Source organism: Bacillus sp. MZGC1 (genome assembly GCF_002998605.1).
In the GTDB taxonomy this organism is placed as follows: domain Bacteria; phylum Bacillota; class Bacilli; order Bacillales; family Bacillaceae; genus Bacillus.
On the sequence record NZ_PVRE01000003.1, the window covers coordinates 401,758 to 737,301 of the forward strand.

Annotated in this window: 332 protein-coding genes, 15 tRNA genes, 1 other RNA gene, 3 riboswitches and 8 other annotated features (1 of these 359 only partly in view); of the genes, 77 read left to right on the forward strand and 271 right to left on the reverse strand. The window is 42.3% G+C overall.

Annotated elements, in window-relative coordinates; translation table 11 throughout:
• Window positions 1-322, forward strand: partial view of an amino acid ABC transporter permease gene (locus tag C6Y06_RS11520; RefSeq protein WP_003216394.1) — the final stretch only. 329 nt of this gene lie to the left of the window's left edge; the window shows 322 of its 651 coding nt (coding positions 330-651); the start codon falls outside the window, past its left edge; its stop codon occupies window positions 320-322.
• 35 nt (window positions 323-357) lie between these two features.
• Here C6Y06_RS11520 and C6Y06_RS11525 read toward each other — a convergent pair whose 3' ends face one another.
• The 8 genes from C6Y06_RS11525 to cymR all read right to left on the reverse strand — a co-directional run bounded on the left by C6Y06_RS11525 (window position 358) and on the right by cymR (window position 7,220).
• Window positions 358-489, reverse strand: a complete 132-nt coding sequence (locus tag C6Y06_RS11525; protein ID WP_003216198.1) for a YrzQ family protein — start codon at window positions 487-489, stop codon at window positions 358-360.
• A 20-nt stretch (window positions 490-509) separates the two neighbouring features.
• Window positions 510-701 carry a hypothetical protein gene (locus C6Y06_RS11530; protein ID WP_003216308.1) on the reverse strand — a complete coding sequence of 64 codons (192 nt, stop codon included), beginning with the start codon at window positions 699-701 and terminating at the stop codon, window positions 510-512.
• A gap of 13 nt (window positions 702-714) precedes the next feature.
• Window positions 715-1,173 (reverse strand): PRC-barrel domain-containing protein, encoded by a 459-nt coding sequence (locus C6Y06_RS11535; RefSeq protein ID WP_034662034.1) that lies wholly within the window; start codon window positions 1,171-1,173, stop codon window positions 715-717.
• 134 nt (window positions 1,174-1,307) lie between these two features.
• Entirely contained in the window at window positions 1,308-3,692 is a 2,385-nt protein-coding gene (gene recD2, locus C6Y06_RS11540) for an SF1B family DNA helicase RecD2 (RefSeq protein ID WP_060596861.1), read from the reverse strand.
• Between the two features lie 19 nt (window positions 3,693-3,711).
• Window positions 3,712-4,365, reverse strand: coding sequence for a tetratricopeptide repeat protein (locus tag C6Y06_RS11545; protein WP_106036922.1), 654 nt, complete (start codon window positions 4,363-4,365; stop codon window positions 3,712-3,714).
• Window positions 4,366-4,425: 60 nt separating this feature from the next.
• Entirely contained in the window at window positions 4,426-5,544 is a 1,119-nt protein-coding gene (gene mnmA, locus C6Y06_RS11550; RefSeq protein WP_106036923.1) for a tRNA 2-thiouridine(34) synthase MnmA, read from the reverse strand.
• A gap of 95 nt (window positions 5,545-5,639) precedes the next feature.
• Window positions 5,640-6,782 (reverse strand): cysteine desulfurase family protein, encoded by a 1,143-nt coding sequence (locus C6Y06_RS11555; RefSeq protein ID WP_095285502.1) that lies wholly within the window; start codon window positions 6,780-6,782, stop codon window positions 5,640-5,642.
• Between the two features lie 18 nt (window positions 6,783-6,800).
• Window positions 6,801-7,220 (reverse strand): cysteine metabolism transcriptional regulator CymR, encoded by a 420-nt coding sequence (gene cymR, locus C6Y06_RS11560; protein ID WP_012010726.1) that lies wholly within the window; start codon window positions 7,218-7,220, stop codon window positions 6,801-6,803.
• A 208-nt stretch (window positions 7,221-7,428) separates the two neighbouring features.
• Here cymR and C6Y06_RS11565 point away from each other — a divergent pair, with 208 nt between their 5' ends.
• Window positions 7,429-8,694, forward strand: a complete 1,266-nt coding sequence (locus tag C6Y06_RS11565) for a replication-associated recombination protein A (RefSeq protein WP_034661526.1) — start codon at window positions 7,429-7,431, stop codon at window positions 8,692-8,694.
• Window positions 8,695-8,727: 33 nt separating this feature from the next.
• Here the strand turns inward: C6Y06_RS11565 and C6Y06_RS11570 are convergent, their stop codons facing one another.
• The 5 genes from C6Y06_RS11570 to C6Y06_RS20090 form a co-directional block, all read right to left on the reverse strand.
• The gene (locus tag C6Y06_RS11570; protein ID WP_034321354.1) at window positions 8,728-9,492 is read right to left on the reverse strand and encodes a tRNA threonylcarbamoyladenosine dehydratase; all 765 of its coding nucleotides are present in this window, start codon (window positions 9,490-9,492) and stop codon (window positions 8,728-8,730) included.
• A 92-nt stretch (window positions 9,493-9,584) separates the two neighbouring features.
• Window positions 9,585-9,765, reverse strand: a non-coding RNA gene (ssrS, locus tag C6Y06_RS11575) — 6S RNA.
• 77 nt (window positions 9,766-9,842) lie between these two features.
• Window positions 9,843-11,621, reverse strand: coding sequence for an aspartate--tRNA ligase (aspS, locus tag C6Y06_RS11580; protein ID WP_106037007.1), 1,779 nt, complete (start codon window positions 11,619-11,621; stop codon window positions 9,843-9,845).
• A gap of 18 nt (window positions 11,622-11,639) precedes the next feature.
• Entirely contained in the window at window positions 11,640-12,914 is a 1,275-nt protein-coding gene (hisS, locus tag C6Y06_RS11585; protein ID WP_034661532.1) for a histidine--tRNA ligase, read from the reverse strand.
• Between the two features lie 73 nt (window positions 12,915-12,987).
• Window positions 12,988-13,227 (reverse strand) — a binding site (T-box leader).
• A 58-nt stretch (window positions 13,228-13,285) separates the two neighbouring features.
• Window positions 13,286-13,456, reverse strand: a complete 171-nt coding sequence (locus C6Y06_RS20090) for a YrzK family protein (RefSeq protein WP_003216250.1) — start codon at window positions 13,454-13,456, stop codon at window positions 13,286-13,288.
• A 161-nt stretch (window positions 13,457-13,617) separates the two neighbouring features.
• Here C6Y06_RS20090 and C6Y06_RS11590 point away from each other — a divergent pair, with 161 nt between their 5' ends.
• Window positions 13,618-15,174 carry an N-acetylmuramoyl-L-alanine amidase family protein gene (locus tag C6Y06_RS11590; protein WP_425389182.1) on the forward strand — a complete coding sequence of 519 codons (1,557 nt, stop codon included), beginning with the start codon at window positions 13,618-13,620 and terminating at the stop codon, window positions 15,172-15,174.
• A gap of 97 nt (window positions 15,175-15,271) precedes the next feature.
• On the opposite strand, the gene dtd is transcribed toward C6Y06_RS11590, so the two are convergent.
• From dtd to C6Y06_RS11630, 8 genes are all read right to left on the reverse strand, one after another.
• Window positions 15,272-15,715 carry a D-aminoacyl-tRNA deacylase gene (dtd, locus tag C6Y06_RS11595; protein ID WP_060596866.1) on the reverse strand — a complete coding sequence of 148 codons (444 nt, stop codon included), beginning with the start codon at window positions 15,713-15,715 and terminating at the stop codon, window positions 15,272-15,274.
• Between the two features lie 18 nt (window positions 15,716-15,733).
• The gene (locus C6Y06_RS11600; RefSeq protein WP_034661540.1) at window positions 15,734-17,944 is read right to left on the reverse strand and encodes a RelA/SpoT family protein; all 2,211 of its coding nucleotides are present in this window, start codon (window positions 17,942-17,944) and stop codon (window positions 15,734-15,736) included.
• A 142-nt stretch (window positions 17,945-18,086) separates the two neighbouring features.
• Complete coding sequence (locus tag C6Y06_RS11605) at window positions 18,087-18,599, reverse strand: adenine phosphoribosyltransferase (RefSeq protein ID WP_034661543.1); 513 nt, start codon at window positions 18,597-18,599, stop codon at window positions 18,087-18,089.
• Window positions 18,600-18,622: 23 nt separating this feature from the next.
• Window positions 18,623-20,947 (reverse strand): single-stranded-DNA-specific exonuclease RecJ, encoded by a 2,325-nt coding sequence (recJ, locus tag C6Y06_RS11610; RefSeq protein ID WP_106036924.1) that lies wholly within the window; start codon window positions 20,945-20,947, stop codon window positions 18,623-18,625.
• Between the two features lie 81 nt (window positions 20,948-21,028).
• The gene (locus tag C6Y06_RS11615; protein ID WP_060596869.1) at window positions 21,029-21,382 is read right to left on the reverse strand and encodes a LapA family protein; all 354 of its coding nucleotides are present in this window, start codon (window positions 21,380-21,382) and stop codon (window positions 21,029-21,031) included.
• 101 nt (window positions 21,383-21,483) lie between these two features.
• Window positions 21,484-21,972 carry a cation:proton antiporter regulatory subunit gene (locus tag C6Y06_RS11620; RefSeq protein WP_066030599.1) on the reverse strand — a complete coding sequence of 163 codons (489 nt, stop codon included), beginning with the start codon at window positions 21,970-21,972 and terminating at the stop codon, window positions 21,484-21,486.
• A 187-nt stretch (window positions 21,973-22,159) separates the two neighbouring features.
• Window positions 22,160-24,388 carry a protein translocase subunit SecDF gene (gene secDF, locus C6Y06_RS11625; protein WP_060596871.1) on the reverse strand — a complete coding sequence of 743 codons (2,229 nt, stop codon included), beginning with the start codon at window positions 24,386-24,388 and terminating at the stop codon, window positions 22,160-22,162.
• Window positions 24,389-24,429: 41 nt separating this feature from the next.
• Entirely contained in the window at window positions 24,430-24,726 is a 297-nt protein-coding gene (locus C6Y06_RS11630; RefSeq protein ID WP_003216788.1) for a post-transcriptional regulator, read from the reverse strand.
• Between the two features lie 115 nt (window positions 24,727-24,841).
• Between C6Y06_RS11630 and spoVB the strand changes: the two genes are divergently transcribed.
• Window positions 24,842-26,392, forward strand: a complete 1,551-nt coding sequence (spoVB, locus tag C6Y06_RS11635; protein WP_060596872.1) for a stage V sporulation protein B — start codon at window positions 24,842-24,844, stop codon at window positions 26,390-26,392.
• 1 nt (window position 26,393) lies between these two features.
• Here the strand turns inward: spoVB and C6Y06_RS11640 are convergent, their stop codons facing one another.
• Window positions 26,394-27,056, reverse strand: coding sequence for a DUF421 domain-containing protein (locus tag C6Y06_RS11640; RefSeq protein ID WP_060596873.1), 663 nt, complete (start codon window positions 27,054-27,056; stop codon window positions 26,394-26,396).
• Between the two features lie 164 nt (window positions 27,057-27,220).
• Between C6Y06_RS11640 and C6Y06_RS11645 the strand changes: the two genes are divergently transcribed.
• Entirely contained in the window at window positions 27,221-27,598 is a 378-nt protein-coding gene (locus C6Y06_RS11645; protein ID WP_034661565.1) for a TIGR04086 family membrane protein, read from the forward strand.
• A 49-nt stretch (window positions 27,599-27,647) separates the two neighbouring features.
• Here C6Y06_RS11645 and yajC read toward each other — a convergent pair whose 3' ends face one another.
• The 7 genes from yajC to C6Y06_RS11680 form a co-directional block, all read right to left on the reverse strand.
• Window positions 27,648-27,914: a preprotein translocase subunit YajC gene (yajC, locus tag C6Y06_RS11650; RefSeq protein ID WP_003216659.1), complete on the reverse strand. Its 267-nt coding sequence runs from the start codon at window positions 27,912-27,914 to the stop codon at window positions 27,648-27,650.
• A gap of 47 nt (window positions 27,915-27,961) precedes the next feature.
• Window positions 27,962-29,107: a tRNA guanosine(34) transglycosylase Tgt gene (gene tgt, locus C6Y06_RS11655; RefSeq protein WP_060596874.1), complete on the reverse strand. Its 1,146-nt coding sequence runs from the start codon at window positions 29,105-29,107 to the stop codon at window positions 27,962-27,964.
• Window positions 29,108-29,138: 31 nt separating this feature from the next.
• The gene (gene queA, locus C6Y06_RS11660) at window positions 29,139-30,167 is read right to left on the reverse strand and encodes a tRNA preQ1(34) S-adenosylmethionine ribosyltransferase-isomerase QueA (RefSeq protein WP_034661572.1); all 1,029 of its coding nucleotides are present in this window, start codon (window positions 30,165-30,167) and stop codon (window positions 29,139-29,141) included.
• Between the two features lie 34 nt (window positions 30,168-30,201).
• Window positions 30,202-30,402 (reverse strand): DUF2905 domain-containing protein, encoded by a 201-nt coding sequence (locus C6Y06_RS11665; RefSeq protein WP_034661574.1) that lies wholly within the window; start codon window positions 30,400-30,402, stop codon window positions 30,202-30,204.
• Window positions 30,395-31,399, reverse strand: coding sequence for a Holliday junction branch migration DNA helicase RuvB (gene ruvB / locus C6Y06_RS11670; protein WP_060596875.1), 1,005 nt, complete (start codon window positions 31,397-31,399; stop codon window positions 30,395-30,397). Before ruvB ends, C6Y06_RS11665 begins: the two co-directional genes overlap by 8 nt.
• Before the next feature lie 11 nt (window positions 31,400-31,410).
• Window positions 31,411-32,016 (reverse strand): Holliday junction branch migration protein RuvA, encoded by a 606-nt coding sequence (gene ruvA / locus C6Y06_RS11675; protein ID WP_034321303.1) that lies wholly within the window; start codon window positions 32,014-32,016, stop codon window positions 31,411-31,413.
• Window positions 32,017-32,164: 148 nt separating this feature from the next.
• Window positions 32,165-32,665 (reverse strand): intercompartmental signaling factor BofC, encoded by a 501-nt coding sequence (locus tag C6Y06_RS11680; RefSeq protein WP_181185478.1) that lies wholly within the window; start codon window positions 32,663-32,665, stop codon window positions 32,165-32,167.
• Between the two features lie 238 nt (window positions 32,666-32,903).
• Here C6Y06_RS11680 and C6Y06_RS11685 point away from each other — a divergent pair, with 238 nt between their 5' ends.
• Window positions 32,904-33,548: a serine/threonine protein kinase gene (locus C6Y06_RS11685; protein ID WP_060596876.1), complete on the forward strand. Its 645-nt coding sequence runs from the start codon at window positions 32,904-32,906 to the stop codon at window positions 33,546-33,548.
• Between the two features lie 32 nt (window positions 33,549-33,580).
• Here C6Y06_RS11685 and C6Y06_RS11690 read toward each other — a convergent pair whose 3' ends face one another.
• From C6Y06_RS11690 to nadB, 7 genes are all read right to left on the reverse strand, one after another.
• The gene (locus tag C6Y06_RS11690) at window positions 33,581-33,763 is read right to left on the reverse strand and encodes a hypothetical protein (RefSeq protein ID WP_003216799.1); all 183 of its coding nucleotides are present in this window, start codon (window positions 33,761-33,763) and stop codon (window positions 33,581-33,583) included.
• A 372-nt stretch (window positions 33,764-34,135) separates the two neighbouring features.
• Window positions 34,136-35,896, reverse strand: coding sequence for a phosphomethylpyrimidine synthase ThiC (gene thiC / locus C6Y06_RS11695; RefSeq protein ID WP_034661590.1), 1,761 nt, complete (start codon window positions 35,894-35,896; stop codon window positions 34,136-34,138).
• A gap of 127 nt (window positions 35,897-36,023) precedes the next feature.
• A riboswitch (TPP riboswitch) is annotated at window positions 36,024-36,132 on the reverse strand.
• Between the two features lie 789 nt (window positions 36,133-36,921).
• The gene (locus C6Y06_RS11705; protein WP_060596878.1) at window positions 36,922-37,539 is read right to left on the reverse strand and encodes a YhcN/YlaJ family sporulation lipoprotein; all 618 of its coding nucleotides are present in this window, start codon (window positions 37,537-37,539) and stop codon (window positions 36,922-36,924) included.
• Window positions 37,540-37,862: 323 nt separating this feature from the next.
• Complete coding sequence (safA, locus tag C6Y06_RS11710; RefSeq protein WP_106036925.1) at window positions 37,863-39,170, reverse strand: SafA/ExsA family spore coat assembly protein; 1,308 nt, start codon at window positions 39,168-39,170, stop codon at window positions 37,863-37,865.
• Window positions 39,171-39,301: 131 nt separating this feature from the next.
• Entirely contained in the window at window positions 39,302-40,411 is a 1,110-nt protein-coding gene (nadA, locus tag C6Y06_RS11715) for a quinolinate synthase NadA (RefSeq protein ID WP_060596880.1), read from the reverse strand.
• On the reverse strand, window positions 40,398-41,261 hold the full coding sequence (gene nadC, locus C6Y06_RS11720) for a carboxylating nicotinate-nucleotide diphosphorylase (protein WP_060596881.1): 864 nt from the start codon (window positions 41,259-41,261) through the stop codon (window positions 40,398-40,400). The genes nadA and nadC overlap by 14 nt, the downstream gene beginning before the upstream one ends.
• On the reverse strand, window positions 41,243-42,814 hold the full coding sequence (nadB, locus tag C6Y06_RS11725; RefSeq protein WP_106036926.1) for an L-aspartate oxidase: 1,572 nt from the start codon (window positions 42,812-42,814) through the stop codon (window positions 41,243-41,245). The genes nadC and nadB overlap by 19 nt, the downstream gene beginning before the upstream one ends.
• A gap of 97 nt (window positions 42,815-42,911) precedes the next feature.
• On the opposite strand from nadB, the gene C6Y06_RS11730 reads away from it, so the two are divergent.
• Window positions 42,912-44,054, forward strand: a complete 1,143-nt coding sequence (locus tag C6Y06_RS11730) for an IscS subfamily cysteine desulfurase (protein ID WP_066030595.1) — start codon at window positions 42,912-42,914, stop codon at window positions 44,052-44,054.
• Between the two features lie 3 nt (window positions 44,055-44,057).
• Window positions 44,058-44,600 carry a transcription repressor NadR gene (locus C6Y06_RS11735; RefSeq protein ID WP_060596884.1) on the forward strand — a complete coding sequence of 181 codons (543 nt, stop codon included), beginning with the start codon at window positions 44,058-44,060 and terminating at the stop codon, window positions 44,598-44,600.
• A gap of 24 nt (window positions 44,601-44,624) precedes the next feature.
• Here the strand turns inward: C6Y06_RS11735 and pheA are convergent, their stop codons facing one another.
• The 20 genes from pheA to C6Y06_RS11835 form a co-directional block, all read right to left on the reverse strand.
• The gene (gene pheA, locus C6Y06_RS11740) at window positions 44,625-45,503 is read right to left on the reverse strand and encodes a prephenate dehydratase (protein ID WP_060596885.1); all 879 of its coding nucleotides are present in this window, start codon (window positions 45,501-45,503) and stop codon (window positions 44,625-44,627) included.
• A gap of 18 nt (window positions 45,504-45,521) precedes the next feature.
• Complete coding sequence (locus tag C6Y06_RS11745) at window positions 45,522-45,965, reverse strand: ACT domain-containing protein (RefSeq protein ID WP_003216269.1); 444 nt, start codon at window positions 45,963-45,965, stop codon at window positions 45,522-45,524.
• A 55-nt stretch (window positions 45,966-46,020) separates the two neighbouring features.
• Window positions 46,021-47,307 (reverse strand): GTPase ObgE, encoded by a 1,287-nt coding sequence (gene obgE, locus C6Y06_RS11750; RefSeq protein WP_034661626.1) that lies wholly within the window; start codon window positions 47,305-47,307, stop codon window positions 46,021-46,023.
• Window positions 47,308-47,328: 21 nt separating this feature from the next.
• A complete protein-coding gene (locus tag C6Y06_RS11755; protein WP_034661629.1) occupies window positions 47,329-47,922 on the reverse strand; it encodes a sporulation initiation phosphotransferase B in 594 nt (197 codons plus the stop codon).
• A 256-nt stretch (window positions 47,923-48,178) separates the two neighbouring features.
• A complete protein-coding gene (gene rpmA, locus C6Y06_RS11760) occupies window positions 48,179-48,463 on the reverse strand; it encodes a 50S ribosomal protein L27 (protein WP_003216586.1) in 285 nt (94 codons plus the stop codon).
• 12 nt (window positions 48,464-48,475) lie between these two features.
• Entirely contained in the window at window positions 48,476-48,814 is a 339-nt protein-coding gene (locus tag C6Y06_RS11765) for a ribosomal-processing cysteine protease Prp (RefSeq protein ID WP_034661634.1), read from the reverse strand.
• Window positions 48,815-48,828: 14 nt separating this feature from the next.
• Window positions 48,829-49,137, reverse strand: a complete 309-nt coding sequence (rplU, locus tag C6Y06_RS11770) for a 50S ribosomal protein L21 (RefSeq protein ID WP_003216781.1) — start codon at window positions 49,135-49,137, stop codon at window positions 48,829-48,831.
• Window positions 49,138-49,149: 12 nt separating this feature from the next.
• Window positions 49,150-49,222: a sequence feature (ribosomal protein L21 leader region), on the reverse strand.
• 66 nt (window positions 49,223-49,288) lie between these two features.
• The gene (locus C6Y06_RS11775) at window positions 49,289-50,158 is read right to left on the reverse strand and encodes a M50 family metallopeptidase (RefSeq protein ID WP_060596886.1); all 870 of its coding nucleotides are present in this window, start codon (window positions 50,156-50,158) and stop codon (window positions 49,289-49,291) included.
• Window positions 50,151-50,942 carry a M23 family metallopeptidase gene (locus C6Y06_RS11780; protein ID WP_034661641.1) on the reverse strand — a complete coding sequence of 264 codons (792 nt, stop codon included), beginning with the start codon at window positions 50,940-50,942 and terminating at the stop codon, window positions 50,151-50,153. Before C6Y06_RS11780 ends, C6Y06_RS11775 begins: the two co-directional genes overlap by 8 nt.
• A 109-nt stretch (window positions 50,943-51,051) precedes the next feature.
• The gene (gene minD, locus C6Y06_RS11785; RefSeq protein ID WP_003216504.1) at window positions 51,052-51,855 is read right to left on the reverse strand and encodes a septum site-determining protein MinD; all 804 of its coding nucleotides are present in this window, start codon (window positions 51,853-51,855) and stop codon (window positions 51,052-51,054) included.
• 2 nt (window positions 51,856-51,857) lie between these two features.
• The gene (minC, locus tag C6Y06_RS11790) at window positions 51,858-52,541 is read right to left on the reverse strand and encodes a septum site-determining protein MinC (RefSeq protein WP_106036927.1); all 684 of its coding nucleotides are present in this window, start codon (window positions 52,539-52,541) and stop codon (window positions 51,858-51,860) included.
• A 54-nt stretch (window positions 52,542-52,595) separates the two neighbouring features.
• A complete protein-coding gene (gene mreD, locus C6Y06_RS11795; RefSeq protein WP_034661648.1) occupies window positions 52,596-53,114 on the reverse strand; it encodes a rod shape-determining protein MreD in 519 nt (172 codons plus the stop codon).
• The gene (gene mreC / locus C6Y06_RS11800) at window positions 53,111-54,010 is read right to left on the reverse strand and encodes a rod shape-determining protein MreC (protein ID WP_003216396.1); all 900 of its coding nucleotides are present in this window, start codon (window positions 54,008-54,010) and stop codon (window positions 53,111-53,113) included. Before mreC ends, mreD begins: the two co-directional genes overlap by 4 nt.
• Window positions 54,011-54,037: 27 nt before the next feature.
• Window positions 54,038-55,057: a rod shape-determining protein gene (locus tag C6Y06_RS11805; RefSeq protein WP_012010766.1), complete on the reverse strand. Its 1,020-nt coding sequence runs from the start codon at window positions 55,055-55,057 to the stop codon at window positions 54,038-54,040.
• A 90-nt stretch (window positions 55,058-55,147) separates the two neighbouring features.
• On the reverse strand, window positions 55,148-55,822 hold the full coding sequence (gene radC / locus C6Y06_RS11810) for a RadC family protein (protein WP_034662037.1): 675 nt from the start codon (window positions 55,820-55,822) through the stop codon (window positions 55,148-55,150).
• 48 nt (window positions 55,823-55,870) lie between these two features.
• Window positions 55,871-56,440 (reverse strand): Maf family protein, encoded by a 570-nt coding sequence (locus C6Y06_RS11815; RefSeq protein WP_106036928.1) that lies wholly within the window; start codon window positions 56,438-56,440, stop codon window positions 55,871-55,873.
• Between the two features lie 177 nt (window positions 56,441-56,617).
• Entirely contained in the window at window positions 56,618-57,637 is a 1,020-nt protein-coding gene (locus C6Y06_RS11820; RefSeq protein WP_060596888.1) for an SPOR domain-containing protein, read from the reverse strand.
• Between the two features lie 168 nt (window positions 57,638-57,805).
• Window positions 57,806-58,525: a prepilin peptidase gene (locus C6Y06_RS11825; protein WP_106036929.1), complete on the reverse strand. Its 720-nt coding sequence runs from the start codon at window positions 58,523-58,525 to the stop codon at window positions 57,806-57,808.
• A 147-nt stretch (window positions 58,526-58,672) separates the two neighbouring features.
• Window positions 58,673-59,971 carry a bifunctional folylpolyglutamate synthase/dihydrofolate synthase gene (locus tag C6Y06_RS11830; protein WP_317615042.1) on the reverse strand — a complete coding sequence of 433 codons (1,299 nt, stop codon included), beginning with the start codon at window positions 59,969-59,971 and terminating at the stop codon, window positions 58,673-58,675.
• Between the two features lie 71 nt (window positions 59,972-60,042).
• Window positions 60,043-62,685 (reverse strand): valine--tRNA ligase, encoded by a 2,643-nt coding sequence (locus C6Y06_RS11835; RefSeq protein ID WP_106036931.1) that lies wholly within the window; start codon window positions 62,683-62,685, stop codon window positions 60,043-60,045.
• 59 nt (window positions 62,686-62,744) lie between these two features.
• Window positions 62,745-62,974: a binding site (T-box leader), on the reverse strand.
• Window positions 62,975-63,142: 168 nt separating this feature from the next.
• Here C6Y06_RS11835 and C6Y06_RS11840 point away from each other — a divergent pair.
• Complete coding sequence (locus C6Y06_RS11840; protein WP_003216497.1) at window positions 63,143-63,331, forward strand: hypothetical protein; 189 nt, start codon at window positions 63,143-63,145, stop codon at window positions 63,329-63,331.
• A 44-nt stretch (window positions 63,332-63,375) separates the two neighbouring features.
• On the opposite strand, the gene ysxE is transcribed toward C6Y06_RS11840, so the two are convergent.
• The 8 genes from ysxE to hemA all read right to left on the reverse strand — a co-directional run bounded on the left by ysxE (window position 63,376) and on the right by hemA (window position 72,300).
• The gene (gene ysxE / locus C6Y06_RS11845; protein ID WP_060596890.1) at window positions 63,376-64,407 is read right to left on the reverse strand and encodes a spore coat protein YsxE; all 1,032 of its coding nucleotides are present in this window, start codon (window positions 64,405-64,407) and stop codon (window positions 63,376-63,378) included.
• 37 nt (window positions 64,408-64,444) lie between these two features.
• A complete protein-coding gene (locus C6Y06_RS11850; protein WP_106036932.1) occupies window positions 64,445-65,908 on the reverse strand; it encodes a LysM peptidoglycan-binding domain-containing protein in 1,464 nt (487 codons plus the stop codon).
• Between the two features lie 133 nt (window positions 65,909-66,041).
• Window positions 66,042-67,334: a glutamate-1-semialdehyde 2,1-aminomutase gene (gene hemL / locus C6Y06_RS11855; protein WP_034661671.1), complete on the reverse strand. Its 1,293-nt coding sequence runs from the start codon at window positions 67,332-67,334 to the stop codon at window positions 66,042-66,044.
• Between the two features lie 27 nt (window positions 67,335-67,361).
• Window positions 67,362-68,333 carry a porphobilinogen synthase gene (gene hemB / locus C6Y06_RS11860; protein ID WP_034661673.1) on the reverse strand — a complete coding sequence of 324 codons (972 nt, stop codon included), beginning with the start codon at window positions 68,331-68,333 and terminating at the stop codon, window positions 67,362-67,364.
• Window positions 68,330-69,121 (reverse strand): uroporphyrinogen-III synthase, encoded by a 792-nt coding sequence (locus tag C6Y06_RS11865; RefSeq protein WP_060596893.1) that lies wholly within the window; start codon window positions 69,119-69,121, stop codon window positions 68,330-68,332. Before C6Y06_RS11865 ends, hemB begins: the two co-directional genes overlap by 4 nt.
• Window positions 69,118-70,053 carry a hydroxymethylbilane synthase gene (gene hemC / locus C6Y06_RS11870; RefSeq protein ID WP_066030588.1) on the reverse strand — a complete coding sequence of 312 codons (936 nt, stop codon included), beginning with the start codon at window positions 70,051-70,053 and terminating at the stop codon, window positions 69,118-69,120. The genes C6Y06_RS11865 and hemC overlap by 4 nt, the downstream gene beginning before the upstream one ends.
• 41 nt (window positions 70,054-70,094) lie before the next feature.
• Window positions 70,095-70,925 carry a cytochrome c biogenesis protein gene (locus C6Y06_RS11875; protein ID WP_034661681.1) on the reverse strand — a complete coding sequence of 277 codons (831 nt, stop codon included), beginning with the start codon at window positions 70,923-70,925 and terminating at the stop codon, window positions 70,095-70,097.
• A gap of 7 nt (window positions 70,926-70,932) precedes the next feature.
• Entirely contained in the window at window positions 70,933-72,300 is a 1,368-nt protein-coding gene (gene hemA, locus C6Y06_RS11880) for a glutamyl-tRNA reductase (protein ID WP_012010780.1), read from the reverse strand.
• A 242-nt stretch (window positions 72,301-72,542) separates the two neighbouring features.
• Here hemA and C6Y06_RS11885 point away from each other — a divergent pair, with 242 nt between their 5' ends.
• Window positions 72,543-73,028: a hypothetical protein gene (locus tag C6Y06_RS11885; RefSeq protein WP_060596895.1), complete on the forward strand. Its 486-nt coding sequence runs from the start codon at window positions 72,543-72,545 to the stop codon at window positions 73,026-73,028.
• Window positions 73,029-73,073: 45 nt separating this feature from the next.
• Here the strand turns inward: C6Y06_RS11885 and yihA are convergent, their stop codons facing one another.
• The 14 genes from yihA to ilvE form a co-directional block, all read right to left on the reverse strand.
• On the reverse strand, window positions 73,074-73,661 hold the full coding sequence (yihA, locus tag C6Y06_RS11890; RefSeq protein WP_034661689.1) for a ribosome biogenesis GTP-binding protein YihA/YsxC: 588 nt from the start codon (window positions 73,659-73,661) through the stop codon (window positions 73,074-73,076).
• A complete protein-coding gene (lon, locus tag C6Y06_RS11895; protein WP_060596896.1) occupies window positions 73,658-75,982 on the reverse strand; it encodes an endopeptidase La in 2,325 nt (774 codons plus the stop codon). The genes yihA and lon overlap by 4 nt, the downstream gene beginning before the upstream one ends.
• 171 nt (window positions 75,983-76,153) lie before the next feature.
• Window positions 76,154-77,815: an ATP-dependent protease LonB gene (gene lonB / locus C6Y06_RS11900; RefSeq protein ID WP_012010784.1), complete on the reverse strand. Its 1,662-nt coding sequence runs from the start codon at window positions 77,813-77,815 to the stop codon at window positions 76,154-76,156.
• A gap of 136 nt (window positions 77,816-77,951) precedes the next feature.
• On the reverse strand, window positions 77,952-79,217 hold the full coding sequence (gene clpX / locus C6Y06_RS11905; RefSeq protein ID WP_012010785.1) for an ATP-dependent protease ATP-binding subunit ClpX: 1,266 nt from the start codon (window positions 79,215-79,217) through the stop codon (window positions 77,952-77,954).
• A gap of 251 nt (window positions 79,218-79,468) precedes the next feature.
• Complete coding sequence (tig, locus tag C6Y06_RS11910) at window positions 79,469-80,743, reverse strand: trigger factor (protein ID WP_060596897.1); 1,275 nt, start codon at window positions 80,741-80,743, stop codon at window positions 79,469-79,471.
• Window positions 80,744-80,982: 239 nt separating this feature from the next.
• Entirely contained in the window at window positions 80,983-81,990 is a 1,008-nt protein-coding gene (ddcA, locus tag C6Y06_RS11915; protein WP_060596898.1) for a DNA damage checkpoint antagonist DdcA, read from the reverse strand.
• Window positions 81,991-82,115: 125 nt separating this feature from the next.
• Entirely contained in the window at window positions 82,116-82,715 is a 600-nt protein-coding gene (leuD, locus tag C6Y06_RS11920) for a 3-isopropylmalate dehydratase small subunit (RefSeq protein WP_060596899.1), read from the reverse strand.
• Between the two features lie 13 nt (window positions 82,716-82,728).
• Window positions 82,729-84,144, reverse strand: a complete 1,416-nt coding sequence (gene leuC, locus C6Y06_RS11925) for a 3-isopropylmalate dehydratase large subunit (RefSeq protein WP_034661700.1) — start codon at window positions 84,142-84,144, stop codon at window positions 82,729-82,731.
• Window positions 84,145-84,184: 40 nt separating this feature from the next.
• A complete protein-coding gene (leuB, locus tag C6Y06_RS11930; RefSeq protein WP_106036933.1) occupies window positions 84,185-85,282 on the reverse strand; it encodes a 3-isopropylmalate dehydrogenase in 1,098 nt (365 codons plus the stop codon).
• Between the two features lie 18 nt (window positions 85,283-85,300).
• Window positions 85,301-86,854 carry a 2-isopropylmalate synthase gene (locus C6Y06_RS11935; protein ID WP_034661703.1) on the reverse strand — a complete coding sequence of 518 codons (1,554 nt, stop codon included), beginning with the start codon at window positions 86,852-86,854 and terminating at the stop codon, window positions 85,301-85,303.
• Window positions 86,841-87,869 carry a ketol-acid reductoisomerase gene (ilvC, locus tag C6Y06_RS11940; RefSeq protein ID WP_034661704.1) on the reverse strand — a complete coding sequence of 343 codons (1,029 nt, stop codon included), beginning with the start codon at window positions 87,867-87,869 and terminating at the stop codon, window positions 86,841-86,843. The genes C6Y06_RS11935 and ilvC overlap by 14 nt, the downstream gene beginning before the upstream one ends.
• Window positions 87,870-87,887: 18 nt before the next feature.
• On the reverse strand, window positions 87,888-88,406 hold the full coding sequence (gene ilvN, locus C6Y06_RS11945) for an acetolactate synthase small subunit (protein WP_034661705.1): 519 nt from the start codon (window positions 88,404-88,406) through the stop codon (window positions 87,888-87,890).
• Window positions 88,403-90,127 carry an acetolactate synthase large subunit gene (gene ilvB / locus C6Y06_RS11950; protein ID WP_060596901.1) on the reverse strand — a complete coding sequence of 575 codons (1,725 nt, stop codon included), beginning with the start codon at window positions 90,125-90,127 and terminating at the stop codon, window positions 88,403-88,405. The genes ilvN and ilvB overlap by 4 nt, the downstream gene beginning before the upstream one ends.
• Window positions 90,128-90,249: 122 nt before the next feature.
• Window positions 90,250-90,496 (reverse strand) — a binding site (T-box leader).
• A gap of 8 nt (window positions 90,497-90,504) precedes the next feature.
• The gene (gene ilvE / locus C6Y06_RS11955; RefSeq protein WP_003216381.1) at window positions 90,505-91,419 is read right to left on the reverse strand and encodes a branched-chain-amino-acid transaminase; all 915 of its coding nucleotides are present in this window, start codon (window positions 91,417-91,419) and stop codon (window positions 90,505-90,507) included.
• Between the two features lie 432 nt (window positions 91,420-91,851).
• On the opposite strand from ilvE, the gene C6Y06_RS11960 reads away from it, so the two are divergent.
• The gene (locus C6Y06_RS11960; RefSeq protein ID WP_106036934.1) at window positions 91,852-92,895 is read left to right on the forward strand and encodes a lactonase family protein; all 1,044 of its coding nucleotides are present in this window, start codon (window positions 91,852-91,854) and stop codon (window positions 92,893-92,895) included.
• A gap of 80 nt (window positions 92,896-92,975) precedes the next feature.
• On the opposite strand, the gene C6Y06_RS11965 is transcribed toward C6Y06_RS11960, so the two are convergent.
• The 6 genes from C6Y06_RS11965 to C6Y06_RS11990 all read right to left on the reverse strand — a co-directional run bounded on the left by C6Y06_RS11965 (window position 92,976) and on the right by C6Y06_RS11990 (window position 97,768).
• Window positions 92,976-93,398, reverse strand: a complete 423-nt coding sequence (locus C6Y06_RS11965; protein WP_034661711.1) for a YkvA family protein — start codon at window positions 93,396-93,398, stop codon at window positions 92,976-92,978.
• A 95-nt stretch (window positions 93,399-93,493) separates the two neighbouring features.
• Window positions 93,494-94,660, reverse strand: coding sequence for a D-alanyl-lipoteichoic acid biosynthesis protein DltD (gene dltD, locus C6Y06_RS11970; protein WP_106036935.1), 1,167 nt, complete (start codon window positions 94,658-94,660; stop codon window positions 93,494-93,496).
• Window positions 94,660-94,896 (reverse strand): D-alanine--poly(phosphoribitol) ligase subunit 2, encoded by a 237-nt coding sequence (dltC, locus tag C6Y06_RS11975; protein ID WP_024423191.1) that lies wholly within the window; start codon window positions 94,894-94,896, stop codon window positions 94,660-94,662. The genes dltD and dltC overlap by 1 nt, the downstream gene beginning before the upstream one ends.
• 21 nt (window positions 94,897-94,917) lie before the next feature.
• Window positions 94,918-96,102 carry a D-alanyl-lipoteichoic acid biosynthesis protein DltB gene (dltB, locus tag C6Y06_RS11980; RefSeq protein WP_106036936.1) on the reverse strand — a complete coding sequence of 395 codons (1,185 nt, stop codon included), beginning with the start codon at window positions 96,100-96,102 and terminating at the stop codon, window positions 94,918-94,920.
• Window positions 96,099-97,604: a D-alanine--poly(phosphoribitol) ligase subunit DltA gene (gene dltA / locus C6Y06_RS11985; protein ID WP_106036937.1), complete on the reverse strand. Its 1,506-nt coding sequence runs from the start codon at window positions 97,602-97,604 to the stop codon at window positions 96,099-96,101. The genes dltB and dltA overlap by 4 nt, the downstream gene beginning before the upstream one ends.
• 14 nt (window positions 97,605-97,618) lie before the next feature.
• Complete coding sequence (locus C6Y06_RS11990; protein WP_223251450.1) at window positions 97,619-97,768, reverse strand: teichoic acid D-Ala incorporation-associated protein DltX; 150 nt, start codon at window positions 97,766-97,768, stop codon at window positions 97,619-97,621.
• Between the two features lie 321 nt (window positions 97,769-98,089).
• Between C6Y06_RS11990 and C6Y06_RS11995 the strand changes: the two genes are divergently transcribed.
• Entirely contained in the window at window positions 98,090-98,485 is a 396-nt protein-coding gene (locus tag C6Y06_RS11995; protein ID WP_106036938.1) for a VOC family protein, read from the forward strand.
• A gap of 77 nt (window positions 98,486-98,562) precedes the next feature.
• On the opposite strand, the gene C6Y06_RS20635 is transcribed toward C6Y06_RS11995, so the two are convergent.
• Complete coding sequence (locus C6Y06_RS20635; protein ID WP_411265986.1) at window positions 98,563-98,673, reverse strand: DUF4241 domain-containing protein; 111 nt, start codon at window positions 98,671-98,673, stop codon at window positions 98,563-98,565.
• A 98-nt stretch (window positions 98,674-98,771) separates the two neighbouring features.
• On the opposite strand from C6Y06_RS20635, the gene C6Y06_RS12005 reads away from it, so the two are divergent.
• Window positions 98,772-99,491 (forward strand): hypothetical protein, encoded by a 720-nt coding sequence (locus tag C6Y06_RS12005; RefSeq protein ID WP_106036939.1) that lies wholly within the window; start codon window positions 98,772-98,774, stop codon window positions 99,489-99,491.
• Between the two features lie 163 nt (window positions 99,492-99,654).
• Here C6Y06_RS12005 and C6Y06_RS12010 read toward each other — a convergent pair.
• The 10 genes from C6Y06_RS12010 to C6Y06_RS12055 form a co-directional block, all read right to left on the reverse strand.
• A tRNA-Arg gene (locus C6Y06_RS12010) sits at window positions 99,655-99,728 on the reverse strand.
• Window positions 99,729-99,849: 121 nt separating this feature from the next.
• A complete protein-coding gene (locus tag C6Y06_RS12015; protein WP_060596911.1) occupies window positions 99,850-100,374 on the reverse strand; it encodes a YfcE family phosphodiesterase in 525 nt (174 codons plus the stop codon).
• Between the two features lie 14 nt (window positions 100,375-100,388).
• A complete protein-coding gene (locus tag C6Y06_RS12020; RefSeq protein ID WP_181185471.1) occupies window positions 100,389-100,991 on the reverse strand; it encodes an XTP/dITP diphosphatase in 603 nt (200 codons plus the stop codon).
• Window positions 100,992-101,001: 10 nt separating this feature from the next.
• On the reverse strand, window positions 101,002-101,730 hold the full coding sequence (gene rph, locus C6Y06_RS12025; protein WP_060596912.1) for a ribonuclease PH: 729 nt from the start codon (window positions 101,728-101,730) through the stop codon (window positions 101,002-101,004).
• 151 nt (window positions 101,731-101,881) lie between these two features.
• Complete coding sequence (locus C6Y06_RS12030) at window positions 101,882-102,943, reverse strand: GerMN domain-containing protein (protein WP_034661739.1); 1,062 nt, start codon at window positions 102,941-102,943, stop codon at window positions 101,882-101,884.
• 101 nt (window positions 102,944-103,044) lie between these two features.
• Window positions 103,045-103,863, reverse strand: coding sequence for a glutamate racemase (racE, locus tag C6Y06_RS12035; protein ID WP_012010811.1), 819 nt, complete (start codon window positions 103,861-103,863; stop codon window positions 103,045-103,047).
• 7 nt (window positions 103,864-103,870) lie between these two features.
• Window positions 103,871-104,311, reverse strand: a complete 441-nt coding sequence (locus tag C6Y06_RS12040) for a MarR family winged helix-turn-helix transcriptional regulator (RefSeq protein ID WP_003216546.1) — start codon at window positions 104,309-104,311, stop codon at window positions 103,871-103,873.
• 149 nt (window positions 104,312-104,460) lie between these two features.
• Window positions 104,461-104,685: a spore germination transcription factor GerE gene (gene gerE, locus C6Y06_RS12045; protein WP_003184172.1), complete on the reverse strand. Its 225-nt coding sequence runs from the start codon at window positions 104,683-104,685 to the stop codon at window positions 104,461-104,463.
• A gap of 205 nt (window positions 104,686-104,890) precedes the next feature.
• On the reverse strand, window positions 104,891-106,207 hold the full coding sequence (locus C6Y06_RS12050; RefSeq protein ID WP_106036940.1) for a CitMHS family transporter: 1,317 nt from the start codon (window positions 106,205-106,207) through the stop codon (window positions 104,891-104,893).
• 151 nt (window positions 106,208-106,358) lie between these two features.
• Window positions 106,359-107,219, reverse strand: a complete 861-nt coding sequence (locus C6Y06_RS12055; RefSeq protein WP_060596953.1) for a LysR family transcriptional regulator — start codon at window positions 107,217-107,219, stop codon at window positions 106,359-106,361.
• A gap of 136 nt (window positions 107,220-107,355) precedes the next feature.
• On the opposite strand from C6Y06_RS12055, the gene C6Y06_RS12060 reads away from it, so the two are divergent.
• On the forward strand, window positions 107,356-108,486 hold the full coding sequence (locus tag C6Y06_RS12060) for a 2-methylaconitate cis-trans isomerase PrpF family protein (protein ID WP_106036941.1): 1,131 nt from the start codon (window positions 107,356-107,358) through the stop codon (window positions 108,484-108,486).
• Between the two features lie 26 nt (window positions 108,487-108,512).
• On the opposite strand, the gene C6Y06_RS12065 is transcribed toward C6Y06_RS12060, so the two are convergent.
• From C6Y06_RS12065 to C6Y06_RS12085, 5 genes are all read right to left on the reverse strand, one after another.
• On the reverse strand, window positions 108,513-109,232 hold the full coding sequence (locus C6Y06_RS12065) for a biotin--[acetyl-CoA-carboxylase] ligase (RefSeq protein ID WP_034661753.1): 720 nt from the start codon (window positions 109,230-109,232) through the stop codon (window positions 108,513-108,515).
• A gap of 78 nt (window positions 109,233-109,310) precedes the next feature.
• Complete coding sequence (locus C6Y06_RS12070) at window positions 109,311-109,772, reverse strand: acyl-CoA thioesterase (RefSeq protein WP_060596955.1); 462 nt, start codon at window positions 109,770-109,772, stop codon at window positions 109,311-109,313.
• Between the two features lie 121 nt (window positions 109,773-109,893).
• On the reverse strand, window positions 109,894-110,658 hold the full coding sequence (gene sdhB, locus C6Y06_RS12075; RefSeq protein WP_060596956.1) for a succinate dehydrogenase iron-sulfur subunit: 765 nt from the start codon (window positions 110,656-110,658) through the stop codon (window positions 109,894-109,896).
• Between the two features lies 1 nt (window position 110,659).
• Window positions 110,660-112,420 (reverse strand): succinate dehydrogenase flavoprotein subunit, encoded by a 1,761-nt coding sequence (gene sdhA / locus C6Y06_RS12080; RefSeq protein WP_012010817.1) that lies wholly within the window; start codon window positions 112,418-112,420, stop codon window positions 110,660-110,662.
• Between the two features lie 37 nt (window positions 112,421-112,457).
• Window positions 112,458-113,066 (reverse strand): succinate dehydrogenase cytochrome b558 subunit, encoded by a 609-nt coding sequence (locus tag C6Y06_RS12085; RefSeq protein WP_047945318.1) that lies wholly within the window; start codon window positions 113,064-113,066, stop codon window positions 112,458-112,460.
• Window positions 113,067-113,346: 280 nt separating this feature from the next.
• Here C6Y06_RS12085 and C6Y06_RS12090 point away from each other — a divergent pair, with 280 nt between their 5' ends.
• A complete protein-coding gene (locus C6Y06_RS12090; RefSeq protein WP_003216293.1) occupies window positions 113,347-113,790 on the forward strand; it encodes a YslB family protein in 444 nt (147 codons plus the stop codon).
• 165 nt (window positions 113,791-113,955) lie between these two features.
• Here the strand turns inward: C6Y06_RS12090 and C6Y06_RS12095 are convergent, their stop codons facing one another.
• From C6Y06_RS12095 to zapA, 15 genes are all read right to left on the reverse strand, one after another.
• Window positions 113,956-115,185, reverse strand: coding sequence for an aspartate kinase (locus C6Y06_RS12095; protein WP_060596957.1), 1,230 nt, complete (start codon window positions 115,183-115,185; stop codon window positions 113,956-113,958).
• Between the two features lie 140 nt (window positions 115,186-115,325).
• A riboswitch (Lysine riboswitch) is annotated at window positions 115,326-115,503 on the reverse strand.
• A 63-nt stretch (window positions 115,504-115,566) separates the two neighbouring features.
• Entirely contained in the window at window positions 115,567-117,339 is a 1,773-nt protein-coding gene (gene uvrC / locus C6Y06_RS12100; RefSeq protein WP_106036942.1) for an excinuclease ABC subunit UvrC, read from the reverse strand.
• 139 nt (window positions 117,340-117,478) lie between these two features.
• Complete coding sequence (gene trxA / locus C6Y06_RS12105; protein WP_007501629.1) at window positions 117,479-117,793, reverse strand: thioredoxin; 315 nt, start codon at window positions 117,791-117,793, stop codon at window positions 117,479-117,481.
• Between the two features lie 245 nt (window positions 117,794-118,038).
• Complete coding sequence (locus C6Y06_RS12110; protein WP_106036943.1) at window positions 118,039-119,517, reverse strand: alpha-N-arabinofuranosidase; 1,479 nt, start codon at window positions 119,515-119,517, stop codon at window positions 118,039-118,041.
• 75 nt (window positions 119,518-119,592) lie between these two features.
• The gene (locus tag C6Y06_RS12115) at window positions 119,593-120,570 is read right to left on the reverse strand and encodes an electron transfer flavoprotein subunit alpha/FixB family protein (RefSeq protein ID WP_106036944.1); all 978 of its coding nucleotides are present in this window, start codon (window positions 120,568-120,570) and stop codon (window positions 119,593-119,595) included.
• Window positions 120,571-120,614: 44 nt separating this feature from the next.
• Entirely contained in the window at window positions 120,615-121,388 is a 774-nt protein-coding gene (locus C6Y06_RS12120) for an electron transfer flavoprotein subunit beta/FixA family protein (RefSeq protein ID WP_060596961.1), read from the reverse strand.
• A 31-nt stretch (window positions 121,389-121,419) separates the two neighbouring features.
• Window positions 121,420-122,199, reverse strand: a complete 780-nt coding sequence (locus C6Y06_RS12125; RefSeq protein ID WP_106036945.1) for an enoyl-CoA hydratase — start codon at window positions 122,197-122,199, stop codon at window positions 121,420-121,422.
• A 26-nt stretch (window positions 122,200-122,225) separates the two neighbouring features.
• Window positions 122,226-122,810 (reverse strand): fatty acid metabolism transcriptional regulator FadR, encoded by a 585-nt coding sequence (gene fadR, locus C6Y06_RS12130; RefSeq protein WP_003216590.1) that lies wholly within the window; start codon window positions 122,808-122,810, stop codon window positions 122,226-122,228.
• 168 nt (window positions 122,811-122,978) lie between these two features.
• Entirely contained in the window at window positions 122,979-124,700 is a 1,722-nt protein-coding gene (locus tag C6Y06_RS12135) for an AMP-binding protein (protein ID WP_106036946.1), read from the reverse strand.
• 101 nt (window positions 124,701-124,801) lie between these two features.
• On the reverse strand, window positions 124,802-125,257 hold the full coding sequence (locus tag C6Y06_RS12140) for an immunity 63 family protein (protein WP_066030575.1): 456 nt from the start codon (window positions 125,255-125,257) through the stop codon (window positions 124,802-124,804).
• A gap of 162 nt (window positions 125,258-125,419) precedes the next feature.
• Window positions 125,420-125,824, reverse strand: a complete 405-nt coding sequence (locus tag C6Y06_RS12145) for a DUF350 domain-containing protein (RefSeq protein WP_007501637.1) — start codon at window positions 125,822-125,824, stop codon at window positions 125,420-125,422.
• 14 nt (window positions 125,825-125,838) lie between these two features.
• Entirely contained in the window at window positions 125,839-128,196 is a 2,358-nt protein-coding gene (locus C6Y06_RS12150; RefSeq protein ID WP_034662047.1) for an endonuclease MutS2, read from the reverse strand.
• A gap of 21 nt (window positions 128,197-128,217) precedes the next feature.
• Window positions 128,218-129,930, reverse strand: a complete 1,713-nt coding sequence (gene polX, locus C6Y06_RS12155) for a DNA polymerase/3'-5' exonuclease PolX (RefSeq protein WP_066030574.1) — start codon at window positions 129,928-129,930, stop codon at window positions 128,218-128,220.
• Between the two features lie 114 nt (window positions 129,931-130,044).
• Window positions 130,045-130,578, reverse strand: a complete 534-nt coding sequence (locus C6Y06_RS12160; protein ID WP_034661786.1) for a CvpA family protein — start codon at window positions 130,576-130,578, stop codon at window positions 130,045-130,047.
• A gap of 7 nt (window positions 130,579-130,585) precedes the next feature.
• Window positions 130,586-130,843, reverse strand: a complete 258-nt coding sequence (zapA, locus tag C6Y06_RS12165) for a cell division protein ZapA (protein ID WP_012010831.1) — start codon at window positions 130,841-130,843, stop codon at window positions 130,586-130,588.
• Between the two features lie 179 nt (window positions 130,844-131,022).
• Between zapA and rnhC the strand changes: the two genes are divergently transcribed.
• Window positions 131,023-131,901: a ribonuclease HIII gene (rnhC, locus tag C6Y06_RS12170; RefSeq protein WP_045210067.1), complete on the forward strand. Its 879-nt coding sequence runs from the start codon at window positions 131,023-131,025 to the stop codon at window positions 131,899-131,901.
• A 40-nt stretch (window positions 131,902-131,941) separates the two neighbouring features.
• Here the strand turns inward: rnhC and pheT are convergent, their stop codons facing one another.
• From pheT to C6Y06_RS12185, 3 genes are all read right to left on the reverse strand, one after another.
• Window positions 131,942-134,356 (reverse strand): phenylalanine--tRNA ligase subunit beta, encoded by a 2,415-nt coding sequence (pheT, locus tag C6Y06_RS12175; RefSeq protein ID WP_106036947.1) that lies wholly within the window; start codon window positions 134,354-134,356, stop codon window positions 131,942-131,944.
• A gap of 15 nt (window positions 134,357-134,371) precedes the next feature.
• Window positions 134,372-135,406, reverse strand: a complete 1,035-nt coding sequence (gene pheS / locus C6Y06_RS12180; RefSeq protein WP_034661794.1) for a phenylalanine--tRNA ligase subunit alpha — start codon at window positions 135,404-135,406, stop codon at window positions 134,372-134,374.
• A 376-nt stretch (window positions 135,407-135,782) separates the two neighbouring features.
• On the reverse strand, window positions 135,783-136,526 hold the full coding sequence (locus tag C6Y06_RS12185; protein ID WP_066030572.1) for a TrmH family RNA methyltransferase: 744 nt from the start codon (window positions 136,524-136,526) through the stop codon (window positions 135,783-135,785).
• Window positions 136,527-136,639: 113 nt separating this feature from the next.
• On the opposite strand from C6Y06_RS12185, the gene sspI reads away from it, so the two are divergent.
• Entirely contained in the window at window positions 136,640-136,861 is a 222-nt protein-coding gene (gene sspI / locus C6Y06_RS12190) for a small acid-soluble spore protein SspI (RefSeq protein ID WP_003216243.1), read from the forward strand.
• Window positions 136,862-136,902: 41 nt separating this feature from the next.
• Here sspI and cstA read toward each other — a convergent pair whose 3' ends face one another.
• The gene (gene cstA, locus C6Y06_RS12195; protein ID WP_106036948.1) at window positions 136,903-138,699 is read right to left on the reverse strand and encodes a carbon starvation protein CstA; all 1,797 of its coding nucleotides are present in this window, start codon (window positions 138,697-138,699) and stop codon (window positions 136,903-136,905) included.
• Between the two features lie 352 nt (window positions 138,700-139,051).
• Window positions 139,052-140,140 (reverse strand): M42 family metallopeptidase, encoded by a 1,089-nt coding sequence (locus C6Y06_RS12200; RefSeq protein ID WP_106036949.1) that lies wholly within the window; start codon window positions 140,138-140,140, stop codon window positions 139,052-139,054.
• A 181-nt stretch (window positions 140,141-140,321) separates the two neighbouring features.
• Here C6Y06_RS12200 and C6Y06_RS12205 point away from each other — a divergent pair, with 181 nt between their 5' ends.
• A complete protein-coding gene (locus C6Y06_RS12205; protein WP_003216690.1) occupies window positions 140,322-140,726 on the forward strand; it encodes a hypothetical protein in 405 nt (134 codons plus the stop codon).
• Between the two features lie 17 nt (window positions 140,727-140,743).
• Here the strand turns inward: C6Y06_RS12205 and C6Y06_RS12210 are convergent, their stop codons facing one another.
• The 8 genes from C6Y06_RS12210 to C6Y06_RS12245 form a co-directional block, all read right to left on the reverse strand.
• Window positions 140,744-141,010 (reverse strand): DUF1294 domain-containing protein, encoded by a 267-nt coding sequence (locus C6Y06_RS12210; protein WP_106036950.1) that lies wholly within the window; start codon window positions 141,008-141,010, stop codon window positions 140,744-140,746.
• 63 nt (window positions 141,011-141,073) lie between these two features.
• Complete coding sequence (gene rplT, locus C6Y06_RS12215) at window positions 141,074-141,433, reverse strand: 50S ribosomal protein L20 (RefSeq protein ID WP_003216409.1); 360 nt, start codon at window positions 141,431-141,433, stop codon at window positions 141,074-141,076.
• 31 nt (window positions 141,434-141,464) lie between these two features.
• The gene (gene rpmI / locus C6Y06_RS12220) at window positions 141,465-141,665 is read right to left on the reverse strand and encodes a 50S ribosomal protein L35 (protein ID WP_003216324.1); all 201 of its coding nucleotides are present in this window, start codon (window positions 141,663-141,665) and stop codon (window positions 141,465-141,467) included.
• 24 nt (window positions 141,666-141,689) lie between these two features.
• A complete protein-coding gene (gene infC, locus C6Y06_RS12225; RefSeq protein WP_024718649.1) occupies window positions 141,690-142,205 on the reverse strand; it encodes a translation initiation factor IF-3 in 516 nt (171 codons plus the stop codon).
• A gap of 71 nt (window positions 142,206-142,276) precedes the next feature.
• Window positions 142,277-142,408, reverse strand: a sequence feature (ribosomal protein L20 leader region).
• A 129-nt stretch (window positions 142,409-142,537) separates the two neighbouring features.
• Window positions 142,538-143,233: an antiholin-like protein LrgB gene (gene lrgB, locus C6Y06_RS12230; protein ID WP_189288357.1), complete on the reverse strand. Its 696-nt coding sequence runs from the start codon at window positions 143,231-143,233 to the stop codon at window positions 142,538-142,540.
• Between the two features lie 14 nt (window positions 143,234-143,247).
• Window positions 143,248-143,691 (reverse strand): antiholin-like murein hydrolase modulator LrgA, encoded by a 444-nt coding sequence (gene lrgA, locus C6Y06_RS12235; RefSeq protein ID WP_060596969.1) that lies wholly within the window; start codon window positions 143,689-143,691, stop codon window positions 143,248-143,250.
• Window positions 143,692-143,828: 137 nt separating this feature from the next.
• A complete protein-coding gene (locus tag C6Y06_RS12240; protein WP_034661809.1) occupies window positions 143,829-144,566 on the reverse strand; it encodes a LytR/AlgR family response regulator transcription factor in 738 nt (245 codons plus the stop codon).
• Window positions 144,563-146,320 (reverse strand): sensor histidine kinase, encoded by a 1,758-nt coding sequence (locus tag C6Y06_RS12245; protein ID WP_060596970.1) that lies wholly within the window; start codon window positions 146,318-146,320, stop codon window positions 144,563-144,565. The genes C6Y06_RS12240 and C6Y06_RS12245 overlap by 4 nt, the downstream gene beginning before the upstream one ends.
• 175 nt (window positions 146,321-146,495) lie before the next feature.
• Between C6Y06_RS12245 and C6Y06_RS12250 the strand changes: the two genes are divergently transcribed.
• Window positions 146,496-147,275 (forward strand): HAD family hydrolase, encoded by a 780-nt coding sequence (locus tag C6Y06_RS12250; protein WP_060596971.1) that lies wholly within the window; start codon window positions 146,496-146,498, stop codon window positions 147,273-147,275.
• A 54-nt stretch (window positions 147,276-147,329) separates the two neighbouring features.
• On the opposite strand, the gene C6Y06_RS12255 is transcribed toward C6Y06_RS12250, so the two are convergent.
• The 20 genes from C6Y06_RS12255 to C6Y06_RS12360 form a co-directional block, all read right to left on the reverse strand.
• Complete coding sequence (locus C6Y06_RS12255; RefSeq protein WP_060596972.1) at window positions 147,330-148,250, reverse strand: methyl-accepting chemotaxis protein; 921 nt, start codon at window positions 148,248-148,250, stop codon at window positions 147,330-147,332.
• 168 nt (window positions 148,251-148,418) lie between these two features.
• Entirely contained in the window at window positions 148,419-150,359 is a 1,941-nt protein-coding gene (gene thrS, locus C6Y06_RS12260; RefSeq protein WP_034661816.1) for a threonine--tRNA ligase, read from the reverse strand.
• Between the two features lie 45 nt (window positions 150,360-150,404).
• Window positions 150,405-150,652, reverse strand: a binding site (T-box leader).
• A gap of 43 nt (window positions 150,653-150,695) precedes the next feature.
• Window positions 150,696-151,565 carry a putative sporulation protein YtxC gene (gene ytxC / locus C6Y06_RS12270; RefSeq protein WP_106036951.1) on the reverse strand — a complete coding sequence of 290 codons (870 nt, stop codon included), beginning with the start codon at window positions 151,563-151,565 and terminating at the stop codon, window positions 150,696-150,698.
• A gap of 60 nt (window positions 151,566-151,625) precedes the next feature.
• Window positions 151,626-152,264: a TVP38/TMEM64 family protein gene (locus C6Y06_RS12275; protein WP_060596974.1), complete on the reverse strand. Its 639-nt coding sequence runs from the start codon at window positions 152,262-152,264 to the stop codon at window positions 151,626-151,628.
• Window positions 152,265-152,297: 33 nt separating this feature from the next.
• On the reverse strand, window positions 152,298-153,227 hold the full coding sequence (gene dnaI, locus C6Y06_RS12280; protein ID WP_106037010.1) for a primosomal protein DnaI: 930 nt from the start codon (window positions 153,225-153,227) through the stop codon (window positions 152,298-152,300).
• Window positions 153,228-153,244: 17 nt separating this feature from the next.
• Complete coding sequence (gene dnaB / locus C6Y06_RS12285) at window positions 153,245-154,666, reverse strand: replicative helicase loading/DNA remodeling protein DnaB (protein WP_106036952.1); 1,422 nt, start codon at window positions 154,664-154,666, stop codon at window positions 153,245-153,247.
• A gap of 102 nt (window positions 154,667-154,768) precedes the next feature.
• Window positions 154,769-155,227, reverse strand: coding sequence for a transcriptional regulator NrdR (nrdR, locus tag C6Y06_RS12290; protein ID WP_003216720.1), 459 nt, complete (start codon window positions 155,225-155,227; stop codon window positions 154,769-154,771).
• A gap of 4 nt (window positions 155,228-155,231) precedes the next feature.
• Window positions 155,232-155,618 (reverse strand): hypothetical protein, encoded by a 387-nt coding sequence (locus C6Y06_RS12295; RefSeq protein ID WP_060596976.1) that lies wholly within the window; start codon window positions 155,616-155,618, stop codon window positions 155,232-155,234.
• Window positions 155,619-155,803: 185 nt separating this feature from the next.
• On the reverse strand, window positions 155,804-156,184 hold the full coding sequence (gene speD, locus C6Y06_RS12300) for an adenosylmethionine decarboxylase (protein WP_003216492.1): 381 nt from the start codon (window positions 156,182-156,184) through the stop codon (window positions 155,804-155,806).
• A 234-nt stretch (window positions 156,185-156,418) separates the two neighbouring features.
• Entirely contained in the window at window positions 156,419-157,441 is a 1,023-nt protein-coding gene (locus tag C6Y06_RS12305; protein WP_060596977.1) for a glyceraldehyde-3-phosphate dehydrogenase, read from the reverse strand.
• A 172-nt stretch (window positions 157,442-157,613) separates the two neighbouring features.
• The gene (coaE, locus tag C6Y06_RS12310) at window positions 157,614-158,219 is read right to left on the reverse strand and encodes a dephospho-CoA kinase (protein ID WP_034661832.1); all 606 of its coding nucleotides are present in this window, start codon (window positions 158,217-158,219) and stop codon (window positions 157,614-157,616) included.
• A gap of 14 nt (window positions 158,220-158,233) precedes the next feature.
• Window positions 158,234-158,866, reverse strand: a complete 633-nt coding sequence (gene ytaF / locus C6Y06_RS12315; RefSeq protein ID WP_066030566.1) for a sporulation membrane protein YtaF — start codon at window positions 158,864-158,866, stop codon at window positions 158,234-158,236.
• Between the two features lie 174 nt (window positions 158,867-159,040).
• The gene (gene mutM, locus C6Y06_RS12320; protein WP_106031193.1) at window positions 159,041-159,874 is read right to left on the reverse strand and encodes a DNA-formamidopyrimidine glycosylase; all 834 of its coding nucleotides are present in this window, start codon (window positions 159,872-159,874) and stop codon (window positions 159,041-159,043) included.
• Between the two features lie 28 nt (window positions 159,875-159,902).
• Window positions 159,903-162,542, reverse strand: coding sequence for a DNA polymerase I (gene polA, locus C6Y06_RS12325; protein ID WP_106036953.1), 2,640 nt, complete (start codon window positions 162,540-162,542; stop codon window positions 159,903-159,905).
• 255 nt (window positions 162,543-162,797) lie between these two features.
• Entirely contained in the window at window positions 162,798-164,540 is a 1,743-nt protein-coding gene (pnpS, locus tag C6Y06_RS12335) for a two-component system histidine kinase PnpS (RefSeq protein WP_106031192.1), read from the reverse strand.
• Window positions 164,533-165,261 (reverse strand): response regulator transcription factor, encoded by a 729-nt coding sequence (locus C6Y06_RS12340; protein WP_066030564.1) that lies wholly within the window; start codon window positions 165,259-165,261, stop codon window positions 164,533-164,535. Before C6Y06_RS12340 ends, pnpS begins: the two co-directional genes overlap by 8 nt.
• A 186-nt stretch (window positions 165,262-165,447) precedes the next feature.
• A complete protein-coding gene (gene mdh, locus C6Y06_RS12345; protein WP_034661844.1) occupies window positions 165,448-166,386 on the reverse strand; it encodes a malate dehydrogenase in 939 nt (312 codons plus the stop codon).
• Window positions 166,387-166,420: 34 nt separating this feature from the next.
• Window positions 166,421-167,692, reverse strand: coding sequence for an NADP-dependent isocitrate dehydrogenase (gene icd, locus C6Y06_RS12350; RefSeq protein WP_008346060.1), 1,272 nt, complete (start codon window positions 167,690-167,692; stop codon window positions 166,421-166,423).
• Window positions 167,693-167,840: 148 nt separating this feature from the next.
• Window positions 167,841-168,959: a citrate synthase gene (citZ, locus tag C6Y06_RS12355; protein WP_034661848.1), complete on the reverse strand. Its 1,119-nt coding sequence runs from the start codon at window positions 168,957-168,959 to the stop codon at window positions 167,841-167,843.
• 375 nt (window positions 168,960-169,334) lie between these two features.
• Window positions 169,335-169,799 carry a DUF441 domain-containing protein gene (locus C6Y06_RS12360; RefSeq protein WP_007501699.1) on the reverse strand — a complete coding sequence of 155 codons (465 nt, stop codon included), beginning with the start codon at window positions 169,797-169,799 and terminating at the stop codon, window positions 169,335-169,337.
• Window positions 169,800-169,899: 100 nt separating this feature from the next.
• On the opposite strand from C6Y06_RS12360, the gene ytvI reads away from it, so the two are divergent.
• On the forward strand, window positions 169,900-171,018 hold the full coding sequence (gene ytvI / locus C6Y06_RS12365; RefSeq protein ID WP_060596982.1) for a sporulation integral membrane protein YtvI: 1,119 nt from the start codon (window positions 169,900-169,902) through the stop codon (window positions 171,016-171,018).
• 25 nt (window positions 171,019-171,043) lie between these two features.
• Here the strand turns inward: ytvI and C6Y06_RS12370 are convergent, their stop codons facing one another.
• The 7 genes from C6Y06_RS12370 to dnaE form a co-directional block, all read right to left on the reverse strand.
• On the reverse strand, window positions 171,044-171,433 hold the full coding sequence (locus tag C6Y06_RS12370; RefSeq protein ID WP_060596983.1) for an FxsA family protein: 390 nt from the start codon (window positions 171,431-171,433) through the stop codon (window positions 171,044-171,046).
• Between the two features lie 102 nt (window positions 171,434-171,535).
• Window positions 171,536-173,296, reverse strand: a complete 1,761-nt coding sequence (gene pyk / locus C6Y06_RS12375) for a pyruvate kinase (protein ID WP_066030563.1) — start codon at window positions 173,294-173,296, stop codon at window positions 171,536-171,538.
• A gap of 27 nt (window positions 173,297-173,323) precedes the next feature.
• The gene (gene pfkA, locus C6Y06_RS12380; protein WP_012010865.1) at window positions 173,324-174,283 is read right to left on the reverse strand and encodes a 6-phosphofructokinase; all 960 of its coding nucleotides are present in this window, start codon (window positions 174,281-174,283) and stop codon (window positions 173,324-173,326) included.
• 341 nt (window positions 174,284-174,624) lie between these two features.
• Window positions 174,625-175,602: an acetyl-CoA carboxylase carboxyl transferase subunit alpha gene (gene accA, locus C6Y06_RS12385; protein ID WP_106036955.1), complete on the reverse strand. Its 978-nt coding sequence runs from the start codon at window positions 175,600-175,602 to the stop codon at window positions 174,625-174,627.
• A complete protein-coding gene (gene accD / locus C6Y06_RS12390; protein WP_060596984.1) occupies window positions 175,587-176,462 on the reverse strand; it encodes an acetyl-CoA carboxylase, carboxyltransferase subunit beta in 876 nt (291 codons plus the stop codon). Before accD ends, accA begins: the two co-directional genes overlap by 16 nt.
• Before the next feature lie 304 nt (window positions 176,463-176,766).
• Window positions 176,767-177,999 carry an NADP-dependent malic enzyme gene (ystJ, locus tag C6Y06_RS12395; protein WP_106036956.1) on the reverse strand — a complete coding sequence of 411 codons (1,233 nt, stop codon included), beginning with the start codon at window positions 177,997-177,999 and terminating at the stop codon, window positions 176,767-176,769.
• Window positions 178,000-178,140: 141 nt separating this feature from the next.
• Window positions 178,141-181,476, reverse strand: coding sequence for a DNA polymerase III subunit alpha (gene dnaE, locus C6Y06_RS12400; RefSeq protein ID WP_060596985.1), 3,336 nt, complete (start codon window positions 181,474-181,476; stop codon window positions 178,141-178,143).
• Between the two features lie 137 nt (window positions 181,477-181,613).
• Between dnaE and ytrH the strand changes: the two genes are divergently transcribed.
• The 3 genes from ytrH to C6Y06_RS12415 all read left to right on the forward strand — a co-directional run bounded on the left by ytrH (window position 181,614) and on the right by C6Y06_RS12415 (window position 182,750).
• Complete coding sequence (gene ytrH / locus C6Y06_RS12405; protein ID WP_034661856.1) at window positions 181,614-181,955, forward strand: sporulation membrane protein YtrH; 342 nt, start codon at window positions 181,614-181,616, stop codon at window positions 181,953-181,955.
• Window positions 181,952-182,455, forward strand: coding sequence for a sporulation membrane protein YtrI (ytrI, locus tag C6Y06_RS12410; protein ID WP_060596986.1), 504 nt, complete (start codon window positions 181,952-181,954; stop codon window positions 182,453-182,455). The genes ytrH and ytrI overlap by 4 nt, the downstream gene beginning before the upstream one ends.
• Window positions 182,456-182,564: 109 nt before the next feature.
• Window positions 182,565-182,750 (forward strand): YtzJ family protein, encoded by a 186-nt coding sequence (locus C6Y06_RS12415; RefSeq protein ID WP_003216400.1) that lies wholly within the window; start codon window positions 182,565-182,567, stop codon window positions 182,748-182,750.
• A gap of 50 nt (window positions 182,751-182,800) precedes the next feature.
• On the opposite strand, the gene C6Y06_RS12420 is transcribed toward C6Y06_RS12415, so the two are convergent.
• Window positions 182,801-183,742 (reverse strand): DHH family phosphoesterase, encoded by a 942-nt coding sequence (locus C6Y06_RS12420; RefSeq protein WP_003216520.1) that lies wholly within the window; start codon window positions 183,740-183,742, stop codon window positions 182,801-182,803.
• Window positions 183,743-183,889: 147 nt separating this feature from the next.
• Here C6Y06_RS12420 and C6Y06_RS12425 point away from each other — a divergent pair, with 147 nt between their 5' ends.
• Entirely contained in the window at window positions 183,890-184,192 is a 303-nt protein-coding gene (locus C6Y06_RS12425) for a YtpI family protein (protein WP_003216665.1), read from the forward strand.
• Between the two features lie 67 nt (window positions 184,193-184,259).
• On the opposite strand, the gene C6Y06_RS12430 is transcribed toward C6Y06_RS12425, so the two are convergent.
• The 13 genes from C6Y06_RS12430 to sppA form a co-directional block, all read right to left on the reverse strand.
• Window positions 184,260-185,582, reverse strand: a complete 1,323-nt coding sequence (locus C6Y06_RS12430) for a CBS domain-containing protein (protein WP_106031188.1) — start codon at window positions 185,580-185,582, stop codon at window positions 184,260-184,262.
• 145 nt (window positions 185,583-185,727) lie between these two features.
• A complete protein-coding gene (locus tag C6Y06_RS12435) occupies window positions 185,728-186,411 on the reverse strand; it encodes a metal-dependent hydrolase (RefSeq protein WP_060596988.1) in 684 nt (227 codons plus the stop codon).
• Window positions 186,412-186,477: 66 nt separating this feature from the next.
• The gene (locus tag C6Y06_RS12440) at window positions 186,478-187,233 is read right to left on the reverse strand and encodes an SDR family oxidoreductase (protein WP_008343153.1); all 756 of its coding nucleotides are present in this window, start codon (window positions 187,231-187,233) and stop codon (window positions 186,478-186,480) included.
• Window positions 187,234-187,410: 177 nt separating this feature from the next.
• Entirely contained in the window at window positions 187,411-188,784 is a 1,374-nt protein-coding gene (gene argH, locus C6Y06_RS12445; protein WP_106036957.1) for an argininosuccinate lyase, read from the reverse strand.
• Window positions 188,781-189,992 (reverse strand): argininosuccinate synthase, encoded by a 1,212-nt coding sequence (locus C6Y06_RS12450; RefSeq protein ID WP_106036958.1) that lies wholly within the window; start codon window positions 189,990-189,992, stop codon window positions 188,781-188,783. The genes argH and C6Y06_RS12450 overlap by 4 nt, the downstream gene beginning before the upstream one ends.
• Before the next feature lie 174 nt (window positions 189,993-190,166).
• On the reverse strand, window positions 190,167-190,682 hold the full coding sequence (locus C6Y06_RS12455) for a MogA/MoaB family molybdenum cofactor biosynthesis protein (protein ID WP_106036959.1): 516 nt from the start codon (window positions 190,680-190,682) through the stop codon (window positions 190,167-190,169).
• Between the two features lie 106 nt (window positions 190,683-190,788).
• A complete protein-coding gene (locus tag C6Y06_RS12460; protein ID WP_034661872.1) occupies window positions 190,789-191,973 on the reverse strand; it encodes an acetate kinase in 1,185 nt (394 codons plus the stop codon).
• 229 nt (window positions 191,974-192,202) lie between these two features.
• Entirely contained in the window at window positions 192,203-193,177 is a 975-nt protein-coding gene (locus C6Y06_RS12465; RefSeq protein WP_034661875.1) for a class I SAM-dependent methyltransferase, read from the reverse strand.
• Window positions 193,178-193,265: 88 nt separating this feature from the next.
• The gene (tpx, locus tag C6Y06_RS12470) at window positions 193,266-193,766 is read right to left on the reverse strand and encodes a thiol peroxidase (protein ID WP_034321005.1); all 501 of its coding nucleotides are present in this window, start codon (window positions 193,764-193,766) and stop codon (window positions 193,266-193,268) included.
• Between the two features lie 112 nt (window positions 193,767-193,878).
• Entirely contained in the window at window positions 193,879-194,331 is a 453-nt protein-coding gene (gene ytfJ / locus C6Y06_RS12475) for a GerW family sporulation protein (RefSeq protein WP_003216488.1), read from the reverse strand.
• A gap of 14 nt (window positions 194,332-194,345) precedes the next feature.
• Window positions 194,346-195,035 carry a DUF2953 domain-containing protein gene (locus C6Y06_RS12480; RefSeq protein ID WP_223249898.1) on the reverse strand — a complete coding sequence of 230 codons (690 nt, stop codon included), beginning with the start codon at window positions 195,033-195,035 and terminating at the stop codon, window positions 194,346-194,348.
• A gap of 115 nt (window positions 195,036-195,150) precedes the next feature.
• Complete coding sequence (locus tag C6Y06_RS12485) at window positions 195,151-195,672, reverse strand: RDD family protein (protein WP_034661878.1); 522 nt, start codon at window positions 195,670-195,672, stop codon at window positions 195,151-195,153.
• 14 nt (window positions 195,673-195,686) lie between these two features.
• Window positions 195,687-196,688 (reverse strand): signal peptide peptidase SppA, encoded by a 1,002-nt coding sequence (gene sppA, locus C6Y06_RS12490; protein ID WP_060596993.1) that lies wholly within the window; start codon window positions 196,686-196,688, stop codon window positions 195,687-195,689.
• A 445-nt stretch (window positions 196,689-197,133) separates the two neighbouring features.
• Between sppA and C6Y06_RS12495 the strand changes: the two genes are divergently transcribed.
• The 8 genes from C6Y06_RS12495 (at window position 197,134) to C6Y06_RS12530 (ending at window position 205,496) form a co-directional block, all read left to right on the forward strand.
• The gene (locus C6Y06_RS12495; protein WP_003216672.1) at window positions 197,134-197,937 is read left to right on the forward strand and encodes an NAD kinase; all 804 of its coding nucleotides are present in this window, start codon (window positions 197,134-197,136) and stop codon (window positions 197,935-197,937) included.
• 99 nt (window positions 197,938-198,036) lie between these two features.
• Window positions 198,037-199,479 carry a DEAD/DEAH box helicase gene (locus C6Y06_RS12500; RefSeq protein WP_060596994.1) on the forward strand — a complete coding sequence of 481 codons (1,443 nt, stop codon included), beginning with the start codon at window positions 198,037-198,039 and terminating at the stop codon, window positions 199,477-199,479.
• 189 nt (window positions 199,480-199,668) lie between these two features.
• On the forward strand, window positions 199,669-200,724 hold the full coding sequence (gene desA / locus C6Y06_RS12505; protein WP_060596995.1) for a Delta(5) desaturase DesA: 1,056 nt from the start codon (window positions 199,669-199,671) through the stop codon (window positions 200,722-200,724).
• 116 nt (window positions 200,725-200,840) lie between these two features.
• On the forward strand, window positions 200,841-201,977 hold the full coding sequence (locus tag C6Y06_RS12510) for a sensor histidine kinase (protein WP_060596996.1): 1,137 nt from the start codon (window positions 200,841-200,843) through the stop codon (window positions 201,975-201,977).
• Complete coding sequence (locus C6Y06_RS12515; protein WP_060596997.1) at window positions 201,974-202,573, forward strand: response regulator transcription factor; 600 nt, start codon at window positions 201,974-201,976, stop codon at window positions 202,571-202,573. Before C6Y06_RS12510 ends, C6Y06_RS12515 begins: the two co-directional genes overlap by 4 nt.
• A gap of 198 nt (window positions 202,574-202,771) precedes the next feature.
• Window positions 202,772-203,692 (forward strand): iron-hydroxamate ABC transporter substrate-binding protein, encoded by a 921-nt coding sequence (locus tag C6Y06_RS12520; protein WP_066030557.1) that lies wholly within the window; start codon window positions 202,772-202,774, stop codon window positions 203,690-203,692.
• Window positions 203,693-203,802: 110 nt separating this feature from the next.
• Window positions 203,803-204,492 (forward strand): response regulator transcription factor, encoded by a 690-nt coding sequence (locus C6Y06_RS12525; RefSeq protein WP_148660152.1) that lies wholly within the window; start codon window positions 203,803-203,805, stop codon window positions 204,490-204,492.
• Window positions 204,492-205,496, forward strand: a complete 1,005-nt coding sequence (locus tag C6Y06_RS12530) for a sensor histidine kinase (RefSeq protein WP_060596999.1) — start codon at window positions 204,492-204,494, stop codon at window positions 205,494-205,496. Before C6Y06_RS12525 ends, C6Y06_RS12530 begins: the two co-directional genes overlap by 1 nt.
• A gap of 70 nt (window positions 205,497-205,566) precedes the next feature.
• Here the strand turns inward: C6Y06_RS12530 and C6Y06_RS12535 are convergent, their stop codons facing one another.
• Together C6Y06_RS12535 and C6Y06_RS12540 are read right to left on the reverse strand one after the other, a co-directional pair.
• Complete coding sequence (locus C6Y06_RS12535) at window positions 205,567-206,820, reverse strand: FtsW/RodA/SpoVE family cell cycle protein (RefSeq protein WP_106036961.1); 1,254 nt, start codon at window positions 206,818-206,820, stop codon at window positions 205,567-205,569.
• Window positions 206,811-207,155, reverse strand: a complete 345-nt coding sequence (locus C6Y06_RS12540; RefSeq protein WP_060597001.1) for a PadR family transcriptional regulator — start codon at window positions 207,153-207,155, stop codon at window positions 206,811-206,813. Before C6Y06_RS12540 ends, C6Y06_RS12535 begins: the two co-directional genes overlap by 10 nt.
• Window positions 207,156-207,478: 323 nt before the next feature.
• Between C6Y06_RS12540 and C6Y06_RS12545 the strand changes: the two genes are divergently transcribed.
• Together C6Y06_RS12545 and C6Y06_RS12550 are read left to right on the forward strand one after the other, a co-directional pair.
• Window positions 207,479-208,240 (forward strand): ABC transporter ATP-binding protein, encoded by a 762-nt coding sequence (locus tag C6Y06_RS12545; RefSeq protein ID WP_012010889.1) that lies wholly within the window; start codon window positions 207,479-207,481, stop codon window positions 208,238-208,240.
• Window positions 208,230-210,167, forward strand: coding sequence for an ABC transporter permease (locus C6Y06_RS12550; protein ID WP_060597002.1), 1,938 nt, complete (start codon window positions 208,230-208,232; stop codon window positions 210,165-210,167). The genes C6Y06_RS12545 and C6Y06_RS12550 overlap by 11 nt, the downstream gene beginning before the upstream one ends.
• Before the next feature lie 40 nt (window positions 210,168-210,207).
• Here C6Y06_RS12550 and C6Y06_RS12555 read toward each other — a convergent pair whose 3' ends face one another.
• Window positions 210,208-211,560: an amidohydrolase family protein gene (locus tag C6Y06_RS12555; RefSeq protein ID WP_060597003.1), complete on the reverse strand. Its 1,353-nt coding sequence runs from the start codon at window positions 211,558-211,560 to the stop codon at window positions 210,208-210,210.
• 104 nt (window positions 211,561-211,664) lie between these two features.
• Entirely contained in the window at window positions 211,665-212,252 is a 588-nt protein-coding gene (locus C6Y06_RS12560; RefSeq protein ID WP_060597004.1) for an NAD(P)H-dependent oxidoreductase, read from the reverse strand.
• A 117-nt stretch (window positions 212,253-212,369) separates the two neighbouring features.
• On the opposite strand from C6Y06_RS12560, the gene C6Y06_RS12565 reads away from it, so the two are divergent.
• Window positions 212,370-212,816 (forward strand): MarR family winged helix-turn-helix transcriptional regulator, encoded by a 447-nt coding sequence (locus C6Y06_RS12565; RefSeq protein ID WP_106036962.1) that lies wholly within the window; start codon window positions 212,370-212,372, stop codon window positions 212,814-212,816.
• A 33-nt stretch (window positions 212,817-212,849) separates the two neighbouring features.
• Here the strand turns inward: C6Y06_RS12565 and C6Y06_RS20095 are convergent, their stop codons facing one another.
• The 7 genes from C6Y06_RS20095 to C6Y06_RS12595 all read right to left on the reverse strand — a co-directional run bounded on the left by C6Y06_RS20095 (window position 212,850) and on the right by C6Y06_RS12595 (window position 219,253).
• Window positions 212,850-213,026: a hypothetical protein gene (locus C6Y06_RS20095; protein ID WP_162839365.1), complete on the reverse strand. Its 177-nt coding sequence runs from the start codon at window positions 213,024-213,026 to the stop codon at window positions 212,850-212,852.
• Between the two features lie 15 nt (window positions 213,027-213,041).
• A complete protein-coding gene (locus C6Y06_RS12570) occupies window positions 213,042-213,794 on the reverse strand; it encodes a hypothetical protein (protein WP_095285575.1) in 753 nt (250 codons plus the stop codon).
• Window positions 213,795-214,046: 252 nt separating this feature from the next.
• Complete coding sequence (locus C6Y06_RS12575; RefSeq protein ID WP_106036963.1) at window positions 214,047-214,661, reverse strand: LysE/ArgO family amino acid transporter; 615 nt, start codon at window positions 214,659-214,661, stop codon at window positions 214,047-214,049.
• A 131-nt stretch (window positions 214,662-214,792) separates the two neighbouring features.
• On the reverse strand, window positions 214,793-216,373 hold the full coding sequence (gene mbcS, locus C6Y06_RS12580; RefSeq protein WP_106036964.1) for an acyl-CoA synthetase MbcS: 1,581 nt from the start codon (window positions 216,371-216,373) through the stop codon (window positions 214,793-214,795).
• 225 nt (window positions 216,374-216,598) lie between these two features.
• Window positions 216,599-216,811 (reverse strand): alpha/beta-type small acid-soluble spore protein, encoded by a 213-nt coding sequence (locus C6Y06_RS12585; RefSeq protein ID WP_024424829.1) that lies wholly within the window; start codon window positions 216,809-216,811, stop codon window positions 216,599-216,601.
• 89 nt (window positions 216,812-216,900) lie between these two features.
• Entirely contained in the window at window positions 216,901-218,106 is a 1,206-nt protein-coding gene (thiI, locus tag C6Y06_RS12590; protein ID WP_106036965.1) for a tRNA uracil 4-sulfurtransferase ThiI, read from the reverse strand.
• Between the two features lie 4 nt (window positions 218,107-218,110).
• Window positions 218,111-219,253 (reverse strand): cysteine desulfurase family protein, encoded by a 1,143-nt coding sequence (locus C6Y06_RS12595; protein WP_060597009.1) that lies wholly within the window; start codon window positions 219,251-219,253, stop codon window positions 218,111-218,113.
• Window positions 219,254-219,453: 200 nt separating this feature from the next.
• Between C6Y06_RS12595 and brnQ (C6Y06_RS12600) the strand changes: the two genes are divergently transcribed.
• Together brnQ (C6Y06_RS12600) and brnQ (C6Y06_RS12605) are read left to right on the forward strand one after the other, a co-directional pair.
• Complete coding sequence (gene brnQ / locus C6Y06_RS12600) at window positions 219,454-220,797, forward strand: branched-chain amino acid transport system II carrier protein (RefSeq protein WP_106036966.1); 1,344 nt, start codon at window positions 219,454-219,456, stop codon at window positions 220,795-220,797.
• A gap of 210 nt (window positions 220,798-221,007) precedes the next feature.
• On the forward strand, window positions 221,008-222,351 hold the full coding sequence (gene brnQ, locus C6Y06_RS12605) for a branched-chain amino acid transport system II carrier protein (RefSeq protein WP_060597011.1): 1,344 nt from the start codon (window positions 221,008-221,010) through the stop codon (window positions 222,349-222,351).
• A 56-nt stretch (window positions 222,352-222,407) separates the two neighbouring features.
• Here the strand turns inward: brnQ (C6Y06_RS12605) and ezrA are convergent, their stop codons facing one another.
• Entirely contained in the window at window positions 222,408-224,096 is a 1,689-nt protein-coding gene (ezrA, locus tag C6Y06_RS12610) for a septation ring formation regulator EzrA (protein ID WP_106036967.1), read from the reverse strand.
• A 340-nt stretch (window positions 224,097-224,436) separates the two neighbouring features.
• Between ezrA and hisJ the strand changes: the two genes are divergently transcribed.
• Complete coding sequence (gene hisJ, locus C6Y06_RS12615) at window positions 224,437-225,252, forward strand: histidinol-phosphatase HisJ (RefSeq protein WP_060597013.1); 816 nt, start codon at window positions 224,437-224,439, stop codon at window positions 225,250-225,252.
• Here the strand turns inward: hisJ and refZ are convergent.
• Window positions 225,222-225,887: a forespore capture DNA-binding protein RefZ gene (gene refZ, locus C6Y06_RS12620; protein ID WP_106036968.1), complete on the reverse strand. Its 666-nt coding sequence runs from the start codon at window positions 225,885-225,887 to the stop codon at window positions 225,222-225,224. The two genes, hisJ and refZ, sit on opposite strands and share 31 nt — an antisense overlap.
• 126 nt (window positions 225,888-226,013) lie before the next feature.
• Between refZ and C6Y06_RS12625 the strand changes: the two genes are divergently transcribed.
• A complete protein-coding gene (locus C6Y06_RS12625) occupies window positions 226,014-226,511 on the forward strand; it encodes a GAF domain-containing protein (protein ID WP_106036969.1) in 498 nt (165 codons plus the stop codon).
• Between the two features lie 299 nt (window positions 226,512-226,810).
• A complete protein-coding gene (gene rpsD / locus C6Y06_RS12630; protein ID WP_034661940.1) occupies window positions 226,811-227,413 on the forward strand; it encodes a 30S ribosomal protein S4 in 603 nt (200 codons plus the stop codon).
• Between the two features lie 235 nt (window positions 227,414-227,648).
• Here the strand turns inward: rpsD and C6Y06_RS12635 are convergent, their stop codons facing one another.
• The 6 genes from C6Y06_RS12635 to acsA form a co-directional block, all read right to left on the reverse strand.
• Window positions 227,649-229,277, reverse strand: coding sequence for a BclA C-terminal domain-containing protein (locus tag C6Y06_RS12635; RefSeq protein ID WP_106036970.1), 1,629 nt, complete (start codon window positions 229,275-229,277; stop codon window positions 227,649-227,651).
• A 283-nt stretch (window positions 229,278-229,560) separates the two neighbouring features.
• A complete protein-coding gene (locus C6Y06_RS12645) occupies window positions 229,561-230,124 on the reverse strand; it encodes a cysteine hydrolase family protein (protein ID WP_106036971.1) in 564 nt (187 codons plus the stop codon).
• Between the two features lie 86 nt (window positions 230,125-230,210).
• Window positions 230,211-230,405, reverse strand: coding sequence for a hypothetical protein (locus tag C6Y06_RS12650; protein WP_066030545.1), 195 nt, complete (start codon window positions 230,403-230,405; stop codon window positions 230,211-230,213).
• 100 nt (window positions 230,406-230,505) lie between these two features.
• Entirely contained in the window at window positions 230,506-231,084 is a 579-nt protein-coding gene (locus C6Y06_RS12655) for an esterase/lipase family protein (protein ID WP_374955746.1), read from the reverse strand.
• A 320-nt stretch (window positions 231,085-231,404) separates the two neighbouring features.
• On the reverse strand, window positions 231,405-232,673 hold the full coding sequence (gene tyrS / locus C6Y06_RS12660) for a tyrosine--tRNA ligase (protein WP_060597019.1): 1,269 nt from the start codon (window positions 232,671-232,673) through the stop codon (window positions 231,405-231,407).
• A 53-nt stretch (window positions 232,674-232,726) separates the two neighbouring features.
• Window positions 232,727-232,965, reverse strand: a binding site (T-box leader).
• Between the two features lie 59 nt (window positions 232,966-233,024).
• Window positions 233,025-234,749, reverse strand: a complete 1,725-nt coding sequence (acsA, locus tag C6Y06_RS12665) for an acetate--CoA ligase (RefSeq protein WP_066030543.1) — start codon at window positions 234,747-234,749, stop codon at window positions 233,025-233,027.
• A gap of 155 nt (window positions 234,750-234,904) precedes the next feature.
• On the opposite strand from acsA, the gene C6Y06_RS12670 reads away from it, so the two are divergent.
• Genes C6Y06_RS12670 through C6Y06_RS12680 form a run of 3 tightly spaced genes read left to right on the forward strand, consistent with a single transcriptional unit; the run spans window position 234,905 to window position 237,375 of the window.
• Window positions 234,905-235,537 carry a GNAT family N-acetyltransferase gene (locus tag C6Y06_RS12670; RefSeq protein WP_066030542.1) on the forward strand — a complete coding sequence of 211 codons (633 nt, stop codon included), beginning with the start codon at window positions 234,905-234,907 and terminating at the stop codon, window positions 235,535-235,537.
• 39 nt (window positions 235,538-235,576) lie between these two features.
• Window positions 235,577-236,218, forward strand: a complete 642-nt coding sequence (locus C6Y06_RS12675; RefSeq protein WP_106036972.1) for a CBS and ACT domain-containing protein — start codon at window positions 235,577-235,579, stop codon at window positions 236,216-236,218.
• Complete coding sequence (locus tag C6Y06_RS12680; protein ID WP_066030541.1) at window positions 236,215-237,375, forward strand: acetoin utilization protein AcuC; 1,161 nt, start codon at window positions 236,215-236,217, stop codon at window positions 237,373-237,375. The genes C6Y06_RS12675 and C6Y06_RS12680 overlap by 4 nt, the downstream gene beginning before the upstream one ends.
• A gap of 42 nt (window positions 237,376-237,417) precedes the next feature.
• Here the strand turns inward: C6Y06_RS12680 and ccpA are convergent, their stop codons facing one another.
• The 11 genes from ccpA to C6Y06_RS12735 all read right to left on the reverse strand — a co-directional run bounded on the left by ccpA (window position 237,418) and on the right by C6Y06_RS12735 (window position 249,000).
• The gene (gene ccpA, locus C6Y06_RS12685; protein ID WP_034665514.1) at window positions 237,418-238,419 is read right to left on the reverse strand and encodes a catabolite control protein A; all 1,002 of its coding nucleotides are present in this window, start codon (window positions 238,417-238,419) and stop codon (window positions 237,418-237,420) included.
• A 450-nt stretch (window positions 238,420-238,869) separates the two neighbouring features.
• Entirely contained in the window at window positions 238,870-239,946 is a 1,077-nt protein-coding gene (locus tag C6Y06_RS12690; RefSeq protein WP_003217626.1) for a bifunctional 3-deoxy-7-phosphoheptulonate synthase/chorismate mutase, read from the reverse strand.
• 217 nt (window positions 239,947-240,163) lie between these two features.
• Window positions 240,164-240,487 carry a bacillithiol system redox-active protein YtxJ gene (ytxJ, locus tag C6Y06_RS12695; protein ID WP_034665511.1) on the reverse strand — a complete coding sequence of 108 codons (324 nt, stop codon included), beginning with the start codon at window positions 240,485-240,487 and terminating at the stop codon, window positions 240,164-240,166.
• A 33-nt stretch (window positions 240,488-240,520) separates the two neighbouring features.
• Complete coding sequence (locus tag C6Y06_RS12700; protein WP_034665507.1) at window positions 240,521-240,991, reverse strand: YtxH domain-containing protein; 471 nt, start codon at window positions 240,989-240,991, stop codon at window positions 240,521-240,523.
• 26 nt (window positions 240,992-241,017) lie between these two features.
• Window positions 241,018-241,437: a DUF948 domain-containing protein gene (locus C6Y06_RS12705; protein WP_003217556.1), complete on the reverse strand. Its 420-nt coding sequence runs from the start codon at window positions 241,435-241,437 to the stop codon at window positions 241,018-241,020.
• A 225-nt stretch (window positions 241,438-241,662) separates the two neighbouring features.
• Window positions 241,663-242,961, reverse strand: coding sequence for a UDP-N-acetylmuramate--L-alanine ligase (gene murC / locus C6Y06_RS12710; RefSeq protein ID WP_034665503.1), 1,299 nt, complete (start codon window positions 242,959-242,961; stop codon window positions 241,663-241,665).
• Between the two features lie 302 nt (window positions 242,962-243,263).
• On the reverse strand, window positions 243,264-246,014 hold the full coding sequence (locus C6Y06_RS12715; RefSeq protein WP_106036973.1) for a DNA translocase FtsK: 2,751 nt from the start codon (window positions 246,012-246,014) through the stop codon (window positions 243,264-243,266).
• Between the two features lie 196 nt (window positions 246,015-246,210).
• Window positions 246,211-246,816, reverse strand: coding sequence for a YtpR family tRNA-binding protein (gene ytpR / locus C6Y06_RS12720; protein ID WP_106036974.1), 606 nt, complete (start codon window positions 246,814-246,816; stop codon window positions 246,211-246,213).
• A gap of 16 nt (window positions 246,817-246,832) precedes the next feature.
• Window positions 246,833-247,645, reverse strand: a complete 813-nt coding sequence (locus C6Y06_RS12725; protein ID WP_060597025.1) for a DUF1444 domain-containing protein — start codon at window positions 247,643-247,645, stop codon at window positions 246,833-246,835.
• A gap of 19 nt (window positions 247,646-247,664) precedes the next feature.
• The gene (locus tag C6Y06_RS12730) at window positions 247,665-247,985 is read right to left on the reverse strand and encodes a thioredoxin family protein (protein ID WP_003217665.1); all 321 of its coding nucleotides are present in this window, start codon (window positions 247,983-247,985) and stop codon (window positions 247,665-247,667) included.
• The gene (locus C6Y06_RS12735; RefSeq protein WP_106036975.1) at window positions 247,972-249,000 is read right to left on the reverse strand and encodes a PTS sugar transporter subunit IIC; all 1,029 of its coding nucleotides are present in this window, start codon (window positions 248,998-249,000) and stop codon (window positions 247,972-247,974) included. The genes C6Y06_RS12730 and C6Y06_RS12735 overlap by 14 nt, the downstream gene beginning before the upstream one ends.
• 200 nt (window positions 249,001-249,200) lie before the next feature.
• On the opposite strand from C6Y06_RS12735, the gene C6Y06_RS12740 reads away from it, so the two are divergent.
• Window positions 249,201-249,647 carry a YtoQ family protein gene (locus C6Y06_RS12740; RefSeq protein ID WP_060597027.1) on the forward strand — a complete coding sequence of 149 codons (447 nt, stop codon included), beginning with the start codon at window positions 249,201-249,203 and terminating at the stop codon, window positions 249,645-249,647.
• 129 nt (window positions 249,648-249,776) lie between these two features.
• Here C6Y06_RS12740 and C6Y06_RS12745 read toward each other — a convergent pair whose 3' ends face one another.
• On the reverse strand, window positions 249,777-250,850 hold the full coding sequence (locus C6Y06_RS12745; RefSeq protein ID WP_060597028.1) for a M42 family metallopeptidase: 1,074 nt from the start codon (window positions 250,848-250,850) through the stop codon (window positions 249,777-249,779).
• Between the two features lie 199 nt (window positions 250,851-251,049).
• On the opposite strand from C6Y06_RS12745, the gene C6Y06_RS12750 reads away from it, so the two are divergent.
• The gene (locus C6Y06_RS12750; RefSeq protein ID WP_003217759.1) at window positions 251,050-251,364 is read left to right on the forward strand and encodes a PepSY domain-containing protein; all 315 of its coding nucleotides are present in this window, start codon (window positions 251,050-251,052) and stop codon (window positions 251,362-251,364) included.
• Window positions 251,365-251,407: 43 nt separating this feature from the next.
• Here the strand turns inward: C6Y06_RS12750 and C6Y06_RS12755 are convergent, their stop codons facing one another.
• The 3 genes from C6Y06_RS12755 to trmB all read right to left on the reverse strand — a co-directional run bounded on the left by C6Y06_RS12755 (window position 251,408) and on the right by trmB (window position 254,785).
• A complete protein-coding gene (locus C6Y06_RS12755; RefSeq protein WP_106036976.1) occupies window positions 251,408-253,105 on the reverse strand; it encodes an NAD-dependent malic enzyme in 1,698 nt (565 codons plus the stop codon).
• A 73-nt stretch (window positions 253,106-253,178) separates the two neighbouring features.
• Complete coding sequence (locus tag C6Y06_RS12760) at window positions 253,179-254,027, reverse strand: YtnP family quorum-quenching lactonase (RefSeq protein WP_106036977.1); 849 nt, start codon at window positions 254,025-254,027, stop codon at window positions 253,179-253,181.
• 116 nt (window positions 254,028-254,143) lie between these two features.
• Window positions 254,144-254,785 (reverse strand): tRNA (guanosine(46)-N7)-methyltransferase TrmB, encoded by a 642-nt coding sequence (trmB, locus tag C6Y06_RS12765; RefSeq protein ID WP_060597029.1) that lies wholly within the window; start codon window positions 254,783-254,785, stop codon window positions 254,144-254,146.
• A gap of 189 nt (window positions 254,786-254,974) precedes the next feature.
• Here trmB and C6Y06_RS12770 point away from each other — a divergent pair, with 189 nt between their 5' ends.
• Entirely contained in the window at window positions 254,975-255,250 is a 276-nt protein-coding gene (locus tag C6Y06_RS12770; protein WP_060597030.1) for a YtzH-like family protein, read from the forward strand.
• Here the strand turns inward: C6Y06_RS12770 and C6Y06_RS12775 are convergent.
• From C6Y06_RS12775 to thpR, 4 genes are all read right to left on the reverse strand, one after another.
• Window positions 255,247-256,047 (reverse strand): phosphotransferase family protein, encoded by an 801-nt coding sequence (locus C6Y06_RS12775; RefSeq protein ID WP_170938436.1) that lies wholly within the window; start codon window positions 256,045-256,047, stop codon window positions 255,247-255,249. The genes C6Y06_RS12770 and C6Y06_RS12775 overlap by 4 nt on opposite strands.
• A gap of 283 nt (window positions 256,048-256,330) precedes the next feature.
• The gene (locus C6Y06_RS12780) at window positions 256,331-257,260 is read right to left on the reverse strand and encodes a YegS/Rv2252/BmrU family lipid kinase (protein ID WP_034665473.1); all 930 of its coding nucleotides are present in this window, start codon (window positions 257,258-257,260) and stop codon (window positions 256,331-256,333) included.
• A gap of 48 nt (window positions 257,261-257,308) precedes the next feature.
• Window positions 257,309-258,244 carry a hypothetical protein gene (locus tag C6Y06_RS12785; protein ID WP_034665469.1) on the reverse strand — a complete coding sequence of 312 codons (936 nt, stop codon included), beginning with the start codon at window positions 258,242-258,244 and terminating at the stop codon, window positions 257,309-257,311.
• 25 nt (window positions 258,245-258,269) lie between these two features.
• Window positions 258,270-258,821: an RNA 2',3'-cyclic phosphodiesterase gene (gene thpR, locus C6Y06_RS12790; protein ID WP_060597034.1), complete on the reverse strand. Its 552-nt coding sequence runs from the start codon at window positions 258,819-258,821 to the stop codon at window positions 258,270-258,272.
• A 94-nt stretch (window positions 258,822-258,915) separates the two neighbouring features.
• On the opposite strand from thpR, the gene cysK reads away from it, so the two are divergent.
• A complete protein-coding gene (gene cysK, locus C6Y06_RS12795) occupies window positions 258,916-259,845 on the forward strand; it encodes a cysteine synthase A (RefSeq protein WP_060597035.1) in 930 nt (309 codons plus the stop codon).
• A 48-nt stretch (window positions 259,846-259,893) separates the two neighbouring features.
• On the opposite strand, the gene C6Y06_RS12800 is transcribed toward cysK, so the two are convergent.
• Both C6Y06_RS12800 and pepV read right to left on the reverse strand, forming a co-directional pair.
• Window positions 259,894-260,520, reverse strand: a complete 627-nt coding sequence (locus tag C6Y06_RS12800) for a Type 1 glutamine amidotransferase-like domain-containing protein (protein WP_060597036.1) — start codon at window positions 260,518-260,520, stop codon at window positions 259,894-259,896.
• Window positions 260,521-260,543: 23 nt separating this feature from the next.
• A complete protein-coding gene (pepV, locus tag C6Y06_RS12805; RefSeq protein ID WP_106036978.1) occupies window positions 260,544-261,944 on the reverse strand; it encodes a dipeptidase PepV in 1,401 nt (466 codons plus the stop codon).
• 94 nt (window positions 261,945-262,038) lie between these two features.
• Between pepV and C6Y06_RS12810 the strand changes: the two genes are divergently transcribed.
• Entirely contained in the window at window positions 262,039-263,337 is a 1,299-nt protein-coding gene (locus C6Y06_RS12810; RefSeq protein WP_060597038.1) for an NCS2 family permease, read from the forward strand.
• A gap of 371 nt (window positions 263,338-263,708) precedes the next feature.
• Entirely contained in the window at window positions 263,709-263,930 is a 222-nt protein-coding gene (locus C6Y06_RS12815; protein WP_008356419.1) for a DeoR family transcriptional regulator, read from the forward strand.
• A 69-nt stretch (window positions 263,931-263,999) separates the two neighbouring features.
• On the opposite strand, the gene C6Y06_RS12820 is transcribed toward C6Y06_RS12815, so the two are convergent.
• Window positions 264,000-264,716 carry a pseudouridine synthase gene (locus C6Y06_RS12820; protein ID WP_106036979.1) on the reverse strand — a complete coding sequence of 239 codons (717 nt, stop codon included), beginning with the start codon at window positions 264,714-264,716 and terminating at the stop codon, window positions 264,000-264,002.
• A gap of 16 nt (window positions 264,717-264,732) precedes the next feature.
• Window positions 264,733-266,355 carry a putative polysaccharide biosynthesis protein gene (locus C6Y06_RS12825; RefSeq protein ID WP_106036980.1) on the reverse strand — a complete coding sequence of 541 codons (1,623 nt, stop codon included), beginning with the start codon at window positions 266,353-266,355 and terminating at the stop codon, window positions 264,733-264,735.
• A gap of 175 nt (window positions 266,356-266,530) precedes the next feature.
• Between C6Y06_RS12825 and C6Y06_RS12830 the strand changes: the two genes are divergently transcribed.
• The 4 genes from C6Y06_RS12830 to C6Y06_RS12845 all read left to right on the forward strand — a co-directional run bounded on the left by C6Y06_RS12830 (window position 266,531) and on the right by C6Y06_RS12845 (window position 270,320).
• Window positions 266,531-267,802 carry a BaiN/RdsA family NAD(P)/FAD-dependent oxidoreductase gene (locus C6Y06_RS12830; RefSeq protein WP_106036981.1) on the forward strand — a complete coding sequence of 424 codons (1,272 nt, stop codon included), beginning with the start codon at window positions 266,531-266,533 and terminating at the stop codon, window positions 267,800-267,802.
• Window positions 267,799-267,996 carry a hypothetical protein gene (locus C6Y06_RS12835; RefSeq protein WP_050943538.1) on the forward strand — a complete coding sequence of 66 codons (198 nt, stop codon included), beginning with the start codon at window positions 267,799-267,801 and terminating at the stop codon, window positions 267,994-267,996. The genes C6Y06_RS12830 and C6Y06_RS12835 overlap by 4 nt, the downstream gene beginning before the upstream one ends.
• A 140-nt stretch (window positions 267,997-268,136) precedes the next feature.
• The gene (opuD, locus tag C6Y06_RS12840) at window positions 268,137-269,669 is read left to right on the forward strand and encodes a glycine betaine transporter OpuD (RefSeq protein ID WP_060597040.1); all 1,533 of its coding nucleotides are present in this window, start codon (window positions 268,137-268,139) and stop codon (window positions 269,667-269,669) included.
• Window positions 269,670-269,795: 126 nt separating this feature from the next.
• Complete coding sequence (locus C6Y06_RS12845; protein WP_106036982.1) at window positions 269,796-270,320, forward strand: CbrC family protein; 525 nt, start codon at window positions 269,796-269,798, stop codon at window positions 270,318-270,320.
• A gap of 44 nt (window positions 270,321-270,364) precedes the next feature.
• Here C6Y06_RS12845 and C6Y06_RS12850 read toward each other — a convergent pair whose 3' ends face one another.
• The 7 genes from C6Y06_RS12850 to C6Y06_RS12880 all read right to left on the reverse strand — a co-directional run bounded on the left by C6Y06_RS12850 (window position 270,365) and on the right by C6Y06_RS12880 (window position 275,649).
• Entirely contained in the window at window positions 270,365-270,547 is a 183-nt protein-coding gene (locus C6Y06_RS12850; protein ID WP_034665546.1) for a sporulation protein Cse60, read from the reverse strand.
• A gap of 103 nt (window positions 270,548-270,650) precedes the next feature.
• Window positions 270,651-270,962 carry a rhodanese-like domain-containing protein gene (locus tag C6Y06_RS12855; protein ID WP_066030532.1) on the reverse strand — a complete coding sequence of 104 codons (312 nt, stop codon included), beginning with the start codon at window positions 270,960-270,962 and terminating at the stop codon, window positions 270,651-270,653.
• 54 nt (window positions 270,963-271,016) lie between these two features.
• Window positions 271,017-271,700 carry a YesL family protein gene (locus C6Y06_RS12860; RefSeq protein ID WP_106036983.1) on the reverse strand — a complete coding sequence of 228 codons (684 nt, stop codon included), beginning with the start codon at window positions 271,698-271,700 and terminating at the stop codon, window positions 271,017-271,019.
• A 24-nt stretch (window positions 271,701-271,724) separates the two neighbouring features.
• On the reverse strand, window positions 271,725-273,014 hold the full coding sequence (locus C6Y06_RS12865) for a Gfo/Idh/MocA family protein (protein WP_060597044.1): 1,290 nt from the start codon (window positions 273,012-273,014) through the stop codon (window positions 271,725-271,727).
• Between the two features lie 17 nt (window positions 273,015-273,031).
• Window positions 273,032-273,556 carry a lipoprotein YteS gene (locus C6Y06_RS12870; RefSeq protein WP_106036984.1) on the reverse strand — a complete coding sequence of 175 codons (525 nt, stop codon included), beginning with the start codon at window positions 273,554-273,556 and terminating at the stop codon, window positions 273,032-273,034.
• Window positions 273,553-274,665: a glycoside hydrolase family 88/105 protein gene (locus tag C6Y06_RS12875; RefSeq protein ID WP_106036985.1), complete on the reverse strand. Its 1,113-nt coding sequence runs from the start codon at window positions 274,663-274,665 to the stop codon at window positions 273,553-273,555. The genes C6Y06_RS12870 and C6Y06_RS12875 overlap by 4 nt, the downstream gene beginning before the upstream one ends.
• An 18-nt stretch (window positions 274,666-274,683) precedes the next feature.
• The gene (locus C6Y06_RS12880; RefSeq protein ID WP_034665423.1) at window positions 274,684-275,649 is read right to left on the reverse strand and encodes an ABC transporter permease; all 966 of its coding nucleotides are present in this window, start codon (window positions 275,647-275,649) and stop codon (window positions 274,684-274,686) included.
• A gap of 231 nt (window positions 275,650-275,880) precedes the next feature.
• Between C6Y06_RS12880 and C6Y06_RS12885 the strand changes: the two genes are divergently transcribed.
• The gene (locus tag C6Y06_RS12885; RefSeq protein WP_106036986.1) at window positions 275,881-278,181 is read left to right on the forward strand and encodes a helix-turn-helix domain-containing protein; all 2,301 of its coding nucleotides are present in this window, start codon (window positions 275,881-275,883) and stop codon (window positions 278,179-278,181) included.
• Window positions 278,182-278,218: 37 nt separating this feature from the next.
• On the opposite strand, the gene C6Y06_RS12890 is transcribed toward C6Y06_RS12885, so the two are convergent.
• The gene (locus C6Y06_RS12890; RefSeq protein WP_003217763.1) at window positions 278,219-278,590 is read right to left on the reverse strand and encodes a winged helix-turn-helix transcriptional regulator; all 372 of its coding nucleotides are present in this window, start codon (window positions 278,588-278,590) and stop codon (window positions 278,219-278,221) included.
• 157 nt (window positions 278,591-278,747) lie between these two features.
• Here C6Y06_RS12890 and C6Y06_RS12895 point away from each other — a divergent pair, with 157 nt between their 5' ends.
• Window positions 278,748-279,935, forward strand: coding sequence for an MFS transporter (locus C6Y06_RS12895; RefSeq protein WP_106037011.1), 1,188 nt, complete (start codon window positions 278,748-278,750; stop codon window positions 279,933-279,935).
• A 13-nt stretch (window positions 279,936-279,948) separates the two neighbouring features.
• Window positions 279,949-280,788 carry an aldo/keto reductase gene (locus C6Y06_RS12900; RefSeq protein ID WP_060597047.1) on the forward strand — a complete coding sequence of 280 codons (840 nt, stop codon included), beginning with the start codon at window positions 279,949-279,951 and terminating at the stop codon, window positions 280,786-280,788.
• Between the two features lie 45 nt (window positions 280,789-280,833).
• Here the strand turns inward: C6Y06_RS12900 and C6Y06_RS12905 are convergent, their stop codons facing one another.
• The 6 genes from C6Y06_RS12905 to C6Y06_RS12930 all read right to left on the reverse strand — a co-directional run bounded on the left by C6Y06_RS12905 (window position 280,834) and on the right by C6Y06_RS12930 (window position 288,437).
• Window positions 280,834-282,333, reverse strand: a complete 1,500-nt coding sequence (locus tag C6Y06_RS12905) for an extracellular solute-binding protein (RefSeq protein WP_106036987.1) — start codon at window positions 282,331-282,333, stop codon at window positions 280,834-280,836.
• Window positions 282,334-282,358: 25 nt separating this feature from the next.
• Window positions 282,359-283,219, reverse strand: a complete 861-nt coding sequence (locus C6Y06_RS12910) for a carbohydrate ABC transporter permease (RefSeq protein ID WP_087976618.1) — start codon at window positions 283,217-283,219, stop codon at window positions 282,359-282,361.
• Between the two features lie 219 nt (window positions 283,220-283,438).
• Window positions 283,439-284,191 (reverse strand): NAD-dependent epimerase/dehydratase family protein, encoded by a 753-nt coding sequence (locus C6Y06_RS12915; RefSeq protein WP_106036988.1) that lies wholly within the window; start codon window positions 284,189-284,191, stop codon window positions 283,439-283,441.
• 46 nt (window positions 284,192-284,237) lie between these two features.
• A complete protein-coding gene (locus tag C6Y06_RS12920) occupies window positions 284,238-285,140 on the reverse strand; it encodes a dienelactone hydrolase family protein (RefSeq protein ID WP_034665408.1) in 903 nt (300 codons plus the stop codon).
• Between the two features lie 130 nt (window positions 285,141-285,270).
• Window positions 285,271-287,685 carry a leucine--tRNA ligase gene (leuS, locus tag C6Y06_RS12925; protein WP_034665405.1) on the reverse strand — a complete coding sequence of 805 codons (2,415 nt, stop codon included), beginning with the start codon at window positions 287,683-287,685 and terminating at the stop codon, window positions 285,271-285,273.
• Between the two features lie 97 nt (window positions 287,686-287,782).
• Window positions 287,783-288,004 (reverse strand) — a binding site (T-box leader).
• A 103-nt stretch (window positions 288,005-288,107) separates the two neighbouring features.
• Window positions 288,108-288,437, reverse strand: a complete 330-nt coding sequence (locus C6Y06_RS12930) for a DUF4257 domain-containing protein (RefSeq protein WP_223249904.1) — start codon at window positions 288,435-288,437, stop codon at window positions 288,108-288,110.
• A 426-nt stretch (window positions 288,438-288,863) separates the two neighbouring features.
• Between C6Y06_RS12930 and ytvA the strand changes: the two genes are divergently transcribed.
• Together ytvA and C6Y06_RS12940 are read left to right on the forward strand one after the other, a co-directional pair.
• Window positions 288,864-289,667 (forward strand): YtvA family blue-light photoreceptor, encoded by an 804-nt coding sequence (ytvA, locus tag C6Y06_RS12935; protein ID WP_060597051.1) that lies wholly within the window; start codon window positions 288,864-288,866, stop codon window positions 289,665-289,667.
• A gap of 84 nt (window positions 289,668-289,751) precedes the next feature.
• The gene (locus C6Y06_RS12940) at window positions 289,752-290,453 is read left to right on the forward strand and encodes a coiled-coil domain-containing protein (protein ID WP_106036989.1); all 702 of its coding nucleotides are present in this window, start codon (window positions 289,752-289,754) and stop codon (window positions 290,451-290,453) included.
• Window positions 290,454-290,515: 62 nt separating this feature from the next.
• On the opposite strand, the gene C6Y06_RS12945 is transcribed toward C6Y06_RS12940, so the two are convergent.
• The 7 genes from C6Y06_RS12945 to C6Y06_RS12975 form a co-directional block, all read right to left on the reverse strand.
• A complete protein-coding gene (locus tag C6Y06_RS12945) occupies window positions 290,516-291,826 on the reverse strand; it encodes an ABC transporter permease (RefSeq protein ID WP_060597052.1) in 1,311 nt (436 codons plus the stop codon).
• Window positions 291,816-292,514, reverse strand: coding sequence for an ABC transporter ATP-binding protein (locus tag C6Y06_RS12950; protein ID WP_060597053.1), 699 nt, complete (start codon window positions 292,512-292,514; stop codon window positions 291,816-291,818). Before C6Y06_RS12950 ends, C6Y06_RS12945 begins: the two co-directional genes overlap by 11 nt.
• A gap of 21 nt (window positions 292,515-292,535) precedes the next feature.
• Window positions 292,536-293,522 (reverse strand): ABC transporter permease subunit, encoded by a 987-nt coding sequence (locus tag C6Y06_RS12955; protein WP_106036990.1) that lies wholly within the window; start codon window positions 293,520-293,522, stop codon window positions 292,536-292,538.
• Entirely contained in the window at window positions 293,516-294,394 is an 879-nt protein-coding gene (locus tag C6Y06_RS12960; protein WP_060597055.1) for an ATP-binding cassette domain-containing protein, read from the reverse strand. The genes C6Y06_RS12955 and C6Y06_RS12960 overlap by 7 nt, the downstream gene beginning before the upstream one ends.
• On the reverse strand, window positions 294,387-294,779 hold the full coding sequence (locus C6Y06_RS12965) for a GntR family transcriptional regulator (RefSeq protein ID WP_034665384.1): 393 nt from the start codon (window positions 294,777-294,779) through the stop codon (window positions 294,387-294,389). The genes C6Y06_RS12960 and C6Y06_RS12965 overlap by 8 nt, the downstream gene beginning before the upstream one ends.
• Window positions 294,780-294,796: 17 nt before the next feature.
• The gene (locus C6Y06_RS12970) at window positions 294,797-294,976 is read right to left on the reverse strand and encodes a hypothetical protein (protein ID WP_034665379.1); all 180 of its coding nucleotides are present in this window, start codon (window positions 294,974-294,976) and stop codon (window positions 294,797-294,799) included.
• Between the two features lie 142 nt (window positions 294,977-295,118).
• Window positions 295,119-295,394: a YtzC family protein gene (locus C6Y06_RS12975; protein WP_034665376.1), complete on the reverse strand. Its 276-nt coding sequence runs from the start codon at window positions 295,392-295,394 to the stop codon at window positions 295,119-295,121.
• Between the two features lie 152 nt (window positions 295,395-295,546).
• Between C6Y06_RS12975 and mnmL the strand changes: the two genes are divergently transcribed.
• On the forward strand, window positions 295,547-296,512 hold the full coding sequence (gene mnmL / locus C6Y06_RS12980) for a tRNA modification radical SAM protein MnmL/YtqA (protein ID WP_003217704.1): 966 nt from the start codon (window positions 295,547-295,549) through the stop codon (window positions 296,510-296,512).
• Window positions 296,509-297,084 carry a tRNA 5-(aminomethyl)-2-thiouridylate-methyltransferase MnmM gene (gene mnmM, locus C6Y06_RS12985; protein WP_106036991.1) on the forward strand — a complete coding sequence of 192 codons (576 nt, stop codon included), beginning with the start codon at window positions 296,509-296,511 and terminating at the stop codon, window positions 297,082-297,084. Before mnmL ends, mnmM begins: the two co-directional genes overlap by 4 nt.
• 215 nt (window positions 297,085-297,299) lie before the next feature.
• Here mnmM and C6Y06_RS12990 read toward each other — a convergent pair whose 3' ends face one another.
• Together C6Y06_RS12990 and C6Y06_RS12995 are read right to left on the reverse strand one after the other, a co-directional pair.
• Complete coding sequence (locus C6Y06_RS12990; protein WP_060597057.1) at window positions 297,300-298,379, reverse strand: tetraprenyl-beta-curcumene synthase family protein; 1,080 nt, start codon at window positions 298,377-298,379, stop codon at window positions 297,300-297,302.
• A gap of 30 nt (window positions 298,380-298,409) precedes the next feature.
• Window positions 298,410-299,189 (reverse strand): alpha/beta hydrolase, encoded by a 780-nt coding sequence (locus C6Y06_RS12995; protein WP_106036992.1) that lies wholly within the window; start codon window positions 299,187-299,189, stop codon window positions 298,410-298,412.
• A 45-nt stretch (window positions 299,190-299,234) separates the two neighbouring features.
• On the opposite strand from C6Y06_RS12995, the gene C6Y06_RS13000 reads away from it, so the two are divergent.
• Window positions 299,235-299,750, forward strand: coding sequence for a gamma carbonic anhydrase (locus C6Y06_RS13000; RefSeq protein WP_106031925.1), 516 nt, complete (start codon window positions 299,235-299,237; stop codon window positions 299,748-299,750).
• A gap of 142 nt (window positions 299,751-299,892) precedes the next feature.
• Here the strand turns inward: C6Y06_RS13000 and asnB are convergent, their stop codons facing one another.
• Window positions 299,893-301,791, reverse strand: coding sequence for an asparagine synthase (glutamine-hydrolyzing) (gene asnB / locus C6Y06_RS13005; RefSeq protein ID WP_060597058.1), 1,899 nt, complete (start codon window positions 301,789-301,791; stop codon window positions 299,893-299,895).
• A 148-nt stretch (window positions 301,792-301,939) separates the two neighbouring features.
• Complete coding sequence (metK, locus tag C6Y06_RS13010) at window positions 301,940-303,142, reverse strand: methionine adenosyltransferase (RefSeq protein WP_034665356.1); 1,203 nt, start codon at window positions 303,140-303,142, stop codon at window positions 301,940-301,942.
• Window positions 303,143-303,337: 195 nt separating this feature from the next.
• A riboswitch (SAM riboswitch) is annotated at window positions 303,338-303,472 on the reverse strand.
• Window positions 303,473-303,699: 227 nt separating this feature from the next.
• Here metK and pckA point away from each other — a divergent pair.
• Complete coding sequence (pckA, locus tag C6Y06_RS13015) at window positions 303,700-305,286, forward strand: phosphoenolpyruvate carboxykinase (ATP) (protein ID WP_060597059.1); 1,587 nt, start codon at window positions 303,700-303,702, stop codon at window positions 305,284-305,286.
• Window positions 305,287-305,331: 45 nt separating this feature from the next.
• Here pckA and C6Y06_RS13020 read toward each other — a convergent pair whose 3' ends face one another.
• The 6 genes from C6Y06_RS13020 to C6Y06_RS13045 are packed head-to-tail and all read right to left on the reverse strand — an operon-like array spanning window position 305,332 to window position 310,470.
• Complete coding sequence (locus C6Y06_RS13020; protein ID WP_003217584.1) at window positions 305,332-305,574, reverse strand: DUF2584 domain-containing protein; 243 nt, start codon at window positions 305,572-305,574, stop codon at window positions 305,332-305,334.
• A 39-nt stretch (window positions 305,575-305,613) separates the two neighbouring features.
• A complete protein-coding gene (locus tag C6Y06_RS13025; RefSeq protein ID WP_060597060.1) occupies window positions 305,614-306,408 on the reverse strand; it encodes an alpha/beta hydrolase family protein in 795 nt (264 codons plus the stop codon).
• Between the two features lie 31 nt (window positions 306,409-306,439).
• A complete protein-coding gene (locus C6Y06_RS13030) occupies window positions 306,440-307,918 on the reverse strand; it encodes a phytoene desaturase family protein (protein ID WP_060597061.1) in 1,479 nt (492 codons plus the stop codon).
• Window positions 307,915-309,042, reverse strand: a complete 1,128-nt coding sequence (locus C6Y06_RS13035; RefSeq protein WP_106036993.1) for a glycosyltransferase family 2 protein — start codon at window positions 309,040-309,042, stop codon at window positions 307,915-307,917. The genes C6Y06_RS13030 and C6Y06_RS13035 overlap by 4 nt, the downstream gene beginning before the upstream one ends.
• Window positions 309,027-309,773 (reverse strand): lysophospholipid acyltransferase family protein, encoded by a 747-nt coding sequence (locus C6Y06_RS13040; protein ID WP_106036994.1) that lies wholly within the window; start codon window positions 309,771-309,773, stop codon window positions 309,027-309,029. The genes C6Y06_RS13035 and C6Y06_RS13040 overlap by 16 nt, the downstream gene beginning before the upstream one ends.
• Window positions 309,742-310,470, reverse strand: coding sequence for a carotenoid biosynthesis protein (locus tag C6Y06_RS13045; protein ID WP_106036995.1), 729 nt, complete (start codon window positions 310,468-310,470; stop codon window positions 309,742-309,744). The genes C6Y06_RS13040 and C6Y06_RS13045 overlap by 32 nt, the downstream gene beginning before the upstream one ends.
• 173 nt (window positions 310,471-310,643) lie before the next feature.
• Here C6Y06_RS13045 and C6Y06_RS13050 point away from each other — a divergent pair, with 173 nt between their 5' ends.
• From C6Y06_RS13050 to C6Y06_RS13060, 3 genes are read left to right on the forward strand one after another with little or no spacing between them, the layout of a single operon-like run.
• Window positions 310,644-311,645, forward strand: a complete 1,002-nt coding sequence (locus C6Y06_RS13050; protein WP_106036996.1) for an ABC transporter substrate-binding protein — start codon at window positions 310,644-310,646, stop codon at window positions 311,643-311,645.
• Window positions 311,646-311,660: 15 nt separating this feature from the next.
• Window positions 311,661-312,431, forward strand: a complete 771-nt coding sequence (locus C6Y06_RS13055) for an ABC transporter ATP-binding protein (protein WP_106036997.1) — start codon at window positions 311,661-311,663, stop codon at window positions 312,429-312,431.
• Window positions 312,432-312,465: 34 nt separating this feature from the next.
• Window positions 312,466-313,212 carry an ABC transporter permease gene (locus tag C6Y06_RS13060; protein ID WP_370876318.1) on the forward strand — a complete coding sequence of 249 codons (747 nt, stop codon included), beginning with the start codon at window positions 312,466-312,468 and terminating at the stop codon, window positions 313,210-313,212.
• A 33-nt stretch (window positions 313,213-313,245) separates the two neighbouring features.
• Here C6Y06_RS13060 and ytkD read toward each other — a convergent pair whose 3' ends face one another.
• Window positions 313,246-313,722, reverse strand: a complete 477-nt coding sequence (gene ytkD / locus C6Y06_RS13065; RefSeq protein ID WP_034665337.1) for an RNA deprotection pyrophosphohydrolase — start codon at window positions 313,720-313,722, stop codon at window positions 313,246-313,248.
• Between the two features lie 249 nt (window positions 313,723-313,971).
• On the opposite strand from ytkD, the gene C6Y06_RS13070 reads away from it, so the two are divergent.
• Together C6Y06_RS13070 and C6Y06_RS13075 are read left to right on the forward strand one after the other, a co-directional pair.
• Window positions 313,972-314,625 carry a TerD family protein gene (locus C6Y06_RS13070; protein ID WP_060597067.1) on the forward strand — a complete coding sequence of 218 codons (654 nt, stop codon included), beginning with the start codon at window positions 313,972-313,974 and terminating at the stop codon, window positions 314,623-314,625.
• Between the two features lie 22 nt (window positions 314,626-314,647).
• Window positions 314,648-315,439: an AIM24 family protein gene (locus C6Y06_RS13075; protein WP_034665541.1), complete on the forward strand. Its 792-nt coding sequence runs from the start codon at window positions 314,648-314,650 to the stop codon at window positions 315,437-315,439.
• Between the two features lie 28 nt (window positions 315,440-315,467).
• Here C6Y06_RS13075 and C6Y06_RS13080 read toward each other — a convergent pair whose 3' ends face one another.
• From C6Y06_RS13080 to C6Y06_RS13095, 4 genes are all read right to left on the reverse strand, one after another.
• The gene (locus tag C6Y06_RS13080) at window positions 315,468-315,776 is read right to left on the reverse strand and encodes a hypothetical protein (RefSeq protein ID WP_034665329.1); all 309 of its coding nucleotides are present in this window, start codon (window positions 315,774-315,776) and stop codon (window positions 315,468-315,470) included.
• A 43-nt stretch (window positions 315,777-315,819) separates the two neighbouring features.
• Window positions 315,820-316,224 (reverse strand): phage holin family protein, encoded by a 405-nt coding sequence (locus C6Y06_RS13085; RefSeq protein WP_060597096.1) that lies wholly within the window; start codon window positions 316,222-316,224, stop codon window positions 315,820-315,822.
• 156 nt (window positions 316,225-316,380) lie between these two features.
• On the reverse strand, window positions 316,381-316,572 hold the full coding sequence (locus C6Y06_RS13090; RefSeq protein WP_034665322.1) for a hypothetical protein: 192 nt from the start codon (window positions 316,570-316,572) through the stop codon (window positions 316,381-316,383).
• Window positions 316,573-316,693: 121 nt separating this feature from the next.
• Entirely contained in the window at window positions 316,694-317,131 is a 438-nt protein-coding gene (locus C6Y06_RS13095) for a Dps family protein (protein WP_003217576.1), read from the reverse strand.
• A 133-nt stretch (window positions 317,132-317,264) separates the two neighbouring features.
• Here C6Y06_RS13095 and ytzI point away from each other — a divergent pair, with 133 nt between their 5' ends.
• Window positions 317,265-317,411 carry a YtzI protein gene (gene ytzI / locus C6Y06_RS13100; RefSeq protein ID WP_034665318.1) on the forward strand — a complete coding sequence of 49 codons (147 nt, stop codon included), beginning with the start codon at window positions 317,265-317,267 and terminating at the stop codon, window positions 317,409-317,411.
• A 7-nt stretch (window positions 317,412-317,418) separates the two neighbouring features.
• On the opposite strand, the gene C6Y06_RS13105 is transcribed toward ytzI, so the two are convergent.
• The gene (locus C6Y06_RS13105) at window positions 317,419-317,853 is read right to left on the reverse strand and encodes a FixH family protein (protein WP_034665315.1); all 435 of its coding nucleotides are present in this window, start codon (window positions 317,851-317,853) and stop codon (window positions 317,419-317,421) included.
• Between the two features lie 114 nt (window positions 317,854-317,967).
• Window positions 317,968-318,441, reverse strand: coding sequence for an S-ribosylhomocysteine lyase (locus C6Y06_RS13110; protein WP_003217624.1), 474 nt, complete (start codon window positions 318,439-318,441; stop codon window positions 317,968-317,970).
• A 126-nt stretch (window positions 318,442-318,567) separates the two neighbouring features.
• Here C6Y06_RS13110 and yidD point away from each other — a divergent pair, with 126 nt between their 5' ends.
• Window positions 318,568-318,792, forward strand: coding sequence for a membrane protein insertion efficiency factor YidD (gene yidD / locus C6Y06_RS13115; RefSeq protein ID WP_003217666.1), 225 nt, complete (start codon window positions 318,568-318,570; stop codon window positions 318,790-318,792).
• A 1-nt stretch (window position 318,793) separates the two neighbouring features.
• Here the strand turns inward: yidD and C6Y06_RS13120 are convergent, their stop codons facing one another.
• A complete protein-coding gene (locus C6Y06_RS13120) occupies window positions 318,794-319,360 on the reverse strand; it encodes a beta-class carbonic anhydrase (protein WP_034665310.1) in 567 nt (188 codons plus the stop codon).
• A gap of 212 nt (window positions 319,361-319,572) precedes the next feature.
• Here C6Y06_RS13120 and C6Y06_RS13125 point away from each other — a divergent pair, with 212 nt between their 5' ends.
• Window positions 319,573-320,562 carry a metal ABC transporter substrate-binding protein gene (locus tag C6Y06_RS13125; protein ID WP_106036998.1) on the forward strand — a complete coding sequence of 330 codons (990 nt, stop codon included), beginning with the start codon at window positions 319,573-319,575 and terminating at the stop codon, window positions 320,560-320,562.
• A gap of 72 nt (window positions 320,563-320,634) precedes the next feature.
• On the opposite strand, the gene C6Y06_RS13130 is transcribed toward C6Y06_RS13125, so the two are convergent.
• Window positions 320,635-320,877, reverse strand: a complete 243-nt coding sequence (locus C6Y06_RS13130) for a type B 50S ribosomal protein L31 (RefSeq protein ID WP_034665302.1) — start codon at window positions 320,875-320,877, stop codon at window positions 320,635-320,637.
• 175 nt (window positions 320,878-321,052) lie between these two features.
• Here C6Y06_RS13130 and C6Y06_RS13140 point away from each other — a divergent pair, with 175 nt between their 5' ends.
• From C6Y06_RS13140 to C6Y06_RS13155, 4 genes are all read left to right on the forward strand, one after another.
• Window positions 321,053-322,384: a cytochrome ubiquinol oxidase subunit I gene (locus tag C6Y06_RS13140; protein ID WP_066030510.1), complete on the forward strand. Its 1,332-nt coding sequence runs from the start codon at window positions 321,053-321,055 to the stop codon at window positions 322,382-322,384.
• 21 nt (window positions 322,385-322,405) lie between these two features.
• Window positions 322,406-323,452, forward strand: coding sequence for a cytochrome d ubiquinol oxidase subunit II (locus C6Y06_RS13145; RefSeq protein WP_181185487.1), 1,047 nt, complete (start codon window positions 322,406-322,408; stop codon window positions 323,450-323,452).
• A gap of 68 nt (window positions 323,453-323,520) precedes the next feature.
• Window positions 323,521-323,679: a DUF1540 domain-containing protein gene (locus C6Y06_RS13150; protein ID WP_008360682.1), complete on the forward strand. Its 159-nt coding sequence runs from the start codon at window positions 323,521-323,523 to the stop codon at window positions 323,677-323,679.
• Between the two features lie 25 nt (window positions 323,680-323,704).
• Entirely contained in the window at window positions 323,705-323,896 is a 192-nt protein-coding gene (locus C6Y06_RS13155) for a hypothetical protein (RefSeq protein ID WP_034665287.1), read from the forward strand.
• 106 nt (window positions 323,897-324,002) lie between these two features.
• Here C6Y06_RS13155 and menC read toward each other — a convergent pair whose 3' ends face one another.
• The 6 genes from menC to C6Y06_RS13185 all read right to left on the reverse strand — a co-directional run bounded on the left by menC (window position 324,003) and on the right by C6Y06_RS13185 (window position 331,442).
• Window positions 324,003-325,127, reverse strand: coding sequence for an o-succinylbenzoate synthase (gene menC / locus C6Y06_RS13160; RefSeq protein WP_106036999.1), 1,125 nt, complete (start codon window positions 325,125-325,127; stop codon window positions 324,003-324,005).
• Complete coding sequence (locus C6Y06_RS13165) at window positions 325,124-326,575, reverse strand: o-succinylbenzoate--CoA ligase (protein ID WP_060597107.1); 1,452 nt, start codon at window positions 326,573-326,575, stop codon at window positions 325,124-325,126. The genes menC and C6Y06_RS13165 overlap by 4 nt, the downstream gene beginning before the upstream one ends.
• Window positions 326,576-326,646: 71 nt before the next feature.
• Entirely contained in the window at window positions 326,647-327,465 is an 819-nt protein-coding gene (menB, locus tag C6Y06_RS13170) for a 1,4-dihydroxy-2-naphthoyl-CoA synthase (protein ID WP_034665273.1), read from the reverse strand.
• 14 nt (window positions 327,466-327,479) lie between these two features.
• Window positions 327,480-328,304, reverse strand: a complete 825-nt coding sequence (gene menH / locus C6Y06_RS13175; protein WP_106037001.1) for a 2-succinyl-6-hydroxy-2,4-cyclohexadiene-1-carboxylate synthase — start codon at window positions 328,302-328,304, stop codon at window positions 327,480-327,482.
• Window positions 328,289-330,031: a 2-succinyl-5-enolpyruvyl-6-hydroxy-3-cyclohexene-1-carboxylic-acid synthase gene (menD, locus tag C6Y06_RS13180; protein ID WP_106037002.1), complete on the reverse strand. Its 1,743-nt coding sequence runs from the start codon at window positions 330,029-330,031 to the stop codon at window positions 328,289-328,291. Before menD ends, menH begins: the two co-directional genes overlap by 16 nt.
• The gene (locus C6Y06_RS13185; protein WP_106031912.1) at window positions 330,024-331,442 is read right to left on the reverse strand and encodes an isochorismate synthase; all 1,419 of its coding nucleotides are present in this window, start codon (window positions 331,440-331,442) and stop codon (window positions 330,024-330,026) included. Before C6Y06_RS13185 ends, menD begins: the two co-directional genes overlap by 8 nt.
• Window positions 331,443-331,824: 382 nt before the next feature.
• Here C6Y06_RS13185 and C6Y06_RS13190 point away from each other — a divergent pair, with 382 nt between their 5' ends.
• The 3 genes from C6Y06_RS13190 (at window position 331,825) to C6Y06_RS13200 (ending at window position 334,178) form a co-directional block, all read left to right on the forward strand.
• A complete protein-coding gene (locus C6Y06_RS13190; protein ID WP_034665260.1) occupies window positions 331,825-332,763 on the forward strand; it encodes a 1,4-dihydroxy-2-naphthoate polyprenyltransferase in 939 nt (312 codons plus the stop codon).
• 117 nt (window positions 332,764-332,880) lie between these two features.
• Window positions 332,881-333,615, forward strand: a complete 735-nt coding sequence (locus C6Y06_RS13195; RefSeq protein ID WP_034665257.1) for a TraR/DksA C4-type zinc finger protein — start codon at window positions 332,881-332,883, stop codon at window positions 333,613-333,615.
• Between the two features lie 86 nt (window positions 333,616-333,701).
• Window positions 333,702-334,178, forward strand: a complete 477-nt coding sequence (locus tag C6Y06_RS13200; protein WP_034620862.1) for a TspO/MBR family protein — start codon at window positions 333,702-333,704, stop codon at window positions 334,176-334,178.
• A 77-nt stretch (window positions 334,179-334,255) separates the two neighbouring features.
• Here C6Y06_RS13200 and C6Y06_RS13205 read toward each other — a convergent pair.
• From C6Y06_RS13205 to C6Y06_RS13270, 14 genes are all read right to left on the reverse strand, one after another.
• A tRNA-Glu gene (locus C6Y06_RS13205) sits at window positions 334,256-334,327 on the reverse strand.
• Window positions 334,328-334,334: 7 nt separating this feature from the next.
• Window positions 334,335-334,425: transfer RNA gene (locus tag C6Y06_RS13210), tRNA-Ser, on the reverse strand.
• Between the two features lie 3 nt (window positions 334,426-334,428).
• Window positions 334,429-334,503 (reverse strand) — tRNA-Asn (locus tag C6Y06_RS13215).
• A 6-nt stretch (window positions 334,504-334,509) separates the two neighbouring features.
• A tRNA-Ile gene (locus tag C6Y06_RS13220) sits at window positions 334,510-334,586 on the reverse strand.
• A 17-nt stretch (window positions 334,587-334,603) separates the two neighbouring features.
• Window positions 334,604-334,677 (reverse strand) — tRNA-Gly (locus C6Y06_RS13225).
• An 11-nt stretch (window positions 334,678-334,688) separates the two neighbouring features.
• Window positions 334,689-334,764 (reverse strand) — tRNA-His (locus C6Y06_RS13230).
• 27 nt (window positions 334,765-334,791) lie between these two features.
• A tRNA-Phe gene (locus C6Y06_RS13235) sits at window positions 334,792-334,864 on the reverse strand.
• An 18-nt stretch (window positions 334,865-334,882) separates the two neighbouring features.
• Window positions 334,883-334,959 (reverse strand) — tRNA-Asp (locus tag C6Y06_RS13240).
• Window positions 334,960-334,963: 4 nt separating this feature from the next.
• Window positions 334,964-335,040, reverse strand: a tRNA-Met gene (locus C6Y06_RS13245).
• Between the two features lie 22 nt (window positions 335,041-335,062).
• A tRNA-Ser gene (locus tag C6Y06_RS13250) sits at window positions 335,063-335,155 on the reverse strand.
• Between the two features lie 7 nt (window positions 335,156-335,162).
• Window positions 335,163-335,239 (reverse strand) — tRNA-Ile (locus C6Y06_RS13255).
• Window positions 335,240-335,243: 4 nt separating this feature from the next.
• Window positions 335,244-335,317 (reverse strand) — tRNA-Met (locus C6Y06_RS13260).
• A gap of 25 nt (window positions 335,318-335,342) precedes the next feature.
• Window positions 335,343-335,415 (reverse strand) — tRNA-Ala (locus C6Y06_RS13265).
• A 7-nt stretch (window positions 335,416-335,422) separates the two neighbouring features.
• Window positions 335,423-335,499, reverse strand: a tRNA-Pro gene (locus C6Y06_RS13270).
• Window positions 335,500-335,544 lie beyond the last annotated feature (45 nt).

A 335,544-nucleotide genomic window follows, 5' to 3' on the forward strand; every position in this document is an offset into this window, starting at 1 on the left:
TTTAAAATCAATTGATAAGGGGCAGATCGAAGCAGCCAGGTCTTCTGGTTTAACCTATATTCAAACGTTAAAAATGATTATTATGCCGCAGGCTTTACGCCGTATGGTGCCGCCAATTGTCAGTCAATTCATCTCTCTTTTAAAAGATACGTCGCTTGCTGTTGTCATTGCACTTCCAGAACTATTGCATCACGCTCAAATATTAAACGGTCAGAGCCAATCTTACTTACTGCCCATCTTCCTATTAGCGGCGATGATGTATTTTGTCGTCAATTTCAGCTTATCACTACTTGCACGCCGATTAGAATACAGGCAGGCGTAAAAAAGGACATCCGCTTTTGGCGGATGCCTTTTTGTTTACATCATTCTCATAACACGTTTTCTTAGCTTTTTCATATCCCGCTTTGATGGCATATCATATCGACTTGCAAAGTGATATGCGAGTGCACCTGCACCAAGCGTTAATAGTGAAGAAGTCATTTTGCCCATTCGAAATTCCCCCTTAACACTTATAGTTGAATTGAACGTTCATCATCACTAAACAGATCATCTAAGCTGCTTAGTGTCCCGTCTTCTTCCACTTGGTGTGTAGATATTTTGCCTTTTGACAGCGTCAATTCAATAAAACAGCCCCAGCAATAATATTGATTGACCCCAATTTTTCCGATGTCTTTACATTTGCAATTTGGGCAAATGAGCATAATCAGCACCTCTTTACGTTCGGTTTAGAACAAGTGCTTCCTTTTGAACGTTGATCAAGGTTCCGGCAGCCTGCAGCTGTTTTCGAATCCCTGATAGCTCTGTAAAGAAGCCGTCCGAGAGTTCATATGCTACGATTGTGCCCGAATTTGTGCAAAAGTATACATCTTCCAAAATGCCTAAATTTTCACCCTCAGGTGACTGCATCATTTTCTTTTTCAATTTCGAAAATAAGAAGGATGGGGCAGAGGAATCCATGCCTACTCCCTCCTGGCAGCTCACATATAAGCCTTTGTCTGTCAGCTGATCACCAGCAGAGAATGGAATGAGTGCACAGTCTTTCTTTTTCCCATCTAACACATATCCTCCGCAGCTGCCTCCGGCTAATAAGCAAATATCTTTAATGGAACCAAGTGAATGAGACAGCTCACCTGTATAGATTGACATTCCTTCAAGCTCTCGACATGTTCTCAAAATGTGCTCAACCACCTTTTGCGGAACAGTCTTATCGTGTGCGTTTGCTTCGATACTCATACGAAGAAATGGCTTCCATGAACGTAATATGAGGATTTCTTTTCACGCTAAAAAGGCTCCCGTATGGAAGCCTTTTATTCATGCATAAAATCAAACGGAGTGATTCCCTCCATGCCAATATTTGCGTCATGTACGCTAAACGGAAGCTCTTTTTGGAGCGCTGCAAGCTCCGCATCCATAACTTCATCAGTTTGCATCAGCCGCATCGTTAAGGACGTTTGTCTGAGCGAATCCTCATTGTTTTTCACACCCCACTCCAGCGCTGATTCCTCGCCGCACAGGATTAAAAACTTTTTACTTCGTGTAATAGCTGTGTACAGCAGATTTCGCCGCAGCATTCTGTAGTAGCTTCTCACGACTGGCAGCACAACGATTGGGAATTCACTGCCTTGTGATTTGTGGATGGAGCAGCAATAGGCATGTGTAAATTGATGAAAATCCTTTTTTGTAAAGGTGATTTCATTCCCATCAAAGGAGATCACAGCCATGTCTTCTTTTTCCGTGTTTTCTTTCGCATAAAAAATCGAGACAATTTCGCCGATATCACCGTTAAAAATATTATTTTCCGGCTGATTCACAAGCTGAAGCACTTTATCACCGGTCCGGTACACCACATCACCAAACGGGATTTCTCTGCCCTTTGGTTTTTTTGGATTCAAAATGTGCTGCAGCATTTTATTGAGCTCATTAATGCCTGCTTTCCCTTTATACATTGGCGCAAGCACTTGAATGTCTTTTGCTGAATAGCCTTTTTGAGCAGCATTGCTGACGACTTTCTCAATCACTTCTTTCATTTGATCAGCTGAGCATTTTATGAAAGATCGATCCTTTGAACGTGCGGTAATATCTTTTGGCAGGACGCCATTTTTCATATCATGTGCAAGTTCAACAATGCTGGAGCCGTCTGCCTGCCGGTAAATATCTGTCAGTGTAACAGCTGGTACGGCTTGTGAGGCAAGTAAATCCCTTAACACTTGGCCTGGTCCGACAGATGGAAGCTGATGTTCATCTCCTACCATGATCACTTGGATATGATCAGGAATCGCTTTAAACAAGTGATTCGCAAGCCAAATATCCAGCATACTTGATTCATCAATGATGACAAGCTTTCCTTCAATCGGCTGTTCCTCATCATGCGAAAAGCCCTCTGATCCGTTCCAGCCGAGCAAACGGTGAATGGTTACAGCTGGAAGCCCTGTTGATTCTGTCATCCGTTTAGCTGCTCGTCCAGTTGGCGCCGCAAGCACAAATGGAAAGGATTCATCTTTTTTGTAATCACTCGGATCAAGAGATACACCGTGAAGATCGCTGTAAAGCTCAACAATCCCTTTAATGACCGTTGTCTTCCCAGTCCCAGGTCCGCCTGTTAAAAGCAGCATCGGGGACATGAGTGCCTTTTGAATCGCTTCCTTTTGTGTCGGCGCATACTGGACGCCCAGCCGTTCCTCGAGCTCGCCAAGTGCGAGCAGGAATTCTGATTCAGGGAATTGATCTGCATATTCCGTTTGGGAGACGATTTTTTGTATTCGTTTGGCGACACTTTGCTCCGCATAAAATAAGGACGGATGATAGCAGCGCTCATCTTCAATGATCATCTCTTTCCCTTCGCCAAGTGCAATGATCTGATTGGCGACATCCATTTCCGTCACTTTGTACTCATTGCCTGTCTGATTGAGCAGCTTGCGGGTTTCAACGATCAAATCTTTCGTTTGTATGTACGTATGACCGTCCTGAAGACTTGCTGTTTCGACTGTATAAAGCAGGGCTGCACGGATTCGCTCTGGGTCATTTCCTGAGATGCCGGTTCTAGCGCCAAGCTCATCCGCCTTAATAAATCCGATCCCTTCGACATCCTTGACGAGCTGATACGGGTTTTCCTCAATCTTTTGCAGCGTTTCACTCTCGTACACTTGGTATATCTTCATGCTGAGCTGAGGACCAAAGCCATATTGATTCAGGCTGATCATGATTTGTTCCAATCCTTGATGTTCCTGGAGCGCTGCAGCCAGCTTATCTGCCTTCTTTTTTGATAAGCGCGGAACATCATACAAAACAGCTGGGTCACGCATAATTTTATGAAGCGTCTGGTTGCCAAGCTGCCCCACAATTTCTTCCGCCGTCTTTTTCCCTATCCCCTCAAATAAATCACTTGAGAGATAATGAATGATTCCTTGTTTCGTTGTCGGTACTTCCTTTTGAAAATGAGTGGCCTGAAACTGTTCACCAAATTTCGGATGGCTTGTGACTTTGCCATAGAAGGTGTAAGTTTCTTCCTCATGAAGTGCTGGGAAGTAGCCTGTGACAGATGCTGTTTTTTCCTCTAAGTTTTCCGATGTTTCAATGACTTTCACCTTTAACACCGAGTATAAATTACTTTCATTATGGAAAATAACGGCTTGAACTGTCCCCTTTAAAAACGGTTCGTCCTCAAGCTTCATTTGATCTGGATGTTCCTGCACAGGTCTTCCCTCCTTCCGTCTATTCTGCCTCTTGAATCAGCTTTTGCGCATGTAGTGCCAGCATATGGTCAGGCTGCACGTCAAGGGCTTTTCCTAGCATCTCAAGTGCTTCGTCTTTTTTCTCTAAGTATGCATACGCAACCCCTAAATTATAAAAGGCATCTGCATGCTGCGGATCACGCGCGACCACCTCGGTAAAGGTTGTCACCGCTTCTTCCAGCAATTGTTCATTGGCTAAGCACATGCCAAATTGGAATCTTGCTTCATTATCTTCTTCATTCAGTTCGATGGCACGCTGAAGATAGGGCATCGCAAGCTTCGGCTGCTCTAATTTGATGAGCGTCTGCCCCAGCATATAAAATAAATCACTATTTTCCATGCCAGCTTGTAGTGCTTGTTCAAAATAGTCTTTTGCTTTCATAAAGTCTTCTTTTAATGTGTATACATTTCCTGCCCCGTAATAGGCTGCAGCTGCGGCGTGATCAAGTTCAATGGCTTTTTGAAAGAAGTTTAACGCGCGTTCAAATTCATTGATGCTTGAAAGCAAATTCGCAAAGTTAATATATGGAACCGGGTCTTTTGGGCTTTCTTCAATGGCTTTCGTAAAAGCTTCAGCTGCTTTTTCGATGTTGCCTTGATTTAAGGCTTCTATGCCAATTTCGTTATGATTCATTCGCTCTCTCATCCTTTCATTAAAAAACCTCAACAGCGACGTTGAGGTTTTGAAAACATGTTACACATACGACAGCTTTTGACCGTCCTTAAAAACATCGTCAATTGTTCCGCCGCCAAGGCATTCGTCGCCATCATAAAAGACAACCGCTTGTCCTGGAGTCACAGCACGAACGGGTTCATCAAAGATGACCATCGCTTCTTGCTCACCTGTCATTTTGACCTTCACATGGTGATCTTCTTGACGGTATCTGAATTTGGCTGTGCATGTTAATTCACCATTTTCGCCGACAATATGAGGACGAGTCCAGCTGATATTGACGGCTGAAATGCTTTCAGAATATAAAAGTGGATTGTGGAAACCTTGTTCAACAAACAAGATATTTTGTTTCAAGTCTTTTCCAACGACAAACCAAGGATCACCGCTGCCGCCAATGCCAAGACCTTGGCGTTGACCGATCGTGTAATACATCAGTCCATCATGTTCACCTTTGACTTCTCCGTCCATTGTCTGCATCACGCCAGGCTGCGCAGGCAAATATTGACTGAGGAATGTTTTAAAGTTTCTTTCCCCAATAAAGCAAATACCCGTTGAATCTTTTTTCGTTGCTGTTGCGAGCTCTGCTTCTTTTGCCAATTCACGAACCCTTTTCTTCTCTAAATCTCCGATTGGGAACATGACTTTATCAAGCTGTTCCTGAGTCAGCTGATTTAAGAAATACGTTTGGTCTTTGTTGGCATCAAGACCCCTTAGCATTTTGACTTCAGCACCAGTTCTGTCGACGCGCGCATAGTGGCCTGTTGCTAAATAATCTGCACCGAGTGACAATGCATGCTCGAGGAACGCTTTGAACTTAATTTCTTTGTTACACATGACATCTGGGTTTGGCGTTCTGCCCGCTTTATATTCATCAAGGAAATATTGAAACACTTTGTCCCAATATTGCTTCTCGAAATTCACCGCATAATAAGGGATTCCAATTTGGTTACACACGCGGATGACATCCTCATAGTCCTCCGTTGCTGTACATACACCATTTTCATCTGTGTCATCCCAGTTTTTCATAAATATGCCGATTACATCATAGCCTTGCTCCTTTAACATAAGAGCAGCAACTGATGAATCGACTCCTCCGGACATACCGACCACAACTCTTGTGTCTTCTGGTCTTTTTGTCATCTTCATCAACTCCATTTTCAATGAAACAGCATGTGCGTTTCGTTCTTCAGGTGCCTGGCTGTTTCATTTTTCACACACGAACAAAAGAGGAACGTTTATTTGGCTAAGCGTTTGACAACAGCTGCTATCTTGCGTGCCGCCTGTTTCACATGATCCTCTTCATTCCCAAGACCGAAGCTTATTCTGACTGAGGACGTCAGCTTGTCTGCTTCTTCGCCATACATGGCGCTTAACACGTGCGAAGGAAGGACGGATCCAGCCGTACATGCAGATCCACTTGAAACAGCAATTCCTTCCATATCTAAATTCACAAGTAACGATTCGATGGAAACGCCCGGGAAATGAACATTTAAAATGTGAGGCAATGTCTCTTTCGGGTGCCCATTGACAGAGAAATTGAGTGATTCCTCTTCGAATACTTGCAGCATGATTTCTTTGAGCTTACCATAATGCATGGCTTTTTCTCTTCTATTTTGCTTCGTTAATTGAACAGCTTCTGCAAGTCCAACGATCCCTGCCACATTTTCAGTGCCAGCACGGCGTTTTCTTTCTTGTTCTCCTCCGAATATTTGCGGAGAAAGTTTCACGCCTTCGTTTACATATAAAAAGCCTGTTCCCATTGGACCATTTAGCTTATGGCCAGAAGCAGATAAGAGATCAATATGAAGGTCTGCTACATCAATAGGCATTGTTCCAAACGCCTGCACGGCGTCTGTATGAAAATGAGCAGTGTGATTGTGTAAAAGCTCGCCAATGTCTTTGATTGGCTGAATCACACCTGTTTCATTATTGCCGTACATGATGGTCACAAGAATCGTATCATCTCTCAGTGCTTGTTTTAGTTGTTCAAGATGAATCAATCCAGTTTCATCCACATCTAAATATGTCACGTCAAATCCTAGCTTCTCTAGGCGTTCACATGTGTGCAGCACCGCATGATGCTCTGTTTTTGCTGTGATGATATGTTTTCCTTTATGCTGTCTTGCCATGGCCACACCTGTAATCGCCAGGTTGTCCGCCTCTGTTCCTCCGCTTGTGAGGATGATCTCCTGTGGTTTACAGTGTAATTCTCCTGCAATCACTTCTCTTGCTTCATCGAGCCACTTTCTTGCCTCGCGCCCATATGAATGAATACTAGAGGGATTGCCAAATATCTCTGTAAAGTAAGGCATCATCTTGTCCACAATACGCTGATCCATTGGCGTTGTGGCCGCATGATCTAAATAGATTCGTTCCATTTCCGGTACACCTCTGATCTAAATATAGAACATATACGCGTCTTGATTTCCGTCATCTGTGTAGCTTGCCAAGTCTTCAAGAGTTGTATTGTCTAGTACGTCTTTTACTGCATCACGAATCCGAATCCACAGTTCACGCTTTGCTGGTTCTTCGTTTTCGATGACTTCGACAGGACTAATCGGTCCTTCTAAAACACGAATAATATCACCGGCTGTGATCTCGTTTGGTTCATGTGCAAGAACATAGCCGCCATATGCACCGCGAATACTTTTCACAAGACGGGCATTCCGAAGTGGTGAGACAAGCTGCTCTAAATAATGCTCAGACAAATTATTGTTTTGAGCGATTGATTTTAATGATGTGGGGCCTTCGCCATGTTTTTTGGCTAATTCGATCATGATCGTCAGACCATATCTGCCTTTAGTTGAAATTTTCAAGTTAAACACCTCTGCGTTTTCTATTCTATGTCATCAATTATTTTTCTGATTTCATATACGCTGATATATAGACCAAAAGCAATTATATCATACTTTCAGCCAACTTTCATTTGCCGGTTCTGAGCGCTTTAGGAGGACGCATCCCTTTTCTATTTGAAGAAATTTCGGTACTCTATACAAACAAGACATTGCTTTAGGAGAGATAATCATGAAACCTTTAGCGTACCGGATGCGCCCAAGTCATATTGAAGACATCATTGGGCAGGAGCATCTCGTTGGAGAAGGTCAAATTATTAGACGAATGGTCGAGGCAAAACATTTATCCTCGATGATTTTATACGGACCGCCGGGCATCGGCAAAACATCGATTGCGACCGCGATCGCTGGCAGTACAAGCATTGCGTTTCGGACGTTGAATGCAGTCATTCATAACAAAAAGGATATGGAAGCTGTCGCCGCTGAAGCGAAAATGAGCGGCCAGGTCATCCTTATTTTAGACGAGGTTCACAGGCTTGATAAAGGAAAGCAGGATTTCCTTCTTCCTTATTTAGAAAATGGCATGATCATTTTAATTGGCGCAACGACCGCTAACCCCTATCATGCGATCAACCCTGCCATCCGAAGCCGGACACAAATATTTGAGCTAAAACCGCTTGAAACAGAGCAAATCAAAGCTGCGTTAACAAGAGCGTTACAGGATGAACATCGCGGGCTTGGCGGTTATGAGGTGACAGTGAACGATGAAGCGATGAATCATTTTGCCAATGGATGCGGCGGAGACGTACGCTCTGCTTTAAATGCGTTAGAATTAGCTGTCTTATCGACAAAAGCAGATGAGGCTGGGCATATTATGATCACTCTTGCCGCAGCAGAAGAATGTTTACAAAAAAAGAGCTTCTCACATGATAAGAATGGTGATGCTCATTATGATGTCCTCTCGGCTTTTCAAAAATCCATTAGAGGATCTGACGCAGATGCGGCGCTGCATTACCTTGCAAGACTGATTGAAGCAGGAGACCTTGAAAGCATTTCAAGGAGATTACTCGTGATGGCTTACGAAGATATTGGTTTAGCTAGTCCGCAGGCAGGTCCTCGTGTGTTAAGCGCTGTTCAAACAGCAGAAAGAGTCGGCTTCCCGGAAGCACGAATTCCGCTGGCTAACGCAGTCATTGAACTGTGTCTTTCTCCTAAATCCAACTCGGCATATAAGGCGGTTGATGCGGCGCTGGGTGACATTCGCTCAGGGAAAATTGGTGAAATCCCTGTTCATTTAAAGGATGCTCACTACAAAGGAGCTACAGCACTCGGCAGAGGTGTCGATTACTTATACCCACACGATTATGAAAACGGCTGGGTGAAGCAGCAATACTTACCTGATCCGCTGAAAAACAAGCAATACTATGAACCGAAGCAAACAGGCAAATTTGAAGGCGCACTGAAACAGGTATATGAGAATTTAAAACGCCAAAAATAAAAAAAGCCCCCTGCATGTTAGCAGGCGGGCTGTTTATTTATCCTTCACACGTGTAATTGGAATATCTTTTAAAAGCTTCATAATGACATGACCACCCATGATCAGCCCTGCAACAGACGGGACGAACGCATTGGATGATGGCGGCATTTGTGCCTTGCGAATCTTCGCTTCATCATTTCCAACTTCTTTTCTGACATCTTCACGAATCACAATCGGACTTTCATCAGAGAAAATGACTTCAATTCCTTTACGAATCCCTTCTTTGCGCAGACGCGTTCTCACGACTTTTGCAATTGGATCGGTATGTGTTTTTGAAATGTCATCAATTTTGAAGCGGGTCGGATCTGTTTTGTTTGCAGCACCCATACTCGAAATAATGTTCACATTGCGTTTCAGGCACTCTTTCATTAAATGAATTTTATAGTGAATCGTATCTGACGCATCGATGACATAATCAAGCGGATACTCAAAAAATTGCTCATATGTTTCCTCTGTATAAAACATCTTAAGCGCAACAACTTCACATTCTGGATTAATATCAGCGATTCTCGCCTGCATTAAGTCAACCTTTGGCTGACCAACTGTTGAAAGCAATGCTGGCAGCTGACGGTTCACATTTGTAATATCAATATCATCTTTATCAACAAGAACAATACGGCCAACGCCTGAACGAGCGAGTGCCTCAACTGCAAATGAGCCAACGCCGCCCACACCAAGCACTGCAACTGTACTGTTTTTTAATATATCTAAGCCTTCCTTGCCTATAGCAAGCTCGTTTCTTGAAAACTGATGTAACAAGTGCCTCACTCCACCTTTATTTAAAATGAATCGAAAGAATCATATCATATTCAAACTTCTTCGTCATCCTTCTGAAAAAGAAAAAAACACAAAAAAGTCCCGACAACGCCGCCAGCTTTTCCTTCGTTTTGAACCCCGCACCATGCAGGTGGGTGCTTTCTTCCTGACTTTATAAGTCCTCTAAAGAGGCATTTATGCAGAAAGGAAAGGCAAGCTCCCGTATAAAAAAATGTTCGGTCAAAACTAGGTAACCACCGTACGTATCAGGACTTTATTTATTGATTGAAGAAAGCATATCATAGGCATGCCGCTTTTTCAAGCGTTTACATGCCCATATCCATGCGTCTATTTTACTGTTTTACTTTTGTTTTAATGGCTAAACTTAGCTCATCAAGCTGCGCTTCGCTTACAGTGCCAGGAGCATCTGTAAGCACACAGCTCGCACTTGCCGTTTTCGGGAACGCAATGGTATCTCTTAAGTTAGAGCGGCCGGCAAGCAGCATCACTAAGCGGTCAAGACCAAGCGCGATTCCGCCATGCGGAGGAACTCCATGCTCAAAAGCATCTAGAAGGAAGCCGAATTGTTCATATGCCTCTTCTTTTGAAAACCCAAGTAAGCTAAACATTTTTTCTTGAATATCCTTTTCGAAAATACGAATCGAACCTCCGCCAAGCTCATAGCCATTCAGCACAAGATCGTAAGCCTGTGCCTTCATATCTTCAGGGCTTGTCTCAATTAATTCAAGATCATCGCGTACTGGCATTGTGAAAGGATGATGGGCAGCATAGAAGCGGCCTTCTTCTTCATCTTTTTCAAGCAGCGGCCAATCAACAACCCATAAGAAGTTGAATAGAGACTCATCAATGAGTTCAAGCTCTTTGCCGAGTTTTAGGCGAAGGGCACCAAGTGCATCATGGACAACAGACGTCTTATCTGCAACAAAAAGTAACAGGTCACCTTCTTCGACTTGCAGCTGCTCCTTTAATTCTGCCTGCTTTGCTTCATCAAAGAATTTAGCAATCGGTCCTTTTAATTCTGCCCCTTCTGCTTTTAGCCAAGCTAGACCTTTTGCACCGTAGTTCGCTGCAAATGCACCAAGGGCATCAATGTCTTTTCTTGAGTAGTTGGCTGCAGCACCTTTGACATTGATGGCTTTCACAGCTCCACCATTTTTCACAGCTCCGCTAAAGACTTTGAAATCGGAATCTTTTACCGTATCTGAAATGTTGACAAGCTTCATCTCAAAACGTGTATCTGGCTTATCAGATCCATAAGAATTCATCGCTTCATCATATGTCATACGGGGTAATGGCAATGTCAGGTCTACGCCTTTGACATCTTTCATCACCTTTGCCATCATCTCTTCGGCAAGCGTCATAATGTCCTCTTGACTCATAAAGGACATTTCAATATCGACTTGTGTGAATTCCGGCTGACGGTCAGCACGCAAGTCTTCATCTCTAAAGCAGCGGGCAATTTGATAGTAACGATCCATCCCTGAGACCATCAGCAATTGTTTAAATAATTGCGGAGACTGAGGCAAGGCATAGAATTCTCCCTCATGTACACGGCTTGGAACAAGATAGTCACGTGCTCCCTCTGGCGTACTTTTTGTTAAAATCGGTGTTTCAATATCTAGAAAGCCGTTGTCATCTAAGAAATGGCGGAATGCTTTTGTGACTTCATGTCGCATTTTCATCGTTTCAAACATAGCAGGACGGCGAAGGTCTAAGTAACGGTATTTTAAGCGCACATCTTCTGATACCTCGTCTGCTTGATCTGAAATCACAAAAGGAGGGGTCTTCGCTTCATTTAACACGCTGACCGTTTCGACTTGAATTTCAATTTTCCCTGTTTTTAAATTTGGGTTGATCGTTGCGTCTTCTCTTGCGACAACCGTTCCTTTAATATCAAGGACATATTCATTACGAATCGATTCTGCTGTCTCAAGTGCCTCTTTTGATAGGTCTGGATTGAAGACAGCTTGTACAATCCCTGTACGGTCGCGCAGATCAATAAAGATTAATCCGCCAAGGTCACGTCTTTTTTGAACCCATCCTTTTAATACAACGGTTTGACCGATTTGGTCTTCTGTTACTTCTCCACAATAAAAAGTTCTACCAAACACAAACATTCCACTCCTTCTTTACGCCTTCTTGTGGGCCTTCATCATTTGAATCAGCTCATCAAGCTTCACTTCAATTTGTTCACCCGTTGTCGTATCTTTTACATTCACAATGCGCTGCGCCAGCTCATCTTCACCAAGGACTGCAATAAACTTGGCTTTTAATCGATCAGCCGCTTTAAATTGCCCTTTTAATTTCTTCCCTGTATAGTCCATTTCACTTGAAATGCCTTCTTTTCTCAGACGGTTTAATAATGAAACAGAGTAATCCTTCGCTTCATCACCGAGTGCAGCAATGTATAGATCAATGCCATCTTGCAGTGGAAGATCAATCCCTTCAGCATCGATTGCTGCTAGGAAACGCTCAATACTCATAGCAAAACCGATTCCTGGTGATTCAGGACCGCCAATTCCTTCAACAAGTCCATCATAACGGCCTCCGCCGGCTAATGTGGTAATCGCGCCAAAGCCTTCAGCATTACTCATGATCTCAAATGCCGTGTGATTGTAGTAATCAAGACCGCGCACTAAGTTCGGATCGACGACATATTCAATGCCTATATCTGTTAAGTATTGTTTGACCTTTTCAAAATAAGTCCGTGATTCTTCATTTAAGTAATCTTGAATGGATGGAGCCGTTGCCATCAATTCGTGGTCACGATCCTTTTTACAATCAAGAATTCGCAGCGGATTTTGATGTAAACGGGTTTGACAGTCATGACAGAATTCATCAATTCTTGGTTCAAAGTGCTCGACAAGTGCTTTGCGGTAGTCTGCACGGCTCTCTTTGTCACCAAGGCTGTTAATGACGAGCTTTAAGTTAGAAAGGCCTGCTTTCTCATAAACACTCATCGCAAGTGAAATGACTTCTGCATCAATGGCAGGATCCTTTGAACCGATCGCTTCAATCCCAAATTGATAAAATTGACGATATCTCCCTGTTTGCGGACGTTCATAACGGAACATCGGTCCAATGTAATACAGCTTTGTTGGCTGCGCGGGCTGTGCAAATAATTTATTTTCAACATAAGAACGTACAGTTGAAGCCGTTCCCTCTGGACGAAGGGTGATGCTGCGTCCCTTTTTATCTTCAAATGTATACATCTCTTTTTGAACGATATCGGTTGATTCGCCTACTCCCCGTGCAAACAGCTCTGTATGCTCAAAAATCGGTGTACGGATTTCTTTGTATTGAAAGGCTGCACATGTATCTCTTGCAATTTGTTCAACATACTGCCAGCGTTCTGACTCTCCAGGTAAAATATCCTGTGTGCCTCTTGGAATATTAAAACTCATTTTTCGTCCTCCTACGACCATCATTCATTTTTTATGTGGACATATAAAAAACCCCCGCCTCTACTATGTGTATAGTAGGGACGAGAGTTATACCCGTGGTGCCACCCTAGTTGGAACATGATCCAGCCATGTTCCCGCTCAAATCCTTAACGCAGATTCACGTTCTCCGCCTATTGACTCATTTTTAGAGCGTTCAGCAGGAAACCTACAGAGTGTTCTTTCGTGATAAATGCCATGCGGATTCGCTTTCAGCCTAAGGCGATTCCTCTCTGCTCACGCAATTTACCCTACTATTCTCTATCATCAGTTCCACATTTTAAATTTTCAAGTGTGTTGATTTATATTATAATAAGGTCGGTGCTGCCACTCTGTCAACCCTTGCCGTGTCTCTTTTTCTTTTCCAGCTCTTCTTTTGACGTACATCCGTATTCAGATGCGGTTTCTTCAAGGAAGCCTGGTTGATCCATTTCGTCGTGCTGCCAGCGATCGATATCACGGTGTCCATTATATTGCACTCGTCCTAATTTTCTGCTTAATCTCATGTTTGTACATCCTTTTATCACGTTTTTATTTAGTATAAACAGATTGATTCATTTTTATTAGGGAAACTGCAAGGAATTAGTCCATTACATAACGAATTTACATTCATCGGTTTTACAAGGGAGGGGAAAACACCGTTTTGAATCTAAAAAAACACAATCAAATGATGATGCTTCTTACCTGTTTTGTTCTCATCGCAAGTACTTTGCCTATGACACATGCTACAGCACAAACAGATCAAGCTGTGGTCGCAACAGATGAAATCAATGTGAGAACGGGCCCTGGTTTAAGCTATGGAATCGCAGCTAGTGTGAAGCGCGGAGAAAGCTATCCCATTCTCACTAAACAAGGAGAATGGGTGCAGATCCAATTGTCGAACGGTCAAAAAGGCTGGGTCGTCTCATGGCTGATTACCACATCATCTGGCAGCCAAAAGTCTGCTAAGCCAAACGCGCAAAATCAGAGCGCATCAGGCAGCAGTTCCATTACATCGACAGCCTCGGATCTTCGCATACGGACAGGCCCTGGAACTTCCTATCAAGTCATCGGAACTTTCCCGCAAGGCGCTTCCGCTAAAAAGCTGAAAACAAGCGGCGAATGGACAAAAATTTCGTATAAACAAGCAGTAGGCTGGGTTCACTCTGATTATGTTTCAGGCGGCAAAAAAGCTTCTCAATCAAGCTCTGGCGAGTCCTCTCGCTCTAAACAGACAGGCACAGTTGGCGTATCGAGCTTGAATGTAAGGCAATCGGCGGCACCGAATGCACAAGTCGTCGCTTCACTTGCCCGCAACACACAGATCACCATTTTGCGCGAGCAGAACGGCTGGTATGAAATTGAGGCAAAAGGCGTAAAAGGATGGGCTGCAAGCTATTACATCGTCACAAGCAATGGAGCGAGTTCGGCGGGTGAACAGAATTCATCTTCTTCGTCTTCCCAAAAGAAAGCGTACATTGTCTACGATGGCACCAACATCCGAAAAAGCGCTTCTACCTCTGCTGGGATTGCAGAAAGAGCCACAAAAGGCGCTGCCTATCAAATTGTTCGCACGCAAGGTGACTGGTACGAGGTGACACTATCAAACGGCGGAACTGGTTATGTGGCAAGCTGGGTCGTTCAAACGAATAAAAATAGCAGCGAAGCACCAAGACCACAGCAGGATTCATCGTCTGGAACTGGGTCTTTAAAAGGAAAAACGATTGTTCTTGATCCTGGTCATGGCGGAAAAGACAGCGGCACGATTGGCGCAGATGGTGCATTTGAAAAGAACATTACCATCAAAACCGCCAATTTACTTGCAGGCAAATTAAGGGCTTCTGGTGCAAGTGTCTATTTAACAAGAAGTGATGATACTTTTATCAGCCTTCAATCGAGGGTCGCGACATCTCATTACAGAAATGCAGATGCATTTATTAGTCTTCATTATGATAGTTTTATGGACCCAAGTATCAGAGGAAGTACAGCGTATTATTATCAAGCAGCAAAAGACCAGCAATTAGCGACAAACGTCCATACAGAAGTCGCTAAACGCTCTCAAATCCCTGATAAGGGTGTCAAATTCGGAGATTATTTTGTTTTAAGAGAGAACAAACGCCCTTCTCTTTTATATGAACTCGGCTATTTAAGCAATCCTCAGGAGGAAGCGATCATTTATAGCGCTTCTTACCAAGAACGAGTCACAGAAGGAATGACGGAAGGATTAAAACAATATTTCCGTTAAAAAGAAAGAGGCCTCTGCGCCTCTTTTTTGTTTGATCGCAAAAGAAAAAGACTCTAAACAAACTCCTGCATGAGTTTATCTACAGTCTAAAGCGAATCTATTCTTTGCTATCCATCCAGATGGTGACGGGCCCTGAATTGGTCAATGACACATCCATCATCGCGCCAAAGCGGCCAGTTTCTACATGAATGCCTTTTTCTCTAAGAGCTTTATTGAAACATTCGTAAAGGGAGTTCGCGGCATCTGGCTTGGCTGCTTTCATAAAATTCGGTCGTCTGCCCTTTCTCGTATCACCATAAAGGGTAAATTGAGACACAGACAGGACGCTTCCTTTTACATCCAATAACGAATGATTCATTTTCCCGTTTTCATCTTCAAAAATACGTAAATGTGCAAGCTTTTCTGCTAAATAAAGCACATCTTCTTCTGTATCTTCATGTGTGACACCAACGAGCACCATATACCCTTCATTGATGGCACCTGTGATCTCTTCTTCTACCTTCACAGATGCACTTGTCACACGCTGCACTACAAGCCTCATAGACGATATACTTCCTTTCTAATTCATGAATCGGCGAACAGAGTAAATGTCTTTGATTTGTTTAATGCGCTCTACTACTTTGTGCAAATGGTTAATGTTTTGGATAAAGATCGCCATATGGATCGTCGCCACTTTGTTACGGTCAGACTTCCCAGAAACTGAAGAGATGTTCGTTTTGGTTTCATTGACTGCTTGAAGCACCTCATTGAGTAAGCCGCGTCTATCATATCCTAATATTTCAATTTCCACATTGTATTCTTTACGGTTTCGAGCAGGCTGTTCATGCTCCCACTCTACCGGGATTAACCGTTCCTGCGCTTCTCCTGTCTTCACGTTCGGACAGTCATCACGGTGAACAGATACGCCCCTGCCTTTCGTAATAAAACCAACAATGCTATCACCTGGAACAGGATTACAGCACTTAGATAAGCGGACAAGCAGGTTATCTATCCCTTTGACTCTTACGCCTGCTTCTCGTTTTTTCCCATGATACGTCTTTGACTCTACTGTCACTTCTTGAACAGTTTTCTCTTGTTCTTCTTGATCTCTTTGTTTTCTTTCTTTTTCTGTTAAACGATTGGCGACTTGGAGTGCAGTAATTCCGTTATAACCAACCGCTGCATACATGTCCTCTTCGTTTGAAAAATTAAATTTGTCAGCCACTTTTTGCAGGTTTTCAGCTGTCAGAATGTCTTTGACATCAAACTCAAGGTTTTTGATTTCTTTCTCCACGAGTTCTCGGCCTTTTTCGACATTTTCTTCACGGCGCTGTTTTTTGAAAAACTGTCTGATCTTGTGCTTCGCTTGGGAGGTTTGGGCAAGTTTGACCCAATCCTGACTTGGTCCATAGCTGTGCTTAGATGTCAGAATTTCAATAATGTCACCTGTTTTCAATTTATGATCGAGTGTGACCATCTTTCCGTTGACTTTAGCACCAATCGTTTTATTCCCAATTTCCGAGTGAATCCGGTAAGAGAAGTCAATCGGAACGGAACCCGACGGCAGTTCAATGACATCTCCTTTTGGAGTAAACACAAACACCATATCAGAGAAGAGATCGATCTTTAATGATTCCATAAATTCTTCTGCATCTGTCGATTCATTTTGGAATTCAAGGATTTCTCTAAACCAAGAGAGCTTCTTCTGGAAGACAGCTTCCTCCGTTGATTCTGCTGACTCTTTTCCTTCTTTGTATGCCCAGTGCGCTGCAATTCCGTACTCTGCAATTTCGTGCATTTCCACTGTACGGATCTGAACTTCAAGCGGGTCACCTTTTGGCCCAATCACTGTTGTATGAAGGGATTGGTACATGTTCGGCTTTGGCATCGCAATATAATCCTTAAACCTGCCTGGCATCGGCTTCCAGCATGTATGGATAATCCCGAGCACGGCATAGCAGTCTTTAATGCTGTCAACCAAAATACGAACGGCCAGCAGATCATAAATTTCATTAAACTGCTTATTTTGCAGGACCATTTTGCGATAAATACTATAAATATGCTTTGGTCTGCCGGAAAATTCAGCCTTGATGTTCACCTCTGACACACGGTCTTTCACTTCATTAACAACCTCGTCCAAGTATTCCTCACGTTCCGCTCGTTTGCGCTTCATGAGATTCACGATCCGGTAATATTGCTGCGGATTTAAGTAACGGAGCGCTGTATCTTCAAGCTCCCACTTAATCTTTGAAATCCCTAATCTGTGCGCAAGCGGTGCAAAGATTTCAAGTGTTTCATTTGAAATTCTTCGCTGCTTCTCCTGAGGAAGGTGTTTGAGCGTTCTCATATTGTGCAGACGGTCTGCCAGTTTAATTAAGATGACGCGTATATCCTGCGCCATTGCCACAAACATTTTTCGATGGTTTTCGGCCTGCTGTTCTTCTTGTGATTTATATTTAATCTTCCCGAGCTTTGTCACACCATCAACAAGCATCGCAACTTCTTCGTTAAAATGCTCTTTTAAATCCTGTAATGTCACATCCGTATCCTCGACAACATCGTGCAGGAAACCGCCTGCAATGGTCGATGGGTCCATTTCAAGGTCAACAAGAATCCCCGCCACTTGAATTGGATGGATAATATAAGGCTCACCAGATTTCCGGTATTGCTCCTTGTGTGCATTTTCAGCATATTCATATGCTTGCTCTATAAATTGAATATGTTCAGCGGACAGGTATTCTCTTGCCTTGTCAATGACCTGCTGCGCCGTTAAAACTTGTTCGTTCGCCATGGAATCACCTTTTTAAATGAAAACTGTATTGTAGTTTATTATCAAGAAAAATTCGATAGATGTAAAGAGAAGAAGTCCGCTAAAAGATTTTTGATAGGAAAAAAGCACCCTTCTTACCGAGTGCTTTTTGCGTAAAACTCCATTAGTATTGCATTAACGTCAAGATGTCGTAACCGTCAAGCTTCTTTCTGCCGTCCAGATACGTCAACTCAATCAAGAATGCAATTCCTGCCACAACGCCGCCTAATTCCTCTACAAGCTTGATGGATGCTTCAATTGTTCCACCAGTCGCAAGTAAGTCATCTGTAATCAGGACACGCTGACCAGGACGAATCGCATCTTTATGAATCGTTAATACATCTTTACCATATTCTAAACCGTAATCGACTTTAACGACTTCACGAGGAAGCTTTCCTTCTTTACGAACTGGTGCAAAACCTACACCTAGTGCGTATGCTACAGGGCAGCCAATAATGAATCCACGCGCTTCAGGTCCAACAATGAGATCAATGTCTCTTTCCTTCGCGTATTCAACGATTTGATCCGTTGCATAACGGTACACTTCGCCTTTATCCATTAACGTTGTAATATCTTTAAATTGTACACCTTCCTTTGGGTAGTCAGGTACAACTGTCACATATTGTTTTAAATCCATCTTTTCCTTTTCCTCCTCGTACGTCAAAGCACAGGTGAGACTTCGCTCATCATGCTATTCAGCCATTCCTTCAGCTCTTTGGCTGAGGAATATGTTAGTGTTTGATCGAGTTCCATCAATCGTTGTTTTGCTGTATAGGATGCTGATGCCGTTAAATCTTTTTTAGGGGCATCACGTACTATTGACAGCACACCATTCTCTATTTTAACAAAACCGAGTTCAAAAAACACCTTTGTCATAAAAATGATTGTTTCTTTTGTCCAGCCTCTATGTTTGGCAAGCTCCATTCCTTGTTCTTTGAGGGGGAAACTTCCTCGTTTTAACAAGAATCCATAAAACCATTTGAATTGATCACGGCTAGGGAAAGAAGACATAAAATGATCTTCTTTTCTTTGAAAAACCGTATAAACTCTAGCTGGCTTTTGGTTTTCTAAAAGTCGCCTTAGCAAATGCTCATCTGCAGGAACATCCGCAAAGACGATATACTTGCCCTCTACATCGAACGTTGAAACATTTTCTGCATGGACATGATAAATTGGGATATTGACTTCCTGTTTTGTTTCTTCGTCAAAACAGACCACCACATATTTTTCTGGATCAAGCGTGGAGATTGTCTTTTCCCAATCCTTTTTGCCGCGCAAATCAAACAGCTGCCATTCATCTACTCGGGCATCTTTTAGCATAAGCTGAGGTTTCTTCCGGTTATTCCATTCATTGATGGACATTTCACCAATGACGGAAATGCGGCTACCTGTGACAATTTCTTCTTTTAATTGACCTTGATGAAAACCGACACAGTCAAGCAGCTTGTCTTCGTCTTTCAGAGACATTTTAATATGATTCTGATTTGCCCCAATCGTTCGGATCTCTTCAAGCCTCGCATCTTCAATCATGATGAACGGCTTTGGATTCTGCATGCCAAATGGTGACAGCATCCCCACTTCTTCAATCGCTTCAACCGTCAATTCGTCTACCTTGCATACGGCATCGACCCGCTGAATCGGAATAAAATCTTCTTCTGTCAACGTTTCATTCGCATATTGATTTAATCTTTCTCTTAGTAAAGGAACATCATCCGCTCGAAGTGTCATACCCGCAGCCATCGGGTGCCCGCCGAAATGCGGCAGAATGTCACGGCATTTGCTTAAATGGAAAAATAGATCGAAGCCAGGAATACTCCGCGCTGATCCTTTTGCCATTTGCGTCTCTTCATCTATTCCAAGCACAATCGCCGGACGAGAAAATCTATCCGTCAATTTAGAGGCAACAATTCCGACAACACCCGGATTCCAGCCAGCTTTCGCTACAACGATCGCAGACTGGTCATCACCTGTCTCTTCAACCATTTGAATGGCTTCTTCTGTGATTGTACTCACAATTTTTTGACGTTCTTTATTGAGTTCTTGTACAAAACGAGCGAGCTCTTCTGCTTCATCCTTATCCTCTGTCATGAGAAGATGAACAGCTGGATCTGCCTGCTCAATTCGCCCTACAGCATTCAGCCTTGGCGCAATTTGAAAGCCGACCGTTTCTTCATTTGCTTCTTCAAGAGTAGCTCCCGCTTCTTTCAATAACGCTTTCAGCCCCGGTCTATTCGACTGTCGAAGCTGCACAAGCCCTTTTTTGGCGAGCCATCTATTCTCATCATGAAGCGGCACAAGATCCGCTATTGTCCCAATTGCCGCAAGATCTAACAGCTGAGCTGGCAGTTTCCCAAGAAGTGCATGTGCCACTTTAAACGCTACGCCTACACCGGCAAGTTCTTTAAAAGGATACTCACAGCCCGGCTGCTTAGGATGGACAATCGCAAGTGCCTCAGGCAGCTCCTCACTTGGTTCATGGTGATCTGTAATGATCAGGTCTAACCCTATTTCTTTTGCAATACGTGCTTCATTTACAGCTGCAATGCCTGTATCGACCGTGATGACAAGCGATGCGCCTTGCTCTTTGATATATCGAAAAGCCTGTTCATTAGGCCCATAGCCTTCTTTAAATCGATCTGGAATATAAAAGTCTACTTTCGCAGACCGCTCTTTTAATGTATGTAAAAGCACAGACGTACTTGTCACACCATCCGCATCATAGTCTCCGAAGATCACAATCGATTCCTGCTCTTCGATCGCTTTGTTGATGCGCTCTACTGCTTCTTTCATCCCTTTTAATAGAAATGGATCATGAAATTCGGCTTTTTGATCAAATAAAAAAGACCTCGCTTCTTCTACTTCTTCGAGTCCTCTTTTTACAAGAAGCGATGCAGTCAGCGCTGAAATATTCAGATTTTCAGAGAGTGATTTCACTTTTTCTTCGCTTGGATGTTCATATTCCCAGCGCATTTTGGATAATAACATAAATTCACCCCTCAACCACACTATTATACTAGAGTGGCCTGAGGGGTTTCAATTTTTATTTTATGAAATTGTGCTGGAAGATTATTTTTCCTTCCGGTCAAATGATGCTGGCTGTTCTTTTAAAGGCGTCACATTCGGTTTCTTTTGAACGTCTTTGTCGATCTTTTTATTCGAAGCAGCAGGTGCAGGTGCGGCTGCACGCTCAGCTTTTAAAGCCTTTAGTTCACGTTTTAGTTTCACAATTTGGAAAATCCCTGCGAAAGCCACAATGAGTCCGCCCATTAGCACAGAACCAATAATGACAAGAATCAGCGGCCATTCAGCCGTTCCAAATAAGTAGTCAACTTGCACTGGCCGCACATTGATCACGGCAAATACTGAGACAATTAATACGAAAATAAATGCGAAGATGATGGTCCATTGTTGTTTGTTCATCTACATATCCCCCAAGCTTTTTCTTTTATTCTTCCCTTTTCCTTGTCCATTTTAAACACAGAAAGAAAATAGCGGAAGAAAATCTATCAGCATGGGCATGATTAGCTGCTGAGTTTTTCTTTAATGAGGTTCTTTATTTCTTGTCTTTCTCCAGAAATAACAAGGGTATCCCCTTCTTCAATGACCGTATCAGGTCCTGGATTTAACATCTTCTCATGTGATTTTCTCACGATAGCGATGACTGTTACTTGATCATTTTGGCGGACATTGAGGTCTCCGATTGTCTGCTGAACAGCTGGTGCATTCTTTTCAATCTTAAACCATTCAATCATCAGTTCATCAATGGCTACCTCTACAGTTTCAAGCGCTTTCGGCTTATATACCATGCCGCCTAAAATAGCTGCAATTTGTCTTGCTTCTTCATCGTTTAGCAAAATACCAGAAATAGATTCTTCATGGTCGTCCTCTTGAAAATGATACATTTCTCTTCTGCCGTCATCGTGTGTAATGATGGCAAGCTTCTCATTATTTCTTGTGATCATTTCGGCTTTGTGACCGATACCTGGCAGTTCAGTTTCCCGAACCTTCATAACAGCCCCTCCAATGAATAAAGCCAAATGCCTCAAACGGACACTTGCTTTCTATACTGCTCTAAACGTATGTCATTATAGCAAAAGACCATTTCAAGATCAATGATACCCGAAATGTTTTTTTCGAATCGACTTATTCTCGGGAAATCTATAGAAAAAAGACTGCCAAAAAGGCAGCCTTTCTCAATTAAATATCTTGCTCAGTATCAATCTTCGCCGGCTTTTTCAACTCACGGCCTTTCCACATGAGCCAAATTTGTGCTGCGATATATAGAGATGAGTACACCCCTGTTAACAGACCGACAAGTAAGGCGATGGAGAAGTTTGTAATCGACGCCGATCCGAAGATAAGCAGTGCGATCACAACAATTACGACAGTGAGTACCGTATTGATAGATCGTGTAAAGGTTTGCTGTAAACTCAAGTTGACGATGTAAGATAGATCTTCTACCGTTTTTGGTTTACGTTTCTTCATTTGCTCACGAACCCTATCGAACGTCACGATCGTGTCATTGATCGAATACCCGATCACCGTGAGGATCGCCGCAATGAAGGTCACATCTACCTCTAATCGTGTGATACTAAAGAATGCCACAATGAAGAATGCATCATATAAAAGGGAAGCAATCGCTGCAATGGCCATTTTATATTCAAAACGAATGGAAACATAAATAATGATCCCAATCGAAGCAATGATGATGGCATATAAAGCATTGCGTGCAAGTTCTTTTCCGACAGTAGGAGACACCGTGCTGACATTCGGTTCTGTACCATACTTATCTTTAAAGTAATCTTTCACTTCTGCGATTTTTTCTTTATTTGGCACACCAACAAATCTTGCCGCTGCTTGATTTTCTTTTTGACCAGATAACACAACACTATCTGTATCAAGATCTAATTTTTGAAAGTCTTGCTCAATTTGAGCAGTTGACAGCTTATGGTCACTTTGAATGTCTACTCTTGTACCACTTGCAAAGTCAATACCCGCATTGAGTTTGAAAATCGAAAGGACGATAATCCCCGCAATGGTAATGGCTACTGAGAAAATCATGAAACCTTTTCGCTTGCTGACAAAATCCCATTTATCAAACGGTGTTTTTGGTTCAGTATTTTCTGTTGTTTCATGAATATCGATGATGTCTTTTTGACGGACACCAAACCAGCCTTTCTTGCGATCGAGCGCGCGGCTTTCCACAAGCAGTCCAAGAAGGAATCTTGATAGGAATACAGCCGTAATAAAGCTTGTTAAGATGGAAAGGATCAGCATAGTCGCAAACCCTTTTACAGAACTTGTCCCGAAGAAGAAAAGGACGCCCCCTGCAATAATACTCGTTAAGTTTGCATCAAAGATGGTCGCAAATGATCGGCGGTTCCCTGACCTGAAAGCAGAACGGACAGATTTACCGAGCTTAAGCTCCTCTTTGATTCGTTCATATGTGATGATGTTGGCATCAACCGCCATCCCTACTCCAAGAATCAGTGCCGCAATTCCAGGAAGTGTCAGAACAGCACCCATCCAGTCAAACACCTGTAAGGTAATATAGATATACGTTGATAACGTGATGACAGCAATAAGACCAGGTATTCGGTAATAAAAAAGCATGAATAAGAAAATGAGGGCAATTCCCACAATCCCTGCAAAGACAGTTTCATTTAATGCCTGTTCACCAAATTGCGCACTCACTGATGTGGAGTACTTTTCAGTTAATTTCACTGGCAATGCCCCAGCATTTAAAATACTTGCAAGGTCTTTTGCCTCTTGGACAGTAAATTTCCCTTCAATTTGCACGTCACTGCTGTTAATTTCTTGATTCACATTCGGCGCAGAGACATACTTGTGGTTTGATTTTGAGACTTCTTTTTTGAAGGAATCTCCTTTGTGGTAATCAAGCCAAATGACAAGCTGGTTATTCGGCGCCATCGCCGCTACTTTTCTTGTGACGTCACCAAATTTTTTCGCATCCTTTAGTTTAACCGTCACAATTGGCTCATTCGTTTGACTGAATGTTTGTTTTGCACTGTTTTCGACCAAGTCAGCCCCGTTTAGGAGTTCTTTATCATTCGTATCTCTGAAGGATAGCTGTGCTTCAGTGGAAAGAATCTCCCTAGCTCTGTTTTGATCTTTTACCCCCGCAAGTTGCACGCGGATACGATTGTTGCCTTCAATCGAGATGTTCGGCTCACTTACACCTAGCACATTGGCTCTTCGGTTTAAAGCCTCCACTGTACTGACGAGGACACTATTTGTAATCTTGTCCTCTTTTTTCACTGGATGTACATCATACAGGACTTCAAATCCACCCTGCAAATCCAGCCCTAGCGTCATATCTTTCGCAACAGGCTTTGTTAGTAAGCCTACGCCAGTTCCGATTAACAGAACCACTAAGAAAAACGCAAGAATGCGCCCTTTTTTCATTATGTATTTCCTCCTTAAACACCTGAATCCATTAAGATGGCTTATTTCAACAGTTCATCTAGCATATTCTTGCCATCTTCACTGTCCAAAAAAGCAGACGTTTTAAACGACTGAACGGTTGCATAGTTCATAAATTCGCCAATTTTCACAGATAAAATATCTGCAACCATTTCATGAATCGGATACTCTTGTTTTTTCTTCCACTTCTTATTCTCTAAGTATGACCATAATTCCTCTAAATCTACATCTTTATAGCCCAAAACGATGAATTCTTCAAGCTTACTGAACAGAAAAGGCTTTAAATGGTCTTTGTAAATTGCAGCCGGATGTTGTGTCAATGGGATGCTCCCCCTTTTCAGTTTTTATCGAGAGACTTGTCATGCTTGGACGATATACACGCATATCTTATTGTATATGATTCTATGTCGTTTGAGAAGGCAGGTGATCTTTGATTTGACGAAGCAAACGTTTTTAAAGGGCACGATTATTTTAATTTTAGCAGGTTTTATCACGAGAATATTGGGTTTTGTCAATCGGATTGTGATTGCAAGGTTCATTGGCGAAGAAGGAGTCGGGCTTTATATGATGGCTGCCCCTACCTTTTTTCTCGCTGTGACGCTGACACAATTTGGACTGCCTGTCGCTATTAGCAAGCTTGTCGCAGAAGCAGAAGCCCGGGGTGACAAACAGAAAACTAAACGTATTCTAGTCATGTCCCTTGCGATAACAGGGACACTCAGCCTGATATTCACGCCGCTCTTTTTATGGTTTGCACCCATCATGGCAGAAAATATGCTGACAGATCCTAGAACGGTCTATCCACTTCTTGCTATTACGCCCGTTGTCCCAGTCATCGCCATTTCCAGTGTGCTGAGAGGATATTTTCAAGGCAGACAGCAAATGAGCCCGCTTGCCATATCTCAAGTACTGGAACAGGTCGCAAGAATTTCTCTAGTGGCAGTATGTACAACAGCTTTCCTTCCTTATGGGATTGAATACGCGGCAGCTGGTGCGATGATTTCATCTGTCATTGGAGAGATGATTTCACTTGCATATTTACTGATTGCCTTTCGTTATAAAAAGACCATTCGTATTCGAAAACGATTTTTTAAGGCGATTCATGACGGTAAGGACACGTTTAAGCAGCTGATGAGTATTGCCCTGCCAACAACAGGCAGCCGTTTCATCGGGAATATTTCGTGGTTTTTAGAGCCGATAGTTGTCGCGCAAAGTCTTGCTATTGCTGGATATGCGGCTGTAGAAGCGACAAGGCAGTATGGGGAGTTGACTGGTCTTGCGCTGACCCTTTTGACACTGCCTAGCTTTATTACGTACTCTCTATCCACTGCATTGGTCCCGGCGATCAGTGAAGGAATGGAGCAGAACAAACGCAAAACGGTCGAATACCGCCTGAAGCAGGCGATGCGTCTTTGTCTACTCAGCGGAGGCATTTCCTGTATTATTCTTTTCGTTTATGCAGAAGATTTAACGCTCTTTATGTATGGTTCATCGCATGCGGCTATCTATGTGAAATTCATGGCCCCATTTTTTCTATTATATTATTTTCAAGGGCCGCTTCAAGCTGTCCTGCAAGCACTCAATTTAGCTGGCGCGGCGATGACGAATAGTCTGATAGGTGCTGTTGTGAAAACAGGGATGATTTTTGTCCTTGCTTCACAGCCGGGCTTTGGCATTATGGGGGCAGCACTCGCGATATTAATCGGCATCGTCCTTGTCACGCTGCTTCATGCGGCAACTGTCGGTAAAGTACTGCCTATTCATTTACCAATGAAGGAATATGGGATATGCGTTCTTGTGATCATCGGCACCGGGGCTGTCAGCCTTTGGCTGAAGTCTCAAGTAAACGGGCTCTTTTCTGCCCCTATTGAGCTTGTGATGCTGATCTTTGTTACGTGTATGCTATATGTCATTCTATTAATCTGTCTAGGGCTAGTGAAGCGTGAAGAGCTTCGCCGCCTCCCATTCATTGGGAAACTGCTTTAGCTCATCTCTTCTTGATCACTTCATCTTTCAAATCAATATAAAATGTCTTTTGATTAAAGCTGCAGTAGGAAATCTGATCAATTTCATGATAGCCCCTTTTGGCAAGCTCATCTTTCAGCCACTGTTCATTTTGATTAATTTGCTTCAGATGATCGTGCTGTACAACACCATCTGCAATAAGTGGCAGCTCAAGCGCTCCGTGTGTGTGCTTGTTTTCTTTTTCAACGACCGCAAGCTTTCCGGATGGCTCTAAAATGGCGTAAGAGACATCCTGAATGCTATCGATGTTGTTTTCTCTTAATTGAATAAGCAGGTCATCAAAATTGTATCGCTGTTTTCTCATCGCCCCCTCGTCGATTTTCCCATTGATGATGAGCAGGGCCGGTTTGCCGTCTAGAAAGCGCCGGACACCTTGGAATTTCAATGAGAGGTAGGCGAGTGTGATTTGAATGAAGGTTAACAGCAGGATCGGCCATACCGTATGTAACATGTGATCTTCGACTTCTTCTATGGCGAGAACTGCAATTTCTGCGATCATCATAAAAATGACAAGATCTAAAATACTCAATTCGCCAATTTCTCTCTTGCCCATTAACCGAAAAATAAACCAAACAAGAAAATATAAAATGATTGTTCTCATGGAGATAATCAAGATGTCCTGCATGTGATGTAAACCTCCTTCTCCACCATAGCTTGTGTCAAAACACTTTATTTATGTAGAAAAGAAAGCCTCTGTTTTTATCGTGAGAAACATGTCTATTTTTTCTTCATGGTGAATACATTTTAGTAAAAGACAAGCTTCGGTCAATTGGAGAGGAGACGAATCACATGCAGGAAACGAAACAAATCGGAAAAGGGATTTTATCCGGCTTAATGGCCATTTTTATCGTGATGATTGTCACAAGTTTACTTGTATCGCTCATGCTTACCTTCACAAGTATGCAGGAATCATCGTTTAAATGGATGATTATGATTTTGTCCTTTGTGGCACTTTTATTAGGAGGGATCATTTCTGGAGGAAAAGCAAAGGAGCGCGGCTGGCTCATTGGCGCGATCACTTCTATGATCTTTTCTCTCACTGTATTCTTATTTCAATATTTAGGGTTTGGAGAAACCTTTTCACCAGAGCAGTTTATCTATCATGGGGCATTTCTAGGGATTTGTATGCTGGGCGGAATGATTGGCGTCAATCTTCGAGGCAAATAAAAAAAGAGCGGATCATATCGCTCTTTTTTTATGGCTATGTATCGGAGGATTAACCTTTGTCAGCTAATTCTCTAATAGCACGTCGATCGAAAGTTAAACGGTTGTTCTCGCTAGTTTTGATGACCACTTTTGATTCATCAATGTAGTCGATTTCACCGTGTAAACCACCGATTGTGACGATTTTATCGCCTTTTGATAAAGATTGCTGCATCTGACGCACAGCTTTTTGTTGCTTTTGCTGTGGACGGATTAACAAGAAGTAAAGCACAGCAAACATGACAACAATCATAATGATTGAACCCATACCACCATCCATTCTATTTCACCCCTTTCTAAAGCATTATAAAGCCTTTCGTTTATGCGTTAAAAGTTTTTCGCATTCGGTTCGTTAAAGCCATAACGTTCAAAAAACTCTTCTTTAAAATCACCTAAACGATCCTCACGGATAGCTTCTCTCACTTGCTCCATTAATTTTAACAGAAAATGAAGATTATGATAAGTTGTTAATCGAATTCCGAACGTTTCATTTGTTCGGATTAAATGTCTAATATAGGCGCGTGTGTAGTTTTTACATGTGTAGCAGTCACAATTTTCATCGATTGGTCTGAAATCACGTTCATATTTTGCATTTTTCACAACAAGACGTCCTTCGCTTGTCATCAAGGTGCCGTTTCTTGCAATTCGCGTCGGCAATACGCAGTCAAACATATCTACACCGCGAATGGCACCGTCAATTAAGGAATCTGGTGAGCCGACACCCATTAAGTACCTTGGCTTGTCTGCCGGTAACAATGGCGTTGTGAACTCCAGTACACGGTTCATCACATCTTTTGGTTCACCAACAGATAAGCCTCCGATGGCGTAGCCTGGGAAATCAAGTGAAACCAGATCTTTTGCACTTTGTTTACGAAGCTCTTCGTATTCTCCGCCTTGGACAATTCCAAACAGCCCTTGATCCTCTGGACGCTGGTGCGCTTCTAGACAGCGCTCTGCCCATCTGCTTGTCCGCTCCACAGAACGTTTCATGTAGTCGTACTCTGCTGGATATGGCGGACATTCATCAAATGCCATCATAATATCAGAGCCAAGCGCATTTTGGATGTCCATGGCCTTTTCAGGAGAAAGGAACAGCTTGTCTCCGTTTAAGTGATTACGGAAGTGGACGCCTTCTTCTTCAATTTTTCTAAATTCACTCAAAGAGAATACTTGGAATCCGCCTGAATCGGTCAGAATCGCTCGATCCCAGTTCATAAATTTGTGCAGCCCGCCTGCTTCTTTCACAATGTCATGACCCGGACGGAGCCATAGGTGGTACGTATTGCTTAAGATGATGCCTGCATCCATTGCCTTTAGTTCTTCAGGTGCCATCGTTTTGACTGTAGCCAGTGTACCTACCGGCATAAATACAGGTGTTTCAAAGGAGCCGTGCGGTGTATGAACGCGTCCTAGTCGTGCACCTGTTTGTTTGCATGTTTTAATGAACTCATAACGTATCGGTAATTGCGACAAAAATGAGCCCTCCTGTCTTTGTTGTATGATGTTATTGAATCAGCATGGCATCGCCAAAGCTGAAGAATCGGTATTCCTCTTTTACAGCCTCATTGTACGCTTTTAGTACATGCTCTCGTCCAGCTAATGCGCTGACAAGCATGATTAACGAGGATTTTGGCAGATGGAAATTCGTGATCATGCCATCAATGGCCTTGAATGTATAGCCTGGGTAAATAAAGATTGACGTCCAGCCGCTTGACGCTTTGAATTCGCCGTCATGCGCACTTGCAATGGTTTCGAGCGTTCTCGTTGACGTTGTCCCAACTGAAATAATCCGTCCGCCTTCCTTGCGAACGCGATTGAGCTCTTCAGCTGTTTCTTCATTCATTTCGTAAAACTCTGCGTGCATTTCGTGTTCTTCAATACGTTCTGCACTGACCGGACGAAAAGTACCAAGCCCCACGTGCAGTGTAATGAAAGCTATATGCACACCTTTTGCTTTCAGCGCATCCAGCAGCTCGTTTGTAAAGTGAAGACCAGCAGTTGGAGCAGCAGCGGAGCCAACCTCTTTTGAATACACCGTTTGATAGCGTTCACGATCGTCAAGCTGCTCTTTAATATAAGGAGGCAGCGGCATCTCACCGAGGGATTCAAGTACTTCATAAAAAATGCCTGTATACTGAAACTTAACTTTTCTTCCGCCATGTTCCATCTCTTCTGTACATACCGCTTGAAGCCGTCCATCACCAAATGTGATAACCGTTCCTTTTTTCACCCGTTTGGCTGGTTTTACAAGTGTTTCCCAGTTGTCTCCCTCCTCTTGTTTTAATAGAAGAAGTTCAACTTTTGCACCTGTATCCTCTTTCATTCCAAACAAACGTGCCGGCAGAACGCGTGTATTGTTTAAAACGAGACAATCACCCGTTTGAAAATAATCGGTGATTTGTGAGAATGTATCATGTGTCATCGCACCCGTTTGTTTGTTTAAGACCATCAGTCTTGATGCATCTCGTTTTTCAAGCGGCACTTGTGCAATCAATCTTTCTGGTAAATCAAAATCAAATAGTTCTAGCTTCATTTCCTTCACCTATTCTGTAGTTAACTAGTTAACGTTATTTCATCCGTCCAAAGATATTAAGTAATATGGTTAGCACAATGCTAATGGCAATGCATGTGATCACAGGAAAAAAGAACGTCACATTTCCTTTTTTCACAAAAATATCACCTGGAAGCTTACCAACCAATTGAAATACTAATCCTGCGGCAAAAAGGACACCACCTAAAATCATCAATATTTTAGGGAATTCAGTCACGAATCGGAACCTCCATTTGAAAATGTTCATACGCTTCTCTTGTGACGACCCGTCCTCTTGGTGTTCTTTGCAGGAAACCAATTTGCAGTAAATACGGTTCGTACACATCTTCAATCGTATGTGATTCTTCTCCAATTGTCGCTGAGATTGTATCAAGCCCTACAGGACCGCCTCTAAATTTTTCGATCATACTTAAAAGCAGCTTATGATCTATATGATCCAGACCAAGCCTGTCGACTTGAAGGCGCTCAAGGGCATCTTCCGCAATGTCCTCGGTAATCGCATGATTCCCAAGCACCTGCGCAAAATCTCTTACTCTTCTGAGCAGACGATTGGCAACCCTTGGCGTGCCCCGGGAACGTCTTGCGATCTCTTCGGCTGAGCGAAGATCGATCCCAATCTCAAACAGCTCGGCTGTTCTTGCCACAATGTGAGCCAAATCTCTTTGCTCATAGTATTCCAATCTTGCATGTACCCCAAACCTGTCACGAAGCGGTGCTGTTAAAAGCCCTACACGGGTCGTGGCACCTACAAGTGTAAATGGCGGTAAATCAAGCCGTACAGAGCGCGCTGTATCTCCTTTGCCAATGACGATATCTAAACAAAAATCCTCCATTGCCGGATAAAGCACTTCCTCAATTGAGCGCTGCAAGCGATGAATTTCATCTATAAACAACACATCACCTGGCTCAAGAGAAGTTAAGATTGCCGCCAAATCGCCAGGACGTTCAATCGCTGGTCCAGATGTTGTACGCAGCTGAACATTCATTTCATTGGCGATAATCGACGCAAGCGTTGTTTTCCCGAGTCCAGGCGGTCCATATAAAAGGACGTGATCGAGTGTTTCCTGCCTCATGCGGGCAGCTTCAATAAACACACTGAGGTTATCTTTTACTTTTTGCTGACCAATATATTGGCTAAGTGTCTGTGGCCGCAGACTTTGCTCAATGGCTGATTCATGGTTGTCTGCTTCAGTTGAGACGAGCCGTTCATCCATGAGACATCACCCTATTTCAACATTTTTTGTAAAGCTTTTTTCACATATTGATCGGTTGTGAGATTCTTTTCTTCTTTTAATAATGGAAGAACCTTTTTAATTTCACGATCACCGTATCCAAGAACATTTAAGGCTTCAAGCGCTTCGTCTAATGCCGTTTGCTGCGTTTCGACCTGAATATGGTCCTCGTGATTAAATAGGTTGCCAATCATTTCCGGTACGACATCGGCTAGCTTTCCTTTTAGATCGAGAATGATTTGGCGAGCTGTCTTTTTGCCAACACCAGGGAACTTAATCAGGAACGCTTCATCTTCACGTTCTATCGCTGAAATGACAGCGCCAGGATCACCGGAAGCAAGAATCGCTAGAGCCCCCTTCGGCCCAATCCCCGTGACATTTAACAGTTTTGTGAACAGCGCTTTTTCTTCTCGCGTTTGAAATCCATATAACGAAAAAGCGTCTTCCTTTATGTAATGATACGTATAAATCGTTTCTTGTTTGTTTACTTGATAGATAAACGGGTTTGGGGTATAGACTTGATATCCCACTCCGCCGTTTTCAATGACAACATATTGCGGGCACACATAATCAATGGTCCCTTTTACAAACTCTATCACCGTTTTCACCTCTTTGACTGTTCTTCATTGTAACATAAATCGAGAAGAAAACCGCAATAAAAGTTAACATACGTTCGCTCAATGCATTTTTACGATAAAACCACGAAAAACAGCTTGCGGCCTTCACACCAGCAAGCTGTTACACGCTTTAAAACGATATTTCATTTCGGTAAGGCTTCATGACTTCAAGCACATGCTCAAATTCATCCTTTGTTCGAAAAGGAATGCCTTGCTCAAGCTGCTCCTCCACATGACTTTCTAAACGGGACGTATCAATTTGAAAAAAGAGATGAATAGGCTCCGCCCAGCCGTCAGGCCTTCCATGAAACGTAGAAATCACACCGTCCTCTGATAATCCGATATATCCATTTGCTTTACTTAATGGAGAGATATCATCAATTTGCTTTCTAAAAAGCGCAAAATCCTCTCTCTGTTCTACTAGCGTCCAGCCTTTATACTGTGCCCAGAATGTGTCTTTGTCTTCTAATGAAGCCCGGTGTCTTTCAATACTCACATCTCCGTCTAGATAGACTTTTTCAAGCTGCACGGTGATAGAGTTTGACTGCTTTTGCAAGTGTTCTTTTCCTTCCATATCCGCAGCGAAAAAAAGCACACTTGTCATGATAAGTCCTGTAACGAAACATTTCATCTTCACTTTCACTATTTACACCTCTTTAGAACATGAGATCGATGCATGACATATGTAGTTTGACCCATTTTTCTAAACATTAACCAAATCGATGAATGAATATATGGGAAGAGTCTTTCGTTGTATCCTTCATTCGTAAATGGTATGTTTTATACAATCCATTGCTTTATCGAATGACTCGGTTTTTTCATCATTCGTTTTTCAGCCGCATAAACTGAAACCAAAGAAGGTGAAGTCAATGTCAGATGTTAAAAGATTAGCCGAATCGATTCAGTATCATGAAGATAAACGTCTTCATAAGCTTGCCTTTAAACCGGCAGAGCTTGAACTGTGCGGCAAAGGAAGAAGTGCCTATGTCTTTTCATACAAAAAAGACGGCAAGAAAATGGCACTAAAAGTCTTTTTCCCTTCTTATCACCATATTGCCCGCAAAGAAGCCGCCATTTATGAAAAACTTTCTGGTTCGTCTTACTACCCTGAGATTTATGAATCTGGGGATCAGTATATTTTAATGGAATATATTAAAGGCTACACATTCTATGAATGCCTCACAAAGGGGATTCCTATTAAAAAACAAATGATTGAACAAGTGGATGATGCGCTAGAAGAAGCACGCGAGAAAGGATTGAATCCTTCTGATATCCATCTGCGGAATCTGATCTTAACAAAGGAAGGCCAGGTCAGGGTCATCGACGTAGCCCGTTTCACACAAACAAAAGCATGCCACCAATGGAATGATTTAAAAGCCGCTTACGCTTATTATCAAAAACCTTTTTTCCCTAAAAAAGCACCGCGTCTATGGCTTGAAGTGATTGCTTATTTGTATAAAAAGAACTGGCTGTCCCGCGGTCAGCTTAATAATCGAAATGATTTTTCTGCATAATGAAAGCCGCTCAGAGAGAGCGGCTTTCTGTTTTAATCTGTTTCTACGTGGATGCTATTCACATTTAATAAGTTAATGATTTCATTATTCAGCTTAAACCAATGATTGGCTTCTTCAATTTTCTTATACACATCATAGGTAGCTGGGCGTTTTAGCTCGAAATCAAGCACTTCCCCATTGTTCATATGAAATGTTACCTTAAATACTTTCATCATAAGATCACCTTCCACTCTTTCTTGTTAGCTGGCCAAATAGATCGGCTCTTTTCATTCATTCTCTATTCAACACGTTTCCCCTCCTTCTTTCCTTTCAAACACAAGAAGTTTAAATTTTGTTTAAATTCAAACAACATCTCTATCCCTCTGCTTTGCAAAGAAGTATATTATTTAAAAAGGAGGCTGTCTTCATGAAACGGCAAAAGAAACGAACATCTCCCGAAAGACAAACCGTCTTTTTTCATTTAACAGATGCCCTCATTCCGAGTTTGGACATGATGGTATGCATTAAAAGCATTTTTCCACCTCTTAAGAAAAGCCTTTTCCGCCATCTGATAAAACCCCGCACAACATATGTGCGAGGTTCTTTTTTTAGGATGAATAAATTTGACTTCCTTGGCTGATAAACTCTTTCGCCTTCTTCTCCATCTCTCTTTTCACTTCTTCTGATTGATTGCGAATATCATGGGAAATTTTCATACTGCAAAACTTCGGTCCGCACATCGAGCAAAAATGGGCAGTCTTAGCGCCTTCCGCAGGCAATGTTTCATCATGGAACGCCATAGCTCTTTCTGGATCAAGTGACAGGTGGAATTGGTCACGCCACCTAAATTCAAACCTCGCTTTCGATAAAGCATCATCGCGCTTTTGAGCAGCAGGATGTCCTTTTGCTAGATCAGCGGCATGTGCGGCAATTTTATAGGCAATCACACCTTCTCTCACATCTTCTTTGTTCGGCAGACCTAAATGCTCTTTTGGCGTCACATAGCATAGCATCGCTGTTCCATACCAGCCGATCATGGCCGCACCGATGGCGGATGTAATGTGATCATATCCCGGGGCAATATCTGTTGTAAGAGGCCCTAACGTATAAAATGGTGCCTCTTTGCAAATCTCCATTTGCTTGTCCACATTCTCTTTGATTTTATCCATCGGAACATGTCCAGGCCCTTCAATCATCACCTGTACATCATGTTTCCAAGCGATCTCTGTCAATTCACCTAACGTTTCAAGCTCTGCAAACTGCGCCTCATCATTGGCATCAGCAATCGAGCCTGGTCTCAGACCGTCTCCAAGTGAAAAAGCAATATCATACGTTTTCATAATCTCACAAATGTCTTCGAAGTGGGTATAGAGGAAATTCTCTTGATGATGGGCAAGACACCACCTTGCCATAATGGCACCGCCTCTTGAAACAATTCCGGTCACCCGATCGACTGTCAGCGGAATATACCTTAACCTCACGCCCGCATGAATCGTGAAGTAGTCTACTCCTTGCTCTGCTTGTTCAATTAATGTGTCTCTGTACACGTCCCACGTCAAATCTTCTGCCACTCCATTTACTTTTTCAAGCGCCTGATAAATGGGAACGGTTCCTACTGGGACTGGGCAATTCCGTATGATCCATTCTCTCGTTGTATGAATGTCCTTTCCTGTAGACAGGTCCATCATGGTGTCTGCACCCCATCTGATCGCCCATGTCATCTTTTCTACCTCTTCATCAATGGATGATGTCACAGCTGAATTGCCAATATTCGCATTGATTTTGACGTGAAAATGCCTTCCAATAATCATCGGTTCACTTTCAGGATGGTTAATATTCGCTGGAATGACTGCTCTTCCGCTGGCTACCTCCTCTCTCACAAACTCAGGGCTTAGCTCTTCTCTTAACGCGATAAACTCCATTTCAGGCGTAACAATACCTTTTTTTGCATAATGCATTTGCGTCACACAGGCACCTTGTTTTGCGCGGAGCGGCTCATGATGAAAATCAGTATGAACATGATGAAAGGACTCTTTTTCCTTAGAACGATATCCGTTATCTTCTGGTTTCACATGGCGCCCTTCATAGCTTTCTGTATCCCCTCTTTCTTCGATCCATGCTGCCCTAAGGCGTTTTAATCCCTTAGTGACATCAATATGGGCTCTCTCATCGGTGTACGGTCCACTCGTATCGTACACACGAATCGGTTCATTTTGAATGTTCCCCGCCTGTGTCACAGTTTTTGAGAGGGCAATCTCCCTTTTTGGCACTAAAATGTCAGGTCTTGATCCTTTCTCATACACCTTTCGGCTGCCGTCAAAGCTTGATAATAAGGATTGAGTTGTTGGGGTATTTTTCTTTTCTTTCATTTGCTGTTCTCTCCTTCTCTTCTTGTCACCGGACAGGATGGAATCAGCACCAGCAAAAAAACCAGGCTCTATGAACAGAACCTGGTTTCGTCGACAGAAATAAACATGAATGTCATTCATATGACCCATGTATCATCTTCAACTTCCCCACGCTGGTACGAGCCAGATCAGGTCCAAAGGGTTAAGAAGCATACACTTCTCTCTCAGCCCAACTGCGGGCACCCCTAGTCACATTTATTGATTTCCACAACAGTGTAGCATAGAGATGCCATGAAAAAAAGAAGTTTTAGGAAAATAGTTCCTTTCCACTACAAAAGAGATACAGCAAGCTTGATATGCACCTTTATATACATCATCTCTCCCAATCATTTCGATAAAATATGAAATAATCATTGATCCTTTTCTCCTATTATGTATAGTTAATCTAAACTGAGAATTTTTATACAAATTTTCCCAAAGGAAGTTCTAGTCGATTGCAAACATTTCTCGCATTTATCGTCGTAGGATTGTCAATTCCTCTGCCAGTTGGAGCGATCACGGTTGAAATGACAAAAAGGGATTAAAAAACGGATTCTTTATGGATGCTGAATTTGCTCAGTTTTTATCACTGCCATTTGTCCAAATCCCGCTCTGGCTGATCGGAGCAGTATTCTTAATAATTCGGATCAAGACATCCATTTAGCTGGCGAAAAAGTCAATAAATCATTCGCAAAAACGTACAGAAACGGCTTGCTTGTCGCGGTATCCCCTGGAAACCTTGTGTTCTGGGTTTCTGTATTCGGTGCTGTACTGGCAGATGCATATCCAAAAACAGATTCATCTGAATTTATGCTGGCTTCAGGCGGTATTTTGGCAGGGATTCTCCTTCATGACATCGGTCTTCTCCCCCTTGTATCCTTAACAAGAAAGGTATTTTATTACTTGGATTTGGCTGTTTCTTTAACGATTTTTATACAAGCATCAAGGGTTATTTTTAAGAAAAGGCTAAAGTTCTTGAGGAACTTTAGCCTTTCTTATTCTCCAACCTATCGAGTCATGCCTGTTTGGCCTGTTTCAAATTGTGTTCTTCTCATATCTCTAAAGCGTGTGAAAGCACCCTCGTCTTTAATGACTTGGACAGCTCTTCCATCTGCATAACGAGTCGCTGCTTCTTCAACTTGTGATACGCCCTCTGACGTCAAACGTCCATCTGATTTAATGGCAATATACACATTTTCATCTGTCACCATCACCTGTGAGTCTGCAACGTGGTTCATTTTATTGACACGGTTGGCAATTTTTCTTGAACGCTGGACGTTCTCTTGTTTATCGTAGCCAGAGAACGACATTTGGTTATGATAGTTCATATCTCCATGACTGTAGCGTCCATCTCCACCTGCGAGAGGCATTCGATCATCGGCTTGAGGACGGGTGCGATAATCAACATTCGTTGTGTTCCCACCGTTCATCCCCTCCATGAGTTCAGAAACTGGCCCTTGATGATCTTGATTATTGTCAGCCGCACGGTTATTCGAATGATATCCGACTGGCTGACCTGATTGATTATGACGTGTATCTACACCTGCATTATCATTTGTACCACATGCCGTTAACCCAATAGGAAGAAGCACTAATGCGATCGTTTTTTGCCATTTTTGTCTCAAACGAAAAACCCCCTGTACAAATTCAATCTCATGAGCGCGAAACAGGCTCTGTTTTAGCATGTACAGTTTGGGAAAAAATCAAGCTGTCAGTTATAAACAAAAAAAGGAACGATTGAGATCGTTCCTTCCAGATTGTTAAAATGATCTTTATTTTAGCCCTTTGTCTCTTTTTCAGCGTGATAGAAAACCTTTGCAGTCTAGGAAGGGCGAGCACCGGAGCGGAGCGAATTTGACATTCGTGAGCACCGGAGCACAGCCCTGACAACGAATGCGAGGGTTTGTCTACACGCTGAAAGGAACGATTGAGATCGTTCCTTCTGTCATTACTCTTCTTCGTCTTCTTCTGGTCTTGCAAAAACAGATTGACCTGGATATGGCTGCATATAAGGCTGAGCTGGAAAAGCCCCCATTTGGCCATAAGGAACAGGATTCGGATAATGTCCTGGCCACGGCTGATGCTGCTTCATGCCATCATCACATCCGCAGTCTTCCTTGCCATAAGCTTCATTTGAAACGTTTGGATAAAAGCCTTGATTCACGTTCGCATTGGCATTTGGGTGCATATGGTGGTGCCAGTGATGCCCGTCGTTTGCATGATGTTCATAATGTTCCCCGTAATAAGCTGGCGCTTGATACGCAGGATAATACGGCTGAGCTGGGTATGGATATGGCATCATGTGATGGTGATAATATGGCTGGACAGGATAACAAAGACCTGAACCTGGTAAAATTGGCGATGCTGGCACCATTTGTTGCGGGTATGGATACATTGCCGGCATGTAATGTCCATGACCAAAACCATAATAAGGATCATATGAATCATGATGCTGGTGATGGTGATGATGCTCTTTATTCTCAGCCATTCCTCCTACCGCTGCGCCTCCAACATTCGGCATTTGCGGGAAATTAGGAAGGTTTGGGTAATTGCTTTGCTCCATATCTTTTCCCTCCTCCTTTTGATGCGGAATATGAATAAACGGATCATACCCCTTTGCCACTTCATCTTTTAGATGGCCTTTATTTTCATCATAAAAATGGTCCTTGTTATTTTTATGGTCCTTATTTTCATGATGAAAATGTTCCTTATTATCTTTATGGTCCTTATTTTCATGATGAAAATGTTCCTTGTTATCTTTATAGTCCTTGTTTTCATGATGAACATGATCTTTGTGATCCTTTTTGTCATGAACATGATCTTTCTTTTCATGAATGTAATCTTTTTTCTCATGATGTTCTTTTTTGGGAGGAGGCGTGAATGGCTGGTAGAGATTGGTCTGATAATAGTTCACATCGACTTGTGGAAAAACTGGATGCTCGATCTTTGGCACTGGCGGTACATAAGGTACCGGTTCATTTGGCTTTTCTTTCGGCTTCGTATCTTGCACTTGCACGACATCTTTTGGCTTTTCTTTCACATACGGATGTTCTTTCGGCTTTGGCATTTCTTTTGCTTTGTGATGATCTGTTTTTACAGGAACACCACTAGATGGAATCTTGATCTTCATACCCGGCATGATCAAATCTGGGTTACTGAGTTGTGAATTTAGTTTTTTCAATTCTTGAAAGTCGACTCCGTATTTCTTTGAAATTTTCCAAAGGGAGTCTCCTTTTTGCACAATATGAATTTTCAACGTTTTCCCCTCCTATGCAAAACGTGAACGTAACGGTTATGTCAGAAGTACAATATGTTTCACCATAAATTTATGCCTATTTACAAGCCGATATGATAAAAACTTGTTTTCTGATAGGAGGGGCTGATTTATTATTTAATGGCGAGCATTTTATTCAGTGCAAGTAAAGCCTCTTTGGTAATGTCTTCATTGACCTGAATCAAACCGACCGGATCACCTTTATCAATGCTTTCTAGTGACCATAACAAATGAGGAAGATCGATCCGATTCATGGTCAAACATGGACACATATCCGGATTGAGGGATTCAATTTGTTTATCTGGATGCTGATCGATTATCCGCTTGACTAAATTCATCTCTGTTCCAATCGCCCACTTGCTTCCTGCTGGCGCTTCCTTAATCGTATCAATAATAAATTTCGTTGAACCGGCAAGATCAGAAGCCCTGACGACTTCATGCGTGCATTCTGGATGGACAAGGATTTGAATGTCACGGTCTCTTTTTCTCGTTTCTTCAATATTCCGCACCGTAAATTTCTCATGGACAGAGCAATGGCCTTTCCATAAAATCATCTTGATGCGAGAAAGCGGCTGATCGGTGATGAGCTTTTCTTCTATTTGATCCCAGACAGCCATTTCTTCTAGTGAAATGCCTAAATCGAATGCCGTATTACGCCCTAAATGCTGATCAGGGAGAAACAGAATCCGCTCTTTTTGTGTGAGCGCCCACTCCAGCACTTTTTTAGCGTTTGACGATGTAACAGTCGCCCCGCCATGCTTGCCGACAAATGCTTTAATATCCGCTGTTGAGTTGACATACGTGAGCGGTAGGATCGTATCTCCAAACAGATCAGTGAGCTGCTCCCATGCTATATCCGTTTGCTTCATGTTCGCCATATCAGCCATTGAACAGCCTGCTCTCATATCTGGCAATAGGACCTTTTGATTCTTAATTGACAGCATATCTGCCGTTTCAGCCATGAAGTGAACACCGCAAAACACAATGTACTCAGCCTCCTGATTGTCCGCGGCTATTTGTGCGAGCTGCAGTGAATCGCCTGTTGCATCTGCAAATTGGATGACTTCATCCTTTTGATAATGATGCCCCGGTATAAAAAGCTTTGATCCAAAGGCCCGTTTAATGTCTAACACACGCTGCTTCATCTCATCAACAGAGCGGTGTTTATATTCTTCTGGCATCATGGCTGCATGTTGATTTGCGAGTACATCAAGCAGTGACATGAGTTGTTCCTCCTTTATGACTGAATTCCATATTCATACTAAAATCAAATGCTGGAGCAGAATGTGTCAAAAAACCAAGTGAAATAAAGTCGACACCTGTCCCCCTGTAACTTGGCAATGTCTCTAACGTGATGCCTCCTGAAGCCTCCGTCAGAATTGTCTCCGGCGTCATTTGTTTAAAACGTTTCACTTCGTCTGGAGAGCAGTTGTCAAACATGATGACATCGGCTTTTGCATCAATGGCTTCCATTAGCTGCGTTTCTGATTCAATTTCTACTTCAATTTTCACCATATGACCGGCATATGCTCTTGCTTTATCTACAGCTTCACGAATAGAGCCGCATGCGGCAATATGATTATCTTTAATCATCACTCCATCTGATAAGCCGAAGCGATGATTCTTTCCGCCTCCTGTCTTCACAGCGTATTTCTCCAACATGCGCAAGCCGGGAGTCGTTTTTCTCGTATCACAAATCGTAATCGACGGATCCGCTAATCGCTGCACCGCTTCATGTGTTAATGTGGCGATACCTGTCATGCGCTGCAAAACATTCAAAATGACCCTTTCTCCTTTTAATAAGTCGCTGACCGGCCCCTTTATTTTCGCCAGCACAGCGCCTGAATGAATCCAATCACCTTCCTCAAAAAACAACTCAGCTTGAATCTGTTCATTCAGCAGGCGGTACCCTATGTCAATGACTTGAGAACCTGCCAATACACCCGATTGTTTTGCGATGATGTATGCTGTTCCTTTCTTTTCTCCAAAAATGGCATCAGCTGATACATCTCCAAAGCCAATATCTTCTGTGAAAAAATGAGTCATCATTTGTTTTAACTGTAAACGTTCCATTTGGCACCGATCCTTTCATTTTTCATCATATGAATGTGGCCTTTTTCATGGACAATCTGCATGCCCCGCCACAAAGCATCATTCCGATTTGGATAATCCATTCGAAAATGGCCGCCTCTGCTTTCTGTACGAAGTAATGCAGACTTCACAAGGCAAATCGCTAATGACCATTGATTGCTTAATTCGATCTGTTCACTTGTGATATTCTTCACATTCGTTTGCTGATAAGGGACTTGCTGTAATACTTGAAGCAAGGCCTTTAGCCCTTTTTCGTCTCTTACAATTGCGGCATATGTCATCATCCATTGTCTCAACTGATCCTCTGAAATCGCTGGGACGGACCATACTTCTTGAATAGAAAAAGATGGGACTATTTTTTTCTGTTTAGGTACCTGTTCAATTCTCCGTGCCGCTTTGTGTCCTAAAACGAGACCTTCCAAGAGAGAATTACTCGCTAATCGGTTCGCTCCGTGTAAGCCTGTACAGGCCGCTTCTCCGATAGCAAAAAGAGATGGAACAGTGGTTTCTCCATATTCATTCACGCAGATTCCGCCCATTAAAAAATGCATACCAGGGGAAACTGGGAGCCTGCCGCTTGCCATATCGACACCTGCCCGCTGACACATCGCATTAATTGCTGGAAAACGAGCTGAAAAATGTGGAATCTCGCGGATATTGAGATACAGATCATGACCTAATTGCTGCTCATGAAAAATAGCTCTAGCGACCACATCTCTAGGCGCTAATTCAGCTTGTGGGTGAATGCCTTTCATCATCCTCCTGCCTGTTTCATCTTCTAAATAGGCTCCCTCTCCCCGGACTGCCTCTGAAACGAGACCGACTGCTTTTCCAGCGATCGTCAAGAGGGTGGGGTGGAATTGAACAAATTCAAGATCTGCTAATTGTGCCCCGGCTCGATAGGCCATCATCAGTCCGTCTCCTGTTACAGAAGGGTCATTTGTGTTTGTTTCATATAGGGAGCCGCAGCCGCCCGTGGATAAAACAACTGCATCTGCGGTCATGGTATGGACGTGTCCTTTCTCATCTTTCCACACCACCCCTATGCAGGTTCCTTCATGGACCAATAGATCAATGACATGGTGATATTCGTATAAATGAATATGTGAGCCAAGCTGACTTTTTAAATACTGCACGAGGGTTTTGCCTGTTTGGTCTCCTCCTGCATGCAAAATGCGATGAGCCGTATGTGCCCCCTCTTTACCTAATTGCGGCTCGCCCGTCTCCGTCTGATCAAATGGACAGCCTTCTTCTACGAGCTGCTCCACCAATTGCTTTCCACGACTTACGATCTCTTGTACCGCCCTCTCATCATTGTGATCACAGCCGGCAGCTAATGTGTCTTGTACATGCTGATGAACTGAATCCTGTGCTGAAAAGGCAGCAGCGATTCCTCCTTGTGCAAGCATGGAATTACTAGAGGAAAATTGTTTTTTTGTCATCATGATAACTTGGCAGCTTTCTGAAATGGTTTTTGCAAAGGAAAGCGCTGCAATGCCTGATCCCACCACAATGACTTTTTTGATTGATGACACCTTCGCCCCTCCTGTCATTTACACCTGTCTTGACACATATCATTACACAACACTACAATAAATACAAGAAAAAATTTTCTCATAGGAGATGGATGGATTGGTTTATTTAGATTACGCAGCTTCTACACCTGTTTCAGAGGAAGCACTGCATGTTTTTCAGCAGCTAAGTCAAGATTGCTACGGGAATGCAAGCAGTCTTCATGATGCAGGTGGAAGAGCAAATGACATACTGACTTACAGCAGACAATCATTCGCTGCCATTCTTGAGGGCGAACCAGACGGCATCTACTTTACAAGCGGCGGAACAGAATCCAACCTTCTTGCGATTCAATCGATTGCAAATGGTCTGCCAGCACACAGGCAGCATGTCATCACAACTTCTGTAGAGCACCCTTCTGTTCATCATGCGGTTAGTAGCTTAGAGCGTCTTGGCGTGAAGGTCACAATCATTGAACCGAATCAAGATGGGATCATCACTAAGGACATTCTCAAAGAAGCATTATTGCCTGAAACAGGACTAGTATCTATTCAGCATGCTAATTCAGAAACAGGGATTATCCAGCCGCTTGCTGAATTAGCACCCCTTTTAAAAGAAAGGCACATACTTTTTCATACAGATGCCGTGCAAACATTCGGAAAGATTCGTGTGTCCATCAAGGAGCTTGGGGTTGATGCCGTTTCCATCTCTAGCCATAAAGTGTATGCACCTAAGGGCGCTGGTGCTGTCTATATGGGCGCACATGTTGCTTGGAAGCCTTTATATTCAGGTGCAGTTCAGGAAAATGGCTTCCGCCTTGGAACAGTGAACGTTCCATGCATCGGTGCTTTTGCTGCTGCGAGCGAACAATTGATGCTTAAGCTAGATGAGCAGCATCAACAGAATGAGCTGCTTCGTGATTATTTTCTTCAGCAGCTGAAAATGAGACAACTTCCTGTTCGTACACTTCAAAACAATGGCAATCGCCGCATGCTGCCTCATATTATTGGTTGTTTTTTTGAAGGGTTTGAAGGACAATATGTAATGTTAGCATGTAACCGGCATGGGATTTGTATATCGACTGGAAGCGCATGTGCTTCAGGTTATCATCATCCTTCCCCCGCTGTGAAGGCATTGCACATATCAGATCGTGATGCCCTTCAATTCATTCGACTATCATTTGGATCGAAGTCATCAAAAGAGGACATCGATCAGCTTTTGCATACATTTGAACAATTGCAAAAGGAGAAGAAAGGAGCATAAGACGTGGAGCAAGAGAGGAAACTCATTGGCGAAGAGAGAAGAAACGCCATTTTAGAGTGGCTGAAAGAAACAGATACACCGCTCACCGGAAGTTTTTTGGCTAAAAAGGCGGCTGTCTCTCGACAAGTCATTGTACAAGATATGTCACTATTAAAAGCAAAAAACGAACCCATTATTGCCACAAGTCAAGGCTATGTGTATATGGCACCGCAGCATGCGCCAGAAAGAGAAATTGAACAAATCATCGCCTGCAAGCATGATCCTGTTCGCACAGAAGAGGAACTGACCTTGATTGTAGACTTTGGTGTGACAGTGAAAGATGTGATCATAGAGCACCCTGTTTACGGTGAACTAACGGCCTCTATTCGCGTCAGTACTCGCAAGCAAGTAGCTGATTTCGTTCATCACATTTCTAACACGGGCGCCTCCTACTTGTCAGAACTAACAGACGGCGTGCATTTACATACACTCACTTCTTACAGTCAAAAGCAGCTTGACCAAGCCATTCAAGCGCTCGATGACGCTGGTTTTTTAATTAAAGACTAAAAAAATAGTGTCCTGCAAGGGACACTATTTTTCATTCGTTAGTTCATATGTTTGGTAGCTGCCGAGCAGTTTGACCTCACAGCCAATCGCTTCTAATTCCTGAATCGCGCCAGGGACAAGGACATCATCCATTTCTTTTTCTATATCTATAATAAATAAATAGTGTCCAAGACCTGTTTTTGTCGGACGAGATTCAATTTTTGACAAGTTGAGATTCCGCCAAGAAAAAGCAGATAACACGCGATGCAATGCACCTGATTGATCATCCTTTGGCAGACTGACCACAATGGTCGTTTTTGGCTTCGATGAGAACCCAGCATTCATTGGGAACGACGCCTTAGGATCTTTATGTAAAATAACAAAGCGTGTATGATTGTGCGGATAATCATGAATGTCTTTTTTTGCAATCGTTAAACCATACGTTTGTGCGGCAATTTCATTGGCAATGGCCCCAGCAGCCTCATCCGGATGCTCACTGATATATTTTGCTGCATAACCTGTTGATTCTACTGGACGATGCGGAATATCTGGGTACTGCTTTTTCAGAAATTGATGACACTGGGCAATCGCGTGCGGATGTGATTGGATCACATCTAATGTCTCCCAGCTTTCCGCTCTTGATGGGTGGACAAGCAAATGCTGCCGAATCGGTGCTGTCATTTCACCAACAATGGACAGCGCTTCCTCATGAATTAAATAATCAATCGTTAAGTTCACAGATCCTTCGAGTGCATTTTCAAGTGGAACGACCGCCAAATCTACTTCGCCTTTTGACACAGCATCCATACATTGCGGAATCGTTGCATAGGCACGCTGCACTGCATCTGTTGGAAAGCAAGAGCATACGGCCAAATGAGTAAATGTTGCCTCTGGTCCAAAATAACCTACAGTTAATTGCTTCATCTGCTATGATCTCTCCTTTTACGCCCCAGAACCTAGAATTTCAACTTTTTCGACAAATTCAAGTTTTCTTAATTGATTCATGACTGTATTGATATCATCTGCCATACCAGCCGTGCTAATGGATAGGGTGACATTCGCTCTTCCCTGCAGCGGAATCGTTTGGTGAATGGATAACACATTACAGCCAGAGTCCGCCACAATTTGAAGCAGCCTTGACAGAGCCCCAGACCGATCCTCAAGGTGGAAAAACAATGTGATGATCTGCTCTTTCACCATTGTATAAAATGGAAAAACAGCATCTCTGTATTTATAAAAAGCACTGCGGCTTAAATCCGCTTGTTGAACAGCATCGGCAACTGAATCCGCTTTTTTGCGATCGAGAAGCTTTTTGACTTCAAGCGTTTTTCGCATCGCATCTGGAAGGACATCCTCTCTTACTAAATAGAACGTTTCTTCTTTCACTTGTTTTCTCCCCTTTTAAAAACGGGAGAGCCCATGGACTGGACCCTCCTTTTGATCAATCAATAAATTCAAATTCAAATTCAAGCAGACGAATGATGTCGCCGTCTTTTGCACCACGCTCACGCAAGGCATCATCGACACCCATTCCGCGCAGTTGTCTAGAGAATCGTTTCACGGACTCATCTCTTGAGAAATCTGTCATCTTAAACAGTCGCTCAAGTGCTTTACCCGTTATGACAAACGTACCGTCAGGATCTCTTGTGATCTCAAATGGCGCGTCTCCCTCATCAAACCTGTACATCACCCGGTTATCAGACAGTTCCTCTTCATTATAGAGCGGGAATTCCGGTGTTGTTTCAAGCTGATTGGCGATTTCAAATAAAAGCTCACGAAGCCCTTCTCTTGTGATCGCACTAATTGGGAACACTTTATAGTCATCCGTTAATTTTTCTTTAAATGCCGCTAGATTGTCAGCTGCTTCTGGCATGTCCATTTTGTTCGCTACAATGATTTGTGGACGCTCAGTCAATCTCATATTGTATTGCTCAAGCTCTTCATTAATCGTCACATAATCTTCGTACGGGTCACGCCCTTCAAGTGCTGACATATCAATGACATGGACAATAACCCGTGTCCGCTCAATGTGGCGTAAAAATTGATGACCTAAGCCAACACCTTCGTGCGCTCCTTCGATCAGTCCTGGCAGATCCGCCATGACGAAGCTTCGGTTATCATCTGTTTCGACAACTCCTAGATTCGGCACAAGCGTTGTGAAATGATAATCCGCAATTTTCGGTTTCGCAGAAGAGACAATTGAAAGCAGTGTCGACTTCCCGACACTTGGGAAACCAACAAGTCCAACATCTGCAAGTACTTTTAGTTCTAAGATGACGTCACGTTCTTTTCCCGGCTCACCGTTTTCAGAAAGCTGCGGTGCAGGGTTTGCCGGTGTTGCGAAACGTGAATTTCCACGTCCGCCTCGTCCGCCTTTTGCAATGACTGCCCGCTGTCCATGCTCTGTTAAGTCAGCGAGTACTTGTTCCGTCTCTGCATCTGTCACGACCGTACCGGGCGGAACTTTGACAATCATTTCTTCCGCATTTCGGCCATGCTGGTTTTTACTCATTCCATGCTCGCCGCGATCCGCCTTAAAATGGCGCTTATAACGAAAGTCCATCAACGTTCTGAGTCCTTCGTCTACTTCAAATACAACATCTGCACCATTTCCGCCGTCGCCGCCAGCTGGTCCGCCTTTTGGCACATATTTTTCACGACGGAACGCCACCATACCGTTTCCGCCGTCACCGCCTTTAACATACACTTTAACCTGATCTACAAACATAACTTCCTCCGTTTCTCTGCATCACATATCTCGTTCTTGCCTCAAACAAAGCTCAATCATGGACTCATGACTTGTCACATGAAATTGAGCTACACTCATACATGGATAGTTTGCGTCATGAAACGCATTTAACGCATCCAAACTTGTTAATTTTCCTTTGAAATCAAAATATAAGACCACATCATTCTCTTCTTGATCTGTTTGGAACGTGACCGTTAAATGATTTTCAGTTTTTTGGCAAACTGATTGATCGAATATCGAAAACAACTCCTGTGATACCGTTAGCAGCTGCGATTCATATGCTGATAAGTCTCGGGTTTCACCAAGCACTTCATATTCTAGGGTGATAAAATGCGACTCCCAATTAAATGTTAGAAAGTAATAGGCCAATTGGGGAATTTTTAAATTTGAGAGTTTGGATTCATGCTGTGCTTCAATGACCATTTCTTCTATAATTTCAAACACCCGGTCATATTTTTCTAATGTCAAGTTGCCCTTGATCAGCTGCAATTTATTCATCCAATCGTGTCTTGAACGACTGAGCAGATAGATCAATTCATTTGTTAATGCAACGTGAGTTAATTTTTCGTTTTGTTTACTTGGTATCTCTTCCATTATCGCACTCCCAATCGTTTGGTCTCTCTTTTAGGAGTCTTATCATCACTATGTCTCCCTGAATTATAACAGAGAAGACAGCATAGAAAAACACTAGTTATGTGAGGAAAGGTTGTTTTTTCTGATCTATAGGAGAAAATGAGGCAAAGTCAGCAAACGTTCTTTGATATTTATGGAGTGCATCTTCTTTTATCATCTTCGATACTACTTGTAAAAAGTGAAAAAAACTCCAGTCAATGACCGGAGTTTTTAGCAATTATTGTGCCGCAGGATATACGCTCACTTTTTTACGGTCACGACCGAAACGTTCGAATTTAACCGTTCCGTCGATTTTAGCGAAAAGAGTGTCGTCGCCTCCGCGTCCAACGTTTTCACCTGGATAGATTTTCGTTCCACGTTGACGATAAAGGATAGAACCACCAGTTACGAATTGACCATCAGCACGTTTAGCGCCTAAACGTTTAGACTCAGAGTCACGTCCGTTCTTTGTAGAACCTACCCCTTTTTTAGATGCGAAAAATTGAAGATCTAATCTAAGCATGAAGTTCACCTCCTATTTTTTTGTAGATATTCTCACATAATCGTGATAATCTCGTTCGATTGTCTCTAAGGAAACGACCATGCCTTCTAAAAGCAGCTGGGCTTTTTCAAAGGATACTGGATCTGTATCAGCTGGCAATTCAAAAGAGAAATAGCCGCCTTCTTCACCAATATCGAGCAGTGGATCCATTCCTGTCAGTGCAATAATTGAATTGACTGAGCCGAAAACAACAGCAGATACACCTGCACAAACGAGATCCTGACCTTTTTCAGCAAACTCGGCATGTCCAGTCATCTGAAAAGACGTAATGCTTTCATCTGCTGCCGACCGAGTAATGGTTGCTTTGATCATATCACTCACACGCCTTAAGCGTTGATTTTTTCGATAACAACTTTAGTGTAAGGTTGACGATGACCTTGTTTCTTGTGGTTGTTTTTCTTCGGTTTGTACTTGAACACAGTAATTTTTTTACCGCGACCTTGTTTTTCAACTTTAGCCGTTACTGTTGCTCCAGCAACTGAAGGGTTACCCACTTTGACAGTGTCTCCGCCGACAAACAATACGTTTTCAAAAGTTACTGTTTCACCTGCTTCAGCAGCTAGTTTTTCAACATAAACAGTTTGACCTTCTTCAACTTTTACTTGTTTACCACCAGTTTCGATAATTGCGTACATCTCTGCACCTCCTAATAAACTCAGACTCGCCGAATACAGGGGGCCTTAGGCTCTTTACACCTGCTTCGCGCGGTTGTAGCACGGGTGCTACATATCCATAACATTAAAAAATATATCAAATTAGACGCAGAATGTCAACGTATTTTCATCACTAGTACGGCAAAAGGAGCTCTTCCATTGAGGAGGTGGTTCTTCGATCTGAAAAATACGCATGGAGCAGTTCATTTTCGTCAAGCTGGCTCATTTTCACGCCATCTCTTTCAATAATAATCGGATGCTTACAGCCTCTTTGGAATCGCGCCATTACTTCATATACTTTTTCCTCAGCGCTCGCTCTCAGTGGAATAAGCTTTTCTACCTTTTGCTCTTTTTTACCGTAATAGCGTTCTAGTAAAAAGCGGACCCTGACGTAATGCCGCTGCCGGTGTTCCATTACGAGTGAATAGGCTAAAAAAGTGAGCAGCACCCAGCCGTTGAATTGCAGCGGCGCAAACAAAAGCAACCCTGCAGTCAATAGAACGAAAAAGACAAGTGAGCCTTTTATGGCAAGGGTATGTGCACGTTGGAAAGGGTAATATGCTGATAAGAGCAAAAAAAATAATTTCCCGCCATCAAGCGGCCAAATAGGCAAAAGATTCACAAGGAAAATCGCCATATTATAAAAAGTGAACATCGTAAAAATGTCGTGCGAAATAAGAGAAGTTTCCATGAAAAGCCATGCCATAAGCTGGAGCGGTACATGCTGGAGCGGCCCGCATAAAATGACCGCCAGCTCTTCCTTTAGCGGACGGTTCCCATGCTCTTCTACTTCTACCGCTCCGCCAAATGGCAGTAAAAAAATCCGCCGAATGCGCCAATGATAATAGCAAGCAGCCGCTGCATGTCCAAGCTCATGGACAAAGACGATGATGAGCAGACAAAGCAGCGGCTTGATTTGACCAGAGAGAATCGCAAACGCCATCACAATCCACAGCAGCGGATGAATGTGAATTTTCGTCAGCATGACCAGCCATCTATTCAAAGGTCATCACCTGAATAGGATCGATAAACTGTTCATTTTGCTTAATGGCAAAGTAATACGTGCCCTTTCCTTGATCATCAAGTGAGATCTGGCCAATTTTCTCACCCTTATCGACAAAATCGTATAAGGCCACATCGGCTTCCTTTAATTGACCGTACCAGCTATAGCTGTTATCCGCATGCTGCACGACCACTGTAAGCCCAGTGTCACTTTTCTTTTTTACCTCTACCACATAGCCTTCTTTCATACTGTCAATGGCTTCAGCCGATGTTTCGACTTTGACACCTGCTCCATTTTGCGTAAAGGATTCCTGCACTTTTCCAGAAGCAGGTACAGCCAGTTCTTGGTTCGCTTGTACATCTTTTTGGTCTGCCTTTTTGTCGGTTAAAAAGGCAAGGGGGTTTCCAACTGTTTTCTCAAACCAGTGATTGGCAGCAGCAAATTGAAAATCTTGCTCAAAGGTCTGCGTAATGATCGGCTTCAGCTGCTGAAACGGCCCTGCCTGACCTTTAAATGAAATGGCTGCAATCAACACAAGGGACGCAGATAATAAACATTTAAGCACAAAAGCATTGGGGTTAAATAACGGATGCCGATATTTCTTCGGCTGGTGAGACGACGACTCAAAGGAAGACGACCCTGAATGCTTTTCTTCCTCTGTCAGCATGACCCATGGAGGGATATCTTCTTTTTTCTTGAAAGTCGTCTTCTTAGGTGGAGCAGCTGGCTGCTTCGTTTTGCGGCGCTGCGCGATTTTCTTTCGGTACTCGTCCACTCTTTTCATGAGATCACCCTTTACATACAAACAGTTTGTACATTTTATGTGACGACCTCATCTGATATGCAACAAAAAGACCGATTCTCATCGAATCGGTCTCATCTTACTTGAATGCTTATGCTCTTACACCAAAAAATGCTTTCAGCTTCGCAAACATTCCTTTGTTTTCATCTTCAAATGATTGAAGCGGAACAGATTCGCCTAGTACACGGCGGGCGATATTACGATACGCAATCGATACTTTGTTTTTAGCATCCATGACAATCGGTTCACCATTGTTTGAAGCCTTAATCACGTCGTCATCATCTGCGACAATGCCAAGAAGGTCAATCGATAAGTGATGTACAACTTCATCCACATCCATTGAATCGCCACTTTTCGCCATGTGTGTACGAATACGGTTGACAATCAAACGAGGTGGTTCGATATCTTCTTGTTCTAACAAGCCGATGATACGGTCAGCATCTCTCACAGCTGAGATCTCAGGCGTCGTCACGACAATTGCCTTATCTGCACCAGATACAGCATTTTTAAAGCCTTGCTCAATTCCAGCAGGGCAATCAATGACGACATAATCAAAGTCTTGTTTCAATGATTGAATTAATTCTTTGATCTGCTCCGGCTCTACAGCCGTTTTATCGCTTGTTTGAGCAGCGGGTAAAAGATACAAAAGATCCTCGAAACGCTTATCTTTTACAAGCGCTTGGTGAATTTTACATCTTCCTTCTACTACATCGACTAGATCATAAATAATGCGGTTCTCAAGCCCCATCACGACATCTAGATTCCGAAGGCCAATATCGGTATCCACTAGACACACTTTTTTCCCTTGAATTGCTAGTGCTGTGCCTAAGTTTGCAGATGTTGTTGTTTTGCCAACGCCGCCTTTTCCTGAGGTAATCACAATAGCCTCGCCCAATTTCACATTCCTCCCTCAAGCCTTGTCAGATTAGGTCTTATATGAGCCAATTGCTGCAGGCGTTCAATGATCATGTTGCCATCTATATCTAAATAAGCACATTCCATTTCGTTTCCATCTTCTTTTTGATCTGGTGCACGGTTAAACACTTGTGCGATGCGAAGCTGAGTTGGAATCATACGAGATGCCGCAATGACAGCTTGTTTATTCCCATTACATCCAGCATGTGCTACGCCTTTTAATGCGCCGAGCACAAAAATATTTCCCCCTGCACGAATCGTTCCGCCAGGATTGACATCTCCTATTAATAAGAGATCTCCTTCGACATACAGCACCTGTCCAGAGCGCACAATTTTGGCTACAGAGGTAATTTCGGCCTCTGCTTTTAATCGTCTCGCCTCTTCAGTTGACATGACGTCACTTTCAATGGAGTGAATGACGAGATGTTCATTTTCAGAGACCGCTTCAGTCAAACGCATTTCCTGATCCTCTGTTAAATACCGAAAACCAAGCTTAATATGCACATTAACCTTATGCCCTTCTCTACCATCTGTATATTGCTCAAGTGAAAGAACCTCTCGCAAGCCAGAAAGAAGGTCATCAAACGAACAGTCATCATTTAACTGTAATGTTAATCCGTTTTTTGTACCTTTTATCGTCACATATTGCTGTTTTTGAGTTTTCAAGATGCTCACCTCAACAACATACTCATTTCGCCGTAATTGGACAAACTCCTGCTTTTATTCGTCGATCAGTCCTTGTTTCATATTGATGAAAAAGAGCCTAAGCGGCACAACAAGTATGAGAGACGCAGCAGTATTTAAAAGAATCGTTGGAATAAAGCGTTCGATGACATACGTATTAAACGGCATAATTCCTGGTTGAATTGTCGCTTGAACGCCGTATACATAAAACTCCATCACGGAAACAGCAATAATCGACAGAAAGACGACCACTAACATATTCGTTTGCAGAACTTTAAAGGCTTTCGCTAGCAAATAGCAGAGCGCTCCAAAGCCAAACATATGAACACCAAGTATGCCTGTATACGAAATATCATATAAAAGTCCAAAGATAAAACCGAAAATCACACCATATTTTTGATTCACAAAAGCAGTCATAAATACCAGTGCGAGTAAGATGAAATGAGGAGCTAAAATTTGATTGTCTGAAACAAATGGGAGCTTCACTAGATCGACAAAAATACTGTCAAATACGAAGATAAACAACATGACGAAAGCAAGAAGGACACGTCTCACGAGCCTTCCTCCTTCGTCAATTCAGATGCATCTGCCGTACTTGAGCTGCGATTCACCACAATCACGCGGTCTAAATTGTTGAGTTCGGCCGCTGGTTCTACATAAATAATTTTTGTCAGGCCGTAATGATCTGGTTCGATTTCACTCACCTTACCAATCGTCAAGCCTTGCGGGAATACGCCCCCTGCTCCAGATGTTTCAACAAGATCTCCTTTTTTGACATCTCCATCTGCATCAGATTTCAGAATATTCATTGTCAGCATTTTTTTCTTACTGTCATAACCGTTAATAATTCCGTTGAGTTCTTCTTTGCCCTTTTTCGCAAAAATTTTCGTTGAAATTCTATTATTTTGGTCCGTAGAGCTTAGCAACCTTACAGTTGAAGTAAAATTGTTGAGCTTATCACTTTCAATTTTCCCAATTAACGCACCACTCTCATTTGTGACCGCCATATCTTTGTCAACGCCTTGTTTTTTCCCTTTATCAATCATCACAAAGCTATCCCAAAGGGACGGGTTTCTCGCGATAACCGTTGATAGAATTGGCGTATAATCACGAATAGAGTTCACATATCCGAGCTGCTTGCGAAGCTTTTTGTTCTCATCTTCTAGCTCTTGAAGTTTCGCCTCATATTGAGTTTGTCCATCAAGTTTTTTTCGAAGACGCTCGTTTTCATCATATGTGTTCTTCAAATCTTGTACGTTCCCATAAATACCGGCAATAAATTGTGATGGTTTATGAAAGACACCTTGAAAAAAGCCTGTCGTATCCCCCACTAATTTTTCCGGCCATGAAGCACCTCTGCCGCTTTTCACTGAAAAACCAATCATGGCCACCAGTACGATGACACAGACAAGGAGCAACATTAATCTTTTATTCATAAAAAACTGCGGCATGTCTTACACCTCTTTATTTACGCCCGATTATCGATTATCTTTAGATTTTCCTTTGAACAAATGAATATGCTCTAGTGCTTTTCCTGTACCGATTGCCACACAGTCAAGCGGGTCTTCAGCAATAATGACTGGCATCTTCGTTTCATCACTAATGACTTTGTCAAGATTACGAAGCAATGCACCGCCGCCAGTTAAAACGATTCCACGGTCCATAATATCTGCTGCCAGCTCAGGCGGGGTTTTTTCAAGTGTCATTTTCACCGCATCGACAATTGTTTCCACCGTATCGCGAAGCGCTTTTGCAATCTCATCTGCCGTAATAGAGATCGTTTTTGGCAGACCTGTTAAAAGGTCACGGCCGCGAATATCCATCTCATCATGTACATCAGGCTGCGCAGAACCGATTTCCATTTTAATGGCTTCTGACGTACGATCACCGATCATCAGGTTATACGTTTTACGGATGTAGCTGCTGATCGCATCATCCATTTCATCTCCTGCCACGCGGATCGATTGTGATGTCACAATGCCGCCAAGAGAAATAATGGCTACCTCTGTTGTACCGCCGCCAATGTCCACAACCATACTTCCTGTTGGCTCCCATACAGGCAGGTTAGCACCGATCGCCGCAGCAAATGGTTCTTCAATCGGGTATGCGTCACGTGCTCCAGCTTGTCTTGTCGCATCAATGACTGCACGCTCTTCTACAGCTGTAATACCAGATGGTACACATACCATCACGTAAGGTTTGCGAGCAAAAAGCCCTTTGCCTTTTAATGCTTGATTAATGTAATATTTCATCATTGTTGCTGTCGTCTCGTAATCTGCAATGACTCCGTCTTTCATCGGGCGTAGTGCCACAACATTACCAGGTGTACGGCCAATCATGTTTCTAGCGTCATTTCCGACCGCCACTATAGACTTCGTATCAGTTTCCAAAGCTACGACCGAAGGTTCTCTTACAACAATGCCTTTTCCTTTAATAAAAACAAGCGTATTCGCTGTTCCAAGATCTATTCCAAGGTCTTTTGTACCAATTCCAAACATATGTATGTATCTTCCTTTCTTAAACCAAAATTCCCTTTAGGGAAAAACTCATAAACTCTATTATATCGTAAAACATTGAAAAAAAAAGTGTTACAAATACCCTTTTTCCTTCAAACTCACAAATTTTTGATCACCTATGACAAGATGATCAAGCAGCTGTATTCCAATCAGCTTTCCACATTCAAAAAGTCGCTGTGTAACTTCAATATCTTCTCTGCTGGGCGTCGGATCTCCAGATGGATGGTTGTGCACACATATAAATGAAGCCGCCGAACGTTTAAAGGCCTCTTTGAAAATTTCACGCGGGTGAACGATCGATGAATTCAGGCTTCCAATAAACACGGTATGTTTATGAAGAACTTGATTTTTGGTATTGAGATAAAGACAAACGAAATTTTCCTGTGTCAAAAATCTCATATCTTCCATCACAAAGTTCGCTCCGTCTTCTGGTGTGCGGATCACATAGCGGTTATCCGTCGTTTGATGGTGTAATCTAGTGCCGAGTTCTAAAGCAGCTAAAAGAGAAATCGCCTTCGCCTTTCCAACTCCTCGGATCTTCGACATTTCTTCAATTGAGGCTTCTTTTACAGAGCGAAGACCGCCAAATGTTTGCAGAAGTCTTGCGGAAATTTGGAGAACTGATTCTTTTTTTGTGCCTGTTCTTAGAAGGATCGCAACAAGTTCATGATTTGACAAACTGCTGGGCCCGTATTTGATAAATCGTTCTCTCGGTTTTTCATCATGAGGGAAATGCTTTAGCAGCATAGGGAAATCGTTCAGGATGACCACTCCTTTTAGAATTCCTTCCTGTCTTCAAAAAGGGGTGATTCCAAAGGTTTCAAGCACTCTGACTGTTTTCGCAATAGGTAGACCTACAACAGAAAAATAATCACCAGCTATTTTTTGAACAAACAGTGCGCCTTTCCCTTGAATGCCATAGCTTCCCGCTTTATCAAGGGGCTCGCCCGTATTGATATAGCGGTCTATTTCATTTTGAGTCAGCGTCCAAAATGTCACTTCTGTCTGTTCATAAAATGTTTCTTTTCTATTCTCTGACTGAACCGTGACACCCGTCAAGACTTGATGTGTCTTTCCTGATAATAATTGAAGCATGAAAGCCGCTTCTTTCTTATCTTTTGGTTTCCCAAGACATTTGCCGTCAATTGCAACAATTGTATCTGCACCAATGATCACAGCTTTAGGATTTAATCTTTGAATATCATTTGCTTTTTGTTCTGCCAACCATTGGACGTTCTCAGCAGGAGAAAGGTTTCGATTTATTTCTTCTTTTAAATGACTTGCTTGAATGTCATAAGAAAACCCTGCTAGATCAAGCAATTCTTTTCTTCTAGGTGATTGAGATGCGAGGATCAATTGGTTCATGTTTGTTCATCCTTTCAGGGTTTAGCCTAAGAAGTAAGATACCCATTCATCCTAGCAAATGTACATCTTACCGACAATCTACGAAAATTCATTTTTCATGTACCTTCATCATTATGTTGGATGTAAAAGAAAAAAACTAGTCATTTTTTGACTAGTTTCGTTTCTAAAAAAATGATTTTACGTATTTAATTGATCAAGCAGTGCCTGCTGAGATTTCCAGCCGTTTTCAGCAGTTGGGTCATTTAATAGCTGCACAGCTTTTAGCAAACTGCTTTTAGCCGATGCGTCCGCTGTTTTGGCACTTTCAAGCTCAGAAACCAGCTGCGTGACTTCCTTTTGATCCACTTCATCGCCGGCAATCACTTTAGAGGATAATACAGATGCCTTTTCTATTAAACTAGTCAGCTCATCCGGTACTTGAAATGAGAGCTCCTTTCCTCCCCACGCCTCAAAGTGCTGATCGATCAGCTTCTTCCCTACAGCGCTTGTCATTCCCTGCTCTGTCGCAAGCCCAGCAATGACATAATATCCATCATCCATTGAGACCTTTTTCCCTGCATACCCTGCATCTTTTAAACTGCCAACTAAGTCATCTGCTCCTTTTTCAGAAGAAAATTTCCCAGCCTGTACAACAAAGGTTGATAAACTGCCAGAGGCACTTTTTTCATCGTTGTTCTCTTTTGAGTCATCCGTAGTACCTGCTTTCGGCGCATCCCCTCCGGCTTTCATCGATGATTGATTTCCAGATCCAGATGCCGAGACACTGATATCTCCTCCTGATGGACTTGGTGTACCATCTTGACTTAAACTAAGCGCAAACACCCCAAGGCCTGTCCCAAGAACCACCGCAAACACAATCGTTGTCATCACTCTCTTGAAGGGGCCGCGGTTTTTACCAAACTTCTGATCAAAGGAGCCTTTTTTCTTTTGATAAGGCGTGACGACCTTTGGATCAGAATGATAAATATGATCAGCTGCATCATCCCACTGGAAATCTTCTTCTTTCGGTTTAGACGAATCTTCCTGAGAAGCCGCTGTCTCCTGTTCCGACTGCCTCTTTTCCTCCCAATTCGAAAACGTCACTTGATCTTCCTGCTTTTTTGGCGGCTGATGATCATCTTCATGCAGCATTTCTTCCTTGCCATTAATATTGACCTTGAGCCCTTGTTTTTTTGCCTGCCTCTTTTTCACTGTCATTCCCCGCTTTCTGACATGTTTGTAAGAAAGACCTTTCTGTCCAATGAATCAGCGCGAATTTAACCCGTCCTTCTTTCTGTTTCACACTTTAACATAGCAGTAAAAAAAAAGAACAAGACTTTTGTCGGCAGGGCAAAAAAGTGTTCGCCAATTTTTTCACCCCTTCGACTAGCCAAATAGAAACAAGACAGGAGCACCAAAGAGATACAGCCAAAAAGAAAAAGCGATCGCAGGAACAAAGGGGAATGGCTCGTCTAATTGAAAGGAAAAGACCTTCGCATAGACCATTCCAGCGATACATGAGAGAAAAAGCATGAGAAGGAACGGCTTGAATCCAAAGCAAAACGCAAGCAAACTGAACAGCTTCATATCAGCTCCGCCCATGCTATTTGGCTTAAAATAATCTAGACTAGAAAACAAAAGAATGCAAAAAATCAGAGAAGCCGCTCCTTCCCACCAAATAAGGAGCGGTTCCAGCGTGCGGTATATGACGAAAAGAGGGAAAAAGAAGAGAAACAGCTCGTTCGGCACCCTCATATAGAGAAGATCACTCACGACAGCAATCACGAATAAACTACAAAGAATCACAAGGAAAAGACCTTCAAACGAAAAACCAGCGATCCTATAAACGAACAAAAAAAGACCGCCTGTCAGCAGCTCAACCGTTGGATATAGCCAAGACAACCGAGTGCCGCAATGTTTACAAGACCCCATCCATACAACATAAGAAACGAGCGGGATCATCTCATGCAGGGAAAGCGGCTGTTTACAGACTGTGCAGTGAGAGCGAGGGAAGAGAATAGACCGCTTCACTGGCAGCCTTTCGCCAACGAGATGAAAGAACGACCCCATCGTGATGCCTGCAAGAAACAGAAAAATCTCAATCATATATAGTGCTCCTTCCGGGAATAAGATAGACCGGATTTTACCATGACCCTATCCACTAAAGCATCTAGTGAAAATATGATTTTCCCCCTTTTCTACATATAAAAAGAAAAAGACGCAGGAGGCATCAAAGCCATTTGCGTCTTTTCGTTACCCGATCATACGATTTCGTATATCTGAAATAAAATAAAGAGAGCCTGTCACAAGGAGCACCGCTGAAGGATCATCACTCTTTTTCTGAATCCATTCAAGCACTGCACGAGGATCATCATCATACGATTTTGCCTCTAACTGACTGCACGCATAAAGTTTTTCAGCTGATTCAGCTCTTGGAAAGTCAAACGAAACAAAATGAATAGATGAACTAACAGCTTCAAGCTTTTGAATCATTTGCTTGTACGGCTTATCCTTTAAAGCACTAAAACAAACATGCACTTGTTTACCAGAAAAATGAGCTTGTATCGTTTCAATTAAACGGTCGATTCCCTCTTCATTATGAGCGCCGTCTAAATAAACTGCTGGATGGTCTTTGACTTTTTCAAATCTTCCAGCCCAAACTGCATTCCGAATACCTTCATATACCGGTTCTTCTGTCACACTAATATAGCCTTCTTGCTCCAGCCATTCAATGAGTAGAACGGCAAGAGAAGCATTTTGCCGTTGATGCGTTCCAATTAATCCTGTTTCAAGCTGCGGATACTGCCTTTTTGATGTGTGTAACGTAAACCGTTCGCCTGTTTCTGTTGGCTGCTGCTCACCGAAGGTACAAGTATGCTGTAATGAGATGCATTCCGCATTCTTTTCTTTTGCGATGTTTTGAATGACCGCAAGTGCTTCCGGTTGATGAACAGCAGTGATCATCGGGATACCCTCTTTGATAATGCCCGCTTTTTCAGATGCAATCTGTTCAAGTTTGTCACCTAAAATTGCCATATGATCATGACCAATTGACGTAATCGCTGTTAAAATAGGTACGGCAACATTTGTTGAATCAAGTCTTCCGCCAAGCCCTGTCTCTAATAGGACAAAGTCTACTTGGTGCACATCGGCAAAATAAGCAAATGCACATGCGGTAATGATTTCAAATTCTGTTGCTGCGCCAAGCTCTGTTTGATCTAATTCATCAACAAAAGGCTTGACCTTATTCACCAAACTCAGCCATTCTTCATCCTGTATAGGCGCTCCGTTCACGCTGATTCGTTCATTGAACGTTAAAATAAACGGGGAGGTGAAGGTTCCGACCGAATAGCCTGCAGCCTGTAAAACGGAACGAGTAAACGCAATCGTTGAACCTTTTCCATTTGTCCCTGCAACATGCACCGCTTTTATGCGTTGTTCCGGATGGCCTAGTCTGTTCATCAGCCACTTCATTCTTTCAAGACCCGGTTTTACACCAAAGGCCAGTCTACTGTGAATCCACTCAATGGCTTCATGATAGGTTGTAAACAATGTCATCTCTCATTTCATACGAAATTTTCAAAAAAGACGACTCCATTTTGTTAGGAGCCGTCTTTTCAACTTTATGCTTTCAGCTCTTCAATCCGCTTTTGAACAGCTTCGCGTTTTGCGACATAATCACGTTCTTTCGCACGCTCTTCTTCTACGACACTTTCAGGCGCTTTTTTCATAAAGCCTTCGTTGCCAAGCTTTTTCTGGACGCGTTCTACTTCTTTTGTCAGCTTATCAAACTCTTTTTGCAGACGAGCAATTTCCTCATCTAAGTTAATTAAGCCTTCAAGCGGCAGAATGAGCTCTGCTCCAGAAATAACAGCCGTCATCGCTTTATCACTAGCTGGGACATCTGTGCCAATTTCAAGAACACTGGGGTTCGTGAAGCGCTCAATATATGAACGATTCTTCTCTAAACGTTCTTGTACATCAGATGTGGATGCTTTGATGTAAAGTTCGACTTGTTTGCTCATTGGTGTGTTTACTTCACTGCGAATGTTACGAACAGAGCGAATGAGTTCAACAAGCAGTTTCATGTCAGCAGAAGCTTGATCATTTGAAAGCTCCGGCTTCACCTCAGGCCAAGCTGCTACAGTAATGGACTCACCTTCATGCGGAAGATGCTGCCAGATTTCTTCTGTTAAGAACGGCATAAACGGATGAAGAAGTCTCATCGTTTGATCTAATACGTACGCAAGGATCGAACGAGTCGTTTTTTTCGCTGCTTCATCTTCACCATAAAGTGGAAGCTTCGCCATCTCAATGTACCAATCACAGAAATCATCCCAAATGAAGTTGTATAAATGTCTGCCCACTTCACCGAATTCATACTTGTCAGCTAGCTGTGTGACACTTTCAATCGTTTCATTTAAGCGGGTTAAAATCCATTGGTCAGCGACTGATTTTTCTCCAGTCAAATCAAGTTCATCATACGTTAAGCCATCCATGTTCATTAAAGCAAAACGCGATGCGTTCCAAATTTTGTTCGCAAAGTTCCAAGTGGATTCAACCTTTTCAAAGCTAAAGCGAAGATCCTGACCTGGTGAGCTTCCAGTCGCTAAGAAATATCTTAATGAATCTGCACCGTATTGATCAATGACCTCCATTGGATCAATTCCGTTGCCGAGCGACTTACTCATTTTACGTCCTTGTTCGTCGCGGATCAGTCCATGAATCAGAACGTCTTTGAACGGTTTTTCTCCTGTGAATTCAAGACCCTGGAAGATCATGCGAGAGACCCAGAAGAAAATGATGTCATAGCCTGTAACAAGCAGGTTTGTTGGATAGTAGCGCTTGAAGTCTTCACTGTCTGCATCTGGCCAGCCCATTGTAGAGAAAGGCCAAAGCGCTGAACTAAACCATGTATCAAGCACATCGTTATCCTGTTCCCAGTTCTCCAGATCTTCTGGCGCTTCCAGTCCAACATATACTTCTTTCGTTTCTTTATGATACCAAGCCGGAATGCGGTGTCCCCACCATAGCTGACGAGAAATACACCAGTCACGGATATTTTCCATCCAGTGTAAATACGTCTTTTCAAAGCGGTCTGGAACAAATTGAACTTGGTCGTCCCCATTTTGAAGGTTGATGGCTTCGTCTGCCAGCGGCTGCATTTTTACAAACCATTGAGTAGATAAATAAGGCTCAACGACAGCTCCGCTTCGCTCACTATGACCAACTGAATGCATGTGGTCCTCAATTTTGAACAAAATACCCTCTTCTTGTAAATCTTTCACAAGCTGTTTACGGCATTCGAAGCGGTCCATTCCTTTGTATTGCAGTGCATTTGCATTCATTGTGCCATCTTCATTCATGACAAGAATACGCTCTAGCTCATGGCGGTTTCCAAGCTCAAAGTCATTCGGGTCATGGGCAGGTGTAATTTTCACAGCTCCTGAACCAAACTCCATATCGACATAGTCATCACCAACGATTGGAATCTCTCGGCCTGTAATTGGTAAGACCACTGTTTTTCCAATCAAATGCTGATAGCGTTCGTCATCAGGGTGCACGGCAACGGCTGTATCCCCAAGCATGGTTTCAGGTCTTGTCGTCGCAATTTCAATTGAACCCGTGCCATCTGAAAGCGGGTATCTCAAGTGATAAAACGCACCTTGAACATCTTTATAAATGACTTCAATATCAGAAAGTGCCGTTTTCGTCGCTGGATCCCAGTTAATGATGTACTCTCCGCGATAGATAAGTCCTTTTTCATACAATTGGGCAAACACTTGGCGTACCGCTTTATTCAGACCTTCATCTAATGTAAAACGTTCACGTGAATAATCAAGACCAAGTCCCATTTTCGCCCACTGGCTGCGAATAAAGTCCGCATATTCTTCTTTCCATTTCCACGTTTCTTCCACAAATTTCTCCCGGCCAAGGTCATAACGGCTCACGCCTTCTTCGCGAAGCTTTGCCTCTACCTTTGCTTGGGTCGCAATACCGGCATGGTCCATTCCTGGAAGCCATAGAACATCATAGCCCTGCATCCGTTTCATACGCGTCACAATATCTTGAAGTGTAGAATCCCATGCATGCCCAAGGTGCAGTTTTCCTGTCACGTTTGGTGGAGGAATGACGACTGTATATGGATCTTTCGTTTTGTCATTTTGTGCTTCGAAGAATTTCCCTTCAAGCCAGTACGTATAGCGGTCTTTTTCAATCGCATTTGGATCGTACTTTGTTGGCATTTCTTGATTATTTGTTCCCATTTGTGTAACCTCCACATTTTTTCGGCTGATGAAACATAAAAAAAGCCTTTCCATCCTTATAAAAGGACGAAAAAGCTTTTTCGCGGTACCACCTTTTTTCATGGTACACATAGACGTGTCCCATACACTCTAAAGGATAACGGGGTTCTCCCGAATTTCTCTACTTGTTCATTCAAGAAATTAAGCTCACAGGCGACCTTCCAAACAAGTACATCCTAGGAAACCTTTCAGCTCATGGTCTCCCTCTCTTTAGGGTCTTGCTCGTACTCTTCCTGATCCACGCTTACGATATATCACGTTCATCAGCACATACTCATCTTTTATTTATATTACTAAATGCCTTTTGTTTTCGTCAATCATCTTTTCCGCTTTTCTTCTTCTTTATACAAATTGGGCAGGCACCCTTTGCCCTATTACCCATATGATAATAACAAAATGAAGAAGGAGGGCGTTTGCTTTGAAGAAGATCAATCCTTACACACTTCCCCCCTGGCTGAGACAAATTCGGGCAGTGGCCTCCCAAGTCGTTCTCCCGATTGCGATATTTCAAGGGTTTCGTACGATCATTTTCCCCACGACATTTGACGTCCTCATCCTAGGTATTTTGATTTTTCTCGCCTGCGCCTTTCACCTTGATTGGTTTTAAACTCGCGCTTATGTAACGGCCAATATGAACACAAAATAACCTCGTCATTCCGCTGATGACGAGGCACTTTGTTCTTCTTCAAGCCGTCTAGCCTGCTCAATCTCATGAATCTTCATGACGATCGGCTCTGAATTTTTCATCTGCCAATACGCTCTTAACAGCCGCTGACAGCTCTCCATTTCATCCTGCCCGCCTGCTTCATAGGCTTTTACTGTATCAAACAGACCTTGCGGATAAGCAAGGTAACTAAGAAACAAATGCAGCTCTTCCTCCCGAAGAGGATTTCCTTTTTGGTACGTATAAAACAAGGAAGTGCATTCAGGACAAGACGTAGGATAGGTTTTGAATGTCCGAAAGTAAAAGGTTAGAAGGTCATAAATGGGGGCGGCTTTTTTAGACCGCTCAAAATTGGTGAAATGTCCTGTGCCCACATCATTATACAAAAAGTGATGAATCGACAGCTGCCCATGATTTAACACAACACGTGTTGTCTCTTGATCTTTCATTTCTTCATGCCAATCTTCTAATCGTTCAAGCGCAAATTCGCTGGCAGACATCGCCTCTGAAAAATACATCGCAGCAGCCAGCTCAAATGGTGACATATACCAAGTCTGCTCTGCCCGCTCTATGAATCGTTCATACATGTCTTTCTCTGTTTCCCATTTGGTCTTGATTTGTGTGTAGTGCGCTTCTATCTCTTGCTCTGTGATATCCATCATCACTTCAGTCCGCTTATGAAGTCTTGCAATCTCTTGAAATAAATATTCATGTTTATCGTCCTGCTCTTCTCTCTTTTCATTCGTCAGCCACGGCATGAGATAGTATGCGTACTGGCTTTCTCGATGACTTGAGAAAAAAGAACCGCTCTTCGTCCGATAAATCGGCACAAAAGAGCGATAGCCCTTTGATTCTAGTTCAAGCATTTGCTCTGTAAACTGCATATGTCGATTGGCTTTTACTCGCTTTAGGGCAAATATGCCCTGCTTTGTATATACTTTGACAACAGCAGGACTGACAGGTTCAATGTATTCCGCCTCAAGCCCGTATTCGTATAGGATAGATTGGATTTCATCCACGTTCACTCACCACATTTTCTCGGTCGGTCATCGCTTGTTATGCATTGCTTTTTTGATATTCAGGAATATAAAGAATCTGCCCTTCTTCAAGCTCCGCATCAACCGATAATGAGTTTGTGCGAAGGAGCTGCTGCACATTCAACTGATATCGCTCACAAATAAGATCGACCGTATCTTCTTGCTGAACTATACATATTTTCATGCGAGAAAAATCTTCCTCCTCCTGCTTAGCAAATAGCTTTGTTAAATAAAGAGAGTTCTCACTGCCAGACGTTTCTCTCTCGTCATATTCAGGCTCCTCTTCTTCTTGAGCTGACTCATATACTTTTGGTGCTTCTCGTTCATATAACCGTCCGAGCTGGTTCGTATCATCCTGTTCCTGTTCCTCTTGCTCCTCTTCTACGTGGTAAGTGGGTGATTCAAATATTGGATACGGCTGAACCGTTTCTTCCAGCTCTTCGGCTGCTTCCGGATCTTTTCTCACTTCCACCTCAAAGAACGTATCTTCCCGCTTCTCTTCTTCTAAGAGCTTAGGCGGTTCAAAAAATGGTGGTTCTTGCACCTGAGCTTCAGGTAAGGAGCGATAACCAAGCGCCACTTCTTCTTGGCTCTCCGTTTCCTCCAGTTCTTCCGATTCTTCCGGTTCTTCGGTTTCTCCCTCTTCTTCCCTACTCATCAGCTCTATCTCAATTTCTTCTTCCTGTTCTTCTTGCTGTTCTTCTTGCTCGGCGCGTGTGTCATGCTGTAATACAGCCTGTTCCTCATATTCTTGGCTCTCCGTTTCCTCCAGTTCTTCCGATTCTTCCAGTTCTTCGGTTTCTCCCTCTTCTTCCCTACTCACCAGCTCTATCTCAATTTCTTCTTCCCGTTCTTCTTCCTGTTCTTCTTGCTCGGCGCGTGTATCATGCTGTAATACAGCCTGTTCCTCATAGACCTCACGTTCATTGCCTTGCAGCTCTTCTTGTTCCTCATGCTCTGGCTGCAGCTGATAATTGTAGGTCACATCGCCATATTCTTCTTCAGGACGATGGACAAATTCATACGGCTCCTCTACCTCTACAGGCGCTTGAGGCATTTTCTCGTCTAATAGACCCTCAATCGCCAGATCAGCTTGAATGGTGAGCAAACGATTTTCTGTCAGCTGGTAATCAAACGCATCAATAAACACAAACACATCATTTAAATGACTGATTTTATTCTTAGGGATGGTGATATCAACCGGGAATTGATGCAGAAGCTCCGCCGTTCCGTCTTCTCTTACCTTCACCTCATCAGCTTCCCTATATGATGCATAGGAACTCAATTCACCCAATAGCTCCTCTTGATTTATGTTGTATTCTCCTGTTAGCTCGAGTGAACCTCTAATCGAAACATAATCATTCACTTCTTGAACGAGAATGTCAGGATCGAGAGAAATTGACAGCAGCTCACTGACTTCCTGTCCGCTTTTGAAATAAATGGATTCTTCTACCGAAAACTGTAATCGATTGTTTTGAGACAAGTCGGTGTCCTCCTTTCATCTAATCCTTCAAAATAAAATTAGATGTCAATACAGATGTATGTGAGAGGCAGTGAAAATATGATTGGTTTTCAGCAACACAAAAAAGCCGATATGTCCCCATACCGGCTTTCGTTTATCGACGCAGTTTTTGAAATACCTTTTCCACTGTCTCAATCGTATATTCGATGTCTTCATCTGTATGAGCTGTTGACAGGAACAGTCCTTCGAATTGAGAAGGAGGAAGGAAGATGCCGCGATCCGCCATTTCCTTGTAAAATTCAGCGAATAAAGCGAGATCAGCGGTTTTTGCTTTGTCATAATTGACCACTTCTTCATTTGTAAAGAAGAATCCAATCATCGAACCCGCACGGTTAAACGTTAATGGAATTCCGTGTACTTTCGCCGCTTTTGAAATGCCTTCTTCCAGCCGGTCTCCTTTTCGTCTAAACTCTTCATAAGACTCAGGTGTCAGCTGTTTTAAGGTTTCTAAGCCTGCTGTCATCGCAAGAGGGTTACCAGATAACGTTCCTGCTTGATAAATTGGACCGCTTGGTGCAATTTGTCTCATGATATCCGCTCTTCCGCCATAAGCACCGACCGGGAGACCGCCTCCGATCACTTTACCAAGGCACGTCAGATCAGGTGTGATGCCAAAATAGCCTTGCGCGCAGTGATAATCCACACGGAAGCCAGTCATGACCTCATCAAAAATGAGTAAAGCTCCGTATTGCTCCGTGATGTCTCTCAGCCCTTGTAAGAAACCTTCTTGCGGAGGAACAACCCCCATATTTCCTGCAACCGGCTCGACAATGACACCTGCAATATCGTCTCCAAACTCCTGAAAAGCAACTTGAATGCTCTCTAAATCATTGTACGGCACTGTGATCGTGTTGCTTGCAGTCCCTTCAGGTACACCTGGGCTATCTGGAAGCCCTAGCGTTGCGACACCTGAACCCGCTTTAATGAGCAAAGAATCGCCGTGGCCATGATAGCAGCCTTCAAATTTCACAATTTTATTTCTGCCTGTAAAGCCGCGAGCTAGACGAAGTGCACTCATGGTCGCCTCTGTACCAGAGCTGACCATACGAATGACTTCGATGGAAGGAACTCGCTCTGATACAAGCTTAGCTAATTCATTTTCAACTAACGTGGAAGCTCCAAAGCTTGTCCCCTGTTCCGCAACTCGTTGAATGCTTTCAACCACACGGTCATTCGTATGCCCTAAAATAAGTGGTCCCCATGATAAGACATAATCGATGTATTCATTTCCATCAATATCATATATCTTGGCGCCTTTGCCTCGTTCCATAAAAATCGGGTCTGTGTTAACTGATTTAAATGCACGCACAGGGCTGTTGACACCACCAGGCATTAAATGCTGCGCTTCTTCAAATGCTTGCTTTGATTTTTCATAGCTACGTCCCATTTCAACGTCCTCCTGTCTATCCGTTCTTTATTCTGAGAGCCATTTGGCTGCATCTTTTGCATGATACGTAATGATGAGCTCTGCTCCTGCACGTTTCATGCTTGTCAGCATTTCAAGAACAAGCTCTTTTTCAGAAATCCAGCCATTTTGAGCAGCGGCTTTGACCATTGCATATTCTCCGCTCACATTGTAAGCAACAACAGGGAGTGTAAATTCATTTTTGACATCACGCATAATATCTAAATAAGAAAGGGATGGTTTGACAATGAGGAAATCAGCCCCCTCTTCTACATCAGACTGCGCTTCTCTGAGTGCCTCTAAACGGTTTGCAGGGTCCATTTGGTATGTTTTACGATCTCCAAACTGCGGTGTGCTATGCGCCGCGTCACGAAACGGACCGTAAAAAGCACTTGCATATTTCACAGCATATGACATGACAGGTACATGAATAAAGCCAGCTTCATCAAGTGCCTCACGAATGGCCACAACAAATCCATCCATCATATTGGAAGGAGCAATGATATCTGCACCTGCGCGCGCTTGGCTAACAGCTGTTTTCGCTAAAAGCTGAAGAGATTCATCATTTAAAATTTCACCATCTTCAACGATGCCGCAATGTCCATGATCTGTATATTGGCATAAGCAAGTGTCTGCAATGACCACAAGTTCTGGGAAATGCTTTTTGATCTCAAGCGTCGCTCTTTGAACAATGCCATGGTCGTGATACGCCTCACTGCCCACATGGTCTTTATGATCTGGAACACCAAATACAATAATTGATTTGATGCCTAGGTCGACAAGTTCTTGGACTTCTTCTTTTACAAGGTCCACTGAAATGTGATAAACACCCGGCATTGAAGGGACTTCTTTTCGGACATTTTCTCCCTCTACAAAAAAGATCGGATAAATGAAATCAGATGGTCTTAAAAAGGTTTCTCTGACTAATTCTCTCATTCCTGCGCTTGTCCGCAGTCTGCGGTGTCTGTTAAATTTCATCATTGGTTCAACTTCCTTTCAGATAAACGGCACATCAATTCAAGCATTCCGTCTACCGTATAAGTATCTGGGGTTTCAGAAGAAATCCCGTATTGAAGCAGTGCCTCTTTTGTCAGAGGACCGATCGTCACAAAACAGGTGCCAGAAGCAGCCAGCTTCGCTGCATCTGCCTCCATGGCATGCATAAATGAATGGACAGTGGATGAGCTCGTAAATGTAATAAAATCAAATGATTGCTTCGTCATCGCCGTTTTGAGAGCGGCAATACCTTCCTCATCCTTGACGGTTTCATATAAAATCCATTCCTTTACTTCTATGCCAAGCGGAATGAGGGTTTTCTTCACGACATCTCGAGACAGGTGTCCTTTTGCTACAAACACACGCTCTCCCGGACGCACATGGTCAAGTAACGCATCTGCGAGCTCTTCCGCTATGAATCGTTCTGGTACCACATCCACCTTCAAGCCGTGCTGCTCAAGATAGGCAGAGGTTTTCTCACCTACAGCAGCCACTTTCAAATGCGATAAACTCTTATGTAAATGATGGTCCTTTATGTAGCTCAGAAAAAAAGACGCACCATTCACACTCGTGAAAACAAGCCATTGGCTATTTTCTAAGTCCTTTAAAAAGGCCTGCGCTTTTTCTTTTGTGAGCGTAGGCTCAAACCGAATAAGAGAGGTTAAAACAGCATGGCCGTTCAGCTCTTCAATCTTTTGCTGAAACACACCCGCTTGACGTTCATTTCGAGTGACAAGCACCGTCTGTCCGTGAAGCGATTTGCCTATGGTCATTGGGAGGACAGATCCTTTTTCACCTTGTCGATTAAATCTTTTGCTCCCTTATCAGCCATCTGCTTCGCACATGCTGTCCCAATTGCCTCAGGGTCAGTGCCTGATACAGTTTCTCGAATAATCGTGTGTCCGTCAGCAGATGCCACAAGACCCGTCAGTTCAATTTCATCACGCTCATTCATCGTTGCATAGCCAGCGATCGGCACCTGACAGCTGCCATCCATTTGTTTGAGGAAGGCTCTTTCAGCGAGAACCGTTTTCTTCGTATATTCATTCGTAAATTGAGCGAGGAGCTGCAATAGCTCTTCATCATCCCCGCGGCACTCAATCGACAAAGCGCCTTGGCCAACGGCGGGCAGGCAAGTCTCAGGAGATAAAAATTCCGACACAACCTCTTTGCTCCATCCCATTCTGGACAGCCCAGCAGCCGCTAGAATAATGGCATCATATTCTTCATTTTTCAGCTTTTCCAATCTTGTATCAATGTTTCCTCGAATCCATTTAATTTCAAGATCTGGTCTTTCCTGAAGAAGCTGGGCACTGCGCCGTAAGCTGCTTGTTCCCACAATAGCACCCTTCGGCAGTTCATGAAGACGCAGATGATCCTTCGAAATAAGAGCGTCCCTTACATCTTCACGCTCAGGAATACAGCCAATGACTAAACCTTCAGGAAGAGCAGCCGGCATATCCTTCATACTGTGAACCGCCATATCGATGTCATGATTCAGCATCGCCTGTTCAATTTCTTTGACAAACAGTCCTTTTCCGCCAACCTTTGATAAGGTCACATCTAAAATTTGATCACCCTTTGTCACAATCTCTTTTATTTCAAAAGAATAAGAAGGGTTTAGTTCAGACAGCTTTTGAATAACCCATTTTGTTTGTGTAATTGCAAGCTTACTTCTTCTAGAACCTACTTTAATTGTACGCAATACGTCTTCCTCCCGACAATGCCCTTTAGACTCATCATTATTTATTGAAACCAATGAAAGGTTGATAAGCTACCAAGCAGAAAATAATTGATCATCAGCACAATGAATGAACCGACATTCCACAGTGCCACGATTTTGCCCTGCATATTTCTCACCAATCTGATATATAAGTAAAAGCCGTATAAAAACAGCATAATAAACGAACCAAGCACCTTTGCATCTGTCCAGTACAACGTATCATACGAAATATATGCCCAAATGATGCCAAGAATCAAACTAAGCAAGAGCATTGGCACACCAATAATGTTTAATACGTACGCCATATGATCAAGCTTCGATAAATCTTCAATTCTCAGAAGCCATTTTCCCCATTTTTTCTTTTTCAGCAAACGATATTGAAAGAGATAGAGAAGGGAGAAAGCAAATGAAAGTGAAAAAGCACCGTATGATAAAATCGCCATCGTAATATGAATCACAAGCAGTTCACTCGTCAGCTTCCCCGTTAGTTCTGCTGAGTGGAGATCAGATGGTGTAAAGGTGTGAATCGCCATCATGGAAAAACCGATGACATTTGTAAAAAAGACAATAAATTCAACACGCAATACTTTTGTGAGAACAAGTGAAAGTGTCACAAGCACCCACGTATAAAAATATAAACCCTCTGCTACATTCAACACAGGGAATCGGTCTGTTTCCATCATAATATAGAACATGTAGACTGTTTGCAGCAGCCAGACAATAGAAAGCAACCAGAAAGCCATTTTTCCAGCCTTCCGGTTGTGTTGAAGAAAATCTATGAAATAGAACAAGACACTTAGTGCATAGATCAAGGTCGTCGCTTCGCCTAGTCTCGCTACAATGGATTCCATCATCGCTTAATCACTCACTGGCAACTGTAGCAAAGCCTTGTGCCATATTTGGTTTGAACAGCTGAAATGACCCTTGCTCCACCTGTACAGGCTCCACCTTTTGCTCTTCATCTTCAACCTGTAAATCAAAGATTTCTTTGAAGAGTAAAAGTTTTTCCTCTGCATTCGGCTCCGCGGCAATTTCTTTTGCCTTTAAGATAGGATCTTTCAGCATTTGATTAATAATGCTTTTCGTATGTTTATTTAATAGCTTCATTTCACGGTGTGTGAGGTTCGGAAGCTTTCGTTCAATACTCTGCATCGTATCCGCTTGAATCGTCAGCGCCTTTTCTCTAAGTGCAGAAATGACAGGAACCACACCAAGCGTATTCAGCCATTGCTTAAATTCCACAATTTCTGCTTCAATGAGGAGCTCAACCTGCTCAGCCACCGCACGACGCTCTTTTAAGTTGGCTGCCACGATGCCCTCAAGGTCATCAATGTCATACAAAAAAGCACCTTCTACTTCAGAAATGGCTGGATCTAAATCACGGGGCACAGCAATATCCACCATAAATAGAGGTCTGCCCTTCCGCTTTTTATTCGCACTTTCGACCATTTCCTTTGTAATGACAAATTGTTTCGCACCAGTGGAGCTAATTAAAATGTCCGCTTCGGATAATGTTTTTTCCAATTGGTTTAAGCTTTTAGGCTCTCCTGAAAAACGACCCGCCAATTCTTTTGCTTTCTCATACGTTCGATTGATGACCGTTACTTGACCAATCCCTTGACCTTGAAGGTTTTGAGCCGCTAGTTCGCCCATTTTACCCGCACCAAGAATCAGGACATGTTTATCAGAAAGACGTCCAAAGATTTTTTTCGCAAGCTCGACAGCTGCATAGCTGACAGACACGGCATTAGACGCAATGTCTGTTTCCGCATGAGAGCGTTTTGCAACGGTGACCGCCTGTTTAAATAAATAATTGAAAACGGTACCAATGGTCTTCTCCTCTTGAGCTACTTTAAAGCTAGAGCGCACTTGACCAAGTATTTGTGTTTCGCCAATCACCATGGAATCAAGTCCACAGGCCACACGGAATAAATGCTCAACCGCTCCATCATTTTCATAGAACTTCAAATAAGGAGAGACATCTTCTTTTTCTAAACCGAACCAATCGGCTAAAAATCTTTTTATATAAAACCGTCCAGTATGAAGCTGATCTACCACTGCGTAGATCTCTGTTCGATTACATGTTGAGATGACGATATTCTCTAGAATGCTTTTTTCTTCTTTAAGCTTGGACATCGCTGTTCCGAGCTCGCTCGGTTCAAAGCTCAGCTGTTCCCGTATCTCAACAGGGGCTGTTTTATAATCTAAACCCACAACAAGAATATGCATAACTTCAGCTTGCACCCCCAACGCCCTGTCTAATTTATAATAATTACAATATAGAATTTATTATTTATAATGATTATAACATATATTCATTTTTAACTGGATGAAAATTGTGAACAGATTTCAAAAATGTTGTGATATAGTAGAAAAATGTTCGACACTAATTATGCCATATCATCACTTCAAGCAATTTACCAGATTTGGCGCGTGCGGACAAATGATCTGCTTAAAAGAAGGTGACATCTTTGAAGAAAAAATCCATTTTGCTGCCGCTCACTTTGCTGGCTGTAGCGCTATATGCCATTCTCTCAGGAGGTCAATTTGACATTTGGAAGGATCAAGAGAAATGGTATACACTCATACTGCTTTTTGGCCTCGCTTTCTTATATCAAGGAAAGAAGGAGCAAGAAAGCGCTCATGTGTTTATCGGTATGCTTATGACGGGCCTTTCGCTACACTTTATTCTTCAACCAAAATTAGACCACTGGCCAGACACATTTACAATGATCGTATTCATCGTTGGACTTGCACTCTTTATGAAATCATCTCAGAAAAAAGAATATCGTATTGAAAGTGTTGTTCTCATTGCACTCGGTCTGTTCCTTTATTTCTTTCAGCAAATTACAAAACAGCTAAGTTCCCTTTCGATCCCTACTTCCGGTTTTGAATTGTACTGGCCTTATGTACTGATTGCTGTCAGTCTCCTCTTATTATTTTTAAAAAGGAAATAACTTATACAATAAAAAGGCATCTGTCCATGACAGATGCCTTTTCTTTTAGCTGTTAATCTTCGCAAGGATGGCATTCCAGGCTTCGTCTTTTCCCTTTTTCGTTTCAGAAGAGAACAGGACTAGTTCATCTGATGGGTCAATGTCGAGTGTCTGTTTGACGACTTTCGCATGTTTTTCCCATTTGCCTTTTGGAATTTTGTCCGCCTTTGTTGCGATGACGATTACGGGAACTCCGTAATATTTCAGAAATTCATACATGTTCACATCATCTACTGATGGCTTATGACGCAGGTCCACAATTTGGACGACTGCTTTTAATTCTTCACGCATTGTAATATACGTTTCGATCATTCTACCCCAGGCTTCGCGCTCTGTCTTTGATACTTTAGCAAAGCCGTAGCCTGGAACGTCCACAAAATGGAGCATATCATTGATGATGTAGAAATTAAGCGTTTGAGTCTTACCTGGTTTAGAAGACGTACGCGCTAAATTTTTACGATTAATCAATGAGTTGATGAACGAGGACTTCCCAACATTTGATCGTCCAGCAAGAGCGATTTCAGGCAGTCCCCCGCTCGGGTACTGCTCTGGTTTTACCGCACTAATGACGATATCTGATTTTGTTACTTTCATCTTCCCTCTCCTACCAACGCTTTCTCAAGCACCTCATCTAAATGTGAGACCGGAATAAAGGTTAGTCCTTCTCTCACACTTTCAGGAATATCATCAATATCCTTCTCATTGTCCTTTGGAAGAATAATGGTTTTCAGTCCTGCGCGATGTGCGCCTAATGCTTTTTCTTTTAGTCCGCCAATTGGAAGCACTCTTCCTCTTAACGTAATCTCTCCTGTCATACCAACCTCTTTTGACACAGGTCGTCCTGTGAGTGCTGATACAAGAGCCGTCGCAATGGTGATACCAGCTGATGGCCCGTCCTTTGGAACCGCACCCTCTGGAACATGGATATGAATATCATGCTTTTCATTAAAATTAGGATCAATGTTCAGTTCATCTGCTTTCGAACGAATATAACTGAATGCCGCCTGTGCAGATTCTCTCATGACATCACCAAGCTTACCTGTTAACAAGAGCTTGCCTTTACCCGGTGATAGTGATACCTCAATCGACAAGGTGTCTCCGCCAACAGTGGTATACGCAAGTCCTGTGACAACCCCCACTTGGTCTGTCGTTTCAGCCTGGCCATAACGGTAAAGTCTTTTTCCGAGAAATTCAGATAAGTTCTTTTCCGTCACCGTGATGCGTTTGCGGTCTTCAGCCACAATCGCTCTTGCCGCTTTACGGCATATTGCCGCAAGCTGACGCTCTAATCCACGAACACCCGCTTCTCTTGTGTAATAGCGAATGGTATCATAAATCGCTGCTTCACGAAGCTGCAAGTTCCCTTTCTTTAATCCGTGCTCCTTTAGCTGCTTCGGCAGAAGGTGATCTTTCACAATTTCTGCTTTTTCAACCTCTGTATACCCTGCAATCGTGATAATCTCCATTCTATCACGAAGTGGACCTGGAATGGTTGCTAAATTGTTGGCAGTGGCAATAAATAGCACCTGAGACAAATCAAATGTTTCTTCAATATAGTGATCGCTAAAGTTATGATTTTGCTCTGGGTCTAAGACTTCGAGCATCGCTGAAGATGGATCACCTCTAAAATCAGAGGACATCTTATCGATTTCATCTAAAAGGAACACCGGATTCATCGTTCCTGCCTTGCTCATTCCGCGAATGATACGGCCTGGCATCGCACCTACATACGTTCTTCTATGTCCACGAATCTCAGACTCATCGCGCACACCGCCAAGGGAGATCCGGATAAACTTTCGGTCAAGTGATTTGGCAATGGATTTGGCAAGTGACGTTTTCCCTACCCCAGGAGGTCCTGCTAAGCAAAGAATCGGTCCTTTTAATGAATTGGTCAGCTTCTGTACAGCAAGATATTCAAGCACCCGTTCTTTGACCTTTTCCAGCCCATGATGCTCATCATCTAAAATTTCACTTGCAAGCTTTAAATCTAGACGATCTTCTGTATAGATGCCCCATGGAAGATTGATCAGCCAATCAATATAATTTCGAATCACAGAGCTCTCAGCAGAGCTTGAAGGAATTTTTTCATAACGATTCAATTCTTTGAGCGCTGTTTCACGAACAGAATCCGGCATGCTCGACTCTTCGATTTTAGACATTAAAGAACTGACTTCGCCAGTTTTCCCTTCCTTGTCTCCAAGCTCCTTTTGAATGGCTTTCATTTGTTCACGCAAATAATATTCTTTTTGCGTTCGTTCCATTGAACGTTTCACGCGCTGCCCGATTTTCTTTTCAATCTCGAGTACTTCTTTTTCATTGTGTATTAAGCTGATGACCCGGTTCAGCCGTTTTTTGACATCCACTGTTTCCAGTACTTCTTGTTTGTCCTTTAATTTGAGCGGCAGGTGAGAAGCGACGATATCTGCCATTCTCCCTGGTTCCTCAATATCCGTCACTGTTGCATATGTTTCAGCTGAGATTTTTTTTGAAATTTTTATGTATTGATCAAAGTGATCTAACAATGTACGCATGAGTGCTTCTGCTTCTGCGTCCTTTAAATCTTCTTCTGCCAATTCTTTTATGTCGACGGACGTATAGTCCTCCAGCTCTACGTATGATTCGATCTGCGCTCGATTCAAGCCTTCAACGAGTACACGAATCGTTCCATTTGGCAGCTTCAGCATTTGTTTAATTTTTGTGTAGGTGCCGACTTTGAAAATTTCCTCTTCACCTGGTTCATCTATTGAAATTTCCCGCTGTGTTGCTAGAAAAATCATATGATCGTTCATCATCGCCTGTTCTAATGCTTGAACAGACTTCTCGCGTCCAACGTCCAAATGCAAGACCATTGTTGGATAAACAAGTAAACCTCGCAATGGAAGGAGCGGAACATTCTTTTTGATTTCATCTGCCATGTTGATTGACACCTCCGTCACTAGTATGAATCATTATAATATACCTGTTTCAGTCTTGTACAATGTAAAAGACTTGAGAAATGTTGATCTTACCGTAGTATACCCTTTCTTTTTATCATGAAAAAGAAAAAAAGATCTATTTCACTAAAAAATCCCCATATGTGATGGGGATTAAACAGATTTTCTTTTCATTTCGTCTTCTAGTCCATCTTTCTTCTCGTCTGGCGGGTTGACCAAACACTGATCCAGCACTTCTTGGAAGTGCTTCACAGGCACAATGGTGACCCCTTCAATCTCTTTTAAGATCGACTGCTGGTTGTCATAAGGAATAATGACGGTTGTGGCACCAGCTTGTTTCGCTGCCTTAATCTTCGGTATCACACCGCCGATCGGCTTCACCTGACCCTGCAATCCGATTTCACCCGTCATGGCAGTCAGATGATCGATCGGGATTTGATGTATGGCTGAGAAGATCGCGGTCGCCATGGCAATCCCAGCAGACGGTCCATCAATAGGGGCACCGCCTGGAAAATTAATATGGATGTCATATTCATTTGTCCGAATGCCTAAATTTCGAAGCACCGTTAATACATTTTCAACTGACCCTTTGGCCATACTTTTTCGTCTAATGGATTTCGACTGATTGCCAATGCTTTCTTCTTCTGCAATGCCTGTAATGTTGATACTGCCTTTTTCAAGCGCCTTACAGATATTCACTTCAATCTCAAGCAGGGCGCCGCTGTTTGGTCCATAAACGGCCAGTCCATTGACTACCCCCACTTTTGGCTTTTCTGGTACTTTTTGTTCATATCTTGGTGTCAGCTGGCTTGAATGAATGACCCATTCTACATCTTCGATCGTGATGTCTTTTCGGTTTTCCGTGACAGCCATACCAGCGGCAATCTGCACCATGTTGACCGCTTCACGTCCATTTTTCACATAGGATGTTAAAAGGTTCAGCCCTTCATCACTTAATTCCTTTTGAATTTTTTGGACAGCCTTGGCAGCGACGATTTTCAGTTCATGCTGGTCAAGGTCCTTAAAGAAAATTTCCAGACACCTTGACCGGATCGCTGGTGGAATTTCGTCAGGCGTTCTTGTCGTGGCACCAATCAATCGAAAATCGGCCGGAAGCCCATTTTGGAAAATATCATGAATGTGATTTGGGATTTGGGTATTTTCTTCACTGTAGTAGGCACTGTCTAAAAAGACTTTCCGATCTTCAAGCACTTTGAGCATTTTGTTCATTTGGATCGGATGCAGCTCGCCAATTTCATCGATAAACAGAACCCCGCCATGAGCATGTGTGACGGCTCCTTGTTTTGGCTGCGGAATGCCTGCCTGTCCCATTGCTCCAGCCCCTTGGTAAATCGGGTCATGCACGGAACCAATGAGCGGGTCTGCGATGCCTCGTTCATCGAATCTCGCGGTTGTGGCATCGAGCTCTACAAAGACCGCATCTTTCTTAAACGGTGAATCAGCGTGACGCTTCGCTTCTTCCATCACAAGACGGGCAGCGGCTGTTTTACCGACTCCCGGTGGTCCGTAGACGATGACATGCTGAGGATTCGGCCCGCATAGTGCCGCTTTTAGTGCACGAATGCCGTCTTCCTGCCCTACAATATCTTGAAACCCCTTTGGCCGGACTCTCTCTGATAAAGGTTCACTCAGCTTGATTGACCGCATCTTTCTGAGTGCTTCCATTTCTTTCTTTGACTCTTTGTCTATCGTCACCTTTTGTGTGCGCTGATTTCGCAGTAAGTTCCAAAAGTACAGCCCGATGACGATACCAAAGAACAGCTGTATGAATAATACGATTCCTGTCCAGCTCAATCGGTGCTCCCTCCTTCATCTATCGTATGTATTGGTTTCTGTCTGCTAGTATTTCCTAGAGCTGGACGGAATAAACACAACTTCCACGATAAATAAAAAACTCCTGAATCAAAAAGATTCAGGAGTGAGACTACCCTTATGCAGATGTTTTCGTATCTTTATTGACGACTGTGCCGTCCTTTAACACAAGACGCGGCGACTCGCCATCGGCAACCGTTGCACCAGTGATCACACATTTTTCAATATCATCACGTGATGGAAGGTCAAACATCACATCAAGCATGATGCCTTCAATGATTGAACGTAGACCACGAGCTCCTGTTTTACGCTCAATTGCTTTTTTCGCAATTTCGCTAAGAGCATCTTCTTCAAACTCAAGCTCTACATCATCAAGCTCAAGCATTTTTGTATACTGCTTAACGAGCGCATTCTTAGGCTTCGTCAAGATCTCTACAAGTGCTTTTTCATCTAACGGCTCTAGGCTTGCAATAACCGGTAGACGACCGATGAATTCCGGGATTAAACCGAAGCGAAGCAAGTCTTCTGGGAGTACTTTTGATAGAAGGACTTCTTTTTCAAGATCTTCGATTTTATTTTCCGCACCGAATCCAATGACTTTTTGACCTAGGCGGCGTTTGATGATTTGCTCAATGCCGTCAAAGGCTCCACCACAAATAAAGAGGATATTTGTTGTATCGATTTGAATGAATTCTTGATGAGGATGCTTACGTCCACCTTGAGGCGGTACACTAGCGACAGTTCCTTCAAGAATTTTCAATAGTGCTTGCTGAACACCTTCCCCAGATACATCACGAGTGATAGAAGGGTTTTCTGATTTTCTTGCTACTTTATCGATTTCATCGATGTAGATAATGCCTTTTTCCGCTTTTTCTACATCATAATCGGCTGCTTGGATCAGCTTTAGTAAAATATTCTCTACGTCTTCACCAACATAACCTGCTTCAGTTAATGATGTTGCATCTGCAATCGCAAATGGCACATTTAAAATACGAGCAAGCGTTTGAGCAAGTAAAGTTTTACCGCTTCCTGTTGGCCCAATCATAGAGATATTACTTTTTGAAAGCTCAACATCATCAATCTTGCTGTTGGAATTGATACGTTTGTAGTGGTTATACACCGCTACAGCTAAGGATTTCTTCGCATTTTCTTGTCCGATGACATATTCATCAAGAATCTCCCGAATTTCATGAGGCTTCGGAACATCCTTGAATTCAACTTCTTCCTCAGTGCCGAGCTCTTCTTCAACTATTTCCGTGCAAAGCTCGATACATTCATCACATATATATACGCCAGGTCCTGCGACCAGTTTACGCACTTGATCTTGCGTTTTTCCGCAAAACGAGCATTTTAATTGACCTTTTTCCTCGTTGAATTTAAACATTCTTTCACCCCTTATTCTTCTTCACTTGCCTGTAGCTAACAGTCAGCTACCTTTCTGGGTCCAGTATGTATGCATTTTACCATACTTTCCTAAAAGACGGTAATGATGTGTTTCTAACACTGCACATTGAGATATGTATAACAGAAAGATGCGACTTACACTATCGTTTCCAAAAGAAGCGATGATAAGTCAAAAATTGTACAAAACAAGGCACGAGTCACTCGCGCCCTGTTTTATTATTATGCACCATATTAACGGTTTTCTACAAGAAAATCAATTGCTTTGCGAACTTTTAGATCTTCTTTCATTGCGTCAGTAGATCCGATCGCTTGTTTGATATTTTCAATTGGCATGTTGTATGCTTCAGCCATTTTTGAAAGTTCTTCTTCTACTTCTTCATCAGACACTTGTAAGTTTTCTGCAGCAGCAATTGCTTCAAGTGTTAGGTTAGATTTCACGCGTTTAGCAGCATCTTCTTTCATTTGCTCTTTCAGCGCATTTTCATCTTGTCCTGAGAATTGGAAGTAAAGCTCAAGGTTCATTCCTTGCATTTGAAGGCGTTGTTCGAATTCTTTCATCATACGGTCTAGCTCTGTGTCAACCATCGCTTGAGGGATGTCAACTTCCGCATTTTCTGAAGCTTTCTCCACTAGCTCTTCACGAAGTTTACCTTCTGCTTCGTTTTCTTTCGCTTCTTCAAGACGTTTCTTCGTTTTTTCAGTTAGTTCAGCAAGAGTTTCTACTTCTTCATCAGCATCTTTCGCGAACTCATCGTCAAGTGCTGGAAGTTCTTTTGCTTTGATTTCGTGAATTTTCACTTTGAATACAGCTGGTTTACCTGCAAGGTCTTCAGCATGATATTCTTCTGGGAAAGTGACTTCTACGTCTTTTTCAGCGCCTGCTTCAAGACCAACTAACTGCTCTTCGAAACCAGGGATGAATGAACCTGAACCTACTTCAAGAGAGTAGTTTTCAGCTTTTCCGCCTTCGAATGCTTCTCCATCAACGAATCCTTCGAAATCAAGCACAACTGTATCGCCGTTTTCGATTGCGCCTTCTTCTTTGACAACAAGCTCAGCTTGACGGTTTTGCATGCCTTTTAACTCTTCTTGTACATCTTCATCAGTGACAGTAGCGTCGTCTTTTTCTACGTTAAGACCTTTGTAGTCACCAAGTTTCACTTCAGGCTTCACTGTTACTTTTGCAGTGAAGATTAAGCTTTCGCCTTTTTCGATTTTCTCAACATCGATTTCAGGGCGGTCAACTGGCTCGATACCAGCTTCGTCGATTGCTTTTGGATATTCAACTGGAAGAAGAATATCTAATGCATCTTGATAAAGAGATTCTACACCAAAACGCTGTTCGAAAAGACCACGTGGTACTTTCCCTTTACGGAATCCAGGGATCGATACTTGCTTGACAACCTTCTTAAACGCATCATCAAGTGCTTTGTTAAATGTTTCAGCATCAACTTCTACAGTTAGGACGCCTTCGTTACCTTCTTGTTTTTCCCATTTTACTGACATGTGTGTTTCCCTCCAAAAATCTATTCAGATTGTGCGTTGTTACATTCTAAAGCATCATAAAGACTTCGTCCAATCAAAAACCACGCACGCCGCTCAAGAAGCGGTATTATGTATACAACATTTGACTTGATTATACATATCGTCTTTCAACCGTTGGAATCTACAACTGCACGATATATGCACAAATACAACCATTATATTATAACATAACAAGTCCGTCTTTCAACTAAATCGACAAATTACAAATAAGAAATTTCTTCAATATCTTTCAGCATTGTGCAAGCTTCTCTCAGCTCTCGTTCATTAAATTCATACAATAGATGCAATTCTTCGAGGTCAATCTCAATCCCGTGCATTTCATAGCCGACTTTATGAAGTGCTGCTGCCCAAAGATTCGGATCTGTGTATTTAGGAAGAAATGGATAAAGGACAAATAAGTGCCGGCGCCATAACTCTTCCACGCCTTGGTAAAGGGTTGGGTTCTCATTGCCGAGTGTGTCATCGAGCTTACGAAGGACTTGCTGAAGTAGCGGCATCTGCTCTGGCTTAACAGCCTCAGAAGGAACAAGCGTTAAAGAATCACCGAATTTCGTCACATGAACCGGCTTTGCCACATCATGATCTGACAGAAGCTGCAGGATTAATGATTTGACCAAAGGGTTTCCATCAGGCTTTTGTAAGATCGTATTTAATAGACCCATGTGTGGTGTGATGTTCCGGTCTTTCAACGAATGGATGAACTGCACCTGCTCTTCTGGCCGCTCAAGCATATCATCTATATTGATTTCGCCGCCGTCCTCCTCATCTTCATCTAAAATCTGTTCAGGCGATTCAATCATTTTTCTACTAAATTCGAGCAGCTTGTAAAAATGCTCCGCGCTTTCTGCTGGAAGGTGGTTTTCCTCAAGTACTGCCTCAATTGTCTGCTTCACTTCTTCATATTCTTTCAGCTGAATTAAAATCGTCATATACACTTGAAGCACGGTGAAGTAATGACCATATCCCTCATGCAGCATCTTTTCACAAACACGCTTTGCATCCTGCAGCTCGCCCAGCTCCAGAAAACAAATGGCCATGCCGAGGTGAATATCGGATTCTTCATCGTCATCATAAGATTTCGCTTCTGAAAACAAGTGAAGCGCCTCTTGATACTGTTTATCTTTTAATGCTGCCATTCCTTTTTCAATCAGTCTTTCTTTCAGACCAGGAAACAAAATGACATTATCTTTCTTCTTGTCATGTTTCATGCTTACGTTCCTTTCGGGCGCATATTTTTTATCAGTTTACCAACGAAGGTTAGTAAACACAAGTAACGAGAGGTTTTCATGCAAAAAAGAAGCCGTCACACCTCGGGCGGACGGCTTCTTGTTGTTTACGCACGCAGCCAGCTGCTGCGCTTATCTTCAAATGCTTGAATGTCATCTTCTAGTAGTAAAGTTAATGAGATCTCATCATAGCCATTCAGGAGCATTTCTCTCCAGTGAGGATCCACATCAAAAGGAGTGATATTCCCTTCATGATCTTCTATTTGCTGTTTTTCCAGATCAACCGTCATCTCATACCCTTTGTTCTCATATGACGCAGCGAATGTTTTCCACACATCATAATCAAGACGAATCGGAAGCATCCCATTTTTAAAGCAGTTTTGGTGAAAAATATCTGCGAATGATGGTGCGATGACAATTTTGAAACCATAATCATCAAGTGCCCAAGGGGCATGTTCCCTTGATGATCCGCAGCCAAAGTTTTCTCCTGCGATCAAAATGGATGCTCCTTCATAAATCGGCTGATTCAGCTCGAAATCAGGATTTGGGCTGCCATCGGCTAAATACCGCCAGTCGAAAAAGGCAAACCGGCCATATCCTGTTCGTTCAATTCTTTTCAAAAATTGCTTCGGAATAATTTGATCTGTATCTACGTTGATACGGTTAAGCACAGCGGCTTTCCCTTTGTGTGTGACTAAAGGCTCCATCTATGACAACTCCTTACACGACTGTTTTCTCTTGATTAAACTTCCTGACATCGACAAATCGGCCATGTATTGCAGCCATTGCAGCCATTGCCGGGCTGACAAGATGCGTTCTCGCACCTTTTCCTTGACGTCCCTCAAAGTTACGGTTTGATGTGGATGCGCAGCGTTCGCCTTCTGGTACCACATCGTTATTCATGCTAAGACACATACTGCAGCCAGATTCTCTCCATTCAAATCCTGCTTCAAGGAAGATTTCATGAAGACCTTCTTCTTCTGCTTGCAATTTGACGCTTTGAGAGCCAGGCACGACAATCGCTCTGACATGATCAGCTACCTTTTGTCCTTCTATCATAGAAGCTGCTTGGCGTAAATCAGTCATTCTTGAGTTTGTACATGAGCCGATAAACACATGCTCAATCGTAATATCTTCAATACGCTGATGCGGATGAACACCCATGTATTCGTACGCACGAATCGCTTCTTTTTGATCATCCTCTTGTGCAAAATCCTCAGGTCCTGGGATCGACGCATCTACAGGCAGCACCATTCCTGGGTTAATTCCCCATGTGACCATTGGTGAAATCTCATTCCCATCTAAAACAATCGTTTTATCATAGGTTGCACCTGGATCTGTTTTAAGTTCTTCCCATTCTTTAATCGCTGCTTCGAAGTCTTCTCCCTGCGGTGCATATTTGCGGCCGCGGCAATATTCAAAGGTGACTTCATCAGGTGCAATCAATCCTGCTCTTGCGCCTGCTTCAATCGACATATTACAAACCGTCATGCGTTCATCCATCGTCATGTTTCTGAATACTTCCCCAGTGTATTCAATCACATAACCTGATCCGAACTTCACGCCATGCGCACCAATGACTGCTAAAATGACATCTTTGGCCGTTACCCCTTTTTGCAGCTTTCCGTCTACTCTAATTTCTAATGTTTTCGGACGCTGCTGCCAAAGCGTTTGTGTGGAAAGTACATGTTCAACCTCACTTGTACCGATTCCAAAAGCAAGTGCGCCAAACGCGCCATGAGTTGATGTATGACTATCTCCGCAAACGATTGTTTTCCCTGGCAGTGTCAACCCAAGCTCCGGTCCAACAACATGGACGATCCCTTGATCTACACTGTGAAGGTCAGCTAGACGGACGCCAAATTCAGCACAGTTGCGCTCTAGAGCACTCACTTGTTTTTTAGCAATCTCATCTTTGATCACAAATCGATTCACAGTCGGGATATTGTGATCCATGGTCGCAAACGTGTTTTGAGGTCTTCTCACCTTTCGTCCTTTTTGTCTTAATCCTTCAAATGCTTGAGGTGATGTCACTTCATGCACTAAGTGCAGATCAATATATAAAAGGTCTGGTTTCCCCTCGCCGCTTTTGACAACGTGCTGATCCCATATTTTTTCGATGATTGTTCGAGGCATAACCCTTTTCCTCCCTCTACCTAATTCCACAAGATTCTATTTATACAATTGTTTTCACGCGCTGCTTGAGTGCGTCTACAACTGCATGAGTGATTTCTTCAGTTGTTTGATACGTTCCCTCTTTTGCCGATAAGTCCTTTGTTCGTTTGCCAGAGGCAAGAACAGCTTCCACAGCTTCTTCTATTGCAGCCGCTTCTTCTTCTAACTCAAAAGATGTTCTAAGCAAGCTAGCTGCCGACAAAATGGTTGCTAGAGGGTTTGCGACGTTTTGCCCCGCAATATCGGGTGCTGAACCATGAATCGGCTCATATAAATGGAGGCCAGTACTTGATAGACTGGCAGATGGCAGCATACCGAGTGACCCAGTAATCATTGAAGCCTCGTCACTTAAAATGTCACCAAACATATTCTCTGTCACAATGACATCAAATTGAGCAGGCTTATAAATCAGCTGCATGGCGGCATTATCAACGAGCATGTGCTCATATTCGACGTCTGGATATTGAGAAGCCACTTCTTCTACCGCATCCCGCCATAGTTTACTAGAAGCAAGAACATTCGCTTTATCCACAGACGTTACTTTTTTCCTTCTCGTTAAGGCCATGTCGAATGCTTCTTTTAATACACGGACAATCTCTTGCTTTGTATAAAGAAGCGTATCAACCGCAGCTTCTTTTCCTTCTTCATCCGTGTAACGCTCGCTTGGTTCACCAAAATAGAGACCGCCTGTTAATTCACGAACGATGACAAAATCGACTCCGCTAATGTGATCCTGTTTTAACGGTGACGCCTCGCTTAAGCTATCGAACACTTTGACAGGACGAATGTTTGCAAATAAGTCCAGTTGTTTACGAATAGCGAGCAAGCCTTTTTCCGGACGAAGCTCTGGCGGGTTTTGATCCCATTTTGGTCCGCCGACTGCTCCTAATAAAATCGCATCAGCGCTCTTGCATACATCAACCGTTTCTTTTGGGAGCGGATTGTTTTTTTCATCTATTGCGATACCGCCAATGAGCGCCGTTTCGAATTCGAATTCGTGTTGAAATTGAGCCGCTGTCTCTTTGAGGACAGCGACCGCTGATGTCACAACTTCCGGTCCGATTCCATCGCCGGGCAAAAGTGCAATTTTCTTTTTCATGAGAACCTACCTCCTTTCCTATGAAATCGCGTGATGTTTCTCAATTTCAATGAGATTTGATTTAAAGATTAAATGCCTGTTTACTGCATTGACGTAGGCTTTCGCCGATGCTTCCAGCACATCTTGCGCCACACCGCGTCCAGCTGTTTCTTTTCCTTCTATTGAAACAGTGACATATACTTCCGCTAGTGCATCTCTGCCTTTTCCATTCGATTGAATACGGTAGTCTAGCAAATGAATTCTTTCCTCCATACAGCGCTCCAGCGTGTTGTACACAGCTTCTACACTGCCTGCGCCTGTAGCTGCTTCTTGAATGACTTCCTGCGTTTCTTGATTTTTCAGAGAGACCGTTGCTGTTGGCATTTGTTCTGTCCCATAGTGCACTTGAAGACTTTCAAATTCGTAGCCAATTTTTCGGTCTGCTACTTTTTCTTCTAATATAATAGAGATCAAATCATCATCAGTGATTTCTTTTTTCTTCTCCGTCAAGTTCTTGAAGGTTTCGAAGAACTTATTGATTTCTTCTTCTGTTAGTTTAAAGCCTAGCGTTTTCATACGGTCTTTAAACGCATGTCTTCCGGAGTGTTTCCCAAGGACAAGTACATCTGTTGTCACACCGACAAGCTCTGGAGATATGATTTCATAGGTTGTTTTTTCTTTGAGGAAACCATCTTGGTGAATACCTGATTCATGTGCAAAAGCGTTGTTGCCAACGACTGCTTTATTGCGCGGCACAATCATTCCTGAGTATTTGCTCACTACATCACTTGTACGCTTAATTTCATTCAATTGAATCGTTGATTCGACCTGGTAGAAGTCTTTTCGAATATGAAGAGCGACTGCAATTTCTTCTAAAGCGGCATTCCCTGCACGTTCTCCAATTCCGTTAACAGCTGTTTCAATTTGATTTGCTCCATTTTCAATGGCTGCAAGTGAGTTTGCTACAGCCATTCCTAGATCATCATGACAGTGAGCAGACAAATTGACGCGGTCGATATTTGGAACGTGTTCCTTCATATATTTAAAGATATTGCCGTACTCTTTTGGCGCTAAGTATCCAACTGTATCTGGCAAGTTAATGACACTTGCCCCAGCGTCAATGACCTTCTCTACAATTTCTGCTAAGAAAGCTAGATCTGTACGACACGCATCTTCTGCGGACCACTGGACAACCGGAAAACGTTCTTTCGCGTATTTCACCATTGAGACAGCCTGTTCTACGACTTCTTCACGTGTTTTCTTTAGTTTATGCTTCAGATGAATATCAGAAGTAGCGATAAAGATATGAATTCTTGGTTCCACTCCATCTTTTAACGCTTCCCATGCAGCATCGATGTCACCTTTCACACATCGTGCAAGACCAGCAACTGAACAGTTTTTGATCGTTCTAGCAATTTCTTGTACGCCTAAGAAATCCCCTCGGGATGAAGCGGGAAAACCCGCTTCAATGATATTAACCCCAAGGCGCTCAAGCTGCTTTGCAATGATTAGCTTTTCTTGTGCATTTAAGTTCACTCCTGGTGATTGCTCTCCATCTCGAAGTGTTGTGTCAAAAAAATTAATTTTCCGCACCGACGCTCACCGCTTCCTTTTTCTTTCCTTGTTTGACGAAAGGCATCATTTCACGAAGCTTTCTTCCGACGATTTCAATTTGGTGCTCATTTTCATTTGCATTGATCGCATTGAAACGTGGACGATTCACTTGGTTTTCAACAATCCATTCTTTTGCAAATGTTCCGTTTTGGATATCAGTCAAGACGGCTTTCATAGATTCTTTTACGTTTGCATCCACAACGCGTGGTCCTGATACGAAGTCACCCCATTGTGCTGTATCAGAGATTGAATATCTCATGCCTTCTAATCCTTCTTCATACATTAGGTCAACAATTAATTTCAGTTCATGCAGACACTCGAAGTATGCAAGCTCTGGCTGATAACCAGCTTCTGTTAACGTTTCGAAACCTGCTTTCACTAGTGAAGTAAGACCCCCGCAAAGGACCGCTTGCTCACCGAATAGATCCGTTTCCGTTTCTTCTTTAAATGTTGTTTCAAGGACGCCTGCTCTTGCTCCGCCGATTGCTTTTGCATAAGCAAGTGCTTTGTCTTTCGCTTGGCCAGATACATCTTGATAGATAGCAAATAGGGCAGGTACACCAGCGCCTTGTTCATATGTTCTTCTCACAAGATGTCCTGGACCTTTTGGAGCCACAAGATACACATCTACGTCACTTGGAGGAACAATTTGATGGAAGTGAACGTTGAATCCGTGTGCGAAAACAAGTGAGTTGCCTGCTTCTAATTGATCTTTGATTTCTTCGTCATATACTTTCTTTTGCTGCTCATCTGGCAGTAGTACCATGACGACATCTGCTTGTGCTGCCGCTTCTTTTACTGTGAATACTTGATGGCCGTCTTCTTGTGCTTTTGTATAAGATCCGCCTTTTCTCACGCCGACGATCACATCTACGCCGCTTTCTTTTAAGTTCAATGCATGTGCATGACCTTGTGATCCATACCCAATGATAGCAACCTTTTGACCATTTAATACGTTTTCTTGAATATCACCGTTATAATATACTTTTACCATTTGACTCTCTCCTTTTGTTTAGACAATTGAAATTGTTTTATTTGATTGCGGCTTTTGCTGATTATCTCTCGCAAAGGCCGTGGTGCCAGTTCTGGCGACTTCTTTAATGCCGTATGGCTTAAGTAATTCAATGAGTGCTTCAATTTTTGAAGACTCACCTGTCACCTGAATGACGACACTCTCTCTGCTTACATCTACAATAGAAGCTCTAAACGGTTCAATGACCCCTGTGATCTCCATTCTAGATGCCGGTGCAGAAACGACTTTTATCAAAGCCAGCTCTCGCTGAACGATTGATTGGTTTGTAATGTCTGTTACTTTGAGAACATCAATTTGCTTGTTCAGCTGTTTTGTCAGCTGTTCGATGTCTTTCTCTTGGTCTACATGGACGACGAACGTGATGCGTGATACATCTTGAATCTCAGAATGGCCGACCGTAATGCTTTCAATGTTGTAGTGTCTTTTGGTAAAAAGGCCAGTGATTCGGTTCAGTACGCCTGATCGATTTAATACAGTCAACACAATAATTCTTTTCAAGGTTTCACCCCCACCATCTCATGAAGTCCTTTCCCCGGTGCGACCATCGGGAATACTTTTTCATCTCTCGCTACATTGACATCGATGAAAACAGGCTCTCTAGAGGTTAACGCTTCTTCAAGCTTTTCTTTCGCCTCTTCGTCTGATGAGATTCTGATTCCTTTAATGCCATAAGCTTCAGATAATTTAACGAAGTCTGGCTGCTCTGAAAATTTAGAATATGAGTAGCGTTCTTCGTAGAAAATTTCTTGCCATTGTCTTACCATTCCAAGGCTGTGATTATTCAGAACAATCACTTTCACTGGAAGGTTCAGCTCACGGATAACGGCAAGTTCTTGCAAGGTCATTTGGAAACCTCCGTCTCCTAAAATCGCCACAACCGTTGCCTCTTGATCAGCCAGCTGAGCGCCGATGGCTGCCGGTAAACCGAAGCCCATCGTACCAAGGCCGCCAGATGTGACCCACTTATCTGCATTTTCAAATGGATAGAACTGAGCTGCCCACATTTGATGCTGTCCGACATCAGTTGCCACAATGGCTTCACCTTTTGTGAATTGATGAATGTATTCAATCAGCTTTTGAGGCTTAAAGCCCTCTGCTTCGTTTTCAACGTACCAGAGCGGATATTCTGCCTTCCACTGATCTAATTGGTTTTTCCATTTGTCTGATTCCCCTTGCTTCCCGTCTTGCTTGATCAGCTCTTCAAGGACTAGCTTACTGTCTCCAACAACCGGGATATGGGTATGAATGTTCTTACCAATTTCCGCCGGGTCGATATCAATGTGTGCTACCTTCGCATGTTTCGCAAAGTGATTGAGGTTGCCAGTTACCCTGTCATCAAATCTTGCACCGATTGAAATGAGCAGATCACATTGGTGAAGGGCCATATTCGCCGCATATGTGCCATGCATACCAGCCATCCCTAGAAATAGAGGATGCTTTGCTGGGAATCCGCCAAGTCCAAGCAGTGTATGAGCGACTGGGATTTGCTGCTGCTCTACATACTGCCTTAATTCTTCAGATGCTTTGCCATGAAGAACGCCAGCTCCTGCTAGAATGACTGGTTTCTTCGCTCTGCTTACAGCTTCTACTAATTTGCGAATTTGCAAATAGTTCGGCTCGACTTTTGGCTGATAACCAGGTAAATCAATTGGCTGATCATATTCAAACGTTCCTTCAATGCCTGCCACATCTTTTGGAATATCAATCAAGACTGGACCAGGTCTGCCTGTTGTTGCGATGTGGAACGCCTCTTTAATGACACCCGGTAATTCCTCTGGATTTCTTACTTGGTAGCTGTGCTTTGTGATTGGCATTGTGATGCCGAGCACATCTGCTTCCTGGAAAGCATCCGATCCAATAACTGAGGTTGCCACCTGTCCTGTGAAGACAACAAGAGGAAGTGAATCAATCATTGCATCTGCAATTCCTGTGACAAGGTTTGTCGCTCCAGGTCCTGATGTCGCAATGACAACACCCGGTTTGCCAGATACTCTTGCGTATCCTTCTGCTGCGTGAATCGCTCCCTGCTCATGCCTTGGCAGGACATGAAATAAACCAGAATCATAAATTTTATCGTAGATCGGTAAAACCGCTCCGCCTGGATATCCGAAAATGACTTCTACTTTTTCTCTTTTGAGTGCTTCAATTAACATGAGTGCACCGTTCATCGTTTGTGGTGCTTTAGATGTTTCCGTCTCCACTTGTACATTTGTCCCCATTTGATTTCCTCCTCTTTGTCTTGCTTCAGTCAAGTCTTTTCACCCTTTTCTATTCAAGATCGAGATTTTAGACCATATAAAAAAGCCTTCTCACCCCACAATGACACTACTTTTCACTAGGTCAAAGGGGCGAAAAAGCTTTGTTTTTCGCGGTACCACCCTTGTTCACGGCAAAATCTGCTGCCGTCTCATGGACATCTTTCATCCATTTTGGTAACGAGTGAGCAATGTCACTCGGTCTGCCCTACTATCATTTCAAGCAGACACTCAGAGGTGAGTTCACTTTAGAAAGTAACACCGGTTTCCAGCTACCACCGGCTCTCTGTAGATACTGACTCTAAAGCTACTAGTCCTCTTCAACGTTTATCGATATCTATTTAGCTTGCGTGAATGTTTTCATCTGTAAATACGACTTTTTCTCCTTCTTCAACCACTCGCTTGCGGAATTGTTCAAGAAGTTTGTTTGTGTGGACCCCAGGTTTCCCTTCACCGATTGTACGGCCGTCAACCTTTACAACAGCGATCACTTCGGCTGCGGTTCCTGTCAGAAAAACTTCTTCTGCTGTATACACATCGTGCCTTGTGAATGGTTCTTCTTTCACTTCGTAGCCTAAGTCTTCTGCAATCTCCATGATGGCATTTCTTGTGATGCCTTCAAGAGCGCCGATATAACCTGGCGGTGTATAAAGCTTACCTTTTTTATAAATAAACACATTGTCTGCAGAACCTTCTGCCACGTACCCTTGATCGTTCAGCATCAGCGCTTCACTCACACCGGCCATATGGGCTTCGATTCGGACAAGGATGTTATTCAAATAATTTAATGATTTCACTTTTGGGCTCAGTACATCGGGACGATTTCGTCTCGTCGGTACCGTTACAATATCAATACCCGTTTCATATAGGTGCTTTGGAAAGATGGCCAGCGGCTCTACAATGATCACTGTGTTGGCTCTCCCGCAGTTGTTTGGATCTAAACCAAGATCACCAGCTCCTCTTGAGACAACAAGACGAATATAGGCATCCTTTAGGCCGTTCCTTTCAACTGTATGAATCATTTTTTCCGTGAGTTCCTCAAGTGAATATGGAATGTTCAGCATAATGGATCTGGCGGAATCATACAGGCGGTCTAAATGTTCTTTCATTCGAAAGATATTTCCGTTATACACGCGTATCCCTTCGAACACACCGTCACCATATAAGAAGCCATGATCATAAACTGAAATTTTTGCATCCTCTTTTTTCACGAGTTCATCGTTTAAAAAGATCCACTGTTCCTTTTGGTCTTCCATTTTCAGTGAGCACCCTCTCTTTCAAGCAAAAAGTAGTTGAATTTTCAGACACTTTTTATTGAAGCCTCTCACGCTTGCTCTGCGTGTTTGTTTAGCTTTTGTTGAACCCATCTTACGCCGCTTTCCATACAGTGTCAACAGCATTTTTAAAATTATTAGACAATTTAGACTAATCAAAATTAAATGTATACGCTTACACCTTTGCTAGACAAGGAATGAAAAAACTTAAAATTTTTTGTATTTTTTCTTCAATTTATTTACTTTACCTGAACGCTTTTCTTTTGAGAAAACGTTTGTCATATTTTTTCACATCGTTTTTAATGAATACTGGTAGATTTCAACGCTTTTGATTTTCTTTCGGCATGCCTTTCTAAAGCGTTTTCCTATGAATTTATGATAGAATGAGAGCATCTTATAGAAGGAGGGCAATACATGGCTAACATCAGAGGTTATATCGGAACATATACAAAGGGAGACAGTAAAGGCATTTATACTTTTACATTAAATACGGACAAGCAGCAGATCGAACAAGTAAAAGTAGCTGCTGAACTTGAAAATCCTACATATTTAACCGTCTCAGATTCTCAAAAATTTGTGTATTCTGTTGTGAAAGAAGGATCACAGGGCGGCGTGGCTGCGTATCAAATTGATGCAGAAACCGGCACACTTCGTTTCATCAACCAAGAGCTTGCCGATGGCGCTTCTCCTTGCCACGTCAGCGTGGACAATCAAACAAAAACAGCTTTTACAGCAAACTATCATAAAGGAACAGCAGAGATGTATGAAATCGATGCTAAAAATGGCTCAGTCATCCGCACGCTGTCACAGGCGCAGCATGAAGGAACTGGACCAAACGAAGACCGTCAGGAAAAACCGCACACTCACTTTATGGGTCTGACACCAGATGAACAATTTGCAGTGGCTGTTGACCTTGGGACAGATGGCATTTATACGTATAAGAAAGAGGGCGGCAAACTCGAGCTCGCTCATACATTTGAAACAAAACCAGGCACCGGTCCTCGCCATATCACATTCCATCCAACGAAACCTGTGGCATATGTGATGACAGAGCTAAGCTCAGAGGTGATTGTGCTTCGTTACTTTGAAGATGGTCATTTCGAAGAGATCCAAACGATCGCAACCATTCCAAGCGACTTTACAGAGAACAATCAAGGCAGTGCCATTCACGTCTCTTCAGACGGGCAATTTGTTTATGCAGGAAACCGCGGACATGACAGCATTGCGATTTTTAAAGCAGACGCCGACGGCCAATTAAGTCTTGTCGAGATTGCTTCATCTGAAGGAAACTGGCCTAGAGACTTTGTGCTTGATCCAACTGAAGAATTCCTCGTCGGTTCAAACCAAGAATCTAGCAACCTAGTGTTATACAAACGCGACAAAGAAACAGGACGACTCACTGTCTTACAATCAGACATCACTGTTCCTCATCCAGTTTGCGTGAAATTTTTAGGATAATGAAAAAGCCTCCGTTTTGGAGGCTTCAGCTTGTTGACAAAGGGCTAAAATGAACTTTATTTTAGCCCTTTGTCTTCTTTTCAGCGTGCAGACGGCATCCCGCCATCTTCAAGCTTTTGATCAATAAGAGACGTATCGGTTTTTTCACCGAACCATTTTGACAGCCTGTCCTTCGCTTTTCCTTTCACATCATCATCAATGTACATCGCTACTTGGAGCAGAGCAAATGTGATCGCTCCTAAATCATCTGTGTAGCCGACACCAATCAATGTATCAGGGATGAGGTCAATAGGAAGGATAAAGTATCCGAGTGCCCCAATAATAAGGGTTTTTGCTTTGACAGGCACTTCGGGTTTTTGCAATGTATAGTAAAGTAATAGCACAGCATAGACAAGAGAGACACCAGCTTTTTGTGCCGTCTTTTTTAACTTTTCCCAAAAGGCATGATCATTAAAATGCTTCTTCGAACGCTTTAATAGTTCTTTTTTCTCAGAACGGTTCATCATATCGCCTCCATCTACAGCATAGCCCTTTTCCCTTCGTTATACAAGATATCCGCCGATTCGACAAACAAAAAGCAGCAGAAAGCTGCTGCATTCTATTGCTCTTTGTAAAACTTTTCGATCGCCTTATCGATGTAGACCCATCCTTTATAAGACACATGAATTGTATCTTTAAAGAAGTAAGGATCGTATTCATGTTTAGTCAAATCTGCGACTTCATACCCGTTATCTCGAATTTGACGATTGATTTTCTCATAATACTCTGTACGCCCCTCTTTCGGGAAGCCGGTATAATCATACCATTTTCCATTGACAGGAATCGTCACAAACAAAGGCTTCGCCCCTGCCTGCTTTAAAATATCCAGCATGATTTGAAAATCTTTGTATTCTGGTGATTCCGCATAAGAGTGGTCTTCACGAGAATCTTTCATCTTTTTCATGATCGGTTTCAGCTTGCGGTCAAATAGTTTTTGATTAATATAAAACGGGTTGTTCCCTGCTTTTTCCGCACCTAAGACACTTGCTTCTTTTTCAAGCTCAGTCCATGTTTTTCCTTTGACAGAAGGAGACGGATGAAGCTTACGCTCTTTCCCCGATCCAATTGTATAGTACATGTCTTTCTTTTGAAGCATGCCATAATACATTTTTGCAATAGGAGAAATCGCGCCATAAGCGAATTTGTTCCCAGAAAGCTCTGCTTTAAAAAGTTCTGTGATGACCATGTCGTTCTTTACAGCTTTAAACGTCATGATTCTCTTGATCAGCTCTTTTTTCACAGCTGGATCAATTTCTTTATTATAAGCGAGATTAAGCGCTTGAAGCGCTGAATAGTTCGGTGCAAAGTGATTCTCGTCAGATCCCCATTTCACAAACCACTGCGGGGACACGATAAACACAAGCTTCTTCCCTTTTAATTCATCCATATGCGCTGCGAAGTTCATCGCATGAATTAATGATTGTGACCCACCTTTTCCAATAAGATAAGGTGTAAACCCTTGAGGATTCTCATGAAAGAAATTCGAAGGGTGATATGGATCAAAACGTGATAGTTCAGAAGACCCATAGATCGGCAAATAAGTTGGATCTTTTAGCATTTCATCTTGTAAATAAAGCCCCTGGAACATCCCTGGATCTAAATCTGTGGCTGACTTTTGTAATTTGTCTTTTGGGATCAGATGTGAGAGCCATGCATTTGGTACAAGAAGAACACCAATGAATAGAACAGCCGCTAAAATAAGCGGCCCAAAAAAACGCTTTTTCATTACTTCATCTCTGCCAGCTGCTCAGCAATGTGATTCGGTGTATCCCACACATCACGATCGAACTCTGTAATCGGAACAGTGATTCCGAGTTGACTTTCAATTGCCATAAGCAGTTCTACTGTACCAAATGAATCTAGAAGACCTTCTTCAAAAATTGCAATCTCTGGATTTTCTTTCACAACGTCGTCCTGACAAACCTCTGCAATAATACCGTATACTTGATTTTTAAATTCCATAATTTTCTACTCCCTTAATGATTAATGATGAAATGGTTTTCCTGAAAAAATATAAAATCCGAAACAAATCACATGGAATGTAATAATGATCGACACAATCATTGTGACCTTATTATCCGGCCACCACTTGTGCTTTTTATTCCATTTCTCAAATAAATTGTAACCGGACATCACAACTGCGTGATATAGTCCGTAAATAATATATTGAAGTGCTAGACCATGCCAAGCACCCATCAATAGAAAGAGGACAAAGTACCCAATATTTGATACAGCCATACGGTTCTTGATCCACTTCTTTTTTGTCATAAAGAACACAAATCTCATAAACACGTAGTCTCTGAACCAGAAGGAGAGGGACATGTGCCAGCGATTCCAGAAGTCTTTAATGTTCCGGCTGATAAACGGTTTGTTAAAGTTTTCTGGTGATTTAATGCCCATCATATAACTCACACCAACAGCAAATGCTGTATATCCAGCGAAGTCAAAGAACAAATACATACTGTACGCATACATATACGTTAACTGTTGAACAAAGTGACTGCTGCTAATGTGATGAATATTCATGAGAATATACGTGTGAATCAGATAACCAATAATGAACTTATATAAGAAGCCGATAAAAATTTTATGAATACCGGCGTATAGAAGATCACTGTACGCTTCCTTTTCAGGCGGCGTATCCATATCCTTTTCAAACCGGCGGTAACGATCAATCGGACCTGATGAAATCGTCGGGAAAAAGACAATGAAATAGACCAAACGATGAATCGGAATTTTCTTCTTAATCAAGCCGTCTCTTGTCTCGATAATTAACTGGACACCTTTAAATGTTAGGTACGAGATTCCTAAAAAACTCAGCCAGTTCATTGGCGGCGGTTGATGCGGCTGATGAGTTAAAAAGAACGGTAAAACCTTTGAGAGTACAAGCGGCAAAATAGATGCCACCACTGCCATATAGAAGACAGACGCTTGATTCGCCTTCAGCCGGTACGAAAGGTACAAGCGGATGATCAAGATTTGCCACACTGTAAACAAGAAGAGCAGCAATGCGCCATGTGCATCCTTTGAGAAAATAAGCGCGAGCGCCACAACCGTTGCAAACATGTTGTAGCCCTGCATTCTTTTGCCGCGAAGACCAAGAATGATCGTCGGCAAAAGAAGAACACCAATTAGAATGAAGAAAAAGAATGAACTAAACGGAATCATAGAAGAACCTCTTTCGCGATTCTTTTACGATCAACCTTCCCGTTTGGCGTCATGTACAGCTGCTCAAGATAGACAAACTTTCTTGGAATCATGTACGCAGGCAGTGAATCCGCCATTTCTTTCTTAATTGCACTTGTCAGCTGATATTCTTTTTCAAATGAATGCGCTGCTGGAACAATGGCTGCAATTAAGTACTCCACATGACCGTTTGGCTGGAACGGCACAATCACACAAGCATTGACATAGGTTGTCTCGCTCACATGATATTCAATTTCTTCAAGCTCCATCCGGTATCCATGCAGCTTAATTTGATAGTCCAGACGGCCGTGGCATGTAATCAAACCATCCTGTGCCACACCTGCATCACCTGTACGGTAAGCAGGGCGTCCTTCGTATTCAAAGAACACTTTATCTGTTAAGGCTTGTTCACCTAAGTAGCCTCTCGTGACGCTTGGCCCTACGATGACAATTTCCCCTTTTTCACCATCAGGAAGGGTCTTGCCTTCTTCATCTAAAATGACGATATCTGTATCCGGTTTGGCGTAGCCGACTGGTAAAGAATCGTGCTGATCAAGAATCGCCTGCGTGACTTCAATCGATGTGATCGCAACAGTTGCTTCAGTCGGACCATACGTATTAAAGACCTGCGCTTTTGGAAAACGCTCAAGGAGCGCAGTTGCTACAGATACAGGAAGTGCCTCTCCACAGAACAAGAAAACTTTCAACTCTGGTAAAAGCTCCCCTGTAAAGGAAGGGTCCATTAAGCACATTTGCACAAAGGAAGGTGTTGATGTCCACACTTCAACGTCAGATTGACCAAGTGCTGCAAACATATCCTTCGGCTTATTCACTAGATCTTTCACTAAACAGTACAGAGTACCGCCTGATTGAAGCGCTGGATACAAATCCATCACTGATAAGTCAAAAGAAAACGGTGCTTGATTTAAGAAGGTGCGCCCCCCGCCAATTGGGAAGTCTCGGCACATCCACTCTGTAAAGCTTTCTAAATTATTGGCTGTTACCTGAACGCCTTTCGGTTTTCCGGTACTGCCAGACGTATAAATGATGTAAAAGACATCATCCTGTTGAACCCACTGCGAGGATGGCGGTGCTTCTTTTTCAAGAGCTAAAAGAGATGCCGCACTTTTCACTTCAATGTGTTCTTCTACATCTAGTACATTCTGCTCATTTGCACAAATCAACAGACTGGCTTTTGAGCTTTCAATAATTGAGACGATACGCTCGGCAGGGATTGAGATGTCGACCGGAATATAAGGTCTGCCTGATTTCACACTGCCTAAGAAAGAAATCAGCATCTCTGGCTCCATATGACCGTATACAATGACAGGTGCACTGCCAGTTGCGACTGCATCGATCGCACCAGCCATTTGGTCTGATAGATGCCAAAGCTCATCATATGTGATCGAAGCATGTTGAGAAACAAATGCTGGCTGTGTTGGTTTCGTTTGTTGGTATTCATGAATCGTGTGTAATAGTTTCATAGTTTAATCTCCAATTAAAAATCGTTGTAAATGAATGATCCCGTATTTGCTGTATGGAATCCGTAAATAAAGAACAATAATAGCAAAATAAGTAAGTAAAAACTCGTATATCCTATCCATTTTACAGACTTATTTTCTGATAGCTTTTTGAATAGCATATGGATAACCTCTTTTCTTTTGACACTTATAGAGACGCATGAATCATTCAAAGAGTTTCATATCAAAACATAAAAATTTTAAGAAATGATAAAAAAAACTGTCGAACCTTTGAACGTCACTTTTGCGCAAAGCTGTCTTATTGTAACAAAGATTTAATGTATTTGAAATGAAATTCAAGCTTAAATTTGCCTTAAAATTGCTGAAAGCTGTCGAGAAGTATCAAAATTTAATATCAGCTACACAATGAAATAGAGTTCCCTATTGATCTGAAGTAGGTTACATTGAATAATACACATTAAATTTTTCAAATAAGGGAGGTTCACCTATTGTCAAAAGGACTTATTCACCACATTGAATTAAATGTTTCGAATCTAAAGAATTCGATTATTTTTTGGGAGTGGTTTTTAGGAGAATTAGGCTACGAATCTTATCAAACATGGGAAAGCGGTCGAAGTTGGAAATTAGGAGAAACTTATATCGTTTTTGTACAAACTGAAGAACGATTTATGGACGTACCATATCATAGACGCAGAGCAGGTTTAAACCACTTGGCTTTTCATGCAGACTCCAGAGAGCAAGTAGATCATATAACAGAAAAATTAAAAACCAAGGGGGTTAAAATTCTTTATACCGATACACACCCTTTCGCAGGCGGCAATACACATTACGCAGTTTATTTTGAAGATCCTGATAGAATTAAAGTTGAATTGGTTGCACCTTGATTTAAGTTTGACTAGAGAGAATATTGCTCAGATCTTTAAATGACAATAAAAGAACCCATGGTTTCATGGGTTTCTCATCAGTCCATTATAAGAAAATCCGTCACAAGGCAAGCAGGTTCTCCGTTTTGATCTAACCCCCAAAAGCTTGGATACATCCCGTCACCGAAAAAGCTTAATAATTTTATGATTTCTCATAGGTTTTTTAAATTTTCATTATGTGTGAATTTTTATTTTTAGAGGATAAATGTAACATCTAGCGAAATATAAGCCATAAGGAGGGGTAAAGTTGACTGCAGTTTTATCATATGTAAGTAAAGAATTTTCAATTATTCTATCTGATAACAGAATAAACTTCGGGCGCTACCAAGAACATGGCTTTGAAGATGGTCATGTTAAACTTGTTAACTTGAGAGATATGGGATGGGCGAGTGGAGCAGGTCTGTCCGATTATCTATTTAAACTAAAGGAAGCATTAGCATCAAACGAAATTAAAGATACAAATAATATTGAAATTTTATTTAAAAGTGTACTTGAAGCATGTAAATCAGAAAATCCCATATTTGAAGAAGATATAGATGCCAGCGTAGTAGTCGCTTCTTGGCTAGGTGCCAATGAAACGAGTATTTTTCTTAGAGTTGGAATACTCTCAAACAAACATTCTGGAACAAATCTCGCAATTTTAGAAAATGGATCCATAAATATTGTATATCCAGGAGATTTCCTTGAATCTCCCAATAAGATTAAATTCACAGAAGAAAGATATGATTTAAATATTGGTAAGAAAGGTTTTTGGGGTAGTTTAAGGATAATGCTTAATATCTTTAATGATATTTCACTTAACTCAAAACAAGTAAGTAGAACTTGTGATATAGGAATTCACATCATACAAGAAGATGGGATTTATAAGTTCAAAATTAGTGGAGAGATAGAAACACTATTGAGTGAACTCAATACAGGAAGCATTCAAGATCGAATTGAAATTATTAATTCTATAACTAAAAATTAATTAAATACATCTTTTTACTGCTTTGTTTTATTTCATTTAATTAAACACATCACTTGATTTTAAAAGACTGTTTCGAAAACAAGGAAATAATCTCTTTTTAATCAATCAAAAAACGTCCAAAGGTTAGGTTGGACGTTTTTTGCTATCATTCATTATTTAATTACGTCCCAGGAGAGATTCGAACTCCCGACCGACGGCTTAGAAGGCCGTTGCTCTATCCTGCTGAGCTACTGGGACATGTTGTTATGTAGTGTGCTGTGGCGCATTACCTCAGCGACAAGATTTATTATATTACTATTGTTCTTTAAAGTCAACGGTTTTTCGAAAGTTTTTTTCATAAGGGGCAAATGCTGCACCCTTATGAAATACCTTCCAATGTGACAGTGTTTTCGAGGTCTTGTATGACCAGACCTTCGTCTGTGAAAAACTGTACGTTTGCTTCGCTTCCATCTAGTGTCAGTATCGCATAGCTGCGCTCTTTACGCATTCTTGGCAGGTGCACGCTGCCCGGGTTAATAAGCAGTTTTCCTCTTAGCAGCTCACTGCCTGGGATGTGCGAGTGGCCAAAGCAGATAATGTCTGCGCCTAGCTCTTCTGCACGGTAGTAGACTTGAAGCAAGGATTGTTTGATGCCATGCAGATGTCCGTGAGTGAGAAATAGTTTTCCGCCTCCATCAAGTGGGAGCAGGAGCTCTTCTTCAAAATCGCCCATAAAGTCACAATTTCCTTTGACGACTTTGTATCCTTCGAGTGCTGGATGGTTCGTTTCGAGTTCTGAATCTCCGCAGTGAATCATCATATCGACTTCATCCGCGTGCCGTTTGGCAATGGTTTGAAGTTCGTCTGTGAGTCCATGACTGTCACTCATGATGAGTATCTTCATGGCTTCATTCCCCCTTATTCATTTGCGTCTAGCAGTGATGAAAGCTTTTGAAGCGCGACCGCTCGATGGCTGATCTTGTTTTTCTCCTCTGGTGATAATTCGGCCATCGTCTGGTCTTTGTCTTTGACGATGAAAATGGGGTCATATCCGAAGCCGTTTTCGCCGATTGGTTCCTCTGCGATGAAGCCTTCTACTGATCCTTCTACCGTCTTTGTTTCTTTGCCCGGTATGCTGACAGCCAGGGCACATCTGAATCTGGCTGTGCGGTCTTCTTTTTCAATGCCTTGAAGTTCGCTCAGCACTTTTTCCACATTCTCAGCATCGTTTTTATGCTCACCAGCGTATCTCGCTGAATATACGCCAGGTTTTCCGCCAAGATAGTCAATCGACAAACCGGAATCGTCTGCAATGACCATTTCACCTGCTTTGGCTTGAATCGCCTCGGCTTTGATGATGGCATTTTCTTCGAAGGTTTGTCCTGTTTCTTCAATCTCTTCAGTAAAGCCGATGTCTGCTAGTGTTTTGACCGTGAATCCTTTTGGCTCAAGAATGGCTTTGAATTCTTTCGCTTTGCCCGCATTGTGCGTTGCAATGATGGCTGTTTTCATCCTGATCAAACCCTTCTTTTTATTCGATGACTTCTCCTGTAACCGCTTTTTGCTTTTCGATTAATTCTTTGATGCCCTTTTCGGCTAAATCAAGCAGTCCGTTTAGCTGTTCTCTTGAGAATGTCGCTTCTTCGCCTGTCCCTTGAAGTTCAACAAAGCGTCCAGCACCTGTCATGATGACATTCATATCTACTTCAGCTGAAGAATCTTCTTCATAATTTAAATCTAACAGAAGACCTTGCTGAGAATCAATTCCGACGGATATCGCCGCTAAATAATCAGTGATCGGGTTTTCTTTGATAACTCCTTCTGCTCGAAGCTTCTGAATCGCAAGTGTCATGGCGACAAAAGCACCTGTAATGGATGCTGTGCGTGTTCCGCCGTCTGCTTGAATGACATCACAGTCAATCCAAATCGTGCGTTCGCCAAGCTTTTCTAAGTCAACGACTGCGCGGAGTGCTCGTCCAATTAAGCGCTGAATCTCCATTGTACGTCCTGTAACTTTTCCTTTAGAAGATTCTCTCATCGTTCTTTGTGCGGTTGCTCTTGGAAGCATGCTATATTCTGCTGTAATCCAGCCTTTTCCTTCTCCTCTTAAAAAAGGAGGTACACGGTCTTCGATGGATGCGTTACAAATCACCTTCGTATTTCCCGATGAGATTAAGACAGAGCCTTCTGGATGCTTAATGTAGCCTGCCTCTATTTCAACTTTTCTTAATTCGTCATATTGTCTTTCATCTAATCTCATGATTTACCTCCATTACGATATACATTCCGCGCGGGTGCCAGCGGGGTTCTCCTACTAACTTTGACAACCTAGGCTCGTTCTAATCGCTTGGAATAAAAAAGAGGCAGCGAATATGCATGCCTCTTTTTCTCCATTATATCAATGTGTGCCGTTAAAAACTACCTGTATTCACTTGTTCTGGTCTTGAAACCGGCTTTGTCAGCTCTGCTCCTTTTTCGTTCACAAGCTCAGCCTTGCCGTTTACCTTAACCGATACGCTTTTGACGTCCGGCAGCTCTGTTAATGTGAGCACAATGCTATCAAGAACTTTTTGTGAAATGACCTTTTTCTTTTCATCTGCACTGCCAAAAATGGATTCGTTGAAATCAAGTGTCACATGTCCGTCTTTTACTTTCGGGACATCATTCAGCTTTACATCTTGATCAAAGTCTGTGAGCAAATGGCTTTTTTTGCTTGGTCCAGAGACGAGCTCATCAATGGCTGCTGTAATCGGATCATCCTCGTCTTTTGGCGCTCTTTTGGTCACAGGAACATAGTACGTCTGTTCATCAGATTCAGCTAAGTAGTAAACCGTCACTGGCTTTGTCGATGTCATATCAGCGGCAGCCTCGTGCTGAATATTTATACCGTCTTCTCTGCTTAAATCATCGGAGATCGGTGTACCGTTCACAGGCATTTCTTTTAGTTCATGTCCATTCATTTTCAATTTGACTTTGGCGACAGAATCAAACTGCGTTAACGTCCAAGTGACAGATTGCAGGATGCGCTGTTCGTCTTCTTTTTTATAGTTTTTGAATTCATTTGAAAAATCCACTACGGCCGTTCCGTCTTTAATGTCGACAGATACGCTCGTGTCGGCCGGCAAAACAGCTCGGAACCCATTTGGCATGAGGTTAGAAATCGGTCCTCCGTCCACGAGATATTCAAGGGTTTGTTTGGCACTTCCTTCGTTTTTCGGCAGCGGAATGGATTGAGAGACGACATACCCGTTTTTATCAATTAAATATAATTCTCTCATGACTGTATCTGCCTTCTTCTCTTCTTTTCCTTCTTTGGCTGTTTGTTTATCTTCTTTATTTTCTTTCACATATGTGACGTTTTGTGGCGGGTCAATCTCTGTTTTCGCTTGGTCTGTTTGAAACAATCCGCATCCTGACAAAAGCATGGCTGACGCGATACACGTCACAGCTGCTGTAGATCCTTTTTTCAGCATACTTCACCCTCCTCTAGTAGTTTGTACTACTATGTATACGAGCTCCTCATGTGGATTAGACCCTTTTCATAAAAAAATAACCCACCTCAAGAAGAAGCGGGTTATTGCTGATAGACGTGTTCAAGTGATACGGTTTCGACCTTCCCTGGGAGGTAGCCAAACCAGTCACGAGCGATGTTTTCAAAATTTTGCTGCTGCCCTGTTGTATAAAATGTATGAACAGGTGCTTCTTGAGAAGTGTTTAACAGCCCTTTATACGAAAGAATCGTACTGGCTTCTCTAGCTGTCTCATCCCCTGATGAAATAATGCTCACATCACTGCCCATAAAGCGCTGAATCGACTCTTTTAAAATCGGATAGTGCGTGCAGCCAAGAATGAGCGTATCAATTCCTGTTTCTTTCATTGGTTCAAGGGAATCTTTCACCACTTCATCTGCTGTCTGATCTAAAAACGTACCGCTTTCCACAAATGGGACAAGCAGCGGACATGCCAGACTTTGAACCGCTAGTCCTGCTTTTAGGGATAGCAGTGCTTCTTTGTATGCCTCGCTTTTGATCGTATTGGCTGTACCAATGACACCAATCTGCTGATTGTTTGTCACCTTGATGGCTGTACGGGCGCCGGGCTGAATCACGCCAATGACCGGAATATCAAGCGTTGCTTTAATTTCATCAAGTGCGATCGCCGTCGCTGTGTTGCATGCGATGACGAGCATTTTAATATGGTGATGTCTTAATAAGTAGTGTGCCATTTCCCAAGTATATTGAAGAACCTCTTCTTCTTTCCGCGGGCCATACGGACACCGTTTTGTATCGCCTACGTAAATGATCTTTTCTTTTGGCAGTTGTCTCATGATTTCCTTTGCAACGGTTAAACCGCCGACGCCGGAATCAATCACGCCGATTGGTTGATCCAACAAAATCGCCTCATTTTCTTTTCATTTGCTGCTGTAGTTTCGTTAAGGATTGGTTGAAAACGATGGCTTCTTCTTCTGAGAAAGCCCCTAGAAGTTCACTGACGTATTCTTGGCGTTTGACAATCACTTCTTGAATGATCCGCTCGCCTTCAGGTAATAAATGAATGCGAACCACGCGGCGGTCAGAAGGATCTTTTACTCGTTCAACAAGTTCACTTTTCTCCATTCGATCAATTAAGTCGGTGGTTGTACTGCAAGCCAAATACATCTTTTGTGATAGCTCACCTATTGTCATATCTCCGAATTCATAAAGCCACTGAAGCCCTACAAATTGAGGAGGTGTAATCGTATATTGATTCAGGATTTCTCTGCCTTTTTGCTTAATAATTGCAGCAATATGGCGCAATGATTTCTCAATCTCTGCTACATGGTCGAACTCATTCGTTTCCATTTCATTGATACCTCACTATAGCATCTCACTTTGATTAAAACGTACATTCCTATTTTCCTCGTTTTTCAGAGAAAATGCAAGAAGAGACTCATGGAAACCATATAGAAATAACCGGTTCCTCCCTGGTGTGGAAGGAAAACCGGCTGACTTTAGAGCTCTAGCTCACCCATACGCAGAAGCTCGACGACGGCCTGTGAACGGCCTTTGACTCCTAGCTTTTGCATGGCATTCGAAATATGATTTCGAACAGTCTTTTCGCTAATAAAAAGCTCGCTTGCAATTTCTTTAGTTGTTTTATCTTGGACGAGCAATTCGAATACTTCTCTTTCTCTTTTGGTTAATAGCGGCTTGGATTGAAACTCTTTCTCCTTCAAGTATTGTAACCCTCCTTGCTAAGGTGAGAGCTCTAGTCTCTATAGAATGGGATTCTGTATAGTCGAGATATCATATGCCGGGTGCCCGAGGTAGGTGACGTTAAAATCGAGAATTCCCGCATATGAGCGTCCAATTTGTGCGCTTTTATCAGCACAAAAAAGGACGAGTCTCCTATCCGAGACATCGTCCTTTTCATACACGTATTTAAAAGATAGAAATGGCTCCTGTTAACAAAGCGATCAATGTTGTAAAAAGGGCTGTTAACACAGTCCACAGCAGTGCGTATTTTTGCAAATCGCCAATATCTTTGTTCAGCATACTGACAAGAAGCAGCGTTGAAGCCACAAGAGGGCTCAGCAAGTGAACAGGCTGTCCTATAATAGAGGCACGTGCAATCTCCACCGGATCAATTCCGTATGCTGCGCCGGCTTCAGCCAAGATTGGCAGCACTCCGAAATAGTAAGCATCATTTGAAAGAACAAATGTAAATGGCATACTCGTTAAAGCGACAATGAGTGGAAAAAATGAGCTGTAGGAATCCGGAATCATGTAAATGACCAAATTAGCAATGGACTCCACCATTTTTGTCCCCGAAAAAATGCCTGTGAAAATTCCTGCTGCAAACACAAGGGTAATGACCGTTAATGCGTTTCCTGCATGCGATAAGATTCTCTCGCGCTGATCTTCAACCTTTGGATAGTTGATCATGAGAGCGATGACAAATCCAATTAAGAAGAGTACAGGTATTGGTATAATATCTAGGACTAGTGTGGCCATGACAGCAATTGTGAGGAAGAAGTTGATCCAAATGAGGTTTGGTCTCTTCATGTCTTCTACGCCATCCTCAATTGACGCAGCCAATTCAGGAGAAATGGACACCTCTTCTTTGTGCTGAATCTCTGCGATCCCAATCCGTTTTCTTTCTTTTTTCCCAAGTACATAAGCAGTAAAAAGTATAAAAAGACCGCCTCCAACCATCGTTGGGAGTAATGGAATGAAAAATTCGCCTGCATCCAAGCCAAGCGCAGCAATTGCACGAGTAGCTGGACCGCCCCATGGCGTCATTCCGCTCATAATTCCTAATGATAATAATGAAACTGTTCCTAAAATTAACGGGTTCATCCCAATTCTTAAGAAAAGTGGCAGCATAGCTGATACGGTAATCATGTAAGTTGTTGTTCCATCACCATCTAATGCAACAAGCATAGACAAAATTGCTACCCCAAAAGCAATTTTGACAGGATCACCTTTCACAATACGTAAAATGAGTTTAATCAGTGGATCAAACAGCCCAGCATCCAGCATGACACCAAAGAATAAAATCGCAAATAACAATAAAGCAGCTGATGGTGCAACAGTTTTAAGTCCATCAAGCATCATGTCCCCTAATCCGCGGTTAAAACCACCGATCAATGCAAATATGATAGGTACAACGGTTAGAGCCACCACCGGATGCATACGTTTTGTCATAATGAGAAATGTAAATGTCAAGACCATCAAGATCCCTAAAATAGCTAGCACTTTATATCCCTCCATCCTCTTCTTTACGCGATCAGCAAGCGCCCCTTTGCACTTGCGATGAATGTTAGCGCTTTCTATTTCAAGGATATAATAGCTCTTTTTATAATGAAAATATTGATTTTTTCGTATATTCTATAAAATTCTTTTATAATCAACCTTGCTGACTTCTTAAAAACTCAATGAATGCTTTCACAACAGATAAATGAAGGGAGTCTGGCTGGTACATAAGCCATGTATCTCTTAAAACGGGCTGTCCATCTTTATACGAAAGACCTTTTACAAATAGCTCATCACTTGGTCTGAGGCAAATTTCTGGGACAATGGCATAGCCTAAACCATGCTTGACCATCTCTTTTGATGTATCCTGACGGTCTGTCTCCATCGTCACAAGCGGAGGCATTGTGAACGTTTCCTGCCACCATCTGTTAATCAATCGTTTTAATGAACTATCTGTATGATAGTCAATGAGCGGCAGCTTTGGGAGGTCTTTCAGCTGGATTTCTGATTTTGAAATGATACAAAGCCGCTCTTTATCGAGCAAAAACCGCTCTCCATTCCAGTCGTAATCCCCTCTTAAAATCCCTAAATGGACACTTGATGTGCCTAATAAGTCCATGACTTTCGTGCTCCAGCCTGTATTCACCATAAATTGAACATGTGGATACTGCTTAGAAAATTCTTTTAAAATTTCTGGCAGTTTATACTGGGCAAAGTTACTTGAGACCCCTAACCGAATTGTTCCTTTGACCTTTTTTTGCATATTCAGCATGCCATCTTTCGTTTGCTGGAGCTGTTTGAGCATGTCATTTGCGTATTTAGCCAAGTACTCGCCCTCTGACGTAAATTCGATTCCTCGTTTTCTTTTAAAGAAAAGCTTCATATCAAACTCCTCTTCAAGCTGTTTCAATCGATAGCTTAAGGCAGGCTGAGAGACAAATAATTTTTCTGCCGCTTTTGTGATGTTCTTTTCTTCATAAAGCACCTTTAGAAACCGCCAATCTTTTTCATCCATTTTATGCCCTCCTTTTTTACTAATTATAAAATATTTTTATTGATTATTCTCAAAATAATGTATTTAACTTATTTCTTATTATACTTTACCATTTTGGTTAGATAAACAGTTCATTAAAAAATTGAGGGTGAGAGTAATGAGAAAAGTTCCAATCACAATCATGCGAGGCGGTACAAGCAAAGGGGTATTCATTCAAGCAAACAATGCACCATTTGAACACGATGAGCTCGAGGCATTTCTATTAGACATTATGGGCAGCCCTGACCGGCTGCAGGTCGATGGAATCGGCGGCGGTAATTCTTTAACAAGCAAAGTAGCCATTATTGATAAAGCCACACGCCCAGATGTGGATGTGAACTATACGTTTGCACAAGTCAGCATCAATGAGAGATATGTCGACTTTAAAGGAAACTGCGGGAATATCTCATCAGCGGTTGGACCATACGCCATCATTAAAGGACTTGTTCAAGCGGTTGAGCCCATTACGACTGTACGTATCCTCAATACCAACACAAATAAAGTCATTACAGCAGAGGTCGAAGTCGAAAATGGAGAAGTAAAATTTGAGGGACAGGCAGAAATTCCAGGAGTAAAAGGGACAGGTTCTCCCATTTATTTATCTTTTGAAAATCCTGAAGGTGCTGTCACAGGTAAAACCTTTCCGACTGGAAACAAAATTGATACGATTCAAACAAAGTTTGGAGAGATTCCCATCTCGATTGTTGACATTGCAAATCCAATTGCCTTTATTCGTGCCAAAGATATTCAATTAAAAGGAACTGAATTGCCTGAAGAGTTTACAGACGAATTATTGGATGATTTAGAAGAAATTCGTTCTATCGCTGCTGAAATGTGTCACTTTGCACCAAAAGAAATGGCGACATTACAGTCTCCAGCTGTTCCAAAGCTTGCGCTCATTAGCGAGCCTGCTGATTATGTAGATACTAATGGAATCTTGAGAAGAGCAGCCGATATGGACATCATCGTTCGTATGCTATCGATGCAAAGACCGCACCAAGCACTTGCCATTACCGGCTCTGTCTGCGTGACAGCCAGCTGTTTCTTGGATGAAACGCTTCCGGCTCAGCTGTTTAAAGGGCATGACGACACACTTCGTATTGGGCATCCTGCTGGTATTATGCAAACTGAAATTGACATCTCTCAAAACAGAGTCAAAGTCATTCGAACCGCAAGAGAAATTCTAGACGGGGTTGTCTTTACAAAACAAGACTATATCGTGCAGCCTCAGATCAAAAGAGAAGCCTAAAGCAGACGAGAACATCGTCTGCTTTTTTAATGCTGAAGCGGGGCATCAATATCTCCAGCAGAATGAGCTTTTATCTGCCCTTTCTCATCTTTTAACTGGAGATGACCGTAGCGGTTGACTCCGCAGCAAATGCCTTCTTCCCATGTTTGTTTTTCACGATCTAACGAAATGCGAAGGGGCTTGTTGAGACGATATAACCGTTTGTTATAGAGGGCAGTGAGTGCTTCAAACCCTTCATTCTGCCAGCGTGAATGGTACTTTTCAAAAGCCGCTGCCAGTTCTTTCACTAGCTGATCGGCTTTCACCTCTGTCAGCTCTGATAAGCAAATGGTTTTGTACGGGACATGCTCCGGCTTCGTCTCTACATTGATGCCAACACCGATATAAATGGAACTGCGGTCTGCTTCAATTAATGTGCCGGATACCTTTGCTTCATTAATGAGAATATCATTAGGCCATTTGATCGCCAGCTGATCCTCCGCTCTCATGAGTGGTTTCAGAACATCATAGATTGCTAGTGCTGTCAGCGGGGCGATCGTTGACTGGGTGGAGAGTTCTGCTGGCGGTAAGACTGTCATGGTGACCGCCACATTCCCTAAAGGCGTTTCCCACGGCCTGCCGAGTCTGCCTCTTCCTGCTGTCTGCTGGCGTGCATAGACAGCAAATGAGGGCTTTTCTCCTTGCTGCATGAGCCTTTTCGCTTCATTATTTGTACTATCAATGGTGTCATATTGAAAAATCTTCATGTGTTCTCCTCTTGTTTCTTCTTGATATGATGCTTTTATTATAACAAAATGAAGTGTGCATGTTGATGAGCCAGCATGTTACTCATTTCGCTGCGCCTGAAACGTCTCTTTTTCTTCCTCTGTAAACGGGACAGATGCGCCTGTGTCTTTACTAATTTGCACCATGGTGACTGAGCCTGTAAAGCAAGGTTCCTGCTGCTCATTTTCTCCTAAATAATGAAGGATGAGTGAGCTTGATCCGACCTTTTCCGGCTTGACATACACACGAAGCCTCTCCCCAATCTCTACCTGCTTGATGTAATCACATTGCAGGTTTGCGACGACTGTAATGGTCTCCCTCACACGTTTCATCCGTTTATCAACAATTCCCGTCTTTTGAAAAAAGGCAATTCGTGCCTCTTCGAAATACACAAAAGGGGTGACATTGTTCATATGGCCAAACATATCCGTTTCTGAAAAACGAACGGTGGTTTCGACATAAAATCGAAAGGATGCCCTCCACTCTTCAAACGGTTCTTCAATATATGACGGCAGTCTCACTTGATCATCTCCTTATTTGGAAACAAAACGCCTCTCCCGTATTGGAAGAGGCGTTTGTTTATATGTTGCATCCAGCCCCTTAAACACTCATCATGATTGGCAAAGAGGACTGAATGTGATGTTATTCTGCGTGATCGCTTCCGAAGAAGTTACGGAATGCTTGTAAAGTTGTATCTCGGTTAAGTGCTGCAATTGACGTTGTCAGCGGGATTCCTTTCGGACAAGCCTGCACACAGTTTTGGGAGTTCCCGCAGTTCGCAAGACCGCCGTCCCCCATAATTTCTTCTAGACGGTCAGACTTATTCATCGCACCTGTCGGATGTGCGTTAAATAAACGGACTTGTGAAAGCGGTGCAGGGCCCATAAAGGAAGACTTATCATTCACGTTTGGACAAGCTTCAAGGCAGACACCACATGTCATACATTTAGAAAGCTCATACGCCCATTGACGTTTTTTCTCAGGCATTCTTGGTCCAGGACCGAGATCATATGTGCCATCGATCGGTACCCATGCTTTCACCTTTTTCAAGGAATTGAACATCCGGCTTCTATCAACCTGCAAGTCTCTCACAACCGGGAATGTCTTCATCGGCTGAAGACGAATCGGCTGATCTAACTGATCGATGAGTGCTGTACATGACTGGCGCGGTGTTCCATTAATGACCATGGAACAAGCTCCGCACACCTCTTCAAGACAGTTCATATCCCAGTTAATCGCTGTTGTTTTTTCCCCTTGTTTATTGACCGGGTTCCGTCTTATTTCCATAAGGGCGGAAATGACGTTCATATTTGGGCGGTAAGGGATTTCGAATTCTTCATCATAAGGCTTTCCATCTGCTGTATCTTGACGTGTGATAATGAATTGAATCGTGTTTTTTTCACTCATCTTATTTCTCCACCTTTTTCTTCGAGTAATCTCGTTTACGAGGTGCAATTAACGATACATCGACGTCCTCATAGTGGAATGCAGGCTTTTGATTTTTCCCTTTGAACGTAGCCATCGTTGTTTTTAGGAATTCTTCATCGTTTCTCTCTGGGAAATCCGGTTTGTAGTGTGCGCCTCGGCTTTCATTCCGGTTGTATGCCCCGATCGTAATGACTCTTGCCAGCTGAAGCATGTTGTCAAGCTGACGTGTGAAGGCAGCGCCTTGGTTGCTCCATGAAGCTGTATCGTTGATGTTAATCTGCTTGTAGCGCTCCATTAATTCTTCGATCTTCTGATCTGTTTTTAAGAGTTTGTCATTGTAACGAACCACTGTGACGTTATCCGTCATCCATTCTCCAAGCTCTTTATGAAGCACGTATGCATTTTCTGTTCCGTCCATGCTGAGGATGTTGTCCCATTTCTCCTGCTCTTTCTTCACAGCGCTGTCAAATGTTGCAGAAGATAGGTCTTCCGCAGATTTTTCAAGGCCGCTAATGTACTTGACCGCATTTGGTCCAGCGACCATCCCGCCGTAAATCGCAGAAAGCAGTGAGTTTGCACCAAGTCTGTTTCCGCCGTGCATAGAGTAATCACATTCTCCGGCAGCGAATAGACCTTTGATATTCGTCATTTGATCATAATCAACCCATAATCCGCCCATTGAATAATGAACAGCAGGGAAAATTTTCATTGGAAGCTTACGCGGGTCATCACCCATGAACTTTTCATAGATTTCAATGATGCCGCCAAGTTTAATATCAAGTTCTTTTGGATCTTTATGAGAAAGATCGAGGTATACCATGTTCTCTCCGTTGATGCCAAGCTTTTGCTCGACACATACGTCGAAGATTTCACGCGTTGCGATATCACGCGGTACAAGGTTCCCGTATGCTGGGTATTTTTCTTCAAGGAAGTACCAAGGTTTCCCGTCTTTATATGTCCAAACACGTCCGCCTTCACCACGAGCCGATTCACTCATGAGACGAAGCTTGTCATCTCCAGGGATCGCTGTTGGGTGAATTTGAATGAATTCTCCATTTGCGTAATGAGCACCTTGCTGATAGACGATGGATGCAGCAGATCCAGTGTTGATCATCGAGTTCGTTGATTTACCGAACACAATTCCAGGACCACCAGTTGCCATGATCACTGCATCTGAACGGAAGGATTCAATTTCCATTGTCGTCAAGTTCTGCGCGACAATGCCTCGGCATACTTCCTCGTCATCTAACACAGCGCCAAGGAATTCCCAGCCTTCATATTTCGTGACAAGCCCTGCTACTTCATAGCGGCGAACCTGCTCATCTAGTGCATATAATAGCTGCTGACCTGTTGTAGCTCCAGCAAATGCTGTACGGTGGTGCTGTGTTCCCCCGAAGCGGCGGAAGTCCAGTAATCCCTCTGGTGTTCTGTTAAACATGACACCCATCCGATCAAGTAAGTGGATAATGGACGGCGCTGCTTCACACATTGCCTTTACTGGCGGCTGGTTCGCTAAGAAATCTCCGCCATACACCGTGTCATCAAAATGCTCATAAGGTGAATCCCCTTCACCTTTTGTATTGACCGCTCCGTTGATTCCGCCCTGTGCACAGACAGAATGCGAACGTTTCACAGGTACGATTGAAAATAGTTTAACAGCTGTTCCCGCTTCTGCTGCTTTGATAGTTGCCATGAGACCAGCTAAGCCGCCTCCGACAACGATGATGCTAGAATTACTCATTGTAGCCCCTCTCCCTCTTCTACTAATCTATTTCCTCTTAAACAAAAGCGAAAATTGCTCTTAGCCCTACATATGAAAGCGCTATAAATATACCTAATGTCACATATGTGGAGATTCTTTGTGAGCGTGGTGAAACAGTAATTCCCCAGCTGACAGCAAATGACCACAAGCCATTAGCAAAGTGGAAAATAGTAGATAAAACGCCGACAATATAGAAGCCTAGCATAAATGGAGAGCTTAAAATATTCGCCATCATGTCATAGTTCACTTCAGCTCCAAGCTGAGCTTGAATTCGTGTTTCCCATACGTGCCAAGTGACAAAAATTAATGTGATGATACCTGAAATCCTTTGCAGTCTGAACAACCAGTTTCTTAAGTAACTGAAGCGAGACGTGTTGTTTTGTGCCGTAAAGGCTATGTACACCCCATAAACAGCATGATAGATCAGTGGTAAGAAAATCACGAACAGCTCAAGTGCATATCTGAATGGAAGCTGTTCCATAAAGTGTGCAGCTTTGTTAAACGCCTCTGGTCCATTCGTCGCAAAGTGGTTAATCACTAAGTGCTGTACTAAAAATAGACCGACCGGAATGACGCCAAGCAAAGAATGCAATCTCCGATAAAAAAATTCTTTGTTCCCCGACATTACTTTACCCCCTAGTAAAAAGTGCAATTGCTGAAAATTGTCTTACCCCCGCTTCTTTCAATTGTAAGCACTTTATTCAAATTTATTGACAATTTCATTTTACTCCTATGTCAAAAAAGCGTCAAGAAACCGCGTACATAAATTAAAATTTTCCGAAATTTAAAAGTTTTAAATCAAAATTCGTTTTACTACAATAAGAATTTCTTAGACTTCAGGGAAAACTCTGTCATCATATGCTTACATAAGCTATAATAAATTGTTGAAAGAGGGGAGCCGTACAATGAATAAATTCGAATCTAACTTAGAACAGCTAAAAGAAATTGAAGTCAATGGATTTGCCTACGAGCTGATACGCGAAGTTCTGCTGCCTGATATTTTGGGTCAGGATCATTCATCTATGATGTATTTTGCGGGTAAACTGCTTGCTCGTAAATTTCCTCAAGAGTCATGGGAGAAGATCCCCGAATTTTTCCATGATGCCGGATGGGGAACGCTCACGATGGTCCATTCGAAAAAACAGGAAATTGAGTTTGAGCTCGAAGGTCCACTTGTATCAAATCGACTCACCTATCAAAAGGAGCCATGCTTTCAGATGGAAGCGGGTTTTATTGCTGAACAAATTCAGCTTCTCAACGAGCACGTGGCTGAATCTTATGAACAAGTGAAAAAGCGTGCTGATAAAGTCATTTTAACCGTTAAATGGGATTTAAGAGACCCTAGCTAACACTCTTTATGAAAGGCGCGGACTTCAGGTCACGCCTTTTTGTAGTCTTCTTCTATCATAGCATACTTAGTGAATGGGTTTACGCACGTTTTCCTTTCTTGTATGCGGCGGTTTCGAATATAAAAAAGAGGAGCACTCTTTTAAGAGATACACCTCCCTGCCTGTTTAAGAATGGGCAGCTACCTTTGATAAATCAAACGCATCATGCAGCGCTTCAACTGCTTTGACCATATCATCTCGGCCAACCACTGTTGAGACTTTGATTTCAGACGTACTGACCATTTTCACTTGTATGTCTTTTTCCGCTAACACAGCGAACATTTCAGCGGCTACGCCTGGATTTGAGACCATACCAGATCCAACGATAGATACTTTGGCTAATTTACTTTCTGTCTCGATCTGTTCGTAACCAAGCGCTCCTTTATACTCTTCTAATACTTCAACTGTTTTGGACAAATCATCCGTTTTCACAGAGAAAGAGATGGACGTCTGATTGGTGCTTGTGACGGACTGAATGATGATATCGACATTGATATTTTGCTTCGCAAGCGTCGTAAAGATGGTCGACAATGTGGTGAGACCGCTTGAAAGACCGCACACCGTCACGCGTGTAATCTGATCCTCAAATGCAATGCCTCTGACGACTAAATTTTGTTCCATGGATGATTCCTCCTCAATTAACGTACCCGATTCATTTTCAATACTAGAACGGACTTCTAGTGGGACTTGATAATTTTTTGCAAATTCAACAGCTCTCGGATGCAAGACGCCAGCTCCTAAATTAGCCAGTTCGAGCATCTCATCGTATGAAATACCTGCAAGTTTCCGCGCGGATGGTACATAACGCGGATCTGTCGTAAACACTCCTGGTACATCTGTGTAAATATCACATTTATCAGCCTTTAATGCGGCAGCAAGTGCCACAGCCGTTGTATCTGATCCACCGCGTCCAAGTGTTGTGATATGTAAGTCATCTGCAATTCCTTGGAAGCCAGCTACAACAACGACTTTTCCCGCACTTAATTCCTCTTTTATTCTTGATTCATCAATATCCACGATTCTTGCGTTACCATGCACTTGCTCTGTTTTCATACCAGCCTGCCAGCCTGTAAAGGAAATGGCATCATAGCCTTTTGCTTGCAGCGCCATCGTTAATAAGGAAATGGTCACTTGCTCTCCAGTTGCGAGCAGCATATCCATTTCTCTTTTGCTTGGATGATCTGTGAGTTCTTTCGCTAGGTCTACTAGAACATCCGTAGATTTGCCCATTGCCGACACAACCACAACCACATCATGTCCGGCCTCGCGTTCAGCGATGACTCTCTCTGCGGCATTGCGAATTTTTTCTGTTGATCCAACGGACGTTCCGCCAAATTTTTGTACAATTAGTCCCATGTCTACCACCCTTTTTCAAAAGATCACGTGTGAGAGAAGAGGCAAGAAGCGGCTTTGGAGACTGCCTGCTCACTGCAAATAAAAAAGCAATGAGAGAACAGATCTCCCATTGCTTTAAAATCATCATTAAACGATGCAAACAATGAGATAGCCCTCCAAGAAATACATTCTTGACAGCCCTACATTTCTTCAATGTACAGCCAGCGAATAAAATGAGTGGATTTTATTCACTTCGGCGACGCTCCCCTTTCAGCCCTCTTCCTAGATCCCATCGATCTCTGAAGGCTTACTCTTGAAGTTCGCACCTCTATCTTCAACAAACAACACGTTCATTTATTAAATTTAGTCACAATCTTAACAGACTTTTGGAAAAAGTACAATCTATTTTTTTAATGCTTCCCTTAAAAGTTCGGCCGTCTGTTTCGGGATGCCAGCCTCCTGAAAGTCTTGGATAGAGGCTTCTTTCATCTTTTTCACAGAGCCAAAATGTTTAAGAAGCTGTTTTTTACGCTTTTCTCCGATACCTGGCACATCGTCTAAAATAGATTGAAATGCATTTTTTCCTCGCAGCTGCCTGTGAAAGCTAATAGCGAACCGGTGCACTTCATCTTGAATGCGCTGCAATAAATAGAAGGCCTGGCTATTCCGCTCCAGCGCAACAATTTCCAGTGTATCTCCTATCATCAGATTCGAAGTCCGGTGCTTTTCATCTTTCACAAGACCTGCCACTGGGACAGACAGATTCAATTCATTTTCAAGCACATCTATCGCTGCATTGATCTGTCCCTTTCCTCCGTCAATTAAAATTAAATCTGGCAGCGGCAGCTCATCCTTTAACACGCGGGTATATCGCCTTCTAATGACTTCACGCATAGATGCATAATCATCTGGCCCTGTGACGGTTTTAATTTTGTATTTTCGGTATTCCTTTTTATACGGCTTCCCGTCCTGAAAGACGACCATGGCAGAAACCGGGTCTGCACCTTGAATATTCGAGTTATCAAATGCTTCAATCCGGTACGGCATATAAATATTTAGTGCATCCCCAAGCTGCTTCACCGCACCAATGGACCGCTCTTCATCACGCTCAATGAGCGAAAATTTTTCTTTTAAGGCGATTTTGGCATTTTGATGGGCAAGTAAAAGCAAATCCTTTTTCTTTCCTTTTTTCGGCTGATGAACGTTCGTCTCGAGCAATTGTTCAATCATCTCTTGATCTACGCTGTCTGGCACCAAAATTTCCTTCGGCAGAAAGTGATTGTTCTTTGCATAAAATTGCCCCATAAACGTGAGGAACTCTTCCTCAGGGTCTTGATACATAGGAAATAGGCTGACATCGCGTTCAATCAATTTCCCCTGCCTGATGAAGAAGACCTGGACACACATCCAGCCCTTGTCATAGGCATATGCAAAGACATCTCGATCTGATAAATCGCTCATCGTCATTTTCTGCTTTTCCATCGTTGAGTCGATGTAAGCGATTTGGTCTCTCAGTTCTTTTGCCCGTTCAAACTCTAATTGTTCGGCGGCTTCCTGCATCTTTTCGTTTAGTTCTTTTTTGATTTGCTGATGCCCTCCGTTTAGAAACCTTGTGATTTCGTCCACGAGCTGCTTATTCGTTTCTTGAGAAATGTCATATACGCACGGCGCGAGACATTGTCCAAGATGATAATATAGACAGACGCGATCAGGAAGGGTTGCACATTTTCTCAGTGGATATAAACGATCGAGCAGCTTCTTCGTTTCTCTGGCTGCTTGTACGTTCGGGTATGGTCCGAAATATTTCCCTTTGTCCTTTTTCACATTGCGGGTGACGATCAGCTTAGGATGCCGTTCATTCGTAATTTTAATAAAAGGATACGTTTTGTCATCCTTAAGCATGACGTTGTATTTTGGGTCGTATTTTTTGATTAAATTTAGCTCTAAAATGAGTGCCTCGATATTAGAAGAGGTGACAATATATTCAAAGTCCTCAATTTCACTGACAAGCCGCTGCGTTTTGGCGTCATGAGATCCCGTGAAATAAGAGCGCACTCTATTTTTTAAGACCTTTGCCTTTCCCACATAAATGACTGTATTTTGTCGATCTTTCATTAAGTAGCAGCCTGGTTGATCTGGCAAGACCGATAGCTTTTCTTTGATCAGTTTGTTCATATTTTCATCCGTCCTTGTTTTCCTCTTTCACTCCTTCTAGTGTATCACGAACATTTGTTTTATACCATGTTGAAAGAAAAGCGGCTCTCGTCTTTACGAGAACCGCTTCATTGAGTATGCCGCTCGGGCATAGACAGGTTTATAGATGTTTGTTGACAAGTTCAGCAAGTGCTTCTTTTGGTTTGAAACCAACAGATGTTTCTACCACTTCACCGTCTTTTAAAACAAGAAGTGTTGGGATACTCATCACGCCGTATTTACCAGCAGTTTCTTGGTTATCGTCTACATCAATTTTTACAATTTTCATTTTGTCGCCCATTTCTTGATCAAGTTCTTCAAGAACTGGAGCAATCATTTTACATGGTCCGCACCATGGTGCCCAAAAGTCCGCAAGAACAACACCTTCTGCAGTTTCTTGTGAAAATGTTGCGTCAGTCGCTTTTACGATTGCCATTATTCATTCCTCCAATGTAAATTATGCTTTTTAGTATAGCATCTACCAATGTGACTTGCGAATGAAATGCTTACGAATCATTTTTTATGAAATGAATTAAAAAACAAACCGTACAATCGCACCAATGACAACAATTGCACCGATAATCATGAGAATCGTTCTAAGCATATAAATAACTCCCTTTCCGCTTCATTTACAATGTATGATGCCCCAACATCCTGCTCATCAAACATCTAAATATGCGATCAAGCCAGATCGACCGTGATCATCACCACCGACATTGGCGGCAGATCTATGGTCAATTCACCGGGTTTTACAGCAAATTGCTGAAACTCTGCTGGCTGGACAGCATGAGGATCGTCAAATGTGTTGTGCGCATTCATGCGGTCCGCTGTCAGCACGCGGCCCGTGACTTTCGTTTGAGCATCCAAACCTTCAATGGCAAGGGATACTTCGTTTTGTTCATGCGGATTCAGGTGACAGAAGCTAATATGCATCTTATCTGACGAACGCGAAGCTGACACACTAACGTGAGGTATTTTTTCTCCTCTGCGTTCATAAGGCGTTGACACAAACTCCACTTCAAGTGCTTCTTCCTCTTGATGCACTTGAAACATGTGAAACACATGATACGTAGGCGTTAGGAGCATCTTTTCGTCTTCCGTTAACACCATTGCTTGCAGAACATTGACCGTCTGGGCAATATTCGCCATATGAATCCGCTGGCAATGACGATGAAATATATGAAAATGCAGAGCACAAACAAGGGCGTCTCTTAGTGTGTTCTGCTGATACAAAAACCCAGGATTTGTCCCTGGCTCTGGGTCATACCATGTTCCCCATTCATCAATAATCATCCCGATTCGCTTGTCTGGATCATAACGATCCATGATCTCTCCATGATCCACGACAAGCCGTTCCATCTCATAGGCTTTTTTCAACGTGATAAACCATTCATCCTCATCAAATTCAGTCGCTGACCCTTTTTTCTCCCATGTACCGGGTACAGTGTAGTAATGCAAACTGAGTCCATCCATCCAAGGTGCGGCCCGCTCCATTAATACTTTTGTCCAATTCACGTCATTTGAATTTGCGCCGCACGCGATTTTGTATATCGTCTGACCCGCAAACTCTCTCACATACGTTTGATAACGTTTATATAAATCAGCATAGTATTCAGGCGTCATATTCCCGCCGCAGCCCCAGCTTTCATTGCCTACACCAACATAGGTCAGCTTCCAAGGTTCTTGTTTTCCATTTTGAATACGCCAATCAGACATAGGTGTTCCCTTTGGAAATGTAATATACTCGACCCATTCTGCTAATTCTTGAACAGACCCGCTTCCCACATTCCCGCAAATATAAGGCTCACATTCAAGCAGCTCACACAATTTCATAAATTCATGCGTACCAAATGCATTGGATTCAACCGTGCCGCCCCAATGAGTGTTCACCATCGGTTTTCGTTCACTGAGATCACCTACACCATTTGCCCAATGATACTCGTCTGCGAAGCAGCCGCCTGGCCACCTAAGCACCGGAATATGTAATGCTTGAAGAGCCTTTAGCACATCCGTACGAATCCCCTCAATATGATCAATCGCTGAATCTTTTCCTACCCAAATCCCGTCATAAATCCCTCTTCCTAAATGCTCTTGAAAGTGTCCATAGATGTGTTTAGAAATACGTCCGATCACGTCATTGACTTTTACTGTCCCCTTCACTTGTCAACCGCTCCTTTGTTTATTGATTACATACAAAAAAACCCAGAATACCTAGGCATTCTGAGTGTATGAGCGTTACGAGTGGATATTCATCTTTTTTAACTCTTCATTCAAAAGCGGTACCACTTCAAACAAATCACCGACGATTCCATAATCGGCAATTTTGAAGATCTCGGCTTCTGGGTCTTTGTTAATCGCCACAATGACTTTACTGTTAGACATTCCGGCTAAATGCTGAATCGCCCCTGATATCCCGCACGCAATATAGAGATCAGGTGTGACGACCTTACCTGTTTGCCCAATTTGCAGGGCATAATCACAGTAGTCTGCATCACAGGCGCCACGCGAGGCACCGACTGCTGCGCCCAGCGTTTCGGCGAGTTCATTCAGTGGTTCAAACCCTTCCTTGCTCTTGACCCCGCGTCCCCCGGCGACGATGACCTTTGCTTCAGATAAATCTACACCTTCTGACGTTTTTTTAATGACTTCCTTCACAATCGTTCGCAGGTTCTGAATATCGACAGAAACCGGTGTAATTTCTCCGCTTCGTGAGGCATCCCGCTCAAGAGGTGCCACGTTGTTTGGCCGTATGGTCGCCAAAAGCAGACGATCTGTTGAAATCACTTTTTCGAAGGCTTTACCAGAGTAAATCGGTCTAGTGAAAACGAGGTGTTCTCCGGTAACGCTTACATCAATCGCATCTGAAATTAGGCCAGTCTGCAAGCGTGCAGCTATTTTCGGCGACAAGTCTTTTCCGATAGACGTATGGCCAAAGAGTACGGCATCTGGGTCAACCTGATCTAATATCGCTTGAAGCGCCTGCGCAAAACCATCTGATGTATAGTATGAAAGGTGCGGATGCTCCACAATCATGACATGATCCGCTCCATAGTAAAGCAGTTCATTCGCTAGGTCTTTGACGTCTTCCCCTATTAACACGCCAATGACTTCACCGCCATCTGCCACTTGATGAGCGGCAGCAATGGCTTCAAATGTCACATTTCTTAATTTACCGTCACGACTTTCTCCAAGTACAACAACTTTTTTACTCATCTTTCAAGTTCCCCCTTGTTCTCGTGATATCGTAAAGCGGATGTTTAGATGACCTTTGCTTCGTTTCTTAGTAGATCTGTCAGTTCTTTGACTTGATCCTGAAGCTCACCGCTGAGCACCTTGCCACCCTCTTTTTTCTCCGGTAAGAAACGTTCAATTGTTTTGATTTTATATGGCACATCGTCTTCATCAAGATCTAAATCATCAAGTTCCACTTCTTCTAAAGGCTTTTTCTTTGCCTTCATAATGCCTGGTAATGATGGATAGCGAGGCTCATTGAGTCCTTGCTGGGCAGTGACGACAAGCGGGAGCTCGGCAGAAATGACTTCCACGTCACCTTCCGCATCTCGTTCAATCGAAGCAGAGCCTCCGTCAATTTGAATACTTGTAATCGTTGTGACATATGAAAAGCCAAGTAATTCAGCAAGACGCGGGGCAACCTGTCCAGAGCCCCCGTCAATTGCCACATTCCCTGCTAAAATTAAGGAAGCCTCTTTGTCTTTTAAATAGTGGTAAAGAATCGTAGAAGCTGAATATTGATCCCACTCTTCTAAGTCGTCTTCCACATTTAATAAAACGGCTTGATCGCAGCCCATAGCGAGCGCTGTTCTCAGCTGCTTCTCCGCATCCTCACTGCCAACTGTCACAACGGTCACTTCTCCCCCGTGCTCGTCACGAAGCTGGATGGCTTCTTCTATGGCGTACTCGTCATAAGGATTAATAATGAACTCTGCTCCATCTTCTTGAATTGCACCAGACTGAATGGAAATCTTCTCTTCCGTGTCAAACGTACGCTTCATCAAAACAAATATATTCATCCATTTCTCCCCCTTGTGTCGTTCTAATCCCTTATTCCCCTTTAAAATTCGGTTTGCGCTTTTCGATAAAGGCTTGGATACCTTCTTTGGCATCATTCGATTGGAAAATCTCACCGAACTTTTTGGCTTCCAGTTTCATTCCGCCATCATATGAATACAATTTTGTTGCGTTCAATAAATCCAGCACATACTCGAGTGATTTTGGGCTTTTCGTTGCAAATTTTGCCGCAAGTGTTTTGGCTTCTTCAAGCGCCTCTTCCTCTGTTTCTGCCAGCTTTGAAACAAGTCCGCAGGCGAATGCTTCTTCACCTGTAATCGGTTCAGCTGTACCCATCATTTCCAGAGCTTTAGCCGAACCAACATAGCGCGGCAGGCGCTGCGTGCCGCCGAATCCTGGAATGATGCCGAGGTTTAGTTCCGGCAGTCCAAGCTTCGCATCTTTTGTTGCGATTCGGATATCACAAGACATTGCAAGCTCAAGGCCCCCGCCTAATGAAGCTCCGTGAATCGAGGCAATGACTGGTTTTGGACATTGCTCTATCCGTTCAAAGACCTGCTGCCCTCTGTCTGCAAGGCTTGAATAGTCAGACTCTTCCTGTAACGTCGTAAATTCCTTAATATCAGCACCTGCTGAGAAAAATCTTCCTTCTCCGTGGATCACAATGGCTCTTACTTCTTCATTTTGTTCGAGCTGGTCAAACATGTCATTTAGCTCGGTGAGCAGCTGAGAAGATAAGGCGTTTGCTGGTGGATGCTGAATCGTAATAAGTGCTGTCTGTCCTTCATGATGTAAGGTGAGTATCTTTTCCATGTCAATCATCCTTTTTCAAAATGTCTTTAAGATTGATGTATTCCGTTTAAGAGTAGATCACGTACGTTTTCTGCGAGTGCAGGAAGATCATATTTTTGATCATTCATGACCCATGTTGTAGCGGTCTCATCAATCGTCCCAAATACCATTTGTCTCGCTAAGCGGACATCTAGATTTTGTCTAAATTCTCCTGTTTTCTTTCCTTCTGCTAAAATCGACTCGAGCATATTTAAATACCCTTTCAGCACCTCATTGATTTTTTGCCGCAGCTCAAGGTTTGACTGCCTGAGTTCGAGCTGTGTCACAAGAGCCAAATGATGATTTTGCGCAAGCATACGAAAATGCTCCTCAATGAGCAGTAAAAGCTTTTCTTTCGCCGACGGTTTCTTTTGAATATCTGTTTCCATCCGTTCGATGAATTGTCCCATTTTTTCTTTGAACAATGAGATCAAAATATCCTCTTTATTTTTGAAATAAAGATAAATGGTTCCGTCTGCTACCCCTGCTTGTTTCGCAATCTTTGAAACTTGTGATTGATGATAGCCGTTCTCTGCAATCACCACAACTGCTGCATCAATAATTTGCATGTACTTCGGTCTTTTCTGCTTCAATGTGCTTCGTCCCTTTCTAAATTGAATGAGTATTCATTCATAACTTCATGTTAAAAAGAAACGGGCGATTTGTCAAGTGATCTTCTTGTTTCTTTTCCACCTTTAGCATAACAGAGCAGGCGGTCAACATTCAAATCATCCGGCCGGTGGACCGGATGATGCAGACCGTTATGTTTTCGGTTGATCGGCAGGCGTTTCAGATGAAGAAGCGTGCTTTCTTTTTTCTTCTTCAATTAATACTCTGCGCAAAATCTTCCCGACGGCTGTTTTAGGCAGTGATTCTTTAAATTCATACACGCGTGGTACTTTAAATGAGGCAATTCTCGTCCTGACAAAGCGATCAAGTTCGTCCTCTGTTAAGTAGGCATCCTTTTTCGGCACAATAAATGCTTTCACTGTTTCTCCTCTGTACGGATCTGGAATACCTGCGACGACGACTTCTTGTACAAGCTCATGCTCATAAAGGGCTTCTTCGACCTCTCTTGGGTAAATATTATAGCCGCTCGCTATGATGACATCTTTTTTCCGGTCGACGATATAGAAAAAACCGTCCTCATCCATATACCCTATATCTCCGGTGAAAAACCAGCCATCTCGTAATACAGCCGCTGTCTCCTCTGGCTGATTCCAGTATCCCTTCATGATCTGCGGCCCTTTGACAATGATTTCTCCATGCTCATATGGTTCTTTTAGGCCTCCAGTTTCCTCGCAATAAATACCGGCATCTGTATTAGGCCACGGACAGCCAATGCTGCCTGTTTTGTTCGCTCCCCATAAAAAGTTAGCATGGGTGACGGGTGAGGTTTCTGAAAGTCCATACCCTTCCACTAAGCGTCCTCCTGTTAATTTTTCAAAGCTTTGTTTGACTTCTACAGGAAGTGCCGCTGAGCCGCTTAGACATGCAGTGATGGACGACAGGTCATACTTTTCAATGTTCGGATGATGCAGCAAGGCGATATACATTGTTGGTGCGCCTGGAAATAGCGTCGGTTTCTGTTTTTCAATGGTTTTGAGGGTATCTGCGACATCAAAGCGTGGAAGAAGAATCAATTGATGCCCTTCTTTGACAGCAAGGTTTAAGACGGTCGTCATTCCGTAGACATGAAAAAACGGAATGATGCCGAGGATGCGTTCTTTCCCCCTGGTCGTTTTGTACATCCAGGAAGCGCACATTTCAGTATTCGCTAAAATATTTTCATGTGTGAGCATGACCCCTTTTGGTAAACCGGTCGTTCCGCCGGTATATTGCAAAACAGCGACATCCTCTTTCGGCTCAAAGGCAAGTGCGGGAATTTGCTGTTCACCTGCCGATTCTTTCGTGATCTGCGAGAAGTGATGAATGGTGTCATTTTTCTCCACTTGGATGACCATTTTATTTTTTCTTCTTTGCACAATAGGAAACAGTATGTTTTTCGGGAATGGTAAATAATCTTGTAGTTTGGTAATGATTAAGTGTTCTATACTTGTCAGCGCTTTCATTTTATAAGCCTTTGGATACAACAGATCTAGCGTGATCAGCACTTTGGCGCCGCTGTCCTCCATTTGATATTCCAGTTCTTTCTCCGTATAAAGCGGGTTTGTTTGAACAACGATGCCGCCTGCTATTAAAACAGCATAATAAGAAATGACCGATTGAGGGCAGTTCGGCAGCATGATCGCTACTCTGTCGCCTTTTTTTACGCCAATTTTCATCAGATGACTGGCTAGTTTCAATACGTCTTTTTGCAGCTGTTCATAGGTGATGTTCTTTCCTAGAAAATGAATGGCTGTATGCTCAGGTGCAGCCTCTGCGGAGCTGAATAAGTAAGATTGTAATGTTTCATTTGGGATGGTGAGTTCGTGGGGAATTTGATTCGGGTAATGCAGAAGCCAACGTTTATCTGACTGCATAAAAACCCTCCTTCCTGAACTTTCGTACTATTTTATTATAGCAAACTTTTCCTTAGGACAGTTTGCTTTTTTCTAATAGAGCTTGGTTCAATTGCACACGTTTACTTTTTCGCCGGTGTTTCTATAGAGGCTCTTTTTCCTTCATGATGCCACTGTTCATATAAACCGCCGATTGCACGAAATGACTCGTTGACTCTTTCCACGATCTGTTGATGGATACTAGGGTCATTCGGTAAATGCGTCTGGATGTTGTCGACTTGATGCTTCCTCATCATGTCAATGTAAACCGTGAGAAAAATGGTGTCTTCTAAAATCCAGTAAATAACTTCATCCGCCACTTTTGTTCTTTTATGCAGCATTTTCATCCCTCGTTCATATTGAATGAGGATATAACCACTCGAATCGATCTGAATATAGGGACTCAAATCATCAAAAAATCCTGACGTTTGAAATGGACGTGCAATATACGGTTCGTATATGTCTCTTGGAAGGGATGTCATTTGAAGACAAGTATCAATGCGCTTGATCAGTTCGTCTTTTTGCAGAATGTGCTTCATGTCATTCGCCGCCTTTGATGAGATAAAAGCTGCCAAGGGGTTCCCTGACAGCTTTCTAACGTTGTTTTTTTCATTTCACAGGAACAGATAAACGGCACCAATGACCGCAAAAGTGCAGGCAACTACGATTAATACTTTTGCTAGCTTTTCCATGTCGTCTCCTTAAATGCCGGCTGCTACTACGTAAGACAGCCCAACTGAAATGATGAGTGAAATAAACCCGACCGCTCTATTATCATTTTCAATCTCTTTGTCTACTTTAAATCGCGGTGTTAAAAATTCAAAAATGAAATAGCTGACAAGCAGCATCACAAAGCCGTATACGCCCCATCCAACCATTTGAAGAAGGGAATTGTGCTGTGCGATGGAATGCTGAAACACATTCGCAATCCCAAAGATCTTCCCGCCTGTTGCCATAGCAACAGCTAAGTTCCCCCGCTGGATCTCTTCCCAGTTTTTATAGGAGGTGACGAGTTCAAAAATGGTTAGAAATAAGACGAGACATAGGACGGCCACGCTGTAATAGGCGGCAATTTCCACAAGTTCATTTTCCCAAAAGGCTTTCATGCGTTTTCTCCTTTTTACTTTAATTCGACGATGGTGACGCCTGATCCTCCCTCACCTTGTTCGCCAAAACGAGCATTTTTCACACTTCGGTGCTGTTTCAGTAATTCCTGAACCCCTTTTCTGAGGGCGCCAGTTCCTTTTCCGTGAATAATCGACACGCGCGGATAACCAGCTAATACAGCATCATCTAAATATTTTTCGACTCTGCTTAAGGCATTTTCATAACGCTCTCCTCTTAAATCGAGCTCAAGCGAGACATGATAGTCTTTCCCTTTGACTGCCGTGATGGCTTTTTCTTGCTTAAATTCAGGTGCTGATTTGATAAATTCCATGTCTTTTTCTTTTACCTTCATTTTCAGAATGCCCATTTGGACACTCCATTCTTTGTCACCTGTTTGTTCAAGCAGCGTTCCTTTTTGCCCGAAGGTGAGCACTTTGACTTCGTCGCCTGACTTCAGCTGTCTTACTGCTTTTTTCGCTGGCTCTGGCTTTTTCTTCCGGTCAAACTCAGGGACCGCTTCTTCAAGACGCTTTCTTGCATCGATGAGTTCATGCTCTTTGAATGAGCGGTGCTCACTTTTTATCGAACGCAGCTCTTGAATGATATCTTCTGCTTCTTTTGATGCTTGTTCAATTTTCTCTTTCGCTTTATGTTCAGCTTCTTCGAGCAGTTTGTCCTTTTGCTCATTCCATTCAAGAATTTGTCTTTGCAATTCTTTATGAAGCTTTTCTGCTTCTTTTCTATAGACTTCTGTCTCATGCAGTTCTTCTTCTGCTTGTTTCTTGCTATCTTCTAATGACGCAATCATTTGGTCTACTTCATTATGCTCTGCATGCATATCTGCTTTTGCCCGGTCTATGAGGTGGTCAGGCAAACCAAGACGTTTGGAAATTTCAAATGCGTTACTTCGTCCAGGCACACCGATGAGCAGGCGGTACGTTGGTGATAAAGTTTCAATGTCAAACTCCACGCTTGCATTCGTGACGCCTTCCCGGTTATACCCATATGCCTTCAGCTCGGGATAATGAGTCGTTGCGATGACGCGTGCATTCGTTTGATGCACTTCATCTAAAATGCTCATCGCAAGTGCCGCACCTTCAGCTGGGTCTGTTCCTGCCCCTAATTCATCAAATAACACGAGTGAGTTAGATGTCAAATGCTTTAAGATATCTACAATATTGACCATATGAGATGAGAACGTACTCAAGCTTTGTTCAATGGACTGTTCGTCTCCAATATCAGCAAAGACTTGGTCGAACACAGCCACTTCAGAGCCTTCTTCAACTGGAATATGGAGGCCCGCCTGTGTCATCAGCGTCAGAAGACCCAGCGTTTTTAAAGTAACTGTCTTCCCCCCTGTATTTGGTCCAGTGATCACGATCGTTGAAAAATCTTTGCCGAGCTCAATATCATTTGCGACAACTTGATCCCGAGGCAATAGAGGATGTCTTGCTCGTTTTAAATAGATCTCTCCTTGATCATTCACAGCAGGCTTTGTGGCTTTTTCTGCCTTTGCATATTTAGCTTTAGCAAAAATAAAATCTAGCGTCTGCAGCTCCTTTACATTGTGAAGCAGTTCCCCAATGTGCTCTGACACGCTCTCTGTCAGCATTTGGAGGATCTTTTCAACCTCTTGCTTCTCTTTTAAACGGGTTTGCTGCAAGGTGTTATTTACATCCACGACCACTTGCGGCTCAATAAAAAGTGTTGCCCCAGATGATGATTGGTCATGAACAATTCCGCCGTAATTCGAGCGGTACTCTTGTTTCACCGGAATAACAAACCGATCATTACGAATGGTGACAATTGTGTCTGACAGCATTTTCGAAGCCGATTGTGAACGAATCATCGATTCTAATTTATCACGAACCTTTGATTCTAGTGAGCGTAATTGAATGCGCAATGAACGAAGTGCAGGGGTTGCATGATCAAGCACTTCTCCATTATCACCAATACAGCTTTCGATTTCTTTTCTGATTTCAGGCAGTAATATCAGCGTCTCAGCATATGTATGAAGGCGCGGTATGTCTACTCCATCTTCATACATGGACGTGAGAAAGTGCTTCATATTTTTCACCGCATATAATAGTCCTGCGATTTCCATCAGCTCAGATGGGCTTAATGTACTGCCGATTTCTGCCCGTTTAACTGCGCGTCTAATATCCGTTAACCCGCCAAATGGCGCAGACCCCTTTAAGCGAATCACATCTTGTGCTTCTGCTACCTCTTCCAGCAAATGCTGAATGGTTTCTATATCCGTCAGAGGTGTTAAATCCTGCGCTCTTTCTTTTCCTAATGTGGATGCGGTATAGGACATCACTTTTTCTTTTACTTTATGAAATTCTAATGATGCTAACACTTTTTGTTGCAGCATGGTCCAGCCTCCTAACGACTACCTGTCACGCGTTAAAAACTTTTTGATCTCGTTTAGAGTAAAAGTATTCACGACATTTGCTTTTGGTGTCCAGCCTTTTCTTGCAGCTGTTACACCGACTTCCATATGTTCCAGCATGGCGATGTTGTGCGCATCTGTATTGATCATGATGTTCACACCCGCTTCATTTGCTTTCATTAAATGCTCTGTTTTCAAATCAAGTCTTGACGGATTACTGTTGAGCTCAAGTGCAGTGCCCGTTTTCTTTGCAAGCTCTATGAGCTGATCTATATTTAGGGCATAGCCATCCCGTCTGCCGATCAAACGGCCTGTTGGATGTGCAATTAAATCGACATGCTGATTTCGCAAGGCATTTTCAAGGCGTTCCATAATGACTTCCTCCGGCTGAGAGAAGCTAGAATGAATAGACGCAATGACAAAATCCATGTCTTTTAAAAAGTCATCATCATAATCTAACGATCCATCCGGCAGGATATCCATTTCGACCCCTTTGAAAATGTGAAAATGCTCGAATTCCTGATTAAGCTTGTCAATTTCTTTAGCTTGCAGACGCAAACGTTCTTTTGTTAAACCGTTGGCTACTTTTAAATATTGCGAGTGGTCTGTAATGGCCATGTATTCATAGCCTTTTGCGATACATGCTTCCGCCATTTCACGAATAGAGAATGCTCCGTCACTCCATGTCGAGTGCATATGAAGGTCGCCTTTGATATCTTTCAGTTCTACAAACTGCATACTTTCTTTATACGTATCAATCTCCGCTCCGGTTTCACGAATTTCTGGCGGAATGAGCGGAAGTTGAAAATGCGCATAAAAAGCGCTCTCGTCTTCAAACGTTTTCACTTCTCCAGTTTCAATCGTTTCCACACCATATTCGCTAATGCGCTCTCCGCGTTCCTTCGCAAGCTGACGCATTCGAATATTGTGATCTTTTGATCCAGTGAAATGGTGCAGCGTAGTCGCGAATTGGTCTGATGTCACAAGCCGGAAGTCCACACTGATCTCAAAATCAAGGGCAAGAATGACAGATACCTTCGTATCACCGCTTGCGATGACATCTTTCACATCATCAAGTGCAACGAGCTGCTCTCTGACTTGCTCAGGATCATCTGTCGCAATGATATAATCTAAATCTTTCACGGTTTCACGTGCACGTCTTAAACTGCCAGCTCTTGAAAAACGGATGATACCTTTCGTCTCTTCAAGCGCATGATCAATCCGCTCTGCCACATCTAATGCAAAGCCAATTGGCAGTCGTTCCGGCTGCTTTCCCGCTTCCTCAAGAGCCGCGAGAATCTTTTCTTCTGTTTTTTTGCCAAAGCCAGCAAGTGCTTGTACCTTTTCCGCTTCGCATGCTTCTCTTAGCGACTGTGCATCGTGGACGCCAAGCTCTTGGTAAAGCTTAGCGATCTTCTTCCCGCCAAGTCCTGGTAATTTTAAGAGCGGGACAAGTCCTTCAGGCACTTCCTTTTTTAATTGTTCGAGTGTTTCTGATTGTCCTTTTTCAATATACTCAGTGATCACAGCGAAGGTTCCTTTTCCAATGCCGGGTAATGCTAATAGATCATCTATTTGAGAAAGGCTGCGGTCATCTTGTTCCAGTGCCGCTGCTGCTTTACGAAAGGCAGAAATCTTAAAAGGATTATCTCCTTTCAGCTCCATATATACTGCAATTGTTTCAAGAAGTTTGATAATATCTTTTTTATTCATCTCTCATCCTCCAGCCGCTTTGGCATCTTCCTTTATAAATATACAAACTTTTCCTTCATCCTACAACTTTCTGTCATGGAATGAGAAAAAACTTCTCCAAGAAAGGAGAAGTTTTTAAACTCCATACGTCGTCCATAAGTCTTTGACAAGACTGGACAGATAAGGGGTGTTGCCTACGATCACATCTGCTAATATGGATTTGCTCATCATTGTTTGCAGTGCATCGACTGGAAGTAATGCAGCGACAAACAAGAGAATAAACACAAATAGATAGGTTTCAAGAAATCCTAAAACACCGCCAAGCAGTTTGTTGACCTGCTTAATCACAGGTATACTTGCAATGGTTGTGAGCAATCCGCCAATGATGGCGAGCAGGATTTTGGTCAAGATAAACAGAATGATAAACGCAATGGTATTATAATAAGCTGTTTCTAGATTCCCACTAAAGAAAGCGAGCTGCGCTTGACCGCCGCTAAAATTAGGCGCTGGAATCCACGTAAGCTGTGGTGCAAGTGACTGATAAAACATGGAAGCCACTAAGATAGAAACAACAAAGCTGATCAATTTAATCAATTGAAGAATAAACCCACGTTTTAGACCGACAAGCGTTCCCATAAGAAGCAAAAACAAAATGATGATATCGATCACGGTAATTTCATTCCTTTTCTTTAAGCTGAATCTCTAGTTTTTCGTATTGCTCTTTTAATTTCAAGTAGTCGTGGACGACATTGACTGCTGTCAGTACAGCTAATTTGTTTATATCAAGGTATGGATTTTTTTCATTTATTTCTCTCATTTTATCATCAACAATTGAAGCAACGTGTCGCATATGCATCTTCGTTTCTTGACCGATGATCGTATAGGACTGTCCGTAAATCTCAACTGTTGTTTTCGTTTTACCGCCGTCAGACAACGTTTCTCCTCCATTCCACGAGAATCCTAGTCTCTATCATAACATGTTTAGACATTGAATGGAAAGACGAGCCCTTCCCTGTTATGGTACACTTTAGAAATCAATGATATCAAGGTAAAAAGGAGTTATCCACTGTGCCCCAATCCGTCTTAAAAGCAACATCAGAAGACCTTAAAAAGATGAAGAGCGCGTATGCGCACCACTTAACTGATACTTTACCACCAGGCGCCCTTTTTCAAGCAAAGGTTCCTGGCTGTACGATTACAGCCTATCGATCTGGAAAAGTGCTGTTTCAAGGACAAAAGGCAGAAGCTGAAGCCAGTCAATTCAGCCATTTAAAAGCAGCTGATACGAAAAGTCAAAAAGCACCTGCTGTCACAAAATACAGTCCGCCGTCAGGAATTGCTTCTATGTCCGTCATCGGTTCAGATGAAGTAGGAACAGGTGATTATTTTGGACCAATGACGGTCTGTGCCGCCTATGTTGATGCAAGCCAGCTTGCTCTCATGAAAGAGCTTGGCGTAAAAGACTCAAAAGGTCTAAAGGACCCGCAGATTATCAATATTGCCAAAGATCTCATCAAAACCATTCCGTTCAGCCTTCTCGTGCTCCGAAATGAAAAGTACAATGCGATGCAGGAAAAGGGCATGAGTCAAGGAAAAATGAAGGCGCTGCTTCATAACCAAGTCATTACCTCTGTGCTAGAAAAACTAGACGGGAAGCAGCCCGAAGCTATTTTGATTGACCAATTTGCAGAACCGGGCATTTATTTCAAGCATCTTGCAGGGAAAAAAATCATTCGGGAGCGGACGTACTTTAGCACAAAAGCAGAAGGCATTCATTTGTCAGTTGCTGCGGCTTCCATTATTGCAAGGTACGCCTTTTTAATTGAAATGGATAAGTTGTCAAAAGCAGCAGGCTTTGACATTCCAAAAGGAGCCGGTCCTCATGTGGACAAGGCGGCAGCGAAGCTCATCAAGCTGCACGGCGAAGATGCTTTACGTCAATTTACAAAGCTGCATTTTGCCAACACACAAAAAGCGAAAAAATGGTTATAAAAAAGAGCTAAGGCCCATAAGGCCATAGCTCTTTTTTTCTTTAACCGCGCAAGACGGCTTGATACGTATCTTCTAATGCTTTCAATACTTTTGTATGAACAGCCGTCACTTCTTCCTCTGTCAATGTTTGCTCCGGATTTAAATATTGGAGAGAGAATGCAACGGATTTTTTGCCTTCTTCCATATGTTCACCCTCATACACATCAAAGACGGATAGGTCTGTCAATAAATCCCCGCCTGCCTCATAGATGACCCGCTCCAGCTGTCCGCTTGAGATATGCTGATCTACAACAAGTGCAATATCTCTTGTCACAGCAGGGAATCTCGGAATCGCTGTATATTTCATATCCTTCGATTCAGACGTCATCACATCTGTTAAATCAAACTCGAAGACATATGTTTCTTTTAAATCTAATTCTTTTTCAATGACTGGATGCAGTGCAGCAACAAACCCAATGACTTTTCCATTTAAATGAACATCTGCTGTACGACCTGGATGAAGACCCTCACGCTCTGCTTGAACATATGTGATTTGGTCTGATACACCAAGCTTTTCGAACAGACCTTCTGCAATTCCTTTCGCTACATAAAAATCGACGGCTTTTTTCTCGCCCTGCCAAAGATTTTTGTGCCATAAGCCTGTCAGCGCACCAGCGACATGCTCTTTTTCCACTGGTTTTTCTCCTTCAGCTTCTGCTAAGAACACAGAACCCGTTTCATAAAAGCCAAATGAATCAGCTTGTCTTGCCAAGTTATATGCAACAGAATCCAGTAAGTTTGGCAGAAGACTTTGTCTGAGCACACTTCGTTCTTCACTCATTGGCAGGGAAAGTCTCGTTTTATAAGCTGGATTCAGTGCAAAAGCTGTAGACTTATGCTGATTTGTCAATGAATACGTGATCGCTTGAGAAAGACCTGCGCCTTCTAAGAAACGTCTGACCTTCCTGCGCTTCACTTGGTACGGCGTGAGACCGCCAACTGTACCAGCTGTCGCAGGCAGTGTAGACGGAATATTATCATAGCCGTATAATCTGGCAACTTCTTCAATGAGGTCTTCTTCAATCGTGATATCCATTCTACGAGAAGGAACCGTTACGACAAGAACGTCATTTGATTCGCCCACTGTAAAACCAAGTTTGTTGAAAATTTGCATCATATCTTTTTTTGAAATGCTCATGCCAAGCACCTTATTCACACGCTCAGTTGATACGTGGATGACATTCATACTTGCTTCAAGGTGGTTTTCCTCCACAGTCCCGCTTAGCACTTCACCACCTGCATAGAGACTGATCAATTGCGCTGCTCTTTCGGCTGCAGGTTTTGTACGCTGCGGGTCAAGTCCTTTTTCAAATCGTGTGCTTGATTCACTGCGAAGCCCTAAGTCTCTAGATGCTTGACGGACCGTTTGACCGTTGAAATATGCCGCTTCTAAAAGAATCGTTGTCGTCTTATCACGCACCTCAGATTCAAGACCGCCCATGACGCCTGCTACAGCGTGCGCTTTCGTCCCATTAGTGATCACTAGATGCTTTGATGACAATGTACGTTCTTGTTCATCCAGTGTTTGAATGATTTCGCTATCAGACGCTTTACGTACGACCACCTGCTTTGAACCAAAGCAGTCATAATCAAATGCATGAAGCGGCTGACCGTATTCAAGCAGTACAAAGTTTGTAATATCGACGACGTTGTTAATTGGTCGAATGCCTGCATTCATCAATCTTGTTTGAATCCAAAGCGGTGCTGGTCCAACCTTTACATTTTTAATGATCTTCGCTGCATAAAGTGGATTTGCTTCTTGATCCTCAATTTTCACAGAGATATAGTCTGCTGCTTTTTCTGAAGAGGTGTCATGTGCTGTATCAGGAAGTTTGATGTCTTTCCCTAAAATGGCTGCAACCTCATAGGCAACACCTAGCATATTCAGGGCATCCGCACGGTTTGGTGTTAAACCAAGCTCAAGTACTGCATCGTCTAATTGAAGTGCCTGAAGGGCATCATCTCCGGGTTTGACGTCATTTGGGAAAACAAAAATGCCTTCTGCATATTCCTTTGGTACGAGTTTGCTTTCTACGCCTAATTCTTGCAGAGAACAAATCATGCCATGAGACTCTTCGCCACGCAGCTTTGCTTTTTTAATTTTAAAGTTCCCTGGAAGGACTGCGTCAACCGTTGCGACGGCCACATATTGTCCTTTATCCACATTCGGAGCCCCGCAAATAATTTGCACTGGAGCGTCTTCGCCGATATCAACAAGACATTTGTTTAATTTATCCGCATTTGGGTGCTGTTCACGCTCAATGACATGTCCAACGACAACCCCTTTAATGCCTTCTCCTTTATATTCAACGGCTTCCACTTCAATTCCGCTTCTTGTGATCTTTTCTGCTAATTCATCCGGCTGAATGCCTTCTAAATCGACATAGTCTTCTAACCATTTATATGAAACAAACATGTTGATTTCCTCCTCTTAGTCCTGCTTGAATTGCTTTGTGAATCTAATATCATTTGTGTAGAAATGGCGAATATCATCAATGCCGTATTTTAGCATCGCAATACGTTCAACACCCATTCCAAAAGCAAAGCCTTGGTAAGTTTCTGGATCAAATCCGCTCATTTTCAGGACATTTGGATGAACCATCCCTGCTCCTAAAATCTCAATCCATCCTGTTCCTTTACATACAGAACAGCCCTTTCCGCCGCATTTAAAGCAAGACACATCCACTTCGACAGATGGTTCTGTGAATGGGAAAAAGCTTGGACGGAGTCTAATTTCACGATCTTCACCAAACATTTTTCTTGCGACTGTCTCAAGCGTTCCTTTTAGATCACTCATGCTAATATTGTGATCGACAACAAGGCCTTCAATCTGCATGAATTGATGTGAATGAGTCGCGTCATCACTGTCTCGTCTATATACTTTCCCAGGGCAGATGATCTTCACAGGACCTTGTCCTTTATATTTTTCGAGTGTACGTGCTTGAACTGGTGACGTTTGTGTTCTCATCAGTGTATCCTCGGTAATATAGAAGCTGTCCTGCATATCACGTGCTGGATGCTCCTTTGGAAGATTCAGCGCTTCAAAGTTATAATAATCCGTTTCTACCTCAGGACCTTCCTCAACGGTATAGCCCATACCAATAAATAAATCTTCAATATCTTCGACAACAATCGTTAATGGATGTCTTGCCCCCATTTTGATTGGACTTGCTGGCAATGTGACATCGATCGTTTGAGATGCAAGTTTTTTCTTCACTTCTTCTTTTTCCAGCTGCTCATTTTTTTCAGCAATGGCATTTGCAATCTGCTCTCTTACTTCGTTTGCGAGTGCGCCCATTTTCGGTCTTTCTTCTGCGGAGAGCTTGCCCATTCCACGAAGCACCTCTGTGATCGGGCCTTTTTTCCCTAAATATTGAACACGAATGTCATTAACTTCTTTGAGCGAGCTAGCTGCTTCAACCTTCGCTATCGCCTCTGTTTCAAGCTGTTTTAACGTTTCTTGCATGAGTGTAATCCTCCTTTTGATATACAAAACCGCCTGGATAAACGGCTGTTTGATCGTTTGAAGACAATAAAAAAACCCGTCCCTCTAAAAAAGAAGGGACGAGTTGTGGTCGCGGTACCACCCTTGTTGAGCACAAATGCATGTGCGAATAAGCTTCATTGACATAACGGAATCAAACGAATCCGGTTCACCTTTACGCAAAGCTTGCGGTCCCGGTGACAACTCCAGAGGTGAATTCCTGTTTCAGCATTCCTTAAATGCACTTTCAGTCTACGATGCATTCTCCCTATAAGGACGCTCCTTGAAACAATCTTCCTCTATCATGGTTTTTAAAATATTAGTTTCATTATAGTGAAAATAAGCGCATGTTGCAACACTATCCACGCAAATGATAGACGAGAACAGCTGCTGCAACAGCCACATTTAATGATTCTGCCTGACCATACATCGGCACATATAAATTCTGGTCTGTCATTTGCAGAATCTCTTGGTCAATCCCTGCTCCTTCATTGCCAACAATTAATGCAAAAGGACCTTCTGCCGTTACGCTTCTATACGCTTTCGCATTTTTCAAGGCGCTTCCGTATACAGGTATGCCTTGCTCCTTACATGCTTGTATTGCCTGCTGAAGGGTTTGCTTTAAAATTGGCAGGTGGAAATGCGATCCTTGTGCTGAACGGAGCGTTTTTCCGTTAAACGCATCGACTGTTCCATCACCTAAGATTACAGCATCAAGACCAGCGGCATCTGCTGTCCGAATGAGTGTGCCTAGATTTCCTGGGTCCTGCACTGCATCTAACAGAAGAAGTCGTTCATACTTCTTTTCTTCAAATACAGGAACTGTACAAACCGCCGCGATGTGCTGAGGCGTTTCCGTTTCGGTCATGGCAGAAAAGGCTTCTTCGCTCAGTTCATAAAGTTCAATGTCAGGATCGATATGAGAAGGAAGCTTATCAGGCGATGTGACCATTAATTCTTTCACAACTCCGCTCTTCAATGCTTCTTCAACTAAGTGTATTCCCTCAACGAGAAACAGCCCCGTTTTCGTACGTTCTTTTTTCGTATGGAGCTTTTTCCACTGTTTGATGTTTGTGTTTTTAGCTGATTCTATATATTTCAAGCGATTTTAACTCCTTTAAATATCATGAATTTATTATATCTCATGCACACTACATAATAAACCTGTCTTTGAGACAGAATAGGGCTATTACCATCAAAAAAGGAGTGTGGGCAATGGATTTTAATTTAAGAGGCGCAGTCATTCAAAATATCACTGGCCATAATCAAGAGCAGCTTGAACATACGATTTTAGATGCCATTCAAAGCGGCGAGGAAAAAATGCTGCCAGGCCTTGGCGTGTTGTTCGAAGTGCTATGGCAAGAAGCATCAGAAAACGAGAAGAACGAGATCCTCGAGACACTAGAGCAAGGCTTAAAGCCTCATCAGCAGCAATAAAAGAAGCCGGTTTGCTTATCACAGCAAACCGGCTTTTTCATTTAGCCAGTGATCGGTGTTTCCATCCGAAGTGCTGGATCACGCCAAATTTCGACCCATTTTTTAATTGCAAACACAATGATCACAAATCCTAAGATCAGCATGATAATTGACAGCACCGCATTCAGCACGCTGTAACCTGATGCCTCAGGATTAAGGTATACATTTGCTACCATCCAATAGCCCGCATAATTCACTGTCACATATAAGTAGGCAAGTGGAATTAAACAAGTCAGCATATATCGCCTTTTATCTGCAATTTTTAATACAACGGTTGCCCCGATGATTAATCCGACTGATGCCATTAACTGATTCGAAACCCCAAACAGCGCCCAAATGGACCCGATGTCTCCAGAGTAAAGCAAGTATCCCCACATAAAACACGCAAGCGCACTTGCAAATACCGACCCAGGTACCCAGTCATTTCGTTTAAGCGGTTTATATGCTTCGCCAAAGAAATCTTGAATCAAATAACGCGCCACACGCGTTCCAGCATCAATAGCGGTTAAAATAAAGACAGCTTCAAACATAATGACGAATTGGAAAAAATAAGACGCCAAATGACTAAAGAATGGAATTCCCGTAAAGATATACGCCATCCCTACAGCTAATGTCACAGCTCCACCCGTTCTTCCTTCTAAATCAAGGCCAATTTCCTTACTCAGCTGCGGAAGATTCTCAACACTCATCCCGAGCGTTCGGAACACTTCTGGCGTACTGTTAATCGCAAAATAATCTCCTGGATGAAGAGCCGTAGCGGCAATTAACGCCATAATGCCAACTAGGCATTCTACTAGCATTGCGCCAAACGCGACAGGCTTCATATCGCTCCAGCGGTCAAGCATCTTAGGCGTTGTCCCTGACCCAACAAATGCGTGGAAACCAGAAATGGCCCCGCAAGCAATGGTAATAGAAATAAAAGGCCAGACAGGACCAGCTAAAACCGGGCCTCCTCCATTCACAAACTCCGTAAAGGCTGGGAATTGAATCGTTGGATTGACGACAAAGATTCCGGCAATCAGTGCGATAAAAACACCTATTTTCATAAAGCTGCTTAAATAGTCCCTCGGTGCGAGCAGCAGCCAAACCGGCAATGCCGCAGCAAAAAAAGCATAGATCGGCAGGGCAAGAGCAAGCGTTTTTGTATCAAGTGTTAAAAGATCACCAAGTGCCGTTCCTTGAATATTCGGCCCAAGGAATACACCAACCATCAGCAAAATAAATCCCGCAGTTGTGGCCAGTTTTAAATTGCCTGTCTTTTTATAATAAAGACCAACCCCCATCGCAATTGGAATCGTGATTCCGACTGCAAATGTCCCCCAAGGGTTACGTTCTAATGCATGAAGCACAACCATAGACAGTCCTGCCATTGTGATCGTAATGATAAACAGCATCGCAAGCCCTGTACAAAATCCTGCTACAGGTCCTAGCTCTTCCTTTGCTACCTCTGATAATGATTTCCCCTTTTTTCGCATCGACGCAAATAAGACGACAAGATCATGTACAGCTCCGCCAATCACTGCGCCAATTAACAGCCAAAGGAGACCCGGTAAATACCCAAATTGTGCGGCTAAAATCGGGCCCACTAACGGACCGGCAGCTGCAATCGCAGCAAAGTGATGCCCAAATGTGACCCATTTATTGGTTGGCACATAATCTTTCCCGTCCTCTAATGTGTGAGCCGGTGTAGGATGATCGTCTGTCACCTTTAATACCTTGACCATCATAAATGTGCCATAAAGACGATAGGCAATCGCTAAAATACACATAGATGCTATGACAATTGTAACCGCATTCATTTAACCATCCCCTTTGCACAAACAATTTGTTACAAATATAACATAAATTGATTGATTTTTCTTTCTTTTAAAACCAAGTTGACAAATAAGAATAATGTGTTTATTCTTAAGGTAGCTTCACCTACTTCCATAAACTCTCTTTTGACAGGGCGTTCTTTAGGCTCTGTCCTTTTTATTGCTTTCATCTTACAAAAATAAAAGCCAGATCACATGTGCCTTATTCACTAGAATATTTTTTCTTCTTCTGCCAAAAACAGTTCTTTTGGCGTAACTTAAAACGACAGTTCATTTCCTGGGAAATTCAATGAAATAAAAAAAGCCCTTCCCCTATACTGAGGAAAGGCATTCTTACTTAAGAACCGTACGTGATCTGTTCAACCGTTTTTTGATCAAGTCTTTTGATCACTTCTGTTAAAAGCTTCACTGCATTTTCATAATCATCTCGGTGAATCATCGCTGCATGGGTATGGATATATCTGCTTGGTATCCCGATCGATAGTGATGGCACACCATGACCTGTTAAATGGATACCGCCAGCATCTGTCCCGCCGCCAGGCATGGAGTCATATTGGTAAGGAATGTTCAACTCATCCGCTGTTTGGACAACAAAATCCCGAAGCCCTTTATGGGATACCATCGAAGCATCAAATACAACAATCGTTGGTCCTTTGCCAAGTTTGCTTGTTGCTTCTTTTTCAGTGATGCCTGGCGTGTCTCCTGCTACACCAACATCAATGGCAAATCCAATATCAGGCTGGATCGTAGCCGCTGCTGTTTTGGCACCACGCAGGCCAACCTCCTCTTGTACAGTTGCAACACTGTAAGCAATATTCTCATGCTGAGCATTGTCTAAGTTCTTCATGACATCAATCGCTACTGCACAGCCGATACGGTTGTCCCATGCCTTTGCAAGGAGCATTTTTTCATCATTCATCACTGTAAATTCAAAATAAGGAACGATTTGATCTCCAGGCAGAACGCCCCACTCCATTACCTGTTCTTTGCTTGATGCACCAATATCAATAAACATATCTGTAATCTCAATCGATTTTTTTCGAGCTTCAGGTGACAAGACGTGCGGCGGCTTTGAGCCAATCACACCTGTAATGTCTCCCTTTTTCGTCACAATGGTGACACGCTGCGCGAGCATGACCTGTGACCACCAGCCGCCGACTGTTTGGAAGCGAATGTAGCCTTTGTCATCAATTTTTGTCACCATGAATCCTACTTCATCTAAGTGACCAGCGAGCATAATTTTAGGTCCGTTTGCGTTTCCTTCCTTCTTAGCGATTAAGCTGCCAAGGCGGTCACTAGAGACTTCATCTGCATATGATTCTATGTATGTCTGCATGACTTTTTTGACATCACGTTCATTTCCTGGAATCCCTTTTGCATCCGTTAGGTCTTTCAGCATAGTTAATGTTTGATCTAGCTTTGTCATTCCATTTATCCTCCTTTATCTTCATGGTGCATTCTTATTATACAAAACCTCTTTCGTTCAATACGATCTTTTTATGAATATTTTTTCGTTTAACGAAATATTTTTTTAAAAAAAGTTGAAACCTTTTGGGCTTTTCATTCGTAGTACATCAGATAACGGTATATTGGAGGTGCATCCTGTCATGTTTGTAATCCTCATTAGACTTGCTCTTGTTGCACTGCTTGTCTACATCTTCTACATGGCGGTAAAATTCTTCTCAAATCCGAGAAGAAAGCTGAAACAAGCACAATTAAAAGAAGGCTTTTATTTTATGGACGAACAGCAAAATGCGCGCAAAAATTTTAATTTCGTCTATAAAGGAGTCTTGTTTGAAGGGGAGAAGCATGTTCCTTCTAAGGATCATCCTCTGTTTGTCCACTCCATTTACGTTTGGACGGAGTCACCCGAGAAGCTAAGTGAATTTACATTAGAAGACTTTGAAAAATTGGAGGAAAACATTATCGAACGTTATCCTCAAACAAAAATTGATTGGGATCAGCCCATTAAAAAAATCAAACAAAAAAAAGGAGCAGACACGCCGTCTTGATGGCGTCTGCTCCTTTTTCAGATGAACTGGATATATCCTAATATGATCAACTGCACCATGATTAACACAGGCATGCCCATTTGAAAGGCAGGATGCTTTGTTTTATGACGGAAATACTGCATCCCTAGATACGATCCAGCAGCCCCAAAAAGCACGGCAGCACTCCATAAGTGCGCCTCTGAAATTCTCCATTTATGCGCTTTTGCCCGGCGCTTGTCCTCTCCCATGAGAAAAAAACCATAGCCATTTACCAAGATCAGCAGTAGAATCATCGCGATATTCATTCATTTCACCTCACATGATGAGCAAAAAAGATCACCCCTCGACGGAATGATCTTTTATATGACTTACTTGTCTAGTTGTGCTTTTGCAGCATCAGCAAGCTGATTGAATGCACTTAGGTCATTCACAGCAAGGTCAGCAAGCATTTTGCGGTTTACTTCGATACCAGAAAGCTTTAGGCCATGCATTAAACGGCTGTAAGAAAGACCGTTCATACGAGCTGCAGCATTGATACGAGTGATCCATAGTTTACGGAAGTCACGTTTTTTCTGACGACGGTCACGGAAAGCGTAGTTTCCAGATTTCATCACCTGTTGGTTTGCTACTTTGTATAATCTATGTTTTGAACCGAAATAACCTTTTGCTAATTTAAGAACCTTTTTACGACGCTGACGCGACACAGTTCCGCCTTTTACTCTTGGCATTGTAATTCCCTCCTATGATTCCTATTCCAAATTACTTGATGTTTGCAAGTTGTTGTTTGATACGTTTGAAATCTCCAGCACTTACGATTGCGCTCTTACGCAATTTACGTTTTTGCTTTGTAGATTTGTTAGCGAACAAGTGACTTGTGTACGCATGAGAACGTTTAAGTTTACCAGAACCTGTTTTTTTGAAACGTTTAGCAGATCCGCGGTGAGTTTTCATTTTTGGCATTGGATGTTTCCTCCCTCTGTTACTTTACTTTTCGACTTTTGGTGCAAGCATGAGGAACATGCTGCGTCCGTCCATCTTAGGTTTTGTTTCTACTGTTGCTACTTCAGCGCAAGCTTCAGAGAAACGGTCTAACACGCGCTGTCCGATTTCTTTATGCGTAATCGCACGGCCTTTAAAGCGGATAGAAGCTTTTACTTTATCGCCCTTTTCAAGGAATTTGATTGCATTACGGAGCTTCGTGTTAAAATCATGTTCATCGATTGTCGGGCTCAACCGAACTTCTTTTAAGCTAATGATTTTTTGATTCTTACGTGCCTCTTTTTCCTTCTTCTGCTGTTCGAATCGGAACTTACCGTAGTCCATGATTCGGCAAACAGGTGGTTTTGCATTTGCAGCAACTAACACAAGGTCAAGATTGGCTTTCGTAGCAATTTCCAGAGCTTCCTGGCGGGTTTTAATCCCCAGCTGATCGCCATTTTGTCCGATCAAACGAACTTCACGCGCACGAATACCTTCATTAACTAATTGATCTTTGCTAATAGTGAGCCACCTCCATGAGATTTTGAATTGAGTTCACAATTCATTTTGACCATTTCGTTGTATGTTTTACAGGCAAACAAAAAGTGTGGGCATATAAAACACCCACACTGCGAACATTTGCATGAAAAAATAAATGTACGGTCAACCTGTCAACTACAAACACGTGTCAATCAGGTGAGAAGCGGGTGCTTCTGCTTGTGATATCTATTCAATTCGTTAATTATTCTACACAATTTTCATTTGTCCGTCAAGTAACCGAACTCTTGAAACAACTTTTTCATTTTAGCATGATTAAACGAATTGGGCAAGGCTTTTTCAAAACAATGACACCATCAAAGAATGAATTGCATAAAGATTGGGATGACAATGACGGTCACAACTCCTACGACCACAACGGCGATACTTGCCATGGCTGCTTCCACTTCACCCATCTCAATCCCAACAGAGACGCCAAGTGCATGTCCTGATGTACCGAGTGCAAGCCCTTTTGCCACTGGATTTTTAATTCGAAACCATTTTAAGAAGAAAGCACCTAGTGCATACACGATGACTGCATTAAATATGACCGCAAAGGCTGTGATATCTGCAATTCCGCCAATATCCTTTGCAATCGGAAGAGCAATTGCTGTCGTCGCTGCCTGTGGGAGCATACTTTTCATTACAGCCGCATCAAGATGAATTCCTTTTGCTACGACATACACAATTGTAATGGAACAAAGTGATCCTACAAAAATAGCGGATAAAATCTGCCACCAATATTCTTTAAGTAATGCACGCTGTTTATAAAGCGGAATAGCGAAAGCAATGGTCGCAGGCTCTAAGAAAAACTTGATAATCTTGCCGCCCTCATTATAATCTGCATAGGAAAAACCGCCAATTTTTAAAAATAAAATGCCTAACACCATGGCCACAAAAAGTGGTGTGAATAAGAAGAAGCCTTTTGATTTTTTAAATAAGAATGTACCGATTCCAAAGGCGACTAATGAGACGACTATACCAAAATAAGGACTCATCGTACTTGTACCCATCTTGCTTTCCTCCTTTAATGCGTACTTGAAGCTGGTTTATTAGAATGAGAAGGAGTCGATTTGCTCTCCTTTGTCTCTTTATGTTTCTGTGGTTTTTCTGATAATTGCATGAGAAGCTGCGAGAATAGCCCTGTCGCTGCTAGTAACATAATCGTTGCAATGATAATGACACCGACGACTTGCACACCTACTTCTTGCATGACACCTAGTGATTGAATAACCGAGATACCAGAGGGAACAAATAGAAAGCTAATGAGCCCTGTCAATGATGTACCTAATTGCTCCACCTGCTCCAGTTTGACGATTTTCGTTGTCAGCAAAACAAATAATAGAACCAGACCAATCACAGATGCAGGCATCGGAATTGGTAAATACATTGAAATGAGATTAGAAACGAACATTACGGTTGCAAAGATAAATGCTTGAGATAGAAATCCATATACTTTAGTGGCACTCATGCCCCTTCACCTCTTTCTTCGACTGCCCTCAGTATACGGCATGAAATAAATGAATGAAGCGTTTACAATCAAACTCGCCGGATTCAATGAATGAAATGCAGAAAACGAGTATTGAAATACAAACAAAAAAAGCCGTCCTACTCTAGCAGGAGCGACTTCTTTAGTTCTTTGGCGTAAGTACGGCTGACAGGAATAATCGACCCGTCTGTCATATGCAGATTATACGTCGAATTAAACCACGGCTGTACTTCTTTCATATGAGAGGTGTTCACGATATAGCTTCGATGAACCCTCATAAAGTAAGCCTCAGGCAGTTTCTTTTCAATGACCACAAGCGGTTCTGTGACCTCATACATGTGATCCTTTGTTTTCACGACCTTTTTCCCCTCACTGAGCCCTACATACATGATCTCTTCAACTTGCAGGATGACAATTGAGTCATCGACAGAGATGGCTAATTTTTGCTGATGGGGGATTTTCTCATCTGACAGCTGGTGCTCTTGCGTCTCAACAGATTTCCACTTTTTAAACTTTTGGATCGTTTGCAAAAGCCGCTCTTCATCAAATGGTTTCGTTAAGTAATCAAGCGCACTTACCTCAAACGCCTTCAGCGCGTATTGATCAAAGGCTGTCGCAAATACAATCGCTGGCGGATCAGACATCCGGTTGAGCCTTTTGGCAATATCAAATCCATTCTCACCAGATAAATCAATGTCTAAAAAGAGCAGGTCCGGCTTATGATCCACCATCCGGTCAAAAGCTGATTCTATATTTTCTGCTTCCTCTATTTGAACATCCTCTTTCGTTCTGCGTAATAAGTATTTTAATTCGTCTCTTGCTAACACTTCATCATCTACGATTAATACGTTTATCAACGAAAATCATCCTTTTTTACATAGTCCATTGGAATGCGAAATGAGATGTCAGTGCCTTGGCCGCTATGAATGGATAAAGCGGCTTGTCTGCCAAAAATCCCTCTTAACCGCTGATCTAAATTAAAAAGAGCCGTACCTGTTCCTTCTTTGGATTCAACAGGCGCTTTTAATAACTGAGCCATCTTGTCATTCTCGATTCCCTGTCCATTATCAGTCACTTTCATATAAACATGCCCATCTTTCATCAAAGCAGAAACGACGACTTCACAACTCGTTTGATGTTTAGGAAAAGCGTGTCTCACTGCGTTTTCAACAAGCACCTGAAGCACAAATGGAGGAATCATCACCTGCTCCAGCTCCTTTTCAATTTGAAAGGCCACATGGTATTTATTTGGAAACCTCGCTTGTTCAAGCGACAAATATGCCTCTACATGCTGAATTTCTTTATGCAGCGGAATCAGCAGCTGGCGGGCGCCTTGCAAATTAGACCGGAAATAAATACTCAGCTGCAGCAGCAGCTTCCTTGCCATCTCTACATTCGTTCTGCACAAAACAGAGATGGTATTAATGGCGTTAAATAAAAAGTGCGGATTCACTTGCGCTTGAAGCGCTTTGATCTCTGCATCTTTCAACAGGCGGCTTTGGGTTTCTGCCTCTCCAAGTTCAAGCTGTGTGGAGAACAGCATCGCCAAGCCTTCTGCAAGCTCCTCTTCCACCCTGCTTAATCCGACCGGAGAATTGAAATACATTTTTAATGTTCCGATCGTTTGACCATTGGAGGTGAGGGGCAGCACAATCGCTGCTTGAAGCGGGCAATGAGTGACTGAACAATTGATTTCGTCTTTCGAATGCGCCTTCATAATTTTGCCGCTCATCAATACTTGTTTCGACAGCCCTGTAATTAGGCTTTTCGATGGAATATGATGATCCGTCCCATCACCGACATGCGCTAAAATCTTTTCTGTATCGGTTAAGGAGACCGCATCTGTTTCTGTTAATCGATGAATGATCTCCGCCACACTTTTACATGACTGTTCATTTAACCCTTGGCGGAAAAAAGGCAGCGTTTGATCGGCGATCGAAAATACGCGGTGTGTCTGCATCGCCTTTGCCTGCTCTTCTTGCCGAATGACTGACTGTAAAATCGATAAAAAGATAAAGCTGCCAATTCCATTCACAAAAATCATCGGCAGGGCAATAATACTCACAAGCCCCCAAGCATCAGCAAATGGCTTTGCAAATAGAAGGATAATGATCATCTGCAAGGATTCCATTGCCACACCAAAAAGTGCGGCTTGGCGAGGTGTCACCATTCGATTCTTCCGTTTAAACCTGCTGCCGACATAGCCTGCAATCACACCGGCTAAAATCGAAGAAATCGCACAGCTGAGTGCCGTGCTCCCTCCTAATGAATAGCGATGAAGCCCAGCTAGAAGCCCTGCACCAATGCCAACAAACGGCCCTCCTATCAATCCGCCCATTTCGATCCCCATGATTCTCGTATTGGCGATCGAGCTTGATGAGCCAAGATGATAGGAAAACTCATGATTCATGACCATCTGCTGCTGGATTTCAATTCCTGTGTAATTGCTGATAATACTAAAAGAAGCAAAAATAAAGACAAGGACTGCCTTTTTTCGAAACCCTTCATTATGAAGCAATAGATTGCGAAAGCCCTTCACATGGGCAAGCACAAACCCTAAAATAACGATGATCCCCACACGCTCGATCATCATAATAATTAAATGAAGCAAACCGGCCACCTCAATTGATGTATGTTATATCTACTGTCTTTCTATTCTATCATGTGCGGTCAATGATCCAAGATCTCTCAAATCTTTTCTTTATTGCCCTCATCTTCTATTGTAAAATGAACATGAGCCGTCACTTGCAATTGAAGGTAACACATACATAACAAGGGAGAAGATCATGAAAGCCGTATTTTTCGATTTAGATGATACTTTGCTTTGGGATGAAAAAAGCATTCACACAACTTTTCAGGAAACATGCCGCGAAGCGGAAAAGAAATATGGACTGAATCCAGCAACATTTGAACAGATTGTACGTGAAGAAGCAAGAAAGCTGTACTCTTCCTATGAAACATATGATTATACTGTCATGATCGGAATTAATCCTTTCGAAGGACTGTGGTCAAATTTTAGTGAACCGATTAGCGAAGGCTTTCAAAAGCTGAATGCCCTTGCACCAGAGTATCGCAAGAACGCTTGGACAAATGGCTTAAAAGAAGCAGGAATTGACGATGAGGCATTTGGACAATATTTGGCTGATTTCTTTGCAGCAGAGCGGAGAAAACGTCCATTTGTCTATGAAGAAACGTATCCTGTTTTAGACCGCCTGAAAGGCAGCTATGAATTGCTCCTTTTAACAAACGGAGATCCTAGTCTTCAAAAGGAAAAACTGGCAGGTGTTCCTGAGCTTGCACCTTATTTTAATGAAATTGTGATTTCAGGAGATTACGGGAAAGGCAAACCTGACCCTGGCATCTTTGAGCACTGCCTTCAGCTGTTAAATCTAACAAAAGACGATGTGATCATGGTTGGAGACAATCCAAAAACAGATATTCTTGGGGCATCTCGCGCTGGGATTCAAACCGTTTGGATCAATCGACATGGCAAGAAAAATGAAACAGATGTAACGCCAGATTATGAAATCAAAGACTTACATGAATTGTTTGATATATTAAAATAGAACACAAAAACCACCCTTCTCCTGACGAGATTGGGTGTTTTTTGTGTTCTCAAACTACACAATTGCCGCTAGACTTTGTGCTTGCCGGTCTAAGCCGCGGGCTGCTTCTCCTACATTCACAAATTCCTCGCTTGCCTGCTTCACAAGATCATGGTTTGTAAACACGGTTGTCTTGGCCCGGCTCGTTCCGCTGCTGACCTTCTCTACTTCTGCATGAATCGCCTTTACATATTGATCTACTTTGACGATCGCTTCTTTTGAATCAGTTGCAAGCTTTCGAATTTCTGCCGCCACCACACTAAAGCCATTTCCATAGGAACCCGCATGGGCAGCTTCTATCGCCGCATTTAATGCAAGCAGCTGAGTTTGTGAGGAAATGCTGTTAATCGTTGCAGCAATGGAGCTGATGGACTCTACCTGCTCTGTTAATCCTTCTAGTAAGCTCATATTTTGATCTGTTTCGTTTGCTATATGATCAAAGGAGACTTTGACTCTTTGACTATGCTGGATGCCCACTTCTGCACGCTCCATTAATTTCGCAGACATCTCCTTTAAGTCGTCTACGACCTGTTTCATCGTGTTTTCTCTCTCTGTTATGTCTGTTGCGACTTTCACAACACCCACTACGTGCCCCTCTTCATTGCGGACAGGTGTATATGTCGCTTCAAGCCATAAGCTATCACCATTCTTCGTCGTCCGCTGCACCTTTTCCTGAAAGATTTGACCCTCTTTCAAACGCTTCCAGAACATGTGATAGCTTGCGTGTTCTGCAATATGCGGAGGACAGAACTGTCTATGTTTTAAACCGATCAACTCTTGCTTCGAATATCCCATGGCTTTTGCAAAAATATCATTGACCCATAGAACTTCACCTGTCACATCAAATTCAATCATCGCCAGTGAGTGTTCCAACGCACGAAGAACTGCTGACCGCTCCAATAGTTGTGATGATAAAGTGTTTGTTGTTTGCATCATCGCTTTCATTCCTCCAATTTGTCTCGAACCAACAGTACATATTTACCCATACTTTCGTACTATCTAAACGTATCATTCAAGGAACTGGATCACCAGTGGAGAATTTTTTTCAAATAGAAAAAGCCAGTGATCTCAAGAGAAAGATCACTGACTGCTTCATTGGAAGTATTATTTTTTTGCTTCTGCTACTGCATGTTTCACAAAGGCTTCAAGATCCATTGTTTCTGAATCTTGCTCTCCGTATTTTCTTACATTGACAGCGCCATTTTCTGCTTCTTGATCTCCGACGACTAGCATGTACGGGATCTTTTGCATTTGCGCTTCTCTAATTTTGTATCCAATCTTTTCATCACGGCTGTCAAGCTCTACACGAAGGCCTTCAAGCTGCAAACGTTCTTGTACTTTTTTCGCATAGTCTAAATGGACAGACGGTGAAACCGGGATGACTTGGAATTGTACAGGTGCCAGCCATGTTGGAAGGGCTCCTTTGTATTCTTCAATTAAGAAGGCAACAAAGCGCTCCATTGTAGAGACAACACCTCTATGAATCACGACCGGACGATGATGCTTGCCATCTTCTCCGATATAAGTGAGATCGAAACGCTCTGGTAGTAAGAAGTCAAGCTGTACAGTAGACAATGTCTCCTCTTTTCCAAGAGCTGTCTTGACCTGTACATCAAGCTTCGGACCATAAAATGCCGCTTCTCCTTCTGCTTCATAATAATCATGACCAAGCTCGTCCATTGCATCCTTTAGCATCGATTGCGCTTTATTCCACATCGCATCATCGTCGAAATACTTCTCAGTATCTTCTGGATCACGGTAAGATAAGCGGAATGTGTAGTCATTCAAGCCAAAGTCTTGATACACTTCTTCAATTAAGCGAACTGTACGAATGAACTCTTCTTTGATTTGATCTGGACGAACAAAGATATGTGCATCGTTTAATGTCATCCCGCGAACACGCTGAAGGCCGGATAAAGCACCTGACATTTCATAGCGGTGCATTGTACCAAGCTCTGCAATACGAATTGGCAATTCACGATAGCTATGCGGCTCGTTTTTGTAAATCATCATATGGTGCGGACAGTTCATAGGACGAAGAACAAGATCTTCGTTATCCATTTCCATCACTGGGAACATGTCTTCTTGATAATGCGCCCAGTGCCCTGAAGTTTTATACAATTCGACATTCGCAAGAACTGGTGTATACACATGCTCATAACCAAGACGTACTTCTTTATCGACAATGTAACGCTCAATAACACGGCGGATCGTTGCGCCTTTTGGCAGCCAAAGCGGTAGACCTTGACCTACCTTTTGAGAGTTCGCAAACAGTTTCAGCTCTTTTCCTAGTTTACGGTGATCGCGTTCTTTCGCTTCTTCAAGCAGGCGTAAGTGCTCATTTAAATCTTCTTTGCTGAAGAAAGCTGTACCGTAAATACGCTGAAGCATTTGATTGTTGCTGTCACCTCTCCAGTATGCACCTGCAAGGCTTAACAGCTTAAACTCTTTGATTTTCCCTGTTGATGGCAAGTGAATGCCGCGGCAGAGGTCAAAGAATTCACCCTGCTCATAAATCGTCACGGCTTCACCTTCTGGAATCGCCTCTAACAGCTCAAGCTTCAATTGATCACCAATCGCTTCAAAGCGTTTTTTCGCTTCTTCTCTTGTTACTTCAATTCGCTCAATTGGCAAATTGCTGTTAATGATTTTTTTCATTTCTTTTTCAATCTTAGGTAAGTCTTCAGGTGTGATGGCAACATCGATGTCGACATCATAGTAGAAACCATTTTCGATCACAGGACCTACGCCAAACTGGACATGATGCTCTTTTCCATAAAGACGTTTGATCGCCTGTGCTAGCAAATGTGCTGTGCTGTGGCGCATAATGTCGAGTGCTTCTTCACTTTTATCTGTGATGATCTCGATTGTTCCACTTTCTAATAGCGGCGTACGCAGATCTATTTCTTTGCCGTTCAATTTACCGGCAAGCGCTTTTTTCTTTAGGCCCGGGCTAATTGATGCCGCGATGTCTTCTGTTGTAGCTGTTTTGTCAAACTCCTTGACTGCTCCATCTGGAAATGTAAGTTGAATTTGTTCTGACATCTCTGGTCACTCCTTTTTTTGGCAATATAAAAACCCCGCCCCCTGGAAAGGGACGAGGTTGAATAAACGGAATCGTGGTTCCACCCTTTTTCCCGTATTTGCAGCTTACGTTTTCATAAGCAAACACGGCTTGTGGTTCGATAACGGGAATTCCCGTCAGCCATTACTAAAAAGTTCACAGCTGATGTTCAAAGGTGGTAAAGCAAATGGTCCTCTGCTAGGAAGCTTTCAGCCGCGGCTTCCCTCTCTTTAAGCGGGTGTTCATTTGTTCATGTCCTTATCAATACGGTCTCTGTATGAAGTTACACCGTATTATAAAACGTTTTTTCGTGAAAATCAAGAAAGCTTTTCACTTTTCTGTTCCAAATGGTCATGTACAAATTGAACATTCTGTTCTTGAAATGAATGAGCCGGGAATACCTCGACCCTTTCTTGAAAAATATTTTGAATGGTCTGCACCATCGAGTGACCCGTATCATTTGTAAATAGGTCAATCTTTTGAGGCGCTATGGATACGAGTGGTGCAATCAGCTGCGAATCAATATACATTGGATGCTCTCTTACAAACTGTCTGTCTATGTATTGTTTTTGATCACGCTCAGAAGCGTACCGAAATTCCCAAATCATCAGGCGGTCCTGATGCACAACATGTACTTTTTCGAGCTTAGGTTCTCTTGTCATCACATAGTCTCGAAGCGATTGAATGAAGTTTTGATATTCTTGTTCCATTTTGTATTCTTCAATGGAGACTTCAACATAGTTCTTCAGCCTCCTGTCATACTCTGACAGTCTAAATGTCATAAATGAACCAATTGAAAAAATACCTTGCTGTAAACAAATGGTCTCAAGCTCCTTTGTTAACAGGGCTTCTCTTGACGGTTCTTGATGAATGCCGGGAATATCATCTAAATCCCCGTTCATAATACTGTGGGCGATTGAAAGAATTTGGTGCTGCTCTTCAGGATCTTTAAATAAATAGGTGTTTTCAAGGATGCTGCGCATGCGCTCATTTTCTTTGCATTCCAAAAAAAAGTGAACCAGTAATGGCCGCACAATGGGCTCAAGTCCTTCTTCTGATTCCTTCGCCTCTATGAGAAGCCGGTCTTTCCCTTGTTGAATTGACATGTGATGCCGACTGTCCAAGTGTTCAGCAAGATGTAAAAAAGCGGCGGTATCATATTCATCTTCAAAGATTATTTCAAGCATGTTTGTCCCCCCTAACGACATCTGTTACATATATATGGGGGAAACATAAAAAATAGACGCCTAAAATAAATCAGGCATCTTTCTTTTTAAAATGAGCGGAACGGAGATAAAGATCAGATAAATCAAACAAACGATCACTAAGGCGGCATAATTGCCGCTGACAAAGCTTGAGCCAAGGACATTTAATGCAACTGTACCCGGTATTAAGCCTAAAAAAGTAGCTGCCGTGAATGCACGATAATTCGCACGTGAAACTGCTGCCGCATAGCTGACAAAGTCAAAATGGATCGGGGCAATACGCAATAACAAAATATAAAGAAACCCATGCTCCTGAATGCGGGATGTCACCGCTCTCAGCTTCCGGCTGCTTGATTCTCTGCCTTCCTTTTTTGCACGAAAGGTTGTGGCAAGCAGGAAGGAGCCTGTTGCTCCGGCGGTAGCACCAACGAGGGCATAAATCGTCCCAAGAACACTGCCGAATGCTAAACCTGCTGCCAGCGAAAAGACCGTAAGTGGGACGAGAACAAACGGGCGAAAAAGAGATAAGAACAGAAAAACAAAGGGAGCCAGCAGCCCAAATTGAAGCACCCAATTCTTCACATCTTTCGGCGCCAGCTGAAGGTGCTGTTTGTTCAGCCACCAAAGTAAAGCAGCGAGACCTGCAATCACGAGAAAAAGCAGCCATTTTCTTTTGTTCATTTCATTTGCTCCTCCTTCAGGTGATAGACGCTTTTATAAATGACGGCGGTTTTCTCCTTCGAGCAAGACTGCCTCTGCTAAATAAAGAATCCGTTCCATTAAACGAGCGGCTTTGACCTCTTCTTTTTCCCCGCGCTGTGAGTACGTAAAGTGATGTTTCAGTTCACTTGGTGAGAAATTAGAAGAGAAGAAAGTCGGCAGCTGCTCTGCCATACGGTATTGTAAGATCGTTCCGAGCAGTTCATCTCGAACCCAGCTTGTCATCGACTCTGCCCCAATATCATCAAGCATTAAAATAGGGGTGGATTTGACCATGTTCAGCTTTGCTTCCAGTGTATGATCGGCTAACGAATTTTTTAACTCTCTCACAAATTCAGGCACGTACACTAGGAGAGATGGGTATTCCTTCTCCGCTAGCTGCTGCGCAATGGCTGCCAGAATATACGTTTTTCCTACTCCAAACTTTCCGTGTAAATATAAGCCCTTCCCTTTGCCCGTCTCATCATAGCTTTGCAGGAATTGACCTACTTTTTGAATGACTTCCTGTCTTCCCACAACGTTCAGATCAGTGAACGTCGCTTGAAGAACATTTTGCGGAATGTACATGCTTTTCATAAGCTCTTGCTGTTTTTTCTGTCTATCGAGCCGCAGCTTGACTGGGCAGGGGGAATATTCAATATCAATACTCTGACCTTTGATCACAAGCTTCGGGTGATACCCGTCTAAAATCGCATTGACGTTCTCTTCATCTAAGCAATATGAACAACCCTTCGACTGCTGCACATATTCAAAAAGCCGGTTCAAGCTACGATTGATCATGTCTTCGTGTATGTCTTCTTGATGCTCCTGTAAAAAGGCCCTTACATCTTCATCAGATAACACACTCTCTTTAATCTGGTTGTATCTCACACGAAAATCTACTCGTCCTTTTAACTGTTCAAATGAACGACCGATCGGTTTCATCCCCATCTCACCTCACCTTAATGTGCATTGTACTTTTTCATATTTTTAAACTGATTTAACAGTTTTTCTTTTTCTCGTTCGAGGTCTTCTGTCGACAGACTGTCTGTTTGTTCTTTTGCCGGCTGTTCTTTCGTTTCAGTTTCTTTCATCCAGTCAGGAAGCTTCTCTTCTCGGACAACTTTCCCTGATCCATATGTGCTGCGCTGCTTTTTCTGCTGCGCCCACTCTGTCATTTGCTTGTTCTCTTCTTTGGCAATTTTCATGGCTGCCGCTACGGTTTTAATTTTCTTTCTCACCCAATGAGCGGCGATTTTTTGCATATATGTTTTCGACAGCTTCATATCTGTTTTCAGTAATGTATAGTAGATCAAAACGTTCATGACACCTGGCTCTAGCTGCTGCTCGAGCATAATATCTTCGACAATTCTTAAGTCGGCATACGTTGGCTCAATGCCGTCTGCCATATCTTTTAGCAGTTCCCGAGGCGAAATATGATCGAGCTTTTCAATCAATTTCGCATCTGGCGTATCTGCTAGCGCTTTTGAAGCATCTTGACGCAGGTGTCTAGGCTGTTTTTGATCAATGAGTTTTGGCTGCTCGCCTCTGTATTCGATTTGGTACCAGTCTCTTGCGGCTTTTCTCAGCTCTTCTGTTGAGATCATTTGATCCGAACCGCAGGCGCCTGCTACAATATTTTGCATTTGAAGCGGAGTGATGCCGTATACAACGGCTAACTTCTTAATGGTTTCTTTCACCTGCTTTGTCAAAGCCTTTCTTGGAATCATCATATCAGACATGCCCGCTAACAATAGATCGAAATCAAAGGATTCGTCTGAAAGCGGAGCCGGCTGACTCGATCCAACGGTCACATATTCATAGCCCTGATCAAGTGATGACGCCCGATTGATTTCTTCTGTCATCCTGCGTTCACCTGGCTGCAATACGTGAAAGACTTCTTCAAACGACCGCGAGATGTTCTTTGCCTCTGCAGGAACACCTGGATAAGAAAAATAATCACGAAGCTGCATATATTTTGCTTTCTCTACACGATGGTACAGCAGGACATTCAGCATACCATCCTGGAAAAACTCATCTGGTCTTAGCGGCGGCACAAGCTCATATGTAAACAGTCTGCCTTCTTCCGTTTCCTGTTCATATGTGCGAAGTAAACCGATCGCTTCAAGCTTTAAACGTTCCTCAAAAATATCATTTAAATTCGTTTGCAGCATGACCATGAGCTGCCGATGAGGTGCGGGTTTCCCCCACATACGATTTTGTTCCAGCTCTCCCCACAGCGTCATGTATAAGCTGAAAGCGGACATGCCAATAAGCGGCTGATATAAAAGAGTGATGAGCTGTCTATCGATGTCACCGAGCAATGAAGCGCTTTTGACGACATACGGATCGACGGCTAGCACTTCCTTCCAATGCTCTGTCATATGCTGATCCTCCCCATGAATTGCAATTGTTTCTATTGTACACCCTTTTTGCGTTTTACGCTTTACGCAGGAAAAAGAGCGTGAAGAATCTTCAGCTCTTTTTTAGCGTTCTTTCTTTAATAAATCTTTTAATTCATCAATAAAGACGTTGATATCTTTAAACTGCCGGTAAACTGAGGCAAACCTGACGTAAGACACTTCATCAATTTTTGCCAGCTCGTCCATCACCATTTCACCTACAAGCTCACTTTTCACTTCTGACATGCCTTGATTACGCAGTTCTTTTTCGATGTTAAAGCAGACATCCTCCAGCTGCTTTAAAGCAACAGGACGCTTTTCACACGCTTTAATGAGTCCTCTCAGCATCTTTTCGCGGCTGAATTCTTCTCGAATCCCTTCTTTTTTCACCACAATCAGCGGTAATTCTTCTAATTTCTCAAACGTCGTAAAGCGATACTGGCAGCTTTCGCACTCTCTTCTACGACGGATGGATTTCCCTTCATCTACTGGTCTTGAATCAAGCACCCTTGTGCCAAGGTGCTGACATGTGGGACATTTCATTTCATCAGCTCCGATCTATTCTTGGAAGTTGTTTGTCTAGTTCATCATAAAGGGACAAAACGGCCTTCTGACTATAACCAAAATCTGTTGGCAGGACCGTTTCTGTTGTCACATTAAAATCGACAGCTGTTTCAAAAGGACGAATTGAAATGACAGTCGCTACGAGAAAGGCTTTTTTCGGCATTCTGATGTTTGCGCTGATTTCACCTCGTTCTGCTGAAACAGATGTCACTTGATAGGAATCGTTTCGGGAAAGCATGGCTTCCACCGCTTGAAAAACTTGTGCATTCGTCATTTTGTAGTAATGGCTTTTCAGTTCTGACACTGGATGCTCGTCAGATGTTTCTGTATGGTTTGACATGAACCGTTTGAACTTTTGTCCTAAAGTCATATACGTATCCCCTTTGCCATAATGCCTCTTCTTTATTTTATAAAAAAAACCTTTGTTTTCCTAGAACAAAAGTATAGACAAGTTGGGGAATGTTGGATTTTGTATATCAAAGAAATATAAAAAGGAGCATAACACAAAGGCATTTCAATGCTTTTGGCCAGCTCCCATTGCAATCTTTTTTATGTTTACAGTGCTTTGGCTTGTGCCTGTTTCACTTGTACAGGTCCCATGCCTCGAGGAATTTCGATGTTTTCTCTTGTTTCGGCACCTAATTCATCTCCGATATGATCTGCTGCGATATTCGGATCTAGGTCGCCGCAAGTATAAACATCTATGCTCGCATAACCATGTTCAGGAAAGCTGTGAATTGTCAGATGAGATTCAGAAATAATGACAACTCCACTTACTCCTTGAGGTGCAAATTTGTGAAAAGCAACCTCTCTTACTTCAGCTCCTGATTTCAAAGCTGCATTTACAAACGTTTTTTCAATAAAATCCATGTCGTTCAGTTTATCACAGTCGCATCCCCATAGCTCGGAGATAACGTGACGTCCGATTGTTTCCATCATGGACCCCCCTTAAACAAGAATGAAAGAGTGAAGTTCTAAGCAGCCGGACCGGACATATACCACGGGGGAAAGTTAGTCCAAAGAGGTCCTAACCCTTTAAGTATACCCGAATGAGTCTGCGAACAAGAAGTTCACGAAAAATAGTATACTTTGTTTAGACCCATTTTGCAAGCTGTGTTTTCAATGGGATTTTCTCTCATTTCTTGAAAAGGGACGTTCGTCTTCTTCATTTCAAACAGCAGAAAGCTCTTTCATCTGCGAACCGACAAACTTCACAAGATCCACCACTCTGCATGAATAACCCCATTCATTGTCATACCATGCAAGAACTTTTACTTTTCTATCCTCCATCACCATCGTTGTCAGTCCATCCACGACAGCTGAATAAGGATTCGTGTTAAAGTCTGTAGAAACAAGCGGCTCATCCGTGTAGTCTAAAATACCGGATAGAGAAGTTTTTGATGCATTTGAGAAGGCTGCATTTACTTCTTCTGCTGTGACATCTTTTTTCAAGTCGACGACAAGATCAACCATCGATACATTGGAAACTGGCACGCGCAGTGCAAGTCCATGCAATTTCCCTTTCATGTGCGGCAGCACTAAAGAAAGCGCTTTAGCGGCACCCGTCGTAGTTGGAATGATGGACTGGGCACACGCTCTAGCCCGGCGCAAATCCTTATGCGGGTTGTCGATATTTTTTTGATCATTTGTATACGCATGAACCGTTGTCATTAAGCCGTTGTCGATGCCGAATTCATCATCTAACAATTTAACAACTGGTGCTAAACAGTTTGTTGTACAAGATGCGTTTGAAATAATGACGTGCTTTTCAGGATCAAGATCATCTTCATTGACACCCATCACAATTGTAATGTCTTCATTTTTACCTGGAGCTGTGAGTACGACCTTTTTCGCTCCGGCATCTATATGGCCCATCGCTTGTTCTTTTGAATTAAATTTCCCTGTTGCTTCTATGACGATATCAATCCCAAGCTCTCCCCATGGAAGCTGCTTTGGGTCTCTGTCATTGAGCAAAAGCACTCTTTTCCCATTTACAATCAGTGCGTCATCTTCTGCTGTCACATCGCATTCGTAACGTCCATGATTTGTGTCATATTTAATTAAATGTGCTAGCGTTTCGGCAGGATAGCTTGCGTTCACCGCTACAATTTGAATTTGATCATCAAGCATTGCTTTTCTGAAGACCATGCGTCCAATTCTGCCAAACCCATTGATCGCTGCTTTTACCTTCATGAACAGGTCACTCCTCTATTATGTGTTATACTCAATAAATTTATTTATGAAATTAGTATATCACATTAGAATGTAATTGCCAGTATATAAACGTATATTTTCTAAAAAGGGCTGTTCTTTTCAAAGGAAATAAGAATAAAGCATAAAAAAAGAAGAGTACGTGTATGTACTCTTACTTATCTGTATGTTCCCATTCATTTAATATGTTCTGCAATTGCTTTCTGATAAAAGCGAGATCTTGTGTGTTTTCTATCACGCGGTCTGCTTTTTTACATTTCTCTTCAAGGGGCTGCTGAGAGTGAATCCGATTCAGCGCTTCTTCCTCACTGAGGTCGTTTCGATTCATGAGTCGTGATAGCTGTAATTCTGGTGTTGTATACACCACAATGATCCGGTCGACAAGACTTTCCAGCTGACTTTCAAATAAAAGCGGGATATCAAGGACAACGAATGTTTCTTGGCTGTTGATCCCTTCATCTCGCTGCCTGAGCATTTCCTTTCGCACTTCTGGATGAACGATCGCATTCAGCTGCTTTCGTTTCTCTTCATTAGAAAAAATAATGGCTCCCAGCTCCTGCCGGTTCAGCTCTCCATTTGGCAGGAGGACACCCTCACCAAAGGTTTGAACGATATGATGAAGGGCGGATGTTCCTTTGGAGACCGCTTCTTTTGCAATCACATCTGCGTCCACAACCCGAATGCCCTGCTCTTTTATCATCTGCGAGACTGTGCTTTTTCCGCTAGCAATCCCGCCTGTTAATCCAATGACAAGCGTCAATTGATTTCCTCCTTTTACAGCTTCCAAACCCCAATTAATATGAGCAGAAGCCCTGGTAAGCATGCGAGTTTATTGATCCAGCGCCAATTTGCCAAGTAATGACCGGCACGCAGCCCGATACACACAAAAAGTGAGCTCATCACTGCCACCGTGATACTCATAACAATTGGAGAAAAGCCAAGAATCGCTGCGCCAATCCCTGCGCCAAATGCATCAATGGATAAAGCAATTCCAAGAAGTACCGCTTCCATTCCATTAATCGTCCCAGATCGGTCAATATCTGCACTTGTCGGCTTTCTTAAAATGTGAATGACAAGCCCAAGCGATTGTACTTCCACATTGAGCAATGTCTTTTCATGAAGAAGCAAATCACGCTCTTTCGCTGGTTTGTAAAATTGATACAGGACCCAAAGGCCAATGGCAATTAAAATGCCTCCCCCCAGTTTATCGGTCACTGAGACAGGGAGAAATGCCGTCAGCAGGCTGCCAATCAGCATAGAAATGAGCAGCACAATCCCTGAGCAGCATGCAATAATGACGATGGCTTTAAATGGGATCCTCATTTTGCGAAGCCCATACGTAAAGCCTACAGAAAAGCTGTCGATGCTGACTGCAATAGCTAAAAACAGGAGCGAAATCGAAATCATACCTGAACTCTTCCTTTCTGTTCATGCAACGATGATCAAGAGTCTCTAGGCGTCCTTAGACTCTTCTTCACTATATGAAGAGCAGGTGGGCTGTGTGTCAGTCTACACCTTGCTGAAAAATGAATGTTTTTTATCGTATGCATAGCAAAAAGGAAGCATGCTCATGGCTAAACTTTATTGAGGACGTTTTTGGCAGGTCACACAAAAGTGCGTGCCGCGCCCTCCGACCACTGTTTTCTCGATGATACTTCCGCATGTTTGGCAAGGCTCTCCCCGCCGGTCATATACAAGAAGCTGCAGCTGAAATGTTCCAATATCTCCTTGTGAGTTGATATAAGAACGAATCGTGCTTCCTCCCGCATCTACCGCTACTTGAAGCGTATCGATGATCTGTTTGTGAAGCACTTTGCAGGATTCCTGGCTGAGCTGATTCGCTTTCGTTTCTGGATGAATACCTGATTTAAACAAGACCTCATCTACGTAAATGTTACCAAGTCCTACGACAATCTTTTGATCAAGCAGTGCTGTTTTAACCACGCGGGTTGTTTTTTTCAACTGCTCCCATAAATACTCAGGAGTGAACTGTTCATCAAATGGTTCATATCCCAGCTGAGAAAGCGGGAGTTCCTTTTCCTCTTCACCCGGCTGAAATAAATGCATCGTGCCAAATTTACGCACATCATGGTACCGAAGCTCAGTACCATCTGTAAACGTAAAGACGACGTGTACGTGTTTATCATAAGGCTCATGCGCTTCATGTACACGGTATTTCCCTTCCATCCTTAAATGGGAGACCATCACATAATGGTCTAAATGAAAGAGGAGGAACTTCCCTCTTCTTTCAATGGTTTGTATGGTTTCTCCTACCATTCTTCTTGCGAACTCTTCCGGCTCCCCAGGACGTTTGATGATGTTTGGCCATTTGATATCGACCGTTTCAATCGTCTTTCCTTCGACTAACCGCTTGAGAGTGCGCCGGACGGTTTCAACTTCTGGTAATTCCGGCATGCTCCTCGCTCCTTTTTCTCTCTATTATTTATTTCGCATCGTACCAAGATGGACCTGAAGCAAAATCAACTTTTAGCGGCACATCAAGCTGAAGTGCGTTTTCCATGACTTCAGGAACAATCTTTTCAAGGATGGCGATTTCTTCTTTCGGCGCTTCGAAGATCAATTCATCGTGCACCTGTAATAAAAGATTTGCCTGCAGGTTTTCTTCTTTGAGCCTTCGCGCCATATCAATCATCGCTTTTTTAATAATATCGGCTGCACTGCCTTGGATCGGTGTGTTCATGGCTGTTCGTTCTGCAAAGCTTTTGATATTAAAATTACGGCTTGTGATATCCGGGATATACCGTCTGCGTTTGAGAAGCGTCGTGACGTAGCCTTTTTGTTTCGCTTCCTGGACGATTTCTTCCATATAGGTTTTCACGCCTTTAAAGCTTGTTAAATAGCGCTCGATAAATGCGGCTGCTTCTTTTCTTGTGATCCCAAGGTTTTGAGAAAGTCCATAATCGCTAATTCCATATACAATACCGAAGTTTACCGCTTTGGCTTGTCTTCTCATAGCGGAAGTCACTTCTTCTTCTGAGACATGGAACACGTCCATCGCAGTTTTCGTGTGAATGTCCATGTCTTGCGTAAATGCTTCGATCAAATTCTCATCTTGTGAAATATGAGCGAGTACACGCAGCTCGATTTGTGAATAGTCAGCTGCAAACATGAGCCAGCCTTCTTTTGAAGGAACGAATGCTTGACGAATCTTCCGTCCTTCTTCTAAACGAATCGGGATGTTTTGAAGATTCGGATCTGTTGAGCTTAATCTTCCTGTTTGGGTGAGTGCTTGATTAAATCTTGTATGCACTTTATGAGTATCCTTACGCGTTACTTTCATTAAGCCTTCCACATAGGTCGATTGCAGCTTTCCAATTTGCCTGTAATGCAGAATGGATCGAATGATTTCATGCTTATCTTCAAGCTTTTCAAGCACATCCGCAGACGTCGAGTAGCCTGTTTTTGTCTTCTTAATAATCGGCAGACCTAATTTTTCAAAAAGGATGACGCCAAGCTGTTTAGGAGAATTGATGTTAAACGTTTCTCCTGCTAAGCGGTGAATGGTTTCTTCATATTCTTTGAGCTTTTTCGTTAATTCTTCACCCATTTTCTCTAGGCGTTTTATATCTACCTTTACTCCAAGAGATTCCATTTCACCTAAGATGAGAGCAAGTGGCAGCTCTAAATCTTCATACAGTTCGTGCTGATCATTTTTTTCTAATGCTTCAAGTGTTAAATCATGCAAGGCTGAGATCGCCGCTGCTTTTCGTCCAAGATGTTCTTTCAGTTCATCTTCAGGTGGAATCGCCTGCTTTGCTCCTTTTCCGTATACTTTTTCATCAGAAAGAGCGATATTCAGACCATATTCCTTCGCTACACTCGCGACGTCCTCATATGATTTCTGCGGGTTGACGACATAGGAAGCGAGCAGAACATCATTATCGACACCTTTTAGATCGACATCATGCCATCTGAGGGCGACAACTGCTCTTTTTGAATCAAAGACCCATTTTTTCTTCGTTTCATCCTGTACCCATTCTTTAAATGCTTCTGATTGAAGCGCATCTTCTTTCGTGATAAAAAACGCACCATTTTCATTATGGATCGCAAAACCGATCAAATCCGCTTCGTGATAATTATCTCCAAGCTGTTCTACCACAAGGGCTGCATGATCTGTCAGCATGTCGTCCGTTACAGCTGTCATTTTTTTCACTTCTAATGCATCTACTTCGACCTGTTCATCTGTTTCTGGTGCTTCTCCTAGACGCTCTAGCAGCGTTTGAAAGCCCAGTTCTTTATAAAGAGAGATCACTTGATCCATGTGAGGGCCTTCGTATGCGAGATCTTTGCTTGACACATCAATAGGTGCTTCTACAAGAATCGTCGCCAGCTCTTTACTCATGACTGCTTGTTCTTTATATTCTTCAAGTTTTTCTTTTAGCTTTTTCCCGCTCACTTCATCAATATGTTCAAGCAGGTTCTCAACTGTTTCAAACTGCTTTAACAATTTAATCGCTGTTTTTTCGCCTACACCTGGGACGCCTGGGATATTATCTGAGGAATCTCCCATCAGCCCTTTCATATCAATGATTTGATCTGGTCGCAGGCCATATTTTTCTTCAATATGAGCAGGTGTGTAATATTCTACTTCTGTGATGCCTTTTTTCGTAATAGCCACTGTCGTATGATCTGTTGAGAGCTGTGTTAAGTCCTTATCTCCTGAGAAGATTTTGACTTCAAAGCCGTCTTTTTCTGCCTCGACAGCCAATGTACCGATAATATCATCTGCTTCATATTGAGGAAGCTCGTACCTTTTCACCTGATAGGCATCTAATAGTTCACGGATGAACGGCATTTGTTCTGATAGCTCTGGCGGAGTTTTTTGTCTTCCACCTTTATATTCTTTAAATGTCTCGTGGCGGAATGTTGTTTTTCCCGCATCAAATGCGACGAGCATATGGGTAGGCTTCTCGTCCTCCAGCATCTTCATTAAGATCATCGCAAAGCCATAAATAGCATTTGTATGTACGCCTTTATCATTTGATAATAGCGGCAAAGCAAAGAAGGCTCGATATGCGAGGCTGTTTCCATCCACTAACACTAATTTCTTTTTGTCTGTCATGTTTTAATCCTCCATCGGCTGAGCCATCTCAGCCGTCTCTTTCACACATTGTATCTTCATTTTATCAAAGTTTATTTTGAAAAGAAAATAGTCGAGCCTGCACAAAAAAGGGACGAAAACAACAAGTGTTTTCGTCCTTCCAAAATTGGCTCCTTGGATGAAGGGGTTCCTATTCATCCTATCAATGAATGTTTAACAAAACATGAATTCATTGTAAAGATCATGTAAATTTTAACGTGACTTTCCTTTTTTTCTCTAAGTCGATTTCAGGCTCACTGTAAAAGTCGTTCCTTTGCCTTGTTTGCTGTGGACAGAAATCGTTCCTTCATGCGCTTCCACAAGGTGTTTGACAATGGCAAGACCAAGACCTGTACCGCCTGAATTCCTGCTTCTATCTTTATCAATTCGATAAAATCTCTCAAATATTCTTGGAATCTCGCTTTTCTTCATGCCGATTCCTGTATCTGCTACATCAAATTCATAGGCACCTTTCCGCGGTCTTGCTGAGATGGTAACACTTCCTCCCTCTGGTGTATAGGTCAGGGCATTATTGACGAGATTGAGGAAGATTTGCTTTAACCTTAGCGGGTCTGCCATAACATAGACCGGTTCTTTCGGGACACGCACTTGTAATTGAATACCTTTTTCTGCTGCCTTTTGTTTTAACAGCACTTCAATCTCTTGAATGATTTCTGTCGCATTGGCTTCTTGAATATTCAGCTTGAAGTGCTGCTGTTCAATTTTAGAAAGATCAAGTAAGTCTTGAATCAGCGTTTCTAGACGGACACTCTCTTTTAAAATGATAGAAAGGAATTCTGTCAGTGCTTCTTTGTCATCAATCGCACCATCAAGAAGGGTTTCAGAAAATCCTTTAATCGACGTAATCGGTGTTTTTAATTCGTGAGACACATTGGCGACAAAGTCTTTTCGCATCTGCTCCAGCTGCTTTGTTTCTGTCACGTCATGAAACACAAGGACAATACCTTTCCATTCATCGTCTGTACTTAAAATTGGTACACCATCCACTTGGAAGTAGCGGCGTTCAATGTCAACGGCTAAACGCAAAAACTTCCGCACCTTCGTTTCTGTCATGAAAATTTCGTCAATTAATTCGATAATCTCTTCATGTGTAAACGCTTCGTGATACAGCTTGTGCATGTAAATATGCTTTTGGACTTTAAACTGCTTGCGGAAGGTTCGATTGACTAGGTGGATATAACCCATCTTATCAATCAAAATAATCCCCGCTCCAATATTTTCAATGACCGTTTGCAGCCGGTCTCTCTGCATTTCACCGGCACTTGTCATTTCTTGAAGACTTCCTGCCAAACGCTTCATGGAAGTATTCAGTTCACTTGTTTCAATCATCAACTCTTCATAGTTATTCGTATCATAGTTCCCGCGTTCCAGCTGTTTGGCTACCTTTGTAGCATAATCAATTGGTTTCACATATTTCATCGACATGCGGTACCCAAAGAAAACGATGATGATAATCGCCGAGCCAAGACAAAAGGCTAATGCAAGCCAGAGCTGGCCGTCAATTTCATTTAAAGGCTCGTATGACGCATGGAGAAATAAATAACCCGCTGGTTCGTTTTGTTTCAGGATCGGGACAGCATAATGAAACAGCGCATCCTTCTCATCGTCAATGACGACCCCTTTTGTTTGGAAACGTTCATTGTTCAGCGTGTTTCGAATGATGGCCCTTTGTTCTGCTTGACCCGTTGTATGTATGATATTCCCCTTCAGGTCCACAATCGACGCATTCATATCAAAATGCTGCTTTGCCTGATGGAGGACCTCCTTGTTTTGCTTCGCCTTCAGATCGTCACCATTCATGGAAGACAGGAGGAAGCTCGATTCCTTTTCCATTCGTTCCGTTAATTTGGTTTCATAGAAAACATGGAACATGTGGTCCAAGAAAAGACCAAGTGCCACAAACACAATAAAAAGGAGAAAAATGAGTCCCGAAAACAGACGGGTTCTAATTTTACTCATTTGACTTTGGCTCCTCCAATTTGTAGCCTAAGCCGCGAATCGTTTTAATGTATGTTGGTTTTTTCGTGTTCTTTTCAATTTTGTCCCGCAAGTGGCTAATATGGACATCCACAATACGAGTGTCACCTGCAAAGTCATAATTCCAAACGGCACTTAACAATAAATCACGCGTGAGGACACGTCCTTTATGCTTCGCCAAATAAAGCAGCAGTTCAAACTCTTTTGGTGTGAGCTCTAGACGTTCTTCCTGGAAATAGACTTCGTAGTGTTCTGGTAAAATGCGCAGTTCACCAATTTTGATTTGGTCTGCAATGATCTCTTCCTTCTCCTCTTGCGTGGGGGCAGGCTGAGATTGCTGTGCTCTTCTCAAGATGGCTTTTACCCGAGCACCCACTTCTCTAGGACTGAATGGCTTTGTCATGTAATCATCGGCTCCAAGCTCAAGGCCTAGCACCTTATCAAATTCATCGTCCTTTGCTGTCAGCATTAAAATAGGGAACATCATTTTTTGAATTCTCAGTTGTTTGCACACTTCAATGCCGTCCATCTTCGGAAGCATTAAATCTAATACAATGAGATCAGGCTGTTCACTTGCTGCTTTTTCAAGCGCTTCTTCCCCGTCTCTTGCTGTGACGACATCATAGCCCGCTCTTTCAAGGTTATAGCTTAGAAGTGTTACAATCGATTCTTCATCATCCACAACTAATATTTTTTTATTCATGTTGTGCCTCCAATTAGTGATTTCCCCTGCATCCGTTTTTTGTATCTTATGTGAAAAGCGAGAAGTCATGCTTTCTCTTTCATTTTAACGAAAGCTTAACAAGAGGACAATTTAAAATTTCGACAAGATTTGTTTTGTAAACAAAAAGAAGACTCCTCATGAGAGAAGCCTTCTTTTTTATTCATATTAAGACAATACTTTCATGACATTCTTAACAGATTCAACAGAACGGTCAAGCTGACTTCTTTCTTCTTCTGTCAGCTCAAGCTCGATGATCTTCTCAAGACCGTTGCCACCTACGATTGTTGGTACACCTAGGTAAATGCCTTCGTAGCCATATTCACCTTCAAGGTAAGCAATCGTCGGCATGACGCGGCGCTGATCTTTAAGGATCGCCTCAACCATTTCGACTAGTGAAGCAGCAGGAGCATAATATGCACTACCGTTACCTAATAGGTTCACGATTTCGCCGCCGCCTTTTCTTGTTCTTTCAACAATTGCATCAATTCGATCTTTTGGAATCAATGTTTCAAGCGGGATACCGCCTGCATAAGAGTAACGAACAAGAGGAACCATGTCATCGCCATGTCCACCAAGTACAAAGCCCGTCACATCTTTAACAGATAGGTTTAATTCTTGAGCAACAAACGTACGGAAACGTGCTGTATCAAGAATGCCCGATTGTCCAATGACTTTTTCTTTTGGTAATCCTGATTCTTTATAAACTGCATACGTCATTGCATCAACAGGGTTTGTTAACACAACAATGATGGCTTCTGGAGAATATTTAACGATTTCGCGTGTCACACTGCGCATGATTTTTTCATTTGTTGACACGAGATCGTCACGGCTCATTCCCGGCTTTCTTGCAATTCCCGCCGTAATGACCACGACATCAGAACCGGCTGTATCTTCGTAGTTAGAAGTTCCTGTAATGTTTGCATCGAAGCCTTGAACAGGACTTGCTTCCAGCATATCAAGTGCTTTCCCTTTTGTTGGGTTCTCAAGCTGCGGGATATCGACTAATACGACGTCCGCTAATTCTTTTTGAGCCGTTAGAAATGCTGTAGTTGCTCCAGTAAAGCCTGCTCCGATGACAGATACTTTTTTACGCTTGTTTGCCATTTCCTTTTTCCCCTTTAACTTTAAAGTTTAAGAATCAAGACAAGTTTTTGATGAGCTCGTCAGCAAACTCAGAACATTTCACTTCTGTTGCGCCATCCATTAATCTAGCAAAATCGTAAGTGACGACTTTTGATGCAATTGTTTTTTCAACAGATTGAATCACTAGATCAGCTGCTTCCTGCCAGCCAAGGTGCTCAAGTAAAAGCACGCCTGATAGAAGAACAGAAGATGGATTCACTTTATCAAGACCAGCATATTTAGGTGCTGTTCCGTGAGTCGCTTCAAAAATAGCGTGTCCTGTTTCGTAGTTGATGTTCGCACCTGGTGCGATACCAATTCCACCAACTTGTGCTGCAAGAGCATCAGAGATGTAATCTCCGTTTAAGTTCATTGTTGCCACAACATCGAACTCAGCTGGACGAGTTAGGATTTGTTGAAGGAAAATATCTGCAATGCTGTCTTTGACAATAATTTTGCCAGCAGCTTCTGCTTCACTTTGCGCTTTGTTTGCCGCATCTTTTCCATCTTGTTCTACAATACGATCATATTGTGCCCATGTAAAGACCTTGTCTCCAAACTCTTTTTCAGCCACTTCGTAGCCCCAGTTTTTGAAGGCACCTTCTGTAAATTTCATGATGTTTCCTTTGTGAACAAGCGTCACAGACTTACGGCCTTGGTCGATTGCATATTGGATAGCCGCTCTGACAAGGCGAGAAGTTCCTTCTTCAGAAACTGGCTTGATTCCGATACCTGACGTTTCTGGGAAACGGATTTTGTTTACACCTAATTCGTTTTTCAAGAAGTCAATTAACTTCTTCACTTCGTCTGATCCTTTTGCATACTCGATACCAGCATAGATATCTTCTGTGTTCTCACGGAAGATGACCATATCTGTGTCTTCTGGACGTTTCACAGGAGACGGTACGCCTTGGAACCAGCGAACTGGACGTAAGCATGTGAATAGATCAAGCTCTTGTCTAAGTGCCACGTTTAATGAACGGATTCCTCCGCCGATTGGTGTTGTCAGTGGTCCTTTGATCGCGATTAAGTATTCACGAATGTCTTCAAGTGTTTGCTCAGGAAGCCATTCTCCAGTTTTATTGTAAGCTTTCTCACCTGCATATACTTCTTTCCAAGTGATTTGCTTTTCACCTTTATATGCTTTTTCTACAGCTGCTTCAAGTACTCTTGATGCTGCTTTCCAAATGTCAGGACCGATTCCGTCCCCTTCGATAAACGGGATAATTGGATTATTTGGTACATTCAATACGCCGCCAGTAACTGTAATTTTTTCGCCTTGTGACAATGATATTACCTCCCAGGTTATGTAGTGAATATTTGAAACTTCTTGGCTTGATGTCTGCAAGCGAAGAAGTTTTTCACGTGATTCGTTTTTTGTTGATATAGAGGCTGATTGGCCTTCCTGAGGATCAGCCCCCGCTATTCTATAAACATTAGTCTCTTTCACTGATCGGAACAAAGGTTTGAAGATCAGGTCCAATGTAGTCAGCTCTTGGACGGATGAGACGGTTGTTGTCATACTGCTCTAGAATGTGAGCAATCCATCCAGAGAATCGGCTGATCACGAAAATTGGTGTAAACAAGTCATGATCAATCCCAAGACTGTGATATACAGATGCAGAATAAAAATCAACATTTGGTGGAAGATTTTTCTCTGATGTCACGATTTCCTCTGCGCGAACAGACATTTCATACCATTTCGGCTCGCCAGTGAGGTTTGTTAAACGCTGGCTCATTTCTTTTAGATGCTTTGCACGCGGGTCACCTTGACGGTATACGCGGTGGCCAAAGCCCATAATTTTTTCTTTCTTCTCTAGCTTACCATGAATATAGGAATCTACGTTTTCAACTTCGCCAATTTCTGAAAGCATCTTCATCACGCCTTCGTTGGCTCCGCCATGAAGTGGTCCTTTCAGCGCACCGATAGCCGCTGTTACACCAGAGTAGATATCTGATAGTGTAGCAACACATACACGTGCTGTAAATGTCGATGCGTTTAATTCATGATCTGCATGTAGAATGAGTGCCTTATCAATTGCCTCAATTTCTACTGGTGACGGCTCTTCGCCATTTAGCATATACAAGAAGTTCGCAGCATAGCTGTATTCTTCTTTTGGCTGTACAGGCTCAAGTCCCTTTCGAATGCGTGAAAACGTAGCGACTAGTCCAGAAATTTTCGCCTGTAAACGAATGGCTTTTCTGTAATTCGCTTCTTTGTCCATAATCTCTGATTCGTCATCGAGTAAACCTAGTAAGGATACCGCTGTACGAATCGCAGACATTGGATGAACCCCGTCCAGCGAATACGATTTAAAGTGCTCAATGATTTCTTGCGGAATGTGAGCATTTTCATTGAGCTGCTGTTTTAACTCACTCAGCTCTTGCTCATTCGGCAGCTTTAAGTGCCATAACAGGTAGACAATTTCTTCGAATGTAGCTTTTTCAGTTAAATCATCGATATTGTACCCTACATAAGTAAGAGTATCATCAATAATTGAGCTTACGGATGAAGTTGTTGCCACAATACCTTCAAGACCTCTTGTTGCTGTCATGTTCAATCTCCCCTTTTTAAAAAGATTCCCCTTCGTTGCAGAATTCTCGCTTTTTGAAAGCGCTATCCAATCCGAATAAGACGGCAGGTTCAGAAAAGAAAATGCTTACATTTACCTATACGGTTAGAGCGCTTTTAGCCTCATATCTCTTGTGTGATCAATGAGTTCAAAATTAAGCCTATTCCCATTATAAACAATAATCAGACATTTGTTAAATGTTTAACTATAATTTTTTTTGATATTTTTTTTTCCAGTCTTCCATATAAGGCATGGAATAAAGGGATTTTGCTTCTTTTATTATATTTAATTATGTTTTTTTGCAAAAGCTCACGCAAGAAAAAAATAAAAAAGAAAGTGGCATGAACCACTCTCTTTTCAACCGCTGAAAAATTTCACAGCCTGCATCGCCAAATAAGCAATTCCTGCTCCGATCAGCGGACCGACAGCTACACCTTTAAATAAGCTGACTGCCAAAATTGTCCCGAACACAAGCGCTGCCGTGATATGCGGATCATTTTCGAGTAGCACAATACCGTTTTTTGCGATTAATGCTACTAATATACCCGCTCCAAGTGCAATCCAAGCATAAGAAGATTTCATGGCTTCTCCAAGCTGCTTAAATCCAATGTCACCTGTTGCAATAGGAACAAGCACAGCAATTGTAATGACGGTGACACCCCAATTGATGCCTTTTGATTGGAGAACCGGGAAAATTTTTTGATCCAAACCAATCAGCTTAATCGCAATCAGCACAGAAACCGCTAAAATTAATGAATTGTTCTTTGCAATAAGTGCAATAACGAGTAAAAGAACCAAAAATAAATTTGCTTGAGTAAACATACGCCGCCCCTTCCTTTCTTTTTATTGCGACCTTTTCATATTACTAATCTTTTTGAATAAAATGAAGTATCGGACATGCTTGTTTTTTGGAGGGGATTGTGTGAATCACGCCTATATGGCCATTTTTCTGCGAAGTTTGATGATGATCAGCATTGCTGTAATTGCGGTTGTCTTTTTATATCAGTCTTTTCCGTTTTTATATCCTTTTTGGATTGCACTTATTGTATCCTGCCTGATTCATCCTGCCGTATGCAAAATAGAAGAGATCACCGGAATGCCGAGAGGAATTGTAGTAGTCATTGTACTACTGCTCTTTTTAGTGGCAGCAGCCGGTTTCATCACACTCTTAGTAGCAGAAATTATTTCAGGAAGTGCTTATTTAGCAAAGGTTCTGCCTGGACACCTTGATCAAATGATTGGTATTGTCGAACGGTTTTTTACAGATAAGATTCTGCCTTTGTACCATGATGTCACCGCCCAATTTAATACGCTTCAAGCAGGTCAAAAGGAATCGATTTTAGGACAAATCCAAGCGCTAGGCGATGAAGCTGCCGCAAAAATAGGGACTTTTCTTTCAAAAACGCTCGAGCTTATCCCGGCTTTTTTAGGTCTTTTGCCTGATGCAGCCGCAACCCTTTTGTTTTCTGCACTGGCGACTTTTTTTATCACGAAAGATTGGTTTACGTTAAAAAAATATGGCTCTCGTATCTTTCCCGCAAAATGGATGCAGCATACACGCGCCATTTTATCTGAAATCAAAAAAGCCATTACCGGTTTTATGAAGGCGCAGCTTCTGCTTGTTGCTATGACCATCGGCCTCGTCGTCATTGGTCTGATCATCTTAAAAGTCGAGCATGCCTTTGTCATTGCTTTATGTATTGGGTTTGTCGATTTACTTCCTTATATCGGGAGCGGTACTGTTTTTCTGCCTTGGATCATTTACTCCGTTATGACAGGAAATCTTTCACTCGCTATCGGGCTCGGCATTTTGTATATTGTCGTGCTCATTCAAAGACAAATTTCAGAGCCAAAAGTCTTAAGCAAGTCCATTGGGCTTAATCCTTTAGCAACGCTTGTGGCATTATTTGTCGGGTTAAAATGCTTTGGTTTTCTTGGACTTGTCATTGGTCCTGCTTCCCTTGTCGTGTGGCAGGCATTTCGTAATGCAGGTGTTTTTAGAGATATCTATCAATACATTCGGTACGGCATGCAAAAGTAAAAGAGACCTTGAGCTCAAGGTCTCTTTAGCGAATAATCGTATAGCGATTGCGATTAGACATGTTTCTAAGCCAGCGTTCAAAGAGCGGCTTGATTTGCTTTCTCGTCATCGGAATGAGTAGCAGCGCACCAATGATATCCGATAAGAAGCCGGGAATGAGCAGCAGCAGACCGCCAATCAGAATGCAAAAACCATCGACAATCGCTATGCCTGGCATTTTACCATACTGTAAATCTCTCTGCACTTTTTGAAAAGCTTCGATTCCTTGCTTTCTTGCAAAATAAGCACCTAGTGCACTCGTGAGCACGATCATCAGCATCGTGGGCAAAATGCCAATGATTTTACTTGATATTAAAAATAAACTGATTTCCACTGCAGGGAACAGAATCAATAATAGTAGCAAATATTTTTTCAACCATATCACCTCATGGGGTATCTTTCATCGAAAGCTGTTTTACTTTTTTTAGTGTAACATAAAAAAAGAGAGGAGTCAGATAACTCCCCTCGTGTGTATGATTTAAAGGACGCTTGCTCGGCCTTTGTAGATCGCTCCGCGTGCCGGATCTACTGTGATCTCTTCGCCTTCTTTTAGCAGTGTTGTTGCGCTGTCAAGACCCACAATCACTGGAATACCAAGGCTGAGTCCAACGACTGCTGCATGGCTTGTTAAGCCGCCTTCTTCAGTGATCAAGGCAGATGCTTTCTCTAAAGCACCCATCATATCACGGTCTGTACAGTTTGCGACAAGAATCGCACCATCGTACATTTTTTCGTCTGCTTCTTTTCCGCTTTGTGCAATGACAACCGGTCCAAATGCAGATTTACGGCCAATTCCTTGACCTTTCGCAATGATGTCACCAACAACATATACTTTCATTAAGTTCGTTGTACCTGTTTCACCAACTGGCACACCAGCTGTAATGACGATTAAATCGCCATGTCTCACATAGCCCGTTTCGATCGACTTCTCGACTGCATTCTCAAGCATTTCATCAGTAGACGTCGTTTTTGATCCGCTCTTTGCAAATACACCGAATACGAGAGACAGCTTTCTTGCTACTGATTCGTTTGCTGTGACCGCTACGATTGGTGCTTTTGGTCTATATTTTGAAATCATTCTCGCTGTATGACCGCTTTCCGTAGGTGTCACAATCGCTGCCACGTCAAGCTTCATCGCTGTATGTGCAACAGATTGACCGATGGCATCTGTAATGCTGACTTCTACTTCTTCGCTTCTGCGAGAAAGAATTGCTTTATAGTTGAGTGCATCTTCTGAACGTGATGCAATGTTATGCATCGTTTGTACAGCTTCCACTGGATATGTTCCTGCTGCTGTTTCACCAGAAAGCATAATCGCATCTGTGCCATCAAAAATGGCATTTGCCACGTCACTTGCTTCCGCACGAGTTGGACGAGGATTACGCTGCATGCTATCAAGCATTTGGGTAGCTGTGATGACAGGTTTGCCTAAACGATTGCATTTTTTGATCAGCATTTTTTGAACAAGCGGTACTTCTTCTGCCGGGATCTCTACACCAAGATCTCCACGCGCAACCATCAAACCATCTGATACCTCAAGGATTTCATCGATGTTATCAACACCCTCTTGGTTTTCAATCTTAGGAATGATTTGAATGTCAGCCGCATTATTCTTTTCAAGAAGCTCACGAATTTCAAGCACATCAGAAGCTCGTCTAACAAAAGAAGCAGCGATGAAATCGACGCCTTGTTCAATTCCGAACAGAATATCATTGGCATCCTTTTCTGTAATACCTGGCAAGTTCACACTTACACCTGGTACGTTTACACCTTTTTTGTTTTTGAGCGTGCCTGTATTCATGACTTTTGTGACGATTTCTTTGCGGTCCATGTTAATTTCTTTCACTTCTAAACCAATAAGACCATCATCTAATAGAATCGTTGAGCCCACTTCTACATCATGAATTAAATCTTCATACGTCACACTAATTTTTTCCGTATTTCCAACAATGTCTTCCATACTCACGATAAGATCTGCACCAGCGACTAGCTCAATTGAGCCGTTTTCAACTGTACGTGTACGGATCTCTGGACCTTTTGTATCAAGAAGGATCGCAATGTCCTTGCCTAATGTTTTACCTGCTTTACGAATGTTTTCAATGCGTGCACCATGCTCTTCAAAATCTCCATGAGAGAAGTTTAGTCTGGCTACATTCATTCCTGCTTCAATCAATTCAGTCAGCTTTTCAATGGTTTCACTTGCTGGACCGATTGTACAAACGATTTTTGTCTTTCTCATTACTGTTCCTCCTAAGGTCTTCTCGTTTTATATAGAGAGCTCTTGTGAAAGTCGGTACATATTTTGGTCGACTGTATGTTTTTTATCTAAGATATCTAAAATATCGTGGTGAACGAGTTCGTTGCTTTGAATGCCCACACAGCGTCCGCCTTTTCCTTCAAGAAGAAGTTCTACTGCGTATGCTCCTAAACGGCTTGCCAGTACTCGGTCAAATGCGCTTGGAGAACCTCCGCGCTGAATATGTCCTAAGACAGATACACGGGTTTCAAGGCTTGTCTCCTCTTCAATCCGCTTACCAAATTCAACACCGCTGCCTACGCCTTCTGCGACGATAATGATACTGTGCTTCTTGCCGCGCTCGTGCCCTCTTCTTAACCTCGCAATAATTTCATCCATGTCATAGTCTGCTTCAGGAATCAAAATAGATTCGGCTCCGCCTGCAAGACCTGACCAAAGAGCAATATCACCAGCATGTCTTCCCATTACTTCCACTACGTATGTACGTTCATGAGATGTGGCTGTATCACGAATTTTATCAATGGCGTCAATGACTGTATTCAGTGCTGTATCAAAGCCAATAGTGAAATCAGTACCTGGGATATCGTTGTCGATTGTACCCGGGACACCTACACATGGAAAACCAAGCTCAGTTAATTTCTTCGCTCCCATGAATGAACCGTCTCCGCCGATCACAACAAGTCCTTCAATACCGAATTTTTTTAAGTTCTCAATGCCTTTTTCACGACCTTCAACTGTCTTGAATTCAGGGCATCTTGCCGTGTAAAGTTTTGTTCCTCCACGATGAATGATATCGCCAACTGAACCTATTTCAAGTTTCTCAATTTTACCGTTAATTAGACCTGAATATCCATTATAAATACCGTAAACTTCAACATTATGGTAAATCGCTTTCCTTACAACTGCGCGCACAGCTGCATTCATTCCTGGGGAATCCCCACCGCTCGTTAAAACTCCTATACGCTTCATCTTTTTCACCTCAGAGACCATATATGAATTAAACATACCATTTCCACTGCTTGAAAACAATCATGAGCAAAACCGGATGTTTTCAATACGTATTTCTAAAACCGTACTTATTATACAATTAAATAAACCGTTTTTAAACAAAAGTTAAGAAAGTCATGAAAGCAATTCTTTCAAAAACGAGGAAGATCGATCCTTCTAAAGCTTATCATATCAAGGTTTTCAGACGTTTCAAATTTTATGAAAACAAAAGAAAATTATTTTCAAATAGCGCTTACATGAGGGCGGTTTTCATGAAAAAGGGTGAAAAAAATAAACGCCAGCCAAAAAGGCTGTACGTTTATTTAGTTTACCCCAATATATTGATTTTCAACCGATACTTTCCCGATTGCTTTGTATTTTTGATATCTTTGTTCGACTAGTTCTTCAGGTGTTAGTTTGAGCAAAGATGTAAGTGACTGTTTTAATGTTTTTTTAATGTAGGCTGCTTGTTGTTTCACGTCTCGATGTGCTCCACCTTGCACTTCTTTAATAACATCATCTATAATATCTAATTCTTTTAGGTCTGGAGCGGTAATTTTCATTGTCTCTGCAGCTTTTTTCGCAAGTGATGAGTCCTTCCAGAGCAGTGCTGCTGCACCTTCAGGTGAAATCACTGAATACGTTGAATTCTCTAGCATGTATAGGTGGTTTCCTACGCCTAAGCCTAGTGCGCCGCCACTTCCGCCTTCTCCGATGACAATACAGACAACCGGTACACGAAGTCCTGCCATTTCGAATAGGTTTTTCGCAATTGCTTCACTTTGTCCGCGTTCTTCAGCTGCTTTCCCAGGATAAGCTCCTTTTGTATCAATAAAGCAAATGATCGGGCGATTAAATTTATCTGCTTGTTTCATCAAGCGCAGCGCTTTACGGTAGCCTTCTGGATGAGGCATTCCGAAATTACGGCGCAAGTTTTCTTTTGTGTCTTTTCCGCGCTGATGGCCAATGACTGTGACAGGAAACCCTTTAAACGTGGCGATTCCTCCAACAATGGCTTCATCATCACCATAGAAACGGTCACCATGACATTCGAAAAAGTTGTCAAACAGCTCTTGAATGTAATCGAGAGTTGTTGGACGCATCGCATGACGAGCAATTTGCACTCTGTCCCACGGCTTTAAATTTGTATAAATGTCTGCTTCAAGCTTGCTCAGACGTGTTTCAAGGCGCTCAATTTCTGCACTTAAATCCATTTCTGAGTTTTGTGTGAACTTTTTCAGTTCATCAATTTTCGCTCGAAGTTCAATGACAGGTTTTTCAAATTCTAGTTCTCCAGCCACTCTCGTTCACCTCCTGTGCTGTGTAATGCTAAGATTCGGCCTAGTGTTTCTTTCATCTCTGCACGATGAATGACAGCATCCAGCTGTCCATGCTTCAACAAAAATTCAGCCGTTTGGAAGTCCTCTGGCAGGTCTTCACGGATTGTTTGTTCAATGATTCTACGGCCTGCAAACCCAATTAAAGCACCAGGTTCTGCAAAGTTGTAATCACCAAGAGAGGCGAAACTAGCTGATACACCGCCAGTTGTTGGGTTCGTCATCACAGAGATAATCAAACCTTGATCCTCGCTGAACAGTTTTAATGCTGAGCTTGTTTTTGCCATCTGCATGAGACTGAGGATCCCCTCTTGCATTCTCGCTCCGCCTGATGCAGTAAAGATGATAAATGGCACCTTGTCCGCTTTTGCTTTCTCGATCGCAAGTGTGATCTTTTCACCAACAACCGAGCCCATGCTGCCCATACGGAATGTGGCATCCATGACAGCGATCACAGCACGCTGGCCTTCAATTTCACCTTGACCTGTGACAATGGCTTCATTCAAAGACGTTTTTTCTCTGTCTTTCTCAAGCTTTTCTTCGTAGCCTGGGAATCCGAGCGGGTTTTCTGAGATCAGGTGCCCGTTAAATTCTTCAAATGTGCCTTCGTCTACAAGGCTATCAATACGCTGCTTTGCATTCATTTGCAAATGTCTGCCGCAATTCATGCAAACACGTAAATTTTTATCTAATTCTTTGGTGAGCATTATTTTTTTACATTGCGGACATTTGGTCATGATGCCTTCAGGCACATCTTGGCTTGCCTGTTCAGAGGGTACAGATGCATATTTTTTCTTTTTACTGAAAATATTTTTGATTGACAAATGACTACCTCCCTTTTTGAAGGGTTTTTTCTTTACACGCACATCCACTATTATAGGACATGTCATAACTGTACCGAAACTATTGTACTTTTTTTGTCAAACGCTGTCATCCTTCATTCAATTTTTTCAATGGGGAATTGATGAGAAATGAGTATGTGTTTGGGGCGCTGAGCAGTTGATATATGTGAATTGTGAACGTCTACAAAAAAATATCATTCCGGATGAAAAAATTTTCGCGTAAGAGAGGAAATGGTGCACGTCTTTCCTCCAATTTCAGAAAGAACGTGCACACTTTTCCAATTGATTATTCGCCGATAATCGTTAATTTTCTTGTTTTTTCAGCGACTGCTTCTGGATCGACTTTGATTCTTGCAACGCCAGTTTCCATTGCTGCTTTTGCTACCGCTTTTGCTACCGCTGGTGCTACACGTGCATCAAATGGTTCAGGGATGACGTATTCAGCTGACAATTTCTCATCTGCAACAAGAGAAGCAATCGCTTCAACGGCTGCAATTTTCATTTCTTCGTTAATGTGAGTTGCACGTACATCTAATGCTCCGCGGAAAATTCCTGGGAATGCCAGTACGTTGTTCACTTGGTTCGGGAAGTCAGAACGGCCAGTTCCTACAACACTTGCACCTGCTGCATGTGCATCTTCTGGCATGATCTCTGGATTTGGATTCGCCATAGCGAAGATGACAGGATCTTTTGCCATTTTTCCAACCATTTCTTTTGTTAAAGCGCCTGCTACTGAAACCCCGATGAAGACGTCTGCGCCTTCAATGACTTCTTCTAATGAACCTTCTTTACGGTCTTGGTTCGTGAATTTAGCGACTTCATTTTTCACTGTATTCATACCGTTCGGGCGGCCTTCGTAAATTGCGCCTTTTGTATCACACATGATGATATCACGTACACCGAAATGATATAGAAGCTTGATAATCGCAATTCCCGCTGCTCCAGCGCCGTTTGCCACCACTTTGATGGAGGACATTGATTTTCCAGACAGTTTCAAGGCATTTACAAGTCCTGCTACTGTGACAATCGCTGTTCCGTGCTGATCATCGTGGAACACTGGAATGTTTGTCTCTTTTTTCAAGCGCTCTTCGATAATGAAGCAGTTTGGAGCTGCAATATCTTCAAGGTTGACACCGCCAAACGTTGGCTCAAGAAGCTTTACTGTTTCAACGATTTTGTCTACATCGTTTGTCGCAAGCGCGATCGGGAAGGCATCAACGCCCGCGAAGCTTTTGAATAATACAGCTTTTCCTTCCATTACTGGAAGAGATGCTTCTGCACCAATATTACCAAGCCCTAAAACAGCGCTTCCGTCTGTGACAACAGCGACCATATTGCCTTTCATTGTATAATCATACACTTTGCTTGTGTCGTCATAAATATCTTTACATGGTTCTGCAACACCAGGTGAGTAAGCCAAGCTCAAGTCTTTTGCATTTTTCACTTGTACTTTTGATTTTGATTCGAGTTTGCCTTGATTCTCTTTGTGCATATGTAATGCTTCTTCTCTTAATGACATGTGTAGAACACTCCTTCAAGTGGAAAATGATTTAATGAATTGCTAAGTTGATAAGCACATACTGGCAGTTTTAAATACACAGAATCTTTAAAATGATAACACAATAGGTGAATTTGTAAAACATATTCAGGTGATTTGTCATCATTTAATCACAACGTTTTGTTCACCGAGCAGCTCTTTTAACTGGAAAATCACAGCATGATCTGCATGAACCTTGTATGCATCTGGAAGTCTCACTGTCTTTTTTTGCTTCTCATAATACAAATAGACATCTGCTTCTCCGCTGTGCATCGAGATCACCCGCTTTACTTGCTCTAGCAGTTCCTGCGTATGGTTTTCTTCTTTCACCCGAATGTAGACAGACTCTTTTCTTTGTGTGCCCATCTCTTCAAGCAGAACGGCTTCTTGCACGATGATTTGGCTGCTGTCATTTCTGACATCTATTCTGCCTTCAACATAAAGCATGGCGCCCTCCTCAAGTAAGGGGGACAGCTTTCTAAATTGCTCTGGAAAGACGACGCCTTCCATTTCTCCCGTTTCATCCCCAAATGTGACAAATGCCATCGATTGTCCATTTTTTGTCCGAATCGATTTCACTTTTGTCAAAAGACCACCCATTGAGATCTTTCGCTTTATATAGGAAGAAAGTCTGATGATTTCCACTGCACCATTCTCTCTTAAGCGATCTCGGTACGTTTGTACAGGATGATTTGATAAATATAACCCAAGTGCCTCTTTTTCAAATTGCAGGAGATCGACAAGCGGCAGTTCTTCTATCTCCGCATATTTTGGCTTAATGGAGAAGGTTGTATCCCCCAGAAAGTCCAGTTGATCATCTGGATTTAAAAATGACACGTGGTCTAATGCAATATCTATTGATGCCAATAACGAAGCACGATTTGGATAAAGCTCATCCATCGCCCCTGAAAAAATGAGCGCTTCAATCGTTTTTCGGTTGACACTCTTTGCTGATACTCTTGCGCAAAAATCAAATAAATCTTCAAACGGCTTTTCCTGTCTTGCCCTGTATATATCCTTTACAGCTGACACTCCGACATTTTTGATCGCTCTTAAGCTGTAGCGGATCTCCCCTTTTTCAACCGTAAATGGAAATTCACTCTTATTAATAGAAGGCTTCAACACAGATATCCCTTTTTCCTTTGCCTCATAGAAATATTGAGCGACTTTGTCTTCATTTCCAATCACACTCGTTAAAAGTCCGCACATAAAATATAACGGATAATGCGCTTTTAAGTAAGCAAGCTGAAAGCCAATCATGCTATATGCAACAGCATGGCTTCTATTAAAACCATAGTTTGCAAATTTGACGATTAAGTCATAAACGTCATTTGCAATGTTAACAGGATACTCCTTTTTTAGGCATCCTTCAACAAAATGGCTTCGCTCTTCATCAAGGACCTTTTTATCCTTCTTCGAAACTGCTCTTCTTAATAGATCTGCCTCGCCCAGCTGAAAGCCTGCCATCTTCGCCGCAATCAGCATGATTTGCTCCTGATAGACGATGACCCCATATGTGTCCTTTAAAATGTCATACAAATCAGGATGCGGATAAGAGACCTTGACTCTGCCGTGCTTTCGGTCGATAAAGAGCGGGATATTCTCCATTGGACCTGGACGGTAGAGGGCATTGACCGCCACGATGTCTTCTAAACTAGAGGGCTTCAGGCGTCTCAGCACCTGACGCATTCCTTGTGATTCAAGCTGGAAAATCCCAGTTGTATCTCCCGCTGATAACAATTCAAATGTTTTCTGATCTTCATATGAAATGTCACTAAAGTTAATGTGGACGTTTTCCTGTCTTTCAATCTGGTTTTTAATGGATTCAATTAAGGTTAAGTTTCTTAGTCCTAAGAAATCCATCTTTAAAAGTCCGAGATCTTCTAAATAATTCATCGCATACTGCGTTAAATACACACCATCATGGCCGTCTTGAATTGGAACGACCTCTGTCAGCGGCTCCTCGCTTAGCACAACGCCGGCTGCATGTGTGGAGGTATGTCTTGGCAAGCCTTCAACCTTTAAAGCGGTTTGAAAGACCTTTCGAAGCTCCTCGGATTGCTGGAGCATCGTTTTTAATTCAGGGGATGCAGCCACCGCTTCTTTCAGCGTCGTTCCTGGCTTTGACGGAATCAGCTTTGCAAGACGGTCCGCTGCCTTTGAATCAATCCCCATCACACGTCCGACATCTCTTAAGGCTGCCTTTGCTGCAAGTGTTCCAAACGTGACAATTTGTGCCACATGCATGTCTCCGTATTTGTCTTTTACATAAGAAATGATTTCATCTCTTCTCGTATCGGGGAAATCAATATCAATATCTGGCATACTGATTCGCTCAGGATTTAAGAAACGCTCAAACAACAGACCGTGACGGAGCGGATCAACATCTGTAATAAACAATACATACGCAACAAGTGACCCTGCTGCCGATCCACGTCCTGGCCCTGTGACAATGCCTTGATCATGGGCATACTTCATAAAATCCCACACGATGAGAAAATAATCACTGAAATTCATTTTTTGGATAATGCTCAGTTCGTACTCAAGTCTTTTCACATACGTATCATTTGAAGCAATCTTTCTTTGCTTCATCCCTTCTGCGCACACTTTGCGTAAAAACTGATCTGCTGTTGATTGATCAGGAGTCGGATAGGAAGGGAGTTTTGTCTGCCCAAGATTTAAATCGACTTCACAGCGGTCTGCGATCTCCACCGTTCTTGTCAGCAGCTCCTCATCTTGCGCATACCATTCCTTCATTTCCTCAAGGGTTCTGAAATGCTTTTCTCCTCGGTCTTCCTCAATCTCTGACAGCTGCTGCCCTGCTTTAATGGCTTTTAAACACGTATAGGCGGTTTTGTCTTCTCGATTGATATAGTGGACATCTCCCGTCGCAACAAGAGGAATCTCCGCACTTTTTGAGACGTCCCTGAGTTTACCGGCAAGCGATTCGTTTTGCTGAAATGGCTGAAGTGCGATGTACACATGTCCCTCACCGAAAATATCTTTCAATTGTTTCGCCGCATCATGCGCTTCTTCTATCTGATCATGCTGAAGCAGCGTTTCAATGTAGCCAGAAGCGCCTGGCGTAATGGCAATGAGCCCGCGGTGATAGCTTTTCAGCCATTTTTCTTTCAGTCCAGCTTTTGATTTTGATTTCAGCACACTGCTGATTTTGATCAAGTTTTGATAGCCTTCATTGTTTTTGGCAAGGAGTACCAAGGGATAAGCCTCTGTCTCTTGTTCATCTATGAAGACAGAAGCTGTTAAACCGATGACCGGCTTGATGCCATGTTTTTTACATTCCTTATAAAATTCAACCGTTCCATACATCACATGGTCATCGGTAAGAGCGAGCGCCTTGCAGCCAAGTTCTTTCGCTTTCAGCACGAGCTCCTTTACTTTTGCCGCACTGCTTAATAAGCTGTATCCACTGTGGACCTGAAGATGAACATAAGACATGCTTAATCCACTCCTTTCGTCTAAAGTCATTCTTTCATTATAAAACGCGATGCGGTGAGAAACAAATGTTCTTTCTTTTCTGTCCGTTCATACTTGTCCTGCACACACCATATATTGAATAGAGTGAGGTGGACACAATGGATGTGAAGGAAGCTTTTATTCCGAATTTTATTAGCTGTTATTTTATTGCTCTTGGGGTCATTTTGGGCGGTGCCATCATAGGTGGTGTTGGTGCTTATTTATCTGGTCAGCCGCCTTTATCCATTATTACGAGTCTTGCCAACCGTTTAAAGATTTGGGCGCTTGTCGCAGCTATCGGTGGAACTTTTGATGCCGTTTATAGCTTTGAAAGAGGCATTTTCGAAGGGAACACGCGTGATATTTTCAAGCAGATTTTATTAATTGTCTCTGCCATGGGCGGTGCGCAAACAGGTTATCTCATTATTACGTGGCTCACACAGGAGCATGTGTCATCATGAGGGTGCCGGAGCTGTACAAACGTCCAGGCTGGCAGCGTTTTTTTGCAGGGATGATGTTTGGCGCGATTGTGAGCTGGCTCATTTTCCTCTTTACATACGGAACCTTTCAGGAAAAGCAGGTGACACAGCTTAGAAGCCAGCAGCACCATATGGACAGTCTGAAAGAACAAATCACACTCTATCGGGAAGATTTGCATAAGTTAAATGAGGATAATAAGAAACGGCTGCTGATCCAAAGCGTAGATGTCCATCTCGTCAATCGTGAGCAATATAAAATCCCAGAGCCAGATACGCTGAAATTTGAAGATCAGGTCAAAGAGGATATCTCAGAGGTCATTACAAAGGATATTGAAAGTGTCTATAAAACAAAGGAATTATTAAAACGGACGGTGGAAAACAAAGAATATACCATTCGGGAAAAGGCATACCGCGCCAAAGTGACAGAGCTGACGATTTATACGAAGCTTTCACTTGAAGTGCGCATTTCATTTGCTGAATAAATGATCATGTGGAATTTTTATGAATTTCTGCCCTCAATGATCGCTTTTCCCTCATTATTTTTATACACTAAAAGTAGAACGAGATCTAAAACAGAAAGAGGTGAGGACAATGGAGGTTTACAGCTATCGTCAAATGGCACGAGACAAAGCAAGCCGGATCAAGGACGGTATGTGCGCTTATGCTGAGACAGAAATGATGGCTCATTTAATTAAAAAAGAATTAAAGCATCAAAATCTCCAAGCCTATGAAGATTCAACTGACATCGGCTGCTGGTTTATCCCTGTATGCAAGTAACCCTTTTCTCCATGACAAAAAAAGAGAGAGGGGACTTGAAGCCCCCTCTCTCATGATGATGATTTACATACTTCTTCTAAATCACGCAAAATCTCATCTGCCACGGCCCAATCATAAATAGACGCACCAGCTGCAAGCGGGTGGCCGCCGCCATGATATTTTTTCGCAATGGTATTAATGACGACGCCTTTCGAGCGGAATCTAACACGAATCTGATCGTTTTCTTCCACAAAAAAGACCCATGCCTTAATCCCTGCAATATTTCCAAGTGTCCCAACAAGCTGTGAGGCTTGCTGCGCTGTTGTTTGGAACGATTCCAAAATATCCTGCTTAATGAAAACAGAGGCGACCCCATTCTCTGACAAAGAAATATGTTGAAAAATATAGCCATTTAATTTCACGACATTCAGATCCGTCTCATACAATTGATTGAAAAGGTCTGAAGATGAAAATGGATATTCAATAAGTTCTCCAGCATATTTGAGCGTCTTTTTCGTCGTGTTTGGGAAAAGGAAGCGGCCTGTGTCTCCTACAATGCCGGCATAAATGAGTTCAGCCGCCTTTGTATTCAGCTGATATCCTTCTTCTTTCCCCTCTAAATACAATTCATAAATCATTTCGCTCACAGAGCTTGCCTCTGTATCCACCCAAAGCAAATCACCATACGGATCTTCATTTGGATGATGGTCAATTTTCATCAGCTTATCGCCCATTGAATAGCGCTGATCGTCAATTCTTGCTTGATTGGCTGTATCACAGACAATGACAAGGGCATCTTTGTACACGTCATCCGGCACCTCATCAAGTTCATACAAAAATGAAAGGGATGGCTCCGGGGTTCCTGTCGCATAAATATTTTTTTCTGGATAGGTGGCACGCAAGATTTCCGTAAGGCCGCACTGCGATCCATACGCATCAGGATCTGGTCTTACATGTCTATGAATGATGATGGTGTCATATAATGATATGGTTCTAATCAGTTCTTTTTTCATAAAAACTCCTTCTTATCCGATACTCTTTTTATTATTAAATCATAATCTATCCTGACGGAAAAGTGAGAAATAGACAATTTATTCTAGTAAGCAAGCCTATTTACGTTTAAAATAGGGTTGTAACCACTTACAATGGAGGCTTGGCACATGCTTGTTTTGATTGTGTTTATTATTTGTTCTGCCATGTTTTATTTATACTACAAAGCAAAGAATGTCCGTACGAACCGTCCAGTCGAAAAGAAATTCTGGTCGGCGAAATCCAGTATGGCACTTGGCTGCTTTGTCCTGCTCTTCGGTGTGAATCAATTATTTTTAAACCGCTCGTCACTCGCATTTGTCATTGGATTTATTTTTGTTGCTGTCGGTATCGGCAGTACGTGGGCTGGATATAAAGCCTACAAGCATTACCTTCCGCTCTTTTTAAAGGAAGGCGAAAAAGATCACGCATAATAAGAGAGAAGGGCTAAAATGATGTTTATTTTAGCCCTTTGTCATTTTTGTCATCGCCCTTTTACGATTATCCTCTCTCCATCAGCTGCACCATCAGCATCGCTTTCCCGACGATATTCGATTGATGATAAACCTCCACTTCCAGCTTTCCAAACTTGCGTCCTACTTCTAAAATATTTGGCTTGATCTGTATCGTGGATTCCATTTGAACCGGTTTTAAGAAGTAGACAGAGAGACTTTCGACAATCAGCTCCCCTTTTTTATGAGACTTTAAGAAGCGGTTGGCGGATTCAATTAAAATTTGCGTGAACACTCCATATGAAATGTTTCCAAGCTGGTTTGTCATTTGGGGTGTGACCTCATATTGATACACAGCATCTGCCTTTGGCTTATCTGTATCGGTATCTTTAAAGCCTCTTGAGACAACATCATCCAGTTTTTCGCCGACCTGCGGCTGCTTTTGAATCATTTGAAGCGCCTTCAGCACATCCTGACGACTGATCATCCCAATTAGTTTCGCATAATCATCTACGACTGGCAGCACCTCAATGCCTTCCCATACCATCATTTGAGCAGCAGAGGCGACAGAGGTTTTTCCAATGACTGTCAGCGGATTTTTCGTCATCACCTTTTCAATCGGTGTAGAGCGGTCATGCCCCGCGATATCCTTTGAGGTGAGGATTCCGTGAATTTTCATTTGGTCGTCTGCGACCGGAAAACGGCCATGGCCAGTTTCATAATTCTTTTCATACCATTTTTCAAGCTTATCCTCTGGTGATAAATACACCGTTCGTTCGATCGGCGTTAAAATATCTTCCACAAGCACAATCTCTTTTTTTATTAGTTGGTCATAAATGGCTCGGTTTATGAGAGCTGCTACGGTAAATGTATCGTAGCTTGTCGATAAGATCGGCAGCTCAAGCTCATCTGCGAGCTGAATGATTTCATCATCTGTTGAGAAGCCGCCCGTGACCAGCACAGCTGCTCCTGCCTCTAATGCTTGTCTGTGTGCATTGATCCGGTTTCCGACAATCAGCAGGTTTCCAGCTGCCGTGTAGCGCATCATCGCATCAAGCTCCATCGCACCGATGACAAATTTGTTTAATGTTTTATGTAAGCCCGTTCGTCCTCCAAGCACCTGTCCATCAATAACATTGACCACTTCTGCATATGTCAGCTTTTCAATATTTTCTTTTTTCTTCTGTTCAATCCGAATGGTACCAACTCGTTCAATGGTACTGACGAATCCTTTATTTTCAGCATCCTTGATGGCCCGGTAAGCGGTCCCTTCACTCACTTTCATTTCTTTCGCAATACGCCGGACAGAAATTTTCTCTCCAACATCTAATGAATCAATATACGATAAAATTTGTTCATGCTTTGTCGCCAATCCCGTTCACCCTTTTTGTTTTCAGCGTTTTCATCTATGTTTCATTATAAGGGCAGGAGGCTTTTAATAGCAATTTGTCTTTTTCAGCACGATACACGTAAACAAAAAAAGCCGGCATTGGAATGCCGGCTTTTTGCTATGTTGATTAAATCTCAATCGATTCTCCGCTGTTTAACACATGACCAACGCCGCCATGCAGGCTGTCTGCAAATGCATGCGGGTCCTGTTCAATCGGCGGGAATGTGCTGTAGTGAATCGGCACGACCTGCTTCGCCCGAAGCCATTCGGCTGCGATTCTTGCATCGTCCGGCCCCATCGTGAAATTATCACCGATCGGAAGGAATGCAAGCTCAATATGATTCAGCTCACCGATCAGCTTCATATCTGAAAAGAGCGCAGTGTCTCCAGCATGATAAATCGTTTTGCCCTCTGCAGTAAATAAAATACCTGATGGCATGCCTGTATACGTAATCGTTTTTGCATCTTCATCAATGACAGCTGAACCATGGAACGCTTGCGTGAGCTTGACTTTACCAAATTCAAACTCACGTCCGCCGCCGATATGAAGCGGGTGCGTTTTCACCCCTTGCCAGCTTAAATAAACGGCAAGTTCGTTTGGCGCGACAACGAGCGCGTCATTGTTTTTAGCGATTTCAATGGTGTCACCGAGGTGATCTCCATGCCCATGTGTCAGTAAAATGACATCCGCTTTGACATCTTGCGGCTTGATATCTGTGTGTTTATTTCCTTTTAAAAATGGATCAATCCAAATATGGTATCCGTTTGTTTCAATGTGTACGACTGAATGTCCGTGATATGTAGCTTTCATGTGAGTATATCCACCTTTCGAATTTGATCTCATTTCATCTATTCCCTGTATAAAAAGCTGAAAAACTTAATGTCTGTGAATGACGTTAAGACCACCTGTTGCTTCAATAACTGTCCCTGTAATCAGGTCTGAGCGGTCATCGCATAAAAATGAAATGATGCGCCCTATATCCTCTCCAGTACCAGACCTGCCAATAGGCGTTTCATCGTCTTTGATCTGGCGTGCTTCTTCTATTGTGGATTCTTTCATGTCTCCAACGATTTTGCCTGGGCAAACCATATTGGCTGTGATGCCGTTTTCGGCTTCTTCAATCGCAATGGTTTTCGTCAATGACGCAAGCCCCACTTTTGCCGCTCCGAAGGCTGATCTGTGCATCCAGCCTGGTGCATGGTCTGCTCCTTGGAAGCCATACGTGATAATGCGGCCAAAGCCTTGTTTTCTCATCATGGGGATGACCATTCGGAACAAATGGAACACTGCGGATAGGTTGCCTTCCATCATTTGATACCATTCATCTTCAGAGTAATCCGCTAGTTTCTTACGTTCAAAAATATAAGGTCCAGCATTGTTAATCAAGGCATCGATCCGCCCAAATCGCTCTGCTGCCAGCTCTACCATGTTTTTTAAATCTTCTTTGTTTGTCACATCTCCTTGGACAAATTGAAGCTTTTCTTCGTATTCCTGCAATTCTTCTTTCATCTGCCGGACAGCTTCATCATCACTTCGATAATTCACTGTCACAGAATACCCCATATTCAGTAAAGACTCGGTTACTTTCCTGCCAAGTCCTTTAGAACCCGCTGTTATTAATGCGTGTCGCACACAATCTCCTCCTAAAGCAAAGGTTGCAAGTTCACATGTTTCTTATCTTTACTTTACTATAAACCAGCATCTGGCGCACTTATGAACCCTTTCTGCTATCATGTTCTCCAAGGAAGAGGATTCTCCTTTCTGACAGCAAAAAAACCATCCGCATCATACGAATGGTTTTTTGACGTGTTACGCTAGGCAGGCTTTTGCTTTTTCTAAAGCGAGCTGAATTTGTTTAAATCCAGTTCCACCTGCACTTGTTCTTTTTTCAACAGCAACATACGGATCAAGAACGGTGTAAATGTCTTCTTCAAAAAGATCGCTCGCTTCTGTGAATGTTTCAAACGGAAGATCACTTAAGTAGATGCCTTTTTGAATGCACGTATACACGAGCTTGCCAACGATTTCGTGTGCTTCACGGAATGGCATGCCTTTTTTCGCTAGGTAGTCTGCCACTTCGGTCGCATTTGAGAAATCTTCTTTTGTTGCCTTTTTCATGACATCTTCGTTCACTGTCATTGTTTGAATCATGCCTGTGAAGATTTGCAGGCTGCCAGCGATGGTTTTCACTGTATCAAACATGCCTTCCTTATCTTCTTGTAAGTCTTTGTTATACGTAAGCGGCAAGCCTTTCATAATGGTGAGAAGCCCCATCAGGTTGCCATATACACGGCCTGTTTTCCCGCGGATCAATTCAGCCATATCCGGGTTTTTCTTTTGCGGCATCATGCTGCTCCCTGTTGCATATGTGTCATCAAGCTCAATGAATTTGAATTCTTGAGAGCACCATAAAATGATTTCCTCACAAAGACGTGAGAGATGCATCATCACAAGGCTGCTATTAGACAAAAACTCTAAAATGAAATCCCGATCACTTACGCCATCAAGGCTGTTTTCGTAAATATGATCAAAGCCAAGCAGCTCTGCTGTATATTCACGATCAATCGGAAATGTCGTTCCTGCTAACGCTCCGCATCCAAGTGGAGACACGTTAATTCGCTTCAAAGAATCTTGAAAACGCGCTTTGTCACGTTCAAGCATCCAGAAATAAGCGAGCATATGATGAGCAAAGGAAATAGGCTGTGCACGCTGCAAGTGCGTATATCCTGGGAAAATCGTTTCAACATGCTGTTCTGCTTTTTCCACAAGCACTGTTTGAAAGGACGAGATCAGTTCAATGATATGCTCTACTTGGTTATTCAAATATAAATGCATATCGGTTGCAACCTGATCATTCCGACTTCTCGCTGTGTGCAATTTGCCGCCAAGCGGACCAATCTCATCAATGAGCATTTTTTCAAGGTTTAAATGGATGTCCTCATAATCGACTGAGAATTCCAATTCATCTGCCTCTGCCTTTTTCATGAGCGTATTCAGTCCATCTTTGATGGCAGCGGCCTCGTTATCGCCCAGGATACCGCATGTATTCAGCATACTTGCATGAGCAAGGGAGCCGGTCAGATCTTCTTTGACTAATTGTTTGTCGAAATGAATGGACGCGCCAAACTCATCGACCCATTTTTCTGGTGTTTTTTGAAATCGGCCTCCCCAAAGCTTTTTCATGCTTTAACCTGCTCCTTTTTATTCACGATGCTGTTTACTTTTGTTGGTAAGCCCCAAAGATTAATAAATCCTACCGCAGCATCATGATCGAATTCATCTGCTTTTGTGTATGTTGCTAGATTTTCATCATAAAGTGAATATGGTGATTTACGTCCTTCTACAATGGCATGGCCTTTAAATAGTTTCACACGTACAACACCTGTTACGTTCTGTTGTGTTTCTTGTAAGAAAGCATCTAATGCTTCTTTAAGCGGTGAGAACCATAATCCGTTGTATATTAATTCAGCCATTTTTTGTTCAATGATTGGCTTAAAGTGTGCGACTTCTTTCACTAGTGTTAAATCTTCAAGCTCTTTATGCGCTTTTAGAAGTGTGACAGCACCTGGGCACTCGTACACTTCACGAGATTTGATGCCCACAAGACGGTTTTCAACGTGATCGATTCTGCCAACCCCATGCTGACCAGCGACTTCATTTAAATGAAGGATGAGATCAGATAATGAATACTGGATACCGTCAATGGCTGTTGGTTTTCCTTTTTCAAACGTGATTTCGATGATCTCAGGTGTGTCAGGTGTTTTTTCAAGTGGAGTCGTTAGATCATATGCTCCTTCTGGCGGTGCAGCCCAAGGATCTTCTAAAATGCCGCACTCGTTACTTCTGCCCCAAAGGTTTTGGTCGATTGAATATGGGCTGTCTAAGTTAATCGGAATTGGAATACCGTGCTTTTGAGCATAATCGATTTCTTCATCACGAGACCATTTCCACTCACGCACTGGTGCAAGAACTTCTAGGTCTGGATTCAATGCTTTAATAGATACTTCAAAACGGACTTGGTCGTTTCCTTTACCAGTACATCCGTGTGCAACCGCTACTGCATTTTCTTTTTCTGCGACTTCCACTAGTTTTTTTGCAATAAGTGGACGAGATAATGCAGATACAAGCGGATATTTCCCTTCATACATCGTGTGTGCTTGTAATGCAGTCAGTGCAAATTCTTCAGCAAACTCTTCTTTTGCGTCAATCATATAAGACTGAACCGCTCCGACTTGAAGTGCTTTTTGTTGAACGAATGCTAAGTCTTTTCCTTCACCTACGTCTAGGCAGCAAGCTACGACTTCGTATCCTTGCTCTTGTAACCATTTAACTGCAACAGAGGTATCAAGACCTCCGGAATATGCTAATACGACTTTTTTATTTTGTGACATGATTGAAAAGCTCCTCTCGCTTGTTTTGATTCTGTGAATGTTTTTTTGCATAAAAATAAGTTTTAATTTATAAACATGCATTTAGTATGTATACACTGTAACAAGGAAAAATTGTTTTTTCAACCCCTTTATGAAAAAAACTCCGCCAAATGTTCTTGGCCGAGTCATTTTGGGCTATTTTTGATCCTTTTCAAGCTCTCGTAAGACGTGAGGAAGCTCTGGAATCATGAGTTTTGTCATGGCTAAACGAACAGCTCCAGTAGAGCCTGGTGTGGCAAAGACGGCTTTCTGGTTGACGACACCTGCCGCTGCCCGGGACAAGATAGCGGCTGAACCGATGTCTTCTGTATAGCTCAGCATGCGGAAGATTTCGCCAAAGCCAGGCAGCTCCTTGGAGAAAAGCGGGGTGATCGCTTCAATGGTGACATCCCTTGCGGCAATCCCTGTCCCCCCGTTTAATAAGACGGCATCTATTTTCGGTTCGCTTGTTCCCTCTAGCACAGCGTCTTGGATCGCTCCAATGTCATCTTTTACAATATCGTATGCAAGAATGAGATGTCCCTGTTCTTTAAGCAAATCAATCATCAGGCGGCCGCTTTTATCTGTTTCTTTCGTTCTTGTATCACTGACCGTAATGACTTTTACATAAAGCCTCTCTTTCGCCTCACGTTTATGTTCTGTCACGCTCATTTTTCACACCGCTCCCTTTTGCTTCGTATTGGACAACATTATAGCATGCTGCTTTTAACAGAAAAAAGCTCTTTTCCTTATTGGAAAAGAGCTTTTTCATTTTTGATTATGCTAAGCGCATAACGTCTCTTGCAATCATTACTTCTTCGTTCGTTGGAATGACGATCACTTTTACAGGAGAGTGCGGGTAGCTGATGAATGCTTCTTCGCCTCTCATGTTGTTAAGAGAAGGATCCCAGTAAACGCCCATGAATTCTAGACCACGAAGTACACGAGCTCTTACTTCTGAACTGTTTTCACCGATTCCAGCTGTGAAGATGATCGCATCTACACCATTCATTCTCGCTGCATAAGAACCGATGTATTTATGAATACGGCTTGCAAAAATATCAAGAGCTACTTCTGCACGGTCGTTTCCTTCTTCTGTTGCTTCTTCGATATCACGAAGGTCACTTGATAGACCAGACACACCTAAAAGACCACTCTTCTTATTCAAAGTAGAAAGTACTTCTTCAGCTGTATGTCCTGTTTTCTCCATAATAAATGGAATAAGGGCAGGGTCAATGTTACCTGAACGTGTACCCATTGCAACACCCGCAAGCGGTGTGAAGCCCATTGAAGTATCGATTGATTTTCCGCCTTCAACTGCTGCGATACTCGCACCATTTCCAAGGTGGCAAGAGATCAAACGAAGCTCTTCAAGAGGACGGCCTAATAGCTCTGCTGCACGCTCTGTTACGAACTTATGGCTTGTCCCGTGGAATCCGTATTTACGAATACCAAAGTTTTTGTAGTAGTCGTATGGAAGGCTGTATAGGTAAGACTGCTCTGGCATTGTTTGGTGGAAGGCTGTATCGAACACAGCAATCGCTGGTACGTCAGGCAGAATTTGTTTGAATGCTTTGATTCCTACAACGTTTGCAGGGTTATGCAGTGGTGCTAGCTCTGAAAGCTGATCAATGTCATTGATGACTTCATCTGTTAAAAGAACAGAGTCGCTGAATTTCTCTCCGCCGTGAACGACGCGGTGTCCTACGCCATCAATTTCATTAAAGTCTTTGATGATGTTAAATTCAATTAGTTTTTCAAGCAGCATTTTGACCGCTACTGCATGATCTGGAATATCTGTGATTTCTGTTTTCTTTTCTCCATCTACAGAAATCGTGAAGATACTGTTGTCCATTCCGATTCTTTCAACAAGGCCTTTTGTTAAAACGGTTTCTTCTGGCATGTCGAACAATTGGAATTTAAGAGATGAGCTTCCTGCGTTGATTGCAATAATTTTAGACATTCCTGTCGCTCCTTTTACTCAGTTGTTATATAAGGTTTCACGTTTTTTCCGGTGCTATATTCAACCTGTTTGACGGGTCTTTTATAGTTTAACGATAAGTCCGAAAAATATCTGACTTTTTCATTTAAACATTGAAAACTTTGCATTTCAAGTGCACCTTCAAACTGTTACCGCTTACATCGATAAGTCGTTATTTTCTGAATAATAAAATAGCCAGACATCACTCTGGCTATTCTTTCGTTTCTTTTTCTTCTATAAACCACTGGTCTAATTTTCTCATCACACCCACCATGGCTTCCTTCTGTGAGAAAGAAGGCAGATTGGCAAACAGCATCCGTTTTGGTGCTTCCAAGCCTTCCTTTTTCTTTTGCATCACAAACAAGCTTTTGGCGTGCTTTTTGTCCTTGAACATGGAGACCGGCAGCTGAATTAACGCATTCATATATGCATGATCTTTGATAAAATCCTTTAATTGCACGCTTTCTTTTCCTTCAAACAAATCGTTTGGAATGATGAAGAATAAGAAGCCGCCTTCTTTCGTATAACGAAGGCTTTGTTCAATGAATAAATAATGGGCAAAGGCATGTCCTTCTTTTGCCTTCAAATCATAGTCTGCTGCACGCTCATCATTTGGGTAATAACCGACTGGCAGACTGCATACAGTGACATCTACTGGTGAGATCAAAAGCGGCTCAAGGCTGTCTTGATGGAAAAGCTCGACTTCCTTCTCTTCCAAGTTTGCCTGTGCCCATGCAATTTTAATGAGTACATCATCAATTTCAGACGCAAAGCCGCGCTTTGTTTCTGCAGTGAGATTGTTTAAGACAGCAAGCAGTAAGTTCCCTGTTCCCGCTGCTGGATCAAAGACAACAAGCTCTTTTTGTCCTTCTAAAAATTTATTCACCAAATAGCTGACAAACAGCCCGATCGTATCTGGGGTCATCTGACGATTTGGATGGGAAATATCCTTTTGTCCTTTCAATACGGCGAGCTGAAACGCTTTACGAATCTGCTCATGATCATAAGAAGCAAAATCTGCTTTCTCTATTAAATCCTTTAGTAAACCGTCTCGATCATTTGCTTGGAAAAAGGCTTCTCCTGCTTCAGCTAATGCTTCAATATAGGAAATGCTTTGGTCCTTTTTTAATCGAATAGAAGCTGTATCGAGCAGCTCGAAAATCGTACTTACTTGATCTTTCTGCAATGCTTTTCTCTCCTCGCTTTGTTAAAAGCTATATCTCCTCATTGAAAAGAGCCCCAGTATGAAGCCGGAGCTCTTGTCGATGCTGCTTTTATAACAGTGATTTTGCAGCTTCAATGGCTTTTTCATAATTTGGGTGATTCGTTGCTTCGCTTACGTATTCAGTGTAAACCACTTTTCCGCTCGGGTCTAATACGAAGACTGCGCGCGCCAATAAACGCAATTCTTTCATATATACTCCGAACGCTTCACCAAATGACATATCTCTATGATCAGATAATGTTTCGACATTTTCAATTCCGTTTGCTCCGCACCAGCGTGCTTGTGCAAATGGAAGGTCTGCACTAATTGTATAGATATTGACCGGACCTAAACCGGCTGCCTCTTCATTGAAACGTCTTGTTTGTGCGTCACACACACCTGTATCAATAGAAGGAATCACTGAGATGATCGTCACTTTTCCTGTTAAATCTGAAAGTGAAACTTCCCCTAGTGAGTTCGTTAATACCGTGAAATCTGGAGCCTGCTCGCCTACTTTCACTTCATTTCCTACAAGCGTGACAGAACTCCCTTTAAATGTGATCGATGCCAAAACAATTCCTCCCTTATCAAATGTATGGTTCTATCATAGTAGAGAAAGCAAAAAACTGCAAAGCCTAATCGTCACTTTTGAAAAAAAAGTTAACTGCAGCGCAGCTAACTTTTTAAAGGTCTATGTCATCTAGTTTTCGTTCTTTATGACGGTTCTCCCGTTCATCCTTCTTAAACATGTGCTGAAGACGTTCAATTGCTTGAGGAGCAGAATCCAATATTTTATCAAGCAGATGTGTATGTTCATCCAAATGAAGCATTCGAACGCCGTTTGTTCCGACAATTAAGAAGGCGATTGGTGTAATAGACACCCCTCCGCCGCTTCCTCCGCCAAATGGGAGTCTCGGTTCTTTTCGTTCTTGATCATCAGAACGTTTTTCTTTCTTTTGGTTCCCGTTAAATTCACTGCCGCCAGCTGCAAATCCAAAACCAACCTTCGACACAGTAAGAATGACACTGCCGTCAGGGGTTTCGACTGGATCGCCGATGATCGTATTCACGTCTATCATTTCTTTTAAGTTTTCCATCGCTGTCTTCATAAGACCTTGGATTGGATGATCTGCCATTTTCGGGTTCCTCCTTAAACAGATGATTCATTCTTCGTTGCTTGAAGAGAGGCATTTTTTCTCGCCTTTCTTCCTTTTAACCAATGGACAAGTAAACGAATGGCTGCAAGCATAGCATGTCCAATACGAAAATAAGCTATACATGTAAACTGGGTTTGTGACACATTATGCTGAAAGGCAGGAATGACTTCATATACCGGTTTATGCTTAAAAGTGAGATGCTCCTGCATAAAGGCAAGCAGTGCTCCTTTGACTGACCACACACCGCCGGCTGCTACACCTGTTAAAGCGGCGTCATGAAAGCCGATCCATGTTGACCAGTGAAACGATACAATTCTGATGTGAATGAAGAATTTACGCATGATCCGGTTTAAATCGACGATCTCTTTTGTGATGCGCTCCATTTGATGAAGGATTTGCTTCATATCACGTTTTCCCACTTTTTGATGTATGGATTCTTTTTCGTGACTAGGGGTTTTGGCGCTCGCCATCTTCTTTTCACGTATATCAATCGTTTGATCTTCTGGATTGACCCTCACCATCGGAATGTCTTTTTTGAGTCTGATGATTCCATATAAGGTGATGATCTTCAGTGCAAGGTGGTCATTGTCATTTGCATGTGAATAATCCAGTGAAATGGTTACTTTCATGAAGATCAATAAGATCCCAAGGAACAAAAAAGCTGCGATCCAAACGTAAAGCACTGTGCTCACTTCCTCCATAACAAATGATGCTTCTCTACGATTATGGCTCTCATTCTGGATTTTATACCCAATCATGAAAAAAGAGTTTGACCGGTACCCGGCCAAACTCCTCTGATTATACGTTTGCTTCTGTTTTTTCATATAAATGTTCATGGACGACCACCGTATCGGCAAAGTAATCATGAACCCCTTGCTTTTTCGGTGAGAACCCAACGACAGCATAGAGAACAAAGAGCGTATTAATGTAGCGACCTACAATCTCTCTAAAGAAAATGACATCCCATGCCAGCTTCTTCTCAGGCTGAAGCGAGACCACTTTGATCCCAAACACCATTTTGCCGAGTGTTTGTTGAAAGATTTTCGTCATGATGGCGAAATAAAGCAGGAATACAATCGTCGTTGTGACGGAGAATGGAGAAAACCATCCTCCTCCTTTGGACCAGCCAAACAGACTAAAGATTGGAGAAACCGTCAAATGGTTGACACCCCAGACGACGAGCCAATCAAGAATAAACGCCCAAAACCTAATCCAAAAGCCTGCAAACGCCTGTGCTTCAATCACTGCACGTTTCGCAAGAGCCGGATTCGATTCTTCTTGGCTGCGGCTTTCGGTTACTTCATCGAATGTAGAATCCATCTATGATCCCTCCTTTATTTTGAATAGAGATACATCGGTTTAGACCCGTTTGAGCCAGCCAGTGTTTCTTTTAGATTGAGAAAATCAATTTCACTTTTAAAGAGTTTGCTTGCGCTCATATTGAAGAGAGAGTTCCAGCCAAAGCTTTGAGAATAGCTGATCACTGTCGCTCCTTTTAACCCTTTTTCATTTTTCTTCATTGCTTTGATTGCATCTTCATAATATCCTAGCTCATCGACTAATCCGTTCGATTTCGCCTGTGTTCCGTCATAGACTCGGCCGTCAGCAATTTTCTTGACGTCCTGTTTTGACATGCCGCGTCCTTCAGAGATGACTTTGACAAACCCTTCATACGAGTTATCAACCATGCTTTGCATGATGTCGCGCTCATCTTTTGTCATATCACGATTTGGTGACATGATGTCTTTAAATTTTCCGCTCTTAATTGTTTCGTATTTAATACCTAAATTATCCGCCAGCTTTGAATAGTTCAAGCTTTGCATAATCACACCTAACGATCCTGTTAATGTTTCAGGTGAAGCAAAGATTTTCTTGGCTGGAGTTGATACGTAGTAACCGCCAGAAGCTGCCATTGAGCCCATGGAGACGTAAATCGGCTTCTTCGCTTTTTTCACTTCTTCTAATTTTTTATGTATTTCCGCACTTTCATAGACACCGCCGCCAGGAGAGTTGACGCGCAGCAGTACACCTTTTACTGAAGCATCATCTTTCGCTTTTTCTAGTTCCTTGAGGAATGCACGATGATCATATCCTTCTCCGCCTAACAGACTTGATGCGCCGCCATTATCTTGAATGGTTCCATTAATCTCAAGAACCGCAATTTTCCCAGCACCGCTTCCATCCTCTAGTACCTTTTCTTCTATTTCATCCCCAAATTGATAGCTCATTTTATTGTCATTGAAGTTTTCGAACAAGGCCATCGTGACACTTATCACAATTGAAAATCCGAAAACACCTAGTGCAATGATTAACGCTACCCATCTTTTCGCATTCATCTTTTTCTCCTCCTTTTTGTCTCTCTTCATTGATACGAATATTCACATGAAATGTTTCACAGGAATTGTGGTTTTTTTACATTTCATTTCATCATATGATAGCACCTCTTTTCATTCACGATCAACTTTACATCGTCTCCTTTGAGATGCGCATGACGAAAAATTGGCTTTTTTATCCTCCCTCTGCACCTAATAGGCTAGTTCTACACCACAACGAAACACCTAAACCACTCTTTCATGAGAAAGAAGCTATTCAATTATGCTCAAATCCTGCCCTTTTCGAATCCCTTACATTGACTCATTTCTAAAAACGAATGCCTTCATCATGCAGGTTTTTCTAATGTTTTTACTTTCATATGAAAAAAGTGTAAAATGTGAGCAAGGGTTCACATGTAAGCCCTTTATTATTGGAAAACTATTTTTGACAACAAAGGGGAGAACGTCAATGACAGACAATCGTCGCAATGTATTTTTCTTTTACAAAAAAGATCATGAATTGGATGGACACATTTCTTCTCTGGAGAAGCTCGCTACCGATCAAGGCTTTCAAGTCGTCAAGCGTGCAGAGGATGCCCATATTATTGCTTCAATTGGCGGGGATGGCACATTTCTTCAAGCAGTCCGCAAAACGAATTTCCGGGATGACTGCTTGTATGTAGGGGTATCAAAAACAGAGAATTCGCATCTATACTGCGATTTTTCATTAGAGCATTTTGATAAAATGATTGATGCCATGAACACTGAACAGATTGAAGTGAGAAAATATCCGATCATCGATGTAAGCGTTGACAGTACCAATCAGTTCCATTGCTTAAATGAACTGTCGATCCGCTCAAGCATTATTAAAACATTTGTGATCGATGTGTATATAGATGATTTCCACTTTGAAACATTTAGAGGAGACGGAATGATTATTTCTACTCCGACCGGCTCAACAGCCTACAATAAATCGGTAAACGGCGCCGTGGTTGATCCGATGCTCCCTTGTATGCAAGTCACAGAGCTTGCATCGCTAAACAACAACTCGTACCGTACACTGGGTGCTCCTTTCATCTTAAGCAGTGACCGCAAGCTAACGCTGAAGGTTGTGCAGGACGGAAACGACCATCCAATTATCGGGCTTGATAACGAAGCGCTTGGCACGAAACACGTCAAACAAATTGACATCGGCCTTTCAGGAAAAGTCATTAAAACAGTGAAATTAAAAGACAACTCCTACTGGGAAAAAGTAAAACGCAGATTCCTTTAATCAAAAGCTCCTTTATGGGGCTTTTTTTCATGTCTTTTCATTCACGGTCATGGTTATGGTATGATGTCACAAGTATGAATGTACGAAAAGGAGAACACGATGACATTACAACAATTTGATCAATATCCATTAAGCAATGAATTAAAACAAGCGCTAAAAGCACTTCACTTCCATACACCTACACCTGTTCAGCACGAGACATTATCCGTTGCTTTTTCAAAGCAGGATCTGATCGTCAAATCTCAAACTGGCAGCGGCAAGACCGCAGCCTATGGTTTGCCGATTTGTGAAATGGTCGATTGGGCTGAAAATAAACCTCAAGCCCTCATCCTCGTTCCAACACGAGAACTCGCCATGCAGGTCAAACAGGATCTCACAAGCCTTGGACGATTGAAACGAATCAAAGCCGCAGCCATTTATGGAAAAGCCCCTTTTCAAGCCCAAAAAGTAGAGCTTGCACAGAAAAACCACATTGTGTGCGGAACACCAGGCAGAATTTTGGATCACCTTGAGAAAGGTACTCTTTCATTAGAAAACCTCAAATTTTTCGTGTTAGATGAAGCGGATGAAATGCTGAACATGGGATTTATTGATCAAGTCTCTTCTATTATTCAGTATCTGCCGCCAAAGCGCATGTCAATGCTGTTTTCAGCGACCATGTCTGATGAGATGAAGAAATTGAGCGAACAGTTTTTACAATCACCAAAAGTGATTGAAATCGCACGCGCGGAAACGTCTGTACAACAAATCACCCACACCGTGATTGAAACGGAAGAAGAAGCAAAATTCTCCCTTCTTCAGCGTACGATCGTCATTGAAAATCCAGATAGCTGCATTATTTTCTGTAATACACAGGACAGAGTGAATGAACTCACAATGAAGCTGGACGAATGGGATGTGCCTTGTGACAAAATTCATGGAGGCATGAGACAGGAAGACCGCTTCGCTGTCATGGATGAATTCAAAAACGGTGAGTTCCGTTATTTGATCGCAACCGATATAGCAGCCCGGGGCATTGATGTCAGTGATATGACACATGTGATTCATTACGATCTGCCCTATGAAAAAGAGCGCTATATTCACCGAACAGGAAGAACTGGCAGAGCGGGGAAAAGCGGGAAAACCATTGCGTTTATGACCAAAAACGCAATGCCTCTGATTGATGAATTAAAGCAGGAAGCAGGTATTGATTTCCAGACGCAGCCTTATCCAACAAAGGAAGAAGCAGAGCAGTATGTAGAAAGCTTTGAAGAAAAGATTGAAACACCGATTCAAAAGGAAAATAAACAGGCAGGCGTTGAGAAGGATATTATGAAGCTTTATTTTAACGGCGGAAAGAAAAAGAAGCTGCGGGCCGTTGATTTCGTTGGGACCATTGCCAAAATAGAAGGCGTTGCCTTCGATGACATTGGGATTATTACCATTCAAGACACGAAAACATATGTCGATATTTTAAACGGCAAAGGCCCTCTTGTGCTGAATGCCATGCGCCATACAACCATTAAAGGCAAGCAGTTAAAAGTTCATGAAGCACGTTCATAAAAAGTGAAGGCTAAGCGCCTTTACTTTTTTATTTAAAATAAAATAAGCTTACAAACCTTGATACCGTCAGCCTTTCCGGCGTCCAACATGACAAATGTCATATCGAATACATGATGGGTGCTACTATGAGCATGACACCTTTCCTTCTATACTTTGAAGTAGAAAGAAACGGAAAGGACTTGAACGTTCATGACGACTTCAACAAACACACAGCAGCAAGCCACTTTAAGAAAACAAGTTGGCCAATTCTCTGGTGCTAATTCGAAAAAAAGTATCATTCAACTCTTTAATACATTTATTCCATTTTTGGGGCTTTGGTTTCTTGCCTATTATAGCCTGAACATCTCCTACCTTTTAACCCTCTTCTTTGCGGTTATAGCAGCTGGTTTTTTAGTACGTGTCTTTATTATTTTTCATGACTGCTGCCATCAATCCTTTTTTAAACAGAAACCGCTGAATCACCTGTTCGGTTTCTTAACAGGTGTACTCACCCTTTTCCCTTATCTTCAATGGCAAAGAGATCATTCGATTCACCATGCCACAAGCAGTAATCTAGACAAACGAGGTACTGGTGACATTTGGCTCCTGACAGTCAAAGAATATCAAGAAGCATCAGTATGGACGAAATTTCGCTACAGATTTTATCGTAATCCTTTTGTGATGTTTATTTTGGGACCGATCTTTGTTTTCCTGTTTAAAAACCGTTTCAACGTCAAAAATGCTCGTAAAAAAGAGCGCTGGAACACCTATTTCACAAACGTATCGATTGTTTTGTTGGCAGGAGCGACCTATCTCCTTTTTGGCTGGGAAGGTTTGTTACTTGTCCAAGGTCCAATCTTTCTGATTTCTGGATCAATCGGTGTATGGCTGTTTTATGTGCAGCATACGTTTGAGGATTCTTACTTTGAAGCAGATGAACATTGGAATTATGTGCAGGCAGCTGTAGAAGGCAGTTCTTTTTACAAATTGCCAAAACTTCTTCAGTGGTTAACAGGCAATATCGGTTATCACCATGTCCATCATTTAAGTCCGAGGGTACCGAATTATCATTTGGAGCATGCTCATGAGCATAGTGAGCCGCTTCAAAATGTTCCAACCATCACTTTAAAAACAAGTATTGAGTCAATGAAATTTAGACTTTGGGATGAAGAAACGAAAGCATTCGTTACCTTTAAAGAAGCACGGCAATCTAAGAAGATGACCGTCCCTGTCATTAAAGGAGACATTCTGAAGAAAAATGCATAATTGGTGCAAGCTCTTTCTTACACTAGAAGGAGCTTGTTGTCATTTACAGGATGCAACCATAAGTTGAATTTGATAAAGTAAGGAAAAAGAACGAAAACGGAAAAGGTGGCACACGGATGAAAAAACAGTTTAAAATTCAAAAATTGCATGGGATTTCTCCCTATATATGGGCCATTTTTTTCATCCTGCCCTTCTATTTTATCTTTAAGACCCCATCGACTTTAAGCATTGTGATCGGTATCATTTTAAACGTCGTCTTTTTTGCCGTCTATCGTTTTGCCTTTGTCTCAAAAGGCTGGGCTTTATATGTATTCGGTCTTCTATTGATTGCGATTTCTACTGGCTATGTGATGCTCTACAGCTACATTTATTTCGCTTTTTGCATCGCCTATTTCAATGGGCATATTAAAAGAAAAGTACCCTTTTATATCTTATACTATATTCATCTAGGGAGCGCTGCCATTGCGGTGAACTTTAGCTTGATTTTAAAAAAGGGATGGTTTCTCACACAAATTCCTTTTGTTGTGATCACACTCATTAGTGCCATTCTCCTCCCTCTCAGCATTCGAAGCAGGAAAGAACGTGAACGGCTTGAAGAGAAATTAGAAAATGCCAATGAACGGATCGCTGACCTTGTAAAAATTGAAGAAAGGCAGCGCATTGCACGTGACTTGCATGATACCCTTGGACAAAAGCTTTCTCTTATCGGTTTAAAAAGTGATCTTGCCCGAAAACTCATCTATAAAGATCCTGAACAGGCTCGTGCCGAGCTCAAAAGCGTCCAGCAGACAGCCAGAACGTCTCTGAATGAAGTGCGGAAGATTGTTTCCTCCATGAAGGGCATACGAATCAAAGATGAACTGTCGAACATACAGCAAATTCTCGAAGCAGCCGGAATTGAATTGATCTATGATGAAAAGGAAGCGCCAAAACACATCTCTCTTCTTAACGAAAACATTGTGAGCATGTGCATCAAAGAGGCAGTGACAAATGTCGTCAAACATAGTAATGCGACCATCTGTAAAATCACCATTCATCAAAAATCAAAGGAAGCCATCATCACCGTCGAGGATGATGGGACATTTAAAGGCGATTATCCTCCCTCTCAAACGAAGGGTCATGGCCTTTTAGGAATTAGAGAAAGATTGGAATTTGCAAATGGGCGCCTGCGTATTGAGACAAAGGACGGAACAAAGCTGATCATGAGTATTCCAAATGATTCAGCAGCAAAAGAAAAGGAGGGGATGAAATGATCAACATCTTTATCGCAGAGGATCAGCAAATGCTGCTTGGTGCGCTCGGTTCACTTCTTGATTTAGAAGACGATATGAAGGTAGTTGGGAAAGGATCGAATGGCCAGGATGCCATCGATTTTGCCAAAAAACACCCTGTTGATATTTGCTTAATGGATATTGAAATGCCAGGAAAATCCGGACTTGATGCAGCGGAAGAGCTCAAAGGAACAGATGTGAAAATCATCATTTTAACGACCTTTGCCCGCTCTGGTTATTTCCAAAGGGCGCTCAAAGCTGGCGTCAGCGGCTATATGCTGAAAGACAGTCCAAGTGAAGATCTGGCAAGTGCCATTCGCAGTGTGATGAAAGGGAAAAAGGTGTACGCCCCTGAATTAATGGAAGACTTATATAGTGACGAAAATCCTTTAACAGAACGAGAGAAATCGGTCCTAGAACTCGTCGCAGACGGCAAAAACACAAAAGAAATTGCTAAGGAACTCAGCATTAAAAGCGGCACTGTCCGGAACTACATTTCCATTATTTTAGATAAGCTAGAAGTGAAAAACCGCATTGAAGCCATTACACGCTCAAAAGAAAAAGGCTGGTTTAAATAAGAAAAAAGATCAGGACACATGTGCCTTGATCTTTTTTTCTACCAAAAATCCCCCTCTATTTTTTATCACCAACTATCAAAATGCAATTGACAACAGACCGCACTCCTATGATATGATATCCAAGTGATAATAATTATCATTATCACTCGTGCAATCAAATACCCGGCTTATGTGCCGATTTCAAAGGAGTCTACATTCATGAAGAAAATATTGTTCCCTCTGATGCTCATCCTTGTACTTGCGTTGAGCGCATGTGGCAATAGCAGCAGCTCTTCCTCAAATAAAGGAAATCAATCAACATCATCAGACAAGATTACATATCAATCTGAAAATGGCCCTGTGAAGCTGCCAGCGCATCCAAAACGTGTCGTTGTACTCGGTTCTTACACGGGTAATGTCATGTCACTAGGTGTGAACCTAGTCGGCGTCGACTCTTGGTCAAAAAAGAACCCTCGCTTCCAAAAGGAATTGAAAGATGTGGAAGAAGTGTCGGATGCCAATGTGGAAAAAATCATGAAACTAAAGCCTGATGTCATCATTGGCTTAAGCAATACAAAAAATGTAGAAAAACTAAAAAAAATCGCGCCAACAGTTTTGTTTACGTATAACAAAGTCGATTACCTTCAGCAGCATATTGAAATTGGAAAAGTATTAAACAAAGAAAAAGAAGCCAAAGCATGGGTAAAAGATTTTAAAGAACGCGCAGCTGAAGCTGGAAAAGAAATCAAAGCGAAAATCGGTGAGGATGCGACGGTTTCTGTGTTTGAAAGCGGCACAAAAGATCTTTACGTGTTTGGAGATGCATGGGGCCGCGGCACAGAAATCCTCTACCAAGAAATGAAACTAAAAATGCCTGAAAAAGTGAAAGAAAAAGCATTAAAGGCTGGCTACTATGCGGTTTCACAAGAGGTCATTCCTGAGTTTGCTGGAGACTATATGATCATAAGTAAAAACAGCGAAATGGACAATTCCTATCAAAACAGTGAAATCTACAAGTCCATCCCAGCTGTGAAAAAACATCATGTGTATGAGGCAAATGCAGAAGAATTCTATTTTAATGATCCGCTCACACTCGACTATCAACTATCATTCTTTAAAAAGCACTTTTTAGGTAAATAAATTGAAGCAAGGGAGCCCTTCCCTTGCTTTTTTCTTGTCTGCTTCTAGCGGCAGCGCTTTTTTTCCGCTACAATTACATACAAGCGAATACAAAAAGTGTGGTGCTGGTTTTGTTTAAAATTTTACTGATTGAGGACGATACAACCCTCTTCCAAGAAATCAAAGAACGTCTAGTAAACTGGTCCTATGATGTTTATGGGATTCATGATTTTCAACAGGTGATGCAGGAATTCACTTCTGTTCAGCCTGATCTCGTCATTATTGATATACAGCTGCCAAAATACGATGGTTTTCACTGGTGCCGAATGATTCGGCATCATTCAAATGTACCGATCATCTTCCTCTCCTCTCGTGACCATCCTGCTGATATGGTCATGTCAATGCAGCTCGGTGCCGATGATTTTGTACAAAAGCCCTTTCACTTTGACGTGCTCATTGCCAAAGTCAGTGCCGTTCTTCGCAGGGTACATGATTACAATGCAGAACCTGCAAGCTTAAAGGTATGGTGCGGCGCTACGATCGACCTAGAAAAAAACACCGTCACAAATGATCACGGTGAAGTGGAATTAACGAAAAATGAACTGTTTATTCTCAAGGAATTGATTCAGCATAAAAATCATATTGTCAGCAGGGAATCACTCATTCAAGCACTGTGGGAGGATGAACGGTTTGTCAGTGACAATACACTCACTGTGAACGTCAATCGCCTTAGAAAAAAACTAGATGAGATCTCCCTTGGCACCTACATTGAGACAAAAGTGGGCCAAGGCTATCTTGCAAAAGAAAAGGATGATCAATGATGCTGCAAGCATTTTTAAAAGAACGAAGAAGCTGGATCCTGTTCTTTCTTAGTTTGCAGCTCCTCATTCTGTTTGTTGCTTATTTGGATACGACCATTCCACTGGCGTCTCTTTTTTATATTGTGTTATTATCTACGTTTTTCATGATCGTCTTTCTCTTTTTCCGATATCGTAAAGAAACGGCGTATTATGAGCGGCTGAAAGAATGGGATGATCATATTGATCATCAAATGCGGCTCACTCCATCTTCCCCATTTGAACAGCTTGTACATGATGCGACATCAGAGCAAATTGCCCGCTACCGGAAAATGGCAGCAGAACAGCAAATCGCCCTTGAAGAAGAGAAGGATGAATTGCTCTCATGGATACATGAAGTGAAAACACCTCTCACAGCGATGCACTTAATGATTGACCGCTTAACAGAGCAGCCGCTGAAATCGAATATGACGTATGAATGGCTCAGAATTCATTTATTACTCGATGCCCAGCTGCACCAAAGCAGAATACGTCATATCGAAAATGATTTATTTATTGAACAGCTTGACCTGCAAAGCATCTTAGCCAAAGAAATCAAAGCGCTCCAATCATGGTGCATGCAAAAAGGAATCGGCTTTGAACTCACGCTAGAAGAACGTCACGTATTAAGTGATACAAAATGGTTATCCTTTATGATCAGACAGGTGCTCACAAATGCAGTTAAGTACAGTCATTCGTCCGATATTGCCATTGAAAGCAAGCGAATGAATGACCAAGTGATGCTGACGATCTCAGATCAAGGCAGAGGGATAGATCCAAGAGACCTTTCTCGTATTTTTGAAAAAGGCTTTACCTCAACGAGACATCACAATGACACCGCCTCAACAGGAATGGGGCTTTATTTAACGAAAAAAGGAGCAGACGCTCTTCATATCAAGATCGAGGTCAACTCCACGATAGACCAAGGCACAACCTTCACCTTTATCTTTCCGAAAAAGAATGATTTTGTGCATATTGCGAGCATGTGACAAAACAGACGAATCAAAATCTCTTCGCATCTGGCTCACAAGCTAGTGCGAAGAGATTTAAGTATTTTATTTAAGAAATACTCCCCGCTTCTTGAGGAAAAATATCTCCCATCTGTCTACGTCTATAAATACTTAAAATCAGTCCAACAGCCATTAATTCTAGCAGAATATGAGAACCACCATAGCTCATGAAAGGCATGGCCAATCCCGGAAAAGGCAACAAGCCAAAATTTGTGAAAATACTTAAGGTAAATTTGGTTGCAAACACAGCTGCTAAACATGTCATTACCATTTTTCCATAAGTCAATTTCACTCCTTTTGCTGTATGAAATACTCTGTAAATAAATATAACAAACAACATGAGAGCCACCACTCCTGCCAACCACCCAAACGAATAAATGATATATGTAAACATCCAATCAGTATGAACCTCGGACATTGCAGAAGGAATGATTTGAAGCCCGTTTGAACTGAATTCATGAACTGTATAAAAGTAAAGGCGGCTATCTCCTTGAAAAAGAGAAAATAATTCAACCACCAGATATAAACCACCTGCTGCTGCGAGCGGAATGATTTGCCTTAAACGTGCACTAGACACACACATCATCGTTAAGCACATGACAAAACAGATGATGGTCGCAGGAAGAAAACCAATTGCACTGATTAAAATAACTGGTAAAGCCATAATCCCCACTCCAAGCCAAGCTTTGAAATCATTCTCCCAATTCCAAGAGTGAAAAATACCTGCTAAAGAAACAGTCACAAGAAATGGTACAATCTCCGTCAGATTGATTGAGATATCGCTTAATCTTAAAAAAAGAATACCGTTTACTCTTATGCCAAAAACCATCGTCAGAAGCACCATTCCGAGCGTCCCGATGTACAAATGCCAAGAGTATTTCAATAAGCGCCGATAATCGAAAGAAAACAAAGCAAACATAAGCACTAGTCCAACTAAATAAAAGGCGAGACTTTTATAAAAAATATTCATGTCTTGTAGATTTGTAAACTCCGAATGAAACTGTAAAAAGTACATGACAAGCAGTCCGAAAGAACAAGCGGCTAACACAAGAAGAATCATTTTAAGATCCATTTGGGTTTTATGTGTTTCATGAAGCTGCGCTCCGAGAATGGCCGCATCCCCAATTTGTTCTATCGCTTGATCCACCGCCTCTTCTTCAGACATCCCAGCATTCATCGCTTCCTCTTTTAGCGTGTATAGATGATCCATAAGCTCAAGCTTTATATCCGTATGGACATCTTTATTTTTGATTCGTTTACAAACATTTTTGATATACTTCTCGAACTTTTTTTCTAATCCCATGCGATTTTCCCTCCGTTCAACACGCCATCGACTGCATTTTTGAAAACATCCCATTCTTCTTTCTTTTCCTTCATAAATGCTTTTCCTTGTTCATTTATTTTGTAATATTTTCTTTTCCGATTGCCATTCCCTTCGCCCCAGTAAGAGATAATGAATTCTTTCCCCTCCAAGTTGTGCAAAATAGGATAGATTGTTCCTTCTTTAAAGCTGAAAATCCCTTCAGACTTCTCCTCCAATGCTTTGATCATTTCATATCCATACATTGGCTTTTCATTTAACAAGCTTAAAATCAAGGTAGCTGTACTTCCCTTTAAAAGCTCTTTACTTACTTTCATTCCTGGTCACCCCTAATACATAGATTTACTATGCATACATTTGATATGCATAGCATACATGAATAAAATGACCATGTAAAGCTCCAAAACGTCATAATGCCAAGAAAAATCCAAGAAGATTGATACATAAGAATGAAAAACAGATAAAATGAATGTGTGATTAGCAGAAACGGAATTAAACAAAACTTGAGTACCGTTTAAAACAACAAGCATGTGACAACAATGTCACATGCTCGTCTGTTTTGTTCGCCAAATCGAAGGAAGTGCGGCGGGCTTCTTTTTATACTAGAGGTATCAATTAAATAGAAAAAGGGGATCGACAAATGAACATTTTAGAAGCTCGCAAAATATATAAAAGCTATGGAAATAAATTCAACAAACAAGAGGTGCTGAGCGGCATTGATTTGACCATTGAAGCCGGAGAATTTGTCAGCATTATGGGGCCATCAGGCTCGGGGAAAACAACCCTTCTAAACGTATTGTCCTCTATCGATCATGTATCCAGTGGATCGATTCGTATCGCAGATGCTGAGATGACACAAATGAAGGATCAGCAGCTCGCAGAATTCAGAAAAAAGCAGCTTGGCTTTGTCTTTCAGGATTATAACTTACTTGATACACTCACGGTCAAAGAGAACATCCTCTTGCCATTATCCATCTCCAAAACGCCGAAAAAAGAAGCTTTTGAACGTTTTCAACAGCTCGCGGAGGACATGGGCATCTATGAACTAAGAGACAAATATCCGAATGAACTCTCTGGTGGACAAAAGCAGCGGACATCAGCAGTTCGTGCCTTCATTCATGAGCCGAGTCTTATTTTCGCGGATGAACCTACCGGAGCGCTTGATTCCAAATCTGCATCTGATCTACTCAATAAGCTGCAAGATTTCAATCGCAAACGAAAAGCGACCATAGTCATGGTGACACATGATCCTGTCGCAGCCAGCTATTCAAGACGCGTCATTTTTATCAAGGACGGACAAATCTATACTCAGTTGAATAAAGGTGCTTTAGAGAGAAAGATGTTTTTCGAGGATATTATGAAAACGCAAGGTGTCTTAGGCGGTGTGAAGCATGAACATTAATCAGCTCATCTTCCGTAACCTGAAGAAAAATTTGAAGAATTACTATTTATATGTGTTTGCTCTCGTGTTTAGTGTGGCGCTCTACTTTTCTTTTGTCACCTTGCAGTACTCACCAGCACTTGATGATGTAAAAGGGTCCATTAAAGGCGGTGCGTCGATTAAAGCCGCTTCGGTACTGCTCATTGCCATTGTTGGGATCTTCCTGTTATATGCGAACAGCATTTTTATTAAACGACGAGGGAAAGAAATAGGTCTCCTGCAGCTCATTGGCATGACGAAACAAAAAATTGCCAAACTGCTCAATGCAGAAAATTTCATCCTATATGTGTTCTCAATGGCTGTTGGCATCATAGCTGGATTTATCGGTTCAAAGCTCATGCTGATGGTGCTATTTAAAGTAACCGGCGTTAATGCCATCGCGCATCTGCATTTTTCAGGCATGGCCCTTCTGCAAACGCTCATTGTCTTTTTCATCATCTATGGATTAATTATGCTAAGAAATAGACGGTTTATTAGTAAACAGACAATTTTATCTTTGTTTAGAACCACGTCTTCTACAGAGCAGCGTGTGAAAAAGATCTCTGTGTTTGAAATCATCATTGGGGTTTTCGGTATTGTCTTGATCAGCTCAGGCTATTATATTTCTTCTCAGCTTTTTAGCGGCTCATATACGTCCATGCTTGAGTTATTTTCAGCAATGATTTATATTCTAGCCTCTGTCATTATCGGTACCTTTCTTTTTTATAAAGGCTCTGTTTCTTTCATTGCCAATATTGTACGGAAAAGAAAAAATGGCTATCTCGCCATTCATGAAGTCCTGTCTTTGTCATCTATTATGTTCCGATTAAAATCAAATGCACTGCTTTTAACGATTATTACAACCGTATCTGCACTTGCCATCGGGTTGTTATCTTTAAGCTACATTTCCTATTACTCAGCAGAAAAAGCGGCTGAACAACAGATTCCATCACATTTTGTCATGGGCTCAGAGAAAGAAGCCGATACCTTCACTCGTGCACTTTCTGACAAACATATTGCGTATGAAAAAAAGCAGTTCAAGGTCATTCAAGCGGATTTTGATGCACATAAGATCATGGATTCGGAATTACAAAGTTTGAATAAGAATCCAAGAGTCTTGACACTGCCTGTGATCAGTGAGAAAAATGCACCTAATATTCATGTAGAAAACAACGAAGTCATCTTAAGCGGCTACAGTGATTTATTGAAGAAATTCATGCCGATTCAAAGTTCAGGTGATGTGAAACTTCTCATCAAGAAGCCGCTTGATTTAAAAGTCATTGATATGAAGAAAGATTACATCATCTCTTACAAATTCACTTTTGGCGGTCTGCCTGTTGCCGTCGTCAGTCAAAATGTCTTTGAGAAGCTTGACCAGCAGAAAGATCCTAAACTGCAGCTTGAGAATAGTCAATATCATGCGGTCAATATAAAAGATGATAAAAATCTTGAACAAGCCAATGATGTGTTTACATCTTTAAAACTAGGTGACGACAGCATGTCTCAATTAGCTTCAGCTCAGCAGCAAAAGCAAACAATGGGACTGATGATGTTTGTGGTTGGATTTTTAGGTCTAAGCTTCCTTGTGACATCAGGCTGTATTTTATACTTCAAACAGATGAATGAAAGTGAAGAAGAACAAAGCTCGTACACGATCTTACGTAAGCTTGGCTTTACAGAGAAAGATCTATTAAAAGGCATTAGGCTCAAACAGCTATTTAACTTTGGGATTCCGCTCATCATCGGATTGCTGCACAGCTACTTTGCAGTACAGTCTGGCTGGTTTTTATTCGGCGGTGAACTGTGGACACCAATGCTCATCGTCATGTCGATTTATACGGTTTTATATTCTGTCTTCGGATTCCTATCTGTCCAGTATTACAAAAAGGTCATTAAAGAATCCTTGTAATCTATTCCCCATAGGCCGCTGTCTATGGGGATATGTTTGTTTATGATGGAGTTGATTCAAACTTGTGCGATAGAATATGATCTCTTGCCGCATAAGCTTTGCGTTTGACCTCTTCTAGGTTCACACCAACAAGCTTTCCGCTTCGTTTCACTGCTTTTCCAGCCACATAGACAGAATCAACATTTGAAGGATGTGCCGTTTGGACAACCGCTCCAGCCGGATCTGTCATCGGCAGAAGATTCATGCTTGTCCGGTCGATCAGGATGAAATCAGCTTCTTTTCCAGGTGTGAGCGAGCCAATTTTATGATCAAGCTGTAATGCACGAGCCCCATTGATCGTTGCAGCTTCAAGCATTTGATGAGCAGAAATCCCAAGTTCAGGTCCTGGCATGATTCCCTCCATCAGCAATGATTGATTTTGAAGCGCGCGCTCTGCCTGAAGTCCGAATTTCATTTGAGCAAACAAATCTCCGCCTGTCGCTGTTACCACATCTACACCGAGCGTTGGAAGAACACCTTGTTCAATCGCAAGTCCTGTTACAGGATAACCGTGACCCATCATCATCTCAATTTCAGGTGTAATAGATATGGAGCTTCCGCTGTCTGCCAGCATCTTCATTTGATCCGCATCGATTGCATTGATATGCACCATGTTGAGGTCAGGTCCGAGTAACCCTGCTTTGTGAAGCCGCTCAATCGAACGATCCTCCGCTCCCCAGTTCCCAAAGCCAATGTGCATACTGCATAGAGCATCTAGAGACCGGGCTGTTTCGATTTCAAATACTGAAGTCTCCCAAGAGGAAAACTCTGGTCCACGAATCGCAAGCCCCATCGTCAAGAGCTGATCTGATGATTGAAAATGCGCTTTTTTCACGCGTGCTGCGTCCTCCATATTGGTGAGCGTGCTCTCCCTATCCCAATACTCAGCATCTCCAGAAGAGCCAAAAGCAAAAACAGCTCGAATGCCCGCATCTTTTAATCCTCCGATCAGCTCTTCTGTATGATCCATTGAATTGATCATCGTCCAGTCTAAACATGTGGTCACTCCTGCATCTAACGCCTCTAATGCCCCTAAATAATTTGCGATTCGATCCTCGGATGGGCGTCTCATCGCACCATAGTTACCATAATAGATTTTGCTCAAATATGTCTGCAAAGACCAATCTGTGCCTATGCCTCTGATGACAGACTGCCACACATGACGATGTGTATCCACAAGCCCTGGCATGATCACCATATCGGACGCATCGACAATGTCAGCATCATTTGCTTCAATGAAAGGTCCGACCTCTAAAATGTGTGTCCCTTCAATTAATAAATCTCCTTTTTCTAAAAAACCTAAAGTTGGATCAAGTGTTAAAATCGCTGCATCTTTAAACAATGTTTTCTTCATCCATATCCCCCTTTTCAAATGACGAGGAAGAGTTCCCCCACCCTCACTGTCATTTTAAAACATAAAAGGATCAAATTAGAAGAAAAGTGACTTCACCAACTGTTTTATGAGCTGATTTTTTTGAAATAGTTGTAGATACGTTTTAATTTGGCCTCATGTTTCCCTTTTGGGCTTTCCATCATGCCGAACTCAAAAAACTTCACAGGTTTGATTCCGACATATTGTAAGAGGGCTCTTTTCATTAACATCTTGTGTGCATTTTGCAAAAAGAATAAAGGGTAGTTGGTTGGCCCTTGCATTGTCGATACACAAACAGCACTTTTTCCTTTTAACAGTCCTTCTGGAAGCAGCCCGCCTGTTTGACGATAAGCAAAATTCGCAGCAAACATGCGGTCAATAAAGCCAATCAGCATGGCTGGCGGCCGCCCCCACCAAATGGGATAAACGAACACGATTTTATCTGCCCATTTGATCTTTTCCTGATACACCCGAATGTCAGGGTCCTTATGCATATCACGCCTTTTTTTCTCTTCATTAAAAATCAGCACAGGATCAAATTCTTCTTTGTATAAATCGATGATTTTCACTTCATGAACAAGTGGATTTTCTTCACTGCCTTTCATAATTTCTTTTAAAAAAGCACCATTTAAACTATTGTGATGAGGGTGAGTATAAATAATGAGTAGATTCATGTGTTGTCTCCTTTTGTTATCATTTGATAACTAAATGATATACCCCTCTTAATTAGTTGTCAAATGATAATTGTTTTTTGATAATAATTTTGGTATGTTACATAGGAGGTGATAAACATGAAGCATCCCCATTTCTTCAAGGAATTCGTAGCATTTGCTTCTACTTTTTCAGAGCTAAAACATGCCCTGATGAGCAAAGTCAAACCGGCTGACCTAACGACCTTACAATACTTAATTCTAGAGCAGCTAGCTGTCAGCGAACCGCTTACGCCTAGTGAAATTGCCGACTGTCAGCACATGTCTCTTCCAAATGTCAGCAGAGAACTAAAAAAACTGCACGAGAAACAATTCATTGCTAGAGAAGAAGACCGTGATGACAAACGAAAACATGTCATTAAGCTGTCTGACAAAGGCCGTGCTTGTATGAACGAAGTCTTCCAGCATATCGAAGGGATGCTATTAGACAGCCTATCTTCCTCGGATATAGAACAAATGGATGATATCGTACAAGCTCTCCGCCTATTAAATCAAACGATTTTCAAAAAAGGACCTAAAAAAGCATGAGCGTATCGCTCATGCAAAGGATTTTTTATTTTATTAATCAAGAGATGCTAAAAAATATGTAATGAGACCGACAATGGGAATGATCGGGATCATGAATTTCAATGTGGTACTGGTATTCTTATATAAATTCCATAGCAACACTGGTATACCAAATGTCAACGTATCAAAAACAGCAAGAACTATTCCCTTGCGCTGTTCTTTATGAGCCATTCTAAAAACCCCCATTTACCAAACTTTTTTCACACAATAACCGGCTAATCCTGCAGATATTCCTCCATTAATCACTGCGCATGCTATACAGCTAGCAGGTCCCGTTAAACAAATATAATAACACGCTCCTAAAACCATTGAACGTAGCGGAAGAGATTCATTCGGGCCGCTTTGCTTTTTTAAGCAGTTCCAAAACTTGTTCCAACTAAAACTCGTTTGAATTTCTGAATCATCTGCCTGGAAAATTTTTTTATTTAATTCCATCATATCTTGCTTTGCACCATTTTCACCATAGGTAAAAGATCCTTTTAAAAACTCCCCTTTTTGGTTGATATGGAACTTATTTTTCAATTTTCCATTTTGGAAGAAATATGAGTGCAAATTTCCTTTCTCATCGTATTCTGCAAGTTGAATATAGTAAGCTTTTATTTGGCTCAATGAAACTGAAATGAAGGAAACATTGTCTAACAGCTGATTATCTGACTTCTTCTTTTTAAGATAAAAGTAAACAACATCCGTTTCAGCAGCGTTCAGATGAACCGCTGCACTTTCTCCATTTAATAGATAACCTTTCTTTTGGGCTAATTCTTTTGCCTTTAAAAATTGAGAGCTTTTTTTTGCCTTTTTTATGAGTTTTTCTTCTGTTTTAACATTTTGTATCTTTTTAAAAGGCTCCTCCTCCTTTATGGTAATAGCTTTTCCTACAGGAAATTGTCCGAATAAAAGTGCTATAAACAATAGCACACAAAACATTTTTCTTAACTTCATCATATATCCTCCTTTAGCAAATTTCATAAAATTATAACCTCTAAAGGAAAATAATGTAATAGACCTTTTTGCCAATAAAACCCACTAGTGGTAATGTATCATATATCCTATTTCTTATCATTTCCTATAGGCAATTGAATGTGATCTTCCTCTTGCGATGATAGTGACACTGGCTGAGGAGCCTTTCCAATACACAAAAAAAGCGCCGGACCTTACCTTCCAAGCGCTTCTTTGCTTTATCCTCTATGTATTTTATAAAATCAATTGATACGCAATGTATAACGCGACAAGCCAGATCATGACCGCTGAAGCTTTATTGATACGGTTCATCCACTTGCCGTTTGTATCTAACTTCCCTAGCATCTTCCCTAAAAAAGCGAGCCCAATAAACCATAACCAGGACACGATGATACAGGCGAGTGTAAATGCCAGTTTTTCTGCCCCGCTATATTGAAGCGAATTTGTTCCAATCACACCAATTGTATCAAGAATGGCGTGGGGATTTAAAAGTGAAACTGAACAGGCAAAGACAATTTGCTTTCTCGCAGGCATAAATTCCTGCTTCTCTTTAGCATCTGTTGATGAGCTTGTGTTCCACACGGACCATCCCATATAAACTAAAAAACAAAATCCAATGATATAAAGACCGATTTGCAGTACAGGAATGGTGAACACCACAACAGAAACCCCAATGACAGCTAATGCAATTAATAGTGTGTCACAAAGAGCAGCAGTGATAACGACAGGTAAGGCCTGATATAATCGCGGCTGAAGCGCTCCTTGCTGAAACACAAATACATTTTGTGCGCCCAATGGTAAAATGAGACCAAAGGCAAGCACAATTCCATGAATGATGGCAATGAACATCTTCTAACATTCTCCTTTTCCAGCAATTCTTACACATTTTATCATAGAACATCATGACCGCTTCCAGCGGATTTGATTTTCCGTAAAAAAAAGCGCTGGATGCTTCCATCCAAACGCTTTTCGTTTATTCATCATGATCCTTTTCGTGCAAGCTCTCTTTCTCTCAGCTCGACACGGCGGATTTTCGCTGACGGTGTTTTTGGCAGTTCGTCAATGAATTCAATTTCTCTTGGGTATTTGTAAGGTGCTGTTGTGTTTTTCACATGTGTCTGCAGCTCTTTGATCAGCTCATCACTTTGTGCTGATCCATCACGCAGGACGACATATGCCTTCACAATTGATCCTCTGATTTCATCTGGACTAGCCACAACCGCACATTCTTTGACTGCTGGGTGTTTGATCAGTGCATCTTCTACTTCAAACGGCCCAATGGTATAGCCTGAGCTGACGATGATATCATCTCTGCGGCTTTCAAACCAGAAGTACCCATCTTCGTCTTTTTTCGCGCGGTCACCGGTAATAAAGTAATTTCCGCGGCGCTGCGCTTTTGTACGCTCTTCATCTTTGTAATATTCCTTAAATAACGCCGGCGTTTCGAGATGGACCGCAATGTCACCAACTTCTCCAGAAGCGCATACGCTACCGTCCTCATCAATGATCTCGACTTCGTTGCCAGGTGTTGGTTTTCCCATACTGCCTGGCTTGATGTCCATTCCTTTTAGCACCCCTACGAGCAGTGTGCTTTCTGTTTGGCCATAGCCATCTCGTACTTCTATATCAAAATGCTTTTTGAATGTATCAATGACTTCACGGTTCAACGGCTCTCCCGCAGAAACGGCACTATGCAGCTTTGGCAGCTCGTACTGACTCAAGTCATCTACTTTCGCCATAAAACGATATTCTGTCGGCGTACAGCATAGGACATTGATTTCATTTTTTTGAAGCAGCTCTAAGTACGTATTTGGATTGAATTTCCCTCCGTATACAAAGCCTTCTGCGCCACTTCCTAACACAGATAAGAGAGGGCTCCACACCCATTTTTGCCAGCCTGGCCCTGCTGTCGCCCATACTTTATCTCCCTCATTAATAGAGAGCCATGCTTTGGCAGCTGTGCGTAAATGTGCATACGCCCATCCGTGTGTATGAACAACCCCTTTTGGATGACCTGTCGTACCAGATGTATAGGATAAGAACGCCATGTCTGTACGTGTTGTTGGAGCCATTCGCAGCTCACTTGATTGTTGATCCTTTTGCGCTAGAATATTTGTCCAGCCATGATCGTTTTCACCGATTGAGAATGTTTTAAAATCGTTTGGCTGATTGGTTCCGTCGAACGATTGAATGAATGAAGAGTAAACAATCGCTCCCTTTGCTTCTGCATGTTCAATTCGGTAATCTAAATCTTTTGCACGCAGCATTTCTGAACAAGGAATGACGACCATTCCTGTTTTCAAAATTGCTAAATAAATGCTGTATGCCTCTAGCATGCGCGGCACCATCACAATGATTTTATCGCCTTTTTTAAAGCCTGCATTTAATAATACATGACCAATTTTATTTGCTTCTTCCACTAAAGCTGCATACGTCACATGCGCTTCGTGGCCATTTCCATCCTGCCAGTGCAGGGCCATTTTCTCCTTGTCATGACTGAACGCTTCAATCTCACTGACTAAGTTATATTGTTCTGGTGCAATTAAGTCTTCTCTTTTCATGGTACAGCTCCTTTTAGCCTCTTTCTATGAAACGAAACATGTTTCAATTTACCTATTCTAACACTCATAACTGAAAAATGCTTGAATTAGGACCTACTCCTAGTATTATGCCATAATTTTTTTCATTCGTCTTCTTTTTTAGAAATATTCAAACTATTTTTATGTACAAAAAGAAAAGAGCGGGAATGATCCCGCTCCTAAGCCATAACTTTTTAATTGTGTGTCTTAGAAAGATCCGCCACCCATATGTTGTTGAGCGTAAGATACAAGACGCTTAGTGATTTCTCCACCAACTGATCCGTTAGCGCGAGATGTTGTTTCTGCACCAAGGTTTACACCGAATTCAGAAGCGATTTCGTACTTCATTTGGTCGATTGCTTGTGCAGCGCCTGGTACTAGTAATTGGTTAGAACTGCTTTGTCTGTTTTGTTGAGCCATGTGTTCTCACCTCCTTGTGAATATAGAATGTGTAGAAACACATGACTTCATGCGATTGATTTTATGGTAATTATTATGAAATTTTTGTTTTAGAATAAATCAGCGAATTCGTCTGCCGCTTTCTTCTCATTTGTGACGATGATCGTTTCCATTTGATCCACTGCCTCGTCGAGCATCGGCTCGAAATCAGCAAAGCTTTCGTAGCGTTCTACTTTCTCAAGCTTTGGTTTTGTTTTAGGAGATGGCGGCGTAAAGATCGTGCAGCAATCCTCGAAAGGCTGAATACTTGTCTCGTAAGTGCCAATTCGTCTCGCTTCATCAATAATGTCATTTTTATCAACAGCAATGAGCGGTCGAATGATTGGTGTATTGGTCACATGGTTAATCGCATACATGCTTTCCAGTGTCTGACTTGCGACTTGTCCAAGGCTTTCACCCGTAATAATCGCAAGAGCATCACGCTTCGCTCTTATTTTATCAGCTATTTTCAGCATCATTCTTCTTGTAGATGTCATCGTATAGTTTTCAGGTACTTGTTTGTGAATCAGCTCTTGAATTTTTGTAAAAGGAACGATGTGAAGCTTCACTTCGCCTCCATATGCTGCTAAGCATTCTGTAAGATCAATGACCTTTTGCTTGGCACGTTCACTTGTATATGGGGGACTAAAAAAATGTACAGCCTCAATTTGAATCCCGCGTTTCATCGCTTGATAGCCGGCAACTGGGCTGTCAAAGCCGCCTGAAAGCATGAGCATCGCTCTTCCGCTTGAACCAACCGGCAGGCCGCCAGCACCCTTGACATCTTTAAATGTAATATACGTCGCATGTTCTCTTATTTCAATGCGCAAATGTACATCCGGCTGTTTGACATTGACCGTTAAGTTTTCCGTATTCTTCAGCACATGTCCGCCAATTTCGCGGTTCATTTCATTTGAATCAAGTTCAAATTGTTTATAAGAGCGTTTCGTTGAGACCTTAAATGTATTTCCTTGTTCATATACTTCCTGTACCGCTGTGAGTGACGCTTCTTTGATGGCATCGAGATTTGTCTCACATTTCACCGCAAGACTAAAGCTTTGAATGCCAAATACACTTTTGAGCTGTTCTGAAATCGGTTCAGGGTCTTCTCCGTTCAGCATGATCGTGATGCGGTCTCTGTCAGATGCGTACTTTAATGCATCAAAATCTTTTAATACAAATCGGATATGCTGTCTTAGTTTTTCAATAAATTTCTTTCTATTCTTCCCTTTTGTTGAGATCTCACCAAAACGGACTAAAATATGATCATATTTCATGCTGTTATCTCATTCCTTTTAGTTTTTTTACACTTTGTGCGATCGATGTGATGATTTGCGGCGCTAGCTCTGGTCCTTGTCCAAATGTCAAACTGATTCTCATACTGCTTTTGGCCACTTCTTCTGCTTTCCCCATCGCTAGCAGCACACGACTTGGCTCTTTTTTCTTGGCTGAGCAGGCAGAGGTTGTCGAGACATACATGCCTTCTTTTTCAAGCATATGGAGAAGAACCTCGATTTGAATACCTGGCACTGAAAAATTCACAATGTGCGGCGCACTTTGCGTCAGCGGTGTGTTGATGACAATACCTTCTATTTCTCCAAGCTGTTTTTGCAGCTGCGTTTTTAAGTTAAGCATTTCATCATGATAATTTTTCAGCCGTTCGAATGATTGTTTCATGGCTTTTGCTAAGCTGACAGCACCAGCAGGGTTTTCAGTACCTGACCGTAGTCCTAATTCCTGCTCCCCTCCTGTGATGAAAGGGGCAAGCACAACATCTTTTTTTAAAAAGAGCGCTCCTGTCCCTTTTAAGCCATGAATTTTGTGGCCAGATATCGTCAAAAGATCCACATCCAGCTGTTTATTAAGTGCTACTCTGCACATTCCCTGGACCCCGTCGACATGAAAAAGGGCATTTTCGGCATGCTCACGAATGATGCCAGCAGCTTCTTCAATCGGCTGGATGGCACCCGTTTCGTTATTGACATGCATCATGCTGACCAGTACTGTATCAGGGCGTAGCACTTCTTTTAAATGATTCATATCAGCATGGCCATGCTCATTTACTTGAATATAGGAGATATCAAAACCAAATAAAGCCTTCAGCTGTTCAAACGATTCGATGACAGAGGGGTGTTCAATTGCTGTTGTCACAATATGTTTCCCCCGGTTCATTTTGGCTAGAGCTGCTCCTTTAATGGCAATGTTATTTGCTTCTGTTGCGCCAGAAGTGAAAATAATCTCATATTGTTTCAATCCTGTATAGTGAAGCATTTGTTTTCTCGTTTCACTTAGCAGCCGGCTGGCATCAATTCCGAGCTGATGAAGCGAAGACGGATTACCAAAAAAACGCTCACTCACTTGCTGATATACTTGTAAAACCTCTGGATAAGGCTTGGTTGTTGCACTATTATCAAGATAGATCATATTGTAACTCCTTACAAAAAGCTTAAAAAATAAATGCATTTATATGTTACCATAATGAAGTCAGACAGAGAATTTTCTGAAAATGGCAGTTGACAACTTTTCATTTTCACTATATCATCCATAGTGCAATTGTCACACGATCATCTAAATTGTCAGAATATTTTAATTTGACACACTACACTGATTAAGGAGGAACTATTTTGAAAAATAGTTTAAGTATAAAAGAGACGCTAGCCATTGGTCTAATGCTTTTTGCATTATTCTTTGGCGCAGGAAATATGATTTTCCCACCTGTTCTTGGACAATATGCGGGTGAGAATGTATGGCTTGCCATCGGTGGATTTTTACTCACAGGAGTAGGTCTTCCGCTTCTAGGGGTGATTGCAGTCGCCCTTACAGGTACCGGTGCAAAAGGCCTTGCGGATAAAGCGCACCCAAAATTCGGGACCATCTTCACCGTTATTCTGTATTTATCCATCGGACCATTTTTCGCTATTCCGCGAACTGGTACGGTTTCATACGAGATAGGATTAGCTCCATTTCTGTCAGGGGCACAGTCCACTTCATGGGTACCACTATTCATCTTTACCGTTGTGTTTTTCACTATTTCATACCTGCTTGCTTTAAATCCTTCAAAGCTGGTTGATCGAATTGGTAAAATTTTGACACCGATCTTATTAACTGTTATTGCCATTATTGTCATTAAAGCCATTGCTACGCCAATGGGAATGATCGGTGCTCCTGATGCAACATATGAAGCAAACCCGCTCTTCACTGGATTTTTAGAAGGCTATAAAACAATGGATGCTCTTGCTTCTATCGTATTTGGGATCGTCGTGGTGACGGCTGTTAAGGAAAGAGGCATCACGGAGTGTAAATCTCTTGCAGCGGCTTGTATTAAAGCAGGACTCGTGGCAGCTGTTGGGCTGGCATTGGTGTACATTTCACTTGCTTATGTGGGTGCTTCAAGTCCTGATGCGACGGGAATGGTTGGAGCAAATGACGGCGGCAAACTGCTTTCACTTTCTGCCAACTTTTTATTCGGTTCTGCTGGAAACATTGTACTTGGCGCAGCCATTTTATTCGCTTGTTTAACGACTAGTGTTGGACTTATTTCATCCTGTGGGGAATATTTTTCAAAGCTCATCCCTAGCCTTTCTTATCGCACAGTCGTTCTAATTGTTTCTTTATTTAGTACACTGGTTGCAAACCTTGGTTTGGCACAAATTATCTCTCTATCTGTTCCAGTTCTTGTGACAATCTATCCACTGGCAATTGTCATTATTTTATTGTCATTCCTTGATCGCTGGATTAACGGAAGAAGACTCATTTATATCGTATCTCTTATCTTTACTGGTTTCTTTGCCATCATTGATGGATTATTAGCTGCCAAAGTGAACCTCGGTGACTTGCCTGACATCTTAGATTCAATCGTACCGTTTTACGATTTAGGCATTGGCTGGATCTTACCAGCTATTATCGGTGCTGTGGTTGGTTTACTTATTTCGATGTTTACCAGCCCGCCCAAACAGCTCGCCTCATAGTCATAAACCGAAACATCCCCTTCTTCATTGGAAGGGGATGTTTTTTATTGTTCTCCATATACTAAAATAGAAAAATTCATGACTTTTGTACGAAAACACATGTTGACATCAGGCGTACATCCTTTATAATTAGTGAATGTTAATGATGAACGGTTACTTAGCAACTAATTAACAGAATATTTCAACATAATAATGGAGGCTTTAAATGCAATGAAGGCAACTTTGTCGACGAAAGATACAGTTATTATCGGTTTTATGTTATTTGCTCTATTCTTCGGCGCCGGAAATATGATTTATCCACCAGAGCTTGGGCAATATGCTGGGCAAAATGTGTGGAAAGCAATGGGCGGATTTTTATTAACAGGTGTCGGTTTACCTCTTCTAGGGATTATTGCGATCGCTTTAACAGGTCGAGATGCGAAAGGATTAGCTGATAAAGCTCACCCAGCTTTTGGAACAGCGTTTACCGTCATTTTATATTTATCTATTGGGCCGCTTTTCGCTATTCCTCGTACAGGAACGGTTTCATATGAAATTGGTGCATTACCCTTTTTAGCAGGTGTACCAGCTTGGCTCTCACTTCTTTTATTCACACTTGTCTTTTTTGGTATTACATATTATCTTGCTCTAAATCCAACGAAGATTGTGGATCGTGTAGGGAAAGTGTTAACACCAATTAAATTTACGATTATTTTTATTATTATTGTCAAAGCCATTTTAACGCCGATGGGCGCCGTTGGCACACCTGATGTATCCTATAGCAGCGGATCATTTTTCAAAGGATTTCTAGAGGGCTATAAAACAATGGATGCTCTTGCTTCTATTGTGTTTGGGGTTGTTGTCATCAACGCCATTAAAGGACGCGGTGTGACAAGTAAAAAGGCACTGACTTCTGCTTGTATCAAAGCGGGTCTGATTGCAGCTTGCGGATTAACATTTGTTTATCTATCTCTTGCTTATTTAGGCGCTTCAAGTACACACGCCATTGGTTTTGTTGGAGATGGCAGTAAAATCTTGGCTCAGTCTTCTCAATTCCTATTTGGCAGTTTAGGAAATATTGTGTTGGGTGCCGCGATTACGGTTGCTTGTTTAACAACAAGTATCGGTCTCGTTACATCATGCGGAGAGTATTTCTCAAATTTATTACCTAAACTTTCTTATAAAATGGTCGTAACACTAGTGACATTATTTAGTTTTATCATTTCAAATTTTGGACTTGCTCACATTATCGCTTTCTCTGTACCGGTTTTAACTGCGATTTATCCGCTAGCGATTGTCATCATTGTGTTATCGCTGGCAGATAAATGGCTTGGTCAAAGAAGACCTGTTTATGTCCTTACTTTGATTTTAACTGGCTGCGTCAGTTTGTTTGACGGCTTAGTAGCAGCGAAACTCCCGATTGGACCAGTGGAGGATCTCTTTCAAACGATATTACCTTTATATGACCTTGGTATTGGCTGGGTTGTTCCTGCTATTTTCGGAGTGGTCATTGGGTTCGTTCTTTCTCTTTTCACTTCTTCTGCTTCCCAAAAGCGGGAGAAACAAGCATCTTAACAGAAAAAAGCTGAAGTCCTGTAAATGGACTTCAGCTTTTTTTATTGGTGCTGATACTATTTTTCTTGCTGAGCTAACAGCTTCTGAACGGCTCCGGGTGATGCTTTTTCAACAGCCGCTGCTGCTACATCAAATGATCCGTTGTAATCGTAGGCATAGAATCTTCGTTCTGCCTCTTTTAGTTGTTCTGAAAGAATATGGTTTTGGCTTCTAAAACGATTGCCGTATTGAATGATTCGTTCAATTTGGTCCACTTTACTGAGCATTTCTTCTGTCTCATCCGCAACATTTCTGACTGTGTCAGAGGCTTCTTTTAATTGTTGATTCACTGCCGGCATGTTGAGCGGCAGGTTTTCCAGCTGCTCATGCACTTGCTGGATCATCTCCTGCGCTTTTTCAGCCCGCTCTTTCATCTCAGCAGGTACACCTGGGATATTGCTTTTATGCAGCTGGCGGACTGTATCTGTCAGCATGGTTTTGAGCTCAGCCAGTGTTTCTCTCGCTTGTAATTCTTCTTTTCTTAATGATTGTAGATGACCTTTAAATGTGTCATGCAATGCTTTTGCATCATCGATAAAGGTCTCCAGCTGATTGATTTCATCCATTAATAATGAATATGCCACGTGGTCACGATCAAGCTTCTCGCGGATTTGTTTCATCAGCTTTTCAATTTCTTCTAAACGTTTTTCGAATGCTTTCTGTTGATCGAGCTCTCCTGCTGTCAGCTTGTAGCTTTCTTTCACAAGAGCCGTTTCTGCCTTTGTTTGTGTGTGATCTTGTTCAAGCTTCTCGAATGCTTCTGTGAGCTCAGGCATTTTGCTTTTGATTTCCTGACCTGCTTCTACTTCCGCCTCCAGCTGATCATACAGCGTCTCAATCGCATCATTGATCATTTGCAGAATGCTTGATGCCTCTTCTAAATTGAGTTCATCAATGAGCAATTTTTCCGCTCTCGCAAGCTGTTTGTTTAAAGTCTCCAGCTCTTTCGTGATCTGGATATGCTCCAGCTTGTAGCCTTTTTCTGTCATTTCTTGATATCCGTCTTTCAGCTTCGTCAGCTGACCTGGTACGGTTTGTTTGCAGTCTGCAATAAGCTTTGGTACATCATTGATATATAGTTGAAGCTGGTCGAGTCTGCGGTCTTGCTCAAGCAAAATCTTTCTTGCCTTCATGTAGTTTCCGTTTTCTGTTTCTTCCTCGTACTGCTTGATCCCTTCCCAGGCCTCATCTAAGTCCTGCTCCATTTTGTCATAAAGGGTGCCATATAAATGGCTGTACGCAAGCAGATTTTTTCGAACTGTTTGATATTGCTCTTTGACCTTTTCAATGTCCTTGCGATTTTGCTCCTCGCTTGTGACAAGGTCTGCAATTTCTTTTAAAATGTCTTCAATGTTCGAATCAGCAGCACTCAGCAAGTCCTCAATGTGCGTAAGAACCTGCTTGGCTTTGGAGAATCGATATTTATCAGAATACTCTTCTGCATCATATAATAGCTCCTCTACCTTTGGAAGATGGGCTGTGACGATATCGTCCCACTCTGCACGCCATCTTTCAAAAAATTGCTCTGTTTCTCCGGTCATTTTTAAATGTTTGATTTTTGAAATTTCTTCTACAATTGATCTGTTTAAAATTTCAATTTTCCATGCTTCCAATCGGTCAATCTCTTTATATATATTTTTTCGCAGGAAATAACCGACTGAAAACAAAGCAAGCAAAATGACAATTAAACCGATGATAAACTCCATAATGAGCCCCCTTGTTGTGATCTAAGTGATGTCAGGGTAAAAGTGTCCCGAGTAGACCTGAGAACCCTTTCGTGTCCGCTTTGCATTTGTCTTTTTATAAACAGGATCGTATGTTTTCCAATACCATCCATTCACGGTTTTATGTATGTTTTTCAAGAAAGTATTTGAGCGCTTTCTATCATTTGATCACACGTATCCATGTGATCTGCTTTTATGTATGCGGAAGCTGTCGTTTTCATTGTTATTATGATACCATGTAACCAGCATTTTTGGTCATGATTTTTCATTATTTTCGCTGATAAACATCACGTTTTTCAAAATATCGACAAGAGGTGACGACATGCTGAAGCAGGATGCACATCTACATACACCGTTTTGCCCGCACGGCTCGCTTGATTCATTTCATTCTTATATTGAAAAAGCCATCAAAAAGGGATTTGATTCCATAACCTTTACCGAGCATGCCCCTCTGCCTCCATCGTTTCGAGATCCAACACCAGAGCAGGATAGTGCCATGAAGCTCCAAGAACTTGACTCGTATATAACGAAATTGGATCAGCTGAAACAGGAATACAAAGGCCAATTAATAGTAAAAACTGGGCTTGAGGTTGACTATATCAAAGAGTATGAAGAGGAAACAAGTGCCTTTTTAGACTGCTATGGTCCAGAACTAGACGATAGCATTTTATCTGTTCACTTTCTTCCTGCTGGCGATGATTATATTTGCCTTGATTTTGACGAGCATGCCTTCAAGCAGCTAATAAGCGCCTATGGCAGCATCGAACAGGTCTATCAAAGCTACTATGACCAAATTCATTCTTCTATTCTATCATCTTTAGGTCGCTATAAGCCAAAGAGAATCGGTCATATCACCCTTGTGCAGAAATTCAAACAGCTTTTCCCATTTGAGATGCCGCCTGAACTTTGTCAAAAGGTCACCCTTTGTCTTGAAGAAACGGCAAAAAAAGGCATGTCCTTAGATTTTAATACATCAGGTCTTCGTAAAACATATGCCAGAAGTATCTATTTAGATCAATGGATGATTGATCTTGCAAAACAGAAAAAAATTCCGCTCATATTCGGGTCTGATGCCCATCAAGCGGAAGATCTCGGATATGCTTATGATCAATTCGAAGACATCATGAGTTTTAAGTGAGAATCTAATGCCGGCTTTTTTGGTTCTAGTAAATGATGAAGCGAGCGGCTTAGTTCTTTAAAATACATTTGATAGAAATAAGGCTCATTTGGATTCAAATAAAGCACCTCCGTTAAATATTGCGGCTGTAAATAGGGCATCATGAGTAGTGATTTCAGTTGAATCATAAACGATGAGAGTGAGAGCTGCTCACAAATCACATGGGTGTTTTTCCCTTTTTCAATAATGAGCTGAAACAAATATTTTTCTTTTGTTAAATAGGTCGACATAATTTCTCTAATGAGCGTCGAATCAATCGTCACCTCTCGATAAACGAAACGGGTTAATTGACGGTGCTTGTGCTGATAAGATAAAATATCAAAAACCACATGAAGTAAACATTCTTTTGCGTGACGAGTTTCCATGTGATGGATATGTGATTCAATCATGTGAATATAGCCTTCATAAAAATCGGATACAAGCTGCTCAAGCAGCCCTCCTTTTCCTTGAAAGTAATAAGATATGTGGGCAACGTTGACGTTTGCTTCCTTCGCAATCTCACGGACAGAGGTTCCAGAAAATCCTTTTTGGTTAAAAAGTCTGATGGAAGCTTCAATAATACGGTCTTTTGTTTGCACGGTTGTTGATGTTTTCATCCGCTCACCCCTCTTCATGTGTACATACTTCAAGATAAAGGCGGAAGTTCCTTTTACAATTGCTCGACAAATCCCACATGTGAGACGCAAGTTATGTATTTTTGAGATAGAAAGTAGGAGATTTTCATGTTTCATGTCGAAAAACAGTCTGGCGATCCATCAAAAGACTATCAATTGCTTGTTAAACAGGTAGAAGCCATTACAGATGGTGAGCCTGATCTGATTGCCAATTTGGCAAATGCTGCGGCGCTATTGTATCATTCACTCCCAGAGGTCAATTGGGCTGGATTTTATTTGGCTAAAGGGGGCGAGCTTGTGCTCGGACCGTTTAACGGACTGCCTGCATGTGTGCGCATCCCGTCTGGAAAAGGCGTTTGCGGTACTGCGTTTGCAACAGGTGAAGTCCAGCGTATCGCTGATGTGCATGCATTCCCTGGACATATCGCATGTGATACAGCATCGCAATCTGAAATTGTCGTTCCGCTCAAGGTAAATGGAGAGATCATTGGGGTGCTCGATATTGACAGCCCCGTGAAAGACCGTTTCAGTGAAGTAGATGAAACCTACTTAATCCAATTTACCGAGGTGCTCCAAAAGGCGTTATCCGCCTCTACAAATGCTTAATCTTACAAAAAAGCAGGCATATTGTCTGCTTTTTTATTTTTCTTCGCAGACGCGAAGCATCGCCATTGCCTCTAAATAGGTTGACTTCTCCTATCCAGCGTCATATAATAGAGTTTGTGTGAAATATGGCAGCCTTTTTGTTCGGCTTTTTTGTATCATTTTGTTCCTTCTATATGAAGGTGCATCTTGTAACTCCCTGCTGCTGGAGCGAGGATGCATGAAAACATAATGACGGAAAAGACAAAGAACAGACGGTTTTTATTTTTCACAAATAAAAACAAATAAGGAGGAGTCACATTATGGCTCGCTATACAGGTCCAAGTTGGAAGATTTCCCGCCGTTTAGGCATTTCATTAAGCGGAACAGGTAAGGAACTTGAAAAACGCCCTTACGCTCCAGGCCCACATGGTCCAGGACAACGCAAAAAACTATCTGAATACGGTTTACAATTACAAGAGAAGCAAAAGCTTCGTCACATGTACGGTGTCAACGAACGTCAATTCCGTACACTATTTGACAAAGCTGCTAAACTTCCTGGTAAACAAGGTGAAAACTTCATGATTCTTCTTGAAACTCGCCTTGACAACCTAGTATACCGTCTTGGCCTTGCTCGTACTCGCCGCCAAGCTCGTCAGCTAGTCAACCATGGTCACATCCTTGTTGATGGAAGCCGTGTAGACATCCCATCTTTCTCTGTGAAACCAGGTCAAACGATTGCTCTTCGTGAGAAATCTCAAAACCTTGCAGTTGTGAAAGAATCAGTTGAAGTAAACAACTTCGTTCCTGAATATCTTTCTTTCGATGCTGAAAAGCTTGAAGGAACTTTCACTCGTCTTCCAGAGCGTTCTGAATTAGCGCCTGAAATCAGCGAACAACTAATCGTTGAGTTCTACTCTCGTTAATTTCATTACTCTCTTAAAGAGAGATCAAACAAACCCTAGAGACCTTGATTGTTCAAGGTGGTCTAGGGTTTTTTGTTTGTATTCTCGTATGAACAAATGAATTTAAAACATATAATGGGAAACAGACTATGCACAAGACGAGCACCGGGCAAGACTTCCAAGAAACGGCTGAAAAAAGATATTCAAATGAAAAGGTCCTTTTGATTGCTTCTAAAAGCACCTCTAAACATTTAAGTTAGTCTAATTTTTTAATAATAATAGAAGCGTTCACATTTGTTTGGGTCCCTCCTGCTAGAGTTTGAAGAGTAACTGCTGCTGCAGAAGTATGGTTTACAAGAGTAAGCGTGTCACCCGCTGCTAGAGCGAGGATGGCCTGACCGTTATTCTGTTGAGTACCAGCTCCTGACCCATAAACTGTGTTCGTCACAGGAGCTCCATTTACAAATAGGGTGAATTGATTTGGCTCTACGCCAGAAACTGAAAAAGTAACCTCATAGTTTCCTGGATTGGTCACTATAATTTGAGAAGTTCCAGGGGCATGTGTAATACCAGGAGTAGTAATTCCAGTTGAGTCAAAAATCACCGGGGCTTCTAAAGCTACTGTTTGAGCACTTAGATTGTATACATATGCAAATTCAGCTAGCCCTGCACCTGTGACTCCCGTGGCTCCTGTTGGACCGGTCGCTCCGGTATCTCCTGTAGCCCCTGTCGGACCAGTGGCTCCGATATCTCCCGTGGCTCCCGTGGCTCCTGTTGGACCGGTCGCTCCGGTATCTCCTGTAGCCCCTGTCGGACCAGTGGCTCCGATATCTCCCGTGGCACCCGTTGGACCAGTGGCTCCGATATCTCCCGTGGCTCCTGTTGGACCGATCGCTCCCGTCGCTCCGGTATCTCCTGCGGCACCTGTGACCCCCGTTGGACCGGTCGCTCCGGTATCTCCTGCGGCTCCTGTTACTCCCGTTGGACCGGTCGCTCCGGTATCTCCCGTGGCTCCTGTTACTCCCGTTGGACCGGTCGCTCCGGTATCTCCTGCGGCTCCTGTTACTCCCGTTGGACCGGTCGCTCCGGTATCTCCCGTGGCTCCTGTTACTCCCGTTGGACCGGTCGCTCCGGTATCTCCTGCGGCACCTGTGACCCCCGTTGGACCGGTTGCTCCGGTATCTCCTGCGGCACCTGTGACCCCCGTTGGACCGGTCGCTCCGGTATCTCCTGCGGCACCTGTGACCCCCGTTGGACCGGTTGCTCCGGTATCTCCTGCGGCACCTGTGACCCCCGTTGGACCGGTTGCTCCGGTATCTCCTGCGGCACCTGTTACTCCCGCTGGACCAGTCGCTCCGGTATCTCCCGTGGCTCCTGTTACTCCCGTTGGACCGGTCGCTCCGGTATCTCCTGCGGCTCCTGTTACTCCCGTTGGACCGGTTGCTCCGGTATCTCCTGCGGCACCTGTTACCCCCGTTGGACCGGTTGCTCCTGCGGCTCCCGTTGGACCAGTCGCTCCGATATCTCCTGCGGCACCTGTTACTCCCGTTGGACCAGTCGCTCCGGTATCTCCCGTGGCTCCTGTTACTCCCGTTGGACCAGTCGCTCCGATATCTCCTGCGGCACCTGTTACTCCCGTTGGACCGGTTGCTCCTGCGGCTCCCGCTGGACCGGTCGCTCCGGTATCTCCTGTTACTCCCGTTGGACCGATGGCTCCTGCAGCTCCTTGAACCCCTCGTAATCCCCGTGGCCCTCGTCGCCCTACAATTAATTTTGTATGACAAATGATGCAACAGTTTGATTTTGATAGTTTATGTTTACAATAAGGGCATTTTTTATACTTATCACAACCCATCAGTTGTTCATCTCCTTTATCATTATTCATATGTTACATCCGTAAATAGGTGCAGATAAGTAAAACGTACAAAGAATAAAAAGATAATCGTAGAATAAACATAATTTGCTAGAGTCTTCCAAAAGTCTTTTGGTTGTGAAAATTTGATTGTATTTTGCGCTAAATTTGTCTATGGTTTTTTCATGATGACTAGCCAGTCTCAAGAAGCTATTCAAAACCATATAATCTATCATGAAAAAAATCCCCTAGAATTCCAGAGGATTTTTTTGTTCCATGGTTCTCTCAAGTATTATTAAGCGTATAACGATATCTTTTATTTTACCATCCAATTACTAATCAATTGATCTGTTGTCATGACAGTAGCAAATTCATCATGCAGTGTTGCAAGTGATAGCCGATGAATCATTTCGGGATCATAATATGTACCGTTTTGATCTGTTAGTCCAAAGGCGGCAACTGCATCTGAGATAAGGTACGTATCAAAGCCTAGATTGCCGCTCATTCTTGTTGTCGTTGACACGCAGTGAGGGGTTGTCAATCCTGTGATCACGACCGTGTTAATATGGTTTGACCTTAACTGTTCCTCCAAGTTTGTGCCAATAAAGCTGCTGTTGACTTTCTTTCGTATCACCGTTTCTTCCTCTAGCGGTTTGGCGATATCTTTGAAGAGATGCCCTTCATTTGCCGGATGAAATAAGGAGTCCGGCTTGTCAGATGTATGCTGCATATGAATCACTGTCCAGCCTTTTTCTCTCCAAAACGTCAATAAACGACTGATATTTTTCTCTGCATCTAGATTATTTCGTTCTCCCCATTTTTCATGCTCGAACGCCTTCTGTACATCCACAATGATCAAAGCCTTTTGATTCTTTTGCACAAACGCCCACCTCCGTAGATTCTCATTTACTACATGTAGTGTAAGGAATGGTGATCCATTTGTACATGCTTTTAATGATGTTTTGCCTATTTTTGCATCAAAAAAACAAACCACACACTGGCAACGATGTAATAGATACCAATGATCGATGTACAGTTGGACATCACCTCGCCTATTTGAACTGATTTAACAAACTTCATCCAGATGAAATAGATGAGGAGAAATGAGCACGGATAATAAGGGAAATATCCTAAAAAATATTGCTTGAGTTTTTGTGTCATCATTTTACCTCCATTATAACCTTCTTTCATCATCTAGCAGCTGTCATATGTCCGATGACATCAAAAAAAGACAGCACAAGTCGCTGTCTTCTTTCATTTTTTAATTCGTATTCTGTCCCCCGCCATTCAGTCCTTCTTTGATATAGCCTTTGACTTGGCTTGAAGCTAATAGACCGATGTGACCAACCCCGTGAATGAGGACGTTTCTTGCGCCAATTAAACGCGAAAGGCTGTTGACGACGATAAGATCGGCTGAGCTATAGACAGAGGTGTAAAGGATTTTTTGATTTGGATCGGTGCCTGGTAATGCTCTGAGTGAAACGAGTCCATTCGCTCCACCAAGTGTGACGACGTTTTCTATTTTATCGCCGCCGTCTAGATTCTTAATATAGTATAACGTGTTCGCCCCGCCCATACTATGCGCCACAATATCTACTTTTTTGGCACCCGTTTTGTCTAGCACATCTTTGACGAATCTGGATAAACGCGGACCATTGTTGCGGTTATTACCTGTTTTGTCTATGAAATCGATAGCAAATAATTGGTTTCGATCCCATCCTTGTGATACCAAGTAACTTTTAATCGAAGCAAAGTTATAAGACGCACCGCCCATGCCATGTACCATCACAACCGGATTATGCTCAGCCGCTTTGATCTCTTTTGGCTGGATGAAGGCCATTGAACCTATCACTAATGCAAGTGCAACAAGAATTTGCAAACTCTTTTTCTTAAAACGAATCACTTTCATTCCCCCTTATTCATCTTATTCGAACTCTATTTTATATAAGAAAAATATGTCAGAAAAGTGAACAAGGCACTGTTTGTTCAATCAATTTATAGAAAATAAATAATGAAAAAGCACCTTTGACTTTCTCAACGCCAATGCCAAAAGACTAGACAAAGTCTCTTTGAACAGTCTATTAGACTCTTCAAAGAGCACTCATCTCTCATTTCGCATAAAAAAAGCAGCCGGTTATCGCGGCCGGCTGCCCATCGTTCTTATTTGTAATTCACAAGGAAGTATTTCTTTTTCCCTCTTCTTAAGACGGTAAATTGGTTTTCAATTCGGTCTTCAGCTGAAAGGACGTAGTCTTTATCGGTTTGTCTCTCTCCGTTGATGGAAACTGCACCATTTGTGATGTCTTCACGTGCTTGACGTTTTGATGGAGACAGCTTTGATTCAACAAGGACATCGACAAGTGTTAATTCTTCTGTGCTGCTTTTCTCCATTGATGGAACATCTTTAAAGCCTACTTTGACTTCTTCGGCTGAAAGAGATTTGATCTCGCCTTTGAATAGCGCATTTGAGATGTTGACAGCCTGTTCTAGTGATTCACGGCCATGTACAAGTGTCGTGACTTCCTCTGCTAGACGGCGCTGTGCTTCACGCTTTTCAGGTGCTGTTTGCACTTTTTCTTCGTACGATGCGATCTCTTCTTTCGATAAGAACGTAAAGTATTTTAAGTATTTCACGACGTCACGGTCATCTGTGTTGATCCAGAATTGGTAGAACTCATAAGGAGACGTCTTTTCTTTATCTAACCAGATGGCGCCGCCTTCTGTTTTACCAAACTTCGTGCCATCTGCTTTAGTGACAAGCGGCATCGTTAGACCGAATGCTTTTGCCCCTTCTGCTTCAGACTTACGGATCAGCTCAAGTCCAGATGTGATATTTCCCCACTGGTCGCTTCCACCGATTTGCAGCTTACAGTTTTCATTTCTGTAAAGGTTTACGAAATCTAAAGATTGCAGGATGACGTAGCTGAACTCTGTGTACGAAATCCCTGTCTCAATCCGTGAGCTGACGATATCTTTTGCCAGCATGAAGTTCACACCGAAGTTCTTTCCAATATCACGAAGGAACGTGATGACATTCATTTGGCTGATCCAGTCGTAGTTATTCACGATAACGGCTGGGTTCTCGGCTGCTTCAAAATCAAGAAATTGTGACAGCTGTCCTTTAATTTTCTCTGTCCATTGTTCTACGATTTCTGCAGGGTTTAGTGAACGCTCTGCTTTTTTGAAGCTAGGATCGCCGATTAGTCCAGTCGCGCCGCCAACAAGGGCAATCGGGTGATGGCCCGCTTCCTGGAATCTACGTAATGTTAAAATTGGCAATAGATGACCAATGTGCAAGCTGTCAGCTGTCGGATCAAAGCCGGAGTAAAGCTTGATTTTTTCTTCTGCTAATAATTTTGTTAAACCTTCTTCATCTGTTTGCTGCTGAATTAATCCTCTGAACGATAACTCTTCCATCAATTGACTCATATCCAATTCTCCTTTTTTTACAATTCAACATAAAAAACGCCCCTTCGAATGAACGAAGGGACGATATATATCGCGGTACCACCCTGCTTAAAAGACAACAAATCACGTCTTTTCACTTACACTGATAACGGACAGATCCGTTCTTTCACTAATCAGGGCAGCATGCATGCTCCTTTTCGTAAAAGCGGTTCGTGAGGGTAATTCGAATATCTCTTTGTACTGACTCGCACCAGCCGTCAGCTCTCTTGGACAGGGAAAGATAATTCTACTGAATCTCAGTCAAAACCTTTACATATTCAACTAATGTCATTTTAAACATACTTTTGGTATCAAGTCAACTGATGAAAAAAATTAATCTTCCATTGTCGATAGGTCGCCAGCCGGTAAATTCAGTTCCCACGCCTTTAGCACACGTCTCATAATTTTTCCGCTTCGCGTTTTAGGTAGTTTGTCTTTAAACTCGATTTCTCTCGGTGCCGCATGTGCAGCGAGTCCTTTTTTCACAAACGTACGAATCTCTTCTTTCAGCTCATCTGTCGGCTCATATCCACTTCTGAGCGCAATGAATGCTTTAATAATTTCACCGCGGACTGGATCTGGTTTTCCAATGACACCAGCCTCTGCAATGGCCGGATGTTCGACCAGCTTACTTTCCACCTCAAAAGGACCAACCCGCTCTCCTGATGTCATGATCACATCATCGACACGTCCCTGGAACCAAAAGTATCCGTCTTCGTCCATATAAGCTGAATCTCCTGAAACATACCAATCTCCCGGCATAAAGTAAGATTCATATTTTTCAGGATTGTTCCAGATCGTATGCATCATAGACGGCCAGCCTTTTTTGATGGCGAGGTTGCCCATCCGGTATGGCGGAAGTTCATTTCCGGCATTATCGACAATCGCCGCTTCTACGCCTGGAATCGGTTTCCCCATTGAACCTGGTTTGATGTCCATGCATGGATAATTACAAATCAGCTGTGCACCGGTTTCAGTCATCCACCAAGTGTCATGAATTCGTTTGCCAAATACAGCGTCTCCCCATCGGATGACTTCTGGATTTAGAGGCTCACCTACACTTAACACATGACGGAGCGAGCTGAGATCATATTTTTGAATGAGGTCATCTCCTGCTCCCATCAGCATTCTAAAGGCAGTCGGAGCACTGTACCAAACGGTCACACCTAGTGATTCAATGGTTTCATACCACGTATCAGGGTTAAACCTGCCGCCTAAAATGACATTCGTCGCCCCATTTAACCATGGTGAAAAAATGCCGTACACTGTGCCTGTTACCCAGCCTGGGTCAGCTGTACACCAGTAGACATCGTCTTCTTTCAGATCAAGCACCCACTTACCGGTCTGGTCTTGCTGCACCATTGCGCCATGGACATGCAGCACACCTTTTGGCGTACCTGTGGACCCTGACGTGTAATGAAGCAGAAAGCCGTCTTTTTCATCCATCCATTCAATCTCAAGGTTCTTTGCTGCCTGCTCAAACGCCTCTTCGTAATGGATTGTCCGAACGCCATCGACGTCTTCCTTTTCACCGCCGACAATGATGACGGATTCAAGCTTCGGAAGCTCTGCAAACGGAATTCGTTCAAGCAGATCCGGCGTTGTCACAATGACCTTCGCCTCACTATTTTCTAAACGGTCTTTGACCGCTCCTTCCATAAATGCCTCAAATAACGGACCAACGATCGCACCAATTTTGACTGCGCCAAGCAGAAGAAAATAGAGCTCAGGTGATCTTGGCATAAAAATAAATACGCGATCCCCTTTTTGCACATGCGCCTTTTCTCTGAATAGATTTCCCGCTTTATTTGTGTTGATTTTCATATCCCTGAACGTATACTTTTCATCACGCTGTGAATCTTTGTAGTGAAGCGCCACCTTGTTCTTACGAAACGAGTCCGCATGTCTGTCAATCGCTTCATAGGCTGCATTTATGTTTCCTGTTTCATACCACGAGAAGTTTTTTCTTGCTTCCTCCCATGAAAATTCTTTGTATGCCTGCTCATAATCATTTAAATGATAGTCCCCTTTTACTGATGGCAGCGTTTCCAATTTCATCAACCAGTCCCCCTTTGCATACGTTTACAATGACCATTATAGTATAGATGACTTTTTTTCTCAATTTTTAAAAAACTTATGGTGAAACCGTTTTAATTCTTGCAAGTTTTAAGATAAAATAGAGACGACTCACTAGAATTTGAGGCGGTGGATACGTGGAGCATCCTAAAACTTATTATTCAAAAACCATTGAGCAAGAAACAGGTTCCATCCTTATTGAAGGTCCGGTACCTGCACCAGAGCTTGCGAACTATACCTTTCATGAAGGACTGACGGCATTTCGCACGCCTGAGGAACAGAAACAAGCACTTGTTGAAATAGCAGACCTTCCAGAAGGACGTATTATCATTGCAAGAATGGATGAGCTTGTCGTAGGCTATGTCACGTATTTGTATCCTGATCCGCTTGAGCGCTGGTCAGAGGGTAACATGGACAATTTAATCGAGCTTGGCGCGATTGAGGTCGCTCCTCCATTTAGAGGCTGCTCACTTGGCAAGCATTTACTTGATGTGAGCATGATGGATGAGCAAATGGAGAATTATATCATCATTACAACTGAATATTACTGGCATTGGGATTTAAAGGGGACAAAGAAAAACGTGTGGGAGTACCGCAAAATGATGGAGAAAATGATGAACGCAGGCGGTCTTGTCTGGTTTGCAACAGACGAGCCAGAGATTAGCTCACATCCAGCCAATTGTTTAATGGCCAGAATCGGGAAAAATGTGAGTCCTGATTCGATTGAGCGTTTCGATCGTCTTCGCTTCCATCAACGCTTTATGTATTAACGTTCAATTCGTTTTTTTGGCAAAGGGGATTGGTAAACAATGATGATTGAACAAATTATGGAGCGTGATGTGATCACGCTGCGAAAAACCGATACGATTGAAGAAGCCATTCAAAAAATGAGTGCACATCACATTCGGCATATTCCGATCGTATCTGATCAAGGTTCTGTCATTGGAATGGTGACAGATCGGGATATTAAAAATGCCAGTCCAAGTATATTTGAAACAGAAAAAAGACAGCTCTTTATTCAGCGTCCTGTTGAAGAGATCATGGTATTAGAGACGATCACTGCTCATCCGCTTGATTTCGTTGAAGAGATTTCAAGTGTCTTTTTTGAACACGGAATTGGCTGCCTTCCAGTGGTGAGACGAGGCAAGCTCGTAGGCATTATCACAAAGACTGATTTGCTTCGTACGTTTGTCAGACTGACAGGTGCAGATCAGCCTGGGTCACACTTAGAGGTTGAAGTGGACCAGATGACAGAATGCCTCGCAGACATTACGGCCATTTTAAAGGAGCAGCATATTCAAATGCTGAGTGTGCTCGTGTATCCGCATGCAAATGAAGCTTCTAAAGTGCTCGTATTCCGCCTTCAAACCATTCATGCAGATCATGTGACGAAGCTGATTCGTGCAAAAGGCTATAAGGTGCTGTGGCCAATGGAGCAGACGATCAAATGAAGGAAGCGACCTTTGTTTTTTCACCCTCTTTTCAAACGTACCAATTTCACCAAGACCATCCCTTCAATCAGCTTCGTGTCTACTTAACATATGATCTTCTTCAAAAAATGAAGGCGTTAACAGATGATGAGATCGTCGCACCGCGTATGGCGACACTGGAGGAATTAAAGCTCGTCCATACAGCCGATTATATTCAAGCTGTGCAGCGGGCTAGTGAAGGAAAGCTCTCTACAGCAGAGGGTGAACGCTACGGCCTTGGCACGGAGGATACACCGATGTTTGCAGGTATGCATGAGGCAGCTTCTCTCCTTGTTGGCGGGACATTAACAGCCGTTGACCAAGTAATGATGGGACACTCGCAGCATGCACTCAATCTTGGCGGCGGACTTCACCACGGGTTTAAAGGACGTGCATCTGGCTTTTGTATATATAATGACAGCTCCGTGGCAATTCAATATATTCAAAAGACATATGGTGCAAGAATTTTATATATTGATACAGATGCCCATCATGGAGATGGTGTACAATTCAGCTTCTATGACGACCCAGAGGTCTGTACGGTCTCTATTCATGAAACGGGGCGCTACTTGTTCCCTGGAACTGGACAAGTACAGGAAAGAGGTCACGATAAAGGCTATGGCTACGCTTATAATATTCCGCTTGATGCATTTACAGAAGACGAATCGTTCCTCGAAGCATACCGAACAGCAGTGACTGAAATTGCTGCTTTTTTTAAACCAGATGTGATTTTGACGCAAAACGGCGCGGATGCACACTACTATGATCCGTTAACCCATTTATCTGCCACCATGAAAATATATGAGGAAATCCCTAGACTTGCCCATGAGTTAGCGCATCAATATTGTGATGGCAAATGGATTGCTGTTGGCGGAGGGGGATATGATATTTGGCGTGTCGTTCCAAGGGCATGGAGCCGGATTTGGCTTGAGATGAAAGGCATCACACCGCCGGCTGAACTGCCTCAGGACTGGGTTCAGGCTTGGCATAAACAATCGCCTGTCAGCCTGCCATCGACATGGGGAGACCCTGACGATTTATATCCACCGATCCCAAGAAAAGCAGAAATCACAGAAAAGAATGCTCAAACTGTAGAAAAAGCACTTATGCCTGTAAGAAGAGAAAAGAAAAATGCATAAGAAAAGCAGGCATTCACTAATGTGTAAGCCTGCTTTTTCGTTTTATTTTGTTGATTGTCTTTCTTCAATTCTGTGCGGAAGCTCAACAATTTGATCGTCCACTTGTTCTTTGTTCATCAGCTTTGTCAGCAGTCTCATTGCGACAGCGCCAATATCATAGGTCGGCTGAACAACTGTTGTCAGCTGAGGACGCACCATGAGAGAAAGTCTCGTGTTATCAAAGCCAATCACTTCTAAATCCTCAGGAATCGATACGCCTCTATCTTGTGCTCCGTGAATGACACCTAGCGCCATTTCATCGGTAGCCGCAATAACAGCTGTCGGCTTGTCAGACTGCTCAAGTAAATGAGCAAGTGATTCAATTCCAGAATCATAGGAGTAATCGCCTTCAGCGACGAGCGCATCGTCAAATGCGATGCCCGCTTCTTCAAGCGCACGCTTATAACCTGCAAGCTTTCTCATAGAGTTAATCGGTTCTGACATTGGGCCAGATACGAAGGCAATTCGCTTATGTCCTTTCTCAACTAAAAGCTGGACTGAATCATAAATCGCTTGCTCGTAGTTGATATTGACAGATGGTGTTTGAGCCTGCTCTTCAACAGATGCTGCAAGAACAATTGGCACAGGAGAGCGCTTAAATTCTTCAACAAGCACATCTGTGATGTTTCCGCCCATAAAGACAATCCCATCTACTTGTTTACCTAGCATTGTATTTAATAGATGAAGCTCTTTATCGGTATTTTGATCTGAGTTGCTTAAAATGATGTTGTACTTATACATCGTGGCGATATCTTCAATTCCGCGAGCAAGCTCCGAATAGAAGATACTAGAAATATCAGGGATGATCACCCCAACTGTTGTAGTTTTTTTACTTGCAAGGCCTCGTGCCACAGCATTCGGACGGTAGCCAAGACGATCAATCGCTTCAAGTACCTTTTTTCTTGTTGTTGGTTTTACATTCGGATTACCATTCACTACGCGTGATACCGTTGCCATACTTACATTTGCTTCTCTTGCTACATCATATATTGTAACATTATTCACATAAATCACTCCTTCAAATACACTTCATATCTATAGCATTCACCAATTGGATAGAGACATGTCAGATACGAGGAAAATAATATCCTATTTGTCATTAAAACGATGAAAAGAGACACATAATTTTTCAATCTACATCAAAATGACATTCTTTTATGAAATTATACACGTTTTTTCACCATATGAAAACGTTCCCTTTCTTTTTATAACTAAATTAAACAAACTTTAATGAGCTTGTTACCTGTAAATTGAATCATATTTCATGAAAAATCGCCGAGAACGTCAGCTATGACAATGATCTTAGCAGATTCTATCGAATTTTAAAAATGAAAACATTGTGAACAAGCACTTTTGAGGCTTGTAATGTGCTCTTTTCCTTTCATTCCCAATCTCATCATATTTTATCCATAGAAAAACCGCCGGGCAGTTATCCGGCGGCTTTTCTATCTATGATTACGCGTGAATGTTGACAAGTGGTCTTAACGCATCTAACCATTTTTCGAATTGAGGAATGTCCATTTGCTGCGCTGAGTCAGATAGAGCAACAGATGGATCTGGATGCACTTCTGCCATGACACCGTCTGCTCCAATCGCAAGAGCTGCTTTCGCTGTTGGAAGGAGAAGATCTCTACGTCCAGTTGAGTGCGTCACATCAACGAATACTGGTAAATGTGTCTCTTGTTTCAAGATTGGCACTGCAGAGATATCAAGTGTATTTCTTGTCGCTGTTTCGTATGTGCGGATACCGCGCTCGCAAAGGATGATTTGGTCATTTCCTTGGGCGATGATGTATTCAGCTGCATTGATGAATTCTGAAATAGTCGCTGCAAGACCACGCTTTAAAAGAACTGGTTTCTTCACAGATCCGGCTGCTTTTAATAGCTCGAAGTTTTGCATGTTCCGTGCACCAATTTGGATGACATCGATATGCTCAATCGCTTCTTCAATATGAGCAGGATTGACGATTTCACTAATGACAGCAAGACCGTATTCATCCGCTACACGCTTTAGAATTTTTAGACCGTCTACACCAAGTCCTTGGAAATCGTATGGACTTGTGCGAGGTTTAAATGCACCTCCGCGAAGTAGTTTTAGTCCTTGCTGTTTCGCTGCTGCCGCAACTTCTGCGACTTGCTCGTAGCTTTCAACAGCACATGGTCCAACGATGAAGCGCTGTTTCCCATCACCGATCGCTTCTCCATTGATGTTCACGATTGTATTTTCCGATTTTTTCTTACGAGAAACAAGAAGTGCTTTGCTGTGGTCATCTTCTTGAAGCTCTAGACCTGCTTTGAAAATCTCTTTGAAAATATGCTGAATCGTTGAGTTTTCGAATGGTCCATCATTTGCTTCAAGAATTTGGTTCAGCATTGTGCGCTCTCTGACAGGATCATAACGGTTGACACCTTGCGCTTCTTTCGCCTTTCCAATTTCTTTTACAATGCTTCCTCTTTCATTGATCAGTTTTAAGATTTGAAGATTTAGTTCATCTGCCTGCTGTCTCAATTGTTCTAGTTCATTGTTGCTCATTTTTGTCATCCTTTCCTCTGCCTGTTCTCGCTTTTTATTTTTTCATTCTCTCATGATAGGGTTTATTATAAACAAAGATTTCGGAATTGTCACGAAAATTTTCTTTATTACCCAAACGCTTTTAAGCGATAAAGTATTATGTGTAAGATTATAGCATACTTTTGGTTGAAGTAAACCTTTTTTTATAAAAAAACGTCAGCAATTGCTGACGTTTCTTCTACAGATTATGTTCAAGCGCTTCTTTTGTAATGCTTGAGTGAGATGCATGCCACTTCACTTTTCCACCGCTAAAGACGAGTGCCTGGGGACTTTCATGCTTTACCCCCGACTTTTCAGTCACATAGGATGAAAGCTCTCTTGTGTTTTGGATTTGCAAGAAATAAGTAGGCACGTCTTCATGTGCAGACGCAAATGCTTCAAACTCTTGAAAAGCCGCTTGGCTGATCGGACATGTCAAACTGTGCTTAAAAAAGACAAACGTCCCATCTTGATTCGTTAGTTGATCAAACTGTTCTTCTGTTTCAATGAGTTGTTTTGACATGATGTTCTCCTTCTTCACTCCGTGCAGTGAGAGTTAGCCTTTAGTCGATTGTTCTACTTTTTCTTTGACATCTTTGATGCCATCTTCAATTTCTGATTTCGCTTCTTGTGCTCGTACTTTTGCTTCGTCTGCTACATCTGAAGCTTCATTTGCTAGGTCAGCTGCTGCATCTTCTGCTTCACTTTTCACATGATTAGCTTTTCCAGCTGCACGCTCTTTTATGTCTTTCACTTTGTCTAAAATCTGGTTTGACTGTTCTGCTACCAGTTGGGACAATTCAGACGTTTTATCTTTCGCAATCGTCACATATTCAGTGCCTCTTTCTTTTGCATCTGTTGTGAGGCGATCTGTTTTTTCTTTTAAAACATTCGCTTGGGTGTTCAAATCATCGCGAAGCTCTTTCCCTGACTTCGGTGCTAAAAATAAGGCTGTTGTTGCACCAACAATTCCACCAATAAGTGTTCCGATCAAAAAGTCTTTGCTATTGATTCCGTCTTTGCTCATGATTATTCCTCCTATGCGAAAATGGTTTATTTTTGGTGTTTTCGTTGTTTCCATTTTTTATAAATTTCAAGTGCTGCGTTACTCCAGCTTACCACATCCGTGACTTTTTCTTGATTTCGTTCAACGGATGAAGAAACTGCACCAGCTGCCTGCTTTATGCTTGTATTAAATTGGTTGATCGAGCCGCCAATTCCCTGCACCGCATCCACAACTGTGTTGAGTTTTGCCGATTTGTCTTGAATATCTTCAGCAAGCTGATTCGTCTTATGTAGCAACTGTGTCGTCTCTGTGGTGATCCCTTGCATCTGACCTTCAAGACCTTCTAAAGTTGATGCAACATTCTTTAATGTCAGCTGTAAGGATTTTAATGTTTTGGACAAATAGATGACAAGAATGAGGAAAGCAATTGCGATCAGTGCAACGCTTAGATATAGAATAATAATCATCTGATACCTCCTTTGCTGCGGGCATATGCAATTCATTACCCTCTCGTTGTATCATTCAAACATCGCCTAGAATGACCGATTGAATAATAATTCTACACTTATTCGCTGATTCCTGTCCACAGCGAACGAAAAAAAGCGGCAGATGTTGACACATTTAGCCCCTTTGTCACATTTTATTCAAAATAAAAAAAGTGCCGATCAAAACGGCACTTTCCCTTTAAGCATTTATACAGCGACTTTCTCATAAGCACGCAGATATTTTTGAATGTCTCCTGCTCCCATAAAGATCAGAATCCCATCTTCGTGCGCTTTCAGCACAGATGTATCTTCTTCCGCAATCAATTGGGCCTGCGGGATTTTTTCTCGTAAATCTTCGATACTCAGCTTCCCAATGTTTTCACGGGCTGAACCGAAAATATCGCATAGGTATACATAGTCCGCTTTTTTCAGACTGTCAGCAAATTCACTTAAGAATTGCTGTGTACGTGTGAAGGTATGCGGCTGGAAAACAGCGACAATATCACGGTCTGGATATTTTTGACGTGCTGCTTCAATGGTGACTTCAATCTCCGTTGGGTGATGGGCATAGTCGTCAATTAAGACCTGCTCACCGACCACTTTTTCATTAAAGCGGCGTTTCACCCCGCCAAATGTCATTAGTGCCCCTTTGATGAGCTCTACATCAATGGCTTCATAGTGACATAATGCAATCACAGCTAATGAATTGAGGACATTATGATTTCCGTAGGCAGGAATGTAGAAGGTATCATAAAACGTATTGCGTACAAATACATCAAATGTAGTGCCTTCCGTGTTTTTCACAACATTGCGTGCTTGGAAATCATTTTCTTCATTGAAACCGTAGTACACAACAGGTACCTTCGCTTGAATCTTGGGCAGATGCTCATCATCACCGCAAGCGATAATGGCTTTTTTCACTTGAAGCGCCATGTTTTGAAACGCATCAAACACGTCGTCAATGTCCGAGAAATAATCAGGATGATCAAAATCAATATTGGTCATGATCGCATAGTCTGGATGATAGCTGAGGAAGTGTCTGCGGTATTCGCATGCTTCAAATACAAAATACTCGCTGTTTTCTTTCCCCATACCAGATCCATCACCGATTAAGTATGAAGTTGGTTTCGCTGATTGCATCACATGGGCAAGCAGTCCTGTTGTCGACGTTTTACCATGAGCACCAGTAATCGCAACGTTTGTGAATGAATCCATGTATTCTCCAAGGAATTTATGGTAACGAATGACAGGAATCCCTTCAGAAAGGGCACGTTCAATCTCAGGGTGTGTATCAGGAAATGCATTACCTGCAATCACGGTCATCCCTGGCTGAATATTATCTGGGTCAAATGGAAGAATTTTAATATTTCGTTCTTCTAATGCTTTTTGTGTAAAGATATGTTTTTCGATATCCGATCCTTGGACAGTATACCCAGTATCATGAAGAATTTGGGCCAGTGGACTCATACCTGTCCCTTTTATTCCAACAAAATGATAAACAGTCATAATTGTACCTCCAACAAACGTCTATCTGACTTACAGTATATGACGCTCATTTCAATTTGCAACTTGTGATTTTCGCCTCTAGCGGCTCACAGATCGCAGCTCCAAATAAAGATTTTTTTCCGATCTTCCTATTCTAATCAATATTAACTATGATTAGTATCCGACAACTTTCCTATTTATAACACCTGCTTTCGCTCATTTTACATAAAAAAGCGTTCTGACAGGCATACGAAAAGCGTCCAATTACAAAATTCACCTATGTGCTATCATACCATGTTTATAAAAAAAATGAAGTGGTTTGTTTAGATCAGCTGTTCTAAGTCACTCAGTGTCATAAGGACTTCCCTTGGCTTACTGCCTTTTGCACCAGAGATCATGCCCTCGCGTTCCATCATGTCGATCAATCTGGCTGCACGATTGTAGCCAATTCTAAATCTTCGCTGCAAACTCGATGTACTAGCGCTATTCTGCTCAATCGCAAAACGGCAGGCATCCATAAACAATTCGTCTTCATCTGTAATCGCAGAGCCTTGGAGCATTAATTCCTCCTGTTCGAAAAGGAACACTGGCTTACGCTGTTTTCTTACATGTGCCACTACTTGATCAATCTCACGGTCTGATACAAAGTTCCCTTGCAGCCTCGTCGGCTTGCCGGAGCCATTTTCTAAGAAAAGCATGTCTCCTTTTCCGAGAAGCTTTTCTGCACCTGCCATGTCAATGATCGTTCTAGAATCTACCTGACTTGAGACAGAGAAAGCAATTCTTGTTGGGATATTGGCTTTAATGAGACCTGTGATGACATCGACAGAAGGTCTTTGTGTCGCAATCAATAAATGAATGCCGCATGCTCTTGCTTTTTGTGCGATTCGGCAAATGCTTTCTTCGACTTCATTTGGTGCGACCATCATTAAATCAGCGAGCTCATCGATCACAACGACAAGATAAGGCAGTTTTTCACCCATTTGTTTTTCTTTGACAAGCTCATTGAATCGTTTAATTTCTCTCACGCCAGAGTGCGCAAACAGTTCGTAGCGCCTTTCCATTTCATCCACTACCCATTTCAGAGCGGCTGTCGCTGTCTTGGCATCGGTGATGACAGGACTCACGAGATGCGGAATGTGATTATATGGCGCTAATTCAACCATTTTAGGGTCGATTAAGAGCATTTTTACTTCATCTGGTGACGCTTTAAACATTAAGCTCACTAAAATGGTATTGATACAGACACTTTTTCCTGACCCTGTTGCTCCAGCAATTAAGCCATGCGGCATTTTTTGCAGATCAACCACAACAGGCTGGCCGGATATATCTAATCCGAGTGCTGCTGTTAAAGGTGATGGATTGTCTCTAAATGCACTGCTTCTGATCATCTCTCGTAAGAAAACCATTTTACTGTGAAGGTTCGGCACTTCGATCCCGATCGTGTTCTTTCCTGGAATCGGTGCTTCGATTCGAATATCTTTTGCGGACAAACTGAGTTTAATATCATCTGATAGGTTCGTGATTTTGTTCACTTTGACACCTGGTTCTGGATGTACTTCAAACCTTGTCACAGAAGGGCCTTGCGTGACATGAACCACACTTGCTCTGACATTGAAATTTTTCAGCGTGGCATTGAGCAGCTCTGCCCGCTCTTTCACCCATGTCCCGTCCTCTTCTTTTTGAGCTGGAGGTACGTCTAAAAGGGCGAGACTTGGGAAAACATACCCTTGTGCATCTGCTGCTTTCTTTTGCCCTTGCACACGCTGATCACTTTTTAACATCATGACGTTAAAAGGAACCGTTGAGGTTTGTCCGCTTGTACGTTGCGTCTGCGGAGCTGCTTGTTTCGGTTTTTCTTCCTTGACTTCATGCACTTGTTCTTGCTTTTCTTGCTGCTCTATGACAGGTTCTGCTGGTTCAGTAGCGGTCTCATCGTCTGCTACTTGTTCTATTGGCAGCATTTGATCTTCTACTATTTCAGCTTCTTCCAACAATTGGTCTTCTTGCAGATCATGCTTGGCGACTGGCTCAGCTTCTTCAAATGCTGCCGCTGGCACTTCTTCTTGATGATCTTCTATGGAATCAGCTTCTATTTCCGCGACCGGTTCTGCTGGGATGTCTTCTGTTACCTCAACTTCTTCTGCCGGCATGTCTACTTCCATTTCAATTGCGGGATGTGTGTCTTCTGCTGTTTCGAATGTCAACGGTTCTATTTCCTCCGTATGATCTACAAACTGATGTACCGGCTCGCCTTTTATTTCTTCGTCATCGCTTGAGACATCCTGTTCCGGCTCAGCCTCTACCGGCTGTTCTTGATAAGCTTCGGCCTCCTGATTATGTAAGTCAGCTTCAATATGGTCTTGAGGCTCAGAAAAGGCTTGCTCTTTTTCCTCTGTTTGAATGAAAGGCTCGTCATTTAAACGCTCCATCGTCGATTGAACGTGATCCTGATAAGCGAGTTCCTCTTGCAAAGTAAGCGGGGTCACGTCTGTTTGCATGTCCACTCTTTCTTCTGCTGGGGCTGAAACCGTTTCTTCCATACGATTTTCTTTCCGTATTGACGGAATGTTCATTTGCTGTCTGACATTTCGTACACGCTCTGCCTCTTCTGATAACAGGGTGACACGCTGCGCTGTTTCTGCTGCTTTCATTTGAACAGGAGATGATTCTTCTTTCGCTTCTGTTCGTTTTGGACGCATATCCTGATGATAGCCATAGATCGGTGATGGAATTTGCTCTGTTTTGAATGGCTTTTTATTGATGTCAGGCTGCACCGTTTGTTTTGGCTCATAGGTCTTCTGCTTAGCCTTTGGCTTGCTTGGCTTTGCGCGTCTTCTTTCCTGCTTCACTCCGTCACGCAGAGGTTCATCTGGAACGAGCGGAAAGCGGAAGTTGCCTTTCGGATATTCATAATAGACTTTTGTATCTTCAATTTTTTTATATTCTTTATGCTGTTCAAAAACTGGCTGCGTTCGTGCAGCTGGACCTTCATTAGGTCTCACAGCTTTTTCTTCTTTCTTTTCTTCTTCTCCTAAAAATACACTAAAAAATTTATCTAACCAACTCATCATTTATCACTCACTTTAACTCCCCTTACGTTTTCTTGGGCGATTTTTAGTATACCATTGCTTTTTCATGCAGAAAAGCGAGAAAAGTGCTGCTCTTTGCTATTTGTGCTGTCTGTAGATGAAAAAAAGTCACTAAGTACGTACTTAGTGACTTTTGGTATAACACATTCTTCGCTCCTATGTACCCGTTTATGGGAGGTTACGCTTTAAAGGGTTCGCCAGCTTGGTGGCTTCCCTCTAGAACAAGAATCCCTTTTTCAGCAGGCGCGTCTGGAAGATCTAGTTCTTTTGCTGAACAAATCATTCCGCTTGATGGAACACCTCTTAGCTCAGCATCTTTAATGACCAAACCGCTTGGCATCACCGCACCAACCTTCGCAACCACGACATATTGCCCTTGATCAACGTTTGGCGCACCGCACACGATTTGTAATGTTTCATCGCCAACATCTACTTGGCAAATGTTTAATTTATCTGCATTCGGATGCTTTTCTTTTTCCTTTACATAACCGACAACAAATTTTGGTGATAGATCCACGGTCAACGTTTCACTTACACCGTTGCGGTTTAAAATTTCGTTGATATCTTGAACAAGTGTTTCAGATAGCGGTACAGATCCGTTTTCTTCAATTTTCATGTAAGTGGATGCGTTGAAGATATTAATACCTGTTGTTTCTTTTGTTTCTTGATTGAAGATTCTTACGACATCTCCAAACCTCTCATGACCTACTTCTTCTCTCGTCACATCTTTCAATGAAATAAGGAGTGTGTCGCCTACACCTTCTGCATTATAAAAAACGTTCATTCTTCAAAATTCCCTTCTACTGCTGTTTTGGTCTGCTTTTAGCAAGAATAAAGATCGGTTCAAGCTTGCCCTCATCATATAAAAATGACAATGCGGTAATCGGAACCGTGCCGCTGGCGAAGAAGCTCATCGACATCTGTCCTAAAATATCATAGCCTGATTCATTGCGAACATCTGCAATGATGAATACATCTTGATGGGGAACAGAAATGGCCATCTGTCCTTCTATTTTTTGCGCGTATTCTTGTAAAATCGATTCATTTAAAAGTCTGCTGGCATCATATCCGTCATTCGCACGGAAGAAATAAAACCGATTGCCTGCGACTTCATCCATTTTCACCACAGTTTCAAGTGAGCGGACATTGAAGCTTGCAGTTTCCCTAATTCGCTCTTTTGTCCAGTTTTCCTTTTGAAGCATTTTCTCATCAATTAATCTGTAGGTGCTTCCAAGGTCAAGTGCATAGAAGATTCTCGTTTCAGCTGTATGCTCATCAAAAACTAGGGGAATGCCATCACTTGATGCCTCAGGAAAGGAAGTGGAACGAATGACAGGATAGATCTGCTTTTCTTTTCCTGAGATGTGCTGCGCTTCGCCTTTCATGGCACTTAGCGCCTCTTTCACATAGTAAACGATCTCATCTAATGTTTCATCAGGCTTTACTTCCCACTTTGCAATGATTGGCGGGAGCTCTAGTGTAATACCTTTACTTGTTTGTTTATCTTCAATACGAAGCGTATCTTTTTCTCGGTCAAACTGGTGTGACCAGCTGTCATTTGTCAGACGGCTTTTGAGTTCGTTCGCAAGCTGTCTTGATGTCATTTTTGCCATGATTTAGACCCTCCTTTCATTATTTAGAAAGAGAATCTGTTAAAAATGCTTCAATCTCTTCCTTCGTCTTACGATCCTTGCTGACAAAGCGGTTAATTTCTTGTCCATTTTTAAAAACTAAAAAGCTTGGAATGCCGTAAATTTCCCACTCTGCGCAAGTGTCAATGAACTGATCTCTATCCACATAGAAGTACTCAAATTCTGGGTAGTTTGCTTCAAGCTCTGGCAAGAATGGTTCGATAAAGGTGCAGTCCGGGCACCAGTCAGCTGAAAATAGCAATACTGTTAAGTCTTCTTGAATCACTTTTTGTAATTCTTCGTTTGATTCAATTTTTTTCATGTTTCATTCCTCCAGTTTGTATGGTTAAATCTCCGAATTGTATATAGCCTTTCTTTCTCATCCATTCTGATACTACCAAACTAATCACTGCCGGGCCAACGATATGCAAAAGAGCGATCGCCAGAAAAACGGATGGATGAAATCCCATAACGGTCAGTGTCATGAGCTGTCCAACGAGGCCGCTCGTTCCCATACCTGCCCCTGCCGCATTATTGACCATCCCAAAGCCAATAATACCAATTGGCGCGAGAATGAGGCCCGCAATCGTCGGCGGAATAAGGATAAGGGGATTTTTCACAATGTTCGGCAGTTGCAATTTTGACGTGCCAATGCCGACAGCAGCAAGACCGCCAAAACGATTTTCTCTAAAGCCTGCAGCGGCAAAGCCGACCATTTGAGCGCAGCAGCCAATCGTTGCAGCACCAGCCGCTGTTCCGCTTAAGTCAAGCATGAGCGCAAGCGCCGCACTTGAAATCGGTGAGCTGAGGGCAAGTCCAACAATGGTCGCTACTAGCATGCCCATGATCAGCGGACTTTGGTCAGTCCCCCACATGATGAGCTTACCAAGCCCTGTCATCATGGCTTCAATCCCAGGACCGATCAAAGCGGCGGTGAAAAAGCCAGTAATAATGGTGACAAGCGGCGTTAAAATAATATCAATTCTTGTCTCACCACTGACCAGCTTGCCGAGTTCCACACCAATTAATGCTGCGACAAAGCTTCCAGCAGGTCCACCAAGCTCTGCTCCTGCAGCACCTGAGACAACACTTGCAAAAATGATCAAAGGAGATGCATGTAAGCGATACGCAACGGCTACACCGATTGCTGGTCCCATGAGCCCCATCGCAAGTGTTCCCATTTTGATGATGAGCGGAAGTGATAACAGACCGCCTGCTGTTTTTAAAATCAGCCCTACCACTAATGTAGCAAATAGACCTAAAGCCATATAAGAGAGTGCATCAATGAAGTACACTTTTGGCGAAAGGGAGATCCCTTTTCTTTTCAAATAAGTCATCAACGTCGTCTTCCTGCTTTCTCATAGGAAAGACGAAGAGGCCTGTCCTTCCCATTATATGTAGTATTCTTACGATGAAAAATAGTCTCTACCATGAATATCATAATCATATTTTTTTTGCTTTATCAAGCACTTCTTGTGTAACATGAAAAGAAACAGGGCAAACCTTTACTAAGTTTGTACAAAAGGAGGAGATCGTTATGCAATTAACCGTCTATTTAGCAGGAGAAATTCATAGCCAGTGGCGTGATGAAATCAAGGAGAAAAGCCAATCGTTGAAACTGCCGGTGACGTTTGTTGGACCAATGGAGAATCATGACCGCTCAGATCACATTGGTGAGGACATTTTAGGTGAGCAGCCGAATGCCATTTTCAAAGATGATGCGGCTTCTGATTTGAACAATTTCCGTACTGAGATCTTATTAAACAAGGCAGACGTCGTCATTGCCCGCTTTGGTGAGAAATATAAACAGTGGAACACGGCAATGGATGCATCTGCTGCCATCACAAAAGGAAAACCTCTCATTTTGATCCGCCCAAAAGAACTGCACCATCCGTTAAAGGAACTATCAAACAAAGCGAATATCACTGTAGAAACCGTGAACCAAGCGATCAAGGCGTTATCTTACGTGTTTGAACAGCAATAAAAAAGGTGAAACTGCAACCTTTTTTCCTCTTTTCGAAACCTTTGCAGACCTGGCAATGAATGCGAGGTTTTGTCTACATATACACACTAAAGGCTGCTCTCATGAAAGAGGCAGCCTTTTCTATTACATTTACACCTGTTGATAAATAGAATCCACTGTACTTTGATCACAGTTTTTCACCAGGCGGACAATTAATTCTTTTGCCGCTGCGTAATCATCCACATGCAATACTGAATGACTTGTATGAATGTAGCGAGCGCACACCCCAATGACAGCAGAAGGCACACCTTGGTTGGAAATATGCACACGTCCAGCGTCCGTACCACCCGGTGATACGAAGTATTGGTATGGAATGCTGTTTGACTCAGCAGTATCGAGCACAAAGTCTCTCATCCCGCGATGCGTAATCATGGTTCGATCAAAAATACGCAGAAGTGCTCCTTTACCAAGCTGGCCGAATTGGGTTTTGTCACCTGTCACATCGTTTGCAGGGCTTGCATCTAAAGCAAAGAACAGATCTGGCTGAATCATATTCGCAGCTACTTCTGCCCCTCTAAGCCCTACTTCTTCCTGAACCGTTGCACCTGAATACAGATGACATGAAAGAGGTTCGTCTTTTATTTCTTTTAATAATTCAATCGCAAGTCCACAGCCATAGCGGTTATCCCAAGCCTTCGCTAAAATCTTTTTAGGATTCGCCATAGGGGTAAAGACTGTTGCAGGCACGATTTGCTGTCCTGGGCGAATGCCAAGTTCTTTTGCCTCTTCTTCACTGTCTGCCCCAATATCAATGAGCATGTCTGATGGTTTCACAGGTTTGCTTTTTTGTTCTGGTGTTAGAAGATGAGGCGGTGTACTAGAGACGACACCAGGAATTGGTCCGTGAACGGTATGAACGTCGACACGCTGTGCCAGCATGACTTGACTCCACCAGCCGCCGAGTGTTTGGAAGCGTATCATCCCGTTCTTCGTAATGGATGAAACCATGAATCCCACTTCATCCATATGACCAGCCACCATGATTTTAGGTGCGTTCTCCGGTCCCTTGCGTACCCCAAACACACCGCCAAGACGATCCTGAATGAGTTCGTCAGAATATTTCTCAAGTTCCTTTTTCATAAAAGCACGCACATGGTGCTCATTACCTGGAGTTCCCTGTAATTCTGTTAAATTTCGGAAAAGCGACAATGTTTCTTCATTCATTCTACGGTTTACCTCGTTTCTATGTAATGACCATATATATTCCTATAAAAATAACACTCACTTTATACTATAAGAATTCTTTCGGTTTTCCAAGTATCTCTCCAGAAATTTTGAATATGCTTTCAAGTATTCGGATTCCTTAACATCAATGGACAAGTTTTGTATAATGGAAAAAACAGCAATACGGAGGTGCAGCACGTTGAAGTTAAAACATGTTCTGATTGGTGCGAGTATTGGCGTAGCCGCTGCAATTGTTGCAAAGAAAGTATTTTTCCCTACGTATATCTCGTCTGAAAAAGCATTAAAAATTGTGAAATCTGCTTTTAAACAGCGCGGCCCGATTGATGGCTCTTGGATTTATACTGTACCAGAACCGTATACCGTAAATGGTGAAACGATTGATGTGTACAAATCTGGCATTACTCGCTCAGCCTTTGGCGAGCTTGAACAGTACGAAGTCATGATTGATGCCAAAACAGGCATGATCGTTGATGTCATTGATTCTGTGGCTTGATAAAGAAAGCTTCGCAAAGGCGTGTCCTTGCGAAGCTTCTTTTTTATATGGCTTTGATTTTTTTGTACACAGGATGCCACATGGCGTCCTGTACAGCCTGAATGAGATCCTCAGGCGTTTCCTCTGCAATACCTTCATCGATCGCTGCTTGCGCCACACGGACAGCCACTGTCGCTGAAACAGTTCGAAGCTGATCCACACTTGGCAGCATCGCTGCACCCGGCTTTCCGACATTGACCATGCTGGCAATCGCTTCAGCACTCGCAACAAACATGCTGTCTGTTATAAGGCGGGCTTTAGACACAATCGTTCCAAGACCAAGCCCTGGGAACACAAGGGCATTATTCGCCTGACCAATTTCATATGTCACGCCGCCATATTCGACAGGATCAAATGGGCTTCCCGTTGTCACAAGGGCGCGTCCTTCTGTCCACTCGATGAGATCTTCAGGCTTTGCTTCTGAAAGAGGTGTTGGGTTCGACATCGGTAAAATGGCTGGGCGCTCCACGTGTGACGCCATTTCTTTCACAATTTCCTCTGTAAATGCTCCTCCTACCGTCGAGGTGCCAATTAAGATGGTTGGTTTCGCCTGTTTGACGACCTCTAATAAATCAATGGAATGCTTAGGACCGTTACGGGCATAACCCTTTACTTCGTCAGAACGTCTTGCATATGGCTTTTGAAATGGCTGAATGTCAGGCGAATCATCTGTAAGCAATCCTGTTTTATCAATACACCAGAAATGATCATATGATTCCTCTTCTTTGACACCGTCTCTTACGAGAGCATCACGGATCTGCTCCGCTATGCCAATCCCTGCCGTACCCGCTCCGAAAATGACGATTCGGTGATCTTTCAGCGGAACCTTCGAAGCTTTTGCACATGCCAGAACCGCAGCAAGTGAAACAGCTCCAGTACCTTGAATGTCATCATTAAATGTACAAATACGTTCCTTATATTTTTCCAATATGGCTCGGGCATTTTTTGTCCCAAAGTCTTCCCAGTGAAGGAGTGCATTTGGAAAGGTTGCGCGGGCAAGCTCTACATATTGATCAATGAACCGATCATAACGTTCTCCTCGAACGCGAGAATGCTGATTTCCAACATAAAGCGGATCATTCAAGAGACTTTCCTGGTTCGTCCCGGCATCAAGCACAACGGCCAGCACGCGGCTAGGATCAATGCCTGCTGCGGCTGTATAAACAGCAAGTTTCCCGACTGAAATGGCAATACCGCCAACACCCCAGTCTCCAATACCTAAAATGCCTTCTGCATCTGTCGCAACGATTAAGTCAATTGATTCATCAACACCGTAAGAGGCAAAAATCTCTTCCATGCCTTCCAAATCATCAATCGATAAATAAAGCCCCCTTGGCTTTCGATACTCGTGGCTATAACGCTGAATGGCTGTTCCAACAGTCGGCGTGTAGACAATCGGCAGCATCTCCGCCAAGTGCTCATTTAGTAATTTGTAAAAAAGCACTTCGTTTCTGTCATGAAGTGATGTTAAATACACATTTTTTCCCAGTTCATCCGGCTGTGCCTTGAACTGCTCATATGCACGCTTTGCCTGATCCTCTAATGTTAAAACCTTAGGCGGTAGAAATCCCTTTAAACCAAGCTCTTCCCGCTCTTCCTTAGTAAATGCAACCCCTTTGTTTAAATAAGGGACGGACATGACTTCCATCCCTCTTAATGGTGTTTCAATGACATCACCATGTACACGATAAAATTGGTTCACCTGCACTCTTCCTTTCACAAGTTCATTTTGTCGTTATTTTGTGTGAAAGGCGAAAAAACATGCAGATGATCTTTTATCTTCCTGTTTCTCTTTTAACTTCATGTGTGATTTGCCCGTCTTTATCCCACTTTACAGCGCGGTAAATCGCATCATGATAAAACAAGTACCACGCATTTTTTTCTTCTGCAAATGCCTGCCATTTTTGCTTAGCTGGAATCGAAGTCATTGGGTAATCATCATAAGCCAAGACCCATAATGGATTTTTATGAGCGTGTGTTGGCATGATATCAGCCAAATGAATCGCTGTTTCGCCCTGACTTGTGAGCGTTAAGATGCTATGGCCATTGCTATGACCGCCTGTATGATGCAGCCCAATGCCTTTTGTTACTTCGATGCTTTCTTCAAATGGCACCACTTGATCTGCTATAGGCTCCCAGTTTTCTTTCCAATATGTATTTCTTGAGCGGATGTTAGGCGCCCTCATTTCGTCCCATTCGATTTTGGATGTGATGATTTTTGCCTGCGGAAAAACAGACACGAGCTCTTCTCCCTCACGTTTTGTCAGCCCGCTTGCATGATCGAAGTGAAGGTGTGTCATTAAAACGTAATCAATATCAGCTGGTTGCAGGCCGAGTGCCGCTAGCGATTGTTCCAATTTCGTCACTTCTGTTACGCCGTAATTGCGTTTTTGTTTATCTGTCAGCTTCCCTGATCCGATGCCGGAATCCACTAATAAATGAAGACCATTCCACCGAATGAGGATCGGATCACACCGCAGTTCAATTTGATTGCGATCGTTCACCGGGTATTTTTTTGACCATAACGGCTTTGGCACTACACCGAACATCGCACCGCCGTCCATGTGTGTATCTCCCCCATTTAACCAGAACAGTTCCATGTCACCTATTTTCATTGTCTCCATTGCTGTCATCCCTCCTTTTTCTATCGTAGCAAATACAGCTGAAAATCGCATGCATCAATCTTTTCATGAAAAAAGCTGACTGCAATTTTTCTTTGCAGCCAGCTTGATGTCACTTGTTAATCTGGAAATTTTACTTCTGATCGATAGATGGGTTGTCCCATAGACGAGAATTTTTCTTCGTATTCAGTCATCACATTTCCTTCTAATCCGTCCTTATGTAAATCTAAGCTTACATACGTTAAAAGAAGGCCATATGCAGAAAAACTCTTTAAGGAATATTCAAATAATCCGCGGTTATCTGTTTTGAAATGCAATTCACCACCTGGACGGAGAATATGTTCATATCGCTCTAAAAAGGCCTTAAACGTTAATCTGCGCTTTTCATGCCTTGCTTTTGGCCACGGATCAGAGAAATTCAAATACACCCGGTCAATTTCATTTTCCGCAAACACATCTGTCAGCGTTTCAGCATTAATGTTCAAAAGCTTTACATTTTCAACATCTGTCTCTTTGATTTTATCTACTGCTGTCACAATGACACTTTTAAATAATTCAATGCCAATATAGTTGATATCAGGATGAAGCTTGCCCATTCCAGCGATAAAGCTCCCTTTTCCTGTCCCAACTTCGATATGGATTGGATGATCATTTCCAAACAGCTCATGCCATTTCCCTTTATATTGCTCGGGGCTAGCTAAGGCAATATGAGCATTTTCAGCTAAGTAATCATCCGCCCATGGTTTATGTCGCATTCTCAATTTGATACACCTCTATTTTCTTTACATTTTATCAAGATACCATGAAACATAAAGACCCGCAAGACAGCATCTTTATGCACATATGAAAAAGACCAGCCCTTCGCTCTGAGCTGGTCTGCCGCATGTATAAATTGGGCGCTGAATGCACAGTTTAACCACATAAATGACACGCAGAAAAGGAGCATACGTATGGGATTAAACCGTCAACATCAGCTTCAATTAATCAAAGATATTTTAACCGATCACCAGTTGGATTGCTGCGGGACTGTTGCAGAATATGAACAGGTGGGACGTGTGATTCAATTAATGCTGGCAAAAGAAGACCTTGATGCCGACATTCGTCAATTATTAACAGATATTTATGATTACAGCCAAAAGGGCACTTCTGTCAGTTCAATTAATGCACATATCGAGGAGCATCAATCGCATTTGTCAGAGTGGGTCGAGAATATTCCTATGTCTTAATGGATGTTTAACCGCTTTAAGAGTGCGCTCAGCTCCGCTTGCACTTCTTGCTGCGCTTTTTCATTTCCTTTTCTTTTATGCCACACGACAAACGATACAGTTTCAGCGAGGACGTACCAATCCATACGTTTTCGCAAATTGTCCGTCAGCGGGGCACCGTACATCGAGAGCCAGCTTTCCCAGTTCTCTTCTTCAACATAATGGTATAAAAGTGGTCCAAGATCAATGGCTGGGTCAGCAATCATCGCCCCATCCCAATCAATCAAGTAAAGCTGATTTTCATCTGTCAGCAGCCAATTATTATGATTGAGGTCACAATGACACACGACCTTGTCCTCAAATTGGACCGCCTCCACATGCTTCTCTAAGTACTGGATGGCACGTGTAATGTCTTGTGAATCGATTTGCTCTTTTAATATGGACTGTTTTAAATGCTTCAAAATGGATTCTGGGTGTAGAGCATGCTTCTCTAATCTTTTCAGCATATCAAGCAATTCTTTAGATGTATGAATTTTTCTTAGCTGCTCTGCTACAGGACGGTCATTCATGTCCTTTGGCTTCAGCTCTCTGCCGCTCAGCCAGTGCTGCGCAGTGATGACATCCCCATTTTCCATCCGTTTTGTCCAGACAAGCTTCGGCACAATGCCTTCAGCTGACAAAACCGCAAGAAACGGTGACGTATTGCGTTTTAAAAATAGCTTTTGGTCATTGTGTGTTGCGAAGTACGCATCTCCCGTAGCGCCTCCAGCAGGAGAAATGTGCCATTCGCTACCTAATATTTGTCCCAACCAGTTCATATCAATTTTCAACCCATCATTTCTTAAAATATTTTAAATCTTGCTTTTTTAGTCGACAAAATTCAGCCGATTGAAGATCAATTGGCTGTTTCTTTTTTATTTATATGATCATAAAAACAAAAAGGACAGCTATTGAGAATGAGATGCTAAACAATAGCCGTCCTATAGATTTTATCGTTACCTTCTTATACTCGTCAAGCAAAACTAGAAAATCAGGACAAGAACCTTATGAAAAGGAAGGCTTTTTTCATGGTTTTTGACTAGGGCATTCACGAGAAGCCATTTAAGCACGTAATTTTAAGGAGCGCTCACTCGCCTTCACAAAGACAGGTGTTGCGCCGATCACTTCTCCATCTGCATGAAATAAGATTTTTGCATCTGCCTCCAAGTACGCTTCCTCGTGCTGATACAGGGTAACGCCCTTCATTCCAAGATGCTTTCGAAACACCATCGCACTTAAAAACAAGAGCACTTTGAATGGATTCAAATCTGTGACAACGATCGTTTGAAAGCCTGGCTGCCTCGCGCTCACTTCCGGCGCTGCTTCCAGCCCGCCTCCGTAATAGGGGTGATTGCATACAATCACAAACCACACTTGGCGAAAGACCTTCTTCTCATTTTCAATAAACAGCGCAAGGTCAAACGGCTTAAAGGACCATAAAGAATGGAGAAATGACAGCGGGTAGATAATAAACCCAAGCCCCAGCCGTTTCAGCCACTTTTTTCCTCTGAAATGCACTGTTTTCCTTAGCACATGCGCATCAAACCCAGCACCGATATGATTGAGAAAGAGAACGGATTGCGGGCTTTCTGCATGATCTTGAAAGGAGCCGAGAGAAAATGTTTTGGTGAGCATTCTCTTTTGCTTTCTCACTTCTTTTAGGACATCTTGACGATGGATGCCGAGGCCCTTCGCCGCATCATTCCAATGACCGGCGGGAACAAAGCTTAACTGCACATGATCCATTTCCTTTAAGCCATTCAGGACTTCATGAATGGTGCCGTCACCGCCAATGACAATCAGGCGCTTCAGCCTGTCATCTTGCATGGCGCTAATTTGTCTTGCCAATACTTCTGCATGACCTTCATGCTGGGTGAGAAACGATCGATAAGAGATCTCCACCTTTTGTAATTCTTTCTCTATGCTCCTCCATGTACGAAGTCCTTTTCCATGTCCTGCTGCTGGATTAACGATAAAGTACCATTCATTCATATATTAGCTCCACTCAGGTCTCATTTTTTGTGACCTTCCATTATGCCTTTAATCGAGCCATTCCTGCCTTCTTTTGCTGTCTGATTCACCATAAGCAAGCAATGCCTTTGTCGCCTTAAATTGCTGATGCTTTGTCGGCGCGGTATTTTTCCGCTGCTTTTCAAACCAATCTTCCGCCTTCTTCTTATCGACAACCTCCATCCCGTATGGAACTTCCGGTAAGTCAATATAAGAGGTTCTGCTGATCAGGATTTTTTTCACAGGAAGATCGACACCGCTTTGCTGTAAGATCTTTGACACGACGGTGCCAGAGCGCAGAAGGCTTGCGCAAGGATTCAAAACGGACTGAACAGCTTTCCCATTCGCCCGCTTTTCCCAAAAACGTTCCTTCGTTCCGATATATACGCTGTCAGGCTCTGCCTCTAAGAAGGATAAACAAATCACTTCCAGCGGCGTAATAAGTACTGAACATAATTCCATCTCTGCTTTTTGAATGAGCAGCACCGGCTTATACATCACAAAATATGAATCCGGAAGCTGCCTAGCAAGCATACGCAGCTTTTCATCATACCGAATATGATGGGAGACGGTTGAAATGTGGGAAATCGTCGAGCTCGCCCATTTTAATTGAACATCGTATAGATGATCCTTAAAAAAATGAATGAGCTTCGTTTCATCGGTAGGAACGTTTGTAAAGACACCTTGCTCTATATCTGTCGGCTCGTTAAAAAGACTCAGGTCCCGTTCCTTTTTCATATCGGCTTCTTTTTGCTTTCTTTTTAAGGAGAATTTCTTTCTCTTTTCTTCCTCTTGTTCAGGCACTTGTTCAGAGATTTGGTCAAATGAATGCTGCGCCTCCTGTTTTGAAGCCTTTTTTAACTCGTCCCACCTTTGCTTTTTCAATCGAATGAATTGATTGATGTAGTGATGCGGGTCTTGTTCATATCGTGATATATAATCTTGAATTTTGATAATTTGCGCCATCTGCTGCTCACTCCAACTTTTAGAATCATTTATGTAGTGCAAATTGTTTGATTGCGTGATAACGCGGGGTTTCTTTCGGACGTATTTCAAATAGAGTCATACAAGAAACCTCTATCACGTATGGCTCTTTGCGTAAAGGCGCTTGTTCTGCAAAAGAGTGATCCGCGTTCCATTTTCGCGCAATCGTCATATGCGGATGAAACGGTCTCTTTTCAACAGGATGTCCTGCTGACAATACGGCTTCTTTCACCTTTTCTCTTAATTGCATGAGCGGTTCACTTTCATTAGGTTTTGCAAAAAAGACTCTCGGGCGCTCCTTCATGCCAAACTGTCCTAACTCATTCAGCTCTAGTGAAAATGCAGCGGCTTCATTTGAAAGGATATCAAGCAGCTCGATGATCTTTTTTAAACGCTCATCTGGAATGGCACCTAAAAAGATCAGGGTCACATGATAATCATCTGGTGCTGTCCACTTTTGAAAGGATAGTTCACTCCTTAGATCCATGTCTTTTTTGATTTGATGCGCAAGTTGTTCAGGGATGTGAATCCCTATAAAATAATGACGGTTTTCTGCCACAATATCACCTGTCCTTTTTTAACAAACTTTACGAATCCCCATTGATGATAGTATAACTAAAGAAATGCAGAATGAGAAGAAAGGGTGTCACATGATGAAGGTTGCACAAAATATAGCTGAGCTGATTGGCGATACACCACTTGTTAAATTACAGCGGCTTCAGCCAGACAATGCGGCAGCTGTTTATTTAAAGCTGGAATCATTTAATCCTAGCGGCAGTGTGAAGGACCGCGCTGCTTACAATATGATCGTCGAGGCTGAAAGGCAAGGAAAGCTTACAAAAGGAGCGACCATTATTGAACCAACGAGTGGGAATACAGGGATTGGTTTAGCCATGAACGCAGCAGCAAGAGGCTATAAAGCCATCCTTGTCATGCCAGATACGATGACAAAGGAAAGAATCAATATTTTGAAGGCTTATGGGGCGCAGGTCGTTTTAACCCCAGGAGAAGAAAAAATGCCAGGCTGTATTCGCAAGGCAGAGGAACTGGCGTCTCAAATTCCTCATAGCTTTATCCCGATGCAATTTGATAATGGGGCGAACCCAGATGCACATAGAGGCACAACGGCTGTTGAAATCATGGAAGCTGTAAAACAACTTGGAAAGCCAATTGGAGCCTTTGTCGCAACAGCAGGAACTGGCGGAACCATTACAGGCACCGGAGAGGAATTAAAGAAGGCATTCCCTCATTTGACCATACGTGTGGCAGAGCCGAAGGGATCTCCAGTCTTATCTGGCGGGAAACCTGGCAAACATAAACTTGTTGGCACAAGCCCAGGATTTATTCCCCATATTTTAAACGAGCATGTCTATGATGAGATCGTGCAAGTAAGCGATGAGGATGCGTACACCATCACACGTCAGCTTGCCCGGCTTGAAGGAATTTTAGTTGGTCCATCATCTGGTGCAGCCTGCTATGCTGCGATTGAAACAGCCAAGCAACTGCCGGCAGAACAAATCGTGATCTGTATGACAGCAGATACAGGCGAACGATACTTATCAAGTGATGTTTTTCAAGATTAAAAAAGGAACAGGGTCATGAATCCCTGTTCCTTTTTCTTCGTTTCAAGGTTAGGACGATTTGTCGGACTTCACCTCAGCCTGCTCCCCTGTGATGAGTAAAACCTGCTCATCAGTAAGCGGGCATAAATCGAGCGTCTGCTCAAACTGTTCCATGATTTGCTGCGCAGCCTCGCCTAAATAGGTATTGTACATATGCGGTACCGGATAGTAGCTTATCTCATTGAATCCTTGACATGATGAAAGTTCTGCTGCCTTCTGCCGATCATCCATCACGGAGATATATTCAATGCTTGGTGCCATGATGATACTCCCTGCGGACTCTCCGATGTACAGCTTGCCTTTATTGATTTCTTCTTTCAGCACGTCATCAAGACGATGCTTTCTTAATTCCTGCAGCAAATAGAAGGTGTTGCCTCCTGATACGTACATCACATCATTTTGTTCCATCATCTTTGTGATTTCTTCAGTAGACTGCTCAGCTATCTGAACGGTCTCTAGATGCATACCTAGTTGATGAAAGGCTTCTTTCGCTGCCTCCACATAGTGCGTGACTTCTTCCACAGCACTGGCTGTTGGAAAAAATGTCACGCGTTTTCCTTTTAATGATTCACCCGCAAAGTCAGATAAGAGAGAATAGCTGTCTTTGAATGAAGAGCATAAGAACATTTTTTTCACTGTGAATCCCCTCTTCTCTTTTTCTATTTTGCCAATTCATACATGGCTTGTGCATATAGAGCGGTTGCTCTTAGTAGATCATCGATTTCGATATATTCATCTCTCTGGTGTGCGCAATCTGGTCTGCCAGGGAATAGAGGACCAAAGGCAACGCCCGCTTCTAAAGATCTCGCATACGTTCCTCCACCAATGGCAATCAGATTAGCTGGATCTCCCGTTTGTTCCTCATATACCCGCTGCAATGTTTTCACAAGCGGATGATCTTTTGAGACGTGATGCGGAGTGCTGTCGTCAAATTTCAGAAGGGTGGCCCCTTTGATGCCTTCGATCCCTTTTTTAACGTCCTTGCCGTCTGCTGTCACTGGATAGCGGACATTTAATCCTAGCTTCGCTTCCTCGTTTTGTGTATAGCGGATCGTTCCAACATTTAAAGTCAAATCTCCGCTAATCTCATCTTTACAAGCAATCCCCAGCTTTTTCCCTCTTGTATCCTGATCAAATAAAGCGTTGATTTGGGAGGTAAAAGCAAGCCCGTCTTCATCTAACTCTTGTCCACATAGGAAATTCGCCATATGAATGCCCGCATTGATGCCATGCGCCGGCTCCATGGCATGAACTGATTCACCTTTTAATGTGAGATGCAGTCCGTCCGCTGCATTCTTTACCTCACCTGATAAATGATTGTGAGCAAGATAAGCTTCAAAAGCTGTTTTTAATGATTCAGCATCGTGATCTTGTGCAGCTGTCACAGTGGCAGCTGCCTCATCCGGCACCATATTCAGCCGCATACCCGATGTGAATTGCTTGAGCGTATAGCGCTGATGATTTTCTGTAAGTTGATATGTAAATGACACGATGGCATCAATAATCCCTTTTTCAGCATGAATAATCGGAAAATCGGCATCTGGCGCAAATCCAATTTGCGGCATCGCCTCATGCTTGAAATAATGGTCCACACAGCGCCAATCACTTTCTTCATCCGTTCCAATGATCATTCGAATCTTTTTTGACAGCTTCATCCCTGTATCTTTTATCATCTTTAGCGCGTAGAAAGCCGCCATGGTTGGACCTTTATCATCAATGGCTCCTCGTGCAAACATTTTATTTTCTCTTATGTCCGCTGAAAATGGCGGGGTTGTCCAGCCATCACCAGCAGGCACAACGTCCACATGGCATAGCACACCTACAATGTCTTCGCCTTCTCCATATTCAATATGACCTGCATAGCCATCCACATTCTTGACTGTGAATCCTTCGTCTTCCCCTTTTTTCAACATATACTGAAGGGCCTGATCGACTTTTTCACCAAATGGCTTTCCTTCTTTTCCACCTTCTTCATCAAGGACACTTTCAATTTGCAAAAAAGATTGTGTGTCCTTAATTAAGTCGTCTTTTTTTCGTATCACTTCAGCTTCCCAATTCATTTTTCCATTCCTCCTTGAAAAAAGGTTGCAATCCACCCTTAAAACGAATATTATATTAATTGTTTTGTAATAATGTTCGTAAATGGAGGATTTTATGTTTCAGTTAAAAGAAAACCAAACCAACATAAAGAAAGAATTAATTGCTGGTATGACGACATTCTTTACCATGGTATATATTGTTGCCGTTAACCCAGGAATTCTTTCAAAAGCAGGCATTCCTTTTGACCAAGTCTTTACTGCAACAATTATCGCTGCTGTCGTCGGTACGCTCTGGATGGCACTATTTGCAAACTATCCGATTGCTATTGCACCAGGCATGGGGCTGAATGTCTATTTCACCTTTACAGTTGTCGGTGGCGGCGGCATCAGCTATCAAACAGCGTTCAGTGCGGTATTTGTTGCTGGTATACTCTTTATTATTTTATCGTTAACATCCCTTAGAAAACAACTGATTCAAGCCATTCCAGATAATTTAAAGTACGGCATTACAGCAGGAATCGGGCTTTTCATTGCATTTATCGGCCTCCGTCAGTCTGGGATTATCGCAGCTGACCCAGAAAATCTAGTGAAGCTTGGCAACTTAAGCTCGCCTGTTGTCATTTTAACGCTTGTCGGCTTAATGATCTCTGTTATTTTAATGGTTCTTCAAATAAATGGCGCTCTGTTTATCGGTATGTTAGCGACGACACTGATTGCGCTCGTAACAGGCCAGCTTCATTTCCCTAAAATGCTGATGGACATCCCTGCACTACCCGAAGGCATGCTGATTACAAATCCATTCGCTGCTTTTGGCGATGTATTCTCTCATCATTTATATGCTGTCGTCTTCTCCTTCTTACTAGTGACGATTTTTGATACAACGGGCACAATGATCGGAGTGGCTGAACAAGCAGGACTCATGAAAAAAGGCCAGCTGCCAAAGGTACGCAGAGCCCTACTCGCTGACTCTGCTGCAACGACGATAGGTTCTATGTTTGGGACAAGCCCAACAACAGCTTATATTGAATCATCATCTGGGGTTGCTGCTGGCGGAAGAACTGGACTAACGTCTTTAACGGTCGCTGCACTGTTTATTGTGGCATTGTTTTTCGGCCCGCTCGTTCAAGCCATTTCTTCTTTACCATCCATCACATCACCTGTTCTCATCATTGTCGGGTGCTTGATGATGAACTCAGTGTCACGCATTCGCTGGAACGAGCTAGACGAAGCATTCCCTGCTTTTCTTGTGATCCTTTCCATGCCGCTGACATCTAGTATTTCTACAGGAATTTCACTTGGATTTATCTCATATCCCCTTGTGAAACTGGCAAAAGGGAAATGGAGAGAAGTACATGTACTTGTTCTCATCTTTGCCATTTTATTTTTCATTCAGCTCTTTTTCTTAGAAGGATAACAGAAACAAAAAAGGCACATTCTAACAAGGGATGTGTCTTTTTGAGATGAGTGAATTTTTTATTTTGTAAATTTTCTGTGTTTATTTTTTGGATGTTTGAATGTGACGGTATTCTCCATACCCCTTACGCCTATTGGGTTGTAACCGAATTCAAAACATGGTATATACCATGTTTTGATTCATGAAGACAAGTTAAAAAACACGTAAAGTTGACTTTTTGGTGGAACTAGATGCATAATAACGTGTATAATAGAATAAAACATTAAGAAACACGAACATTTACCATTGTTGCATGTCCTTATTTCGCAGTTTTAGTGTAGTAAGTTGTGGTTAGTCAAGTCCATCCGATCTTATTGATAGGGAGTGGTTTTTTGAAACCTTCAACAAACCGTATGATGACTCGAATTAAATCAGTTTATATGTTCATTCAAGAGAAAGGTCTTGTGACGACACAAGAGCTGGTTGATGAATTCGGGATCACACCTAGAACCATTCAAAGAGACTTAAACGTGCTTGCCTATAACGATCTTGTTCATAGTCCAAGCAGAGGCAAATGGGAAACAACGAGAAAAAAAGTGAAAATATCATCTTAAGCGTATAATGAACTGTCCATATAACAAAAAGAACCGGCGATATGCCGGTTCTTTTCTTTTATTCTACATTTATGGTCGATTGATTAAGCTGTCCAACTCTTCATCCGTCAATTCACGGTACTCCCCAGGCGCTAGATCTTCATCTAAAGAGACAGCCCCCATCGAGAGTCTTTTTAAAAAAATGACTTCATTTCCCACTGCTTGCGCCATCAGCTTCACTTGATGGTACTTTCCTTCAGTAATCATTAAACGGATGCGTGTATCTTCGTTTTCATTCGCATCTACTTCAACCTTCGCCGGCTTCGTGCAGTAATCATCTAAAATGACAACGCCCTCTTCAAGGCGCTTGATGTCTTGATCTCCTAATGGGTATTTCAAATGAACTTCGTATGTTTTTGGCACATGCTTTTTTGGAGAAAGTAATTGATGAGCAAGCTGTCCATCATTTGTGAGGAGGAGGAGACCGACTGTGTCCTTATCCAGTCTCCCCACAGGAAATGGCTCCCTTGCGATATCCTCCGGCTCTAGTAAATCGACGACCGTTTCATCCCGCAGATCTTCAGTTGCTGAGATGACCCCGTCCGGTTTGTTCATCATTAAGTAAATGAATTCTTTATACTCTACACGCTCTCCGTGTACGAGCACTTCATCATTCGAGGGATCAACATGATCTTTCACCTGCTTCGCCACTTCTCCATTCACTGTGACCGCCCGTGCCTTGACCAGCTTCTTCACATCTTTTCTTGAACCAAAGCCGCTGCTAGCAAGCAATTTATCAAGCCTCATGAATATCCACCTCTTCTTAACTCTTTTTTCTTAAAAATTTCGGCATACGGCTGCCGAGTACACGCTCAAGTAATCCTACCTTATAAGACAAGAACAGATACACACCGCCGCCAGTGATCATTGAAATCAAAATGACGATACCCGCTTGTACAATTCCACCCTCATACGAAATCACTTGGCTCACAAGCTGACATGTCACATACGCCACAACAGCCATAATCGCCGTTAAAATACCAATGAGAATAAATCGTTTGAAAATCCTGCGGAACGAGTAGCCGGCATGGCGCTTAATCATGATAAACATATACAAGATGGACGCGCTATAGCCTAACGCAGTCGCAAGCACAGAACCATTTCCTTGCAGCCAGCTGATTAGCGGAATGTTCAGAACCGTTTTAATAATGATCCCTAACAACAGACTGACAATGGCGAATTTTTGTTTGTTAATTCCCTGCAAAATTGCTGCATTAATGGTGAATAAGGAAAACAATAACGCAACAGGTGCATACCAGAACAAAATTGACATCCCAATCTCAGGATGAACGGACGGATAGAAAAACCAATAAACCGGTCCAGCCAATGCTGAGATACCAAATGATGCAGGCAGCACGAAAAATAGAACGCCTTGCATCGTCTGGTCAATTTGTCTGTTTAATAATTTATAATTTCGTGATGTGAAAGATTCTGTGATAGTTGGAATTAATGTTAAACCAAATGCCGTCGCTAATGATACTGGAATCATTACAAGCTTAGGTAAATATAAAGTAACTATAGAAAGTACTGCAGTACTTATATCTTTAAAACCAGCATTAATCATTGCTTTATTAATAGTATTAGTATCAATGTAAGAGTATAGAGGGATAGCTAATCCAACAAAAACATATGGAGCAGCATAACTAAATAGCTCAATAAATATTTTTTTATATCCAAGGCCTAAATTTGGTCCAGAATTAGGCTGCATCGCAAGTAATTTATCTTTCCGCTTGATCCAATATACATATAACGTGAATAAACCTCCAAAAGAACCGATCAGAGCAGCAAAAGTAGCATATCCTACTGCGATGACAAGCCCCCCGTTAAGCACCTTTAAAATGACATAAGTTGCCGTCAACAAGAAGATAATTCGGACTATCTGTTCAACAACTTGTGAAACTGCTGTTGGTCCCATCATTTGATGCCCTTGAAAAAAACCACGTATAAGACCCATAATCGGGACAACTAAGAGAGCCAAACTCACCATTCTAATTACATATGTCACCTGGTCAACCGTTAGTCCACCAGTTTCGATTGATCCGCCGAGCTGTATCTCAGCAAAAATTGGGGCTGATAAATATAAAATACTAAAAGCAATGATACCTGAAACAAGCATGACAGACATGCCGGCTCTAAACATTTTTCGTGTTGTCTCAAAGTCACCAATCGCATTATATTTTGAAACAAATTTAGACACTGCTGCTGGAAAACCCAGAGTAGCAATGCTAATGAAAATCGTAAACTGATTGTATCCATATTGAAATAGCGCTCCACCAGTAGCTCCAACCATTGCGCTAAATGGAATTAAGTAAATCATACCAAGAATACGAGAGAGATAAGTCCCTATCGTTAAAACCAACGTACCACGAAGCAGTTTATTAGACATGCGCTTAACCACCATTTTTCTAATGAATATTCAACTTAACTATTTTACCACATCATTTCGACGCACAGGTAACAAATCCAATACAGAAGGCACAAAACCAATCAATTCATATTTCAGCCTTCCCCAATTTTCGTTATAATAGAGGAATGACTGAAAGTAGAAAGAGGAATGTAACATGAAACATTATGATGTCATTGTCATTGGCGGTGGACCTTCTGGACTGATGGCCGCGATTGCATCAGCAGAGCACGGAGCGACTGTTCTGTTAATTGACAAAGGAAACAAACTTGGCAGGAAGCTCGCCATTTCTGGCGGTGGACGCTGTAACGTCACCAACCGCCTTCCAGTAGAAGAAATCATCAAGCATATTCCCGGAAACGGCCGTTTTTTATATAGTGCATTTTCTGAGTTCAATAACGAGGATATTATTTCGTTTTTTGAAAACCTCGGCATTGAACTTAAAGAAGAAGACCATGGACGTATGTTCCCTGTCTCAAACAAAGCACAATCTGTTGTGGATGCCCTTTTAGACAGGCTCCGCAACCTCAATGTCACCATTCGAACGAATGAAAAGATTAAAACAGTTCTGTATCAAGACGGACAAGCAGCTGGAATTGTTACAAATAATGATGAAAAAATTTCAAGTAACGCCGTTGTCATTGCTGTTGGCGGAAAAAGTGTGCCGCATACTGGTTCTACTGGTGACGGCTATGCATGGGCAGAAGCCGCTGGTCATACGATTACAGAGCTCTTCCCAACAGAAGTACCGGTCACATCAGATGAGCGCTTTATTAAAGAAAAAGTGCTACAAGGTCTTTCTTTAAGAAGTGTGGCTGTCAGTGTTTTAAATAAAAAGGGGAAACCCGTCGTCACACATGTCATGGATATGATTTTTACTCACTTTGGCTTATCCGGCCCAGCTATTCTTAGATGCAGCGGATTTGTTGTGAAAGAATTGAAAAAACAGCCGACTGTTCGTCTGCAAATAGACTTATATCCGAAGCTTAATGACGAAGATCTGTTCCAAAAGCTTCATCAAGACCTAAAAGATGAACCAAAAAAAGCCATTAAAAATGTCCTAAAGTCTTGGATGCAAGAACGCTATTTATTGTTTCTGTTAGAACGGAACGGCATAGATCCGCAAGACACATTTTCTGGTCTTGCTAAGGACAAACTGCGCGCATTCGCCCATGATTGCAAACATTTTATCGTTCATGCGAATGGCACTCTTTCCTTGGACAAAGCGTTTGTCACAGGAGGCGGCGTTTCTGTAAAAGAAATTGAACCGAAGAAAATGGCGTCTAAAAAAATGCCCGGTCTTTATTTCTGCGGAGAAATTCTAGACATTCATGGTTATACAGGCGGATACAATATCACGTCAGCACTTGTGACTGGCAGACTTGCCGGTATGAATGCTGCACTCGAAGCAAAGGAGAGATTTTCATGATAAGACGTGCACTTCCGATTATCCTAGCAGTTGTGATTAGTTTGACAGCCGCTGTATTCTTAAAGCTGTCCATTACCCCTTTAAAAGTCGCCATTGTGTTGGCGTTTACCATCTTCGCTGTTTGTTTAAAAGAATACGTCTACCGTCTTCGTAAACGCATTGAAGAAAAATCATCTTCACATATCGATAGTTGATTAATGGAAGCAAAACATGTTACGGTAAAGTAGAGGTCGAGTGAGAAGCTCGACTCTTTTTGTTTGAAAATAGTTGAGATAGGGGATATTAAACAAAATCCTCTGCTTAAACGTGTAGAACAACAGGAGAGTGAGATGGTGTGAAAAACGTATCAAGTGTATTTTGGATTGTGATTGCGATCACATTTGTTGCCGTTATGTGGGGAGCTTTTTCTCCACAAACATTACAAAATGTCACAGATCAGATTCAAACATACATTACAAACGACTTTGGCTGGTATTATTTGATAGTGATTTCACTACTTGTCGGCTTTTGTCTATTCTTTATTTTTAGTCCAATCGGAAAAATTACGTTAGGAAAACCAGGTGAAGAGCCTGAATTTGGCCTTTTTTCTTGGTTTGCGATGCTATTTAGTGCCGGTATGGGAATTGGTCTTGTCTTTTATGGGGCCGCTGAACCAATCAGTCACTATGCAATTCAATCACCAACAGGTGAGACTGAAACTGCACAAGCCTTCCGCGATTCCCTTCGTTATACATTTTTCCACTGGGGACTTCATGCATGGGCCATTTATGCGATTGTCGCGTTATGCATCGCATACTTTAAATTTAGAAAAGATGCGCCTGGATTAATTAGTTCCACCTTATACCCAGTATTCGGAAACAGAATTCATGGATGGATTGGAAAAACGATCGATTGTATCGCAGTGTTTGCAACAGTAGTTGGCGTAGCCACAAGTTTAGGGCTAGGTGCCGCACAAATTAATGGTGGATTAACCTATTTATTCGGCATTCCAAATAACTTTTTGACTCAGCTCATTATTATTGCGATCGTGACTGTTCTGTTCTTGATCTCTGCTTGGAGCGGAATTGGTAAAGGTATTAAATATTTAAGTAATTCAAATATGATATTTGCTGCTATACTCATGATCTTTTTACTCTTTGCTGGACCAACTGTTTTTATTTTAAATTCATTTACAGATTCGATCGGACAATACTTATCGAATATTGTACAAATGAGTTTTAGATTATCACCAAATGATCCAGAAAAGAGAGAATGGATTAATGGCTGGACGATCTTTTATTGGGCATGGTGGATCTCTTGGTCTCCATTCGTCGGCATTTTTATTGCAAGAGTTTCGCGCGGAAGAACCATTCGAGAATTTTTAATTGGTGTCTTAGTGGCTCCTTCAATCCTCGTGTTCCTATGGTTCTCTATCTTCGGAGTATCAGCTATGGATTTACAACAAAAAAATATTATAGATGTAGCTGGTATGCCGACTGAAACGATGCTGTTTGGTGTTTTAAATCAATACCCGCTTGCCATGATTACGTCGATTTTGGCACTTATTTTAATTGCTGTATTCTTTATCACATCAGCAGATTCAGCCACATTTGTTCTAGGAATGCAGACAACCTATGGCTCATTAAATCCTGCGAATAGTGTAAAGATCAGCTGGGGCATCATCCAATCAGCTGTTGCGGCAGTGCTATTATTTTCAGGCGGACTTCAAGCCTTGCAAAATACAGCAAAACTCGCCGCCTTGCCGTTCTCCGTTGTCATTATATTGATGGTTGTGTCACTGTATAAATCATTAAATGATGAACGAAGAGCAATCAAACAGGCCAACAAAGTCAATAAACCAAGAAGTCCAAGAGTAAAAAAAGCATAAACGCTGTTTGAAAAAGCCGTTCCTCATGTGAACGGCTTTTTTCTATACAAACAATTTAAGATTGTCATGCTCTTCCACATTCCTATAAAATAATAGAATGAAGTGATTCACAACATGGAGGTTTTTATGACGTTACCTACATTCAAGTACAACCCAGATCCAGTTTCGTTAAACGTGATCAAAAAAGAGCATACGACATGTCCTGTTTGTGAGAAAGAAAGAGATTACGTGTATCATGGTCCATTTTATACTGTTGAAGATGTGGAAGGAATTTGCCCTTGGTGTATTAAAGATGGATCAGCCGCTAAAAAATACGATGGCATCTTTCAAGACGATGCAAGTTGTGATGACGTCGATCAAGAGGAATATGTAGATGAACTGATCTTCAGAACGCCAGGTTATCGCGGCTGGCAGCAGGAATATTGGTTAAGCCATTGCGGAGATTTTTGCGCAATCGTCCAGTATGTCGGATGGAAAGAGATAGAACATTTAGAGGAAGAACTCACAGAAGATATCGAAGACATTTGCAGCGGCGGGGGATTAACGAAAGAGAACCTAAAACAATGGCTCGTCAACGGAGGAGACTTGCAGGGCTACCTCTTTCAATGTGTTCACTGCAAAAAGCATCGTTTATATATTGACGCTAGCTAATCAAACAAAAAGGGCCCTTCAAACAGGTCCTTTTTTGATGCCGTCTATTTTTTATATAAAATGAGTGCAGAAAAACAGTAGAGCTGTTCTCCTCCCTGCTCACAGATCACCGCTACATCGTACTTGATATCAATAATTTGGTCGTCATCCATTCCTTTTAAAAAAAGATTGATTTCGCTCTGCAAATCTTTTTCGTGTTCTTCATCAAATACAGCTACCTTTAGCACATATGCCACTCTCCCTTCTCTCGCTACTCTATCTTTATGCATATAAGGACGGGCATATGAACAAAAAAGCCTTTCATCTCAAAGATGAAAGGTCGGACTTCTTTTACAGCTTCGGTTTTGTTTCTCCTGTCCAAGCAAGCATCCCGCCAATGACATTGGTCGCTTGATAGCCTTGGTCTTCTAGGAAATAGCAGACATTTTCACTACGTTTTCCGGAGCGGCAAATAATATAATATTCCTGCGTTTGATCGAATGCATCCAGCTTCTCAGGAATATCTCCCATTCGGATGTGGACAGCTTCTGGAATCATTCCTTCTGCTACTTCCTCGTCCTCTCGCACATCAACAAGCTGAATGGCTTCTTCTTGCTCTAGCTTTTGTTTTAATTCTTCTATTGAGATTTCTTTTACTGACACGACGCTCATCTCTCCTTTTAATCACGGTGACACCATTATAGCAAATGATTCACATCACTGTGTATTCACCCGCTTCGATTGAAGGAAAGACGGCAGACGTTTCTTCACTTCGGCTGTCTGCTGATCACTTTCAAACTCTACCTTTTTGAATACTTGATAGGCCAGCCACATGTGGCCATAGGCGAGTATACTCACACTAAAGAACGGCACGATTCCCGGCAAATAAGCAAAGAGAACAAACAGCAGAGCCGAGAAAACGAGCATACAGAGTGTATATTGCAAATATGAGATACCAAGCAAAAGAGAGAATTTCAGATAGAGACGTTTTTTCCAATCATAATGAGCCAGCAGCGGAAAAATATAAAACAAGCTCACAACAAAGAGAAAACCAAAGATATAAATGGCAAAACGAAGCACATGCAAAAACCAGCTCGTTGGATAAATAAACGCAAGGTCTACATATATAATCGTCCCTATGATCAGCAGCGCCACTCCAATTAAGTTAGAGCGTACAAACTCCTCACGATACACCTTCCAAAAAGTCCGGAAAACGCTGACTTGCTCATGCCCTTGTATCCACTTTCTCATCACTGAAAATAACGCAGTGGTCGCAGGCATCAATCCAAAGATCCCAAGCCCCAGCATGGTGAACAGCAGCCATAGCAAATTCGTATAGGCAAGTCTCATCACCCACTCACACATTCGAAGCATTCTGCTCATTGAACCATCATGATCCATCTCTTTCCCCTCCTCTCTTTCTCATTACACCGTCTCTTTTTGAAACAATTCTTCTATTTCAATTGGGCGCTTCTCTGCAACAGACCGCCACATGCCTTCCCCAAGTGCAATCGAATAAGCACCAGCCTCTGCTCCTGCTGATATGTCATAGTGAATTAAAGGATCTTTTCCTATAAATAAATCGGCCAGAAGCAGAGGGTCTCCGCCGCCATGTCCCCCTGGCTGTTTCACGACTTCAATTGTCTCTTTTGCCCCAAACATCGGATAATAAGAAATCGTCTGTTCTGGGAATTGAAAAGGAATTCTTGATGGCACATGAAACTCATTTGTTTCAATACGCCCCTTCGTCCCATTAATGGCAAGCCGGTATCCTTCATATGGCGCTGAGAATTGAATTGAATAGCTGAGCAGAGCCCCTTGGTCATATGCCACTGATGCCACATATGTATCCTCAATGTCAATTTCCTGATCAAAAATACAGGCGTCTGGGCGATAATTTGAGTACTGCTGCGTTTGCTCCTTACCGGATTCGATATGGTCGTCCTCGACCTTTGAGCGTTCTACCCGCGGATTCCACCTTGCTTCATAATGACAGGTATCCTTCACATGACATGTTCCGCAATACCTGTTTTCTCCCCCCTGCAAGGGATTCCAAGGACTTTCATTTCCGTAATAGTTCAGCGCCCCATAGGCAAATACTTGCTTCGGCTTTTGATTGATCCACCAATTGACCAAATCAAAATGATGCGTCGATTTATGAATGGATAGTCCGCCAGAGAATTGCCTCGTTCGGTTCCACCTTTTGAAGTAACTAGCACCATGATACGTATCAATGAGCCAGCTCAGTTCAACAGATGTGACCCTTCCAATCTTTCCTTCTAAAATGAGTTCTTTGATCTTTCGATGAAATGGATTGTAGCGATAATTAAAAGTGACTGTGACCTTCCCTTTACTTTCCTTTTCTTTTTCCATCACTTTTTTGGCGTCTTTTGCTGTTGTGACCATTGGCTTTTCAGTGATGACATCGAGATCATGGTCAAGTGCCTGCAAAATATACGTGACATGTGTGTCATCCCGGCCTGCCACAATGACGATATCTGGCTTTGCTTCCTTCACCATTTGATCAAATGCACCTGCATGAAAGAACGAGATGCCCCGCAGTGATGGAAAACGCTCCTGACAAAGTGTATACCGATGATGATCTATATCTAGGAGCCCTGTAATCTTGTAATGCTCATTGAAATCCTCTGTGAGCGGTTTAATAAACATATTGAACGCACGATGACTGAGTCCGCAAACTACGACCCGTTTCACAGTCCCCACCTCTTTTTCTATCGATTTTCACGAAGCTGTTTCATGAGAGACAGCGCCTCATTGGACTTGTAAGCATACACAGGAATAAAAGCGACCATATCTCGGTGTAATTGAAAGGTATAGCCGTTTAGCTTTTTTGTGCCTTTATTGACTTGAACCGCATAATCGACCGTTTTCCCTGTCTTTTGGTCCTCGACCGTATATGGTCCTGCCACTTGATCATCTACGCCCATTTCTTCAAGCAGCTGAAAGCTTTCAGGATCATCATATGTTCTAAACATTTCTTCCGGGACAAGCATGATGTCCCCCTCTTTTGCGGTAATTTCAACAAGAAGCTTTTCAGGAATCGCCGGAAAGATGTGGACGCTATAAGACTCTTGTTCTGTCTGAAAAGCCTTCTCGACTAATTGATCCTTCATCCCCTTTGACATGTCAGAAAAAATCAGAACATCAATACCGTTTGTTTTCCCTTGGCAGGCTGACAAACAAAGGGCAGCGATGAAGCTGAGGAGCCATACCGCACCCCTTTTTCGCCTCTTCATGCCTTCTGAAAAACAGACAGCTTCTCTAGCTCAGTTAACGCCATAATAAAAGCGCCTGCCCCGTGCAAGTCATTTGTGCTTCGCTCTCTTTCAACGTAGTAATCATAAAATCCAGCAGATGTTCCGATACAAATATCATTGATGGTAAAATCACCGTTTTCTGTCTCAGCCGTCTTATGATGAATTAAGCCTTGGTATGCTTTCACCACATGATCGACATAACGAAGGCTGACATACCCTTCATTCATGGCTTTTGCCATGGCGTACATGAATAAACACGATCCTGAGCTTTCAAGCCAATTGTCGCTATGAGTACCTTTATCAATGATTTGATGCCAGAGACCTGTGTCTTGATCCTGGTACTTGGATACACTTTCCAGCATGTCTGTCAGCGTTTCCTTCCAAACCTTTCGTCCCTCATGCTCTTCTGGCAGATCCTCGATCATATCTGCTAATGCAAGGACATACCAGCCAAACGATCTTGCCCAAAACTCGGGGGAACAGCCAGTCTTTTGATCAGCCCATGGCATCACTTTTCGTTCGTCCCACGCGTGATAGTACAGACCTGTTTTTTCATCTTTTGTATGCTTTCTCATGAGATACTCTTGATGGATCACCATATCCACCAGTTCCTCTTCACCTCTCAGCTTTGCATACTTTAAGGCAAAAGGTCCTCCCATGTAGAGACCATCCAACCACATTTGATAGGCATAATTGTCTTTATGCCAAAACCCGCCCTCAGATGTGCGATTCAATGTTCGGTAAAGCCCCCGAAGCTTCTCCGCTGCCAGCACATACCGCTTCTCTCCCGTCCGTTCGTAAAGAGGGAATAAAATGAGCCCTGCTTGGATCGCATCAAGCTCATCTCTCCGGAATAACAGGTTTCCATACTCATCAATGAGCGAATCTGCGTAGCTTTTCACATAATTGAAATACGTCTCGTTCTCCGTTGCTTCATATAGCTTCATCACACCGCAAAGAAAAACGCCTTGATGATAATGCCATCTTCCAGCTGGAGGCAGCTCAATTGGTGTATGCGCTTTCATAATTGTTTGTGCTAATTTCTCTGCATGCTCAAGTGGTGATCCCTTTTCAGTCGATAATGTCATTCTTCTTCATCTCCCTTTTTAGTAAATACCTTCTTCCCCGAATTTCTTCGCTAAACGGTTCGCCAGCATGACCAAAATGAGTCCAACGGCTGCTTTAAATAGACCAACAGCGGTACTATAGCTGAATTGTCCTTGCTTAAGACCAGCTGTATAGACGTACGTATCAAAGATTTCTGCTACTTCCCGGTTCGTTGCATTGAGTAATAAGTAGACATGCTCAAAGCCAAGCTCTAATGTGTCACCAATTTTCAAAATAAGCAGAACGACAATCACACTTTTAATGGCAGGAAGAGTGATGTGCCACATTTGTCTCAGTCTGCCGGCTCCATCCATTTTTGCTGCTTCATATAGCTGCGGATCTACCGCTGTAATCGCCGCAAGATAAATGATCGTCGACCAGCCTGCTTCCCGCCAGATCACCTGTAAAATGTACATGGGTCTGAACCATTCCTGACTAAGGAGGAAGTTAATCTTTTCCCCTCCAAAGAAAGCAATCAATTCATTGATTAACCCGCCATCTACTGTTAACAAAACAAAAGATAAGGACACGACAATCACCCATGACATGAAGTGAGGAATGTATATCATGGTCTGGACAAATTTCTTAAACAATGCCAATCTGACCTCGTTTAAAAGCAGGGCCAATAAGATCGGAATCGGAAAGAAAATCACGACATTCATGGCAAATAAAATCAGTGTATTTTTTAATAAGATGAAAAATGTTGGTTCTGTAAACAATCGAATAAAGTGTTTGAAGCCAACCCACTCACTCCCAAGAATACCGAGAAACGGCTGGTAATCTTGAAAGGCAATGATAAGCCCCCACATCGGCACATATTTAAAGACAAGAAAATAAATGAGCCCTGGCAAAATCATTACATACAAAAACTTTTGACTAAGCAATTGATTAAGTAAGCGCTTTCTCTTTTCTTTTTTCAAAGCTGCCGCAGGCATACCCTTGGCAGTGACATCCTCTGTTTTCATAGATAAAGCCTCCCCTCATGCTGATGCATGTGTTAACTGTATCTTAAGGATGAAAAATCCGTCTACAATCATATCATCAGATCATATTTACTTAGGGGAAGCTACTCAAAACGTTACATAAAACATAAGAAAATGATCCTAATCTCAGAAAATGATTATTGACAAACCTACCAAATTTTTGGATTAATAAATTAAGGGGAAAAGATTGTTCTGTTTGAAATGGGGGGTTTTATGAAAAGAAGGCAGTATAAATTTTATTACAAGCTTGTGACGTTTTTTTTCGTGCTTAGTACGATTCCTGTCATCATTGTCGGTATTTTTTCTTATCAGCATTCGCAAAAAACCGCACTCGAAAATATCTCAAATGAAAAGCTGGACAGCGTCAAACAAACGCAATCCAATATTGAGCATATTTTAAAAACAGTGGATCATTCTCTCACTCACTATGTCAGTTCGCCGCCTCTCCTTCAAACACTGGCAGAACCTTTAAATCCAGACCAATTCCAGCTTTATAATCAAGTACAGCAGGAACTAAACTACCTGCAAACCTTTGACACCGATCTTTCCAATATTACACTCGTGAGTAAAATGGAAGACTGGTACATGAACAATTCGGGACTTTATCATGTCACAAGCGGAGACCAAGAGAAAGCGCTCACCTCTTACCTCAATATACCGAGTCATTCCAGCTGGGCACTTGAAGAGAATAATCCACTTGTTGCGACAAAAGAAGGAAAGGCCTCCTTTTGCAAATACAATGTGAACTTAATCAAACAACTCCCTATGAACAGTGTCCAGAAAAAAGGGATCGCTGTCGCCAGCATTCCGAGCTGCACGATTGCTGACAATATGCCTGACTTCTCTCAATCTGACAGTATGTTTGTCATTGATACAAACGGAAAAGTGCTGCTACATAACCGCAAAGAACAAATTGGTGAATCCTTGAAGAATCAAGAGCTCGTCAAGCATGTCCTATCACGTGAAGAACGATCAGGTCAATTTAACATGAAGATCGAGGAACTAGACTATCAAATTACGTTTCAAAAATCAGACTATAACGAATGGACGTACTTATCCTTTGTTTCCATTCCAGAACTCAAGGCACAAACGAAATCAATTGGGTGGATCACTTTTATTATCTGCTTTATTTTGTTAGCGCTTTCATTACTATTTTCATGGTTTGGGTCCAGACATTTTTATAAACCAATCCGCTTGTTATATGAGTCCTTTGCACGCAATGAATCCTTTTTGCAAAAACAGCCTTTTCAAAATGAATTTGAGTTGATTGAGTCGAGTATTAAACAAATGAAGGATCAAAACAATGATTTAGAGGAACGTATTGAGCAGCAAGTCACGCACCTTCAGCAATACTTTATGGTGCGGCTATTGCTCGGAAAGCTGACAGAAGAAGAAATTAACAACCGGTTCCAAAGTTTGGGATTCCCTCAGGGCTGGTCTCATTTATCCATGCTTGTGACCCAAATCGATACGTTAAAAGGAACACCTTATGAAAAAAAGGATGCTGACTTGCTGTTATTTGCCATCAATGGACTGATCGAGCAGATGATTCCGCAAGATGAGCACCTTCAGCCAACGGTTGTCAATCAGCATCAAACGACGATTATCTTGAATCACTCAAAGTCAGATGAAGAGTTTACTGAATATTTAAACCAATTAGCGGAAACTATTCAGCAGCGCATCGAGGAAGAGCTTGGTTTATCGATCAGCATCGGGATCAGCCGCCAGTTTAAGGAGCTCACGATGGCGAAACAGGCTTACATTGAAGGAAAAGAAGCCTTAAAATACAGGCTCAAAGCAGAGAAAAAATCCATTATCTTATATGAACATATTCAGCAAGGAAAAACGTTTAAAACCCATTTTCCAAAACAGCTGCAGCATGATTTATTCGATGCGATGAAAGCAGGTGATCAAGGCAAGGCGGATCATTATTTACATGTGCTTCTGCAATCCATTTTCTCTAAAAATGCTGGACCGCATGAATACCATATCGCTCTCGCCCGTTTTTTAAACAATTTGATTGAGCTGATGCATTTGCTTGGCATTGAATTATTTGAGGTCGAAGACAACAAAATGCTGTATGATACGATTTTTGAATTTAAAACCTTTGAAGATACCGAAGCATGGCTGAAACATGAGATCATTCGGCCGATTATTGACCAGCTAGGTGCACGTGAGGACTCACAATACAAAAACATCTCAGAGAAAATCATTCATATCATTCATCAAGAATTCGACTCAGATCTTACATTGGATGAAATCGCCACACGCCTGCATTACAACCCCAATTATTTAAGCAGTATTTTTAGAAAGGAAATGGATATCTCCTTTAGTGAATATCTCTCGTCCTACAGACACCATGTCGCCAAAAACTGGCTCGTGGAAACCGATATGTCCGTCAAAGAAATTTCGGAAAAACTGAAATATAAAAATCCGCAAAACTTCATCCGTTCCTTCAAAAAACTAGAAGGCACGACCCCTGGCAAATACCGCGACCACAAAAAAGGCACATAAGACAAAAAGTCCCGCTCGCACAGGAAGCGGGACTTTTTTATTTAAATTGTTCATTTAAAATGCTGTCTTCCAGCACTGAAAGCGGCTCTCCGTACACACGTTCAATATGAGCTGCTCCCCAATCACAAAGCGCATTCAGAATTCTTTCGAGCGACTGTCCGTATTCACTTAATTCATATTCCACTTTAGGCGGTACTTGCTCATACACAATTCGGTTAATCACCCCATCACTTTCAAGCTCTCTCAGCTGTTGTGTAAGCATTTTTTGTGTGATGTTTGGCATGAGCCGCTTCAATTCACTCGTGCGTTTTTTTCCATGTGTTAAATGACATAAAATCACGCACTTCCACTTCCCGCCAATGACCTCAAGGGTCGCTTCCACTGAGATATTATATTTTTTCTTTTCCATCAAATCCTCACTCCTCTTTGTGCGAACAGGCACTTTTTAGTACCTATATTACAAAAAAGTACGTACTTTTTTTTTCGTCATCTATGTTAGATAATAACTCTTGCCGATCGGCTTCGTCTATCAAAATGTCATCATAGAAGGATGTGAACACTTATTCATGAAGAAAAAGCAAAACCACTTTGCCCTTCTCGCACTAGCCATTAGTGCTTTTGCTATAGGAACCACTGAGTTCATTAGTGTCGGTCTTTTGCCGATGATTTCAGAGGACTTTGGAGTGAGCGTCAGCCAGGCGGGCTGGACCGTCTCTTTATATGCACTTGGTGTGACATTCGGCGCGCCTATTTTGACTTCTCTGACTTCAACGATGAAAAGAAAGACATTGCTATTGCTCATTATGCTCGTCTTTTTGATTGGAAATACACTAGCCACGATTGCTCCGACTTTTTCAGTGCTATTAATCGGACGGGTCATTTCAGCCTTATCCCATGGAATCTTTATGTCCATCGGCTCTACGATTGCTGCAAGCCTTGTAGTGAAAGAAAAACGGGCAAGTGCGATTGCCTTTATGTTCACTGGATTAACAGTTGCTACTGTGACGGGCGTGCCATTTGGGACATTTCTTGGCCATGAGCTCGGCTGGCGGACGTCATTTGGTGTGATTGTCATCATTGGTCTGATCGCACTGATATCCAACTATTTTCTTGTTCCATCTCAATTAAAGCAAGGCGTGAAAACATCATTTAAGGATCAAGCTGTCTTATTAAAAACAAAAAGAATCTTGCTTCTATTTGTCATTACAGCAACAGGATACGGAGGAACCTTTGTCGTCTTTACGTATTTATCCCCTCTCTTACAGCATGTGACAGGTCTTGCGCCTGAGGCGGTGGCCTTGATCCTGCTTTTATACGGGATCACGATCGCAGCCGGAAATGTCATTGGCGGAAAGGCTGCTAATGAGCAGCCAATGAAAGCACTGATTTACATGTTTATCATCCAAAGCATCATTATGTTTACCCTTAGCTTGACTGCTGGATTCACGGTGCTAGGCATTGGAACCGTCATGCTGATGGGACTGTTTGCTTTCATGAATGTGCCTGGATTGCAAGTAGCTGTCGTTGACTTTGCAGAAAGATACACACCAGGAGCAGTCGACGTCGCTTCCGCTATGAATATCGCTGCCTTTAATGCCGGTATCGCCATCGGCTCATTTTTAGGCGGCATCGTGACAGATACTCTTGGGCTTGTGCATACAGGCTGGGTCGGCGGCATCATGGTCCTTATCGCAGTAATTCTCACGATGATTAGTTTTCGAATGGAACAACAAGAACAAAATCAAACCATCTAAAGGAGTTTTCAATATGAACCATTTACAAAGTACAAAAACATTAAACAATGGGATCCACATGCCAGGATTTGGTCTTGGTGTATTCAAGGTTGAAGATGGCGCAGAATTAATAGACGCCGTCAAAACAGCCATTCAATTAGGCTATCGCAGTATTGATACAGCGGCTATTTACGGAAATGAAGAAGGTGTTGGACGAGGCATACAGCTTGGTTTAGCAGAAACAGGACTGCGCCGCGAGGACCTCTTTGTGACATCAAAAGTGTGGAATGCCGATTTAGGATATGAATCTACCCTAAACGCATACGAAGAAAGCTTGAAAAAGCTTCAGCTTGATTACCTTGATCTGTATTTAATCCATTGGCCGGTTGAAGGAAAATACAAAGAAGCTTGGCGTGCACTGGAAACCTTGTATCGTGAAGGAAAAGTCAGGGCCATCGGAGTGAGCAACTTCCAGCCGCATCACCTAGACGAACTATTAAAAGATGCAGACATCATACCAGCTATCAATCAAGTGGAGTTTCACCCAAAACTGACGCAGGAAACACTCTTTACGTATTTGAACACACATGGCATTCAAATGGAAGCTTGGTCACCGCTAATGCAGGGGGAACTGCTTCATCATCCGGTGATCAAAGAGCTCTCGGACACATACGGCAAAACACCTGCTCAAATTATTTTGCGCTGGGATGTGCAAAAAGGCGTCATCACCATTCCAAAATCAACGAAAGCCCATCGTTTAAAAGAAAATGCAGACATATTTGATTTTGCCTTATCTGATGAGGATATGAAGCGCCTTTCTGACTTAAATGAAAACAAACGTATCGGTCCAGACCCAGACAACTTTGACTTTTAATAAAAACACCCCCGCTTTTTAACTGTGCGGGGGTGTTTATGTTGATCATTTTGATTTTTTAAAGGAAGCTTCATATTCTTCTATGATTTTATGACCACCGTTTGATTTCCACTTCTCTACATCTTTCTTAAATTGATCTTCACTGATGTCTCCAAGAATGAACTTATAAGTCGCATCATCGATGATTTTTTTCAACTCGTTTCCTCGCTCTGAGGCTGTTTCTGAATACAGGCTTTCAGCAGGATTGGCGACGATGATGTTTTGATTGTCTTCTTCTAGCTCTTCATATTTTGTACGAACCGCATCTCCTTTATTTTTCAAGTAACGTTTATCAATTCCTACTAGACTGACAAGCGGCTGTACGTCTGTCTGCCAGCTTTTCACTTGGCTTTCTTCTCTGACAAATGTATTCCCTTCTTCTTTCTTATAATGCTCGCCATCAATACCGTACGTCATGAGACCATATACATCTTCTTCTGCAATGCGGTCAAAGAAGGCCAAAATCCGTTTTAATTCTGCCTCTGATTTCACGCTTGTTTTAGGGAATGCAAAGATGCCATTATGACCACCTGATGCCCACACACGTTCTTTGCCATCTGGGCCTTTGATTCGGTTGATGATATCTATTTCCATGTTTTTATCTGTCGCGTCATCTCTCAAGTTCACTGCGTCTACCATATTCCCAACATAGATCCCTGCTTTTCCTTGTGAGAATAATTCCTGCTGCTGTGTTTTGCTTGTAACAGGGAAGTCTTTGTTGATATAGCCATTGTCACGCAGTTTCTTCATGTATTTCATTGTATTCATGTACTCATCTGTCATGAAGTCTGGCGTGAATTTGCCATTTTCTTCTTTCCAGTCTGTCGGCATTCCCTCATATGAACCGAGTGTTTTAAATGCCCCATAAATCAAATCGTTCCGATCCGTAAAGCCAATTGTATCCGCTTTTCCGTTTTGATTCGGATCTTTTTCAGTAAAAGCTTTAGCTACCTCATAAAGATCATCCAATGTTTTTGGTGTATCCAAATTTAAATTTTCAAGCCAATCCTTTCGAATGACAATTCCTTGTCTTGAAAGTGGTCTCTCTCTATAAATGCCATAAAGCTTACCGTCTATAGAGGCGTTTTTATTAATCAGTTCGTTCATCTTACTTAAATTTGGATAATCCTTTAAATACGGACCGACTTCCCAGAACATGCCTGATCTGAACGCATTAATAGCAGACGAATTCTTAATGTCTTGAATCGTGACAATCTGCGGCAGATTCCCTGCGGCAAGTGCGGAATTTAAACGGTCTTCCTTCACGGCATCAGGCACCCATGTAATATCAAGCTCTGTATTTGTGAGCTTCTCAATCTCTTTTATGACGGAATCCTTCGGCGGCTGCTGATGATACAAAATAGCCATCCAGGTCAGCTTTACCTTTTTATCTAAATCAACCTTTTCATCTGATGAACTTGTGCCTTTGCTTGAACATGCGGATAGAATACCGCTTGCTGCAAATAACAGGACAAACGCAATCAACCATAATTTCTTTCTCCCCATAAGATCCCTCCGTTGTTCCATCTTTTTAACCTTTTACAGAACCTAGTAATGCCCCTTTGTTAAAATGCTTTTGAATAAATGGATAGACAAGCAGAACTGGAATGGTCGCTACCACAATGACAGCCATTTTAATCGTTTGGTCTGGCGGTGGTGTGGATGATCCCATATCCGACATATCTCCCTGCATTCCGCTTGAGACAATGACAATCTGCCTTAGCAGCACCTGAATCGGCCATTTCACTGAATCATTTAAATACAGGATGGCGGTCATGTACGTATTCCAATACGTCACGGCATAAAAAAGTGAAATGGTCGCAATAGCTGGCAAAGAAAGTGGCAGCACAATTTTAAAGAAAATCCCTAAATCGTTACAGCCATCCATCTTCGCTGATTCCTCAAGGCTTGCCGGGATGTTTTGAAAGAAGTTTTTCAAAATGATCAAATTGAACGCATTGATCGCAACCGGTAGAATAAGTGACCAATAGGTATCAAGCAGACCAAGTGTTTTCACCACAATAAACGTCGGAATCATACCTCCACTAAACAACATCGTGAAGACAACGAGAAACATCAATGTTCTCCGGCCTTTTAGCTCCTGACGAGACAGCCCATATGCCATGAGTGAGGACAAAAACATGCTGACAGCTGTTCCAACGAGCGTCACAAGAATGGACACAATGAGGCTACGATACACAATATCCGTAGAGAAAATATATCGATAGGCCTCTAAAGAAAACGTGGTCGGGAACAAGATAAACTTCTTCGTGATGACCTCTTCTACTGTAGCAAAAGAGGCTGCAATGACATGGATGAACGGAAGCACACATATTAATGCGAACATGAGTAGAAAAGAGTAATTAAATAAGTTGAACAATCGGCCTTTAATAGAACGATCTATGTTCATCACGCCCTTTCTTTGAAAGCGTTATCATTTCGTCCGAAAATAAGCTGCAGCCTGTGACGATATCGTGATTAAAATGTAACAAACGGGGGAAGAAAGCGTCTATAATCATCTTGACAGACCAACTGGATGGATCATGTCAATCGTGCTTTTATGCTCATGAAACAAAAGAATAAGATCATCAGCTAATGACATGATTATGCCCTATGCCTGATCATTTTCTTCTAGGATTTCCGTCGTATTCACATCAGGTCTGTAGCCTAACTCCTGCTTTATTTTTTCCGTAGACCAGGGCTTTTCTTCGTTTTCTGATACGGCATAATATGTCCCAAAGGGGACGGTCGTTTCAATCGCTGCCTTTGTCATCCCTATAAGATCTTCATGTGACAGAAGTGTTCGTTTCGTTCTTCGTTTCTTGTGTAATGCCTCCATCTCATCCGTTACAACCGTTCCAATCCGTAAATTGATAACAGACATCCCCGTTTGATCGTGGAACAAACGGCCTAGCTGTTCTGAAGCAAATTTTAAAATACCATAGACATTTTTAGTCGCTGGCACATCGTCTGTTGTAATATTTCGCCCTAGTAAGGAGCGGCCATCCTCTTCATAACGATCGGTCACATGATTGCTGCTTGCAAAAATGACTTTTCGTATGCCGAGACGTGCAGCTGACCGAAACATATAATAGGAGCTCCTCCAAAAAATATCATTCATTTTTTCAAACTCCTCAAGATTCATCACATCATGCGTCATCTCCATGTTTAAAAGGTGCATGATGACATCTGTATCTCTCGGAATCGCCTCATATAATTCCTGTTCATTCGCTGCATCTGCTAAAATGGCTCCTTTTACACAACTCGTTTGATCAATGATGGTGATCTCGTACTCAGAAGAGAGCGCTTTTGTTAATATACGGCCTATCACACCGCATCCGCCAATGATCGTGATCTTTTTCATCTGTTTCCTCCTTTCTATTGACGTAGTATGTCCAAGCCTTTATGGGTTACAGCCATTTTTTCAAAAATCGAGTGGCCTCGTGACGCATAGCGGCTGTTTCAAAATGACCTGCATGAAGACCAACAAGCTGATACCGTTCTTTCAATGAAGCAGTTTGATAGGTTTGGCTCAATCCCTTTTGAATGCGTGCGACGCCTTCAGCAGGCGTGAGTGGATCAAGTTTTCCCACTAAGCTTAAATGCGGCCTTGGAAAAATCATTTCCTGAATTTCAGCTGCTGTAAAGTGCTTTGCTAAGCTTGGTACATAGTAATAATAGCCATGCCTGTCTAAATTGTTCGTTTCAATTAATGTGTGGTGATCGACCTGTGCGCAAAGATCAATACACACACTGACCCTCTCATCAAGCGCAGCAGTCCACCAGGAAAGAAGCCCTCCCATTGACATTCCAAAAACAGCTAACCGGTCCGGCAGCACATCAGATCGAGACAGCACATAATCAATCGCACACATGCTTTCATACAGCATCATGCCCCACATCACTTTTCCTGTTAAAAGCATCTCCTTAAAAATTTCACTTTCTGTTCTTCCTCTTCTCTCACCAAACCCTGCATGATCGATAGCCAGGACACTATAGCCTTTTGATGTGAACTCTTTCGCATATGAAGGCGCTTGCAAATAATGAGCACCTTTGATCAGCTCTTCCTTCCCATCCACGTAGTTCCCGCCATGAGAGTGCTGGAACAGCACAACAGGTCTTTTTTTCACCGTATCCTTTGGCTTTACAAAATAAGCGGGCACTTCCTCTACACCATGAATCGAAAGAATGAGTGTTTCGACTACATACGATTCACGTTCCTCGATCTTTAACGTATATGCCTCCACGCGATGGCGTTCTGGCATTTCTCCTAACAGACTGAGCAGTTGTTCACGTTTGCTTTCCTTTTCCATTGACGTCACTCCTCATTTTCTTGATCACCTGTTAAAATACGAGGTCGATGAAGTAATCACCTTGTTTTCGACAAAATTATGTCCCGGGAAATAAAGAACACCCACCGGTTCATACCGATGGGTGTCATCATTAGTTCGCAACAATATTGACAAGCTTCCCAGGAACCGCAATCACTTTGCGAATGGTTTTCCCTTCAAGCTGTTCTTTTACGCGTGCATCATTTTTCGCAAGCTCTTCTAACTGTTCTTTTGTTGCATCAGCAGGAACGGTTAATTTTGCTTTCACTTTTCCATTCAACTGTACGACAATTTCTACTTCATCGTCGACAAGCTTTGACTCGTCATATTGCGGCCATGCTTCATAAGAAATAGACCCTTCATGACCAAGTTTATTCCAAAGCTCTTCCGCTAAATGCGGTGCAATTGGAGAAAGAAGTTTCACAAAGCCTTCTGCATATTCTTTCGGCAGTGTATCAGCCTTGTAGGCATCATTGATAAACACCATTAATTGTGAGATCCCTGTATTGAAGCGCAGGCCTTCATAATGGTCCGTTACCTTCATCACGGTTTCATGATAGCTGCGTTCTAATGCGCCTCCAGTTTGCTCCGTCACTTTATCACTGATTGTGCCATCTTCATTTGTGAATAGACGCCATACACGATCAAGGAAACGGCGAGCACCATCAAGTCCTGTTTCAGACCAAGCGATTGATGCATCTAAAGGTCCCATGAACATTTCATAAAGTCGTAATGTATCCGCACCATGAGATTCTACGATATCATCTGGATTGACAACGTTCCCTTTTGATTTACTCATTTTTTCATTATTTTCTCCAAGAATCATTCCTTGGTTGAACAATTTCATGAAAGGTTCTTTTGTAGGAACAACACCAATATCATACAAGAACTTATGCCAGAAGCGCGCATATAGAAGATGCAGTACAGCATGTTCTGCTCCGCCGATATATACATCAACAGGAAGCCATTTCTTTAGCTTCTCAGGAGATGCAAGCTTTTCTGAGTTATGCGGGTCAATATAACGTAAGAAATACCAGCAGCTGCCTGCCCATTGCGGCATTGTATTGGTTTCACGGCGTCCTTTTTTACCTGTTACAGGATCTACAACCTCAACCCACTCTTTGATATTGGCTAAAGGTGATTCACCTGTACCACTTGGCTTAATCTCAGTGGTTTTAGGCAAAATAAGTGGAAGCTCTTCCTCTGAAACGGCTGAAGAAGTTCCGTCCTCCCAATGAATAATTGGAATTGGCTCACCCCAGTAACGCTGGCGGCTAAATAGCCAGTCCCTTAAACGATAGGTGACTTTCTTTTCGCCTTTTTGATGTTCTTCAAGCCATGCAATGGCTTTTTCAATCGCTTCTTCTTTTCCTAATCCATTGAGGAAATCAGAGTTAATGTGTTTTCCATCACCTGTGTAAGCTTCTTTTTCAATGTCTCCGCCTTCTACAACTTCCTTGATTGGAAGATCAAATGTTTTGGCGAATTCATAGTCACGCTCATCATGGGCAGGTACCGCCATAATCGCGCCTGTTCCATAAGTAGCCAGCACGTAATCTGCAATCCAGATCGGCATCTTTTCACCATTTAATGGATTGATGGCATAAGCGCCTGTGAAAATACCCGTCTTCGTTTTTGCAAGATCTGTCCGCTCTAAGTCGCTCTTTGATTGAATTTCTTTGATATATGCTTCGACTGCTTCTTTTTGAGCAGCTGTTGTAATTTTTTCAACAAGTGCATGTTCTGGTGCAAGTACCGCATATGTTGCACCAAATAATGTATCCGGACGCGTTGTGAAAACAGTAAACTGTTCGTCATGTCCTTCTACTTCGAAATGAACGTGTGCACCTTCTGAACGTCCGATCCAGTTACGCTGCATATCTTTGATGCTTTCAGGCCAATCAATGTCTTCTAAATCTTCTAACAGCCTGTCCGCATAAGCCGTAATCTTCAGCATCCATTGCTTCATCGGACGTCTTTCAACTGGATGCCCTCCGCGTTCACTTTTTCCATCAATGACTTCTTCATTTGCAAGAACTGTACCGAGCGCCGGGCACCAGTTCACTGGTACTTCATCGATATACGCCAATCCCTTTTCATACAATTTCAAGAAAATCCATTGTGTCCATTTATAATAATTCGGATCAGTCGTGTTGATTTCTCGATCCCAATCATATGAGAATCCTAGTGATTGAATTTGGCGGCGGAAGTTATTGATGTTCTCTTCTGTAAAGACCGCTGGATCATTCCCTGTATCTAGTGCATACTGTTCTGCTGGAAGACCAAATGCGTCCCATCCCATTGGATGAAGAACATCATATCCCTGCATACGTTTCATGCGTGATAAAATATCCGTTGCTGTGTAGCCCTCAGGGTGCCCGACATGAAGCCCTGCTCCTGATGGGTATGGAAACATATCAAGCGCATAGAACTTTGGTTTATCTTCCGAGTCAGATGTGGCGAATGTTTTATGTGTCAGCCAATAATCCTGCCACTTCTTTTCAATTTCCCGATGCTGAAAACTCAATGTGAAAACCTCCTTTAATATGTACGGCTGTATCTGCTCAGATGACCACTGCAAGAATTCAGATTTTTCTAAAATCAACAAAAAACCCTCATCCCTGGAAAGGGACGAGAGATTTTTTGGTTCCCGCGGTACCACCCTTGTTAGCGTCACTTTCTGTTTGTACGCTCACTTAATATCTTTAACGCAGACATGCGACAGAAGCTTTAACGCAACTGCAACTCTGAGGCGAGTTCAGAAGCAGATTTGATTGACTTTCACCAGCCGTCAATTCTCTAAAGACAAATACTGCTTTCCTACTACTCCTCTTCACTGTTCTTATCGTAACCGTCATCTAAGTAGTATTTTATAGAATTATGATCATAAGTGCAAGCAGGTTTGTATACAATGGGAATGTACCCTAGATCAGGGTAAAGTAGAGGATATTATTCGTGTGGAGATCGGTTATGACGGTTGGAGTCTGCATCCTGTGAACGCTGTTCTCTTACAAAATCAAAGCTTCGCAGAACTGCTTCTCCTCCGTAACCTGAAATAATTGATAAGATGACCAAGTGCAGACTAGAATCGGGATTTGAGGATAAGACAAGCAGTGTAGCGGCAATCATCCCAACGAGCCAATCTTCAATAAACCCTAAATAAATAAACTTTTTTGTCATTCTGGGCTTCTCTAGCCTGCCTTTTTTCTTTACGTGACCGAGAATGCCCATGACCCCTCCAATGGCGCAAGCAATAATGACTTGTTGCAGCATTTTCATCACCTTCCTAAAGCCCTTAGAATAGTAAAGCGACTTCAGGCTGTCCAGCCCCCTGTAATGCCATTCTGCTGTTCCGTCATAATCCATGTAAAAGGTCTATTCTCTCTAACGAAGAAAAAAAGCTTGTTTCTTCCATTATATGTGAATGACCCAAAAACAATCTTGATGCATTGGAATCATTTTTGCCTAATCCATATTAACTATTTTTGTCATTTTATGAATTATGAGCAATTGATTCCTTCTTTTTCTAAAGAAAAGTCTCCTTACTTACTATATTCTAATGGAGGACAAACTATGATGACAAATTTAACAAAGCCATTGCAATCATTGAAACAGAACATATGTTATGTTACTTTAGTAAGGAATACCTTTGGTTGAAAAGACAGCCATTTGATATGTCTGCTAGTAGCAGCAAAGGAGGGTAATATGGTCAGCTCGAACATCTTCGGCTTGCAAAAACAGCTTGAACTCATAAAAAAAGCGCTAGATCATGCGCGGATCGGTGTTGTCATTACAGACCCTTCTTTAGAGGATAACCCTATCGTTTATGTGAACCATGGCTTTACACACATGACTGGATACAAACCAGATGAGATTCTTGGGCGTAATTGTCGATTCCTTCAAGGAAAAGACACAGATCAAGAGCAGCTTGATTTAATACGTCATGGAATACAGAATAAAATACCTATTACCACACAGCTAAAAAATTATAAAAAAGACGGTACTTTTTTTTGGAATGAACTCAATATAGATCCTCTATACATTGAACAAGATGATAAAACATTTTTCATTGGCTTTCAAAAGGATATTACGAAACAGAAAGAATATGAACAACTCCTAGAAGATTCCTTACAGGAAGTCACCTCTCTTTCGACGCCAATCGTCCCAATCAAAAATGGTGTATCTGCTCTACCACTCATTGGAAAACTATCTGAAGAACGCTTTGATGCCATTGTTGCGAAGTTAACTTGTATATTAGATGATTCAAAGGATGATTATTTAATTGTCGATCTTTCTGGCTTAATCGATGTCGATGATTCCGTTGCAGGACGCATTTTCAAGCTGCATCATCTTCTCAGTTTAACTGGAACCGAACTGATCATCACAGGGATCAAACCGCAGCTTGCGATGAAAATGAAAGACTTGGATACAGATTTCCAGGATGCGATCACATATTTGACGGTTAAGGAAGCAATCAAAGGATTACCATTAGCTGAAAACCCTGTGTAAACAGGGCTTTTTTAGTTAAACCGCCCCTAAAAATGGAAAAATGAGGTATGATAGGAGTAAATAGAGATTTAGGGGGGCTTCTAGATGATGATGTTACTCATCATAGGTCTTTTATGTGTTTGTTTCGCCATAGGATATGCCGTCAATTTCTTATTACTCAAACACCAGAACGAGCATATCTTTTCAAAGAAACTATTTTATCCTTTTTTGATCTTGGGTCTCGTCTTTTCCATTATGTCATTATCGTTTGCTGCCACAGATGCACCGAAGGCACAAGCAGATCCATCTTCAGAACAGCTGTTAAAGGATCAAAAGCAGCTCACATCTGACATATCGCGCTTAAAAGCTGATAAAGAGGAGCTTACTGCCTCTTTAGAGGACGCAACAAAGGATAAAGAAAAACTAGCTAAAAAGCTAGAAACCATCACCTCAGAAAAAGAAACAGTCAAAAAGCAAGAAAAGACCATTCAAGCGCTTGAAGAGAAAATAGACAAGCTTGCCTCAAGCAATGAAACACTCAAAAAAGAGAACAAGAAAAGCAGCAGCGATACGAAGTCTTCCACTGTTCAGCGCTCCGCTCCTAAAGATGAAGGAAAAAGTACAGGCGGTCATGAATCGCAGAAGGAAACAAAAAAAGAATCAGCAGCCTGTAACATCAAAGGAAGTGTCAATGGCATTTATCACACACCGAGTAGCAGATACTACTCTAGAACAAAAAATGTAACCGAACTATTCTGCTCCGTAGAAGAGGCAGAACGTGCAGGGTACCGGGCACCTAAGCAATAGCCATGTGTCACAAAAAAAGAACCTCCTGTCAGCCCAATCGGGTGTCTTAGGAGGTTTTTTTTTTAGATTTCTCTTCTTAATGCTGCTAATACATTCGTTTTTGTTGCTTTACGTGCCGGGTTAAGCCCTGAAAGGATCGCTACCCCTGCGCTAATCACTGTTGCTGTGATCACAAGGCTGAGCGGAATATAGGAGAAGGTGATCGAGAATTGATCGCTTGACCCTCCCTCTGACATGGACGACAAAATGGCTGGAATGATTAAATTGACGGCGAAACTAATGATATATGAGATGATAATACCGATGATCGACCCAATCACCCCAATATAAGCACTTTCCATGAGGAACATTCGCTTGATAATCGATGGATTCGCACCAATGGCTTTCATAATCCCAATCTCTTGTGTTCGCTCTGTTACTGCCATTGTCATCGTATTAAAAATACCAATTGCAGAAATAATGACTGCGATACAGCCGACAAAAATGAGTCCAATTTTGAAGACAGTAAAGAACATATCCATACCTTCGAGCTGATTCGTCACAGAGATGACTTGGTAGCCCTCATCTGTCAGCTTATTCGTGAGTGCACCGACATTGTCGAATTTATCCGCATAGACAGAGGTCATTTTCTCGACATTTCCTGCTTCAGGAGATAGATCAAGTATTTGACCAAATTCCTTTTCATACGCATTCGGAATGAGAATTTTATGATCCTGCTGCCACTCCAAATTTGGCTTTTTCATGACTCCTACTACACGGAAATCAAATGTTTTTTCTTTGACGACTTCATTTTCTTCGTTGAGTTTTGGTACCTTGATTTGAATCACTTTATTTAAAATATCTTTCGTGTAGCCTTTTGGCTCTTTTGGTTCTTCTTCACCGTTTGACGTTTGATTTAATTCTTTTTCATAGGCTTTGCGCTCTTTATCCGTCCAGAGAAGTTCAGCCATATGATACCCAACCACAATTTCGTTTGCTGATGTTGGGACTTTCCCTCTGTCTAGTTCAAGCCCTGCTTCTTTTTCCTCTTTCATATCGGTCAGAGCAGCCTGCGTTTCACTTGAGCGGTCATCGAGCTCGACGTTTACCGATGGAACGAGAGACGTTCTTGAGACGACAGATTTCACATGGTCATATTTCTTTAAATCATCTACCTTGACGGCACCTTTTTCCTTGCCTAACACTTTCACTTCAGTGATGATTTGCTGTTTCATGATTTCATCTTGCGCCGATTTTTGCAAACCAAAACCGACAGATGCTAGAACGATTAAGAAAGAGCATGCCATTGTCGTCGCAAGAATGGTCATAAACACACGCAATCTATTTTTCTTCATGTTTCTTCTAATGAATTTGACCTGATCTCTAAATTTCAATGGTCTGTTCCCCTTTCTTTAATACACCATCATGAAGCTGGAACGTTGTATCTGCAATTGAAGCGACTTCATCGTCATGTGTAATGATGACAAACGTGATTCCTTTTTCACGATTGAGCTGCTGGATAAAGGCTAGAATTTCTGCTTCGGTTTCTGAATCTAGACTGCCTGTTGGTTCATCCGCTAATATAATAGATGGATTTAAAATCAAGGCTCTTGCAATACTCACACGCTGTTGCTGCCCGCCGGACAACTCATTCGGGTAATGCCCTGCATGATGTTCGAGGCCTACTCGTTTCAGCATTTCTTTTACTTTCGTCTTTCGTTCAGACGGCTTCACACCTTTTAAAGTGAGCGGAAGTTCAACATTTTCATACGTCGTTAAGCTCCCGATCAATTGAAAGCTTTGAAAGATAAAGCCAAAGTGATCTAAGCGGAAGTCCGCCCATTCTTTTTCATTAAAGCCGGTCACATCGGTCCCATCAATGACAATTTGTCCGCTCGTTGGCGTAATATATCCTGAAATTAAGTTCAAAAGGGTAGATTTCCCCGAACCACTTCGTCCCACAATACAAGCAATGTCGCCTCTTTTGATGGATAGGTCAATCCCTTTCAGCACAGGAATTTCATTCTCTCTGCCCTTTTTACCAATTTTAAACACATGATCTAACGCTTGAACCTGAATCATCTCTACTCCCCTACTCTCTGTTTATCTTTTTCGATATATTAAGAAATAACTTGTTAGTGCACCTACAACGCCGCCTATTAACATGCCAGTGATATAACCAAACATGGAATTATCAGAAGAAAATCCAACCCATCCAAATCCTAGAACACCGAAGACAATGACCATAATCTGAATAGGTCTATCCATTTTTGAGTAAAGGAAGAACCGGCCATTTCGTTCAATCGGATGCTTCATAAAGCTAAGCAAACCAATGAGATAAAATACAATCATCATCACAATGGGTACGATGAATTCTTCACCAGTGAACCAAAGTGGATATTCATGTTGAAAACGTTCAGTGGTGATATAAGTAATTGGAGAAATAGGCGAGATCAAATAATTGAAGATCCGATCCATCCACATTCCACTTGTTTTCATGATAAAATCTAAATGAACGATCGGTAGTCCAATCACTAAAAAGGGTAAAATAGCTGTGCTAAATGCAACGATTGCCTGGGAAATAGCACTTCCTGTTAAAGTACCAGCTGCAAAAAACAAGCTATACATCATCCAAGAGGACAGCAGCGAAAAGAAATAACCGCTGTTAAAGCCAGGTACCTCTAATGGATTAAGGCCTAATATAAGTAAATAAGTGAGAACATATGAGACGGCATGAATAATCGCAATGATTCCAGCGCCTAAGAAGAACTTAGTGTGATAAATCGTACTTCTGCTAAATGGCAAGGATAAGGTAAAATCCATCTGCCCTTTATTTCTCTCAAATCCAAGCTGAATCACAGCAAAGAAAATTCCCATTAACCATGAAAGGGAGAGAAAAGCATCCGTCTTAAAGATATAAGAAAAACGTGGTGAATCCGTAATACAAACTGTATCGTTTATGCACGTTTGAAAAGACGAATATTCCATTAAGAATGCAAAGGGCGTCGCAAGCGCCGCAACCAGCATCACTAAAATAAATGTCAGCTCTGATTGCTTCCACTCCTTATATAATAATTGCCGCTTTACCATCTCCGTTTCCCTCCAAACTTTGCAATGAATACTTCTTCTAAATTCACAGGCAGTTCATGCCATACTTTTGGCTGCAGCGACTTCAAGTACTCTTTAGCCTCTACATCGGTTTTAAGAACAAGCGCTGTATAAAAAATGCCCGCTTGATCTAATATAGCAACGCCATTTTTTCGTATACTCAAGTTCATATCTTCTTCAAAAGCCATCTGAATTTTGACATAATCATTCTTTAATTCATCTAGATCCATGACACTTGTGAGTTCATTTCCTTCTAAAAACCCGATTCGGTTACACATACGCTCAATATCCTCTAATCGGTGCGATGTAATGAGAATCGATGTTTCACGTTCCGCTACCTCGTCGATCATGAGCTGAAGAACATCATTTCTTGTGACGGCATCAATTCCATCTGTCGGTTCATCTAACAAAATCACCGCTGGCTTGATCGCAAAGCTTAAAATTAATGACAGCTGTTTTTTTAACCCTGTCGATAGTTCACGATATTTCACTTTTTCCGGAATTTCATAGCGGTTCACAAGCTCATTGGCATATGTCACGTCAAACTTCGGATAAATATGCTTTAACAGCTGGACAAGCTGTCCGTAATTGTATCTGTCAAAGTAGGGATTGACGACTGGCATATACACAATATTTTGCTTCACTAAAGGATGGTCTTTCACAAGCACGTCTTTAAAATAAATCTCTCCTTCATCTGGAAGAAGAATTTGCTGAATCAAGCGGAGAAGTGTTGTTTTTCCTGAGCCATTCCTGCCTAGCAGACCGAAGATCTCACCTTCGCCTATTTTGAAGGAAACGTTACTGAGTACTTCACGTCCATTTAATGTCTTTGATACATTTCTAACCTCAATCAACTTGTTTTCCTCCCTCAAGACTTGAGCCGATCTCTTCTATCCATTCCTTCAGTTGTTGAATATCAATACCGGCATAATGAGCTTCTATGATGAGTTGTTTTAATTGCTCCTTCATCTCCAACACCTTCCCTTCATTCAGCTTTAACTGAGCCCCTTCTGTTACATACGTACCGCGGCCTCTTAGTGTTTCAATAATCCCTTCCCGCTCAAGCTCTTTATATGCTTTACTGACGGTGTTTGGGTTGGCGATGATAATGGTGGCGAGCTCTCTGACAGAGGGCAGTTTGTCACCAGGTTTCATTACACCTTTTAGACATAAAATTTTCAACTGCTCAATGATTTGTTCATATAATGGCGCAGCGCTTCGTGGATCTATTTGAATCATGATGGCTCCCTCTTTCCTCATTCATGCTTTTGCAGTCCTATCGCTTGTTCATGCCCTTGCATTAAAGGGATTGAATTAGGTATCAAATCTTTTTGAACTTCAAAACCAATGAAAACGAGAACGAAAAAAAATGTACATGCTAACGCAACAGCCAGCACCATCCACTTCAAATTGATTGGTTTTTTTTCTTTTTTCATGGTTGAACACCTTTCTTCACTTTTTAAGTGTCTTTAGTGTATTAGTTGTTGTAGTACACTTAACACAATAAAGACACTCAGCCAAAAAGTCAATAGCCTTTTAAAAAATAAAAAACAGACCCTTAAAAAAAGGATCTGTTCATCATTCGTTGTCGTAAGAAATACCTAAAATCATTTGATTTTGCAAGCTTTGAATTTGAACACGCGCCCTGTCTAATCGCTCTCTTTGCTGGTCATTGGCGACATCTTTTAATTTTTCTAATTCGTTCACCGCATCTTCAAGCATAAGCTGCGCCTTAGAAAATTCGTCCTCATTATAATGCTCTTGGCGTAAGTTCAAATCAAATTGCTCATTTGCAAACTCAAGGGTTTCAGTACTTTTTTGGATAAATTCATCGATCGACTGCCTTGTTGCCATCTTGCATTCCCTCCATTTCATCATTGCTCCCGCCTATTTTGCCCACGTAAAGCTTTTTCACTAAAGAAAATGTTGGACAGATTCAATTGTCCTCCTTCATGATTTTTGTTAAACTTTAAGGATGCCTATTATTACGCAAGGAGGTTACTGACTTGGATCAGCATAACCCTTTTTTATATTCAAACAGCGAAAAACGCTATCACACATGGAACTATCATTTGCGAGAGCACTTTGGTCATAAAGTATTTAAAGTGGCCTTAGACGGCGGCTTTGACTGCCCAAACCGTGATGGTACTGTAGCCCACGGAGGCTGTACATTTTGCAGTGCAGCTGGGTCTGGTGATTTTGCAGGAAACCGGGCTGATGATCTCATCACTCAATTTAACGAAATCAAAGACCGGATGCACACAAAATGGAAAGACGGAAAATATATGGCGTATTTTCAAGCGTATACAAACACACACGCCCCGCTTCCTGTTCTAAAAGAAAAATTTGAAACCGTCATGAATCTGGATGGAGTGGTTGGTTTATCTATTGCGACAAGACCTGACTGCCTGCCAGATGACGTGGTGGAGTATTTAGCCGAATTAAATGAGCGCACTTATCTCTGGGTAGAGCTTGGTCTTCAAACGGTTCATGAACGGACAGCGATGCTCATTAACCGTGCCCATGATTATGAATGCTACGTAGAAGGTGTAGAAAAACTGCGAAAACACGGAATTCGTGTCTGCTCGCATATCATCAACGGACTGCCTCTAGAAAACCGGGACATGATGATGGAAACAGCAAAAGCTGTCGCAGATTTAGATGTGCAAGGAATTAAAATTCATTTACTTCACCTTTTAAAAGGAACCCCAATGGTCAAGCAATACGAAAAAGGCAAATTGGAGTTTCTAAGCCAGGAAGAATATGTTCAGCTTGTTTGTGATCAACTTGAGATCCTGCCGCCAGAAATGATTATTCACCGCATTACAGGGGATGGCCCAATTGAATTAATGGTTGGTCCGATGTGGAGTGTAAACAAGTGGGAAGTACTAAATGCCATTAATGCTGAGCTCGAAAGACGTAACAGCTACCAAGGCAAACGTTTCGTCAGATTGGAAGAAGCAGCCAAATGATTTTGAAACGCATGCTCCCTTTTAGTAAAGAGCTGTTAGAACGGGCTTGTCAAAAAGGCGATGTCGTCATTGATGCAACGATGGGAAATGGCCATGATACACTCTATTTAGCTGATCTTGTAGGTCATGATGGACAAGTTTTCGCATTCGACGTACAAGAGGAAGCCATACAACAGACGCGCAAAAGGCTTGGCGAGGGATATCCTTCTGTTCATCTGATTCACGATGGTCATGAAAAACTGGCTCAACACTTGCCAAGAGATGTTTATGGGCATATCTCTGGTGCGGTGTTTAACCTTGGGTACTTGCCCGGAGGCGATAAAGCCGTCACTACTCAGGCCCATACAACCATTGAAGCCATTGAGCAGCTCCTCGACTGGCTTAAACCCGGAGGTCTGATCGTCCTTGTGATCTATCACGGACACCCCGAAGGAAAAAAAGAAAAAGAAGTGCTTCTTGACTATTGCAGATCACTTCCTCATGAAGAGGTCCAAGTTTTATCATATCAATACATGAATATTCAAAACGATCCGCCTTTTGTGGTCGCCATTGAAAAAAAGCTCAAATCCTAATGATTTGAGCTCAGATTATTGACAAAGGGCCAAAATGATTTTTATTTTAGCCCTTTGTCTTCTTTCAGCGTGATAGAAAACCTTTGCAGTCTAGGAAGAACGAGCACCGGAACGGAGCGAATTTGACATTCGTGAGTACCGGCGCGCAGGACTGACAAAGAATGCGAGGGTTTGTCTGCGCGCTGAAGCTCAAATCCTAATGGATTTGAGCTTTTTTATGAGGATTTCATCCAAGGCATTTTCTGATAGGTCCGGTAAGCTCTTCCGTTGATATAGAAAAAGAATGATGTTTTCCCGCTTGATTTGATCAGCCGTTTTGCCAGCTTATTCATCTCTTTTTGGGCTGTCACTTTTTCATCGGACAAATAGACTGCCAGTAACCCTCTGTTAATCAATTTGTGAAAGTTTTCGTGCGGAATGCCTTTCAGCTGCTCATCCGCTTTTTCAATAAAATGCTGAAGTCTATCCATCATCTCATGATGAGAAGCATAGTAGGAGCAAAAGTTCAGATCTCCCCCAAGCCGGTCTTCTTCTTGGTCAATTAAATAATCAAGTAAAATGTGCAGACCTTGGATATAAGGGAAATAGCTTTCGTAAATTTGCTTCGCCTGCTTTTCTGTAAAATCCGGCTGCAGCGCATACGCCACAAGACAGAAAATCCCTAACGTTGATCCTGCACAAGCTGAAAATTCATACCATTCCATCTTAGGCAAATCCTTTTCATACTGGCGAAACCACGATTCTAGCCGCGGGACCCGCTCATGAGGAACGACGTGTTTATGTACTTGCAAATCACTGTAGTAATCACACAGCGTGTGTAAATATGGCTGAATGATTGGATAATGCTCAAGGCGCGTAAGCACGTCTTGACATGTGCGGACAAGCGCATGTAAATACCCATGATCCTCTTGATCATCACGGAATTGATAGTAAGGCTTGAGCTCAGCATGAATATCAAGCGCATCTCTCATCGCTTGATGCAGCATATGAAAATCTTTTGGATCCAGCGACGTGCTGCGGTCACATAGGTTATCTAAGTAATCACTGATGGTTTGATACGCCACAATGAATTCAATACACGTTTCTTTCGCCTCACCTGCTAGAAGAGATAAAATGCCTCCGCCTTCACAGTGAAAGGTTTTACTGGATATGCTCGCTAGTGCCTGCGTTCGCAGTTCTTCATTTTCAATCATTTCTGCATGAGCCCGCCACTTTTTCAGCTCCTGATGAACAAGCGGAAAAATATCTTTATACACCTTTGTCATCAGTGCAAAAGGACGCTCTGGTACTGACAAATCAATCCACCCCCAACTTAAAGCTCACCATCAAATATATTGATCTGTAAAGGCTCTTGCTGCCTTAAACACATCTTCTCTTTCCGGTTCATTAAAAATTTCGTGATACAGTTCTTCCCATTCACGGTATGATTTATTGGTTGATTCAATGCCATTGAACCATTTGATCACCCTTGTTTTATCCACGATCTTATCATCGCCCGCCTGCATTAAAAGGAGCGGAATCGATTTAAAGACATTCGTTGGCTGCATGGCCGCATCAATATTTTTGATCAGCTCTCGGTACCAGCGAACCGACACCTTTGTTACGTAAAGAGAATCATTTGAGTCTGCCTCAATCACAGCCTGATTCCGTGTGGCTAGTTCAATCGACAGCCCTGACTCGACTTTAAAGGACGGTGCCAGCACATTTAGACCTTTTGATGCAAAATCCATTAGCTTCTTCGGTTTAAATTGCAGACCTAAACAAGGTGATGATAAAATAATGCCATCAATCTTCGTATGGGTATACTGCTTGATCCACTCAATTGAAATGAGTCCACCCATACTGTGTCCAAGTAAAAAAGTAGGAAGCCTGAATGATTTCGCATGTTCGATCCATTCATCTATTGTATCAATGTATTCCTGAAACGAGCGAATGTGGCCGCGCGCACGTGTCGATGTCCCTTGCCCAGGGAGGTCACCCATAACGACGTGATAGCCTGCATTTCGCCACATTTCGATCAGCCATTTATATCGGCCGTGATATTCACTCGCACCATGTACAATTACAATTGTACCAACTGGTCTTTCAGCATGCCAAGTCCACAAAGTAAACACCTCACAAATGTTGTATTAAGAAAGGAAGTCGAAAAAGTGATTTATCCATATCATCAGTTTACACCTGAGATTCATGAATCGGTCTTTGTCGCAGATAACGTCACCATTACTGGTGATGTCACGATTGGAGAATATTCGAGCGTGTGGTTTCAAACCGTCATCAGAGGCGATGTCGCTCCTGTGAGAATTGGAAAAAACGTCAATATTCAAGATTTATCCTGTCTGCATCAAAGTCCTGGAAAAACACTTCTTATAGAAGATGGTGCTACCATTGGACACCAAGTCACATTACATAGCTCAATCATTCGAAAAAATGCCCTCATTGGTATGGGGTCCATCATTCTCGATGGTGCAGAAATTGGCGAAGGTGCCTTTATCGGTGCAGGTAGTCTTGTCCCTCAAGGAAAGGTTATTCCAAAAGGATCACTCGCTTTTGGCCGTCCAGCCAAGGTCGTCCGTCAGTTAACAGATGAAGATATCCAAGACATGGACAGAATCCGTAGAGAATATGTAGAAAAAGGACAATACTATCGTTCCCTTTTATCCCGTTAACATCATACGTGTATCTTCACTTTATCATGTTTTTTTCAGGATATTAAGCAATAACTATGAACCGCTTGTTATTTTACCCTTTTCCACTGCTTTCTATCATGACAAAAAAGGTTTTCAGCACAAAGCTGAAAACCTTTTTTCATTAACTAAAGATGACTTCTTTCGGTTGATGATTCAACTGCTCTGGATCAATGCTGCGCTCCACATAAATGCTGTGCCAAATCATAAAGATGAGGACGGTCCAAATCTTACGGCTATGATCTGCTTTGCCAGCACAATGCTCATTTAATAAATCAAGCACATATTGCTTGTTAATGTATTCATCTGTTTGACTGTTTTTGATGATGTCTTTCGCCCAAGCATTCATCTCATTTTTCAGCCAATGACGAATTGGCACAGGGAAACCAAGCTTTTTACGGTTTAACACATGGTCAGGCACAATGCCCTCTGCTGCTTTACGCAATAAATATTTCGTTGTGCCATCTTTTGTTTTCAGCTCTTCTGGAATTTTAGAAGCCGCTTCAAAAACGACCTTATCAAGGAATGGAACACGAAGCTCAAGAGAATTCGCCATCGTCATCTTGTCTGCTTTCAGTAAGATGTCTCCGCGCATCCACGTATGAATATCAACATATTGCATTTTGTTAATATCACTGTAGCCTGCGCTTTCCTCGAAGTATGTCTTCGTTACGTCACGATACGTGATGCTTGGATCATAATGTTTTAAGAGATTTTTCTTCACTGGCTCTTCAAAGATTTTCGCATTACCGATATAACGTTCCTCTAATGGCGTACAGCCGCGAACGATAAAGCTCTTCCCTTTCATTCCTTCTGGCATTAATCGCGCCAGACGAAGAAGAAGCTTTTTCAGCATAGATGGTACAGATTCAAATGGTTTAAGAGAAAGAGGCTCACGGTAAATATTATATCCGCCGAACAGCTCGTCCGCTCCCTCACCTGAAAGAACAACCGTCACTTGTTTCTTCGCTTCTTTTGCCACAAAATACAATGGAATCGCCGCCGGATCAGCTAAAGGATCGTCTAAATGCCAGACAATCTTCGGAAGCTCGTTCATATATTCCTCTGGAGAAATGACGGCACTGAAGTTTTGTAAGCCTAGCTTATCAGCTGTTTCCTTCGCGACATCGACTTCACTAAAGCCATCCTGCTGGAAGCCAACAGAGAATGTCTTCAGCTCAGGGTGTAATTCCTTTGCGACAGACACGATGAAGGAAGAATCAATACCACCTGATAGGAATGAACCAACAGGTACATCACTTCTCATGTGAACTTTCACAGAATCATAGATTGCATCTCGTACTTCTTCTATTAATTTCTCTTCTTGTGTTTGTTCAGGCTTGAATTGAACCTTCCAGTATGTCTTAAATTCGATCTCCTGTCCTGGGCGTAAAATAAACTGATGACCAGGCTCAACTTTGTGCACCTTTTGATCAAGTGTATTTGGCTCAGGAACGAACTGGAACGACATGTACTGCTGCAATGAAGTCTCATCAAATAAGATGTTCTCGTTCACAGCCATCAAGCTTTTGCGTTCAGACGCAAAGTACACTTGCTCATCCATTTGTGTAAAATAAAGCGGTTTGATGCCAAAAGGATCTCTCGCGCCATATAATTGCTGCGCTTCTTTATCCCAAATTAAAAATGCAAACATGCCGCGAAGTTTAGAAGCCGCCTCTTCTTTATAATGACGGTATGTGGCAAGCAGTACTTCCGTATCAGAATCTGTGCTGAACGTATAGCCCTTTTTCACAAGCTCTTCCTTCAGCTCCACATAATTATAAATTTCTCCGTTGAAAATAATCCAATACTTTTCATCTTCATAAGAAAGCGGCTGCTTTCCGTGCTCAACATCTATAATACTTAAACGTCTAAATCCAAATCCTACATGCTCGTCATGAAAGTAACCCTCATCATCGGGACCACGGTGAACGATGAGACGATTCATTTGTTTAATTAACTCTTCCTGCTCAGTAGTTTCGGACAATGGACGGTGATTAAATACACCAACAAACCCACACATATTATTGCCTCCACGTTATGTTATTTCTTAAAAGTAGACCTATAATTAGACAGTATTTTGTCCGATTTTGTTTCACATTTTTTCACTTTTTGTAGAATTTTTTTTAATCAAAAGGAAAACCGCTTAAAATAAGCGGTTTTCTATGTTGTTATTGTCCTAATGCTTCTTTACGAAGTGTATCGGCTTTATCCGTTTTTTCCCACGGAAGATCTAAATCATGACGGCCGAAATGTCCGTATGCAGCTGTTTGTTTATAGATCGGACGACGCAGGTCAAGCATTTTAATAATGCCAGCTGGACGAAGATCAAAGTTCGCACGAACCACTTCAATTAATTTTTCTTCAGAAGCTTTTCCTGTTCCGAATGTATCAATTGAAATCGATACAGGCTGTGCAACACCAATTGCATAAGCAAGTTGTACTTCACAAGAATCTGCAAGACCGGCAGCTACGATGTTTTTCGCTACGTAACGAGCAGCGTATGCCGCAGAACGGTCAACCTTTGTTGCGTCCTTCCCAGAGAAAGCACCGCCGCCATGACGAGCGTACCCGCCATACGTATCAACGATGATTTTACGTCCAGTTAAACCAGCATCTCCTTGAGGTCCACCGATGACGAAACGGCCTGTTGGGTTAATAAAATATTTTGTCTCTTCGTCAATGAGTTCGCTTGGAACCACAGGGCGGATGACATGCTCTTTTAAGTCGCTTTGAATTTGTTCAAGCGTCACTTCTGGTGCATGCTGCGTAGAAATAACCACTGTGTCAATACGAACAGGTTTATTTTGCTCATCATATTCTACTGTTACTTGTGTTTTTCCGTCTGGACGAAGATAGGCAAGTGTTTGATCCTTGCGCACTTCTGTTAAACGCAGAGATAATTTATGCGCTAGTGAAATCGGCAGCGGCATGAGCTCTTCGGTTTCGTTGTTGGCAAAACCAAACATCAATCCTTGGTCACCTGCACCGATCGCATCAATTTCTTCTTCAGTCATTGTTCCTTCACGTGCTTCAAGCGCTTTGTCTACACCTTGCGCAATATCAGCAGACTGTTCATCAATGGATGTGAGCACTGCACATGTTTCCGCATCAAAACCATATTTCGCACGTGTGTAGCCAATTTCCTTAATCGTGTCACGCACCGTCTTTGGAATATCGACATAAGTAGACGTTGTAATTTCACCGCTTACTAATACGAGACCCGTTGTAACAGAAGTTTCACAGGCAACACGTGCATTTGGATCTTTCTTTAAAATTTCATCCAAAATGCTGTCTGAAATTTGATCACAGATTTTATCCGGATGTCCTTCTGTTACTGATTCTGAAGTAAATAAACGACGATTTTGACTCATAATGGCTATTTCCTCCTGTACAAGACCACATCATCCCAAGATGAGGCCTCCAATATGATACGGAACTCGTTCCCTCTTATATTTGAAAACGTTTCTATTAGAGATGTTATTGGCAATTTGTTCATATGATATCCCAAAAATAAAAAAACCATTTCCTTCATTGCGAGGAAAGGGTCTGAGATCGCATGCCTTTCACTCTTATCGCTCAAGGTGTTCTTGTACCTTGCATCAGGTTAGCACCTTGGTTTCTCAGCATATTCATGCCTTTTTCACAAGAAACCGGTTGCTGGGCTTCATCGGGCCTGTCCCTCCACCAACTCGGGATAAGAGTATCCGTTCAATAAGATATCTTATCTCAAACCCTTGCATCATGTCAATGCTTCATCAGAATTATCTCCCCTCTTTTTTTACCTCACCCTTAGCATCACCAAAAAGCATATTTTCATAGCAGAAATGAAAAAACACACACAAAAATATTTAAATAGTATAGACTATTATTATCAATGTGTTATACTAATCGAAACAAACAAATTCAACGGTAAAGGAAGGGTTTTTTTATGAACTCAGTGGATTTAAAAGAAGATTTGCAGTCATTGTTCTCATTAGAAAATACGCACCAAAATTTATCTGTTCCGAAACTTGTTGAAAAGATTTTGGCACGTGATGAAGGCGTCTTAACATCAACAGGAGCTGTCCGCGCTACAACTGGTGCCTACACAGGACGTTCGCCTAAAGATAAATTTATCGTCAAAGAAGAAAGCTCTGAACATAAAATTGATTGGGGTCAAGTCAACCAGCCGATCTCTAAAGAAGCATTTGACCGTTTATATACAAAGGTTGTGTCATACTTAAAAGAACGTGATGAACTATTCGTCTTTGAAGGATTTGCCGGCGCTGATGAAAGATACCGTATGCCAATTACAGTGGTAAACGAATTTGCATGGCACAATCTCTTTGCAAAGCAGCTGTTCATCAGACCTGACGGATCCACACCTTCTTCAAACGAAAAACCGTTCACCATCTTATCTGCACCGCACTTTAAAGCAGATCCTGAAACAGATGGCACAAACTCTGAAACGTTTATTATCGTTTCTTTTGAAAAACGCACCATTCTGATCGGTGGTACAGAATATGCAGGAGAGATGAAAAAGTCCATTTTCTCTGTCATGAATTACCTGCTTCCTGAGCAAGATATTTTATCCATGCACTGCTCAGCAAACGTCGGTCAAGAAGGCGATGTCGCATTATTCTTCGGCCTTTCAGGTACTGGGAAAACGACGCTTTCTGCAAGCGCAAGCCGCAAGCTGATCGGTGACGATGAACACGGCTGGTCTGGCTCAGGAGTCTTCAATATTGAGGGCGGATGCTATGCGAAATGTGTGAACTTAAGCGAAGAAAAAGAACCGCAAATCTACAAAGCCATCAGCTTCGGATCAGTTCTTGAAAATGTTGTGCTTGATGAAGAAACACGTGAAGCGGATTATGATGACACATTCTTCACTGAAAACACACGCGCTGCTTACCCAATCGAAATGATTGATAACATCGTGAAGCCAAGTATCGCAGGACATCCTTCTGCCATTGTCTTCTTAACAGCTGATGCATTTGGCGTTTTACCTCCAATCAGCCGTTTAACAAAGGAACAGGCGATGTACCATTTCTTGAGCGGTTACACAAGTAAATTAGCAGGAACTGAACGCGGTGTCACATCACCAGAAACGACATTCTCTACTTGCTTCGGTTCACCGTTCTTGCCGCTTCCAGCTCACGTCTATGCTGAAATGCTTGGCAAAAAAATTGATGAGCACGGCGCAAAAGTATTCCTTGTGAATACAGGCTGGACTGGCGGAGGCTATGGTACAGGCAAACGCATGAACCTAGCGCATACAAGAGCAATGGTGCAGGCAGCGATCGAAGGTGACCTCGACAACGCCGAAATGATCACTGATGACATCTTTGGATTACACATCCCGCTTCATATTCCTGGCGTACCAGATGAAGTGCTTCAACCTTCTAAAACATGGGATGACCAAGAGGCTTATCAAGAAAAAGCACACTTCCTTGCCAATGAATTTAAAAAGAACTTCCAAAAATTCAGCCACGCAGCAAGTGACATTGAAGCCAAAGGCGGACCACGCGTATAATCAAATGGCAAAAGCTGAGGGGAATCATTCCCTCAGCTTTTTTTGTTAGTTCGTTGAATGTAATGACACGAGACGGTAAGTAACCTTTGTCACATTGTCTGTCAGCTCCAGCTTTTCAACGTGTGCTGTCCCTGTTTTTTCTCCGTCTTTCGTTTTACGCACCTCAAGCGGAATATTTAATGGATAAATGCGGTACCCTTCCTTCATGAGCTCAAATACATTTTCTTCAATTCTTGTCTCTTTTCCCTTCGTGACAATCATTGTATTAAATTCAACAGGCATTCCCATATTGAAAATCCCCCTACTTTCTAAATTTCGTTATACTGCTTATTTTACCACATTTCCGCTTTTCCGGCTGTGCATCCATGTCGTCAGCCTTCTGACAATTTCCCGATTATGCTGCGGTGGGAAATAATGGTTGTATCCGTGAAAATACCAAGTCTCCACTGACTTTCCGTGCTGGCGCAGCGCATCTTCTAATAAATACGCATGCTCAATCGATACATTCTGATCCTCTTCTCCGTGGATGATGAGAACAGGCGCTTCAATTTTGTCCACATCATTTAAAGGCGTTCTGTCCTCATAGGCCTCTGGCACCTTGTGCGGGGGACCGCCAATCACACGCTTCATCATTCTTCTCATATCCACACGCTCTTCGTAGGTGAGCTTCATATCACTGACGCCTCCCCATGTCACAAAGGAAGCCGCCTCTTGTTTCATTTCAACAGCGGTCCAAATGCCCATAATCCCTCCGCGCGAAAAACCAAAGATATGAATACGATCCTGCTTCACCTTTTTGTGGTGCTTTAACAATTGAAAGGCAGCAAAAGCATCTTTCCGGTCCTCTCCGGCAAAATCTTCGTTCCCTTCGCCTCCCTGATTTCCTCGGTAAAAGGGAGCAAATACGACAAAGCCCTGCGCTGCAAATTGCACAATCCGGCCTGGTCTCACCATCCCCACATTTTTAATGCCGCCTCGTAAATACAAAAAGCCGTCATAGAAACCTTCTCCGGCCGGTTCAGCGAGCAGCCCTTTGATCCGAAGCCCATCTGCCTCATAGGTCACTGTAAATAAGTGAATATGCGGATGGGGGGACGGAAACCTTCTTTTTTCCACAATCACTTGATTTCTCTCCTTTTCATCTGTTCTTACGTCAAGTGCTTAAAATGATCGCTTCTGCGACGAGCTGGCCTGATTTTGTCACCATCGGCGTGCCGCCGCCTGGATGAGTTGTTCCTCCAACAAACCAAAGCCCTTCAATGTCCTTTGACTGATTATTGATTCGGAAGAACGCCTGCTTGAACGAGTTGGAAGACATGCCATAAATGGCGCCATGATATGCTCCTGTTTTCTGCTGCAGATCAAGCGGAGTTTGAACCGCTTCATATTCGGCAACCTCATCCATATCAAAGAGACCCTTTTCCTTTAATTTTGTTTTCAAATGCTGCGGGTATGTCTCCTTTAGCATGCCCCAATCTTGCTCTTTTGTCACATAAGGCGCATTCGTCAGTACAAAAAGGTTGCTTCTTCCCTGTCCTCCGCTTAAAGCTGGTTCTGAATGACCTGAATAACATATGTAAAGCGTTGGATCCTGAGGCAGTTGTTTTTTCTGAAAAATATCTTTGAATTCTTGCTCATAATTCTCTGGGAAAAACACATTGTGATGGGACAGCTGTTCATAGACTTTAGGTACACCTAATAAGAGAACAAAGCCAGATAATGACGGTTCAATATTAGCCAGCTTTTGATTTAAAAAGCTCGGGCGGTCTTTTTCATCAATCAGATGGCGGTAAACAGTCAGCGCGTCCGCCCCTGCAATGACTTGATCTGCTTCATACATCTGCTGAGCCGTCTCTACTCCTTTGATTCGCCGGTCCTTCACATGAATCTTGTTGACTTGTTCATTGAGGTGAATCTGTACGCCTAATTCCTTTGCCAAAGTCTCAAATGCTTCAACTAAACGATATGTACCGCCCTTTATTCCATAAATCCCTTTCTCCCCTTCTAAATACGCCATCATATTAAAAATAGCCGGTGCCTCATAGGGAGAAGAGCCGATGTATGTAGCATACCGTCCAAACATCGCCAAAGTATGCGGATGACGGAAATATTGACGCAGCAGGCGTTGAACGGTTGTAAACGGTTTGACTGAGAGAAGTGCTTTCATGAGCTTTACATCCGCCTTATCCTTCCACGTCAATAACAAACGATTTAAAAACTGCTCCTCAGCCTTTTGAAAAAGCATCTTTGATTCCTGTAAAAATGCACGGTATTGCTTCGCATCTTCAGGACTGAATGCTGCAATTTGAGATTCCATTTGCTCAAAATTGGGCGTAAATTCGACCGTATGTCCATCTGAAAAAACGTTTTTGGTCAGAGGAGAAATCGGATAAAATGTGACATAATCCTCCATCCGTCTATGACAGGAAGCAAACACTTCCTCAAAGTATGACTTCATTGTAATGGTACTCGGTCCTAGATCAAAAGAGTAGCCAGCTCCCTGATGGCGCTGCAATTTCCCGCCTAAAGCCGCTTCTTTTTCTAATATGGTGACCTGAACCCCTCGTGACTGCAAGCGGATCGCTGCTGATAATCCGCCAAGCCCGCCTCCGATGATGATCACTTTTTTCATTCGTACCTTCTCCCTTTCCATTCATACCCTTCTTTTTTCAGCGCGATTTTCATAGAAGCAAGGCCAATGGCGATCAAACTTAAAATGCTGACCGGCAATAAAAAGGCCATTGCAGATGTTCTCCCGTTCTCGATATCAATTGCCGCTTTGATCGACACACCCATCCCATAGCAAAGAATGGCTATGCATATACTGAGCACATCAAGCTGCAGCAATGCCATCATCAAACAAATGACAGGAGCCAAATAAAGCAGGGTGTATAAACAAAAGACACTGCTTAATAAAGCAATGCTTCGATTGACTCCTGGGAACAAATTTTTCCGGTAGCCTTCCCAAACCTCTTGTCCACTCTCATACATTCTCATATACACAAATGGATGAATGCTTGCAAGTGTGAACGGAAAGCCTTTTTCCTTCACTCGTCTAGCCAAGGCCATATCATCCACTAGCGAATTCTTAATCGCTTCATGCCCGCCGATGTCGTGATAGCAATTCTTTTCAATGGCAATAAAGCCTCCATGTGCTGCGGCAAAAGCGGGGTTCCTTGAATTCCTTACCCACTTCACTGGCAGATGACAGCCTATGGTAAACATCATCATGGGAACCACAAGATGCTCAAAGAATGTACCTGTTTTTTGTTCTGGGAAGCCTGACAGCATGCCCGTATTTTGCGTGCATACCTGCTGATACACTGCTTCAATTGCCCCTCTTTTTAACCGGACATCCGCATCTAAAAATAGCAGCCAATCAGAAGCTGCTGCCTCAGCGAGCTGAGAACAGGCAAATGATTTACCTAGCCAGCCTTGCTTTAACGCTTGGCCTGACTGGACACGAATCCACGGATACGCTTCTGCAAAGCGCTCCACAATCGCTCTTGTCTGATCTGTCGAATGATCATCAAGAACAATGAGCTCTTTCGGATAAAGACGTTGATCAACGATCGACTGAAGACAGGCTTCTATCCGCTTCTCCTCATTTCTAGCCGGAATCAGTATCGATAACGAAATGGGTTCATCTGGCGAAAAAGAAGCGTACTTTATCACGGGAAACTGCTTCATATTCCATATGGTGAACATAAACTGACAAAGCAGCAGTACACTGATCACGGTTAAGAAGAGCGCCATGTTTTCACCCACTTTTTAAAAGAATCAAACGCATCACTTGTTGACTGACTTGTCCTTGTCATCTGTTTAAATTCTTCGTTTAATGAAAAATCAGGATCAGCGATGACCTGCGCTTGATGTCGGTTTAACTGCGTTTCAAGCAGATCTCCAAGCATACGCGTCACGTCCTTGCTTCGTAGTGCCCCGCCAGATACTAAGGCATCTTCGCCGAACACAACAGAAACTGTCGGCTTTTGAAATTGATTAAATGTATACTGCAAGGTCACAGGCTTCACCACGACCTGCTCAAATTGCTTCACTAAAAAAGAAGCCCCTCCTTCCAGTTCAAGCGGCCGCATATCCTGATGCATAATTTTCCCCTGTGGAAAAAGCCATACAGCCCCGCCAGCCTGCATGTTCTCTCTTGCTGTCATCAATGCTTGTTTGACACTTTTCAGGTTCTCTTTATGAACCGGAAACGCTCCAAGCTTACGGAAAAAAGCATATTGCTTCAGCTGCTTCTCTTCCATCATCATGTAGTGATCAAGTTCAGACGCTTTTTCTGTTAAAAGAAAAATGATCAGTCCATCCCACCATGAGCTATGATTGGCGAGATAAAGAACAGGCAGCTTCTCCTTCGGGTCCACCGAGCCTTTCATCATCACACAGCGGAAATGCTTATGGAGTAAATACCGCTCAAGATAAAGTAAAAATATACGTCTAAACGATCGGCTTTTGTCGCTTTCTTTCAAATCGAACCCTTCCTTCACACAAAATGACAATGATCAGTGCTAAATAAAAAATGACATCGAGTCCGCCCTCTAATGCCAAAAGACCAAAAAAGAACACCATCGCCTGATAAATACGGCTCGTCCAGCTGAGTGCCTTTTGATCAATTGAAACAAGCGGGAAAAGAAATGAAAGTCCTGCTCCAATCATACCCCAGCTCATAAAATTCTCAAAAGGAATACCATAAAACCCACCGCCGTCATACCACACCCAAAACTTCCGCTCAGCTGCTACTGGATCTAATATGAGGTCAAGCAAGACAATCCATATCCCCGTTTCGACGGCTCGTCTCCACTTTGACTGCTGACTGGATAAAAAAAGGCTGTTTAAAAACACGCCAACCCATGCAAACGCAATGGTTAAGGGCACCCCTGCCACTAGAAAACCTAATGTCGGATAATAGTCATAGGCCCCGAATGGAAACCCCGTTGTGATACCTACCCACTCAACCGTAAATGTAAGCACCCCAACAATGGCTGCCCTTTTGATCACAAGCCCCCATGAGCCATAAATATGTCGCCCAATCTCTATGACGCAGCAGGCATACAGTACAAGAAAGATTCCGTTTGCAAACTGAAGCCATGCTGGCACTTCAAAAAAGACCATTAAGATAAGACCTACTAAATACCATCCAACAAATACCCAACTCACTTTATACACGAAACCGCTCCTTTATTTCTGCCAAATTCAAGAAAGCATTCATTCCCCTAGTATAGAAAAAAAGACGCGTTCTATAAATAAACAATGCGCTTCTTATTTTCATCTAGGCACTCACCAAAAATCCCTTTTCACATACTTTAATAGTGATCTAGAACAAAGGAGGCGAATTACTCTTGAATCGTTCCATCAAAGTCAGACTGGCATTCATCGTCGTGGTCCTGCTCTTTATTCCATTTGTCGCCTGTAAAAAAGAACAAGAGCAGACCGTACAAGTAGCCGAGGTGACCCATTCGGTCTTTTATGCTCCGCTATATGTCGCCTTATCAGAGGATTTCTTCATAGAAGAAGGCTTGGAGGTTGAACTGAAAACCACTTGGGGCGGTGATAAAACGATGACAGCTCTCTTATCAGGCGGTGCTGATATCGCCCTGACCGGGTCTGAATCCTCTATCTATGTAGAGGCTCAAGACACAAAGGACTCTGTCATGAACTTTGCACAGCTGACACAAACAGACGGCACATTTCTTGTTTCAAGGGAGGAAATAAACCAATTCTCTTGGGATCAATTAAAAGGAAAAGACTTCTTAGGACAGCGGAAAGGCGGCATGCCGCAAATGGTCGGTGAATATGTCTTGAAAAAGGAAGGCATTGATTTAAAAAAGGATCTTCGCATGATTCAAAATATTGATTTTGCCAACATTTCAGGTGCGTTCTCCTCTGGAACTGGCGATTTTGTGCAGTTATTCGAACCGACCGCTTCCTTACTTGAAAAAGAAGGTAAAGGGTACATTACCGCCTCCTTTGGAGAAGCTTCTGGCAAAGTGCCATATACTACCTTCATGGCAAAGAAGAGTTACTTAGAGGAAAACAAAGAGACAGCTGAAGCCTTCACCCGAGCCATTTACAAAGCGCAGAAATGGGTAGAAGCCAAGCAGCCTGAGGAGATCGCAAAGGCCATTCAATCTCATTTTCCTGATACAGATCTTGATGTCTTATCAACTGCCATCAAACGCTACAAACAGCAAGATTCCTATGCAACAGATCCCCTTCTGAATGAAGAGGAATGGAACAAATTGCAGGAAATCATGAAGGAGAGCGGTGAATTGCCGGAATTTATCCCGTACAAACAACTTGTCGATTCATCCATTGCAAAGAAGGTCACAGATCACAAATAGAATAGGAGGTAGCACATGTCTTTCCTTCAAATTGACCATGTGACCCACACGTACTTCTCTTTAAAAGAAAAAACAACGGCTATACAGCACATCAATATGGAGATAGACCAAGGTGAATTCATCTCATTTATTGGTCCCAGCGGCTGCGGAAAAACCACCTTGCTGTCTATCATCGCAGGCATTACGCCGCCCTCTGAAGGTCGAATTTTAATCGAAGGAAAAGAACCAAATCAAAAGGAGCATCAAATCGGCTATATGCTCCAGCAAGATTATTTGTTTCCTTGGAAAACCATCAAGGAAAATGTGATTCTCGGGTTAAAAATTGCGAAACAAGATTCACATGAGGCCACCTCAGCTGCCCTTGATTTACTGCCAAAGTTTGGACTGCATGAAGTAGAGGAAAAATATCCTAAGGAGCTGTCTGGCGGAATGAGGCAGCGTGCGGCTCTCGCCCGAACGCTTGCAGTTGATCCCGGTCTGCTTTTACTAGATGAGCCATTTTCAGCGCTAGACTACCAAACCAAACTGACATTAGAAGATCTCGTCTTTCACACATTAAAAAACTATCAAAAAACAGCAGTCCTTGTGACACATGACATCGGCGAAGCCATTGCGATGAGTGACCGCATTTTCTTATTCTCAAAGCATCCAGGCTCTATCCAGCGAATCTTTAGCGTACCAGACGATATAAGGGCTCTCTCTCCTTTCGAAGCGAGACAGACCCCGCGTTTCCAAGAGCTCTTTCAAACGATTTGGAAGGAGCTGAAAACAGTTGAAACACAGTGACCTTTTACATGAAGCCTATCGCAAAAAATACCGAATGGAAAAACGTATCACACGTATCTATCAGTTCATCATATTCGCCAGCTTCTTTTCGCTTTGGGAGCTTGCCAGTCATTTCAGGCTCATCGATCCGCTGATTTTCAGTTCACCATCTGCGGTCTGCCAATTATTTGTGCAAAAAATATCAGATGGTTCTTTAGTAAATCATATGAGTATTACGTTATTTGAAACGGTGCTCGGTTTTCTACTTGGTACCTTTTGCGGCATTTTGCTCGCTGCCGCCTTATGGTGGTCCACCCGATTAGCAAACGTTCTTGATCCTTATTTAGTCATTTTAAATGCCATGCCGAAAGTTGCCCTCGCCCCCATTTTAATTGTTGCCCTTGGTCCTGGCATGATCAGCATCGTCGCGATGGGTGCGATCATTAGTGTGATTATTACAACGATCGTCATTTACACTGCCTTTCAAGAGGTCGATGAGAATTATTTAAAGGTGATGAAAACCTTTGGCGCGAAAAAAGGCGTCGTCTTTCGTGAGGTCATGTTGCCAGCCAGTATTCCAACGATGATTTCTGCAATCAAAGTCAATGTCGGTCTTTCTTGGGTTGGGGTCATTGTAGGGGAATTTCTTGTATCCTCAAAAGGGCTCGGCTACATGATTATTTACGGCTTTCAAGTCTTCAACTTTACACTCGTGTTCTTAAGTCTTTTCATTATTGCTGTGTTTGCTACCATCATGTACCAGCTTGTGGAATGGCTCGAACGCCGTTTTCTCCAAAAATAAAAAAAGCACAGGGATGGTCTCCCTGCGCTTTTTTTAACGAATCAAACCGTTCTTTTCTAAATAAGCAAGACTTTGTCTTAGCACATCATCTTTCATAATAAAACTGAAATTCTTATTTTTTGCGATGGATCTTGGCAAGTCTGCGAAAAGAACAGGTCCTTTCGTTTCAAAATACGTGTCCTGCTTCACTAGCCTTTCAATATCAGCGAAATAAATATTCTTTACGATGACCTTTTCTCTGCCTAGCACCTGATATTGGCCAATATACGTTAATTCACGAACAACAGCACCCGTCTCTTCTTGAATCTCACGTATAGCGGCTTGGTCTGCTTCTTCATTTGGCTCAACTTTCCCTCCTGGAAACTCATAGCCCCGATCCTCATGTTCAGTGAGCAGCCATTTTCCCTGGTAGCGGCAGATGGCCCAAACATGCTTTGGATGACTTGAAAAAGGCTTCTCTTCAAAGGAGAGCTTGACCGTATTATGATAATAGTCTTTAAATACATGCATGTGAAATCCCTCATATCCTGTCCTTGCTTCTTGTAAAACATCATACCACAGATCACATTTCTCTGAAGAATTTTTATCAAAAGTGAAACAAACGAGTGGTTTCATCTCGTCTGTATTTAAAATGAGGTTATTGTTGCTAAAACCTTTTTATCATCTCCAACTTCATCCAATTTTAATCATGAAACCTTTTATCCCTTGATGACGTAAATCAATAAGGGTTTGTCCTATCACGACGAGGAGGAAAACAGCATGAGTATAACAAATGGGTCAAAACAAGAGAAAGATCAAGCGCTTCCGCTCAGGAAAAATGAGAAAGAAGACGCACCTCATGAGGTGATCAAGAAACACCTCATCAAAGGACAAAAGCTAGATTTAACAAAAGACAATCCAAATATCGACCAAATTCATATCGGGCTTGGCTGGGATCTGGCTGGCCAGCCAATTGATTTAGATACGCAAGTGTTTCTCTTAAATGAAGAGGACAAGCTGTTGTCTCCAAGCCATCTGATCTATTATCATCAGCAGCAAAGCTTAGACGGGGCTGTTCGTCATCTAGGTGATCATCAATTTGGCGGCGGGTATCGAGACAATGAAATGATCATTATGCAATTAAGCAGAGTCTCACCTGATATTCATAAAATCGTCGTAACAGCCACAATACATGATGCACACGAGCGCAAGCATCATTTTGGACAAGTGACCAACGCCTACGTGCATCTTACTGATCAAATCTCGCAACAAGAGATTTGTACCTTTCAATTAACAGAAGATTATTCGTATTGTACCTCCATCATTTGCGCTGAACTCATAAGAGATGAGGACGAATGGGAAATTATCGCGACTGGGCAAGGAACTACGTTAGATTTAAATGACTTATGCCGCATCTACGGATTCACATCTTGACGCAGGAAAGGAGCCGGCACCAATGGGATTTCATTTCAACACGATAGAAGAACTCACTTTACAAGCAGAAGGCAGCGGAATCTTTTTTGCGAAAAAAGGCGCAATGATTGCCGATCAAGGAACGTTTCAATACCGCAAACGACTACTCGGGACAAATAAAGGAAATATGGTCAGTCAAGTATTTAACCACATCAGCAGAAAATTGACAGGTGAAAACCTTGAGGTGATGGAAGTGAGTGGACAAGGTACTTGTTATTTAGCTGATTCCAGCGAGCACGTGACAGTGATTAATCTTGAGCCGAGCGGTCCTTGGCAGCATGTAAGTGTAGAAAGTGAAGATCTACTTGCCTTTACTGAGGAGTGTCATTACGGCGTGACACCAGTAGGCGTTGGTATTTTATCACAGAAAGGACTGTTTACATCAAAGCTCTCCTATCAAGGCCACGGAGCGCAGGTCGCCATTAAAACGAATGGAAACCCGCTCATTTTAAAAGCCCCCTGCCGTGTAGATCCTGACGCCATTGTCGCTTGGACAGGCAAAGCACCGAAGGTCAAATTAGATGTGAACTGGAAAACCTTCATTGGACAAACATCTGGTGAATCCTACTTATTTGAGTTTCAAGAACAAGACCAAATTGTCATTATCCAGCCATCTGAGCGCACATCTGGCTTACGGGTTGGTTTAGATGATAACCGCTACAAGCCTCAAAGCCAGAGCTCTTCTCATGATTTCACTAATTCACAGACATCACAGCAAGAGAATAAAGGCGGGCTTAGTGACCTGATCGGAGGCATCTTACAACCGCGAAAATAAAGCATGTAGAAAATCTCTACATGCTTTTTCAATTCATTAATCCATTTGTTTCAATAAAGTTCTTTGTCTCTTCATTCCCGAGCTCATAAATCATTGAGTAAATCTCTTGTCTTTTTCGATCCATTTCATCATTCGGACTGTCATAATGATATTCTAGAAACGGAACATGCGCTCGAAAGAAGCCTTTCCAATCTGTCATATACTGTTCATCGAAATAGTCTCTCAGCTGCAAAATTTGATCATCATCTGCTTCTATTTGAAATTGCCAAGCCGCCGCATCTCTATGCTGCGATATCGACCCATCCTGTACAGATACATAATATGTGTGTCTCGCCATCTGATTCATCCTTTTTCCTTTAGTATGACCAGATATGAAGAAATTACGGCTTTTTGCGTAATTTATTTTTCAACATGTCCAACACATCAATAAACAACTGTGGAATGGGAATTCCGAGGGCATTGGCTGTCGAGACGATTTGGTAAGATTCATAAATAATATAAAAGATGATCGCTAAATCCTTAATCATCCCATTTGTCTTCAGCATGACATCGAAGAAATGCGCCATCGATATTAAGGAGACCGTCACAATCTTTCGAACAAGCCGTGTAAAAAAACGTTTCATTGTGAGCTGCCCAGTCAAAGATTCTCTTAGGCTTGAACAAATTAATTCGATGGCCATCAGTGTCACTAATATCATCAGTAAATATCCTGCTCCACCAAACAGAAAGCCCATCGCTGACAAACTGACTGTAAACAACGAAAAGATGCCTAAATCCTTGCTCACATGGCATCAACATCCTTTCAAAGTGGAACTCCTTACCTCAATAGTATATGCCGGATCCTCGCAATAGCTTGGACGACAAAAAATAAAGGCGTCGTCTTTTAAATCAGACAGAGTGATGACAAGAAAAAAAGCCGCCTTGTGCGGCGGCTTCCATTCTTAGACTCTGACATCAATAAAGCGAGCGTCTGAATCCTTTGGCTGAACAGCTTGAGGCTGCTGCTGAACTTGATCCAACATGACCATAGCTTGTGCTGTATTCGTAGCAAGCTGTGAATTCAACAAACTAATATTGAGTGTTCTTTGAATGCTCGCGACTTGCTGACTCATCATTCCTGCAATGGAAGACATCTTCTCCCCTCCCTTCTCTTTTCTCTTCGGCTGAAAGCCCTATGATTTCAATGGGCTGTCTGTCACAAATCCATCAAAAAAGAATGCCGATCTTATGATCGACATTCCTTTCACATTCGTATTATCCTAAAAATGCTTTAAGCATCCAGTTGTGTTTCTCAATAGATTGATGTATCGCAAGCAGCATATCACCTGTTGTTTCATCGCCAACTTCTCCAGCCAGCTCCATTCCTTGCTTTAATTCCTCTGCGATATTGGAGAAATCATCATATAGATTTTTCACCATTTGCTCCGCTGATTCATTGCCTTCAGCTTCTTGAATGCTAGAAATTTCTAAGCATTCTTTCATTGTCGCAACAGGCTGTCCATTTAACGCAAGCATACGCTCAGCCAAATCATCAATGTATGTCGCTGTTTCTGTATAAAGTTCCTCAAATTTCTCATGGAGTGTAAAGAAGTCTTTTCCCTTTACGTACCAATGATAGTTATGTAATTTCACGTAAAGCACAGTCCAATCAGCTACTTGTTTATTGACGACGTTTAATAATTTTTCAGACATGTTCATTCCTCCTTATGTAATTGCGTTTATAGTATGAGAATACCCTTTTCCTATTATACTGAAACCTGCCATGAATTTCTTCTATTTTGACTGCATGAAATATATGTTAATATGGAAATAAGGAGGGAGTTAGATGCTGTTACTTGGGATTATCAGCTTTATCATTATCTCAATCGTTGTCTTTTTATCACTGTGGACAACATCGAAGGCTTATGAATATAAGCATAAAATCGATTCACCACAGGATGCTGAACCAAACCAACGTCCTAACCCTAAATAAATCGCACTTAATGATGTGAGGTTTCTGCTTCAGTAGATGAACTCTCTTTTTTCACATCACCTACGTGGATGTTCGTCTTCGGCATATTATGCTGCTGTTTAGCTGTCACATGGACTTGTATGATATAAAGGCCATCTTTTTTAAAGGCTGTATGCAATTCATATACACCTTTGTTCTCTTTCTTTGGCTGAATCATCTTGCTGTTATCTTTGTCACCATCTTTCCACACTTCAAATTGAACATCGTCTGCATCATCAACAGGGGTATCACCATATGTGACAGCTGCTTTTACTATAACGCTTTCATTTTTCTCCACTTGCTCAGGTCCTGTAAGCTTCACTTCTAATAGCTCAGGCACCTCCCCTTTGCCGCTATTTGCTGCAGAGTTCCCACATGCACTTAGTAACATGAGCATCAAAATCATTCCCAACATTTTTCGCATCCCGAGTTTCCCCCTTCTTTTACTGACATGTCCATTTTAACAAATATCCCCTATTTTGACATCTCATGATCGAATTCAAAAAACCGGACATCAACATGTCCGGTTTATGATCTATTAACCAAATACTTTTAGAAGCTCTTCTTGATCTTGAGAAAGCCAGAAACGCATCAAACGTTTTGCCCCTTCAAGGTCATGAAGCTTCGCTTGGCCGCATTGCTCTTCGTTTGCAGCAGGAATCTCTGTTACCTCAACTGCATCCTTGAATGTTGCATCAAGAAGTTCAACGATCTCTTTTGGAGTAGGTGCACCACTGACCACTAAATAGTAGCCTGTCTGGCAGCCCATTGGAGAAATATCAATGATATCAAAATGATCGTATTTCTCTGAGTGTGTTCTAATGTTAAACGCAAGTAAATGCTCTAATGTATGAATCGTATCAGGTTTCATCGCCTGCTTGTTAGGCTGACAAAAACGAATATCAAATTTATTTACTTCCCCATCTGATCCCACTTTATGAACGCCGCAATGACGAACGTATGGCGCTTTTACAGCATTATGATCAAGTTCAAAGCTTTCAACTGAAGGCATAATCACCACTCCTATAATTGCAATTTCCTATATTATAACATATTTCTCCGACCAGCTTAGTTTATAAAACTTTCCTTCCTTGTCCTTTTTTCTTATACTGTGAAAGACAGACAAGGAGGAACCTCTATGAAACAAATTTTTATCGGCATCATACGCTTTTATCAAAAATGTATTTCCCCTCTTACACCGCCTAGCTGCCGGTTTTACCCAACATGCTCAAACTATGGGCTAGAGGCGATCAAAACGCATGGCGCTTTAAAAGGCGGCTGGCTCACCATCAAACGGATTTTAAAATGTCATCCGCTCCACCCTGGCGGCATCGATCCTGTCCCGCCGAAAAAGGAAAAATAACTTATTTTTCTTCATATCCGTTGACGACTAAGTCAAGCTTGCCTGTTCCAGGATCAATGACAAGACCGTGCACAGGCACATCTGATGGAAGAAGCGGGTGATTTTTTACAACGGACACACTGTCCTTCACGCTCTCTTCAACAGAACTAAAGCTTTTGAGCCACTGTTTAAAGTCGATTCCTGAGTATTCCAGTACTTCAATACGCTTTTCTGGAATACCACGCTCAATGGCTTTGTTTAAAAGTGTTTGACTGTCTATTTTGCTCATACCGCAATCATGATGCCCAATGACATAAACCTCGTCAGCATTTAATTCGTAAACAGCCACTAAAATGCTTCGCATAATACTTCCAAATGGATGAGAAACAAGAGCACCAGCACTTTTAACGATCTTGATATCTCCATTTTTCATGTTCATTGCACGCGGAAGCAGCTCGACAAGTCTTGTATCCATACATGACAGAATGACAGCTTTTTTCTGTGGAAACTTCGTTGTTGTAAATTCTTCGTATTTCTTTTCTTCAATAAACTGTTGATTATATTCGATGATTTCATCTAAAAGTTTCATACGTTTGCCCATTCCTTTATCTTTTTTAAAAATAAATATAGCACAATGTGAGAAATTTCGTCACGTTTTGCAGCGCATTTTTTTAAAGGAAACATCTGCTGATGAAATTTTTTTATTTTCCTCTTTTCAAATCGTAATTATTACGATACAATAACTCAGGACATTAAATCGTAATCATTTCTATCTAATAGATTGAGAGGAGACATTTCTACATGAAAAAAATCTTTTATATTTTAACAGCTGCTTTATTTGCGATCGGTCTTGCCGCTTGTTCAAGCAGTACGGGGACAAATGCTTCAAAAGGAAAGGCAGACGGGAAACTAACCATTTACACCACGATCTTCCCGATCCAAGATTTCACTGAAAAAATTGGCGGTTCTCACGTTCATGCACAAAGTGTGTACCCTGCCAATGCAGATGCACACAGCTTTGAACCAAGTTCAAAAACGATGGTTGAAATGGCTGAAGGTGACGCCTTCATCTACAGCGGTACAGGAGCTGAAGCATTCGCTGACAAAACCGCTTCTACGTTAAAAGACCAAGGCGTGAAAACAGTCAAAGCAGCCGAAGGCATCAAATTGTTATCGACAAAAGAAGAGCATGCACATGAAGAAGGCGAAGACCATGATCACGACCATGAAAGTGAAGCTCATGACCATGATGAACACGACCATGGAGATAAAGATCCTCACGCATGGTTAGACCCAGTTTATGCACAGCAAATGGCGAAAAACATTAAGGACACTCTCGTTTCATTAGATCCAGATCATAAAGACGAATACACAAAAAACTATGAAAAACTAAAAAAGGATTTGCAATCGCTAGATCAAGAGTTCAACACAACGTTATCTAAAGCAAAACATAAAGAAATCCTTGTTTCTCACGCAGCTTACGGTTATTGGGAAAAGCGCTATGGCATTGAGCAAATCAGTGTATTAGGATTATCCGCTTCTGAAGAGCCTTCACAAAAGCAGCTCGAAAGCATTGTACAAAAAGCTGAAAAGCATCACATTCAATATGTGATTTTTGAAAACAACGTCAGCAGCAAAGTATCAGATACAATCCGCAGTGAAATTGGGGCAAAAAGCCTCACACTTAAAAATCTAGAATCTATTACTGAAGATGATGCCAAAAATGGCGAAAGCTACATCAGCTTAATGAAACAAAATCTAAAGACCTTAAAAACCGCTTTAAATGATTAATTACTAGAACCTCGGGTGATCATCCGGGGTTTTTTGCTGCAAAAAAGCACACCATTGTAGGTGTGCTTTTTATTACATTTGATATTTTTTCTTAAACAACTCGGCTCTTCCGCCTTTTTCTCCGAATTTTTGTCGTCCTGTATAAAAAGGATGCGTATCAGAGCTTGTTTCTACTTTAATCACAGGATACGTTTTCCCATCTTCCCATTCTACTGTCTCATTGGATGTCTTTGTCGATTTACTCAAGAAGCGGTAACCGCTGTTTACGTCCATAAATACAACTTCATGTGAGGTTGGATGAATATCTCTTTTCAATGTCAAAACTCCTTTCGTTATCAAAACGTAATGATTACGCTTTATATTTATATTTTACTCCCTCTTTTACAACTTGTCAAAAATCAAGCTTTCTTAGTCAGGAAGAATAATCTAAAAATGGTGGAGAATAATAACATCATGAAAAAGAGAAGCGATAAGAAAGGCGGAGAAAAAATTGACTGATCTCGTTTTAGCTAGAAGCCTGTTCGGCACAACCATGGGCTTTCATATTATTTATGCCTCGCTTGGCGTCGGCATCCCGCTAATGATTTTGTTAGCTGAACTCATCTTCCAAAAAACGAAGGATCCTCACTATGCTGTCATGGCCAAACGGTGGACGAAAGCGCAGGCTGTCTTGTTAGGTGTCGCCATTCCAACAGGCACGATTGCTGGTACCCAGCTCGCTCTTCTATGGCCAGGTTTTATGGAGGTCATCGGAAAGGTCATGTCACTGCCATTTCAGATTGAAATTTATGCGTTCTTTATTGAAGCATTATTTATGTCTATTTATGTGTACGCAGCGGATCGCCTATCACCTGCTATGCGCATCATTACCGTTATTTTTGTCGTGATTGGCGCAGCCGCTTCAGCGATTCTGATCACAAACGTACATGCGTTTGAAGGAACACCTGCTGGCTTTCAAATGGTCAATGGAGAGATTACAAATATCGAGCCTTGGAAGGCCTTTTTCAATCCAAGCTTTGTGGTGACTGCGACACATGTCGTGCTGTCTGCTTTTACAACAGGTGCTTTTGTAATTGCTTCGGTGGCCGCTTTTAAAATGCTCAAAACAAGAAAGAATGAGAAACTCTATACTTTTCATCGAAAAGCCCTTTTTCTTGGACTTATTGTAGGAGGCCTTTTCTCATTTCTTACGGCCTTAAATGGTCATGAGTCTGCTCAGCTTCTGTATAAATATCAGCCTGAAAAGTTAGCCGGTGCTGAAGGTTTATTTGAAACACAATCACATGCGCCTCTTGCAATAGGTGGTTTTACTGATGCCGATTCACAGGAAATTAAAGGAGCAATTGAAATCCCTTGGGCGCTTAGTTTTCTGGCAGGAAATAGCTTTGATACGGTGGTCAAAGGCTTAAATGATTTCCCTCGTGACGAGTGGCCGCCTTTATTTATTCACACATTATTTAACGGCATGGTTATCATTGGCTCAGTCCTCATTTTGTTTGCAGTGTTAGCACTGCTTTACCGTAAAATTTTAAAACGCGAACATTATCCGAAGTGGCTCCTTTTTCTTTACTTATTCGGCGGGCCCCTTAGTCTTTTGGCCATTGAGTTCGGCTGGATCTTTGCATGTACAGGCCGTCAGCCATGGGTCATTTATCGAATGCTCAAAACCTCAGAGGTCGTCACATCATCCGGTTCAATCGGTACGCTCTTTATCCTTTTTGCCATTGTCTATCTCATCTTAGGCATAGCAACCGTTATTGTACTGACGTACTACTTTAGAAAACATTCGATTGAAGAAGACCTACGGTTAACAGAATCTTAAAAAGGAGCGATCTAGATGCAAATGGATGTTACAACTGATGCGCTCATTGCAATCACCATCTTATGGGGATTCGTTTTTATCTATGCAGTGATGGCATCAATGGATTTCGGCGCAGGATTTTGGTCGATGATTTATATGAATAGAGAACAAACAAAGGCCGCTAATATTGCAAATAAATATCTTTCTCCAACATGGGAAGTGACAAACGTCTTCATTGTGGCGATTGTTGTCGCATTGTTTAGCTTGTTTCCAGGTGCGACCTTTGTACTTGGTACCGTTTTATTAATACCCGGCAGCATCATATTGTTACTTCTTGCACTGCGAAGCGGGTTTCTCGTGTTTTCTCATTCACTCCCTAAAAAATACCGAAAAGCGGTTACTTACATTTCAGGGATAAGCGGCTTTATCATTCCGTCCATCCTGATCATGGTTCTTCCGATTACTCATGGTGGATTTATCTTTCAGGAGAACAACGTCTACTCATTAGATCTTGGACTGGTCTTTACGAGTGCAAATGTCTATTCTTTTGTCGGCTTTGCCATTTTCAGCACCCTTTTTCTTTCGTCTTTGCTTTTAGCTGATTTCTCGAATGTGGCTGATGAAGATGAAGCTTACAGCATTTATAGAAGAGGGGCTCTCATTACGGGTCCGCTTTCACTCTTGATGGCCTTTTTTATCATGCTGACATTAAGAAGCGAGGCCAATTGGCTGTTCACAAAAATGATGCAGAACATTCCTATTCTTCTTGTATCACTCCTGATGTTTTTGCTAGCAGGACTGGCTCTATTTTTACCAAACAGCCGGTTTAAGCAGCGGAAAGGCCGGCCCCGTTTAGCTGTCATTGCGATTACCATTCAATATTTTTTAGCAAGCTACGTGTACGGACGTGCCCATTTGCCTTATATGGCCTATCCAGATATTACAATCATGTCTGGATTTACAGACCCTGTCACATTTAGAGCATTGTTTATCACCTATATAGTAGGTTTTATCATCTTATTCCCTGGGTTCTATTTCTTCTGGAAATTGTTTATGAAGGATAAGCGCTATATTCGTCAGGAAGATTAACATGAATGGACGAGGTTCATTTCGGTTACATTATAGAAGAAAGACATACTCAAAAGGAGGTCATCTGTATGAGTCAAAAAATCCTTTGTGAAGTCAATAACTGTTCCTATTGGAATGCTGGAAACCGCTGTGGGGCAGATGCAATCTATGTCGTCAGCCACACAGGAAATACGGCTGAAAAAAGTGAAGAAACGGATTGTAAAACGTTTAAACCACAAGATCTTTAAGTCTCATTAAAGGAGGCGCTTCACATTGAAACACGATCGGCTGCTTCAAACGTTTTTTGACGAAATTCATGACGCGGACGAAGCCGCATTTTATCAGGCTGCTCACTCCTTTTTAAACCTTTGGGATTATGAATATGGCCATGCAGCAGACATGCCCAATGAAATGAATCACTATATCGGACAGCTTGCTTACGACAGCGAGCTTGTAGAAGAGTAAGAAAGAGCGGATCACCGCTCTTTCTTTCTTGATGAGACAGGAAGGAAAAACTTTCTCTCACTATACATAGATTTTATTGGATGTGCAAAAGGTGATTCACTCGTTTTCACATCACAAAATCATGTTTTGTAAACACGTCAATTTTATCTGAAAAAGAACGAAGCGCTTGATAATCCACTTCTACGCCCATTCCTGGGGAACGAGGTACCTCAATAAAACCATTCTCAACCTTGATTTCAGGAAAAATGATATCTTGCTCCCAATATTTTGATGAAGCTGAAATATCACCTGGGATTGTAAATTGAGGAAGGGAAGCAAGTGCCACGTTCTGCGCGCGGGAAATGCCTGTTTCAATCATCCCTCCGCACCATAATGGAATTTGATGCTCCTTACTGAATGTATGGATTTTAAGGGCTTCTGTCAGCCCCCCAACTCGTGAAGGCTTCACATTAATAATTTGACAGCTGCCAAGCTCTACAGCTTTTCTAGCATCATCTAAAGAACAAATACTTTCATCCAAACATATCGGTGTTTTTAAATGCTTTTGCAAATGGCGATGATCCACGATATCATCTGCAGCTAATGGTTGTTCAATCATTAATAAACGAAAGTCATCGAGCTGCTTGAGCTTGCTAATATCCTTTAATTCATAAGCAGAGTTTGCATCCGCCATTAATGGAAGGTTAGGGAAAGACTCTCTAATTTTTTTAAGAAGTCCAATATCCTGTCCCGGCTTAATTTTCACCTTCACACGCTGATAGCCTTGGTCAACATATTGCTGAATTTGCTTCAGCATGTCGTCAATGGGTCCTAACCCCGCCACAACACCAGAAGGTATTCTCTCTTTGGTGCCGCCTAATACATCGCGTAACGACTTATTCTCACGCTTCGCATAAATATCCCAAACAGCCGCTTCGATTCCCGCTTTCGCCATCCTATTACCTTTAAATTGGTACAGGCTGTCTGGTATTTCTGAAGGGTGTGTAAAGGTGCGTGTCAGTACATTCGGTATAAAGAAAGCTCTCAGCATATGATAGCAAGTCTCAATGGTTTCTTCTGTATACCATGGAGAAGAAAAGGCTGACACCTCTCCCCATCCAGTCAATCCTGTTTGATCTTTTACCTCGACAATAATAAACTCACGCTCTGAGATGGTTCCAAGACTTGTTGTAAATGGCTGCTTGAGCTTCATCGTGACATGATATAAAATCACTCGTTCAATTTGAATCATCTAAAAACCCCTTTGATCCTGAGTCTGTGCCTCTGCAATTTATTCGACGCATTTCTTGGCAGCTCGTCCACAAAGTGAAAAGCGGCGGGCCATTTATATTTTGCTAAATGCGACTCACATAAAGCATAGAGCTCATTCTCCGGTATCTTATGGTCTGTGACAAGAAAGGCAGCCGGTACCTCTCCCCATCTATCATCATACATACCCGTCACTCCGGCTTCTTTTACATGCGGATGTGTTAACAGAACCGCTTCAATTTCAGCAGGATAAATATTCTCACCGCCAGAAATAATTAAATCTGAACGGCGGTCAAGCACAAATAAGAACCCTTCCTCATCCACATAGCCAATATCACCCGTTTTCAGCCAGCCTTGATCAAAGGCAGCTGTGGTTGCTTCTTCACGGTAAAGGTACCCTTTCATGACATTTGCCCCTTTCACCATAATTTCGCCATGCTCAAAAGGACGACAAGTGCGTGTACCATCTTGAATTTTCAGCTCACACCCAAAAAGGGGTTTTCCCGCTGATCCAAGCTTCTCTACACTAAATTCAGGCGCAAGGGTCACAATTTGTGAACAGGTTTCCGTCATACCGTACGATTGAAACACAGGGAAGCCTTTCTCTTTGCTTTCTTGAAGTATCGCAAAAGGCGCAGGTCCTCCGCCTAATAAAAGACAGCGCAAAGAAGACGGGCATTCTTCCAGTCTGCTTAATAAACGGGATAACATCGTTTGAACAACAGATATCATCGTCACACGATGCTGTTCAATAGAATCCTTTACTTCATCGACATCAAACTTCTCATGAAGTACGACAGTCATCCCATAGATCACAGACTTAAATAAAGCGGATAACCCGCTAATATGAAAAAGAGGCAGTGCAATAAGCCAGCGGTCATCCTCTCTGATGCCCATATTTAGTGCAGAGGAAATGGCACTATGAAAATGATTGCCAAACGTTTGCTCCACGCCTTTTGGGCGTCCTGTTGTGCCAGATGTATACATGATGGTCGCTGTTTCATTCAAATCAAATTCGCTCTCGATTTTCTTTTCATTATCTTGACCTGCTTCAGGTAAAGTCTCCATTGTATAAACGGGGAGATCACCTTTATGATCACTGGCATAAACAGGTTCAGTTAATAAAGCGGCTGCTTTTGCATCTTCAAGCTGATAGCGCCTCTCAGCTTTTGTTAACTTATTGTTCAATAGCACGATTTTTAATCCTAATGAAAAACAAGCATGAACAAGCATCACCATTTGAGGCTGATTGTTCATCAAAAGCCCAACCGTTTCCCCTTTTTTCAATGATGCATCTGCAAGTCTATTAGAAAGCTCATTTACTTCATCAGCTAAATCGCGAAATGTCCACTTTTTATCCTGATAAATGAGCGCGACTCTTTCTGGCGTTAAATAAGCACGGTACAGCAGCCAATTAGGTTGCTTCATCATGACACCTCCTCTTCTTAAAAGAAAACAGCTTAGTCTGATGCACTAAGCTGTTTTTCATCGATATGATTGAATCAAGGGAAACGCGGGAACTGACCGAAGTCCGGCTTGCGTTTTTCCTTAAAGGAATCGCGTCCTTCTTTTGCTTCATCTGTTGTGTAATAAAGAAGTGTCGCATCTCCTGCAAATTGTTGAATTCCAGCTAATCCATCCGTATCTGCATTAAATGCAGCCTTCAAGAATCGTAAAGCAGTCGGGCTCTTTTCTAGCATCTCCTCACACCACTTCACAGTTTCTTCTTCAAGCTGCTCTAATGGTACAACTGTATTGACAAGTCCCATATCAAGCGCTTCTTGTGCATTGTATTGACGGCATAAGTACCAGATTTCTCTCGCTTTCTTATGACCAACAATACGTGCAAGGTAGCCTGAACCATAACCAGCATCAAAGCTGCCTACTTTTGGACCAGTTTGTCCAAAAATCGCATTATCTGCTGCAATTGTCAGGTCACATACAACGTGAAGAACGTGCCCGCCGCCGATTGCATAACCAGCAACCATTGCAATCACCGGTTTTGGAATCACACGAATCAAACGCTGTAAGTCTAATACATTTAGACGCGGAATTTGATCGTCTCCTACATAGCCGCCATGGCCGCGTACTTTTTGATCTCCACCAGAACAGAATGCTTTGCCGCCAGCTCCTGCAAGTACGATTACACCAACATTTGAATTATCACGAGCACGTGAAAATGCATCAATTAATTCACTCACAGTCTTTGGTGTAAACGCGTTATGTACATGTGGACGATTAATCGTGATCTTTGCGATCCCATTGTACGTTTCATATAAAATTTCGTCATACTGACGCTCAGTTTGCCATTCAATAGCCATCAATAGTTCCTCCTCTAATCTTGCGTAATAAACTCACTTACTATTTTACCAAAAAAATGTGGTTGTTCCACATGAACTGTATGCCCAGCCTGCTCAGCCAATATGAATTGACTGCCTTCAAGCTCCTGCTGCATACGTTTGGCGATATTGCAGAACTTTTCATCAAGCGCTCCGCAAATCAACAAAACAGGTAAATTCATATGCTTTAAAGCCTTCCAAACAGAGGGCTGCGAACCTGTTCCTAGGCCTTCTAAGCTGCGAGCCAGTCCAAGTGGATTGGCTTTCAGCCTTCCCTCTCTCAGTTGAGCCTGCGTTTCAGCTGATAAAGTTTTCTGCGAAGCAAACAGTGGAATACTCTCCCAAAAATCCACAAACTTCACTAAACCTTCATGTCTAAGTTTCTGAGCGAGCTGATGATCGTGTTTGAGTCTTGCCATCCGCTCTTTAAAAGTGCGAAGCCCTGGAGAGGTACTCTCAAGGACCAATTTGTTGACTTGATCTGGATAACGAGAGGCAAATGATAAAGCAATACGTCCTCCCATAGAATATCCGAGAATATTCACTTTGTGAAGCTTTAATTGGTTTAAAATCTCTGCAAGATCTGCCAGCTGATGCGACATCGCATATCTTCTCATACTTTCTGGTGAGTCCGTGCGGCCATGTCCAAGCAAGCTGACTTGAATCAATCTTGTATTCACCATATAACCATTCAAGAACGTCCAAGAAGCCGCGCTTCCAGTGAAGCCATGTAAGCATAGCGTGGCATTCTCAGCCAATGGATTCTGATCCACCACCTCGTACGCCACACCATCACGCATCCGTATTATGAAAGAAGACATTCTTTTTTCACTTCTTCCAATATGTCATCCATCATTTGACGATGCTTGCCTACACGGGAATGCCGATCAGTTTCAATTTCAATTAAATGAAGTCCAGGCTCTTCTATATGCGCCATGTAGACATCATGTAATTCTTGTTTCGTTGACGGTTTCGAATAGGTTCCCCCATACAGCTTCGAAGCATACTCAAAATTCAGTCCAGTCGGCGTTCCGAAGAGTTTTTCATAATACGGTTCATCAGACGCCTGTGGAAGGAAAGAAAAGATGCCTCCCCCATCATTGTTTAACAACACAACCGTCAGCGGAATGTCCAGCAGCTTAGCTGCAAGCAAACCGTTCATATCATGATAAAATGATAAATCTCCAATCACTAAGGTGACTGGCTGTTTCAAAGCCGCATACGTGCCAAGTGCTGTAGACACAACGCCATCAATGCCATTGGCTCCTCGATTCGCCATCATCCGAAAAGGCTTCGATTGCGTTTCAAAAAATGTATCCACATCACGAATCGGCATACTGTTTCCGATAAAAAGGACACTCTCCTTCGGCAAGAGATGCTGAAGCTGACGGTACACATTCCCCTCAAATGACAGATTCTCATCAGAATAATGGGATGCATGCGTTCTGAATGAAGAATTAACATTCTGCCAGCGTTTTAGAAAACTTGTATCCTCACGTTGATCCGCTCTCTTGAATACTTCATCTACAAAAGTTGCCACATCACTTTCAATGACGTATGAAGCACTCAATCCAGGATCTCGAAAACCTCCGGCAGCATCAACGACAATCTGATTCACTTCCAAATGTTTTTCCAGCCACTTGAATAAAGGTTTGGACACAGGCATCGGTCCAAAACGAATGACCATATCCGGCAATAGATGCTGCTGCAATGCTTCATCTTTCAATAATGAATCATACGCATCAATAATAAGATCTGCATGTTCATGACCATTTCGCAAATGAGAAAGCGGGTCCGCTAAAATCGGAATATGCAAGGCTTTCGAAAGACGTAACACTGCCTCTTTCTCTTCCTGCGTATGAAGTTCACCACACACAATCAGTCCCTTTTTGGAATGGTTCATGACCGTCACGATTTCAGACATCACATCATCATTTGGGAAAGCCTGTCCTGCAGCTATGACCTTTTTTCGGCCTGTTTCTTCTCGCTCAAAAGGATCAATAGACAAATCAGGAAGCAATGGTTCTCTCAGAGGGACATTGATCTGAACAGGTCCCTTCGGCTCTTGCATTGACATATGATTTGCTCTTGCCGCAGCCGTCTGAACATAGCGTAACATCGTCTGACTTTCTTCCGGCAATGCTAAGTCTGTGAACCATTTAACAAACTTACCGAATAAGAATTGCTGATCAATCGCTTGAGGTGCCCCAACTTCCCTCAATTCGTGCGGCCGATCAGCAGTTAAAACAATAAGTGGTACACGGGAATAATGTGCCTCTACAATGGCTGGGTAAAAGTTAGCAGCTGCCGTACCTGATGTACAAATAAGCAGCACCGGTGCTTGACTTGCTTTTGCAAGACCAAGCGCATAAAAAGCAGCAGACCGTTCATCCACTAATACATGAACATTGATGTCTTGATGGGCAAGAGCCAGCATCGCAAGCGGGGTTGAACGGGAACCAGGACAGACAACCGCTTCCTTCACACCACCTTGTACAAATTCATCCATCAATCTGCCAATATATGTTGTCATGATTTGATTATTCAATCGGACGACCTCCAAGAGCAGATAGCATTGGTCTTAATTTCACTTGCGTTTCCTCGTACTCCTGCTTTGCAAGGGAATCCTCTACAATGCCGCAGCCAGCGAATAAACGAACATGGTCTTCCTCAATAAGACCTGACCGAATGGCGACAGCAAATTCTCCATTATCCTGAGAGTCAATCCAGCCCACCGGCGCCGCGTACCAGCCACGCTTCAACGGTTCGATTTCACGAATGACCTCAACCGCTTTTTCCTTCGGATATCCGCCTAATGCTGGCGTCGGATGGAGCTGTTCAATTAATGAAAAGAGGGAACAGCTGCTTTTAATTTCTCCCACAATCGGTGTAAACAAATGCTGAATGTTTTTTGTTTTATAAAGACTAGGTTGATTTGGTTTGTGCACGTGAAGGCAATTGGCCTCAAATGCTTGCTGAATCATATTGACGACAATTTGATGTTCAATCAAATTCTTCTCATCATGCAGCAGTTCCTCGCCTAATGCTCGATCTTCCGCTTCATCTTTTCCTCGAACAATCGAACCTGCTAAACAAGATGAAAAGACCTCGCCGCCGCTTTTTTTTACTAAGCGTTCCGGCGTAGCTCCAACGAATGCTTGTCTTCCTTGTTCAACCGCAAATACATAACTCGTTGTTTGATGCTTTAATAATTCTGCTAACAGTGGAGCAAGTTCAATTTGATTTTTATAGTGAAGCAAGACTTCTCTTGCTAAAACAACCTTTTCATATTCGTTTGCACGAATGCGGTCTGTCGCTTCTTGGATCGCCTTCATCCATTCCTTCACATCTAGTTCTTCCATATGAACAAGTTCAGCTTGTCCATCATGTCTGAGCGGTAATGTTTCGAAATGAGAGGCTTTTTGTTCTAATTCTTGAATGAGCTGATGAACATTCCCGTCCACCTGCTTCCATTCATTGATCGTAAGAAACGTGCCTTCTTTCGAGACAGTGAGCATCATCGATGGCACAAAAAAATGAGCCTCGCCAAAAGCTTCCCAGTGACGCGCCTTCTCTTCATACGGATCAAATGAGAATCCTCCAAATAAAAGCGGACCAACAGCCGCTTGCCTTAAATCCTTCTCATCATGAAAATGGAACATGTGCTGCTTCAGCTGTTCCCATTCTTGATGGACTATATCAAATCGTTCCTTGCCTTGCTCAGTTGATTTAATGACGGCCGCTCTGCCAAGTCCAGAAAATATCATTTGGCTTTCTGGATCAGACCAAAAAAACCGCTCGCCTAAAAAATCCGCTTCGCCGCTTTGGAAAAAGGCAAGAGGATCCAGATCGTCAACTCTTCTGGAGTAGCTTATCAAAACAGCATGGTTGACGTTATTCGCTTCTTCTAATGTCGCAAGCGCTTCCTGCCGGAAAGTACTTTGCACTGTTGTCACCATGATACATTCCTCCAAAATCCATGAAATAACATAAAAAAATAAAACCATAATGAAAAAATACATGAACATTCGAGTATGTCGAATGGCCTGCTTTTCTATTATAAACCTTAACAGATGAACTTAGTAAAGAAAACAGCTTTTAAAACCTCGAATCCTTATTATATCACGCTTTCTAGATTTTTTCGCTCCTGCTTCTTGAAACGAGAGCATCTAAAGGAAAAATGGCAAGTCCTGTTCTAAGATCAAGCTTTCTCTCGATATGGCAACGATTAGCAAACATCTTTTTCCGGTTTCATCGCATCAATATATTGACACCTTTTTGAACTTTGCTAAACTGGAATTTGGACGTGTACGTATTTTTTTATTTAAAGGAGTATATTTTATGCAGCATCAATCGATATCAGATCAGCTTTCACCGATTAAGCCTGATAAGAACTGGCGGATTTGGTGGAATTTACTACGACCGCATACATTAACAGCGGCATTTATTCCCGTTACTTTAGGAACTGTTCTAGCACTTCCAAGTGGTCAAATACATGTTGGGCTATTTTTAGCTATGCTGTTGGCATCTATGTTTATCCAAATCGCAACGAACATGTTTAATGAGTACTTTGATTATGTTCGCGGATTGGACAATGAGAAATCTGTTGGCATCGGTGGAGCCATTGTAAGAAACGGTGTGAAGCCAAAAACAGTCCTCGGCCTCGCTTATGCACTATTTGCGCTTTCTTTACTACTAGGGGTGTATATTTGCATGATGTCTAGCTGGTGGATTGCACTGATAGGACTCATTTGTATGGCAGCAGGCTATTTCTATACCGGCGGCCCTGTACCCATTGCATATACGCCGTTTGGAGAACTTGTGTCAGGTGCTTTTATGGGACTAGGAATCATCTTGATTAGTTTCTATATCCAAACAGGCACACTGACATCTAAAGCTTTTCTCGTTTCACTACCAATTTCTATTTTAGTTGGTGCCATCTTACTATCGAACAATATCCGCGATTTAGACGGCGATAAAGAAAATGGACGAAAAACACTTGCAATCCTTGCTGGGCGAAAAGCTGCAGTGAACATTTTACTTTCCATGTTTTTGGTCTCATATGTACTTATTTTTGTTTATATCTTCACAGATATTGTCGGCCTTTGGAGTCTTCTTGTTTTACTCAGTGTGCCAAAAGCATATACAGCTATCAAAGAATTTAAGCAAAAAGAAAAACCAATTGAATTAATGAATGCCATGAAATCTACAGCTCAAACCAATACATTTTTCGGTTTCCTGCTGACAATCGCTTTGATCTTACAATACTATATTGCGTAACAAAGAACGCCTGCAGCCGCAGGCGTTTTTTCATGAGGAATTGCTTCAAATTGGAACTAGTCTTGCAGACAAAATTGCTCATACTAACATTATGTTTGATATGAAAGGATGATCGCTTTGTTGTCTAAAGACGAATTACATCATTTGAAGCAGCGACTTCTCGATGAAAAGCAAGAACTCGAAGCTAAAAGCCATGACGATGAACAAAAAGTATCATTTCCTTATGATTCGCTCGGAGAACTGTCAGCCTATGATAACCACCCAGGTGATCAAGGGACAGAGCTATTCGAACGCGGGAAAGATATTGCGTTAAACAGTTTGGAACATGAACATTTGTTAGACATCAATGAGGCACTTCAAGCCATCACAGACGGCTCTTATGGCCTGTGCAAGGTCTGTAAGGCCCCTATTCCAAAGGAACGCTTAGAAGCCTTGCCTAGTGCCGTCACATGCACAGAGCATTCAAAAGAACAAACCGTTTCACAAAACCGTCCGATTGAAGAGGATTTATTAAGTCCGCCATCAGGTCAATTTGAAAATGAAGAAAGCGCAGCCTACGATGGAGAGGATGCATATCAAGACGTAGAACGCTATGGAAACTCTGATACCCCGTCCGATATGGAATTCCCTCCATTGACATACGATGATGTGTATACGCAATCAGAAGATGAAGATTATGTGGAGGACTATGAAGGATTCGCAGCAGCTGATATTGAGGGCAAGGCAAGCAAGGTATATCCAAATAAAGCCCACGAAGCCTATGAAGAGGCATTAGACGAAGAAGGTGTCATGACGGTATTTGGTGACTTGAAGCCGTACGAAGAAGAACCTTATACAGAAGAAAATCATTAGTCCCCTCATATTGGGGGCTTTATGTTTATATCATGTAATGATTGGGAAATCACTTTAAGAGTGAATTTGATTGGAGGAGATTCTTAATGGCAAGAAAAAGTATCATTTGGGCAGTGGTTGTCTTCTTTATTACATATGCATTATTCTCTATTGCCGGATTCTTGTTTCCGATTGACAGAGAGTGGTATGATGCACTGAATAAACCGGAATGGACACCAAGTGGTGGTGTAATTGGTGCTGTGTGGGCTGTCTTATTTGCTCTGATCTCGTTGTCTGCAGCGATCATTTATGGAAAGTACGGATTTCAAAAAATCACTTTACCATTTTGGATTCTTTTTCTTTTAAATTACGTATTTAATCAAGCCTTTAGCTTTTTTCAATTTACACAAAAAGATTTATTTGCCGCTACGATCGACTGCCTGCTTGTAGCACTGACAGCACTTGCACTTGTCATCGTCTCGCGTAAACTAAGCAAAGTCGTTCCAATTTTACTGATCCCTTATGTCTTATGGGGCTTCTTTGCGACATACTTGTCTTATACGATCTATTCCATGAATATGTAAAAAAAGACCGCTATGATGGCGGTCTTTCCTTTTGAAGAAAATAAAAAAGAGATCTTTGACAAGACCTCTTTTAAACATGACCCGTACGGGATTCGAACCCGTGTTACCGCCGTGAAAGGGCGGTGTCTTAACCGCTTGACCAACGGGCCAGATAAATGGCGGAGAAGGAGGGATTTGAACCCTCGCGCCGCTTGCGCGACCTACACCCTTAGCAGGGGCGCCTCTTCAGCCACTTGAGTACTTCTCCATTTGGCTCCGCAGGTAGGACTCGAACCTACGACCGATCGGTTAACAGCCGATAGCTCTACCACTGAGCTACTGCGGAATATCATGGTGGGCCTGAGTGGACTCGAACCACCGACCTCACGCTTATCAGGCGTGCGCTCTAACCAGCTGAGCTACAGGCCCATGAACGGATATACAAATGGAGCGGGTGATGGGAATCGAACCCACGACATCAGCTTGGAAGGCTGAGGTTTTACCACTAAACTACACCCGCAAAAATATGTATGGGGCGATTGATGGGAATCGAACCCACGAGTGCCAGAGCCACAATCTGGTGCGTTAACCACTTCGCCACAACCGCCATACTGTCAATATTTTTTTATAAAAGTGGCTCGGGACGGAATCGAACCGCCGACACACGGATTTTCAGTCCGTTGCTCTACCAACTGAGCTACCGAGCCAAGTATTCTTTTTGAAAATGGCGGTCCGGACGGGACTCGAACCCGCGACCTCCTGCGTGACAGGCAGGCATTCTAACCAACTGAACTACCGGACCATTTTGGTTGCGGGGGCAGGATTTGAACCTGCGACCTTCGGGTTATGAGCCCGACGAGCTACCGAACTGCTCCACCCCGCGATGATATGGGTATTAAAAAATATGGCGGAGGAAGAGGGATTCGAACCCCCGCGGGCTTTGACACCCCTGTCGGTTTTCAAGACCGATCCCTTCAGCCGGACTTGGGTATTCCTCCGTATAGATGGTGGACCTTGTAGGACTCGAACCTACGACCGGACGGTTATGAGCCGTCTGCTCTAACCAACTGAGCTAAAGGTCCTTTATAGCGGCGGAGGGGATCGAACCCCCGACCTCACGGGTATGAACCGTACGCTCTAGCCAGCTGAGCTACACCGCCATGATCAAAATAATCTTTTAAAAAGTGGAGCCTAGCGGGATCGAACCGCTGACCTCCTGCGTGCAAGGCAGGCGCTCTCCCAGCTGAGCTAAGGCCCCATAAAGATGGTCGGGAAGACAGGATTCGAACCTGCGACCCCTTGGTCCCAAACCAAGTGCTCTACCAAGCTGAGCTACTTCCCGATCTTAATGGCGCGCCCGAGAGGAGTCGAACCCCTAACCTTTTGA

What these genes read in the sequence shown, in the direction of transcription:
- C6Y06_RS11605 (WP_034661543.1), bottom strand. Translation starts at nt 18,599, where the DNA reads ATGGATTTAAAACAATATGTGACAGTTGTACCTGACTACCCAAAGGAA.
- ddcA (WP_060596898.1), bottom strand. Translation starts at nt 81,990, where the DNA reads ATGAAACATGACAAGAAGAAAGATAATGTCATTTTGTTTCCTGGTCTG.
- C6Y06_RS12015 (WP_060596911.1), bottom strand. Translation starts at nt 100,374, where the DNA reads ATGAAGATACTCATCATGAGTGACAGTCATGGACTCACAGACGAACTT.
- yihA (WP_034661689.1), bottom strand. Translation starts at nt 73,661, where the DNA reads ATGAAAGTAACAAAATCAGATATCGTCATTAGTGCGGTAAAACCAGAG.
- C6Y06_RS12975 (WP_034665376.1), bottom strand. Translation starts at nt 295,394, where the DNA reads ATGGCAACAAGGCAGTCGATCGATGAATTTATCCAAAAAAGTACTGAA.
- C6Y06_RS11820 (WP_060596888.1), bottom strand. Translation starts at nt 57,637, where the DNA reads ATGACAGTGAAAAAGAGGCAGGCAAAAAAACAAGGGCTCAAGGTCAAT.
- leuC (WP_034661700.1), bottom strand. Translation starts at nt 84,144, where the DNA reads ATGCCTCGAACAATCATCGAAAAAATATGGGATCAGCACGTTGTCAAA.
- ytaF (WP_066030566.1), bottom strand. Translation starts at nt 158,866, where the DNA reads ATGATTTCGATTTCGCTCCTGTTTTTAGCTATTGCAGTCAGCATCGAC.
- sdhA (WP_012010817.1), bottom strand. Translation starts at nt 112,420, where the DNA reads ATGAGTAATTCTAGCATCATCGTTGTCGGAGGCGGCTTAGCTGGTCTC.
- C6Y06_RS12495 (WP_003216672.1), top strand. Translation starts at nt 197,134, where the DNA reads ATGACAGACAATCGTCGCAATGTATTTTTCTTTTACAAAAAAGATCAT.
- C6Y06_RS13080 (WP_034665329.1), bottom strand. Translation starts at nt 315,776, where the DNA reads ATGGCGAGACACACATATTATGTATCTGTACAGGATGGGTCGATATCG.
- nrdR (WP_003216720.1), bottom strand. Translation starts at nt 155,227, where the DNA reads ATGAAATGTCCCACATGTCAGCACCTTGGCACAAGGGTGCTTGATTCA.
- C6Y06_RS12900 (WP_060597047.1), top strand. Translation starts at nt 279,949, where the DNA reads ATGAACCATTTACAAAGTACAAAAACATTAAACAATGGGATCCACATG.
- ytkD (WP_034665337.1), bottom strand. Translation starts at nt 313,722, where the DNA reads ATGCATGTATTTAAAGACTATTATCATAATACGGTCAAGCTCTCCTTT.
- C6Y06_RS12510 (WP_060596996.1), top strand. Translation starts at nt 200,841, where the DNA reads ATGAAAAAACAGTTTAAAATTCAAAAATTGCATGGGATTTCTCCCTAT.
- C6Y06_RS11965 (WP_034661711.1), bottom strand. Translation starts at nt 93,398, where the DNA reads ATGAACCGTTCTGAGAAAAAAGAACTATTAAAGCGTTCGAAGAAGCAT.
- dltA (WP_106036937.1), bottom strand. Translation starts at nt 97,604, where the DNA reads ATGAAACTATTACACACGATTCATGAATACCAACAAACGAAACCAACA.
- C6Y06_RS12830 (WP_106036981.1), top strand. Translation starts at nt 266,531, where the DNA reads ATGAAACATTATGATGTCATTGTCATTGGCGGTGGACCTTCTGGACTG.
- hisS (WP_034661532.1), bottom strand. Translation starts at nt 12,914, where the DNA reads ATGAGTTTTAATATTCCAAGAGGCACACAGGATATTTTACCTGGAGAG.
- yajC (WP_003216659.1), bottom strand. Translation starts at nt 27,914, where the DNA reads ATGGATGGTGGTATGGGTTCAATCATTATGATTGTTGTCATGTTTGCT.
- dnaI (WP_106037010.1), bottom strand. Translation starts at nt 153,227, where the DNA reads ATGAAACCGATCGGTCGTTCATTTGAACAGTTAAAAGGACGAGTAGAT.
- C6Y06_RS13110 (WP_003217624.1), bottom strand. Translation starts at nt 318,441, where the DNA reads ATGCCTTCAGTTGAAAGCTTTGAACTTGATCATAATGCTGTAAAAGCG.
- C6Y06_RS11530 (WP_003216308.1), bottom strand. Translation starts at nt 701, where the DNA reads ATGCTCATTTGCCCAAATTGCAAATGTAAAGACATCGGAAAAATTGGG.
- hisJ (WP_060597013.1), top strand. Translation starts at nt 224,437, where the DNA reads ATGCTGAAGCAGGATGCACATCTACATACACCGTTTTGCCCGCACGGC.
- ytvA (WP_060597051.1), top strand. Translation starts at nt 288,864, where the DNA reads ATGGTCAGCTCGAACATCTTCGGCTTGCAAAAACAGCTTGAACTCATA.
- C6Y06_RS12915 (WP_106036988.1), bottom strand. Translation starts at nt 284,191, where the DNA reads ATGAAAAAGATCACGATCATTGGCGGATGCGGTGTGATAGGCCGTATA.
- trxA (WP_007501629.1), bottom strand. Translation starts at nt 117,793, where the DNA reads ATGGCAATCGTAAAAGCGACTGACGCAACATTTTCACAAGAAACTGCA.
- C6Y06_RS12455 (WP_106036959.1), bottom strand. Translation starts at nt 190,682, where the DNA reads ATGAGCGTGACAGAACATAAACGTGAGGCGAAAGAGAGGCTTTATGTA.
- C6Y06_RS13090 (WP_034665322.1), bottom strand. Translation starts at nt 316,572, where the DNA reads ATGTCTTCCATTGCAGGAATGATGAGTCAGCAAGTCGCGAGCATTCAA.
- C6Y06_RS12845 (WP_106036982.1), top strand. Translation starts at nt 269,796, where the DNA reads ATGACGTTACCTACATTCAAGTACAACCCAGATCCAGTTTCGTTAAAC.
- ytxC (WP_106036951.1), bottom strand. Translation starts at nt 151,565, where the DNA reads ATGCTTGAAATAATCTTTGAAGATGAATATGATACCGCCGCTTTTTTA.
- C6Y06_RS12115 (WP_106036944.1), bottom strand. Translation starts at nt 120,570, where the DNA reads ATGAGTAAAAAAGTTGTTGTACTTGGAGAAAGTCGTGACGGTAAATTA.
- C6Y06_RS12295 (WP_060596976.1), bottom strand. Translation starts at nt 155,618, where the DNA reads ATGACTTTAGGACAAAAGTTCAAACGGTTCATGTCAAACCATACAGAA.
- C6Y06_RS12500 (WP_060596994.1), top strand. Translation starts at nt 198,037, where the DNA reads ATGACATTACAACAATTTGATCAATATCCATTAAGCAATGAATTAAAA.
- C6Y06_RS12870 (WP_106036984.1), bottom strand. Translation starts at nt 273,556, where the DNA reads ATGAAGAGGCGAAAAAGGGGTGCGGTATGGCTCCTCAGCTTCATCGCT.
- C6Y06_RS12880 (WP_034665423.1), bottom strand. Translation starts at nt 275,649, where the DNA reads ATGAAAACAGAGGATGTCACTGCCAAGGGTATGCCTGCGGCAGCTTTG.
- C6Y06_RS12135 (WP_106036946.1), bottom strand. Translation starts at nt 124,700, where the DNA reads ATGCAGTCAGATAAACGTTGGCTTCTGCATTACCCGAATCAAATTCCC.
- C6Y06_RS12890 (WP_003217763.1), bottom strand. Translation starts at nt 278,590, where the DNA reads ATGGAAAAGAAAAAATATAATATCTCAGTGGAAGCGACCCTTGAGGTC.
- menH (WP_106037001.1), bottom strand. Translation starts at nt 328,304, where the DNA reads ATGTCTTCTTTCATAATACGGATGCGTGATGGTGTGGCGTACGAGGTG.
- C6Y06_RS13055 (WP_106036997.1), top strand. Translation starts at nt 311,661, where the DNA reads ATGTCTTTCCTTCAAATTGACCATGTGACCCACACGTACTTCTCTTTA.
- ytrH (WP_034661856.1), top strand. Translation starts at nt 181,614, where the DNA reads ATGGATGTGAAGGAAGCTTTTATTCCGAATTTTATTAGCTGTTATTTT.
- C6Y06_RS12200 (WP_106036949.1), bottom strand. Translation starts at nt 140,140, where the DNA reads ATGACAAAGCTAGATCAAACATTAACTATGCTGAAAGACCTAACGGAT.
- obgE (WP_034661626.1), bottom strand. Translation starts at nt 47,307, where the DNA reads ATGTTTGTAGATCAGGTTAAAGTGTATGTTAAAGGCGGTGACGGCGGA.
- C6Y06_RS12700 (WP_034665507.1), bottom strand. Translation starts at nt 240,991, where the DNA reads ATGAGCAAAGACGGAATCAATAGCAAAGACTTTTTGATCGGAACACTT.
- pheT (WP_106036947.1), bottom strand. Translation starts at nt 134,356, where the DNA reads ATGTTTGTTTCATATAAATGGTTAGAAGACTATGTCGATTTAGAAGGC.
- metK (WP_034665356.1), bottom strand. Translation starts at nt 303,142, where the DNA reads ATGAGTCAAAATCGTCGTTTATTTACTTCAGAATCAGTAACAGAAGGA.
- C6Y06_RS11620 (WP_066030599.1), bottom strand. Translation starts at nt 21,972, where the DNA reads ATGAAGGTTCGGGAAACTGAACTGCCAGGTATCGGTCACAAAGCCGAA.
- C6Y06_RS12635 (WP_106036970.1), bottom strand. Translation starts at nt 229,277, where the DNA reads ATGAATAATGATAAAGGAGATGAACAACTGATGGGTTGTGATAAGTAT.
- hemL (WP_034661671.1), bottom strand. Translation starts at nt 67,334, where the DNA reads ATGGGACGTAGCTATGAAAAATCAAAGCAAGCATTTGAAGAAGCGCAG.
- C6Y06_RS12825 (WP_106036980.1), bottom strand. Translation starts at nt 266,355, where the DNA reads ATGTCTAATAAACTGCTTCGTGGTACGTTGGTTTTAACGATAGGGACT.
- thiI (WP_106036965.1), bottom strand. Translation starts at nt 218,106, where the DNA reads ATGAAATATGATCATATTTTAGTCCGTTTTGGTGAGATCTCAACAAAA.
- C6Y06_RS12930 (WP_223249904.1), bottom strand. Translation starts at nt 288,437, where the DNA reads ATGAAAATGCTGCAACAAGTCATTATTGCTTGCGCCATTGGAGGGGTC.
- C6Y06_RS12120 (WP_060596961.1), bottom strand. Translation starts at nt 121,388, where the DNA reads ATGAATATATTTGTTTTGATGAAGCGTACGTTTGACACGGAAGAGAAG.
- C6Y06_RS12550 (WP_060597002.1), top strand. Translation starts at nt 208,230, where the DNA reads ATGAACATTAATCAGCTCATCTTCCGTAACCTGAAGAAAAATTTGAAG.
- mutM (WP_106031193.1), bottom strand. Translation starts at nt 159,874, where the DNA reads ATGCCGGAATTACCAGAAGTTGAAACCGTCCGGCGCACTCTCAAGCGG.
- C6Y06_RS12060 (WP_106036941.1), top strand. Translation starts at nt 107,356, where the DNA reads ATGAGAAAAGTTCCAATCACAATCATGCGAGGCGGTACAAGCAAAGGG.
- C6Y06_RS12970 (WP_034665379.1), bottom strand. Translation starts at nt 294,976, where the DNA reads ATGAAAAAAGAAAAAAAACCAATCAATTTGAAGTGGATGGTGCTGGCT.
- C6Y06_RS12420 (WP_003216520.1), bottom strand. Translation starts at nt 183,742, where the DNA reads ATGAAAAAAGAACTGATTAGAACCATATCATTATATGACACCATCATC.
- ilvC (WP_034661704.1), bottom strand. Translation starts at nt 87,869, where the DNA reads ATGGTAAAAGTATATTATAACGGTGATATTCAAGAAAACGTATTAAAT.
- mnmM (WP_106036991.1), top strand. Translation starts at nt 296,509, where the DNA reads ATGATTTTGAAACGCATGCTCCCTTTTAGTAAAGAGCTGTTAGAACGG.
- dltB (WP_106036936.1), bottom strand. Translation starts at nt 96,102, where the DNA reads ATGATTCCGTTTAGTTCATTCTTTTTCTTCATTCTAATTGGTGTTCTT.
- C6Y06_RS12625 (WP_106036969.1), top strand. Translation starts at nt 226,014, where the DNA reads ATGTTTCATGTCGAAAAACAGTCTGGCGATCCATCAAAAGACTATCAA.
- polA (WP_106036953.1), bottom strand. Translation starts at nt 162,542, where the DNA reads ATGACAGACAAAAAGAAATTAGTGTTAGTGGATGGAAACAGCCTCGCA.
- C6Y06_RS12950 (WP_060597053.1), bottom strand. Translation starts at nt 292,514, where the DNA reads ATGATTCAGGTTCAAGCGTTAGATCATGTGTTTAAAATTGGTAAAAAG.
- polX (WP_066030574.1), bottom strand. Translation starts at nt 129,930, where the DNA reads ATGAATAAAAAAGATATTATCAAACTTCTTGAAACAATTGCAGTATAT.
- C6Y06_RS13145 (WP_181185487.1), top strand. Translation starts at nt 322,406, where the DNA reads ATGGATGTTACAACTGATGCGCTCATTGCAATCACCATCTTATGGGGA.
- uvrC (WP_106036942.1), bottom strand. Translation starts at nt 117,339, where the DNA reads ATGAACAAACTGATCAAAGAAAAGCTATCGGTCTTGCCAGATCAACCA.
- C6Y06_RS12905 (WP_106036987.1), bottom strand. Translation starts at nt 282,333, where the DNA reads ATGGGGAGAAAGAAATTATGGTTGATTGCGTTTGTCCTGTTATTTGCA.
- C6Y06_RS12920 (WP_034665408.1), bottom strand. Translation starts at nt 285,140, where the DNA reads ATGGAAAAGGAAAGCAAACGTGAACAACTGCTCAGTCTGTTAGGAGAA.
- rplU (WP_003216781.1), bottom strand. Translation starts at nt 49,137, where the DNA reads ATGTACGCAATTATCGAAACTGGTGGTAAACAAGTAAAAGTTGAAGAA.
- dnaB (WP_106036952.1), bottom strand. Translation starts at nt 154,666, where the DNA reads ATGACAGAGCATTGGAAGGAAGTGCTAGCCGTCGATCCGTATGTCGTC.
- cysK (WP_060597035.1), top strand. Translation starts at nt 258,916, where the DNA reads ATGAAGGTTGCACAAAATATAGCTGAGCTGATTGGCGATACACCACTT.
- C6Y06_RS12730 (WP_003217665.1), bottom strand. Translation starts at nt 247,985, where the DNA reads ATGAAAAAAATTGAATCAAACGAAGAATTACAAAAAGTGATTCAAGAA.
- argH (WP_106036957.1), bottom strand. Translation starts at nt 188,784, where the DNA reads ATGAAAAAGCTTTGGGGAGGCCGATTTCAAAAAACACCAGAAAAATGG.
- C6Y06_RS13105 (WP_034665315.1), bottom strand. Translation starts at nt 317,853, where the DNA reads ATGCGAAAAATGTTGGGAATGATTTTGATGCTCATGTTACTAAGTGCA.
- dnaE (WP_060596985.1), bottom strand. Translation starts at nt 181,476, where the DNA reads ATGTCTTATGTTCATCTTCAGGTCCACAGTGGATACAGCTTATTAAGC.
- menC (WP_106036999.1), bottom strand. Translation starts at nt 325,127, where the DNA reads ATGATTCAAATTGAACGAGTGATTTTATATCATGTCACGATGAAGCTC.
- C6Y06_RS13200 (WP_034620862.1), top strand. Translation starts at nt 333,702, where the DNA reads ATGGCAAGAAAAAGTATCATTTGGGCAGTGGTTGTCTTCTTTATTACA.
- C6Y06_RS12740 (WP_060597027.1), top strand. Translation starts at nt 249,201, where the DNA reads ATGCAATTAACCGTCTATTTAGCAGGAGAAATTCATAGCCAGTGGCGT.
- hemB (WP_034661673.1), bottom strand. Translation starts at nt 68,333, where the DNA reads ATGATGAAATTTAACAGACACCGCAGACTGCGGACAAGCGCAGGAATG.
- tyrS (WP_060597019.1), bottom strand. Translation starts at nt 232,673, where the DNA reads ATGAGTCAATTGATGGAAGAGTTATCGTTCAGAGGATTAATTCAGCAG.
- lrgB (WP_189288357.1), bottom strand. Translation starts at nt 143,233, where the DNA reads ATGGGTACAAGTACGATGAGTCCTTATTTTGGTATAGTCGTCTCATTA.
- C6Y06_RS12725 (WP_060597025.1), bottom strand. Translation starts at nt 247,645, where the DNA reads ATGGCAAAAATGACATCAAGACAGCTTGCGAACGAACTCAAAAGCCGT.
- C6Y06_RS13030 (WP_060597061.1), bottom strand. Translation starts at nt 307,918, where the DNA reads ATGAAAAAAGTGATCATCATCGGAGGCGGGCTTGGCGGATTATCAGCA.
- C6Y06_RS12680 (WP_066030541.1), top strand. Translation starts at nt 236,215, where the DNA reads ATGAAGGAAGCGACCTTTGTTTTTTCACCCTCTTTTCAAACGTACCAA.
- C6Y06_RS12205 (WP_003216690.1), top strand. Translation starts at nt 140,322, where the DNA reads ATGTTTGTAATCCTCATTAGACTTGCTCTTGTTGCACTGCTTGTCTAC.
- C6Y06_RS12460 (WP_034661872.1), bottom strand. Translation starts at nt 191,973, where the DNA reads ATGTCTAAAATTATTGCAATCAACGCAGGAAGCTCATCTCTTAAATTC.
- C6Y06_RS11645 (WP_034661565.1), top strand. Translation starts at nt 27,221, where the DNA reads ATGCAGGAAACGAAACAAATCGGAAAAGGGATTTTATCCGGCTTAATG.
- ytfJ (WP_003216488.1), bottom strand. Translation starts at nt 194,331, where the DNA reads ATGGCAGATCATCCAATCCAAGGTCTTATGAAGACAGCGATGGAAAAC.
- rph (WP_060596912.1), bottom strand. Translation starts at nt 101,730, where the DNA reads ATGAGATTAGATGAAAGACAATATGACGAATTAAGAAAAGTTGAAATA.
- ilvB (WP_060596901.1), bottom strand. Translation starts at nt 90,127, where the DNA reads ATGGGGACAAATGTACAAGTGGAGACGGAAACATCTAAAGCACCACAA.
- C6Y06_RS12450 (WP_106036958.1), bottom strand. Translation starts at nt 189,992, where the DNA reads ATGTCACAAAATAAAAAAGTCGTATTAGCATATTCCGGAGGTCTTGAT.
- C6Y06_RS13190 (WP_034665260.1), top strand. Translation starts at nt 331,825, where the DNA reads ATGCAGCATCAATCGATATCAGATCAGCTTTCACCGATTAAGCCTGAT.
- C6Y06_RS12360 (WP_007501699.1), bottom strand. Translation starts at nt 169,799, where the DNA reads ATGTTTACTCAAGCAAATTTATTTTTGGTTCTTTTACTCGTTATTGCA.
- radC (WP_034662037.1), bottom strand. Translation starts at nt 55,822, where the DNA reads ATGCTGCTAAAGCATTTCCCTCATGATGAAAAACCGAGAGAACGATTT.
- C6Y06_RS12570 (WP_095285575.1), bottom strand. Translation starts at nt 213,794, where the DNA reads ATGAAGTTAAGAAAAATGTTTTGTGTGCTATTGTTTATAGCACTTTTA.
- C6Y06_RS11755 (WP_034661629.1), bottom strand. Translation starts at nt 47,922, where the DNA reads ATGGAAGAGATACCAAGTAAACAAAACGAAAAATTAACTCACGTTGCA.
- leuD (WP_060596899.1), bottom strand. Translation starts at nt 82,715, where the DNA reads ATGGAGCCTTTAGTCACACACAAAGGGAAAGCCGCTGTGCTTAACCGT.
- ezrA (WP_106036967.1), bottom strand. Translation starts at nt 224,096, where the DNA reads ATGGAGTTTATCATCGGTTTAATTGTCATTTTGCTTGCTTTGTTTTCA.
- C6Y06_RS11865 (WP_060596893.1), bottom strand. Translation starts at nt 69,121, where the DNA reads ATGACCATAGGCAAATCGCTTCACGGACAGACGGTGCTTGTCACTCGA.
- thrS (WP_034661816.1), bottom strand. Translation starts at nt 150,359, where the DNA reads ATGTCAGAACAAATTCAACTTACATTTCCAGATGGAGCAGTCAAGGAG.
- C6Y06_RS12810 (WP_060597038.1), top strand. Translation starts at nt 262,039, where the DNA reads ATGTTTCAGTTAAAAGAAAACCAAACCAACATAAAGAAAGAATTAATT.
- C6Y06_RS13060 (WP_370876318.1), top strand. Translation starts at nt 312,466, where the DNA reads ATGGAAAAACGTATCACACGTATCTATCAGTTCATCATATTCGCCAGC.
- ytxJ (WP_034665511.1), bottom strand. Translation starts at nt 240,487, where the DNA reads ATGTCAAAACAACTCATTGAAACAGAAGAACAGTTTGATCAACTAACG.
- C6Y06_RS11590 (WP_425389182.1), top strand. Translation starts at nt 13,618, where the DNA reads ATGATGATGCTTCTTACCTGTTTTGTTCTCATCGCAAGTACTTTGCCT.
- C6Y06_RS12780 (WP_034665473.1), bottom strand. Translation starts at nt 257,260, where the DNA reads ATGAATGAATGGTACTTTATCGTTAATCCAGCAGCAGGACATGGAAAA.
- C6Y06_RS11835 (WP_106036931.1), bottom strand. Translation starts at nt 62,685, where the DNA reads ATGGGAACAAATAATCAAGAAATGCCAACAAAGTACGATCCAAATGCG.
- pnpS (WP_106031192.1), bottom strand. Translation starts at nt 164,540, where the DNA reads ATGAGTAAAATTAGAACCCGTCTGTTTTCGGGACTCATTTTTCTCCTT.
- C6Y06_RS12835 (WP_050943538.1), top strand. Translation starts at nt 267,799, where the DNA reads ATGATAAGACGTGCACTTCCGATTATCCTAGCAGTTGTGATTAGTTTG.
- rpmA (WP_003216586.1), bottom strand. Translation starts at nt 48,463, where the DNA reads ATGCTTAGATTAGATCTTCAATTTTTCGCATCTAAAAAAGGGGTAGGT.
- pheS (WP_034661794.1), bottom strand. Translation starts at nt 135,406, where the DNA reads ATGCAAGAAACGTTAAAACAGCTTGAAACAGAGGCGATAGCGAAGGTT.
- C6Y06_RS12340 (WP_066030564.1), bottom strand. Translation starts at nt 165,261, where the DNA reads ATGAATAAAAAAATATTAGTTGTGGATGATGAAGAATCGATTGTAACA.
- C6Y06_RS12705 (WP_003217556.1), bottom strand. Translation starts at nt 241,437, where the DNA reads ATGATTATTATTCTATATCTAAGCGTTGCACTGATCGCAATTGCTTTC.
- C6Y06_RS11875 (WP_034661681.1), bottom strand. Translation starts at nt 70,925, where the DNA reads ATGATGGAATCCATTGTAGCGAGACTAGGCGAAGCGACGACCTTGATC.
- C6Y06_RS12785 (WP_034665469.1), bottom strand. Translation starts at nt 258,244, where the DNA reads ATGGCGCAAATTATCAAAATTCAAGATTATATATCACGATATGAACAA.
- C6Y06_RS12485 (WP_034661878.1), bottom strand. Translation starts at nt 195,672, where the DNA reads ATGGATTCTACATTCGATGAAGTAACCGAAAGCCGCAGCCAAGAAGAA.
- C6Y06_RS12250 (WP_060596971.1), top strand. Translation starts at nt 146,496, where the DNA reads ATGAAAGCCGTATTTTTCGATTTAGATGATACTTTGCTTTGGGATGAA.
- mreC (WP_003216396.1), bottom strand. Translation starts at nt 54,010, where the DNA reads ATGCCGCAGTTTTTTATGAATAAAAGATTAATGTTGCTCCTTGTCTGT.
- rplT (WP_003216409.1), bottom strand. Translation starts at nt 141,433, where the DNA reads ATGCCAAGAGTAAAAGGCGGAACTGTGTCGCGTCAGCGTCGTAAAAAG.
- C6Y06_RS12530 (WP_060596999.1), top strand. Translation starts at nt 204,492, where the DNA reads ATGCTGCAAGCATTTTTAAAAGAACGAAGAAGCTGGATCCTGTTCTTT.
- C6Y06_RS13165 (WP_060597107.1), bottom strand. Translation starts at nt 326,575, where the DNA reads ATGATGAAGCAACCTAATTGGCTGCTGTACCGTGCTTATTTAACGCCA.
- C6Y06_RS13095 (WP_003217576.1), bottom strand. Translation starts at nt 317,131, where the DNA reads ATGTCTGAAAAATTATTAAACGTCGTCAATAAACAAGTAGCTGATTGG.
- lon (WP_060596896.1), bottom strand. Translation starts at nt 75,982, where the DNA reads ATGGCAGATGAAATCAAAAAGAATGTTCCGCTCCTTCCATTGCGAGGT.
- C6Y06_RS20095 (WP_162839365.1), bottom strand. Translation starts at nt 213,026, where the DNA reads ATGGCTCATAAAGAACAGCGCAAGGGAATAGTTCTTGCTGTTTTTGAT.
- C6Y06_RS11805 (WP_012010766.1), bottom strand. Translation starts at nt 55,057, where the DNA reads ATGTTTGGAATTGGTACAAAAGACCTTGGAATAGATCTTGGAACAGCG.
- C6Y06_RS11640 (WP_060596873.1), bottom strand. Translation starts at nt 27,056, where the DNA reads ATGCAGGACATCTTGATTATCTCCATGAGAACAATCATTTTATATTTT.
- C6Y06_RS12055 (WP_060596953.1), bottom strand. Translation starts at nt 107,219, where the DNA reads ATGGATGAAAAAGATTGGCGGTTTCTAAAGGTGCTTTATGAAGAAAAG.
- C6Y06_RS12515 (WP_060596997.1), top strand. Translation starts at nt 201,974, where the DNA reads ATGATCAACATCTTTATCGCAGAGGATCAGCAAATGCTGCTTGGTGCG.
- C6Y06_RS12875 (WP_106036985.1), bottom strand. Translation starts at nt 274,665, where the DNA reads ATGACATTATCGACTGAAAAGGGATCACCACTTGAGCATGCAGAGAAA.
- menB (WP_034665273.1), bottom strand. Translation starts at nt 327,465, where the DNA reads ATGGCTATTGAATGGCAAACTGAGCGTCAGTATGACGAAATTTTATAT.
- C6Y06_RS12955 (WP_106036990.1), bottom strand. Translation starts at nt 293,522, where the DNA reads ATGGTAAAGCGGCAATTATTATATAAGGAGTGGAAGCAATCAGAGCTG.
- sdhB (WP_060596956.1), bottom strand. Translation starts at nt 110,658, where the DNA reads ATGAGTGAAAAAAACACGATTCAATTCATTATCACACGTCAAGATACA.
- ruvB (WP_060596875.1), bottom strand. Translation starts at nt 31,399, where the DNA reads ATGGATGAACGGCTCGTCTCAACTGAAGCAGACAACCATGAATCAGCC.
- C6Y06_RS11615 (WP_060596869.1), bottom strand. Translation starts at nt 21,382, where the DNA reads ATGAACAAACAACAATGGACCATCATCTTCGCATTTATTTTCGTATTA.
- C6Y06_RS12255 (WP_060596972.1), bottom strand. Translation starts at nt 148,250, where the DNA reads ATGATGCAAACAACAAACACTTTATCATCACAACTATTGGAGCGGTCA.
- C6Y06_RS13075 (WP_034665541.1), top strand. Translation starts at nt 314,648, where the DNA reads ATGGGATTTCATTTCAACACGATAGAAGAACTCACTTTACAAGCAGAA.
- C6Y06_RS12690 (WP_003217626.1), bottom strand. Translation starts at nt 239,946, where the DNA reads ATGAGCAACAATGAACTAGAACAATTGAGACAGCAGGCAGATGAACTA.
- pckA (WP_060597059.1), top strand. Translation starts at nt 303,700, where the DNA reads ATGAACTCAGTGGATTTAAAAGAAGATTTGCAGTCATTGTTCTCATTA.
- sspI (WP_003216243.1), top strand. Translation starts at nt 136,640, where the DNA reads ATGGATTTTAATTTAAGAGGCGCAGTCATTCAAAATATCACTGGCCAT.
- C6Y06_RS12965 (WP_034665384.1), bottom strand. Translation starts at nt 294,779, where the DNA reads ATGATTCAAATAGATCCACGAAGCGCTGCGCCATTATATGAACAAATC.
- C6Y06_RS11765 (WP_034661634.1), bottom strand. Translation starts at nt 48,814, where the DNA reads ATGATCAAAGCAACCATTACTCGGTCGGCAGCAGATGAAAGCATTACG.
- C6Y06_RS11685 (WP_060596876.1), top strand. Translation starts at nt 32,904, where the DNA reads ATGTCAGATGTTAAAAGATTAGCCGAATCGATTCAGTATCATGAAGAT.
- C6Y06_RS11680 (WP_181185478.1), bottom strand. Translation starts at nt 32,665, where the DNA reads ATGAAATGTTTCGTTACAGGACTTATCATGACAAGTGTGCTTTTTTTC.
- C6Y06_RS20090 (WP_003216250.1), bottom strand. Translation starts at nt 13,456, where the DNA reads ATGAGATTAAGCAGAAAATTAGGACGAGTGCAATATAATGGACACCGT.
- thiC (WP_034661590.1), bottom strand. Translation starts at nt 35,896, where the DNA reads ATGAAAGAAAAGAAAAATACCCCAACAACTCAATCCTTATTATCAAGC.
- C6Y06_RS13035 (WP_106036993.1), bottom strand. Translation starts at nt 309,042, where the DNA reads ATGGCGCTCTTCTTAACCGTGATCAGTGTACTGCTGCTTTGTCAGTTT.
- C6Y06_RS12030 (WP_034661739.1), bottom strand. Translation starts at nt 102,943, where the DNA reads ATGCTGAAAAAAGGATCTACAGCAGCTGTGACGTGTATCGCGTCAGCC.
- C6Y06_RS12305 (WP_060596977.1), bottom strand. Translation starts at nt 157,441, where the DNA reads ATGAAGGTAAAAGCAGCGATCAATGGGTTTGGCAGAATTGGACGCATG.
- queA (WP_034661572.1), bottom strand. Translation starts at nt 30,167, where the DNA reads ATGAAGCTAGAACTATTTGATTTTGATTTACCAGAAAGATTGATTGCA.
- desA (WP_060596995.1), top strand. Translation starts at nt 199,669, where the DNA reads ATGACGACTTCAACAAACACACAGCAGCAAGCCACTTTAAGAAAACAA.
- refZ (WP_106036968.1), bottom strand. Translation starts at nt 225,887, where the DNA reads ATGAAAACATCAACAACCGTGCAAACAAAAGACCGTATTATTGAAGCT.
- C6Y06_RS12520 (WP_066030557.1), top strand. Translation starts at nt 202,772, where the DNA reads ATGAAGAAAATATTGTTCCCTCTGATGCTCATCCTTGTACTTGCGTTG.
- C6Y06_RS12585 (WP_024424829.1), bottom strand. Translation starts at nt 216,811, where the DNA reads ATGGCTCAACAAAACAGACAAAGCAGTTCTAACCAATTACTAGTACCA.
- cstA (WP_106036948.1), bottom strand. Translation starts at nt 138,699, where the DNA reads ATGAATGCGGTTACAATTGTCATAGCATCTATGTGTATTTTAGCGATT.
- mbcS (WP_106036964.1), bottom strand. Translation starts at nt 216,373, where the DNA reads ATGAAAAGAGAAGACTTAATTGCACCAGAACAATATAACTTAGTCAGT.
- dtd (WP_060596866.1), bottom strand. Translation starts at nt 15,715, where the DNA reads ATGAGGCTTGTAGTGCAGCGTGTGACAAGTGCATCTGTGAAGGTAGAA.
- ytpR (WP_106036974.1), bottom strand. Translation starts at nt 246,816, where the DNA reads ATGAACGTTTTTTATAATGCAGAAGGTGTAGGCGACACACTCCTTATT.
- C6Y06_RS12860 (WP_106036983.1), bottom strand. Translation starts at nt 271,700, where the DNA reads ATGGATCATGATGGTTCAATGAGCAGAATGCTTCGAATGTGTGAGTGG.
- leuB (WP_106036933.1), bottom strand. Translation starts at nt 85,282, where the DNA reads ATGAAAAAGAAAATTGCACTTTTGCCCGGCGATGGAATCGGACCGGAA.
- C6Y06_RS12735 (WP_106036975.1), bottom strand. Translation starts at nt 249,000, where the DNA reads ATGACTTATTTGAAAAGAAAAGGGATCTCCCTTTCGCCAAAAGTGTAC.
- C6Y06_RS13120 (WP_034665310.1), bottom strand. Translation starts at nt 319,360, where the DNA reads ATGAAACTTTTAGATGAAATCATCGAATATAATCAACAGTTTATTGAA.
- ytrI (WP_060596986.1), top strand. Translation starts at nt 181,952, where the DNA reads ATGAGGGTGCCGGAGCTGTACAAACGTCCAGGCTGGCAGCGTTTTTTT.
- C6Y06_RS12565 (WP_106036962.1), top strand. Translation starts at nt 212,370, where the DNA reads ATGAAGCATCCCCATTTCTTCAAGGAATTCGTAGCATTTGCTTCTACT.
- ytzI (WP_034665318.1), top strand. Translation starts at nt 317,265, where the DNA reads ATGCTGTTACTTGGGATTATCAGCTTTATCATTATCTCAATCGTTGTC.
- C6Y06_RS12760 (WP_106036977.1), bottom strand. Translation starts at nt 254,027, where the DNA reads ATGGAGACAATGAAAATAGGTGACATGGAACTGTTCTGGTTAAATGGG.
- pheA (WP_060596885.1), bottom strand. Translation starts at nt 45,503, where the DNA reads ATGAAGCAATTAACTGTAGGTTATTTTGGACCAGAGGCAACATTTACT.
- C6Y06_RS12715 (WP_106036973.1), bottom strand. Translation starts at nt 246,014, where the DNA reads ATGATGAGTTGGTTAGATAAATTTTTTAGTGTATTTTTAGGAGAAGAA.
- C6Y06_RS12775 (WP_170938436.1), bottom strand. Translation starts at nt 256,047, where the DNA reads ATGAACTGGTTGGGACAAATATTAGGTAGCGAATGGCACATTTCTCCT.
- C6Y06_RS11565 (WP_034661526.1), top strand. Translation starts at nt 7,429, where the DNA reads ATGAAACCTTTAGCGTACCGGATGCGCCCAAGTCATATTGAAGACATC.
- C6Y06_RS11555 (WP_095285502.1), bottom strand. Translation starts at nt 6,782, where the DNA reads ATGGAACGAATCTATTTAGATCATGCGGCCACAACGCCAATGGATCAG.
- C6Y06_RS13185 (WP_106031912.1), bottom strand. Translation starts at nt 331,442, where the DNA reads ATGGTGACAACAGTGCAAAGTACTTTCCGGCAGGAAGCGCTTGCGACA.
- C6Y06_RS11780 (WP_034661641.1), bottom strand. Translation starts at nt 50,942, where the DNA reads ATGAAAAGAGTGGACGAGTACCGAAAGAAAATCGCGCAGCGCCGCAAA.
- nadA (WP_060596880.1), bottom strand. Translation starts at nt 40,411, where the DNA reads ATGTCACTGCTTGATGTACTCGCAAATCAACATGCAGCCATGATGCCA.
- dltC (WP_024423191.1), bottom strand. Translation starts at nt 94,896, where the DNA reads ATGGAATTTAAAAATCAAGTATACGGTATTATTGCAGAGGTTTGTCAG.
- C6Y06_RS12125 (WP_106036945.1), bottom strand. Translation starts at nt 122,199, where the DNA reads ATGGAAAAGATACTCACCTTACATCATGAAGGACAGACAGCACTTATT.
- C6Y06_RS12820 (WP_106036979.1), bottom strand. Translation starts at nt 264,716, where the DNA reads ATGAGGCTTGATAAATTGCTTGCTAGCAGCGGCTTTGGTTCAAGAAAA.
- recJ (WP_106036924.1), bottom strand. Translation starts at nt 20,947, where the DNA reads ATGTTATTATCCAAAATGCGCTGGGAATATGAACATCCAAGCGAAGAA.
- C6Y06_RS12275 (WP_060596974.1), bottom strand. Translation starts at nt 152,264, where the DNA reads ATGAACAAAAGAAAATGGCTGCTTTTTCTCGTGATTGCAGGTCTCGCT.
- rpsD (WP_034661940.1), top strand. Translation starts at nt 226,811, where the DNA reads ATGGCTCGCTATACAGGTCCAAGTTGGAAGATTTCCCGCCGTTTAGGC.
- C6Y06_RS13125 (WP_106036998.1), top strand. Translation starts at nt 319,573, where the DNA reads ATGAAAAAAATCTTTTATATTTTAACAGCTGCTTTATTTGCGATCGGT.
- C6Y06_RS12650 (WP_066030545.1), bottom strand. Translation starts at nt 230,405, where the DNA reads ATGACACAAAAACTCAAGCAATATTTTTTAGGATATTTCCCTTATTAT.
- C6Y06_RS13020 (WP_003217584.1), bottom strand. Translation starts at nt 305,574, where the DNA reads ATGGGAATGCCTGTTGAATTTAATACAATGATTGTCACGAAGGGAAAA.
- C6Y06_RS12560 (WP_060597004.1), bottom strand. Translation starts at nt 212,252, where the DNA reads ATGAATCTACTCATTATTTATACTCACCCTCATCACAATAGTTTAAAT.
- asnB (WP_060597058.1), bottom strand. Translation starts at nt 301,791, where the DNA reads ATGTGTGGGTTTGTTGGTGTATTTAATCACCGTCCATTGTCCGAAACT.
- C6Y06_RS12540 (WP_060597001.1), bottom strand. Translation starts at nt 207,155, where the DNA reads ATGAAAGTAAGTAAAGAGCTTTTAAAGGGAAGTACAGCTACCTTGATT.
- secDF (WP_060596871.1), bottom strand. Translation starts at nt 24,388, where the DNA reads ATGAAAAAAGGGCGCATTCTTGCGTTTTTCTTAGTGGTTCTGTTAATC.
- C6Y06_RS12545 (WP_012010889.1), top strand. Translation starts at nt 207,479, where the DNA reads ATGAACATTTTAGAAGCTCGCAAAATATATAAAAGCTATGGAAATAAA.
- hemA (WP_012010780.1), bottom strand. Translation starts at nt 72,300, where the DNA reads ATGCATATTCTTGTTGTGGGTTTAGATTATAAAACAGCCCCTGTTGAG.
- mdh (WP_034661844.1), bottom strand. Translation starts at nt 166,386, where the DNA reads ATGGCAAACAAGCGTAAAAAAGTATCTGTCATCGGAGCAGGCTTTACT.
- rnhC (WP_045210067.1), top strand. Translation starts at nt 131,023, where the DNA reads ATGAAGAGCGCGTATGCGCACCACTTAACTGATACTTTACCACCAGGC.
- C6Y06_RS11825 (WP_106036929.1), bottom strand. Translation starts at nt 58,525, where the DNA reads ATGATTGAGATTTTTCTGTTTCTTGCAGGCATCACGATGGGGTCGTTC.
- C6Y06_RS12535 (WP_106036961.1), bottom strand. Translation starts at nt 206,820, where the DNA reads ATGGGATTAGAAAAAAAGTTCGAGAAGTATATCAAAAATGTTTGTAAA.
- C6Y06_RS12145 (WP_007501637.1), bottom strand. Translation starts at nt 125,824, where the DNA reads ATGAAAGCCTTTTGGGAAAATGAACTTGTGGAAATTGCCGCCTATTAC.
- C6Y06_RS11525 (WP_003216198.1), bottom strand. Translation starts at nt 489, where the DNA reads ATGGGCAAAATGACTTCTTCACTATTAACGCTTGGTGCAGGTGCACTC.
- nadC (WP_060596881.1), bottom strand. Translation starts at nt 41,261, where the DNA reads ATGGAACGTTTACAGTTAAAACAAATGATGACTCATTTTTTCACAGAA.
- C6Y06_RS12040 (WP_003216546.1), bottom strand. Translation starts at nt 104,311, where the DNA reads ATGGAAACGAATGAGTTCGACCATGTAGCAGAGATTGAGAAATCATTG.
- C6Y06_RS12210 (WP_106036950.1), bottom strand. Translation starts at nt 141,010, where the DNA reads ATGAATATCGCGATGATTCTACTGCTGATCTTGGTAAATGGCTATGGT.
- C6Y06_RS12435 (WP_060596988.1), bottom strand. Translation starts at nt 186,411, where the DNA reads ATGAAAGCTACATATCACGGACATTCAGTCGTACACATTGAAACAAAC.
- C6Y06_RS12140 (WP_066030575.1), bottom strand. Translation starts at nt 125,257, where the DNA reads ATGAAGCACATTCTGCAAAAAGACGAACTGATCAAGCGCATTGATACT.
- C6Y06_RS11600 (WP_034661540.1), bottom strand. Translation starts at nt 17,944, where the DNA reads ATGGCGAACGAACAAGTTTTAACGGCGCAGCAGGTCATTGACAAGGCA.
- C6Y06_RS12425 (WP_003216665.1), top strand. Translation starts at nt 183,890, where the DNA reads ATGCTTGTTTTGATTGTGTTTATTATTTGTTCTGCCATGTTTTATTTA.
- mnmA (WP_106036923.1), bottom strand. Translation starts at nt 5,544, where the DNA reads ATGACAAAAAGACCAGAAGACACAAGAGTTGTGGTCGGTATGTCCGGA.
- C6Y06_RS12085 (WP_047945318.1), bottom strand. Translation starts at nt 113,066, where the DNA reads ATGTCGGGGAACAAAGAATTTTTTTATCGGAGATTGCATTCTTTGCTT.
- C6Y06_RS12095 (WP_060596957.1), bottom strand. Translation starts at nt 115,185, where the DNA reads ATGGGACTAATTGTACAAAAATTTGGCGGAACGTCCGTTGGATCAACA.
- C6Y06_RS12655 (WP_374955746.1), bottom strand. Translation starts at nt 231,084, where the DNA reads ATGGCCTTCATCCAGCCAAAAGAGATCAAAGCGGCTGAGCATAATCCG.
- rpmI (WP_003216324.1), bottom strand. Translation starts at nt 141,665, where the DNA reads ATGCCAAAAATGAAAACTCACCGCGGATCTGCTAAACGTTTCAAAAAA.
- pfkA (WP_012010865.1), bottom strand. Translation starts at nt 174,283, where the DNA reads ATGAAGCGTATAGGAGTTTTAACGAGCGGTGGGGATTCCCCAGGAATG.
- pyk (WP_066030563.1), bottom strand. Translation starts at nt 173,296, where the DNA reads ATGAGAAAGACAAAAATCGTTTGTACAATCGGTCCAGCAAGTGAAACC.
- C6Y06_RS12575 (WP_106036963.1), bottom strand. Translation starts at nt 214,661, where the DNA reads ATGTTCATTGCCATCATTCATGGAATTGTGCTTGCCTTTGGTCTCATT.
- C6Y06_RS12895 (WP_106037011.1), top strand. Translation starts at nt 278,748, where the DNA reads ATGAAGAAAAAGCAAAACCACTTTGCCCTTCTCGCACTAGCCATTAGT.
- C6Y06_RS12065 (WP_034661753.1), bottom strand. Translation starts at nt 109,232, where the DNA reads ATGAAGATTTTTCAATATGACACCATTGATAGTACAAATAATGAAGCG.
- C6Y06_RS12770 (WP_060597030.1), top strand. Translation starts at nt 254,975, where the DNA reads ATGGGATTAAACCGTCAACATCAGCTTCAATTAATCAAAGATATTTTA.
- ilvE (WP_003216381.1), bottom strand. Translation starts at nt 91,419, where the DNA reads ATGGAAGACCAAAAGGAACAGTGGATCTTTTTAAACGATGAACTCGTG.
- C6Y06_RS13150 (WP_008360682.1), top strand. Translation starts at nt 323,521, where the DNA reads ATGAGTCAAAAAATCCTTTGTGAAGTCAATAACTGTTCCTATTGGAAT.
- speD (WP_003216492.1), bottom strand. Translation starts at nt 156,184, where the DNA reads ATGGAAACAATCGGACGTCACGTTATCTCCGAGCTATGGGGATGCGAC.
- citZ (WP_034661848.1), bottom strand. Translation starts at nt 168,959, where the DNA reads ATGACAGCAACAAGAGGTCTTGAAGGTATTGTGGCAACAACTTCATCC.
- sppA (WP_060596993.1), bottom strand. Translation starts at nt 196,688, where the DNA reads ATGAATGCGAAAAGATGGGTAGCGTTAATCATTGCACTAGGTGTTTTC.
- C6Y06_RS11960 (WP_106036934.1), top strand. Translation starts at nt 91,852, where the DNA reads ATGGCTAACATCAGAGGTTATATCGGAACATATACAAAGGGAGACAGT.
- pepV (WP_106036978.1), bottom strand. Translation starts at nt 261,944, where the DNA reads ATGAATTGGGAAGCTGAAGTGATACGAAAAAAAGACGACTTAATTAAG.
- clpX (WP_012010785.1), bottom strand. Translation starts at nt 79,217, where the DNA reads ATGTTTAAATTCAACGAGGAAAAAGGTCAATTAAAATGCTCGTTTTGC.
- tig (WP_060596897.1), bottom strand. Translation starts at nt 80,743, where the DNA reads ATGTCAGTAAAATGGGAAAAACAAGAAGGTAACGAAGGCGTCCTAACT.
- C6Y06_RS12675 (WP_106036972.1), top strand. Translation starts at nt 235,577, where the DNA reads ATGATGATTGAACAAATTATGGAGCGTGATGTGATCACGCTGCGAAAA.
- acsA (WP_066030543.1), bottom strand. Translation starts at nt 234,749, where the DNA reads ATGAAATTGGAAACGCTGCCATCAGTAAAAGGGGACTATCATTTAAAT.
- murC (WP_034665503.1), bottom strand. Translation starts at nt 242,961, where the DNA reads ATGACTGTTTATCATTTTGTTGGAATAAAAGGGACAGGTATGAGTCCA.
- C6Y06_RS12090 (WP_003216293.1), top strand. Translation starts at nt 113,347, where the DNA reads ATGAATAAATTCGAATCTAACTTAGAACAGCTAAAAGAAATTGAAGTC.
- C6Y06_RS12595 (WP_060597009.1), bottom strand. Translation starts at nt 219,253, where the DNA reads ATGATCTATCTTGATAATAGTGCAACAACCAAGCCTTATCCAGAGGTT.
- C6Y06_RS12885 (WP_106036986.1), top strand. Translation starts at nt 275,881, where the DNA reads ATGAAAAGAAGGCAGTATAAATTTTATTACAAGCTTGTGACGTTTTTT.
- C6Y06_RS12745 (WP_060597028.1), bottom strand. Translation starts at nt 250,850, where the DNA reads ATGAATGAAGAAACATTGTCGCTTTTCCGAAATTTAACAGAATTACAG.
- C6Y06_RS11545 (WP_106036922.1), bottom strand. Translation starts at nt 4,365, where the DNA reads ATGAATCATAACGAAATTGGCATAGAAGCCTTAAATCAAGGCAACATC.
- C6Y06_RS12415 (WP_003216400.1), top strand. Translation starts at nt 182,565, where the DNA reads ATGGAGGTTTACAGCTATCGTCAAATGGCACGAGACAAAGCAAGCCGG.
- ystJ (WP_106036956.1), bottom strand. Translation starts at nt 177,999, where the DNA reads ATGTCATTAAGAGAAGAAGCATTACATATGCACAAAGAGAATCAAGGC.
- C6Y06_RS12940 (WP_106036989.1), top strand. Translation starts at nt 289,752, where the DNA reads ATGATGATGTTACTCATCATAGGTCTTTTATGTGTTTGTTTCGCCATA.
- dltD (WP_106036935.1), bottom strand. Translation starts at nt 94,660, where the DNA reads ATGAAAAAGCGTTTTTTTGGGCCGCTTATTTTAGCGGCTGTTCTATTC.
- lrgA (WP_060596969.1), bottom strand. Translation starts at nt 143,691, where the DNA reads ATGAGTGCCACTAAAGTATATGGATTTCTATCTCAAGCATTTATCTTT.
- yidD (WP_003217666.1), top strand. Translation starts at nt 318,568, where the DNA reads ATGAAACAAATTTTTATCGGCATCATACGCTTTTATCAAAAATGTATT.
- C6Y06_RS11690 (WP_003216799.1), bottom strand. Translation starts at nt 33,763, where the DNA reads ATGATGAAAGTATTTAAGGTAACATTTCATATGAACAATGGGGAAGTG.
- C6Y06_RS11815 (WP_106036928.1), bottom strand. Translation starts at nt 56,440, where the DNA reads ATGAACCAATTGATCCTCGCATCTCAATCACCTAGAAGAAAAGAATTG.
- C6Y06_RS12555 (WP_060597003.1), bottom strand. Translation starts at nt 211,560, where the DNA reads ATGAAGAAAACATTGTTTAAAGATGCAGCGATTTTAACACTTGATCCA.
- brnQ (WP_060597011.1), top strand. Translation starts at nt 221,008, where the DNA reads ATGAAGGCAACTTTGTCGACGAAAGATACAGTTATTATCGGTTTTATG.
- C6Y06_RS13070 (WP_060597067.1), top strand. Translation starts at nt 313,972, where the DNA reads ATGAGTATAACAAATGGGTCAAAACAAGAGAAAGATCAAGCGCTTCCG.